Raw genomic sequence first — 386,348 nt, forward strand, 5'->3', positions numbered from 1 at the left:
AGGGGGGACCCTGTGGGAGAGTAGGACGCCGCCGAACAATCATTGTGGGAAAGCCCCGCACCTTATGGTGCGGGGCTTTTCTGCGTTCACGACCCTTTCACTGCCTCTCGGAGTTTCACTGCCTCTTAGGGTTGGGCCATGCGCTACGAACTGGTCGTCTTCGACAACGACGGGGTGCTCGTCGACAGCGAGCCCCTTTCCAACACCATCCTCGCCGGGTACCTGACCGAGTTGGGGCACCCCACCTCGTACGAGGACTCGCTGCGCGACTACATGGGCGCTGCCGTGCATCGCGTCCATGACCTCGTCAGGGAGCGCACGGGACGCCGTCTGCCCGAGGAGTTCGACGAGACGCTGCACACGCGCGTCTTCGCCGCGTTCGAGCGGGAGTTGGAGCCGGTGGCCGGGGCCACCGAGGTGCTGGAGAAGTTGGTGGCGGACGGAGTGCCGTACTGCGTTGCCTCCTCCGGGAGCCATGAGCGGATCCGGGTGGGGCATCGTAAGACCGGGCTCGACCGTTGGTTCCGGGACGAGAACATCTTCAGCGGACAGGACGTGGGGAAGGGGAAGCCGGCGCCCGATCTGTTTCTGTACGCGGCGGAGCGGATGGGGGTGGCGCCGGAGCGGTGCGCGGTCGTCGAGGACAGTCCGCTCGGGGTGGCCGCGGCCCGGGCCGCGGGGATGGACGTGTACGGATTCACGGCCATGACGCCGGCCTCCCGACTGGTGGGGGCGAGGGGGTACTTCGGGTCGATGGCGGAACTCCCCGGATTGCTTGTGTGATCGATCTACCCATGGGTAGATCGGCCGCCTACTGTGCGGCCATGACGGATGCGCGGTTGCGGCGTGGGCGGGGTGCCCTGTCGGTCGGCTTCTTTGTGCAGGGGGTGACGTTCGCCCTGCTGGTGACGCGGATCCCCGCGATTCAGGACCGGTACGGGATATCCGACGCCCTGCTGCCCGCGTTCCTGGCCGCGGTGCCGGTGCTGGCCGGGGTGGCGAGCGTGGTCACCGAGAAGGTGGTCGTACGGGTCCCGCCGAGTGTGGTGCTGCGGTGGGCCCAGCCCGTGGTGCTCCTGGCGCTCCTCGGGGTCGGAGCCGGGACCGCCATGTGGCAGGTGGCCGTGGCGCTCGGAGTGTTCGGGTTGGCGGTCGGGGCGCTGGACGCGTCGATGAACATGCTCGGGGTGAGCCTGCAGCGGGCATACGGGCGCAGCATCATGCTCGGGTTCCACGCCGCTTACAGCCTGGGCGGGATCGCCGGTGCGTCGATGGCGTGGGCGGGGGCGCACTGGGACTTGGCGCTGTTCGTCTCATATCTGCCGGCCGTGGTGGTGCTGCTGCCGGTGGTGCTGGTGGGGAGCCGGTCGTATGTGGACGGCGGCGGGGCGGCCCCGGTGGACGCGGGGGCCCGGAAGGCAGCGGACGCGGCGGAGGGGAGCGGTCTCGTCTTCCGGCTGCTGCTGCCGCTCTGCGCGGTGATGACGTTCGCGTACATCGGAGACTCGACCGTCTCCAACTGGAGCGCGAAGTATCTGCAGGACGTCCTCGGAAGTTCGGAGGAGACGGCGACCGTTCCGTACAACGCCTACATGGTCACGACGCTGCTGGGGCGGGCCGTGGGGGACTTCGGTGTGCGGCGGTTCGGGGCGACGGCCGTGGTGCGGTGTGGCGCGGTGCTGGCGGCGCTCGGGTTCATGGTGGTGGCGGGGGCGCCCGGTGCGTGGGTCGGGATGGCCGGGTTCACGGTGCTGGGGTTCGGGTTGAGCGTGATCGTGCCGCAGACGTTCGCGGCGGCGGGGCGGTTGTTCCCCGGGGCCAGTGATGCTGCTGTGGCGCGGCTCAATGTCTTCAACTACGTGGGATTTCTGGTCGGCTCACCCTTGGTGGGGGCGCTCGGGGACGCGTGGAGCTATCGGGGGGCGATGCTCGTTCCGATGGTGTTGGTACTTGTGACCGTGGTGTACGCCAAGTCGTTCGGTTCTCAACCGGCCAGATACGGTGGCGGGCATGAGCGGCCGCGCACTGTTGATGTGGGATGAAGCTGTCACGGGGTACGACTTCGGGTCCAGTCACCCGATGGATCCGGTCAGGCTCGCGCTGACCATGGGGTTGGTGCGGGCGTACGAACTCGATCGCGCCGTGGACGTGAGGGCCGCGAAGCCGGCGGGGGATTCGACGCTCCGGCTGGTGCACCGAGAGGACTATGTGGCGGCCGTGCGTGCCGCTTCGGCGGATCCGAGGGCGGCGGACCAGTCGTACGGTCTCGGTACGGTCGATGACCCCGCGTTCGCCGGGATGCACGAGGCCTCCGCGCTGATCGCCGGGCAGTCGGTGGGGGCGGCCGAGGCAGTGTGGCGGGGCGAGGCCGCGCACGCGGTGAACTTCGCGGGCGGGCTGCACCATGCGATGCCGGGGGCCGCGTCGGGGTTCTGCATCTACAACGACGCGTCGCTCGCGATCGCCCGGCTTCTGGAGCTGGGGGCCGAGCGGGTGGCGTACGTGGACGTGGATGTCCACCACGGTGACGGGGTGCAGGCGGCGTTCTGGGAGGATCCCCGGGTCCTGACGATCTCTCTGCACGAGCACCCCAGGACGCTGTTCCCGCAGACGGGGTGGCCCGAGGAGACGGGCGCGGTGGGCCCGGGCGAGGGCGGGGCCGTGAATGTGGCGTTGCCGGCGGGGACGGGCGACGCCGGGTGGCTGCGGGCGTTCCATGCGGTGGTGCCGGAGCTGCTGGCGGACTTCCGGCCGCAGGTGCTGGTGACGCAGCACGGCGCCGACACGCATTTCGAGGACCCGCTGGCGCATCTGGCGGTGTCGCTGGACGCGCAGCGGGCGGTGCAGATGGCCTGTCACGAGCTGGCGCACGAGTACGCCGACGGGCGCTGGGTCGCGCTCGGCGGCGGCGGGTACGCGGTGGTGGATGTCGTACCGCGCTCGTGGACGCATCTGGTGGCGATCGCGGCGCATCACCCCATCGAGCCGGAGTCGGTCGTCCCGGCGTCGTGGCGCGACGAGGTGTACGCGCGGACGCGGCAGTTGGCGCCCGGTCGGATGACGGACGGGCGGTGGCCGGTGGAGTGGCGTGAGTGGGAGGCGGGCTACGACCCGGCGGACCGTCTCGACCAGGCGGTGCTGGCCACCCGGCGTGCCGTGTTCCCGCTGCGGGGACTGCTCGCGTAAAAGCTTGCCGCGCGACCCTCCTGACGGACCGCCACCTGCCCGCTCCCCCGGCGCGGCACAGGTTACGGCTGTTACGCCGACTGTGCGGTGTGTCCGGGGTTTTGGTACTTCGCGGGGGGTTTTTCGGCACCATCGGGGAGGTGTTGAGCACCGGGGCGCTGCGCGCGCACTTATTGGCGGCCAGGCTGGCCGGGCCCGTGGCCACGTCACGGGAGGAGAGTCTGCGGAGCTATCGGCTCTTCGCCGCGCGCGATCCGCGGGTGACCCTCGGACTCGACCCCGCCTGGGGGTGGAGCGAGCGGGACGTGATGGCGCTGATGGCCGACAAGTGCGGGGTCTCCGCCGACCCTGACCATGTGTCGGGTCCCGACGCGATCGACCCCGAGCGGACGTTGAGCGGGCTCGACGCCTTCGCCGGGCGCCTCGCCGAGGCGGCGGCGCGGCGGGCTCCGGTGCTGCTGGGGACGGGGCATCCGCATCGGCTGCTCGGGTTCTACGGTGATCTCGCAGACGCTTTGTCGGCGGCGGGATGTCTTGTTCTCACACCCGCGCAGGGGCGATGTGTCGACATAACGACCCGGTTCGGCGTACGCACGTACTGCCTCGACTACGTACGAGGAGTTGCGTTGGTACGGGAACCCGGCGTTCCGGGCGCCGGGCGTGAGACCGGGGCGCACACGCACTCACCGCTGCCGATCAGGGCTGCCCTGGAGGGGACCGTGGACGGCGGCTGGCCGCTGCCGGAGCTCGTCGTCGGAGACCACGGATGGGTCTGCGGGGCAGGTCAGCTGGGTATTGAGGCCATCGGCCTGGGCGACACGGACGATCCGGCGCTGTTCGTCGGGGAGGCGGAGGGGCGGGTGTCCGTCGCCGTTCCGCTCGATGACGGTGTGCGGTCCGATTACTACCGACCACTTACTCGCTATGTACTCAATCGAGCGTGTCTGTCACGGTAAACGGCGGATGGCTGCTCCTCTTCCCCACTCGTACCACCCGCCCCTAGTCTGGAGCGTGAGCGCACCGCGACGAAGAGTCACCGGAGGGGAAGCCGGTGGGCGTCGTGTGCGGAAGGTACAGGTGGGTCATGGCTGCTGGCGAGAGGCCTCTCAACGAGGTCAAGTTTCTGACCGTGGCGGAAGTCGCCTCGGTGATGCGAGTGTCGAAGATGACCGTGTACCGCTTGGTGCACAGCGGTCATCTGCCGGCGATCAGGGTGGGAAGGTCCTTCCGGGTCCCGGAGCAAGCGGTTCACGAGTACCTCCGAGAGTCCTTCGTGGGGGTGGAAACGGCGTAGGCGGAGCCCTCCGCGACCCTCGGATTACAAGCTCAGCGCTCGGGCCGGTAGGCTAGGCCGACGTAGGTCGTGTGGGCCCAGACGCCCCGCACCAGTGAAGAGAAGTGAGCGAGGGTAGTCGTGGGCTCTGTTATCAAGAAGCGGCGCAAGCGGATGGCCAAGAAGAAGCACCGCAAGCTGCTCAAGCGCACCCGCGTTCAGCGTCGCAACAAGAAGTAAGCGACGGCTGTACGTGCGGCATTCGCAGGCCCCCCACCGATTCGGTGGGGGGCCTGCGGTGTGTCCGGGGGCCTGCGGTGTATTCGGGGGCAATGGGCCGGCAACGGCCCGTGCGGTCATCACAGCGCAACATCAACCCGCTACGGTGACGCATGACGGAGCGGGAGCACCGAAGGAAAGGCGCTGATCTTGGGCAAGGTCGTGCTCGTCACCGGAGTGGCCCGGCAGCTGGGCGGCCGTTTCGTACGGCGCATCCTGCGGGATCCGGAAGTGGACCGGGTCGTCGGCGTGGACGCCGTGGTTCCCGAGCACCACCTGGGCGGCGCCGATTTCGTCCGGGCGGACATCCGGCAGCCCGCCATAGCGCGGGTCCTCGCCGAGTACGGCGTCGACACCGTGGTCCACATGGACGTCACGGGAACGCCTCTCGGCGCCGGCGGCCGCGCCACGGTCAAGGAGACCAACGTCATCGGCACCATGCAGCTGCTCGGGGCCTGCCAGAAGAGCCCGAGCATCAAGCGGCTGGTGATCAAGTCCAGTACGAGCGTGTACGGCTCCGCACCCCGCGACCCGGCCGTGTTCACCGAGACCACCCCGCCCAAGTCGCTGCCGAGCGGCGGCTTCGCCAAGGACGCCGTGGAGGTCGAGGGATACGTGCGGGGCTTCGCCCGGCGCCGGCCCGATGTCGCCGTCTGCGTCCTGCGCTTCGCGAACATCCTCGGCCCCTGCGCCGACTCCCCGCTCGCCGACTACTTCTCGCTGCCGGTCCTGCCGACGGTCTTCGGCTACGACCCGAGGCTGCAGTTCGTCCACGAGGACGACGTCATCGACGTGCTGCGACTCGCCTCGCACGAGCCGCGGCGCGCCACGCTGAACAGCGGGACCTTCAACGTGGCGGGCGACGGGGTGTTGCTGCTGTCGCAGTGTTCGCGGCGCCTGGGCCGGCCGACCGTGCCGGTCCTGCTTCCGGCCGTCACCTGGGTCGGCTCCGCGCTGCGCACGGTCGGTATGACGGACTTCTCGCCCGAGCAGATCCGGCTGCTCACCCATGGCCGGGTGGTCAGTACGGTGCAGATGCGCGAGACGCTCGGCTTCGCGCCGAAGTTCTCGACCGCGCAGACCTTCGCGGACTTCGCGCGCAGCCGCGGCCCGGGCCTGCTTCCTCCGGAGACCGTCGCCGCGGCGGTCGACCGGATCGCGGCCTCCCGCCTGGTGGGCGCGGCGGACCGCACCAGGACACCCACACTGAGCGCCGACTAAGGAGCGCGGGCAACGATGGCGGACGCCAAGGTCATTCCGTTCGACGACGACCGGTCACGCGCGGGCGCGCCGCGTCCCTCGCGTCGCCGCCCCGGGGCGGGTGGCAGGCGCAAGAGCGACGCCCTGCCGCCTTCCGGGGGCGATGCGGCGGTCAGCTCCCTGCCGGGGCAGCAAGGCCCCGAGGCGGCCGCTGAAGGGCCCGCCGGGGCGCCGGGAGGCGGGAGCCGGACTCCGGGCAGCGACTGGGAGCGGCGGCTCGCCGGCGGGCTGGCCTTTCTGCGGCGCCGTGTCACCGGGGACTACGAGGTCGACGAGTTCGGCTACGACGAGGAGTTGACCGACCAGGTCCTGATGTCACTGGTGCGGCCCCTGTACGAGAAGTACTTCCGGGTCGAGGTGAAGGGCATCGAGAACATCCCGTCGAAGGGTGGGGCGCTCGTGGTGGCCAACCACTCGGGGACGCTGCCGCTGGACGGTCTGATGATGCAGGTCGCCGTCCACGACAACCATCCGGCGGGCCGACATCTGCGGCTGCTGGCCGCGGATCTGGTCTTCATGCTGCCGGTGGTCAACGAACTCGCGCGGAAGGCGGGGCACACGCTGGCCTGTGCGGAGGACGCCGAGCGGCTGCTGCGGCGCGGCGAGGTCGTCGGGGTGATGCCGGAGGGCTTCAAGGGCATCGGGAAGCCGTTCAGCGAGCGCTACAAGCTGCAGCGTTTCGGGCGGGGCGGCTTCGTCTCCACGGCTCTCCAGGCGGGGGTGCCGATCGTGCCGTGCTCGATCGTCGGCGCCGAGGAGATCTACCCGATGATCGGCAATGCCAAGACGCTGGCGCGGGTGCTCGGTATTCCGTACTTCCCGCTCACGCCGACGTTTCCGTGGCTCGGGCCGCTGGGGGTGTTGCCGCTGCCGACCAAGTGGACGATCCAGTTCGGTGAGCCGATCCCCACGGACGGCTATCCGCCGGAGGCGGCCGAGGATCCGATGCTGATGTTCAACCTGACGGACCAGGTGCGGGAGCAGATCCAGCACACGCTCTACAAGCTGCTGGTGCAGCGCCGGTCGGTCTTCTTCTGACGACCCTTCTCCTGACGGTCTTTCCGGTACGTGAAGGGGGCGCCCCTGTCGAGGGGCGCCCCCTTCACGTACGGCCCTGCCTGCTAGTCCCGCGCGTCCTCGCCGTCGATGCCCAGCCCCGGAATGATCCCCGGCAGGATCGGCGGGATGGTGACGTCGGGTGCCGGCGGCACCGACGGCCTGCCCTCCGGTGCCGAGGGAACGCCCGGTGTCGGCTGGTCGAGGATCCCGCCCGAATGGCCGTCCAGCAGGCCGTCGTCCGCGGCGCTGCCCGAGCCGGATCCGGAGGGATACGGCCGGCTGCCGTCCTTGGACGGTCCGGCGGGGGAGGACGGGGAGTGCGTTCCCGTACCCCTGCTCGTACTGTCCTGGGTGGCGCCCGGGCGGCCGCTGCTGCCCCCACGGCCCTTCTGGGGGGGCTGTGGCAGGACCGACTGGAGCGGGCCGACCTCTTCGTCTATGGCGTCGAAGACCGAACTCACTTCGTTGCCGACGTCGGTCAGCTGGGCGGGCAGCCGGTCGCGCAGACCGTTCCAGGTGGATCGGTGGTTCTGGGCGAACGAGTTGAGCGTGGCCATGGGGCCGAGGGCGCCGTCCCGCTGGTAGGCCAGTCGCAGCAGCCGGTGCCCCTCGGACGCGTCGTGCTGCATGCCGTTGAGCGCGCGGCGGATCTCGCCCAGTGACTCGTGGTCGAGGTCGCCGAGCCGGCCGCGCTCCATGAGCCTGCGGGCCTCGCTGAGCCGGGTGGAGGCCTGGTCCAGATAGATCCCGCCGCGGTCGGCGTCGTCGTCCGCCAGCCCCAGCTTGAGATCCTCCATGCCCCGCTTCAGCCCGTACAGCGAGTCGCCGGGGAGCGCGTCGGAACTGGCCGCGGCCACTCCGCTGAAGGCTCCCGCGGCGACACCGACGGTGAGCCCGCCGGCCGCGAGACCCTTGGACCAGCGGGATCTGGGACGCAGCTTCCCCAGCGGCGAGGCGCGGTGGGCGCCCCGGCCGCTCGATGTCCGTTGCTCCGGCACCGCTGTGCCGGCGGACGCGCCCCCTTCCGCGAGCATCGCTTCCATGGCGGCCACGAGCTGGGCCCGCTGCACCACCTTGACCTCGGGGTCCATCTGTGGCTTCGGCAGCTCGCCGAGGCCCTTCGCCAGGGCCAACAGCCGCCCATGCTCGGCCGGTTCGGCCGATGCCTCGGGCTGCTCGGCCGCCGTGCCCTGGGGCGTCCGATCCTCCAGGGTCTGGGCGAAGGCGTTCGCCCGCCGGTGCGCCGATACGTTCGCGATCACTGGCGGCACCTCCTCTCGTCGTGACGGTCGACTCCCCTGGGTGGTCGGAAGGTTGCACGCCTTGAGCACATCCACACGATCGAGTGAGTGGCTGTGGACATGGCGCGACCACAGGGAGCCTGCATCCCGCACAACGAGCGGCGCGGCACTTGGGTTACGCGCGAAAGATGATCGGACCAGTGCGTCATCGTGGCGTCACCGATTGTGAGTTGGGGTCAGCGGGCGTCGTCCGGGAGGAGCCGTGCCAGGGTGCGCACGGCCCGGTACTGAAGGGTCTTGATGGCGCCTTCGTTCTTGCCCATCACGCGGGCGGTCTCGGCGACGGAGAGGCCTTGCAGGAAGCGCAGCGTGACGCACTCCTGCTGCTGGGGGTTGAGGCGGCGGACCGCCTCCAGCAGGGCGGCGTTGGAGAGGGACTCAAGGACGGAGTCCTCCGGGCTGCGCTCCACCTCGTTGGCGTCGAGCATCTCGCCGGTGGTGACTTCGAGGCGGAAGCGGCTGGACTTGAAGTGGTCCGCCACCAGGTTGCGCGCGATCGTCACCAGCCAGGCGCCGAAGTCGCGGCCCTGCCAGGTGAAGGTGGAGATGCGGCGGAGGGCGCGCAGGAACGTCTCGCTTGTGAGGTCCTCCGCCGTCGCCTTGCCGCCGACGCGGTAGTAGATGTAGCGGTACACGGTGTCGCTGTACTGGTCGTACAGACGGCCGAAGGCCTCGGCCTCGCCAGCCTGGGCGCGCTCGACGAGGTCCATCATGCGCGCGCTGTCGCTGTCGGCGGTGGGGCGGCGGGCGGTGGTCGAGGTTCCGGAGCCGCCGCGACCGCCCCGTCTGCCGACGGCGGGACCGCCGTCGGCCAGGGCATAGCAGGGACCGGCGAGTGCCGGTGCGGCAAAAGCGGGGACGGCGTACGCGGTGGGGACGAAGCCGCGCAAGTGGTCGAGGACCGTTGCGCGGAGCGTAGCCAGGCCCGAGGCGTCAACCCCGACGTGTGAGGACACGGGACTCCCAGAGGCAGAGCTTCCATCACGTGCAGTACGGGACCATTCACCCGTCGTAGCGACGTGTGGGTTCCGGCATGCGTCTGAGGAGAATAACGCTTCGTACAGGCAGCACTACACCCAGTTGCTCAAATCATCGATTAGGTCGCATCTGTTACTGCTACGAGGCGTATCGAGTCGCACTTGGTGATCGCTTGTTGATCGGATTTCTTCGTGATCTGCATACACCGCTGACCTGTTGTGCCCGAGTGCTAAGGGTGCGACTGACCGGATGCACTCGGGGGTAGGGGTCGGGGAATGGCTGTGCGTCGCCCTGTGCGGACGTGTTCGACCACGTACGGGTTAACGCGGCTCGGCCGGGGTTGCCTGCCTGCCCGCGGCGCCGACGGGCGGTCGCGTGCGGACGGTGGCGGTGAGGGACGGCTGTCAGCGACGGCGGCGGTGAAGCGCGACGGCGGCCGCCGTGCCGCCGGCAAGCGCGCCCACGCCCGCGGCCGCCGGGATGCCGACCTTGGCCGCCTTGCGGCCGGTCCGGTAGTCGCGCAGCCGCCACTCACGGGCCCGGGCGTGCTTGCGCAGCTTGGCGTCGGGGTTGATCGCGTACGGGTGCCCGACCAGCGAGAGCATCGGGATGTCGTTGTGCGAGTCGCTGTACGCGGCGCAGCGGCTGAGGTCCAGGCCCTCGGCCGCGGCCAGGGCGCGGACCGCCTCGGCCTTCGCCGGGCCGTGCAGCGGCTCGCCGACCAGCTTGCCGGTGTAGACGCCGTCGACCGACTCCGCGACCGTGCCCAGCGCGCCGGTCAGACCGAGGCGGCGGGCGATGATCGTGGCCGTCTCGACCGGGGCGGCGGTGACCAGCCACACCTTCTGGCCCGCGTCGAGGTGGGCCTGGGCGAGGGCGCGGGTGCCGGGCCAGATGCGGTCGGCCATGTACTCGTCGTAGATCTCCTCGCCGATGGACATCAGCTCGGAGACGCGGTGGCCCTTGACGATGGACAGGGCGCTCTCGCGGGCGTCCTGCATGTGCTCGGGGTCCTCGACGCCCGCCAGCCGGAACCAGGCCTGCTGCCAGGCGAAACGGGCCAGCTCGCGGCGCTGGAAGAACTTCCGCTTGTACAGGCCGCGGCCGAAGTGGAAGATCGCGGCGCCCTGCATCACGGTGTTGTCGAGGTCGAAGAATGCGGCGGCGTGTTCGTCGCCGACGACCGGAAAGACGGGTTCCGTCGGCGGTTCCTGCCGAGCGGCGGCCTCTTCCAGTTCCTGCGACGTCTTGCGCGCCGCCTCGGCTGCTGCCTCTCCTGCCAGCACGCTGCGCGCGGTGGCGGAGCGTTTACGCGGCGTGAGCCATCCCAGTGCGGCCATGTCGTGAGCATAGCCAGTCTGTTCGGTCGTTCCCGACGCGCCGGGGATGCGACGGCGTGAACTCTCGGCGACCGCGCTGTTAATCCGGCCATTGGGGAGCAAGCTGGAGATAACGGGTGTGGGTCCGGAGCAGGGCCGTGGGCGGAGAATGGTCGGCATGTTGCGGCGAACGAAGAAGAACGAGACGGGCCAGGAGTCGGGGCCCCGGACGGTGACCCTCATCGGGAAGCCCGGATGCCACCTCTGCGACGACGCGCGGGCGGTGATCGAGAAGGTGTGTGCCGAGACCGGAGCGCTCTGGGAGGAGAAGGACATCACCCAGGACGAGGAGCTCCACCGGGCGTATTGGGAACAGATCCCGGTCGTCCTGGTCGACGGTGAGCAGCACACCTTCTGGCGAGTGGACCCCGAGCGGCTCCGCCGCGAATTGGTTGCCTGAAGCGAAAGGCGGTTACCATCGTGGACGTTTTGTTGGGTTTCGGGGGCGCAGTCGTGAGGAGTGTGTACGGTTTTGCCCCCCTCGGCTCTGCAACGCTTCCGCACGGCCCGCGGTTCCAGGATTCACCGAACTGAGCGCGTGACCCCGGTCACTTTGCCCGGACAAACCGGACACCATCTTTGTGCACGCGTTCACAAAGACATAGCCTGCATTCGACGGGGCGGTCCTGGGACATATGGCCGCCTGCAGCCCCGCTCATCCCGCAGGAGCACCGTGGCAACTGGCCGAACTCACCGACCGGCGACCCGCAGCCGAGGAATCCCCGAGGCCACCGTCGCCCGGCTTCCGCTGTATCTGCGCGCGCTCACCGCGCTCTCGGAACGTTCCGTACCCACGGTTTCCTCCGAGGAACTCGCGGCGGCCGCCGGAGTGAACTCCGCGAAGCTGCGCAAGGACTTCAGCTACCTCGGCTCGTACGGCACGCGGGGTGTGGGCTACGACGTCGAGTACCTCGTCTACCAGATCTCCCGCGAGCTCGGGCTCACGCAGGACTGGCCCGTCGTCATCGTCGGTATCGGTAACCTCGGCGCCGCCCTCGCCAACTACGGCGGGTTCGCCTCCCGCGGCTTCCGGGTCGCCGCGCTGATCGACGCCGACCCCGCGATGGCCGGCAAGCCGGTCGCCGGGATCCCGGTCCAGCACACCGACGAGCTCGAGAAGATCATCAAGGAGAACGGCGTCTCCATCGGCGTCATCGCGACCCCGGCCGGTGCCGCCCAGCAGGTCAGCGAGCGGCTCATCGCCGCCGGTGTCACCTCCATCCTCAACTTCGCCCCGACGGTGCTTTCCGTGCCCGACGGTGTCGACGTGCGCAAGGTGGACCTCTCCATCGAGCTGCAGATCCTCGCCTTCCACGAGCAGCGCAAGGCCGGCGAGGAGGCGGAGGCCGAAGCGGCCGGTGCCGCCGTGCCGCCCGCCGTCCGCGGTGGCGCCGCCGCCCCGACCCCGAAGGGACCCGACGGGGACATGCCCGCCGTGATGCCGGCATGAGCCTCCTCGTCGTCGGTCTCAGCCACCGCAGCGCCCCGGTCAGCGTCCTCGAGCGGGCCTCGCTCGCCGCGGACACCCAGGCCAAGCTGCTCCAGGACACCCTCGCCGCCGAACCGGCCGCCGAGGCCGCGCTGCTGGCCACCTGCAACCGCATCGAGCTCTACGCCGACGTGGACAAGTTCCACGCCGGTGTCGCCGAGCTGTCCACGCTGCTCGCCCAGCACAGCGGTGTCAGCCTGGAGGAGCTCACTCCCTATCTTTATGTGCACTACGAGGACCGGGCCGTCCACCACCTCTTCTCGGTGGCCTGCGGGCTCGACTCCATGGTCGTCGGCGAGGGTCAGATCCTCGGCCAGATCAAGGACGCGCTCGCGCTCGGCCAGGAGCTGCACACCGCCGGACGGCTTCTGAACGACCTCTTCCAGCAGGCCCTGCGGGTCGGCAAGCGTGCACACAGCGAGACCGGCATCGACCGGGCCGGGCAGTCGCTCGTCACCTTCGGCCTGGAGCAGCTCGCCGTCGGCAGCGACGTCGACACCTGGGCCAAGGGCAAGAAGGCGCTCGTCATCGGCGCCGGATCGATGTCCTCGCTGGCCGCGGCGACGCTGGCCCGCTCCGGAGTCTCCGAGGTCGTGATCGCCAACCGGACGCCGGCCCGCGCCGAACGTCTCGTCCAGATCCTCACCGAGCCCGGGGGTACGGGCGTGGCGGCCCGCGCCGTCGACATGGCCGCCGTCGGCGACGAGCTGACACGTGCCGACGTGGTCGTGTCGTGCACCGGTGCCACCGGTCTCGTCCTGACCGCCGAGGCCGTCGAGAGCGCCATGCGCGGGCGTACGGCCCCGCTCGCGCTGCTCGACCTCGCCATGCCTCGGGACATCGACGCCGCGGCCCACCGGACGCTCAACGTCCGGCTGGTCGACATCGAGTCGCTCGCCGATGCCTCCGCCGACGCGCCCATGGCCGCCGACGTCGACCAGGTCCGGGGCATCGTCTCCGACGAGGTCGCCGCCTTCGGCGCCGCCCAGCGCGCCGCGCACATCACCCCGACCGTCGTGGCCCTGCGCACCATGGCCGCCGATGTCGTCGCCGGCGAGGTCGCCCGGCTGGAAGGGCGGCTGCCCGACCTCGACGACAAGCAGCGCGCCGAGATCACCCAGACCGTGCGCCGCGTCGTCGACAAGCTCCTGCACGCGCCGACCGTGCGGGTCAAGCAGCTGGCCAGCGAGCCCGGCGGCGCCGGGTACGCCGACGCGCTGCGGACACTCTTCGACCTCGACCCGGAGACGGTCGCCTCCGTCTCCCGGGCCGACCTGAATGACGCCGATGTCAAGAACCGAGGGCGAGTATGACCGAGAGGGCACTGAGGCTCGGGACCAGGCGCAGCAAGCTCGCCATGGCCCAGTCCGGGCACGTGGCCGACGCCGTACGGCAGCTGACAGGCCGGCCCGTCGAGCTCGTGGAGATCACCACGTACGGCGACACCTCTCGCGAGCACCTCGCGCAGATCGGCGGCACGGGCGTCTTCGTCACCGCGCTGCGCGACGCGCTGCTCGCCGGTGAGGTCGACTTCGCCGTGCACTCGCTCAAGGACCTGCCGACCACGCAGCCGGACGAGCTCACGCTGGCCGCGATCCCGAAGCGCGAGGACCCGCGTGACGTCCTGGTCGCCCGGGACGGTCTGACGCTCGACCGGCTCCCCCACGGGGCGCGGATCGGCACCGGTTCGCCGCGGCGGATGGCGCAGCTGAACGCGTACGCCCGAAGCCACGGCCTGCGCATCGAGACCGTGCCGATCCGCGGGAACATCGACACCCGCGTCGGCTACGTCCACAGCGGGGAGCTGGACGCGGTGGTTCTCGCCGCGGCCGGTCTCAACCGCATCGGACGGACCGACGAGGTCACCGACTTCCTCTCGGTCGACGCAGTTTTGCCCGCTCCCGGTCAGGGAGCACTGGCGATCGAGTGCACGGCGGCCAACGCCTCTCTCGCCGCCACGCTCGCCGAGCTCGACGACCCGCACACCCGGGCCGCCGTGACCGCCGAGCGATCCCTGCTCGCCGCCCTGGAGGCCGGCTGCTCCGCACCTGTGGGTGCGCTGGCCGACCTGCTGGCCGACGGACAGGTTGTTCATGAGATGCGCCTGCGCGGTGTTGTCGGCACGACCGACGGATCCACGCTGGTGCAGCTGTCCACCACCGGTCCCGTACCTACGTCGCACGGCGACGCCCTCGCGCTCGGTCGCGAACTCGCGTCCGAGATGCTCGCCAAGGGTGCGGCCGGTCTTATGGGGGAGCGAGCACTTTGAGCCCCACCAGCCCCACCACCATCGCAGCCTCGGCATACTCCGGGCACGGACACGTCACCTTCCTGGGCGCCGGTCCCGGCGACCCCGGACTGCTGACCCTCCGCGCGGTCGAAGCACTCGCCCGGGCGGACGTACTGATCGCCGAGCCGGATGTGCTCGAGGTCGTACGAGGCCATGCCCGGGCGGGCGTGAGCACGCCTGAGCTGACGGTGGTTGACGAAGCGTCAAAGACCGCCGGTGTCCCCGTGTTGAGGGATGCGGCCAATCTTGTCATGGAGGCCGCGCGGTCCGGCAAGCGGGTCGTCCGTGCGGTGACCGGTGACCCCGGTCTCGACGGGAACGCGGGCCGGGAGATGCTCTCCTGCGCCTCCGAGGGCATCGCCTTCGAGGTCGTGCCCGGAGTCGCGACGGCGGTGGGCGTACCCGCGTACGCCGGTGTCCCGCTGAGCGACGACGCCCACGGCACCGATGTCCGTTTCGTCGACGCCCGCACGGCGAACGACCGCTGCTGGAACGAGGTCGGCGCCTCCGACGGCACCGTCGTCGTCTCCACCTCGCTGGACTCGGTCGCCGCGGCCGCCGGTGAGCTCGTCGCGGCCGGCCGCAAGCCGGACACCCCGCTGACGGTCACCGTCGCCGGCACGACGACCCGGCAGCGGACCTGGACGGCCACGCTCGGCACCATCGCCCAGGTCTTCAAGCAGGGCAAGGTGCTGCCGTCCCCCGACGGCCACCAGCCCGTCATAGCCGTGGTCGGTGAGCGCAGCGCCGCCGCCCAGCGCGACCAGCTGTCGTGGTTCGAGTCGAAGCCGCTCTTCGGGTGGCGGGTGCTGGTGCCGCGCACGAAGGAGCAGGCGGCATCGCTCTCCGACCAGCTTCGGTCCTACGGCGCCGTTCCGCACGAGGTCCCGACGATCGCCGTCGAGCCGCCGCGGACGCCGCAGCAGATGGAGCGGGCGGTCAAGGGACTCGTCACCGGCCGCTATGAGTGGATCGCCTTCACCAGCGTCAACGCGGTCAAGGCGGTGCGTGAGAAGTTCGAGGAGTACGGGCTCGACGCGCGGGCCTTCGCGGGGATCAAGGTCGCCGCGGTGGGCGAGCAGACGGCCGCGGCCCTGGTCGACTTCGGTGTGAAGCCGGACCTGGTGCCCAGCGGTGAGCAGTCCGCGGCGGGGCTCCTGGAGGACTGGCCGCCGTACGACCCGGTCTTCGACCCGATCGACCGTGTCTTCCTGCCTCGTGCCGACATTGCCACCGAGACCCTGGTGGCCGGTCTGATCGAGCTGGGCTGGGAGGTCGACGACGTCACGGCCTACCGGACCGTACGGGCGTCGCCGCCGCCGGCGGACACCCGCGAGGCGATCAAGGGCGGCGGCTTCGACGCCGTGCTCTTCACGTCGTCCTCGACGGTCCGCAACCTCGTCGGCATCGCCGGCAAGCCGCACAACGTGACGGTCATCGCCTGCATCGGGCCGGCCACCGCGAAGACGGCGGAGGAGCACGGCCTGCGGGTGGACGTGCTGTCGCCCGAGCCGTCGGTGCACAAGCTGGCCGAGGCGCTGGCGGACTTCGGCGTGCGGCGCCGGGAGGCCGCGCGCGAGGCGGGCGACCCGGTGACGCGGCCGAGCGAGCGCAGGCCGGGAGCGCGACGGAGGCGGACGACGTAGCCGTTGTGGGGTGCGGTCCCTGTGGGGCTCCGCGCCCCCGGGGTGGCCCCGGGCCCTCGTGGTGACCGTTCACCGCGAGGGCCTCGGCGTGCGCGGCAACCTCACGGGGGCCGCCCTCCGGCTCCTGTGCCTGCCCACCCGCCGGGCCGTGCGGGACGATTGCCCATCAGGGTGGCCGCATGCCCACAACCGGTCGGCAAAAGCACACCCTCGCCCGGCGTAGCGTGGAGCGTATGACTGTGTACGGATCCTTTCCCGGTGCGCGGCCGCGCAGGCTGCGGACGAGTCCCGCGATGCGGCGCATGGTCGCCGAGACGCGGCTGCATCCGGCCGATCTGATCCTCCCCGCGTTCGTGCGGGAAGGCATCGGCGAGCCCGTTCCGATCGCCGCGATGCCCGGCGTCGTCCAGCACACCCGCGACACCCTCCGGAAGGCGGCCGTCGAGGCCGTGTCCGCGGGCGTCTCCGGAATCATGCTCTTCGGGGTGCCCGAGGACGCCAAGAAGGACGCGGCCGGCACGGCGGGCACGGACCCGGACGGGATCCTGCAGGTCGCCATTCGTGATGTGAAGGCCGAGGTCGGGGACGATCTGGTGATCATGTCGGACCTGTGCCTGGACGAGTACACCGACCACGGCCACTGCGGTGTCGTGGACGCCGACGGCCGCGTCGACAACGACGCGACGCTGGAACGGTACGCCGAGATGGCCCAGGTCCAGGCCGACGCCGGCGTCCATGTCGTCGGACCCTCCGGGATGATGGACGGCCAGGTCGGGGTGATCCGCGACGCGCTGGACACCATCGGCAAGGAGGACGTGTCGATCCTCGCCTACACCGCCAAGTACTCCTCGGCCTTCTACGGGCCCTTCCGCGAGGCCGTCGGCTCGTCGCTGACCGGTGACCGCAAGACGTACCAGCAGGACCCGGCCAACCTCCGGGAGTCCATGCGGGAGCTGGCGCTGGACCTCGACGAGGGCGCCGACATGGTCATGGTCAAGCCGGCCGGACCGTACCTGGACGTCCTCGCCAAGGTCGCCGAGGCCGTGGACGTGCCGGTCGCCGCGTACCAGATCAGCGGTGAGTACGCGATGATCGAGGCCGCCGCCGAGAAGGGCTGGATCGACCGGGACCGGGCGATCTTGGAGACCCTGACCGGGATCCGGCGGGCCGGTGCGCAGATGATCCTCACGTACTGGGCGACCGAGGTCGCGCAGAACCTGCGGCAGGCCTGACCCCGCGCGGTGGCACAACAGGATGACAACGGCCGCACAACGCGCGGCTGAGAGCGTTCCCTCGTTCGTTCGTTCCGTACGTCGAGAGAGGGAAGGCAGTTCTGTGACTGACCACCGCACTTTCCGGGGGATCGCTCGGATCGTCACCACACTCGCAGGGATCTTCGTCGTCCTGGTGGCGGGGCTCGGCACCGCCGGTGCCGCCTCCGCCGCCGACTTCACGGCCCGGGCCAGGAGCGCTGGACTCAGCGCCGACCAGGCCCAGGGCCTCCAGGCGAAGGTCGACGGGTTCAAGCAGCGCACGGGCGGGGTGCAGATCGCGCCGAACAAGATCAAGCTGGGCCCCGGCGCCGAGCTGACGGTCGTCGTGCCGGGCGAGAAGTACGCGCGTGACCTCAGTGACCCGGTCGGGACCATGGCCGCCTGCGCGTACCTGCGCTTCTGCGCGTACAGCGGCACCAACTTCACCGGCAGCCAGATCAACATGTACACCTGCGGCAGCTACAACATCCCCTGGACCGGCAACGGTTCGTGGGACAACAACCAGTCGGCGGGCACCAGGGCCCGGATGTACAACTCGTCCGGATCACTGATCTACACGACGCCCGGCGCCCGCAGCTACGACACGTCCGGCAGCTGGACCCCGGTCTACAAGGTGCGCAACTGCTAGCGGAACCGATGGGAGTGTCAGGCCGTCACCGGCTCAGGTGGCGGCCTGAACGCTTTCGCCGACGAGGATCGAGTGCTGGAGGCGCTGGAGTTCGGGCCCCGGCAGCAGGCCCAGTTCCTCGTCGAGGAGTCGACGGCCGTCGTGGAAGACGTCCAGCGCCTCGGCGCGGCGGCCCGAGCGGTAGAGCGCCAGCATGAGCTGGGCGCGGAACCGTTCGCGGAAGGGGTGATCGGCGACGAGCGGGCGCAGCCGGGCGGCGGCGGTGGTGTCCTGGCCGGTGAGGAGATCGGCCTGGGCGAGGAGTTCGCAGGCCGCGAGGTGCAACTCCTGGAGGCGGACGGCCTCCGTCCGGACCAGGGGGACGTCGAGGTCGCCGTAGGCGGGGCCGCGCCAGAGGGCCAGCGCCTCCTGGAGGACCGTACCGGCGCGGGCCGCGGCCAGGCGGGTGTCGTGGCCGAGGAGCCGGCGGGCGTCGGCGCAGGCGGATTCGAAGTGCTGGGCGTCGATGTCCTCCGGGTCCGCGGTGAGGGTGTAGCCCGTCGGCGAGGTGAGGACGCGCGAGCCGCCCACCGCCCTGCGCAGCTTGTGGACGTGCCAGCGCAGCATGTCGGTGGCCGAGGGCGGAGGTTCGGGCCCCCAGAGGGCGTCGACCAGCAGATCTCTCGACAGTACGGAGTTGGGGCGGCTGAGGAGCGCCGCGAGCAGGGCGTGCTGCTTGCCGCCGCGCAGTGCGATGCGATGCGGCCCGTCGTGGACGGTGACGGGTCCGAGCACACGGAAGCGCAATGGGTCCCCCTGTGATGCGGTCGGTCGTTCGTGGGCAGCGTGGCATGGGGGCGGGCACGGCGGATTGGAGAAAACTGCGGCCCGTGGGTCAGACGGGCCGGGCCGGGGACGGCTGGGGGCGGCCGGGCGGCGGGAAAAGCACGCTGGTGACCTCGCCCCGCAGCCGGTCGCCCGAGTAGGGGGCGCCGGCGCCGAAGGTCCGCTCGGCGCGGAAGCGGCGGGGGGTCAGGCCGGTCATCGCCGAGAACTCCCTGATCAGGTGCGACTGGTCGAAGAAGCCGCAGGCCGCCGCGATCTGGGCGTGGGGGCGGTCCGCGGCGAGCATCCGCAGGACCCGGCCGAGGCGGTGGATCCGGGCGGCCGTCTTCGGAGCCGTACCGATCTGCTCGACGAAGTGGTGGTGGAACTGGCGCTTGCTCCAGCCCGAGCCGGCGGCCAGGTCCGCCAGGGGTGCGGTGCCCGACGTCCGCCGCAACTCGTCCCAGGCCGAGGCCACTTGCGGGGCGTGCGGGCGGCCCGCGCGCGCCCACCGCAGCAGTGTCGCGTCGAGCAGCGCGAACCGCTCGTCCCAGGCGCCCGCGCCGGCCAGCTTCTCGGTGAGCCGCCGCGCGCGGGGGCCGAGGACGTCCACGGGGTCGGCGGTGGTCCCGGCCAGCTCGCCCAGCCCCGTCCCGAACAGCGAGAAGGCCGCCCACGGCGAGAAGATGATCTCCACGCCGTGCAGGCGGCCTTCGTGCTCCCCGATGACCGGGCCGGTGCGCAAGCCGGCCAGCAGGGAGGTGTACGCGTGGGTGGCCCCGCCCCCGTGGAGCTTCAGGCGGTCCCCGAAGCCGAGCATGAGGGTCACGGACGCGTTGGGCACTTCGAGCCTGCGACGGGGGCGGTCCAGCGCGAAACGGAACCCCCGATAGCAGCGGACCCCGGGCCACAGACGCCGGTCGGGTAAGGCGAAGACCGATTCCCATGTCCCCTCGGGACAGGCGTAGCGCAGCATGGAGCCCCCTGTTCCCCCACAGTCGCGGACCACGGGCCCGAGTCTGCTCCACCGGCGAAGGGGTTGTCGTGGGGCTTTTGCGACAGCCTGGGCCCGTGAAGGGGCCCGGGGGCGTGTCAGCGCTTGAGCAGGTCCACCAGGCGGGACAGGCCGTCGGCCGCGTAGCCCTCTCGCACCGAGCGGTCGAGCAGCTGCTGGAAGGGGGTGAAGAGGGCGGGGCTCAGGCCCTGGGCCTCGTAGGTCTCCATGAAGTTGGGGAAGGCGGCCTGGTTGATGGCGAGGCTCGACACGTCGGTCAGGTGTTGGCCCGAGTCGATTGCCGCCGCGATGCCGGGGACGACACCGCCCAGCACCGCGGAGACCCAGGCGTGCAGGGGCTCGGCGAACTCCGTGGCCGTGATGTTCTCCGTGCGGACCAGGGCGAAGGCCTGGGTCACGCCGATGAGCATGCCGTACATGCCGGTGAGCAGGGCCATGTCGTGCAGGGCGGCGCGGCCCGGGTCCGTGCCCACCCACTTCGTGCCGCCGAAGGCGGCCAGGGCCGGGCGGTAGGTCTCGTAGGCATGCTCGTCGCCGCTGTAGAGGACGTACGCGGCCGGGCCGCCGATCATCTGCGGAACGGCCATGATGCCGCCGTCGATGTACGAGGCGCCCGCCCTTGCGGCCCATGCGGCGATCGAACGGGCCTGGGCGGGGGTGCCGTTGGTGAGGTTGAGCAGTGTCCTGCCGGTGAGGTCCTCGGCGCCGAGGACCTCGGTGACGTCGTCGTTGGTGGTGAGGCAGACGATGACCAGGGGACTTGCGGCGATGGCCGCGGCCGGGGTGTCGGCGGGGGTCGCTCCCTGGGCGACCAGTGGGCCGGTCCTGGCGGCCGAGCGGTTCCAGACGGTGACCTGGTGGCCGGCCCTGAGGAGTGCGGAGGCGAGGGCCGTGCCCATCAGACCGAGGCCGAGGACGGAAACAGGGGAGTGGATGGTGTTTTCGGGCATGCGGTGATCCTTGCCCCGCACAGAGAAGGGGACAAGTACCGACTAATTAGTGAGGTACTCACCTTTTGGTAAGTAAAGGATGACCGTGAACCCGGTGACATGTGGTGATCAGTGCCCTCCCGGCGCACTCTGGAAGGAGTATCGCCGGAGGTGATCCACCATGCAGACACTTGTCGGATGGCACATCGAGATGGAATTCCAGGAGGACGGCGACCGGACCCGGGCAGCCGCGATGGTGAGGCTCGGCGACGGCACCGAGTTCCGCGCCCAGGGCAACGCCCACCGCCACCCGTCCGACCCCGAACAGCTACGGGTCGGCGAGGAGATCGCGGGAGCCCGCGCCCTCATGGACCTGGCCTCGCAGTTGTTGCAGAAGGCTCACGCCGAGATCGACGAGGCATCGGGCCGCACGTCGCACCCCCTGAGGTGACGCGGCCGCCCCGGAGCGGAGGGACGCAGATCGCGAGGATCCAGTACGGCAGCAGGCCCGCGACCATGGCGTGGTTCCCCAGCCGGCCGCGCTGTGGAAGACCGCCGGGTCCTTGCCGGAATTGAGCGACGGGACGAAGGCCAGATTCACCGCCGCGAGTGCGTACGCGGACCGGTCGGCCCAGCGGGGCAGCAGGGCGCTGCGCGGGATCACCCAGGCGGTCGCGGTGCGGAAGACAGCTGTCAGCAGACGGCCCGCCGAGCCGAAGAGCAGCGTGTGTCGGTCGGCCAGCGGCCCGTCGGTCGTGGGGTCGACCGGGGTGCCGTTCGCCCCGGACACCACCCCTGCCTCAAGGGACTTGGCGAGCAGCGTGACACCGACGCTCGGGCGCTCCCCGAACTGGTCCAGGTGCAGCGCCAGGGCGCGCTCCGCCGGGGCCAGTTCGAGTCCGGGCTGGGCACCGGCGTACGGTCGCCGGCGTTGCCGAAGATCGAGCGGATACGGGCGTACGCGTACTGGAGGTACACGGACGTGTCACCGTTCAGCGAGACCATCGGTCCAGGTCGAACTTGTAGTCGCGGGCCGCCGAGGTCGACAGGTCCGCGTACTTCACGGCGTCGATGCCCACGTACTGGCCGTTCTCGACGATCTCCTGCTCGGTCAGGCCGACCTTGTCCGCCGCGTCCTGGATGTCCATGTCAAGCTCGTTTGAAGACCGAGTAGAAGTAGATCTTCGGTTCGTCGACCCTGTGGACAACCATCGAGAGGGTTGTTTCGTCTGGGAGAATGGCTGACGCCAGCAACCGACAGATTCAAGATCAAGCATCAAGGACGTGCCGACCGTGGCTCAGAGCAGCACCGAGACCGACTGGGTCTCCCGTTTCGCGGACGAGGTCATCGCCGAGTCGGAGCGACGTGCGCCTGGCAAACCGGTCGTCGTCGCGTCCGGACTCTCCCCCTCCGGTCCCATCCACCTCGGCAACCTTCGCGAGGTCATGACCCCGCATCTGGTCGCCGACGAGATCCGGCGCCGGGGACACGAGGTCCGGCACCTGATCTCCTGGGACGACTACGACCGCTACCGCAAGGTGCCGAACGGCGTCGAGGGCGTCGACGAGTCCTGGGCCGAGCACATCGGCAAGCCGCTGACCTCGGTCCCGGCCCCGGCCGGCTCCGCGCACCCCAACTGGGCCGAGCACTTCAAGGCCGCCATGGTCGAGTCGCTCGCCGAGCTGGGCGTCGAGTACGACGGCATCAGCCAGACCGAGCAGTACACCGCCGGTGCCTACCGCGAGCAGATCCTGCACGCCATGAAGCACCGCGGCGACATCGACGCGATCCTCGACCAGTACCGCACCAAGAAGGCCCCGGCGAAGCAGTCGCAGAAGCCCCTCGACGAAGCCGAGGTCGAGGCCGCCGAGGGCTCCGGCGCGGCCAACGAGGACGACGGCTCCGGCGGGGCCGGCGGGTACTTCCCGTACAAGCCCTACTGCGGGCAGTGCGAGAAGGACCTCACGACGGTCCAGTCGTACGACGACGAGACCACCGAGCTCGTCTACGTCTGCACGGCGTGCGGCTTCGGCGAGACCGTCCGGCTGAGCGAGTTCAACCGCGGCAAGCTGGTCTGGAAGGTCGACTGGCCCATGCGCTGGGCCTACGAGGGCGTGATCTTCGAGCCGTCCGGCGTCGACCACTCCTCCCCGGGATCGTCCTTCGTCGTCGGCGGCCAGATCGTGCGCGACGTCTTCGACGGCGTGCAGCCGATCGGCCCGATGTACGCGTTCGTCGGCATCAGCGGCATGGCGAAGATGTCGTCCTCGCGCGGCGGCGTGCCCACCCCGGCCGACGCGCTGAAGATCATGGAGGCGCCGCTGCTGCGCTGGCTCTACGCCAGGCGCCGCCCCAACCAGTCCTTCAAGATCGCCTTCGACCAGGAGATCCAGCGGCTCTACGACGAGTGGGACAAGCTGGAGAGCAAGGTCCAGGACGGGAGCGTGCTGCCGGCGGACGCCGCGGCGTACTCCCGGGCCGTGCGCACGGCGGCCGGTGAGCTGCCGCGCACGCCGCGCCCGCTGCCGTACCGGACGCTTGCCTCGGTCATGGACATCACGGCCGGACACGACGAGCAGACCCTGCGCATCCTGACCGAGCTGGACCCGGACAAGCCGGTCCTGTCGCTGGACGAGGTCCGCCCGCGCCTGGACCGCGCCGAGAACTGGATCACCACCCAGGTCCCGGCCGACCAGCGCACCATCGTCCGCGACGAGCCCGACAAGGAGCTCCTGGGCTCGCTCGACGACGAGGGCCGCGAGTCGCTGCGGCTGCTCCTCGAGGGCCTGGACAGCCACTGGTCCCTGGACGGGCTGACCACGCTGGTCTACGGCGTCCCGAAGGTGATGGCCGGGCTGGAGCCCGACGCCAAGCCGACGCCGGAGCTGAAGGTCGCCCAGCGGTCCTTCTTCGCGCTGCTCTACAAGCTCCTGGTGAGTCGGGAGACGGGGCCGCGGCTGCCCACGCTGCTGCTGGCGGTGGGCGCGGACCGGGTCAGGAAGCTGCTCGGCGCGTAGTCCCCGGACTGATCGCGGAAGGGCCGTCACCTCGCGGTGGCGGCCCTTCCGCGTCCCGTGCCCGGTCCCCGTACGACAGCCCTGCCCTGCGGACTGCATCCTTCGGACTACCGGGCATTCCGACGTGCGCATGACGAAACGAGCGGCCTCGCGGGAGACCGTGGAGGCATGAAGAACGAACTCATCGCGGCCCTGGGCTGGCTCGTCGGAATCCAGGGCGCGCTCGGCCCCGCAGGACGGATCTTCGGGGACGGTCCCTGGGGGCTCCTCCAGAAGTGGTGGGACGTCCCCACGCCCGTCTATCTCACCCTGGCCGTCGCGGGCGCGGCCCTCGCGATCTACGGCGAGACGGCCAAGCACCGCGCCAGGGCCTGAGCCCGCCTCAGGCGATGTGGTTCTCCTCGAGCTCCGCCTGGTACTTGTGCCGGAACACGGGCGTCAGACGCCGCAGCAGGGTCGCGCTCAGCGGGTGCCGGATGCCGTGCACGTCCGTGAGGATTATGTCGAGCTGCTCATTGCTGGGGAACACGCCGTTCTCGTCGACGTACGCCCGGTAGACCGGGTAGGCGAGCTCGGAGAACTCGTCGGCGTCCGGCCCCTCGTACTGCTGCTCGTACTGCTGTTCCTGCTGCTCGGCGGGCTGCTCCGGCAGCGGGGACTCGGCGCGGGGGCCGGGGACGGGAACACCGTCCGGCCCCTGGGGAACCATCACGGGGGTGGGCTCCAGACCCTCCACGTAAGCGGGGTCGTAGGACCCCTCGTACGCCGCCTGCGGGAGCCGGGGGGCGTCGAACCAGGGACTGGGGTGCTGGTCGGACTCCGGCTCCGGGTAGTGATCGGCGGGAGGCTCCTCGTGCCAGCCGGGGAACGACTCCTGGTGCTCCTGGTTCTGCTGCGGGTGGTTCTGGGGATGCGCCTGAGGGCCCCGGGGCAGCTCAGGCGCACGCGCGTGCGCCGGGGCCTCCACCTCGGCCGGCTGGACCGTCTGGCGCGTCGGGTCCGGCGGAAGCAGCATGGGCTCGATGCCCGCCGCCGCGAGGCCCGCCGCCGCCGTGTCGGCGAGCGGCACCCCGTACCGCGCCAGCCGCAGCGGCATCAGCGACTCGACCGGCGCCTTGCGCCGCCACGCCCGCCCGAAACGGGCCTGCAACCGCGCCTGGTAGATCAGCCGGTCCTGCTCCAGCTTGATGACCTCTTCATAGCTGCGGATCTCCCACAGCTTCATCCGTCGCCACAGCTTGAACGTGGGCACCGGAGAGAGCAGCCATCGCGTCAGCCGCACGCCCTCCATGTGCTTGTCGGCCGTGATGTCGGCGATCCGCCCGACCGCGTGCCGGGCCGCCTCCACCGAGACCACGAAGAGGACCGGGATCACGGCGTGCATCCCGACCCCGAGCGGGTCGGGCCAGGCGGCCGCGCCGTTGAACGCGATCGTCGCCGCCGTCAGCAGCCAGGCCGTCTGACGCAGCAGCGGAAACGGTATCCGCATCCACGTCAGCAGCAGGTCCAGGGCCAGCAGCACACAGATACCGGCGTCGATACCGATCGGGAAGACGAGCGAGAAGTCGCCGAAGCCCTTCTGCACCGCGAGCGCGCGCACGGCCGAGTACGACCCCGCGAAACCGATCGCGGCGATCACCAACGCCCCCGCGACCACGACACCGATCAAGATCCGGTGCGTGCGTGTCAGCTGCGTCGCGGCCACCCTCGTTCCCTCCCGTAGTCACCATCCGGCGCGCACAGCGTGGCACATGCGTACGGAGCCCGGCCCCCGGGGGAGGGCCGGACTCCGCATATGCCCGCTGTGTACTGCTACTTGTTGGCGGCGGCGACCGCGGCCACCGCTTCCTTCGCGGCCTTCGTCGCGCCGTCCATCATCGCCTTCTCGCCGGGCGCCCCGGCGCCCCCGAAGCCCGTGCCGTTGTAGTCGACCACGATGACCACGTTCTCCGTACGCGCCACGATCGTCGCGTGCGAGAAGTCCTCACCGGTCTTGCGCAGGGAGTACGCGATGGAGCTCGCCTCGCTGCCGATGCCGGTGGCGGGCTTCGTGACGACGTGCTTCGCGCCCTCCGTCGCCTGGACCTTGGCGGTCTCCTTGGCGGCGCCGTCCTTGGCGCGCTTCTCCCCGCTCCCGAGAACCTCGTCGGAGCCGTAGCGGAAGAAGGAGACATCGAGCCAGCGGTACTGCGAGCCCTTCAGACCCTTGTCGTCCAGGCCGTTCCACGAGCAGCCGCCGCGGTTGGCGGTGTCGCTGGACTTGCCCGGCGTACCGGCCTTCGTCTTCGCCTTCGGTACCAGCTCGTCGATCGACTTCGCGACGATCGCCTTGCACGGAACCGGCAGCTTGGAGTACTTCGCCGGCGCGACGGCCGGCTTCGACTCCTTGCCGCCCAGGGCGGACGACGACGAACCCGACGGGTCCTTCGCCGTGGTGTCCTTGCCGTCGGAGTCCGACGAGCAGCCGGCGACGACGAGCATCACCGGGACGGCGGCGCAGGCGAGTATGCGGGTGAGACGCGGGGCTGATCGGTGCATGGTTCCTTCAGTCATCACTCGGGTGCTCGGTCACACGGCGTACGGTCCGTCCGGTCACGGTACGCCGACACGGTACGCGGCAAGGGGCGCCGGCCGCCTCCGGCCCGGGCGCCCGGGGGCCTCGCACGACGGGCCTACTCGTTGAAGCGCTCGGCCAGCTTCTGCGCCAGCCCCTGCGCCTTTTCCTGCAGTTCCTTGCTGTCGGGCACCACGGCCACCCCCGCCGGCTGCTCCGCGTACTGGATCGTCACGATCACATTGGATGTGCGGAAGACCACGCTCACGGTGCGCTGCTGGGCGGCTGTGCCGGCCCCCGTCAGCACGTCGTTCAGGAACGCCGCGTCGCCGAGACCCTCCAGTACGCGCGGCTCCAGACCGGAGGGGGAGCCGGTGCTCGACCCCGGGCTCGACCCGGGGCCGGACGGCGTTCCCGACGGCGCTCCCGACGAGGCGCCCGTGGACGGCTTGCCCGCCGGTGCGCTCGGGGCGGTCGCGCCGGGCCTGCCGGACGGGGTGGCGGTGCTGGAGGTGCTGGGCGCAGTGGGCGCGCTGGGCGTGCTGGTCGTGGTGTTCACCGGGGCGGGCAGGGCGGCCGCGACCTGCTTGCGGGCGTAGACCTCCTGCGCCCGGGAGTCGTCACTCACGGCGGTGTCGTACGAGACGACCCGCTCGAAGTCGAGCGTCAGCTCGTGGGTCGCCTCCGCCGAGTCGGTCTTCCAGGTGCAGCCGACACGGCGGTCGGTGTCGTACGTGACGGCGGCCGAGCCCTGGTACACGCGCTCCTGCTGGTCCTCCGGCAGCTCGGCGCCGCCGGGCAGCAGGTCCTTGAGCGTGGCGAGCTGTACGGATCCGCAGGGCTCGAAAAGAGTGCGGTACTTGCCCGGCGGCACCGCGGAGGTGGCGGGGCCGGCCTTCGCGTCGACGGTGGAACCGTCGGTACCGCCGCCGGCGGTGCAGCCGGTGACGCCGGCGGCGAACGCCGCCACGAGCGCCGCCAGGCCGGGTACGTACGCCTTTCGCTGCACGGTCCCAGGCTCCCTTCTGCCCAAAAACTGTTTGCCGCCCGATGGCGGCCGGTGGACACAATGTGTATCGCACGCACTGCCGTCGATGCCGGTCCCTCATCACCTATACGGGCCTTGGCGCCGGTTTTTGCGTTATCCGGCTTTTCGGGGGAATCGAGGAAGTATGTCGTACGTAGAGGTACCGGGTGCGAACGTGCCCATCCGCATGTGGGCCGACCCCTCCACGGTCGAGGGCGGTGCGATGCAGCAGCTGCGGAACGTCTCCACGCTGCCGTGGATCAAGGGCCTGGCCGTGATGCCGGACGTGCATTACGGCAAGGGCGCGACGGTCGGCTCGGTGATCGCGATGCACGGGGCGGTCTGCCCGGCGGCGGTCGGGGTGGACATCGGCTGCGGTATGTCGGCGGTGAAGACCTCACTGACCGCGAACGACCTGCCGGGGGACCTGTCGCGGCTCCGGTCGAAGATCGAGCAGGCGATCCCGGTGGGCCGGGGGATGCACGACGAGGCGGTGGACCCGGGGCGGCTGCACGGATTCCCGGCGTCGGGGTGGGACGACTTCTGGGGGCGGTTCGAGGGGGTGGCGGATGCGGTCCAGTTCCGCCAGGACCGCGCCACGAAGCAGATGGGGACGCTGGGCAGCGGAAATCACTTCTGGGAGCTGTGCCTCGATTCCGATGATGCGGTGTGGATCATGCTGCACTCCGGATCCAGGAACATCGGCAAGGAGCTGGCCGACTTCCACATCGGACAGGCCCAGAAGCTGCCGCACAACCAGGGGCTCGTCGACCGTGACCTGGCCGTCTTCATCGCGGACACGCCGCAGATGGCGGCGTACCGGAACGATCTCTTCTGGGCGCAGGAGTACGCCAAGTACAACCGGGCGATCATGATGGCGCTCTCTCAGGATGTGATTCGCCGGGAGTTCAAGAAGGCGAAGGTGACCTTCGGCCAGGTCATCTCCTGCCACCACAACTACGTGGCGGAGGAGCGGTACGACGGCATGGACCTGCTGGTGACCCGTAAGGGAGCGATCCGCGCCGGGTCCGGCGACTTCGGGATCATCCCGGGCTCGATGGGCACCGGCTCGTACATCGTGAAGGGCCTTGGCAACGCGAAGTCCTTCAACTCCGCCTCGCACGGCGCCGGCCGGAAGATGAGCCGGTCCGCGGCGAAGCGGACGTTCTCGACGCGGGACCTGGAGGAGCAGACACGGGGTGTGGAGTGCCGTAAGGACTCCGGTGTCGTGGACGAGATCCCGGGCGCCTACAAGCCGATCGAGAAGGTCATCGACCAGCAGCGGGACCTGGTGGAGGTCGTGGCGAAGCTGAAGCAGGTCATCTGCGTGAAGGGCTGAGGCCCAAAACGCGCGGGTGAGTGGGAGGAGCGGGCGAGGGCCCGGGCCGGGGGACGGTCCGGGCCCTCGCTCCGTGCGCGTTCCCTACAGCTCGCGGTGGACCTTGGTGTTGGAGGCCTGGGCGCGGGGGCGGACCACCAGGAGGTCGATGTTGACGTGGGCGGGGCGGGTGACCGCCCAGGTGATCGTGTCGGCCACGTCGTCGGCGGTCAGCGGCTCGGGGACGCCGGCGTAGACCTTGGCCGCCTTCTCGGTGTCGCCGCGGAAGCGGGTGGTCGCGAACTCGTCGGTCTTGACCATGCCGGGGGCGATCTCGATCACGCGGACCGGGGTGCCGACGATCTCCAGGCGGAGGGTTTCGGCGATGACCCGGGCGCCGTTCTTGGCGGCGACGTAGCCGGCTCCGCCTTCGTAGGTGGAGTGGCCCGCGGTGGAGGAGAGGACGACCACGGTGCCGTCGCCGCTCGCGGTGAGGGCGGGGAGCAGGGCCTGGGTGATGTTGAGGGTGCCGATGACGTTGACCTCGTACATCTGGCGCCAGTCGTCGGGGTCGCCGGTGGCCACGGGGTCGGCGCCCAGGGCGCCGCCCGCGTTGTTGACGAGGACGCTGATGGTGCTGAACGCGGTGGCGAAGGTCTGGACGGCCTCGCGGTCGGTGACGTCGAGAGCGTACGCGGTGGCCTGGTGGCCGGCCTCGTTGATCTCCGCGGCCAGGGCCTCGATGCGGTCCTTGCGGCGGGCGGTCAGCACCACGCGGTAGCCGGCGGCGGCGAGTTGCCGGGCCGTGGCGGCGCCGATGCCGCTGCTCGCTCCGGTGACGACGGCGATCCGGGACCCGGCGGCAGTCATGACGTGCTCCTCGCGCGTGTGATCGAGCATGTGATCGAAGATGGGGTCAGGATAGGCGCGCCGGGGGATCATCGGGCGCGCGGGGCGTACATGATCACCGCCATGCCGGCCAGGCAGATCAGCGCACCGGTGACGTCCCAGCGGTCCGGGCGGTATCCGTCGGCGATCATGCCCCAGGCGAGGGATCCGGCGACGAAGACGCCGCCGTACGCGGCGAGGATCCGGCCGAAGTCGGCGTCGGGCTGAAGGGTGGCGACAAAACCGTACGCCCCGAGGGCGACGACTCCGGCGCCGATCCAGATCCAGCCGCGATGCTCACGGACCCCCTGCCAGACGAGCCAGGCGCCCCCGATCTCGAAGAGTGCGGCGAGGACGAAGAGAGCGGCGGAGCGGGCGACGAGCATGACGCCAGGGTGGCACGGACGGCAGGCGTGGGGGGCGGCGCGCCGTGCTGACGGATAATCAGGATATAGCGGGCGAACCGGGTATCGGTGGGTATCTTCCCCTCATGAGTGTCATGCGCAATGCCCTGGTGGTGGTGTCGCTCGCGGTGGCGACGGTGGTGGGTGCGGGAGCGGGTACGGGCGCGGGTGCCGGCACCCGTGACGTGATCGCTCCGGAGGCGGACGTGGCGCACCACGGGCATCTCTCACTGTGGGGCGGGAGGCTCGGGGTCTGGCTGGTGAGCGAGAACCACGGCCCGTCGAGCATTTCGCAGGCGACCGTGCGTCTGGAGTTCTCCTATCCGCCGGCGGCGGCGCAGGAGTTGCCGCCGGGGTGTCTGTGGGCCGGTGACCGTGTGGTGCTCTGTGCGACGGGCGCGCTGAAGGCGGACGGCGCCCGGCAGGAGACCGCTCTCGATCTGAAGGTCACCGGCTCTCCGAACGAGGTGACCGTGAAGGTCGGAACCCTCTGGAACGGCGGCGCGACCGACCGGAACCCGCAGAACAACGAGCACCGGGTGCTGGTTCCCGCGACGGGCGACCCGTATGTCTTCTGACCGCTCTTCCGACCGCTTGGTCGTCCGGTCGGGTTTCTGGACGCCGAGGGTCATCGGCCCGCCCATGCCACGTATCCGTCGGGCCGTACGAGCAGCGAGGTCCTGCGGTCCGGGTTCGCCCAGTGGGCGCGTACCGCGTGTTCCGGGACGGCCGGGGGAAGCGGGGTGTCCGGGGTGTCGTGCGACCCGGTCGCGCTCTGCGGGGTGATCAGGACGAACTCGCCTTCGCGCAGTAGTTCGTAGAGCCGGCCCTGTGTCAGCCGGACGTCCGGCGCGCGCCGTCCGGTGAGGCGGTGGACGCCGCGCCCTGCGCCGTACGCGATGCCGATCCCGCTGACCATGCCCAGGGCCTTGGCGGACGCCGGCCGCACGCTGGTGAGGAAGCGGGCCGCCAGAGAGCGGGCGGCGCGCTGGAGCGGGGTGCGCGCCATGGCGAGGCGGAGCATGCCGCCACTGGTGCGCAGCACCATCGCGCCCACCGGGTGCCGCTCGGAGTCGTAGCTGTCGAGGAGCGCCTCGGGGTCGGGGGCGGCGGCCCTGTCGCCGCGCAGGACGGCAGTGAGTTTCCAGGAGAGGTTCGCCGCGTCCTGGAGGCCGGTGTTCATGCCCTGGCCACCGGCGGGGGAGTGGACGTGGGCGGCGTCCCCGGCGAGGAAGACACGGCCCGACCTGTAGCTCGTGACCTGGCGTTCGTCGCTGTGGAAGCGGGAGATCCAGCGGGCGTCGTGCATGCCGTGGTCCGTGCCGAGCGCGCGGCGGGTGATCTCGCGCAGCTCGTCGAGGTCGACGGGCTCGCTGTCGGCGACCTGGCGGTCGCGGTTCCAGCCCATGACGCGGTACCAGCCGTCGCCGAAGGGGGCGATGAAGGCGAAGGCGTCGCCCACTCCGTTGGCCGTGAGCACTTCCTCGGGCGCCTCGGTCAGCTTGACGTCGGCGAGAACGATGGAACGGATCACCGAGGCGCCCGGGAAGGGCAGGCCGAGTGACCGGCGCACGGCGCTTCGGACGCCGTCGGCGCCGACGAGGTAGCGGGCGGTGACTGTGCGGGGCGTGCCGTCGGCGCCTGTGGGAGCGGAGCCTGAGGGGCCGGTCAGTTCGGCGGTGACCGTGTCGGCCTCCTGGCGCAGGCCCCGCAGTTCCGTTCCGTACCGGAAGTCCACGCCCGCCGAAAGGGCCCGGCGCTCCAGCAGGTGCTCGATCTCGTACTGCGGGGTGATCAGGAGGTACGGGAAGCGGGAGGGAAGGCGCGACAGGTCGAACGACAGGGAGTGGAAGAGGCGCAGTCGCGTGAGGGGCTTGCCCTTCTTGATCAGCTCGTCGGCGAGGCCCCGGGCGTCGAGCAGCTCCAGCGTCCGGGCATGGACGGCGAAGGCCCGCGTCATGTTGCTCGTCTCGTGAGCCCGGCGCTCGACGACCGTGACCCTGAGGCCCGCGGCGGCGAGATCGCCGGCGAGCAGCATTCCGGTGGGGCCCGCGCCCACGACGAGGACGTCGACGTCCGTGGGGCCGGGCGCGGGGTTCGGAGTGGGGACGGTGTCGTTCGGCTTGCCGCTCATGACTGCCTCCCTGAGGCCAACGGTTGATGTCAACGCTTGTGGGCCAACGCTTGTAGGCAAATGTAGAGCCGGCCGTCGTGGCGTGTCAACGGTTGTTGGCCTACAGTTGTTGGCATGACGACAGCCCCTCGCCGTTCGGACGCCACCCGGGCCGCGATCCTCGAAGCCGCCCGCGAGCGGTTCGCCTCGGACGGCTATGAGCGCGCCACCATCCGGGCCATCGCCCGGGACGCCGGTATCGACCCCTCGATGGTGATGCGCTACTACGGCAACAAGGAGGGGCTGTTCGCCGCCGCGTCAGCGTTCGACCTACGGCTTCCCGAGGTCGGCGCGCTGCCTGCGAAGCACATCGGCGCCGTCCTCGTCTCCCACTTCCTCGACCGGTGGGAGTCGGACGAGGTGCTCACCGCTCTGTTGCGCGTCGCCGTCACGAACACCGCCGGGGCGGAGCGCGTACGGGAGATCTTCAGGACTCAGCTGGGCCCGATAGCGGCGGGCGTCTGCCCCGATCCGGCCGAGGCCCCCCGGCGGGCCGCCCTGGCCGCCTCTCAAATCCTCGGCATGGCGCTCGCCCGCTATGTGCTGTGCCTGCCGCCCGCCGCCGAGATGACCCGTGAGGAAGTGGTCGCCTGGCTGGCGCCCACCGTGCAGCGTTATCTCACTGCCGACCAGCCCTAGCCCGCCGCCCGCGCCCGACGGTCCGGGCGCCGCCCACCGCCCGTGCCCAACGGCCCCAGAGATTCCGGCGTCGCCCGTACGCCCCTCACCGTCAGTTGTCCCTACAATATCTGCATGACGCAGAAGAATTCCTCCACGCGCGGTCGGCTGATGGGTGAGCTGATCGGGGAGTCGCGCCGCTACATGGCCGCGTACGCGCTGTTCAACCAGGCCGTCGCCGACCATCTGCGGCTGCACCCCACCGACGTGCAGTGCCTCAACCTGCTGAGCCTGGAGGCCGCGCCGGTCACCACCGGCCGCATCGCCGAGCTCACAGGGCTCACCACCGGGTCGGCGACCCGTCTCGTCGACCGGCTGGAGCGGGCCGGGTACGTCACCCGACAGCGCGACACGGAGGACCGGCGCAAGGTCCTCGTCGCGACGGTGCCCGAGCGGATGGAACGGCTGGGCGAGGTCTGGGGCGCGCTGCGGCAGGACTGGGCGGCGATGTTCGACTCGTACACCGACGAGGAGATCGCGCTGCTCACCACGCACATGCGGCGGACGGTGGAGCTGAGCGCCGCCCAGATCGACCGGCTGCGACAGGGGGACCTCGGCGAGGGGTGACGCCCGGCGCCGGTGCGCCCGGCCGCTCCCGTCAGGCCGGCGCGCCGCCGAATTCGCGCAGGGCGCTGTCGACGATCGCCTCCAGGCGGGCGTGGTGCGCGCCCCGCCAGTAGACGCGCTCGCAGGCGGTGCACTGCGCGAACACGTCGTACGTGCGCTCCGTGCCGTGCTCCAGCATGCCCCGCACCGAGTCCTTGTCGGCGTCGGTCAGCTCGCCGTTGCAGGCGGTGCAGCGGGTCCAGGGAGCCAGAGGGGGCGCGAAGCGTTCGAGGACGTCACGGAGTTGGTCCTCGGGCCGGTCGCTGTACACATACGCCCCGGCCCACAGTTCGCGGCGGCGCAGCAGCCCGCGGTCCCGGGAGAGCATCACCCGGCGCTCCTTGGCCGAGAGGGCGGCCAGCGCCGGGTCGCCCAGGTCCTCGCTCTCGTACGCCGCGTCGACGCCGAGCAGGCGCAACCGCCTGGCCAGCGTGCCCAGATGGACATCGAGCAGGAAGCGGAGCGGGGCGCCGGGGACCGGCTGCGGGCGCTCGATGCCCCGCACCTCGACGATCTCCCCGGCGGCGGGGATGTGCGAGACCGGGGCGGGGCGGCCGTCCACCAGGATCCGGCCGGCCTCCGTGAGCGGAACGCCGAGGGATTCGACGACATGGCCGAGCGTCGACGCCCCGTCGGTCGTCAGAACCGTGCGCCCCTCGCGGCGGTCCGGGGGCACGAAGAGGCGCAGGCCCGGGGCGAAGCTGATGTGGATCTCCGGTCCGTTCACCCGGCCAGCATGTCATCGCCGGTGCCGCGTCAGCCAGGTATTTCGATGCCGGGCCGGGAGGGGGAAAGGGGGCGCGAAGCGCCGGAGATACGTGAGAAGGGGGATGCGTGAGGAGCGGGTGGGTCAGGCGCGGAAGAGGTCCGCGTGCGCGGCGGCCCAGTCGGCGAACGTGCGGGCAGGGTGGCCGGTCAGTTCCTCGACGGTGCGGGTGAGCGGCGCGGGCTTGCCGTCGTGGCTGGCCCAGTAGTCGAGCAGCGCGTCCGCGAACGCGTCCGGTATGTACTGCGCGACCGAGGCCTTCCACTCCGCCGGCGTCACGGCGTTGACGGTGATCTCACGCCCCGAGGCCTTCTCCAGGATCGCGATCTGCTCCGTGAAGGTCAGCGCTTCGGGGCCCGTGAGCAGGTACGACGAGCCGCGCAGACGCGCGTCGGTCAGGACCGCGAAGGCGGCCTCGGCGAGGTCGGTCTCGTGGATCGGGTCGCCGTAGGAGTGGGGGTACGGAAGGTCGACCGACCCCGTGGCCTTGACCGACCACGCCCAGGGGCGGGCATTGCCCGCGAAGGCGCCGGGCTGGAGGTGGGTGACGTCGAAGGCGCCACGGGCGGCGGCCGCCTCGAGCGCGCGCTCGGCGGCGAGGTGCGGTGCGGCGATCGGGTTGTCGGCGGCGCCGGGGGAGAGGACCGAGCTGGAGGAGAGCAGCGCGACGTGCGCGACACCGGCGGACTGCGCGGCGTCGATGAACGCGTCGATGTGCGAGGCCTCGGCGTACAGGAAGACGGAGTCGATGCCGTCGAGGGCAGCCGCGAAGGTGGTCGGGTCGCCGAGATCGCAGCGAACGGTCGGGACGCCGGGCGGAGGAGTGAGGTCCTCGGGGCTCTTGGAGGCGGCCCGTACGTCGATCCGCGCGTCGTGGAGCAGCTGGATGAGGGCGGAGCCGACGCGGCCGCGGCTTCCGGTCACGAGAACAGTCATGGGGTGGTGGTCCCTTCAGAATCGAGTGCAAGATGCAGAATCTGCGTCACGCAGATAAATATGTAAGAGACCGGCCCTCCCGTCAACTCCTTTTGAGAGAGGGATAGCGTGCCCGGCATGAAGATCATCGACCTTGAGCCCGGCGACGCCCGTCTGAACGACGACCTGCTGCCGGTTCTGCGCGAGCTGCGTCCCCATCTGACCGAGGACCTGTTCCGCGACATCTACGAGAAGGGGTACGCGCAGGGCCTGCGCTTCACCGCCGCCTACGCGGACGACGGTGCGTGCGTGGGCGCGGCGGGCTGGCGGATCGTCGACAACACCAGCCAGATCCGCAAGCTCTACGTCGACGACCTGGTGACCGCCGAGCACGCCCGCTCCACCGGCGTCGGCCACCACCTCCTGGCCCATCTGGAGGGGCGCGCCCGCGCGGCCGGCTGCCACTGCCTCAACCTGGACTCCGGCACGCACCGGACCAGTGCGCACCGCTTCTATCTGCGGGAGCGGTTCGACATCGTGGCGTTCAACTTCGACAAGACCCTCGGCTGAGGCGCGTCGCCCCGGGCCCTTCCCTCAACCCAGGTCCCCGGCGCCGCCGTCGCGACGCCCCTCCCCTGGAACCCGGCCAGCACGGCCCACCCCGTCTCGTAGACCTGCTCCCCGTCCAGGGTCTGCTCCCAGAACCCGATGCTGCCGACCACGGCCTCCTCCGGGAGCAGCACCACGCGGTACATCCGGCCCGTGCCCGCCCGGTCCGCGCTCAAATTCACGTATCTTCGGTGCCGGTCGGCCAGCTTCTCCTCCGTCTCGGGGCCGCCGAGATGGCCCATCAACTCCGGTGCGTTCAGGGCGCGGAGCAGCTCGAAGTCCTCGTCCGACCACGGCTCGATCCGTACGGGCGACACGGTGATCTCCATGGCCGCACTCTAGGTGGGGGGTCCGACAGTGGCATACGCCGTCGGCGGCACCCCCACCGTCGCCGTGAAGTCCCGTACGAGATGGGCCTGGTCGCTGTATCCGAGCTCGGTCGCGAGCCGCGCCCAGTCCACGGCGCGGGGACGGTGCTCCTCCGGGCCGTGGGCTTCGTTCTCGGCGCGCTCCAGGGCCTCGTGGATGCGGTAACGGAGGATGACCCACTTCGGTCCGACGCCCACATAGGTGGCGAAGAGCCGCTGGAGCGAGCGCACCGACACCCCTTCGGCGCGGGCGAGTTCGGAGACCCGGCGGACCGAGCGGTCCGTGCGCGCCAGGTCGACGAGGGCCATCGCGCGGTCCGCCTGGGGGTCCGGCCGGGGTTCGAGGGACAGCAGGAAGGCGTCGAGGGCCGTCACGCGCGCATGCTCCGTCCCGGGCGTGAGGACCGCTTCCACGGCCTCGGGGGACGCGGCGGCCGGGAAGGCCTCCGCGAGCGGGACCCTCCGGCCGGTCCACTCCGAGACCGGCCGGTCCGGTGCGAACGGAAGGAAGCCCCCGGGCCGGAACTGCACCCCGCACACCCGGCCCACACCCGACAGCTTCTGCGTGAACAGCTCCAGGCCGATGCCGGAGACCTCGGCGGACGCGTGCACGGACCCCTCGTCGTCGTACCGCTGGAAGACCACGTTGACGGACGGGTGCGGCACGACATGACTGGCGTACGGCTCGGTCAGGTCCCAGTCGATGAGCCAGTAGTGCTCCAGATACGGCCGCAGCGCGGGCGCCGGTTCATGGCGGCGGAAGCGGACGCGGGCGAAGAGCTCGGCGGCGTCGACGATGCCCCGGGTGTCGCGGCGCGGACCGGATCCGGTGTCGTGTTTGTTCAAGACCGGGTGGACCTTCCCTCGTACCTTCGCCGTATGACGTACCGCATCAGTGAACTCCTCGAGAAGGCGGCCGCGCACGCCGTGCCCGTCGTGCGCGGCATCCGGGACACCCAGTTCCCCTCCCCGACCCCGTGCTCGGCCTACGACGTACGGGAGCTGGTGAACCACCTCTTCGAGGTGGTCGTGCACTTCCAGGCGCTCGCGGCGAAGGAGCAGTCCCCTTACGGCGACACCCCCGACCGTCTCCACGGCGACTGGCCGAAGGCCTTCGAGGAGGAGGTGCGGAAGCTGGTGGAGGCGTGGGCGCGGCCGGGGGCCGAGGAGGGCACCACGGGTTCGATGGACATGCCGGCCCGGACGGTCGCCTCGATGGTGCTGCTGGACCTGACCGTGCACGCGTGGGACCTGGCCAAGGCCACCGGGCAGCACTTCGAGCCCGACTTCGAGGTGGTGGACGGGCTGTACGCGGCGGTGGAGGCGATGGCGCCCATGGCGCGCCAGATGGACGTGTTCGGGGACGCGGTGACGCTGCCGGAGGGGGCGTCGGCGTTCGACCGGCTGCTGGCCCTGACGGGGCGCGATCCGCGCGTGTGGGCCGGCTGAGCCGAGTGGACCGGCCGGGTGGAGGTCCCGCCGCCCGCGGCCGGCCCGTCAGCGGCTGCGGCCCTCGGAGCGGAGCCTGACGTGCGCCACGACCTGCCGGAACGCCTGTTCCTCGGCGGGTGTGAGGGTCACCGTCTCCTGCGGATGCCACACGCGCCCCAGCGGAACGGCGCCCGCCCGGCCGGCCGCGCGCCGGCCACGGGCACTCAGCGCCAGCCAGGCGACGGCCGACAGGCCGAGCAGACAGAGAGCGACGACACGGGGGTCGGTGAAGTGGTCGGACATGGCGGTCTCCGGGGCACGACGGCCGCTGCGGCACGGGCCCTGCCAGAGGCCGTACAGCGGCATGGGCGATTCCTGCTGCTTCCTCCCGACTCGGCCAGTTAACACCACGCTCCGGGGCTCGCGGCAGGGGGAAGCGCTGACCAAAATCCGGGGCCGGGGGGCGGTGCGGGTTCGCCGGGGGGCGCACGCCTGCGCCCTTGTGCGGTCCGGTGATCCCCCTCAAGGTGTCCGAAAAGGAGAGGTCCCGCCGGGAGGGAGCAGCGCGTGACGAACGCGGGGGCATGGGAATTCACCGACGACAGAGGCGCGGTCTTACGGCTGCCGCGCAGGCCGGAACGCGTGGTGGCCTACATACGCGCCGGGGCGGCGCTCCAGGACGCCGGAATACCGCCGGTCGCGGTGTACGGATCGGGGCACGACGGGGACGCGCTCGACCCGGTCAAGGCGGGTGCGCTCGGCGACGCCGGGGTTGCGTACCTCGGGCCGGGCAGGACGCTGGACGACGAGGCGCTGCGGGCGGTGCGGCCCGACCTCGTCGTGGAGGTGACCTACGACGGGAAGAGCGCGTACGCCATGGATGAGGCGGTCGCGGACCGGCTCGGTGTCCCGCTGCTGGCCCTCTCGGTCGGCAGCGAGCTGTCCCTGGGGGCGATCCTGGGGCGTTTCGCGGAGCTGAGCGTCGCGCTGGGTGGGGGGCCGGCCGGAGGGCTCGGCGGTACGGGCGCCGCGACCCTGCCCGCGGACCGTGACTTCGCGGCGGCGGAGCAGGCGGTGCGTACGGCGGCGGCGGAGGCAGTACGCGGGGCGCGCACGGCGATGACCGAGGCACCCGCGCCGGGCGACCCCTCCCCGGCAGCGGATCCCGCGGGAACGCCGTCTCTCCGGGTCCTCGCCCTCTCCGGCGCCGGGCCCGACCAGGTCCACATCGCCCGCCCCGGGGCCTGGCCCGAGCTGGCGCATCTGCTGGCGCTGGGTGTTCCGCTCATCGAGCCCGGGCCCGGCGCCGGGGCGAACTGGCTGACCGCCGACTGGGAACGGGTCGCCGAACTCCGCCCCGACCTGGTGCTCGTCGACAGCCGCGCCAACGCCGTGCAGCCCGCCGCGTCGGCCGCGTACCCGGCCTGGAGCGCCCTCGCCGCCCGCGCGCGCGTGGAGCCGTGGAACCCGGAGACTCCGCCGAGCCCCGCCGCGTACGGGCGCTTCTTCCGCGCCGTGGCTCAGGCCCTGGACGGCCTGGGGGACATCGCCTGACCTTCAGCCCCTGAAGTGACCGGCCGGGCCGAGGAGGCGAGCGCGGAGGGCGTTCGCCAGCTCCTCGGCCCGGGCCAGCTGCGTGCGAAGGTCCGCGACCCGGCGCGCGGCGGCCCGCTCGAAGCCCTCGATCCGGGCGAGAAGTGCCTGCCGCTCGCCCGGCTCCAGCTTCTCGCCGGAGTCGAGCCGGTCCGTGGCGGCCAGCAGCTCGCGTGTCTCGTCGAGCGTGAAACCGAGCGGCTTGAGGCGGTGGATCACCTTCAGCCGGACGACATCGGTCTCCGTGTAGAGCCGGAATCCGCCCTGGGTGCGGGCCGAGGGGATGACCAGGCCGCTGTCCTCGTACTGGCGGATGGTGCGAAGCGACAGCGCGGTCCGTGCGGCGACCTCGCCGATCTGCATGTGCTCGGAGACCTGCGTGTGCTCGATGATCACAGCAACCGACCCTCTTTTCGTACGTACATCCCTTATGTCTATGTCCGTACGGTCATGATGCCCAACGCCCCCGCCCACGCCGTCACGCGCCACGCCCTCTCTCGCGGGCGGCTTGGCGGTCGGCTGCGGGGTCGGTCCCGGGGTCATGCCGGGCCGGTCGGGCGAGCCGGGCCGCCCGACTCCGCAGATACCGCGCCTCGGGCAGGCTCAGCGTGTGCCCCGCCGCCCGCCGGTAGGCGTCGCGCGCGCCCGGGGCGTCTCCCGCCTTCTCCAGCAGATGCGCGCGTACGGCGTCCAGGCGGTGGTGGCCCGCCAGCCGGTCCTCGAGGCGCGCGACCTCGTCGAGGCCCGCCCGGGGTCCGTGCACCATGGCGACGGCCACCGCCCGGCCGAGCTCGGCCATCGGCTCGGGCGCACGGGTCACCAGCAGGTCGTAAAGGGCGAGGATCTGGGGCCAGTCGGTGTCCTCGGGACGCTTCGCCTCGTCGTGCAGGGCGGCGATGGCGGCCTGGAGCTGGTACGCGCCGGCCGGGCCCTCGGACAGGGCCTCCTCGACCAGGGTGGTGCCCTCGGCGATGGCGCGCCGGTCCCAGCGGGCGCGGTCCTGTTCGTCGAGCGGGATCAGCTCGCCGCCCGGTCCCGTGCGCGCCGCGCTGCGGGCGTCGGTGAGCAGCATCAGCGCCAGCAGCCCGGTCACCGCGCCCTCCGTCGGCAGCAGGCGGCGCACGGCGCGGGTCAGCCGGATCGCCTCGCGGGCAAGGTCGGCGCGGTGCAGCGAGCTGCCGGAGGTCGCTGTGTAGCCCTCGTTGAAGATCAGGTACAGGACCTGGAGGACGACGGCCAGCCGCTGATCGCGGTCCTCGGGCGCCGGCTGGCGGAAAGGGGCGCCTTTGACCTTCGCCTTCGCGCGGCTGATGCGCTGCGCCATGGTCGCTTCGGGGACCAGATGGGCCCGGGCGATCTCGGCCGTGGTCAGACCGCCGACCGCACGCAGGGTGAGCGCCACCTGGGCGGGCGGGGTCAGCTCGGGGTGGCAGCAGAGGAAGAGCAGGGTGAGGGTGTCGTCGTCGGCCGGGGCGCGGCTCTCATCCGGCGGGGGCGCGGTGAAGGCGTGACGCGGCTGGAGCTGCGCGGCGGTCTCCTCACGGCGGCGCCGGGCCTCGTCGGCGCGCAGCTGGTCGGCCAGCCGGCGCGAGGCGACCTTGATGAGCCAGCCGCGCGGATTGTCCGGGACGCCGGTCCGGGGCCACTGCTCGGCGGCGGCGATGAGGGCCTCCTGGACGGCGTCCTCGGCCGGGTCGAAGTGACCGTACCGGCGCACCAGCGCGCCGAGGACCTGCGGCGCGTGCCGGCGCAGCAGGTCCACGACCCGGTCGCTGTCAGACGACATCGCCTCCGCCGCCGTCCTGGATCGGCCGGATGACCACCGGGTAGTCCGTGACGCCCTCGGGGACGGGGCACTGTGCGACCCGCGCCGCGATCTCGGTGACCCGGTCCAGGCTCTCGCAGTCGAGGACCCAGTAGCCGGCCAGCAGCTCCTTGGTCTCCCCGTACGGCCCGTCCGTGATCACCGGACGGCCGTCGGCGTCCGCCGTCACCAGCCGGGTCCGCGCCGGTTCCACGAGCCCCTGGGCATCGACGAGCTCACCGGACTCGGCGAGGTCGTCGTTGACCTGGTTCATGAAGGCGAACATCGTCTGCAGGTCCTTCTCGCTCCAGGCGGGGCTGTGCGCGGACGGCTTGCCGTTCATCGCGTCGTAGTCCGCCTGCGTGCCCTGCACCATCACCAGGTACTTCATGGTCTCGCTCCTTCTGGATGCGCCCTGGCCCCTTGTGGGCGACGGGGGCGGCTCTCACAGGGGACGTCGGAGCCGATGGCGCGTTCTCGACACGCCTCGGAGGAAATACCATGACCATTTTCCCGGAAGGGGCCCCGGAAGCGCCGTGTGGGCGCGTCGGCGGCGGGTCGTGCCGTGCGGGCGGGCACGGCCCGGATCACCGCGTGAGCGTGCCGGCCCGGGTCAGGGCCAGACCAGGCAGTACGGCTGGTGTCCCGCCTCGTGGAGGCGGACAGAGAAGTCCTGCCACTCGTGGAGCAGCTGGTAGACGTTGAACGCGTCGCGCGGGCCGCCGCGGTCGGGGACCGTCGACCAGATGAAGGCCGCCGCGCCCACCGACTCCTCGCCGATGCCGCGCAGCGGGTCGACCACGGTCATGGGCAGCTTCACCACGGCGTAGTCGGGATGCAGGACCACGAGCTCCAGCGGGGGCACCTTGTGCAGGGGCATGCCCTGGATACCGGTGAGGACCATCGCGGCTATCGTCTCCGGCTTGATCTTGGTGAACATGCCACCCATGCCGAGTTCGTCGCCGCCGAGCTCCTCCGGGCGCATGGAAATGGGCACGCGGGCGGCCGTCGCGCCGTCGGGTGCGCCGAAGTACTTGTAGGTCACCCCCACTCGGCCACTCCTGCTTCCCGTGGGTTCGTCCCGTTCGTGTCGCCGGTGCTTCCCCCGCCGGGCAGGCTCGGGACCCAGATCGTCGGTCCCCTCGCCCAGTCCGCCACCGCGATGCATATCTCCACCCGACTGGTTTTTAGGCAACACAGCCCCCGCCGCGCAACCCGATCATCGTGACAGTGACCTCCCCCACGCTCGTGCGGTGAAACACCTGTCCGCAAGAACGTCCTGGCCTCTGACACCATGGATTCGTGAGCTTTCCCTATGACGCCCCAGTTTCGCAGACGCGGAGGGGCAACAATCCGTCGTGATCCCGGGGGCCCACGCCGTCGAACGTCAGCCGTCTCTCCGTACTCGCAGGTCAGGACCAAAGTGCCGTATTCATACGAAGCCCCAGTCTCACAGACGCTTTTCGACCGCGCGTCCCTCGTGACGCCCGGCGGCGTGAACTCTCCGGTGCGCGCCTTCCGGGCCGTGGGCGGTACGCCCCGGTTCATGGTGTCCGGTACCGGTCCGTATCTCACCGACGCGGACGGGCGTGACTATGTCGACCTCGTCTGCTCGTGGGGGCCGATGATCCTCGGCCATTCTCACCCCGAGGTGATCGCGGCGGTCCAGGACGCGGTTGTGCGGGGCACCTCCTTCGGTACGCCGGGGGTGGGCGAGGTCGAGCTCGCCGAGGAGATCGTCGCCCGGATCGAGCCCGTCGAGCAGGTGCGACTGGTGTCGTCCGGCACCGAGGCGACCATGTCGGCGATCCGGCTGGCCCGCGGTTTCACCGGCCGGGCGAAGGTCGTCAAGTTCGCCGGCTGCTACCACGGGCACGTGGACGCGCTGCTGGCCGCGGCCGGCTCGGGTCTCGCGACCTTCGCGCTGCCGGACACGCCCGGGGTCACCGGCGCGCAGGCCGGTGACACGGTCGTGCTGCCGTACAACGACCTCGAGGCGGTGCGCGCCGCGTTCGCCGCGCACCCCGGTGAGATCGCCTGTGTGATCACCGAGGCCTCGCCCGGCAACATGGGTGTCGTCCCGCCGAAGGACGGCTTCAACGCCGGTCTCAAGGAGATCTGTGCCGAGAACGGCGCGCTGTACATCTCCGACGAGGTCATGACCGGTTTCCGTACCTCGAAGGCGGGCTGGTACGGCGTGGACGGGGTGAAGCCCGACCTGATGACCTTCGGCAAGGTCATGGGCGGCGGCTTCCCGGCGGCGGCCTTCGGTGGCCGCGCCGATGTCATGGCGCACCTCGCCCCGGCCGGTCCGGTCTACCAGGCGGGCACGCTCTCCGGTAACCCGATCGCCACCGCCGCCGGCCTCGCCCAGCTGCGGCTGCTCGACGACGCCGCGTACGCGAAGGTCGACGCGGTCTCCGAGGAGATCCAGGGCCTGGTCACCGGCGCGCTCACCAAGGAGGGCGTCGCCCACCGGCTCCAGACGGCGAGCAACATGTTCTCGGTCTTCTTCACGCCGGACGAGGTCGTGAACTACGAGGACGCCAAGCGGCAGGAGTCCTTCCGCTTCACCGCGTTCTTCCACTCGATGCTGGCGCAGGGCGTCTACCTGCCGCCGTCGGCCTTCGAGTCCTGGTTCGTCTCCACGGCCCATGACGCGCAGGCGGTCGAGCGGATCGCCGCCGCGCTGCCCGCCGCCGCCCGCGCCGCGGCGGAGGCGACCGCATGAGCCCCGAGAACAGTGGTGACGACTTCACCGTCGTCCACCTCCTGCGCCACGGCGAGGTGCACAACCCCGACGGCGTCCTCTACGGCCGCCGGGCCGGGTACCACCTGTCCGAGCTGGGCCGGCAGATGGCCGACCGGGTCGCCGAGCATCTGGCCGGGCGGGACATCACGCATGTCGTGGCGTCTCCGCTGGAGCGTGCCCAGGAGACGGCGGCGCCCATCGCCAAGACGCACGGGCTGACGCTCGACACCGACGAGCGGCTGATCGAGGCCGCCAACGTCTTCGAGGGCAAGACCTTCGGCGTGGGCGACGGCGCGCTGCGCAAGCCGGGCAACTGGAAGCACCTCACCAATCCGTTCCAGCCGTCCTGGGGTGAGCCGTACGTCGAGCAGGTCGTCCGGATGATGGGCGCACTGGATGCGGCGAAGGACGCGGCGCGAGGGCACGAGGCGGTCTGCGTCAGCCATCAGCTGCCGATCTGGATCGTGCGCAGCTTCGTGGAGCGGCGCCGGCTGTGGCACGACCCGCGCCGCCGGCAGTGCACGCTCGCCTCGCTGACCACCTTCACCTACCAGGGCGACAAGATCGTCTCGGTCGGCTACAGCGAGCCGGCCCGCGATCTGGTCCCGGCGCATCTGCTCGCCGGCGCGAAGCCGGTGAAGGGGAAGTCGAAGGCCTTCGGCGCCTGACCCGGCGCCGGGATCCGGCGCCCGAGGTTCAACGCCCGAGGCCCTGGGCACACTGCGGGGGCGGCTGGTTGACGAGACGTCATACGGCCGCCCCTGAAAATTTGTGCTAATTTCCGGAACCTCCGCCTTCGTTCCTGCATCTCACTCATTGCCGGTTTGAATTACTTATCCGGTAATACGCGAGCGCGGATGGGGACGATATGCGCGGGATCAGCCGAAGGGGATTGCTCGGAGCGGGAGTTGGGGCCGCGGCCGCGATCGGAATCGCCGGATGCGGTACGGAGGGCCCGGGCTCGCCAGGACGGTCAGGTCAGGGCGAAGACGGACAGACCGGACAAGATGGTCGGTCAAGTGCCTCCCCCAGTAAGCAAGAGGGCCGCCTCATCGGTGACGGTTCCACCTCCGACACCGGAAAGCAGCCCCACCAGCCCGAGCGGCCGGTCCCGCTCGAACCCGGCCAGACGCCGCCGCAGTTCGTGATCTTCTCCTGGGACGGCGCCGGCGAGGTCGGCAACGGCCTCTTCCCGCGCTTCCTCGAGCTCGCCAAGGACCACGACGCGGCGATGACCTTCTTCCTCTCCGGGATCTACCTCCTCCCCGAGTCGAAGAAGTCCCTCTACCGCCCGCCGAACAACGGCATCGGCGCCTCCGACATCGGCTACCTCACCGACGACCACATCAAGGAGACGCTGAAGAACATCCGTCAGGCATGGCTCGACGGACACGAGATCGGCACGCACTTCAACGGCCACTTCTGCGGCGGCTCCGGATCCGTCGGCAACTGGTCCTCCGCGGACTGGCGCAGCGAGATCGACCAGGCGGTGAAGTTCGTCACCGAGTGGAAGACCCACAGCGGCTGGACCGACCTCGACCCGCTGCCCTTCGACTACCGCAAGGAGCTCGTCGGCGGCCGCACCCCCTGTCTCCTCGGGCAGGACAAGCTGCTGCCCGTCGCCAAGCAGCTCGGCTGGCGCTACGACGCCAGCTCCCCCGGCGGCCGCCAGCGCTGGCCCGAGAAGCGCCAGGGCCTCTGGGACCTGCCCCTGCAGGCCGTACCCTTCCCCGGCCATTCCTTCGAGGTGCTCTCGATGGACTACAACATGCTCGCCAATCAGTCGAAGAATTCGACCAAGGGCATGCCGTCGCGTTATCCGGGCTGGCGCAAGCAGGCCACCGAGGCGTATCTCGCCGGATTCACGCGTGCGTACGAGTCCAATCGCGCCCCCTTCTTCATAGGCAACCACTTCGAACAGTGGAACGGCGGCATCTACATGGACGCCGTCGAGGAGGCCCTGAAGGGCATGGCCGCCAAGAAGGACGTGCGCCTCGTCTCCTTCAAACAGTTCGTGGACTGGCTGGACGTCCAGGACCCGAAGGTCCTCGACAAGCTCCGCACCCTCGATGTCGGTCAATCGCCGACCGGCGGCTGGAACTCTTTCTTTAAGACGGCTTGACAAGGGTCTTTACGGGCACCGAGGGGGGCGCCCAAGATCCGTGGGACGGCCATGCGAAACTTTTCACATGAGCCTTAGCCGCGCCCCCCGACGCACCCTGCTGGCCGTCGGAGCCCTCTCGGCCGCCCTTGCCCTGACGGCCTGCAGCTCGGACACCAACGGCAAGTCCGGCGGTGGCGGAGACACCAACTTCGTGAGCAGTACGGGCGGTATCGACACGGTCGCGAAGGGCGAGCGCGTGGCCCCCAAGAAGCTGGCGGGACCGACCCTCGACGGGAAGCAGCTCGATGTCGCCGACCTCAAGGGCAAGGTCGTCGTCATGAACCTCTGGGGCTCGTGGTGCCCGCCGTGCCGTGCCGAGGCGAAGCATTTCGCCAAGGTCTCCAAGGAGCTCAAGTCCCAGGGCGTGGAGTTCGTCGGGATCAATACCCGCGACGCCAACAAGCAGCCCGCCCTGGCGTTCGAGGAGGATTACGGCCTCGGCTATCCGAGTCTGTACGACCCGACCGGAAAGCTGATCGTCAATGGCTTCCCCAAGGGCAGCCTGAATCCGACCGGCATTCCGTCCACGATCGTTCTCGACAAGGACGGAAAGATCGCGGCGCGCGCGCTGATGGCCGTGGACGACAAGAAGCTCCGCTCCATGATCGACCCGCTGGTCGCGGAGAAGTGATGAACCAGACGGTATTCAGCGGGGCGCTGCTGCTCGCTCTGCCCCTCGCCCTGCTCGGCGGTCTCGTCTCCTTCTTCTCGCCCTGCGTCCTTCCACTGGTCCCGGGCTATCTCTCGTACGTCACCGGGGTCACCGGAACCGACCTCGCCGAGGCGCGGCGCGGCCGGATGACCGCCGGCGCCGCGCTGTTCGTGCTCGGCTTCTCCGCCGTGTTCGTCTCCGGCGGGGCGCTCTTCGGATACTTCGGCTGGACCCTCCAGGCGCATCGCGAGATCCTCACCACCGTCCTCGGTGTGCTGATGATCGTGATGGGGATCTTCTTCCTGGGCCTGATGCCCTGGTTCACCCAGCGGGAATTCCGTTTCCACAAGCGCCCGGTGACCGGACTGCTCGGGGCGCCCGTGCTCGGCGCGCTCTTCGGCATCGGCTGGACGCCCTGCATCGGTCCCACGCTCGCCTCGGTCAACGCGCTCGCGGCGCAGGAGGCCAGCGCGGGCCGAGGGGCGATACTGACCGTCGCGTACTGCCTCGGCCTCGGCGTGCCGTTCATCCTCGCCGCGGTCGCCTTCCGCAAGGCGCTCGGCGCGTTCGGATGGGTCAAGCGGCACTACGCCTGGGTCATGCGGATCGGTGGCGGCATGATGATCGCGACCGGTCTGCTGCTGCTCACGGGCGCGTGGGACGGCATCGTCCAGCAGATGCAGGGCTGGACCGACGGCTTCCAGGTGGGGATCTAGTTCCATGGGCACGACCGAAACGACCAACCAGAGCGACCAGAGCGGCCCGGGCGGCCCGGACGAGCAGAACGACCAGCGGGAGCTCGGCGCCGCCGGGTCCCAGCTCTCCACCGCCCCCAGGGAAGAGACCGTCATCGGCGGGCCCGCCCTCGGTGTCGTCGGCTGGGTCCGCTGGTTCTGGCGGCAGCTGACCTCCATGCGGGTAGCCCTGATCCTTCTCTTCCTGCTGTCCCTCGGGTCGATCCCCGGCTCGCTCATCCCGCAGAACAGCGCGGACGAGGTGAAGGTACGCACCTTCAAGCAGGCCCACGAGACGCTGTCGCCGCTCTACGACAAGCTCCAGCTCTTCGACGTCTACAGCTCGGTGTGGTTCTCCGCGATCTACATCCTGCTGTTCGTCTCCCTCATCGGCTGCATCGTGCCCCGCAGCTGGCAGTTCGTCGGCCAGCTCCGCGGCCGCCCGCCGGGCGCGCCCAAGCGGCTGGACCGGCTGCCCGCCTACACGACCTGGCGCACCGAGGCCGAACCGGAGCAGGTCCGGGAGGCCGCGCTCGCGCTGCTGAAGGACCGCCGTTTCCGTGCCCACACGGCCGGCGACGCCGTCGCCGCGGAGAAGGGCTATCTGCGCGAGGCGGGCAACCTGCTCTTCCACATCGCGCTGATCGTGATGCTGGTGGCGTTCGCCACCGGACAGCTCTTCAAGTCCGAGGGCGGCAAGCTGATCGTCGAGGGAAGCGGCGACGGCTTCTCCAACACGCTCACGCAGTACGACGACTTCAAGTCCGGGTCGCTGTTCAGCAGCGACGAGCTGGAGCCGTTCAGCTTCAAGCTGGACACCTTCACCGGGACGTACGAGAAGAACGGCCCCCAGCGCGGCACTCCCCGCACCTTCGAGGCGGCCGTGACCTACTCCGAGAACGGCGGCGCCGACAAGAAGGCCGTCATCCGGGTCAACGAGCCGCTGAAGGTCGGCGGCTCCAAGGTCTATCTGATCGCCCACGGATACGCGCCGGTCGTCACCGTCAGGGACGGCAAGGGCAAGGTCGTCTACAGCGGAGCCGTACCGCTGCTGCCGATCGACAACAACATCACCTCGACCGGTGCGATCAAGGTGATGGACGGCTACCGCGACGCGAAGACGGGCAAGAAGACCCAGCTCGGGTTCCAGGCCTTCTTCGTGCCGACCTTCGCGGGCGCCGGCAAGGGCAGCATGTTCTCGCAGTTCCCGGCGCTGGACTTCCCGGTCATGGCCCTCACCGGCTACAAGGGCGATCTGGGCGTCGACTCCGGCCTGCCGCAGAACGTGTACCAGCTGAACAAGAAGGAGATGACCCAGTTCACGGACAGGAACGGCAACAAGCTGGCGCAGCGGCTGCTGCCCGGTGAGTCGATGACCCTGCCCGACGGTGCCGGCTCGATCACCTTCGAGAAGGACATCAAGGAGTGGGCCAGCTTCCAGATCTCCCAGCAGCCGGGCAACGGGCTCGCCCTCGGGGGAGCCGTCGCCGCGATCGCCGGTCTCACCGGCTCGCTGTTCATCCAGCGGCGCAGGATCTGGGTCCGGGCCGTACGGGAAGAGGACGGCACGACCGTCGTCGAGATGGCGGGGCTCGGCCGCAGCGAGTCCGCGAAGCTTCCCGAGGAGCTGGCCGATCTGGCGGTCACGCTCACCACCCGGGCGCCGACCGCGCCGGACCACGCAGCAGGACCCGCCGAAGCCGAAGGGGCTGAGAAGTGACGCTCGCCGCCGCGACCAACGAGAGCCTGGCGCAGATGAGCAACGTGCTCGTCTACTCCGCGATGGCCGTTTACACGCTGGCCTTCCTGGCCCATATCGCCGAGTGGGTCCTCGGCAGCCGCAGCAAGGTCGGCCGCACGGCCGCCGCGCTGACCGCCTCCGCCGCGACCCGGCCCGCCGTGAAGGTCCAGGTCAAGAAGGCGGGCGGGACCACCGTCCTGGACCGGCCGCGGGTCGTCACCCGGTCCGCCGCCGGCACGCGTGACGTGCCGGACGGCCCCGGCGCCGCCGGCGGCGATGCGAAGGGCGATCTGTACGGCCGTATCGCCGTCTCGCTCACCGCGCTCGCGTTCCTGATCGAGGCCGCGGGCGTGGTGGCGCGCGCGGTCTCGGTGCAGCGCGCCCCCTGGGGCAACATGTACGAGTTCTCGATCACCTTCTCCACGGTGGCGACCGGCGCGTACCTCGGCTTCCTCGTCGCGAAGAAGAACGTCCGCTGGATCGGGCTTCCGCTGGTCACCACCGTCCTGCTCGACCTGGGCATGGCCACCACGTGGCTCTACACCGACAGCGACCAGCTGGTTCCGGCGCTGGACTCGTACTGGCTGTGGATCCATGTCTCCACAGCCATCTTCTGCGGCGCGGTCTTCTACCTCGGCGCGGTCGCCACGCTGCTGTACCTCTTCCGCGACTCCTACGAGAACAAGCTCGCCGGCGGCGGCGACCCGGGCTCCTTCGCCCGCTCCGTCCTGGAGCGCCTGCCGTCCGCGGCGAGCCTCGACAAGTTCTCCTACCGGGTCAACGCGGCGGTCTTCCCGCTGTGGACCTTCACGATCATCGCGGGCGCGATCTGGGCGGGCGACGCGTGGGGCCGCTACTGGGGCTGGGACGCCAAGGAGGTCTGGTCCTTCATCACGTGGGTCGGCTACGCGGCGTATCTGCACGCCCGCGCGACCGCCGGCTGGAAGGGCCGCAAGGCCGCGTACATCGCGCTGATCGCCTTCGCCTGCTTCCTCTTCAACTATTACGGCGTGAACATCTTCGTGAACAGCAAGCACTCTTACGCCGGCGTCTGATTCCCCGGGCGCGGTTCGCCTGGCTCGCGCCGGGCGCGCCCGCGCGTGACGCTGGAGACATGGCAGATGCGATCACCCGGGGCGCGAGCGAGACCCATGGCGATACGCACGTGCTGCGGTACGTGCTGAGCCTGCCGTACCCCGTCGTACGAGTCTGGGCCGCCGTGGCCACCCCGGAAGGTCTTCCGGGGTGGCTCGCGGCGGCCGATCCATTGGAGCCCCGCCTCGGCGGAGCGGTCACCCTGCGCTGGCTCAACGCGGACAGCGAGGGCCACCACACGGTCGTCTCCGGCCGGGTCACGGCCTGGGACCCGGAGTACGTCGCCGAATACACCGTCGGCGCCCCGCACGGCCGGATCCGCTTCCACCTCGAACCGGCCCGTGACGGCGGGACCGTCCTGCGCTTCACCAACGAGTTCCAGGGATCCGACGAGTTGCGGCTGGACTGCCTGGCCGGCTGGCACCACCACTTCGAGCTCCTGATCCGCGCGCTGGAGGGCGGCCCGACGACCGACTGGAAGTCCTGGACCCCGGACCGCTGGCAGCAACTGCGAGACGGCTACGCCCGCGACGAGCAGCGCTGGCCCCGGTGGGAGCCGTAGGGGCCCTGTGCCTTCAGCCGGCCGCGGGCGGCAGACAGTTCCCGGCGGGCGGCTTGCCCTCCGGCCAGGCGATCTGCACGAACCGCTGGTTGCCGTCCCCTGCCAGCTCCACCACCGGCACCGCCTTGTTGTACGGGTTCCCGTAGTTGTCCAGGCAGATCCAGCCGCTCGCGCCCTCCACCCGCAGCGACCCCTTCACCTGGGGCCACTGTGCCCCGACGTCGGCGAGCGCCGGCAGCTTCCGGCCGTCCACGGTCGCCTGCCGGACGGCGTGGACGGCCATCGCCATCGCGTCGTACGCGACGATCGACTGGCCGTCGGCGAGCTCGACCTCGCCCATGGGGCCGACCGGGCCGGCCGCCACCCGGTTCATCGTCGCCAGGAACGCGTCGTACGAGGCCGTCGAGCCGCCCGTCGCCGGGACCGGCCGGTCCTTCGCGGGCTTCCAGGCGTCCGGGTGGGCCAGCGAGGCGTACCGCACGGTCAGCTTCGCCCGCAGCGCCTCCGGCCTGAGCTTGGCGTCACCGCCGAGATAGGAGGCCTCGTCGCCGGTGAGCACGGTGAACGCACGCCGGGTGCAGCCCCGGGCGCCGAGCGCGTTGATGAACTGCCGCAGCTGGGTGTGGCGTCCGGCGAAGAACACCGTCTCCGCGTCGGTGTCGCAGATGAGATGGGTGATCTGCCGGAACGTGTTGGCGGTGGTGCCCTCCTCGGTGGGGTCCGCAGGTGAGGTGAAGAGCTGTGGCTCGTACGGAGCGCCCTTCAGCGACGCGGCGAACGCGTTCTTGAGGGTGTCGGTGTAGTGGTCGCCGGTGCGGGTGTCCTGCACCAGGAGCGCCTTCGCGCCGTTCACCCTGCCGAAGTGGGCCAGGGCCCGTGCCTCGTCGGTGTTGGTGGGGGAGACCCGGGCCAGGCCCGGATACCGGCTGCGGCCGGGGCCGTTGGCGATGTCGTCGGCGGTGATGGTCGTGCCGACGACCGCGATGCGCGCGGCGGTCAGCTCGGTGACCGCGCCGCGCATCTCGGTGGAGCTGGTGGCGACCCCGGAGACCGCCCGCAGCTGGTGCGGGGCGCCGGTCATCCCCTTGAGCAGGGCCACCGTCGTACGCCAGTGGGCGTTGCCCTTGCCGGTGTTGGCGAGGACGAGACGGATGCGGGGCATCTGGTCGTTGGACTCGTGATTGGCCCGGTACTGCTGGGCGAAGGCCCCCTGCACCTCGTGCAGGACCTTGATCCGCATTCCGGCGTCGGGCGAGGTCAGCGGGAGCAGCACGGCCACCGTGGCGTAGTCGCCCGCCTTGAGGGTCGCATTCTCCCTGCCGATCGCGCGCGCGACCTGGGTCAGTGCCGGCACACCGAAGTCATGTCCGTCGCCGTTGACGCCGACGCATTCGGTACTGCCCTGCGGGCGGGCGACACCGCTCGCGCAGGAACGGTCCTCCGGGGCGGTGACGGTGTTGATGGCACAGACGGCACCGGCGATGACCAGGGCCGACACCAGGACGGAGGTGATGATCTTCTGTCGGGTGGTGTAGAAGACGCGGTAGCGCAAACGGTTGGGCACGCTCGTCAGGCTCCGTCCTCCCGGCCCGGCGGCAGCGAGAGCCCCTGCCAGGCGCGGATGTCCTTCGGCCAGTGGGTGGCCGCGTCCCACAGCGGACTGTTGCCCGTCCGGTGCCGTCCGGACAGCTGGCGCAGCTCGTGCGCCATCTTGTCGACGACCGCGTCGTCGGGCAGGGCGAGCGGATCGGTCAGCAGCCACACGGCGTGCAGCAGCCGCCGCAGACAGAGATGGAGTTCGGCCGCGTCCGAGTCGAGCCCGGCGGGGAGCGCCGCCGTCTCCTGCCCCAGCGCCACCGCGCGGCGCGGATCGGGCCCGGTCGTCCGCGGCTCGCGGGGGTACGGCGCCGAGGCGATGAACCGCAGCCGCCCCAGCCAGCCCACCACGTCCGGCTCGGGGAAGGTCAGCCGCAGCCGGGTCACGGCCTCCTCGGTCCGGCCGAGGGCTAGTTCCTGGTGGAGGTGGTACGGGCCGGGCTCGGGGCCGTAGAAGCCGCTCAGCGTCTCGTACACGGCGCGCCAGGCCGTGTACGCGGGGTGGTCGGCGTCGTGGAAGCGCAGCCGGTGCAGCAGCAGGGCCCGCAGCAGCGGGTCGCCGACGAAGTGCTCGGCACCGCCCGGCCAGTCGTCGGCGCGCAGCATGTCCCGTACGCGCAGGGCCATGTCACCGTCCAGGGACTCGCCGCGCAGCCGGGTCCTGGCGAGAGTGCGTGCCGACTCCTCGTCGTGGGCGGCGGCGAGGACGGCGAGCGGCTCGGGGCGCAGGCCCGGCAGCAGTTCGCCGAGCAGGGTTGCCGCGACCGGCACCGGGGGGCTGTCCTCACGCAGCTCCACCGTGAGGTCCAGCAGCGCACCGGGGGTGAGCGTGGACCGGACCGAGGCCGGGGCCTCGCCCGCCGCCCGGCCCAGCAGGGCGACCCCGAGCGGCCGTCCGCCGGTCAGCCGGTGCACCCCGCGGGCCAGGTCGGACGGGGTGCGGCCCGCAGGGTCGAACCGGTCGAAGGCGGTCTGCGTCTGCGGCGGACTGAGCGGGGTCAGCTCCACCGCGAGGATCCCGGAGGTGATGTCCGTCCCGCGCGGGCTCGGCGCCCGGTGCGCGGTCTCCGGCAGCCGCAGCCGGGCGGCGTGCCGCAGTCCGGTGTGGTCGCGGACCCGGGAGGAGGCCATCACCACGACCTGGTCGCGGCGGCCGCCGGCGCGCTCGCGCAGAATCGGTTCCACGAGACGTCTGCCGAGCGGCAGATGGGCGTTGTCGAGGAGGACGAGCGGCCGGCCCCGGCGGGTGCCGCGCCGGGTCAGGCCCGTGTAGGCGCGGCAGAGGTCCTCCACGAGCGCGCCGACGAGGAAGTCCTCGGCCTCGACGCGGCGGCGGCCGCCCTGTTCGAAGTCCATGGCGAGCTGCTGGAGTCCGGCCTTTCCGCGGCCGCCCGCGTTGCGGTAGGTGCCGTACCAGCTGTCGGACTTCTGCTGGAAGCGGCCGAACACCTCCTCCAGGACCGTCTCGACGGTGGCCTCGGCGAGCAGCCCGGCCATCGGTGCCGTCGTCTCGGCCGCGTTCGCCGCCATCTTGGCGAGGACCTTGGTGACCCAGTTCGCGGCCGCTCCCTTGGTCGCGTCGACCGTGGCGAGGACGGGTCCGAGCCGCTGCAGATCGCGCCGGGCCCGCTCGTCGTCCTCGTGGGACCAGCTGATGCTCGCGACCGCGACCAGGCCGAGCGAGAGCCGGGGGAACTGCACGGGCTTGGCCGTGTGGATCCTGGGCGCGAGCTGGACGGCCAGTTCGGCGAGGGCCCCGGTGAGCGGATTCCAGCCGGGCCCGTGGTCGGCGGGCGGCTCGATGTGCGCGCAGTCGATCAGCGCGAGCGGGGTCCCGCCCCGGTAGGCGTTGCGTATCTGCTTGAGCAGCGCGGTCTTGCCCATGCCGCGGCCGCCGGTGAAGACGGTGACGGGCGGATCGTCGCCGTGTTCGTACTCGACGCGGGTGAAGCTGTACGGAGCCAGGCCGGTGAGGCGCGCGGCGAGACCGGTCCCGTCGAACACCGCCTCACGGCCGTACAGCTCTCTGTCCACCGCCACCCCCCAGTGTCACGAGACAGTTTCTGTCACAGCGTCATATCCACGATAACGACAGGGGGTTGGCTCGTGGTCAAGGATGGCGGCGAAGGTCGCGCGATCCGTCAGTTCGCGGTGATCGCGTCGAGCTGGGCGCGCAGATAGGTGTGGGATTCGATGCCGCCCACGGTGGTGCCCGGATCGCACTCGTAGAAGTACACCAGGGACATCAGCTCCTCCGACGGCGCGTCGGCCGGCGGTGGCAGCACCCGGTGGCGGCCGGAGCGCCAGCGTCCGCCGGTCCAGTGGGCCATCAGGTCACCGATGTTGAGGGTGAAGGCGGCCGGATCGTACGGCGCGTCCTGCCAGCCGCCCTCGTCGGTGAAGACCTGGAGCCCGCCCCTGCCCGCCTGCCGGTCCAGCACGGTGACCGTGCCGAAGTCGGTGTGCGGGCCGATCCGGAACTGGCCGGGCCGCGGCTCGCCGGTCACCTCACGGCCCGGATACCAGTTGATGTTGAACCCCCAGGTGGGGTGCCCGGTGTGCCGGGTGAAGAAGTCCTCGCCCTCCCCGAGAACCGTCCCGAGGAGCTCCAGAACCCGGTCGGAGAGGGCCCGCATCTGCGCGAGGTAGGTCGTCACCAGCGGCTTCAGACCCGGTACTTCGGCCGGCCAGGTGTTGGGCAGGAACCACTCCGCGTCCACCGCCCGGTCCCCGGTCGGCTCGTCCGCCGCGAACGACAGCGACTCCTTCAGGTCGGGCGGGGTCGCCGTCCCCTCCGCGTACCCGTTGGCCTCCGCGCCCGGCCCGAGCCAGCCGCGCCCGCCGACCTTCACGGCGTACGGCTCCTTGGCGGCGGCGGGCAGCCGGAAGAAGCCCCGGGCCGTCTCCCGGATCTCGTGCCGCAGGGCCGGATCCACTCCGTGCCCGGTGACCAGCAGGAACCCGGCGGTCCGCAGCGCGTGGTCGATGGTCCCGGCCGCCGCCGAGGGCGTCCCGGAGAGGTCGATGGTCGGAATGCGCGTCTCAGCCATGGCCGATGTCCTCGTTCCACAGGGCCGGGTGTTCCTCGATGAAGTCCCGCATCAGCGCGGTGCACTCCGGGTCGTCCAGCACCACGATCCCGACTCCGTGCTCCGCCAGCCAGTCGTGCCCGCCGTGGAAGGTCTCGGCCTCGCCGACGACGACCCGGGAGATCCCGAACTGCCGGACCAGGCCGCTGCAGTACCAGCAGGGCGACAGCGTCGTCACCATCGTCGTCCCCCGGTACGAGCGCTGCCGCCCGGCGGCCCGGAACGCGGCGGTCTCCGCGTGCAGGGACGGATCCCCGTCCTGGACGCGCCGGTTGTGCCCGCGCCCGAGGAGGGTGCCGTCGGGACCGTACAGCGCCGCCCCGATCGGAATCCCGCCCTCCGCGAGCCCGGCACGGGCCTCCGCGAGCGCGGTCCCCAGCCAGCGCCGTGCCTCTTCCAGATCCATGCCACGACCCTTCCCCGGAGGGGCGGCGACATCACCCGTGACGCGCCGCCGTCCCCCATCGGCCCCGCCGATGGGCCCATCGGCAGGACGCCCCAGTGGCCCGTGGACCGGCCCCGGCCTCCGCTCGTAGCGTCGTCGTCATGAGAAACGAGACCAGGGGAAGCATCGAACTCACCCTCGCCATGGTGCTCTCCGGCACCCTCGGCGTCTTCGTCGTCGAGTCCGGGGCATCACCGTTCGAGGTGGTGTTCTTCCGGTGCCTGTTCGGGGCGCTCGCCCTCGGCGCGTACAGCCTCGCCCGCGGCTACTTCACCGGTCACGGCTTCACCCCGAAGAAGCTGGGACTCGCCGCCCTCGGTGGGGGGTTCATCGTCTTCAACTGGGTGTTCCTCTTCGAGGCGTACGAGGCCACCTCGATCTCCTTCGCCACCGTCGTCTACCACACCCAGCCGTTCTTCCTGGTGCTGCTCGGGGCGCTGTTCCTGCGGGAGCGGATCTCCGCCGGGAAGCTCGGCTGGCTCGCCGTCGCCTTCGCCGGGCTCGTCCTCGTCTCCGGCGTACGGGCCGGGGACACGGCCTCCCTCAAGGGGCTCGGGTTCGCGCTCGCCGCTGCCGTGCTCTACGCCCTCGCGACCTTCGTCACCAAGCGGGTCACCGGCGTACGGCCGCATCTGATCGCGCTCGTCCAAGTCCTCGTCGGCATCCCGCTGCTGCTGCCCTTCGCCGACTTCGGTGCCGCGGCCGGGCTCGGCACCGGCTGGCTGTGGCTCGCCGGGCTCGGCCTCATCCACACCGGCCTGATGTACGTGTTGATGTACGCGGCCTACGCCAAGCTGCCCACCGCCAAGATCGCCGTGCTCGCGTTCACCTACCCGGCCGTCGCGATGGTCGCCGACTGGGCGGTCTACGGCCACCACATCTCTCTCGTCCAGGCGCTCGGCGTCCCGCTGATCGTGCTCGCGAGCCTCAGGGTCACGCTTCCGGCTCGGACCCCTGCTCCGACACCAGCCGCCGCGCCTGCTCCACGAACAGCCGCACATGCGCCGGCAGCCGCTTCCCCCTCCGCCACGCGAGCTGGGTGACGAGCGTGAACGGCGGCTCCCAGTCCAGCTCCACCAGCGTCCCGGCCGCCAGCTCCGCCGCCACGGCGACGCGCGGCAGCAGCGCCACCCCGAGGCCGCCGGCCACTCCGCGCTTGGTCGCCTCGATCGTCCCGAACTCCATGAACGGCGGCGGCGTCCCCGTACGCTCGCGCACCTCGTCCTCGAAGAGGTCGCGGTACGGACAGCCCGGCTCGGTCCCCACCAGCTGCGCGGCCGCGAGCGCGTCGGTCGTCAGCCCGGCCCGGCCGGCCAGCGGGTGGCCCGGCGCGCTCACCAGGACCAGCGGCTCGGCCGTCAGGACCTCGGTCTCCAGGCCGGCGTGCTCGGTCTCTGGCTCCATCAGGAACCCGATGTCATAGGTCCCCCGGCGCAGCGCCTGCCGGGTCTCGTCGCCCAGCGTGGGGCGCAGCGACAGACGCACCTTGGGGTAGCGGTGGTGGAACAGCTCCAGGAGCGGCGGCAGCCGGTAGGAGGTGAGCGACTCCATCGTGCCGATGGTGATCGCGCCGGCCGGTTCTCCCGCGTCCGCGACGGCGGCCCGCGCCTCGTCGCTGAGCTCGATGATCTGCCGGGCATACGGGAGGAACCGTTCACCGGCCGCGGTGAGGCGGATCCGGCTGCCCAGCCGGTCGAAGAGCTCGGCGCCCAGCGAGGTCTCCAGCGAGCGGATCTGGCTGGTCACGCTGGACTGGGCGTACTTCAGCTCGGTGGCGGCCCGGGTGAAGCTGAGGACGGTGGCGACCTTCTCGAAGGTCACCAGCAGGCGGAGTTCCACGTCAGGACTTCGGGTCGTCGTCCTGCTCGCGGCGCTTGAGCTCCTCCTCGCGGCGGCGCAGGTCCGCCTCCCAGTCCTTGAGGAGCGACTCGTCCTTCTCGTTCTCCTCGCGCAGCGACTTCAGGAAGTCGGGGTTGTCGTCCGGGGCGACCCACTCCTGGCGGTGGTTGCGGTGCCACTCGGAGGGGGTGCGGCCGCCGGCGGGGGCGTGGCGCATCTTGCCGGCGGCGAGCCAGACGATCGGACCGACGATCCAGAAGAGCAGGATGATGAAGACCCAGGCGACCTTGGGGAGGTGCTTGGCCTCGTCCTCGGGGGTGTTGAGGCAGTCGATGAAGGCGTAGATCGTCAACGCCAGCGGCAGGATGTACATCAGTGCCCTGAGCATGTGGAACAGCCCCCTGGAAGCGTTGGCGGACCGTGCTGACCGGCCCCGTCACGGCCCAAGGTTAGCGGTCGGGCACCGGGCCGCGCGCGGCGCCCGCAAGGCCGAGAGGGCGGCGCCTCCCCGGGGTGCGCGCAGCGGCATGACCCCCTCGGGGGCTGTGTCTTCCCGGGGGCAACCCCCGGACCCCCCGGCCGGACCCCCCGGGGTGCGCGCAGCGGCATGACCCCCTCGGGGGATACTGGGCCCCATGGCTTACGACGATCTCCGCTCGCTGCTCAGAGCGCTGGAGCGCGAGGGCGACCTCAAGCGCATCAAGGCCGAAGTCGACCCCTACCTGGAGGTCGGGGAGATCGTCGACCGGGTGAACAAGGCCGGCGGCCCCGCTCTCCTCTTCGAGAACGTACGCGGCTCCTCCATGCCGCTCGCCATGAACGTCTTCGGTACCGACCGCCGCCTGCTCAAGGCGCTCGGCCTGAAGTCCTACGAGGAGATCAGCGACAAGATCGGCGGGCTGCTCAAGCCCGAGCTGCCGCAGGGCTTCATCGGTGTCCGCGAGGCCTTCGGGAAGCTCGGCTCGATGGTTCACGTGCCGCCGAAGAAGGTGAAGGACGCCCCCGTCCAGGAGGTCGTCCTCACCGGCGACGACGTCGATCTCGACCAGCTGCCCGCGCTGTTCACCTGGCCCAAGGACGGGGGGTCCTTCTTCAACCTGGGCCTCACCCACACCAAGCACCCCGAGACCGGCGTACGGAACCTCGGTCTCTACCGCCTCCAGCGCCACGACAAGCGCACCATCGGCATGCACTGGCAGATCCACAAGGACAGCCGCAACCACTACGCGGTGGCCGCCAAGCGCGGAGAGCGGCTCCCGGTCGCCATCGCCTTCGGCTGTCCGCCCGCCGTGACGTACGCGTCGACAGCGCCGCTGCCCGGTGACATCGACGAGTACCTGTTCGCCGGTTTCGTCCAGGGCAAGCGGATCGAGATGGTCGACTGCAAGACGGTCCCGCTCCAGGTCCCCGCGCAGGCCGAGGTCGTCATCGAGGGCTGGCTGGAGCCGGGGGAGACGCTCCCGGAGGGCCCCTTCGGCGACCACACGGGCTTCTACACCCCGCAGGAACCGTTCCCCGCGCTGACGATCGACTGCGTGACGATGCGCAAGCGCCCGCTGCTCCAGTCGATCGTGGTGGGACGGCCGCCGACGGAGGACGGCCCGCTGGGCCGCGCGACGGAACGCTTCTTCCTGCCGCTGCTCAAGATCATCATCCCGGACATCGTGGACTACCACCTGCCCGAGTCGGGCGGCTTCCACAACTGCGCCATCGTCTCGATCGACAAGAAGTACCCGAAGCACGCGCAGAAGGTCATGCACGCCATCTGGGGCGCGCACATGATGTCGCTGACCAAGCTGATCATCGTGGTGGACGCCGACTGTGATGTGCACGATCTGCACGAGGTGTCCTGGCGGGCCCTCGGGAACACCGACTACGCGCGCGACCTGACCGTCGTCGAGGGCCCGGTGGACCACCTCGACCACGCCTCGTACCAGCAGTTCTGGGGAGGCAAGGCGGGTATCGACGCCACCAGGAAGCTCCCCGAGGAGGGGTACACGCGCGACGGCGGCTGGCCGGACATGGTCGAGTCGGACCCCGAGACGGCGGCGAAGGTCGACCGCCGGTGGAAGGAGTACGGGCTGTGACCACGGCCGCCGTGCCCGGCGCGGAGCCGGGCCGTACCAAAGCCTTCCTGCGGCTGGTGATGATCGAGCACTCGGTCTTCGCGCTGCCCTTCGCCTACATCGCCGCTCTCACCGCGATGTTCCAGCTGGACGGGAACGTCCACTGGATCAAGCTACTGCTCGTCACCGTCGCCATGGTCGGCCTGCGCACCTTCGCGATGGCCTGCAACCGGATCATCGACCGCGAGATCGACGCCCGTAACCCGCGCACCGCCAACCGCGAGCTGGTGACCGGCGCGATGTCGGTGAAGTCCGCGTGGACGGGCGCGGGCGTCGCCGTCGTGATCTTCCTCGGCGCCGCCGCGCTGCTGGGCCCGCTCTGCCTGGCCCTCGCGCCGCTCGCGGTCGTCCCGATGGTGGTCTATCCGTACGGGAAGCGGTTCACCAACTTCCCGCACGCGATCCTGGGCCTCGCCCAGGCCATCGGCCCGATCGGCGCCTGGCTGGCGATCACCGGCAGCTGGTCCTGGGACGCGGTGATCCTCGGTCTCGCCGTCGGCATCTGGATCGGTGGCTTCGACCTGATCTTCGCCTGCCAGGACGTGGAGGCCGACCGCGCCCACGGCGTGATGTCGGTCCCGGCCCGCTTCGGCATCCCGGCGGCGCTGTACGGCGCCCGGGCGTCGGCGGTCGTGACCACCGGCCTGCTGACCTGGTACGCGGTGGCGACGGACGCGGGTGTCTTCTTCTGGACCGGCCTGGTGATCGTGGCGGCGGCGTTCGTCTACGAACACAACGTCGTCACGCCCCACGACCTGTCCCGCCTGAACCGCGCCTTCTTCACGACGAACGGCTTCATCGGCATCTCCCTCTTCATCTGCGCCCTGCTGGACCTCCTGGTGCGCGGCCTCACCGTCTAGCCCCGCCGGATAGGCTCAGCGGCGTGGAGCCGGTAGAAGAACAGCGTCGTCCCTGGGTCGTCGGGGTGTCCGGGGCGTCAGGAACCCCGTACGCCGCCGCCGTGTTGCGGGGGCTGCTCGACGCGGGGGAGAGCGTGGATCTCGTCGTGAGCCGGGCCTCGCGGCTCACCCTGCTCGACGAGACCGGCATCGCCTTTCGCGACGCGCACTGGCGGGACGACCTTCGGGCCTGGCTGGCCCGTGGAGCCGACGGGAAGCCGGACACCTTCCGGCCGGACGTCGAGGGGGTGCGGTACTGGGCGGCGGGGGATCTGGCCGCCGGACCGTCCTCGGGGTCGTACCCCGTGAAGGGGATGCTCATCGTGCCGGCGTCGACGGCGTGCGTGGCCGGTGTGGCGCTCGGGCTGTCCAAGGATCTGCTCCAGCGGGCGGCGAGCGTGACGCTCAAGGAGCGGCGGCCCCTGGTGGTCGCGGTGCGGGAGACACCGCTGAACGGTCAGACGCTCAAGCAGCTGGTGGCACTGGACGAGGCGGGCGCGGTGGTCCTGCCCGCCTCCCCGGCCTTCTACGCGGGGGCGAGGCACATCCAGGACCTGGTGGACTTCGTCGCCGGACGGGTGCTGGACGCGGCCGGGGTGCCGCACGGGCTGTACCGCCGCTGGGAGGGAGAGCTGGGCTCTCTGGGCGATCATTCCTGAGATCGCCGTTGATCACGTAAAAGATTCACAGGGTGTTAGCCCTGCATGCCTTAGTTTCTGCACTTAGACTCGCGGTATCGCTGGATAATGGAAGGCTTCAGGCATATGGACGCCGTGGACAGGCAGCTCATCCAGGCTCTGCGGGAGAACGGCAGGGCCTCGTACGCCGAGCTCGGCCGGCTCGTCGGGCTCTCCGGGCCCTCCGTCACCGACCGCATCAACCGGCTGGAGGCCGCCGGGGTCATCACCGGCTACCGCGCCACCGTCGACGCGGCCTCGCTCGGACTCGGTGTCACCGCGCTGATCGGCATCTCGCTCTCCGACGCCGCCGACCACGAGGACGTGGCACGCCGGCTCAAGGACCTCGCCGAGATCGAGGACTGCTGGTTCATCGCGGGTGACGACTCCTTCATGCTCAAGGTGCGCGCCAGCGACGTCGACGGCCTGGAGAAGACGATCCGCCGGCTCAGCGGAACCAAGGGCGTCTCCCGCACGCGCACGACGATCGTGCTCTCCACCAAGTGGGAGAACAGGGTCGGCGAGCTGCCCGAAGAGGGCTAGCGCGCGGGGCGCATGGGGGCCCCTCGCGCCCGAAAAGTGGGGGAGTACGGTTGGTCAGGGTTGCAGGACATATAGAGGAGGCGACCGGTACATGGACGCTGGGCTCAAGCGCGAGCTGGAGGAGAAGGTCCGCTCCGGCGAGCGGCTGACGCGTGAGGACGGCATCGCCCTCTACGAGTCGGACGACCTGGCCTGGCTCGGTGGCCTCGCCCACGAGGTGCGCACGCGGAAGAACGGCGACGTCGTCCACTTCAACGTCAACCGCCACCTCAACATGACCAATGTGTGCACCGCGTCGTGCGCGTACTGCTCGTTCCAGCGCAAGCCGGGCGAGAAGGACGCGTACACGATGCGCATCGAGGAGGCCGTCCGCCTCGCCAAGGCGATGGAGGGCGAGAACCTCACCGAGCTGCACATCGTCAACGGGCTCCACCCCAACCTGCCCTGGCGCTACTACCCGCGGTCCCTCTCCGAGCTGAAGAAGGCCCTGCCGAACGTCTCGCTCAAGGCCTTCACCGCCACCGAGATCCACCACTTCGAGACGATCTCCGGCATGTCCGCCTCGGACATCCTCGACGAGCTGATCGAAGCCGGTCTGGAGTCGCTCACCGGCGGCGGCGCCGAGATCTTCGACTGGGAGGTCCGGCAGCACATCGTCGACCACCGCACCCACTGGGAAGACTGGTCGCGCATTCACCGGCTGGCGCACGAGAAGGGCCTCAAGACCCCTTCCACGATGCTGTACGGGCACATCGAGGAGCCCCGGCACCGCGTCGACCACGTGCTGCGGCTGCGTGAACTGCAGGACGAGACCGGCGGGTTCCAGGTCTTCATCCCGCTGCGCTACCAGCACGACTTCGTGGACATGAAGGACGGCAAGGTCCGCAACCGGCTCCAGGCGCGCACCACGATGGCGACCGGCGCCGAGGCGCTGAAGACCTTCGCCGTCTCCCGGCTGCTCTTCGACAACGTCCCGCACGTGAAGGTCTTCTGGGTGATGCACGGCGTGCAGACCGCGCAGCTCGCGCTCCAGCACGGCGCCGACGACATGGACGGTTCGGTCGTCGAGTACAAGATCACGCACGACGCGGACAACTACGGCACGCCCAACAAGCTGACCCGTGACGACCTCCTGGACCTGATCCGTGAGGCCGGCTTCCGCCCCGTCGAGCGCAACACCCGCTACGAGATCATCCGCGAGTACCCGGGTCCGGACGCGGGGCTGCGCGAGTCGCCCCAGCCCATGCGGATCTGAGGCGGAGCACCACCATGCCGCTGACCTTCCGCCTCGACCCGTCGGCCGACCGCGCTCTGGCCGACGGTGTCGTCGCCCTGTGGACCGACGTCTCCAACGCCGGCGGCGCCGTGGGATTCGTGCCGTCCGTCACCGCCGAGGACGTCCGGCCCGAGTGGGTCAAGCACCTCTCCGCCATGGCGGACGGCCGCACCCGGCTGCTGGTCGGGTACGACGAGGAGGGCGCCGTGGCCGCCACGGCGTTCTTCACGCACAACACCCACCGCCTGATGAAGCACTGGGTCTGGCTCTACACGGTCATGGTCCACCCGCGTCACCAGGGCAAGGGGTACGGCCGCGATCTGATGGCCGCGGCCGAGGCGGCGGCCCGCGGCTTCGACGGCATCGACGCGATCCGGCTGACCTGCCGGGGCGGCACCGGTGCCGACGCCTTCTACGCCGCCTGCGGCTACAAGGAGGTCGGCCGGGTGCCCGGCGCCATCCGGGTCGCCGAGGGCGACGACCGCGACGACATCACCATGCTGCTGCCGCTGTACTGAGGTGCGGGGCGGAGCCCCCTGAATTGATCCATTTGTCCCGTGCTTCACTGGACGGGCAACCCAGTGAAGAGAAAGGGGCCGTCGTGTCCGAGAACGGGACGAGCGCCGCAACGCTCCGGTACACCCTCCTGCGCATCGGCGTGTTCGCCGGCTGCTTCTTCGCGCTGTGGGGTCTGGTCTACCTCGGTGTGGTGCCGCGGGGCCTCGGCGACTCCAACCTGCTGTGGGTCCTGGTCCTCTCCGTCGTGATCTCCGCACCGCTCAGCTTCGTCCTGCTGCGCAAGCAGCGGGACGCCATGTCGGCGCAGATCGCCGCCAAGGTCGACCACGCGAAGACGCGCCTGGAGGCCAGCAGGTCCCAGGAAGACGCGGCGTAAGGTTCCTCACACCGCTCGAACGCCCGCACCCAACCCCGGCCACCGCGCCGGGGTTTCGGCGTTCCAGGGCCCTTGCCCAAAGAAGTGCTTTGAGCATCTCAAAGTTCAAGTGTTAACGTGTCGACATGAAGACAGCAGTGCGCCGCCCCGAAGCCGTGAGCATCCCGCTCGTGGCGCGCCTGCATGTCGATCTGTGCCGCTGTATGTCCGCGGTCTGTTGCCGCGCTGTCTGACCCGGCATCATGCAGCGGCGTCGCCCTTGAGCGCGCGGGCGCCGCATCTCGTCCCCCTTTTTCCGATACGCACCCATGGAGTGTGTTCGTGTCCGCGAACTCCGCGTCCGCCACCACCGGAGCGCCGTCCGGCTCCGGTTTCCGCATATCGAAGATCCCATTCTGGGTTCAGATCGTCGCCGGTCTCGTGCTCGGTGTGCTGCTCGGCTGGGTCACCCGCAGCCAGGATGTCGCCTGGCTCAAGGACACCCTCGAGCAGATCGGCTCGATCTTCGTCCAGCTGCTGAAGCTGGCCGTCGCGCCGCTCGTCTTCTTCGCGATCCTGGTGTCGATCACCAACCTGCGGAAGGTCAACAACGCCGCCCGGCTGGCCACCCGGACCCTGCTCTGGTTCATGATCACGTCGCTGATCGCGGTCGCCATCGGCATCGTCATCGGACTGCTCACCGACCCGGGTGCCGGAACCGGCCTCACGCCCAAGGACGGCAAGCTGCCCAAGCACGAGGGCACCTGGATCGACTTCCTCACCGGCATCATCCCGACGGACGTCATCACGCCCTTCACCGAGCTGAACGTCCTGCAGATCGTCTTCATGGCCGCCGTCGCCGGCATCGCCGCGCTGAAGCTCGGTGAGAAGGCCAAGCCCATCCTCACCCTCAGCGAGTCCGTCCTGGAGCTGCTCCAGAAGGCCCTGTGGTGGGTCATCCGGCTCGCGCCGCTCGGCACCGTCGGCCTCATCGGCTACGCCATCGCCGACTACGGCTGGGACCTCATCGGCAAGTACGCGACCTTCACCGCCGACGTCTACATCGGCTGCGCGCTCGTCCTGTTCGGCGTCTACCCGCTGCTGCTGGCGACGGTCGCCAAGGTCAACCCGATCCAGTTCTTCAAGGGCGCCTGGCCCGCCATCCAGCTGGCCTTCGTCTCCCGCTCCTCCGTCGGCACCATGCCGGTCACCGTCAAGGTCACCGAGCGCCTCGGCGTCCCGAAGGAGTACACGAGCTTCGCGGTGCCCTTCGGCGCCACGACCAAGATGGACGGCTGCGCCGCGATCTACCCGGCACTCGCCGCGATCTTCATCGCCCAGATCTTCGACGTTCAGCTCGGCATCGGCGACTACCTGCTGATCGCCTTCGTCTCCGTCGTCGGCTCGGCGGCCACCGCCGGTCTGACCGGCGCGACCGTCATGCTGACCCTGACCCTCTCCACTCTGGGCCTCCCGCTGGAGGGCGTGGGTCTGCTGATGGCGATCGACCCGATCCTCGACATGATGCGCACGGCCACGAACGTCGCCGGCCAGGCGCTGGTTCCGGTCGTTGTCGCCGCGCGCGAGAAGATCCTCGACCTCGACGCGTACAACGCCGCTTCCTCGTCGCCCGTTGACGAGTACGACGCCCGGGACACCGAGAGCGCCGTGAAGGTTCCGGCCACCGCCTGAACGACGTGAGTGGATGTGCCCCCTGCCCCGCCGGGCAGGGGGCACAGTCGTGCGGGGGGCGCCGTAGGCTGGCGCCGGCCGCAGAGCAGGACTGCGGGGGGTGGAGGGAAGTCCAGGTGAGTGCGACGAAGGCCAAGCGGATGCCGCGCGAGGTCCGCGAGCGGCAGATGGTGGACGCCGCCGTGCAGACGTTCGGACAGCGGGGGTACCGGGCCGCGTCGATGGACGAGATCGCCGAACTGGCCGGAGTCTCAAAGCCGCTGGTCTATCTCTACCTGAACTCCAAGGAGGACCTCTTCACCGCGTGCATCCGCCGGGAGGCCGCCGCGCTCCTCGACGCGGTGCGCGGGGCCGTCGAGCCCGGCCTCCCCGCCGACCGGCAGCTGTGGGCCGGGCTCGCGGCCTTCTTCCGGCACACGGCGGAGAACCCGGACGGATGGGCGGTACTGCACCGTCAGGCACGCACCCACGGCGAGCCGTTCACCACCGAGGTCATGGTGATGCGCGACGAGGTCGTGGCGTTCGTGACCGTACTGATCGGGGCGGCGGCCAAGGAGACCCACCACCGCACCGACCGCGCGCCCGACCTGGCCGACCGCGATGTTGCCGGCCTCGCCCAGGCGCTGGTGGGGGCGGCGGAGTCGCTGGCCGGATGGGCGAACGAGACGCCGGGCATGACCGCCAAGGAGGCGGCCGCGACCCTCATGAACTTCGCCTGGGCGGGACTGGGCAACCTCATGGACGGGAAGCGCTGGTCCCCCCGCTGAGCCGGGACCCTCTTGAACGCTGTTGAACGTCCCCTTTCTGGACCTCAGTTGGCAGTCCCGGGCCGCATGGGCTTAAGTGTCCACGCCAAACGGATCTACGACTACGAGGTGTTGAGGGTGTTCAAGGCAGTACGGGGGATGGCGGCGGGCTCGGCGCTCGTGGCGGCGCTGACGACGCTCACGGCGTGCGGGGCCGGAGATCCGATCGTCCTGGCGCCGGACCAGGTGCGTACGGCTCTGGTCAGCAAGGCCGGCACGCCCAAGGGCTGGGAGGGCAGCGACGTCAAGGTAGAGGTCGGCGAGGAGGCCCTCGACGCCTGCGAGAGCCACACCGAGTCGAACTGCGGAGGACTGTCGTCCGTGGGCGGGACGGACATCGATCCCGAGGGCGGCGAGGGGGAGGTGGAGTTCATCATCTACAGCTTCCACACCCCGGAGGACGCGTCGGCGGCCATGAAGAGCCTGGTGGTCGAGGAGCGCGACGACGCCGGCAGCTCGCTGAAGGAGCTGGAGGTGGACGCGGGCGCCGACGAGACGCAGGCGTTCAAGGGCGCGGACGACACCGAGGTGCTGATGCGCATAGGCGCGGCAGTCGTCCGGGTGACGGGCAGCGACCTCAAGGAGGAGCCGGACTACCAGTCGCTCGCCAAGCTCCAGATCGACCGGATCAAGACGACGGCGGAGGGTCAGAACCCGGACGCGTAGGGGTCCCCCCCGGGGGGTTCGCCCGGCGGTGGGTCCCACGCGGGCGTACCCAGTTCGGCCGCCGTGGGCTGAGGCACACGGGTGATGATGTCGGGGTTGCCGTGAGCGACTCGGCGTGTTGCAGGGTGAAGGGCACAAATCGCGCCTAGCGTCCACATCCGCACGAATCGCTCGACAACGGATCACGTCGACTCAGACGGAAGTGGAGATGTAGTGCACAAGCTTCGCAAGGCGGTTCTCGTGGCTGCCATGGTCGGGACTGTCACCATGTTCGGGGCCTCCGTTGCCTCTGCCACCAACGGCCACAAGACCGGGGGCGGCAACGGCCTCGAGTGCGACCAGCGGGTGGATATCAGCAACGATTCATCCGGCCTCATCAACCTCTCGCACCTCAACATCACGGTCCTCGGCACCGGCCCGGCGCAGGCCGCGGCCGTGTCGCAGGTCTGCGGCAGCGGCTCCGCCGCCAGTTCGGCCAGTGCCGACTCGTCGAATGAAGGCGGCATCCTGACCGGGCTTCTCACCGGCGGTCTGCTCTAAGGGCTGAGGCCGGCTCACTGGGCGGCTCCGGACGCGAGTCCGGAGCCGCCCTTCCGTGTCCAGAACCAACGGTCCCGTTCGGCACGACTGGCTGGGCGGGGCCTTGGTGAAGGTGGCCCAGGTGGAGGGCGTGGGGGTGAGCACGGGGCCGTCGACGTTCTTGGAGTCCCGGACGTGGACGGCGGTGGGGTGGGTGGCGACCTCGACGCAGTTGCCGCCTTCGCCGTCGCTGTAGCTTGGTGCCAGTCGTAGGCGACTTCGAGGCAGTTGCCCCATTCGGAGCTGCTGTGACTGCTTTTGAACCAGGCGAGTTCCGGTGGTCTCCATGGCTCTCCCAGCATCTTCTCGACCCACGCCAGGGACTCCTGTGGCGTGAGTGCCTTTGCCCGGGTGATCCCATAGCGCTCGGTGTAGATGCGTCTTCCGGGTCGGTGATGAGGCGAGGGTTAGCGGCGTTCCAGGATTCCCCTGACGAAGGCCGCCTGGCCCGCGTGCTGGTTGTCCTCCGCGATCACGCTGACCAGGCGGACGCCCAGGGTGACCGGCGGGTCCCACGCGTCGTCCACGACCCGGCCCAGGGCCTTGTCCGTGAGCCCGCCGACGTACGCGAGGGTCTGCTCGTGGACGGCGTCGTAGTAGCCGAGCAGGAGTTCCTCGGTGGCCCGGACCTCGCCGACCTGCTTGCTGCTGTGGCCGTATCCGGTCGCCTTCTTCGCGAACGGCAGGTCGAAGCGGGCCGCCCAGTCCTGGGCCAGCCAGACCTGGTCGAGGTCCGCGACGCCGGCCACATGGTCGTCCTGAATGCGGGTCAGGTGCCAGACGAGCCAGGCGATGGAGTTCGCCTCGTCGTCGATCCGGGCGGCCAGATCCTCCGGGGGCAGCCCCTCGACCGCGCCGTGGACGGCCTCCTGGATGCGTCCGAACGCGTCTGTCAGCAGGTCTGCGGTCTTCATGCGCCATTCCTCCGGTGTGGTGGGACGTGTACCACCGGGCATGTTACGAAGAGTGAGGGGGCGGCTACAGATCCCGCGCCGCGCGCCACGCGTCGACCGCCGCGTCCACGTCGAACGGCTGGAGATTCAGCGGTGGGCCCGGCGGCGGGCGGTGGATCGCGGCGGTGATCTTCTCGTTGACCCCGTCGAGGATGCGTCGTACGGCCGCCTCGGTCGCGGCCTTCGCGACCGCCTCCCGGGCGTCCTCGGCCTCCTTGCGCAACGCGAGCGCGGGCGGCAGGACCGAGACGCCCTCACTGTGCAACTTCCCCTTGATCCACCAGAGTTCGTCGTACGGGGCGGTGTCGTCGGAGAGCGGCTTTCCGAAGCCCGCCAGGCGCTGGAACTCGCCGCGCGCCTCGGCCTCGCGGATCTGCTTGTCCACGAATGACTCGAAGCTGACGCCGGGGGGTTTGCGTTCGGTCATGTGTTCAAGCCTACGGCGCCCGTGTCGCACCGCGCAGGTGTACGCCCCAAGCTGGAAGGGGGCCGACGGGGGACGAGGAGGAAGCATGACGGCGACGACACGGAACGACACGCCCGTCGAGATCGAGGGTGGCGGTGTGGAGCTGCGCATGAAGGAGCTCGGTGGAGACCTCACCGTCGCCTTCGTGCGGTTCCCCAAGGGCACGGACATGGGACCGGCCGTGAAGGGGTTGCCGGACGACCGTTGCCAGTGCCCGCACTGGGGCTATCTGTTCAAGGGGCGGCTGAAGATGAGGACCGCCACGGGCGACGAGGTGTACGAGGCGGGGCAGGCCTTCTACTGGCCGCCCGGACACGTTCCCGAGGCCCTGGAGGACTGCGAGTACGTCGACTTCTCCCCGACGGGCGACATGCGGACCGTGATCGATCACGTCAAGGCCGCCATGGGCTGAAATCCGGAGCGGCCCGCACGGCCGGGTACCGGCAGCGCGGGCACGTGGCGGCCGGGGCTAGCAGGTACCGTCCGCCGGGCGGCCCGCGAAGCGGTCGGCCAGCCAGTTCTGCGCCGCCGTGGCCTCCGTGATGACCCCGGAGATGTGTTCGCCGAGCAGGATGGCCCGCCACTTCACGTTCGCGCCGCGGGCGCACCAGTCCTTGCGGAGCTGGTCGCCCAGCGCGTACGGGATCAGCTCGTCACCGAGTGCGTGGTAGAGGTACACCGGGTGGTCCGGCGCGTGTGTCCCGAGGTCCGACTCGTGCAGCCGCTTCTGCCACTCGGGGGTGGTGAGCGGGTTCCTGACCGTCAGGTCGGAGATCTTCTTGAACGAGCCGACGGCCGTGTCGATGGCGACACAGTTGTTCCGGAAGAAGCCCACGAGGGCCTTGCCGGCGGCGTTCAGATAGGAGTCGAGCTTGAGCTCGGGGAAGGCCGCGTCCTGTCCGGCGGCGGCCATGAAGAGCAGGCCGGAGCCGTACGAGCCGTCGTGTACCGGGGCCAGCCTGTCGAGCTGGGCGGGGACGCCGCCGGTGGCCGTGCCCTTCACGTTGAGCTCGGGGGCGTACGAGTCGTGCAGCTCGGCGGCCCAGCTGGAGGCCTGGCCGCCCTGGGAGTAGCCCATGATCCCGACGGGGGAGGACGCGGTCAGTCCGGCCTGGGGGAGGCGGAGCGCGGCGCGGGCGGCGTCGAGGACGGAGTGTCCGGCCGCGCGACCGGCGGTGTAGGTGTGCTCGCCGGGGGTGCCGAGGCCTTCGTAGTCGGTGACGACGACGGCCCAGCCGCGCCAGGTGAGCTGCTGGATGAGATTGGCCTCCATGGTGGTCCCGGTCGGAAAGCCGTTGCTGGGGGCGCAGGAGTCGCCGAGGCCGACCGTGCCGACGGCGTAGGTGATGAGCGGGCGGGGTCCCGTGCGGCCGTCCTGGGGAACGATCACCGTGCCGGAGACGACGTTGGGGGCGCCGGACGCGGTGGTCGAGCGGTAGTGGATCTTCCATGCCTTCGTGAGGGTGGGCTGGCCGGGGAGCGGGTGGAAGGAGGAGTCCTGGACGCCGACGAGGTCGCCGGGGCGGGTGGTGTCGGTGGTGGTGGCCTCCTGCGCTGCGGCGGGGGTGGCTGCCGAGAGGGTGAGCGCGGCCAGGCAGGCCAGCACTCCGGTGCGTACACGCATTGCGGCTCCCAATGCTGTGGTGGGGGTGGGCAGTTGGGGAGACCGTAGTGACTGACCAGTAGGTACGGAGCTGACCGGGAAGCTCAGCTTCACTGACCGCGCTTCACCGACCGCGCCTCACCGGCGGCGCGGGCCCCCGCTTCACCGGCAGGGTGACACCGACCGTGCTCACCGGTCCCGGTACGCGCCGGGGGTCGTCCCCGTCCAGCGCCGGAACGCCCGGTGGAACGACGTGTCCTCCGAGAACCCGAGCCGCGCGGCGATCGCCGCGATCGGCTCGTGCCCCTCGGCGAGCCCCGCGATGGCGGCGTCGCGCCGGACCGCGTCCTTCAGCCGCTGATAGGAGGTCCCCTCCTCCTGGAGCCGGCGGCGCAGGGTCGCCGGGCTGACCGCCAGTCGTACCGCCAGCTCGCCGAGCGAGGGAAGCCGGGGCGAGGACTGGAGCGCCCGGGCGAGGGCGCGGTGGACCTGTTCGCCGACGGTCGTGCCGTACGCGCGCCGGCTCAACAGCTCGAAGGGCGAGCGGCGCAGCATCAGGGTCAGATCGTCCTCGTCGCGCACGAGGGGCGCGGCCAGCCAGTGCGCGTCGAAGGCGACCCCGGTGACCGGGGCGCCGAAGTGCACGGGACAGCCGAACAGCTCCTCGTACGCGTCCTTGTGGGGCGGCGGGGGGTAACCGAACCCGGCGCGCAGCAGCGGGATGCGGCGGCCGATGAGCCAGCTGCACAGGCGGTGCCAGATGATGACCAGGCACTCGGTCAGGAAGCGGTCCTCGTCGCCCTCGAGGTTGTTCCGGACGGTGAACACCGCCTCGGTGGCGCCCGGTTCGAGCCGCAGGTCGGGCCCGCCGGGGAAGAGTCCGTAGAAGGTGGTGCCCCGCTCGATGGCGCCGCCCAGGTCGCGGCAGCCCAGCGAGGCGTAGCACATCATGGCGAACGTCCCCGGGCGGCTGCGGGCGGAGCCGAGGCCCAGGAACTCGTCGTCCGTCGCCCGGTACAGCGCCCGGAAGAGCAGCGCGAACTGGTCCGGTGTGACGCGCGCCCGGTCGTCCCCGAGCAGCAGCGGCGGGATCCCGGCGGCCTGCAGGAGAGGCGCGGTGTCGAGGCCGTGCCGGCGGGCGCCGCGCAGCAGGGCCCGCACATGGTGCACGGTGATCGTCCGCTTGGCCATGGTCAACGACGGTAGCGGGGTTGAGCGGCGGGGTCAGCGGGGGTGACGTTTTCCGTCATCCCGCCGGGACCGGATGCGTCCCTACCGTCGGGTGCATGACGGGACAAGGACTGCACGGGCGACCTCAGACGCTTGCGGTGTTCACCGAGTGGGCGGGGGAGCGGTACGGGGACCTGCCCGCGCTCCGGTCCGCGGGGGCGAGCGTCTCGTACGCCCAGCTGCGGGCTGCCGTACGCGAGATCGGAAGGGGCCTGATGGGTCTCGGGGTCGGCCCCGGGGACCGGGTGGCGATCCTCGCGGAGACCAGGCTGGAGTGGACGTACGCCCACTTCGCGGCGCTGGCGGCGGGGGCGGTGGTCGTACCCGTCTATCCCACGGCGGGCGACGAGGAGGTGGCCTGGGTGCTCGCCGACTCCGGCACCTCGGTGCTGATCGCGGAGAACGGAGCCCAGGCGGAACGGGTGGAGCGGCTGCGCGGAGGGCTCCCGGCGCTGCGGCACGTGGTGCTCATGGAAGGGGACCTGCGTGCGCTGCCGCAGGAGGTGCCCCTGGAGGCGCTCCTCGCCCGGGCCGGGGCCGTCCGGCCCGCCGACGACTCCGCCCTCGTCTACACCTCCGGCACCACCGGCCCGCCCAAGGGCTGCCGGCTGACCCACGGGAACATCGGGGCCGTGCAGGACGCCACCCTCCCCCTCATCGAGGGCGGACCTGGCGACCGGACCTATCTCTACCTCCCGCTCGCGCACCTGCTCGCCCAGCTCGTCGAGTACACGACCCTTCTCCAGGGCGGCGAGCTCAGCTACTTCGGCGGGCGCGTCGAGGACGTCGTCGGAGAGCTCGCCGAGGCGAGCCCCACCCACCTGCCGTCCGTGCCCCGGCTGTTCGAGAAGGTGCACAGCGCCGTGCTGTCGCTGGCGGAGGCCCGGGAGGGCGGCCGGGAGAGCGTGGAGGAGGCCGTACGGATCGGTGTCCTCGCCGCCGAGGGCAGGCTGCCGGACGAGCTGCGGGGCGCGTACGGGAAGGCCGACCAGCAGCTCTACGGCCTGGTCAGGGCGGCGTTCGGCGGGCGCCTGCGGTGGGCCCTCACCGGCGCCGCGCCCATCGCACCCGCGACCCTGGACTTCCTGCGGGCCTGCGGCATCGGGGTCTTCGAGGGGTACGGCATGACCGAGTCCGGCGGGGTGATCTCGCTCAACCACCCGGGCGCCGTGCGCTACGGCACCGTGGGCCGGCCGGTCACCGGATGCGAGGTGCGCATCGCCGAGGACGGCGAGGTGCTGGCGCGCGGGCCGATGGTCCTTCCCGGCTACCACAACGACCCGGCCGCCACCGCTGAGGCGATCGACCCCGACGGGTGGCTGCACACCGGGGACCTCGGCGCGCTGGACCCGGACGGCTACCTCACGATCACCGGCCGCAAGAAGGACCTGATCATCACGTCCTCCGGCAAGAACCTCACGCCCTCGCACGTGGAGCTCGCCATCGAGCGGTCCCCGGTCGTCTCCCACGCGGTGATGGTCGGCGACCGCCGGCCCTACCCCGTGGCCCTCATCACGCTGGACGCGGACGAGGTCCGGGACAAGGACCCGGCGACGGTCCGCGACCTGGTGCGGGAGGCGGTGGACGCGGCGAACGCCCAGGTCTCCCGGCCGGCCAGGATCCGCGCGTACACGGTCCTGGACGAGGACTTCACCGTCGGGAACGGGGTGCTCACCCCGACCCTGAAGGTCCGCCGCCGGGCGGTCCTGGACCGGTACGCGGCCGAGATCGAGAAGCTCTACACGACCTAGGCGCCTTTCCCGGTCCGGAAAAAAGGCAGGAGCCCCATTCCGTACACGTACGGAGGGGGCTCCTTGGGTACTGCTCTCAGCCGTGCGCGATCGCCGACCCGGGCAACTTAGGCCGGGGTGACGTTCTCCGCCTGCGGACCCTTCGGGCCCTGCGTGACGTCGAAGTTCACGACCTGGTTCTCCTCGAGGGAGCGGAACCCGGACGCGTTGATCGCGGAGTAGTGGACGAAGACATCCGGGCCGCCGCCGTCCTGGGCGATGAAGCCGAAGCCCTTTTCAGCGTTGAACCACTTGACGGTTCCGGTAGCCATAAGCCCTCCTTGGGCCAAAGGGTTGCCCTGCTCCAGAACCTGCAAACAAGTCTGAAAACTACAAAAGCCTGCGGGTTACATGCTCCGCAGGCTCTGTACTGCAAGGGAAACCAAACTGCAACTTGCGATGAGCGTAGCACGCAGGATGTGGGACGCACTAGAGGGAAAGATCACGTCACTCACACGTTTGACGTGCCTCTGATGTGCTGACGGACGGACTCCTCGGCGGCCCCGGGGAGGTCCACCCATCGAGACGGGACTAGCCTCGCGATGTGGACACTTCTTTCACGCCCGGCGATCGTCCGAGCCGGCCCCGCGTCGGCCACATCCAGTTCCTGAACTGCCTGCCCCTCTACTGGGGCCTCGCACGCACCGGGACGCTCCTCGACGTGGAGCTGACCAAGGACTCCCCGGAGAAGCTCAGCGAGCGGCTGATCCGCGGCGATCTCGACATCGGACCGGTCACCCTGGTCGAGTACCTGCGCAACGCCGACGATCTCGTCGCCTTCCCCGACATCGCCGTCGGCTGCGACGGCCCGGTCATGTCCTGCGTGATCGTCTCCCAGCGGCCGCTGGAGGACCTGGACGGGGCCCGTGTCGCCCTCGGATCCACCTCGCGCACGTCCGTACGGCTCGCGCAGCTGCTGCTCGCCGAGCGGTACGGCGTCGTGCCCGACTACTACACCTGCCCGCCGGACCTCGGCGTGATGATGCAGGAGGCCGAGGCGGCCGTACTGATCGGGGACGCGGCCCTGCGCGCCTCGCTGCACGACGCGCCGCGGCTCGGTCTGCAGGTCCATGACCTGGGGCTGATGTGGAAGGACTGGACGGGGCTGCCGTTCGTCTTCGCCGTCTGGGCGGCCCGCAAGGACTACCTGGCCCGGGAGCCCGACGTCGTACGGAAGGCCCACGCGGCCTTCCTCGCCTCGCGGGACCTCTCCCTGGAGGAGGTCTCCAAGGTCTCCAAGCAGGCCGCCCGCTGGGAGGCCTTCGACGCCGAGCTCCTGGAGCGCTACTTCACAACGCTGGACTTCCGCTTCGGCCCCGAGCAGCTCGCGGGCGTACGGGAGTTCGCCCGCCGGACGGGGCCGACGACCGGCTATCCGGCGGACGTACGGGTCGAGCTCCTCGCCGCCGAGCAGGCGCCGCGCGACGGGCGGGGGTGAGGAGGCGGGCAGGCCTCAGGGCGCCGGGATCGGGGCCTGCATGTGCTCGCTGATCCACTGGATCGAGCCGTCGCCCATGCCGCGCACATACGTCTTGGCGTTGTGCCGCCCGTCCTGGATGACCTGGAGACGGGTCTTCACCGGGCCCTTGCCGTAGTTGTTGATGAACGCCTTCAGGCTGCCGAGACCGGACTCCTTGCTGCCGATCTGGAAAGCCAGATAGACCTCCTTGTCCTTCTCCCCGCCCTTGCCCGCGGGGCCTGCGGCAAGGGCCTTGGCGAGCTTCTCCGGGTTGTTCGCCTGCTTCTCCTGCTCATGACCCGCCCAGAGCGGGGAATCCGGCACGGTGTCGGGGCCCGAGGCGATCACGGCCTTGAACTTGTCCGGGTGCTTCAGTACGGACTTCAGACCGACGAAGCCGCCCGAGGAAGAGCCCATGAACGCCCAGCCGTCCCGCGACTCGAACGTCCGGAAATTGGCCTTCACGAAATCGGGGACGTCCTCGGTCATCCAGGTGCCCATTTTCGGCTGTCCCGGAATATCACTGCCGTCGTAGTAGTGCTTGGCGTCAGGGTTGAGCACGGGCATCACGACGATGAACGGAAGGCTCTTTCCCTCCCGCGACCACTGGCTGATGCTGCTCTGCAGCTTCAAGTCGGTACCCATCCAATAGTTGTTGGGATACCCGTTGCCGCCCGGAAGCGCGATCAGCACCGGAAAGCCACTGCTCGCGTACTTCGGATCGAAGTACTGCGGGGGTGCCCACACCCAGACCTTGCCCGTGAAGCCGGACTTCTTCCCCTCCAGGGTCGTCACGCCGATCTTCGTGCCGTCGTCGATGGTGTTCTGCGTCCGGAACTCGGCCTTGGGGCCCGTCGGCATCAGCGTCTTCACCGCCGGCCGGTCCTGGCCCGCGGGCGCCTTGCCCGGCGTCCGCGCCGGGCCGGAAGCGGGCGCGGACGGGCTGGGGCCGTCGAAGGAGACCGGGTCGCCCTCCCCGGAGCAGCCCGCGACCAGCGTGAGAGAGCCGAGAGCGACGGCGGCTACGAGGGCCTTTGGCAGGCGGTTCATGGCGTAACTCCGAGTGGGGATCCGGCACAAGAGGTGCGATTACGGAACGGAAGAGTGACGCGCGGCCCGATCGGTTGACCCGGTGTCGGGGGCAATCGCAGTGATCCGGCCCACGCGGGCTCTACGCTGCGACAAGGACGGACGCGCACCCGGGGGTCCGAGGGGGAGAACCAATGCAGCCGCTCGAAGCCGGCGAACCGCGGACCATCGGCGCCTACCGCCTCCTGGGCAGGCTCGGGGCGGGCGGCATGGGGCGGGTGTATCTCGCCCGCAGCGAGGGCGGCCGGACCGTCGCCGTCAAGGTCGTCCATCCGCACTTCGCGCTCGACGAGCAGTTCCGCGCCCGGTTCCGCCGCGAGGTCGAGGCGGCCAGGCGGGTGGGCGGCGCCTGGACGGCGCCGGTCCTGGACGCCGACCCGGACGCGCCCGTGCCCTGGGTCGCCACCGCCTATGTCGCCGGACCCCCGCTGAGCCAGGCCGTCGCCGGGCACGGAGCCCTGCCGGAGCGCTCGGTACGGGCCCTCGGCGCGGGGCTCGCCGAGGCGCTCACGGCCGTCCACGCCCTGGGACTCGTCCACCGCGATGTGAAACCGTCCAACGTCCTGCTGACCCTCGACGGCCCCCGGCTGATCGACTTCGGCATCGCGCGGGCCACCGAAGGGACCGCCTCCCTCACCACCACCGGCGTCTCCGTCGGCTCGCCCGGCTACATGTCGCCCGAGCAGATCCTCGGCGGCGCCGCGAGCGGCGCGGCCGACGTCTTCTCGCTCGGGGCCGTGCTCGCGTACGCGGCGACCGGGGCCGCGCCCTTCCCCGGCGACTCGTCGGCCGCCCTCCTCTACAAGGTCGTCCATGAGGAGCCCGAACTCGGGGCGCTCGGCGGCGAGCTGCGCGAGCTGGTCGGGGCCTGCCTCGCCAAGGACCCCGGCGCGCGCCCGGCTCCGGAGGAGATCGTCCGGCGCCTCGCGCCCCAGGGCGCGGCGGCGCTGGTCGCCGGCGGCTGGTTGCCCGGCGCGCTGGTGGAGGAGGTCAGCCGGGCGGCGGTGGCGCTTCTCGACCTGGAGCCGGTGGCGGGGGACCCGGTGGCGTCGGGGCCGGTTCCGTTCAGCAGTCCGGCGGTCGGGGTGTTCGGGCCGCCGGTCGAGCCGGCCGGCCCGATGTCCGGCCCGATGTCCGTTCCGGTGCCGGGTCCGCTCCCGGGGCCGTACGCCGCCGACGCGGTGCCCACGCCCCGTACCGCGCCGGACGGCCGGCTGTCGGTCGCCGTCACCGCCGGTCGCCGCAAGCTGAGCTGCACGGTCGCGCTCGCCGTCGCCGGGGCGCTGGCGGCGGTGACGGTCGGCGGCGCCTTCCTCTTCGACCTGCTGCCGGGCGGCAAGGACGTGAACAGGGCAGACGGCGAGCGCCCGGTGTCCTCACCGAAGGCATCCGCCGCGGCCACACCGTCCGGCGCCGTCCCGCAAGCGTTCATCGGCACCTGGAAGGGGCCCTTCAAGGTCAGCCTCCTGGGCAGCGAGATCGCCGCCGGGACCTTCACCGTGGAGATCAGGGCGGGCAGGTCCGGCGAGAAGATCGGCACGGTCAACCAGTTCGACGCGCTCGGCAACCTCACCTGCGAGGACAACCTCGTCCTGCGCGGCGCGACGGCGAAGGAGCTGACCGCCCAGGGCAGCGCGAGCGAGAAGGCCGGCAACTCCTGCACCGGCGACACCCACACCGTGACGCTGCGGCGGGCCGGCGGGAAGCTGGAGTACACCTCCGACGAGGCCCGTGCGGGCAACCCGCGCGCCACGCTGGAGCGGGCCCGGTGAGGGGGCCGGAAGCCGACCGGGTCCCCTGGCGTAGGCTGGTTCGGTCCGTCCGCAGACCCGCCGAAAGGGACACCCGGTGACCGAGAAGGCCGACATCCAGTCCGTCCTGGACCGTGCCGCCGAGGGTGGCCGGATCACCCCCGAAGAGGCGCTCGACCTCTACCGCTCCGCGCCCCTGCACGCGCTGGGCGCCGCGGCCGACGCGGCGCGCCGCCGCCGGTACGCCGGCACGGAGCACATCGCGACGTACATCATCGAGCGCAACATCAACTACACCAACGTCTGTGTGACGGCGTGCAGGTTCTGCGCCTTCTACGCGGCGCCCAAGGACACGGACAAGGGCTGGACCCGCGACCTCGACGACATCCTGCGCCGCTGCGCGGAGACCGTCGAGCTCGGCGGCACCCAGATCATGTTCCAGGGCGGCCACCACCCCGACTACGGCGTCGAGTACTACGAGCAGCACTTCGCGGCGATCAAGAAGGAGTTCCCCCAGCTGGTCATCCACTCGCTGGGCGCCTCCGAGGTCGAGCACATGGCCCGGATCTCCAAGGTGTCCGTCGAGGAGGCCATCCAGCGGATCCACGCGGCGGGCCTCGACTCCTTCGCGGGCGCCGGCGCCGAGCTGCTCCCCGAGCGGCCGCGCAAGGCGATCGCCCCGCTCAAGGAGTCCGGCGAGCGCTGGCTGGAGATCATGGAGACCGCGCACAACCTGGGCGTCGAGTCGACCTCCACGATGCTCATGGGCACCGGCGAGACCAACGCCGAGCGCATCGAGCACATCTCCATGATCCGCGACGTACAGGACCGGACCGGAGGCTTCCGGGCCTTCATCCCGTACACGTACCAGCCCGAGAACAACCACCTCAAGGGCCGCACACAGGCCACGATCTTCGAGTACCTGCGGATGATCGCGATCGGGCGTCTCTTCCTCGACAACATCGCGCACATCCAGGGTTCCTGGCTGACCGTCGGCAAGGAGGCCGGTCAGCTGTCGCTGCACTACGGCGCGGACGACCTGGGCTCGATCATGCTGGAGGAGAACGTCGTCTCCTCGGCCGGTGCCAAGCACCGCTCCAACCGCCAGGAGATCATGGACCTGATCCGCAAGGCGGACCGCGTCCCGGCGCAGCGCGCGACGACGTACGAACACCTCGTCGTCCACGACGACCCGGCGAACGACCCGGTCGACGACCGGGTGGTCTCCCACATCTCCTCGACGGCGATCGCGGGTGGCACGGCGCACCCGGAGCTGAAGCTCCTGAACGCCAACTGACGTCCGAGTGCTGACACTTCACACGGCGGAGCTGCTGCTTCCCGGCGGTGGCCGCGCACCCGTGCCGGGTGGCGCGGTCGCCGTCCGGGGCCGGGAGATCGCGGCCGTCGGCCCGTACGAGCAGCTGGCCGCCGCCCACCCGGACGCCCGGGTGCGCCGCTGGCCCGGCATCCTCACGCCGGGGCTGGTGAACCAGTACGGCCCGGAGCTGCTGGAGCAGGCCTACCACCCCGACCCGCGCGAGGCGGACGAGCTCGGGACCGAGCCGATCACCGGCGAGGCGCTGGCCGCGCTCGGCATGACGGACGCACGGTGGGGCGCGAGCGCCCGCCGGGGGGCCCAGAGGATGCTGGCGCACGGAACGGTGGCGGTCGCGGGGGACCTCTGGAAGGCGCCCGTGGTCGACGCCGTGACCCGCGTCGGGCTGGGCCAGGAGCAGCGGTTCGCCGACCCCGGAGGGACGCCGTCGCTCGACCCGTTCGCCGGGCGGCCGGTGGCGGACGCGTTCCTGATCCCCGTGGCGGTCCCCGGTACGGAGGCGGACTTCGCCGTCTTCGACGTCCCGGTGGACGGCGACCCGTACGAGAACCTCTCGGCCGGCGGCGCGGCCCGCTGCGTGGCGACGGTCCTCGGCGGCCGGCTCGTGTACCGCCGCCGGTAGCGGTGCCCGGACGCGCCGACGGGGTCCGCCCCGCCCGCGGCCGCGTCCCGCAGGACGGCGCCGAGCCGGTGCCGCCACGGGCGGGCCCGCCGGGCAGCGCGGTTGACGCTCCCCCCGGAACGTCACTCGCTCCCTCCGGACCCTCAGCCCCCCCGGACCGGGTCGCTCTTCCTCTGCACCGGTTGTTCGTCCGCGTACTTGACCAGATCGGTGAAGCGGGAGTCCCGTACGACGGTCAGGAGCTGTTCCGGCGATACGGGCGCGCCGGCCGCCGTGGCGCTCCCCGTCTTCTCCGACGGGTCGACGGCCAGCAGGACGTGGCTGCTGCCGTACGCCAGGACGACCCGGGAGCCGAGGGTGTCCAGGCCGTTGACGGCCGTCGCGCCCACCTGGGCCGTCCGGCCGCCGTCGAGGGCGACCTTCTCGCAGGTCGTCCTCTTCGACGGGATGTTCTGGCACGGCTGGAGCGGCTCGCCCTCCGCCGGGCGGATGGACAGGGTCACCGGGAAGGTCCGGCCGCCCGAGGTGATCCGGTACGCGGAGACCTCGCCCTCCACCGGACGGATGTCCGCCACGGACGCCGGCAGCAGCTCGTCGAGGAGGGCAGCCACCTGCTGCTGGAACGCGGCGCGGCGGTCGCTCTCGTCGCCGGAGACCTTCTCCGGCGCCTGTTGGCCCGGCGTCGGCTCCGGCTTCACGGGGGTGTGGTACGCCGAAGGGAAGGCGACCGGCGGCGCGGCCGGCATGGTGACCCCGGCTCCGGCACCGGGCAGCAGGGTGAGCCCCAGCGCGGCCGCGGTGACCGTGCCGAAGACTCCACTGGCGACGGTCAGCCGGGCGCGGGCCCGCCGCCTGCGGCCCTGGAGCACGGCGACGGGGGCGAGATCGGGAAGGGGTGGCAGCTCCTGGGTCGTACGGTCCATGGCCCGTCGGAGCATCGTTTCGTCATCCACTCGGGGGCCTCAGCTTCCGATGGCGTGGTGGTCGGTGGCGTAGATGTGTGCCTCGCCGAGGCGGTCCCGGAGCCTGGCCAGTGAACGCGAGCACTGGCTTTTGACCGTCGCCTCGCTGCAGCGCAGAAGCGAGGCGACGGTCTCCACACTCAAGTCCTCCCAATACCTCAGGACGACCATGGCGCGGGCTCGGGATGGGAGCTCGTCGAGCGCGGCGAGCAGCGTGACCCGCAGGTCCGTGTGCTCCGCCGCGGGCGCGGGGCCGAGCCCTCCGGTCTTGGTGAAGGCGAGCAGATCGCGCAGTCCGCGTCGCCGTTCGGCGAGAAACGTCCGGGTGAGAACGGTCTTGGCGTAGGCGTGCGGGTGCTCGGCCGTGCCGGCCCGCCGCCAGTGCTGGAAGAGTTTGGCGAGGGTGGTCTGAGTCAGATCACGGGCGGTCTCCGCGTTGCCGCAGAGCAGATACGCCGTGCGGTACAGCCGCGTCTGCGCGGAACGGGCGAATTCCTCGAACCCGTCGTCCGAGCCGTGCGGTGCCGGCATCTCGCTCCCTTCGTCAGCTCTGTCACCCATCCTTGAGTGCGCTCGTGAGGAAAAGGTTGAAAGGAAATTTCCCGGGACCGGCCGGGGCTCCCGGGGAGTGCCTGCGGGCCGCTCGCGGAGCGGCTGCCACAATGGCCGGGTGACCCGAGCATCCCTGGACAAGCAGCCGCACGAAGTCGCCTCGATGTTCGACGACGTGGCGGCCAAGTACGACCTCACCAACGATGTGATCTCGCTCGGCCAGGCCCGGCTGTGGCGCAAGGCGGTCGCGAAGGCGGTGAACGCCCGCCCGGCCGACAAGGTCCTGGACCTGGCCGCGGGTACCGGTACGTCGTCGCTGCCCTTCGCCGAGGCCGGCGCTTATGTCGTGCCCTGCGACTTCTCGCTCGGCATGTTGCGGGAGGGCAAGAAGCGGCACCCCTGGCTGCCGCTGACCGCGGGCGACGCGACCCGGCTGCCGTTCCGCGACAACGTCTTCGACGCGGTGACGATCTCCTTCGGTCTGCGCAACGTCCAGGACACCCAGACCGCGCTCGACGAGCTGTACCGGGTCACCAAGCCCGGCGGACGGGTCGTGATCTGCGAGTTCTCGCACCCCACGTGGGCGCCGTTCCGGACGGTGTACGAGGAGTACCTGATGCGGGCGCTGCCGCCGGTGGCGCGCACGGTCTGCTCCAACCCCGACGCCTACGTCTACCTCGCCGAGTCCATCCAGAGCTGGCCGGACCAGCCGACGCTGGCCGGCCTGCTCCAGAAGGCGGGCTGGTCGAAGGTGGCCTGGCGCAATCTGACGGGCGGCGTCGTGGCGCTGCACCGGGGCTTCAAGGAGAATTAGAACCACCGGGGGCCCTGCCGCCCGGGCGGCAGGAGCGGGCCCGGTCCGCCGTCGGACGCCCGCCCCGGCCCCCATAGACTGCCTGTGTCCTGTGCCGTCCGGCACGGAAATCGTCGAGTCTTCGGGAGACCCCGCCGTGACCGAGCCCCTCTCCGAGCACACCGCGGATGTGATCGTCGTCGGGGCAGGCCCGGCCGGCTCCACCACCGCGTACTACCTCGCCAAGGCCGGACTCGACGTCCTGCTCCTGGAGAAGACCGCGTTCCCCCGGGAGAAGGTCTGCGGCGACGGTCTCACCCCGCGCGCCACCAAGCAGCTCGTCGCCATGGGCATCGACATCTCCGAAGAGGCCGGCTGGCTGCGCAACAAGGGCCTGCGGATCATCGGGGGCGGTGTCCGGCTCCAGCTCGACTGGCCCGACCTCGCCAGCTACCCGGACTACGGACTGGTCCGCAAGCGCGACGACTTCGACGAGCAGCTCGCCCGCCAGGCCCAGAAGGCCGGGGCCCGGCTGTACGAGCGCTGCAATGTCGGCGCGCCGATCATCGACGACCGTACGGGCCGCATCACCGGCGTGAACGCCAAGCTCGGCGAGGACAAGCGCGAGGTCACCTTCCACGCGCCGCTCGTCGTCGCCGCCGACGGCAACTCCACCCGGCTGTCGCTGGCCATGGGCCTGCACCGCCGTGAGGACCGGCCGATGGGCGTGGCCGTACGCACGTACTTCACCAGCCCCCGGCACGACGACGACTACCTGGAGTCCTGGCTGGAGCTGTGGGACCGCCGCGGCCCGCAGGACCGGCTCCTGCCCGGCTACGGCTGGATCTTCGGCATGGGCGACGGGACGTCCAACGTCGGTCTCGGCATCCTCAACTCCTCGGCCGCGTTCAGGGAGCTGGACTGGCGCGAGGTGCTGAAGGCCTGGTGCGCCTCGATGCCCGAGGACTGGGGCTACACCCCGGAGAACATGACGACGCCGATCCGCGGCGCGGCGCTCCCGATGGCCTTCAACCGCCAGCCGCACTACACCAAGGGCCTGCTCCTCGTCGGTGACGCGGGCGGTCTGGTCAACCCGTTCAACGGCGAGGGCATCGCGTACGCCATGGAGTCGGGCCAGATCGCCGCGGACGTCATCGTCCAGGCGCACGCCCGGGCGACCCCGGCGCAGCGCGAACTGGCCCTGCACAACTACCCGAAGATCCTCAAGGACACCTACGGCGGGTACTACACGCTGGGCCGCGCCTTCGTGAAGATGATCGGCAACCCGAAGGTCATGAAGATCGCGACCCAGCGGGGCCTGACCCACCCGGTGCTGATGAAGTTCACCCTGAAGATGCTGGCGAACCTCACGGACCCGACGGGCGGCGACGCGATGGACCGCATCATCAACGGCCTCTCGAAGGTCGCGCCGAAGGCCTGACGCCCGGACCCGGACCAGCCGGACATGACAGAGCCCCCGACGTCGCGCCGCCGGGGGCTCTGTCATGACGCGGGGATCAGACGCAGTGCCTGATCTCGTGCCGGATCTCGGCCGTCCGCCGGGTCATTCCCGCGTGGCGGGCCTCGCGGATCGAGCCGGCCGAGGCGCTGCGCCGCCAGGAGCGCCCTGGGCCGTCCCGCACACCGCGAAGGGCCGTCCTCCCCCGGCAGGGGAGCGACGGCCCTTCAGCGTGTACGCGGTGCTTGTGCGGTGGTGCGTGTGCGGGTCGGTCAGAGGATGCGGACGGCGCCGGAGGGCTGGTCCCAGTCCAGCGAGCGCTCGACGACGCCGGTGCTGGAGTTCTGCGCGCCGACGAACTTGCCGCCGCCCACGTAGATCGCCACGTGGTACGAGTTGCTGCGGCTGCCCCAGTAGAGGATGTCGCCGGGCTGCAGGTTGTCGAGCGACACGGAGGTGCCCCGGCTCGACTGGTCGGCGGAGACCCGGGGAAGGTCGATGCCGGCCTGGCGGTACGCGGCCTGGACGAGACCGGAGCAGTCCCAGGAGTTGGGGCCGGTGCTGCCCATGACGTAGGCGTCGCCGAGCTGGGCGCGGGCGAAGGCGACCACGGCGGCGGCGGAGCCGGTGGCGACCGAGTCGCTGAAGGAGCCGCCTTCGGAGTCCGCGGAGGCGGAGAGCGTGGTGCGCGCGGAGGACCGGTTGGCGCGCTCCTTGGCCTCGGCGCGTGCCTTCGCCTCGGCCTTCTGCTTGGCCTCGGCCTTGCGGTCCGCCTCGGCCCTGGCCGTCTTGGCGTCCTTCGCGGCCTGGGCGGCGGCCTCGTTCTCGGAGACCCGCAGCTCGAGGTCGAGCGCGCCCTGCTTGGCCGCCTCGGCCGACGCGGCGACGGTGCCGGCGAGGCTCGCGTCGAAGTCGGTCAGGGTGGGCATCTCGATGGTCTCGGTCACCGGGTCGGCGTTCGCCGGTCCGGCGGCACCGGCCACCGCGATGGTGCTGAGGACGCCACCGGCAACTCCGGCACGGAGCGCGAGCTTGGAGGCGCTGCGGCGAGGCTTCCGGTGGCTGGGTATGTGAGCGGTCTGGGACATGAGAACAACCGCTATCAGGGCTTCGCGGTTCCCTTCAAGAAACGTGGGTTGCGCCACAGTTACGTCCGGAACGGCCTAATCCGCTTTCCTGGCGCCCTTATTGACGCCGTAACGGGCAATCCGGACAGGGGCAATCATGGGCTTGATCACGGGTTTTCCGCGAAAGGTCCGAATTGCCGTTCGCTTACCACCCGTTCGCACCGGTGGCCAAGCCCGCTTTTATCGCCGCCCGACGGAAGTGGCACAGGTCACAGGAAGGTCACCGCGCGAGGGGCGTGGAGGTTGTGCGGAGGTTCGTGAACGCGCGCACGCGTCCACCTCCGTCCGCCGGGCCCCTCGCCCGGGTGAGGCGAGTTCCCTTATCACTCGGGCGAGTCCATTTCCAATTTGCCTGTACCCGCCATCGCTTGATAGGGCAAGACCGCCCCGACCAGCGGTAACACCGCTCGATGTCACGTATCGCGGCCACTCGGCTACTTGCTGTATGAAGATCACCGTTCATCCGAATTCATGATCCTTCGCCAGGTGGTGGAGATCACAAAGTCGTTGTCGTACCCCGTGTCGCAGATCACAGATCCACGGGCATAGGATGCGAAGCAGTCGGGCTTGTGAACTGCCTCACATGTACGTGATCTTCCGAGGCGGCGAGACGAAGGCCCGGTGCGGTCCAACGGTCAAGGACGACTGGAAGGAGCGAGGAGCGTGAATGCCTACGCGCCCATCCTCGTGCTCGGTGCCCTCGGCGCAGGGTTTGCGATCTTCTCCGTGGTCATGGCCACGCTTATCGGCCCAAAGCGGTACAACAGGGCGAAGCTCGAGGCGTACGAGTGCGGTATCGAACCGACACCCACGCCGGCCGGAGGCGGCCGCTTTCCCATCAAGTACTACCTGACGGCGATGCTCTTCATCGTCTTCGACATCGAGATCGTCTTCCTCTACCCCTGGGCGGTCACCTTCGACGCCCTGGGGCTTTTCGGGCTCGTGGAGATGTTGCTCTTCGTGCTCACCGTCTTCGTCGCCTACGCGTATGTGTGGCGACGCGGCGGCTTGGAATGGGACTGAGGGGCTGAGGGGCACCTATGGGACTCGAAGAGAAACTGCCGAGCGGTTTTCTGCTGACGACGGTCGAACAGGCCGCGGGCTGGGTGCGCAAGGCGTCCGTCTTCCCCGCGACCTTCGGCCTCGCCTGCTGTGCCATCGAGATGATGACGACCGGCGCGGGCCGCTACGACCTGGCGCGCTTCGGTATGGAGGTCTTCCGCGGATCGCCGCGCCAGGCCGACCTCATGATCGTGGCGGGCCGGGTGAGCCAGAAGATGGCGCCCGTCCTGCGCCAGGTCTACGACCAGATGCCCAGCCCCAAGTGGGTGATCTCCATGGGCGTTTGTGCGTCTTCAGGCGGAATGTTCAATAACTACGCCATTGTGCAGGGTGTTGATCACATTGTTCCGGTTGACATCTATTTGCCGGGTTGTCCGCCGCGTCCGGAGATGCTGATCGACGCGATCCTCAAGCTCCACCAGAAGATCCAGGGTTCCAAGCTCGGCGTGAACGCGCAGGAAGCGGCCCGCGAGGCGGAGGAGGCCGCGCTCAAGGCACTCCCCACGATTGAGATGAAGGGGCTGCTGCGGTGAGCGCGAGCGACAGCGAACGGCCGAATCCCGACAAGGACCTGAGCGCGCAGAACCTGCCGGGTCAGCGTGGTGATCACGGCGAGGAGGTCCGCGTCCAGCGTGGCATGTTCGGCGCCAACAACGGCGGCGACACGTCCGGTTACGGCGGACTCGTCCGCTCCGTACGCCTGCCTGGCCCGGCCACCCGGCCCTACGGCGGCTACTTCGACGAGGTAGCCGACGAGCTGGAGGGAGCCCTCGAGGAGCAGGGTCTCCTGCCCGGCAACGCCATCGAGAAGACCGTCGTCGACCGCGGCGAGGTCACCTTCCACATCGCCCGCGAGCACCTGGTGCGGGTGGCGCGGACCCTGCGGGACGACCCCGCCCTGCGCTTCGAGCTCTGTACGGGCGTGAGCGGCGTCCACTTCCCGGGTGACAAGGGGCGCGAGCTGCACGCCGTCTACCACCTGCGCTCGCTCACCCACGGCCGGCTGATCCGGCTCGAGGTCTGCGCCCCGGACAGTGACCCGCACGTCCCGTCCCTCGTCGAGGTCTATCCGACCAACGACTGGCACGAGCGCGAGACCTACGACTTCTTCGGCCTGATCTTCGACGGCCACCCCGCCCTCACCCGGATCATGATGCCGGACGACTGGCAGGGCCACCCGCAGCGCAAGGACTACCCCCTCGGCGGCATCGCCGTCGAGTACAAGGGCGCCCAGATCCCGGCTCCGGACCAGCGGAGGTCGTACTCGTGAGCACTTCACCCGCCTCTCCCCGCGAGACCACCGAGGGGGCCGTCTACACGGTCACCGGCGGCGACTGGGACGAGGTCGTCCAGTCCGCGGCCCGGGCCGACGACGAGCGCATCGTCGTCAACATGGGCCCGCAGCACCCGTCCACCCACGGCGTGCTCCGCCTGATCCTGGAGATCGACGGCGAGACCGTCACCGAGGCCCGCTGCGGCATCGGCTACCTCCACACCGGCATCGAGAAGAACCTCGAATTCCGGAACTGGACGCAGGGCACCACCTTCGTCACGCGCATGGACTACCTCACCTCGTTCTACAACGAGACGGCGTACTGCCTCGGCGTGGAGAAGCTGCTCGGCATCACCGACCAGATCCCCGACCGGGCGTCCATCGTCCGGGTGCTGCTGATGGAGCTCAACCGGCTCTCCTCGCACCTGGTCTGCATCGCCACCGGCGGTATGGAGCTCGGCGCGACGACGATCATGATCTACGGGTTCCGGGACCGCGAACTGATCCTGGACCTGTACGAGCTGATCACCGGCCTGCGGATGAACCACGCGTTCATCCGGCCCGGCGGCCTGGCCCAGGACCTGCCGCCCGGCGCGGTCGACGCGGTCCGCGAGTTCGTCAAGAAGATGAAGAGGAACCTGCCGGAGTACGACAAGCTCGCCACCGGCAACCCGATCTTCAAGGCCCGTATGCAGGACGTCGGCTACCTCGACCTCACGGGCTGCATGGCCCTCGGGGCCACCGGACCGATCCTCCGCTCGGCCGGCCTCCCGCACGACCTGCGCAAGACCGACCCGTACTGCGGCTACGAGACGTACGACTTCGAGGTGCCGACCGCCGACTCGTGCGACGCCTACGGCCGCTTCCTCGTCCGCCTGGAGGAGATGCGCCAGTCGCTGCGGATCGTCGAGCAGTGCCTGGACCGGCTGGCGCCGGGCCCGGTGATGGTCGGCGACAAGAAGATCGCCTGGCCCGCCCAGCTCGCGCTCGGACCGGACGGACTCGGCAACTCGCTCGACCACATCAAGAAGATCATGGGCACCTCCATGGAGGCCCTGATCCACCACTTCAAGCTGGTGACCGAGGGCTTCCGGGTCCCGCCCGGCCAGGCCTACGCGGCGGTCGAGTCGCCCAAGGGCGAGCTCGGCGTCCATGTCGTCTCCGACGGCGGCACCCGCCCCTACCGGGTCCACTTCCGCGACCCGTCCTTCACCAATCTGCAGGCCATGGCGGCGATGTGCGAGGGCGGCCAGGTCGCCGACGTCATCGTCGCCGTGGCATCCATCGACCCCGTGATGGGAGGCGTCGACCGGTGACCGCGAATCAAGAGGTGAGCCTGGGTATGCCCCAGCTCCCCGCCCCCGCCTACCCGGCCGATGTCCGGGAGAGGCTCGAGGCGGACGCCAAGGAGATCATCGCCCGCTACCCCGGCAGCCGCTCCGCGCTGCTGCCCCTGCTGCACCTCGTGCAGTCCGAGGAGGGCCATGTCTCCCGTACGGGCATGCAGTTCTGCGCGGACGTCCTCGGTCTGACGACCGCCGAGGTCACCGCCGTCGCCACCTTCTACTCGATGTACCGGCGCAAGCCGTCCGGTGACTACCAGGTCGGCGTCTGCACCAACACGCTCTGCGCGGTGATGGGCGGCGACGCCATCTTCGACGAGCTCAAGGAGCACCTCGCCGTCGGCAACGCCGAGACCACCGCCGACGGCAAGATCACCCTCGAGCACATCGAGTGCAACGCCGCCTGCGACTTCGCGCCCGTGGTGATGGTCAACTGGGAGTTCTTCGACAACCAGACGCCCGAGTCGGCGAAGAAGCTGGTCGACGACCTCCGCGCGGGCCGCCCCGTCGAGCCGACCCGCGGCGCGCCCCTGTGCACCTACAAGGAGACCGCGCGCATCCTCGCCGGCTTCCCCGACGAGCGCCCCGGCGCCGTCGAGGCGTCCGGCGGCGCGGGCCCGGCCTCCCTGGCCGGTCTCAAGCTCGCCAAGGGCGAGAAGTCCGCGCCCCGGGTCATCCACCCCCGTGGTGGGTCCGGCGACCACCCGAGGAACGCCGATTCCGAGGAGGGGGAGTGATGACCTTGGCAGCCGAGATCAACAACACCAGCCCCGAGAAGCTGCTCGCACCCGTCCTGTCGGCCTTCTGGGACCAGCCGAACTCCTGGACCCTGGAGACCTACAAGCGCCACGAGGGGTACGAGGGCCTGAAGAAGGCCCTCGCCATGTCGCCCGACGACCTCATCGCGTACGTCAAGGACTCCGGTCTGCGCGGCCGGGGCGGCGCCGGCTTCCCCACCGGCATGAAGTGGCAGTTCATCCCGCAGGGCGACGGCAAGCCGCACTACCTCGTGGTCAACGCCGACGAGTCGGAGCCCGGAACCTGCAAGGACATCCCGCTCCTCTTCGCCAACCCGCACTCCCTCATCGAGGGAATCGTGATCGCCTGTTACGCGATCCGCTCGAACCACGCCTTCATCTATCTGCGCGGTGAGGTCGTGCCCGTCCTGCGGCGGCTGCACGAGGCCGTGCGCGAGGCGTACGAGGCGGGCTTCCTCGGCGAGAACATCCTGGGCAGCGGACTCGACCTCGAACTCACCGTGCACGCGGGCGCGGGCGCGTACATCTGCGGTGAGGAGACCGCGCTGCTCGACTCGCTCGAGGGCCGCCGCGGCCAGCCCCGACTGCGTCCCCCCTTCCCCGCGGTCGCCGGTCTGTACGCGTGCCCCACTGTGGTGAACAACGTCGAGTCCATCGCGTCCGTTCCCGCGATCCTCAACCGGGGCAAGGACTGGTTCAAGTCGATGGGCAGCGAGAAGTCCCCCGGCTTCACGCTCTACTCGCTGAGCGGCCATGTCGCCTCCCCGGGGCAGTACGAGGCCCCGCTCGGCATCACCCTGCGCCAGCTGCTCGACATGAGCGGCGGAATGAGGCCGGGCCACCGGCTGAAGTTCTGGACCCCGGGCGGCTCCTCCACCCCGATGTTCACCGACGAACACCTCGACGTCCCGCTGGACTACGAGGGCGTCGGCGCCGCCGGCTCGATGCTCGGCACCAAGGCGCTCCAGTGCTTCGACGAGACGACCTGCGTGGTGCGGGCGGTCACGCGGTGGACCGAGTTCTACGCCCACGAGTCGTGCGGCAAGTGCACCCCCTGCCGTGAGGGCACCTACTGGCTCGTGCAGTTGCTGCGCGACATCGAGGCCGGCAAGGGCGTGATGAGCGACCTCGACAAGCTGAACGACATCGCAGACAACATCAACGGCAAGTCCTTCTGCGCGCTCGGCGACGGCGCCGCGTCCCCGATCTTCTCCTCGCTCAAGTACTTCCGCGCGGAGTACGAGCAGCACATCACGGGCAAGGGCTGCCCCTTCGACCCGGCCAAGTCGACCGCGTGGGCGGACAACCCTCACCTGGAGGTGAACGCATGACAGTCACCACGAGCGCTCCCTCCGGGGGCGGCGAGGCGGCCGGACCGTCGAAGGCCGCCGGCCAGGACACGGTCTCGCTGACCATCGACGGCATCGAGATCTCCGTCCCCAAGGGGACCCTGGTGATCCGCGCCGCCGAGCAGCTCGGCATCGAGATCCCGCGCTTCTGCGACCACCCGCTCCTCGACCCGGCCGGCGCCTGCCGCCAGTGCATCGTCGAGGTCGAGGGCCAGCGCAAGCCGATGGCGTCCTGCACGATCACCTGCACCGACGGCATGGTCGTCAAGTCGCAGCTCACCTCGCCGGTCGCCGAGAAGGCCCAGCACGGGGTGATGGAGCTGCTGCTCATCAACCACCCGCTGGACTGCCCGGTCTGCGACAAGGGCGGTGAGTGCCCGCTGCAGAACCAGGCCATGTCGCACGGCCAGGCGGAGTCCCGCTTCGACGGACGCAAGCGCACCTACGAGAAGCCGGTGCCGCTCTCCACACAGGTACTGCTCGACCGTGAGCGGTGCGTGCTGTGCGCGCGCTGCACCCGCTTCTCCAACCAGGTCGCCGGCGACCCGATGATCGAGCTGATCGAGCGCGGCGCGCTCCAGCAGGTCGGCACGGGAGAGGGCGACCCCTTCGAGTCGTACTTCTCCGGCAACACCATCCAGATCTGTCCGGTGGGCGCCCTCACCTCGGCGGCGTACCGATTCCGCTCCCGCCCCTTCGACCTTGTCTCCTCGCCGAGCGTCTGCGAGCACTGCGCGGGCGGCTGCGCCACCCGCACCGACCACCGGCGCGGCAAGGTCATGCGGCGGCTCGCCGCTGATGACCCCGAGGTCAACGAGGAGTGGATCTGCGACAAGGGGCGGTTCGGCTTCCGTTACGCCCAGCAGCGCGACCGCCTCACCACGCCGCTGGTCCGCAACGCGGCGGGCGAACTGGAGCCGGCGAGCTGGCCGGAGGCCCTGGAGGCCGCCGCCCGCGGACTGATCCGGGGGCGCACGGGCGTCCTCACCGGCGGCCGGCTGACCGTCGAGGACTCCTACGCGTACGCCAAGTTCGCCCGGGTCGCCCTCGACACCAACGACGTCGACTTCCGCGCGCGGGTGCACAGCAGCGAGGAGGCCGACTTCCTGGCCGCCCATGTCGCGGGACGGGGCCGCGACCTCGACCGGACGGGCGTCACCTACACCTCGCTGGAGAAGGCCCCGGCCGTCCTGCTCGCGGGGCTCGAGTCCGAGGAGGAGGCGCCCGGCGTCTTCCTGCGACTGCGCAAGGCCTGGCGCAAGCACGGCCAGAAGACCTACGCGCTGGCGTCCTTCGCGACCCGGGGCCTGGAGAAGGCGGGCGGCACGCTGCTGCCGGCCGCCCCCGGCACCGAGACCGAGTGGCTCGACGCCCTCACCTCGGGCACCGGACTCGACGGGCCGGGGGCCCTCGCCGCCGAGGCGCTGCGCTCCCAGGGCGCCGTGATCGTCGTCGGTGAGCGGCTGGCGTCGGTGCCGGGCGCGCTGACGGCGGCCGTACGGCTCGCCCACGCGACCGGCGCCCAGCTGGTGTGGATCGCCCGCAGGGCGGGCGAGCGCGGCGCGGTGGAGGCGGGCGCGATCCCGTCGCTGCTGCCCGGCGGCCGCCCGGCCACCGATCCCCGGGCCCGTGAGGAGACCGCCATCGCCTGGCGGGTCGCCGAACTGCCGCACCGCTACGGCCGCGACACCGGCCAGATCGTCGAGGCCGCGGCCACCGGCGAACTGGGTGCCCTGCTGGTCGGCGGCGTCGAACCGGCCGATCTGCCCGACCCGGCACGCGCACGGGAGGCGCTCGACGCGGCCTTCGTGGTCAGCCTGGAGCTGCGCCCGAGCGAGGTCACCGCGCGCGCGAACGTGGTCCTCCCGGTGGCCGCCGTCGCGGAGAAGCCCGGCACCTTCCTGAACTGGGAGGGCAGGGCCCGGCTCTTCGACGCGGCGATCAAGCCGGAACAGCTGACGCGTGCGCCCGCCCCGGCCGACGCCCGCGTGCTGCACATGCTCGCCGACGTCATGGACGTGGCCTTCGGCCTGCCGGACCTCACCTCCGTACGCCAGGAGATGGACCGGCTCGGCGGCTGGGACGGCGTACGGGCCTCCGAGCCCGCCGAGCCCGGGCAGCGCCCGCCGCGCCCGGCCGAGGGCGAGGCGGTCCTCGCGGGCCACCGGATGCTCCTCGACCTGGGCCGCCTCCAGGAGGGCGACGAGGCACTGGCCGGCACCCGGCACGCCGTGGTCGCCCGGCTCTCCGCCGCCACCGCGGCCGAGACGGGCGTCAAGGACGGCGACGTCCTAGCGATCTCCGGGCCGTCGGGCTCGGTCGAACTCCCCCTCCAGGTAACCGAGATGCCCGACCGGGTGGTCTGGCTGCCGCTGAACTCGGTGGGCGGGGGCGTCCTGTCCGACACCGGCGCGGTCCCCGGCCAGGTCGTCCGTATCGGCTCGGCGCCCACGGCCGCCGCCGCCGAACCGGCGGAGGTGTCCTCATGACCGCGCACCGCGCGTCTCGCGCCCACGTCGTCCGGCCGGCCGCAGGCCCGGCCCTCCCCGTACCGGAGGTGCGAGCGTGACTGCCCTCGCCCAACTCGCGGAAGCCCACAGCAGCGTCCTCGCGGCAGAGGACCTGTCCATGTTCGGCCGCGACCCCTGGTGGCTCGTGGTCGTCAAGGCGGTGTTCTGCTTCGCCTTCCTGATGATCACCGTGCTCTTCTCCATCGTGTGGGAGCGCAAGGTCGTCGCCTGGATGCAGCTGCGCATCGGTCCCAACCGGCACGGCCCCTGGGGGATGCTCCAGTCCCTCGCCGACGGCATCAAGCTGATGCTGAAGGAGGACGTGGTCGTCAAGCGCGCCGACAAGGTCGTCTACATCCTCGCGCCGATCATCGCCGCGGCCCCGGCGTTCATGGCGATCGCCGTGATCCCGTTCGGCCCGGCCGGCAACGAGGTCTCGATCTTCGGCCACCGTACGACGATGCAGCTCACCGACCTGCCGATCGCCATGCTCTACGTCCTGGCCATCGCCTCGGTCGGGATCTACGGCATCGTCCTGGCCGGCTGGTCGTCCGGCTCGACGTACCCGCTGCTCGGCGGACTGCGCTCCTGCGCGCAGATGATCTCGTACGAGATCGCGATGGGCGCCGCGTTCGCCTCGGTCTTCCTCTACTCCGGGTCGATGTCGACCTCGGCGATCGTGGAGGCGCAGGCGGACCGCTGGTTCATCATCCTGTTGCCGGTGTCGTTCATCATCTACATCGTCACGATGGTCGGTGAGACGAACCGGGCGCCGTTCGACATGCCCGAGTCCGAGGGCGACCTGGTCGGCGGCTTCAACACCGAGTACAGCTCCATCAAGTTCGCGATGTTCATGCTGGCCGAGTACGTCAACATGGTCACCGTCTCCGCCGTCTCGGTGACGCTCTTCCTGGGCGGCTGGCGGGCCCCGTACCCGATCTCCACCTTCTGGGAGGGCGCGAACCACGGCTGGTGGCCGATGCTCTGGTTCGTCATCAAGGTCCAGCTGCTGCTGTTCTTCTTCATCTGGCTGCGCGGCACGCTGCCCCGCGTCCGCTACGACCAGCTGATGAAGCTCGGCTGGAAGGTCCTCATCCCGGTCTCCGTGGTCTGGCTGATGCTGGTCGCGACCGTGCGGGCGCTGCGCAACGAGAACTACGACTTCCAGCAGATCGTGCTGTACGTCGCCGGTGCCGTCCTCGCCGTGCTGCTGCTGTCCTTCATCGCGGACATGTTCCGCGACAAGAAGGCCAAGGCGGCCGGGGAGCCGGAGGACACCCGGGCGTTCGACCCGATGGCGGGCGGTTTCCCCGTGCCGCCCAAGCCCGGGCAGAGCCTGCCGCCGGTGCCCCGCCGAAGGCCTCGCCACGAGGGCGAGTTGATTGTCAGCGGCGCCCCCGATACTGCTACTGCGAGTGACGGAAAGGAGACGGACGGTGTCTGACTTCCAAAACCCTGTGGCCGGCTTCGGCGTGACCTTCAAGGCCATGTTCAAGAAGCGGCTGACCGAGCAGTACCCGGAGCAGCAGAAGACGACGGCTCCGCGTTTCCACGGCCGGCACCAGCTCAACCGGCATCCGGACGGGCTGGAGAAGTGCGTCGGGTGCGAACTGTGCGCCTGGGCGTGTCCGGCGGACGCCATCTATGTGGAGGGCGCCGACAACACGGACGAGGAGCGCTACTCGCCGGGCGAGCGGTACGGCCGCGTCTACCAGATCAACTACGCCCGCTGCATTCTCTGCGGACTGTGCATCGAGGCCTGCCCGACCAGGGCGCTGACGATGACCAACCAGTTCGAGCTGGCCGACAGCTCCCGCGAGAACCTGATCTACACGAAGGAACAGCTGCTCGCGGGCCTGGAAGAGGGCATGGTCGACACCCCGCACTCGATCTTCCCGGGGACGGACGAGCAGGACTACTACCGGGGTCTGGTCACCGAGGCCGCCCCCGGCACGGTCCGGCAGGTCGCCGTCTCCAAGGGCGAGGCCCCGCAGGAAGCGGCCTCCGACTTCGGTGAGGACGAGCCCGCGTCGAAGAAGGTGGTCGGCGCATGAGCGCGCTCGCCGCCTCCGTCACCTCGACCGGCGAGGCCGTCCAGTTCTGGGTGCTCGGCACCGTCGCCGTCATCGGCGCCCTGTGCACGGTCCTGATGAGGAAGGCCGTGCACAGCGCGCTCTGCCTCGCCGGCACGATGATCGTTCTCGCGGTCTTCTACCTCGCCAACGGCGCGTACTTCCTCGGCATCGTCCAGGTCGTCGTCTACACCGGCGCGATCATGATGCTCTTCCTCTTCGTCGTCATGCTGGTCGGTGTCACGGCCGCCGACTCGCTGAAGGAGACCATCAAGGGGCAGCGCTGGTTGGCCGCCGTGTGCGGACTCGGCTTCGGTGTCCTGCTGATCGCCGGCATCGGCAACGCCTCGTTGAAGAACTTCAACGGGCTGGCCGCGGCCAACGCCGGCGGCAATGTCGAGGGCCTGGCGCGGAAGATCTTCACCACCTATGTCTTCGCCTTCGAGATCACCGGCGCGCTGCTGATCACGGCCGCCGTCGGTGCGATGGTGCTCACTCACCGCGAGCGCACCGAGCGGGCCCGGACGCAGCGCGAGCTCGCTGAGCAGCGGGTGCGCGCGGGCAAGCACCTGCCGCCGCTGCCCGCCCCGGGTGTCTACGCCCGGCACAACGCCGTGGACATCGCGGGACTGCTGCCCGACGGCACCCCTTCCGAGCTCACCGTCATGCAGACCCTGCGGCAGCGCGGCCAGATCCGCGATGTGTCGCCGCAGGCGCTGGCCGACCTCAAGGCGCTGGAGAAGCGCTCGCAGGAGCGACTCGGCCGGGACCCGAACACGAACCTCAATCCGGCCCCGGACCGTGACCGCGACCGCGACGGTGACCGCGCGGAAGAGGAGGCCGCCAAGTGAACCCCGTCAACTACCTCTATCTCGCCGCCCTGTTGTTCACCATCGGCGCGGCCGGAGTGATCATCCGGCGGAACGCGATCGTGGTCTTCATGTGCGTCGAGCTGATGCTCAACGCCTGCAATCTCGCCTTTGTCGCCTTCTCCCGCATGCACGGCAATCTCGACGGCCAGATCATCGCGTTCTTCACGATGGTCGTCGCCGCCGCTGAGGTCGTGGTCGGGCTGGCGATCATCGTGTCGCTGTTCCGTTCCCGCCACTCGGCCTCGGTCGACGACGCCAGCCTGATGAAGCTGTGAGGGGCTGAATCGTGGAGAACCTGATTGCGCTGCTCGTCGCGGCGCCTCTGCTCGGAGCTGCCGTACTGCTGTGCGGCGGCCGGCGCCTCGACAGGGCCGGGCACTGGCTCGGCACCCTGCTCGCGGCCGCCTCCTTCGTCATCGGCGCCGTGCTCTTCGCGGACATGCTGGGCAAGGACGCGGAGGCCAGGACGCTGCGCTCGACGCTGTTCAGCTGGGTCCCGGTCGAGGGCTTCCAGGCGGATGTCGCCTTCCAGCTCGACCAGTTGTCGATGACCTTCGTCCTGCTGATCACCGGTGTCGGCTCGCTCATCCATGTGTACTCGATCGGGTACATGGAGCACGACGAGCGCCGGCGCCGCTTCTTCGGATATCTGAACCTCTTCCTCGCGGCGATGCTGCTGCTCGTCCTCGCCGACAACTACCTGCTGCTGTACGTCGGGTGGGAGGGCGTCGGTCTCGCCTCGTACCTGCTCATCGGCTTCTGGCAGCACAAGCCCAGCGCGGCGACCGCCGCGAAGAAGGCCTTCCTGGTCAACAGGGTCGGCGACATGGGCCTGTCGATCGCGATCATGCTGATGTTCACCACGTTCGGGACCTTCGCCTTCGGGCCGGTGCTCTCGTCGGTGGGGGACACGGGCGAGGGGAAGCTGACGGCCATCGGGCTGATGCTGCTGCTCGCCGCCTGCGGCAAGTCGGCCCAGGTGCCGCTGCAGTCCTGGCTCGGGGACGCGATGGAGGGCCCGACCCCGGTCTCGGCCCTCATCCACGCGGCGACCATGGTGACCGCGGGCGTCTATCTGATCGTCCGCTCCGCCGCCCTCTTCAATGCCGCGCCCGACGCGCAGCTGGTGGTCACCATCGTGGGCGCGGTCACGCTGCTCTTCGGTGCGATCGTCGGTTGTGCCAAGGACGACATCAAGAAGGCGCTGGCCGGTTCGACGATGTCGCAGATCGGCTACATGGTCCTGGCGGCGGGTCTCGGTCCGATCGGTTACGCCTTCGCGATCATGCATCTGGTCACGCACGGCTTCTTCAAGGCCGGGCTCTTCCTCGGCGCCGGTTCGGTCATGCACGGCATGAACGACGAGGTGGACATGCGGAAGTACGGCGGCCTGCGCACATACATGCCGGTCACCTTCGTCACCTTCGGCCTCGGATATCTGGCGATCATCGGCTTCCCCGGCCTGTCCGGCTTCTTCTCCAAGGACAAGATCATCGAAGCGGCCTTCGCCAAGGGCGGCACCGAGGGCTGGATCCTCGGCGGCGTCGCCCTGCTGGGCGCCGCGATCACCGCGTACTACATGACCCGCGTGATGATCATGACGTTCTTCGGTGAGAAGCGCTGGCAGCCCGCCCCGGACGCGGACGCCACGCCGAGCGCCGAGCCCGCCGCCGAATCGCACGCCGGGCAGATGCCGCACCCGCACGAGTCGCCCCGGTCGATGACGATCCCGATGATCGTCCTCGCCTTCGGATCGGTCTTCGCCGGCGGGTTCTTCGGCATCGGCGACCGGTTCGTGAAGTGGCTGGAGCCGGTCACCGCGTTCGAGCACGGGCACCCGCCCGTCAGCGCCGGGGCGATCACCTCGGCCACCGTCGCGGTGATGCTCCTCGGGGTGGGCCTCGCCTACCTCCAGTACGGCCGCAGGCCCGTCCCGGTCGTCGCCCCGCGCGGCTCGCTGCTCACCCGGGCCGCCCGCCGCGATCTCCTCCAGGACGACTTCAACCATGTGGTCCTCGTCCGCGGCGGCGAGCACCTCACCCGCTCCCTGGTGTACGTCGACCACACCCTGGTCGACGGGGTGGTCAACGGCACCGCCGCCTCGGTCGGCGGACTCTCGGGCCGGCTGCGCAAGCTGCAGAACGGCTACGCCCGCTCCTACGCGGTCTCGATGTTCGGAGGTACGGCGGTGCTGATCGCCGCGACCCTGCTGATGAGGGCGGTGTGACCCTGATGTCCTTCCCGCTCCTTACGGCGACGGCGGCCCTTCCGGCGGTCGGCGCGATCGTCACGGCCGCCGTCCCGGCGGCCCGCCGCACCGCCGCCAAGTGGCTGGCGCTGGTCTTCTCGCTCGCCACCCTGGTCCTCGCGGCGGTCGTCCTGGTCCGCTTCGAGCCCGGCGGCGACCGCTACCAGCTCACCGAATCCCACTCCTGGATCAAGGACTTCGGCGTCCGGTACGAACTGGGCGTCGACGGCATCGGGGTGGCGCTGATCGCGCTGACCGCGCTGCTGATCCCCTTCGTCATCCTGGCCGGCTGGCACGACGCCGACGTGGAGACGCACTCCTCGCGCTGGCGTCCGACCCAGGGCTTCTTCGCCCTGATCCTCATGGTCGAGGCGATGGTGGTGCTCTCCTTCGAGGCCACCGACGTCTTCCTCTTCTACATCCTCTTCGAAGCCATGCTCATCCCGATGTACTTCCTCATCGGCGGCTTCGGCGACCGTGCCCACACGGGCAGCGAGGAGAACGCGGCGGCCCAGCGCTCCTACGCGGCCGTCAAGTTCCTGCTCTACAACCTCGTCGGCGGTCTGATCATGCTGGCCGCCGTCATCGGCCTCTATGTGGTCGCGGGGAGCTTCTCGCTCTCCGAGATCGCCGCGGCGCGGGCGAGCGGGCAGCTGGACATGGCGAGCACCACCGAGCGGCTGCTCTTCCTCGGCTTCTTCTTCGCCTTCGCGGTGAAGGCGCCGCTGTGGCCGCTGCACACCTGGCTGCCCAACGCGATGGGAGAGGCGACCGCCCCGGTCGCGGTGCTGATCACGGCCGTGGTCGACAAGGTCGGCACGTTCGCGATGCTCCGCTTCTGCCTCCAGCTCTTCCCGGAGGCGTCGAAGTGGGCGACGCCGGTGATCCTCGTCCTGGCGCTGATCAGCATCGTGTACGGCGCGCTGCTCGCCGTCGGCCAGCGGGACATCAAGCGGCTGATCGCGTACGCCTCGATCTCGCACTTCGGCTTCATCATCCTGGGCATCTTCGCGATGACGAGCCAGGGTCAGAGCGGCGCGACGCTGTACATGGTGAACCACGGGCTCTCGACCGCCGCGCTGATGCTGGTGGCCGGGTTCCTGATCTCCCGGCGCGGCTCGCGGCTCATCGCCGACTACGGCGGTGTGCAGAAGGTCGCGCCGGTGCTGGCGGGGACCTTCCTGATCGGTGGTCTCGCGACGCTGTCGCTGCCCGGCCTTGCGCCGTTCGTCAGTGAATTCCTGGTCCTGGTCGGCACGTTCGCCCGTTATCCGGTGGCCGGGATCGTCGCGACCATCGGCATCGTGCTCGCCGCGCTCTACACCCTCGTCCTGTACCAGCGGACGATGACGGGCCCGGTGAAGGAAGAGGTGCGGACACTGCCGGATCTCAGGGTCCGTGAGCTGACGGTGGTCGTGCCGCTGATCGCGCTGCTGATCTTCCTCGGCGTCTATCCGAAGCCGCTGACGGACATCGTCAACCCGGCCGTGAAGCACACCATGTCCGACGTTCAGCAGAAGGACCCCCGGCCCGAGGTGGAGGCGGCCAAGTGAGCGCAACAACTGTCCACAGCCTGTGGACGACGGCCGCCGAGCCGATCGCCAAGATCACCGCTCCGCACATCGAGTACGCCCAGCTGGCACCCGTACTGATCGTGGTCGGTGCCGCGATCGTCAGCGTCCTCGTCGAGGCCTTCGTGCCGCGCCGCGGGCGCTACCACACGCAGGTGTTCCTCAGCGTCGTCGCCCTGGCCGCCGGTTTCGCCGCGGTCGTCGGCCTCGCCGCCGGGGGCTACGGCTCCACCAAGGCGCACATCGCCGCGATGGGCGCCGTCGCGGTCGACGGCCCGGCGCTGTTCCTCCAGGGCACCATCCTCCTGGCGTCCATCGTCGCGGTCTTCACCTTCGCCGAGCGGCGGCTCGACCCGGCGGACCACGGTCACCGGATCGACTCGTTCGCCGCGGAAGCGGCCGCCGTGCCGGGCAGCGACCACGAAAAGGCCGCCGTCAAGGCCGGGTTCACCACCACCGAGGTGTTCCCGCTGGCGCTGTTCGCGGTCTCGGGCATGCTGGTCTTCCCCGCGGCCAACGACCTGCTGACGCTCTTCGTCGCCCTCGAGGTCTTCTCGCTGCCGCTCTACCTGCTGTGCGCCGTCGCCCGCCGCAAGCGGCTGATGTCGCAGGAAGCGGCCGTGAAGTACTTCCTCCTCGGCGCCTTCTCGTCGGCCTTCCTGCTCTTCGGCATCGCCCTGCTGTACGGGTACGCCGGCTCCGTCTCGTACGCGACCATCGCGCACGTGGTCGACGGGAGCGTGTCGGCCATCGACCCGGCGCTCGCCGACACCATGGGCAATGACGTCCTGCTGCTCATCGGCTTCGCCATGGTCCTGATGGGGCTGCTGTTCAAGGTGGGCGCCGTGCCGTTCCACATGTGGACCCCGGACGTGTACCAGGGCGCGCCGACCCCGGTCACCGGCTTCATGGCCGCCGCCACCAAGGTCGCCGCGTTCGGCGCGATGCTGCGGCTGCTCTATGTGGTGCTGCCCGGCCTGGCCTGGGACTGGCGGCCCGTCATGTGGGGCGTCGCGATCGTCACCATGCTGGGCGGCGCGGTCGTCGCCATCACGCAGACCGACATCAAGCGGCTGCTGGCCTACTCCTCGATCGCGCACGCCGGCTTCATCCTCGCCGGTGTCATCGCGGCCACGCCGGACGGCGTCTCGTCCGTCCTCTTCTACCTGGCCGCGTACTCCTTCGTGACGATCGGCGCGTTCGCGGTCGTCACCCTGGTCCGCGACGCGGGGGGCGAGGCGACCCACCTGTCCAAGTGGGCGGGCCTGGGGCGGCGTTCACCACTGGTGGCCGCGGTCTTCGCGGTGTTCCTGCTCGCCTTCGCCGGTATCCCGCTGACCTCCGGGTTCTCCGGCAAGTTCGCGGTCTTCAAGGCCGCGGCCGAGGGCGGCGCGGGCGCGCTGGTCGTGGTCGGTGTGATCTCTTCGGCGATCGCCGCGTTCTTCTACATCCGGGTGATCGTGCTGATGTTCTTCAGCGAGCCGAAGGCCGACGGCCCCACCGTCGCCGTGCCCTCGCCGCTGACGATGACGACGATCGGCGTCGGGGTGGCCGTGACCCTCGTCCTCGGTGTGGCACCGCAGTACTTCCTGGATCTGGCGAACCAGGCGGGCGTCTTCGTCCGCTAGCCCATGACCGTCAGGGCCCGGTTCCCTCGGGGGCCGGGCCCTGACGCATGCCGTCCTAGGCCGGGCACTTCACCTTGGGGTTCCACGGGTGGAACAGGCCCCTGGGGTTCTTCTCGTAGAGCCAGACGTGCAGCTCGTAGTGGACCGGCAGCTGGCTCCCGATCGGCGGGAGCGGTCCCTCGTAGGCCTGGCCGAAGAGCGTCGGACGGTCGTCGTCGGTGGCGACGTTCTGGTCGGCGTCCACGGTGATGTACTCGAGTGCCACCAGCCGGCGCTTGCCGTCGGGTGTGTCCTTGTAGATCAGCGCGGTCGGCTTGGTGGGGTCGGTCGAGTTCATGTGGGCCGGCTTGACGTAGTGGTACCCCATGCCGCCTTCGTTCGACGCCACGCACTCGTCGGTGCGCAGGTAGCCGTCCTGGAGGGCGAGCCGCTCCGACTTGTACTTCACCGTCGCGCGGTACGCCGTGTGCAGGTCGACCTTGGCCCTCTCGGCGTCGTCGTGCCCGTGGTCGTAGCCCGCGGGCGGACCGCCCGCCAACGTCAGCGAGGCGAGAGCGGCGAGTCCGAGAGCGGAGATGAGGGGTCGTATGGCCATGCGGTGCTCCTAGGAAGGGGAGGCGCCCGGGGCGCTGGGACCTGGCGGGTCTCCCCGGCCCACCGCTTGTCAGCATCGGCCCGGGAGGGGGATGCCGCACGCGGTGGGGGGCCATCGGAGCGATCGAGCGCCGGCGCTCGCCTGCCGGCGGTCATGCGGGGGCGGTCTGCCTGCGGCGCTCAGGCCGTGGCGGTGGCCCGGGCCCTGGAGGCGTAGGCGCGCACGTCGGCGTCCGCGTCGGTCAGCGCCGCGTCGAGCACGGAAGCCGTGTCCGGGTGGCGCAGCAGGGCCAGTACCGCGGCCTTGCGGACGTCCGCGTTCGGGTCTTTGAGGGCCGTGGCGAGCGCGGGGACCGCGACCTCCCGGGCCGCCGAGGCGAGGCCGGCCGCCGCTCCCGCGCGGACCTGCCAGGCGGGGTCGCCCAGCGACTCGACCGCGAGGACCGCGTACGGGTCGGGGCAGCCCGTCCTGCCGAGCCCCTGGAGGGCGGCGCCCCGGACCAGCGGGTCGCCGTCGCGCAACAGCGGCTCCAGCGCGTGCGGGGCGTCGAGGCTGCGGGCCACGGCGACGCGGACCTCACGGGCCGGATCGCCGGTGGCCCCGGCCAGGGCGTCGAAGGCGTCCACCGACACCAGGGCGCGTACGGCCTCGATCCGTACCTCGACGGCCGGGTCCGTGAGGGCGTCGGCGAAGAGGGGGCGGCCGCCGAGCCGCAGGGCGCGCAGGACGTCCAGGGCGGCGGCGCGGACCGCCGGGTCGTCGTTGCCGACGGCCCCGGCGAGTGCCTCGCCCAGGGTGTCGTCCGGCGAAAGCACCTCGACCAGCTCGCGCAGGGAGGCCGCGGCCGCCGCCCGTACGCCCGCGTCGGTGTCCCCGAGCGTCTCGACGAGCGCCGGGCCGGTGCCGGCCGGGACGGTCTCGGTGAGGGCGGACACGGCCGCGCGCCGCACGGCCGGGTCGGGGTCGGCCAGGTACGGCCGCAGGGCCGGCAGCTCCGGCTCGGAGTCGAGCAGGGCGAGCAGCTCCGGGATGCGCGGGGAGTCGGAGGCGGATGCCGTGTCCTGCCGGAGGGGCGTCCCGGCCCCGGAGCCGGTGGGCGCGAGCTCGCGCGGGCCGGCCGTCGAGACCTGCTCGGGGTGCACCTCGCCCAGGTGGCGCGACGGGCCGCCGGTAGGGGCGTAGTCATCGACGGGCACGAGGTAGGGGGCGACCGGGCGGGCGGTGAACTCCATGGCTCCCGAGGCGGACTTGCGCAGGTCCAGGTGGTGCAGCCAGTCCTGGTCGTCGCGCTCCGGATGGTCCGTCCGCGCGTGGTAGAGGCCCCAGCGGGACTCGGTACGGGCCAGCGACGACCGGGCCGCCATCTCCGCGCAGTCCCGGATGAAGGAGACCTCCGCGCAGCGCATCAGCTCGTGCGGGGTCCGCGCGCCCATGGCGTCGATCTCGGTCCGCATCCGCTCGAAGTGCTCGACGGCGAGGGAGAGCCGGGCGCCGGACTTGGGCGGGGCGACGTAGTCGTTCACGAAGCGGCGGAGCTTGTACTCGACCTGCGGCTGCGGAGGGCCGTCGGGATGGCGCAGGGGCCGGTAGACCAGGTCGTGGGCCTCCCGCAGCTGCTCGACGGGCAGTTCGCCCTCGTAGGCGGTGAACCGGGCGGCGTCCCGGCCCGCCAGGTCGCCGAAGACAAAGGCGCCGATCATGTAGTTGTGCGGCACGCAGGCCAGGTCGCCGGCCGCGTACAGGCCCGGGACGGTGGTGCGGGCGTGCTCGTCGACGCGGACCCCGGACGCGGAGTGACCGCCGCACAGTCCGATCTCCGAGATGTGCATCTCGACGTCGTGGGTGCGGTAGTCGTGGCCGCGGCCCGCGTGGAACGTGCCGCGCGTGGGGCGCTCGGTGGTGTGCAGGATCGATTCGAGGGCGGCGACGGACTCTTCGGGGAGATGGCTGAGCTTGAGGTAGACGGGTCCGCGGTCCGAGGCGAGCTCCTCGGCGAACTCGGCCATCATCTGGCCCGACCAGTAGTCGGAGTCGACGAACCGCTCTCCGTGCCGGTTGACCTGGTAGCCGCCGAAGGGGTTGGCGACGTAGGCGCAGGCGGGCCCGTTGTAGTCCTTGATCAGGGGGTTGATCTGGAAGCACTCGATGCCGGTGAGCTCGGCGCCCGCGTGGTACGCCATGGCGTAACCGTCGCCCGCGTTGGTGGGGTTCTCGTACGTGCCGTAGAGATAACCGGACGCGGGCAGGCCGAGGCGGCCGGCCGCGCCGGTGGCCAGGATCACGGCGCCCGCGCGGACCGTGACGAACTGTCCGGTGCGGGTGTTGAAGCCCGCGGCGCCGACGGCCCGGCCGCCCTCGGTCAGGACCCGGACGGGCATCACACGGTTCTCGATCCGGATCCGCTCGCGCATCTCCCGCCGGCGCAGCTGACGGTAGAGGACCTTCTTGACGTCCTTGCCCTCCGGCATCGGCAGCACGTACGACCCGGAGCGGTGGACCTGGCGGACCGCGTATTCGCCGTGCTCGTCCTTCTCGAACTTCACCCCGTACGACTCCAGGCGCCGCACCATGTCGAAGCCCCGGGTCGCGGTCTGGCGGACCGTGGACTGGTCGACGATGCCGTCGTTGGCGCGGGTGATCTCGGCGACGTAGTCGTCCGGTTCGGCGCGGCCGGGGATGACGGCGTTGTTGACGCCGTCCATGCCCATGGCGAGGGCGCCGGAGTGCCGCACATGGGCCTTTTCGAGGAGGAGGACCCGCGCGCCGTGCTCGGCGGCGGTGAGCGCGGCCATGGTGCCGGCGGTGCCGCCGCCGATGACCAGGACGTCGCAGGACAGCTCGTCCGCCTCCGAGAGTGCGGGGATCTGCATGGCGGGGGCCTTTCAGGAGGCGAGGGACGTCAGGATCGTGCGGCGCAGGGCCGCGGTTGCCGCGCGGTCGCCGCCGGGGATGTCGAGGACCTCGCCGGTGCCGAGGAGGGCCACACGGTCACCCAGGTGCAGGGCCTCGTCGACGTCGTGGGTGACGAAGACGACGGTGGCGCCCGTGCCGTCCAAGACCTCCAGCAGGAGGCTCTGCATTCCGGCCCGGGTCTGGGCGTCCAGTGCGCCGAACGGCTCGTCCATGAGCACCGCGCGCGGTTCCCCGGCCAGCGCCCGGGCGAGCTGTGCGCGCTGGCGCTGCCCGCCGGACACCCGGTGCGGCAGCTTGTGGATGTGCTCGGACAGGCCGACGCGGTCGAGCCACGCGGCCGCCGTCGCACGGCGCTCCGGGCGGGGAACACCCTTGATGGCGAGGGGCAGTTCGACGTTGGCGCGGAGTGTGCGCCAGGGCAGGAGGGCGTCCTCCTGGAAGACGAGGGCCCGCTCGGCGGAGGGGCGGGTGAGCGGCAGCCCGTCCTGGGTGACCGTGCCGGCCAGCGGCGGGAGCAGCCCGGCGAGAGTCCTCAGGAGCGTGGACTTGCCGCAGCCGGACGGGCCGACGACGGTGAGGATCTCGCCCGGGGCGACGGTGAGGTCGAGCGATCCGGCCACGGCGGCCCCGGGGCGCCCGAGGCGCACGCCGGCCAGGTCGAGCCGGGCACCGCGGGCGGGAGCCTCGGTGGAGGGGGAGACGGTTGTCATGGCGATCAACTCCGTTGGGGCCGGGGCAGCCAGCCGGTCGCTCGCCTGCCCAGGACTTCCACCGCCGCCGAGGTCAGCCACCCCAGCGCGCCGATCGTCGCCATGCCGACGAAGACGCCGGGGTAGTCGACGACCGTGTAGTCCTGCCAGGTCCGGTAGCCCACGCCGTACTCGCCCGAAATCATCTCCGCCGAGATCACACAGATCCAGGAGACGCCGATGCCGACCGACAGTCCGCCGAAGATGCCGGGCAGAGCGCCCGGCAGGACCACCGAGAAGAGGACGCGGGCGCGCCCACCGCCCATGGTGAGGACGGCTTCCTCCCAGGTCGGGGTGAGGGCGCGGACCGCGTGCCGGGTGGAGACGAGGATCGGGAAGAAGGCCGCGGTGCAGGTGATGAAGACGATGCCCTGCTCGTTGCTGGGGAAGAGCAGGATGGCGACCGGGACGAGCGCGATCGCCGGGATCGGACGCAGGACCTCCAGGACGGGGCCGAGCAGGTCGGCCGTCAGCCGGGAGCGTGCGACGGCCGTCCCGAGGGCCACACCCAGGACCGCCGCGAGCGCGAAGCCCACGACGATCCGGGTGAGGCTGTCGGTCAGGTCCTGCCAGTACGCCCCGGTGGACAGGCGCGCCCAGAAGGCGCGCGCCACCTCCGTCACCGTCGGGAACTGCTCGAACCGCAACCAGGCGTTCACGTCCCACGAGGTCAGCAGCTGCCACAGCGCCAGCGCCGCCCCGAGCGAGACCGCCCGCCTCACATGCCTCATGGCGCCGACGCCTGCGCGTAGGTGAGCGGTCGGGCGGTCGGGTGCGCCGCCTTGTACGCCTCCGCTCCGGCCGCCGTCACGAAGGGCTTGCGCGCCGCGCCGTCCGCCAGCCAGATCGCCTTGTCGGCGAACCAGAGCGTCCCGGTCACGGCGTCGGGGACGTACGCCACCCGTACCTCGGCCCGGTGGGCGGCGATGTACCGCAGCGCCTCGGCCGGGGTGGTGAAGGACTGCGTACGCGCGGCGCCCTTCAGCCACACCTCGCTGCGCGCCGCCGGTGCGAGGGTCGCGACCTGTCGCGCGTAGCGGGCGCCGTAGACCTTTCGTACGAAACTGTCGTCGACGAAGGCGTCCACGTCCACGTCGCCCACCAGCTTCGCCGACTTCAGGACCGGCACGTCCCGCTTCAGCGCATCGACGAGCTGGGGCTTCACCGTCGGGTCGAAGGTGGAGATGCCGTTCGGGCCGTTGTAGAGGTGGACCACCTCCGCGGGCAGACCGGTCGCCTCGGCGACCTTCTCGCTCGCCGCGACCGGGTTGTCCCGCAGATAGGCGGTGGCGGTGAGCTGGGCCCGCAGGAACGCCTCCACCACGGCGGGGTGCTTCGTGGCGAAGTCGGCGCGGGCGGTGACCCCGTGGAAGGTCGGCAGGTTCAGCTCGCCCCCGTCGTACAGCGCCTTCGCCTTGCCCTGGAAGGCGAGGAGCCCCGGCCAGGCGACGAACTGCGACAGCGCGTCGGCGCTGCCCGCCGAGAGCGCGGAGGCACCGACGGCCGGCTGCTGGTTGAGCTTGCGGATGTCCTTCTCGGGGTCGAGACCGGCCCGCTGCAGGGCCCGTACGAGCGTGCCGTCGGCGGCCGATCCGATACTGGTCGACACCTTCTTGCCGCGCAGGTCCTTCAGTGTCGCCAGATCCGAACCGGGCGCGGTCACGACGGTGTTGAGCGCGCCCCGCAGGTTGTAGCCGGTGACGGACACCAGCTTGGTGGGGCGGTTCAGCTGCTTGCCCCGCGCCGCGTTGAGCAGCAGCGGGAAGTCGCCCATCGATCCGATGTCGATCTTCCCGGCGGTCATCTGGGCGGTGATGGGCGCACCCGTGGCGTAGTCCTGCCAGACCACCTTGTACGTGGTGCCGTCCCGCTTGCCCTGGGCGTTCAGTTCGCGTTCGAAGGAGCCGAGGGAGCGCAGCAGCGTGCCCGCGGTGACGGTGTTGATGGTCTTGGACTGGTAGCCGATGGTGACGGTGACCGTGGAGTCGTCCCCGGCGCGCGCGTCGCCGCCGCAGCCGGTCAGGGGCAGCAGCGCGACAGCGGCGAGTGGGACGACCAGCGTTCTCTTCATGGGAGTTTTCGTGCCTCTCACCGGAGCAGATAGGGCATGTTGACCGTGACCGCGTCGGTGGGACACCGGGCCGCGCACGGGCCGCAGTACCAGCACTCGTCCACGTGCATGTACGCCTTGCCGCTCTCCGGGTTGATCGCGAGGGAGTCGAGCGGGCACATCTCCACACACAGGGTGCAGCCGTCGATGCACTTCGACTCGTCGATGGTCACGGGCACGTCGGCCCGCTGGGGCGCCAAGGGCATGGCTGTCTCCAGTGAGAACGGAACGGGAAAAACGTGGGTCAGGCCGACCGGTGCAGCAGGCCGCTCATCGTGATGCGGTCGCCGCGGAAGCGGATGAACTCCAGGTCCACGGGCCGGCCGTCGGAAAGATGGGTGAGGCGTTCGAGCATCAGCACGGCCGAGCCGCGCGGGGCATGCAGGACGGCCGCGGAGTGCGCGTCGGCGTTGACGGCCTCCAGCGTGATCTCGGCGGTGCCGAGCGACTGACCCGTCAGGGATTCCAGCAGCCGGAAGACATCGGTGTTCTCCAGGTCGCAGCCGAGCAGTTCGACGCCGATGTCCATCGGGACGTAGGTGAGGTCGAGGGAGAGCGGTAGCCCGTTCAGCCGGCGCAACCGCTCGATGTAGAGCACGTCGTCGTGTTCCGGGATCCGCAGCCGGCCCGCCACCGGGGCCGGCGCGGGGACCGGCCCGACCGTACGGACCTCGTTGGTGACCCGGCCGTGTTCATGGAGGGTCTCGGCGAGGCCCTGCAGCCGGTCGAGGCCGTGCGCGTACTTCTCGCACACCACGACCGTGCCGACACCGGGCTGCCGCTCGACCAGCCTCTCGGTCCGGAGCAGGTCCAGGGCCTGGCGGACGGTGTTGCGCGACACCCGGTAGTCGGTGCCGATCCGGTCCTCGAGCGGCAGGACGCCCTCGGGGAAGCGGCCGGCCAGGATCTGGTGGCGGAGAAGGTCGGCGAGCTGACGCGCCTGGTCCGCGCGCAGCCGCCGGCGGCGCGCGGCGGCGACCGGGACGGTGTGCTCACGAAGGCGTTCGGCTGGCATGACAGGGACCATACCGACGGACCCCGCGTGAGGGTGTTGCAGCAGTGTTGCGCCATTTTTACCGCACAAGAAAACCCCGCTGACCTGCGAAGACGCGAGTCAGCGGGGCGAGATCCGCCACATGCGGTCAGGCGGGGACGATCCGTCCCGTCACCTCGCCGAGGCCGACGGGGGTGCCGTCGGGGCCCGGGGCCCAGGCGGTCAGCGTGACCACGTCACCGTCCTCCAGGAAGGTGCGCTTGCCGGAGGTCAGCTCCAGCGGGTCGCGTCCGTTCCAGGTCAGCTCCAGCAGGGAGCCGCGCTGGTGGACCTCCGGCCCGCTGACCGTGCCGGAGCCGTAGAGGTCCCCGGTGCGCAGGGAGGCGCCGTTGACGGTCATGTGGGCCAGCTGCTGGGCCGCGGTCCAGTACATCGTGGAGAACGGCGGCTCCGAGACGACCTCGCCATTGATCCGCACGGTGATCCGCAGGTCGAAGCCGCCGGGCTCCTCGTCGGAGGAGTCGTCGAGGTACGGCAGCAGGTCGAAGTCGCGGGCCGGCGGGTCGGTCCTGGCGGCGTCCAGGGCCTCCAGCGGGGTCACCCACGCCGACACCGACGTATTGAAGGACTTGCCGAGGAACGGACCCAGCGGCACGTACTCCCAGGCCTGGATGTCCCGCGCCGACCAGTCGTTGAGCAGGGTGAGACCGAAGACGTGGTCGCGGAAGTCGCCGAGACCGACCGGCTCGCCTTGCGCGGAGGGGGTGCCGACGAGGAAGCCGACCTCCGCCTCGATGTCGAGCTTGGTGGTCGGGCCGAAGACCGGGGCCGGGTCGGCGGGCGCCTTGCGCTGGCCCGAGGGCCGTACGACATCCGTGCCCGAGACGACGACGGTCCCGGCGCGGCCGTGGTAACCGATGGGCAGGTGCTTCCAGTTGGGCGTCAGCGCGTCGCCGTCCGGGCGGAAGATGCGACCGACGTTGGTCGCGTGGTGCTCGCTCGCGTAGAAGTCGACGTAGTCGGCGACCTCGTACGGAAGGTGCAGGGTGACCGTGTCGAGCGGGTGCAGCAGCGGCTCTATGTCCGGGCGGTGCCCGGGCACCGTCACCCAGGCGGTGAGCGCCCGGCGCACATCGCGCCAGGCGGTGCGCCCGGCGGCCAGCAGCGGATTGAGGCTGGGCTGGGCGAGCAGCGCGGCGTAGGGGGAGCCCAGGGCGTGCGCCGCGGCGCCCGCGTCGAGCACCGAGCCGCCGATACGGACACCGAGCCTGCGGCGGCCGGGCTCGTCGGCGGTGGTGAAGACGCCGTACGGAAGGTTGTGCGGGCCGAAGGGATCGCCCTCGGCCAGATCGAGCGGGCTCTGCTCGGACATCGGTGCCTGCCTCGCTTTCCACGGGTGTGAGGGACACGTTACGTCGGGGTTCCGGCGTGGCGGCAGAGCCCCTCAGCCCGCCGTACGGGGGATCCGCTTCTCCCAGGTGCGGTGGAAGACCACCTCGTCGCCGTCCTTGCACACCACTTCGTCCGACGTGTGGAAGGCCCCCCGGTCACAGGTGATCTCGGAGCGGGTGTCGATCCGCACGTCCCACGGCAGTTCCGGCCGGTGCAGCCGGACCGTCCTGGTCGAGCCGGTGCGCGCCGACAGCGGATCGTTCTCCCGGATCGTGTACGTGTCCAGTGCGTCCTCGGTGAGTTCGAGACCGTCCGGATAGAGCCGTGTCCCGCCGTACCCGGGGTCGACCTCCAGGCGCCATTCGCCCTTGGCCACGTCCCGTACGACCAGCCGCTCCGGCCGCTCCTCGTCCAGGGTCGCCGGGAGGCTGACACCCAGCGGTTCGGAGTGCTCGGGCTCCTCGAAGACGATCGGGGGCTCCTCGCCGGTGGAAGGCGCGCGGACGGGCAGGGTCAGCGTGGAGGCGGCCGGGTCGAGGGTGAAGCCGGCGGCGTCCGGCCGCGGCCAGATCCAGGGCCAGTACGCGGAGGAGAGCGCGAGCCGGACACGGTGGCCGGGAGGGAAGGCGTGGCCGATGCCGTTCAGTTCGACCTCGACGTCCTCCCACTCGCCCACCCGGCAGTCGGCCGCCGTGTCCCGGCCGTGCCGGGCCGAGAGGTTGAGGGCGCCGCGGGTGATCAGCGTGGAGGCGCCGTCCGGCGCCACGTCGCAGAGCCGGGCGATCACTTGACCGGTCGGCGCCCCGGCGCGCAACGACAAGCGCACGCGCGGGCGGCCGAGGATCTCCACCGGCGCGCCGTCGGGGACGGGGAAGTCGAAGCACGCCGAGTGCGCGTCTTCGCACCGCTGGTCGGGCGGCAGGTCGGCGTCGTCGCCGACCGGGAGGAACCGGCCCGCGTCGAGGCCGGTGTGCTGGGGGGAGCGGACGAGAACCGGTTCGCCCTGGAGCGCGTACGTCACGGGCGTCACTCGGGGCGACGGCCAGGCGTCCTCGCCGACCCAGCGGCCGGGCAGCACCCGGTGGACCGTCGCCGGGGCGTGCGACTCGCTGATCCAGGCGCGCAGGAGGGGGACGGACATGGCGCCGTTGTCCTCACCCTTCAGATGGTGGTCCCACCAGCGGAGGGTCTCCTGGAGGAAGCCGATCGCCGGGCCCGGCGGCAGGTCCCGGTCGGGGTACTGGTGCGACCAGGGGCCGATCAGTCCGCGGACCCGGTCCCGGGGGAGGTGCTCGACCAGCCGGAGGACTGTGTCCCGGGAGGGGTCGTGCCGGCCGCCGACCGCGAGGACCGCTGCGCCGATGGCTCCGTAGTCCTCGCAGACGCTGCCGTGCTTCCAGTACGCGTCACGGGTCTGGTGGGCGAGCCAGGTGTGGAGGAAGGGCTCCACGGCCTCCAGCCGCCTCAGCCACGTCTCGCGCCAGCCGGGGCCGGCGAACACCGGATCCGGTGGGCGGCACACGTGGGCCAGCATCGTCGCCGCCCAGGCGTGCATGTCGACGGCGAGCACGGATCCGCCCATGTAATGGACGTCGTTGTCGTAGCGGTCGTCCGTCGAGCAGACCGTGACGACGGCCTTCAGCGGCTCGGGCGCCAGCGCCGCGATCTGGAGCGAGTTGAGGCCGCCCCACGCGATCCCGAACATGCCCACCCTGCCGTCGCACCAGGGCTGCTCGGCGAGCCAGTTCACCACCGCCACGCCGTCGGCGAGCTCCAGTGCGTCGTACTCGTCGCCCGGCATCCCCTCGCTTGCGCCGTGCCCGCGCACATCGACGCGCACGGAGGCGTATCCGTGGCCCGCGTACCAGGGGTGGCGCTGCCAGTCGCGCGGGGCGGTCCAGTCGGTCAGGCGGTGGGGGAGGTATTCGAGCAGCGCGGGGACGGCCTCGGCGGTGACCGGCCGCCAGAGGCGGGCGTAGAGCCGCGTGCCGTCCGGCAGGGGGACGCGGACGTCCTCGCGGGTGGTCTCGTACGGGAAGTCGGTGCTGATCCTCATCGGGGAGCCACCTCGGTGGACGGGGTGCGTGGGGCGGCGCGGCCGGGGGGCGGCGTCCGGCGCGCGGGCGAAGCCGGCGGCGTGCGTGCACCCGCCCAGGTGACGGCGGCCGGGGACGTCCCGCACCGTCGGGAGCGGGCCTGCGGGCAGGAGAGCGGGAGCGGCCCCCTCGGCGGCCCTGAGAAGGCATGATCGTGCTCGGGCGGCGGTTGTCGGCCGCTCTCCCGGCTGTCGCTCGCGGTTCCGGACAAAGGCCTTGCTCCAGGTCGTAAGAGTCGATCCCGAACATACCGGGGGAGGCGGGTACGCGCCCATGGCGCCGGTGGTGATCGAAAGGCGACCGGATACGCTGACTTGAGTGAATCCAGCGACACATCGACAATCCATGTGATCGTCAGCAGACAGGAGATCTCCTCGTGACCGTCGTCGGGCCGTTCGGGCTGAGCGTGCGGGACCAGGCTCTTGAGGCCGATGTCCAGGCCGGACTGGCAGCTGTCGAAGCAGGGCTGCTCGATGCCTGCAAGAGCGACGTCCCGTTCATCACGGAGGCCGCGCAGCACCTTGTACGGGCCGGCGGCAAGCGCTTCCGCCCGCTGCTCGTGATGCTCGCCGCCCAGTTCGGTGACCCCTACGCGCCGGGTGTCGTGCCCTCGGCCGTGGTGGTCGAGCTGACGCACCTCGCGACGCTGTACCACGACGACGTCATGGACGAGGCCGATGTGCGGCGCGGCGTGGAGAGCGCCAACGCCCGCTGGGGCAACTCGCTCGCGGTCCTGACCGGCGACTTCCTCTTCGCGCGCGCCTCGCACATCCTGGCCGACCTGGGTCCCGGGGCCGTACGCATCCAGGCCGAGGCGTTCGAGCGCCTGGTCACCGGCCAGATCCTGGAGACCGCCGGACCGGGCGACGGCCGTGACCCCGTCGACCACTACCTTGACGTCCTCGGCGGCAAGACGGGCTCGCTGATCGCCGTCTCCTGCCGCTTCGGCGCGATGATGGCGGGCGCGGACGACGGCGTCGTCGACATCCTCAGCCAGTACGGAGAGCGGCTCGGCGTCGCCTTCCAGCTCGCCGACGACGTCCTCGACATCGCCTCCGACAGCCACGAGTCCGGCAAGACGCCCGGCACCGACCTGCGCGAGGGCATCCCGACCCTGCCGGTGCTGCGTCTGCGGGCGCAGGCGGCGGCGCACGGCCGGCCGGATGACGTGGAGCTCGTCGCGCTCGTCGACAGCGATCTGACGGACGACGCCCGGCACGCCGAGGCCCTGCGAAGGCTGCGGGTGCACCCGGCGCTGGAGCAGGCCCGGCGGGACACCGTCCGGTACGCGCAGGAGGCGCGCGCCATGCTGGCGCCGCTGCCCGAGAGCTACGCGAAGGCGGCTCTGGAGGAGCTGTGCGACGCGGTGGTGCACCGGGCGGGCTGAGTCCCACGGGGCGGGCGGCGCCTGCCTGTTGGGGGATGCTCTCTCAGGGTCGGGTCATACCGGAGCAGTACGTGAAGTTGCTCCCGGGGGCTGACGCCTTCGTACCGCCGTTTTGGTCAGATGGGTGTCATCGACCACGGAGGTAGGGCACACCATGGCACCGAACGACAGCACACCCACCACGGACGCGGGGCGCCGCAAGGCAGCTCGGTACGTCGTCCCCGTGGCCGTGGCCTCAGTGGCTGCGGCGACCATCGGGCTGGTACCGGCACTGGCCGCGTCCGGCGACCCGGAACTGCCGAAGATCACGGCCCAGGAACTCATCGAGAAGATCGCCGCCTCGGACGTCCAGCAGCTCACCGGCACGGTGAAGGTCAGCACCGACCTGGGCCTGCCTTCGCTGGCGGGCCTGGGCGGTCTCGGGGGAGGCGGCGGCAACTCGACCGCCGACCCGCAGGCCAAGCTGACCGAGCTGGTCACCGGGACGCACACGCTGCGCGTGGCGGCAGACGGGCCGGACCGGCAGCGGGTGGCGATCCTGGGGGACTCCGACGCCGAGTACAGCCTCGTCCACAACGGCGACGAGGTCTGGGCGTACGACAGCGCCTCCAAGGAGGCGTTCCACGCGAAGAACCCGGAGAACACCGCGGGCCGCAAGGGCCACGAGGGAGGCACGTTCCGGGACAGGAAGGGTGAGGCCCCGAAGGGTCTGCCGAGCACGCCGAAGGACTTCGCCACCGAGGCGCTGAAGGCCGTGGACGACACCACCTCGGTGACCGTCGACGGTACGGCGAGGATCGCCGGGCGCGACGCCTACCAGCTGCTCATCAAGCCGAAGCAGAGCGGCTCGACCATCGGGTCGATCAAGGTCACCGTGGACGCGGAGAAGGGCGTGCCGCTGAAGTTCACGCTCACGCCGAGCGGCGGGGGCAAGGCCGCGATCGATGCCGGCTTCACCAAGATCGACTTCGGGAAGCCCGCCGCGTCCACCTTCGACTTCACACCCCCCAAGGGCGCGAAGGTGACCGAGGAGACCGAGGGGGCGCACGGCACCGAGGAGAAGGCCAGGAAGGGCGCCGGGGGCCTCCAGGAGGACTTCAAGGGCCTGAACGTCCTCGGCAAGGGCTGGACGACCGTCGCGAGGCTCGACACCGGCGCCCCCGCGCCGGACACGAAGGACGCCCCGCCGGAGGCCCGGAAGTTCCTGGACGCCCTGGGCGACCGGGTCAGCGGGAAGTTCGGCTCGGGCACGGTCTTCGAGAGCCGCCTGGTGAACGCGCTGCTGACGGACGACGGCAAGGTCTACGTCGGTGCGGTCACGAAGGACCAGCTGGTCAAGGCGGCCGGCGAAGCGAAGTAGCCCGCGTCGCCCGGCCGCGCCACCTCCAGGCGCGGCCGGGCGACCGTGTTTTCGGAGCAGTGCCTCAGAAGGTCAGGCGGAAGGCGTTGATGTAGCCGGTGTCCTGCGCGGCCTTGTCCTGGACGCGGAGCTTCCAGGAGCCGTTGGCCACCTCGCTCGACGCGTTGACCGTGTACGTGGTCTGGACGTTGTCCGCCGAGTCGGAGGAGCTGAAGGGCTTCAGGTTGTAGACCGACCCGTCCGGGGCCACCAGGTCGACGACCAGGTCACCGCGCCAGGTGTGGATGATGTCGACACCGACCTTGAGCGTGGACGGGGCGTTGCCGGTGATGCCGGTGACGCTGACCGCCGAGGTGACCGCGGCGCCGTTGTCCGGGACGGAGACGTCGGCGGTGTTCTCGAAGACCTTGCCGGGGGGCTGCGTCGTCCCCTCCGACAGCGTCCAGATCGCGTGGGCGATAGCGTCGCTGTTGCGGTCCAGGGCGGTGTCGTTGATGTTCGCCGTCGTGTCGCACGAGGAGTGGTAGCAGCGGTCGAAGGCCTGGCCCGCCGTGCCGCCCCACTTCTGCGCCTGCGCGGAGGTCTTGGTGTAGTCGGCGCCGGTGAACAGACCGCCGACCGGGATGCCGGCGTTCTTGAACGGCGCGTGGTCGGAGCGGCCGTCGCCCTCGGTCTCGATCTCCGTGGAGACGCCGAGCCCAGCGAAGTAGTCCTTGAACGTCTTCTCGATCGTCGGGTCGTCGTCGTAGACGAAGTAGCCGGGGTTCGGCGATCCGATCATGTCGAAGTTGAGGTAGCCGGAGACCTTGGAGCGCTCGGTCGTGGGCAGGTTGTTGACGTAGTACTTCGACCCGACGAGGCCCAGCTCCTCCGCGCCCCACCAGGCGAACCGCAGGTGCTTGGCCGGCTTGAACTGGGCGCGGGAGACGGCGAGGGCGGTCTCCAGGACGGCCGCGGAACCGGACCCGTTGTCGTTGATTCCGGGACCCGCGCTCACCGAGTCGAGGTGCGAGCCGGCCATCAGGACCTGGTTCGCGTCACCACCGGGCCAGTCGGCTATCAGGTTGTAGCCGGTGGCGCCGCTGGAGGTGAACTGCTGGATGGTCGTGGTGTAGCCCGCGGCGTCCAGCTTCGCCTTCACGAAGTCGATGGATGCCTTGTAACCGGCCCTGCCGTGGGCGCGGTTGCCGCCGTTGGAGGTGGCTATGGACTGCAGGCTGTTCAGGTGCGCCTTGACGTTGGCGACGGGTATGTCCGGCGCGGCGAGGGCCGGCGCGGGCGCCGCCGTGGCGGCGGGCGCGGTGGCGGCGAACAGCCCGGCGAGGGCGAGCGTGGCGACCGCGGCGGTACGTCTGGGAACGGAGAGTGTCATGTGGGGGCTCCGGGATTCCGTACGGGGATGGAACGGAACGTGCGAGACGCCCCACGACGGCGGTGTCGCAGGGCGCTGGAGCTGTGCGTGTGCTGTGCGTGCTGAATGGTCAGGGAGATACTGACTGACCGTCAAGGGCGGAAACCGGTCACCGCCGTCCGGATGCCGGACGGCGACCGGATCGGGCCGTGGCGTTCACGGAGCGGATCGTCGTGTGCAACGTGCCGCCGAGCGGCGCCCGTTGGTGCTCGACGCGGGACGGCGCCGCCGGGTGGCCACATACGCGAACGAGCCCGCCCGCCTGCGGAGGTGCGCTGGGTACGGGCGGGCGGGCGGTGTCGCGAGAGTGCGCTGGGTACGGGCGGTGTGCCGCGAGGGTGGGGTGCGCTCCGGGCGGCCGTGGGCCGCGAGGCCGGGGTGCGCTGCCGGCCCGGCTAGCCCGCCGCCGTCTCCCGCTGGGCCGGTGCGTCGGACGGCTCGGGGGCCGCCGGCGGTGTCCGGACGATCGCCGCGAGACGCAGCGCCTCCGCCTTCGTGCGGCGGGCCGTGCGCAGCGCGTCCCAGGTCAGAAGCGTCAGGGCCAGCCAGACCAGCGAGAAGCCCGCCCACCGCTCCGCCGGCATCGCCTCGTGGAAGTACACGACTCCCAGCAGGAACTGGAAGACCGGCGCCAGGTACTGCAACAGCCCCAGCGTGGAGAGCGGCACCCGGATCGCCGCCGCGCCGAAGCAGACCAGGGGCGCTGCGGTCACCAGGCCCGTCGCCGCGAGCAGCGCCGCGTGCCCCGCGCCCTCGGTGCCGAAGGTGGCCGACGCGGAGGACGCCGACGAGCCGAGCCAGACCAGGTAGCCGAGCGCGGGCAGGAACTGGATCGCCGTCTCGGCCGCGAGGGACTCCAGACCGCCGATGTTGACCTTCTTCTTCACCAGACCGTAGGTGGCGAACGTGAAGGCCAGGGTCAGCGAGATCCACGGGGGCTGCCCGTACCCGATCGCGAGGACGAGCACGGCCGCGAGGCCGACGGCGACCGCCGCCCACTGGAAGGGCCTCAGCCGCTCCTTCAGGAGCACGACGCCCATGGCTATGGTGACCAGCGGATTGATGAAGTAGCCCAGGGACGCCTCGACCACATGGCCGGAATTGACGGCCCAGATGTAGATGCCCCAGTTGACGGTGATCACCGCGGCGGCGACGGTGATCAGACCGAGCTTGCGCGGGTCGCGGACCAGCGCGCGCACCCAGTCCCAGCGGCGCAGCGCGAGCAGTGCGACACCGACGACGGCCAGCGACCAGACCATCCGGTGGGCCAGGATTTCCACCGCCCCGGCCGGCTTCAGAAGTGGCCAGAAGAGGGGGACCAGTCCCCACATTCCGTAGGCACCGATCCCGTACAGAAGTCCCGCACGTGCCGCGTCCGCCGGCTTTTCGCTGCTCGCCTTCACCACATCTCCCGTCCTGCGCCACGCGCCGCCCTGTCCTGTCGAAGGTAGCGCCGGACCGGCCGCCCTGTCATGCCCGTACCGCAATACGGTCATGACTTCGGCCCCCGGCCCGAAGGAAAGAGGCGCCCTCCATGACGAAGGGCGCCTCGTGGGGGAACGGTCCCCGGGATCAGCCGACGACCGTCCAGGTGTCGTTCCCGGTGAGCAGCGCGGCGAGGTCTCCCTTGCCGTTCTGCTCGATGGCGGTGTCGAGCTGGTCCGCCATCTGTGTGTCGTACACCGGCCGCTCGACGCTGCGGAAGACGCCGATGGGCGTGTGGTGCAGGGTGTCCGGGTCGGCGAGCCGGGACAGCGCGAACGCGGTGGTCGGGGACGGGTTGTGCGCGTCGTGGACCACCACGCGCGCCTCGTTCTCCGCCGTTACCGGGACGACCACGAGATCCCCGGTGGCCGGGTCCCGCACGACCCCCTTGGAGCCGTCGGCGCCGAAGCGGATGGGGCGGCCGTGCTCGAGTCTGATCACGGCTTCCTCGGCCTGCTCCTTGTCCTTGAGGACCTCGAAGGCGCCGTCGTTGAAGATGTTGCAGTTCTGGTAGATCTCCACCAGGGCCGTGCCGGGGTGGTCGGCTGCCTGCCGCAGTACCTCGGTGAGGTGCTTGCGGTCGGAGTCCACGGTCCGGGCGACGAAACCGGCCTCGGCGCCGATGGCCAGGGAGACCGGGTTGAACGGCGCGTCCAGCGAGCCCATCGGCGTCGACTTGGTGATCTTGCCGACCTCGCTCGTGGGCGAGTACTGCCCCTTGGTGAGGCCGTAGATCCGGTTGTTGAACAGCAGGATCTTGAGGTTCACATTGCGGCGCAGGGCGTGGATCAGGTGGTTGCCGCCGATGGACAGCGCGTCGCCGTCCCCGGTCACCACCCACACGCTCAGATCGCGGCGGGAGGAGGCGAGCCCGGTGGCGATGGCGGGGGCGCGCCCGTGGATCGAGTGCATCCCGTAGGTGTTCATGTAGTAGGGGAAGCGGGAGGAGCAGCCGATCCCGGAGACGAAGACGATGTTCTCCTTCGCCAGACCGAGGTCGGGCATGAAGCCCTGCACCGCCGCCAGTACGGCGTAGTCACCGCAGCCGGGGCACCAGCGGACCTCCTGGTCGGACTTGAAGTCCTTCATGGACTGCTTCGCCTCGGCCTTGGGCACCAGGGACAGGAGTGACTCAGTCATTGATGGCCTCCTTGAGAGCCGTGGCGAGCTGCTCCGCCTTGAACGGCATGCCGTTCACCTGCGTGTAGCTCTGCGCGTCGACGAGGTACTTCGCCCTGATGAGGGTGGCGAGCTGGCCGAGGTTCATCTCCGGCACCACGACCTTGTCGTACGCCGCCAGCACCTCTCCGAGGTTCGCCGGGAAGGGGTTGAGGTGGCGCAGATGTGCCTGGGCGATGGGGAGGCCCGCGCTCCGGAGTCTTCGTACGGCCGCGGTGATGGGCCCGTACGTGGAGCCCCATCCGAGGACGAGCGTGCGGGCGCCGCCCGCGTCGTCGACCTCCAGCTCCGGGACCTCGACCCCGTCGACCTTCGCCTGCCGGGTGCGGACCATGAAGTCGTGGTTGGCGGGGTCGTAGGAGATGTTGCCGCTCCCGTCCTGCTTCTCGATGCCGCCGATGCGGTGTTCGAGGCCGGGGGTGCCGGGGACGGCCCACGGGCGGGCCAGGGTGCGCGGGTCGCGCTTGTAGGGCCAGAAGACGTCCGTGCCGTCGGCGAGCGTGTGGTTGGTTCCGGCGGCGAACTGGACCCGCAGGTCGGGCAGGGTGTCCACGTCCGGGATCCGCCAGGGCTCGGAGCCGTTGGCGAGATAGCCGTCGGAGAGCAGGAACACCGGCGTGCGGTAGGTGAGCGCGATCCGCGCGGCGTCCAGCGCGGCGTCGAAGCAGTCCGCGGGCGTCTTCGGCGCGACGATCGGCACCGGGGCCTCGCCGTTGCGGCCGTACATGGCCTGCAGCAGGTCCGCCTGCTCGGTCTTGGTCGGCAGGCCGGTGGACGGCCCGCCCCGCTGGATGTCCACGATCAGCAGCGGCAGCTCCAGGGAGACCGCGAGGCCGATCGTCTCGGACTTCAGCGCCACACCCGGGCCGGACGTCGTGGTCACGGCGAGCGATCCGCCGAACGCGGCGCCGAGGGCGGCCCCGATGCCGGCGATCTCGTCCTCGGCCTGGAAGGTCCGCACACCGAAGTTCTTGTGCTTGGACAGCTCGTGCAGGATGTCGGACGCCGGCGTGATCGGGTACGAGCCCAGGTAGAGCGGCAGATCCGCTTGCCGGGATGCGGCGATCAGGCCGTAGGACAGCGCCAGGTTCCCGGAGATGTTGCGGTACGTACCGGTGGGGAACGCGGCCGTCGCGGGAGCGACCTCGTAGGAGACCGCGAAGTCCTCGGTCGTCTCGCCGAAGTTCCAGCCGGCCCGGAAGGCCGCCACGTTCGCCTCGGCGATCTGCGGCTTCTTCGCGAACTTCTGCCGCAGGAACTTCTCGGTGGCTTCGGTGGGCCGGTGGTACATCCACGACAGCAGACCCAGCGCGAACATGTTCTTGCTGCGCTCGGCCTCCTTGCGGGAGAGCCCGAAGTCCTTCAGGGCCTCGATCGTCAGCGTCGTCAGCGGCACCGGGTGGACTCGGTAGCCGTCCAGCGAGCCGTCCTCCAGCGGGGACGTCTCGTAGCCGACCTTGGCCATGGCGCGCTTGGCGAATTCGTCGGTGTTGACGATCACCTCGCTGCCGTGCGGCACGTCGCCGATGTTCGCCTTGAGCGCGGCGGGATTCATGGCGACCAGCACGTTGGGCGCGTCGCCCGGGGTGAGGATGTCGTGGTCGGCGAAGTGCAGCTGGAACGACGAGACGCCCGGCAGGGTCCCGGCAGGGGCCCGGATCTCGGCGGGGAAGTTCGGCAGCGTCGACAGGTCGTTACCGAACGACGCCGTCTCCGAGGTGAACCGGTCACCCGTCAGCTGCATACCGTCACCCGAGTCACCCGCGAAGCGGATGATCACCCGATCCAGACGGCGGACTTCCTTCTCCGAGCCGTGGTGCGCCGGGACACCGCGTTGTTCCCCGACGACCGCCTCATTCGCCTCATCGGCCTCGTCGGCCTGCTCGGCTGGGCTACTGACCTGGCTGGTCACTGAACTGGACCTCCCTCAAGGCAAGGGGTCTCCCCGCCAGAGGCAGGGACAGGCTCCCGGGACAACCGGACGGCCGGTCGTCCCAAGGCCCACCCTACGTCGGTAAGGGTCACCTTCCCTGGACCGCTCATATGATGGACGCCTTATTGAGACGCCCTTATGCCCTGGATTATCACGTCCCGGAGCCCCCCGGCTGCTCATTTCGAAGACGCTGGCCGCTCAGCCTCTGGTTCTGGGGCCGGTTCGGGGCCTCCGGGCGCGGGAGGGTTTCATCTGACAGGGTGTCAGCTATTCAGGAGTTCAGGTAGGTCAACACCGCGAGTACCCGCCGGTGATCCCCGTCACTCGGTGACAGGCCCAGCTTCAGGAAGATATTGCTGACGTGCTTCTCGACGGCGCCGTCGCTCACCACGAGCTGCCGGGCGACCGCCGAATTCGTCCGCCCCTCGGCCATCAGCCCGAGGACCTCCCGCTCGCGGGGCGTCAGCCCGGCCAGCACGTCCTGCTTACGGCTCCGGCCCAGCAGCTGGGCCACCACCTCGGGGTCGAGCGCGGTACCGCCCCGGGCCACCCGGACCACGGCGTCCACGAACTCACGGACATCGGCCACCCGGTCCTTCAGGAGGTAGCCGACGCCTCGGCTGGATCCGGCCAGCAGCTCCGTGGCGTAACGCTCCTCCACGTACTGCGACAGGACCAGCACCCCGATGGCGGGGTGGTCCCTGCGCAGCTGTACCGCCGCCCGTACGCCCTCGTCCGTGTGGGTGGGCGGCATGCGCACATCGGCGACCACCACATCCGGCAGTGCCCCCTGGTCCGCGAGCTCGCCCACCGTCTTGACCAGGGCGTCCCCGTCCCCGACGCCGGCGACCACCTCATGGCCCCGGTCGGTCAGCAGCCGGGTCAGCCCCTCCCGCAGCAGCACCGAGTCCTCGGCTATGACCACCCGCACCCTGTCTTCCACGACGTCGTTCACGACCGTGTGTCCCCCATGCTCCGACTGCTCCGGTGTACCGGCTGTGTGCCCGCACGCTCTGCGCGCCCAGCATTCCAGTATTCGGATCGTCGTGCGGGGATCACCGTGGCGCGGATCGTCGCGGTACGGCGCGGCCCCGGGCCGGGGAGAGCGGGGAGAGCGGCCGGTGTCAGCCGCGCCAGGGGAGCTCGGCCGTGACCGTCGTCGGCCCTCCGGCCGGGGAGTCGACCGCGAGGATCCCGTCCACCGCGCCGAGCCGCTCCGCGAGCCCCGCGAGCCCACTGCCGCCCGCGATGTCCGCCCCGCCCTTCCCGTCGTCCCTGACCTGCACCATCAGCCGGTCCTCCACCCGCCAGACCTCCACCCAGGCCTTCCGGGCGCGGGCGTGCTTGGAGACGTTCTGGAGGAGCTCGGAGACCGTGAAGTAGGCGATGCCCTCGATGGCCGGAGCCGGCCGGGCCGGCAGGTCCACCTCCACGGAGACCGGGACCGCGCAGCGGGTGGCGACGGAGGAGAGCGCGGCGTCCAGACCCCGGTCGGTCAGTACGGCCGGATGGATGCCCCGGGCCAGATCGCGCAGCTCCCGCAGCGCCGTCTTCACCTCGCCGTGCGCCTCGTCCACCATCACCGCCGCCGCTTCCGGGTCCTGCAGCAGCTTCTCCTTCGCCTGGCCCAGGTCCATGGCGAGGGCGACGAGCCGGGCCTGGGCGCCGTCGTGCAGATCGCGCTCGATGCGGCGCAGGTCGGCGGCGGCGGTGTCCACCACCACCCCCCGGTCGGACTCCAGCTCGGAGACGCGGCCGGCCAGCCGGGACGGGCCGAGCAGCCCGGTGACCATCAACCGGTCGACGAACGTCATGCCCCGGATCAGCCAAGGCGTGACCAGGACGAAGAACAGCCCGACCGCGCTGGTCACGGCGACCTCGAAGGAGGAGTCCAGATAGAAGGCGTGCGTCCGGTCGCCGTAGAGCTGGAGCCCGTCGACACCCGCGTACACCGGGAAGACCCACTGCCACAGCGGGTACGTGAGCAGCGCCCAGCCGTACGCCCAGAAGCTCACCGCGACCGAGAAGGCGAAGACCGCCCACGGCATGTGGAGCACCGCGTAGAGCAGATGCCGCCACGACGCGCCGCTCTTGAGGACGCCCCCGACCCAGGACATCAGCCCGCCGTTCCCCTTGCCGTTCGCGCTCCTGTTCAGTACGGGGGCGGGGTCGGCGACGTCCAGACCGAGCAGGACACGCGCCCGGGCCCGCTCCACCGCGCCGAATCCCCGGCACATGGCCAGTGCGCCGGCCAGCACCGGGATGCCGAGGAAGGTGACGACCAGCCCGGCGCCGAGCGCCGTCATGGTGAGGGCGAGCGAGAAGTAGAGGACGCTGAGCGGCAGGCCCAGCAGCAGGTATCCGAACTCCCGCCAGGTGCGGGCCTCGACCGGTGCGCGCAGCGCTGCCGGAAGGCGGTGGGGGCGGTCGTGCCGCAGATCCCGTCCGTATGCCGTGGCCATCGGTGTGTTCCGTTCTGTCGTCTGCCCGCCGCGGTCTGGTCCCGCCGCCGGCCCGCCGTCGTCAGCCCTACGCGCTCTGCCGGGCTCGTGTGAATCCAGAGTGGCCGGGCGGGGTACGTCCCCACCATGGAGCCGGTATCCCTCTTGGACCGGGGGTTTTCCCTACTGGCGGGCGCGCGCGTCCTACGTCCGGTGAGGGACCGGCCCCCGCGCGCGCCACGGCAGTTCCGCCGTGACGGTGGTGGGACCGCCGGCCGGCGAGTCCAGGAGGAACAGCCCGTCGACCGCGCCGAGCCGCTCGGCCAGCCCCGCCATCCCCGTACCGCCGTCCAGCCGGGCCCCACCGCGGCCGTCGTCGCCGACCTGGATCAGCAGCCGGTCCTCCGTACGCCACACCTCGACCGACGCGCCGCGCGCCCCGGAGTGCTTGGAGACGTTCTGGAGCAGTTCGGAGACGGTGAAGTAGGCGATGCCCTCGATGGCTTCCGCCGGGCGCTCGTCGAGATCGACCGTCACCCGCACGGGGACCGTGCAGCGCGCGGCGACGGAGGAGAGCGCGGCGTCCAGGCCCCGGTCGGTCAGCACGGCCGGATGGATGCCCCGGGCCAGATCGCGCAGCTCCCGCAGGGCCAGCTTCACCTCGCCGTGCGCCTCGTCCACCATCACCGCCGCCGCTTCCGGGTCCTCCAGCAGCTTCTCCTTTGCGAGGCCGAGACCCATGGCGAGGGCGACGAGCCGGGCCTGGGCGCCGTCGTGCAGGTCGCGTTCGATGCGGCGCAGGTCGGCGGCGGCGGTGTCCACCACCACACCCCGGTCGGACTCCAGCTCGGCGATCCGCAGCTCCAGCTCGTCGGAGGGCGACAGCAACCCCTGGACCATCACCCGGTCCAGGTGGGCGAGCCCGCGGACGACATAGGGGAGCAGGGGCCACAGGACGAGACAGACGAGGGTGAGGGTGAAGGTCAGTACGCCCCAGGGCAGTCTGACGAACCCGTAGAGCACCGCCCGCCACCCGACCGGGTCCTTGAGCCGGTTCCACAGCCATGGGAAGAGGCCGCCGTGTGCCGCGCGGTCCGCTCCGGGCAGGGGGCTCGGTTCCTCGACCCGCACGTGCAGCAGGGCGCGGGCCCGCGCCCGCTCGGCCCGGCCGAGCCATCGGGCGCCGCCGAGCCCGACCGCCAGCAGCGGCAGACCGATCACCGTCACGGACAGCGCCACGCCGAGCAGCACCGTGACCATGACGTACACGAAGCCGATCAGGGTCATCGGAAGGTTGGAAAGAAGGTGGGCGACTTCCCTCCAGGTGTTCCGGCCGAAGGCCGTGCGTATGGAGGGCGGCCGGTCCTGGTCCGCACGGCCGGCGGTGTCGATGCTCGCGGTCATGGCGCCCAGCCTGCCGGGCCGCTGATCCACACGCCATGGGGCAAGGCGGTGGCACGAAGTAGGGATAACCCCACTCGCACTGTGGACGGCCTGCTTACGGTCCCTTTAGCAGGGCCTAGACTCCCGTGCGTACAGATCGTCGAATGGGCCTGAGGGAGCGAGGGGCGGACGTGCCGGAACCGACCGTATCGACCGTCGCAGCCGACTACTTCGAGAGTTATTCGGTCGTCGGACTGCTCGCCGTGCTCGGTGTGCTGTTCGTTGCCGTGGCTTTCGGAGCCGGCCGGCTGCTGCGACCCGTCGTGCCGACGCCGGAGAAACTGCTCACCTACGAATGCGGCGTCGACCCGGTGGGGGAGGGCTGGGCCCACACCCAGGTCCGCTACTACGTCTATGCGTTCCTGTACGTGATCTTCGCCGTCGACTCGATCTTCCTCTTCCCCTGGGCGACCGTCTTCGCGGCGGCCGGGTACGGCGCCGCGACGCTGGTCGAGATGTTCATCTTCCTCGGCTTCCTGGCCGTGGGACTGCTCTACGCGTACAAGAAGGGCGTCCTGACATGGACGTGACCCCCGCTCCTGATTCCGGCCCGGTGCTGCTGCCCGAGCCGAAGCGACTTGGCGTGCTGTCCCGACTGGCACCCGAGCCGATGAAGGTGGTCCTGAACTGGGGCCGCCGCTACAGCCTCTGGGTCTTCAACTTCGGCCTGGCGTGCTGCGCGATCGAGTTCATCGCCGCCTCGATGGCCCGCCACGACTTCATCCGGCTCGGTGTCATCCCCTTCGCGCCCGGGCCGCGCCAGGCGGACCTGATGATCGTCTCCGGCACGGTGACGGACAAGATGGCCCCCGCCGTCAAGCGCCTGTACGAGCAGATGCCCGAGCCCAAGTACGTCATCTCCTTCGGCGCCTGCTCGAACTGCGGCGGCCCCTACTGGGACTCGTACTCCGTGACCAAGGGCGTCGACCAGATCATCCCCGTCGACGTCTACGTGCCCGGTTGCCCGCCGCGCCCCGAGGCGCTGCTCCAGGGCATCCTCAAGCTCCAGGAGAAGATCGCCCGCGAGTCGCTGAGCGAGCGCTACGCGAACGGGCCCTCCGTCGGCCAGCTCCGCAGCGGCCTCGTCACGCCTCCGCCGGCCCCGGGCGGTGACCGCTGATGCCCGCGACCGGCAACGCGTACGACAGCCTCCCGGACTCCGCCGCCGAGATCTTCGGCGAGGAGGCCACGGCCGAGCGGGCGTACGACCTCCTGACGGTCGACGTGCCCGTCGGCTCGTGGATCGCCGCGCTGGAGACCGCCCGCGACAAGCTCGGCTGCACCTACTTCGACTGGCTGAGCGCGGTCGACGAGGCGGAGACGGGCTTCCGGGTCTGCGCCCATGTCGTCGCCCTGGAGGGCCACCGCGTCCGCCGCCTGATGCTCCGTACGACCGTCCCGCACGCCGCTCCCTCCCTGCCCAGCGCCGTCGAGGTCTACGCCGGCGCGGGCTGGCACGAGCGCGAGACGTACGAGATGTTCGGCGTCACCTTCACCGACCACCCGCACCTGGTGCCGCTGCTGCTCCCCGAGGGCTTCGAGGGCCATCCACTGCGCAAGGACTTCGTCCTGGCGGCCCGGGTCGCCAAGGCGTGGCCGGGTGCCAAGGAGCCGGGCGAGTCGGAACACGGCGGCCCCAAGCGCCGCCAGATGCTCCCGCCCGGCGTCCCCGACCCGAACGAGTGGGGCCCCCTCAAGGGCCAGCTCCCGCCCGCCCCGGCCCGCCCCGCCCGCACTCCGCGCGCGGCCGGCGACCGCCCGGTGCGGCGTGCCCGCACGGCGGGCGAGGGCTCGGCGAGCCGGCCGGCCGAACCCACGGCGGTCCCGCCGGGAACGCCCGCCGCTAAGGACGAGCCGGCCCCCGCGAGGCCCCCGCGCCGCACGCGCACAACGGCGGACGGTTCGGCGAGCCAGGCCCCGGAGCAGGCAACGGCGACGCCGGAACCGGCACCCGTTACCCCTGAGACGGCGGCCGGCCCTGAGACGGCACCCGCTACCCCTGAGACGGCGGCCGGCCCTGAGACGGCACCCGCTACCCCTGAGACGGCGGCCGGCCCTGAGACGGGGGCTGGTCCCGAGACGGCACCGGCGTCCGAGGCGCCGAAGCCCGACGCACAGAAGCCTGAGGCACCGACGGCTGAGGCGGGCCCGGAGGGACCGGCACCGGAGGCGAAGCCCGCCCCGCGGACCCGCAGCGCCGACGCGCCGTGGCACCACGCGCGCCCGGCGTTCGAGGAGCCGGACAAGGGTGCGGAGGCCCAGACCGCTCCGGCCGCCGAGCCCGAGCCGGGCACCGGTCAGGACGCCACCCCCGGCACCGAGAACCCCGAGCCGGACACCGCCACCCCCAAGCCCAACGCCCCCAAGCCCAACGCCTCCAAGCCCAACACCGCACAGCCCGACCCCGAGACCGACCCCGAGACCTCCGGAGGCGACCCCGCGTGAACGACGCACTCGACGTCGCCCTTCGGCTGATCGCCGTCTTCGCCGTGTTCCTGGTCCTCCCGCTGGTGGTCGGCCAGACCGAGCACAAGGTGATGGCCCATATGCAGGGCCGCCTCGGCCCGATGTACGCGGGCGGTTTCCACGGCTGGGCCCAGCTCGTCGCCGACGGCGTGAAGTTCGCGCAGAAGGAGGACGTGGTCCCGGCCAACGCCGACCGCCGCGTCTTCCAGCTCGCTCCTGCCGTCGCCCTGCTCCCGTACCTCCTCGTTCTGATCGTCATCCCGATCGGCCCGAGCGAGAGCGCGGTGGGCCAGATCATCGACGCGGGCATCTTCTTCGCGCTCGCCGTCATGGGCGTCGGCGTGCTCGGCTCGCTGATGGCGGGCTGGGCGTCGGCCAACAAGTTCTCCCTCCTGGGCGGTCTGCGCACCGCCGCTCAGCTCCTCGCGTACGAGCTGCCGATGCTGCTCGCCGCGGCCTCCGTCGCGATGGCCGCCGGAACCGTCTCCCTCCCCGGCATCCTCAATGCCTTCGAGTGGTGGTGGCTGCCGTGGCAGATCGTCGGCGCCCTGGTCTTCTTCACCGCCGGCCTCGCCGAACTCCAGCGCCCGCCGTTCGACATGCCGGTCGCCGACTCCGAGATCATCTTCGGCGCGTACACCGAGTACACCGGTCTGCGCTTCGCCCTGTTCCTGCTCGCCGAGTACGCGGGCATCGTCGTCCTCTGCGGTCTGACCACCGTCCTCTTCCTCGGCGGCTGGCACGGCCCCTTCGGGGCGGACGGGCTCGGCTGGGTGTGGACCCTGCTGAAGACCGCCGTGCTCGCCTTCGTCGTGATCTGGCTGCGGGTGAGCTACCCGAGGCTGCGTGAGGACCAGTTGCAGAAACTCGCCTGGACGACCCTCGTCCCCCTCGCCCTCGCCCAGATCGCCCTCACCGGCATCGTCAAGGTGGTGATCCAGTAATGGCTCCGATCCCGGGCAGCGGCCTGGCCAAGGGCCTCGCCGTCACCCTCCGCACGATGACCCGCAAGAGCCACACCGCGCAGTACCCGGACGTCCAGCCCGACCTCCCGCCCCGCACCCGTGGCGTGATCGGCCTGTTCGAGGAGAACTGCACGGTCTGCATGCTCTGCGCCCGTGAGTGCCCCGACTGGTGCATCTACATCGACTCCCACAAGGAGACGCTCCCGGCCGCCACCCCCGGGGGCCGCGAGCGCAGCCGCAACGTCCTCGACCGCTTCGCCATCGACTTCTCGCTCTGCATGTACTGCGGTATCTGCATCGAGGTCTGTCCTTTCGACGCGCTGTTCTGGTCGCCGGAGTTCGAGTACGCGGAGACGGACATCCACGAACTCACCCATGAACGGGACAAGCTCCGCGAATGGATGTGGACGGTCCCGGCCCCGCCCGCGCTCGACCCGGGCGCGGAGGAGCCTAAGGAGATCGCCGCGGCCCGCAAGGCGGCCGACAAGCTCGCAGCCGCCCAGGCCGCCGCCGCTGCCGACGAGGCCGCCGCGGCCCAGGGCGGCACGGCCCCGGACGCCGCCGGTCGGACACAGCCCCCGGTCGTGGGCGACCAGAAGCTGCCCCCGGCCGAGGGAGGCCCCGCGTGATCCTCGCCGCCCACACCGCAGCACAGATCGCCGTGGCCGCCACGGGCCCCACGGCGGCCACGGCCGCCAACGGCCCGGGCTTCCTCTCGCCCTCGGGCGTGGAGATCGCCTTCGTCCTCGTCGGCCTCGCCACCCTCGGCGCGGCCGCCGTCGCCGTCACCACCAAGCAGCTGGTGCACGCCGCCCTGTGGCTGGTCGTGGCGCTCGGCGGTCTCGCCGTCGAGTACCTCCTCCTCACCGCGGAGTTCATCGCCTGGGTCCAGGTGCTGATCTACGTCGGCTCCGTCGTGGTTCTCCTCCTCTTCGGTCTGATGCTCACCAAGGCGCCCATCGGCCGCTCCCCGGACGCCGACTCGGCCAACCGTCCGGTCGCCCTCGCGGTCGCCCTGGCCGCCGCGGCCGCCCTGGTCTGGGTGGTCGTGGACGCCTTCCGCACCACCTGGATCGACCTGGACGGGCCGGCTCAGGGGTCCACCAAGGTGTCCGGCGAGATCCTCTTCCGGCACTGGGTGCTGCCCTTCGAGGCGCTCTCCGTCCTTCTCCTTGCCGCACTCGTCGGCGCGATCGTCCTGTCCCGCAAGGACACCGAGGACACAGAGAGGCAGAGCTGATGCATCTCGCCTATCCCGCGGTCCTCTCCGCCCTGCTCTTCTGCACCGGGCTCTACGGAGTACTGGCCCGCCGCAACGCGATCCTGGTCCTGATGGCCGTCGAGCTGATGCTCAACGCGGTCAACCTCAACCTGGTCGCCTTCGACGTCTGGCTCCGCGACACCCTGCACACCGGACAGGCGCTGACCCTCTTCACCATCGCCATCGCCGCCGCCGAGATCGGCATCGGTCTGGCCATCGTGCTGATGGTCTACCGCAACGGCGGCACACCGGACATCGACAAGCTCCGCGTCACCGCCGAGCCGACGGACGGCGACGGCGACGACGCGTCGGGCGCCCCCGACAGCGACACCGACACCGACAGCGACCAGGAGGCCGGCGACCGGGCCGGCGAGAAGGCCGAGGCCACCGCGTGACCACGACGACCCTCGCCTTCCTCGTCCCCCTCCTTCCGTTCCTCGGCGCGGCCGCCGGCCTGCTCCTCGGCCGCACCGCCCCCGGGTTCGTCCGCCCCCTGGCCGTCCTGCCCACGCTGGCCGCCGCCGCACTCGCCGTCGTCGTCGCCGTCCACCAGGACGGCGGCAAGACGATCGACGCCGCCACCCGGCTCACCCCGACCGGCTCGGTCCCCATCGACCTCGCCCTGCACATCGACGGCTTCGCGGCTCTCGTCGCCGTGCTCGTCGGCGTCGTCGCCTCGTGCGTGCAGATCTACTCGACCGGCTACCTCCGCGACGACCCGCGCTATCCCTCGTACGCCGCTCTCGTCTCCCTCTTCACCTCCGCGATGCTGCTCGTCGTCTACTCCGGCGACCTGATGGTGCTGCTGGTCGGCTGGGAGATCATGGGCATCTGCTCGTACTTCCTCGTCGGCCACTACTGGGAGACGCCCGAGGCGCGCGCCGCCTCCCTGAAGGCCTTCCTGGTCACCAAGCTCGGCGACGTCCCCTTCCTCATCGGTCTGTTCGCGCTTGCCACCGAGGCGGGCACCTTCCGGATCACCGGGGTCCTCGGCGCCGTCGCCGGCGGCGGCATCGACCACCCCACGGTGATCGCGCTGCTGCTGCTCGCGGGCGTCGCGGGCAAGTCCGCGCAGTTCCCGCTGCACACCTGGCTCCCCGACGCGATGGCCGGCCCCACCCCGGTCTCCGCGCTGATCCACGCCGCGACGATGGTCGCCGCCGGTATCTACTTCGTGGCCCGCCTCCTCCCCCTGTTCGCCGCCTCCGCGGCGGCCATGACCGTCCTCGCCGTGATGGCCGCCGTCACGATGGTCGGCTCGGCGCTCGCCGCCCTCGCCCAGGACGACATCAAGCGCGTCCTCGCCTACTCGACCATCGGCCAGCTCGGCTACATGTCGGGAGCCCTGGCCGTGGGCGACCGAGGCGCCGCCGTCTTCCACCTCCTCTCCCACGGCGCCTTCAAGGCCCTCCTCTTCCTCGCCGCCGGCGCGGTCATCCACGCCGCCGGCACGAACTCGCTGACCGCCATGTCCCGCATGGGCGGACTGGCCAAGCGCATCCCCGACGCGTACTGGACGATGACCGTCGCCCTGCTCGCACTCGCCGCGATCCCGCCGTTCGCCGGCTTCTTCTCCAAGGAAGCCGTCCTCGTGGCCGCCGAGCACACCGCCCTGGGCGACCGGACCGTCGCCCCGGCCGGAGCCGGCTGGACCGTACTGATCGCCGGTCTGCTCACCGCCCTCCTCACCGCCGCCTACGCGACCCGCTTGTGGCTGCTCGCCTTCCGCGGCCGGGGAGCCGAGGCCCCCGACCACGGCAGGCAGCCGATCGCCATGACGGCCGTCCTGTGGCTGCTCGCCGTCCCGTCGCTGGCCTTCGGCCTGACGGCCGGCCGCCTCGACGACTGGTTCGACGGCAACGCCCTCACCCCGACCGTCACCACCGCGGTCCTCGGCACGGGCGTCGCCCTCGTCGGCGGGCTGATGACCTACGCCACCTGGCGCGCGCTCTCGGCCAAGGCCGCCGGCGCCCCGGGCCGCCCGGCCGCCCCGGAGACCGTCGCCCACCCCGACGCCGAGCCCGCCCTGGTCGAGGCCGAGGCACTCCAGCTGCCGCACCCCGCCGGTGACCCCGCGGACCCGGGACGCCTGCTGCTCGGCCCGCTCCACCGCCACGCCGCCGTGGGCTTCCACCTCGACGCCGTGTACTCCGCGCTCTTCGTGCGCCCCGTCGTCGCGGCGGCCTCACTGGTCCGCTTCCTCGACCGCGAGGTCGTCGACACCTACGTCCGGGGCGCGGGCACCGGCACCCGCTGGCTGGGCTGGGCCGTCCGCCGCGCCCAGACCGGCAATGTGCAGACCTACCTCAGCGCCCTGCTCGCCGGCTCCGTCGTCCTGGCGATCGCCGCCGTACTCGTCGCCGCCGGAGCGTGAGCCGTGATCGATATCAGCGAATCCGTGATGCAGTTCCTTCTCGCGTTGCTCGTCGTCGGCCCGCTCATCGGCGCCGCGGCGGCCCTCCTGCCGGCCCCGCCCGGGCTGAAGGGGAAGTCACCCGACCAGGCCGTGCTCCGCCACGGCATGATCGTCACCGGTGTCGTCCTCCTCGTCGCGCTCGTCCTCGTGCTGGGCTTCGACCACGACCAGCCCTCGAGGATCCAGGCCACGACGGACATCAAGTGGATCCCCGCACTCGACGTGCGCATCCACCTCGGCATCGACGGCATTTCCCTCCCCCTGGTGGTCCTGACCGCGCTGCTGACCTTCCTCTGCGCGCTGTACAGCTACTTCAAGATGCCCGCGGGCCCCTCGCCCAAGGCATTCGTCGCCCTGCTGCTGGTCCTCGAGTCCGGCACGCTGGCGACCTTCGCCGTCCTCGACCTGGTGCTCTTCTTCCTCGCCTTCGAGATGGTGCTCATCCCGATGTACTTCCTCATCGCCCGCTGGGGCGGTGACCAGCGGCAGTCCGCCGCCTGGAAGTTCATCCTCTACACGCTGCTCGGTTCCGTGGTCATGCTGCTCGGCCTCCTTCTCGTCGGGCTGAAGGCGGGCACATTCGACATGGTGGCACTCGCCACTGACAACGGCCGCGACATGAGCACATCGGTGCAGGTCATCGCCGTTCTGGCGATCGGGATCGGCCTCGCGGTGAAGACCCCGATGTGGCCCCTGCACAGCTGGCTGCCGGACGCCCACACCCAGGCCCCGACCGTCGGCTCCGTGCTCCTCGCCGGCGTCCTCCTGAAGATGGGTACGTACGGATTCGTCCGGATCGTCCTCCCGATCACCCCCGACGGGATGCACGTCTTCGCGCCCTACCTCGCGGCCTTCGCCGTCGCCGGCATCATCTACGGATCCCTCGCCTGCCTCGCGCTCGCCCGCCGCGGGAACAAGGGCGATCTCAAGCGCCTCATCGCGTACTCCTCCGTCGGTCACATGGGCTTCGTCCTCCTCGGCATCGCCTCGATGACCCCCACCGGCGTCAACGGCGCGCTGTTCGCCAACATCGCCCACGGCCTCATCACCGGCCTGCTGTTCTTCCTGGTCGGCGCGCTCAAGGACCGGTACGGCACCGCCGACCTCGACACCCTCGCCGGCGCCGGCGGCGCCGGGCTCTACGGCAGGGCCCCCCGCTTCGGCGGTCTGCTCGCGTTCGCCGCCGTCGCCTCGCTCGGGCTGCCCGGCCTCGCCGGGTTCTGGGGCGAGATGCTCGCGATGTTCGGTGCGTTCGACCCCGCGCAGGGCCTCAGCCGCCCCGCGTTCCTCACCTTCACCGCGATCGCCTGCCTCGGCACCCTGCTCACCGCCGCGTATCTGCTGGTCGTCGTGCGCCGGGTCTGCATGGGCGCCGTGCCCGCCGACCGGCCGCGGCTCACCGACATCCAGGGGTACGAGTTCGCCGCCTGGAGCCCGCTCGTCGCCCTCACCGTCCTCGCCGGCCTGTGGCCCGCGGTCCTCCTCGGTCTCACCGACCCGGCCGTGCAGAAGCTCCTCGCTGGAGGAAAGTCGTGACCGTCGCCGCCGCGAGCGCCGCCAACCTCGTCCAGTCCGTCGACTGGCTCGCGATCGCGCCACCCACCGTGGCCGCGGTGGTCGGGCTGATCGTGCTCGTCGCCGACCTCTTCGTCCCCAACGGGCGCAAGCAGCTCCTCGGCTGGTTCGCGATCGCCGGACTGGCCGCCGCGACCGTCCTCCTGCTGCCCCTGCGCCGCGGAGACCGATCAACCTTCTGTCTCACCACCGACCCGGCCGTCTGCTCCTACACCGCCGACCACTTCGCCGTGGTGATCCAGTTCCTGGTCCTCGGCGGGGCGCTGCTGACGGCCCTCCTGTCACTCGCCGACACCAAGGAGAAGCTCCCCGCGGGGGAGTACTGGTTCCTGCTGCTCTCCTCGGCGGCCGGCGCCGCGCTGCTGCCCGCCTCCCGGGACCTCGCGACCCTGGTCGTCGCCCTGGAGGTCGCCTCGCTGCCCGCCTTCGCCCTGGTCGGTCTGCGGCGCGGCGACCGCATGTCCAGCGAGTCGGCGCTGAAGTTCTTCCTCTCCTCGGTCACCGCGACCGCCGTAATGCTGCTGGGCGTCAGCTTCGTCTACGCGACGACGGGCACCCTGCACCTCACCGAGATCGCCCAGCGGCTGGACGACGTCCCGGCGCAGCTGGAGACCCTCGCCGAGGCGGGCGTGGCCCTCACGCTGGTCGGCTTCGCCTTCAAGACGGCGGCCGCGCCCTTCCACTTCTGGGTTCCCGACACCTACGTCGGCGCGCCCCTCCCGGTGGCCGCGTACCTCTCGGTCGTCGGCAAGGCGGTCGGCTTCTCCGGCCTCATCCTGGTGACCGTCATCGCCTTCCCGTCGTACGCCGACGTCTGGGGGCCGGCCCTCGCCGTACTCGCCGCCCTCACCATGACCGTCGGCAACGTCGCGGCGCTGCGGCAGGTGCCCACGCGCGCGTGGAGCGCGATCCGGCTACTGGCCTGGTCCTCCGTGGCCCAGGCCGGCTACCTCCTGGTGCCGATCGCCGCCGCCGCGTACTCCGGCGACGACCAGATCGGCTCCACCGTCGCGTACGCCCTGATGTACGCCGTCGTGAACCTCGGAGCCTTCGCGGTCGCCGCGCTGGTCGCCCGTACGCGCCCGGACAACCGGGTCTCCGACTACCGGGGCCTCTACGCCACCCGTCCGCTGACCGCCCTGGCCATGGGTTTCTTCCTGCTCTGCCTGGCCGGCCTGCCCCCGGGTATCATCGGTCTCTTCGCCAAGGTCACGGTGTTCTCGGCGGCGGTGGACGCGGGTCTCGGCTGGCTCGCCGTCCTCATGGGCGTCAACGTCGTGATCGCGCTCTACTACTACCTGCAGTGGACCGCGATCCTCTTCCGCGCCCCCGCCGGCGCCCCGAAGGCCGCACGGCACCCCGCCCCGGCTCCGATCACCCTGGCGATCGTGCTGACGGCGGCAGCGGGCGTCCTGCTGTCGGGCTACCCGCAGCTGGTGCTCCGTTACGCGGCGAAGACCCTGTTCTGACGCCGCCGACCGTCCCCATCCCGCACGCGCACACGTGCACACATCGAGGAGCAGTACCGTGCTGAACGGTTTCAAGGACTTCATCCTTCGCGGAAACGTGATCTCCATGGCCATCGGTCTGGCGGTCGGATCCGCGTTCACCGCTGTGGTGACCGGTTTCAGCAAGGCCTTCATCACCCCGCTCATCGGTGTCGCCACGGGCTCCATCGGGGACTTCAACGCGGTCACCTTCAAGGTCAGGGGGGTGGAGTTCCCGTACGGCCTGTTCATCGCCGCCGCCATCTCCTTCGTGATCACCGCTGCCGTGCTGTACTTCGTCGTCGTGGTCCCGATGATGAAGATCCAGGAGAAGTTCACCCGCGACGAGCCGGTGGACGCCAAGGGCACCCTCCGCGACTGCCCCCGCTGCTACACCGAGATCCCGGCCATCGCCACCCGCTGTGCCCACTGCACCAGCGATGTGGAGCCGATCGTCGAGGCTCTGGAGAAGGCCGGGCTCCCCGCCCAGCGCTGACTCACCCGCACGGCCCACGCGGCCTCCGTGCGCACTGGGGAACCTGCGTCTCCCGCCTGGCGTTGACCGGTACGGGAAGGTCCACTGAAGCAGTGGACCAGCACAGGCAAAGGGTCCCCTGCCGCACCATTTGGAGGGCGTACCGTGCACCGCCGGCACAACGGGCTGAGGACCGCCGTACTCCTCGGCGGACTGTCCGCACTCATCATCCTCATCGGCAGTTTCTTCGGCCGTACCGGCCTGATCGTGGCGCTTGTCGTAGCCCTGGGCACCAACGCGTACGCCTACTGGAACAGCGACAAGATGGCGCTGCGGGCCATGAGGGCCCGTCCCGTCAGCGAGTTCGAGGCCCCGGCGCTGTACCGGATGGTCCGCGAGCTCTCCACCCAGGCCCGCCAGCCGATGCCGCGGCTCTACATCTCACCGACCCAGGCGCCGAACGCCTTCGCGACCGGCCGCAACCCGCGCAACGCCGCCGTCTGCTGCACGGAGGGGATCCTGCGGATCCTCGACGAGCGTGAGCTGCGGGGGGTCATCGGCCATGAGCTCAGCCATGTCTACAACCGGGACATCCTCATCTCGTCGGTCGCCGGCGCCCTCGCCTCGGTGATCATGTTCCTGGTGAACTTCGCCTGGCTGATCCCGATCGGCCGCTCCAGCGACGACGACGGCCCCGGACTGCTCGGCATGCTGATGATCATGATCCTCGGACCGGTCGCCGCCTCGGTGATCCAGCTCGCCATCAGCCGTTCCCGGGAGTACGAGGCGGATGCCTCGGGGGCGCAGCTCACCGGCGACCCCCTGGCCCTGGCCAGCGCCCTGCGCAAGCTCGACGCGGGGACGAAACAGCTCCCGCTGCCGTCGGAACCCAAGATCGAGACCGCCAGCCATATGATGATCGCCAACCCCTTCCGGCCGGGCCAGGGACTCTCCCGGATGTTCTCGACGCACCCGCCGATGGCGGAGCGGATCGCCCGACTCGAACAGATGGCAGGTCGCCGCCCGTGAAGACAATCCTCAACATCGTCTGGCTCATCCTCTGCGGATTCTGGATGTTCCTCAGCTACCTCCTCGCGGGGGTGCTGCTCTGCGTCACGATCATTGGCATCCCCTTCGGCCTGGCGGCCTTCCGGATCGGCGTCTACGCCCTCTGGCCGTTCGGCTACACGGTCGTCGACCGCCGGGACGCGGGTGCGCCGTCCTGCGTCGGCAACGTCCTGTGGCTGATCCTGGCCGGCTGGTGGCTGGCGCTCGGCCATGTCGTCACCGGCATCGCGCTGTGCGTCACGATCATCGGCATCCCGCTGGGCATCGCGAACTTCAAGCTGATCCCCGTCTCACTGCTCCCCCTGGGCAAGGAGATCGTCCGCACGGACCAGCCGTTCGCCACGCGTTAGGGACTCTCCGAAGTAGCCCCGGTCACCCTGCCCGGCAGTCGGGCCCCGGGCCCGTCCGTCCATGCCCTGTCCAAGGACGTGGACGGTTCCTTTCGCCGAGCCCGCTCCGGACGCCCCGGTGCGGGCCACGCCCGTCGAGGCCTCGCCTGCGTGACGGCGGCGTACGGAGCCGACAGCGGCCGCACCACCGGCCGGGGGCCGTCCCGCCGCTTCCGTCGGCTCGTCGACCGCCTGGGCACCCCTGCCGCCGCCGAGCCCGCCCGTCGCGGCCCCCTTCGAGGAGACCGCCGCAGCCCTCGCGGCGGCGGGCGCGGAACTGGCCCTCGGCTGATTGTCAGTGCCGTGGTCCACCATGAACACATGACCGAGATCGAGCAGTCGCCGCACCACCGGATATCCGGCGGAGCGCCTCAGCGCCGCCGCACCGCGTAGACGACCGCGCCCGCCGCCAGCACCGCGGCCCCCGCCGCCACGGAAGCCCACGGCAGCGCGAACGCCAGCGCGGTGCACCCCATCAGACCGAGCGCCGGCAGGAGCCGGCCCCGGGTGCGACCCGGCTCACTCGCCCCGCCGAGCGTCCACGCCGAAGCGTTGGCGATGGCGTAGTACGTCAGCACGCCGAACGACGAGAAGCCGATCGCCCCGCGCACGTCCGCCGTCGCCGCCACCACCGCGACGATCAGCCCCACCGCGAGCTCCGCACGGTGTGGGACCCGGAACCGGGGGTGGACGACGGCGAGCGCGGCCGGCAGATGGCCGTCGCGGGCCATGGCCAGGGTCGTGCGGGACACACCGAGGATCAGCGCGAGCAGCGAGCCGAGGGCGGCCACCGCCGCTCCGACGCTCACCACGGGAACGAGCCACCGCGCGCCCGCCGCCCGGGCCGCGTCGGCGAGGGGCGCCGCCGACCCGCCCAGCGCGCCCGCGCCCAGCACCGAAAGGACGGAGACCGCGACAGCGACATACACGAGCAGCGCGATGCCCAGGGCCAGCGGCACGGCGCGGGGGATGGTCCGGGCCGGATCCCTGACCTCCTCACCGAGCGTGGCGATCCGGGCGTACCCGGCGAACGCGAAGAACAGCAGCCCCGCCGCCTCCAGCACCCCGCCCGCCGAGGCGTCGGAGCCCAGTCCGAGATGCCCGAAGTCAGCCCTCCCCGAGCCGAGACAGGAGACGACCACCGCGACCAGGACCGCCAGCACCAGCGCCACGATCGCCCGGGTCAGCAGCGCCGACTTCTGAACGCCCCCGTAGTTCACGGCAGTCAGCGCCACCACCGCGGCGACCGCCACCGCGTGCGCCTGATCCGGCCACGCGTACGCGCCGACAGTCAGGGCCATCGCGGCGCACGACGCCGTCTTGCCCACGACGAAGGCCCAGCCCGCCAGATACCCCCAGAAGGGACCGAGCCGTTCGCGACCGTACACATAGGTGCCGCCCGACGCCGGGTAGAGGGCGGCCAGCCGGGCCGACGCCGTCGCATTGCAGTACGCGACCACGGCCGCCACCGCCAGGCCCACGAGCAGCCAGGACCCGGCCGCCGCGGCGGCCGGCCCGAGCGCCACGAAGATCCCGGCCCCCACCATCGCGCCCAGCCCGATGACGACCGCGTCGAAGACCCCCAGTGACCGGCGCAGTTCCTGTGTCATGCGCCGCACCCTACTGTTCGCCGCAACCACCCCCGGCGGCCTAGGCGTCCTTGGGGACACCACGTACGAAAGGCAGGTTCACGGCATGGGCATCATCAGCTGGATCGTTCTCGGTCTGCTCGCCGGAGTCGTCGCCAAGATCCTGCTGCCCGGGCGGGACCCGGGCGGTCTGATCGGCACGACCCTCATCGGCATCGCCGGCGCGTTCATCGGCGGCTGGATCTCGGCCCGCTACATGGACCGGCCGATCAGCAACGAGTTCTACGACGGCGCCACTTGGATAGCCGCGATCGGCGGCTCGCTCGTGCTGCTCATCGTGTACCGGATCTTCTTCGGCCACTCGCGCTCCCGCTAGACCGAAAGGCCGGTCTCCCGCAGGGTGATGTTGAGCCGGCCGGTCAGCCCCAGGGCGGGATCGGCCGTCCCCGGACGGACCTTGGGGACGCCGTGGTAGGCCATGCGCGAGGGGCCGCCGAAGACGAAGAGATCTCCCGAGACCAACTCCACATCCGTGTAGGGCCGTCGACGGTTCTCGGTGTTCCCGAACCTGAAGACACAGGTGTCCCCCAGGCTCAGCGAGACCACCGGCGCGGCCGACCGCTCCTCCTTGTCCTGGTGCATGCCCATCTTCGCGCCCGCCCCGGCGTCGTAGAAGTTCACCAGTGCGGTGTCCGGGGCGTACCCGCCGTGCTCCCCGTACGCCTCGGCCACGGCCTCACGCCCCAACTCCGCGAGCCACTCGGGGAATGCGACGGCCGCGCCGGTGTACCGGTAGGGCTCCCACCGCCGGCCCACGCACAACGTCTGTACGGACATCACCCCGCCGCCCGGCAGCACGGTGTGCCGGAACGGCAGGGGCCCCCGGGCCCACTCCCGGCACGCCTCGACCAGTTCCCCCTGGCGCTCCGGGGACAGCCACCCCGGCACGTGCACGGCGCCGGGCGCCACGACCGCCCGCGCACTCGGCAGCGGGAACAGCCCGTCCGTCACGGCGCCAGGGCGCCTTCCAGAGCGAGCAGCCGCTCCTTGCGCTCCACCCCGCCGGCGTACCCCCGCAGGGCCCCGTCCGCGCCGATCACCCGGTGGCAGGGCCGCACGACCAGCAGCGGATTGCGCCCGATCGCGGTCCCCACGGCCCGGACACCCGCCCCCGCCGCCCCGACGAGCCGAGCGATCTCGCCGTACGTCGTCGTCGTGCCGTACGGAATGTCCTCCAGCGCCCGCCAGACGCGCCGCTGGAAGTCCGTACCCGCGCTCACGTACTCGAGGTCGAAGCGCCTCAGCGTCCCGGCGAAGTACGACCGCAGCCGGCCGCCGATCTCCTCGAACGCCGCCGGGTCGTGCACCCAGCCGTCCTGGACGGCGACGGCGCCCTTCTGCCCGGTCAGCGAGAGCGAGGCGAGCGCGGTGCCACCCTTCGCCGTGGCGGACACCTCACCGACCAGCAGCATCTCGCCCAGCGGCCCGCCGACCCTCGCGTACACCGTCATGGCTCGTCTTCCTCCACTCGCGTCCCTGCTGTCCTGCCTCTACGAGTCTGCGTCCGGCGCCTCATCGGTGCTGGCGGTATTCGGACATCATCTCGCAGCCATGACAAGGCGCGGACATGACTCAGCCCCCTCACTCGGCATGGAATACGCCTGGAAGGGGGCTGAGGAATCGAGCACCGGAAAACATCGCAAAAACCGGGGCCCGCAATTCAACGACCGAAAAGCCGAAGCCGGGAGGGCGAAGCCCCGGCTGCCGCAGGCGGAGGAATGGCCCGCGGTGGCCGGGGCTTCACATCGACGACGATCAGCTCTGGTTGTTGGAGCCGTTGTCCGAGAGGAGGCCGTCCAGGACGTGCGACAGCGGGTTGTCGCCGTTCTGGTTGGCAGAGATCTGGCTGCAGTTCTGCTGCGCCTTCCCTTCCAGGAGGTCCTGAACATTGACACCGATGAGGGCCGCAACCTGGGCGTGGATGTCCTGGATGGGCACGCAGTTGAGCACGCCACCCTGGATGAGGGCCATGTTCGGGCTCATCTTGCCGTAGGTGGTCGTGGCGCCGATGTTCTGCGAGGCCTTGTTGCCGATCTGGGTCGCGTGGTTACCGTCGTCCGCGATGGCGTGCGGGGCAGCAGTCGCCGAAACACCGAGGACGGAGGCCGCCATCGCCGTTGTAGCAAGAATCTTCTTGATCACGAGTTTTCCTTCTTGTGCTGAAGAGCCCTGGCATGCTCCGTTACCGAAGCGAGCTGATCAACCGTCGGGAAACCGGATTGGTTCCGCGTCTTCACTCGCGTGGCGCAATCAGCAGATCAACGCCATTGCGCGGGAACGCGAGCGCATGAGAGGCCCCGGAGGCGACGAGAACCCCGCAGGAAAGGGCCCTGCGCCCCACTCGGAAGCACCGCGAGGCCCCACCCGGAAACAGTGCGAGCCCACCCGCCGTGACGGATGGGCTCACACAGGGGCGCACAAGATCGCCGGCGCGGACACCGGGCTGCCGCGAAGGGCCGGGCGCCGAGATCAGCGGTAGTTCACGAACTGGATCGCGAAGTCCAGGTCCTTGCCCTTCAGGAGCTGCTGCACGGCCTGGAGGTCGTCACGGCTCTTCGAGCTGACCCGCAGCTCGTCACCCTGCACCTGCGCCTTGACGCCCTTCGGGCCCTCGTCGCGGATGATCTTCGCCACCTTCTTGGCGTTGTCCTGGGAGATCCCCTCCTCGATCGTGGCGAAGATCTTGTACTCCTTGCCCGACAGCTGCGGCTCGCCGGCGTCCAGCGCCTTCAGCGAGATGCCGCGCTTCACGAGCTTCGTCTCGAAGACGTCGAGGATGGCCTTGACCCGCTCCTCGGAGTTCGCCTCCATCAGGATCTTCTCGCCGGACCAGGAGATCGAGGCCCCGACGTTCTTGAAGTCGTAGCGCTGCGAGATCTCCTTGGCGGCCTGGTTGAGGGCGTTGTCGACCTCCTGCCGCTCGACCTTCGAGACGATGTCGAAACTGGAGTCGGCCATGTCCTGTGGCTCCTTGTATCGGGTGCGTAGGGGCTGCTGAGGGATAGCTCAGAGGGGTGGCCGGGCTGCCCTGGCCACCACCCCAAAGCCTAGCCACCCCCACCCGCCCCGGGCGCTGATCAATCCGGTGGCGAAGCACCCCCGGTCATCAGGTATCGTTTACGTCGTTGCCACGGAGCTCCGCCCCAAGCGGTCACTCTCGGCAACGCATCCCATGGCGGTGTGCCCGAGTGGCCAATGGGAGCGGACTGTAAATCCGTCGGCTTAGCCTACCCAGGTTCGAATCCTGGCGCCGCCACGCGATAGAAACGGCCCCTGATCTGCGGAAACGCGGATCAGGGGCCGTTTTCGTACATCGGGGGCGCGTGGCCTCACGGTCGGCTCAGTCGGCCAGGCGGAACGCCACTTCCGTCTCCCAGTTCGAGGCGTCCGGCTCCTCGCGCGGGTCCGTGCGGTACGACTCGATGCGGCAGCCCCACCGCTCCACGCCGTCCGCCGAGCGCGTCATGTCCCACTCCAGGCCCTGCTCCACCGCCCACGCCCGCAGCCGCGACGCCACGTCCGACAGATTGTCGGGATGACCGATGTGACGGACCGTCGCGTAGTGGCCCGCCGGGAGGACCGCGACGCCGATGTCGCCCTCCGGCTCGGGCGGGTGGGCGATCGGGACGCCCGCCTCGACGTCCGATTCGCCGGTCATGTTCACGGTGTTGAAGCGGAAGAAGGGCGCGTCCGCGATCCGGATGCCGCGGGTCGTCAGCCAGCCGATGAGTTCCGGCAGCCGGTCGGCGATCTCCGCGAAGCCGTCCAGCCGTACCGAGCGCCGCATGAAGACGTACGGCTGCTCGGCCCGTTGCACCACCTTGATCGCGCTCATGCGTCCCTCTCGCAACTCGGCCTCAGTTCCCCGCGACGTCCTTCACGGCGACCGCCACCGGCACCGAGCCGCTGACGACTTCCAGCGTCAGGCCCGCAGTCGAGGAGGTCTCCAGCAATTCCGCGACGACCGCCGCCACGTCGTCCCGGGGGATCGGCCCCCGCCCCGTCGACGCCTCCAGGCGGACCAGCCCGGTGCCCGCGTCGTCCGTCAGCATTCCGGGGCGCAGGATCGTCCACTCCAGGCCCATCTTGGCCCGTACGAAGTCGTCGGCGGCGCCCTTCGCGCGCAGATAGGCGTCGAAGACCTCGTCGCCCGCCCGTTCGGCGTCCGCGCCCATCGAAGAGACCATCACGAACCGCCGGGCGCCCGCCCGTTCCGCCGCCTCGGTGAAGAGTTCCGCCGCCGCCCGGTCGACGGTGTCCTTGCGCTCGGCGCCGCTGCCAGGGCCCGCGCCCGCGGCGAACACCGCTGCGTCGGCGCCCGCGAGGGCCGCCGCGACCGCCTCCGGGGTCGCCGACTCCAGGTCCAGTACGACCGGTTCGGCCCCGGCGTCCCGCAGGTCGTCCGCGTGGTCCCGGTTGCGGATGATGCCCGCGACCTCGTGCCCCGCGGCCGAGAGCAGCCGCTCCAGACGCAGGGCGATCTGTCCATGTCCACCAGCGATGACAATGCGCATGTCTCCGACCGTACGACCGGAACGGCGAAAGCGCTCAGGGACCCGGATCCGGCCGGCCCTGACGGGGCAGGTCGAGGGCGACAGCGACCGCGGAGTCGCAGTACTCCCGCACCGCACTGGTCCGCGCCACCACCCGTCCGCGGTGCACCACGATCCGGCTGTACGCGAGCGACAGCACGCCCGTCAGCCGCTCGCCCCGCACGGCCAGGAGCTCCGCCGGAAAGCCCGCCTCCACCCGCACCTCGGCCAGCCCCATCGCCCGCCGCGCCGCCGCGCTGACCGCGCCGTACGCCTCCACCGCCCGCAGACCGCTCTGCGAGGCCAGCAGATAGGCGGCCTCCAGTGGGTCCCCGCGCCCCACCGGATTCGACACGTCCCGCAGGGAGCCGCTCCCCGCCGCGAGACGGACGCCGGCGGCCCGCAGCAGCCGTACGGGGGCCGTTCCACGCATCTCCGTACCGCCGCAGCCGCCCTGGGGGAGGCAGACCACGGTCACGCCCGCCGCCGCCAATTGGTCCGCCGCCCGTGTCGCCGCGTCGGCCGAGAGCCGGGCGAGCCCGGCGCAGGGACCGATCGACACGCCGGGCCGCAGCCCGCCCGCCATCGCCGCGAGCCGTGCCAGCCTGGCCGGATCGTCACCGTCCGTGTGCAGATCGACCGGGCAGCCGTGCTCCGCGGCGATCTCCAGGACCGCCTCCGCGTACCCGGCCGGGTCGGGATCCAGGTCCGGGCAGCCGCCCACCACGCCCGCGCCCATCTTCACCGCGTCCCGGAGCATGGCGAGCCCGTCCGCCCCGGCGACTCCGGTCAGCAGCCGGGGCACCGCCACCGCCGTCAGATCGGTGAGCCCGCGCAGGGAGCGCCGCGCCTGGAGGACCGCCTCCAGGGGGCCGAGCTCCTGTACGTCCCCGATCCGCACGTGCGCGCGCAGGGCGGTCGCCCCGTGCCCCAGCTGGAGCAGCGCGGATTCGGTGGCGCGCCGCTGGACCTCGTCGGTGGCGTACGAGACGGGCCCGGGGGAGTCGGCGCTGAGCGCGGTGTCCGCGTGGGCGTGCGGCTCGGCGGGGGCGGGGAGGAGCAGATAGCCGCTGAGGTCGACGCGGGCGCCCAGGGCGCTGAGGCTGCCGACCGTGCCGACGGCCTCGATGCGTCCGCCGCCGAGCCGTACGTCGACCGTGCGGCCGTCCGTCAGCCGGGCGCCGCTGAGCAGCAGCGAGGTGGTGTCCGCGGTGGCTGCGGCACGGTCGTCCGGTGGCTGCGGCTGCTGGTTGTCGGCGGACATCGCGCTCCCGTGGGGCTCGGGCGTATGTACAAGATCACGAGCGTGAGCCGAGCCTAGGGGCGCCCCGACCGGGCTTCGAGGAGGAGCGCAATAGTCGTACCGGTGAGACCACGAGTGGCCTATGGGACGGGCGGGGCGGGGCCGGAGCGGGGGCGCCGGGAAGGTCGTCGCGCGGGGCGGCGAAACGGATTTGGGCGATGGGCGCAGGACCGTGTAATGTCTTCATCGCTCGCCCCAATAGCTCAGTCGGTAGAGCGTCTCCATGGTAAGGAGAAGGTCTACGGTTCGATTCCGTATTGGGGCTCTGATGGTGGTGATCCTCACCTTCGGGTGAGGGGATCCGTCATCGCAGCGGTGTAGCTCAGTCGGTAGAGCAAGCGGCTCATAATCGCTGTGTCACCGGTTCAAGTCCGGTCACCGCTACACACGGTAGCCGATTGTGGGGTCGGTCCTTCGATCGGCTACTCTTTTATGCGTTCATCCGTCCATCTGTCCGTCAAGGAGCACTCACGTGGCTGCCACCGACGTCCGCCCGAAGATCACGCTGGCCTGCGTGGAGTGCAAGGAGCGGAACTACATCACCAAGAAGAACCGGCGTAACAACCCGGATCGCATGGAGATGAAGAAGCACTGCCCGCGCTGCAACTCGCACACTGCGCACCGCGAGACGCGCTAACACTCAGGCTCGTATGCGAGGCCGTCCCCGCCAGGGGGCGGCCTCGTGTCGTTTCACCGGATCATTTGCCAGGAGTAGCAGGAGGTAGCGAGTTCATGGCACTCGACCAGTCCTTTGTGGGCCGGACCTATCCGCCCACCGCGCCGTACGAGGTCGGCCGGGAAAAGATCCGCGAGTTCGCCGAAGCGGTGGGGGACGCGCATCCCGCCTACACCGATCAGGAAGCCGCGAAGGCGCTCGGTCACCCCGATGTGATCGCCCCGCCGACTTTTGTGTTTGCTATCACATTCAAGGCTGCCGGGCAGGTCATCCAGGACCCGCAACTGGGTCTGGACTACAGCCGGGTGGTGCACGGCGACCAGAAGTTCGCCTACACCCGTCCCGTGCGGGCCGGGGACCGGCTGGCGGTCACCTCGACGATCGAGGCGATCAAGTCGATGGCGGGCAACGACATTCTGGATATCCGCGGCGAGGTGTACGACGAGTCCGGCGAGCACGTCGTGACCGTGTGGATCAAGCTCGTGTCGCGTGCGGCGGAGGAGAGCTGACGATGGCTGCGAAGATCGCGTTCGATGACGTCGAGGTCGGCACCGAGCTGCCGGCGCAGAGCTTCCCGGTGACGCGCGCCACGCTGGTGCGGTACGCCGGCGCCTCCGGGGACTTCAATCCCATCCACTGGAACGAGAAGTTCGCGGTCGAGGTCGGCCTCCCCGATGTCATCGCGCACGGCATGTTCACCATGGCCGAGGCGATCCGTGTCGTCACCGACTGGGCCGGCGACCCCGGTGCGGTCGTCGAGTACGGCGTCCGGTTCACCAAGCCGGTCGTGGTCCCCAATGACGACAAGGGCGCTGTGATCGAGGTCAGCGCCAAGGTCGGGGCGAAACTGGACGACAACAAGGTCCGGGTCGACCTGACCGCGACGGCGGCGGGCCAGAAGGTGCTGGGCATGTCCCGCGCGGTGGTCCGGCTCGGCTGAGAGCCATGGGTGGCCGCCGGAAACGGCGGCTGCCCGGTTCCCTCGTTGACAAAGTTAGTTATTGACCACTAACTTCAGATCCATGGTCAGGATGAGCGCGGAAGACCGGCGCGAGAGCGTCATCCGGGCGGCGATGAGCGAGTTCGCCGTGCGGGGCTACTACGGCACCTCCACCGAGGCGATCGCCAAGCGGGTGGGTGTCTCGCAGCCGTATCTCTTCCGTCTCTTCCCGAGCAAGAAGGCGATCTTCCTCGCGGCCTCCGAGCGCTGCCTCGCCGAAGCCCGGCGGGTCTTCGCCGAGGCGTCGGAGGGGCTGGAGGGTGAAGAGGCCCTGCACGCCATGGCCAACGCCTACACCGGGGTCATCGCGGAGAACCCCGAGCGTCTGCTGATGCAGATGCAGGTGTACACCACGGTGGCGGCGGCCGAGGCGGCCGGCGACCACGAGCTCGGGGAGGCCGTGCGGGCCGGCTGGCTGGAGCTCTGGGACACGGTTCATGTGCCGCTCGGTGCCGACATCGACGGGACCACGACGTTCATGGCCTACGGGATGCTGATCAACACCCTGGTCGCCATGGGTTTTGCGCCGGAGCACAGGATCTGGCAGGGGCTTTATCCGTCGGCCCGGCTCACGGGCCGGCTCGAGAAGTAACCGCACCACGAGGGCTCTCCGAGCTCTTTTCTGCTCCCGAAAGTTAGTCATCAATAACTAACCTTGTCCTCGGAAGGGACCGCGATGAACGGGCACGTGACCGAACGCCGTACCGGAGCCGCCTGGGCTCTCGTCCTCACCAGCGTCGCCGGTTTCATGGCGGCCCTGGACAACCTGGTCGTCACCACCGCCCTCCCCTCGATCCGCGAGGATCTCGGCGGAGCGCTGGACGACCTCGAATGGACGGTGAGCGCCTACACCCTCACCTTCGCCGTGCTGCTGATGTTCGGTGCCGCCCTCGGTGACCGCTTCGGCCGACGCCGTCTCTTCATCACCGGACTCGCGGTCTTCACCGGCGCCTCCGCCGCGGCCGCCCTCGCTCCCGGCATAGACGCCCTGATCGCCGCCCGTGCCGTCCAGGGCGTCGGCGCCGCGATCATGATGCCGCTCACCCTCACCCTGCTCACCGCGGCCGTGCCGGCCGCCAAGCGCGGTATGGCGTACGGCATCTGGGGAGCCGTCAACGGCCTCGCCGTGGCCTCGGGCCCGCTCATCGGCGGGAGTCTCACCGAGCACGTGTCCTGGCAGTGGATCTTCTGGCTGAACGTGCCGCTCGGGCTCGCCCTGCTGCCCCTCGCCCGGCTGCGTCTCGCCGAGTCGTACGGCACCGGCGCCCGGCTCGACATCGCCGGCACCCTGCTCGCCAGCGGCGGCCTCTTCGGCATCGTGTACGGGCTGATCCGCGGCCCCCTCGACGGCTGGACCAGCACCACCGTGCTCACCGCGCTGATCGCGGGCGCCGCCCTGATCGGCGGGTTCGTCCACCACGGCATCCGCAACAAGGCGCCGATGCTCCCGATGCGCCTCTTCCGCAGCCGTGCCTTCACCGGCATCAACGCGGCGAGTCTGCTGATGTTCCTGGGCATGTTCGGGTCGATCTTCCTGCTCAGCCAGTACATGCAGGGCGTCCTCGGCTACTCGCCCACCGAGGCCGGACTGCGCATGCTCCCCTGGACCGGCATGCCGATGATCGCGGCGCCGATCGCGGGCTACCTCTCCGACCGGATCGGCGGCCGCCCGGTGGTCGCCGCCGGGCTGGCCCTCCAGGCGCTCGGTCTCGCCTGGTACGCCGTGGTCGTGGCGCCCGACGCGTCCTACGCCGTCCAGCTCCCCGCCCTGATCGTCAGCGGTATCGGCATGGGCCTCTTCTTCGCACCGGCCGCCAACCTGGTCATGTCCAGCGTCCGCCCCTCCGAGCAGGGCATCGCCTCCGGCGCCAACAACGCCCTGCGCGAGGTCGGCGGCGCCCTCGGCATCGCGGTGATGTCCTCGATCTTCGCCGCCCAGGGTGGCTACGACTCCGGACGCCACTTCGTCGACGGCCTGACGCCCGCCCTGTGGGCCGGCGCCGCGACAGTGGCCCTGGCAGCGGTCGCCGCGCTTCTCATCCCGGCCCGGCGCCCGGCGCCCCAGGAAGCCCCCGACCTCCCCGAGAGCGGCGACCGCGAGCTGATCGCCGCCTGACACCGCGCTTCCGCGCGGCCCCGCCGGGATCCCGGCGGGGCCGTACACCTTTCCGCGGCCGTGCTCGCGGGCCCCGTACTCTTGCGCCTGTGCAGGAACTCCACGACGCCCCCCTCGCCCCCCTGACCACCTTCCGGCTGGGCGGCCCCGCCGCCCGGCTCGTCACGGCCACCACGGACGCCGAGGTGATCGACGCCGTGCGGGAGGCCGACGACGCCGGCACCCCGCTGCTGATCATCGGCGGCGGCTCCAACCTGGTCATCGGTGACAAGGGCTTCGACGGAACCGCCCTGCGCATCGCCACCACCGGTTTCGCCCTGGACGGCACGCGGCTGGAGCTGGCCGCGGGCGAGGTCTGGACGGACGCCGTCGCCCGGAGCGTCGAGGCCGGGCTCGCGGGCATCGAGTGCCTCGCGGGCATCCCCGGCTCGGCCGGCGCGACCCCGATCCAGAACGTCGGGGCCTACGGCCAGGAGGTCTCCTCGACCATCACGGAGGTCGTCGCCTACGACCGCCGGGAGCGCGAGACGGTCACCCTGGCGAACGCCGACTGCCACTTCTCGTACCGGCACAGCCGCTTCAAGCAGCACCCGGACCGCTATGTGGTGCTGCGCGTGCGCTTCGAGCTGGAGGACGCCGGGGGCATGAGCGCGCCGCTCAAGTACCCCGAGACCGCCCGCTCGCTCGGTGTGGAGGCGGGGGAGCGCGTCCCTCTCGTCACGGCCCGCGAGACCGTACTGAAGCTGCGCGCAGGCAAGGGCATGGTCCTGGACCCCGAGGACCACGACACCTGGTCGGCCGGCTCCTTCTTCACCAACCCGATCCTGACGGCCGGGCAGTACGAGACCTTCCTCGCGGCGGCCAGGGAGCGGCTGGGGCCGGACGTCACGCCGCCCGCCTTCCCGGCGGGCGACGACAGGGTCAAGACCTCGGCCGCCTGGCTGATCGACAAGGCGGGCTTCACCAAGGGGTACGGCACCGGCCCGGCCCGTATCTCCACCAAGCACACCCTCGCCCTCACCAACCGGGGAGCGGCCACGACCGAGGACCTGCTGGCGCTGGCCCGCGAGGTCGTCGCCGGGGTGCGGGACGCCTTCGGGATCACCCTGGTGAACGAGCCGGTGACCGTCGGCGTCGAGCTGTAGGCGCGCCGCGGACGCGGGTGGGTACGCGGTCCTAGTACGCGACACCCACCGGCTGCCTCAGCGTCGCCGGGTCGTCGACCATCGCCAGCATCGCGTGCGCCACATCGGCGCGGGCGATGTTCCGGCCGGAGCGCGGATTGGCGCCGACGACGGTCCGGTAGACCCCGGTGACCGGTCCGTTGGTCAGTTTCGGCGGCCGGACGGACGTCCAGTCGGTGGCGCTGGCCGCGAGCTCCCCCTCCATCAGCCTGAGGTCGGCGTACACCTCCTTCAGAGCCGCCTTCACCACGCTGACGAACATCCGGTCGATCATCGGCTCGTCCGCTGGTGTGTCGGCCAGCGGCGCCGCGCTCACCACCAGGAACCGGCGGACGCGCTCGGCCTCCAGCGCCGCCAGCACTGACCGGGTCAGGGCCGTCGTGATCCCGTCGGCCTTGCGGCCGCGCGAGCCGAGCCCGGAGAGCACCGCGTCCCGGCCTGCGACCGCGGGTCGCAGCGCCTCGGGGTCCCGCAGATCCGCCCGGAACACCTCCAGCGCGTCCCCCGTCAGCGTGAACCCGGCCGGATCGCGCACCACCGCCGTCACCTGATGGCCGGCCGCCAGACCCTGCCGGACGATCTCTCGGCCGATTCCGCCGGTCGCACCGAAAACCGTGAGCCTCATCGCGCGCCCTCCCAAGGTGGGTAAGTATTCACTCACCCCTAGAGTGGGTACTCACTCACCATTCCGTCAAGCCTGGTTGGAACCGCCATGCAGCAGAAGCCGGCCCGCGTCCGGATCGTCGACGCCGCCTACGAGCTCATGCTCACCCTCGGCCTCGCCCGCGCGACGACCAAGGAGATCGCCAAGGCCGCCGGCTGCTCGGAAGCCGCCCTCTACAAGAGCTTCGCCAGCAAGGAGGAGCTCTTCGTGACCGTCCTCATGGAACGGCTGCCCAGGCTCCACCCGCTGGTCCACCGCCTCATCGCCGAGCCGGGGGAGCGGAGTGTGGAGGAGAACCTCACCGAGATCGCCCACCGCGCCGCCGAGTTCTACGCCCAGAGCTTCCCGATCGCCGCCTCGCTCTACGCGGACCCCCGGCTCAAGCAGCGCCACGACGAGGCGATGCGGGAACTGGGCGCGGGCCCGCACATGCCGATCCGCGGCGTCGACCAGTACCTGCGCGCCGAACAGCGGGCCGGCCGGATCAGCCAGGACGCGGACACCTACGCGGCTGCTTCCCTGCTCCTCGGCGCCTGCGCCCAACGGGCCTTCGCCTACGACATGACGCCCGACGGCAAGCCCCCGCAGGACCTCGACAGTTTCGCCGCGTCGATCGCCCGCACCCTCCTGCGCGGCCTCAGCCGCTGATCCACTGGTCGATGCCGGCCAGTAGCTTCTCCTTCTCCGACTCCGGCGCCGCCGACCCCCGCACCGACTGACGGGCCAGCTCCGCCAGCTCGGCGTCGGTGAACCCGTGGTGGCGGCGGGCGATCTCGTACTGGGCGGCCAGCCGCGACCCGAAGAGCAGCGGGTCGTCCGCGCCCAGCGCCATCGGGACCCCGGCCTCGAACAGCGTCCGCAGCGGCACGTCCTCGGGCTTCTCGTACACCCCCAGAGCCACATTCGACGCGGGGCAGACCTCGCAGGTCACCCCGCGATCGGCGAGCTTGCGCAGCAGCCGGGGGTCCTCCGCCGCCCGCACCCCGTGCCCGATCCTCCCCGCACGCAGATCGTCCAGGCAGTCCCGCACCGACGCCGGTCCCGTCAGCTCCCCGCCGTGCGGCGCGGCGAGCAGCCCGCCCTCCCGCGCGATGGCGAACGCCCGGTCGAAGTCCCGCGCCAGACCGCGGCGCTCGTCGTTGGAGAGACCGAAACCCACCACACCCCGGTCGGCGAAGCGGACGGCGAGACGCGCCAGCGTGCGGGCGTCCAGCGGGTGCTTCATCCGGTTGGCCGCGACCAGGACACGTATCCCGAGGCCGGTCTCGCGCGACGCCGCGTCCACCGCGTCCAGGATGATCTCCAGCGCCGGGATCAGCCCGCCCAACAGAGGGGCGTACGAGGTGGGGTCGACCTGGATCTCCAGCCAGCCGGACCCGTCGCGGACATCCTCCTCGGCCGCCTCGCGGACCAGTCGCTGGATGTCCTCGGGCTCACGCAGACACGAGCGGGCGATGTCGTAGAGCCGCTGAAAACGGAACCAGCCGCGCTCGTCGGTGGCCCGCAGCTTGGGCGGCGTACCGCTGCTCAGCGCGTCGGGCAGATGGACGCCGTACTTGTCGGCGAGCTCGATCAGGGTCGTGGGCCGCATCGAGCCGGTGAAGTGGAGATGCAGATGGGCCTTGGGCAGCAGACGGATGTCGCGGACGTGCTCCATTGGGGGATCTTGCCGCAACCGTCCGGCGTACGGCAGCCCCTTTCCCCGAACGGGTGCGTGATGGAACGAAAAAACGGGTCCCCGGCCGAAACCGGGGACCCGCTCCTCAGAACGTTGAGAACTCAGGCGCGCGCTTCCGCGAGCAGCTTCTGGATCCGGGACACGCCCTCGACCAGGTCCTCGTCGCCCAGCGCGTACGAAAGCCGCAGGTAGCCCGGCGTACCGAAGGCCTCGCCCGGTACGACCGCGACCTCGGCCTCATCGAGGATGAGCGCCGCGAGCTCCACCGAGGTCTGCGGACGCTTGCCGCGGATCTCCTTGCCGAGCAGCTCCTTCACCGACGGGTACGCGTAGAACGCACCCTCCGGGGTCGGGCAGAACACACCCTCGATCTCGTTGAGCATCCGCACGATGGTCTGCCGGCGGCGGTCGAAGGCGGCGCGCATCTCGGCGACCGCGTCCAGGTTCCCGGAGACGGCGGCCAGCGCCGCGATCTGCGCCACGTTGGAGACATTGGAGGTGGCGTGCGACTGCAGGTTGGTCGCGGCCTTCACCACGTCCTTCGGCCCCACGATCCACCCGACGCGCCAGCCCGTCATCGCGTAGGTCTTGGCGACACCGTTGACCACGACGCACTTGTCGCGCAGCTCGGGGACGATCGCCGGCAGCGAGGTGAACTTCGCGTCGCCGTAGACCAGGTGCTCGTAGATCTCGTCGGTCAGCACCCACAGGCCGTGCTCGACGGCCCAGCGGCCGATCGCCTCGGCGTCGGCCTCGGTGTACACCGCGCCCGTCGGGTTGGACGGGGAGACGAAGAGGACCACCTTCGTCCGCGCCGTGCGCGCCGCCTCCAGCTGCTCGACGGAGACCCGGTAGCCGGTGGTCTCGTCGGCGACGACCTCCACCGGGACACCGCCCGCGAGGCGGATCGACTCGGGGTAGGTCGTCCAGTAGGGAGCCGGGACGATGACCTCGTCGCCCGGGTCGAGGATCGCGGCGAACGCCTCGTAGATCGCCTGCTTGCCGCCGTTGGTCACCAGGACCTGGGAGGCGTCGACCTCGTAACCGGAGTCGCGCAGCGTCTTCGCGGCGATGGCGGCCTTCAGCTCGGGAAGTCCGCCGGCCGGCGTGTAGCGGTGGTACTTCGGGTTGCGGCAGGCCTCGATCGCGGCCTCGACGATGTAGTCGGGCGTCGGAAAGTCGGGCTCACCCGCGCCGAAGCCGATCACCGGACGGCCGGCGGCCTTGAGGGCCTTCGCCTTTGCGTCGACGGCGAGGGTCGCGGACTCGGAGATCGCGCCGACTCGGGCGGAGACCCGGCGCTCGGTGGGAGGGGTTGCAGCGCTCATGCGGCCCATCGTCCCAGACGGCCTTCGTACCCGGCACACAGGTTTCGAGGAGCGGACAGGAACGGTCATCGGCGGTCGCCGGTGCTTTCTGTTCGACGCACGGCCTGTGAACACGTACACTCACTGGTCGTTGGCCCGCACCGACCACATCTCCGGATGGGGTAGGTTGGGGGAACCACAAAGGGTCGTAGCTCAATTGGTAGAGCACTGGTCTCCAAAACCAGCGGTTGGGGGTTCAAGTCCCTCCGGCCCTGCTACACACACCGCCAGGTTGTGTGCGCATGCATGTACGTCTTCATTGCACCGCCGTGCGGCTCCACCCGGGCGCGGCACGGCCACGACCCGGAATCAGGTGAGAGATCGTGACGGACGCCGTAGGCTCCATCGACATGCCTGATGCCGAGGACGAAGCGCCGGAGTCCAAGAAGAAGGCCCGCAAGGGCGGTAAGCGTGGAAAGAAGGGCCCCCTGGGCCGTCTCGCGCTTTTCTACCGGCAGATTATCGCGGAGCTCCGCAAGGTCGTCTGGCCCACTCGGAGCCAGCTGTCGACCTACACCACCGTTGTGATCGTCTTCGTCGTCATCATGATCGGTCTCGTGACCGTGATTGACTATGGCTTCCAGGAAGCAGTCAAGTACGTCTTCGGCTGAGTCCCGCGGAGGGCGCCCCCGCGGGCGCCCCTTTTCGCATGTTCCACCCCATCTGTATCGCAGGAAGAAGCAGCCACCGTGTCTGACCCGAACCTGAACGACGCCATCGAGTCTGTGGAGTCCGCTGAGGACGAGCTCGACATCGTCGAGGCGGCCGACGAGGACCAGGCTGAGGCTGCTGACGCCGCCGCGGGCGAGGCTGCCGAAGAGGCAGCGATCCACGGCGAGGACGAGGCCGGCGAGGACGTCGCCGCCGAGTCCGAGGTCGACGAGGAGACCGCCGCCGAGGCCGAGGTCGACGCGATCGCCGCCGACACCGACGCCGAAGAGGGCGCGGAGGCCGAGGAGGCCGACGAGGAGCCCGCCGCTCCGGTCGACCCCGTCACCGCCCTCCGCGACGAGCTCCGTGGTCTGCCCGGCGAGTGGTACGTGATCCACACCTACGCGGGCTACGAGAAGCGCGTGAAGGCCAACCTCGAGCAGCGTGCCGTCTCGCTGAACGTCGAGGAGTTCATCTACCAGGCCGAGGTCCCCGAGGAAGAGATCGTCCAGATCAAGAACGGCGAGCGCAAGAACGTCCGGCAGAACAAGCTGCCCGGTTACGTTCTCGTCCGCATGGATCTGACGAACGAGTCCTGGGGCGTCGTCCGCAACACCCCCGGTGTCACCGGCTTCGTGGGCAACGCCTACGACCCGTACCCGCTGACCCTGGACGAGATCGTCAAGATGCTCGCTCCGGAGGCTGAGGAGAAGGCCGCCCGCGAGGCCGCCGAGGCCGAGGGCAAGCCGGCTCCGTCCCGCAAGGTCGAGGTCCAGGTGCTGGACTTCGAGGTGGGCGACTCGGTCACCGTCACCGACGGCCCGTTCGCGACGCTGCAGGCGACCATCAACGAGATCAACGCCGACTCGAAGAAGGTCAAGGGCCTCGTCGAGATCTTCGGCCGCGAGACCCCGGTCGAGCTGAGCTTCGACCAGATCCAGAAGAACTAGCGCTTTCTGGAACACACGCCTCCGACCAGGTCAGAACGGCTCTCGCAGCCGCTCTGACCTGCTCGGTTTTTGGCCGCGCACCTATACCCGTTATCGTTGTGCGGTATGCCTCCATCCGGATGACTGGATGGTCGGCCGAAAACTCTCACTAGGACCCGGAGAGAGCAATGCCTCCCAAGAAGAAGAAGGTCACGGGGCTTATCAAGCTCCAGATCCAGGCCGGTGCGGCCAACCCGGCTCCGCCGGTCGGTCCCGCGCTCGGTCAGCACGGCGTCAACATCATGGAGTTCTGCAAGGCCTACAACGCCGCGACCGAGTCGCAGCGTGGCATGGTCGTGCCGGTGGAGATCACGGTCTACGAGGACCGTTCCTTCACCTTCATCACCAAGACTCCGCCGGCCGCCAAGCTGATCCTCAAGGCCGCGGGTGTGGACAAGGGCTCCGGCGAGCCGCACAAGACCAAGGTCGCCAAGCTGACGGCCGCCCAGGTCCGCGAGATCGCCACGACCAAGCTCCCCGACCTGAACGCCAACGACCTCGACGCCGCGTCGAAGATCATCGCTGGCACCGCCCGTTCCATGGGCATCACGGTCGAGGGCTGATCAGCCCCGTCTGACCAGTGGTAGGACCACGCGCTGGTCCGCACCACGACTCCACACCTGCCATGCGGCCGAGCCGCGTGGTGTAACCGCAACAGGAGAAGAAGTGAAGCGCAGCAAGGCTCTCCGCGGCGCGGACGCCAAGATCGACCGGGAGCGTACCTACGCCCCCCTCGAGGCCGTCCGTCTCGCCAAGGACACCGCCACCACCAAGTTCGACGGCACCGTCGAGGTCGCCTTCCGCCTGGGCGTCGACCCTCGCAAGGCCGACCAGATGGTCCGTGGCACCGTGAACCTTCCGCACGGCACCGGTAAGACCGCCCGGGTCCTGGTCTTCGCGACCGGCGACCGTGCCGAGGCCGCGCTTGCCGCGGGCGCCGACATCGTCGGCTCCGACGAACTGATCGACGAGGTTGCGAAGGGCCGTCTGGACTTCGACGCCGTCGTCGCGACCCCGGACCTCATGGGCAAGGTCGGCCGCCTCGGCCGCGTCCTCGGCCCGCGTGGTCTCATGCCGAACCCGAAGACCGGCACCGTCACCCCCGATGTCACCAAGGCTGTGAACGACATCAAGGGCGGCAAGATCGAGTTCCGTGTCGACAAGCACTCGAACCTGCACTTCATCATCGGCAAGGTTTCCTTCGATGACACGAAGCTGGTCGAGAACTACGCGGCGGCGCTGGAGGAGATCCTCCGTCTGAAGCCGTCCGCCGCCAAGGGCCGCTACATCAAGAAGGCGACCCTGGCCACGACGATGGGCCCCGGCATCCCGCTGGACTCCAACCGCACCCGGAACCTCCTCGTCGAGGAGGACCCGGCCGCGGTCTGAGCCTGACGGCTCCGAGTGGCACTCTCGGGCCCCGCACCTCCTCGGAGGCGCGGGGCCCGATTTGCTTGACCCGTACGGGTTCGCGTACTCTCATCCAGAAGCCAAAGACCGCTGGTCGTTGCTGTGCTCCGCGAGGGGTGCAGTGGCCGAAGGATCCGCTGGAAGCGGACGACCCGCGCAGGTGATCGTGGAAGAGTTCCCGGATGTTTTTCGGTTGAGCTAAGCCCCGTGCGCCTGCGCCGGGGCGTTCTCTTTTTCCAGCCCCTTCTGAGCGGTCCTCATCACCCGGAAGGAGGCCGACGCTCTATGGCAAGGCCCGACAAGGCTGCCGCGGTAGCCGAGCTCGCGGACCAGTTCCGCAGCTCGAACGCCGCCGTGCTGACCGAGTACCGGGGTCTCACCGTGGCGCAGCTCAAGACGCTGCGTCGTTCGCTCGGTGAGAACGCCCAGTACGCCGTGGTGAAGAACACGCTGACCAAGATTGCGGCCAACGAGGCCGGGATCACTTCGCTGGACGACCAGTTCACTGGTCCGACGGCGGTTGCCTTCATCACCGGTGACCCGGTGGAGTCGGCGAAGGGTCTTCGTGACTTCGCCAAGGAGAACCCGAACCTGATCATCAAGGGCGGTGTCCTTGATGGTAAGGCGCTGTCCGCCGATGAGATCAAGAAGCTTGCGGACCTCGAGTCCCGCGAGGTTCTGCTCAGCAAGCTGGCCGGCGCGTTCAAGGGCAAGCAGTCCCAGGCTGCCTCGCTCTTCCAGGCGCTGCCGTCGAAGTTCGTCCGCACCGCGGAAGCGCTTCGCGTCAAGCTCGCCGAGCAGGGCGGTGCCGAGTAATTCGGCTCGCGCAATGATCGCCGCCCACTAGGGCGACGGTCGCAGCGGGCCAAACGTACGCCCGCCTTCATGTACACCCGGCACCAGCCGAATTAGTGGAAGGACGCCATCATGGCGAAGCTGTCCCAGGACGACCTGCTCGCGCAGTTCGAAGAGATGACCCTCATCGAGCTCTCCGAGTTCGTGAAGGCCTTCGAGGAGAAGTTCGACGTCACCGCCGCCGCGGCCGTCGCCGTTGCCGGCCCGGCCGGCCCGGCCGCCGCCGCCGAGGCCGCTGAGGAGCAGGACGAGTTCGACGTCATCCTCACCGCCGCCGGTGACAAGAAGATCCAGGTCATCAAGGTCGTGCGTGAGCTGACCTCCCTCGGCCTGAAGGAGGCCAAGGACCTCGTCGACGGCGCCCCGAAGCCCGTCCTCGAGAAGGTCGCCAAGGAGGCCGCCGAGAAGGCTGCCGAGTCCCTCAAGGGCGCCGGCGCCTCCGTCGAGGTCAAGTAACACCTCGCGAGTCTCCTGACTCGCTCAGCGCCTTCCAGGCGCCGCCAAGGGCGATCACCCATCCGGGTGGTCGCCCTTCGGCGTTGCCGTGGCGGCTGCCTTGCAGCCGTCCCGTGGCGGAGTATGGTGATCTTCGCCGTGCGCCCCGTTGACCGGGGGGCCTTGACGAACCGCACGCAGCGCGCAATTCTCAGGACGCGTCGTCACAACGATCCGTATCCGAGGCATGGATCGACGACCGAACGGGCAGTATCGAGGTGCGCTACACGGCGCGAGGTACCGCGGAGTTGAGAACAACGAGGGTCGCGAAAAGCTCGCCCTGGACATCAGTGGGCCAAGTGGCTACACTGACCCTTTGCGCTGCCTGTTAGCTGCCCCCTGCCCGTCACCAGGGGCAACCCCTCGCAAGAGCATCGTGGACCGAACCGACCTGACCTGGCCGTTTTCCGCCAATCAGGAACGTCTGTCCCCATGCCCCGCGAAGGACCGGTACGCGCGTAGTGAGTCCGAGCCCTCGGAAGGACCCCCTCTTGGCCGCCTCGCGCAACGCCTCGACCGCGAATACGAACAACGGCGCCAGCACTGCCCCGCTGCGCATCTCCTTTGCAAAGATCAAGGAGCCCCTCGAGGTTCCGAACCTCCTCGCGCTGCAGACCGAGAGCTTTGACTGGCTGCTCGGCAATGCCGCCTGGAAGGCTCGTGTCGAGGCGGCTCTGGAGTCCGGACAGGACGTCCCCAGGAAGTCCGGTCTGGAGGAGATCTTCGAGGAGATCTCTCCGATCGAGGATTTTTCCGGGTCGATGTCGCTGACCTTCCGCGACCACCGCTTCGAGCCCCCGAAGAACTCCATCGACGAGTGCAAGGACCGTGACTTCACGTACGGTGCCCCGCTCTTCGTCACCGCTGAGTTCACCAACAACGAGACCGGCGAGATCAAGTCCCAGACGGTCTTCATGGGCGACTTCCCGCTCATGACGAACAAGGGCACCTTCGTCATCAACGGCACCGAGCGTGTCGTGGTGTCGCAGCTCGTGCGCTCGCCGGGTGTCTACTTCGACTCCTCCATCGACAAGACGTCCGACAAGGACATCTTCTCGGCCAAGATCATCCCGTCCCGGGGTGCCTGGCTGGAGATGGAGATCGACAAGCGCGACATGGTCGGTGTCCGCATCGACCGCAAGCGCAAGCAGTCGGTCACCGTCCTTCTGAAGGCTCTCGGCTGGACCACCGAGCAGATCCTGCAGGAGTTCGGCGAGTACGAGTCCATGCGCGCCACCCTGGAGAAGGACCACACCCAGGGCCAGGACGACGCGCTGCTCGACATCTACCGCAAGCTGCGTCCGGGCGAGCCGCCGACCCGCGAGGCCGCTCAGACGCTGCTCGAGAACCTCTACTTCAACCCGAAGCGCTACGACCTCGCGAAGGTCGGCCGCTACAAGGTGAACAAGAAGCTCGGCGCCGACGAGCCGCTGGACGCCGGCGTGCTCACCACCGACGACGTCATCGCCACCATCAAGTACCTGGTGAAGCTCCACGCGGGCGAGACCGAGACGGTCGGCGAGAACGGCACGCAGATCGTCGTCGAGACCGACGACATCGACCACTTCGGCAACCGTCGTCTGCGCAATGTCGGCGAGCTCATCCAGAACCAGGTCCGTACGGGTCTGGCTCGTATGGAGCGCGTCGTGCGTGAGCGCATGACCACCCAGGACGTCGAGGCCATCACGCCTCAGACCCTGATCAACATCCGGCCGGTCGTCGCCTCCATCAAGGAGTTCTTCGGCACCAGCCAGCTGTCGCAGTTCATGGACCAGAACAACCCGCTGTCGGGTCTCACCCACAAGCGCCGTCTGTCGGCGCTCGGCCCGGGTGGTCTCTCCCGTGAGCGGGCCGGCTTCGAGGTCCGAGACGTGCACCCGTCCCACTACGGACGCATGTGCCCGATCGAGACCCCCGAAGGCCCGAACATCGGTCTGATCGGTTCGCTCGCCTCGTACGGCCGTGTCAACGCGTTCGGCTTCGTCGAGACGCCGTACCGCAAGGTCGTCGACGGCCAGGTCACCGACGAGGTCGACTACCTGACGGCCGACGAAGAGGACCGATTCGTCATCGCCCAGGCGAACGCGCTCCTGAACGAGGAGCTCCGGTTCACGGAGCCCCGCGTCCTGGTCCGCCGCCGTGGTGGCGAGGTCGACTACGTGCCCGGCACGGACGTCGACTACATGGACGTCTCGCCGCGCCAGATGGTGTCGGTCGCGACCGCCATGATCCCGTTCCTCGAGCACGACGACGCCAACCGTGCCCTCATGGGCGCGAACATGATGCGTCAGGCCGTGCCGCTGATCACGTCCGAGGCTCCGCTCGTCGGCACCGGCATGGAGTACCGCTGCGCGGTCGACGCCGGTGACGTCATCAAGGCGGAGAAGGCGGGTGTCGTCCAGGAGGTCTCCGCGGACTACATCACCGTCACCAACGACGACGGCACGTACACCACGTACCGCATCGCCAAGTTCTCCCGCTCCAACCAGGGCACCTCCGTCAACCAGAAGGTTGTCGTGGACGAGGGCGCCCGCGTCGTCGAGGGCCAGGTCCTCGCCGACGGCCCCGCCACCCAGCTGGGTGAGATGGCGCTCGGCAAGAACCTGCTGGTCGCGTTCATGCCGTGGGAGGGTCACAACTACGAGGACGCGATCATCCTGTCGCAGCGCCTCGTGCAGGACGACGTCCTCTCCTCGATCCACATCGAGGAGCACGAGGTCGACGCCCGTGACACCAAGCTCGGCCCGGAGGAGATCACCCGGGACATCCCGAACGTCTCCGAGGAGGTCCTCGCCGACCTCGACGAGCGCGGCATCATCCGTATCGGTGCCGAGGTCGTCGCCGGCGACATCCTCGTCGGCAAGGTCACGCCCAAGGGTGAGACCGAGCTGACGCCCGAGGAGCGCCTGCTCCGCGCGATCTTCGGTGAGAAGGCCCGTGAGGTCCGTGACACCTCGCTGAAGGTGCCGCACGGCGAGACCGGCAAGGTCATCGGCGTCCGCGTCTTCGACCGCGAGGAGGGCGACGAGCTTCCCCCCGGTGTCAACCAGCTGGTGCGCGTGTACGTGGCGCAGAAGCGGAAGATCACCGACGGTGACAAGCTCGCCGGCCGTCACGGCAACAAGGGTGTCATCTCCAAGATCCTTCCGATCGAGGACATGCCGTTCCTCGAGGACGGCACCCCGGTCGACATCATCCTCAACCCGCTGGGTGTCCCGTCCCGAATGAACCCGGGACAGGTCCTGGAGATCCACCTCGGCTGGCTTGCCAGCCGCGGCTGGGACGTCTCCGGCCTCGCGGACGAGTGGGCCGAGCGTCTCCAGGCGATCGGCGCCGACAAGGTCGAGCCCGGTACCAACGTCGCGACCCCGGTCTTCGACGGTGCCCGCGAGGACGAGCTGACCGGTCTGCTCCAGCACACGATCCCGAACCGCGACGGCGAGCGCATGGTGCTTCCGTCCGGCAAGGCCCCGCTGTTCGACGGCCGCTCGGGTGAGCCGTTCCCGGAGCCGATCTCGGTCGGCTACATGTACATCCTGAAGCTCCACCACCTGGTCGACGACAAGCTGCACGCGCGTTCGACCGGTCCGTACTCGATGATCACCCAGCAGCCGCTGGGTGGTAAGGCCCAGTTCGGTGGCCAGCGCTTCGGTGAGATGGAGGTGTGGGCGCTGGAGGCTTATGGCGCCGCGTACGCCCTCCAGGAGCTGCTGACCATCAAGTCCGACGACGTCACCGGCCGCGTGAAGGTCTACGAGGCCATCGTCAAGGGCGAGAACATCCCTGAGCCCGGCATCCCCGAGTCCTTCAAGGTGCTCATCAAGGAGATGCAGTCCCTGTGCCTCAACGTGGAGGTGCTGTCCTCGGACGGCATGTCCATCGAGATGCGCGACACCGACGAGGACGTCTTCCGCGCAGCGGAGGAGCTCGGTATCGACCTGTCCCGGCGCGAGCCGAGCAGCGTCGAAGAGGTCTGACGGGAGTCCGGTACGGGGCTCAGCGATGAGCCCCGTACCGGCCCCAGGACCCCCGTATCAGACCCCAAGACTTACAACCCTGAGAGGGATTGACGCATAGTGCTCGACGTCAACTTCTTCGATGAGCTCCGGATCGGTCTGGCTACCGCTGACGACATCCGTCAGTGGAGCCACGGCGAGGTCAAGAAGCCTGAGACCATCAACTACCGCACCCTCAAGCCCGAGAAGGACGGACTCTTCTGCGAGAAGATCTTCGGTCCCACCCGGGACTGGGAGTGCTACTGCGGTAAGTACAAGCGTGTCCGCTTCAAGGGCATCATCTGTGAGCGCTGTGGCGTCGAGGTCACTCGCGCCAAGGTGCGTCGTGAGCGGATGGGCCACATCGAGCTGGCCGCTCCCGTCACCCACATCTGGTACTTCAAGGGCGTTCCGTCGCGTCTTGGCTACCTGCTCGACCTGGCGCCGAAGGACCTCGAGAAGGTCATCTACTTCGCCGCCTACATGATCACGTTCGTCGACGACGAGCGCCGTACGCGTGACCTGCCGTCGCTGGAGGCGCATGTCTCCGTCGAGCGCCAGCAGATCGAGAACCGCCGCGACGCCGACCTCGAGGCCCGTGCCAAGAAGCTCGAGACCGACCTGGCCGAGCTCGAGGCCGAGGGTGCCAAGGCCGACGTGCGCCGCAAGGTGCGCGAGGGTGCCGAGCGTGAGATGAAGCAGCTGCGCGACCGTGCGCAGCGCGAGATCGACCGCCTCGACGAGGTGTGGAGCCGCTTCAAGAACCTCAAGGTCCAGGACCTCGAGGGCGACGAGCTGCTCTACCGCGAGCTGCGTGACCGCTTCGGCACGTACTTCGACGGTTCGATGGGTGCCGCGGCGCTGCAGAAGCGCCTGGAGTCCTTCGACCTCAACGAGGAGGCCGAGCGCCTCCGCGAGATCATCCGTACCGGCAAGGGCCAGAAGAAGACCCGTGCGCTCAAGCGCCTCAAGGTCGTCTCCGCGTTCCTGCAGACCAGCAACAGCCCCAAGGGCATGGTGCTCGACTGCGTGCCGGTCATCCCGCCGGACCTGCGTCCGATGGTGCAGCTGGACGGTGGCCGCTTCGCGACCTCCGACCTGAACGACCTGTACCGCCGCGTGATCAACCGCAACAACCGTCTGAAGCGTCTGCTCGACCTCGGTGCCCCCGAGATCATCGTGAACAACGAGAAGCGGATGCTCCAGGAGGCGGTCGACGCCCTCTTCGACAACGGCCGTCGCGGTCGCCCGGTCACGGGCCCCGGCAACCGTCCGCTGAAGTCCCTCAGCGACATGCTGAAGGGTAAGCAGGGTCGATTCCGTCAGAACCTTCTCGGTAAGCGTGTGGACTACTCCGCGCGTTCCGTGATCGTCGTCGGTCCGCAGCTGAAGCTGCACCAGTGTGGTCTGCCCAAGGCCATGGCGCTGGAGCTCTTCAAGCCGTTCGTGATGAAGCGCCTGGTCGACCTGAACCACGCGCAGAACATCAAGTCGGCCAAGCGCATGGTCGAGCGCGGCCGCACCGTCGTGTACGACGTCCTCGAAGAGGTCATCGCCGAGCACCCGGTGCTGCTGAACCGTGCGCCCACGCTGCACCGCCTCGGCATCCAGGCCTTCGAGCCGCAGCTGGTCGAGGGCAAGGCCATCCAGATCCACCCGCTCGTCTGCACCGCGTTCAACGCGGACTTCGACGGTGACCAGATGGCCGTCCACCTGCCGCTCTCCGCGGAGGCGCAGGCCGAGGCCCGCATCCTGATGCTGTCCTCGAACAACATCCTGAAGCCGGCCGACGGTCGTCCCGTCACCATGCCGACCCAGGACATGGTGCTGGGCCTGTTCTTCCTCACCACGGACGAGGAGGAGCGCAAGGTCATCGGCGAGGGCCGGTCCTTCGGCTCCACCGCCGAGGCGATCATGGCGTTCGACGCCCGGGAGCTCTCGCTCCAGGCGAAGGTCGACATCCGCTTCCCGATCGGCACCGTTCCCCCGCGCGGCTGGGTTCCCCCGGTCGCCGAGGAGGGCGAGCCGCAGTGGCAGCAGGGTGACTCGTTCCGTCTGCGGACGACCCTGGGCCGCGCGCTCTTCAACGAGCTGCTGCCCGAGGACTACCCGTTCGTCGACTACTCCGTCGGCAAGAAGCAGCTCTCCGAGATCGTCAACGACCTCGCCGAGCGCTACCCCAAGGTCATCGTGGCGGCGACGCTCGACAACCTGAAGGCGGCGGGCTTCTACTGGGCGACCCGTTCCGGTGTCACCGTGGCCATCTCCGACGTCGTCGTGCCCGAGGCCAAGAAGGCCATCGTCGCGGGCTACGAGGCGCAGGACGAGAAGGTCCAGAAGCAGTACGAGCGCGGTCTGATCACCAAGGAAGAGCGCACTCAGGAGCTCATCGCGATCTGGACCAAGGCGACCAACGAGGTTGCCGAGGCGATGAACGCGAACTTCCCGAAGACGAACCCCATCTTCATGATGGTCGACTCGGGTGCCCGAGGAAACATGATGCAGATGCGTCAGATCGCGGGTATGCGTGGTCTGGTGTCGAACGCCAAGAACGAGACGATTCCGCGTCCCATCAAGGCGTCCTTCCGTGAGGGTCTGTCCGTCCTCGAGTACTTCATCTCGACGCACGGTGCCCGTAAGGGTCTGGCCGACACCGCCCTGCGTACCGCCGACTCGGGTTACCTGACCCGTCGTCTGGTGGACGTCTCGCAGGACGTGATCATCCGCGAGGAGGACTGTGGCACCGAGCGCGGTCTGAAGCTGCGGATCGCGGTCAAGGGCGAGGACGGTGTCCTGCGCAAGACGGACGACGTCGAGACCTCCGTGTACGCCCGGATGCTGGCCGAGGACGTCGTCATCGACGGCAAGGTCATCGCCCCGGCCAACGTGGACCTCGGCGACGTGCTCATCGACGCGCTGGTCAACGCGGGCGTCGAGGAGGTCAAGACCCGCTCGGTCCTGACCTGTGAGTCCGCGGTCGGCACCTGTGCCTTCTGCTACGGCCGCTCGCTGGCCACCGGCAAGCTGGTCGACATCGGTGAGGCGGTCGGCATCATCGCCGCCCAGTCCATCGGTGAGCCCGGTACCCAGCTGACGATGCGTACCTTCCACACCGGTGGTGTGGCCGGTGACGACATCACCCAGGGTCTGCCCCGTGTCGTCGAGCTCTTCGAGGCTCGTACGCCCAAGGGTGTCGCCCCGATCTCGGAGGCGGCCGGCCGCATCCGTATCGAGGAGACCGAGAAGACCAAGAAGATCGTCGTCACCCCGGACGACGGCAGCGACGAGACGGCGTTCCCGATCTCGAAGCGTGCCCGTCTGCTGGTGGGCGAGGGCGACCACGTCGAGGTGGGCCAGAAGCTCACCGTGGGTGCCACCAACCCGCACGACGTGCTGCGGATCCTCGGTCAGCGCGCGGTCCAGGTCCACCTGGTCGGCGAGGTCCAGAAGGTCTACAACTCGCAGGGTGTGTCGATCCACGACAAGCACATCGAGATCATCATCCGGCAGATGCTGCGCCGTGTGACGATCATCGAGTCCGGCGACGCGGAGCTGCTGCCGGGCGAGCTCGTCGAGCGCTCGAAGTTCGAGACCGAGAACCGTCGTGTGGTCACCGAGGGCGGTCACCCCGCCTCCGGCCGTCCGCAGCTGATGGGTATCACCAAGGCCTCGCTCGCCACCGAGTCGTGGCTGTCGGCGGCGTCCTTCCAGGAGACGACCAGGGTTCTGACCGACGCGGCGATCAACGCCAAGTCGGACTCCCTGATCGGCCTCAAGGAGAACGTCATCATCGGTAAGCTCATCCCGGCCGGTACGGGTCTGTCCCGCTACCGCAACATCCGGGTCGAGCCGACCGAGGAGGCCAAGGCCGCGATGTACTCGGCCGTCGGCTACGACGACATCGACTACTCGCCGTTCGGCACCGGCTCCGGCCAGGCCGTCCCGCTGGAGGACTACGACTACGGTCCGTACAACCAGTAAGCGAGTCGCTCGACCGAAGGGCGGTCACCCCGTGGGGGTGGCCGCCCTTCGGGGTTGTCCGGGGGCCGGCGGGGGCCCCAACGGGCGCGCCGGAGGGCGTACGTCCGGATCGGGTGGCGTACGAGCCGTCAGGGAGGGGCGCCCAGGCGGCCTGGAGCGGCGTGCAGACGGGTTCGGCCGTCGCGGTTACCCGCCAGTCCGGCGGACCGGCCCGCGGGACGCACAGAGCCGCTCGGGGACGGGCCCCGGCCGGGCCGCGGCGGGGGGCGGGGCATTTGTTTTGACCCAGGTCCATGCGATAGGTACGCTCAGACCTTGTGCCTGGGGTGTGCCTGGGCTCGTGTGCGTGTCTTCCGCCGCACGGCGAGTTCGAGAACGGCCACCGAAATCTGCGCCTATTCCACCTCGGGTGGGGGTCTGCAGTCTTCGACACACCCGACCGCGTGGGTCGGCGAATGTTTCAGGTTAGTTTGACGAACGGCACACAGAAACCGGAGAAGTAGTGCCTACGATCCAGCAGCTGGTCCGTAAGGGCCGGCAGGACAAGGTCGAGAAGAACAAGACGCCCGCACTTGAGGGTTCTCCTCAGCGCCGCGGCGTCTGCACGCGTGTGTTCACGACCACCCCGAAGAAGCCGAACTCGGCCCTCCGTAAGGTCGCGCGTGTGCGTCTGACCTCCGGTATCGAGGTCACGGCCTACATCCCGGGTGAGGGACACAACCTGCAGGAGCACTCGATCGTGCTCGTGCGTGGTGGCCGTGTGAAGGACCTGCCGGGTGTTCGTTACAAGATCATCCGCGGTTCCCTGGACACCCAGGGTGTCAAGAACCGCAAGCAGGCCCGCAGCCGCTACGGCGCCAAGAAGGAGAAGTAAGAATGCCTCGTAAGGGCCCCGCCCCGAAGCGCCCGGTCATCATCGACCCGGTCTACGGTTCTCCTCTTGTCACGTCGCTGATCAACAAGATCCTGCTCAACGGCAAGCGTTCCACTGCCGAGCGGATCGTCTACGGCGCCATGGAAGGCCTCCGCGAGAAGACCGGCAACGACCCGGTCATCACGCTGAAGCGCGCCCTCGAGAACGTCAAGCCGGCGCTCGAGGTCAAGTCCCGCCGTGTCGGTGGCGCCACCTACCAGGTGCCGATCGAGGTCAAGCCCGGTCGCGCCGCCACCCTCGCGCTCCGCTGGGTCGTGGGTTACTCCCGCGCCCGTCGCGAGAAGACCATGACCGAACGCCTCATGAACGAGCTGCTCGACGCCTCCAACGGCCTCGGCGCTGCGGTCAAGAAGCGTGAGGACACCCACAAGATGGCCGAGTCCAACAAGGCCTTCGCGCACTACCGCTGGTAGTCGCTACCCACATCGAGACCGAGAGAAGATTGAGCCTTATGGCCACCACTTCGCTTGACCTGGCCAAGGTCCGCAACATCGGGATCATGGCCCACATCGACGCGGGCAAGACGACCACCACCGAGCGGATCCTCTTCTACACCGGTGTGAGCTACAAGATCGGTGAAGTCCACGACGGCGCTGCCACGATGGACTGGATGGAGCAGGAGCAGGAGCGCGGCATCACGATCACGTCTGCCGCGACGACCTGTCACTGGCCGCTCAACGATGTTGACCACACCATCAACATCATCGACACCCCGGGTCACGTCGACTTCACCGTCGAGGTGGAGCGTTCGCTCCGCGTCCTCGACGGCGCCGTCACCGTGTTCGACGGTGTGGCGGGTGTCGAGCCGCAGTCCGAGACCGTCTGGCGTCAGGCGGACCGCTACGGCGTTCCGCGTATCTGCTTCGTCAACAAGCTCGACCGCACCGGCGCCGAGTTCCACCGCTGCGTCGACATGATCGTCGACCGCCTCGGTGCGGTTCCGCTGGTCATGCAGCTCCCGATCGGCGCCGAGGCCGACTTCAAGGGCGTCGTCGACCTCGTGACGATGAAGGCCTTTGTCTGGTCCGCCGAGGCCGCCAAGGGCGAGATGTACGACATCGTCGACATCCCGGACACCCACACCGAGGCGGCCGAGGAGTGGCGCGGCAAGCTGCTCGAGGCCGTCGCCGAGAACGACGAAGAGATGATGGAGCTGTACCTGGAGGGCAATGAGCCCACCGTGGAGCAGCTCTACGCGGCGATCCGCCGTATCACCCTCGCGTCGAAGGGTGGCAAGGACTCCGTCACCGTCACCCCGGTGTTCTGTGGCACCGCGTTCAAGAACAAGGGCGTTCAGCCCCTGCTCGACGCGGTCGTCCGCTACCTGCCTTCCCCCCTGGACGTCGAGGCCATCGAAGGCCACGACGTCAAGGACGCCGAGGTCGTCGTCAAGCGCAAGCCGTCCGACGACGAGCCGTTCTCCGGTCTTGCGTTCAAGATCATGAGCGACCCGCACCTCGGCAAGCTCACCTTCGTCCGGGTCTACTCGGGCCGCCTCGAGGCCGGCAGCTCCGTGCTGAACTCGGTCAAGGGCAAGAAGGAGCGCATCGGCAAGATCTACCGCATGCACGCGAACAAGCGTGAGGAGATCGCCTCGGTGGGCGCCGGCGACATCATCGCCGTCATGGGTCTCAAGCAGACCACCACCGGTGAGACGCTGTGCGACGAGAAGGACCCGGTCATCCTGGAGTCCATGGACTTCCCGGCCCCGGTCATCCAGGTCGCCATCGAGCCCAAGTCCAAGGGTGACCAGGAGAAGCTGGGTGTCGCCATCCAGCGTCTCTCGGAGGAGGACCCCTCCTTCCAGGTTCACTCGGACGAGGAGACCGGCCAGACCATCATCGGTGGTATGGGCGAGCTGCACCTCGAGGTGCTTGTCGACCGCATGAAGCGCGAGTTCCGCGTCGAGGCGAACGTCGGTAAGCCCCAGGTCGCGTACCGCGAGACGATCCGCAAGACCGTCGAGCGTATCGACTACACGCACAAGAAGCAGACCGGTGGTACCGGCCAGTTCGCGAAGGTGCAGATCGCGCTCGAGCCCATCGAGGGCGGCGACGCGAGCTACGAGTTCGTGAACAAGGTCACCGGTGGCCGCATCCCCCGTGAGTACATCCCCTCGGTGGACGCGGGTGCGCAGGAGGCCATGCAGTTCGGCATCCTGGCCGGCTACGAGATGGTGGGCGTCCGCGTCACCCTTCTCGACGGTGGCTACCACGAGGTCGACTCCTCCGAGCTCGCGTTCAAGATCGCCGGTTCGCAGGCGTTCAAGGAGGGTGCCCGCAAGGCGTCCCCCGTGCTCCTCGAGCCGATGATGGCCGTCGAGGTGACCACGCCCGAGGACTACATGGGCGATGTCATCGGCGACCTCAACTCCCGCCGTGGCCAGATCCAGGCCATGGAGGAGCGCAGCGGCGCTCGCGTCGTGAAGGGCCTCGTGCCTCTCTCGGAGATGTTCGGCTACGTCGGAGACCTCCGCAGCAAGACCTCGGGTCGCGCAAGCTACTCGATGCAGTTCGACTCCTACGCCGAAGTTCCGCGGAACGTCGCCGAGGAGATCATCGCGAAGGCCAAGGGCGAGTAACTCACCCGAGTTCACGCTTTAGGCTTGACTCCGGAGCCTGCTGGGGCATTCCGCACAACCGTGACGGGATGCCCCGGGCCCCGGCTTTCCAGCAAAGATCACCTGGCGCCGATGAAGCAAGGCGTTCAGAACCACTCCAGGAGGACCCCAGTGGCGAAGGCGAAGTTCGAGCGGACTAAGCCGCACGTCAACATCGGCACCATCGGTCACATCGACCACGGTAAGACGACCCTCACGGCCGCCATTACCAAGGTGCTGCACGACGCGTACCCGGACCTGAACGAGGCCTCGGCCTTCGACCAGATCGACAAGGCTCCTGAGGAGCGCCAGCGCGGTATCACCATCTCCATCGCGCACGTCGAGTACCAGACCGAGTCGCGTCACTACGCCCACGTCGACTGCCCCGGTCACGCGGACTACATCAAGAACATGATCACGGGTGCCGCGCAGATGGACGGCGCGATCCTCGTGGTTGCCGCCACCGACGGCCCGATGCCGCAGACCAAGGAGCACGTGCTCCTGGCCCGCCAGGTCGGCGTCCCCTACATCGTCGTCGCCCTGAACAAGGCCGACATGGTGGACGACGAGGAGATCCTGGAGCTCGTCGAGCTCGAGGTTCGTGAGCTCCTCTCCGAGTACGAGTTCCCGGGCGACGACCTGCCGGTCGTCAAGGTCTCGGCGCTCAAGGCGCTCGAGGGCGACAAGGAGTGGGGCCAGTCGGTCCTGAACCTGATGGCCGCCGTCGACGAGGCGATCCCGCAGCCCGAGCGTGACGTCGACAAGCCGTTCCTGATGCCGATCGAGGACGTCTTCACGATCACCGGTCGTGGCACCGTCGTCACCGGCCGTATCGAGCGTGGTGTCCTCAAGGTCAACGAGACCGTCGACATCGTCGGTATCAAGCAGGAGAAGACCACCACCACGGTCACCGGCATCGAGATGTTCCGCAAGCTGCTCGACGAGGGCCAGGCCGGTGAGAACGTCGGTCTGCTCCTCCGTGGCATCAAGCGCGAGGACGTCGAGCGCGGCCAGGTCATCATCAAGCCGGGTTCGGTTACGCCGCACACCAGCTTCGAGGCCCAGGCCTACATCCTGTCGAAGGACGAGGGTGGCCGTCACACCCCCTTCTTCAACAACTACCGCCCGCAGTTCTACTTCCGTACCACGGACGTGACCGGCGTCGTGACCCTCCCCGAGGGCACCGAGATGGTCATGCCGGGCGACAACACCTCCATGACCGTCGAGCTGATCCAGCCCGTCGCCATGGAGGAGGGCCTCAAGTTCGCCATCCGTGAGGGTGGCCGGACCGTGGGCGCCGGCCAGGTCGTCAAGATCAACAAGTAATTGTTGGTTTGACCTGGTAGCTCGCTGAGCTGCAAGCAAGGGCCCCGCACCGAGAGGTGCGGGGCCCTTCGCGTTGTCCGGACGTAACGGGAAGCCGGCCGGCCGTACGGGCTCAGCCCGCCGTGCCCGACTCCGGTGCCCATGCCCAGGGGTGCGCGTCCGCGCCCATGCCCACCGCCGTGACGGACCGCTCCCGCACATGGAGCGTCGCCGTCTCCAGCGCCACGGCACCCTGCGTACGGATGTACAGCTTGCCGCCCCGCCGCATCTGCACGCGGCCCCGGAGGTCACGGCCGAGCAGCACCGGATCCTTCGCGCCCGCCACCGCGGCCACCGGCCCGTACCCGTCGAACGGGGCGGCCGGCGCGGCCCCGCCGGCCGCGCGGACCGACACCAGTTCCTTGGTCGCCGGGCGCCGGTAGAAGAGCGCCAGGCCCTCGTCGCCCGTCACGGCGGCCACCGGATCGCCGGACAGGGGCAGCGCCGCGTCCGGCCGGTACTCGACCGAGCCGCCCGCGGCCGTCTGCGCCCAGTGGTGGATCGACTCCTGTCCCGCCGCGAAGAGATGCACCAGACCGCCGCCGTCCACGACCGCCGTCAGACCGTCCTGGATCTCCTCCCCGCCCAGGTCGCGCCACTCGTCCCAGCCGCCCGAGGTGTCCCGGACCCGGGTGGAGACGCCCTTGTCGGCGTTGCGTACGAAGAGGTGGACCCGGCCGTCGGGGGCCGTGACGGCCACCGGGACACCGATCCTGCGCCCCCGGTCGTCGCCGCGCTCCGGATTGCCGAGGCCGTTCCAGGCGAGAAAGGGGCCACCGGGGGAGCGCTGCTCCAGCACGACGATCTCGCGCTTGTTGGGGCCGCCGTGACCGCCGAGCGCCGCGAAGCGCAGCGCGAACAGCAGCGTCCGGCCGTCCGGCAGGACCGCCGAGCCGAGCGCGGGCGCCAGCGGGCCGCCGCCGAGATCGTCCGGCTCGCCCCACAGCCCGCTGCCCCGCCCGGTCTCCCGCCAGCGCGCCACCCGCAGACCCAGCACGCCGTACGCGGTGAGCCGGCCGTCGGGCTCCGTCACGACGACCGGGCCGGAACCCGGATAGCGGTAGTGGGTGGCCCGTACCCAGCCCTTCTTGTTGGTGAGCGGACGGACGCCGCCGACGTTGTAGTCGCCGCAGCCGGAGGGATTGCCGCACTGCCAGTCGGGGGCGCCGCCGTAGGGCACCAGGTGCGCGGCCTTCTCCTTGAGGACCTGCGGGGGGAGGTTCTTGGGCCAGTGCCGGTTGTAGTAGCCGCGGAAGGCGGTGGTCGCGAAGGCCGGGACCGTGCCGCCCTGCTCGATCGCGTCGGCCACCCAATGGGCCATCGCGGCCCAGGTGAACGAGGCGACGGCGGTGTGGTCGGCATGGTCCGAGTAGCCGGGCTGTTCGCTGTCGAACTGGCGGGTCTTCTCGTCGCTGTGCTGGATGTCGGGGTCCGGGTCCAGGGTGTGGATCACGGTGGGGCGGTAGCGCTCCATCAGCCCGACGAGGACGGCGATGAGCCGGTCGTAGTCGTAGTCGTCCGCGCGGTGGACGGGGGAGTCCGCGGCGACGACGGTCCGCAGGCCGAGCGCGCGGTCCTTCCAGAGGCTGGGCAGCGCCATGTAGCGGCGCGGCGCGTGCATGGCGAGATTGAGGAAGACGAGTTCGACCCGGCGGTTGCCGTTGGTGAGCGTGTTGATCTCGGCCTTGCGGTCCCCGGCGAGCGTGATGACGCCCTTCTGCCACTCGGTGAACTTGTCGAGACCGATGAGGTCCGCGTACGCCTGGCGCAGGCCCTGGTGGCGGGCGGACGAGTAAGCAGCCTTGTCCGCTGGGGTGTTGGGCTTCCCCGGGATGTGGTTGCGGCCGTCGTGCTCGCCCGCGGTGACGTAGACGGAGACGAGGGGGACGCCGGCGTCCACCATCCGCTGCGTGTCCGGGTTCATGAAGTACAGGTCGTCGTCCGGGTGGGCCGCGATCTGCATGACCTGCGCGCGCCGGGAGTTGACGATCGGGAGGCCGGGAGCCGGATCGGCGGTGGAGGGCTTGCGGCGGGGCGACGGCACCGAACACCCGGCCACTCCCGCCACCCCGAGGGCGGCGGCGGAGGCGAGGACGCTGCGCCGCCGGACCCCCGCGCCTGCCGCGCCCGCCCGTCCGGCCACGGCCCCGGCCGCGGTCCGCAGCGCGGAGCTCAGCCCCGGCACACGTCGCTCGTTCACTTGTCGTACTCCGTCCGCTTCCCCCGCAGCGGCCGGTGGTCGAGGTGCCCCGTGCTGCGTCGATCCATCATCCCCGGGCGCGGCCTGCCGTCCCCCGGGTCGGCGCCGCGTGCCGCGGTCTATTAGACGGGTGGGCCACAGCGGTGGTTGCTTCGGGGTGGGGGGTGCTCAGGGGTCTGCTTCCGCGCGCCCCCTCACCTCCACCGCACCTCGCCGGTGCCCAGCGCGACCGTCGCCCGTACCTCCATCGGCTCGTCCCCGCGGCGCGACAGCAGGAACAGCTCGTCGACCCGTGCCGTCATGGGGTCCAACAGGCCTTCGGCCAGTGCCGCGAGCCGGTTCGGGTCCCGGGTGCGGCCCAGGGAGAGGTGGGGGGTGAAGCCCTCGGCTCGGCCCGGGCACAGCGGGAAGCGGGCTTCCAGACGCTCCCGCAGCAGCGCCCAGGGCTCCTCGCCGGCCGCCGCCGGATCCAGCCACACGGTGGCGCCCTCCCGGTGGCCGAACCAGTGGACCCCGTCGAGCCGGGCCGTGAAGGGCCGCGCCCCGGCGGCGGCCGCCGCCAGCAGCGGGACCGCCCGCGCGAAGTCGTCCTCGGGCACGAACCCGAAGAGCACGTTGACATGTGGAGGCCAGCGGCGGACCTGGCGGTCGTGCTGGAGCCGGATGTGCTGGATCGGCGGCCACAGTTCCGGCGGCGGCAGCCAGGCCACGGCCGTACGGGGCGTGGGCGGCACGGCCAGGATCTCGGCGGGCTCGTCCTCGTCGTGGGCGTGCGGGGGAGGCGAGGCGCCCGGTACGCGCCCGGCGGTGGTGTCGTCCATACGGTCCACACCCGCGCTCCGGTCCCAGACCCGCTCGCCGTCCGCCTCGAAGAACAGCACCCGGTGCCACGGGATCTCCCCGCCCGGGACGAAGTCCGGCAGCGGCATCCGCTGGGGCGGGCCGCCGCGCTCACCGATCCCCATCACGAAGCGTTCCGGGTCGAGGCGCGGATCCCAGAGGACCCGGTGGTAGATCTGGTCGCTGGTGCGCACACCCGGCGTCTGCCCGGAGCGCGGGCGCTCAGCCGCCCCCGGGGCGAGACCGCGCCTTCACGCTCCGTTACACTGGAGGATTCGCCGCGTGCGGTCGGCGGTGGCGCCGGAAGGGTTCCTCGGAGGGGTCCGGGGGCGCCTCGCGAGTAGCGTCCCGTGACGTGGGGTACAGTCTTCCGCCCGATTGGCGGCCCGGCGTCCCCGTATGGCACACTATCCAGGTTGCTCGGTTGAGTGCCGATGCTGCGCGTCTCCCGCCGGGAGGACCGGAAGCGAGTCCCACAGTACTCGTCGACCCCATGCGGGTCGGACGTACGGGAATCTTCCGGGAAGCGTCAGCGGGGCCCCGGCCAGGCACCCGGTGGGTCATCCGTAGCGGATGCAGCCTCCCCCGGTCTCGCGGTCATCAGGCCCGCACCCCTTGGTTGGGAAATCCTTAGGGACTTCTTCGTAGAGGGACTGCGACACGCCCGACCGCGTGGGTCGGAGGGAAGGCGGTGTGGCTCCCACGAGCACATCACCCGGGTACCAGAGCGTTACGAGAGACAGGACTACTGAGTAGCCATGGCGGGACAGAAGATCCGCATCCGGCTCAAGGCCTACGACCACGAGGTCATCGATTCGTCGGCGAAGAAGATCGTCGAGACGGTGACGCGCACTGGTGCGTCGGTCGCGGGCCCGGTGCCGCTGCCCACTGAGAAGAACGTGTACTGCGTCATCAAGTCGCCGCACAAGTACAAGGACTCGCGCGAGCACTTCGAGATGCGCACGCACAAGCGCCTCATCGACATCCTCGACCCCACGCCGAAGACGGTTGACTCGCTCATGCGTCTCGACCTGCCGGCCGGCGTCGACATCGAGATCAAGCTCTGAGGTGACGCGCGAGATGGCAAAGAACATTAAGGGCGTCCTGGGCGAGAAGCTCGGCATGACCCAGGTCTGGGACGAGAACAACCGGGTCGTCCCGGTGACCGTCGTCAAGGCCGGGCCCTGCGTCGTGACCCAGGTCCGCACCAACGACATCGACGGCTACGAGTCGGTCCAGATCGCCTTCGGCGAGATCGACCCGCGCAAGGTGAACAAGCCCCTCAAGGGTCACTTCGCCAAGGCCGACGTCACCCCGCGCCGCCACCTGGTGGAGCTCCGTACCTCCGACGCCAGCGAGTACACGCTCGGCCAGGAGATCACTGCCGAGGTGTTCGAGTCCGGCGTCAAGGTCGACGTCACGGGCAAGAGCAAGGGCAAGGGCTTCGCCGGTGTCATGAAGCGTCACAACTTCAAGGGCCTGGGCGCCGGTCACGGCACCCAGCGCAAGCACCGCTCGCCCGGTTCCATCGGTGGCTGCGCCACCCCTGGCCGTGTGTTCAAGGGCCTCCGCATGGCGGGCCGCATGGGCAACGAGCGTGTGACCACCCAGAACCTGACCGTCCACGCCGTTGACGCGGAGAAGGGTCTGCTGCTCATCAAGGGCGCAGTCCCCGGTCCGAACGGCGGCCTCGTCCTGGTCCGTACCGCGGCCAAGGGGGCCTGAGGTAACGATGAGCACCATTGACATCCTTTCGCCGGCAGGCGACAAGGCCGGGACCGTCGAGCTCCCCGCGGAGATCTTCGACGCGAAGACCAGCGTTCCGCTGATCCACCAGGTCGTTGTCGCGCAGCTGGCCGCTGCCCGTCAGGGCACGCACAAGACCAAGCGCCGTGGCGAAGTCCGCGGTGGTGGCAAGAAGCCTTACCGCCAGAAGGGCACCGGCCGCGCGCGCCAGGGTTCGACCCGTGCGCCGCAGTTCGCCGGCGGTGGCGTCGTCCACGGCCCCGTGCCGCGTGACTACTCGCAGCGCACCCCGAAGAAGATGAAGGCCGCCGCCCTGCGCGGTGCCCTGTCGGACCGGGCGCGTCACTCCCGCATCCACGTCGTCACCGGCGTGGTCGAGGGCGAGGTTTCCACCAAGGCCGCCAAGACGCTGTTCGGCAAGATCTCGGAGCGCAAGAACCTGCTCCTGGTCGTCGACCGCGCCGACGAGGCCGCGTGGCTGTCCGCCCGCAACCTGCCCCAGGTTCACATCCTGGAGCCGGGCCAGCTCAACACGTACGACGTGATCGTCTCCGACGACGTGGTCTTCACCAGGGCCGCCTTCGAGTCCTTCGTGTCTGGCCCCCAGACCGCTGAGACCGAAGGGAGCGACGCCTGATGACTGAGGCCGTCGTCACGAGCAAGACCTTCTCGGACCCGCGCGACGTTCTCGTCAAGCCGGTTGTCTCGGAGAAGAGCTACGCCCTGCTCGATGAGAACAAGTACACGTTCATCGTCGCGCCCGGCTCCAACAAGACCCAGATCAAGCAGGCCGTCGAGGCGGTCTTCTCGGTCAAGGTCACCGGGGTCAACACGATCAACCGCCAGGGCAAGCGCAAGCGCACCAAGGCCGGTTTCGGCAAGCGCAAGGACACCAAGCGCGCCATCGTGACCCTCGCCGAGGGCGACCGTATCGACATCTTCGGCGGTCCGACCGCCTAAGGGCGGTCTGGATCGTCCGGAATCGGACGAGGACTGAGAAATGGGTATCCGCAAGTACAAGCCGACGACCCCGGGCCGTCGTGGCTCCAGCGTCGCCGACTTTGTCGAGATCACGCGGTCCACGCCGGAGAAGTCGCTGGTCCGCCCTCTGCACAGCAAGGGCGGCCGTAACAACACCGGTCGTGTGACCGTCCGTCACCAGGGCGGTGGCCACAAGCGCGCCTACCGCGTGATCGACTTCCGTCGTCACGACAAGGACGGCGTGCCGGCCAAGGTCGCTCACATCGAGTACGACCCCAACCGCACTGCGCGCATCGCGCTGCTCCACTACGTGGACGGCGAGAAGCGCTACATCATCGCTCCGCGTGGCCTCAACCAGGGTGACCGGATCGAGAACGGCCCCGGCGCCGACATCAAGCCCGGCAACAACCTGGCCCTCCGCAACATCCCGGTCGGTACCACGATCCACGCGATCGAGCTCCGTCCCGGTGGTGGCGCCAAGTTCGCCCGCTCCGCGGGTGCCTCCGTGCAGCTGCTCGCGAAGGAGGGCCAGATGGCCCACCTGCGCATGCCCTCCGGTGAGATCCGCCTGGTCGACGTCCGCTGCCGCGCCACCATCGGCGAGGTCGGCAACGCCGAGCAGTCGAACATCAACTGGGGCAAGGCCGGACGTAAGCGCTGGCTGGGCGTTCGCCCGACCGTTCGCGGTGTGGCGATGAACCCGGTCGACCACCCGCACGGTGGTGGTGAGGGCAAGACCTCCGGTGGTCGCCACCCGGTCTCGCCGTGGGGTCAGAAGGAGGGTCGTACTCGTTCTCCCAAGAAGGCGAGCAACAAGTACATCGTCCGCCGCCGCAAGACGAACAAGAAGCGCTAGGAGCGGGTTTAGATGCCGCGCAGTCTCAAGAAGGGGCCCTTCGTCGACGACCACCTCATCAAGAAGGTGGATGTCCAGAACGAAGCAGGCACCAAGAACGTCATCAAGACCTGGTCCCGTCGCTCGATGATCGTCCCGGCAATGCTGGGCCACACCATCGCGGTGCACAACGGCAAGACCCACATCCCGGTGTTCGTCACCGAGTCGATGGTCGGCCACAAGCTCGGCGAGTTCTCGCCGACTCGCACCTTCCGCGGCCACGTCAAGGACGACCGGAAGTCGAAGCGCCGCTAACCGCGGGGTGGAACGACTATGACTTACACCGAAGGGACAACCATGGAAGCCAGGGCCCAGGCGCGGTACATCCGCGTCACGCCCATGAAGGCCCGCCGAGTGGTGGACCTCATCCGTGGCATGGATGCCACGGAGGCTCAGGCGGTCCTGCGTTTCGCCCCGCAGGCCGCGAGCGTGCCGGTCGGCAAGGTGCTGGACAGCGCCATTGCCAACGCCGCGCACAACTACGACCACAGTGACGCCTCTTCGCTGTACATCAGCGAGGCGTACGTGGATGAGGGCCCGACCCTGAAGCGGTTCCGTCCGCGTGCTCAGGGCCGTGCCTACCGGATCCGTAAGCGGACCAGCCACATCACCGTGGTCGTCAGCAGCAAGGAAGGAACCCGGTAATGGGCCAGAAGGTTAACCCGCATGGGTTCCGGCTCGGCATCACCACGGACTTCAAGTCCCGCTGGTACGCCGACAAGCTGTACAAGGACTACGTCAAGGAAGACGTCGCCATCCGTCGGATGATGACGTCCGGCATGGAGCGCGCCGGCATCTCGAAGGTTGAGATCGAGCGCACCCGTGACCGCGTGCGGGTGGACATCCACACCGCGCGTCCCGGCATCGTCATCGGCCGCCGTGGCGCCGAGGCCGACCGCATCCGCGGCGACCTCGAGAAGCTCACGGGCAAGCAGGTCCAGCTGAACATCCTCGAGGTCAAGAACCCCGAGATGGACGCTCAGCTGGTCGCGCAGGCCGTCGCCGAGCAGCTCTCCTCCCGCGTCTCCTTCCGTCGCGCCATGCGTAAGAGCATGCAGGGCACGATGAAGGCCGGCGCCAAGGGCATCAAGATCCAGTGCGGTGGCCGTCTCGGCGGCGCCGAGATGTCCCGCTCGGAGTTCTACCGCGAGGGCCGCGTGCCCCTGCACACGCTCCGTGCGAACGTCGACTACGGCTTCTTCGAGGCCAAGACGACCTTCGGCCGCATCGGCGTGAAGGTCTGGATCTACAAGGGCGACGTCAAGAACATCGCCGAGGTTCGCGCCGAGAACGCCGCGGCCCGTGCGGGTAACCGCCCGGCCCGTGGTGCCGCCGGCGACCGTCCGGCCGGTGGCCGCGGTGGTCGTGGTGGCGAGCGTGGCGGCCGCGGCCGCAAGCCGCAGCAGCAGTCCGCGCCGGCTGCCGAGGCCCCCAAGGCCGACGCTCCCGCCGCCGCTGCCGCTCCGGCTGAGAGCACCGGAACGGAGGCCTGACCGAAATGCTGATCCCCCGTAGGGTCAAGCACCGCAAGCAGCACCACCCGAAGCGCAGCGGTATGTCCAAGGGTGGCACGCAGGTTGCGTTCGGCGAGTACGGCATCCAGGCGCTGACCCCGGCGTACGTGACGAACCGCCAGATCGAGGCTGCTCGTATCGCGATGACCCGCCACATCAAGCGTGGCGGCAAGGTCTGGATCAACATCTACCCGGACCGTCCGCTCACCAAGAAGCCTGCCGAGACCCGCATGGGTTCCGGTAAGGGTTCCCCCGAGTGGTGGATCGCGAACGTCAAGCCCGGTCGGGTGATGTTCGAGCTGTCCTACCCGAACGAGAAGATTGCTCGTGAGGCGCTTACCCGCGCTGCTCACAAGCTTCCGATGAAGTGCCGGATCGTTCGGCGCGAGGCAGGTGAGTCGTGATGTCGGCCGGTACCAAGGCGTCCGAGCTGCGCGAGCTGGGCAACGAGGAGCTTCTCAACAAGCTCCGCGAGGCCAAGGAAGAGCTGTTCAACCTCCGCTTCCAGGCGGCGACTGGTCAGCTCGAGAACCACGGTCGGCTCAAGTCCGTCCGTAAGGACATCGCGCGGATCTACACCCTCATGCGTGAGCGCGAGCTGGGCATCGAGACGGTGGAGAGCGCCTGATGAGCGAGAGCAACGTGACTGAAAACAAGACGGAGCGCGGTTTCCGCAAGACCCGCGAGGGTCTCGTCGTCAGCGACAAGATGGACAAGACCGTCGTCGTCGCCGTCGAGGACCGTGTGAAGCACGCGCTGTACGGCAAGGTCATCCGCCGTACCAACAAGCTCAAGGCGCACGACGAGCAGAACGCCGCGGGTGTCGGCGACCGTGTCCTCCTCATGGAGACCCGGCCGCTGTCCGCGACGAAGCGCTGGCGCGTCGTCGAGATCCTCGAGAAGGCCAAGTAATCACCTGAGGGGTTTCCCTCAGGTCAGTTCCGCCAGGCTCGGCGAGGGGCTCCGGCAACGGACCCCCTCGCCGGGAACCGGCAGACAATCAGGAGATAGACGTGATCCAGCAGGAGTCGCGACTGCGTGTCGCCGACAACACTGGTGCCAAGGAAATCCTTTGCATCCGTGTTCTCGGTGGCTCGGGTCGCCGCTACGCGGGCATCGGTGACGTCATCGTCGCCACCGTCAAGGACGCGATCCCCGGTGGCAACGTGAAGAAGGGTGACGTCGTCAAGGCGGTCATCGTTCGCACCGTCAAGGAGCGCCGCCGCCAGGACGGCTCGTACATCCGCTTCGACGAGAACGCCGCCGTCATTCTGAAGAACGACGGCGACCCTCGCGGCACCCGTATCTTCGGCCCGGTGGGCCGTGAGCTGCGCGAGAAGAAGTTCATGAAGATCATCTCGCTCGCGCCGGAGGTGCTGTAAGCATGAAGATCAAGAAGGGCGACCTGGTACAGGTCATCACCGGCAAGGACAAGGGCAAGCAGGGCAAGGTCATCGCGGCCTTCCCCCGTGAGGACCGCGTCCTGGTCGAGGGTGTCAACCGGGTCAAGAAGCACACCAAGGCCGGCCAGACCGCTCGCGGTTCGCAGACCGGTGGCATCGTCACGACCGAGGCCCCCATCCACGTGAGCAACGTTCAGCTCGTCGTGGAGAAGGACGGCAACAAGGTCGTCACGCGCGTCGGTTACCGCTTCGACGACGAAGGCAACAAGATCCGCGTTGCCAAGCGGACGGGTGAGGACATCTGATGGCTACCACCACCACTCCGCGTCTGAAGACGAAGTACCGCGAGGAGATCGCGGGCAAGCTGCGTGAGGAGTTCTCCTACGAGAACGTCATGCAGGTTCCCGGCCTCGTCAAGATCGTGGTCAACATGGGTGTGGGCGACGCCGCCCGCGACTCCAAGCTGATCGAGGGCGCCATCCGCGACCTCACCACGATCACCGGTCAGAAGCCGGCCGTCACCAAGGCCCGCAAGTCCATCGCGCAGTTCAAGCTGCGCGAGGGTCAGCCGATCGGTGCCCACGTCACGCTCCGTGGCGACCGCATGTGGGAGTTCCTGGACCGCACCCTGTCGCTCGCGCTTCCGCGCATCCGCGACTTCCGTGGTCTGTCCCCCAAGCAGTTCGACGGCCGTGGCAACTACACCTTCGGTCTCACGGAGCAGGTCATGTTCCACGAGATCGACCAGGACAAGATCGACCGCGTCCGGGGTATGGACATCACCGTGGTCACCACGGCGACCAACGACGACGAGGGCCGCGCCCTTCTCCGTCACCTCGGCTTCCCGTTCAAGGAGGCGTGAGCCGTGGCGAAGAAGGCTCTCATTGCCAAGGCCGCCCGCAAGCCCAAGTTCGGCGTGCGTGCCTACACGCGCTGCCAGCGTTGCGGTCGTCCCCACTCCGTGTACCGCAAGTTCGGCCTGTGCCGCGTGTGCCTTCGTGAGATGGCTCACCGTGGCGAGCTGCCGGGCGTGACCAAGAGCTCCTGGTAACAACCCACTTGGGTTGATACCGGGCTCTCGGTAAGTATCTGGTCGGCGGGGGCCCTCCCTCACATGCCGTAGGCTTGTGGGGTTGGGCGCCCGCCGCCCTGACCGACTTACTACGCCGTAGGTCCCCGCACCGCACCCGTCCCGCCACTGAGTGGGGAGAGGGATGGCGCATACAGGAAACCCCGGCGAGAGAGGCCGAAGGCCAATTCATGACCATGACTGATCCGATCGCGGACATGCTGACTCGTCTGCGTAACGCGAACTCGGCGTACCACGACACCGTGGCTATGCCGCACAGCAAGATCAAGTCGCACATCGCGGAGATCCTCCAGCAGGAGGGCTTCATCACCGGCTGGAAGGTCGAGGACGCCGAGGTCGGCAAGAACCTCGTCCTCGAGCTGAAGTTCGGGCCGAACCGTGAGCGCTCCATCGCGGGCATCAAGCGGATCTCGAAGCCCGGTCTGCGCGTGTACGCGAAGTCCACCAACCTGCCGAAGGTCCTCGGTGGCCTGGGCGTGGCGATCATCTCCACGTCGCACGGTCTCCTGACCGGTCAGCAGGCAGGCAAGAAGGGCGTAGGTGGGGAAGTCCTCGCCTACGTCTGGTAGTCGGGAACGGAGGAATAGCTAATGTCGCGTATTGGCAAGCTGCCTATCCAGGTTCCCGCCGGTGTGGACGTCACCATCGATGGCCGTACGGTCCAGGTGAAGGGCCCCAAGGGTTCCCTCGCTCACACCGTTGCCGCGCCGATCGAGATCGTTAAGGGTGAGGACGGCGTTCTCAACGTCACCCGCCCGAACGACGAGCGTCAGAACAAGGCCCTCCACGGCCTGTCCCGCACGCTGGTGGCCAACATGATCACCGGTGTGACCCAGGGATACACGAAGGCGCTCGAGATCAGCGGTGTCGGTTACCGCGTCGCCGCGAAGGGCTCCGCTCTGGAGTTCCAGCTCGGCTACAGCCACTCGATCACGGTGGATGCCCCCGAGGGCATCTCCTTCAAGGTCGAGTCGCCGACGAAGTTCTCGGTCGAGGGCATCGACAAGCAGAAGGTCGGCGAGGTCGCGGCGAACATCCGCAAGCTGCGGAAGCCCGACCCGTACAAGGCCAAGGGCGTCAAGTACGCCGGCGAGGTCATCCGCCGCAAGGTCGGAAAGGCTGGTAAGTAAGCCATGGCATACGGTGTGAAGATCGCCAAGGGCGACGCTTACAAGCGTGCCGCCAAGGCGCGCCGTCACATGCGCATCCGCAAGATCGTGTCGGGTACGGCGGAGCGTCCGCGCCTCGTCGTGACGCGTTCGAACCGTGGTATCACCGCTCAGGTCATCGACGACCTCAAGGGTCACACCCTTGCGTCGGCGTCGAACCTGGACGCGTCGATCCGCGGTGGCGAGGGTGACAAGTCCGCGCAGGCCAAGCAGGTCGGTGCTCTCGTCGCTGAGCGCGCCAAGGCCGCCGGCGTCGAGGCTGTCGTGTTCGACCGTGGTGGCAACAGGTACGCCGGGCGCATTGCCGCTCTGGCTGACGCCGCCCGCGAAGCCGGGCTGAAGTTCTAAGCCCCGGTTCCGGGACTAACGGACGTAACAGAGAGAGGTAAATCCAATGGCTGGACCCCAGCGCCGCGGAAGCGGTGCCGGTGGCGGCGAGCGGCGGGACCGGAAGGGTCGCGACGGTGGCCCTGCCGCCGAGAAGACCGCGTACGTTGAGCGCGTTGTCGCGATCAACCGCGTCGCCAAGGTTGTCAAGGGTGGTCGCCGCTTCAGCTTCACCGCGCTGGTCGTGGTGGGCGACGGTGACGGCACCGTAGGTGTCGGATACGGCAAGGCCAAGGAAGTTCCCGCGGCCATCGCCAAGGGTGTCGAGGAAGCCAAGAAGAACTTCTTCAAGGTTCCGCGCATCCAGGGCACCATCCCTCACCCGATTCAGGGCGAGAAGGCCGCGGGCGTCGTCCTGCTCAAGCCGGCTTCCCCCGGTACCGGTGTTATCGCCGGTGGCCCGGTGCGTGCCGTGCTCGAGTGCGCCGGCGTTCACGACATCCTGTCGAAGTCCCTGGGCTCCGACAACGCGATCAACATCGTGCACGCGACCGTGGCGGCCCTCAAGGGCCTGCAGCGTCCCGAGGAGATCGCGGCTCGCCGTGGTCTGCCCCTCGAGGACGTCGCTCCCGCGGCTCTGCTCCGTGCGCGGGCTGGGGCGGGTGCGTAATGGCTCGCCTCAAGGTCACGCAGACGAAGTCGTACATCGGTAGCAAGCAGAACCACCGCGACACCCTGCGCTCGCTCGGCCTGAAGAAGGTCAACGACGTGGTTGTCAAGGAGGACCGCCCCGAGTTCCGCGGCATGGTGCACACCGTCCGCCACCTCGTGACGGTTGAGGAGGTTGACTGACATGGCGGAGAACAACCCGCTGAAGGCCCACAACCTCCGTCCTGCCCCGGGCGCCAAGACCGCCAAGACCCGTGTGGGTCGTGGTGAGGCGTCCAAGGGTAAGACCGCTGGTCGTGGTACCAAGGGCACCAAGGCTCGTTACCAGGTTCCGCAGCGCTTCGAGGGTGGGCAGATGCCCCTCCACATGCGCCTGCCGAAGCTCAAGGGCTTCAAGAACCCGTTCCGCACCGAGTACCAGGTTGTCAACCTGGACAAGCTCGGCGCTCTCTACCCCGAGGGTGGAGAGGTCACGGTGGCCGACCTGGTCGCCAAGGGCGCGGTGCGCAAGAACAGCCTCGTCAAGGTGCTCGGCACCGGCGAGATCTCCGTGGCGCTGCAGGTGACGGTCGACGCCGTCTCCGGCTCCGCCAAGGAGAAGATCGCCGCTGCCGGCGGCACCGTCACCGAGCTCGTCTGAGACGACTCGATGGCTTGAACATCCGACCGGGGATGCCTCCCAAAAGGGGCATCCCCGGTTGGTCGTTCCTAGGGGGGCATGTCCGCCGGTAAGGTGGCGTGCACTGTTGCTGTAATACCTGGAGGCTGTCGACTTCAGCGACTGGCGTCGCAGACTCCGGGACACCGCCGCCTGGCTCCGGCCACGCGGCGTTTGACCGATTTCTATTCGTCGCACCTCAAGACCGTCACCCTTGACGCATAGCGCGGGGGTCGCAGGAGGCACCGTGCTCACCGCGTTCGCCCGGGCGTTCAAGACGCCCGACCTGCGCAAGAAGCTGCTCTTCACACTCGGCATCATCGTGCTGTACCGGCTCGGGGCACACATCCCGGTGCCCGGTGTCAGTTACAAGAACGTCCAGATGTGTGTGGATCAAGCGAGCCAGGGCAACAACAGCCTGTTCGGCCTGGTGAACATGTTCAGCGGCGGGGCGCTGCTGCAGATCACGATCTTCGCGCTCGGCATCATGCCGTACATCACGGCAAGCATCATCCTGCAGCTGCTGACCGTGGTCATCCCCCGACTCGAGGCCCTCAAGAAGGAGGGTCAGTCCGGCCAGACCAAGATCACGCAGTACACGCGTTATCTGACGGTCGCCCTCGCCATCCTGCAGGGCACCGGTCTGGTGGCCACGGCGCGCACCGGCGCCCTCTTCAGTGGCTGCACCGTGGCGGACCAGGTCGTCCCCGACCAGTCCATCTTCACCACCGCCACCATGGTCATCACGATGACCGCGGGCACTGCGGTGGTCATGTGGCTCGGTGAGCTCATCACCGACCGCGGCATCGGCAACGGCATGTCGATCCTGATGTTCATCTCGATCGCCGCCGGCTTCCCGGGCGCCCTGTGGGCCATCAAGGAGAGCGGCAAGCTCGCCAAGGGCTGGATCGAGTTCGGCACGGTCATCCTGATCGGCTTCGTGATGGTCGCGCTCGTCGTCTTCGTCGAGCAGGCCCAGCGCCGCATCCCGGTGCAGTACGCGAAGCGCATGATCGGCCGCAGGTCGTACGGCGGTACGTCCACATACATCCCGCTCAAGGTGAACCAGGCGGGTGTGATTCCCGTCATCTTCGCCTCGTCGCTGCTCTACATCCCGGCGTTGATCGCCCAGTTCTCCAACTCGACCGCGGGCTGGAAGACTTGGATCGAAGCCCACTTCGTCAAGGGTGACCACCCGTACTACATCACCGCGTACTTCCTCCTGATCGTGTTCTTCGCCTTCTTCTATGTGGCGATCTCGTTCAACCCCGAGGAAGTCGCGGACAACATGAAGAAGTATGGTGGCTTCATCCCGGGTATCCGGGCTGGTCGACCTACTGCCGAGTATCTGAGCTACGTGCTCAACCGGATCACTTGGCCGGGCTCGCTGTATCTGGGTCTGATCGCTCTCGTGCCGACGATGGCGTTGGCGGGCTTCGGTGGCGCGAACGCCAACTTCCCCTTCGGCGGAACGAGCATCCTCATCATCGTGGGTGTGGGGCTGGAGACCGTGAAGCAGATCGAGAGCCAGCTCCAGCAGCGCAATTACGAAGGGTTCCTCCGCTGATGCGAATCGTCCTCGTCGGACCGCCCGGGGCCGGCAAGGGTACGCAGGCTGCGTACCTTGCCAAGAACCTGGACATTCCGCACATCTCCACGGGTGATCTGTTCCGCGCCAACATCAGTAAGGGCACGGAGCTGGGTCGGCAGGCCAAGGCGTACATGGACGCCGGCAACCTGGTACCCGACGAGGTCACCATCGGGATGGCCAAGGACCGCATGGAGCAGCCCGACGCCGCCAACGGCTTCCTGCTCGACGGCTTCCCGCGCAATGTGGCCCAGGCCGAGGCGCTCGACCGGATGCTCGAGGCCGAGGGCATGAAGCTCGACGCGGTCCTGGACCTCGAGGTCCCCGAGGACGAGGTCGTGAAGCGGATCGCGGGTCGCCGCATCTGCCGCAACGACAGCGCGCATGTCTTCCACGTCTCGTACTCCGCGCCGAAGACCGAGGGCGTCTGCGACGTCTGCGGCGGCGAGCTGTACCAGCGCGACGACGACTCCGAGGAGACCGTCCGTACGCGTCTGGAGGTCTACCACACGCAGACCGAGCCGATCATCGACTACTACAAGGTCCAGGGCCTGGTGGTCACGATCTCGGCGCTCGGCAAGGTCGAAGAGGTGACCGAGCGCGCCATGGGCGCGCTGCGAGGCGGGGACGACGCGGCCGCCTAGGTCCGCGCGTACGAAGTGAGGCTGCGGCCGCGGTGCCCCTTGGTGGGCGCCGCGGCCGCAGTGCTGTTGGCCGTATCGTTGTACGAGCAATCCCCGAAGTCCGAGAAAGGCGTCAGCCGTCATGGTGCAGCTCAAGACCCCCGAGCAGATCGCGAAGATGCGCGAGGCGGGGCTGGTCGTCGCGGCCATCCACGCGGCGACCCGGGAGGCGGCGGTGCCCGGCGCCACGACGAAGGACCTGGACGAGGTCGCGCGCAAGGTGATCGCCGACCACGGGGCGAAGTCGAACTTCCTCGGGTACGGCGGGTTCCCCGCGACGATCTGCACCTCGGTCAACGAGGTCGTCGTCCATGGCATCCCGGACGAGAAGACCGTCCTCAAGGACGGCGACATCATCTCCATCGACTGCGGCGCGATCATCGACGGCTGGCACGGTGACGCGGCCTACACGGCGTTCGTGGGCACCGGTCACGCGCCGGAGCTGATCGAGCTCTCCCGGGTCACCGAGGAGTCGATGTGGGCCGGCATCGCCGCGATGAAGAACGGCAACCGGCTGGTCGACATCTCGCGCGCGATCGAGACGTACATCCGCCGCCAGCCGCGTCCGGCCACGGGCAAGTACGGGATCATCGAGGACTACGGCGGCCACGGCATCGGCACCGAGATGCACATGGACCCGCACCTGCTGAACTACGTCTCCCGCAAGCGAGGCAAGGGCCCGAAGCTGGTCCCCGGCTTCTGCCTGGCGATCGAGCCGATGGTCTCCCTCGGCACGCCCCACACCGAGGTCCTCGAGGACGACTGGACGGTCATCACGACCGACGGCACCTGGTCCTCCCACTGGGAGCACTCCATCGCCCTGACGGAGGAGGGCCCGCTGGTCCTGACGGCCCCGGACGGCGGCAAGGCGAAGCTCGCGGAGCTGGGCGTGACGGCGGCGCCGGACCCGCTCGCGTAGCTGGTCGCAATTGCCGGGGTTGTTCCGTCGCTTAAAGATCTTCTACGCTGGGCAAACTTCTCGGATTCGTCTTTTCCAGAGGCCTGACGTAGACTGATGCGTCGGCTCTCGTGTACCCGTGTGTCCACGCACGGTTGCGGGAGTCGATCAAGGTAGCCGATTCGAAAGGCGAAGCGTGGCCAAGAAGCAAGGTGCCATCGAAATTGAGGGCACCGTGATCGAGTCCCTCCCGAACGCCATGTTCAAGGTGGAACTCCAGAACGGTCACAAGGTCCTCGCGCACATCTCCGGCAAGATGCGGATGCACTACATCCGTATCCTCCCGGACGACCGGGTCGTCGTGGAGCTCTCTCCGTACGACCTGACGCGTGGCCGGATCGTCTACCGATACAAGTAGATCTTGCCCACACCCCGCTTCGGCGAGGGTGCTGGTCACTGACCCGGAGAACCTGACATCCCATGAAGGTCAAGCCGAGCGTCAAGAAGATCTGCGACAAGTGCAAGGTGATCCGCCGTCACGGTCGGGTCATGGTCATCTGCGACAACCTGCGCCACAAGCAGCGCCAGGGCTGACGCACGCCAACCTGCACCTCGCAGTTTTCGCGCGACGCAAGTAATACGTACATACGCAGAGCCCGCCCAGCCCACCAGGGTCGGCGACACCTCCGGCGGAGGCCGGGGACCCGGACGTACCACCTCTCATACGAGCGGTCGGCGGCCGGGAGCGGTTCTGCGGAAGACCTCCGAACACCACAGGAGCCATTGAATGGCACGCGTTTCCGGTGTTGACATCCCGCGCGAAAAGCGTGTGGAGATCGCACTCACCTACGTCTTCGGTATCGGGCGCACCCGGTCCAAGGAGATCCTCGCCTCCACCGGCGTGAACCCGAACACCCGCGTTCGTGACCTGGCCGAAGAGGACCTGGTCAAGATCCGCGAGTACGTGGACGCCAACCTCCAGACCGAGGGTGACCTCCGCCGCGAGATCCAGGCCGACATCCGCCGCAAGGTCGAGATCGGCTGCTACCAGGGTCTGCGTCACCGTCGTGGCCTGCCGGTCCACGGCCAGCGCACCAGCACGAACGCCCGTACCCGCAAGGGCCCGCGTCGCGCCATCGCCGGTAAGAAGAAGCCGGGCAAGAAGTAGTCCACAGCGGACACTGCGGATCCCCGGGGGGCCACTCCCGGACCCGCGTACCAGCGGTCTTCGCTGTAGGACCGACCACCTCCCTCCATCTGGAGTAAAGACATGCCCCCCAAGGGACGTCAGGGCGCTGCCAAGAAGGTGCGCCGCAAGGAAAAGAAGAACGTCGCTCACGGCCACGCGCACATCAAGAGCACGTTCAACAACACGATCGTCTCGATCACGGACCCCTCGGGCAACGTGATCTCCTGGGCCTCCGCCGGCCACGTCGGCTTCAAGGGCTCGCGCAAGTCCACCCCCTTCGCCGCGCAGATGGCCGCCGAGTCGGCCGCCCGCCGCGCGCAGGAGCACGGCATGCGCAAGGTCGACGTCTTCGTCAAGGGTCCCGGCTCCGGCCGTGAGACCGCGATCCGCTCCCTCCAGGCCACCGGCCTCGAGGTCGGCTCGATCCAGGACGTCACCCCCACGCCGCACAACGGCTGCCGTCCCCCCAAGCGCCGCCGCGTCTGACGCACGGCTGCTTGACTGAGGACTTCGGGCGGTACGGCTCTTCGGGGGCGTGCCGCCCGTACCCTTGCAGTACCAGCAGTACCTCAGGACATCAAATAGTGGGTGTCCATGACTGAAGGATTCACACCATGCTGATCGCTCAGCGTCCCTCGCTGACCGAAGAAGTCGTCGACGAGTACCGCTCGCGGTTCGTCATCGAGCCCCTGGAGCCGGGCTTCGGCTACACGCTCGGCAACTCCCTGCGTCGTACGCTCCTCTCCTCGATCCCGGGTGCGGCGGTCACGTCCATCCGCATCGACGGTGTCCTGCACGAGTTCACCACCGTGCCGGGCGTCAAGGAGGACGTCACCGACCTCATCCTGAACATCAAGCAGCTGGTCGTCTCCTCGGAGCACGACGAGCCGGTCGTGATGTACCTGCGCAAGCAGGGTCCCGGCCTGGTCACCGCTGCTGACATCGCCCCGCCGGCCGGTGTCGAGGTGCACAACCCCGACCTGGTGCTCGCCACGCTGAACGGCAAGGGCAAGCTGGAGATGGAGCTGACCGTCGAGCGCGGTCGCGGCTACGTCTCCGCCGTGCAGAACAAGCAGGTGGGCCAGGAGATCGGCCGTATCCCGGTCGACTCCATCTACTCGCCGGTGCTCAAGGTCACGTACAAGGTCGAGGCGACCCGTGTCGAGCAGCGCACCGACTTCGACAAGCTGATCGTCGACGTCGAGACCAAGCAGGCCATGCGGCCGCGCGACGCCATGGCGTCCGCCGGTAAGACGCTGGTCGAGCTGTTCGGTCTGGCGCGTGAGCTCAACATCGACGCCGAGGGCATCGACATGGGTCCGTCCCCGACGGACGCCGCCCTCGCCGCCGACCTGGCGCTGCCGATCGAGGAGCTCGAGCTCACCGTTCGTTCGTACAACTGCCTCAAGCGTGAGGGCATCCACTCCGTGGGTGAGCTCGTGGCGCGCTCCGAGGCCGACCTGCTCGACATCCGCAACTTCGGTGCGAAGTCGATCGACGAGGTCAAGGCGAAGCTGGCCGGCATGGGCCTGGCCCTCAAGGACAGCCCGCCCGGATTCGACCCGACCGCCGCCGCCGACGCCTTCGGCGCCGACGACGACGCGGACGCGGGCTTCGTCGAGACCGAGCAGTACTAGCATTCCCCGGTCCCGGGGCTTCGGCCCCGGGACCGGCACGGACTTCCGGCGGGCACTAGCCCGTCGGTAACTGACACCGGTACCTGACACGGCCGGTGCAGACACAAGGAGAAACACCATGCCGCGTCCCGCAAAGGGTGCCCGTCTGGGCGGCAGCGCCGCGCACGAGAAGCTGCTCCTCGCCAACCTGGCGAAGTCGCTCTTCGAGCACGGCCGCATCACCACGACCGAGGCCAAGGCCCGCCGCCTGCGTCCGGTCGCCGAGCGCCTGATCACCAAGGCGAAGAAGGGCGACATCCACAACCGTCGCCTGGTGCTTGCGACGATCACGGACAAGAGCATCGTCCACACGCTCTTCACCGAGATCGCGCCGCGCTACTCCGAGCGCCCGGGTGGCTACACCCGCATCACCAAGATCGGCAACCGTCGTGGCGACAACGCCCCGATGGCTGTGATCGAGCTGGTCGAGGGTGAGATCGCCAAGAAGGCGACCGTCGCCGAGGCCGAGGCCGCCACCAAGCGTGCGGTCAAGGAGTCCGACGAGGCCAAGGCCGCCGAGGCCACCGAGGCCGAGGACGCCAAGCCGGCCGACGAGGCCAAGGACGCCTGAGCGTTCTGAAGGCTGGTGAGCGGGCCCGTCCCTTCGGGGGCGGGCCCGTTCCGCTTTGTTCTGGTTCTGAGAGGAGCTGTCGCGTGAGCGATGAGGTGAAGCCCGGGTTCGTTCGGGTGCGGCTGGATCTGTCGTACGACGGCAGGGACTTCTCCGGCTGGGCCAAGCAGGCCGGGGGGCGCCGGACCGTGCAGGGGGAGATCGAGGACGCGCTGCGCACGGTCACCCGGTCCAAGGAGACGTACGAGCTGACGGTCGCCGGCCGGACCGACGCGGGGGTGCACGCGCGCGGGCAGGTCGCGCATGTCGACCTCCCGGAGCCGCTGTGGGCGGAGCACCGGGACAAGCTGCTGCGGCGGCTGGCCGGGCGTCTCTCGCACGACGTGCGGGTGTGGAAGGTCGAGGAGGCCCCCCCGGGCTTCAACGCGCGCTTCTCGGCGATCTGGCGGCGGTACGCCTACCGGGTCACCGACAACCCCGGCGGTGTCGATCCGCTGCTGCGCGGCCATGTGCTGTGGCACGACTGGACGCTCGACATGGACGCGATGAACGCGGCCGCCGAAGCGCTGGTCGGGGAGCACGACTTCGCGGCGTACTGCAAGAGGCGCGAGGGCGCGACCACCATTCGTACGCTGCAGCAGCTCTCCTGGGAGCGGCGGCCCGGAGGGATCCTCGAAGCGACCGTGCGGGCCGACGCCTTCTGCCACAACATGGTGCGCTCGCTGGTGGGCGCCCTGCTGTTCGTCGGGGACGGGCACCGGCCGGTGGACTGGCCGGGCAAGGTGCTGGCCGCGGGCGTGCGTGACTCGGCGGTCCATGTCGTGCGACCGCACGGACTCACGCTCGAGGAGGTCGGCTACCCGGCCGACGAGCTGCTCGCCGCCCGCAACCTGGAGGCGCGCAACAAGCGCTCACTGGGCACGGGCGGCTGCTGCTGAGAGGTCGCCGCGGTCACTCCCCGGGGGCGGCGGCCGCCGCTGACGCCTGGGTGCGGCCGCGGGCGTAGATCTGGTTGAACGTGAAGTTGGCCAGGTCGTCGCTGGTCGTGAAGACGCCCTGGTCGCCCTTGGACACCTTCTTGCCGTTGGTGAAGCCGGCCTGGGTGAAGTAGGCGTACCTGCCGAGGGAGTTGGCGCGGCGCAGGCACACCGTGGCCCGGCAGAAGTCGGCGACGCCGGAGCCGGCGAGCGGTGCGATGCCGCCGGTCGCCTGGTCCTTCGCGCGGAGCGCCTCGGCCTCGGTGGAGAAGACGGCGACGCCGACGGTGATGGCCACACCGTCCTTCTCGTACGTGGCGCGGATCACGCGGTCGCAGCCGTTCTTCTGCAGGACACCGCCGAGGCCGCCCTGCGTGACGGAGGCGCAGTCCGTCGTCGAGGAGGTCGCGCCCTTCGCGTAGGCGCGGCCGCTCATCGTGAGCTTCTTGCCGGGGAAGAGGGAGTCGGCGCTCAGCGGCGCGCGGTCCTTCTGCTCGGTGGCGATGAAGTCCTTGGGGTTCGGCGGGGGCGGCGGGGCGACCGAGGAGAACGACGGCTGGGGCTGCGTCGTGTCGCTCGGCAGGTCGGTGGCCGTGGGAAGCGCGGTGCCGTTCTTCCCGGGGTCGCCGGTCGCGGATTCGTTGTTGGAGGTCACCACGGCGGTCGCCACGATCGCGGCGACCGCGACGGTGGCGAGCGCGCCGCCGCCGATCATGAGCCAGCGCTTACGGCGTGCGCGTGCGGCCGAGGCGTCGGCGAGTGCGCCCCAGTCCGGTGTCTGCGGCTGCTGCTGGTGCTGCCCGAACGGCTGCTGCGGCTCTTGCGGCCACTGGGGTCCCCCGAAACTCATGCCGCGCATCCTAAACCGGTTGGGCGCAGGTCGAGACGGCGGCGACAATGCGGACCATGGGACATGTCGAAGCCGCGCATCTTGAGTACTACCTTCCGGATGGGCGGGTCCTGCTGGGAGACGCCTCCTTCCGCGTGGGGGAGGGGGCGGTCGTCGCGCTCGTCGGCGCGAACGGGGCCGGGAAGACCACCCTGCTCCGGCTGATCTCCGGGGAGCTCCAGCCGCACGGCGGCTCGGTGACGGTCAGCGGCGGTCTCGGCGTGATGCCGCAGTTCGTCGGCTCGGTGCGCGACGATCGTACGGTCCGTGACCTGCTCGTCTCGGTGGCGCAGCCGCGGATCCGTGAGGCCGCGAAGGCCGTCGACGAGGCCGAGCACCTGATCATGACGGTGGACGACGAGGCCGCGCAGATGACCTACGCGCAGGCGCTGAGCGACTGGGCCGAGGTGCAGGGGTACGAGGCCGAGACGGTCTGGGACATGTGCACGACGGCGGCGCTGGGGATGCCCTACGACCGCGCGCAGTTCCGCGAGGTGCGCACCCTCAGCGGCGGCGAGCAGAAGCGGCTGGTCCTGGAGTCGCTGCTCCGGGGCCCCGACGAGGTCCTGCTGCTCGACGAGCCGGACAACTATCTGGACGTCCCGGGCAAGCGGTGGCTGGAGGAGCGGCTGCGGGAGACCCGTAAGACCGTGCTGTTCGTCTCGCACGACCGCGAGCTGCTGGCGCGGGCCGCCGAGAAGATCGTGGCGGTGGAGCCGGGCCCGGCCGGGTCGGACGTGTGGGTCCACGGCGGGGGCTTCGGCACCTTCCACGAGGCGCGGCGGGAGCGGTTCGCGCGGTTCGAGGAACTGAAGCGGCGCTGGGAGGAGAAGCACGCCCAGCTGAAGAAGCTGGTGCTGAACCTGAGGCAGGCGGCGGCGGTCAGCCATGAGATGGCCTCGCGGTACGCGGCGGCGCAGACGCGGCTGCGGAAGTTCGAGGAGGCCGGCCCGCCGCCGGAGCCGCCGCGCGAGCAGGACATCCGGATGCGGCTGCGGGGCGGCCGTACCGGCGTGCGGGCCGTGACCTGCGAGGGCCTCGAGCTGACGGGTCTGATGAAGCCGTTCTCGCTGGAGGTCTTCTACGGCGAGCGGGTGGCCGTGCTCGGTTCGAACGGCTCCGGCAAGTCGCACTTCCTGCGGCTGCTCGCCGGGGACCCGTCGGTGGCGCACACCGGTACCTGGAAGCTGGGCGCCCGGGTCGTGCCCGGCCACTTCGCGCAGACCCACGCGCACCCGGAGCTCAAGGGCCGCCCGCTCGTCGACATCCTGTGGACCGAGCACGCGAAGGACCGCGGCGGGGCGATGTCCGTGCTGCGGCGGTACGAGCTGGAGCGGCAGGGGGACCAGCCCTTCGACCGGCTGTCCGGCGGACAGCAGGCCCGCTTCCAGATCCTCCTGCTCGAACTGTCCGGGACGACGGCGCTGCTGCTCGACGAGCCGACCGACAACCTGGACCTGGAGTCGGCCGAGGCCCTCCAGGACGGCCTGGAGGCGTACGAGGGAACCGTCCTGGCGGTGACCCACGACCGCTGGTTCGCGCGCTCCTTCGACCGGTATCTGGTCTTCGGCTCGGACGGGGTGGTCCGGGAGACGACGGAGCCGGTGTGGGACGAGCGGCGGGTGGAGCGGGCGCGCTGAGCGCGCGCGACGACCGAGGCCGATAACCCCGCGCACCGGCGCACCCGTCGGTAAGGTGCCTGCCGGGGGTGGGGCTATGCAGCCGGGGCAGAAGTGCGGGCCGTTCACCGTGCTCGCGGAGGTGGCCAGCGGGGGCATGGGGCGGGTCTATCTCGCCCGCTCGCCCGGGGGCCGGCTGGTGGCGGTCAAGACACTGCTCACCGACAGCGAGGACGACCGGCGGCGGTTCGCCCGCGAGGTCGGGCTCGCCCGGCGCGTGAGAGGCGTCTACACCGCGAGCGTGGTGGACGCGGACGCCGGGGCCGACGTGCCGTGGATGGCGACCGAGTACGTCCCCGCTCCCTCGCTGAAGGATCTCGTGGAGCGCTGCGGGACCCTCGGCCCGCGCGCCCTGCACTGGGTGGCGGCGGGCATGGCCGAGGCCCTGGTCTCGCTGCACACGGCGGGTCTCGTGCACCGGGACGTCAAGCCGTCGAACGTACTGCTGCCGCTCGACGGCCCACGGGTGATCGACTTCGGCATCTCCCAGGCCCATGACGTGACCCGTACGGAAACGGCCCTGGGCACCGTCGCCTACGCGTCGCCGGAGCAGGCGCGCGGCGAGCCGACGACCGCCGCCTCCGACGTCTTCTCGCTCGGCGCGACCCTCTTCTACCTGGCCGTCGGCCGCGCGCCCTACCGCGACGGCGGCGCGGGCCCGGCGTTGGAGCAGCTGGTGCGCGCCGCGACGGGCGACCTGGACATCGACGGGCTGCCGGGCGGGCTGGAGGCGCTGGTGCTGCCCTGCCTGGCCCTCGACCCGGCGAAGCGGCCCACCCCGGCGGACCTGCTGGACTACACCTCGCAGCGGCTGGACGGGGGGACCGACGCCCGGCGCGAGTGGCTCGGCCCGTCCTGGACGGCGGAGATCGAACGCCACCGGCAGGACCGGCTGCGAGCGGTCGAGGAGGCGAGCCGCCGGGTGGACCCGGACGCGGCGACGGCCCCCGTGCCGACGCCGCCGGGCACGGCGGTGCTGGAGACCGGGGCCGGGAAGTACGGCCGGCCCGATCCATGGGCCGGGCCGGGCACCCGGCCGGACGGGACGCGGGCGCACCGGCCGGCACGCGGGCGGCTGTGGTGGGCCGTCGCGGCCGCCGCGCTCGTCGTCGCCGGGACCGCGCTGGCGGTTGTACGTCCCTGGGAGGCCGACGCCCGGACGGTCGGCGCGCCCGTCGCGCCGCTGCGCGTCCTGGAGGTGGAGAGCGTGCGCCAGGGGGTGTGCTTCTCCGACCAGCCCGGGGCGATGCCCCTGGAGTCCCCGCCCCCCGAGGGCCGCTCCTTCACCTCAGACAACCGCGACAAGTGCGTGGTGACCAAGAGCACGGACGGGATGACCGTCGGCCGTTTCGAGGACGTCAAGGTCGTTGAGTCGGAGACGCCGGGCACCTGGCGGGTCAGTGTCACCTTCCGGGACGCCGACCGGTCCGCCTTCAGCGCGCTGAGCGGCAAGGTCGCGGGGCGGGCGGAGCCGGAGAACCAGCTGGCCATGGTGCTCGGCGAGGACAGGCTGGTCAGCCATGTCGTCGTGATGGAGAAGCTGACGGGGAAGACGGTGCAGATCAGCGGGGCCTACAACCGGAACCAGGCCGACGCCCTGGCCCGCGCGCTCGGTGCGCCCTGACCGGCCCGGGGCCGGGGACGCGTTTTGACCCGGGCGGGGGACGCCGAGTATTCTTCTGGTTCGTTATGCGTATTGGCTTGGTCGTTCTCACGCGAGGGGCCCTTACGCCGGTCCACCGGGCCGATGACCAGCGGCAGGCACTCGGGTTGCGTCCCCGTAGCGCCGCCAAGGCTGTCGTGATCGTCCAGGTGGGCTTGTCAGGACCCATCTCCTGAGCCCTCTGGGCCGGGAGAACTCCATCACTGAAGAAGCGAAGGCTACGACCGTGCGTACGTACAGCCCCAAGCCCGGCGATGTCACGCGCCAGTGGCACATCATCGACGCGCAGGACATCGTCCTGGGCCGTCTGGCGACTACGGCAGCGAACCTCCTCCGGGGCAAGCACAAGCCGATGTACGCCCCCCACATGGACATGGGCGACTTCGTCATCATCATCAACGCCGACAAGGTTCACCTGTCCGGCAACAAGAAGACCCAGAAGATGGCGTACCGCCACTCCGGCTACCCGGGTGGTCTCCGCTCCGTCCGTTACGACGAGCTCCTCGCGAAGAACCCCGAGAAGGCCGTCGAGAAGGCCATCAAGGGCATGATCCCCAAGAACACCCTGGGCCGTCAGATGCTCTCGAAGCTGAAGGTCTACGCGGGCGACCAGCACCCGCACGCTGCTCAGCAGCCGGTCCCGTACGAGATCACCCAGGTCGCGCAGTAGTTCCGGCCACACCCCCTAAGAACGAAAGAAATCTGAGGAGAATCGTGGCCGAGACCACTGTTGAGACCCCCGTCGAGGGCGAAGAGACCTACGCGGAGGTCACCACCTTCGAGTCCGAGGTCCCCGTCGAGGGCGAGTACACCACCGAGTCGATGGCTTCCCGCTTCGGCGACCCGCAGCCGGCCGCCGGCCTGGGCCGTCGCAAGAACGCCATCGCCCGCGTCCGGATCGTTCCGGGCACCGGCAAGTGGAAGATCAACGGTCGCACCCTTGAGGACTACTTCCCCAACAAGGTGCACCAGCAGGAAGTCAACGAGCCCTTCAAGGTGCTCGAGCTCGACAACCGCTACGACGTCATCGCCCGCATCTCGGGTGGCGGCGTCTCCGGCCAGGCCGGCGCCCTGCGCCTCGGCGTGGCCCGCGCGCTGAACGAGGCGGATGTCGACAACAACCGCCCGGCGCTGAAGAAGGCCGGCTTCCTCTCCCGCGACGACCGTGCGGTCGAGCGCAAGAAGGCCGGTCTCAAGAAGGCCCGTAAGGCCCCGCAGTACAGCAAGCGCTAAATCGCCTGCTCGGCCTGCTTTGAACGTACGCCCCGGCGGCACCTCTGTGCTGTCGGGGCGTACGTCTTTCCACGACCTCGGGGCACACAAAGCCCTGGAGGCCTGTATTTCGGAGCATTTTCGGAGGACAACTGTGGGACGACTCTTCGGCACGGACGGCGTGCGCGGTGTCGCCAACGCGGATCTGACGGCGGAGCTGGCGCTCGGCCTGTCGGTCGCGGCGGCGCATGTGCTCGCCGAGGCGGGCACCTTCGAGGGGCACCGGCCGACCGCCGTGGTCGGGCGGGACCCGCGTGCGTCGGGAGAGTTCCTGGAGGCCGCCGTCGTGGCGGGTCTCGCGAGCGCGGGCGTGGACGTCCTGCGCGTCGGTGTGCTGCCCACCCCGGCGGTGGCGTATCTCACCGGTGCGCTCGGCGCCGACCTCGGCGTGATGCTCTCCGCGAGTCACAACGCCATGCCCGACAACGGCATCAAGTTCTTCGCGCGCGGCGGTCACAAGCTCGCCGACGAGCTGGAGGACCGGATCGAGACCGTCTACGAGGAGCACCGCACCGGTGCCCCGTGGCAGCGGCCGACCGGGGCGGGCGTGGGCCGGGTCACCGACTACGACGAGGGCTTCGAAAAGTACGTCGGCCACCTGATGACCGTCCTGCCCAACCGGCTCGACGGGCTGAAGGTCGTCCTCGACGAGGCGCACGGCGCCGCCTCCCGGGTGTCGCCCGAGGCGTTCACCCGCGCCGGTGCCGAGATCGTCACCATCGGCGCCACGCCGGACGGGCTCAACATCAACGACGGCTGCGGCTCGACGCACCTGGACCTCCTCAAGGCCGCCGTCCTCGAACACGGCGCCGACCTCGGCATCGCCCACGACGGGGACGCGGACCGCTGCCTCGCCGTGGACGCGGCGGGCAACGAGGTCGACGGCGACCAGATCCTCGCGGTCCTGGCCCTCGCCATGCGCGAGGCCGGCACACTGCGCGGCGACACGGTCGTCGCGACGGTCATGTCCAACCTGGGCTTCAAGATCGCCATGGAGCGCGAGGGCCTGCAGCTGGTGCAGACCGCCGTCGGCGACCGGTACGTCCTGGAGTCGATGAAGGAGCACGGGTACGCGCTGGGCGGCGAGCAGTCCGGCCATGTGATCGTGCTCGACCACGCCACCACCGGCGACGGCACCCTGACCGGTCTGATGCTGGCCGCGCGGGTCGCCGCCACGGGCCGTTCGCTGGCGGAGCTCGCCGGCGTGATGGAGCGGCTGCCGCAGGTCCTGATCAATGTGCCGGACGTCGACAAGTCCCGTGTGAAGACCTCCGCCGAGCTGGCGGGAGCGGTCGCCGAGGCCGAACGTGACCTGGGCGCGACCGGGCGGGTGCTGCTGCGCCCCTCGGGTACGGAGCCGCTGGTGCGGGTCATGGTCGAGGCGGCGGACATCGAGCAGGCGCGGACGGTCGCCGGGCGGCTGGCCGACGCGGTGAAGTCCGCGCTCGGGTAGAACCCCCCCGCAGTACGTCGAGGCCCGGGGCGGATGTCCGCCCCGGGGTCAGCGCGTTCTGGACCAGAGCCACTTCTGGGTCAGGAGCGTCAGCGTGCCGGCGAGGACGATGCCGCCCAGGTTGGCCAGCAGCTGGCCGGCCGAGCCGGTGAACTGGCCGTAGTCCGTGTAGCTGAACGCCACGGCGGCGTTGGCCGCCGCCGGGACCGTGGTCACCGAGATCGCGACGCCGATCAGCGCGCCCGACTTCGCCGAGGTCAGCGAGAGCGTGCCCGCGATGCCCGCCAGGAAGGCGACGACGAAGGACATCCAGTCCGGCTTCCAGATGAAGGCGGTGTTCGGGCGGGCCGCCTCGACCATCGAGCGTTCGAAAAGGCCGAGGGCGTCCATCAGCCAGGCGAAGCCCGCCGTCATCAGCATCGCCGCCGCGAAGCCGACGAGCAGGGCCACCAGAGAGCGCCACACCAGCCGGGGCGCGCGCTGCACCAGCGCGGTGGAGATGCCCGCCAGCGGGCCGAACTCCGGGCCCACCGCCATCGCGCCCACGATCAGGATCGCGTTGTCGAGCATCACACCGCACGCGGCGAGCATCGTGGCGACCGCGAGGAACAGGACGTATGTGACGGAGAGCGTCGACTCCTCGTGGGTCGCCTCCGTGAGCGCCTCCCACAGCACCGCGTCCGCGCCCTCGCCCGGCGCCTCGTCCTCCGCCTTGTCGGCCCGCTTGGAGAGCGAGAGGTCGATGTTCTCCACGGCGATCGACCCGTCCCGGTCGACGCCCAGGGCCTTCAGGTCGGCGATCAGTTCGTCGCCCGCCTCCCGGGCGACGTCGCACAGGACGAGGTCCCCGGCCGGGTTGCGGGCGGCGCCGGGCACGATCGCGAGATGGGCCGTGCCCACCGTCTTCTCGAGCGTACGGACGACCTCGTCGGTGCGGTCGGACGGGACGATCAGACGGAGATGCAGCACCCCGTGGCTCCTCAGAGTTTGCGCAGGGACAGGCGCTGGACCTTGTGGTCCGGACCCTTGCGTACGACGAGCGTCGCACGGCCGCGCGTCGGGGCCACGTTCTCCAGCAGGTTCACCTTGTTGATGGTCCGCCACATCGTGCGCGCGTAGTCGAGGGCCTCGTCCTCGGAGACCTGCGTGTACTTGCGGAAGTACGAGAAGGGGTTCTGGAACGCCGTCTCGCGCAGCTTGCGGAAGCGGTTGAGGTACCAGCGCTCGATGTCCTCGGGGCGGGCGTCGACGTACACGCTGAAGTCGAAGTAGTCGGCGAGGCCGACCCGGGTGCGGCCGTCCTGGCCGGGGAGGGCCGGCTGCAGGACGTTGAGGCCCTCGACGATCAGGATGTCGGGGCGGCGGACGGTGAGGCGCTCGCCCGGCACGATGTCGTAGATGAGGTGCGAGTAGACGGGGGCGCTGACCTCTTCCTTGCCCGCCTTGATGTCGGCGACGAAGCGGGTCAGGGCGCGCCGGTCGTACGACTCGGGGAAACCCTTCCGAGACATCAGACCGCGCCGCTTGAGCTCCTCCATGGGGTAGAGGAAGCCGTCGGTGGTGACCAGCTCGACGCGCGGGTGCTCGGGCCAGCGGGCCAGCAGCGCCTGGAGAAGACGCGCGACGGTGGACTTGCCGACCGCGACCGACCCGGCGACCCCTATGACGAACGGGGTGCCCTGCTGGGTGCCGTGGCCGTTGCCGGCGTCGCCCAGGAAGGTGTTGAGGGCGCCGCGGAGGTTGGCGGTGGCGCCGACGTAGAGGTTGAGCAGCCGGGACAGCGGCAGATAGATGTCGCGGACCTCGTCGAGGTCGATGACGTCGCCGAGACCGCGGAGCCGCTCGACCTCCTCCGCGCTGAGCGGCAGGGGGGTCTTGTCGCGCAGGGCGCTCCACTCGGCCCGGGTGAGGTCGACATAGGGCGTGGCCTCGGCCCGGCGAGGGGTGCTTCGTGGCGGCGAAGTGATCACAGGGACATTGTCGGGGGTGCGGGGCGGTTGTGGGCCGTGTGCTCGGTCACGTGGGGGTAGGACGGACACCCTGTGGGGCTCGCCACGGGCGAGAGGTACCGGGGGGAGAAGGCCACTGGAGAAAGCCCGGGGAGAAAGTCGGGGGAGGAAGCCTGTCGCTGCTCGCCGCCGCCTGCGGTGGGTCGGCATCGGAGGGCGGTGACAAAGGGGCGGCCGAGCGCACGCTCACCTGGACGGTGACGGGCGACCTGGACGGCGACACGATGGTGACCAAGCTCGGCGCGGTGCGTCAGGGCAACACCCTCGCGTCGTTCGCCGCGATGGGTCTCTCCCTCAAGGTCGAGAAGCAGCCGAAGGCCGTCATCGACGCGCAGGTGGCCAAGCTCAGCTGAGCTGGGCCGAGGTCGCCGTAGGCTGCCGCCATGTGCGGAATCGTGGGTTACGTCGGCGGGCAGTCGGCGCTTGATGTAGTGATCGCGGGCCTCAAGCGGCTCGAGTACCGGGGCTACGACTCGGCCGGGGTCGCGGTGCTCTCCGACGGAGGCCTGGCCGCGGCGAAGAAGGCGGGCAAGCTCGTCAACCTGGAGAAGGAGCTGGGGGACCGGCCGCTGCCGAGCGGGTCCACCGGCATCGGACACACCCGGTGGGCCACCCACGGCGGGCCCACCGACGCCAACGCGCACCCGCATCTCGACAACGCGGGCCGGGTCGCCGTGGTCCACAACGGCATCATCGAGAACTTCGCGGCACTGCGCGACGAGCTCACCGAGCGCGGGCACGCGCTGGCGTCGGAGACCGACACGGAGGTCGTCTCGCATCTGCTCGCCGAGTCCTTCTCCTCGTGCGGGGACCTGGCCGAGGCGATGCGGCAGGTGTGCCGGCGTCTCGAAGGGGCCTTCACGCTGGTCGCGGTGCACGCCGACGAGCCGGACGTCGTGGTCGGCGCGCGGCGCAACTCGCCGCTGGTGGTGGGCGTGGGGGAGGGCGAGTCCTTCCTCGCGTCCGACGTGGCCGCGTTCATCGCCCACACGCGGTCGGCGATCGAACTGGGGCAGGACCAGGTCGTCGAGCTGCGCCGCGACGGTGTCACGGTCACGGACTTCGAAGGGGCGCCCGCGGAGGTGCGGGCGTATCACGTGGACTGGGACGCCTCGGCCGCCGAGAAGGGCGGCTACGACTACTTCATGCTCAAGGAGATCGCCGAGCAGCCCAAGGCGGTCGCCGACACGCTCCTCGGGCGGATCAACGCGGCGGGGTCGCTGACCCTCGACGAGGTCCGGATCCCCGACGCGGTGCTGCGCGAGGCCGACAAGGTCGTCATCGTGGCGTGCGGTACGGCCTTCCACGCCGGTCTGATCGCCAAGTACGCCATCGAGCACTGGACCCGCATCCCTTGCGAGGTCGAGCTGGCGAGCGAGTTCCGCTACCGGGACCCGATCCTGGGCCCCCGCACGCTGGTGGTCGCGATCTCGCAGTCCGGCGAGACGATGGACACCCTGATGGCCCTGCGCCACGCCCGCGAACAGGGCGCCAAGGTGCTGGCCATCTGCAACACCAACGGCTCCACGATCCCCCGCGAGTCGGACGCGGTGCTGTACACGCACGCCGGACCCGAGGTCGCCGTCGCCTCCACGAAGGCGTTCCTGACGCAGCTCGTGGCCTGCTATCTGGTGGCGCTCTACCTCGGGCAGATCCGTGGCACCAAGTGGGGCGACGAGATCCACGCGGTGATCAGGGACCTCGCGAAGATCTCCGACGAGGTGGAGCGGGTCCTGGAGACGATGGAGCCGGTACGGGCCCTGGCGCGGTCGCTCGCCGACAAGGACACGGTGCTGTTCCTGGGGCGGCACGTCGGCTACCCGGTGGCGCTCGAAGGGGCGTTGAAGCTCAAGGAGCTCGCGTACATGCACGCGGAGGGCTTCGCGGCGGGCGAGCTGAAGCACGGTCCGATCGCGCTGATCGAGCAGGATCTGCCGGTCGTGGTCGTCGTGCCGTCGCCCCGGGGGCGCTCGGTGATCCACGACAAGATCGTCTCCAACATCCAGGAGATCCGGGCGCGCGGGGCTCGGACGATCGTGATCGCGGAGGAGGGGGACGAGACGGTCGTGCCGTACGCCGACCATCTGATCCGGATCCCCGCGACGCCCACGCTGCTGCAGCCGCTGGTGGCGACCGTGCCCCTGCAGGTCTTCGCCTGTGAGCTGGCGACGGCCCGGGGCAACGAGGTGGACCAGCCGAGGAATCTGGCGAAGTCGGTGACAGTGGAGTGAGCGTCGAATGATCATTGGGGTGGGGATCGACGTGGCGGAGGTGGACCGCTTCGCCACGTCGCTGGAGAGGACGCCGGGGCTGCTGCACCGGCTGTTCCTGGAGCGTGAGTTGCTGCTTCCGAGTGGGGAGCGGCGCGGGCCGGCGTCGCTGGCGGTGCGGTTCGCCGCGAAGGAGGCCGTCGCCAAGGCGCTCGGCGCGCCGGCCGGGCTGCACTGGACCGACGCCGAGATCTACGTCGAGGAGACCGGGCAGCCGCGGCTGCGGGTGCGCGGGACGGTGGCGGCGCGGGCGGCGGAACTGGGCGTGCGGAACTGGCATGTGTCGCTCAGCCACGACGCGGGGGTGGCGTCGGCGGTGGTGATCGCCGAGGGTTGACCGTATGCGTACCGCTCACCGCGTCGACAACGTCCGGGCCGCAGAGGCCGAACTGATGGCACGTCTGCCCGAGGGCGCGCTGATGCAACGGGCCGCCGCCGGGCTCGCGGCCGCGTGCTGCTCGCTGCTCGGGAGGGTGTACGGGGCTCGGGTCGTCCTCCTGGTCGGCAGCGGGGACAACGGCGGCGACGCGCTCTTCGCCGGGGCGCGGCTGGCCCGGCGGGGGGCCGGCGTCTCGGCCGTCCTGCTCGGCTCGCGCGCCCACGAGGGCGGCCTCGACGCGTTGCGCCGGTCCGGCGGGCGGGTCGTCGACGATCCCTTCGAGGCGCTCGCCGCGGCCGATCTCGTACTGGACGGGATCACCGGCATCGGCGGGCGCGGGGGACTGCGCCCGGACGTGGTACCGGTGGCGAGGGCGGCCCGCGGCTCGAACGCGGTCGTGGTCGCCGTGGACCTGCCGAGCGGCGTCGACGCGGACACCGGGGTGGTGGTGGGGGAGGCGCTGCGCGCGGACGCGACGGTCACCTTCGGCACGTACAAGCCGGGGCTGCTGATCGACCCGGCGCGGGAGTACGCGGGGGCGCTGCGGCTGGTGGACATCGGACTCGACGACCATCTGCCGTCGGTTCCGGAGGTGGAGGCGCTTCAACACGCCGACGTGGCACGGATGTTGCCGGTCCCGGCGGCGGAGAGCGACAAGTACCGGCGGGGCGTGGTGGGGATCGTCGCCGGATCGGCGCGCTATCCGGGCGCGGCGGTCCTGGCGGTGGCGGGCGCGCTGCGGGGCGGCGCCGGGGCGGTGCGGTACGTCGGTCCGGCCGGGGACGCGGTGATCGCGCGCCACCCGGAGACCCTGGTGCACGCCGGGCCACCGGCGAAGGCGGGACGGGTGCAGGCATGGGTCGTCGGGCCGGGCCTCGGCGACGGTCCCGGGGTCGCGGAGGTCCTCGCCTCCGACGTCCCGGTCCTCGTGGACGCGGACGGCCTGCGGGACCTCTCACCGGACGCCGTGCGGGGCCGTACGGCTCCGACGCTGCTCACCCCGCACGCCGGGGAGGCGGCGGCGCTGCTCGGCGTGGCTCGGGAGCAGGTCGAGGGGGCGCGGCTGGACGCGGTACGGGAGCTCGCCGGGCGGTACGGGGCGACGGTCCTGCTCAAGGGCTCGACGACCCTGGTCGCCTCGGCCTCCGGCCCGGTCCGCGCGAACCCGACGGGCACGTCCTGGCTGGCCACGGCCGGCAGCGGCGACGTCCTCTCCGGCTTGGCGGGCTCCCTCCTGGCGGCCGGCCTGCTCCCGCACGACGCGGCGTCGACGGCGGCCTACCTCCACGGTCTCTCGGCCCGCCGCGTGTCGAACGGCGGCCCGGTGACGGCGCAGGACGTGGCGGAGGGGATCAGGGGGGCGTGGGGAGACGTGAGCGGGGCGTAGGCGGCCGCACGGCCGCTTCTCCCCCCACCCCCGGCTCTCCTCGAACCCGGGGCCCGGACGCGGCGGCTGCGCCGCGCCTCGGGGGCGTGGGGTTGTCGGCTCGCCGACCGCGAGGGGCGGGGAACCCCCGCCGTCCGGCGCCTGCTTTCCGCCGCCGGACGCGGCGGCTGCGCCGCGCCTCGGGGGCGTGGGGTTGTCGGCTCGCCGACCGCGAGAGGCGGGGAACCCCCGCCGTCCGGCGGCTGCTTTCCGCCGCCACACGTGGGCCACCGGCGGCCGTCGCCCGGCCCCGGCCCGGCCCGGACGCGGCGGCTGCGCCGCGCCTCGGCCCGGCCCCGGCCCCCGGGCCCGCGCCATCAGGCCCCCGCCCACCCGCTCCCACCCCCTCGAAACGGGGGAACCCCACCCCTTCTCGCCGCGCGGCGGACGTGTCGGAGGTGGCGTGGGGGGTCTCCTGAGGGGGTGATCACTTGGACAAGACACCATGGCCTCGCTCTCCTCCTGGTGCTCGGCGCCGTCCTGGGGGCCGGGCCCGCCGCTTTCGCGCAGTCGGATCCGCCCGCGCCGCCCGGGGCCGGGCTGGTGCCGGGGCTCGTGCCCGTCGCGCCTTCCGGGCGGGAGGACACGATCGACCAGGTGCTGCCGCCGTTCGTGTACCGGCCGAGCGCCGGGGAGGACTCGGTCGAGCCCTCTCCGCCCGCCGGGGGTGACGAGCTCGTCGAGTTCGTGCCGCCCGGCGAGGTCGTCGATCGGAACGCCGCCGCGGCCGCCACATGCACCAAGAAGGCCGGCCCGCACCAGCGGGCCGTCGAGCGCTGGCTGAAGCGCCGGGTGGACGGCAAGCAGTCCGCGGCCGACTGCAAGGCCATCCGGGCGTTCCAGATCAAGCAGAAGATCAAGCCGGCCAACGGCTTCGCCGGGCCCGTCACCTGGGGCCGGATGCGGCTGCTCTCCGCCCGCCCCAACCCGAACGCCGCCGGCAAGTGCCCCGTCCGCGCGTACCGGGTCGCCTGCGTCGACCAGGCCCGGCAGCTCATGTGGGTGCAGAAGAGCAAAAAGGTCGTCTACGGTCCTGTCCCGATCCGCAGCGGCCGCGCCGGATACCGCACGCGCAACGGCTGGCACAGCATCTACTGGAAGCACAAGAACCACTACTCGACGATCTACAACGTTCCGATGCCGTACAGCCAGTTCTTCAGCGGTGGCCAGGCCTTCCACGCCTCCTCCGGCAGCCTCTACAGCGCCACCGGCAGCCGCGGCTGCGTCAATCTCGGCCACCGCGACGCCCAGCGGCTGTGGGATGTGCTGCGCAAGGGTGACAGGGTCTACATCTGGGGTAAGCGGCCGGGGAGCTGACACCTGAGAGACTGGGCGCGATGACTGAGACACCTCCGCCTCTTCGAGCACGCGCCGAGATCGACCTCGGCGCGCTGCGCGCCAATGTCCGCGCGCTGCGCGCCCGTGTCGCGCCCCACGCCCAGGTGATGGCCGTGGTCAAGGCGGACGCGTACGGCCACGGCGCCGTGCCCTGCGCCCGGGCGGCGCTGCAAGCCGGCGCGACCTGGCTCGGCACCGCCACCCCGCACGAGGCGCTCGCCCTGCGGGCCGCCGGTATCGACGGCGCCCGGATCCTGTGCTGGCTGTGGACCCCGGGCGACCCCTGGGACCGGGCGATCGAGGCCGGTATCGACATGTCGGTCAGCGGCATGTGGGCGCTGGCGGAGGTCACCGAGGCCGCCCGCCGCACCGGCAGGACCGCAAGTGTCCAGCTCAAGGGCGACACGGGCCTCGGCCGCAACGGCTGCCAGCCCGCCGACTGGCCCGAGCTGGTCGGCGAGGCGCTGAAGGCGGAGCGCGACGGGCTCGTCCGGGTCACCGGCCTCTGGTCGCACTTCGCCTGCGCAGACGAACCGGGCCACCCGTCCATCGCGGCCCAGCTGGATGTCTTCCACACCATGCTGGCGTACGCGGAGAAGGCCGGCGTGGAGCCCGAGGTGCGGCACATCGCCAACTCCCCGGCCACCCTGACGCTCCCGGAGACCCACTTCGACCTCGTCCGCCCCGGCATCGCGACGTACGGCGTCTCGCCGAGCCCCGAGCTCGGCACGCCGGCCGACTTCGGCCTGCGGCCGGTCATGACGCTCGCCGCCGGTGTCGCCCTGGTCAAGCAGGTCCCCGCGGGACACGGCGTCAGTTACGGCCATCACTACGTCACCGACCGGGAGACCACCCTCGGGCTGATCCCCATCGGCTACGCGGACGGTGTCCCGAGGCACGCCTCCGGGCGCGGACCGGTCCTCGTCGGGGGCAAGGTCCGTACGGTCGCCGGCCGGGTCGCCATGGACCAGTTCGTCGTCGACCTCGGTGGCGACGTGGTGGAACCGGGCGCCGAAGCCGTGCTGTTCGGGCCCGGCGACCGGGGCGAGCCGACCGCCGAGGACTGGGCGCGCGCGGCGGACACCATCGCGTACGAGATCGTCACGCGCATCGGTTCGCGCGTCCCGCGCGTCTACCTCCATGAGAGTCCCGACCACTAGGGAGCGGTTGTGAGCGAGACCAGCGCCGAGACACTCGCCGCCGCTGCCACCGGCAGCTGGCGGCGCGCCGGATTCGCCGGCGCCGCGATAGGTGTGATCGCGGCCGGAGCGGCGGCCGGTGTGGCCGTCGAGCGGCTCACGGTGGGACGCGGCATGCGCCGCAAGGCCCGCCTCGCCCTCGACGCCGCCGGGCCCTACGGCGCGCTGCGCGGTACCCCCGCCAAGGCGGTCGCCGACGACGGGACCGAGCTGTACTACGAGGTCGACGAGGTCGAGTCGGACGCGCCGTCCCCCCGTCGCCGCAGACTCTTCGGCCGCAAGGCGCCCGCGCCCGTCACCGTCGTCTTCAGTCACGGCTACTGCCTCAACCAGGACTCGTGGCACTTCCAGCGGGCAGCCCTGCGCGGAATCGTCCGCACCGTCCACTGGGACCAGCGCAGCCACGGCCGCTCGGCCCGGGGCATCGCCCAGGCCGGACCCGAGGGGGTGGCCGTCACCATCGACCAGCTCGGCCGCGACCTCAAGGCCGTTCTCGACGCGGCCGCGCCCGAGGGCCCGCTCGTCCTGGTCGGCCACTCGATGGGCGGCATGACGGTGATGGCCCTGGCCCAGCAGTACCCGGAGCTGATCCGGGAACGGGTCGTCGGTGTCGCCTTCGTCGGGACGTCCTGCGGGCAGCTCGGCGAGGTCAACTACGGCCTGCCGGTCGCCGGGGTCAACGCCGTACGCCGGGTGCTCCCCGGTGTGCTGCGGGCGCTCGGCTCCCAGGCGGAGCTGGTGGAGCGCGGCCGGCGGGCCACCGCGGACCTGTTCGCCGGGCTGATCAAGCGGTACTCCTTCTCGTCCCGCGACGTCGACCCGGCCGTGGCCCGGTTCGCCGAGCGGATGATCGAGAGCACGCCGATCGACGTGGTCGCCGAGTTCTACCCGGCGTTCACCGAGCACGACAAGGCGGAGGCGCTCGACATCTTCCGGGAGGTGCCCGTCCTCGCCCTGGCCGGGGACCGCGATCTGGTCACCCCCAGCTCGCACACCGAGGCCATCGCCGATCTGCTGCCGGACGCGGAACTGGTCATCGTGCCCGACGCCGGGCACCTGGTGATGCTGGAGCATCCGGAAGCGGTCACCGACCGGCTGGCGGACCTGCTGGCGAGGGTCGGCGCGGTGCCGGAAGCGGCTAACGTTGGCCCGTATGGAAGCACCGCACATCCCCGGCGCTGAGCCCGCCGCAACCACCGGGGCGCCCCGGACCACCGACACCGTCGAGACGTCCCCGACCACCGGGGCCACCGAGACCACCGCTCTCCTCTCCGTCGACTCGCCCGGACAGATGCAGGAGCTGGGCCGGCGGCTCGCCGCCCTGCTGCGCCCCGGCGACCTGGTGATGCTCACCGGCGAACTGGGCGCGGGGAAGACCACCTTGACCCGGGGCCTCGGCGAAGGCCTCGGCGTGCGCGGGGCGGTCACCTCGCCGACGTTCGTCATCGCCCGTGTCCACCCGTCGCTCACCGGCGGCCCCGCCCTCGTCCATGTCGACGCCTACCGGCTGGGTGGCGGGCTGGACGAGATGGAGGACCTCGACCTCGACGTCTCGCTGCCCGAGTCGGTCGTCGTCGTGGAGTGGGGCGACGGAAAGGTCGAGGACCTCTCCGAGGACCGGCTGCACGTGCTGATCCACCGGGTGGTGGGCGACACGGACGACGACCGCCGCCAGGTGACGCTGAGGGGCCTGGGCGCCCGCTGGTCCGAGGCGGATCTGGCGCTGGGCTAGTTCGGCGCGATCGGACCTGTGTGTTCCGACAAGACGTCGGCAAGATGTTGCGCCGGTCCTACGACGCGTGGTGACATGGGACCACGAACTGGTTAGGTCTACCTAACCAGGCTGCCCCCGGAGCCCCAGGAGGCACCATGCCGGCGCCCGAGAAGCCCGCCGCGCAGCCGCGGCCCACCGCGTTGTCGATGCGCGAGCTGCTGGCGTCGTGCGAGGCGGCCACGGCCGTGTCCACCCCGCCCAGAGAGGCGGAGGGCGGGTCCGGTCGAGGGGCCGACCAGGTCCGGGTGGTCGAGGGGAATCACGTCGAGCGGGCTACCGGGCGGGACGCCGCGTAGTCCGTACGGGGGAAAGTCGTCAGGGGACGACGACGACCTTCGAGCCGATCGTCGCGAACGTCCACAGCGCGTCGCCGTCCGCCCGCTTCATCCGGATTCCGCCCGTCTTGCGGGTGGGGTCCGGGCTCGGGAGCGTGCCGTCCATCGCCGCGCTGAATCCGATCGGCACGTCCTGCGCGACCGTGAACCGCACGACGTGCTCCACGCGCACACCGTCGGTGCCGCGCACGGAGGAGGAGCGGGACGTCACCGTGTACGTACCGGGTCGCGGGCTGACGGTGCTGGGCTTGACGCTGAAGGCGCGCGACGGCTTGCCGTTCTTCTCCACCAGCCATACGCGCCGGTCGCCGAGTCCGTACACGACGCGCATACCGGTGCCCGAGTTCGCCGGAACCGCGAGGGGGTCCTTGACCTTCCGCGGCGGGGCGCCGGCGGTGGGGAGGGTGGGGCTGACGCTGGGGGCCTCGGGCTTGGCCGCCAGGTCGGCGGGGAGGGAGGCCGACGCCTGGTAGGCGAGGAAGCCGACTGCGGCGAGCGCCGCCGCCGTGAGCCCGGCCACGAATCCCGAGCTGCTCCTCGCCACGGTGCCCACCTCTCTCTCCCTGAGCTTTCCGCCCGGGAGGTACCCCCATGCCCTGTCGGAGGTGACGGTAGCAGCCGATCGGGAGAGGGGCGGGGCGCCGTGCCTCGGGCGCCGGAGCCGTAGGCTGTTCGCGTGCTCTTGCTCGCCGTTGATACCGCCACGCCCGCCGTCACCGTCGCCCTGCACGACGGGGAGTCCGTCGTCGCCGAGTCCAGTCAGGTCGACGCCCGACGGCACGGGGAACTGCTGCTGCCCGCCGTCGACCGTGTCCTCACGAAGGCCGGTCTCGCCCTGGACGCGGTGACGGGTGTCGTCGTCGGCGTCGGCCCCGGTCCGTACACCGGACTGCGCGTCGGCCTGGTGACGGCCTCCACCTTCGCCTCCGTGCTCGGGGTCCCCGTGCACGGCCTGTGCACGCTCGACGGCCTCGCGTACGCCTCGGGACTCGAGGAGCCCTTCGTGGTGGCGACGGACGCTCGCCGCAAGGAGGTCTACTGGGCGCGGTACGACGGATTCCGTACGCGCGCGAGCGAGCCGGCCGTCGACCGGCCCGCCGACATCGCCGAGCGGGTCGCCGGGCTGCCGGCGGTCGGCGCGGGCGCGGCCCTGTACCCCGAGGTGTTCCCGGACGCCCGCGGCCCCGAGCACCAGTCCGCGGCCGCGCTCGCCGCGCTGGCCGCGGAACGCCTCGCGGCGGGTGCGGACTTCCTGCCCCCGACCCCGCTGTATCTGCGGCGGCCGGACGCTCAGGTGCCGAAGAACTACAAGGTGGTCACTCCCCGGTGAGCACCACCGCTGCACTGCGCGAAATGCGCTGGTGGGACATCGGGCCGGTGCTGGAGCTGGAGCACGACCTCTTCCCCGAGGACGCCTGGTCGGCGGGGATGTTCTGGTCGGAGCTGGCCCATGCGCGCGGTCCGGGGGCCTCCCGGCGCTATGTGGTCGCACAGGACGCGGAGGGCCGGCTCGTCGGCTACGCGGGTCTGGCGGCCGTCGGCGGGCTCGGTGACGTCCAGACCATCGCCTCCGCCCGTGACCAGTGGGGGACGGGTCTCGGCGCCCGGCTCCTCGCCGATCTGCTGCAGTACGCCACGGCCTTCGAGTGCGACGAAGTGCTCCTCGAAGTGCGCGTGGACAACACCCGGGCGCAGAAGCTGTACGAGCGCTTCGGCTTCGAGCCCATCGGCTTCCGGCGCGGCTACTACCAGCCGGGCAATGTGGACGCGCTCGTGATGCGACTGACCGTTCAAGGAACAGAGACGTGACTATGGCTGACGAACCGCTCGTACTCGGTATCGAGACCTCCTGCGACGAGACCGGCGTCGGCATCGTCCGGGGTACGACCCTGCTCGCGGACGCCATCGCGTCCAGCGTGGACACCCACGCCCGCTTCGGCGGTGTGGTGCCGGAGATCGCTTCGCGTGCCCACCTGGAGGCGATGGTGCCGACCATCGAGCGGGCGCTGAAGGACGCCGGGATCTCCGCGCGGGACCTCGACGGCATCGCGGTCACGGCGGGCCCCGGGCTCGCGGGCGCGCTGCTGGTGGGTGTCTCGGCGGCGAAGGCGTACGCGTACGCCCTGAACAAGCCGCTGTACGGGGTGAACCACCTGGCCTCGCACATCTGCGTCGACCAGCTGGAGCACGGGCCGCTGCCCGAGCCGACGATGGCCCTGCTGGTCAGCGGCGGCCACTCCTCGCTGCTGCTCGCCCCCGACATCACCGCCGACGTCCGCCCGATGGGCGCGACGATCGACGACGCGGCCGGTGAGGCCTTCGACAAGATCGCACGGGTGCTGAACCTGGGCTTCCCCGGCGGTCCGGTGATCGACCGGCTCGCCAAGGAGGGCGACCCGGCCGCGATCGCCTTCCCGCGCGGGCTGAGCGGCTCCCGCGACCCCGCGTACGACTTCTCCTTCTCCGGTCTGAAGACCGCGGTGGCCCGCTGGATCGAGGCCAAGCGGGCGGCGGGCGAGGAGGTGCCCGTACGCGACGTGGCGGCGTCCTTCCAGGAAGCCGTCGTGGACGTCCTCACCCGCAAGGCCGTCCGGGCCTGCAAGGACGAGGGCGTCGACCATCTGATGATCGGCGGTGGCGTCGCGGCCAACTCCCGGCTGCGCGCGCTGGCTCAGGAGCGGTGCGAGCGGGCCGGCATCCGGCTGCGCGTGCCCCGCCCGGGACTGTGCACGGACAACGGCGCGATGGTCGCGGCGCTCGGCGCGGAGATGGTGGCGCGCAACCGGCCGGCCTCGGACCTGGAGCTGTCCGCGGACTCCTCCCTGCCGGTGACCGACCCGCACGTGCCCGGTCACGCGCACGACCACGACCATGTGCACGAGGTGAGCAAGGAGAACCTGTACTCGTGACGACGGTGACCCTGATGTGGGAGGCGCGGGCCGTGCACGGCAGGGGCGCCGAACTCCTCGAATGGGCCCGGGCGCAGGAGCTGGCGGCCGAGCCGCTGCGCCGTGAGCTCTTCTCGGCGCCCCAGGACAGGGTGCTCGTGATGACCTGGTGGGACGCCGCGTACGACGCCGACCTGCCCGAACTGCCCGAGCCGACGGATGATCTGATCACCCGTCCGGTGCACCGCTGGCGCTTCGAGTCGCACGGCACCTGAGCCTTCTGAGCCCCCTGGGGAACCGAACGCCTCATTCCGCCATCAAGCAGTAGGCAGGAATGGTGCAGGCGTTCGGACGTGGGGTTTCGGGTGGGGAAGAGGATCGCGGGCGCGGCGCTGGCCGCCGCCCTGCTGCTGTCGGGCTGTTCGGTGGGGATCCCGGCGTCCGCGGACCAGGCGCGGCGCGCGGACGATCCGAAGGCCGCGTCCCCGGCGCCGTCCGCCCCGGCGCCGTCCGCGACGGAGGGCGGCGGTGAGGCCGCCGCGACCGCCGCCGCCTACCGCAAGTGGGGTCTGAAGCCCTTCGCCGCGCCCCCCGCGCCCCCCAGGACCAAGCCGGTCAGGACCGGCGGCGGCACGGTGCCGGTGATCAGTGACATACCGACGAAGGAGAAGATCGTCTTCGTCACCTTCGACGACGGTGCCGAGAAGGACCCCAAGTTCGTCGAGATGATGCGGGACCTGAAGATCCCGGTCACGATGTTCCTCACCGACGCGGCGATCCGCGGCGACTACGGCTACTTCACACCCCTGCGGCAGCTGGGAACCGGCGTCGCGAACCACACGCTGACCCACCCCAACCTGCGCACACTCGGCGCCGGGGCCCAGAAGCGCGAGATCTGCGGACAGCAGACCAGACTCGCCAAGGAGTACGGGACCACACCCCGCCTGATGCGCCCGCCGTACGGCAACTGGAACGAGTCCACGCGGGCCGCGGCCGGGCAGTGCGGGCTCGACGCGATCGTGCTGTGGCGCGAGTCGATGCAGATCACGAACATGCAGTTCCAGCGGGCCGACAAGAAGCTGCACCCCGGCGACATCATCCTGGCCCACTTCCGCGGCCCCTCGGAGCTCAAGGGCACGACGATGACCGAGATGACGGCCAACATGCTCCGGCACATACAGGAGCAGGGCTTCACGGTGGCCCGCCTGGAGGACTACGTCTGATCGCTCCCCGGCCGGTCAGTAACGCAGGATCTGCCCGGCGGCCGTGCCGATCAGGACCGTGCCGTCGGGGGCCGCGCAGAGCGACAGCGGGCCGTAGGGAGGCAGCCGGCGCCGGCCGTGGACGGTCCCGTCCAGGGCGTCCACGGCGAGCAGTGTGCCGTCCTGGCAGACGGCGTGGAGGACGCCCGCGTGCGTGTCGAGCGCGGTGACGGGGGAGTCCACCGGACGGGTCCAGCCCGGCGCGCCGGAGGGGAAGGCCCGGCGTACGAGCTCCTTGTGCCCGTGCAGCAGGGCGGGTCCGGCGCTGTCGTGGACGTACACCGCAGGGCCGAAGTCCCGGTCCGCGGTGAACAGCGGGGCCGGGGTGCCGTCGGGGGCGAGGGCGACCACAGTGTCGCGTCGTCCGTGGAGCAGCTCGGGGCAGCGGCGGACGTCGAGCGGCGTCATGTCGTACCGGTCGGGCGCGTGGAAGGAGCCGGCGGGCGTCCCGTCGGCCGCGTACACCCGGGTGTTGGGCGGGGCGGGGTCCTCGGAGCCGAAGCACCGGTTGTAGGTGTCCCGTACGGACCACATGCCGTCCGTACGGGCGGACATCGAGGCCGAGAAGTCCACCGAGCGCCGGTCGACGACGGTTCCGTCGGCGGTGTCGATCAGGAGGAAGTCTGTCCGCGCCTGGCGGTCCTCGCCGGGTACGGCGACCCGCGCGGTCCTCTCGCCGGGGGAGAGCGCGATGCGTACTCCACCGAGGTGGCCGGGCGCGGGGACCGACCACAGCAGCGAGGCGTCCGGCGCCCAGCACTCCAGTGCCGTGCCGGTCCTGACCGCGAGCACCCGGCCGTCGGACAGCGCGGCCACGTCCAGGACGCGGCCCCGGCCGTCCCAGGACCGTCCCGCCGCGGCGGCGAGCGTCCGCAGGGAAGGTCCGGGCGAGGGCTCCCGGCTCTCCGTCCACGGGTCGTACGGCCGCCGGGGCAGCGCCGCCAGGTCGACGGCTTCGGGGGTGAGGCCGAGCCACTCCTCCCGCTCGATCCGGCAGCGCGCGTTCAGTGGATCCCCGCCATGGGCGTCGCCGGAGCTGTAGGAGAACAGGTCCATCTCGAGCGTGCGCCCGTCGAGCCAGCGGACGGGGTCGATCCCGCAGCGCGGATCGGGGAAGTCGACGCGGTGTCCGGTGTCGGGTTCGAAGAGGGTGAGGCTGCCGTTGCGGTCGTACTCGTCGCCGTTGTCGCAGCCGATGGCGAGGAGCGGGAGGACGGGGTGGAACGCGATCGACGCGGCCTCCATGGTGAACGCCAGCAGGTGCGCACAGCTCAGGTCGGCGGCGCGGTAGACAGCCAGTGTGCTGGAGGCGCTGGTCACCGAGGTGGCGGCGATCCACCGGCCGTCGGCGCTGAGCGCCACCTCGGTGGCGGGTCCGAACAGCTCGGGGAACGCGTCGTCCTTGAGAACGGCGAGGGGCTGGTCAGCCATGGTGCTCCTCCATGTGCGCGAAGGTGACGCGGGCGAGGGTGTCCAGGGACTGCGCGGTCGCCTCCGGCGCGTACGCCCGCAGCGACGCGGCGAACGCCTCCGAACGCGCGCACAGCGCCCGCGCCTCCAGGGCCTGAGCCAGGCGCGGCGTCAATTCCTCGTAGCAGTACGGGTGTTCATTGGCGATGAAACTGCGCAGGCTCTCCTCGAAGGAGGCGAACTCCTCGTCGTAGGCCCAGGTGTCCATGCCGAACAGCAAGGGAAAACGTGCCCGCGCCTCCCAGGGCGCCAGCGGCACCTCGTCGTACCCCGGCTCCCCCTGACGGTCGGCCATCCGCAGCAGCATGGCCAGGTCCGTCATGAACGCGGGAACACTCCCGGTGCCCGCGGCGGCGGTCCACGAGCGCCGGGTCTCCACCGGGCAGGTCACGAAGAAGGCGTCGGTGAAGGTGACCGCGAGGTAGTCGAGCTGGGAGGCGAGCGGCTGCGGTGTCCGCCGCCAGGGCGCGTCCCAGTGCTCGGTGCGGGTCACCCGCTTGAGGCGCAGCACCTCCCACTCCAGCGGGTCGGGCCCGGCGGCGGCGAGCCCGGCGAGGAGCGCGAGCGGGCCGCTGGTGAGTATCCCCTCGGGGTGCAGGGCCATCGTTACGCCGGCCCGCCGATCAGCATGGAGGGCGCGCCCGCGACGCGGGTGAGGAAAACCGTCGCGGAGTTCGGGCCCTTGGGCTTCAGCTTGCGGCGCAGCTCCTCGGGCTCGATCGCCGAGCCGCGCTTCTTCACCGTCAGCGTGCCGACCTCGCGGTCCTTCAGCAGGGCCTTCAGCTTCTTGAGGTTGAAGGGGAGCTCGTCGGTGATCTCGTAGGCGGTGGCGTACGGCGTGGGGCGCAGTTCGTCCGCCGTGATGTACGCGATCGTCTCGTCGATCAGTCCGCCGTCGAGGTCTTCGGCCACTTCGGCGACCAGATGTGCCCGGATGACGGCGCCGTCGGGCTCGTAGAGGTAGCGGCCGACCGTGCGGACCGGCGGGTTCGGCAGGCCGCGGCCGGTGAGGGAGGCGCCGGAGGGGAGGAGCGTGGCGCGGCGGCCACCGGGGACGACGGGGCTCGCGTGCGCGCCCGGGGCGTGGTGCCAGAGCACCGCTTCCTTGACGTCGCCGCCGTCGGAGATCCACTCGGCCTCGAAGTCGTCGGGGACCAGCTCGTGGGGGATGCCGGGGGCGATCTTGATCGCGCCGGTTCCCCGCGCACGGACCGCCCCGATCGCCCAGGACAGCGGGGGCGAGTACGCCTCAGGGTCGAAGATGCGGCCCCGGCCGCCCCGGCGCGCCGGATCGATGAAGAGGGCCTCGCCGGCCGACTCGGCCTCGGTCACGTCCCCCGTCACGACCGTGACCGGCGCGTCGCCGAGCAGCGCCTCGATGTTGGCGCGGGCCACCTCGCAGGCCAGCGGGTCGATGTCGACCGCCTCGACCACGAACCCCGCACGGGCGAGGGCGAGTACGTCACCGCCGATGCCGCAGCACAGATCGGTGATCGAGGCGGGGCCGATGTCCCGGAAGCGGCGGGCCCGGTAGGCGGCGACGGAGGCGCGTGTCGACTGCTCGACCCCGTTCGGAGTGAAGTACATGCGGTACGCGTCCTCGGCGCCGAACTTCGCCGCCGCCCGCTGCCGCAGCCTCGCCTGGGACAGCGCGGCCGACACCAGTCCGGCCGGGTGCTCGCGGCGCAGCCGGGAGGCGATCGCCAGCTCCTGGGCCGGGTCGTAGTCCCGCAGGGCGGCGAGCAGGGCCTGACCCTCGGGGCCGAGGAGCGCGGAGAAGGGAACAAGATCGGTCACCCGTCCCATTGTGGGCCAGGCGGGGGACGGTGCGTGTCCGGCGGCGGTGTCGGCGCGGCGCGGGGCGTTCGCGCTGACAGGATGCGGCGCCATGCAGCTAGTAAGACAAAAGCACTATATCGGGATGTTGCGATGCTTCCGGCCGGCGGTCGTCGGGGCGGTCGTGCTGGCCGCCGCCCTCGGTTCCGGGTGCGCCGCGGAGCCGCCGGAGGGGGAGCGGGCGCCCCGGGCGGCGGCCGGTCAGGAACCCTCGGCCAAGCCGGCAGCCGGCCAGCCGCGGCAGGCGCCCGGCGCGGCGGGGGCGCTGGCCGCCTATGTCGAGAGAACCCGGCGAGCCCGGGCGGCCCGCGCCCTCGCCGCGAAGAAGTGGGGCCTGGCCAAGGTCCCGCTCGCCGCGCCGCCGCCGCCCGCCGTCAAGCCGGAGATCACCACCCGCAAGGGCTTCGAGACCGACGGCGAGGACCTGCCGCCCGTCTTCACCACCGTGCCGACCAAGGACCGGGTCGTCTTCCTGACCATCGACGACGGCGCGGAGAAGGATCCCGAGCTGCTGCGGATGATGACCGAGCTGAACATCCCGTACAGCGCCTTCCTCACCGACTACCTGGTGAAGGACGACTACGGCTACTTCCAGAAGATGCAGGACCGGGGGGTGGCGCTGCACAACCACACCCTGAACCACCGCTACATGCCCGGGCTCAGCTACGAACAGCAGGAGCGGGAGATCTGCGGCCAGCAGGAGAAGATCGAGAAGCGGTACGGCAAGCGCCCGCCGCTCTTCCGGCCCCCGTACGGCAACTACAACGAGGACACCCTGCGTGCCGCCAAGTCCTGCGGGGTCAAGGCCGTGCCGCTGTGGGCGGCCGAGGCGTTCCCGGACCGGATGGAGTGGCGCGAGTGGGACCGCGACCTGCACCCCGGCGACATCGTGCTCACACATTTCAGGGGCCGCGCGGACTGGAAGGGCACCATGCCGGACATGATCCGCCAGGTGATGAAGACGATCACGGACAAGGGCTACGCGGTGGCGAAGCTGGAGGACTACGTATGACCGGGTGGGGGGCCCGGCCGTGACGCGTACGCACCGGCTGCTGGCGGGATTCCTGGCGGTCGGTGTCCTCCTCGCCTGCGCCGGGTGCGCGCCCGCGGTGGACCCGATCGGGCGGCTGGGCAGGAAGGCCGCGCAGGAGGTGGGTCCGCGGCACACGTCCCGCGGTGGCGCGTCCGGAGCCCTGACGGACCGGGTGCGAAAAACGCCGCGCCGTCGCTGAATTGGCACTCCGCTTGACCGAGTGCTAATCCCGGTCATAGTCTCGGCACTGGCACTCCCCACTGGAGAGTGCCAACACAGCGACGGGCAGGTCCGGCACCCGCGACGACGGATCCACCTGGTCGCCACCTCAGACAGTTAACCCCGTGAGATCTCCGAAGGGGGAGGTCGGATCGTGACGACCACCAGCTCCAAGGTTGCCATCAAGCCGCTCGAGGACCGCATTGTGGTCCAGCCGCTCGACGCCGAGCAGACCACCGCCTCTGGCCTGGTCATCCCGGACACCGCCAAGGAGAAGCCCCAGGAGGGCGTCGTCCTGGCCGTGGGCCCGGGCCGCTTCGAGAACGGCGAGCGCCTGCCGCTCGACGTTCAGACCGGCGACATCGTGCTGTACAGCAAGTACGGCGGCACCGAGGTGAAGTACAACGGCGAGGAGTACCTCGTCCTCTCGGCTCGCGACGTGCTCGCGATCATCGAGAAGTAATTCACCCGAAGCAGATGCTTTGAGCTGCGCCCCTGACCCCCACACCCGGGCGTCCAGGGGCGCAGTTCGTTAAAACGAATTCCGAGAGGGCTGAATCGCTCCATGGCGAAGATCCTGAAGTTCGACGAGGACGCCCGTCGCGCCCTTGAGCGCGGCGTCAACAAGCTTGCCGACACGGTCAAGGTGACGATCGGCCCCAAGGGCCGCAACGTCGTCATCGACAAGAAGTTCGGTGCCCCCACCATCACCAACGACGGTGTCACGATCGCCCGTGAGGTCGAGCTCGACGACCCGTTCGAGAACCTCGGTGCCCAGCTGGTGAAGGAGGTGGCGACCAAGACCAACGACATCGCGGGTGACGGCACCACCACCGCCACCGTGCTGGCCCAGGCGCTGGTCCGCGAGGGCCTGCGCAACGTCGCCGCGGGCGCTTCCCCGGCCGCCCTGAAGAAGGGCATCGACGCCGCGGTGAAGGCCGTGTCCGAGGAGCTCCTCGCGACCGCCCGCCCGATCGACGACAAGTCCGACATCGCCGCCGTGGCCGCGCTCTCCGCGCAGGACCAGCAGGTCGGCCAGCTCATCGCCGAGGCGATGGACAAGGTCGGCAAGGACGGTGTCATCACCGTCGAGGAGTCCAACGCCTTCGGCCTGGAGCTCGACTTCACCGAGGGCATGGCCTTCGACAAGGGCTACCTGTCGCCGTACATGGTGACCGACCAGGAGCGTATGGAGGCCGTCCTCGACGACCCGTACATCCTGATCCACCAGGGCAAGATCTCCTCGATCCAGGACCTGCTCCCGCTGCTCGAGAAGGTCATCCAGGCCGGCGCCAGCAAGCCGCTGCTGATCATCGCCGAGGACGTCGAGGGCGAGGCCCTGTCGACCCTGGTCGTCAACAAGATCCGTGGCACCTTCAATGCCGTCGCCGTGAAGGCCCCCGGCTTCGGTGACCGCCGCAAGGCGATGCTCGGCGACATCGCCGCGCTCACCGGCGCGACCGTCATCGCCGAGGAGGTCGGCCTCAAGCTCGACCAGGCCGGTCTGGAGGTGCTGGGCACCGCCCGCCGCGTGACCGTCTCCAAGGACGACACCGTCATCGTCGACGGCGGTGGCAACCACGAGGACGTCGTGGGCCGCGTCAACCAGATCAAGGCCGAGATCGAGTCCACGGACTCCGACTGGGACCGCGAGAAGCTCCAGGAGCGCCTCGCGAAGCTGGCCGGCGGCGTGTGCGTGATCAAGGTCGGCGCCGCCACCGAGGTGGAGCTGAAGGAGAAGAAGCACCGTCTGGAGGACGCCATCTCCGCGACCCGCGCCGCGGTCGAGGAGGGCATCGTCTCCGGTGGTGGCTCCGCTCTGGTGCACGCCGTCAAGATCCTCGAGGACAACCTCGGCAAGACCGGCGACGAGGCCACCGGTGTCGCGGTCGTCCGCCGCGCCGCCGTCGAGCCGCTGCGCTGGATCGCCGAGAACGCCGGCCTCGAGGGCTACGTCATCACCGCGAAGGTGGCGGAGCTCGACAAGGGCCAGGGCTTCAACGCCGCGACCGGCGAGTACGGCGACCTGGTGAAGGCCGGCGTCATCGACCCGGTCAAGGTCACGCGCTCCGCCCTGGAGAACGCCGCGTCGATCGCCTCCCTGCTGCTCACGACCGAGACCCTGGTCGTCGAGAAGAAGGAAGAGGAGCCGGCGGAGGCGGGCCACGGCCACGGCCACGGTCACTCCCACTAAGACCTTTCAGGTCCTGTAGGACCCGGTCCTGTAAAGGCCCCGGGCCCTACGGAAGGCCCCCGTTCCCCTGCGGCTCAGCGGTGGGACGGGGGTCTTCTGCTTGCCTTGTGCGGTTGTGTCGCGTTCCTTCCGGCTGCGTCACATTTCCAGTACGTCGAGCTGGCCCATCAGGCCGAGCCGGTCGTACTGCCACCAGCCCTCCTCGATCTTGCCGTCCTCACGGAAGCGGTGGACGACCGTGCCGGTCATGGAGACGTTCTTGCCGGTGGGGGCGATCCCCATGAATTCGCCCTTGTGGGTGCCCTTCCAGGTCATGCGCGTGCACACCCGGTCACCCTCGGCCATCTGGTCCTCGATGTCGAAGACGAAGTCGAAGCCGCCGCGCCACTCCTCGGCGCCGCGCCGGAACGCGTCCATGCCGATGGCGTCCGGATCGTTGCCGGGATCGTGATCGTGGTAGTTCTCCGCGAGCACCTCGTCGAGCGGGGGCAGCTCGCCCCTCATCGCGAGCAGCTCGAAGAACCGGCGGGACGTCGTCTTGAAGAGCTGTTCGTCGCGGACCACGTCCAGGTCCATGAACGTCGGCATCCCGTCACACAACGCGACCATCTCCTGGAAGATCCGGTCGGTCTCGGGAAGCTTCGAGTTCTTCATCGCCACTTCGTAGGACGGGAATTCGACGATCTCCACGAGGTGGGAGCCGTCGGAGCGGTCCTTGCCGAGGACGTTGTGGGTGGCGGTCCGCTTGCCCTGGGTCTGCTCGATCCACTTGTCCAGGAGCCGGTTCATGTCGTCGAACCGCTCGGTCTTGCAGTCGATGATCTGTACGAATGTCATGGTGCCTCCCGACTGGGTCGGACAAGCCCCATTTTAGACAGTGGGGCGTTATCAGGCCGTTCGGTTCAGTGCCCCCGGGAGCACCGGGTCCGCGAAGGGCTCCCCGCGCGCGAAGCGCTCCAGCTCGTCCAGCGCATGGTCGGCCATCCGGTGCAGTTCATTGCCCAGGGACCCGGCGATGTGCGGGGTGAGCAGGACGTTCGGCAGTGTGTAGAGGGGGGAGTCCGGGGGCGGCAGCTCCGGGTCGGTGACGTCGAGGACCGCGTGGAGACGGCCCGAGACCAGATGCGGCAGCAGGGCGGGCTCGTCGATCAGCGAGCCGCGCGAGGTGTTGATGAGCGTGGCCCCGTCGCGCATCAGGCCCAGCTGGCGCGGGCCGATCATCCGGTACGTCGCCGGGAGCTGCGGGGCGTGGACGGACACGATCGCGCTCTGCGCGCAGAGGGTGTCCAGGGAGGCGAGCTCCACACCGACCGCGGCCGCCTCGGAGGCGGTGACGAACGGATCGTGGAGCAGGACCCGCAGGTCGAAGGGGCGCAGCAGCTCGATGACCCGGCGCCCGATGCGCGAGGCACCGACGATCCCGACCGTACGGCGGTAATTCCCGGCACCGTCGAGTTCCCGGCGCCAGTCGTGGGCGGCGCGCAGTTCCCCGTAGAGGTGCGCTGCCCGCTGGACCCGCTTGCCCGCGAGCAGGATGGTCGCGAGCGTGTACTCCGCGACGGGGAGGGCGTTCGCCCCGGCGGCCGAGGTGACCGCGATGCCGCGCTCCCAGCAGGCGTCGGTGATGTGGTGCTTGACCGACCCGGCGGCGTGGACGACGGCCCGCAGGCGCGGCGCGCGGTCGAGGATCCCGGGCGTCAGCGGAGTGGCGCCCCAGCAGGTGAGGAGGACCTCCGCCCGTTCGAGCGCCCGGGCCACGGCCGGGGAGGGGTCGGCGAGATCGTGGGCGACCAGGTGCGGGTCGGTGCGGGTCAGAGTCGCGAGGCGGGTGCGGTGGGCGTCGGTGAGCAGGCGCTGCGCGATGTCCGGTGCCATCGCCAGCAGCAGCGCGGGCCGGTTGTCAGTGGCGTGGTGCATGGTGGAACTGAAGCTCCTCACTTGGCCTGGTGTGCTCGTCACTTGACGCTGCCGGCGGTCAGACCGGCCTTCCAGTGGCGCTGGAGCGAGACGAAGGCGACGACGAGGGGGACGATGGCGAGCAGCGAGCCGGTGACGACGAGGGGGTAGAAGTCCGGCTCGGCGTGGGCGTTGCTGTTCCACGCGTAGAGGCCGAGGCTCAGCGGGAAGAGGTTCTGGTCCGACAGCATCACCAGGGGGAGGAAGAAATTGTTCCAGATCGCGGTGAACTGGAAGAGGAAGACGGTCACGAAACCCGGCATGACCATGGGCAGCCCGATCGACCAGAAGATGCGCAGCTCGCCCGCCCCGTCGATACGCGCGGCTTCCAGGGCCTCGTCGGGGATGTAGCCCGCGCTGAAGACCCGGGCGAGATAGACGCCGAAGGGGTTCACCAGGACCGGGATGAGCACGGCCCAGTACGTGTTGACGATCCCGGTCTCGCTGGCGAGCAGATACATGGGAAGGGCGAGGGCGGTGGTCGGGACGAGCACGCCCAGCAGGACCACGCCGAACAGCTTCTCCTTGCCCGGGAAGTCGTACTTGTCGAAGGCGTAGCCGGCGGCGACGCTGATCAGCGAGCAGACGACGGCCCCGCCGCCCGCGTACAGCAGGCTGTTGAGATACCAGCGGACGTAGACGCCGTCGCCGTAGTCGGCCAGGCGGGTGAGATTGCCGCCGAAGTCGAAGCCCTCGAAGGAGAAGGCGTTCCCGGCGAGCAGACCGCCCGCGTCCTTGGTGGCGGCGGTGACCAGCCATACGAGGGGGAAGAGCATGTAGACGACGGCGAGGAGCAGGGCTCCGTTGACGGCGGCCCTGGAGAGCCGGCGGTTCGTCACGGGCGCTTCCCCTTCCGTCCGGTGAGGCGTGTGACCGCGAAGGAGAGCAGCGCCGCGGTGAGTGCGAGGAGTACGGAAGCGGCGGCGGCGAGCCCGTAGTCGTTGCGGTCGAAGGCCGCGGTGTAGGCGTACATGTTCGGGGTCCAGGTGGAGGTGACGGCGGAGCCCGTGCCCTTGTTGAGGATCAGCGGCTCGGTGAACAGCTGCAGCGAGCCGATGACGGTGAACAGGCCGACCATCGCCAGGGAGGCGCGGATCAGGGGGAGTTTGACACTGAGGGCGATGCGCCAGGCTCCGGCGCCGTCCACGGTGGCCGCTTCGAGGACGGACCGGTCGATCGCCTGGAGGGCCGCGTAGAAGATCACCACGTTGTAGCCCAGCCACTCCCACAGGGCGATGTTGACCACGGAGGGGAGAGCGGCACCGGGGGAGAAGAAGTCGAGGCGGACGCCACCGGACTCCATCACGGCGACGACCGGGCTGAGTTGGGGGGTGTAGAGGTAGACCCAGATCAGCGCGGCGATGATGCCGGGGACGGCGTGCGGCAGGAACAGCGCGAGCTGGAAGAAGCGACGGGCCCGGGCCAGTGCCGAGTCGAGCAGCAGGGCGAGCGCGAGGGCTCCGGCGAGCAGCAGGGGAATGTAGAGGAGGCAGTATCCGAGCAGTACACCGAAGCCGTCGAGGAAGGCCCGGTCACCCAGTGCGGCCAGGTAGTTGTCGAGGCCGCTGAAGACGGTCTCGGTGCCGCCGAAGCCCAGCCCCGACTGTTTCTCGGTGAACAGGCTGAGCCAGACCGCGTAGCCGACCGGCACCACCATCACCGCGGTGAACAGGGTGAAGAAGGGGGCGAGCAGTACCGTGGCGGCGCGGGTGCGGGCCTTCATCGAGGTCAGCCCTCGACCTTGAGACCGCGCTTGGTCAGCTCGGCCACGGTGGCGTCGTGCCCGGCCCTGACGGCGTCGGCGAGGGTGGTGCCACCGCCCTTGACCTTGCCGAACCGGTCCTTGATGGCGCTGTTGGTCGTGCCGGTCGCGGGGCCCCAGGTCCAGTTCGGCCCGATGGAGGCACCGGCGGTCTCGAACAGCGCGTAGATGTCCTGACCGCCGTAGAAGCCGGCGTCGAAGGACTTCTTGGCCACGGGGCGCAGCGCGGTGGCGGCGGGGAAGGCGCTGGAGGTCCCCGAGGCGATGCGTGCCGTGACGCCCTCCTCCGTGGTCGCCATCCAGGTGGCGAACTCGACCGCCGCGGCCGCCTTCTTGCTGCCCTTGGTCACGGCGAAGGTGGAGCCGCCGAGCATTCCGCTCGCGGGTTTCCCGTCCCAGGTCGGCACCGGGGCGACGGCCCACTTGCCGCCCTGCTCGGGCAGGGTGCCCTTGAGGACGCCCGCGCCCCAGGAGGCGCCGAGGTAGCCGATGGTGGTGCTGTTCTTCAGCGAGCCGGTCCACTCCGGGCTGAACGAGGCGTTGTTGTGGACCAGTCCGGCGTCGAGCAGGCCCTGCCAGTACGCGGTCACCTTGGTGGTCGCCGGGTCGGTGGTGTCGACCTTCCAGGTCTCGTTCTCGGCCTTGAACCACTGGGCGCCCGCCTGCCAGGCCATGGCTTCGAAGGTGGTGGGGTCGTCGGGGAAGAAGGTGGCGATCCGCGCCTTGGCGTCGGCCTTCTTCACCTTCTCCGCCGCGGCCTTGAACGCGTCCCAGGTCGTGGGCACGGCGACGCCGTACTTGGCGAAGAGATCCTTGCGGTAGTAGAAGACCTGCGGCGCGGCGTCGAACGGGACGGCCCAGGTCTTGCCGCCCAGTGTGGTGAGTTCGACGGCCTGCGGGAGCAGCTTCTTCCGGTCGTCCTGCGAGAAGTGCGCGCCGATGTCCTGCAGGGAGCCGGCGCTGACGAACTCGGGCAGCGAGGGGTACTCGATCGAGACCAGGTCGGGGGCGTTGCCCGCCTTCACGGCGTTGGAGATCTTGGCGTAGCCGCCGGCGTTGCCGGACGGGATCTCCTCGAACGTCACCTGGATGTTCCTGTGCGACGCGTTGAAGGCGTCGACGACATCCTTGGAGCCCTTGGCCCAGCCCCAGAAGGTGAGGGTCACGGGCTTGCCGTCGGACCCTTGGGCCGAGGTGTCGTCACCGCTGCCGCCGCAGGCCGTGAGGACGGCGAGGGCGGTAACGGTGCCGGCTATGACACGAGACGTTCTGCTCCAACTGCGGCTCACGGCACGGCTCCTGGGGACGGGCGGCATGGACGTTGTGGCCGCGATCCTTGAACCAGTACTGACCGAAGTCAAGAGCGAAAGATTGATTGATCGAAAAAAGGTCAGATCGATCAGAAGCGAGGTCGCCCCGTCCCGGGCTCAGGCCCGTACCGCTCCGCACGAGGCCCGAACGCGCAGGCGGGGCAGCAGGGTGAGATGGCGCCTGGGGGCCTCCTCGCCCTGGCCCCCGCCCGCGTCCCCGTCCTCGTCCGTGCCGCCGGTGAGCCGGTCCAGCAGCAACTCCGCGGCGTGGCGCCCCACCTGGCGCTTGGGCGGGGCGACCGCCGTCAGCGGGATGGGCGCGAGGGCGGCGACCTCGTCGTCGTACGCGATCACGGCCAGATCGTCCGGCACGCGCACGCCGAGCTCGGCGAGCCGCTGCACCATCTGGATGGCGTCCACGTCGTTGTGGACGAGCGCGGCCCTCGCCCTGCCCGAGACGACCGCCGACCGGATCGCCGCCACCGCCTCCTCGAACTTCTCCGGGTGGGTGTCGGCCGGCATGGAATCGATCACCGGCCCCGGCGCCCGCAGCCCGAGCGCGTCCAGCGCCTCGCCGTACCCGGCCCGCACGGCGAGCGCCGTCGGACTGTCCGAACGGGCCACGAGCAGAGGCGATCCATGCCCGAGCCCCACCAGATGGCGTACGGCGAGCAGCACCCCGTGCCGGTGGTCGGACGACACCCGGTCGAGGCCGTCCATCGGGGAGCCGGGCGCCGCGCGCCGCTCCACGAGCACGGCGGGGACGGGCAGTTCGGCCAGCCAGTCGCCGTACGCGGCCCGGTCCTCCGGCGCCCGCCAGCCGGGGGCGACCAGCACGCCCTCGGCGCCCGCCGCGAGGAGCCCCTCGGTCCGGGCGCGGTCGTCCTCGGGCCGATAGTCCGATACGCGCAGGACAAGCCGCGCCCCGGCCCGCGCCGCCGCCTCGTGCGCCCCCCGGATGACCTCGGCGAAGTAGTACGTCGACGAGGGCGCGAGCAGGCCGATGACCAGGCCCGCGCCGGCTCGCGCAATTCCCGGTTCGCGCCGCGGCGCCGGCCAGGAGACCTGGCCGTGCACCCGGTCCAGCAGACCCTGGCCGGCCAGCGCCTCCACGTCCCGGCGGGCGGTGACCGAAGAGACGCCGAGCAGCGCGGCCAGCTCCGAGACCCTCGCCGAACCGCGCTCCCGCACCAGGGTCAGCAGTCGGTCGTGACGTTCAGCAGCACTCGCGCGCACGGCGGAAGTCTCCCTCGCGGTGGGGGTGGCCGGGTCAGGAGTCGCCCGGGTAGCCAGACCCTAATGCACGCGTGATCGAACGACGGGAGTTTCGATCATTCGGTCTGATCCATTGACGGTCGATCACGCCCATGTCCATCATTCCGGCGACGCAGCGAGCCGATCTCCACGAGCCGATCTCCAGGGGAGCATCATGCCCACGCCGCCCGAGAACCGTGTCCTCAGCCCGTACACCGGGTGGACCCGCGCCCACTGGGAGGCCGCCGCCGACGAACTCCTCCTGGCCGTCCGGCCGTACGCCTCGCCCCGCCACGGTCTGATCCAGCTTCCCGGCGACCGCCCCAGCTGGTCAGGGGCCCGTTCCGACGGCCTCGAAGGCTATGCCCGGACGTTCCTCCTCGCCGCGCTCCGGGTCGCGGGCGCCCGGGGCGACGACCCGCACGGCCACCTCGCGCGCTACGCCGAGGGCCTCACCGCCGGCACCGAATCCGGTGCCGGCACCCGTGCGGGCCCGCGCACTCACCCGGACCGCGGCAGCCAGTCCATCGAGCCCCATGACTCCGGTGACACATGGCCGCTCATGGCGGATGTCCGCCAGGCCGTCGTCGAAGCGGCGTCCGTCGCCCTCGCCCTTCGCCTGACCCGACCCTGGCTCTGGGACACGCTCGGCGACCGAGCCCGCCGACAGGTCGTCGACTGGCTGCTGCCGGCCCTCGGACCCTCACCCGTCGACAACAACTGGTGGCTCTTCGGCCTCACCGTCGCCGGCTTCCTCCAGGACGCCGGCATCGAGACCGACCGCGCCGCCGCCACCATCGACCGCTCCCTCGCCCGGATCGACGAGTGGTACCTCGGCGACGGCTGGTACAGCGACGGCGACAACCGCGCCTTCGACCACTACAACGCCTGGGCCCTGCACTTCTACCCCGTCCTGCACGCCCACCTCTCCGGTGACCAGGACCTGCTCACCCGGTACGGCCCCCGGCTGCGCGCCCAACTCGACGGATATGTGCGCCTCTTCGACCGCAACGGCTCGCCGCTTCCGTACGGCCGCTCGCTCACCTACCGCTTCGCCGCGGCCGCCGCCCCCTGGCTCGGCGCCCTCACCGGCCACACCCCGCTCACCCCCGGCGCCACCCGCCGCCTCGCCTCCGGCGCCCTGCGCCACTTCCTCGACCGGGGCGCCACCGACGCGCGCGGGCTGCTCACCCCCGGCTGGCACGGCCCGTACCCGCCGCTCGTTCAGCACTACTCGGGCCCGGCCTCTCCCTATTGGGCGTCCAAGGGCTTCCTCGGCCTCCTCCTGCCCACCGATCACCCGGCATGGACCGATCCCGAGGAGCCGCTCCCCGCCGAGACCTGCGACGCGGTCACCCCCCTCCACGCACCGGGCCTGCTCATCCAGTCCACCGCCGCCGACGGACTCGTACGCCTCCACAACCACGGCAGCAACCACGTCGGCCACGACGGGCCCGACGACGACCCGGGCTACGCCCGCTTCGCCTACTCCACCCGCACCGGCCCCACCGCCCCCGGTGACCAGGCCGACAACCACTTCGCCCTCGTCCTCGACGGCACGGTCACCACCCGCGGCCCCGCCACGCCGCTCGGCACCGGACCGGGCTGGGCCGCCTCGCACCACACCCCCCGCCCCGGCGTGCGGGTCCTCTCCGCCACTCTCGCCCACGGCCGTGCCGAGGTCCGCGCCCACCTGGTGCTCGGCGCGCCCGAGGGCACCGCCGTACGCCAGACCGGCTGGGCCACCACTCCCGGCGGGCCCACCGCCCAACTCCACCCGGTCCACGGCTACCCGCGGTGCACCGAGACCGTCGCACTCACCACCGGCTCCACCCTCCAGAACCCCCGCTCCCGCACCGCCGTGCTGCACGCCACGGTCACCGGCCCCGAGGCCCTCTTCGTCGCGCTCGCCTCGCTGACCGACGAGCCGGACCCCGCACCGGTCGCCACACTGGCCGACGTCCACGTCACGGGCCGAACGATCCGAGTGACCTGGCGGAACGGAACCACGGCCCACCTCGCCCTCTAGCGAGGGCCGTACTTGCGCCCCGCCTTGGAGCTCACCCCTCCGAGCAGGCCGCGAGGGGCCAGCTTCACCACACCCATCAGCGCCTTGTAGCGCGCGTCCGGAATGGACAGCGTCCTGCCGCGCGCCAGATCCGCCAGCGCCGTCTCCACCAGCTTGTCGGCGTCCAGCCACATCCAGCGGGGGATGTTGTCCGTCCCCATCCCGGCCCGCTCGTGGAACTCCGTCCGCACGAAGCCCGGGCAGAGCGCCATCAGCCGCACCCCGCTGCCCGACAGGTCCCGCGCCGCGCCCTGAGTGAACTGCACGACCCACGACTTCGACGCGCCGTACGTCCCCCGGGGCACGAAGGCCGCCACCGACGCGACGTTCACCACGCCGCCCCTGCCCCGTCCGCGCATCGATTCGGCGGCCGCCGACGTCAGCCGCAGCACGGCCTCGCAGTGGACCTTCAGCATCTTCAGCTCGTCGGCCATGGACACGTCCAGGAACCGGCCCTTGTTCCCGAACCCGGCGTTGTTCACGAGCAGATCGACCGGCTGCTTCGGGTCGGACAGCCGCGCCTCCACGGCCGCGATCCCGTCGTCCTCGGACAGGTCGGCCGCCAGCACCTCCGCCTCGACGCCATGCCGGTCGTGCAGCTCGGTCGCGTGCTCGCGGAGCCGCTTCACATCGCGGGCCACCAGCACCACGTCATGCCCGTTCGCCGCCAGGCGCCGCGCGAAGGCGGCGCCGATCCCGGCCGTAGCGCCTGTAATCAGTGCAGTCGTCATACGCGGCACGTTAGTGCCCCGGGCCGGCGGGCAAGGTACGCGCCTTCCCCGCCCGTCCCACCGCTCCTACTCCCCGTACTTGGCGGTGTGGGACCGCGCCACCCCAAGCAGCCCGGCCTCCATCCACTCGGCCGCGGCCAGCGTGCGCGGCAGCAGTGAGCGCTCGGTGGTCGCCGCCCGGTGCAGCAGCGACACGGTGATGTCATGGGCCGGCCGGTGCACGATCCGGAGCGGGTCGCCCGCCGCGATCTCACCGGGCTCGATCACCCGCAGCAGCGCGCCCGGCGCCCCGGCCTGCGTGAAACGCCGCACCCAGCCCTTCTCGCCGAGGAAGCCGGCGAAGGTGCGGCACGGGATGCGGCCCCCGGTCACCTCCAGCACCACGGACCCGGCCGCCCAGCGCTCCCCGATCAGCGCGCCGTTCACATCGAGTCCGCTCGTGGTCAGGTTCTCCCCGAACTGTCCGTTGGCGAGCGGGCGTTCCAGCTCCTTCTCCCAGGCGTCGAGATCCTCGCGCGCGAAGGCGTACACCGCGCGGTCGTCGCCGCCGTGGAACCGCAGGTCGCAGACGGCGTCCCCGGCGACCCCGCTCGCCACCCCCTCGGCCCCCGGCGCCGTGATCCGAACCGGTCCCAGGACGGGGCGCTTGTCGATGCCCGACGTTCCCGAGGGCGCATCGGTGTAGTCCACGGGCCTCGCCTGCCCGACATTGACGCTCAGTACCTTCATGTCGGGCACCCTAAGTGACTGGGCTCAAAGAAGCAGTGAGGTATTCGCTGCCAAACCCAAGAGTCCCTTATGCTCGAGGCATGATCGAGGCCCGCCACCTGCGCGTCCTGCGCGCCGTTGCCGCCACCGGCTCCTTCTCCGCCGCCGCGCGTGAGCTGGGCTGCACCCAGCCCGCCGTCAGCCAGCAGATGAAGGCCCTCGAAACCTCCGCGGGCACCCCACTCCTCATCCGTACGGGACGCGAGATGCGCCTCACCCAGGCGGGCGAGGCCCTCACCCGGCACGCCGCCGGCATCCTCGCCGGTCTCACCGCGGCCGAGGAGGAAGTGGCCGCCATCGCGGGTCTGCGGGCCGGCCGCGTCCGGCTGGTCTCCTTCCCGAGCGGAAGCTCCACGCTCGTCCCCACCGCGCTCGCCGCCCTGCGCGCGGCCCACCCCGGCACCCGCGTCTCGCTCGTGGAGGCCGAGCCGCCCCGCTCGGTGGACATGCTGCGCGAGGGCGACTGTGATGTGGCGCTGGCCTTCCGCTATGGCACGGGCGCCGCCGAATGGGACGACCTCGTCGTCCGCCCCCTGCTCGTCGACCGGCTCGTCGGCCTCGTCCCCGAGGGCCACCGCCTCGCCGAAGCCGGTTCCGTCTCCATCGGCGACCTGGCTGAGGAGCCCTGGATCGCCGGATGCCCCCGCTGCCGCCGCCAGTTGGTCGAGGTGTGTGAGAGCGCCGGCTTCACCCCCCGCATCGACTTCGCCACCGACGACTACCCGGCGGTCGTCGGCCTGGTCGGCGCCGGCCTGGGTGTGGCGGTACTGCCCGAGCTGGCCATCGAGTCGGTCCGCCCCAAGCGGGCGAGAACCGTGACCGTGGAGCCCCCTGTGGAGCGCGAGATCGTCGCCCTCACCCTGCCGGACCTCGCGCAGGTTCCGGCCGTGGCCGCGACGCTGGATCAGCTGACCCGGGCCGCCGCGCGCGCGTAAAGCCGCCCTTCCGGCCGTTGGGGCCGCCGGGTGCCGGTGATGCCCCCTCTGTGCAGATCCTGTGCAGAAACGTTCCTTCAGGCGCGCGTCGCGCCGGTCGCGCTCGACGCGGCCGAGGTGATCAGACGGTTGCGCGCCCGACCCATGAGTTCCTCGCGTTCGTCCTCGGTGAGGCCGCCCCAGACGCCGTAGGGCTCGCGTACGGCGAGTGCGTGTGCCGCGCACTGCGCGCGTACCGGGCACCTCATGCAGACCTCTTTCGCCGAGTTCTCACGCGCACTCCGTGCCGCGCCGCGCTCTCCCTCGGGATGGAAGAACAGGGAACTGTCCACCCCCCGGCAGGCTGCGAGGAGTTGCCAGTCCCACAGATCGGCGTTGGGTCCGGGAAGGCGGGAGAAATCTGCCATTGCGCTTGTCCCCTTGAAACCGTACTGAACGGATAGGTGGTGGGCGGGTTGATGGCTGATGGGTGGGGCCACTCGTGCCCGACGGGTCCGCCGGGGGGCGACGGACGGCTGGTGAGTCTGATCCGACCGTACAACTACTGTCTAAGTAGATGTAAATATGACTCATTGCGAATCTAGTCATAGACACCACATAAAGGGAAGAAATCCGGCTAAATGGGGCATACGTCTGCACAAGGGCGGACGACCTGCGATGCTCTCCTGCGTGTGCACTCCCTCACGTAGAGTGCCGAAGTCGGCCGTCCGACCCGTAACTCTTTCGAGTGACCGTCGTTGAGAGTGCGGAGGCGGTTGAGAGAACAAGCACTCGGGCAAGTGTCCGGGGGTGTCAACCGCACAGGTGACGATACGTACCAGCCCTGGAGGCTCAAGGTGACGCGCATCAGCTGCGGAGGGCGGCCATGACATCCGTCCTCGTCTGCGACGACTCCCCGCTTGCCCGAGAGGCGCTTCGACGCGCGGTCGCGACCGTGCCCGGCGTCGAGCGCGTGACCACCGCGGCCAACGGCGAGGAAGTCCTCCGCCGCTGGGGTGCGGACCGCTCGGATCTTATTTTGATGGACGTGCGCATGCCCGGTCTGGGCGGCGTGGAAACCGTCCGCCGACTGCTTTCCGCCGACCCCGGCGCACGCATCATCATGCTCACCGTCGCCGAGGACCTGGACGGTGTCGCGCTCGCGGTCGCCGCGGGGGCCCGCGGCTATCTGCACAAGGACGCCTCACGCGCCGAGTTGCGCGCGACCGTCACCCAGGCGCTGGCCGACCCGACGTGGCGGCTCGCCCCGCGTCGGCTCCGGTCGGCCGAGATGGGTGCGGCCCCGACACTCACCGCGCGTGAGATCCAGGTGCTCGAGGGCATGAGCCACGGACGGTCCAACGCCGAGATCGGGCGCGAGCTCTTCCTCTCCGAGGACACGGTCAAGACGCACGCCCGGCGACTGTTCAAGAAGCTGGGCGCCTCGGACCGGGCGCACGCCGTGGCGCTCGGCTTCCGCTGGGGCCTCGTCCGCTAGCGGTGACCGGTCGGATCCCCGTCCGCCGCCGGGCGGACGGGGCGGGTTCGGGCCTCCCTCGCGGGAGCCGCTCGTACCCCCGCTGCGGCAGTGGCTTCCGTCCTCGCCGCGGCGGCTTGTGTCACTTCCTCGCCGGATGCCGCATCCTTGAGGTGTGGAGTTCCTCGGGGACGAGTCGATCGAGCGGAAGGGGAGGGCGCGGGAGATGAGTTCCGGCGCACCTGCTCATAACGCTTCGGTGCACAACTACGGACGCGGTGCCGCGAATCAACAGGCGCCAAGGCACCATGGAGCGATGCGCGACGACGAGGCTGCGACTGCCCCTGGGGCGATCGGTGCACTCGTTCACCGTGCCGTCGAGGGCGACGAGCAGGCCACGCACGATCTTCTGGCCCATGTTCACCCCCTTGCCCTGCGCTATTGCCGCACGCGGCTGAACCGGCTTCCCGGTGATGCTCGCCACTTTGTCGAGGACCTCGCGCAGGAAGTCTGCGTCGCCGTCCTGATGGCTCTGCCGCGCTACAAGGACACCGGCCGGCCCTTCGAGGCGTTCGTCTTCGCCATCGCCGGACACAAGGTCGCCGATCTGCAGCGGGCCGCCATGCGGCATCCCGGGTCCACCGCCGTGCCCTCCGACGAGATGCCGGAGCGGCCCGACGATTCCCTGGGTCCCGAGGAGCGGGCCCTGCTCAGCGATGACGCCGAGTGGGCCAAGCGGCTCCTCGCGAACCTGCCGGAGAACCAGCGGGAGCTCCTGGTGCTCCGAGTGGCGGTAGGACTGACCGCCGAGGAGACCGGCCAGATGCTCGGGATGTCTCCCGGGGCGGTACGGGTGGCTCAGCACCGTGCGCTCAGCCGGCTGAGGGCGCTGGCGGAGCAGTGAGATACGGCGCGCCTGCGCACGTATGAACGTACAAATCTGCTGGGTGATCTTGATCGTGGAATGAGACACCCCCGTAGCCCGTTAGCATGGACATCCGCACCGATCAAGGCCATTTGGGGAAGGTGTCATGACTGCAAACGTCGACGGAGTGCCCGAGAAATTCGCGACACTCGGGCTGACCTACGACGACGTGCTGCTGCTGCCGGGCGCGTCCGACATGGCGCCCGACCAGATCGACACCTCCTCGTACATCTCCAAGAACGTACGGGTGAACATCCCGCTGCTCTCGGCGGCGATGGACAAGGTCACCGAGGCCCGCATGGCGATCGCCATGGCGCGGCAGGGTGGCGTCGGCGTGCTGCACCGCAATCTCTCCATCGCCGACCAGGCCAACCAGGTCGACCTGGTGAAGCGCTCCGAGTCCGGCATGGTCACCGACCCGATCACGGTGCACCCCGACGCGACGCTCGGCGAGGCCGACGCGATCTGCGCCAAGTTCCGCATCAGCGGTGTCCCGGTCACCGACGCGGCGGGCAAGCTGCTCGGCATCGTCACCAACCGCGACATGGCCTTCGAGACGGACCGCAGCCGCCAGGTGCGCGAGGTCATGACGCCGATGCCGCTGGTCACGGGCAAGGTCGGCATCTCCGGCGTGGACGCCATGGAGCTGCTGCGCCGCCACAAGATCGAGAAGCTCCCGCTGGTCGACGACGCCGGGCTGCTCAAGGGCCTCATCACGGTCAAGGACTTCGTCAAGGCCGAGAAGTACCCGAACGCCGCCAAGGACAAGGGCGGCCGGCTGCTCGTCGGCGCGGCCGTCGGTGTCGCCGGGGATGCCTACGAGCGCGCCCAGGCGCTGATCGAGGCCGGTGTCGACTTCATCGTCGTCGACACCGCGCACGGCCACTCCCGGCTGGTCGGCGACATGGTCGCCAAGATCAAGTCCAACTCCACCAGCGTCGACGTCATCGGCGGCAACATCGCCACCCGTGACGGCGCACAGGCGCTGATCGACGCGGGCGTCGACGGCATCAAGGTCGGCGTCGGCCCGGGCTCCATCTGTACGACCCGGGTGGTCGCCGGTATCGGCGTCCCGCAGGTCACCGCGATCTACGAGGCCTCCCTCGCCGCCAAGGCGGCCGGTGTCCCGGTCATCGGCGACGGCGGTCTGCAGTACTCCGGCGACATCGCCAAGGCCCTGGTGGCGGGCGCCGACACGGTGATGCTGGGCTCGCTGCTGGCGGGCTGCGAGGAGTCCCCGGGCGAGCTGCTCTTCATCAACGGCAAGCAGTTCAAGTCGTACCGCGGCATGGGCTCGCTCGGCGCCATGCAGACGCGTGGCGAGCAGCGCTCCTTCTCCAAGGACCGCTACTTCCAGGAGGGTGTCGCCTCCGACGAGAAGCTGGTTCCCGAGGGCATCGAGGGGCAGGTGCCCTACCGCGGCCCGCTCTCGGCGGTCGTCCACCAGCTGGTCGGCGGTCTGCGCCAGTCGATGTTCTATGTCGGCGGCCGGACGGTGCCGGAGCTCCAGGCCAACGGCCGGTTCGTACGGATCACCTCGGCGGGCCTCAAGGAGAGCCACCCGCACGACATCCAGATGACGGTCGAGGCGCCGAACTACAGCAGGAAGTAGCACGGACTCTCGGTGAGGGGCGGTTCCGGCATGTGGCCGGGACCGCCCCTCCCGCGTGTGTCGGGGATACTGGTAGGCGCAGACGTAGAGGGAAAGGCCACACATCGTGACTGAGATCGAGATCGGGCGCGGCAAGCGCGGCCGCAGGGCGTACGCGTTCGACGACATCGCCGTCGTCCCGAGCCGGCGCACCCGGGACCCGAAGGAGGTCTCGATCGCCTGGCAGATCGACGCCTACCGGTTCGAGCTGCCGTTCCTGGCCGCCCCCATGGACTCGGTGGTCTCCCCGCAGACCGCCATCCGCATCGGTGAGCTCGGCGGGCTCGGCGTGCTGAACCTCGAAGGTCTGTGGACCCGCTACGAGGACCCGCAGCCGCTGCTCGACGAGATCGCCGAGATGGAGGAGGAGACCGCGACCCGCCGTCTGCAGGAGATCTACTCCGCTCCCATCAAGGAAGAGCTGATCGGGCAGCGCATCAAGGAGGTGCGCGACTCGGGTGTGGTCACCGCCGCCGCGCTCTCCCCGCAGCGCACCGCGCAGTTCTCCAAGGCCGTCGTCGACGCCGGTGTGGACATCTTCGTCATCCGCGGTACGACGGTCTCCGCCGAGCACGTCTCCGGCGCCGCCGAGCCGCTGAACCTGAAGCAGTTCATCTACGAGCTGGACGTCCCGGTCATCGTCGGCGGCTGCGCCACGTACACCGCCGCCCTGCACCTGATGCGCACGGGCGCGGCGGGCGTGCTGGTCGGCTTCGGCGGTGGCGCCGCGCACACCACCCGCAATGTGCTGGGCATCCAGGTGCCCATGGCGACCGCGGTCGCCGATGTGGCCGCGGCCCGCCGCGACTACATGGACGAGTCCGGTGGCCGCTATGTGCACGTCATCGCGGACGGTGGCGTGGGCTGGTCGGGCGACCTGCCGAAGGCCATCGCGTGCGGCGCCGACTCGGTGATGATCGGCTCCCCGCTGGCCCGCGCGACCGACGCGCCGGGCAAGGGCCACCACTGGGGCATGGAGGCCGTCCACGAGGACGTGCCGCGCGGCAAGCTGGTGGACCTGGGCATCGTCGGCACGACCGAGGAGATCCTGGCCGGTCCCTCGCACATCCCCGACGGGTCGATGAACTTCTTCGGCGCGCTGCGCCGGGCGATGGCGACGACGGGCTACAGCGAGCTCAAGGAGTTCCAGCGCGTCGAGGTGACCGTGGCGGACTCGCAGCACAGCCGCTGACGTTCCGCAGACGCACGCAAGGGGCCCCGCACCGACTGGTGCGGGGCCCCTTCCGTTGGGCCGTGGTCCGGCGGAGGGCGCGGGTCACAGACGGTGGGCCGCCCCCGCCGGGGTCGCTCCCCGGGTGTCGAGGAGGAGTTGGGCCTTCACCGCGAGGCCCTGGAGGTCGTACGTGCGGTGGTGCTGGAGCAGGATCGTCAGGTCCGCGTGGGCCGCGGCCTCGTAGAGCGAGTCCGCCCGGGGGACGGGGGCCTCGCGTACGCGCCAGTCGGGGACGTAGGGGTCGTGGTAGCTCACCACCGCGCCCAGATCCATCAGCCGGCGGGCGATCTCGTCGGCCGGGGAGCCCTCGCGGTCGGCGAGGTCCGGCTTGTAGGTGACTCCGAGCAGCAGGACCCGTGCGCCGCGGACGGATTTGCCGTGCTCGTTGAGGAGGGTGGCGCTGCGCTGGATCACGTACTGCGGCATGCGCTCGTTGACCTGGGTGGCCAGCTCGACCATGCGCAGCGGGCGGTGGGCGCCGATGGTGTCCACGGGGACGCCGTGGCCTCCGACGCCGGGGCCCGGGCGGAAGGCCTGGAAGCCGAAGGGCTTGGTCTCGGCGCAGCGGATGACGTCCCAGAGGTCGACGCCGAGGTCGTGGCAGAGCACGGCCATCTCGTTGACGAGGGCGATGTTGACGTGGCGGAAGTTGGTTTCCAGGAGCTTGACCGTCTCGGCCTCGCGAGGGCCGCGCGCGCGGACGACCTTGTCGGTGAGGCGGCCGTAGAAGGCGGCGGCGGCTTCGGTGCAGGCCGGGGTGAGTCCGCCGATGACCTTGGGGGTGGTGGCGAAGCCATGGCCCCGGTTGCCGGGATCGAGGCGCCCGGGGGAGTAGGCGAGCTGGAAGTCACGGCCCGCGCGCAGGCCCGAGGTCTCTTCGAGCAGGGGGCGGAGGACGTCCTCGGTGGTGCCGGGGTGCACGGGTGATTCGAGCAGCACGGTGGTGTGCGGGCGCATCCGCGTGGCGAGTGCGCGGGCGGCGTCGGCGACGGCCGTGAGGTCGAGCGTGTGGTCGGCGCCCAGAGCGGTGGGGGCGCAGATGACGGCGGTACGGACCCGGCCGAGCTCGACCGGGTTGGTGGTGGGACGGAAGCCCCCCGCGAGCATCCGGCGGATCTCGGAGGCGGTGAGGGAGCCGTCGACGGGTGGGCGTCCGGCGCAGAGCTCGGCGACGGGGCGCGGGTCGGTGTCGTAGCCGATGGTGTCGATACCGGCGGCGACGGCGGCCTGGGCGAGAGGGAGTCCGAGGTGGCCGAGGCCGATGACGGCGAGATCAGCGGGCATGAAGGAGGGCCGTCCTTCCCAGTAGCCGGAGGGGACGAGGCGCGCAAGCCCTGTGGACAGAATGGGGCGAACGCAATGTCAGACTAGGCGTAAATATGACCGATATGCGGCATTGCGCTGTCGTGTGTGCGCCGAGTGTTGATCTGCTGGGGGCCACCGCGTCACTCCCAGGATCCCGGGGATATCCACAGGCGGTGGCTGAAGTCGGTGAGCGGGGACAGAATCGAGTCTGTGAGCCCGACCACGTGGGGGACGACGGGAGGCAGCGGTGAGGACAGCGACACTGGGACCCGCGGAGCGCGCCGAGGCGCTCGCGGCCATGGCCGAGGGTGAAATGGACGTGCTGGTCGTGGGCGCCGGCGTGGTCGGAGCCGGGACCGCCCTCGACGCGGCGACGCGAGGACTCGCCACCGGGCTCGTCGAGGCGCGCGACTGGGCCTCGGGCACCTCCAGCCGGTCGAGCAAGCTCATCCACGGCGGCCTGCGCTATCTGGAGATGCTGGACTTCGCGCTGGTGCGGGAAGCGCTGAAGGAACGCGGGCTGCTGCTCGAGCGGCTGGCCCCGCATCTGGTGAAGCCGGTGCCGTTCCTCTATCCGCTCCAGCACAAGGGCTGGGAGCGTCTCTACGCCGGATCGGGTGTCGCGCTCTACGACGCGATGTCGGTGTCCTCGGGCCACGGCCGGGGACTTCCGGTCCACCGTCACCTGTCACGCCGCCACGCGCTGCGGGTGGCGCCCTGTCTGAAGAAGGACGCCCTGGTCGGCGCCCTGCAGTACTACGACGCCCAGATGGACGACGCGCGCTTCGTGACGACGCTCGTGCGGACCGCCGCCTCCTACGGCGCGAAGGTCGCCAGCCGGGCGCGGGTCGTCGGCTTCCTGCGCGAGGGGGAGCGGGTGGTCGGCGCCCGGGTGCAGGACGTCGAGGCCGGCGGGGAGTACGAGATCCGGGCCAAGCAGGTCGTGAACGCGACCGGGGTGTGGACGGACGACACACAGGCGCTGATCGGGGAGCGGGGGCAGTTCCATGTGCGGGCTTCGAAGGGCATCCATCTGGTCGTACCGAAGGACCGGATTCACTCGAATACGGGATTGATCCTGAGGACCGAGAAATCGGTGCTGTTCGTGATCCCGTGGGGACGGCACTGGATCGTGGGGACCACGGACACCGACTGGGACCTGGACAAGGCGCACCCGGCGGCGTCGAGCGCCGACATCGACTACCTGCTGGAGCACGTCAACTCGGTCCTGTCGGTGCCCCTCACCCGGGACGACGTGGAGGGGGTGTACGCGGGGCTGCGGCCGCTGCTCGCCGGGGAGTCGGACGCGACCAGCAAGCTGTCGCGGGAGCACACCGTGGCGCATCCGGTGCCGGGCATGGTCGTCGTCGCCGGCGGCAAGTACACGACCTACCGGGTCATGGCCAAGGACGCCGTCGACGAGGCGGTGCACGGGCTCGACCAGCGGGTGGCGTCATGCGTGACCGAGGACGTGCCCCTGCTCGGCGCCGAGGGGTACCGGGCGCTGTGGAACGCACGGGCGAGGATCGCGGCCCGGACCGGGCTCCATGTGGTGCGGGTGGAGCATCTGCTCAACCGGTTCGGTTCCATGGCGGAGGAGGTACTGGAACTGGTCGCCGCGGACCCGAGTCTGGGCGAGCCCCTGGCGGCGGCCGACGACTATCTGCGGGCCGAGGTCGTCTACGCGGCCTCGCACGAGGGAGCGCGCCATCTGGACGACGTACTGACCCGGCGTACCCGCATCTCCATCGAGACGTTCGACCGCGGGGCGCGCAGCGCGCGCGAGTGCGCTGAACTGATGGCGCCGGTCCTGGGATGGGACGAGGGGCAGATCAACAAGGAGGTGGCGCACTACGAGAAGCGCGTGGAGGCGGAGCGGGAGTCGCAGCGGCAGCCCGACGACCTGACGGCCGACGCGGCGCGCCTGGGTGCGCCGGACATCGTTCCGATCTAGTCCACGCGGTACGCGGGCCCCGGGGCGGAGGCGCCGGGGCATATGCCGTCTGCCTGTGCCACTCATCCTCCGTGGCACGTGCGGGAGTTGATGCGGATGGTGCCGCGGGCCCCGGGCGGCCCAGGAGCGCCGGGGCGTGCCCGGTGACCGCCGGCGCCGGGAGGGGCCCGGCCGTGCGGCCGTGACCTGCGCCCCGCGGGGTGGCATGGTGGGAACCGCTCACCGTGCGGCCGTCGTGTCGGAGTGCGGACCCGGGAGCAGTGCCGGTCCCGGGGTGAGGGACAATGGACCCTCTTCCAGGGCGGGTTACCGCATCGCGCGGGAGCGGCAGGCGCGGGCGAAGATCAGGGATCGCAGAGGGGACGCATGTCGGAGGCGGAGCAGTCGCGGGACACGGCGCGGGAACCTCGGCGGGACGCGGTGACGGGCGTCGAGCCGGACAGCGGTTCGGACGCCGGGCGGGGTGCCGGAACCACCCGTGACGGGGACGGCGTTCCCGCGCAGCGGGACGCGGAACCGGACACGGGGGTCGGTGCGCGGACCGCCCCGGAGCCGGGCACGGAAGCGGTCGAGCCGGACACGGAAACTGACGGGGCGTCGGCGGTGTCGGCGAGTGCGCCGTCGGGCGACGGCGGGCCTGGCGGGGAGTCCGGCGCGCCGTCGGACGAGAGCGCCGTGCAGGACGCGACCCCCGTTCAGGGCAAGAGTGCCGCGGCGGACGCGAGCCCCATACAGGACAAGCGCCCCGCGCTGGACAAGAGTCCCGCGTCGGACGCGACCCCGGTTCAGGGCAGGAGTCCCGCAGTGGGCGCGAGCCCCGTGGGCGGCGGTGCCGGTGGTGCGAAGAAGGCCGTGCTCTCCAAGGCGGACGCCCCGGTGCGGGCCGACGCCAAGACCAAGGTCAGTAAGTCGGGCACGTCGTCGGCGGCCCAGGGCGGGACCGCCGAGGGGCGGCTCCTGGCCGGCCGCTACCGGCTCGGCGGCGTCCTCGGGCGTGGCGGCATGGGCACGGTCTGGCGGGCCGTCGACGAGACGCTCGGGCGGACCGTCGCGGTCAAGGAGCTCCGGTTCCCGGGCGCCATCGACGAGGACGAGAAGCGCCGGCTGATCACCCGGACCCTGCGTGAGGCCAAGGCGATCGCCCGCATCCGCAACAACGGCGCCGTGACCGTCTACGACGTCGTCGACGAGGACGACCGGCCGTGGATCGTCATGGAGCTCATCGAGGGCAAGTCCCTCGCCGACGCCATCCGCGAGGACGGCACGCTGACCCCGCGCCGCGCCGCCGAGGTCGCGCTCGCGATCCTCGACGTACTGCGCTCCGCGCACCGCGAGGGCATCCTGCACCGCGATGTGAAGCCGTCCAATGTGCTGATCGCCGAGGACGGCCGGGTCGTCCTGACCGACTTCGGTATCGCCCAGGTCGAGGGGGACCCCTCGATCACCTCGACCGGCATGCTCGTCGGCGCGCCCTCCTACATCTCGCCCGAGCGGGCACGCGGCCACAGGCCCGGCCCGGCGGCGGACATGTGGTCGCTGGGCGGCCTGCTGTACGCGAGCCTCGAGGGCAGCCCGCCCTACGACAAGGGCTCCGCGATCGCGACGCTGACGGCGGTCATGACCGAGCCGGTGGACCCGCCCAAGAACGCGGGACCGCTGCTGGAGGAAGTCATCTACGGCCTCCTCGCCAAGGATCCCGAGCAGCGGCTCGACGACGCCGGGGCGCGGGTGCTGCTCAACGCGGTCGTCAACGGGCCCGCGGAGCCCGTCGCCGCCGAGCCGGAGCCGTCGCCCGAGGCCACCCGGGTCGTCGCGCTTCCCCCGATCCCGCCCGCCCCCGAAGGCCGGGCCAAGGACAAGGCCAAGGAGGCCGCCGACGTCGCCGCGGAACGGATGCGCGGCGCGCTGAAGTCCGTACGCAACGCCGCGGCGGCCGCGACCGCCGCCGCCACCGCGGCCGCGAAGCCCGAGCAGAAGCAGTCGCTGTCGCAGACCGGCGGGCGACCGGGCCGTCCCGCGCCCGTGCGGGCGCCGATCACCGATGTGGTGCCCCGTCGCACCCTGGTGATCATCGCGGTCGTCGTGGCGCTCGCCGTGCTCTCCACCGTCCTGTACGTCGCCTTGGGCGGGGACGGCACCACCGGCCAGGGCAAGGGCAAGGACGACAAGGCCGCTTCGGCCGGCGCCTCCACCGGCGGCGGTGACGCCCAAGGCGCGGACCAGGGCGGCACGACCACCACCCGTGGTGGCGGTCAGAGCACCGCTGGCAAGGGCGGGACGCAGCCCGGCAAGGACGGCTCGACCGGCGCCACGACCGGCGACGGCAAGGCGACCGGCGGCACCGGGGGGACCGGTGGCACAGGTGCCACGGCCGGCAGCGGCGGTGCGGTGCTTCCGGCGGGGTACGTCATGGTGACCAACGCGCGGTTCCACTTCACGATCGCGATGCCCAAGGCGTTCCGGATGACCGGAATAGCGGGCCGGAACTCCGGCGGGATCTTCAGCGCCTCCGGCGGTTTCCCGCGCGTCCAGGTCGACTTCAACGCCAACCCCAAGGACGACGCGGCCGCCGCCTGGGCGGCGGCCGTCAGCCCGGTGGCCGCCAGCAGCAACGGCTACCAGCACCACGGGATAAAGAGCGTCTCGTACAGGGGCTACCCGACGGTCGCCGACTGGCAGTTCGAGCGCAACCAGGGTGGTATGCGCGTCATGGTCCTCAACCGCGGCTTCAAGGTGGACGCCAACCACGGCTACTCCATCATGATCAGCTGCAAGTCCAGTGAGTGGAACGCCGCCGAGTGCAAGACGCTGCGCGATACGGCGTTCGCGACGTTCAGCCCCAAGGACTGACCAAGGCCACGTATCGTGAGAGCCCGGGGACCGTACGCAGCCGAACAGAGACGTTAACTGCACGGGACCGGATCGCAATTGACGGTTTCGTGCTGAACTACGGGACCTGGGGGACAGCGCGCTCGTGGGGAGGCGTCGTGGACGACTACGCGGGAAGGGTGCTCGCCGACCGCTACCGCCTTCCGTTGCCGCCTTCGGACGAGTACGAACTGGTCGAGACGCGGGCGTTTGACACATACAGCGGGCAGGAAGTCCTCGTCCGCCAGCTGCCGTTGCCGGAGGTCGTCGACGCCGAGGTGCTCGACGCGGACGGATCGACGGGGTACGCGCAGCGACGGGCGTCCGGGCGTACGACCCGGCGGCCGACGGATCCCGCCGTACGGCGGGCCATCGAAGCGGCACAGGCGGCGGCGCAGATCCCCGACCACCCCCGGCTGGACCAGGTCTTCGACGTCTTCGCCGAGGGCGGCTCGCTCTGGATAGTGAGTGAACTGGTCGCGGCCCGGCCGCTCGCGGCGCTCCTCGCCGAGCGGCCCCTGAACCCGTACCGGGCGGCGGAGATCGGCGCGGACGTCCTCACCGCCCTCCGGGTGCTCCACGCGCACGGCTGGACCCACCGGAACATCACCGTCCGGACGGTCCTCGTCTGCGACGACGGGCGGGTCGTCCTGACCGGGCTGGCCGCCGGAGCGGCGGAGGAGGCGCTCTGCGGGTACGCGCCGGTGCCGGACGCCGACGACGCCCCGGCCGCCGACGGCCCAGGCGCCGACGACACGGGCGGCTACGACTCCGGCTACGACTCCGGCTACGGCCCGGAGAGTTACGGCACGGACACCGGCGCATACGCGCCCGTCCACGACCCGGGCTTCCGCGCCCCGGGCTTCCACGGCCCGGACGTGCACGACCCGAGCGTCCACGACCCGAGCGCCCCCGGCCCCGGCTACGCCACGGGTGGCCACGACCCGAGCGAAGGCTCCCCGGGCCGCCCGCGTGTCCCCGGGGCGCGGCCCGAGTTGCCTGCTGCCGGCACCGAGGGATCCCCGGCATCCTCCTCGGCGGACGTACGAGCCGCGCGGGCGGGCGCCATCGCCGCGTACCGGGCGGGAGCCAGGGCCGCGGCGCGCCTCAACGAAGCCCAGGAGGACAAGCAGAGCCACGAGGATCACGGGAATGACGAGAGCCGTCAGAGTCGCGAAGGCCATCAGGGCGCCCCGGGCGCTCTCCGGGCCGGCGGGCCGCCGGCACCGCCCGGGGCCCGTTCCGGGGACGGCGGCACGCCCTACGACGCCCAGTGGTGGTCCCAGGCCGTGGACGACGACGACCTGGACGACGGCACCGAGGACGGCCCCGACGAGGGCGCCGACGGCGGCCGCGGCGGCGGGCCGCGGCGCGCGCTGCTCGCCGGGGTCTGGAACGACGGCCCGTCGGCGGGCCGGGACGGTGCCCGTTCGCTGCCGGCCGGTGGCGGAGGGCTGCCCCACGCCGGTCGTCCCGCCCTCCCGTCCGGTTACCGGTCGAGCGCGGCCACCCCGCCCCCGCGCGACAGCGGCCGCGACGCCCTGAAGGCCGACTCGCAGCGGGGCCAGGAGGGCCCGGCCGAACCGGCCCGTACCGGCGGCCGCTGGGACGACGTCGTGGCCGGGGGCCGGGCGCCCGCCTACCGGGGCCCCGGCACGCCCCTCGCCGCCGAGCGGGCCCGGCAGGCCCGGATCGCCGTGGTGGGCGCCGTCACCGAGCGCTGGGCGCCGGAGCAGGCCGGCCCCGTCCACGAGAACTGGCAGCTGGCCCCGCCCATCGGCCCCTCCACCGACCTCTGGGCGCTCGGCGCGCTGCTCTACCGCGCCGTCCAGGGCCACGCCCCGTACCCCGAGGAGAGCGCGGCCGAGCTGGTCCAGCTCGTCTGCGCCGAGCCCCCCGCCTTCGCCGAGGAGTGCGGGCCGCTGCGCCCGATCGTCGAGTCTCTGCTCCGCCAGGACCCGACCGAGCGGCCGGACTTCGAGGAACTGCGCGGCTGGCTGCGTTCGCTCGTCCGGTCCGCGCCCGAGCCCGAGGTGGGCACGGAGGCCGTACCGCTGCCGTCCTTCGACGGCACGCGGCTGCCCATCGTGCGCCGCCGCGGTGAGCTGGTGCGCAAACGCCGTGGCGGAGGAGTCTCCGCACACGGCCGTCATCGCCACAAGAAGGCCAAGGAGCCCCGGCGGACGCGCGAGCCCGGCCCGCGGGCGGACCGGGCCACCGCGTACAGCAGGTCGGAACACGGTCGGTCGGAGGCGTACGGCCGGACCGACGCATTCGGCCGGCCCGAGGGTTACAGCCGTCCCGAGACACCCGGCCGGCCGCTGCGGCCGGGCCGTTCGGAGCCGCCGCGCCGCGGACCGCGTTCCCTGGGGCGTCTGCTGCTGGTCCTCATCCTGCTCCTGCTGGCCGGAGCCGTCGTGTACGCCGTGAAGTTCATGCCCGGCTCCGACCCGGACCAGGGCCGGCCGGGCGGGCAGACGCCCGGCAGCGGGCAGTCCCCGTCGTCCCAGCAGCCCGGCGGGCAGCCCAGCAGCCCGTCCCGGCCGAGTCAGCAGGGCAGTACGACCCCCGGCACACCTCCCACGCCGGGCCGTCCCCTGGCCGCCGGCTACGCCCTGCGCGAGGACCCCGAGGGCTTCCGGATCGGCGTCGACAAGAAGTGGCAGCGCAGCCCGATCAACGACGCGGGACAAGTCCGGTACAACGGCAATGGCTTCACCCTGATCGTGGTCCCGGGCCGGGACACCGTCCAGACGGGCGGTTCCGATCCCATGACGTACCAGCGCACCAAGGAGCGAGAGCTCCAGCCCTGGCGCGAGTCCTCCTGGTCGAGCGCCTCCGGGCTGCGCAGGATCGACGTGGGTCAGCAAGCCATGGCCGAGGGGCAGTTCACCTGGCAGGACAGCAGCGGTCGTGAGGTATACGTACGGAACCTGGCGATGATCGTCGGCGGCCGGTACCACGTCATCCAGGTCATCGGTCCGGAGAGCCAGCGCGACAAGGTGTCCGAGATCTACCAACAGGCCGTCCAGGAGTACCGTCCCACGCGGTGATCCTCCGGGCGGCCGGCGCCCCTGTCCGTCGCAGCCCGTCGGCGGTCCGTCGCAGAGCGCGGCAGCCCGGCCCGGTGCCCGTAACAGTGCGGTTTCCTTTGCCTGCCCCGAGGTTCCGCCGTCAGCACCCCCCTCCGTAACCTGGCATCCGAAGGAACGGGTGGGCGGGGGCAAGTGGAAGATTCTCAGAACACGGGCACGGGCACGGGTCTGGTGCTGGCCGGTCGCTACCGGCTGGGCGAGTCCATCGGCAGCGGTGGCATGGGCAAGGTCTGGCGTGCCCACGATGAGGTCCTGCACCGGGTCGTCGCGGTCAAAGAGTTGACCGCGGGCCGCTACGTCTCCGAGGCCGACCGGGTCGTTCTGCACGCCCGTACGCAGAAGGAGGCACGGGCCGCCGCCCGCATCACGCACCCCGGCGTCGTCACCGTCCACGACGTACTGGAGCACGACGACCGCCCGTGGATCGTGATGCAGTACGTCGACGGGCCCTCCCTCGCGGACGCCGCCAAGAAGTCGGGCCCGCTGGAGGCCCGTGAGGCGGCCCGCATCGGGCTGCACGTCCTGAGCGCGCTGCGGGCCGCGCACGCGGCCGGGGTGCTCCACCGGGACGTGAAGCCCGGCAACGTCCTGCTGGCGCGCGACGGTCAGGTCCTCATCACCGACTTCGGCATCGCCGCGATCGAGGGCGACTCCACCATCACCCGGACCGGGGAACTCGTCGGCTCCATCGACTATCTGGCGCCCGAGCGGGTACGGGGCGGCGACCCGGGTCCCGCCTCCGACCTGTGGTCGCTGGGCGCGACGCTGTACACGGCGGTGGAGGGGACCTCGCCGTTCCGCCGGACGTCGCCGATCAGCACCATGCAGGCCGTGGTGACCGAGGAGCCGCCCTACCCCTCGCACGCGGGGGCGCTCGCGCCCGTCATCACCGCCCTGCTGCGCAAGGACCCGGCGGACCGGCCGGAGGCGGCCGAGGCCGAGCGGATGCTGATGGAGGCGATGGAGGGGCGCAGTCCCGCCGCCGCGCAGGCGTACGTGCCCACCCAGAGGGTCCGGGAGGAGGACCTGCGGTCCGCCACGGCCCAACTCCCGCCGCAGGTCGCGGCACCGGCCCGGCATCCCGCCGTGGCGGGTGGACGCCAGGGCACGGGCAGGCGGCGCGGGCGCGTGGCTCTGCTCGCCGCCGTGCTCGCGGCCCTGATCGGTGGAGCGGCCGTCTTCGCCGCTATGCGGTACACGGGTGACAGCGGCCGCGGCACGGAAGCCGGACCGAAGCCCACGCGTTCCACGACACCCGAGTCCACGGCACAGAAGCAGTCCGTCGGTGCCGGCTGGCACCGGGTCAACGACCCCGACGGCTTCAGCCTGCTCGTGCCCAAGGGCTGGAAGCGCCAGATGGACGGCAACCAGATCGACTACACGCCCGACAACGGCCGCCATCGCATCCGGATCAGCGTCGACCGCTCGCCGGACTTCGAGAACCCGTACATGCACATGCAGGACGTGGAGAAGACCCTCAAGGACCGGCTGCCGGTCTACAAGCGGGTGCAGTTGCACCCCAACACCTTCCGGGACCAGCTCAACTCCTGTCTGTGGGAGTTCACCTGGACGGAGAAGAAGACCCACCCCGGCAAGCGGCACGCGATCGACCAGATCTACTACGCGGACGACGGCACCGAGTACGCGCTCTACATGTCCTCCCCGCAGGAGGACTGGGCGACCACCCGCGAGCAGTTCGACTTCATGCTCAAGGGCTGGAAACCGAAGGGTTCCTGACCCGTCCACAGGGGCGGGAACGGGCGGTTGCACCTGTCGCCGGGCGCGTGTGTCACGGCTCTGCATCCGGTCTCCCACCCCGCTGGCCACCGTCCTCGCGGATCGGCTTGGATGGACCCATGAACAATGACGGGGGACGGGTGAGCGAACCCACCAGCTACGGACTCCAGCCGCCACGACCGGGTGGCCCCGCTCCGTACCGGCCCACCGCCGCCGGGGACGTCCCGGTCCCGCCCCAGGCGGAGTCCGGCGCCGGCCGTGTCATCGGGGGCCGTTACCGCCTCGTCGCCCGTCTCGGGCACGGCGGCATGGGAACGGTCTGGCGCGCCCACGACGAGGTCGTCGACCGCGATGTGGCCGTCAAGGAGCCCCGCGTACCGGACCATCTCTCGGAGCGCGAGCGGGGCAACGTCTATCTGCGGATGCAGCGCGAGGCCCGCGCCGCCGCCCGGATCGAGCACCCCTCCGTGGTCACCATGCACGACGTCGTCGTCGAGGACGGCAAGCCGTGGATCGTGATGGAGCTGGTCCGCGGCCAGTCGCTCGCCGGCCGCCTCCAGGAGGGCACGCTCGACCCGCGCGAGGCCGCGCGCATCGGCCTGGACGTCCTCGGCGCGCTCACCGCCGCGCACGAGGCGGGCGTCCTGCACCGGGACGTCAAGCCCGACAACGTCCTGCTGGGCCGCGGGGACCGGGTGGTCCTGACCGACTTCGGCATCGCGCAGGTCGAGGGCGAGCAAGGGCTCACGGAGACCGGCGCGTTCGTGGGTTCGCCGGAGTTCATCGCGCCCGAGCGGCTGCTCGGACAGCGGCCGGGGCCCGAGTCGGACCTGTGGTCGCTGGGCGTGGTGCTGTACGCGGCGGTCGAGGGCATGTCGCCGTACCGCCGCTCGCACACCCCCGCCACACTCCAGGCGGTCCTGTCCGCCGAGCCCCAGACCCCGGCGCGCGGATCGGGAGCCTTCGGCACGCTGGTGATGCAGCTACTGCGCAAGGACCCGGCCGCGCGGCCGGGCCCCGCGGAGATCCGCGAGACGCTGGAGTCGGTGGCCCGGCCGCCGCTGGCGGGCGCGGTGACCCAGTTCTACCCGGCCGGTGCCCCCGCGGCCGGCGGCAGCCGCTGGGTGCCGCCGATCCTGCGGGACAGCCGGGGGGCGCGCTACGGCCTGCTGGGCGGTCTGGTGGCGCTCGCCGTCGCGCTCACCCTGGTCGTCGTCGATCCCTTCGGGGGCGACGAGTTGCCGCCCGGCTGGCAGGTCCGCCCGGAGAACGAGCTCCTTCAGGCCCAGGTGACCGTCCCTGAGGACTACAAGCGCTTCCAGTCGGACGACGACGGGGCGGTCTGGTACACGGACCCCAGCGGCATCTTCGAGATCGACTTCTGGCACCGGGACGCCGCGGTCAAGACGGACGAGCCCGGCGGCGACGGGCAGGCCTGGAAGGCGCGCTACGAGAAGGGCGGTAACAACGGCTCGGAGATGAAGGACGCCAAGGTCACGGTCAAGGACATCCAGCACCAGGGCCGCAAGGCGTCCGACCTCGTCGCCGACTACACGCCCTACTCGTCGAGTGAGGACGATCCCGTCCGGTACCGGTACCACGAGCTGCTCGTGCCCGGAGAGGGCAAGACGTTCTGGCATCTGCGCGTGAAGATGCCCGCGGCGGGGAAGGGCGCCACGGACGGCGAGGCGCTGTACGCGGAAGTCGTGAAAGGCCTGAAGATCCAGGGTCCGTAGCGGCCATAAGCCCCTGATCAGGGCTTATGTGCCAGTGATCGCTGGCGTGGTTGTGGGTACCCGGTGAAAAGGTATTACCGACGGGTACCCAAAGGCCCGGATGCCGCATACCCTCGCCCCCATGACGGACTCGCAGGCCACCACCGCCGCCCCCGGTACGCACGGCACGAACCCCATCGCCCCCGCCCCGGCCGGCGCACGGACCGCCGCCGACGTGGTCACTCCCGAAGTGGTCACCCAGCTCACCCGGGGGGTCGTCGGTTCCGGCCGGACCGCCAACCACACCCCGTTCACCGGGGACAAGCTGGCGGACCTGCCCGAGTCCACGCCCGAGGACGTCGCCGAGGCCTTCGCGCGCGCCCGCGCCGCCCAGCCCGCCTGGGCCGCCATACCGGTCCGCGCCCGCGCCGCCGTGCTCCTGCGCTTCCACGATCTCGTACTGGAGCGGCAGGCCGAGGTCCTCGACCTGATCCAGCTGGAGACCGGCAAGGCCCGGCTGCACGCGCACGAGGAGGTCCAGGCCGTCGCCGTCGCCGCCCGGCACTACGGCCGCAAGGCCGCCTCGTACCTCAAGGCCAGGCGGCACACCGGCGTCGTCCCGACCCTCACCAAGGTGACCGAGCTGCGTCAGCCGCGCGGCGTCATCGGCCAGATCGCGCCGTGGAACTACCCGCTGGAACTGTCCGTGGGTGATGCCCTGCCCGCCTTCGTCTCGGGCAACGCCGTCGTCATGAAGCCCGACACCGAGACCGCGCTGACCGCGCTGTGGGCGCGTGACCTGCTGGTCGAGGCCGGTCTGCCCGCCGAGGTCTTCCAGGTCGTCCTCGGCGAGGGCCCCGTCGTCGGCCCCGAGGTCGTCAGGCACGCCGACTACGTCTCCTTCACCGGGTCCACCCGCACCGGCCGCGAGGTCGCCCGGGGCGCGGCCGAGCGCCTCGTCGGCGTCTCCCTCGAACTCGGCGGCAAGAACGCCATGCTCGTGCTGCGCGACGCGGACATCGAGAAGGCCGCCGCCGGCGCCGTGCGCGCCTGCTTCTCCTCCGCCGGACAGCTCTGCATCTCCATCGAGCGGCTGTACGTCCACGACTCGATCGCCGACGCGTTCATCGAGCGGTTCGCCGCCCGCACGAAGGCGATGCGGCTCGGCAACTCCCTCGCCTACGGCGCCGACATGGGCTCGCTCGTCGGAGAGCGCCAGCTGGAGACCGTCACCAAGCACGTCGACGAGGCCGTCGCCAAGGGCGCCAGGCTCGTCGCCGGCGGCGTCGCCCGCCCCGACATCGGCCCGCTCTTCTACGAGCCGACCATCCTCGACGGCGTCGAGACGCCGATGGCCGTGTGCACCGAGGAGACCTTCGGGCCGGTCGTCTCGATTTACCGCTTCACCGACGAGGACGAGGTCGTCGAGCTGGCCAACGCCACCCCCTACGGCCTCAACTCCAGTGTCTGGACGACGGACTCGCGCCGCGGCCACGCGGTCGCCGCCCGGCTGCGCACCGGCACGGTCAACATCAACGAGGGATACGCCCCGGCCTACGGCAGCGTCCAGTCCCCGATGGGCGGCATGAAGGACTCCGGCCTCGGCCGCCGGCACGGCTCCGAGGGCATCCTCAAGTACACCGAGGCCCAGACCGTCGCCCAGCAGAGGCTCATCCCGCTCGCGCCGTCCTTCGGGATGGACGACGAGAAGTACGCCGCCTTCATGAGCACCAGCCTCAAGGTGATGAAGGCCCTTCGCCTGCGCTAGCACCCCGCACTTTTCTCGACGAGGAGAGCCATGACCCAGGTACCCCCTGCCCGAAATCAGGCCGACGAGGGCTCCGGCGCGGACTCGGCGTACGACTACGACGTCATCGTCATCGGCTCGGGCTTCGGCGGCTCGGTGTCGGCGCTCCGGCTGACCGAGAAGGGCTACCGGGTCGGTGTCCTGGAGGCGGGCCGCCGTTTCACCCGCGAGACCCTGCCCAAGAACTCCTGGGACCTGCGCAACTACCTCTGGGCGCCCGCCCTCGGCCTCTTCGGCATCCAGCGGGTGCATCTGCTGGGCAATGTGATGGTGCTCGCGGGCGCGGGCGTGGGCGGCGGTTCACTGAACTACGCCAACACCCTCTACGTACCGCCCGCGCCGTTCTTCGACGACCCGCAGTGGAAGGACATCACCGACTGGCAGGACGAGCTCGGCCCGTACTACGACCAGGCCAAGCGGATGCTGGGCGTACGGCTCAACCCCACCATGACCCCGTCGGACGTCCATCTGAAGGCGACCGCGCAGGCCATGGGGGTCGGGGACTCCTTCCACATGGCACCCGTCGGTGTCTTCTTCGGGGACGGCGAGGACGCAAACGGTTCGGCGCAGGCCCGGCCGGGAGCGACCGTCGACGACCCGTACTTCGGCGGCGCCGGACCGTCCCGCCGCGCCTGCACCGAGTGCGGCGAGTGCATGACCGGCTGCCGCCACGGCGCGAAGAACACCCTCAACGAGAACTACCTCTACCTCGCCGAGAAGGCGGGCGCGGTCGTCCACCCGATGACGTCGGTCGTCGCCCTCACCGAGGACTCGCGCGGCGGCTTCGCCGTCAGGACCCTCCCCAGCGACAACAAGCGCAAGGGGCAGGGCCGTACGTTCACCGCCCGCCGGGTCGTCGTCGCCGCCGGCACCTACGGCACCCAGACCCTGCTGCACCGGATGAAGGACACCGGACTGCTGCCCCGGATCTCGGCGCGCCTCGGCGAACTGACCCGTACGAACTCCGAGGCGCTGGTCGGCGCCCAGACCGACAGCCGCCGCTACCGCAAGCGCCACGGCGCGGAGAAGGTCGACTTCACCCGGGGCGTCGCGATCACCTCCTCCATCCACCCGGACGAGAACACCCACATCGAGCCCGTCCGCTACGGCAAGGGCTCCAACGCCATGGGCAGCCTGACGATCCTCCAGGTGCCCTACCGCACCCGGGCCCGGGTCGCCGGATGGGTCGGCAATGTCGCCAGGCACCCCTGGCTGGCCGCCCGCTCGCTCTCCAACCGCCGCTGGTCGGAGCGGACCATCATCGGCCTGGTCATGCAGTCGCTGGACAACTCCCTGACGACCTACCGCAAGCCGAAGGGCCTCGGCAAGGGCCTGCTCACCGCCCGCCAGGGCCACGGCGCACCCAACCCGAACCAGATCCCCGAGGCGACCCGGGCCGCCACGCTGCTCGCCGAGGAGATCAACGGCTTCGCCGGCTCCAACATCGGCGAGCTGATGGGCACGCCGCTCACGGCCCACTTCCTCGGTGGCTGCCCGATCGGCGCGGCGGCGGACTCCGGTGTGATCGACCCGTACCACCGGCTCTACGGCCACCCCGGCATCTCGGTGGTGGACGGCTCGGCGGTCTCGGCGAACCTGGGCGTCAACCCCTCACTGACGATCACGGCGCAGGCCGAGCGGGCGATGTCCTTCTGGCCGAACAAGGGCGAGGCGGACGCGCGCCCGGCGCAGGGGACCGCGTACGTCCGCCTGGCGCCGGTCGAACCGAAGTCCCCGGCGGTGCCGGCGGACGCGTTCGGCGCGCTGAAGCTGCCGTTCCTGGGGATCCCGGCGGTCCCGCCCAAGAAGTGACCGCCCAGGAGTGAGCCCGCGCCGGGCATGAGAAGGGCGCTGCACCCCCCTCCGAGTGCAGCGCCCTTCTGGTCCGTGGTGATGCGGCGTTACGCGGCGGCGTCGCTCCGGCGCCGCTTCAGCGCGAAGACGACACCGGCACCGGCGACGACGGCGATGCCGCCGGCGATCCCGATGGTCGGCAGCATCGAGGACGACCCGGTCTCGGCGAGGTTGCCGGTGACGGGCAGGGGCTTGGCCTCGCCCTGCGGCTTGAGGTCCTGCGAGGGCTTCTCACCGCTCGGCTTGGCGTCGCCGACGTCGTCGGCCTTGGCGCCCGGCTTGACGATCGTGAACGGGTAGACGTCGCCGTTCTCGAAGCAGGCGGCGTTCTCGTCGTCCTCGGCGCCGGCGTCGTACCCGCCGGCGGCGATCATGACGCTCTTACCCGCGGGCGCGCCCTTGTCGATCTTCACCCGGAGGTCGACGGTGACCTTCTGGCCGGCGTCGAGGGGGAACTGACCGAAGAACATGCCGTTGTTGAACGGGCTCTCGGCGAAGTCGTTGACCCACTTGCCCGTCTCGGGGTCCTTGTACTCGAAGTGCGCGTACTTCTCGATGAGCCGCTCGTCGCCCTCCTCGGGAGACGTGCCGTAGGTGGCGGCGGCGTAGACGTTCAGTTCGCCGATGTTCTTCTCGCCGGTGTTCTTCACGTGGAACGTGAAGTTCTTCCAGCCGCTGCCGGCGACGATCTTGTTGGGGAACCCGCCGAGGCCCACCTCGATCGCGGCCTCCTCGCAGTCCGGGAACTCCTCGTCGTCCTCGTCGTCCTCGTTGTCCTCGTCGTCCTTGCCGTCCTCGGCGCCGGTGCCCTTGCCGTCCTTCTTGCCGTCCTTCTTGTCGCCCGGCGCGGGCGTGCCGGCGGAGGCGGGCTTCTTGTCGCCGTTCTTCGCGCCGGCGTCCGTCCCGGAGGGCTCGGCGTCCTCGGCCCCGGCGGGCGCCGAGGCCTCGGCGGACGGCGTGGAGGCGGTCTCGGGCACCGAGCCGTCCTGTCCGCCGTCGTCGGCCGTGGTGCCGCCGGTGGTGGTCGTGCTGGTTCCCGCTGTGCCGGGCGTACCGGTCGCGCCACCCGTGGACGCGTACGCGGCGGGCGCCGCCAGGAAGGCGGCGGGAGCTATGAAGGCGGTCGCGGCGGCGACGGCCATGGCACGGCGAAGCTTCATGAAGACCTCAGGGAAGTCAGAGGTGCCGTACGACACGGCACGAGGCGGGGGCCGGCCCCGAGTGGCGGTCACGGGTGTGGCGGGTGGTTCCGCATGCATGACCTGTGACCAGGCGGATTGGTTGCACGTGAACTCACAGAATCTTTATGTGTCACCCGTCACACCCGGCGCGTCGCGTGGCGCTCGACGGGTGATCCGCGTCGGCGGGGCCGCCGGACAGGCGCGCGCCGTGCCGCGCGCGAGTGCCTCGCGGGGGACGAGCGAGGGCCCCGTGGATCTTCCGTCCACGGGGCCCTCGGCCGTCGGCACCGACGCCGGGGAACGTCGATGCCGCGGGGGCGGCGCCCGGGGGGTAGCGCCGCGTGGGAGCGGGTCGTGCGAGTCCGTGCGGTCCGCCGGGTGGTCGCCCCGGCGCACGAGGGGAGTGCGCGTGGTGTGGACCTCTGGCAGTGCGGGGGTGGAACCGCGCCGTACGGGAGTGCCGGGATTGCGGGGGAGCGCGAGGCGACTGCTCTGCATCGTGCTCGCGGTCGGCGGCCGACGCAACCGTCCTGACCGGATGCGGTCGGCTCCGGGCGTCCCCGGAGCCGACCGTCCTTTCTTGGTGACCGGGCTGCTGTCCCCTGCCGTCCGGTCACGCGCGCCGGGGCGAGGTCCCACGACGTGCCAGAAGCACGTCACACGCCCCGGCGGAGCCACGCGTGGTTTTCTCGGTCCCGCCCCTGGCTGACGCGGATACCGGGACCAACGAAGCCGTGCCGGAAGCGGTCACGCGCCGTACGGGTGAGGACGGGCCCGAACTCAGGTCCGTACCCGGCCCCGGCCGGAGGCTCGGACATGACCCCGGCGGAGGGCTCAGACGCGGCCCCGGCACAGCTCCAGCATCGTCATCGCAAGCGACGTGCCCGGCTTGCCCAGCGCGTCCCGGTAGTGCCCGAGCACCTCCATCTCGCGCGCCAGGTTCACCCGGCGGCCGCCGGAGGTGATGCGGGCCTCCTGGATCACGGCCGAGACGGCCATCCGTTCCTGGATGAGCCCGATGATCCGGTCGTCGAGCGCGTCGATGCGCTCGCGGGCGTCGCCGATGAGCGTGGCGGCCTCGTCGGTACGCGCGCCGGTCTTCTCGATGGCGGTCATGGCGGTCGTGGCGGCAGTCATGGTGGGGTTCTCCTCCGGTGGAGTCGGTCGGAGCCCCGGAGCGGCACGGCCCGGAAACGACAGAACGCCCCGGGCCTTGTCGGCCCGGGGCGCCTGGGAAGTCGCTTGTCAGCTCAAGCAGCACGACCATGGCAGCCGGACGGGCCGGTGCCATAGGTAAAGACGAAGGTCATCTGCTTGTGCATGCGGACAGTATGGACCGGGGCGGCAGGTCGGACCAGCCGCAGTTCGGATGGTGAGACGAAAAGTCACCCCTCCGCGCCGGTAGAATCGACAAATACAGACCCCTCCCACCGCCGGAAGGCCGCCGAAGTGTCATCAGCGTCCCCCGCTGCCGCGCCCGACGTCACCAACCCGGACGTAGTCCTCGTTGTCGACTTCGGCGCGCAGTACGCCCAGCTCATCGCCCGCCGCGTCCGCGAGGCCCGGGTCTACAGCGAGATCGTCCCGTCCACCATGCCGGTGGCCGAGATGCTGGCCAAGAACCCGAAGGCGATCATCCTCTCCGGCGGCCCGTCCTCCGTGTACGCGGAGGGCGCCCCGCGCCTCGACCGCGAGATCTTCGAGGCCGACGTCCCCGTCCTCGGCATGTGCTACGGCTTCCAGCTGATGGCGACGACCCTCGGTGGCACCGTCGACAACACCGGCGCCCGGGAGTACGGCCGTACGCCGCTGCACGTCTCCAAGTCCGGCTCGACCCTCTTCGAGGGCACCCCGCTCGAGCAGTCGGTGTGGATGTCGCACGGCGACGCCTGCTCGGCCGCCCCCGAGGGCTTCACGGTCACCGCGTCCACGGACGTCGTGCCGGTGGCCGCCTTCGAGAACGACGAGAAGAAGCTGTACGGCGTGCAGTACCACCCCGAGGTGATGCACTCCACGCACGGCCAGCAGCTGCTCGAGCACTTCCTCTACCGGGGCGCCGGCATCGAGCCGTCCTGGACCACGCACAACGTGGTCGAGGAGCAGATCGCCCTCATCCGCGAGCAGGTCGGCACCAAGCGCGCCATCTGCGGTCTGTCCGGCGGCGTCGACTCCGCGGTGGCCGCGGCCCTCGTCCAGAAGGCCATCGGCTCCCAGCTGACCTGTGTGTACGTGGACCACGGTCTGATGCGCAAGGGCGAGACCGAGCAGGTCGAGAAGGACTTCGTGGCTGCGACCGGCGTCTCGCTGAAGGTCGTCGACGCGCAGGAGCGATTCCTCAACGCGCTCGCCGGTGTCTCCGACCCCGAGGAGAAGCGGAAGATCATCGGCCGCGAGTTCATCCGGGTCTTCGAGCAGGCCCAGGCCGAGATCATCGCCGAGGCCGCGGGCGGCGAGGAGGTCGCCTTCCTGGTGCAGGGCACCCTCTACCCGGACGTCGTCGAGTCCGGCGGCGGCACCGGCACCGCCAACATCAAGTCCCACCACAACGTGGGCGGACTGCCCGACGACATCGAGTTCGAGCTCATCGAGCCGCTGCGCAAGCTGTTCAAGGACGAGGTCCGGATGGTCGGCCAGGAGCTGGGCCTGCCCGAGGAGATCGTCCAGCGTCAGCCGTTCCCGGGCCCCGGCCTCGGTATCCGCATCGTCGGCGAGGTCACCAAGGAACGCCTCGACCTGCTGCGCGAGGCCGACGCCATCGCCCGCGAGGAACTGACGGCGGCCGGGCTCGACCGTGACATCTGGCAGTGCCCGGTGGTGCTGCTGGCGGACGTGCGCTCGGTCGGTGTCCAGGGCGACGGCCGCACCTACGGCCACCCGATCGTGCTGCGGCCGGTCTCGTCCGAGGACGCCATGACGGCGGACTGGACGCGGATGCCGTACGACGTCCTGGCGAAGATCTCGACGCGCATCACCAACGAGGTCCCCGATGTGAACCGTGTGGTGCTGGACGTCACCAGCAAGCCGCCGGGCACCATCGAGTGGGAGTAGTCCTCCCGTAGCCCCACGGGCTGACGGCCTTGCCGTCCGGCCTGGATCAGCGGCGCCGCCCCTTCGCGGGGCGGCGCCGTTGTCGTCCCCGCACGACTCTGTTCACCTGCCGTGACGCGCGGTAGCTTCCGGCGCATGAGCGAGATTCCGGCCCCCTTCCCCGCCTCCGTTCCCGGCTTCGCCCCCGCCCCCACCCCCGTCCCCGTCGAGCGGCTCCACTTCGCGATGCCGCCGGTGCACGCGACCGCGGACGAGGAGCGGACCTCTCGCAAGCAGAGACTGGCGGGTGCGCTGCGGCTCTTCGGACGGTTCGGGTACGAGGACGGTGTCTCCGGCCACATCACCGCCCGGGACCCCGAGTACGCCGACTGCTTCTGGGTGAACCCCTTCGGGGTGCCCTTCGCCGAGGTGACCGCGAGCGATCTCCTCCTGGTCAACGGCGAGGGCCAGGTCGTCCAGGGCACCCACCATGTGAACCAGGCGGCGTTCGCCGTCCACGCGCAGGTGCACCGGGCACGGCCCGACGTGGTCGCCGTCGCGCACAGTCACTCCCTGTACGGGCGGGCGCTGGCCGCACTCGGCGAGCTGATCGAGCCCCTCACCCAGGAGGCCTGCGCGTTCTACGAGGATCATGCGCTCTACGACGCCTACACCGGGGTCGTCGTGGACGAGGAGGAGGGGCGGCGCATCGCCGCCGCGGTCGGCGCGTACAAGGCGATCGTGCTGCGCAACCACGGGCTGCTGACGGTCGGCGACTCCGTGGACGCGGCCGTCTGGTGGTTCATCGCGATGGAGCGCTGCAGTCAGGTCCAGCTGGCGGCGCGGGCGGCGGGAAAACCAGTGCTGATCGAGCACCGGGACGCGGTGGCCACGCGGGAGCAGCTCGGCAGCGATCTGGTCGCGTGGATCAACTACCAGCCGCTGTGGCACCGGATCAGCCGTGCGGAACCAGAACTACTGACCTGATGTTTGTGTGACGGAGGTACTTCTCAGTCAACCCGATGGTGGGCCAATCACCCGGATCGGCTCGTTTCGCCGCCTCTTACGACCTTCCCGTACGGCACAATTCCCTTGAAATGACTGATAGTTCGATAGGGGTGGGGAAGGGTGGCGTTCCGGCGTGGCGGTGCAAGAGGCGAGAGAGCGCAGTGACTGCGCGGACTGTGCGAACGGCGTGCACGGCGCACGGGAAGGACACCGGCGCGCCGTCGCCGCGTTCCTCGCCCAACGGGACGAATTCGCCGCGGGGAAGGGGCTTCCGGCGGCGGTCGCCCACTCGGCCGGGGCGTCACGGCAGTGGGTCTCGGACGAACTGACCCAGTCCGCGCGGACGGTCGCCGAGCGCGGCCGCGCGGCGGGCGCGTCCTGGGTCCACCTGGTCTGGCGCGGCACCCTGCTCCTCCTGTGGGGAAGCGTGGTCGCGCTGCTGCTCGGGCAGGCGTTCACCGCGATCGGCGTCGGCTGGACCGGCGCGCGCACGGCGGCCCTCGCCGCCACCCTCCTCACCGCCGGGCTGCTGACCCTGGCGGCCTCTGCCCACCGCTTGCGCGGCGGTCTCCTCGCCCCTGTGATCGGCGACGACAACCGGCTCTCCACCTCCCGTGCGGTCGCCGCGTCCTGGCTGTCGCTCGCCGCCTTCTCGATCCTGCTCCTCGCTCTGCGGCTCGCGGGCGCGTCCGACCCCGCCGAACGGGACCACCTGATCGCCGGTCTCGAACTCGCCCGGGGCGCCGCTCTGCTGACCGTCATCGCGCTGCTGGGCGCGGTCGCCGTGGTCGTGCGCCGTGTGGTGCTCGTACGCGTCCTGGCCCAGCGGCTTCAGAAGGTCCGCGCGGACCGGCCGCGCGCCGCCGACCTGCTCTGCGACGACAACGGCCGGGCCTCCCTCACCGACCTCCAGTACGTGGCGGTCAGCGCGGTCGCCCTTCTCTTCACGGCGATCCGCCTCGGCCGGCGGCCCGACCAGATCCCGGACCTGCCCTGGTCCCTCGCCGTCATGGTGGGCCTCTCCGCGATGATCTACCTGGCCGGGAAGTACGCGGAGGGCAGCCGCCCGGCGATCCTGTCGGTGGTCCGCGCACACGAGGCCGGGGACCTCGACGCCCCCATCCGCACCGGCGACGACATCGAGATCCGGGGCATCGGCTTCGTCCCGCCGGGGGCGTCCACGGCGGACCATCTGACCCGTCTGATGGTGCGCGTCGGCCCGGTCCACACCCATGTCCCGCTGGTTCCCCTCCCGGGCGGCTTCGCCAACCCGACGGACGCGACCGTGACCGTGCCGCTGCCGGTGGACGTGGAACCGGGGCTGGTGGAGGTGTGGGTGGTGACGTCGGCGGGCCTGGAGAGCAACCGCGTCACCATCGAGGTGATGGAGTGACGGCCGCCCGGCCCGTCCGCCCGCCGCTCGTCCTTCTGGCCCGGTGCCCGGCAGGGGTGACTGAGCGATAGGTGTGCCTCTCGCGTATCCATATCGATGGGGCGCGGGGAGAATCGACCTGCGGACAGTGGCGTGGAGAGGCAGGCCGGCAATGGCACGAATGCACCGGGCGACGGCGACGTACGGACCCGGCGACGGGGTGGACGGCCCGGGCGGACCCACGGGGTGGAAGGCCGCGGCCTCCCGCTTTGCCCTGCTGCCTCTGCGGATCTTCCTCGGGGTGACCTTCGTCTACGCCGGTCTCGACAAGCTCACCGACGACCGGTTCATGGCAGCTGAGGGAAGCGGCTCGATCGGCGAGATGATGCGGGCCGTGCGGGACAGCTCGGCCGTGCCGTGGCTCGTCGACATCGCCCTGAACAACCCGGTGGCCTTCGGCTACGCGATGGGGATCGGCGAGCTGGCGGTCGGTCTCGGTACCCTCCTCGGCCTCTTCGCCCGCCTCGCCGCCCTCGGTGGTGCCCTCATCTCGCTGAGCCTGTGGCTCACCGTGAGCTGGCAGTCGAACCCGTACTACTACGGCAACGACCTGGCCTACCTCATGGCCTGGTTGCCGTTGGTGCTGGCCGGGGCGCCCGTGTTCTCCCTCGACGCGGCTCTGGCCGCGCGGCGCCGGCGGATCGCGTAGGCGGTCCAGGTCGCCACGCTCGCCAGCAGCAGGCCGCCGCAGAACAGCGGGATCACCGTGTACCAGGGCGTCTGCCAGGCGCCGGCCGCGTCACCCGCGAACAGCGCCGCGACTGCGAGACCTGTGACGCCCACGATCAGGCGGCCCGGACGGAACTCATGAAGCAGCACGGGTGACCTCCACCTGGCCGAGCCCGACCTCGAGGGTGAGGTCGAGGGTGCCCGCCGGGGCGGCGCCGGGCGGCGGCGTGAGCGTCCGGGTCACCTCCCTGTCCGGGGCGACGTCGATGTCGTTCGGTGGCTCGTCGGGGAAGCGCAGATCACCCAGGCCCACCTCGGCGTGCAGCTTCACCGTCACGTTCTTCGGTACGACGACCTTGAGCTGCCCGGCGCCGACCCCGACCCGGGTGGTGACCGTCAGGCCCTTGGGGACCGTGAGCGCGGACAGGTCGAGGTCCCCGACGCCGGAGCCCAGTTCGTAGTTCGGCTGCACCGCCGCGACCGAGGCCGGTTTCCAGGTCGTACGGACCCAGTCCGTACTGATCTCCTTGGGCAGCGCGGCCGCCACCGTCAGCAGACCGGCGGTGACCACCGTCAGGAAGAGCGTGCCGAAGCCGGTGCGGCCCAGGAAGCTGCTGATCACCAGGCCCAGGGCGAGGACGGCCAGCGCGCAGACGAGACCGGTCTGCAGGCTGGTGCCGAGCGGTTGGGCGTCCCAGCTCAGGCCGGTGCCGAGGCCGCCCGCGACGAGCGCCAGCACGAAGACCAGGCCGCCGATGGAGCGCGGGCCGCGCACCGGCTCGAGCCTGGGCACGGGCATGTCGTGGATACGGCGGGCCGCCGACATGTCCGCCGCGATCGAGTCCAGGGGTCCCCACAGGTAGCCGGCCGGGACCGGACCGGTCGTCCCGTCCTTCACGATCGGGTCCCGCCACCACGACGGACTGTCGGGCGGCGGCGGTGCCTTCGTCTCGGGCGGCGCCTCGGCCACCGCATGGGCCGTCGCCGGATCCAGCGGGGCCTCGGTCTCCGTGGCGAGCCGGCGGCGCTGTGACCAGACGGCCGCGCCACTCGCCGCTATGGACAGCATCATGGCGAAGCCGAGGGTGCCGCCGCTGCCCAGCATGGACAGGAACAGGCCGCAGCCGACGAGGGCCATCAGTATCGCGGTCAGCGAGGCGCCGTCGACCCGGCCGGAGAGCAGCCTGCGGGCCTCGTTCTCGTCGTCCCCCTCGGCCGGGACGAACAGCCAGGCGAAACCGTAGAAGATCAGGCCGATGCCGCCGGTCACGGAGAGCACGCCGATCACGATCCGGAAGAACACCGGGTCGAGGTCGAAGTGCCGGCCGAGGCCGCCGCACACGCCGGCCACCACCTTCTGCCGCGGCGTGCGCCGCAGCTGCGGTGGGGGCGGGGCCTCCGGCGGAGAGGGCATCGTGCTCGTCATACGTCCATGGTGACGGGCCGCACGGCGGTGCGGCACCCGCCCCGACCCTGGCCGGTCCCTGATATTGACCCCGATCCGGGACCGGGGACGCGGTCCGGGGACGCGGCGCCGGGCGGGTCCCCGAGCCGGGACCGGGGACGCGGCGCCGGGCGGGCCCGCCGGGCAGGGCACGCGCGGCGGACCGGAAGGCCGGGGGTCGGCGAGCGCCATCGAGGGACGCCGAGGCGCACCGAGGATCCCACGGGGCCCGAGAGGCACCGAGGGCGCCACGGACCCGAGAGTCCCCGGAGGCACGAGGGCCCCACGGACCCGAGCGGCAAGGGCGCCGGGAGGAGTGGATCAGGGTCGTCTCAGGGGCTCACCCTGATGCCCGCGACCGTACGGCCGTGTGACCATCGGGACATGCCCGCCGCCACCCGACTGCCCGAGACCGACGATCCGCCCGTGCGCAAGCTCTACCGCAGCGCCGACGGCCGGCTCCTCGGCGGGGTCGCGCGCGGACTGGCCGGGCATCTCGGGCTGCCGGTCATCTGGGTGCGCTTCGTCTTCCTGGCGCTGTTCCTCGCCGAGGGCCTCGGCGCGCTGCTCTACGCCGTCTTCTGGATCGTCGTCCCGCTGGGCGTGGGCGGCCGGGCGAACGAGCCGCGGTCCGTCTTCGAGACCACGCCCGACGGCCGGCGCCGGCTCCGCAAGCCCGACAAGGGCCAGGTCTTCGCCCTGATCGCGCTGTTGATCGGCGCGGCCGTCTTCGTCTCCAACGTCAACATGGGCAGCGAGGCCAACCGCTACATCTGGCCGACGCTGCTGATCGGCGTCGGCGTGATCCTGGTCTGGCGACAGGCGGACAACGCCCGCCGCGCCAGCTGGACCGAGGACGGCCGGCGCCGGCGCGCCCTGCAGCTCGCCCGCGGCCTCGGCGGTGTCGCCCTGGTGGGCATGGGCCTGACCGCCTTCATGGTGGTGCGCGGCTCGGCGGCCCAGCTGGGCACCGCGCTGACCGCCGCGATCGCCGTCCTCGCCGGCATGGCGCTGCTCGCCGGTCCCTGGCTGGTGAGGATGACGCAGGACCTCTCCGAGGAGAGGACCATGCGCATCCGCGCCCAGGAGCGTGCGGAGGTCGCGGCGCACGTCCACGACTCCGTCCTGCACACCCTCACCCTGATCCAGCGCAACGCGGACGACGCCGGTGAGGTGCGCCGGCTCGCCCGTGCCCAGGAGCGGGAGCTGCGCAACTGGCTGTACAAGCCGGAGGGCACGGGCAAGGACGAGGACGAGGAGCCGGCCACCCTCGCGGAGGCCGTGAAGAAGGCGGCCGCCGAAGTCGAGGACAAGCACGGCGTCCCGCTGGAGGTCGTCGTCGTCGGGGACTGCCCGCTCGACGAGAAACTGGCCGCACAGATGCAGGCCGCGCGCGAGGCGATGGTCAACGCCGCCAAGTACGGTGGCGAGGGCGGGGCGGTGCAGGTCTACGCGGAGGTCGAGGGCCGCACGGTCTTCGTCTCGGTCCGGGACCGGGGGCCGGGCTTCGACCTGGATTCCGTCCCCGACGACCGGATGGGCGTACGAGAATCGATCATCGGCCGGATGCAGCGCAACGGCGGTTCGGCCCGCCTGAGATCCGTACCCGGCGGGGGCACGGAAGTGGAGCTTGAGATGGAGAGGGCGGACGGATGACCGACGAGACGGCGGATGCGGCGGAGACGGGTTCGGCCACGGAGCGTCGTGCGCGGGTCGTGCTCGTCGACGACCACCGGATGTTCCGTACCGGCGTGCAGGCGGAGATCGGCCGGACCGATGTCACGGGCGTCGAAGTGGTCGGTGAAGCCGCCGACGTGGACCAGGCGGTCACCGTCATCACCGCGACCAGGCCCCAGGTGGTCCTGCTCGACGTGCATCTGCCCGGCGGAGGCGGTGTCGAGGTGCTGCGCCGCTGCGCGAGTCTGATGTCGGCCCACGAGAACCCCGTGCGCTTTCTGGCCCTGTCGGTCTCCGATGCCGCCGAGGACGTCATCGGTGTCATCCGCGGCGGCGCCCGCGGTTATGTCACCAAGACGATCACGGGTACGGACCTGGTGGACTCGATCTTCCGGGTGCAGGACGGCGACGCGGTGTTCTCACCGCGCCTGGCCGGCTTCGTCCTGGACGCGTTCGCGTCGACGGACGCACCGCCGGTCGACGAGGACCTGGACCGGCTCACCCAGCGCGAGCGCGAGGTACTGCGGCTGATCGCCCGGGGTTACGCGTACAAGGAGATCGCCAAGCAGCTCTTCATCTCGGTGAAGACGGTCGAGTCGCATGTCTCCGCGGTCCTGCGCAAGCTCCAGCTGTCCAACCGACACGAGCTGACGCGCTGGGCGACGGCACGGCGTCTTGTGTGACGGCAAGACGCCTTGTGTAACGGTGATCGTCGGGTGATCGTCGGGTAACTGGTACGTGGGCGCGGCAACCCGCAGGGGCCGGCGGGGCTCTTCATCCATGTGATGAGCCTGACTGGAACCCCGTTCTTCGTGACCGCGATCGTCCTCGCGGTGGTCGCGGTGCTGCTGCCCCTCCTGCTGTGGAGCCGGCTGCGGGGGCCCGCCCTCGTACGAGGGGTCTGCCGACTGGCCATGGTGGGGTTCGCGCAGGTCACCGCGATCGTGGTGGTCTTCGTGGCGGTGAACAACGCCAACAGCCTCTACGACGGTTGGGCCGATCTGCTCGGCACGGGCAGCCATGTGGACTCGGCGATCGACCTCGGCCCCGACGGCACCGGCGGCAAGCGGGTGGCCGAACTGCCGAAGGTCACGCAGTCCTTCGAGCCGGTCGACGACCCCGCGATGGGTCCGGGCGTCCGCAAGACCGTGCTGGACGGGCAGGTGTCCGGGGTGAAGGCCGAGGTGTACGTGTGGCTGCCGCCGCAGTACGACGACCCCGCCCACAAGAACAGGACGTTCCCCGTCGTGGAGCTTCTGGGCGGTTTCCCCGGCTCGCCCAAGGCCTGGTTCGGCAGTTTGCGCGCCAACCAGCAGCTGGCGCCGCTCATGCGGCAGGGGAAGGTGGCGCCGTTCATCCTCGTCGCCCCGCGCACCAACATCCTCGGGGACACCGACACCGGCTGCGCCAACATCCCGGGCAAGGTCAACGCCGACACCTGGCTGAGCGTCGACGTCCGCAAGATGGTCACCGACAACTTCCGGACCTCGCCGAAGGCCGAGGGATGGGCGGTGGCCGGGTATTCGGCCGGTGCGCACTGCGCGGCCAAGCTGGCGATCGCGCACCCGGACCGCTACCGCGCCGGGGCCAGCCTGTCCGGCTACAACGATCCCGGCGCCGAGGCCGCCTCACTGACCGCGAAGAGCCCGCGGCTGCGGCACGACCACAACCCGCTGACCATGCTGAAGACGGCCAAGACCCCGCCGCGCACCACGCTCCTCTTCACCGGGGAGGGCAACGACGGCTATCGGCAGGGGCTCGCCCTTCGGGCAGTGGCCAAGCCCCCGACCCGGATCGACACCCGCCTGGTGACCGGCGGCCACCGAACCTCCACCTGGAAGCGGCAGGTCCCCGCGCTCTTCGAGTGGCTGACCAGGCAGATCGGTGCTTCCTCCGGTCCCGGGGAGACGCAGGAACAGGACGCCGGCCGGGGGACCACGCAGACGAGTGGTCAGCCGACCCGGGTCGCACCCGCGAACGGCATCTGATCGAGCGGAGCGATCCGCACCGGGGCACCCGGGCGGGGGGCGTGGATCATCTGCCCGCCGCCGATGTAGAGCCCGACATGGCTGATGCCCGAGTAGAAGAACACCAGATCCCCGGGGGCGAGTTCGGACCGCGAGACACGCCGGCCCGCGTTGATCTGGGTGTAGGTGGTGCGCGGCAGGGAGACGCCGGCGGAGCGCCAGGCGGCCTGCGTGAGGCCGGAGCAGTCGAAGGCGTTCGGCCCTGTGGCGCCCCAGACGTACGGCTTGCCGAGCGCCCCGTACGCATAGGAGACCGCCTGCGCGGACCGGGAGTGGGGGGCTGTGGCCGCGCCGCGCGGGGTCCCGCGGCCGGCGCGTTCCGCCGGCGTCGCGTCCGCCGGGCCGTTCCCGGTGCCGGCGCCCCCGCGCTCGTACAGCGCCCGCTGCTCGGTGGTGAGCCGGGCCAGCATGGTCTCCGCGTCGCGCAGCTTCCCCTGGATCGTCGCCTTGTGGGTCCTCAGCTCGGTCTGCCGGGCCTTGAGGTCGCGCAGCTTGCCCTCCGACTCGGCGCGCAGCCGGCCGATCTCGGTGAGCTGCCGGCGTACGGAGGCGATGGCGGTGGCCTGCCGCTCGCCGACCCGGTCGGCGAGCGCCGCGCGCTCCAGATACTCGTCCGGGTCGGAGGTGAGCGCGAGCTGGAAGGCGGGGTCGATGCTGCCCGAGCGGTACTGCGCCGTGGCGATCGAACCGAGGGCGTTGCGTGTGGCGTTGAGCCGCTCGGTCCTGCGGGCGGCCTCGTCGCGCAGCTCGTCGAAGGAGCCGCGCGCCGCGTCGGCCTTCTCCTTGGCGCCGTTGTACTTCTCGGTGGCCTCCTCCGCCTCCTGGTACAGCGCGTCGATCTTGGCCTTGACCTGCGTGGGGGTGAGCCGGGGCTCGGCGTGCCCCGATCCTTCGAAGGCGGTCGCGGTCGCGGCGGAGGCGAGCGCGAGCGTCACGGCCGTACGGGCAGCCGGTCCGCGAAGGGGTCGTTGTCTGGGTTTCCGGTGCGCTGCCACGAGGGCGGGTCACATCCTTTCCCGGCGGGGTCCTGGGGGAGGACGCTAAACCTGTGCGTCACGGGCGAGCGGCGTCTTGGTCACTCTTGATCACAGATGGCCGCGCCGGACCGTTCCCTGCCGGGCGGCGAGCGCGGGGGACTCCACATTCGTGTACGGCTGTGACCGATGCGCCCGATGAGGCACACCTGACCGAAGATGCGTGCTAAGGGCCCGGCTAGGCTCCGCCCCATGGACGTACTCATCAATGTCTTCGTCGCCCTGCACATCATCGGCATCGCCTCGCTCCTGGGCGGCTTCCTGACCCAGATGAGGGCGATGGGCGCGGGGACGGCGCGCTTCGTCCCGGCGATGCTGCACGGCGCGCTGACGATGCTGGTCACGGGCGTGGCCCTGGTGGGTCTGAACCAGGCGGACGACCAGCCCGTGAACAACCTGAAGGTCGGCATCAAGCTGGCCGTGCTGATCGTGATCCTGGCGCTCGTCTACGTGAAGCGCGACGAGGAGAAGGTGGAGAAGGGCCTGTTCGCCGCGGTGGGCGGGCTGACCGTGGCCAACATCTTCATCGCGACCCTCTGGACCTGAGCCCTCCACCCTCTGGACCTGAGCCCTCCACCCACTGGCCACTGCCCGCTGCCGGGCCGTGCCGGGCCGGCCAGGTCAGGCCGGGCGGACGCTGCCGTAGATGGGCATGTAGTAGATCGACTCCTCGCGGACGTTCGCGCCCGGCTTCGGCGCGTGGATCATCGTGCCGTCGCCCTTGTAGATGCCGACGTGACTGATGTCGTCGTAGAAGAAGACCAGGTCGCCGGGGAGAAGGTCCTCCGTGGCGACGCGCTGGCCGACCTTCACCTGGTCCCACGTCGTCCGGGGCAGGTCGACCCCGGCCGCCCTCCAGGCCGCCTGGGTCAGCCCGGAGCAGTCGTACGAACTCGGGCCCGTCGCTCCCCACACGTACGGCTTGCCGATCTGGTCCTGGGCGAAGGCCAGCACCTTGGCGGCCTTCGTGGCGTAGCCGCCGCTGGGCACGGTCGGCGTCGTCGGGGCGGGCCGCAGGGCCTCCCGCTGCTCCTGGCGCCTGCGCTCCGCCTCCTCCGCGGCCCGGTGCGCCTCGGCCCTCTCCGCCCTGGCCTTCTCCTCGGCCTTGCGGCGCGCCTGCGCCTCGCGCTCGCGCTCCAGGGACGCGAGCCGCGCCCTCTCCTCGGCCGTGAGCCGGGAGAGCAGCGTGCGCGCCTCGGTGAGCTTGCGCTGGACGCTGTACTTCCCGGCCCGCAAAGCCGCCTGGGAGCGGGCGAGGCTCTCCATGTTCGTGGCCGCCTCGGCGCGCTGCTTGGCGGCGTCGGCCCGCTCGGTCTGGTACTCGGAGACGGCGCGTTCCTGCCGCTGCGTCATCCGGTCCATCAGCTGGGTCTGGTCGAAGTAGCTCTGCGGGCTGTCCGCGAAGACCAGCGCGGCCGTCGGGCTGACCGCGCCCGTCCGGTACTGCGACGCCGCATAGGCCCCGAGCGCCCTGCGGCGCTCGTTCAGGGCGGCGGTTCGGTCGGCGACGTCGTCGAGGAGGGTGTCGACCTTGCGCCGCTGCTGGTCGGTGGCCTCTTTCGCGCGGTTGTACTCCTGCGTCGCCGTGCCGGCCTGCCGGTAGAGGTCGTCGACCTTCTTCTGGACCTCTTCGACGGTCGGCTTCGTGCGCGGTGCCGAAGGGGCGGCGGCCGCGATGCCCGCACCCTGCGTCGACAGCAGGGTGACCGACGCGAGCGCGGCCGTCGTGACCCCGACGGCGGGGGAGTGCGTGGTGCGTGGGGTGCGCGGCTTGCGATGCGAGGCCAAGGCCGGCATCTCCTTCCGTGGCCATGAACTCCCGTGCGGGGAGGACTGGTTCGGCGGGGCCGCCCGCTTGGCGTGGTCGCCGGGAGGGTACGGGTCCGCTTGGGCGAGCACGCTAGCCAACTCGTGGTGCTGCTGTGAAGGTCGATGTTCGATATGCCCGATACATTTCTGTGACCTTTGCGAAAGCGTACGTTTTCAGCTCGGCAATGGTCGCCGGAACCGTCCCATTCGGTCACGGAGTGTGGCCGACTTCCCGCCGTCCCGCGATACCGCTCCGATGTGTCAGTGCGGCCGCCTAGACTCGTTAGGCGATGAGCAGCCTCTTTGACGACAGCTTCCTGACGGACTTCCGGAGCCACACCTCCGAGGAGCCCCCGCCACCGCCCGAGGACGACGCCCCGGCCGCGGAGGAGGTCCCCCACGACCTCTTCGGGGGCAGGTTCGACGTGCCCCCGGCCCGGGACGCCCACTACCGCGACGGCGCCCCGCGCCCCGTCGTGGACCCGGCCGCGCTCCTGGACGGGCTGAACGAACAGCAGCGCGCCGCCGTCGTCCACACCGGTACCCCGCTGCTCATCGTGGCCGGCGCCGGCTCCGGCAAGACCCGGGTGCTGACCCACCGGATCGCCCACCTCCTGGGCACCCGGCATGTCCACCCCGGCCAGATACTGGCGATCACCTTCACGAACAAGGCCGCCGGCGAGATGAAGGAGCGCGTCGAGCAGCTCGTCGGCCCGCGCGCCAACGCCATGTGGGTCATGACCTTCCACAGCGCGTGCGTCCGCATCCTGCGCCGCGAGTCCAAGAAGCTCGGCTTCACGTCGTCGTTCTCGATCTACGACGCCGCCGACTCGAAGCGCCTGATGTCCCTGGTCTGCCGCGACCTGGACCTCGACCCCAAGAAGTTCCCCCCGAAGTCCTTCAGCGCCAAGATCTCGAACCTGAAGAACGAGCTGATCGACGAGGAGACCTTCGCCGACCAGGCCGTCGACGGCTTCGAGAAGACCCTCGCCGAGGCCTACCGCATGTACCAGGCGCGGCTGCGCGAGGCCAACGCCCTGGACTTCGACGACATCATCATGACGACGGTGCACCTGCTCCAGGCGTTCCCGGACGTCGCCGAGCACTACCGCCGCCGGTTCCGTCACGTCCTCGTCGACGAGTACCAGGACACCAACCACGCCCAGTACACGCTCGTGCGGGAGCTGGTGGGCACCGGATACGAGGACCTCGCCCCGGCCGAGCTGTGCGTCGTCGGTGACGCGGACCAGTCGATCTACGCCTTCCGCGGCGCGACCATCCGCAACATCCTCCAGTTCGAGGAGGACTATCCGAACGCGACCACCATCCTGCTGGAGCAGAACTACCGCTCCACCCAGACGATCCTCTCCGCGGCCAACGCCGTCATCGAGCGCAACGAGAGCCGTCGCCCCAAGAACCTCTGGACGAACGCCGGCGCGGGCGCCCACATCACGGGCTACGTCGCCGACACCGAGCACGACGAAGCCCAGTTCGTCGCCGACGAGATCGACCGACTGACCGACGCGGGCGACGCGAAGGCCGGCGACGTCGCCGTCTTCTACCGCACGAACGCACAGTCCCGTGTCTTCGAAGAGATCTTCATCCGCGTCGGACTGCCCTACAAGGTCGTCGGCGGCGTGCGCTTCTACGAGCGCAAAGAGGTCCGTGACGTCCTGGCCTATCTGCGCGTCCTCGCCAACCCCGAGGACAACGTTCCGCTGCGCCGCATCCTCAATGTGCCCAAGCGCGGCATCGGCGACCGCGCCGAGGCCATGCTCGACGCCCTAGCGCAGCGCGAGAAGATCACCTTCCCGCAGGCGCTGCGCCGCGTCGACGAGGCGTACGGCATGGCGGCCCGCTCCACCAACGCCGTCAAGCGCTTCAACACGCTGATGGAGGAGCTGCGCACGGTCGTGGACTCCGGAGCCGGCCCGGCGGTGGTGCTGGAAGCCGTACTGGAGCGCACCGGTTATCTCGCCGAGCTGCAGGCGTCCACCGACCCGCAGGACGAGACCCGCATCGAGAACCTCCAGGAGCTGGCGGCCGTCGCCCTGGAGTTCGAGCAGGAGCGTAGTGCCGCCGAGGGCGGCGATGGCGCGGGCACGGGCACCCTCGCGGAGTTCCTGGAGAGGGTGGCCCTGGTCGCCGACTCCGACCAGATCCCGGACGAGGACCAGGACGGCTCCGGGGTCATCACCCTGATGACCCTGCACACGGCCAAGGGCCTCGAGTTCCCCGTGGTGTTCCTGACCGGCATGGAGGACGGCGTCTTCCCGCACATGCGGGCGCTGGGGCAGGTCAAGGAGCTGGAGGAGGAGCGGCGCCTCGCGTACGTCGGCATCACGCGCGCCCGCGAGCGGCTCTATCTGACCCGGTCGTCGATGCGCAGTGCCTGGGGCCAGCCGTCGTACAACCCGGCGTCGCGGTTCCTCGAGGAGATCCCGGAGGCGTACCTCCAGTGGAAGCGGACCGGGCCGATGACCGCCCCGGCCGGCCCGACGTCGGGGATCGCGTCCTCCCTCTCCGCCTCGCTGTCCTCGCGGTCCAGGGGCCGGTCCGGCTCGGGCTCCGCCGCCGGGGCCTCGGGGTTCGCCACGCGCCGGGTGACGGACAAGCCGGTGATCTCTCTGACGGTCGGGGACCGGGTCACCCACGACCAGTTCGGCCTCGGGACCGTCATGGCGGTGACCGGGGTGGGCGCGGACGCCCAGGCGACCATCGACTTCGGGGACGAGAAGCCGAAGCGGCTGCTGCTGCGGTACGCGCCGGTCGAGAAGCTGTAGTTCTGCGCGTGACGCGGATGCGCCCCGGCCGTTGGCCGGGGCGCTCGTCGTTCGCTGGGTGCGTGGGGTCTGGTGCGTGGGGCGTGGAGGTTGTGGGCCCGGTCAGCCGGTCGGGTTGAGACCGTGGCCGCGCAGCCAGGGCATCGGGTCGATCGCGGAGCCGCCGCCCGGCCGTACCTCGAAGTGCAGGTGCGGGCCGGTGGAGTTCCCCGAGTTGCCGGAGTACGCGATGACCTCGCCGGCCTTCACCTGACCGGAGCGGATCTTGGTGCTGCTGAGGTGGCAGTACCAGGTCTCGGTGCCGTCCTTGGCCGTCACGATCGCCATGTTGCCGTAGGCGCTGTTCCACTGTGTGCGGACCGTGCCGTCGGTCGCGGCCATCACCGGCGTGCCGTACGAGACGGGGAAGTCGATCCCGGTGTGGACGGACATCCAGTTGACGCCGGCCTGGCCGTACCGCGCGCTGAGCTGGTGCAGCGTCACCGGCAGAACGAACTTGGGACGCAGAGCCTCCTTGCGCGCGGCCTCTTCCTCGCGCTTCTTCTTCTCCGCCTCCTGGCGCGCCTTGAGGTCGATGCGCTCCTGGGTGCGGCTGGCGCGGTCACCGAAGTCGCGGGCGTCGGCGCTGAGCGCGGCGAGCTGGGTGTCCAACTCGTTGTTGGCGGCGACCGGTTTGACGGAGGACGGGTCGGCGGCGGCGAGGGACGTCGTGCTGTCCTTCTGCTCGGCGCTGCCCTCGGTGAGCCCTCCGACGGACGCCGCGGCGATCCCGGCGACGCCCATCACACAGGCGGACGGGACGGCGACGGTGAGGAGCGCGGAGCGCTTGGCCGGGGTGCGACGCCGGCCCCTGCTCCCACCGGAGCGGCGGACCGGGCGGGCGGAGGCCGTATGAGCGGAGGAGACGACGGGCGCGGTCATCGTCTCGGCGAGATGGTCGCCGAGGGGCTCTTCGCCGCTGTCGCCGTCGCTGTGACCCTCGGAGCGATCGTCGAGGTGCTCGGCGGGCGCTTCCTGGGAGAACGTCCCGTGGGAGAACGCCTCGTGGGTGAGCGGCTCATGAGCGAGCTGCTCAGGCTCGGAGAAGTACTCCGGCTCCGGGGCGTACTCGTTCTGCGTGAGGTACTCGGGCTCGGTCGTGTACGCCTGCTCCGTGGTCCCGGGGCTGTACTGGTGCGGCACCAGGGTCTCTTGGGCCGAAGCCGTGTAGTTCCAGGCGGTCGCGTCGTACGTACCGGTCTCGAAGGCGGGGGCCGCCCACTGGCCGGTCGTGTCGTACGAGGTGAACTGCGCGGACTCGAACTGGCCTGTCTGCGTTGACTGGTTCCACGCGCTGGAGTCCCACTGGCCCGTGGCGTCGTAACTCTGCGCCTGGGGCGCCGCCTGCTGGGGCACATAGCTGTCGTACGAACCCACGTCCCACTGCTGGGTGCCGGCCCACTGCGTGGTGTCGTACTGCCCGCTGTGGCCGGTGTCGTAGCCGCCCGAGCTGCCGTGGCTGCCGGGAAGGGCACCGAAGAGCGGATCCGTCGCGAAGCTGCCTGTGGTGTAGGCGTCGTCTCCGACGTACCCGGCGTGGGGGTGCTGGTCGTTCACCAACTTCTCTCTCGCCTCGGCAGCAGGACCAATCCGGGATCGGTCCCATGCAGGGGGACCCCAGGGGGAAAGCAGTGGCGCGACTGTACCCGGCGGTACGCACAGCCGACAATCTTCGGCGGGTTTTATACCTAGGGGAAACGGGCATTCGGACGTGTTTCGGCAGCGGTGGGCAGAGCTTTGGCTCTGCGTTCGAAGTATGTTCGAAGCAAATGGCGGGTGTACGCCAGGCTTCGAGCGCCGAGTCGGGCGTCGGGCGTCGGGCGTCGCGACGGTCACGCCACCGAGGCCGCTCCCGATGCGTCGGCATTCGTCTCCTCCGACTCGAGGGCCTCCCGGATTCCGGAGGCGACAGCCGGGTGAACCGGCAGGGCCAGATGCCCGATTCCGCTCACGCGCACATTCCGCGTGATCAGGTCGGGATGGTCGAGGCGGGCCGTTTCCACGGGGACCATCACCTGATCGAGATCGCTCCAGAAACTGACGAAGCGCGTCCGGCAGTGCGGCGCGGGCTCGCTCAGTTCTCGCAGGACCGGAGAGCCGGGGCGCATCTGGCGCACCAGGGGATGGGCGCCGGCGAGCGGGGCGACGCGCGTGCCGGAGTGCGGGGTACCGAGGGTGACGAGGACGCGTACGCGGCGGTCGCCGCCCAGCCGCTGGACGTAGTACCGGCCGATCAGCCCGCCGAGGCTGTGCCCGACAAGATCGACCTCGCGGTGGCCGGTGCGCGCGCAGATCTCCTCTATATGACGGCCCAGCAACTCTGCCGCGTTGCGGAGATCGCAGGTGAGGGGGGAGTAGTTGAGTGATTCCAGATGGCGCCAGCCGTGCCGGGACAGCGAGCGGCGCAGCAGGACGAAGACGGAACGGTTGTCGATGAAGCCGTGAAGCAGCACGACCGGCGGGCGAGAGGGGTCGTCGGGGCGATCGGACGGGCGGCGCTCCTGGACGACACCGGACGGGTAGAGCAGTGCGTGCCCGGCGAGAATCGCCAGCTCCAGAGCGGTCGCCTTCAGCAGGGCGATCGACAGGTGCAGGGGCACGAAGGGAAAGAGGGGAAGGAGTGGAAAGAGTGGCAGTTTTTTCCACGTCCGGGCCTGGGTGAGCTGCATCGCCGACCTCCCGAACGGCACGCGGGCGAGCGGCTCCGTCCCCCGTATGCCCTCATGGGGTGCCGACGGAAAGAAGACGATGAGCCGTACCACCGTGCCGTGCGGCTGGCGGCGCGGTGATACGGCGACCCCTGGCGGCTCCCCTTGCAACCGTCCCGGCGGAGGCCGGTGGGGCCCCTTCACAGGGGTACGGTGCAGAGCGAACATGTCCCACGTGTGATTTCCCCCTCGCTGCCCACCGCGAAACGGCCGCTTGCGGGATGCTGGCGATAACGTTCGTTCACCTCCCCGGCATCAGGTACGGGGAACGCATTCGGAGGCAGTGATGGGTGTGACCGGTCCGATCCGCGTGGTGGTGGCCAAGCCGGGTCTCGACGGCCACGATCGCGGGGCCAAGGTGATCGCGCGGGCGCTGCGCGACGCCGGCATGGAGGTCATCTACACCGGGCTGCACCAGACGCCCGAGCAGATCGTGGACACGGCGATCCAGGAGGACGCGGACGCCATCGGCCTCTCGATCCTTTCCGGCGCGCACAACACCCTCTTCGTGAAGGTGATCGAACTGCTGCGGGAGCGCGACGCGGAGGACATCAAGGTCTTCGGCGGTGGGATCATCCCGGACGCGGACATCGCTCCTCTGAAGGAGAAGGGCGTGGCGGAGATCTTCACCCCGGGCGCGACGACCGCGTCGATCGTGGACTGGGTCAACGCGAACGTCCGCCAGGGCGCCGAGGCGTAACCGGTCGCCGGGCGACCGGGCGGGGACGGGACAGGCAGAGGCGCCCACTGGCCCCGCCGGTCCCCGCCGCGGCCGACCACTTGGGTCCGCAGGGCGTTCGGACGTTCGTGGTCCCGAGCCCGGCCACCCACCGGCCCCACCGGTCCGGGCCCCGGCCGACCACTTGGGTCCGCAGGGCGTTCGGGACGTTCGTGGTCCCGAGCCCGGCCACCCACCGGCCCCACCGGTCCGGGCCCCGGCCGGGCACGCACTCCGCCGGTCCGGGCCTCGGCCGGCCACGCCGGCCGCTGGTCCCGGCCCCGGCCGCGACTCGTGCCGCCGGGCGTTCGGATGCCCGCAGGCCCGGGCCGCGCCGCCGGGTCACTCCGGTGGATCCGCGTCCACGTCCGTGCGGCCCGCCAGTTCCGTCCGCATCGCCGCCCGGAGTCGTAGCGTCGAGACGAGGCGCTGGAACGCCTCCGACCAATAGCCGCCCGCGCCCGGTGAGGCGTCCTCCGGCTCGTCCGGGAGGGCGGTCAGCATCTCCAGGTGACGTGCCTCGTCCGGGTCCAGGCAGCGTTCCGCCAGGCCCATGACCCCGCTGAAGCTCCAGGGATAGCTGCCCGCGTCCCGGGCGATGTCGAGGGCGTCGACGACCGAGCGGCCCAACGGCCCGGACCAGGGCACCTCGCAGACGCCGAGGAGTTGGAACGCCTCGGACAGACCGTGCGCGCCGATGAACGACGCCACCCAAGACGACCGCTCCGCCGCCGGAAGTATCGACAGAAGTTTGGAGCGCTCGGCGAGCGACGAGGTTCCGGGGCCGGATGCCGGGGGCGCCGTGGGCGGACCGAGCAGCGCCCGCGACCACTCCGCGTCCCGCTGGCGAACGGCCGCCCGGCACCAGGCCGCGTGCAACTCGTCCTGCCAGCCGTCGGTGACGGGCAGAGCCACGAGCTCCTGCGGCGTACGGCCGCCGAGCCGCGCCGGCCAGGTGGCCAGGGGTGCCGACTCGATCAACTGGCCCAGCCACCAGGACCGTTCGCCGCGGCCCGTGGGCGGGGTGGGGATGACGCCGTCGCGCTGCATCGCCGCATCGCATTCGTGCGGCGCCTCGACGGCTATCGCCGGCGCGTCGCCCGAGCGGTCCGGTCCCACGCAGGTCACCGCCCGCTCCGCCATGCGCCGGGCGAGCGCCGAGTGGGGCAACGCGGAGAGCAGCTCGGCGGCGGTGGAGCGGACATTGCGGCTGCGATCGGCGAGGGCCTGCTCCAGGAACGGCTCGTCCGCGTCGGTGAGCCCGGTACGCAGGGAGTCGAGGAACATCAGCCGGTCCTCGGCCCGTTCGGTCGCCCAGCTCGTGGCCAGCAGGGTGAGAGCGGCCGCCGGATCCGCGGCCCGTACGGCGGTCAGGAGGGCGACGCGCTCGGCGAACAGGCCTTCCTCCCACAGGCGCTGGACCGCCTCGCCGTCCTCCGGCGCGGGCAGCGCCGCGCCGCCCGACGCGCCGCGCAGGGCGAACTTCCAATCCGGGTTGAGCCGGGCGAGCCACAGGCCGCGCGGCCCGGCGAAGGCGAGCGCCTGCGGCCGCAGGTCGGTTCTGGCGCGGGCCGCGTCCAGCAGGGCGGGCAGCGCGGCGGCCGGCGCGCGATAGCCGTGTTCGCCGGCGGCCGCCAGCCACTGGGGGAGCAGCTCGGTGAGGTCGGGCGCCGCCCCGCGCCGCCCCCCGGACGGCGCGGGAGCGGAACGTCCGGCCAGCAGCTGCGAGAGCCGTCGCCGGGCCGGCTCGGGGAGCGGCGGCCGGGGATCGTGCGGGGCCGGTTCGGGCGCCGGCGCCGCGACGCCGGGCCGCAGCCCCGCTCTGCGCCGTACGGTGTGCAGCGCGGCGGCGTCGAGCAGGGCGAGGGGCGCGTCCTTGCCGGGCGCCGTCGATCCGGCCGCGGGCGGGCGGCGGTCGGTGCCGAGAAGGGCCGAGGTGACGAGCTCTTCCCAGGGTGTGGTGCCGGTCATCGATCCTCCAGGCTTGTCAGGTGAGCGGGACCGTCTCGGACGTGTCGTCGGACCAGGCGGCGAGGGGAGTGAACCCTCGGTGTCCGCATTCGCCGAACACGGTCACCGGGCCGCCGCCGGAGAGGGCCACGAGCCGCCAGAGCCCCGGCCTGCCGAGGGCCGCCGGTGCGACGGGAAGCGCCGATCCGCCGACGGCGTCGGCCAGTTGCCAGCCGCCGTCCGACGGCACCGGTATGACGTCGGTCAGCGTCACCGGCCAGGAGTCGAGCCACGGGTCCTCGCGCAGCGCCAGGCCGTAGGCGCCGATCGCCTCCTCGACCCGGCCGCCCGGAGGCGGAGTCCCGATGGGGACGGGGACGGAGAACTGCTCACCCAGCTCGGCCCGAAGCTGTCCCGCTCCGGTGTGCGGGGTGATCTCGGCGTCGAGCACGACGCCGACGGGCAGCGCCACCTGCGGTGCCCGGCCGGCCGCGCCGAAGGACAGCAGGAGGGCGGTCCGGCCGCTGCCCTGTCCGTACAGCCAGACGCGGCGGGTGGTGAGCTTGCCGTCGGCGGTGTCGTACTGCGCGAGGACCATCCAGCGGTCCCGGACCGGTGGCCCGTCCGCCGGAGCGGTGAGCCCGACGCGGGTGCGGACCGTGGCGGCCAGGGGCTCGGGCAGCCGCTCCACACCCAGCCAGGCACGGTCGAGCAGATGCGTCAGGGCGCACTCCTCCAGGAGTCGCACCGGCCAGCCCTGCCCGGATCCTGGTATGGCGCCCAACTCCCGCACCCGGGCGGCCAGTCCGGGCGCCTGCGCGTCGACCATGCGGGCGGCCGTCTCCTCCCACAGGCCGTACCCCGCCTGCTCGGCGGAGGCCAGTCCGCCGCGCAGCAGGTCCGCGAGGCGCTGTTCCAACTCCCGGGCGCCGGTGGTGATTCTGGCGGCCCTGCGCTCCGCCCTGCGGCGGGCGGCCTCCGGATCGCCGCTCGTGGCCGGCGCCCCCTCCGCCGCGCTCCTCTCCTTGCTCGTGGACCGCTCGCGGCGGCCCTCCAGCCACTGCCCGGCCCAGTCGGGGATGTCTCCGTCCGCGACCGCGGCGACGGTCTCCTCGCCCTCCGCCCAGAGCAGCAGCAGCCCCAGCGCGTGCTTGCAGGGGAACTTCCGGCTGGGACAACTGCACTTGTAGGCAGGGCCCGTGGTGTCGACGACGGTCTGGTACGGCTTGCTGCCGCTGCCCTTGCACAGACCCCAGACGGCTCCCGAGCCGCTGTCGCCCGCTTCGGACCACGGTCCGGCCGTGCCGAGTTTGCCTCCCGCTCTGCGCGACGCGTCGTCAGGGGCCAGAGCCAGCACCTGTTCCGCCGTCCAGCGCGCCCCCTGCTTCGGATGGTCCGGGGGGCCTCCCCCATGAGATCGCAGCATGGTCCCGACGTTAGGGGTCGCCACTGACAAGCGGCTCTGACCTGCGGATTCGCGAAGAACGGCACGCCGCCTTGAACGAGACGTACGAAGTCACCCGCGAAGTCACTGGCAGGAGCGCCGAGTCGATCGACTTTCCATGGCGGGGGCGGCGAGGCGATGAACCCGAAGACGAGAAGGCGACGGCCGGCGGCCGCGTCGCCGCCTCCCCGGTCACCGAGTAGCCGGACCGGCTCCGCGGGCTCCGGGCAACTCCCGCCCGGAGGGCGCGGCGCAGCACCACCGAGCCGGGCGCCTGATGCCGCGCGTTCGGCGCCGATCGTCCCGGACCTCCGTCGGCCGCCCCCGACCGCCGAAAGCCCATCCGACCTGCGACGACGGCCGATTGTCAGTGGCATGGTGCACGGTGGATCCCACATCCGGTCGCAACGATCTGGAGGGGGATTCCATGACCGTGTCCACACCCAACGCGCCCGCCGCCGCCACGCCGTCCACCGGCACCGAGGCCCTGCGCCCGCACGCCGAAGACGCGTTCGCCGACGAACTGAAGGCGCTGGCCGTCGCCGACGACCGGCCCAGGCCCGCCCGCTGGAAGATGTCACCGTGGGCCGTCGCCACCTATCTCCTCGGCGGCACGCTCCCCGACGGGACGGTGATCACGCCGAAGTACGTGGGACCGCGCCGGATCGTCGAGGTCGCCGTCACGACACTCGCCACCGACCGCGCGCTCCTCCTCCTCGGCGTGCCCGGCACGGCCAAGACCTGGGTCTCCGAGCACCTCGCCGCCGCCGTCAGCGGTGACTCGACGCTCCTCGTCCAAGGCACCGCCGGCACCCCCGAGGAAGCCATCCGCTACGGATGGAACTACGCGCAGCTGCTCGCCCACGGCCCCAGCCGCGACGCGCTGGTGCCCAGCCCCGTGATGCGCGCCATGGCCGACGGCATGACCGCCCGGGTCGAGGAGCTCACCCGCATTCCGGCGGACGTGCAGGACACCCTCATCACGATCCTGTCCGAGAAGACCCTCCCCATCCCCGAACTCGGTCAGGAGGTGCAGGCCGTCCGCGGCTTCAACCTCATCGCCACCGCCAACGACCGGGACCGCGGGGTCAACGACCTCTCCAGCGCCCTGAGGCGCCGCTTCAACACGGTCGTCCTGCCGCTGCCCGCCACCCCCGAGGCCGAGGTCGACATCGTCTCCCGCCGCGTGGACCAGCTCGGGCGCTCGCTCGAACTGCCGGCCGCGCCCGAGGGCATCGAGGAGATCCGCCGGGTCGTCACGGTCTTCCGCGAGCTGCGCGACGGCGTCACCGCCGACGGCCGCACCAAGCTCAAGTCCCCGTCCGGGACGCTCTCGACGGCCGAGGCCATCTCGGTGGTCACCAACGGCCTGGCCCTCGCGGCACACTTCGGTGACGGGGTGCTGCGGCCCGGCGACGTCGCCGCCGGCATCCTCGGCGCGGTCGTTCGCGACCCGGCCGCCGACCGGGTCATCTGGCAGGAGTATCTGGAGACGGTCGTGCGGGAGCGGGACGGCTGGAAGGACTTCTACCGCGCCTGCCGGGAGGTGAGCGCATGACGGCCACCGCGACAGGCCGGCCCGCGCCCCTGATCCTCGGCGTCCGCCACCACGGGCCCGGCTCCGCCCGCGCCGTACGCGCCGTCCTGGAGGCCGAGCAACCCGCCGCCGTACTCATCGAGGGGCCGCCCGAGGCGGACGCGCTGGTGGGGCTCGCCGCCGACGAGGCGATGCGCCCGCCCGTCGCGCTGCTCGCGCACGCCGTGGACGACCCCGGGCAGGCGGCGTTCTGGCCGATGGCCGAGTTCTCCCCGGAGTGGGTGGCGCTCCGCTGGGCCCTCGACCACAAGGCGGCCGTGCGGTTCATCGATCTGCCCGCCGCCCATTCGACGGCCCTGGCCGCCGACCCCACCTGGGGAGACGGGGACGAGGGCGAGGAGGTGGACCAGGGGCTGCGGATCGACCCGCTCGCCGTCCTCGCCGAGACCGCCGGATACGACGACCCCGAGCGCTGGTGGGAGGACGTGGTCGAACACCGCGGAGACGACGACGATCCCCTCGCGCCCTTCACCGCGATCGCCGAGGCCATGGGGGCGCTGCGGGAGTCCTGCGGCCACGGCGGACACGGCCGCGACCTGGCCCGTGAGGCCCATATGCGCCTGAGGCTGCGGGAGGCGCGCAAGGAGTTCGGCGACGCGGGCGTCGCCGTCGTCTGCGGGGCCTGGCACGTGCCCGCCCTGCTGGAGCGCACCACCGTCACCGCGGACAAGGCCCTCCTCAAGGGGCTGCCCAAGGTCAGAGTGGAGATGACCTGGGTGCCCTGGACGCACCGCAGGCTCGCCCGGCACTCGGGCTACGGCGCGGGCATCGCCTCCCCGGGCTGGTACGGACACCTCTTCGCCGCCCCCGACCGGCCCGTCGAGCGCTGGATGACCAAAGTCGCCGGCCTGCTGCGGGAGGAGGACCGCCCGGTCTCCTCGGCCCATGTCATCGAGGCCGTACGGCTCGCCGACACGCTCGCCGTCATGCGCGGCCGGCCCCTCGCCGGGCTGAGCGAGACCACCGACGCCGTACGGGCCGTCATGTGCGACGGCTCCGACGTGCCGCTCGGCCTCATCAGGGACCGCCTGATCATCGGCGACGTCCTCGGCGAAGTGCCGCCGGAGGCTCCCGCCGTCCCGCTGCAGCGGGATCTGAACCGGCTCCAGCGCACCCTGAGGCTCAAGCCGGAAGCGCTGGAGCGGGAGCTCGATCTCGACCTGCGCAAGGACACCGACGCCGCCCGCAGCAGACTGCTCCACCGGCTCGGACTGCTCTCCGTTCCCTGGGGCGAGGCCGGTGGCGGGCGAGCGAGTACCGGCACCTTCCGGGAGAGCTGGCGGCTGCGCTGGGAGCCCGAACTGCACGTCCGGGTGGCCGAAGCCGGCGTCTGGGGCACGACCGTGCTCTCCGCCGCCACCGCCAAGGCCGAGTCCCAGGCCGCCTCGGCCACCGCCCTCGCCGAGGTCACGGCGCTCGCCGAGCGCTGTCTGCTCGCCGAACTGCCGGGCGCCCTGCCGGTCGTCATGAAGGCGCTGGCCGACCGGGCCGCGCTCGACGCCGACGTCGGCCATCTCGCCCAGGCACTGCCCGCACTGGCCCGGTCCCTGAGATACGGAGACGTCCGGTCCACCGACACCGCCGCCCTCGGGGAGGTGGCCGCAGGCCTCGCCGAACGGATCTGCGTCGGCCTCCCACCCGCCTGCACCGGGCTCGACGCGGACGGCGCCGCCGAGATGCGCGGACACCTCGACGCCGTCCACTCGGCGCTCGCGCTGTTGCCCGACAGCGAAGGACCGACCGTCCGTTGGGGCGCCGTCCTGCGCAAGCTCGCCGTGCGGGACAGCGTGCCCGGAGTGATCCGGGGCCGGGCCGCCCGGCTGCTCCTCGACGACGGACGGCTCGCCGAGGACGAGGCCGCCCGGCTCATGGGACTCGCCCTGTCTCCCGGCACGCCGCCCGCCGACGCGGCCGCCTGGATCGAGGGTTTCGTCGGCGGCGCCGCCGGCGGAGGGTTGCTCCTGGTCCACGACGAGCGGCTGCTCGCCCTCGTCGACACCTGGCTGACCGGAGTGCCCGGGAGCGCGTTCACCGATGTGCTGCCGCTGCTGCGCCGCACCTTCTCGGCGTACGAACCGGGCGTCCGCCGCACGCTCGGCGAGCTGGTCGCCAGGGGCCCGGCCGGACCACGGAAGCCCGGCCACGCCCAGCCCGTCGCACCCGGCTTCGGAGCCGGCCTGGACGAGGAGCGCGCCGACGGAGTGCTGCCGGTGCTGAGACTGCTGCTGGCGGACAACGACTGTGTGGGGGTGGCGGCGTGAGCGGGACGACGGAGACCGACGAGCGGCTGCGACGCTGGCGCCTGGTTCTCGGCGGGGAAGCGGCGGACGGCACCGGCCACGGTCTGTCCGGCACCGACGCCGCGATGGACGGCGCCCTGACCGCGCTGTACGGGGAGCGGCGCGGCGGCGGAGCGGGGCAGCGCGGCCGGGACCGGTCGGCCGGGCTCGGCGCGTCCGCTCCGTCCGTGGCGCGCTGGCTCGGGGACATCCGGACGTACTTCCCCAGCTCCGTCGTCCAGGTCATGCAGCGCGACGCCATCGACCGGCTCGGGCTGTCCACGCTGCTGCTCGAACCGGAGATGCTGGAGGCCGTCGAGGCGGACGTCCATCTCGTCGGCACCCTGCTCTCGCTCAACAAGGCCATGCCCGAGACGACCAAGGAGACGGCGCGCGCGGTCGTCCGCAAGGTCGTCGACGACCTCGAGAAGCGGCTCGCCACCCGCACGCGGGCCACCCTCACCGGCGCCCTCGACCGCAGCGCCCGGATCAGCCGGCCGCGTCACCGCGACATCGACTGGGACCGCACGATCCGGGCGAACCTGAAGAACTACCTGCCGGAGTACCGCTCCGTCGTCCCCGAGCGGCTCATCGGCTACGGACGGGCGGCGCAGTCGGTGAAGAAGGACGTCGTCCTCTGCATCGACCAGTCGGGCTCGATGGCCGCCTCCGTCGTGTACGCCTCCGTCTTCGGCGCCGTACTGGCCTCGATGCGCTCCATCGCCACCCGGCTCGTCGTCTTCGACACGGCCGTCGTCGATCTGACCGACCAGCTCGACGATCCGGTGGACGTCCTCTTCGGCACCCAGCTCGGCGGCGGGACGGACATCAACCGGGCGCTGGCGTACTGCCAGTCGCAGATCACGCGCCCCGCCGACACGGTCGTCGTCCTCATCAGCGACCTCTACGAGGGAGGCATACGGAACGAGATGCTGAAGCGGGTCGCGGCGATGAAGGCGTCGGGTGTGCAGTTCGTGGCGCTGCTCGCGCTCTCCGACGAGGGGGCGCCGGCCTACGACCGGGAACACGCGGCGGCCCTGTCCGAACTCGGCGCGCCGGCGTTCGCGTGTACTCCGGACCTCTTCCCGGAAGTAATGGCGGCCGCGATCGAGAAGCGGCCCCTACCCATACCGGACATGGTGACCCATCAGTAACACAGGACTTGCGTGACCCCGGGAGGCTCGTGCAAGCATCGTCCCGTCGTCCGCGGAAGGACTTGTTCCGCGCGTCCGGATTTCGAGGGGTTCCACACACTGTGACTGCCGCAGCTGTCATGCCGGTTGCCGCTCCGCGCCTCGCGCGCGGGGCGGTGGCCCGGCGTGCGCTGGCCGTCGCGGTGTTCCTCGGGGGCCTGTTGGTCCTGGGCTTCCTCAGCGGCGGACAGGCGCAGGCGGCGGAGTCGTCGCTGACGGCACCCGACGCCCGTGCGGTGGAAGCGGTCGCGGCCGAAGCGGCCTCGTCGGCCGGTGAGCGGGTCGTCGAGCCCGCGGCCCGGAGTGTCCGGCGCGTTGGGGACGCGGTCAGCCCCGTGGTCGACCCCGTGCTCCGGCCCGTGGGCGAGCATGTCGTCGAGCCCGCGGACGAACGTGTCGTCACGCCCGTCGTCGAGTCGGTACGGGGCGCTGTCGCGGAACTCCCGGCGGCCCTTCCGGCCACTCCGGCCGTTCCCTCCTTTCCCTCCGTTCCTGGCGCGACGCCGCCCGTCGAGCCGCCGTTCGACCTGCCCGAGGGCGACATCCCGGTCGGGACGGACACCGGAGGCGAGGACGACGGCGATCCGGCGGCTGAGGCAGGCGCCTCACCCGGAGTCGGAGAGCCGGGCCCGGGGCCGGAAGCGGATCGCGGCCCGGAAACGTCCGCGTCCGGGGCCCTGTTGGTCCGGGCGTTCGCGTCCGCGCCCACCGTCGACGGCCCGTACCCGGCACGGCACCGGCCCGTCGCCGAGCCGGCGCCCGCCGCGCCGTCCCCCGTACCCCCGCCCCTGCCCGCTCCCGGCGAGCCCTGTGGAAACACCGGGCGGCAGAGCGTGAGCGAGTCGAACGCGCCGCGTGGCAGCGACCACTGCACCACCTCGTCCTCGGAAGGGCCGGGCGCCGGCCTCGTACGGGGAGCCGGTCTCCCGGCGACCGTCGCGCCCCTTCTCGCACGCCCCGACGACATCCTCGAATTCCCCGGCTAGGGCAGGCCTTTCCCCGCTCAAGACCTGCCGCGCGGGGGCGGGACAGGTCTGCCCGCCGTACCGGAGAGCTCTCCGGAATCTCGAATTCGAAGGACGACGCACGCATGAACAAGAACATTCGCCGCTCCATAGCCGTTGCCGCCACCGCCACCGGCATGTGGGCGCTCGGCACGGCGGCCGCCAGTGCCGACGAGCTGCCCGTCTCCGTCCCGCTGTCGACGCCGGACACGGCAGCCGATCTGGTGGGCGACCTCACCGGCGGCGTCGAGGACGTGACGTCCGGGGCGCAGAGCCAGGTCCAGCACGCCGAGGGCCTCCAGAGCACGGTCCAGAACCAGGTGCAGAGCACGGTCCAGAACCAGGTCGAGGACCGGGTCCAGGACCGGGTCGACCTCCCGACCGTCTCGGACGTCCGGGCCGGTGCCCAGGACGCTACGACCCAGGCCCGGTCCCACGTCCAGGGAGCCACCGCCGAGGCCCAGTCCCAGGTCCAGGACGTCCAGTCCGGCGCTCAGGGCGAGATCGACTACCTCTTCGGCCCGCTCTCCGCGTTCGTTCCCGAGCTGGACCAGGCCCCGGGCCAGCTCCTGGGCACGGCTCCGGCCTACGCCCAGAACGTGGTCACCGCCGCCACGCCGATCGTCGACGGCGTCTCCGCCGACGTCCTGCCTCCCATCGCCGGCCGGGCGGTCGACGGTGTCCTCCCCGTCGCGGGCCAGGCGGTCGGCGACGCCACGCACCTCGCCGGGGGTGTCGTCGGCCAGGTGCAGCCCTTCGCCGGCGGTGTGGTGTCGCAGGTCCAGCCCTTCGCGGGCGGTGTCGTCGGCTCCGTGCAGCCGTTCGTGGAGACCGTCGTGGGCACCGTCGTCGACCAGGTCCAGCCGGTCGTGCAGGGGGTCGGCGGCAGCGCCACCGGCTTCGCGCAGGGTGTCGTCGGCGAGGTCCAGCCCTTCGCGGGCGGCGTCGTGACGGCCGTCGACGACAACGTCCACCCGCTCACCGGCAACGCGGCCACCGGCCTCCAGGGCACCGTCGCCTCGGTCACCCCGGACTACCTGCCGTACGGCATCTGACCGTCGCCGGGGCGACGGGACGGGCCGCGCCGTACGCGTCCCGTCGCGTCGCCCCGGGGTGGCGGTGCGGATCCTTCTGGGTCCACCCAAGTCCACCAGGGTCCTTCCGGGGCCGACCTTTCCGCCCTTCTGCGGATTCCGTTTCCCGGCGGCACGGAATCCGCAGCCGCGCCCTTCCCGAAGCGCTCAAAACGCCCTCCGGCGCGGTCCTGTGGGACATGTCACGCGTCACCCGCCACGATCCCGCCGACCTCGCGCTTTACGTCAACGCCCGCTGCCGGCCTGCTCTGCGTGCCTCACGGAGCGCCCCGCCGTACGCTCGATCTGTGACCGGTATCACCGCTCAGGTGTGATCTGCGATTTAGGGACCCACGGCCCACGGGGATAACCTGCGGGACGGACATGCCGCGTCCACGGACACCGTGTACGCCTCCCTCAGTGACAGCGCAGTCACGTTGCCCTCCGCGGCACGCCCACGCAGACAACGAACCGCGATACCACTGAAAAAGGGACGGACGCGCGTGGACCTGTTCGAGTACCAGGCGAGGGACCTCTTCGCCAAGCACGGTGTACCGGTGCTGGCCGGTGAAGTCATCGACACGCCTGAGGCGGCGCGCGAGGCGACGACGCGTCTGGGCGGCCGCTCGGTCGTCAAGGCACAGGTGAAGGTCGGCGGCCGTGGCAAGGCCGGCGGCGTCAAGCTGGCCGCCACTCCGGACGAGGCAGTCGCCCGCGCGACGGACATCCTCGGCATGGACATCAAGGGCCACACGGTCCACAAGGTGATGATCGCGGAGACCGCTCCGGAGATCGCCGAGGAGTACTACGTCTCGTACCTCCTCGACCGCACCAACCGCACCTTCCTCGCCATGGCGTCCGTCCAGGGCGGCATGGACATCGAGGAGGTCGCGGAGAAGACCCCCGAGGCCCTCGCGAAGGTCCCGGTCGACGCCAACGAGGGCGTCTCCATCGAGAAGGCCCGCGAGATCGTCGCCCAGGCGAAGTTCCCGGCCGACGTCGCCGAGCAGGTCGCCGAGATCCTGGTGACCCTCTGGAAGACCTTCGTCGACGAGGACGCGCTCCTCATCGAGGTCAACCCGCTGGCCAAGGTCGCCGACGGCCGCGTCATCGCCCTCGACGGCAAGGTCTCCCTCGACGAGAACGCCGACTTCCGCCAGCCGGAGCACGAGGCGCTCGAGGACAAGGACGCAGCCAACCCGCTCGAGGCTGCTGCCAAGGCCAAGGGCCTCAACTACGTCAAGCTCGACGGCGAGGTCGGCATCATCGGCAACGGCGCCGGTCTGGTCATGTCGACCCTCGACGTCGTCGCGTACGCCGGTGAGAACCACGGCGGCGTGAAGCCGGCCAACTTCCTCGACATCGGCGGCGGCGCGTCCGCCCAGGTGATGGCGAACGGCCTGGAGATCATCCTCGGCGACGCGGACGTCAAGTCCGTGTTCGTCAACGTCTTCGGTGGCATCACCGCCTGTGACGAGGTCGCCAACGGCATCGTCCAGGCTCTCGAGCTGCTCAAGAACAAGGGCGAAGAGGTCACCAAGCCGCTGGTCGTGCGCCTCGACGGCAACAACGCGGAGCTGGGTCGCAAGATCCTGTCGGACGCCAACCACCCGCTGGTCCAGCGCGTGGACACCATGGACGGCGCGGCCGACAAGGCCGCCGAGCTCGCGGCTGCGAAGTAAGGGACGAGGTCAGAACACCATGGCTATCTTCCTGACCAAGGAAAGCAAGGTCATCGTCCAGGGCATGACCGGTGCCACGGGCATGAAGCACACCAAGCTCATGCTGGGTGACGGCACCAACATCGTCGGTGGCGTGAACCCCCGCAAGGCCGGCACGACCGTCGACTTCGACGGCACCGAGGTCCCCGTCTTCGGCTCCGTCAAGGAAGCGATGGAGAAGACCGGCGCGGACGTCTCCGTCCTCTTCGTGCCGCCGGCCTTCGCCAAGGCCGCCGTCGTCGAGGCGATCGACGCGGAGATCGGGCTCGCCGTCGTCATCACCGAGGGCATCGCGGTCCACGACTCCGCCGCCTTCTGGGCGTACGCGAAGGCCAAGGGCAACAAGACCCGGATCATCGGTCCGAACTGCCCCGGCCTGATCACCCCCGGCCAGTCCAACGCCGGCATCATCCCGGGCGACATCACGAAGCCCGGCCGCATCGGTCTCGTGTCCAAGTCGGGCACGCTGACCTACCAGATGATGTACGAGCTCCGTGACATCGGCTTCTCGTCCGCCGTCGGCATCGGTGGCGACCCGGTCATCGGTACGACGCACATCGACGCCCTCGCGGCGTTCGAGGCGGACCCGGAGACGGACCTGATCGTGATGATCGGCGAGATCGGCGGCGACGCCGAGGAGCGTGCGGCCGACTTCATCAAGGCCAACGTCACCAAGCCGGTCGTCGGCTACGTCGCGGGCTTCACCGCGCCCGAGGGCAAGACCATGGGCCACGCCGGCGCCATCGTCTCCGGCTCCTCCGGCACCGCCCAGGCGAAGAAGGAGGCCCTCGAGGCCGCGGGCGTCAAGGTCGGCAAGACGCCGACCGAGACGGCCAAGCTGGCGCGCGCGATCCTCGCGGGCTGAGCTGCCTGACCCACGAATGGGCCCGCCCCCGGTCAGCCGGGGCGCGGGCCCATTCGCGTCCGCACGGCGCCCGCGCCGGCGCGGACGCGTGCCTCAGCGGGGGTCGGGGACCAGTCTTTCCGGGCCGTTCATCGGCTCCTCGCGCAGCTTCTTGCGCAGCAACTCGTCCTCCTTGGTGAGCTGGTCGGGACCGCCGCGCACCGGCACTCCGCCGACGGCCTCGGGCGGGGCGAGCGGCGGCAGATACGCCGTCGGCGCGGTGGCCACGGTGAAGGCCGTCGCGCCGATGATCACGACCGTGAGACAGATGGCGGCGCGAGTCCACATCCTCGTCCTGCGCTCACTGCCGGTTCGTACGGCCCGGGCCGGCGCGATCGTCGCCGTCGGAGCCTCGGCGACCAGCGCGGACAGCCGCCGGTGCAGCGCCTCCGGGTGCGTGAGCTCGGGCAGCCGCTGGGCGACGGCCTGGCGGGCGTGCAGCAGGCGCTTCGCGGCGGCCGGGGTGCTCGCCTCGGTCTCGGCTGCCATGTCGGGCAGGTCCAGGCCGAGGCCGTCGTAGAGAAGGAGCGTCCGGCGGTACGACGGCGGCAGGTCCAGGATCGCCATCAGCAGCTCGCGCCGGTCCGGTGCCGTCGGCGGGGAGTCGGGGTGCCGGTGGGCGCGGCGGAAACGGTGCCAGGGCGACACGGCGTACTCATGGGCCGCTGCCCGCACCCAGCCGGCCGGATCCCGGTCGACGGCGACCTCCGGCCAGCGCTGCCACGCCAGGTGGAAGGCGTACTCGACGGACTCGCGCGAGAGCCGGCGACGGCCGGTGAGCAGGTAGGTCTGGTGGACGAGGGCGGGGGCGGCGTAGGCGTAGAGGGCGTCGAAGGCCTGTTCGGGGGTGAGGGGCTGCGGCTTCTGGGCGGCGATCGCGACGGCGACGGCGACGGGGTCCGGGGCGAGCTCCGGGAGCGGAGGTTCGTCCTTTTCCGCCTGCTCCGACTCCCTCGCCTTCGCTTCCTTCGACTGCTCCAACTGCTCTGATTGCTCTGACTGCTCCGGTTCGTGCGACCCCTGCGACTCCTCTGCCTCGTCCGTCTCGCACGCCTCGTTCGTATCCTGCGCCTTCTGCATCTCGTGGATCTCCCCGGTCTCTTCGGTCTCCTCGCTCTCCCGGGCTTCAGGAGCCTCGCGCGTCTCCTCGGCCTCAGACACGACCTCCGACACGGCCTCAGGCTCGACCTCCGCCGCCAGGTCCTCCGCAGCCGCCTCGGTGAGCAGCCTCGTGTAGGCCTCCAGCTGGCGGCCGCGCGGCACCGCGCGGCCGGTTTCCCAGGCCTTGACGGTGGAGCGCGTGACGCCGATCGCGGAGGCCAGTTGTTTCTCGCTCATCGACTTCGCCTCGCGCAGCCGTCGCCGCTCCTTCGGGGGAGGCAGAGAGGCGGCGGAGGTGGAGGGGGTGGGCCGTGTCATGGACGACCCCCCACGGCGACACGCTGGGCGAAAAAGTACATAAACGTATATTGAGCGACACAACGGCTGTTTGCCTGTTACGACGGAAAAGCGCGTGTCGTTGGCAGCATGGGCGCGTGACCCAAGTGAGCCAGGACATCCCGCCGTTGCCGTCGGCCCCCGTGGGCGGCCGCTCCGCCGCGCTGGCCGCTTCCTTCGTCCGGGGGATCGTCGCGGCGGGCCTCGGACTCGGCTCGCTCGCGGTCCTGGTGATCGCGCTGTGGATCAGTTCCCCGTACCCCGACAGCGGTCCCGGCGAGGCGCTGCACACAGCCGCCGGCCTGTGGCTCCTGGCGCACGGCGTGGACCTCGTCCGTACCGACACGCTCTCCGGGGTGCCCGCCCCGCTCGGCGTGGTGCCACTGCTGCTCGTCGCCCTCCCCGCCTGGCTGGCGCACCGGGCGGCGCGGGACGCTCTGGAGCCCGAGGACGGGCGGCCGACGCCCTCCTCGCGCGGTGCGCTGTGCGCGGTGTCCGCCGGCTATCTGCTGGTCGCGGCGGCCACGGTGGGGTACTCGTCGGGGGGTTCGCCGGCCGCCGACCCCCTCAGTGCGCTGCTGATGATCCCGGCGGTCGTCGTGCCCGCCGCAGCCGCGGGTGTCTGGACGGCGAACGGACGGCCGCGAGGGCCCCTGCCGCGGTGGCTTCCCGAGCGGCTGCGCGTAGGACTGGCCCGTACACGGGTCGCCAGGGCGGCGCGGTCCGCCGCCGCGGCGCTCCTTACGCTGGTCGGCGGAGGCGCGGTGCTGGTCCTGGCGTCGCTCGGGTGGCACGCGGACGCCGCGCAGGTGTCCTTCTCGGAGCTGGCCGGTGACTGGTCGGGTCGGCTGTCCGTCGGGCTGCTGGCGTTGGCGCTGATGCCGAACGCGGCGGTCTGGGCGGCGGCGTACGGACTCGGGCCCGGCTTCGCGCTCGGTACGGGCGTCACGGCGACCCCGCTGGCCCTCGCGGGGCCTGCCGTCCTGCCGCCCTTCCCCCTGCTGGCCGCGCTCCCGGGGGAGGGCCCGGCGAGCTGGCCGCACTGGGCCGCGGCGGCGATCCCGGTGACGGCGGGGATCGTACTGGCGTGGTGGACGGCCCGCGGCGAGGTGCGGGAGCTCGGGGGCGCGCGGGAGACGGCGGTGACCGCGCTGCTGGGGGCGGGGATGTGCGGGGCGGCGACAGCGGTTGTCGCGTCCCTGTCGAGCGGCGCGCTGGGCGTGGGCCGGCTGTCGGAGCTGGGTCCGGTGGGCTGGCTGACGGGTGCGGCGGCGGCGCTGTGGACGGCGGTGGTGGGTCTGCCGCTGGCCCTCGCCCTCGACGCGTGGCGGGCCCGCGCCCATGCCCGGGGCGCAGAACTCGACTTCGCCGTACCGCCCCTCCCGGCCATGCCACCGCTCCCGGGCCGGGCCGGGCCGGCAGCCGGCGGGACGGCTTCGTACGACTCCCATTCCCACGCCGACGCGAACACCGACTCCGACGCGAACGCCCACTCCGACGCGGACGACGGCGATCTCTACGACGACCGGGAAGGCGGCGAGGACGAGGACTTCGAGCGGTACGACTTCTTCCCCGCCCTGTGGGAGACATCCCGGGACCCGGGCGTCTCCCCGGACTCACGGCCGCCCCGACCCGACCGGCCGCCCCGCCCCGCCGAACCGCCGGAGAGCTCGGAACCGGCAGAACTCTCCGAACCGCCGTCGCTCCCCGAACTGCCCGAACTGCCCGAACTGCCTGAACTCCCCGGACACCTCGCACCTCCTGAGGCTCCGTAAGGCACAGCCCGCTCCCGCCGGGCTACTCCTGAACGCCGAAGACGTCGCGCAGCGGCTTCGGCAGCAGGTCGTTGCAGGCGAGCTGGCCGCTCCTGGTCAGGGCGTCGTCCACGCAGGTGTAGTAGTCCCGGTAGACCGACTGGATCGTGAAGGTCGCCGCCACGATGGCCAGAGCCAGGGCCGCCGTCACCAGGCCGCTGATCGCGGCCGTCCGCTGCGGACGGGTCGTGGCCGGGGCGGCCGGCGCGGGGGTGCCCGCGGCCGGGTTGGGCGCCTTCGGCTTGGCGCGCAGGGAGCTGCCGCCCCAGTACAGCGCCAGGGCGCCCAGCAGCAGGGCGATCTCGGAGAGGTCGAAGATGGCGAAGAAGAACGCCCACATGCCCGCGAGCAGCGCGTACCGCGCCCGTCGCTGAGCAGGGTCCGTCGGGTCCCAGCGGAGGCCGGGTCCGTCCTGTCCGCCGCCGGTGCCGCCACCGTCCTGGCGCTCCGGGCGGCGGCCGAAGCCGTCGGTCGAGCGGCCGGGCTGGCGGGGGCTCCACCGGCTGCCGTTCCCCGAGGAGTCGGGGGAGCCCGAGCTGTCCGAGTCGGGGGAGTCGGGCGAGCCCGGGGTGCCCTCCGGGCGGCGCGGCTGCCAGGGCTGGTCCGGCCTGCCCTCCGGCGGCGGTGCGAACGGATTGTTGTCGTCCGTCGACTGGCGTTCCCGCGGCAGGAATGGGATGGCCGTACGGCGGCGTCGGTCCGGCATGTGGTGAACGTCTTCCCCTCAGACCCCGCGCAACCGGGTCTTCTGTCGTCGTGTCCGTCCATACGGGTACGGGCTCTGTCCCCAGACGCTACCCCCCGGCCACGCCCCCGTCCCGTGGGGGCCGCTCGGTGTGCCGGTATCGTTGCTGACGGTCGGACCGTTCGTAGAGTTCCCCGTATCGCGGGACGCGTCTCGTTCGTATGACCACACAAAGCCACATGCCCCCACCAGTACCGCCGCCCGTCGCTGCCGGACGCCGCTCGCACAGTCGCTCGGACAGCTGCTCAGACCGCCGCGATCACGCGGTACCGCAACGCGAAAAGAGTTTCCCCGTGGCCGCCGCCCGCATCCTCGTCCTGGTCTCCGGGTCCGGTACGAATCTCCAGGCACTGCTCGACGCCATCGCCTCCGACCCGCGAGGGCCGGAGGGATACGGCGCCGAGATCGTCGCCGTGGGGGCGGACCGTGACGCGATCGCCGGTCTGGAGCGGGCCGAGCGGGCGGGGCTGCCGACCTTCGTGTGCCGGGTGAAGGACCACCCCACCCGCGAGGAGTGGGACCGCGCGCTGACCGAGGCCACCGCCGCGTACGAGCCGGACCTCATCGTCTCGGCGGGCTTCATGAAGATCCTCGGGAAGGATTTCCTCTCCCGTTTCGGCGGGCGGATCGTCAATACGCATCCCGCGCTGCTCCCCAGTTTTCCCGGTGCCCACGGAGTGCGTGACGCACTCGCCTACGGCGTGCGGGTCACCGGATGCACCGTCCACTTCGTCGACGACGGCGTCGACACCGGCCCGATCATCGCCCAGGGCGTGGTCGAGGTCCGGGAAGAGGACGACGAAGCCGCTCTCCATGAGCGCATCAAGGAAGTCGAGCGCTCGCTGCTCGTCGAGGTCGTGGGGCGTCTGGCCCGGCACGGCTACCGCATTGAGGGACGAAAGGTATCAATCCCGTGACCGCCGAAGGTACGAAGCGCCCCATCCGCCGCGCACTCGTCAGCGTCTACGACAAGACCGGCCTGGAGGAGCTGGCCCGCGGCCTGCACGAGGCGGGTGTCGCCCTCGTCTCCACCGGCTCCACCGCCTCCAAGATCGCCGCGGCCGGTGTCCCGGTCACCAAGGTCGAGGAGCTGACCGGCTTCCCCGAGTGCCTGGACGGCCGGGTCAAGACGCTGCACCCGCGCGTGCACGCCGGCATCCTCGCCGACCTGCGCCTCGAGGACCACCGCCGGCAGCTCGCCGAGCTGGGCGTCGAGCCGTTCGACCTGGTGATCGTCAACCTGTACCCGTTCAAGGAGACCGTCGCCTCCGGCGCGACCCCGGACGAGTGCGTCGAGCAGATCGACATCGGCGGCCCGTCGATGGTCCGCGCCGCCGCCAAGAACCACCCCTCCGTCGCCGTCGTCACCAGCCCCGCGCGGTACGCGGACGTGCTCACCGCGGTCCGTGAGGGCGGCTTCGAGCTGGGCGCCCGCAAGCGCCTCGCGGCCGAGGCCTTCCAGCACACCGCCGCGTACGACGTCGCCGTCGCCTCCTGGTTCGCCGACGACTACGCCGCCGCCGACGACTCCGGCTTCCCCGACTTCCTGGGTGCCACCTACGTGCGCGACAACGTCCTGCGCTACGGCGAGAACCCGCACCAGGGCGCCGCGCTGTACGTCGACGGCACGGGCGGCCTCGCCGAGGCCGAGCAGCTGCACGGCAAGGAGATGTCGTACAACAACTTCACCGACACCGACGCCGCGCGCCGCGCCGCCTACGACCACGCCGAGCCGTGCGTCGCGATCATCAAGCACGCCAACCCGTGCGGCATCGCGATCGGTGAGGACGTCGCTGAGGCCCACCGCAAGGCGCACGCCTGCGACCCGCTGTCGGCCTTCGGCGGTGTGATCGCGGTCAACCGCCCGGTGTCCGTGGCGATGGCCGAGCAGGTCGCCGAGATCTTCACCGAGGTCATCGTCGCTCCGGGGTACGAGGACGGCGCGGTCGAGATCCTGGCCCGCAAGAAGAACATCCGCGTCCTGCGCGCCGAGGGCGCCCCGGCCAACCCGGTCGAGGTCAAGCCGATCGACGGCGGCGCACTGCTCCAGGTCACCGACCGTCTGCAGGCGGAAGGCGACGACCCGGCGAACTGGACCCTCGCCACCGGCGACGCGCTCTCCGCCGCCGAGCTCGCCGAGCTCGCCTTCGCCTGGAAGGCCTGCCGCGCCGTCAAGTCGAACGCGATCCTGCTCGCCAAGGACAACGCCTCCGTCGGCGTCGGCATGGGCCAGGTCAACCGCGTCGACTCCGCGAAGCTCGCGGTGGAGCGGGCCGGCGAGGAGCGGGCCCGTGGCTCGTACGCCGCGTCGGACGCCTTCTTCCCCTTCCCGGACGGCCTGGAGATCCTCACCGCGGCCGGAGTCAAGGCCGTGGTCCAGCCCGGCGGTTCGGTCCGCGACGAGCTGGTCGTGGAGGCGGCGAAGAAGGCCGGCGTGACCATGTACTTCACGGGCACGCGCCACTTCTTCCACTAGTCCCCCGAGTTGGACGGCGAAGGCCGCAACACCCCGCCGTGAGGCGGGTGTTGCGGCCTTCGTGCTTTCCGGCGGGAGTCCGTGCGTCAGTGGCGCGGGCGCTGGAACCAGGTGGAGGCCTCCTGCTTGGCGCAGAAGACGATGATCAGGATGCCCAGGGCGAGGCTGATCAGCGCGAAGACGTTCGCGCCGAGCAGGCTGACGAGGCTGAACAGCGCCGTCAGCGAGCCGTACACGATCGCCGAGATGCGGATGCCGTTGCCGCCCGAGCGGAACTTCGCAGCCGTCAGGATCGCCCACAGGGCCACACCGAGCGTCAGGATGCCCGCGACCACCATCACGCCGGTCATCGCGGTCGCGGCGGTGTCGCCGTCGGAGCCGAGCTCGGACGAGTTCGCCATCTGGTCGGCGACCCAGCCGCCGAGGGCGACCATGGCGATCGCGGCGAGGACCTGGAAGCCGCCGAGGATGTAGAGCATGATGCGGGCGGCCTTCACACCACCGGGCATCTCGGTCGGGACGCCCGGGTAGCCCGCGCCGTACGGCTGCTGGACCGGCGGGGCCTGCGGGTAGCCGTAACCCGGCTGCTGGCCCTGGTACTGGTCCTGCGGGTAGCCGTAGCCCGGCTGCGGCTGCTGCGGAGGCTGCTGCTGGCCGTAAGGGTTGTTCGGGTCGCCGAAGCTCATGCGGGTTTCCTCCGTGGGTTGTGCGGGGACGACGCGGCCCGCGCGGAGGATCTTTATGAAGTGAACAGTTTGCCCCCCGGCACTGCCCGCGGCACTGCGCCGCTCATCGTCGTCTTAACGTCGACTTTTTGTCCAGTCGGTATCGCTCTGCGTTGTGCAAGTGCAACCTCGTGTTCCTGTCGGTGACCACGAATTGGAACAAGGGAGGGGTCATCCGGGAGGATGGGGTCATGACCGCCCAGATTCTCGATGGCAAGGCCACCGCAGCCGCGATCAAGTCCGACCTGACCGCCCGTGTGGCGGACCTCAAGGCCAAGGGCATCACCCCTGGGCTCGGCACGCTGCTCGTCGGTGACGACGTCGGCAGCCAGAAGTACGTCGCGGGCAAGCACCGCGACTGCGCGCAGGTCGGCATCGCCTCCCTTCAGCGTGAACTGCCCGCCTCCGCCACTCAGGAGGAGATCGAGGCGGTCGTCCGCGAGCTCAACGAGGACCCGGCCTGCACCGGATACATCGTGCAGCTGCCGCTCCCCAAGGGCATCGACACCAACCGCGTACTGGAACTGATGGACCCGGAGAAGGACGCCGACGGTCTGCACCCCACGAACCTCGGCCGTCTGGTGATCGGCCAGACCGGGCCGCTGCCCTGCACCCCGGCCGGCATCGTCACCCTGCTGCGCCGGCACGGTGTGGAGATCGCCGGGGCGCACGTCGTCGTGGTCGGCCGCGGGATCACCATCGGCCGTCCGATGCCGCTGCTCCTGACCCGTAAGTCCGAGAACGCGACGGTCACGCAGTGCCACACCGGTACGCGCGACCTCGCCGGTCATCTGCGTCAGGCCGACATCGTGGTCGCCGCGGCGGGCGTACCGCACCTGATCAAGCCCGAGGACATCAAGCCGGGTGCGGCCGTGCTCGACGTCGGCGTCAGCCGGGACGAGAACGGGAAGATCGTCGGCGATGTGCACCCGGGTGTCACCGAGGTGGCCGGCTGGGTCGCCCCGAACCCGGGCGGCGTCGGTCCGATGACCCGCGCGCAGCTTCTGGTGAACGTGGTCGAGGCGGCGGAGCGCGCGAGCGCGGCGACGAGCTGACACGAGAACGGTGACGGTGACGGGAACGGGAACGGTGTCGGAAACCGGGGAAGGGTGCCGCTGATGGGCGTACGGCCGAACGACGAAGCGGACTCCGCGCGGACGCCCCGGGCGGACGGCGCGGACGGCGCGGACGATCCGGCCGGAGGCCCCGAGACCGGCGCCGACAAGCCGGCGCCGGGGCCTGAGCCGAAACCGGAGCCGGAGCCGGAGCCGGATGAGGCTGCCGACGCGGACGGGAGCGGTTCCGCCGGAACCGGACCCGTCCGGGAGGACGGCGCCGAGGTGATCGGGTCCGGCCGCGCCGAGGCCCGCGAGTCCGAGCGTGAAGTCGAGGGCCGCGCCGAGGCCCGCGAGTCCGGCCGTGAAGCCGAGGGTCACGCAAAGGTCAACGGGTCCGGCCGTGAACCCGAGAGGTCCACCGAGGCCGACGGGACCGGTCACGAGACCGCCGGACGTGTCGAGCTCCTCGGGGCCACCGCCGCCTCCGGGAAGTCCCGTCGGCCGCCGGCGGTGACCACCGATACCGCCCGGCCCGAAGGCGGCGGGCGGGCTGCCCCTGGGGACGCGCCCGCTCCCGCGCGGCAGTGGCCGCTGCTCACCGTGCTCGGGATGACCGGACTGGGACTGCTGATCGTCGGTACGGATCCGTTCCCTCAGGCGTTCCGGGTCGGGGCCATCCTCATCGGCGTCGCCCTGCTCACCGGCGCCGTCATGCGCCGCACCCTGCCGTCCGTCGGCATGCTCGCGGTCCGCTCACGCTTCACCGACATGGTCACGTACGGACTCATGGGCGTGATCATCGTGCTCCTCGCCCTCATGCTGCAGCCGCGGCCGTGGCTGGAGATTCCGTTCCTGGAGGACGCCCTCCATGTGACCGTCACCTAGCGCGTCGCGCCGACGGCGCCCGTCCCCTCCCCCGAGGGAGGACGGGCGCCGTCTGCGATCAAGAGTCATGCACGCGCCAAAGCGGTTCAAGGTTCGTCCGGGGCCTGTGGCGCGGAAGTGACCATTCCGGGATCGTGTGGCAGGTGTGCAACCAATGCAGGGGGCGCGCGAGAGCGTCGCTCTGTTCCGAATGCCCCGGTGCGCCCCCCTGGTTGTGCCTGCCATCCTGAGTCCGGGTGTCCCTCTGGGTAGTCCGCACGCGGAAGCCCGTACGCGGAAACCGCGGGCTGGGGACGGTGGGGGATGAGGGGGAAGCGATGCCTCGCTGGAAGGCGCTGCCTGAAGAACTCGATCCACAGGCCAGGGAGTTCGCGAACCAGTTACGCAGGCTCGTCGACCGCAGCGGGCTGAGTCTGGCCGCCGTCGCGGACAGAACCGGGTACAGCAGAACCTCCTGGGAGCGCTATCTGAACGGGCGGTTGCTCGCACCCCGGCCCGCGATCCTGGCGCTCGCCGAAGTCACCGGCGCCGCGCCGGCGGATGTGATGGCCATGTGGCAGCAGGCGGAGCGCGCCTGGAGCCGTTCCCGTACACGGGACGCCGCGACCATGGACGCCGAACCGCCCTCCCGGGCGCGGGACGCACCGGCGGCGGCGCCCACCCGAGCTCGTCGGGGCCTCGGTGCCGAGGACGGGCGCAAAGCCGTCATGTTCCTCGCAGGCGTCGTCGGCGCCCTGCTCGTGGTCGCCGCGGCCGTTCTGGCCACCGACCTCGGCGGGCCGGGAGACACCGGCACCGCCGGCGACGGTTCCGACGGCGGGAGGAAGGCCGCCGAGCCGCCGTCCCCCTCCGCGTCTCCCTCCGCCTCCGCGTCCGCCACCGGCGGCCCGCCGCTCCCGGCCGGGGTGAAGTGCACCGGCGGCGCCTGTGACGGCCGGGACCCCGCGACCATGGGCTGCGGCGGGGAGTTCGCCACCACCGTCTCCAGTACGCGGGTCGGCCCGGCCCTCGTCGAGGTCCGTCACAGCGGGGCGTGCGGGGCGGCTTGGGCCCGTATCAGCGGGGCGGTGCCCGGCGACACCGTGCGGATCACGGTGGGCGGCAGGATCCGGGGCGGTGTCGTGGACGGCGACGGCGGCGCCTACACCCCGATGCTGGCGGTGGATTCGGGCGCGGACGCGCGCGCCTGCGCCAGGCTCGCGGCGGGCCCGGAGGGCTGCACGACCGGCTGACGCCACGCCCCGGCGCCCCGGCCCGACCCGGCGCGCCGCCCCCCGGAACGCCCGCGCCCGGAACGCCCAACGCCCCGACCTGGCGCGCCGCCCCCCCAACGCCCCGCGCCCTGACGCCCAACACCCCGACCCGGCGCGCCGCACCGACTTCCTGCGCCCTCATGCCCTGCGCCCCGCCCCTTGCGCGCCGACGCCCCGCGCACCAACGCCCCGGCCCCCGCTGACGGGGAACCAGGCCCCAGCCGTGAAGCAGTGGGGTGGCAGTGAGCCGTCCCACAAGGGGGTGGGGGTTGGACCCGCCCACGGTCGGATAGCCTGACCGCTGGATATCTCTTCACGTCGAGACACCGATCGATCATGGGAGATGTCCAGCACCAGGGGCAGGGACCCCCACCGCCAGCTGTCTTACGGAGATCGCCATGACCCGCACTCCCGTGAATGTCACCGTCACCGGCGCGGCCGGCCAGATCGGTTACGCGCTGCTCTTCCGCATCGCCTCCGGCCACCTGCTCGGCGCGGACGTGCCGGTCAAGCTGCGCCTCCTCGAGATCCCCCAGGGGCTGAAGGCCGCCGAGGGCACCGCCATGGAGCTCGAGGACTGCGCGTTCCCGCTGCTGCGCGGCATCGAGATCACCGACGACCCGAACGTCGGCTTCGACGGCGCCAACGTCGCGCTGCTCGTCGGCGCCCGCCCCCGTACCAAGGGCATGGAGCGCGGTGACCTGCTCTCCGCCAACGGTGGCATCTTCAAGCCGCAGGGCAAGGCCATCAACGACAACGCCGCGGACGACATCAAGGTCCTGGTCGTCGGCAACCCGGCCAACACCAACGCCCTGATCGCCCAGGCCGCGGCCCCGGACGTACCGGCCGAGCGCTTCACGGCGATGACCCGCCTGGACCACAACCGCGCGATCTCGCAGCTGGCCGCCAAGACCGGCGCGGCCGTCTCCGACATCAAGCGCCTCACCATCTGGGGCAACCACTCGGCGACCCAGTACCCGGACATCTTCCACGCGGAGATCGCCGGAAAGAACGCCGCCGAGGTCGTCAACGACGAGCAGTGGCTGGCCGACACCTTCATCCCGACCGTCGCCAAGCGTGGCGCCGCGATCATCGAGGCCCGTGGCGCGTCCTCGGCCGCCTCGGCCGCGAACGCCGCGATCGACCACGTGTACACGTGGGTCAACGGCACCGCCGAGGGTGACTGGACCTCCATGGGCATCCCCTCGGACGGTTCGTACGGCGTCCCGGAGGGCCTCATCTCCTCCTTCCCGGTGACCACGAAGAACGGCTCGTACGAGATCGTCCAGGGCCTGGACATCAACGAGTTCTCGCGCGCCCGCATCGACGCCTCGGTCCAGGAACTGGCCGAGGAGCGCGACGCCGTGCGCGGGCTCGGCCTCATCTGAGCCCAGCGCTCAAGTCGGCCGGAGGCCGGCGCAGCTTCTCGATGCCCGCGTGGCCCTCTCGGGGCCGTGCGGTGCGAGGGAAGCGTTGGGGAGTCGTGCGCGACGCCGTGCGCGGGCTCGGCCTCATCTGAGCCCGGCGCTCGGTCTGATCCGAGTCCGGCAAGTCCGGTTTCGTCCCGCCCCCGGCAGCCCCGCTGCCGGGGGCGGTCGCGTGTCCGGAACTGGACAGGGCGTTCCGGCAGTCTCGGTTGTCATGCGCGTGATGATGATCCTTCCCGCCCTGACAGAAGCGACCAGCCCGCTCTTCCGGCCCATCAAGTACTCGCTCTTCCCGCCGCTGGGTCTCGCGACCCTCGCCGGCTATCTGGACCCCGGCGACGAGGTGACGCTCCACGACGAGCATGTGGAGCGCGTCGACATCGAGGCCCTGGAGACGCCCGACCTGCTGGTCGTCCAGCCGTACATCACCTCCGCCCGCCGGGGCTACGAGATAGCCGACCACTTCCGTGCCCGGGGCGCGCACGTGGCCATGGGCGGGCTGCACGTGACGTCGCTCCCGGACGAGGCCGCCGCGCACGCCGACACGATCTTCACCGGTCCCGGCGAGGACACCTGGCCGCGGTTCCTGAAGGACTTCAGGGACGGCGCGCCCGCCCGGCGCTACGACTCCACTCTGCGCACCCTCGCCGGCCTTCCACCCGTACGGCGTGACCTGATCAAGCGCCGGCTCTACCTCGTCCCCAACTCGATCGTCGTCTCGCGCGGCTGCCCCCACCACTGCGACTTCTGCTACAAGGACGCCTTCTTCGAGGGCGGCAAGTCCTTCTACACACAGGCCGTGGACGACGCGCTCGCCGAGATCGACCGGCTGCCGGGCAGGCATCTGTACTTCCTGGACGACCACCTTCTGGGCAACCGCCGGTTCGCGGAGGCGCTGTTCGACGGGATGGCGGGCATGGGGCGGCTGTGGCAGGCGGCGGGGACCGTGAACTCCGTACTCCAGCCGGGGCTGCTGGAGCGCGCCGTGGAGGCGGGACTGCGCAGCCTGTTCGTCGGCTTCGAGACCGTCAACAGCGCCAATCTCGCGGAGCGCCGGAAGAACCAGAACATCGGCAAGGACTACGCGGCCGCCGTCCGCCGACTCCATGACGCCGGTGTCATGGTCAACGCCAGCTTCGTCTTCGGCCTCGACCAGGACGGTCCCGACGTCTTCGACCGGACGGTGGAGTGGGCCGTCGAGCAGGGCATCGAGACGGCCACGTTCCACATCATGACCCCTTATCCGTCCACCGGGCTGTGGAAGCAGATGGAGGCCGAGGACCGGATCGTCCACCGGGACTGGGACCTGTACGACACCCGGCATGTCGTCTACCGGCCCAAGGGGATGACCGCGCGTCAGCTGGAGGACGGCTACTGGCGCGCGTACCGCGACTTCTACCGGTGGCGGAACATCTGGCGGGGCTCGTCGGCCCAGCCGGGTCCGCACGAGCGGCTGAGGCATCTCGCATACGCGGGCGGCTGGAAGAAGTTCGAGCCCGCCTGGGACGCGCTGATCCGCTCCCGCCGCGTGGTGGGCGCCCTGCCGCTGCTGGAGCGGACGCTGGCGGCCTTCGGCGGCAGGCGGCCCCACGGCCAGGAGACCCACGGCTAGGAACGCCCCACACGCGCTGTTTCCCCCCGCCCTGTTGTGCATCTGCTCTCGGATGTAGTACTTCTTATACATGAGCGAGCAGGTGCACAACAGGATCGCCGTGGTGCGGGCCGAGCGGAAGGTGTCGCGTCAGGCTCTCGCCGAGGCGGTGGGGGTTCACTACCAGACCATCGGCTACATCGAGCGCGGCCAGTACAACCCGAGCCTCGACCTGGCCCTGAAGGTCGCGCAGTACTTCGGTCTGCCGGTGGAGGCGCTGTTCTCCCTGGAGCCGTTCCAGCCGCTCACCGATGAGGTCTACGGGAGGAAATGACCATGCTGACCACGGGGACGACCTCGGGCACGAGCGGAGCGACCCGCTTCGACCGTCGCATGTACGCACTTATGAACAACCGCGAGGGCGCGGCGTTCTACGCCACCGCCGCCCGCCGGCGGACCGCCGTCGGCGTCCACATCGCGCTGACAGCGGCCTCGATCGTCGTCTGGATCGAGCTGGTCCGCAGCGACGCGATGTGGCCCGCCTTCGCCATGCTCGGCCTGCTGCTGCCGTGGGTCGTCGCGACCGGCGTCATCAACGGCTCCACCCGGGGCCTGCTCGAACTGCGCGGCCGGATGCTCGACGAACGCCAGCTCGCCGAGCGCGACAAGGTGCGCGCCCTGGCGCACCGGATCACGACCTGGGTGCTCGGCGCGGCCGCGGCGGCCGTCGGCGCCGCGGCCTGGTTCGCGGGACTGACCTTCGACGGGATGGTCTTCCCCGTGCTCTTCGGGGCGCTCGTCACCCACTGGCTGATGCCGCTGTGGGTCGCCGGGCTCCGGGTGCAGGACGAGCCCGCCGACGACTGACGCACGTCCCTACGCGGGGGCGAACTCCGACGCGATGTCACGCAGCGCCGCCGTCGCGCGGCGCAGCAGGCCGGGGCCGAAGGTGATCCGTGTGGCGCCGAGCCGGCCGAGTTCGGCCGGCGAAGGGCCGCCGGGCAGCGCGAACGCATTGAGCGGAGCGCCGATCTCCTGGCGAAGGAACGGCAGTCGGTCCGTCGGAGCCATGATCGGGAAGACGCCGTCCGCGCCCGCCGCGAGATAGAGCCGGGCCCGCTCGACGGCCTCGGCGGGGTCGGACACGCCCCGCACGAAGCTGTCGACGCGGGCGTTGACGAAGAGCGCGTCACCGGCCTCGGCCCGTACCGCCGCCAGCCAGTCCGCGTGCTCCCGGGGGTCCTTGAGTCCCTTTCCGGCCTCCGAGTCCTCCAGGTTCACACCGACCGCGCCCGTCTCCAGGATCCGGGCCACCAGCTCCTTCGGCGACAGTCCGTAGCCGTGCTCCAGATCCGCCGAGACCGGTACGGAGACCGAGCGGACGATCCTGGTCACCGCCGCGAACATCTCGTCGACGGGGATCGCGCCGTCCTCGTACCCCAGTGAGGCCCCCACCCCGGCGCTGGTCGTCGCCAGCGCCGGGAAGCCGGCGTCCGCGAAGAGGCGGGCGCTGACGGCGTCCCAGGGGCCCGGCAGGACCAACGGGTCGTCGGCCGCCCGGCCCTGGTGCAGCGCGCGGAACACCTCGACGGCGCTCACGCCGCGGTCCTGGGTCACTGCCATACGAGTCCTCCGGGCGGTGTACGGCGGGCGACCATGAGGCGGTTCCAGCCGTTGATGACGACGATCAGGGCGATCAGATGGGCGAGTGCGGCCGGTTCGAAGTGCGTGGCGGCCCGCTCGTGGACGGCGTCCGGGACGAATCCCTCGGTGAGGACGGTGACGGCCTCGGTCAGCGCCAGCGCGGCGCGCTCGCGCTCGGTGAAGACGCCGTCCGTCTCCTCCCAGACCTGGAGCAGATCGAGCCGCCGCTCGGACTCGCCGTTCTCACGCGCGAGGGCCAGGTGCATGTCCAGACAGAACGCGCAGCGGTTGATCTGCGAGGCCCGGAGCATGACCAGTTCGACGAGGACCGGATCGCCGAGGCCCTTCTTGGCGGCGGCGCCCGCGGCGGCGAGCGCGTGGTAGACGCCGGCGGAGAGCCGGTCGGTACGGGACGGCATGTCGGTGCGCGGTCCTTACTGGGTCGGGCGGCCGGACGGCCGGGCGGGCGGTCCCTCCACGGGCCGGCCGGTCCGGCACTTCTGGAGGGTCAGTTCTTGAACATGCCCGGGGTGTAGTGGCCCGGGACCGTCCGGGCGGTCACACCGATGCGGTTCCACGCGTTGATGACCGTGATCGCCGCGATCAGCTGGGCGAGTTCGGCCTCCTCGAAGTGTTGGGCGGCCCTCTCGTACACCTCGTCCGGCACGAAACCGTCCGTCAGGACCGTGACCGCCTCGGTCAGCGCGAGCGCCGCCAGCTCCTTCTCGGTGTAGAAGTGCTCGGACTCCTCCCAGGCGGAGAGCTGGACGATCCGCTCCACCGACTCACCGGCCGCGAGCGCGTCCTTGGTGTGCATGTCGAGGCAGAAGGCACAGTGGTTGATCTGCGAGGCCCGGATCTTGACCAGCTCGTACACGACCGGGTCCAGACCCTTCGCGGCGGCCGCCTCGAGCCGGATCATCGCCCGGTAGAACTCCGGGGCCAGCGTGGCGAGAGGGAGGCGGGGGGTGTGCTCGGGGGCGTAGGCCTTCTCGTCAGCGGTCTTCTCGCCAGCGGTGTTCCCGTGTGCGGGGTGGGTCGTGGTCATGAGAATGACCGTATGGCGCGCGTGGCGCAGGAGTATGGTCCACCTTCATGGCGAATGACTGGGCCACTTTCGGGGCCGACCTCCATCTTGAGCTGCGTGGACCCCGGCTGCGGGCGGGGCTGATGGACGCCCTGCGTGAGGCCGTGCGCAGTGGACGCCTCGCGCCCGGGACGCGGCTGCCGTCGTCCCGTTCGCTCGCCGCCGACCTGGGGATCGCCCGCAACACCGTCGCCGACGCGTACGCGGAGCTGGTCGCCGAGGGCTGGCTCGTCGCGCAGCAGGGCTCCGGCACCCGGGTGGCCCGGCGCGCCGCGCCGCGCAGGCCCGCGCCCGCGCCGCCCCGGTCCCGCCCGTCGCCGGGCCGGGCCACCCACAACCTGCGCCCCGGGACCCCCGACGTCGGCTCCTTCCCGCGCGTCGAATGGCTCAAGGCGGCCCGGCGGGCCCTGACCAACGCCCCGCACGAGGCCTTCGGTTACGGGGATCCGCGCGGCCGGATCGAACTGCGGACCGTCCTCGCCGAGTATCTGGCCCGGGCGCGCGGTGTGCACGCGAGTCCGGACCGGATCGTCATCTGCTCCGGTTTCGTCCACGGGCTGATGCTGATGGGCAAGGTGCTGCGCGCCGGCGGTCACCCCGTGCCCGCGGGGCGCAGAGGGAGGATGCGGGAGGTGGCCGTCGAGTCGTACGGACTCGATGTGCACTGGAACCTTCTCATCGAGGCCGGCCTGCGGCTGCCCGCCCTTCCCTTCGATGAACTGGGCACTCGCACCGACCAGTTGGGCGGCATGAAGGCGGCGGGCGCGGTACTGATGACCCCGGCCCACCACTTTCCGCTCGGCGGCGCGCTGCCCCCGGACCGGCGTGCCGCCGCCGTCGACTGGGCGCGCGCGACGGGCGGTCTGATCCTGGAGGACGACTACGACGGCGAGTTCCGCTACGACCGCCAGCCGGTCGGCGCGCTCCAGGGCCTCGATCCGGAGCGCGTCGTCTACATGGGGACGGCGAGCAAGTCACTGGCGCCGGGGCTGCGGCTGGCGTGGATGGTGCTGCCGGAGGATCTGGTCGGCGACGTACTGGAGGCGAAGGGCACCGTCGACTGGGTGTCGAGCGCGCTGGACCAGCTGACGCTGGCGGAGTTCATCGCGTCGGGGGCGTACGACCGGCATGTGCGCGGGATGCGGTTGAAGTACAGGCGCCGCAGGGACCAGCTGGTGGAGGCGCTGGCCGAACGGGCCCCGCACATCCGGGTGAGCGGGATCGCGGCCGGTCTGCACGCGGTACTGGACCTGCCGCCAGGAACGGAGCGCGCGGTGATCCAGGCCGCGGCGTGGCAGGGGCTGGCCCTGATGGGCGTCGACCGCTTCCGCCACCCGTCGGTGGAGCAGGGCCGCGACGGCCTGGTCGTCGGGTACGCGACCCCGACGGACAGCGGGTGGGCGGGTGCGCTGGACGCGCTGTGCCGGGTGCTCCCCTGAAGCCCTACTTCTCCTCCGGACCGTCCGGGGTCTCGGGCGCCGGCGTGGATGAGGGCCGGGGGGCGGTGCCGGCCCGGGTGCAGGGACCGGTTCGGGCGCGGGTGGCTCGCCGAAGCGGGCCAGGAAGAGCCCGCCCGCCACCGCGACCACGAAACCGGTGACCGCCAGCCAGGCCATGCCCTCGCGCGTGCGGTCGCCCCCCACACCCACCACCGCGGGGCCGATCGTCTCGCCGAGCACCATGCCCGCCGTGGCCGTCGTCACCGAGCCGCGCTGGAGCGCCGAGGTGAGCAGCAGGAACGCCACACTGCCGCCGAGCATCAGCGCGTAGATGGCCGGATTCGCCAGGTCGAAGGAGTCGATCAGCCGGACCGCGACCTCGACCACCCCGAACCCGAAGCCGGCGCACAGTCCCAGCAGCAGCGCCCGGGGCCCCTCCGGCAGCCGGCCCACCGCCGCGCCGATCAGCAGGATCCCGAACGCCGTCCCGAGCATCGACCAGCGCAGCGCCGCCGACCCCGGCCGGTCGCCCTCCGGGCCGGAGGCGAAGGCGAGCATCGCCAGCCCGGCGCAGACCACCACCACGGCCGCCCACTCGCCGGCGCTCAGCCTGACCCGCAGAAGACGCGAGGCGACGACGGCGGTCACCGCGAGGCTCGCGGCGACGCCGCGCCCACCGCGTAGATGGGAAGCGTCCGCAGCGCCACGATCTGCAGGACGAAGGCGATGCCGTCCAGCCCGAGTCCGGCCAGGTAGCGCCACTGCCGCAACGCGCGGACGGGCAGCGCCAGGTCGACCCCGGAGCCGCTGCCCGGCTTCGCGGCGCGGGCGGCGATCGCCTGCAGGACGGAGGCCGTGCCGAAGCAGACCGCGGAAGCCAGTGCGCAAACCATCCCCAACAACACAAAGCGACCTTAGTCCCGGATCATTCACGGATCATTCGCGGACCGGGCGCAAGGGCGCGGAGATCTGCCCTCTAGGGTGTGCGAACGGTTGGTCGAGTACGTGAAAGAAGCGGAAGGGCGGCACATGCGCAGGCTCAGGTCGAGCACGGTGGTGCTCGGCGGCATGGGGGTGCTCGCGGCGACGATCACCGCCTGTGGTTCCGAACCGGACAAGCGGTGCGTCGACCCGCTCACCCGGGAGATGCTGCCCAGTTACGAGTGCAGCGGTAGCGGCAGCGGCAGCGGGAGCAGCACCCCCCGTGGCTCGTACTACTACGGCGGCAGCGTGAGCGGGGACCGGGTCGACGGCGGCAGCTTCGACAAGACGGCGGTCGACCGGGGCGGCTTCGGCTGCTCCGGGTCCGGCTCCGGCGGCGGCTGAGCGAGCCGCGTCGGCATGGAACGGCACACCATCGAACCCCGCCCCGGCTGGCAGCGGACCGTCGAGGAGCAGGGGCTCGTCTACCCCCTCACCCGCTACCCCGACGGCTCCCTGCGCCCCTACTGGGACGAGAGCGCGTACTACTCCTTCACCCTGCCCGAGGTCGAGGCGCTGGAGGAGGTCGTCGAGGAACTGCACGCCATGTGCCTGGCGGCGGCCGCCCATATCGTCGAGCGGGAACGCTTCGCCGACCTCGGGATCACCGACCCCCGGCTCGCCTCGCTCATCGCCGAGTCCTGGCACCGGCGGGACGAACTCCCCTCCCTCTACGGCCGTTTCGACCTGCGCTACGACGGTACGGGGCCGGCCAAGATGCTGGAGTACAACGCCGACACGCCCACCTCGCTCGTGGAGGCGGCCGGCCCGCAGTGGTTCTGGATGGAGGAACGCTTCCCGGGCGCCGACCAGTGGAACTCGCTCCACGAGCGGCTCGTCGACGCCTGGAAGCGCCAGTCCGCCCTGCTGCCGCCCGGCCCGGTGCACTTCGCGCACTCCGACGGGGACGAGCTCGGCGAGGACCTGATGACGGTCGCGTATCTGCGCGAGACCGCCCAGCAGGCCGGACTCGACACCGAGGCGCTGTCCATGGAGCAGATCGGCTGGGACCGGCTCAGCGGACGCTTCGTCGACGACCGGCTGCGCTTCATCCGCAGCTGCTTCAAGCTCTATCCGTGGGAGTGGCTGGTCACGGACCGGTTCGGGCCGCACGTCCTGGACACGCTCGACAACGGCGGCGGCACCGGCACCACCTGCTGGATCGAGCCGGCCTGGAAGATGCTCCTCTCCAACAAGGCGCTGCTCGCGGTCCTCTGGGAGCTGTATCCGGGGCACCCGAACCTGCTGGCCGCCCACCTGGACGGCCCGCGCGACCTGGCCGTCACCTCGGGTTACGTCGCCAAGCCGCTGCTCGGCCGCGAGGGCGCGGGCGTCACCGTCCACGCGCCGGGCGCCGACCCGGCGGGGGACCGCGTCGTGCGGGACGAGCCGGTCTGCTACCAGGAGCTGGCCCCGCTGCCCGACTTCGCCGGCAACCGTGTCGTACTCGGCGCGTGGGTCGTCGGGGACGAGGCGGCGGGGCTCGGTATCCGCGAGTCGGCGGGGCTGATCACGGACGAGTACGCCCGCTTCCTGCCCCACGTCATCCTCTGACGCCGCCCGGCCGCCCCCTGCCATGCGGCCCACGGGGCCGGCTCCCCCAGCAGGGGGGCCGGCCCCGCGCCCGCCTCAGCCCTCCAGCACCGCCCTCAGCTGATCGAGCCCCCAGTCCAGGTCCTCCTTGCTGATCACCAGCGGAGGGGCGATCCGGATCGTCGAGCCGTGGGTGTCCTTCACCAGGACCCCGCGGTCCATCAGCTTCTCCGAGATCTCCCGGCCCGTGCCCCGGCTCGCGGCGATGTCGACGCCCGCCCACAGTCCGCGGCCCCGCACGGCCTCCACCGCACCGCCGCCCACCAGCAGGCCCAGCTCACGGTGGAGATGGTCACCGAGCTCGGTAGCCCGCTGCTGGTACTCGCCGGTCCTCAGCATCGCGATCACCTCCAGCGCCACCGCGCACGCCAGCGGATTCCCGCCGAAGGTCGAACCGTGCTCACCCGGCCGGTACACCCCGAGCACCTCGGCGCTCGACACCACCGCCGACACCGGCACCACACCGCCGCCCAGCGCCTTGCCGAGCACATACATGTCCGGGACCACGCCCTCGTGTTCACACGCGAAGGTCTTCCCGGTCCGGCCCAGACCCGACTGGATCTCATCGGCGATGAACAGCACGTTCCGCTCGCGGGTGAGGCGACGGACCCCCTCCAGATAGCCGGCCGGAGGCACCAGGACCCCGGCCTCGCCCTGGATGGGCTCCAGCAGCACGGCCACCGTGTTGGCGCTGACCGCCGTCTCCAGCGCGGTCAGGTCGCCGTACGGGACGATCTCGAAGCCCGGCGTGTACGGGCCGAAGTCCGCCCGCGCCTCGGCGTCCGTCGAGAAGCTGACGATCGTCGTCGTCCGCCCGTGGAAGTTGTTCGCCGCGACGACGATCTTCGCCTGGCCGTCCGGCACGCCCTTGACGCGGTACCCCCATTTCCGGGCCGTCTTCACGGCGGTCTCCACCGCCTCCGCCCCGGTGTTCATCGGCAGCACCATCTCCATGCCGCACAGCTCCGCGAGCCTGCCGCAGAACTCGGCGAACCGGTCGTGGTGGAACGCGCGCGACGTGAGGGTCACCCGGTCCAGCTGGGCCTTGGCCGCGTCGACGAGCCGGCGGTTGCCGTGTCCGAAGTTGAGCGCCGAATATCCGGCGAGCATGTCGAGATAGCGGCGCCCTTCGACATCGGTCATCCAGGCGCCGTCCGCCGAGGCGACGACGACGGGCAGAGGGTGGTAGTTGTGTGCGCTGTGCGCCTCCGCGGAAGCGATCGCGTCTTGTGTTCTCGACACGGGATCTCCGTTCGTCCTGCGGCTGGGTGCGGGAGTGGTGCCCTTTTCTATCGTCGCTCGGATGCTGGACGAGGAAACCTTGATGACGACTCGCCCGCTAGGCTGGAAACACGCACGGCGACTGGCGTACGGGGAAGAAACCCCGGGGAAGCCGTGCGCGGCAAACCGCACGAGGTGCCGCCCGCCTGGGCACCCTGGGATCCGTCCCGTGTGGGTGTGCCGCGTCAGACCCCCCGGGAGCCACCGCATCGCCCGGAGGAACGCCATGAACGACCTTCCCGCGCACCACCCCGCCCTCTCCGCGGAAGACCCCGAGCTCGCCGCGCTCGTCGGCGCCGAAGAGCGCCTGCAGGCCGAGACGCTCAGGCTGATCCCCAGCGAGAACTACGTCTCGCACGCCGTCCTCGAAGCGTCCGGCACCGTCCTGCAGAACAAGTACAGCGAGGGCTACGCCGGCCGGCGCTACTACGAGGGCCAGCAGAACATCGACCAGATCGAGGTCCTCGCCATCGCGCGCGCCAAGGCCCTCTTCGGCGTCGACCACGCCAATGTGCAGCCCTACTCGGGCTCCCCGGCCAACCTCGCCGTCTATCTCGCCTTCGCCGAGCCCGGTGACACGGTGATGGGCATGGCCCTCCCCATGGGCGGCCACCTCACCCACGGCTGGGGCGTCTCGGCGACCGGCAAGTGGTTCCGGGGCATCCAGTACGGCGTACGCCAGGACACCGGGCTCATCGACTTCGACGAGGTGCGCGAACTCGCCCTCAAGGAGCGCCCCAAGGTCATCTTCTGCGGCGGCACCGCGCTGCCCCGCACCATCGACTTCGCCGCCTTCGCGGAGATCGCCCAGGAGGCGGGCGCGGTGCTCGTCGCCGATGTCGCCCACATCGCCGGACTCATCGCCGGTGGCGCCCACCCCTCGCCGGTGCCGCACGCCGACGTGATCTCGACGACCACCCACAAGACCCTGCGCGGGCCGCGCGGCGCGATGCTCATGTGCCGCGAGGAGCACGCCAAGGCCATCGACAAGGCGGTCTTCCCGGGTCTCCAGGGAGGCCCCCACAACCAGACCACCGCCGCCATCGCGGTCGCCCTCCACGAGGCGTCCCGGCCCTCCTTCCGGGAGTACGCGCACTCCGTCGTCGCCAACGCCAAGGCGCTCGCCGAGGAACTGCTGGTTCGGGGCTTCGACCTGGTCTCCGGCGGCACCGACAACCACCTGATCCTGATGGACCTCACCCCCAAGGACGTCCCGGGCAAGGTGGCCGCGAAGGCCCTCGACCGGGCCGGGATCGTCGTCAACTACAACACCGTCCCGTTCGACCCGAGGAAGCCCTTCGACCCCTCCGGCGTCCGTATCGGCACCCCCTCCCTCACCTCGCGCGGACTCGGCACCCAGCACATGGCCACCGTCGCGGACTGGATCGACCGGGGTGTCACCGCGGCCGGCTCGGGCGACGAGGACGCCCTGACCCGGATCCGCGCCGAGGTCGCCGACCTGATGTCCGCCTTCCCGGCCCCGGGCCTGCCCGCCTGATCACCGGCCGCCTCTTCCGTGGGGCCTCATGGGTGTCCCCCTGAGGCCTCACGGGTCACACCGGGCTCACGGGCCTCAGCGGCTCGGAGCACGAGCAGATCCGCCTCCCGGCCGGCGACGGCCCGCTGCCGCAGGGCCGCGCGGCCTATGTGTTCCTCGTCTCATTGACCATGATCCGCAGCAGTCACGGACGGAACGCCGAGCCGTCCCGGAACCGCCCCGGCGAGCAGAACGCCTCGGAGAAGGCCTGCCGCACCACGTCCTCCGCGTCCGCACCGGCTCCGCACGCCACGGCCGCTCTCAGTGCCGCACCCGTGTGGGGGACGCACCAACTCGGCGCAAGCCTCCGCCTCCCCGGCGCGTACGCGTGCGATCACCGCGGCCCCGCCGACGACGCTGCGGCGTCCTCCGCGTGCTCACACCTTCGATACACCGGCAGTCCGGGTTCGGTTCCCACACCTGAGAGAATGATGAGCATGGCCTCTGATCGTCCTCGTGTGCTCTCCGGAATCCAGCCCACCGCAGGCTCGTTCCACCTCGGCAACTACCTCGGTGCGGTGCGTCAGTGGGTCGCCCTGCAGGAGACCCACGACGCCTTCTACATGGTCGTGGACCTACATGCGATCACCGTTCCCCAGGACCCCGCCGACCTGCGTGCGAACACCCGCCTCGCGGCGGCCCAGCTGCTGGCCGCCGGCCTCGACCCCGAGCGCTGCACCCTCTTCGTCCAGAGCCACGTCCCCGAACACGCCCAGCTCGGCTGGATCATGAACTGCCTGACCGGCTTCGGCGAGGCCGGCCGCATGACGCAGTTCAAGGACAAGTCCGCCAAGCAGGGTGCCGAGCGCGCCACCGTCGGCCTGTTCACCTACCCGATCCTCCAGGTCGCGGACATCCTGCTCTACCAGGCCAATCAGGTCCCGGTCGGCGAGGACCAGCGCCAGCACATCGAGCTGACCCGCGACCTCGCCGAGCGCTTCAACCACCGCTTCGGCGAGACGTTCACCGTCCCGGCGCCGTACATCCTCAAGGAGACGGCGAAGATCTTCGATCTCCAGGACCCGGCGATCAAGATGAGCAAGTCGGCGTCGACGCCCAAGGGCCTGATCAACCTGCTCGACGAGCCGAAGGCGACGGCGAAGAAGGTCAAGAGCGCGGTCACCGACACGGACACCGTGATCCGTTTCGACCCCGTGGAGAAGCCTGGCGTCAGCAATCTGCTCACCATCCTGTCCACCCTCACCGGTACGACCGTCCCGGACCTGGAGAAGCAGTACGAGGGCCAGATGTACGGTGCGCTGAAGACGGACCTCGCCGACGCCATGGTGGAATTCGTCACTCCCTTCCGGACCCGTACGCAGGAATACCTGGACGACCCGGAGACGCTGGACTCCATCCTGGCCAAGGGCGCGGAGAAGGCCCGCGCGGTCGCCGCCGAGACCCTTGCCCAGACCTACGAGAAGGTGGGCTTCCTGCCCGCGAAGCACTGAGTCCGGAGTGGGGCCCAAGGGCCCTGGCCTCCCGGACGCGCAGGCGCCACACTGGCGGCTGTGTGACCCGTCACCGATGACTGAGGAGAACGACGTGGGGACCGTAACGCTCGGCGTTTCGATCGCGGTCCCGGAGCCCTTCGGCAGCCTGCTCCAGGAGCTGCGCGCGAGCTTCGGGGATCCTGCCGCGCACGGCATCCCCACGCATGTCACCCTCCTCCCGCCGACGCAGGCGGACGCGGCGGACCTGCCCGCGATCGAGGCGCATCTCGCCGAGGTCGCGGCGTCCGGCCGCCCCTTCCCGATGCGGCTGAGCGGTACGGGCACCTTCCGTCCGCTGTCGCCGGTGGTCTTCGTCCAGGTCGTCGAGGGCGCGGCGGCCTGCTCGTGGCTCCAGAAGCGGATCCGTGACGCCTCCGGGCCGCTGGTGCGGGAGCTGCAGTTCCCCTACCACCCGCACGTGACGGTCGCCCACGGCATCTCCGAGGAGGCGATGGACCGGGCCTACGAGGAGCTGTCCGAGTTCGCGGCGGAGTGGTCCTGCACGTCCTTCGCGCTCTACGAGCAGGGCCCGGACGGCGTCTGGCGCAAGCTCCAGTCGTACGACTTCGGCGGTGGCCGGCCCGTGACCGGCGTCCCGGCGCAGGGCACCCCCGTCGACGCGCCGGCCAGCTTCACCGCCCCGTAAGCCCGCGTGGACCCCGCCGCCGTGCCCTCAGACCGGCAGGCGGCGGAAGAGCGGCCTCGGCAGGTGCCGCAGCGCCGTCATCACGACGCGTAGCGCCCCCGGTACCCAGACCGTCTCCGAGCGGCGCCGCAGGCCCAGCTCGATCGCCGTGGCCACCGCCTCCGGGGTCGTGGCCAGGGGCGCCTCCGTCAGGCCGGCCGTCATCCTCGTCCGTACGAAACCGGGCCTGACGATCATCACGTGCACACCGGTGCCGTAGAGGGCGTCGCCGAGGCCCTGGCAGAAGGCGTCCAGGCCGGCCTTCGAGGACCCGTAGATGAAATTGGCGCGGCGGGCCCGCTCCCCGGCGACCGACGAAAGGACCACCAAGGAGCCGTGCCCCTGCGACTGGAGCGCCTTCGCGCAGATCAGCCCGGCGGAGACGGCTCCGGTGTAGTTGGTCTGGGCGACCCTGACGGCGGCGGCCGGGTCGGCCTCGTCATGGGCCTGGTCGCCGAGGACGCCGAAGGCCAGCAGCACCATGTCGATGTCGCCGTCGGTGAAGAGCTTCGTGAGGCGCTCCTCGTGCGTGGCGGTGTCGAGCGCGTCGAAGGGGACGGTACGGACGTCCGCGCCGAGCTCGCGCAGCGAGGACGCGGCGGACTCCAGGGTGGGGCAGGGACGTCCGGCCAGCAGGACCGTGCGGGTGCGGCGGGCGATCAGACGGCGGGCGGTGGCGAGGCCGATCTCGGACGTACCGCCGAGGACGAGCAGGGACTGCGGGGCACCGAAGGCGTCCTTCATGAGCGGCGTCTCCTTCATGATCGGGGTTTCCTCGTCGAAATCTCTGCGTCGGGATCTCTGCGTCGGGATCTCTGCGTCGGGATCTCTGCGTCGGGATCTCCGCATGGGGATCGTTCAGAGGGCGAGGCGGCGGGAGAGGTCCGAGGTGAAGACCGAGTGCGGGTCCAACTCGGCCCGCAGCTCGCGGAATCGCGGCAGCTGCGGATACATGGAGCGCAGGAGCTCGGGGCGCAGCCGGGAGTCCTTGGCCAGATAGACCCGGCCGCCCGCGGCGACGACCTCCTCGTCGAGTTCGTCGAGGAAGGCGCCGAGCCCCGACAGGCCGGCCGGGATGTCCAGGGCCAGCGTCCAGCCCGGCATGGGGAAGGAGAGCCAGCCCGGGTCGGCCTCGCCGAACCGCTTCAGCACGGCCAGGAACGACGGACAGCCGCGGCGGGCGATCCGCCGGACGACCCGGCGCAGGGTGTCCTCGTGGCCGTGGCCGACGACGAACTGGTACTGGACGAAGCCGGACCGGCCGTAGACGCGGTTCCAGTGCGGCACACCGTCCAGGGGGTGGAAGAACGTGGAGAGCCGTTGGAGCCGGCCGGTCCGCTTCCGGGGGGCCTTGCGGTACCAGAGCTCGTTGAAGAGGCCGACGGTCGTTCTGCCGAGCAGTCCCTCCGGGATCACGGAGGGGGCGGGGGGCAGGTGCCCCGGGTGGAAGGCGAGGGGGGAGCGCCGGGCACGCGGAGGGAGCGCGTCGTACGGTGCATGCTCGCCCCGGGTCAGGACGGACCGGCCGAGTGCGGCGCCGCGCGCCAGCAGATCGATCCAGGCGACCGAGTAGCGGTACCGGTGGTCCGTGGCGGTGAGCCGGGCCATCAAGTCGTCGAGGTCGTCGGCCCGTTCGGTGTCCACGGACATCAAGGACGTCTCGACACGGTGCAGTTGGACGGTGGCCGAGAGGATCACACCGGTGAGGCCCATGCCGCCCGCCGTTGCGTCGAAGAGGTCGGTGCCGGGGACGACCGTATGGACCGAGCCGTCGGCGGTGAGCAGTTCCAGGGAGCGTACGTGGCGGGCGAAGGAGCCCGAGACATGGTGGTTCTTGCCATGGATGTCCGCGGCGATCGCACCGCCGACCGTGACGTACCGGGTCCCCGGACTCACCGGTACGAACCAGCCGAGGGGCAGGAGCACCTCCATCAGCCGGTGCAGGCTCACTCCGGCGTCGCAGACGACGGTGCCGCTCCTCATGTCGACCGAGTGGACGCGGTTGAGGCGTGTCATGTCGAGGACGGAGCCGCCGGCGTTCTGGGCGGCGTCACCGTACGCGCGGCCGAGGCCCCGGGCGATGCCCCCGCGGGCGCCGGCGACCCCGCAAGCGCGGACGGCGGCGGCGGTCTCCTCGTACGTGCGGGGGCGGACGACGCGCGCGACGGTGGGGGCGGTACGGCCCCAGCCGGTCACGGAGACGGCCTCAGGGGCGGCGTCGGTGGGGGTGTCGGCAGCCATGGTTGTGACCGTATAGCCACGTGTGAGCTTTTTGCCGGGTTTGTTACGGGGCTCGCCGAAATGGGTGATTAAAGGAGTGTCAGGAAAGATTGACGTGCCGTCTGCCCGCCCCCGAGCCATCCTCGCCCCTGGCCCATGGCGCGCATCGGGCGCGGGGACGGAAGGGGTGGCGGATGCGGTACGTCGACTGTGCGGGCGCCGATCACCGGCTGCTCGCCGCACTGCGCGGCTGCGGCCGGCGGCCGGGGGTGGCCGCGGCCGCCCGGGCGCTCTCGCTCAGCGGTGAACACGGGGCGCTGTGGCTCACGGTGGGCCTGGCGCGCGCCGCGGCCGACCGGCAGCGGCGCGGCGCGTGGCTGCGCGGTACGGCGCTGATCGGCGCGGCGCATCTGGCGAGCATGGGCGTGAAGCGGATGGTGCGCCGTCCCCGCCCCGAACCGACCGCGTACGAGCCCCTCGTACGCACCGCGGGGCGTCACTCCTTCCCCAGCTCCCACGCGGCGTCGGCGGCCGCAGCCGCGGTCGTCTTCGCGGCCCTCGGCCCGGCCGGCCGCCGTCTCGCCCCGCCGCTGGCGGCCGCGATGTGCCTCTCCCGGCTCGTCGTCGGCGTGCACTATCCGACGGATGTGGCGGCGGGGGCGCTCCTGGGCGGCGCCCTGGCCACGCTGGGCGGCGGCTGGCTGCGTTCCGGTGGCGCGGGCACGGGCACGGGCGCCGGAGCGGGAGCGGTGGCGCGGGCGCCCGGGTGGACGGCCCCCGCCGGGGCGAGGTGGCCACATGCCTGAGCGGAACACCGCGCTGCTGGAGGCGCCCGCGTCGGCGCGCGGTGCGGCGGCGCGGCCCCGGTCGCGCTGCCGGGCCGCCCTCGTCCTGTGCCTCGGTCTCGTCCGCACCGCACGGCCCCGGCAGTGGATCAAGAACGTTCTCGTCGTCGCCGCGCCCGCAGCCGCGGGCGAGCTGGTCTCCTGGACCACCGCACGTCAACTGGCGCTCGTCTTCACGCTGTTCACGGCGGCGGCCGCCGCCGTCTACCTCGTCAACGACGCGCGGGACGCCAAGGCCGACCTGGCCCACCCGGTCAAGTGCCGCAGGCCCGTGGCGGCCGGCGTCGTCCCCGTGCCGGTCGCGTACACCGCCGGGGCACTCCTCGCCCTCGCGGCGACGGCCGCCGCCGCCGTCCTGTGCAACCCGATGACGGCCGCGCTGCTCACCGCCTACCTCGCCATGCAACTCGCCTACTGCGTCCGCCTCAAGCACGTCCTGGTCGTCGACCTCGCCGTCGTCACCACCGGCTTCCTGATGCGCGCGATGATCGGCGGACTGGCCCTCGGCATCCCGCTCTCCCGCTGGTTCCTGATCACCACCGGGTTCGGCGCGCTCTTCATGGTCGCCGCCAAGCGGTACTCGGAGGCCGTGCAGCTGGCGCACAGCAAGGGCGCGACCCGCGCGCTGCTCACCGAGTACACCACCGGATACCTGCGCTTCGTCTGGCAGTTGGCCGCCGGGGTCGCCGTCCTCGGCTACTGCCTGTGGGCTCTGGAGAGCGGTGGCACCGCCAACGGTTCGCTGCTGCCCTGGCGTCAGCTCTCCATGATCGCCTTCATCCTCGCCGTCCTGCGGTACGCGGTCTTCGCCGACCGGGGCACCGCCGGAGCCCCCGAGGACGTCGTCCTGGGCGACCGGCCGCTGGCCGTCATCGGTCTGGCCTGGGCCGCGATGTACGGCATGGCGGTCGCCGACCTGTGAGCCCGACGCCGCACCGGCGGGAGGTGGCCGGATTCGCGGCCGCCGGACTGTGCGCGTACGCGGCCGATCTCGCGCTCTTCGTCTGGCTCCGCGGCCCGCTCGGCCAGGACCCGATCGCCGCGAAGGCGTTCTCCTTCCTCGGCGGGTGCACCGTCGCCTACCTGGGCAACGCCCTGGGGACGTACGGCCGCAGAGGCGTGGGCCTGCGCGAATACGCCGTCTTCTTCGCCGTCAATGTCGCGGGCGCGCTCGTCCAGCTGCTCTGCGTGGGCGTCTCCCACTACGGCCTCGGCCTCACCTCCGGCCGCGCCGACACCGTCTCCGGGCTCGGCATCGGCATGGCCCTCGCCACCTGCCTGCGTTTCTGGGGCACGCGAAGCCTGGTTTTCGGCGAGCGTGGTAGGCGTACGTCATGGACTGGCTGATCAGGCTCCCCGTCGTCGGACCCGTCGTCGGGCGGCTCATGCGTACCCACGCGTGGCGCTCGTACGAGACCCTCGACCGGGCCCACTGGACCCGGCTGGCGGCCGCCATCACCTTCATCAGCTTCCTCGCGCTCTTCCCGCTGATCACGGTCGGCGCGGCACTCGGCGCCGCGCTGCTGAGCGAGAAGCAGCTCGACGAGATCCAGCGGAAGATCTCCGAGCAGGTGCCGGGGATCTCCGACCAGCTGGACATCAACGCGCTCGTCGCCAATGCGGGAACCGTCGGGCTCGTCGCCGGCGCGGTCCTGCTCTTCACCGGCATCGGCTGGGTCGGCTCGATGCGGGACTGCCTGCGCGCGGTGTGGGACGCCGACGACGAGGACGAGGGGAATCCCTTCCTGCGCAAGGCCAAGGACGCGGTGGTCCTGCTCGGGCTCGGGGCGACCGCGCTCGGTTCGCTCGCCGCCTCCGTGCTGGGCTCCACCGCCGTCGGCTGGAGCGCGGACCGGCTCGGCGTCGACCACGGCGGCGCGGGCGGGGCGCTGCTGCAGATCGCGGCCCTTCTTGTCGGCGCGCTCGCCGACTTCCTGCTGCTGCTCTATCTGCTGACGCTGCTGCCGGGCGTCCATCCGCCGCGCCGCCGCCTCGTGGTGGCGGGGGTGATAGGCGCCGTCGGCTTCGAACTGCTGAAACTGCTGCTCGGCGGCTATATGCGGTGGGTCGCCGCGAAATCGATGTACGGCGCGTTCGGTGTGCCCGTCGCGCTGCTGCTGTGGCTCAACTTCACCGCGAAACTGCTGCTGTTCTGCGCGGCCTGGACGGCGACGGGGAGCCAGAACGACGAGGCCGGCGGCGACGAGAGGGACGACGGCGACGGTGAGGGGGAGGGCGACGGCGAGGACGCCCGCCGGGACGAGGGCGACGGCGAGGACACCCGCCGGGAGGTGAGCGACGGCGGGGACACCCGCCGGGAGGTGAGCGACGGCGGGGACACCCGCCGGGAGGTGAGCGACGGCGGGACCAGGGGCGCCCCCGCCGCACCGTCCACCGCTAGCGCGCCCGGCGGAGCGGCCACTTCCGGTTGACCAGGAACGCCGCGCCGACCACGAGAACCAGCGCGCCTCCCGCTATCCCCAGCGCCGTGCCTATGCCGCCGGAGCGCTTTCCCGCGGAGGCGTTCTTCGCCGGGCCGCCCTTGCCGTGGTTGGCCTGCTCGGTGCCCGCCGAGGCGCCCGTGCCGGTCCGCGCGGACTTCGGCGGGACCAGCTCGCCGACCGGCTTCACCTTGCCGGCCGCCGCGAAGCCCCAGTCGAGCAGCCGGGCGGTCTCCTTGTAGACCGCGAACCTCTCCCCCGACGACGGGTTCATCACCGTCACGAGCAGGACTTTGCCGTTCCGCTCGGCCACTCCGGTGAAGGTGGCGCCCGCGTGGGTGGTGTTGCCGTTCTTGACGCCCGCGATGCCCTTGTACGGGGCTATGCCGTAGTCACCGGTCAGCAGCCGGTTCGTGTTCTGGATCTCGAACATCTCGCGCTTCTTGCCCGGCTTCAGCTCGCCCGGGAAGGAGGCGCGCGGCGTCGAGGAGTACTCCCGGAAGTCCGCGTTCTGCAGTCCGCTGCGCGCGATGAGCGTCAGGTCGTAGGCGGAGGAGACCTGCCCCGGGGCGTCGTAACCGTCGGGCGAGACGGCATGGGTGTCCAGTGCCTGGAGCTCGGCCGCGCGGTCGTTCATGTCCTGGACGGTCTTGAGCACGCCGCCGTTCATGGCGGACAGGACGTGCACCGCGTCGTTGCCGGACTTCAGGAAGACACCGAGCCACAGGTCGTGGACGGTGTACGGGAGCTTCTCCTTGATCCCGACCAGGCTGGAGCCCTCGCCCAGGTCGGCCAGTTCCGCGTTGGTCACCAGGTGCGTCTGCGTCTTGGGGAGCTTGGGCAGGACCGTGTCCGCGAAGAGCATCTTCAGGGTGGAGGCGGGCGGCAGCCGCCAGTGCGCGTTGTGCGCGGCCAGGACCTCACCGCTCTCGGCGTCCGCGACGATCCAGGACCGGCCGGTGAGCTCCTTCGGCAGCACGGGGGCGCCGGGACCGAGCTGTACCTGCGTGCCCGGCTTGCCGAGCAGCGCCCCGCCGACGGTGGACATGGCGGCGGGCGGCCGGGGCTGCTTCTCCTCCTTCTTGGTCTCGTCCTTCTTGTCGACCGCGGGGCTCGCCAGGGCGGGAGCGGCGGTGACGAGGGGGAGAACCGGAAGAGCCGAAAGAGACACAGCAGCGGTGACCGTCAGCACGGTCTTTTTCAAGGCAGACACGGACGAGAACGTACAGGGAGCGATGCCAGAACCGAACACCACCGGTCGGAAGTGGGCACGCCCACCCCGCCGCACCGCCCTGCCACCGGGCGGTGATACTGAAACCATGAAGCTCAGCCGCCCCGTGTCCTGGTTCCTGCTCGCCTTCGGGGTGTGGAGTTGGTTCATTTGGATCACTTTCATCAAAAACCTGTGGAACGACGGAAGCGGTCTCGCTTTCGACGACGCGGGTGACCCGACCGGGTACTTCTGGGTTCATCTGCTGCTCGCCATCACGTCCTTTCTCCTGGGGACGGGTGTGGGGGTCATCGGGTTGCGTGGCGTGCGCGCATTGAGTCGCGAACGCGACTAGCGGCAGGCGTTTCGTCGGACGGCCGTGGGCGGCCGGGGCACAGCGGATACGGGTGAGGGGCTGTCGGGTTCGTGTTGATCTTTCTGCTCGTACTGGTCGTGGTGGTGGCCCTGCTCGTCGGGGTCCACTGGTATGTCTGGCGCCGACTTGTCCGTGATGTGACGGTACGCGGGAGCGCGGCGCGGCGCGCGGGGACGGCGGCCGCTTTCGTCCTTCCGCTGCTGGCCGTCGCCGCGCCCGTATCGGCCCGAGTCGGGGCGCCGTTCTGGCTCCAGCGAGTGGTGTCCTGGCCGGGGTACCTGTGGCTGGCGCTGCTGCTGTACGTGGTCCTGGCCCTGGTGGTCGGGGAGGCCGTACGCCCGCTGCTGCGCCGGTGGCTGGAGCGGCGGGCCGCCTCCTCCGCCGTCACCTCGCCCGCGCCAGAAACCGCTGAGGCCCCCGTCCCCCGAACGGCGGACACCCCCGCGGCGGCCACGACCACCGACACCGCCGGTGGGTCCGGCACCGCCGTCGCGACCGCCGCCCCGGCCGACGCCGATACCGGCACCGGCACCGGCACCGCCGTCGCGACCGCCGCCCCGGCCGACGCCGATACCGGCACCGGCACCGGCACCGACAACGGCCCGACCGCCGAGGAGGCTGCCCGCCCCGCCCTGTCCCGCCGCCTTTTCGTCGGCCGGGTCGTCGGGGGCGCGGCCGCGGCCGCCGCCGCCGGGACCGTGTCGTACGGCACCTACGGCGTCCTGCGCGGCCCGCGCGTGAAGCGGGTCACCGTGCCCCTCGCCAAGCTGGGCCGGGCGTCCCACGGGTACCGCATCGCCGTCGTCAGCGACATCCACCTCGGGCCGATCCTCGGCCGCGCCCACACCCAGCGGATCGTCGACACGATCAACGCCACCCAGCCCGACCTGATCGCCGTCGTCGGCGACCTCGTCGACGGCAGTGTGGAGAACCTCGGCCCGGCCGCCGAGCCGCTCGCCCGGCTGAGAGCCCGCCACGGGTCGTTCTTCGTCACCGGCAACCACGAGTACTTCTCCGGCGCGGACGCCTGGGTCGACCACGTACGGGAGCTGGGCCTGCGCCCCCTGCGCAACGACCGGGTCGAGCTCGCCGGCTTCGACCTCGCGGGCGTGGACGACGTGGCGGGCGAGAGCGAGGGCAAGGGCCCCGACTTCGCCCGCGCGCTCGGTGACCGGGACCGGACGCGCGCCGCCGTGCTCCTCGCCCACCAGCCCGTCGTCATCCACGACGCCGTACGCCACGGGGTCGACCTCCAGCTGTCCGGCCACACCCACGGCGGCCAGCTGTGGCCCGGCAACCTCGTCGCCGACCTGGCCAATCCGACCCTCGCGGGCCTGGAGCGGTACGGCGACACCCAGCTGTACGTGTCGAGGGGCGCGGGCGCCTGGGGGCCGCCGGTGCGGGTCGGGGCGCCGTCCGACATCACCGTCGTGGAGCTCGCCTCACGCCGGGCGTAGCACCCGTACCGCCCGGATCCGGGTCCGCACTCCGTGGAATTTCCGGAGACATATGGCCGTGAGGTGAAGATTTTCTCTTCCCCCTGTGAAATCCGTGTGGTTGGGTGACGCCATCGCGGCAGGGGTGGCGTGAAGGGAAACACGGCGAAATGCGGTCTGTCCGTTTTCGGATAGTGATCACGTGCGGGGTACTACTGGCGGCCGGAACGGGGGGCTGGCAACTGCTGCCCTCCGACGGGGTGCGGACGGACCCGATCACGGTCGGCACCACCGACGAGGTGACGTCACTGGACCCGGCGGGGGCGTACGACTCGGGATCCTGGGCGATGTACAGCAACGTCTACCAGTCGCTGCTGACCTTCAGGCCGGGCTCCACGACGCCCGTCCCGGACGCGGCCAGCGGCTGCAAGTTCACCGGGCTGCAACTCCGGACGTACCGCTGCGAGCTGCGGGACGACCTGGCCTTCGCGGGCGGCCGCCCGATCACCGCCGAGGACGTCAAGTACTCCTTCGACCGGATGATGAGCATCAAGACGGACGTCGGCCCGCAGCCGCTGTTCCCGACGCTCACCTCCGTCGTCGCCGAGGGCAGGACGGTCACCTTCCACCTCAGCGCCCGGGACGCGACGTTCCCGCAGAAGGTCGCGACCGGCGCGGGTTCGATCGTCGACCGCACCCAGTACCCGCGCAACAGGCTGCGCCAGGGCGCGGCCGTGGACGGCTCGGGGCCGTATCTCCTCAAGGAGTACAAGCCCGGGGTCAGCGCCCGACTGGAGCCCAACCCGCGCTACCGGGGCGCGGTCACCACGGCCGGGCGGCCGGTGATCGTCCGGTACTTCAAGGAGTCCGAGGAGCTCGCCGGCGCGTGGCGGGACCACGTGGTCGACGTCACGCACCGGCAGATGCCCCCGCGGGCGCTGGCCACCCTGGACCGCAGCGCCGACGGGCTGCGGCTCACCGAGGCGGAGAGCGCCGAGACACGGAACCTCAACTTCAATGTGAGGAAGGGGTCGGTGATGTCGCAGAAGGCCGTCCGCAAGGCGGTCGCCGCCGTCGTCGACCGGCCCAAGATCGCGACGGGCGCGTACCACGGCACCGTCGCGCCTCTCTACTCGCTCATCCCGCAGGGGTTCATCGGCCACAGCACCGCCTTCTTCGACGCCTATCCGGCGCCGGACCCGAAGAGGGCCGAGGAGCTGCTCAAGGACGCCGATGTCGGCACGCCGGTGAAGTTCACCCTGGCCCACCGCAAGGACGTCACATACGCGATGGAGGCGGCGGAGCTGAAGCGGCAGCTGGAGGAGACCGGGCTCTTCGAGGTCGAGGTCGTCGAGGCCGAGTGGAAGGACTTCCAGAAGGGATACGCGGGCGGGGCGTACGACGCCTACACGGTGGGCTGGCTCCCCGACTTCCCCGACTCCGACAGCTTCACCGCGCCGCTCGTCGGCACCGACAACACCCTCCACAACGGCTATTCGAGCCGGCGCGTCGACCAGCTCATCGCCGCGACGCAGCAGTTCAGCGAGCGCGGCCGGACAGCCGCCGACTTCAGGTCCCTCCAGCGGGAGATCGCCCAGGACGTTCCGCTGGTTCCGTTGTGGCAGAAGAAGGACTACGTACTGAGCAGCGCGGACGTCGCCGGCTCGCAGTATCTGACGGACGGCACCGGCATCTGGCGGCTGTGGGAGCTCAGCTGGATCTGAGCGGTCCCCGGCGGGACCGGTTCGCGGCGCACACTAGGCGTCCTTGTCCGAGCCCTTCTTCGCCGCGGAGCGCTTGGGCATCCCGGACGCCGCCATGCCCGCCGCCGTGGGCATGAAATCCCGGAGCAGCTCGTGCGTCTCCTTGACGAGGGGACGCAGCAGCCGGAAGCGGGAGAGGGAGATCGCGCGGGCGGTGACCGGGGCGAGCCGGTCGACCAGGCGACGGCTGTTGGCGCAGCCCTCGGACCGGTCGTACACCCAGAAGAGCACCAGACCCATCTGCTGGAGCCACAGCAACTGCGGGAGCGGCTCGGCCAGTTCGGGGTCGACCTTCACGGAGGCCCCGGCGATCACCCGGCGGTGGACCTCGATCGCGGCCTCGCGCGGTCCCTCCGAATCGGGGGAGAAGGGGCTGAGCGGGCTGTCCGGGTCGGCGGCGTTCTTGAAGAACTGGGCAGCGAACTCGTGGTACGGCTCGGCGATGTCCAGCCAGCCGAGGAGGACCCCGCGGATCCGTGCCGTGAGGTCCTTCTCGTCGCTGTCGAGGATGCCCGAGACGGCCGCCTGGTGCTCCTCGGCGATCCGGTCGTAGAACCCCTGGACCAGGTGTTCCTTGGAGGAGAAGTAGTAGTACGCGTTGCCGACCGAGACCCCGGCCTCCTGGGCGATGGCCCGCATGGTCGTCTTGTCGTAGCCGCGCTCCTTGAAGAGCCGGAGCGCGGTTTCGAGGATGAGCGTGCGGGTCTGCTCGCTCTTGGGGGCCTTCGCGGCCTTCCCGGCCTCGGCGGGCTTCGTCTCCGTGGCTGTCGCCCCGGCGGGCTTCTCTTCCTTCACGGTGTCCGAGCCTAACCGGGCGCGCCGGGGGCTCCGCACCGCCCGTCGCCGCAGTCCGGCGCCGTCGCCGCCCGCCACTTCGCGGCGGCGAGGAACGCGGCGCGGGCGAAGGGCGCTCCGGCGGGGGTGGCCAGCCAGTGGGCCCTGGGCCGGTGTTCGGCCAGCGCCCACAGGCAGACGATCCAGGCGGAGGTGGAGCGGTAGATCTGGCCGGCGTCTGCGATCACCGTGACCTCCGCCAGGGTGGCCTCGTGGTCGAGGCCGGGGAAGCGCCGCCGCGCCTCCTGCGATCCGGCCGGGACCAGATCGAGCGGGACGAGCTGCCGTTGCCGCAGGAGCCAGTGGCGCACGTGCACGCACAGCGCGCACTGGGCGTCGTACAGCACGGTCAGGCGTCGTACGGGCGTGGGCACGGCGGTCTCACGAGCCCGTGGCGGGTGTGGCCCAGGGGCCCTTGCCGGTCGGGCCCGTCCAGCCCTGCGGCGGCACCGGCGGGACCTGTTCGCGCTCCATGACGCCGCGCCGGCGGATCTTGTTGAGGACGTAGACGTTGCCGAGGTGCATCACGCCGAGGACGAGCAGCACCACTCCGAGCTTCACCGAGAGCGCCTCGAAGAGTCCCCGGGCGTCCCGCACGGTGTCTTCCTGGTTGAGGTAGAGGGCGACGAAGCCGAAGTTGACCAGGTAGAAGCCGACCACCAGCAGGTGGTTCACGGCCTCCGCCAGCTTCTCGTTCCCGTGCAGGACGTCGGCGAGGAAGAGCTTTCCGTTCCGGCTGAGCGTCCGGGCCACCCAGATGGTGAGGGCCACGCTGATGAGCAGGTAGACGACATACGCGACGACAGTGAGGTCCATGCCCCACCCTCCCTTGAACGCGTTCAAAAGGCTGACGTCGTTGACTGTAGACCCTCCTTTGAACGTGTTCAAGTCGCGCCGGTCGGCGCCGGGAAAGCGGGAGCGCGGTCCCGAACTCGCCTCCGTCGTCCGTGGAGTGACGCTCTCTCACGACATCGCCGCTGAACGGTCCTCACACGGGGCGGCCTTCACTGGACGCCCGCCCCGGCCGAAGCGGCGGACGCCCGGGACGAGCGCCGTCGCCAGGCAGCAGCCGGCCACGAGCACGGCGGCCGCCGTCAGGGGCACTTCGGCGCCCCAGGCGGCAGCTGCGGCCGGGCCGAGGGCGTATCCGAGAGGCATGGCGGCGAGGGACAGCAGCCAGTCGTAGGAAGTCACACGGGCCAGGGCGTGTGCCGGGACGGCCTGCTGGACGGCGGTCTCCCAGACGGGGGAGAGGAAGCCGAGGCCGGCCTGGGCGACGCCGTACGACGCGATGGTCAGCGGCGCGGGGGCGGACGCGGCCAGCAGGAGGAGGGGCAGGGCGTACAGCGCGAGGCCGAGGTTGGCCATGAGGACCGGTCGCTTCGGGCGCAACCGGCTCGCGAGGAGAGAGCCGGCGAGCAGGCCGACCGCGCCGGTCTGGAGGAGGGCCACCCAGGCGCCCTCGCCGCCGAGCCGGGCCAGGGCGATGGCCGGGCCGAGGGTCATCAGCACGGCAGCGGCGCCGTTCCACGCTGCGTGGCCGATCAGGCTCGTCCAGTACCAGTCGCGGTCGCGGACCTCCCGCCAGCCCTCCTTGAGATCGGCGAGGAGCGAGCGCCGGGGGATCGGTACGTGTTCGACCCGCAGGACGGCGAGCAGCGCGGCGGAGACGGCGAAGCTCAGCGCGTCCAGGACGAAGGCCCAGCCGGGGCCCGCGGTGAACACCAGCAGACCGGCGAGCGCCGGGCCGCCGAGTCGGCTCGCACTGGTGGCGACGCCCATCGCGGCATGGGCGCGTTGCAGCCCGTCGTCGGCCACGACGCCCTTGACCAGCGGGGAGGCGGTCGGCATCGCGAACGCTCCCGCCGCGCCGCCGACCGCCTCGGCCGTCGCGATCACCCAGAGCGTCGGGCCGCCCCCGAGTAGCTGCGCGGCGACCAGGAGTTGACTCGCGCACCGTACGAGATCGGTGGTGAGCGCGATCGTGCGGGCGTTGAACCGGTCGCCCACCACCCCGCCGAGAGGCAGGAGGAGCAGCTTGGGGACCATCGCGCAGGCGAGGACGAGCGCGAGCGCGGACGTCGAACCGGTGGCCCGGTGGACGGCGAGGGCGAGCGCGGCGGGGACGACGGCGTCGCCGAGCAGCGAGAGCGAGCGGCCGGCGAAGAGCAGCTGGAACCGGCGGGAGCGGAGGGGGTGTGACATGGGGAGAAAAGTATTTCGTCTCCGAATATTTCGTCAATGAAGTATTCGGTGCCGAAGTACTGGAGGGTCGCGGGGCCCTCCCGGACGGGTCAGTGTCATGCCCTCCGCCCCGCCCGCCGACGTACCATCGGTCCCATGGACACCGAAGGCGGCCCGAGGGACTGGACCGACGGACATGTGGCGCGCTGGAAGCCGGTCCTGCCCGACCTCGACCCCGAGGTCGAGGGCGCCGTCACCCGGATGAAGAAGCTCTCCGTCCATCTGCGCCGGGTCCGTGAGCAGTCGCTCGTCGACTTCGACCTGGAGCGCCACGAGTTCGACACGCTCCACAAGCTCGCCGGCCGTGGCGGCAGCGCCGCTCCCTCCGAGCTCTCCATCGACCTCGACCTCGCGCCCGCCTCGGTCACCGGCCGCCTCGACGCCCTCGAACGCCGGGGCTTCGTCCGCCGCACCCAGGCCACCCATGACCGCCGCCGGGTCGTCGTGGAGCTCACCGAGTCCGGCCGGGCCACCTGGCTGGGTGCGATGGACGTCCTCGGGCACGAGGAGTACCGGCTGCTCGGCGTCCTCGACCCGGACGAGCGCCGGCTGCTCAACGACATGCTGCGCCGCGTCATGCTCCTCGCCGAACAGCCGGGCGGCCCGGGCGGCGGCCACGCCCCGGTCTAGAAGGCGGCGTTGGCGATGCTCATGACGCGATCCATCTCCGAGCGCTCACCGGTCCCCGGCGCGCGCCCGGTCGGGTTCATCGAGTAGACGAGCACCCGGTCCAGATCACGCGTGGCGAAGACACCGCTCGTATAGCCCCCGTACGAACCGGTCTTGCCCCAGACCACCACGCCGTTGTCCAGCTCCGCGCGCATCAGCCCGCCCTTGCTCCAGCGCGCGCCCGGCACCGCCGGCACCTCGAACAGTGCCTTCTGCTGGGCGGGCGCCAGGAGACGGCCGCGCATCAGCGCGGTGTGGAAACGGCGCAGGTCGGGAGCGTTGGAGATCATGCCGCCCTCCGCCCACGGCCAGGGGCTCGTCGCCTCGGACATGTCCGTGAGCTCGGTGGCGTCGGGGGTCCTCGCGACGGCGGCCCGCGCGAACGGCGCGGGCATGGAGCGGTCGTCGGCGTCCGGCAGCGAGGTGTCCCGCAGCCCCAGCGGGCGCAGCAGGCGTGCCTGAAGCTCGCGCCCGTACGGGCGGCCGGTCACCTTCTCGATCATCAATCCAGTGATGAAGTAGTTGATGCCGTTGTACTGGGCGCTCTCGCCCGGCGTGCTCGGCCTGCTGCACCCCAGCGCGTCGGCGACCACCTTCCGCGGCGGCCCCTCCACCACGCACGAGGGCTGCGGAATGCCGCTGGTGTGGCTCAGCAGCTGTTCCAGCGTGATGTCGTGCTCGTACGCGTCCGGGAGCACCCCCGGCAGTACCCCGCGCACGGTGGAGTCCATGCGCAGCCGCCCCTCGCCGACGAGTTGGAGGGCGATGGTCGAGGTGAAGAGCTTGGTGATGCTGCCGATCCTGACGTGCGCGTCCGCGGACGGGACGGAAGGTCCCGCCGTCCCGGTCCAGCGCCCGTCCCGTCCGCTCACCTGGACCAGGGCGCCGGTCACGATCCGGTCGGGCATCCCGCCGATCGAGGCGCGCAGCGCCGCGCCGTCCAGCGGGGTGTGGTGCCGGCCCACAGCCGCCGGGGCGGGGGCCGCGGGCGCGGCGGCGGCGGGCACCGTGGCACCGACGACCCCGACGACCCCGACGAGCGCGGCCCCGATGGCCGGCAGGACGGCCCAACGTGCCGTGTACTTCCGCGAGTTCCTCATGAAGAGAAGCCTGTCGCCGAAGGATCACGACATCATCGGGGATCACCCCGGGGTGACCCTGGGGCGCCCCTGTGACAACCCTCAGATGCTCAGCGAGCGCGCGACGTTGACCTGACCCATGACCCAGTGGATGGTGTCGGGGCCCGTCGCCGGAACCATTGTCGAGTGGTGGCGCCCGCCACTGGTCACCGTCACCTGGATGAAGCCCGTCGTCGTCTTCTCCTTCATCAGGAGGAAGAGCAGCCCCAGCAGGCACAGCAGGAAGAAGATGATCGCCAGCACGATGGCGACCGTCGGAATCTTCTCCTCCGTACGGGACATGTCAGTGGCGTTCCACACCGCGCCCTTGAGCGGCATCGTCCCGGCCGGCGTGATGATCGAGTCACCCATGACCGTGATGTCACCGAGGGACAGCAGGGGCGCTCCGCCGCCCGCGGGCGCCGGGAACTGCCCCGGCAGAGTCGGCGGCTGCTGTGGATACCCGTATCCCTGCGCGGGGTTGGGGTACCCGTAACCAGGGGTCCCCGGCGGCTGGTCGGGCCCCCACCTGTACTCCCCGTCCGCGTACGGGTTCGGCTCGCTCATCTTTCCCCGATCTCCGATCTCCGGCCTCCAGGAACGCGAAGGCCCGCTCCTGCACGGTGAGCGTACAGAAACGGGCCTTCGGCCGTGCGACCGGTCGGAAACGACGCGTGGCCGGATCCGACGGAGGGTCAGCAGGTGGTGATCAGTAGCGACGCGTGATCAGCGCGCGCTTGACCTCCTGGATCGCCTTGGTGACCTCGATACCGCGCGGACAGGCGTCCGTGCAGTTGAACGTGGTGCGGCAACGCCACACGCCGTCCTTGTCGTTGAGGATCTCCAGACGCTGCTCACCGGCCTCGTCACGCGAGTCGAAGATGAAGCGGTGCGCGTTGACGATCGCCGCCGGGCCGAAGTACTGCCCGTCGTTCCAGAAGACCGGGCAGGACGACGTGCACGCGGCGCACAGGATGCACTTGGTGGTGTCGTCGAAGCGCTCGCGGTCCTCGGCGGACTGCAGACGCTCGCGCGTCGGCTCGTTGCCCTTGGTGACCAGGAACGGCATGACGTCGCGGTACGCCTGGAAGAACGGCTCCATGTCGACCACGAGGTCCTTGAGGACCGTGAGGCCCTTTATGGCCTCGACCGTGATCGGCTTCTCCGGGTTGATGTCCTTGATCAGCGTCTTGCAGGCGAGCCTGTTCTTGCCGTTGATCCGCATCGCGTCGGAGCCGCAGATGCCGTGCGCGCAGGAGCGGCGGAAGGTCAGCGTGCCGTCGACGTCCCACTTGATCTTGTGAAGGGCGTCGAGCACCCGCTCCTTCGGGTCGATCTCGATCTGGAAGTCCTCCCAGACCGCCGCGTCCGAGACCTCGGGGTTGTAGCGGCGGATCCGGAGGGTGACCGTGATGTACGGAGAGGCGGCGGAATCGGCCTCGACCTTGTCCAGTACGGGGGTAGCCATCAGTACTTACGCTCCATCGGCTGGTAGCGGGTCTGGACGACCGGCTTGTAGTCGAGACGGACGGTCTCGGAGCCGTCGTCGCCGACCTCGCGGTACGCCATGGTGTGGCGCATGAAGTTGACGTCGTCGCGGTTCGGGAAGTCCTCGCGGTAGTGACCGCCGCGGGACTCCTTGCGGGCGAGCGCCGAGACGGCCATGACCTCGGCCAGGTCGAGCAGGTTGCCCAGCTCGATGGCCTCCAGCAAGTCCGTGTTGAAGCGCTTGCCCTTGTCCTGGACGGACACGTTCAGGTAGCGCTCGCGCAGCTCGGCGATCTTCTCGACGGCCGTCTTGATGGTCTGCTCGGTACGGAACACCATCACATTGGCGTCCATCGTCTCCTGCAGCTCGCGGCGCAGCTCGGCGACCCGCTCCGAGCCGGTGGAGTTGCGCAGCCGCTCGACCTGCTCCTCGACGAACGACGCCGGGTTCTCCGGCAGCTCGACGAAGTCGGCCTTGGCCGAGTACTCGGCGGCGGCGATACCGGCGCGCTTGCCGAAGACGTTGATGTCGAGCAGCGAGTTGGTGCCCAGACGGTTGGCGCCGTGCACCGACACGCACGCGACCTCACCGGCGGCGTACAGACCCGGAACGACCGTCGTGTTGTCCCGGAGGACCTCACCCTGGACGTTGGTCGGGATGCCGCCCATGGCGTAGTGCGCGGTCGGCTGGATCGGGATCGGGTCCGTGTAGGGCTCGATGCCGAGGTACGTACGCGCGAACTCGGTGATGTCCGGGAGCTTGGCGTCGAGCTGCTCCGGCGGAAGGTGCGTGAGGTCGAGGTAGACGTGGTCGCCCTCGGGACCGCAGCCGCGGCCCTCACGGATCTCCGTGTAGATGGAGCGCGAGACGACGTCACGGGACGCGAGGTCCTTCATGACCGGCGCGTACTTCTCCATGAAGCGCTCGCCGTCCTTGTTGCGGAGGATGCCGCCCTCACCGCGGGCGCCCTCCGTCAGCAGGATGCCCATGCGCCAGATGCCCGTCGGGTGGAACTGGAAGAACTCCATGTCCTCCAGCGGCAGACCGCGCCGGTAGCAGGCCGCCTGGCCGTCACCGGTGAGGGTGTGCGCGTTGGAGGTCACCTTGAAGAACTTGCCGGTGCCGCCGGACGCGTAGATCACGGCCTTGGCCTGGAAGATGTGGATCTCGCCAGTGGCCAGCTCGTACGCGACCACACCCGCCGACTTCTTGACGCCGTCGACCTCGGTGATCAGCTGGTCGAGGACGTAGAACTCGTTGAAGAACTCCACACCCTCCTTGACGCAGTTCTGGTAAAGCGTCTGGAGGATCATGTGACCGGTGCGGTCCGCGGCGTAGCAGGACCGGCGGACCGGCGCCTCGCCGTGGTTGCGCGAGTGGCCGCCGAAGCGGCGCTGGTCGATGGTGCCGTTCGGGGTCCGGTTGAACGGCAGGCCCATCTTCTCCAGGTCGAGGACGGCGTCGATGGCCTCCTTCGCCAGGATCTCGGCGGCGTCCTGGTCGACCAGGTAGTCACCGCCCTTGACCGTGTCGAAGGTGTGCCACTCCCAGTTGTCCTCCTCCACGTTGGCCAGCGCGGCGGCCATGCCGCCCTGCGCGGCGCCCGTGTGGGAGCGGGTGGGGTAGAGCTTCGTGAGCACGGCGGTGCGGCTGCGCTTCGTGGCCTCGATGGCGGCGCGCATACCGGCGCCACCGGCGCCGACGATGACGGTGTCGTACTTGTGGATCTTCATGGTGGTTGCCTCAGCCCCGTGCCTAGCGGATGTTCGGGTCGAAGGTGAAGATCACCAGCGTGCCCAGAAGGATGGTGAACACCGTGGCGGTGTACAGCAGGCCCTTGAGCCACAGGCGCGTGTTGGCCCGCTCCGCGTAGTCGTTGATGACCGTACGGAGGCCGTTCGCGCCGTGCAGCATGGCCAGCCACAGCATCAGCAGGTCCCAGGTCTGCCAGAACGGCGAGGCCCAGCGGCCGGCCACGAAGGCGAAGCCGATCTTGGAGACGCCGCCGTCGATGACGAGCTGGATGAGCAGGTGGCCGATGACCAGGACGACGAGCACGACGCCGGAGAGGCGCATGAAGAGCCACGCGGCCATCTCGAAGTTGCCACGCGTCGACTTCGGGGTCTTCCCGGTGCGCTTGCGCGGTGCCTCGATGTAGGGCGCGGGGTTGTCCACGTCGTAGTGCGAGCCCTCGACGGGGCCGATCGCGGAAGAGGTGTCGGTAGACATGTCTGGCGTCAGCTCCCGAAGAGTACGCGTGCGGCGTGACCGAGGACGGGGTAGACGGCGCAGGCCATCAGCACGATCCAGGTGATCATGACGCCCCAGAGCATCTGCTTCTGGTAGCGCGTGCCCTTGGACCAGAAGTCCACGGCGATGACACGCAGCCCGTTGAGCGCGTGGAAGAGGATTGCGGCCACGAGGCCGTACTCCAGCAGCGCGACGAGCGGCGTCTTGTACGTGGCGACGACATCGTCATAGGCCTCGGGGGAGACCCGGACGAGAGCGGTGTCCAGCACGTGTACGAACAGGAAGAAGAAGATGAGGACGCCGGTGACTCGATGAGCCACCCAACTCCACATTCCTTCCCGGCCGCGGTACAGCGTTCCAGCCGGCACGGAAAAACCCTCCGGGAGCGGGGATCAGGGTCGGCCGGCTTCTCTGTCGGTCTGACCCGGCCGGGTACGGTCCACCGGCCCCGGTCATCGTAGCGACGAGATGTCGGTTCCCTCGCCCGGGGTCCGTAGGTGTGATCAAACAGGCAATCAAACAGGCACGGACGGGCTACCCGGGTGACCTGCTGACCGGCCCGGACCGGCGGTTTCGGGCTCTTCGGACACTCCGCCCGATTCGGCGACGAGATGGGCGAGCCGGGCGCGCGCGAGGCGGCGCAGCTCGTCGGCGGCCACGGCGCGCTCCTCATCCGGTTCGTGCGAGAGCCGGGAGCGGATTCCGGCGAGCACCTGATCGAGGTGCTCCTCGGGCCGGTGGCCGTCGAGGCTGATCACGAAAGCGTGCCCGAAACTGCTCTCGTACGCCGCGTGGGCGGCCCGCAGGGCGGTCAGCGCGGCCGGGGGAGTGCCGGGCAGCGGGGCGGCGGACGTCTCGTCGGCCAGGGCCTCGTCGAGGTCGGCGGCGGAGAGGTCGTAACTGGCCTCGTCGGCGGCGGCGAGCAGCGCGTCGAGGGTGGGGTAGGGCCGGTGGGCCGCCAGCCGCTGGGCCCAGCGGTGACTGCCGCAGCAGGCGAGCAGCGCGGCCTCGGTGGCCTGGGCGGGCGCCGTGTTGAAGCGGTCCAGGCCGGCGCCGTGCGGAGTACCGCGGCTCTGCGCGGGTATGGCCGCGGAGGCGGCGCTTCCGGTCGGGGGACCGGAGGCGTGACCGGCGTGGGATGCGCTGGACAGCGTGAGCTCCTCCGCCAAGCGGCTGGGAAGGGTGGGGTGGATGTGTCACAACGCTATCGGCGGGTCGGGGGAGCTGTCCGACGGATGCGCGATTTTCACCCGGAAGGGAGAGTTTCGGTCCCCGGGATGGACGTTCACCTGCGGATTCTAAACGCATATGGCCGGTTGGTCATACTCCATCCGATAAGGGAGCATTTCGAGTGATGCGGACCTTCAGGGATTCCCGGCACGGACGCCTGGGCGGCGCGACCGCCACGGCGGCCGCGCTGCTCGCCGTCTCCGTGACCGGCTGCGGGAGCGGCTCGGACGGCACGGGCGGTGCCCGCAGCCCGGGCGCCGTGACCTCGAGCCCGCCCCTCTCGTCGGCCCCCGCCTCCTCCACTCCTCCGCCGTCCCCCACCCGCACCTATCCGCTCTCCCTGGCGCCGCGCACGGTCCCCTCCGTGCGCTCGCACGTAGCGGCCCGGGGCCCGGGCTGGCGGCCCCTGCCCGGCAGCGCCGTCGTCGTCGCCGAGGGAAGCGAGGCCCTCGCCGACGAGGCGCGGCTGCTCGCCGGAGAGCTCAAGGCGGAGTACAAGGGCACCGCCCCCGTCCGCGCGGGCGACATCCAGCTGGCCCTCGCCCCCTCGGGAGGCGGGCCCGCCGAGTCGTACGCCCTCACCACCCGCGACGGGCGCGTCCGGATCACCGGCCCCGACGAGGCCGGTGTCTTCTACGGCACGAGGACCGTGAAGCAGTCCCTGCTCTCCGGCCGGATCGTCCCCGAGGGTGTCGTCAACGACCGTCCCGACCGGCCGCAGCGCGGGCTGAACCTCGACATCGCCCGCAAGCACTTCACCGCGGGCTGGATCGAGGCGCGGCTGCGGGAGATGGCCGACCTGAAGCTCAACCAGCTGGGCCTGCACTTCTCCGACGACCAGGGGTTCCGCATCGCCTCCGACTCCCACCCCGAGGTCGTCTCCGCCCAGCACCTCACCAAGGCCGAGGTCCGCCGCATCCTCGCGCTCGCGCGGAGCCTCCACATCACCGTCGTGCCCGAGATCGACTCGCCGGGACACCTCGGAGCGGTCATGCGGGCGCACCCGCAGCTCCAGCTCCGCAACGCGCAGGGGACGCCCCGTCAGGGCGCCATCGACATATCCAAGCCCGAGGCGGCCCGGATCGTGGACGATCTGCTGCGCGAGTACGCGGGGCTGTTCCCCGGTGGCTGGTTCCACGTCGGCGCCGACGAGTACCAGGCGCTGACCGTGCGCGACCCGGCGGTCTCGTACCCGCAGCTGGCCGTGGCGGCCCGGCAGAAGTACGGGCCGCAGGCCCGGATCCAGGACCTGGCGGAGGGCTGGCTGAACGACCGCGCGGCCGTCGTCCGTGGCGCCGGCAAGAAGGCCAAGGCCTGGAACGACGGCTTCTTCCGGAACGGGGTCGTGACCGCCGACAAGGCCATCGAGGCCGAGTACTGGACCGGCAAGGAGATCGGCGCGCGGCCGCCGCTGGAGTATCTGCGCGAGGGCCGCAAGGTCGTGAACCTCAACGACGAGTACCTCTACTACGTCCTCGGCGAGCCCAACCAGTTCCGCTATCCGACCGGGCAGCGCATATACGAGCGGTGGACCCCTCTGGTCCTGCGCGGCACGCAGGCGGTCCCGCAGCGCTACTCGGGGCAGATACTCGGCGGCCGGTTCGCGGTCTGGTGCGACCTCGCCGATCGTCAGACGGCCGATCAGGTGGCGCGCGGCATACGGCTGCCGCTGGCGGCCGTGTCCCAGAAGCTGTGGGATCCGCGCAAACCGGCCCAGGGCTGGACGGCGTTCAGGGCTCTGGCGGAGAAGGTCGGCTAGGGCGGTACTGTTCCGCGTCGGCGGCCGGACGGCCGCGCCGGCGCCTCGGGGAGGGGCGCCGCTTCACCCATGGGGGGTCTGCCCGGCCATGCTCCGTAGTCCTGTCGGCCTGTCCTATGCCGTCGTGTCCCTGCTCGGCGCGTGCGCGCTGAGCGATCTGTTCATGATCGGCGGAGCCCTCCGTCTCCGCTCCCTGCTGTCCGGCACTCCGGAGGGCGACCCGTCCGTGATCTGGCTCGAGGACACGCTGACGAACGTGGTGACCACGGTGCAGGGGTCGGTGTTCCTGGTGACGGGCGTCGTCTTCATCGTCTGGTTCCACCGCGTCCGCAGGAACGCGGGCGTCTTCGCGCCCGATCTGCACCGGGGCGGGCCCGGCTGGGCGATCGGCGCCTGGCTGATCCCGATCGCCAACATCTGGCTGCCTCGCGGGGTCGCCGCCGACACCTGGCGGGCGAGCCGCCGCGACCCCTACGGCGACGGCAAGGAGGAACCCTTCACCCTCCTCAACCTGTGGTGGACGTTCTGGATCCTGTCGGTGTTCGCCGAGACCCTCGCGAGCGGCGCGGGTGACGACGCGGCGAAGTCGGCGGACTTCGAAGGGGCGGCCCTCGCGATGACGGCCTCGGCCGCAGTGGACATCGTCGCCGCGGCACTCGCGATCCTCTTCGTCCGGCGGCTCACGCGCATGCAGCGGGACAAGGGCGCCAGCGGCGCCGTGCGTGGTGGTTGGGTCACCACAGGGTGACGTAATCCGGCCACGCGGCGCAGTAAGAGGAAGTACGAGGAAGTACTGCGTCCGCGACGGGAGGCGTCCATGACGTCGGCAACGAGCCGAAGCCTGGTGGAACTGATCGCACAGGCGGATGAGCGTGGCCTCGCCGCCGCCGGGCTGGCCTGCCTGGACCGCTGCCTGCCCCTGCTCGACCCCGAGGCCGCCGAGGTGCTGCGGCCCGCGTGGGCGGCGGTGGCCCGCGGCGACGGCGAGGCCTGGAGCGAGGCGATCGCCAAGGCCCGTGCCGGGCTGGACGGCGGCGGGACGGACGAGCAGGCCGTTCTCGTACGGGACATGCTGGGCACGGCGCCCGCCGCGTGGGCCGGGGATCCGCTCAGGCAATGGGCGGACGCCTGCTCCGCCACCGCCCTCGGGCTCCACGCCCGCTTCGACGCCCGCGACGACGACGAGGAACTCGTGACGCGGTGCCGGTCCGGCGCGACGGAAGGCGCGGGCCCGCTGCTCGCCGGTGAGCTCCGCCGCCAGCAGGCCGTCCTGGAGACAGCGGCCCACGGCCCGACCGGTCTGCGCCGGGCCCGCGAACTCTCGACGGAAGGCCGCCGGGTGCTGCGCGCGGTGGTGTCGCGCAGGGCGCGGACCGCCTGACGCCCGCGTGGTGAAGAGCTTTCGACCTCATCCCGGGCCCCCCACGACCACGGCTTCTCGGCGGCCGCGTCGGCGCGACTCTACTGACGGTACGTTCAGTGCCATGACCACAGTCACCGCTGACGATGTTCAGCACGCCGTCCGCCTCAGCATCACCGCCCTGCGCCCAGCGGCGGCGGGCGACTGGGACGCCAGGGCCGGGTCCCTGGAATGGACGTGCTGGGAGACGGCCGAGCATCTCGCCGACGACCTCTTCGCGTACGCCGCCCAGTTGGGGCCGGAGGCACCGCCGCTCGACGGCGAGGTCCCCTTCCTGTGGGAGCCGAGGCGCCCGGGCGGTCCGGCCAATGTGACCTTCGCCGACCGGGCCGCGGGGGCCGCTGGGCTGCTGCGGGTTCTGGAGGCGTGCGGGGCGATGCTCACCGCCATGGTCCGGACGTCTCCGGAGGGGACGCGCGCCTATCACAGCTTCGGCATATCGGACCCGGCCGGATTCGCCGCGATGGGGATCGTCGAAACCCTCGTCCACACCCATGACATGGCCCAGGGGCTCGGTGTTCCGTGGACTCCGCCCGCCGGGCTCTGCGCTCTGGTGCTCGCCCGGCTCTTCCCGGACGCGCCGACGGACACGGACCCGTGGGCGACGCTGCTCTGGGCCACCGGCCGGGGAGAACTTCCCGGGCGGGAGCGGGTCACGTCGTGGCGGTGGTACGCGGAGGTGTGAGGGGCGGGCGCGCTCGGGACCGGGGTCGCGAGCCGTGGCGCAGTCGCCGTCAGAAGGACGACCGGGGCCGCCACCCCCCACAGGAGAGGCCCCGGTCGCCGTCCGACGGGGCCGCAGCACGGCCCCGTACTCCACTCAGCGCCGCGGATGCGTTTTCTGTCACACCGCACTGTGTCCGTGTGATGTTGCACGTTGTACAAAGTCCGGACAGACGTGGACGCGGCGCACGGCGAGGACGTAGCGTGCTGCTGCGCGCCGGGCGGCGCGGCGGTGGTGACCAGCCGCGATGACGGACAGGTTGTGGGAGTGCTGGGGGACGACGCGGAGCTGACGGCCGCCGTGCTCGCGGCGCAGGACGGGGACGAAGACGCCTTCCGTACTGTGTACCGCGCCGTGCACCCGCGGCTGCTCGGCTACATACGGACGCTGGTGGGCGAGGCGGACGCCGAGGACGTGGCGTCCGAGGCCTGGCTCCAGATAGCGCGGGACCTCGACCGGTTCGACGGCGACGCCGACCGCTTCCGCGGCTGGGCCGCGCGGATCGCCCGCAACCGCGCGCTCGATCACATACGCATGCGGGGCAGGCGCCCCGCCGCCGGCGGCGACGAGACGGAACTGAACGACAAGCCGGCCGAGTCCGACACCGCGGACGAGGCCCTGGAAGCCCTGGCCACCAGCCGCACCATGCATCTGATAGCCCAACTTCCGCAGGACCAGGCGGAGGCCGTCGTCCTGCGTGTCGTCGTCGGTCTCGACGCCAAGAGCGCCGCGCATACCCTGGGCAAGCGGCCCGGTGCCGTACGGACCGCGGCGCACCGCGGACTGAAGCGGCTGGCCGAGATGCTGGCCGTCGAAAGTGGCGCCGAGAGCGGCACCGGAGGCGCCGCCGCGGGCGGTTTGGGGACCGACGCCGAGGCCGCCGCGCTCGAAGCCGTACCCACGCAGCGCGGCCGACGGGCACGAGCCACCGCCCCCGGCGGTGTGACGCATTCGCGTGCGCGGACGCAGAAGGACATGTGATGGCCGACGAGCGGTACAGGTGGCTCGACAAGAAGGCGGCAGAGCGACTGCTGCGTGGCGAGTCCGTCGACCCCGTTGACGATCGCGCGAGAGGCCAGGCCGAACGGCTCGCCGAGGTGCTGGACTCCGCGCGCCCTGCTCCCCTCCCCTCCGACACGGACGGACTCCCCGGCGAGGAGGCCGCGCTGGCGGCGTTCCGGAAGGCAGCGGCCGAGCGTGGGGCCGGGACCTGGGCGGTGGGCGAGGAGCGCCCGGACCTGGGAGCGGTCCGTCTGACGCCGCCGCACCGGCGGGGCCGCTGGGCCCGCCCGCTGCGCTGGGGTCTCGCCGCCTCGCTCGCCGGGATCGCGGTCGGCGGTGTCGCCGTCGCCGCGGGCACGGGCGTGCTGCCGACGTTCGGCGACGACCGTGAGCCGCTGCCCGCCTCCTCGATGTCGGCCGAGGCCACGCCCGGGCCGCTCGAATCCCCGGCGCCGACCGGTGGTCCCCACTCGCGTACGCCCCACCCGCCGGCCATCACCGGTCAGTCGCCGTCGCCTTCGGCCGGCAGGACCATCGGCGGCGCCACCACCGGACACCCGACGAAGCCGGGAACCGACAGCACTCCGCGGACCCCGGACGCCGGCGGCGAGCTGCGCAAGAAGACCAAGGCTGCCTGCAAGGACTTCCGTGCGGGGCGCCTCGACGGCGACCGCCGCCGCTGGCTGAAGACCGCGGCGCGCGGCGAGACGCTCCAGCGCTTCTGTGACGGCGTGCTCGGCGACACGGAGGGCTCGGGCGACGGCAAGGACGACGGCCGCGGCGGCAAGGACGACGGCGGCAAGGACGGCGGTGACGGCGGGACCGGCGACGGCGGAGCCGTCCCGGCCGTCTCCTGGAAGCCGGTCCTGCCGCAGGCCCCCGCCGAGCCGCAGGTCCCGATCGACCCCCGAGTGCCGGCCCTCACGCCGTCACCCTCGACGGTTCCGGTCTTCTGAGGCTCTTCCCGCACGCCTCTGACCTGCGTGTTCACTCTTTTCCGTGCACGGTGTGACGTTTTTTCGCCCTGTGACGCAGTACTGAGTGAGCCGACTGGTCATCGGCCGCGCAGAGCCGGGGTTCCCCCCGTACCTTCGGCTCAGCGCATATGGCGCGGGCGGGACACGTTCCCCCGGTCCCGCCCGCGCCCCTTCTCCTTCAGGACCTCACCAGTGGACGACGACCTTGTCGCCGACCTTCACCTGGTCGAAGAGGGCCGAGATCCTGCCCCTGTCCCGGACGTTGACGCAGCCGTGCGAAGCGCCGTTGTAGCCGCGGGCGGCGAAGTCCGCGGAGTAGTGCACCGCCTGGCCGCCGCTGAAGAACATCGCGTACGGCATGGGCGTGTGGTAGATCGTCGAGACGTGGTCACGGCTCTTGGAGTTGACCTTGAACGTGCCCTCGCGGGTCGGGGTGTTCTCCGAGCCGAAGCGGACGTCCATCGACGAGACGACCTTGCCGTCGATCATCCAGGCCAGCGTCCGGCTCTCCTTGCTGATGCACAGCACGCGACCGGTCATGCAGCGCGGGTCGGGAGTGTCCAGCTTGTGGGTGGTCGGCGGCTTGAGCTCGTCGGCGGTCGGCTTGTGGGTCATCCCCAGCAGCCGCTGCCACGTCACCTCGTCCACCGAGCCGGTGGAGGGCAGCTCGCGCTTCTTCTGGAAGCCGGACACCGCCGAGGAGGTCATCGAGCCGTAGAAGGCGGTGGGGCTGCGGTGGAAGTAGCCGAGCTGGCGCAGCCGGGCCTGGAGCTCGCGGACCTGCTCGCTCTCCGAGCCCTCCGTCATCAGCACCTTGGCCTTCGGCTTCTCCTCGGTGGGCGACGCCGACGGCGAGGCGGAGCCGGAGGGCTTGTCGTCGGACGACGGGGCCGAGGAGGAAGGGGCGGCCGACGACGGTTCGGCGGTCGACGGCGCGGCGGACGAGGGAGCCGCGGACGGCGGCTCGGCGGAGCCCACGGCCTGGGCCTTGCAGCCGGTGGCCAGCGCGATCGCGGCGGCTGCCATGGCGGCTCTGAATATGACGGAATTACGGCGCATGATTGCCCCCCGGGACGACTGTGTACACGTATGGATGCTTCCCGCGCGTGCTTGGTTGCGCCCCGCGGCGCATGCTGGGCGGTGACCGGCTGATTAGACCCTTCCGGAAGCCTGTGAGCAAGGTCCCAGCGCGCGGCTCTCCACCCGTCGCACGGCCGCCGCTACAGTCCGTCGCGAGGGTCGTTACCAGCGAGTAGGTTCTATCGGGAGGCGCAGACATGTCGCGCGAGTCGGAGTCGGGACTGCCCATCGAACCGGTCTACGGACCGGAAGCCCTGGACGGGTGGGACCCCGACCGGAAGCTGGGCGAGCCGGGCTCGTACCCCTTCACCCGCGGTGTCTACCCCTCGATGTACACGGGCCGGCCCTGGACCATGCGGCAGTACGCCGGCTTCGGCACCGCCGTCGAGTCCAACGCCCGCTACAAGCAGCTCATCGCCAACGGCACCATGGGCCTGTCCGTCGCCTTCGACCTGCCCACACAGATGGGACACGACTCGGACGCGGCGATCGCCTCCGGTGAGGTCGGCAAGGTCGGTGTGGCCATCGACTCGCTCGACGACATGCGCGTCCTGTTCGGCGGGATCCCGCTGGACAAGGTCTCCACATCGATGACGATCAACGCCCCGGCCGCTCTGCTGCTGCTCCTCTACCAACTCGTCGGCGAGGAACAGGGTGTCCCGGCCGACCGGCTCACCGGCACCATCCAGAACGACGTGCTCAAGGAGTACATCGCGCGCGGCACGTACATCTTCCCGCCCAAGCCCTCGCTGCGGCTGATCGCCGACATCTTCAAGTACTGCAAGGCCGAGATCCCGAAGTGGAACACCATCTCGATCTCCGGCTACCACATGGCCGAGGCCGGTGCCTCGCCCGCGCAGGAGATCGCGTTCACCCTGGCCGACGGCATCGAGTACGTCCGTACGGCCGTCGCCGCGGGCATGGACGTCGACGACTTCGCGCCGCGCCTCTCCTTCTTCTTCGTGGCGCGCACCACGATCCTCGAAGAGGTCGCCAAGTTCCGTGCCGCCCGCCGGATCTGGGCCCGGGTGATGAAGGAGGAGTTCGGCGCGAAGAACCCCAAGTCGCAGATGCTCCGCTTCCACACCCAGACCGCCGGTGTGCAGCTCACCGCCCAGCAGCCCGAGGTCAACCTGGTCCGGGTCGCCGTCCAGGGCCTCGCGGCCGTCCTCGGCGGCACGCAGTCGCTGCACACCAACTCCTTCGACGAGGCCATCGCGCTCCCGACGGACAAGAGCGCCCGCCTGGCCCTGCGCACCCAGCAGGTGCTGGCGTACGAGACCGATGTCACCGCCACCGTCGACCCCTTCGCCGGGTCGTACGTGGTGGAGAAGATGACGGACGACGTGGAGGCGGCCGCGCTGGAGCTGATGACCAAGGTCGAGGACCTCGGCGGCGCGGTGAACGCCATCGAGCGGGGTTTCCAGAAGAGCGAGATCGAGCGGTCCGCCTACCGCATCGCCCAGGAGACGGACAGCGGTGAGCGCGTCGTGGTCGGCGTCAACCGCTACACCGTGGACGTGGAGGAGCCCTACGAGCCGCTGCGGGTGGACCCGGCGATCGAGGCGCAGCAGGCGGAGCGGCTGGCCAGGTTGCGCGCCGAGCGCGACCAGGCGGCGGTGGACGCGGCGCTCGCGGAGCTCAAGAAGGCCGCGGAGGGCACGGACAACGTGCTCTATCCGATGAAGGACGCGCTCAAGGCGCGGGCGACGGTCGGGGAGGTGTGCAACGCGCTGCGGGAGGTGTGGGGCACGTACGTCCCGTCCGACGCGTTCTGAGGCCTGTCCGGCCCGGCCCCGGGTCGCACATCACAGCGGAGTGTCGTACCCCCGTGCGACACTCCGTCTCATGCTGGGTGTCACCGATCTTCCGACCTATCTCGCGGGTCTCGTCCTCATCATCCTCCTTCCGGGGCCGAACTCGCTGTACGTCCTGTCCGTCGCCGCCCGCAAGGGCACCCGGACCGGATACCAGGCCGCGGCCGGCGTCTTCACCGGTGACACGGTCCTGATGACGCTGGCCGCGCTCGGCGCCGCCTCGCTGCTCCAGACCACGCCGCTGCTCTTCATGATCGTGAAATACGCGGGAGCGGGCTATCTGACCTGGATGGCAATCGGCATGCTGCGGGCCGCCCGGAGCATGTGGCGCACGCGAGGCGAGGCGCCGGCCGAGGAGTCCGAGCAGGTTCCGGCCGTCGCGGGGGAGAACCCGTACCGCCGCGCTCTGATCATCAGCCTCTTCAACCCGAAGGCGATCCTCTTCCTGATCTCCTTCTTCGTGCAGTTCGTGGACCCCGACTACGCCTACCCGGCCCTGTCCTTCCTGGTCCTCGGCACCCTGCTGCAGCTCGGCAGTTTCCTCTACCTCACGACCCTGATATTCGGCGGGACGCGGCTCGCCGCCGCGTTCCGGCGTCGCAGGCGGCTCTCGGCCGGGGCGACCACGGCCGCCGGCGCCCTCTTCCTCGGCTTCGCCGCCAAGCTCTCGCTGGCGGGCGCTTGACCCTCACACCGTGTGAGGCCGTGAGGTAAGAGCGTCATGTTCACCATCGGAGACTTCGCCAGACACGGCCGGGTGTCGGTCCGGATGCTGCGTCACTACGACGCCGTCGGGCTGCTGCGCCCCGCCCGTGTCGACCCGCACAGCGGCTACCGCTTCTACGAAGCCGGTCAGTTCGCCCGGCTCAACCGCGTCGTCGCGCTCAAGGATCTCGGCTTCACGCTGGATCAGGTGCGGTCGATCCTCGACGAGGAGCTCGGCGCCGACGAGCTGCGCGGGATGCTCCGGCTGCGCCGCGCCGAACTGGAAGCGGCGAGGGCGGCGGCCGCCGCCGGGCTGGCCCAGGTCGAGGCGAGACTCCGTGCGATCGAGAGCGAGGGACACATGTCCGCCACCGATGTCGTGCTCAAGAGCGTTCCTTCCGTCCGGCTGGCCCGGCTGAGCGGCAGCGCCGCGAGCTTCGGGCCGGCCGACGTCACCCCGGTGATCGGCCCGCTCTACGACGAGCTGTGCCGTCGGTTGGAGGCCGCCGGGGTGACCCCGGCCGGCCCCGGAGTCGCCACCTACGAGGACGCCCCCGGCGGCGGCGTCACCGTCCACGCCGGGCTGCAGGTCGGGGCCGACGCGGCGGGGGAGTTCGACGTCGTCGTCCTGCCCGGCATCGACCGGGCGGCCACCGTGATCCACCGGGGCCCCATGGACGACATCCTGCCGACGGCCCAGACGCTGGCCACCTGGATCGACACCCACGGCTACCGCTCGGCCGGATACGCCCGCGAGCTGTATCTGGAGTGCCCGGACGACACCAGCCGGTGGATCACCGAGCTCCAGGAGCCGGTCGTCACGGCCTGACCGCCGCGGTGAAACGGGCGAGGTAGTCGGCGAGTCCCCCGGCGTCCTCGCCCGCCCACCCGACATAGCCGTCCGGCCGGACCAGGAACAATCCCTTCCCGTACGACTCACACGCCTCGACGCGGTGCGTGAGCGCCACCTCGGGGTCGAGGTGCGGGAGTTCCGCGTCCGTCCCGACGGCCAGGAGCGTGAAGTGCGGCCCCCGGAAGAGGCCGAAGAGCCTGCCCCCGTCCGGCAGGCGCCCGTCCGGCGCCCGGTCGCCCGCCTCCAGGGCGCCGGCGGCGCCCTCGGCGAGCGGGCCGCCGCGATAGCCCAGGCCGAGCTGCCGGGTGGCCTCGCCCCGCTGCTCCTCGCCGCGGTGGATGCGTGTGGACAGGTCCAGCATCCCGGCGGCGACCGGCAGTCGCTCCTCCTCGTACGTGTCGAGAAGGGCCGGGTCCGCGCCGTGGCGCAGCACCTGGCCGAGCTTCCAGCCCAGGTTGTAGGCGTCCTGCACGCTGGTGTTGAGGCCCTGTCCGCCGGCCGGCGAGTGGACGTGGGCGGCGTCGCCCGCGAGGAAGACGCGGCCCGTGCGGAAGCGCTCGGCCATCGCGGCGCGTGGCCGGAACTCCGAGGACCAGCGGACCTCGGTGACGTCGTCGGCGTCCAGATGGGTGCCCGCGGCCACCACCGCCGGTACGTCCCGGTCGGTGGTCTGGGCGACCAGCTGGAAGTCGTCGGTGCCGGGCAGCGGGCACAGGGCCGCGTAACCGGACGCGCCGGACGCTCCCGGGAAGATGTGCCAGTGGTCGCGGTCGAGCGCTCCGGGTCGGAGCCGTACGTCCGCCACGATCATCGGAGCCGGGTCGACCGTCTCGCCGTGCATGGCGAGGCCGAGCAGGGAGCGGACGGTGGAGCGGCCACCGTCGGCGGCGACCGCGTAGGCGGCGCGAACGGACGCGCCGGTGGAGAGCTCGGCCGTGACGCCGTCCGCGTCCTGGGTCAGGCCGGTCAGGGCGGCGCCGAAGGCGACGCGGCCGCCCAGCTCGGTGAGGCGGTCGAACAGGATCTCCTGGGTGCGCCACTGCGGGATCAGCCAGGCCCGGCCGTACGGCTCCGACTCGGTGGCCTCGCCGCCGCCGAGCATGTCGTGCTCGCCCTGGCGTCGACCGTTCTCCCACACCATGCCGATGGGCGCGAAGCCGCCCGCCGCGAGCACGCGGTCGATGACCCCGAGGTCGTCGAAGACCTCCAGGGTGCGCGGCTGAAGCCCCTTGCCGCGCGAGCCGGGGAAGAGGCCCCCGGCCTTCTCGACGACGAGCGCGCGCACACCGCGCCGGGCCAGATCGGCGGCGAGGACGAGTCCGGTGGGGCCCGCGCCGACGATCAGGACGTCGACAGCTGAGGGCGTACCGCTCGGGCCGGTTTCCTTAACGTTGTTAAGTGCCATGTTCCGACCATGGCCTTAACGCTGTTAAGTTGTCAAGGTGGTGAGAGAACGAGCGGACAAGCTGGACCGGGCGAAGGTGACGGCGACGGCACTGCGCCTGCTGAACGAGGTGGGGCTCGACGGGCTCACCCTGCGCGCCATCGCCAAAGAGCTGGACGTCAAGGCGCCCGCGCTGTACTGGCACTTCAAGAACAAGCAGGAGCTGCTCGACGAGATGGCGACGGAGATGAACCGCCGCATGAGCGCGACGCCCCTGCGGGCAGACCCGCCCGGCGGGTGGCAGCAGCAGCTCGTCGCGTTCTGCCGCACGCTACGTGGGGAGCTGCTTCGTCACCGCGACGGCGCGAAGGTGTACGCGGGTGCCCGCTTCACGGGAACCGATCACGCCCCGGCGCTGGAGGGCCATCTGCGCACCATGACCGACGCGGGCTTCACCCTGGCCCAGGCCATCCGGACCGGCGGCACGGCGTACGCGTTCACCATGGGTTTCGTCAGTGAGGAACAGGGCGTCGTGCCCATGCCGGACGAGCGCCGGGAGGGCTTCGACGTCGACGAGCGCGCCGCCAGGCTCGCGGACTACCCGCTGGCGGCCGCGGCGGGCGGGGAGATCTTCACCGATTACGACCGGCAGTTCGAGGAGGGCCTCCAGCTGGTCGTGGCGGGCGCGTCGGCCCGCTACCTGCGAGGGGGCCCGGGCGCGCCCGGACGGTAGCGCCGCCCCGTGGGTCTACCGTCCGGCGCCGGTAGCGCCGCCCGGCGGGTCCGCGGACGCGGCCCGCCTCCTCATGACGCTCCCCGCGCCCCGGCCGTGCCTACCGCGACACGCAGAGTTCGTTCCCCTCCGGGTCGGCGAGCGTGGTCCAGGCGAAGGGGCCCTGCCGGCCCTCGTGGAGGAACGTGGCGCCTTTCGCGAGGAGCCGCTCGACCACCGCCCGGGCGTCGTCGTCACCGGTCCGCAGGTCCAGGTGGACACGGTTCTTCACAGTCTTGGGCTCCGGCACGCGCTGGAAGAGGACGCGCGGCGCCCGCTCCAGGCCCTCAGGGTGACGGATCCCCGCGCCGGTCTTCCAGACGAGCGTGCCGCGGTGGGTGGTGGTGTCGTCCTCGCTCGCGCGGCCCTCCTCGACCATCCGGCGGATGAACTCCTCGTCGCTCGGCTCCACTTCCCAGCCGAGGGCGTCGGCCCACCAGTCGGCGAGCGTGTGCGGGTCGGACGAGTCGACCGTTACCTGGAAGGTGTATGCCATGTCCCGACCCTACTGAGCTCCCCCGCTCCCGGCGCGGCGGAATGCGGCGGCGCGGCGGCGTCCTGACCGGGTGGTCCCGAGGTCGCGGCGCCGCCCCGGCCGCCCCCGAGTGGCTGAGACGGACGGCCTCACCGCGCGCCAGGGGCTTCCTGGAGGGCGTCACGGGCACGGCGGCCGGGGATGGTGCGCCGCCTGACAGCACCGGCCTGAACGGGGTCCGAATTCGGGTGAGCATACCCAGCCAGGGGGACGGGTATGCGTGAGCCGACCCCCTTTCCTTCCCCTATCGGACTGAACTTTTGTTGATCGACGGGCAGTTGCACCCCCGGAAGGCCTACTCTTCAAAAGGTGAACCAGTTGAAGTCCCGCGAGTCCGAAGCCGACCTGCCCGCCGGTGACGCGCCCCTGCCCGGCGCACTGGCCGAACCCCTGCGCGCCGAACTGATCGCCTTCCGCCGGGACTTGCACATGCACCCGGAGCTCGGAAACCAGGAGTTCCGCACCACCGCCGCGCTGAAGACCCGGCTCGAGGCCGCGGGCCTCGCCCCGCGGGTCCTCGACACCGGCACCGGCCTCGTCTGCGACATCGGGACGCGGGACCGGGAGCGGCCCATGCTGGCGATCCGCGCCGACATCGACGCGCTGCCCATCCCGGACACCAAGGCCGATGTCCCGTACCGCTCCACCGTGCCCGACCGCGCCCACGCCTGCGGCCACGACGTGCACACCACCACGGTCCTCGGCGCTGGCCTGGTGCTGGCCGCGCTCGACCGGCAGGGCCTGCTGCCCCACGCCGTGCGACTGATCTTCCAGCCCGCCGAGGAGGTGCTGCCCGGCGGGGCGCCCGACGCCATCGAGTCGGGCGTACTGGACGGGGTCGGCAGGATCATCGCCGTGCACTGCGACCCCCGGGTCGACGCCGGCCGGATCGGACTGCGGGCCGGACCCATCACCTCCGCCTGCGACCGCCTCGAAGTGACCCTGGACGGCCCCGGCGGTCACAGCGCCCGGCCGCATCTGACCACCGACCTGGTCACGGCCGCCGCCAAGGTCGCCACCGAGGTCCCCGCCCTGCTGTCCCGCCGCGTCGACGCCCGCTCGGGCCTGGCCGTCACCTGGGGCCGTATCGAGGCGGGTCACGCGTGCAATGTCATCCCCCAGCACGCCGAGCTCTCCGGCACCGTCCGCTGCCTCGATCTCGCGGGCTGGCGGGAGGCGCCGGACCTGGTGCACGCCGCGATCGACGAGGTGGCGACCCTGCACCGGGCCAAGTCCCAGATCAACTACATCCGGGGCGTCCCGCCGGTCGTCAACGACCCGGCCGTCACCGAGCTGCTCCGGGACGCGATGACCCTGCGCCGCGGACCGTATGCGATCGAGGACACCGAGCAGAGTCTCGGAGGAGAGGACTTCTCCTGGTATCTGGAGCACGTCCCGGGCGCGATGGCCCGCCTCGGCGTCCGCAGGCCGGGCGACACCGCCAGGCGGGACCTCCATTGCGGTGATTTCGACGCCGACGAGCGGGCGATCCAGGTGGGGGTCGAGCTCTTCACCGCCGCCGCGCTGCTCGACAGGGTCTGAGCCGGGGCAGCGGGAACTGGCCGAGAGTCGACTTCCGCGAGCGGCGCGCGGCGGACACGCCGTCCGGTGATACGGCGCGTGCGCGCCGCGCGTGGCAGGCTTTCCGGAGGCGGCGGCCCGGCACCGCAGGGGCTTCGCCGGACCACCCCGGCACGGCCTGTTCGCGACGATCCGATAACGACTCATGAACGGGTCCTTAACTGACATCTACGCGCGTTACGATCGCCGCGAAACCAGCGCCGGAAGAGGCGCTTTCGGTCAGTCTCGAAGGGACCCTCCTCTTGCGCCGGGTATCCAAGATCGTTGCCGCGTCCATCGCGACTGCGGCCCTCGCTGTCACCGCCACCGCGTGCGGCGAGTCCTCCACCGAGGACACGGGCTCCGACAAGGGCAAGCTCAAGATCGGCATGGCCTACGACGTCGGCGGCCGTGGCGACAACTCCTTCAACGACTCCGCCGCCCGCGGCCTGGACAAGGCCAAGGCCGAGTTCGGCGCCGAGGCCAAGGAGCTCACCGCGAAGAACGGTGAGACCCCGGCCGACCGCGAGCAGCGCCTGGCCTCGCTCGCCGAGGGCGGCTACAACCCGGTGATCGGTGTCGGCTTCGCGTACAAGGACGCGCTCGACAAGGTCTCGGCGAAGTACCCCAAGACCACCTTCGGTCTGATCGACTCGGTCTCCCCGAACAAGAACGTCGACTCGATCGTCTTCACCGAGGAGCAGGGCTCCTACCTCGCGGGTGTCGCCGCGGCGCTGAAGTCGAAGGACGGCAAGGTCGGCTTCATCGGCGGTGTGGACCTTCCGCTGATCAAGAAGTTCGCGGCCGGCTACGAGCAGGGCGTCAAGGACACGAACCCGAAGGCCACGGTCCAGATCCAGTACCTGACCACCGGTACGGACCTCTCCGGCTTCGGTGCCCCGGACAAGGGCAAGGCCGCCGCCAAGGGCATGCTCGACAAGGGCATCGACGTGATCTTCGCCGCCGCGGGCGGTTCCGGCGCCGGCGCGATCGAGGCCGTGGCCGCCAAGCCCGGCTCCTGGGCGATCGGCGTCGACTCGGACCAGGCCAAGGACCCGGCCCTGTCCAAGTACGCCGCCTCGATCCTGACCTCCGTGGTCAAGAACGTCGACACCGGCGTCTACGAGCTGGTCAAGTCCGTCAAGGACGGCAAGCCGCTGACCGGCACGCACTCCTACTCGCTCGCCGAGAACGGTGTCTCCCTCACCACCACGGGTGACCACCTCAAGGACGTCCAGGCCAAGCTCGACGAGGCCAAGAAGAAGATCGTCGACGGCACCATCAAGGTGAAGACGACGACCTGACCCGCCATGTGACGGGGCCCGGAGAGCGGCTTCGGCCGACTCTCCGGGCCCCGACTCACGTCCGCCCGCGGGTAGTTGTACTTTTTCGCAGACGCTACGCGCGTAGCGTTCCACCGACGCGGTAGTTTTCGCCACCACACCGCCTCTGCTCCTCCGCTCCCTGCCTAGGAGAGTGCGCCATCAAAGCCTCCAGCAGTACCCAAGCCGTCGAACTCCGCGGCATCACCAAGCGATTCCCCGGTGTCGTCGCCAACCACGACATCGACATCACCGTGCGCCGCGGCACCGTGCACGCCCTCGTCGGCGAGAACGGCGCGGGCAAGTCCACCCTGATGAAGATCCTGTACGGCATGCAGAGGCCGGACGAGGGCACCATCGCGGTGGACGGCGAGCAGGTCTCGTTCTCGAACCCGGGTGACGCCATCGCCCGCGGCATCGGCATGGTCCACCAGCACTTCATGCTCGCGGACAACCTCACCGTCCTCGAGAACGTGGTCCTCGGTTCCGAGAAGCTGCACGGCATCGGCGACCGCGCCCGCGCCCGGATCAAGGAGATCTCGGACGCGTACGGCCTCGGCATCCGCCCGAACGTCCTCGTCGAGGACCTCGGTGTCGCCGACCGTCAGCGCGTGGAGATCCTCAAGGTCCTCTACCGCGGCGCCCGCACCCTGATCCTCGACGAGCCGACCGCGGTGCTCGTCCCGCAGGAGGTCGACGCGCTCTTCGACAACCTGCGCGAGCTCAAGGCCGAGGGCCTCACCGTCATCTTCATCTCGCACAAGCTGGGCGAGGTGCTGTCCGTCGCCGACGACATCACCGTCATCCGGCGCGGTACGACGGTCGGTACCGCCGACCCGAAGAGCACCACGCCCAAGCAGCTCGCCGAGCTGATGGTCGGCAGTGAGCTGCCCTCGCCCGAGACGCGCGAGTCCACCGTCACCGACGTGCCGATGCTGACGGTCGACGGACTGACGCTCAGCGCCGTCGACCCCGACGGGGTCGTGCGGTCGGTGCTCGACGGGATCGGCTTCACCATCCACAAGGGCGAGGTCCTCGGCATCGCCGGTGTCGAGGGCAACGGTCAGTCCGAGCTCGTCGACGCCATCATGGGCATGCGCCGGCTCGACGGCGGTGTGATCACCCTGAACGGCGATGACATCACCCACGTCCCGACGCGCAAGCGCCGCGAGGACGGCATGGGCTGCATCCCCGAGGACCGGCACCGCCACGGCCTGCTGCTCGAGGCGCCGCTGTGGGAGAACCGCATCCTCGGCCATGTGACCGAGAAGCCCAACTCCAAGGGCGCCGTTCTCGACATCAAGGCCGCCCGCGCCGACACCCAGCGGATCGTGCGCGAGTACGACGTCCGTACCCCCGGTATCGACGTCACCGCGGCCTCCCTTTCCGGCGGCAACCAGCAGAAGCTGATCGTCGGCCGCGAGATGAGCCACGACCCCAAGCTGCTGATCGCCGCGCACCCCACCCGTGGTGTGGACGTCGGCGCCCAGGCGCAGATCTGGGACCAGATCCGGGCCGCGCGCCGCGAGGGCCTGGCGGTCCTGCTGATCTCCGCCGACCTCGACGAGCTGATCGGCCTGTCGGACACCCTGCGGGTGATGTACCGCGGCCGGCTGGTCGCGGACGCCGACCCGGCCACCATCACCCCCGAGGAGCTGGGCTCGGCCATGACCGGTGCCGTCAGCGGCCACCTCGAGCACGACGCGGAAGCCCCGGAGGACGAGGCCCGATGAAGAAGATCGACAAGGAGCGGCTGCTCCTGGGGATCGCGGCACCGCTGCTCGCGGTGGTCGCCGCGTTCCTGGTCACCGCCCTCGTGCTGGTGGCCACCGGCAAGGAGCCGTTCAACGCGTTCGGCATCATGTTCGACTACGGCCTGAAGTCGGACAGCCAGGTCTACATCATCAACAAGGCGACGACGTACTACCTGGCGGGCCTGGCGGTGGCCATCGGCTTCCGCATGAACCTGTTCAACATCGGCGTCGACGGTCAGTACCGGCTCGCGGCGTTCTTCGCCGCGGCGCTCGGAGGCGCGCTCACGCTGCCCGGCATCGTGCAGATTCCGCTGATCATCATCACCGCGATGATCGTCGGCGCGATGTGGGCGGGCATCGCGGGCACCCTCAAGGTCACCCGCGGTGTCAGCGAGGTCGTCTCCACGATCATGCTCAACATGATCGCGACGGCCATCATCGGCTATCTCCTCCAGCCCGGCCGTCTCGGTCACCTGGACGAGGCCGGTACGAAGGTGTCGACGACCCCGCTCCCGGAGTCCTCCCGCTTCTTCGACTTCCCGACGACGCCGGACCCCATCTGGGGCTTCCTGGTCATCGCCGTCGTCGCCGGCGTGGGGTACTGGTTCGTCCTGTCCCGCACCCGCTTCGGCTTCGACCTGCGCACGGTCGGCCAGTCCGACTCGGCCGCCGAAGCCAGCGGCGTGAACGTCAAGAAGATGGTCATCACGTCCATGCTGATCTCCGGCGCCATGGCCGGCCTGATCGGTATGCCGACGCTGCTCAACGACTCGTACGAGTACAGCGGTGACTTCCCCGTCGGCATCGGCTTCACCGGTATCGCGATCGCCCTGCTCGGCCGCAACCACCCCATCGGCATCGCGCTCGGCGCGATCCTCTGGGGCTTCCTGGAGCGGGGCAGCGGAAAGCTCGAATTCGAGGGCTACGACAAGGAGATCGTCGGTGTCATCCAGGGCGTGATCGTCCTCTGCGTCGTCATCGCCTACGAAGTCGTCCGCCGCTACGGCATCAAGCGCCAGCAGCGGCAGGTCGGCGAGAAGCTCGCCGCCCAGGCCCGTACCAACGACAAGACGGAGGTGTCGGCGTGACCGCCACGGCGACTTCCACCCCGCCGCCCGCGGCCCCCAAGGTGGCCGGCGGCAAGGGCGGCCGCACCCGCCTCTCCCTCCCGGTCATCCTGCTGATCGTCGCGGGATCCCTGCTCGCGCTCTCCGCGGTGCGCGCCATCACCGGCGCCGAGGACCTCACCAGCGCCGGCCAGATCAGCGCCGCCCTCTCGCTGGCCGTGCCGATCGGCCTCGCCGGTCTGGGCGGCCTGTGGTCCGAGCGCGCGGGCGTGGTCAACATCGGCCTCGAGGGCATGATGATCCTGGGCACCTTCTTCGGCGCCTGGGCCGGCTGGCAGACCAGCCCCTGGCTCGGTGTGCTCGCCGGCGTCCTCGGAGGCATGTTCGGCGGTCTGCTGCACGCCGTCGCGACCGTCACCTTCGGTGTCGACCACATCATCTCCGGCATCGCGATCAACATCCTGGCGCTCGGTGTCACCACCTACTTCGCCAAGCTGTGGTTCAACACGGGCGAGGCGGCGGCCAAGGGCGGCAGCCCCAAGCAGTCCCCGCCGGCCGAGGACATCACCTCGGTGACCGTTCCGGGTGTGTCCGACTGGCTGCAGTCGATCGAGGCGCACCACTGGTTCTTCGTGTCGGACATCGCCGGCATCCTCGGCGGCCTGGTCACCAACCTCTCTCTGCTGACCATCGCCGCGGTGCTGCTGGTCATCGGCACGTACTGGGTGCTGTGGAAGACGTCGTTCGGTCTGCGGCTGCGCTCCTGCGGCGAGAACCCGATCGCCGCCGAGTCGCTGGGCGTCAACGTCTACACGTACAAGTACATCGCCGTGATCGTCTCGGGCGCCATGGCAGGCCTCGGCGGCGCCTTCCTGTCGCTGGTCACCTCGCACATCTACAACGAGGGCCAGACCGGCGGACGCGGCTACATCGGCCTCGCCGCGATGATCTTCGGCAACTGGCGTCCGGGCGGTCTCGCCATGGGCGCGGGCCTGTTCGGCTTCGCCGACGCCCTCCAGCTGCGCAGCGGCGGCCAGTCCGTGCACGCGCTGCTTCTGCTGCTGGCCGCGGTCCTCGTGGTCCTCGCGCTCTGGAAGGCGTACCGCAAGAGCTGGATCGTGGCCGGGATCAGCGCGGTCATCGCCGCGGGCGTCCTGGTCTGGTACCTCGCCACGGACACCGTGCCCACCGAGTTCGTCAGCGCCACCCCGTACGTGGTCACTTTGCTCGTGCTGTCGCTCTCGGCGCAGCGGCTGCGGATGCCCAAGGCGGACGGCATGCGCTACCGGAAGGGCCAGGGCAAGTGACCTCCGACGCGGACTGGGACGCGCTGCGGGCGGCCGCCCGCGAGGCCATGTCCCACGCGTACGCCCCCTACTCGGGCTACCCGGTCGGCGCCGCCGCTCTCGTCGAGGACGGCCGTACCGTCACCGGCTGCAACGTCGAGAACGCCTCGTACGGCGTCGGGCTGTGCGCGGAGTGCGGCCTGGTCTCCCAGCTCCAGGCCACCGGCGGCGGCCGGCTGACGCACTTCGCGTGCGTGGACGGTCTGGGCGAGGTCCTCGTGCCGTGCGGCCGGTGCCGGCAGCTGCTGTTCGAGTTCGGCGGGCCGGATCTTCTGGTGGACACCCCGCTGGGAATTCTGCCGCTCTCCGAAATGCTGCCCCAGGCCTTCGGGCCGCAGCACCTGAAGTAACCGCGACGGCCCTTCCCTCCTCGGGAAGGGCCGTTCCCCTACCCTTCTCTATGCGCGTAGAGCCACCTTTGGCCATTCTGGAGGAAAGCCATGGACGTCATCTCCGTCATCCGCACCAAGCGGGACCGCGGCGAGCTGAGCCCCGAGCAGATCGACTGGGTCATCGACGCGTACACCCGCGGCGAGGTCGCCGACGAGCAGATGTCGGCGCTGGCCATGGCGATCCTGCTGAACGGCATGAACCGTGACGAGATCGCCCGCTGGACGGCCGCGATGATCGCCTCCGGCGAGCGCATGGACTTCTCCTCGCTCTCCCGCCCCACCTCGGACAAGCACTCCACCGGCGGCGTCGGCGACAAGATCACCCTGCCGCTGGCGCCGCTGGTCGCCGCGTGTGGCGCGGCGGTCCCGCAGCTGTCCGGCCGCGGCCTCGGTCACACCGGCGGCACGCTCGACAAGCTGGAGTCCATCCCCGGCTGGCGCGCGCTGCTGTCCAACGAGGAGATGCTCTCCGTCCTGGACACCACCGGAGCGGTCATCTGCGCGGCCGGCGACGGTCTGGCCCCCGCGGACAAGAAGCTGTACGCGCTGCGCGACGTCACCGGCACCGTCGAGGCCATCCCGCTCATCGCCTCCTCGATCATGTCGAAGAAGATCGCCGAGGGTACGGGCTCGCTGGTCCTGGACGTCAAGGTCGGCACCGGCGCCTTCATGAAGACCATCGAGGACGCCCGTGAACTGGCCTCCACCATGGTCGCGCTGGGCACGGACAGCGGGGTCAGGACGGTCGCCCTGCTCACCGACATGTCCACCCCTCTCGGCCTCACCGCCGGCAACGCCCTCGAAGTCCGCGAGTCCGTCGAGGTCCTGGCCGGCGGCGGCCCCTCCGACGTCGTCGAACTCACCCTGGCCCTCGCCCGCGAGATGCTCGACGCGGCCGGCATCAAGGACGCCGACCCGGCCAAGGCCCTGGCCGACGGCTCCGCGATGGACGTCTGGCGCCGCATGATCGCGGCCCAGGGAGGCGACCCGGACGCGACGCTCCCCGTCGCCCGCGAGCAGCACGTCGTCACGGCCCCCTCCTCGGGCGTCCTCACCCGCCTCGACGCCTACGACGTCGGCATCGCCGCCTGGCGCCTCGGCGCGGGCCGCGCGCGCAAGGAGGACCCGGTCCAGGCGGGCGCGGGCGTCGAGCTCCACGCCAAGCCGGGCGACACGGTGACCGCCGGCCAGCCGCTGCTGACCCTGCACACGGACACCCCGGAGAAGTTCGCGTACGCCCTGAAGTCCCTGGAGTCGGCCTACGACGTCTCCCCGTCGGGCACGGCGTTCACCCCGAACCCGATCGTGCTGGACCGCATCGCCTGACCTGCGGCTCCCCCTTCGGACGAACGGGACCGGTGGACCCCCACCGGTCCCGTTCGGCTTGGTGGAGACCCGCCCGGCGCGCCCCCTGCGATGAGTTCCGGCGCTCGCGCGGGTCTTCCTGGTGTGGATGCCACGCAACCGATCGTTCTCTACGTCTCCGGCCGGATCACGCGCGCCGATGTGCCGAGGCTCTGCGCGGACCTGGGCGCACGGCTGACCGGCGTCGACGCCACCGAGGTGGTGTGCGACCTCGGCGCGCTCACCCACGCCGACCTGGCCACCGTCGACGCGCTGGCCCGTCTGCGGCTCACCGCCCGGCGGCTCGGCCACGATCTGCGGTACCGGAACGCCGGACGGGAGCTGCGGCTGCTGCTGAACCTGACGGGCCTGTCCGGCCCGCTGTGACTCAGGCCTCCAGCGAGTCGGGCAGGTCGAAGAGCGGGAACCACCGCTTGGTGTCCAGGAAGAACGACATCCCGTCGATCTTCCCGTCCGACATCTCCAGGACGATGAGCGCCCACGGGCTGAAGCCGCCCTGGGGGTCGGGGTGGTAGTGCGCGAACGCCGGGCTGCCGTTGGCGACCGTCGGCACCAGCCTCGAGCCCCGGCAGACGTCGCCCACGCCCAGCATCCAGCCCACGATGTCGTCGTGGCCCCGCAGCCACAGGTCGTAGGGCGGCATGGACATCGTCGCGTCCTCGTGGAGCAGCGCGGTCAGCGCCTTCATGTCGTACCCCTCGAAGGCCGCGACATAGCGCTCCAGGAGCCGGCGCTGCTCCTCGTCCAGCGGGTCGGCGGCGTCCGACGCGGCCGGCTCGGACTCGGCGAGCGTGGCGCGTGCACGCTGCAGCGCGCTGTTCACCGAGGCGACCGACGTGTCGAGCAGCTCGGCGACCTCGGAGGCCTTCCACGCCAGCACTTCCCGCAGGATGAGCACGGCCCGCTGCTTGGGCGGCAGATGCTGCAGCGCCGCGACGAACGCCAGCCGGATCGACTCCCGGGCGACGGCCGTCTCCGCCGGGTCCGTCACCGACGGCAGCACCCGCCCGTCCGGCACCGGCTCCAGCCAGGTGATCTCAGGCCGGGAGTTGAGCTGCGCCTGAGCGACCGGCGTCGGCGCCGTCAGATCCATGGGGCGGGCCCGCTTGTTCCCCGCGTTCAGCGAGTCCAGACAGACATTGGTCGCGATCCGGTAGAGCCACGAGCGCAACGACGAGCGCCCCTCGAACTTGTCGTAGCTGCGCCAGGCCCGCACCATCGTGTCCTGCACCGCGTCCTCGGCCTCGAAGGCGGAGCCGAGCATCCGGTAGCAGTAGCCGGTCAGCTCCGTGCGGTACTTCTCCAGCGAGGAATCAAGGTCCTCCGGTACTGCCAGATCGCTCATCGGGTCCACCCCTGTCGCCCAAGTGCCATGTCGTCACCGACCCTTGGGAAGCTACAGCAGGGGACTGACATCGGCCTCCGGAACGCGGTCGCCCGGGCCGATCCGGGATCCGCGAGCGCGTCCGCGAGGTCAGCGCTGGGTCGTCGCCAGGAACAGCCGGCGTTCCTGCCGCTCCTGCACCCGCGCCGCGTGAGAGCCGTACAGCGTGACCGAGACGACGCCGAGGACCGCGACCAGGCCGAGGAAGACCGTGCCGGCCCATCCACCGCTGTGGAAGGCGATCGCGCCGAGCGTGCCGCCCGCGCTGCTGCCCAGGTAGTACGCGGACTGGTAGAGCGCCGAGGCCTGCGCCCGGCCCGTCTTCGCCGTACGGCTCACGGACGAGGAGGCGACCGCGTGACCCGCGAAGAAGCCCGCGGTGATCAGGACCAGGCCGAGGAGTACGGCGGCGAGGTCGTCCGCGAGCGACAGCAGCAGGCCCGCCGCGGTCGTCCCCACGGCCAGGTACAGCGCCCCGCGCCGGCCGAGGCGGCCGACCAGCTTGCCCGCTGCTGCCGAGGAGGCCGTACCGACGAGGTAGACCAGGAAGATCGAGCCGACGACACCCTGTGGGAGCGAGAACGGCGCCTCCACGAGGCGGTAGCCGATCACCGTGTACACCGCCCCGAACACCGTCATGAACAGCGCGCCGATCACGTAGAGGCGCAGCAGCAGCGGGTCCGCGAGGTGGGTCCGCACGGTCTTCGCCAGCGCCCGCGGGTTCACCGAGCCGCGACGGAAGTGGCGCGCCTTCGGCAGCATCATCCGGAACACCACCGCGCACACCAGAGCCATCAGCCCCACCGCACCCAGCGCCGCACGCCAGCCCCACAGCTGCGCCACCCAGCCGGTGACGATCCGGCCGCTCATCCCGCCGATGCTGTTGCCCGCCACGAACAGGCCGATCGCGGCGATCAGCGCCTTCGGCCGTACCTCCTCGGCGAGGTAAGCCATCGCCGAGGCGGGAAGCCCGGCCAGTGCCGCACCCTGGACGGCGCGCAGCGCCACCAGCCACTCCAGGCTCGGTGCGAACGGGACCAGCAGGCCGACGACGACGGCGACGGCGAGCGAGCCGGTCATCACCGCGCGCCGCCCGAAGCGCTCCGACAGGGCGCTCATCGGCAGCACGCACAGCGCGAGCGCGCCGGTCGCGGCGGAGACGGTCCAGCTGGCCGCGGACGCGCTCGCGCCGAAGCCGGCGGAGACGGCGGGCAGCAGGGCCTGGGTGGAGTAGAGGAGGGCGAAGGTGGCGACCCCGGCGGCGAAGAGCGCGAAGCTCATCCGGCGGTAGCCGGGACGACCGGGGGAAAGACGCAGGTCGGCGTCCACTGCTGTGGTGGTGGACGCCTTGGTACTGGCAGAAGGCATACGTCGAAGGTAGGCACACGGTTCTGATGCGTCCAATGCACGGAACGGCTTTAATCGTTCCCATGGCGCATGAGTACAGGTCACAGAAGTGGCTGTCACCGAACAGTAACGAAGAAGACATGGGGCTGCTGCTCGCGCCGCGTCTCGCGTACTTCGCCGGAGTCGCCCGCCACGAGCACGTGACCCGCGCCGCCCAGGAGATGGGTGTACCCCAGTCCACCCTGTCGCGGGCGATGGTCAGGCTCGAACAGGACCTGGGAGTCGCGCTGTTCGCCCGCAGGGGCCGCACGGTCTCGCTCACCCCGGCCGGGCGGACCTTCCTCGCCTCCGTCGAGCGGGCGCTGGGCGAGGTCGAGAAGGCCGCCGACTCGGTGCGGGCCGACGCGGACCCGACCGCCGGCCGGGTCGCCTTCGGCTTTCTTCACACCATGGGCTCCGAGACCGTGCCCGGACTCATCCGTGCGTTCCGGGTCGACCACCCCAAGGTCCGCTTCACGCTCGTGCAGAACTACGGCGAGGCGATGATCGAGCGCCTGCGCGCCGGCGACCTCGATCTCTGCCTGACCTCCCCCGTCCCCGACGCGCCCGACCTGGTCGCCCGCCGCATCGACGAGCAGCGCCTGCGGCTGGTGGTCCCCGACGACCACCGACTAGCCACGCGCAAGCGCATCCGCCTCGCCGAGGCCGCGGACGAAACCTTCGTCACCCTGGAGCCGGGCTACGGCCTGCGCCGCATCACCGACGACCTCTGCGCGGAGGCGGGGTTCTCACCGCGCGTCGCCTTCGAGGGCGAGGAGGCGGAGACCCTCCGGGGACTCGTCGCCGCCGGGCTCGGCGTGGCCCTGCTGCCACCGCCCGCCGTACCGCGCCCCGGAGTCGTCGAACTGACGGTCACCGCGCCGCGCGCGGTCCGCGAGATCGGCGTGGCCTGGCTGGACGGGCACCCCGACACCCCGCCGGTCGCCGCCTTCAAGAAGTTCCTGCTCTCCAAGCGGGGCAGCCTCCTCCCGGAATGACACCCACGACCTTTCAGGCGCAAGGCGCTGCCGGGCCCACGGCCCCTACGACCGCAGCGACCGCCCGAACCCGGCCGCCAGAGGCATCCGCAGCCCCAGCGGCGGCGGCGCCGCCAGCGCGTCCGCGACCGGGCGGGCGTACGGGCGGGTGAAGAGCGAGCCCAGGACGAAGTCCGCCGCCAGGGACAGGACCTCCGTGTGGTGCTGGCGCAGCGCGTGGCCGTCGGAGTGGACCTCGAAGCGGCAGGTGTCGCGATTGGCCTTCTTGGCCCGCTCGGCCAGCCGGAAGGACAACTCCGGGTCCGTCCGCGCGTCGTTCGTGCCGTGTACGACCATCACGCGCCGCCCGACGAGCTGCCGCACCGGCTCCGGCTCGGCCGCCACGTCGTCCTCGGGCAGCCAGGGAGCCATGGCCAGCACCGAGTTGACCGCCGTGTGCCCCGCCGACCGCAGCGCCGCGCGGGCGCCCATGCCGTGGCCGGCCAGACAGACGGGGACGTCGCCGTAGCGCCGTACGACCTCCGACACCGCCCATGAGGCGTCCGCCGCGAGCTGCGCGTCCGTGCCGTTCCAGCCGCGGCCCCGGTAGCGCACCACATGCGCCACCAGGCCCTCCGCCCCGCCCGCCCGCACCAGTCGGCGGGCCAGTGGCAGCACCGCCGCGTGCGCCAGCGCCGAGGCGCCGCGCGCCGACGCCGCCTCGCCGTCCGGCAGCAGCAGAACCACCCCGCCGACCTCAGCCGACGCCGTGCCCCTCGCCCTGATGGCCCGCCCCAGCCGGGGTTTTCGCGTACCGGTCGTGCCCACGAGTGCGTAGTGCGCCATGGCAGAACAGTCTCAGAAGCCGAGGTGTACGCCACCCGTCCGCGCGGTCACTGTTACGTATCGACAAGCGGTGCGAGGAGGCGCTCTCTACGCGCGTAGGGGCTAGAGTGCCGAAATGACGAGCCAGACCCTCAACGTCCCCACCACGGACCAGATCGGCCGCGCCCCGAAGGTGTTGCTCCACGACCACCTCGACGGCGGACTGCGTCCCGGCACCATCATCGAGCTCGCCCGGGAGACCGGCTACGACGGGCTGCCCGAGACCGAGCCCGACAAGCTCGGCATCTGGTTCCGCGAGGCCGCCGACTCCGGCTCGCTGGAACGCTATCTGGAGACCTTCGCGCACACCTGCGCCGTCATGCAGACCCGTGAGGCCCTCGTCCGCGTCGCCGCCGAGTGCGCCGAGGACCTCGCCGAGGACGGCGTCGTGTACGCGGAGGTGCGCTACGCCCCCGAGCAGCACCTGGAGCATGGCCTCACCCTCGAAGAAGTCGTCGAGGCGGTCAACAAGGGCTTCCGCGCCGGCGAGCGGCGCGCCAGGAAGAACGGCCACCGCATCCGCGTCGGCGCCCTGCTCACCGCGATGCGGCACGCCGCCCGCGCCCTGGAGATCGCCGAACTCGCCAACCGCTACCGCGACTCGGGCGTCGTCGGCTTCGACATCGCGGGCGCCGAGGCGGGTTACCCGCCCACCCGCCACCTCGACGCCTTCGAGTACCTCAAGCGGGAGAACAACCACTTCACGATTCACGCGGGCGAAGCCTTCGGGCTGCCGTCCATCTGGCAGGCGCTCCAGTGGTGCGGCGCCGACCGTCTCGGCCACGGCGTCCGCATCATCGACGACATCGACGTGGCCGAGGACGGCACGGTGACCCTCGGCCGGCTCGCCGCGTACGTACGCGACAAGCGCATCCCGCTGGAGCTCTGCCCGACGTCCAACCTGCAGACGGGGGCCGCCTCCTCGTACGCCGAACACCCCATCGGCCTGCTGCGGCGTCTGCACTTCCGCGCCACCGTCAACACCGACAACCGGTTGATGAGCGGCACGAGCATGAGCCGTGAATTCGAGCTGCTGACCGAGACGTTCGACTACACCCTCGACGACATGCAGTGGTTCACAGTCAATGCGATGAAATCAGCGTTCATTCCTTTCGACGAACGCCTTGCAATGATCAATGACGTGATCAAGCCGGGTTACGCCGAGTTGAAATCCGAATGGCTGTTCCGTCAGACCGCCGCGACCAGCGGTTCTGTCACCGATGTGAGCTGATGGGCGCCTCTGAGAGCGGCCGGGAGACACGATTCCCGGCCGCTTTCAGGTGTTTGCGGCCGGGTAGATCCACTGGCTAGCTTGCAGAGTCGCTCATCATTCCCCGAATTCCCTCAAGGACGAATCTCGATGAAGCAGTCTGCCGCCAAGACGCTCGGTGCCGCCGCCCTCGGTGCCGCCTTCGCCGCTGCCGCCGCCGGTTCGGCGTCCGCCGCGTCCCTTCCCGACGCCTCCTCCCTCGAGACAGTGACGGGGAAGCTCCCGGTCGCGGAGGTCCTCTCCAGCCTTCCCGCGGGCACGGCCGAGTCGGTCACGACCGGTCAGCAGGTCCTCGCCAACGGCGCCCGCACGGCGCTGCCCCTCGTCGGCCAGCAGGCGACCACGATCCTTCCGTCCGCCGACGGTATCGGTCAGCTGACCGGCGTCGCCCAGGCCACCGGCCTCCTCGGCGGCCTGCCGCTCAACGGCGTTCCGCTCGCCGGCTGACACACCGGCCATCCGTGGGGCACACCCCCGTACAGGGCGTGTGCCCCTTGGGGTCTGTGCCACGATCCGTCACGATCCGTCCATGAACGCGAAGTCAGTCGGACTGTCCGCGCCGATCATCAGGGCCTGCGTCGTCCCGGCCCTGCTTCTCGTGAGCGCCTGCACCAGTGCGCAGGAGAAGCCCCAGGGTGACTGGTACACCGCCAAGCCCCCCGCGAAGAGCGGCGATTCCCCGCTGAAGTCGGCCGCGCTCGTCACCGGGGACCTGCCCGGCTACCAGGTGTCCACCCAGAAGAACCCTGCCGCGCCGGCCGGGCGGCCCACCGCCGACACGCCGCGCTGCCAGGCGCTCGCCGACGTCATGGGCGACCGGCCGAGCCCCGACGCCCGCGACACGGTCAACCGTGGCCTGGGCTCCCAGAAGCGCCTCGGCCTCGCGATCTCCGCCTCACTCAGTTCGTACCCGCCCGAGCACGCCCGCCGGCTCCTCGCCGACCTCCGGGCCGCCGTCGCCGCGTGCCGCTCGGGCTTCACGGCGACCCTCCAGGGCCAGAGCGGCCGGTACTCCGACGTGCGCGCCGTCTCCCAGTCCGCGGCCGGCGACGAGATCGTCAGCTGGACCACCACCGGGGCCACCAAGGGATTCAAGGCGCCGATCCACATGGTCGTGATCCGCTCGGGCTCGACCGTGGCCCGCTTCATGGCGCTCGACATCGCGGACCGCACCGACCCGCGTGTGCCCACCGAGGTCATCGACAAGCAGCTGGAGAAGGTGTCCCGGATGCGCGCCGACTGAGCCGGCCGTTGCCCCGAGGGGCAGACGGGGGCTACCAGGCGGTGGAGGCGGTCTTCTCGGAGGGCAGCAGTATCCAGAGCGCCAGGTACAGCAGGAACTGCGGCCCGGGCAGCAGGCACGAGGCCACGAAAATCACACGCATCGTGGTCGCCGAGGTGCCGAAGCGCCTCGCCAGCGCTGCGCACACTCCGCCGATCATGCGTCCGTCACGGGGGCGAGCGATCGCGGCCATGGTGATCTCCTCGAGAGTCCTTCGTGGGAGCCGCTCCGTCGGGCTCCCGATGACTCCATACTCGCCCTGGCCAGGGGGACGAAGCGTCGCTCTACGGGGCGATCCCGACCCTGGGAATCGTCGGGGTCGACCCCTGAGGCGTGTCCTCCCGCAGCAGGGCCGCCCCACGACCGCGCCTGGTCCGCGGGGTGGAGCGCCGGCGGCGGCGCAGCCGCGCCCGGCCCGCCGGGACGACGGCGAGGTGGGCGAGGGCCACCCCGGCGGTGTTCAGCAGGAGCGAGTCGATGTCGACGACCTGTCCCGGCACGCCCGTCTGCAGCAGCTCGATCCCCAGGGACACCAGCGCGCCCGCGGCGACCGTACGGGCCAGCGAGGCCCACGGCGACACATGGAGACGGCCGGCCGCGAGCGGCAGCAGGACACCGAGCGGGGCGAGCAGCAGCACCCCTTCACCCAGGCGCCGGGCGGCCTCCGTGGGCCCCAGCGCGACGTCCGCCTTGATGCCGGCGAGCGGTTCCAGATTCGGCGCCGTCACCCAGGCGACGTCCAGTGGGCGCAGCGTGAGCCATCCCACGAGCAGCAGATGCGCGAGGAGGAGGAGAACCCCCGCCACGCGGTAGTGGATGACGGCACTGCCGGCCGAGCCTTGACGCTGCACGCCCCCCAAGACGCGGCGGGCGGCGGGATCGGTTCCGTTCCCTCGCGTGAAGCCCGCCCGAAGCTCCCGGGAAGGCCCGGAGAACCCCGGGGCCGCGGGACGGGCGGGACGGGACGGGCGGGGCGGGACGGGCGGGACGGGCGGGACGCGGACAGGGCCCGCGTACGGGGACGGCGAGGCGCGACCGGGACTACGGCCCGGAGGGCGACGGCACGGTGGCCACGAGCGGCAGCGCCGACTCCGGGTTCTCCTTGATCCCCCCGGTGCACTTGTAGCCGTGCGCCGGATAGTCGCCGGGGCCGCCCAGGACGACCGTCCCGTCGCTGCCCGCGAGCACGTTGTCCGCGAAGGTGCAGACGATCTGGGCCAGAGCGGTGGCCGGCAGGTCCTCCGGCTGCCGGGACAGCCGCAGTGTGCCCTCGGGATCGCGCTTGCGCCCCGCGGACACCGTGAGCGCCCCCTTCACCGACGAGGTGAAACCGGCGTTCCGCTCGGCCTCCGACGGCTCCGCGCGCAACTCGTCCACCAGCACCTGGGCGAACGCCGGACGTTTGCCGGCGGTCTTCTCGGCGCTCTCCTCCGGCAGCGTCACCCGCTCCACCGCCTCCAGCTGCGAGGCGCACACCAGATAGACGCGCACTGCCACGCCGCTCCTCGGCTGCGCGGTGGCGGCGCCCTTGCCCGCGATGCTGCACGGCACCCGCGAGGGGGCTGCGCCCGCGTCGACCGGTACGGACGTGGTCCTGATCCCGCAGCCGGACGCGACGGCGGCGAACGCCGCCATCCCGGCCAGGACGACGGCCCCACGGTGACGGGCGCTCACTGCTCGTCCCCCTCCTCTTCCCCCTGGCTGCTGCGGGTCTGGAGCCCGGGCTCGATCCCGGACGCGTCCCTCGGCAGCCGCAGTACGAACACCGCGCCATCGCCGTCCGGCGAGTTCGCCGCGCTGATGGAACCGCCGTGGATCAACGCGTTCTCCATGGCGATCGACAGCCCCAGGCCGGAGCCCTCGGAACGCGGCCGCGACGCGCTCGCCTTGTAGAACCGGTCGAAGACATGCGGCAGGACGTCCTCGGGGATGCCCGGCCCGTGGTCACGCACCTCGATGACCAGCTCGTCGTCCTCCATCCGCACGGCCACCCGCACCGGCGAACCACCGTGCTTCAGCGCGTTGCCGATCAGGTTCGCGAGGATCACGTCGAGGCGGCGCGGGTCCAGACGCACGACGAGACCGCGCTCGGCGTCCAGCTCGACCGCGTCCAGCCAGGCGCGTGCGTCGATGCACGCCGTCACCTGGTCGGCCACGTCCACGTCGTCGAGGACCAGCCGGGCGGTGCCCGCGTCGAAGCGGGTCACCTCCATCAGGTTCTCCACCAGGTCGTTCAGCCTCCGCGTCTCGCTCACCACCAGGGCGACGGCCGGCGCGATCATCGGGTCGAGGCTGTCCTGCTCGTCCTCCAGCACCTCCGTGACGGCCGTCAGAGCGGTCAGCGGGGTGCGCAGCTCGTGCGACATGTCGGCGACGAAACGGCGGCTGGACTCCTCCCGCGCGCTCATGTCCGCGACCTTCTTCTGCAGCGACTCGGCGGCGCTGTTGAACGTCCGTGACAGCTCGGCCAGTTCATCGGTGCCGGAGACCCGCAGCCGGGTGTCCAGCTTCCCCTCGCCGAGCCGCCGCGCCGCCTCCCCGAGCCGGTGCACCGGCCTCAGTACGGTCGTGGCGGCGGCCTGCGCCAGCAGCGCCGAGCCGAGCAGGGCGAGCCCGGTGGCGATCCCCAGCGACCAGGCGAGCGAGTTCAGGTCCTGCCGCTCCTGCTCCAGGGACTTGAACATGTAGCCCGTCGGCCCGCCGTTGATGATCCTCGTGCCGCCGACCAGGTACGGGGTCCTGCCGCGCTGGGTGCGCAGCCAGAAGAGGTGATACGCGTACCGGTTTCCCTCGACGAGGGGCCGCTCGGTGTTGACCGCCTCCTGGAGCGACTCGGGCACGTCCTTCAGCGTGAAGACGTCCGGGTCCGACGCCCCGATGATCGGCTTCCCGGCGTCCCGCTCGCCGAGCAGCAGCACGCTGTACCCGGCGCCGCTCGCCATCTGCTCCGCGGTACGCCGCAGATCGTCCTCGGCGGGCCGCACCGGCAGGGCCGCGGCGCGGTTCTGCATCTCCTGCCGGAAGTTGTTGAGCGCCGAGTCCTGGGTGCGGGTCAGCACGGCTTCGCGGTTGAGCCAGTAGGCGATCCCGGAGGCGGACACGGCGGCGGTCAGCGCGACAAGGGCGAAGACGACGACGAGCCGCAGCCTGAGGCTGGTGAACCGAAGGCCCGCGAGTATCGCCTTCTTCGCGCCACCGCTCACTGTTCTGTTTCCTTGCTCGCTTCTTCGCGCGCGTCTTCCACGCGTCTCACGAAGGGACGTCCAGCCGGTAACCGACGCCTCTGACCGTACGGATGAGGGTCGGCGAGGACGGAACGTCCTCCACCTTCGCCCGCAGCCGCTGTACGCACGCGTCCACCAGACGCGAGTCGCCCAGGTAGTCGTGCTCCCACACCAGCCGCAGCAACTGCTGGCGGGACAGGGCCTGTCCGGGGCGGCGGCTCAGTTCGAGGAGCAGCCGCAGCTCGGTCGGCGTGAGCTGGAGGTCCTCGCCGTTCTTGGTCACCGTCATCGCCGACCGGTCGATGACCAGCGAGCCGAACGTCGCCGAGTCCGTGGACTCGCGCTCGCCCCGGCGCAGTACGGCCCTGATCCGCGCGTCGAGCACCCTCCCCTGCACGGGTTTCACGACATAGTCGTCCGCGCCGGACTCGAGTCCGACGACCACGTCGATGTCGTCGTTGCGCGCGGTGAGCAGGATGATCGGCAGCTGGTCGGTGCGCCGGATACGACGGCACACCTCGAAGCCGTCGATGCCGGGCAGCATCACATCCAGCACGATCAGGTCCGGCCGCTGCTCGCGCAGCAGCTTCAGGCCGTCCTCGCCCGTCGCCGCGGTGGCCACTCGGTGGCCCTGGCGTGACAGGGAGAGTTCGAGGGCCGTGCGGATGGCGTCGTCGTCCTCGATCAGCAACAGGAAAGGCACGGACGTCATTCTGGCCCATGGGGGAGCGGTAATTCGACCGCAGGAGCGCTCCCGCCCGGTTCCTCCGCCTGTGACAGGCCTGTGACAGTCGACGGACACCGTTATGAACTGCCGGGGGCAAGCTCATTGGCACAAGGAACCGAGCAGACTCCAACCGACGGGGGGCGCGAGATGAACGCACTGCACAGCACCACCTCAAGCGCAGTTGTCACGCGTCTCCATGACGTCACCAGGAGCACGGAGAAGTCCGGCGCGGTGAACGGGCGGGGGTGCGTTCGCAGCGCCGGGCGTCAGCACAAGGCGCCGTACATGGTGGCCGTGACTGACGGGGGAACGGCGTACGGGGAGGTCCGGGGGGACGGACTGGGATCCCCCTCCCCGGAGGCGAGCCGGTCGGAAGCGGAGTTCACCGCCTACGTCCAGGAACGACGCGCCTCCCTGTACGCCACCGCCTACCACCTGACCGGGGACCGTTTCGAGGCCGAGGACCTGCTCCAGAGCGCGCTGTTCTCCACGTACCGCGCCTGGGACCGGATCAGCGACAAGGCCGCGGTGGGGGGCTACCTCCGCCGGACGATGACGAACCTGCACATCAGCGCGTGGCGGCGGCGCAAGCTCAACGAGTACCCGACGGAGGAGCTGCCGGAGACGGCGGGCGACACCGACGCGATGCGCGGCACGGAGCTGCGCGCGGTGCTCTGGCAGGCGCTGGCCCGCCTTCCCGAACTGCAGCGCACGATGCTGGTCCTGCGCTACTACGAGGGCCGTACGGATCCGGAGATCGCGGAGATCCTGGACATCAGTGTCGGCACGGTGAAGTCGAGCATCTGGCGGTCGCTCCGCCGGCTGCGGGAGGACGAGGTCCTCAGCTTCGGCCGTGACGAGGAGGAGTCCTTCGGCGAGCTGGTGGCCTGAAGGCAACGGGGGAAATACGGGGGAGCACGGGGTCGTACGTACGGGGGCGTACGCCGGACCCACGGGGGAAACACAGCGGGGCTGGACAGGCCGGGGGGACCTGTTCAGCCCCGCTGTTTCGTGTGTGCCCGCCGTGTGTGAGCGGCGGGGCGGACACTTACTGGGCGGGCTCGTGCGCCGCGGGCATCCGGCGGCGGCCCGCCGCCGCGGCCGCCACGCGACCCAGTGCCTCGTTCTTGGCGCAGGGATGCGCGCCGAGCGCGGTCTGGCGGGTGACGATGGCGCGTTCGGCGCGCATCAGGCGCCAGCCCCGGCGCAGCAGGAACGGCACGGACTTGCGGCCCTCCCTGAGGTCCCGCAGCAGCCGGCGGCGGAAGGTCGTCGAGGGGCGGCCGCGCAGGCACAGGGCGTCCGCGAGGACCCCGAGCTCCTGGCAGCGCCCGACGATGTCCGCCGCGAAGATGCCCTCGGCGATGAAGAGGGGCGTCCGCGCGATGTCGAGCGCTTCGCGGTCCACGCGGGCGCTGGTGGCGATGTCGTAGACGGGCACCTCGGTCCGGCCCGTTCGGCACAGCTCGACGATGGCGGCGACCGCCGCGTCGGCGTCCCAGGAACGCGGGGAGTCCCAATCGATGTCCGTGCTCCCCGCGACGAGCGGGAGCGTCGGGTCGTCGCCCTCCTTGTAGAAGTCGTCGAGTCGCAGCACGGGCAGCCCGGTGCGGGCGGCGAGCGACGATTTACCTGAGCCGGAGGGGCCCGCGAGCAGCACGACGCGGGCCGGGAGGGGTTGGGGACTCACGGGACACCAGTGTGAACCATCGACCCGTGCGGGGGACCCCTCCGGGACGTCGTTGGTAGCGAGCATCACACCTCGACTACCCTCAGTACGCGCACGATCACCCAACGACAGGACTTCGATGGCTCGGCACGCATTCGTCCAGGCCCAGCACCTCGCGCTGCTCCGGGCCGGTCTCGCCGTGACAGTGGCCGGCGCGGTCCTCGGCATGGGCGCGGGCGGCGCCCAGGCCGCGCCTCGGCCCCTCGCCGGTCCTGCGGGCCCCGGTCAGGCGCTCACCGGCGCCGTGGGACACACGACGGACCCGGTGGCCGGCGGGGGCGCCGGGGGTGCCGCGGAACTCCTGCCGGGCTAGAGGGACCGCCGCCACGGCGAGAGGGCCCCGGGGGCAGTACGCCCGCGGGGCCCTCTTCGTGGGCTCACGCCGTGATCAGTACGCGGAACCGGACGCGCCCAGGGAACCCGTCGGGTGCCAGACGGTCTTCGTCTCCAGGAAGGCCGTCAGGCGGTGCGTGCCGGGGGGCTCGGTGAAATCCACAGCCTGTGGACGCAGTACGCGCTTCAGGTTGTCCGCCGCGGCGATCTCCAGCTCCTTCGCCAGGGACTCGTCGGCGCCGGTCAGGTCGATCGCGTTGACGTCCTGGTGCGCGGCCAGCGGGGCCGCGATCTCGGCCGTGCGGCCCGAGAGGATGTTGACCACACCGCCCGGCAGGTCGGACGTGGCCAGCACCTCGCCCAGCGACAGCGCCGGGAGCGGGGCCTTCTCGGACGCGATCACGACCGCCGTGTTGCCCGTGGCGATGACCGGCGCGATCACGGAGACCAGGCCGAGGAACGACGACTCCTGCGGGGCGAGGACGGTGACGACACCGGTCGGCTCCGGGGTGGAGAGGTTGAAGTACGGGCCCGCGACAGGGTTGGCCCCGCCGACGATCTGGCCGATCTTGTCCGTCCAGCCCGCGTACCAGACCCAGCGGTCGACGGCCGCCTCGACGACCTCGGCCGCCTTGGACTTGGACAGGCCCTCGGCGTGCGCCACCTCGCGCACGAACTGGCTCTTGCGGCCCTCCAGCATCTCGGCGACGCGGTAGAGGATCTGGCCCCGGTTGTACGCCGTCGCGCCCGACCAGCCGCCGAAGGCCTTGCGGGCCGCGACGACCGCGTCACGCGCGTCCTTGCGGGAGGCGAGCGGCGCGTTGGCGAGCCACTTGCCCTTGCCCTCCGCGCCGGCGGCTGATGTTGCTGTGGTCACTTCGTACACCCGGCCGCTTTCGGAGCGGGGGAACTTGCCCCCGACGTAGAGCTTGTAGGTCTTGAGGACACTGAGCCGATCAGACATCGAGGTACGCCTCCAGGCCGTGGCGACCGCCCTCGCGGCCGAAGCCCGACTCCTTGTAACCGCCGAAGGGCGAGGTCGGGTCGAACTTGTTGAACGTGTTGGCCCACACCACACCCGCGCGGAGCTTGTTGGCGACCGCGAGGATGCGGGAGCCCTTCTCCGTCCAGATGCCGGCGGACAGGCCGTACTGGCTGTTGTTGGCCTTGGCCACCGCCTCGTCGGGCGTACGGAACGTCAGCACCGAGAGCACCGGGCCGAAGATCTCGTCGCGGGCGATGGTGTGCGCCTGCGTGACATTGGTGAACAGCGTCGGCGCGAACCAGTAACCGGTGGACGGAAGTTCACAGCTGGGGGACCAGCGCTCGGCGCCCTCCGCCTCGCCCTGGTCGGCCAGCGTGGTGATACGGGCCAGCTGCTCGGCCGAGTTGATCGCGCCGATGTCGGTGTTCTTGTCCAGCGGGTCGCCCAGACGCAGCGTCGACAGGCGGCGCTTGAGGGAGTCGAGCAGCTCGTCGGCGATCGACTCCTGGACCAGCAGACGCGAGCCCGCGCAGCAGACCTGGCCCTGGTTGAAGAAGATTCCGCCGACGATGCCCTCGACGGCCTGGTCGAGCGGGGCGTCATCGAAGACGATGTTCGCGCCCTTGCCGCCCAGCTCCAGGGTGACCTTCTTGGAGGTGCCCGCGATCTGGCGCGCGATGGCCTTGCCGACGGCGGTCGAGCCGGTGAAGGCGACCTTGTTCACGTCCGGGTGCTCGACGAGCGCCGCGCCCGTGTCCCCGTAGCCGGGCAGGATGTTGACGACACCCCTCGGCAGACCCGCCTGGCGGCAGATGTCCGCGAAGAACAGTGCGGAGAGCGGTGTCGTCTCGGCCGGCTTCAGGACGACCGTGTTGCCGGTCGCGAGCGCCGGGGCGATCTTCCACGCGAGCATGAGCAGCGGGAAGTTCCAGGGGATGACCTGGCCGGCGACACCGAGCGGTCGGGGGTTCGCGCCGTAGCCGGCGTGGTCGAGCTTGTCGGCCCAGCCCGCGTAGTAGAAGAAGTGCGCGGCGACCAGCGGGAGGTCAGCGTCGCGGGTCTCCTTGATCGGCTTGCCGTTGTCCAGCGTCTCAAGGACGGCCAGCTCACGGCTGCGCTCCTGGATGATCCGGGCGATACGGAAGAGGTACTTGGCGCGCTCGGAGCCCGGCAGCGCGGACCACTTCTCGAAGGCCTTGCGGGCCGCCCTCACCGCGCGGTCCACGTCCTCGGCGCCCGCCTGGGCGATCTCGGAGAGAACCTCCTCGGTGGACGGCGAGACGGTCTTGAAGACCCGGCCGTCGGCGGCCTCGGTGAACTCGCCGTCGATGAAGAGCCCGTACGACGGGGCGATGTCGACGACGGAGCGGGACTCGGGCGCCGGTGCGTACTCGAATGCAGAAGTCTGCTTGTCCATGGTCATGGGGTCTCAGTCCACCGTCACGTAGTCAGGGCCGGAGTAGCGGCCGGTCGCCAGCTTCTGACGCTGCATGAGCAGGTCGTTCAGCAGCGAGGAGGCGCCGAAGCGGAACCAGTGGTTGTCCAGCCAGTCCTCGCCCGCGGTCTCGTTGACCAGCACCAGGAACTTGATGGCGTCCTTGGTGGTGCGGATGCCGCCCGCGGGCTTCACGCCCACCTGGACGCCGGTCTGCGCGCGGAAGTCGCGCACGGCCTCCAGCATGAGGAGCGTGTTCGCCGGGGTGGCGTTGACCGCGACCTTGCCGGTCGAGGTCTTGATGAAGTCGGCGCCGGCCATCATGCCGATCCAGGAGGCGCGGCGGATGTTGTCGTACGTCGACAGCTCGCCGGTCTCGAAGATCACCTTGAGGCGGGCGGGGCCGCACTCGGCCTTCACGGCCGTGATGAGCTCGAAGGTCTCCAGGTACCTCCCGGCGAGGAAGGCCCCGCGGTCGATCACCATGTCGATCTCGTCGGCGCCCGCGGCCACGGCGTCACGGACGTCCGCGAGCTTCACGGGGAGCGCGGCGCGGCCGGCCGGGAAGGCGGTGGCGACGGAGGCGACCTTCACGTCCGCGCCGTTCAGGGCGGCCTTGGCGGTGGCCACCATGTCCGGGTAGACGCAGACCGCGGCGGTCTTCGGGGTCGTACGGTCGGTCGGGTCGGGGTTGACGGCCTTGGCGGCGAGGGCCCGGACCTTGCCCGGGGTGTCCGCGCCTTCGAGCGTCGTCAGGTCGATCATGGAGATGGCCAGGTCGATGGCGTACGCCTTGGCGGTGGTCTTGATCGAACGCGTGCCGAGCGCCGCGGCGCGAGCCTCCAGGCCGACGGCGTCGACGCCGGGCAGCCCGTGGAGGAAGCGACGCAGCGTGCTGTCGGACGCGGTCACGTCGGCGAGTGGAGTACCTCCCACGCCGAAGGCCGTGGGGGAGGATGCAGTGGGCATGGTCACCAGTCGAGCATATCTACGCGCGTAGCGACCTGTACAGTCCCCGGCTTTCCAAGGAGGCGAAGTCGCAGGTGGTCGCGGGTGGAGTGAGTCCTGTCACATGCCTGTGACATGGAGCGGACAACTCCTCTACGCAAGATCATTAAATTTCTTCCTGCAGCCCCGCCCCACCTCACACGGCCCCACTCCGAACGAGCAGGCGGCATGCGGCTCTCCTCATCCAACTGCCTGATTCCCAGGAGTCGTTATGCGCACCGCCCTTCGCACCGCCATCGCCACCGCCGTCCTCGCCGGCGTCGCGATCACCCCGGCCCTCACCGCCGGATCCGCCTTCGCCGCGGACGGCACGGCGCCGGCCGTCGCCGCTCCCACCCCGGAGCGCGAGCACGTCCGCACCGACGAGCTCCTCGACGGAGTGACCGCCGAGGTCTACAAGACCGCCAAGGGTCCGTTCGTCGCCGAGTTCTTCCTGGGTAAGCAGCCGCTCGGCAGCCTGACCAGTGGGAAGAACACCGTTCAGGGCCAGTTCCTCCGGGTGGGCGTGGAGTTCTTCCCGGACGGGTCCATCGTCAGCGTCCGGACCCCCGACGGGCTGCCCCAGGGTGAGATCATCCTGAACCGGAGCTTCGGCAAGGGCCTGTTCGTCCGCGTCTACACCAGCGAGCCGGGTCGTTTCGTCGCCACCATCACGGAGAACGGCTCGCGCGAGCTGACCCGGCTGTTCGCCGGCGGGGGCAAGGAGGGCCGGGCCACGGTCAAGGGCATCGAGTTCGTCCTGCACACCGACGGCAGCGTCACCGGCAAGGAGCCGGCGGACGGCAAGGGCACCCTCGTACGCACCGAGAAGCTTTCCGACGGCACCGTCGTCAAGATCTACAAGGTCGGTGACTTCCACCACCGCGCCGAGTCCTTCGTGAACGGCCACTCCATCGGTGTCCTCGACGCCACCTCTCGCCCGGTGGCCGGCCAGAACAACGGCAGCTTCCTGGTGCTCTACCCGCAGGGCAAGACGCTGCACTGGATCGGCAACTCCGTCCCCGGCGGCAAGCCGGGCCGGTACAAGCTGGCCAACGGCACGGTCCTCGAACTGGCCGAGAAGAACGGCCGGTTCGGTCTCCAGCGGATCGAGAACGGCAAGGGCAGCGGCTTCTTCTACGTCGACGGCGTCCGCAGCGTCTTCCACTACGACGACGAGAAGACGGTGGTCGTCATCGAGCGGGACGGCAGCTTCAGCAGCTACCACGTCGGTGGCAAGAAGCAGGGCGCTCCGGTCTTCATCGGCAAGGGCGCCGGCGCCGCCCCGGCCACCCCGGCGGCCCCGTCCGACAAGGCCCCCCAGGGAAGCACCTCCCAGACGTCCGTCGTACCCGTCGGCGGTGTCGCGGCCGGCGCCGAGCTCGGCGAGGACGGCGGCGACGGCACCCTGATCGCGGCCGGCGCGGGTGCGGCCTCCCTCGCCGCGGCGGGCCTCGGCTTCATGGCCCTGCGCCGCCGTGCGGCGGGGGCGCGCGGCTGACCCAGGCCGCCGCGGACCGGTCCCACCGGCCGGCCGCACCACGGCTGCCCGGCCTCCTGGGCCGGGCACACCCTGCCCATGACCCGAGCAGGAAGCACCACCCCACCCCCGGCGGGCCGTCGCACCCCAATGCGGCGGCCCGCCCACCTCGTTCGCAGGAGCCACCCATGAGGCACCGCCTCGCCGCCCCGCTGCTCGTCCTCGCCGCGGCGGCCTCCCTCACCGGCTGCGGCGCGGAGGGCGCACCGCCGCCCGCCACCCCGCCCGCGCACATCGCCCCGGCGACCGGCGCGCCCCCGAAACCGCAGGCCGTCCACCCGCTGCCCGCCTCGAAGCCGGTACGGGTACGGGTGCCCGCCGCGGGCGTGGACACCGGGCCCGTACTGGAGCTCGGCCTCGCCGCCGACGGCACCGTCGAGGTCCCCTCCGTCGCCGACGCCGACCGGATCGGCTGGTACGACAAGGGCGTCACGCCCGGTGAGAAGGGCCCCGCCGTCCTGATCGGCCACTTCGACACCGAACAGGGGCCCGCGGTGCTCAAGAACGTGTCCAGGATCAGGATCGGTGACGTCATCAGCGTCTCGCGCGCCGACGGAACCACCGCCGACTTCCGCGTCCGGGAGCTGGAGCAGGTCGGCAAGAAGACGTTCCCGACCCGGAAGGTCTACGGCGACACGACCCGCCCCGAGCTGCGCCTGATCACCTGCGGCGGAGATCTGGTCGACGGCCACCGCCCCGACAACATCATCGTGTACGCCGATCTCACCCCTCGGACGGCGTGAGGCAGAATCGGCACCATGACGAGCCCCCAGCAGCCCTCCGAGCCGAGCGAACCGAGCGAACCGAGCGAGCCGGCCTACGCCGACCGTGTCTTCCGGTCGCCCTTCGGAATCGCGGGCGGCGTCCTGCTGCTCGCCATCGCCGCCTGGATCGGCGGTGACGCCCTCGTCAACGGCGAGGGGCGCACTCCCTGGATCGCGCTCGCGGTCCTGCTGCTCGCGGTGCCGCTGATCGTCGCCTTCACCGTCCGGCCCGCGGTGTTCGCCAACGACGACCGGCTGCGGGTGCGCAATCCGTTCCGCACGCTCGTACTGCCGTGGAGCACGGTCGCCGACGTCCGCGCCGGCTACTCCAGTGAGGTGCTGACCAGGGACGGGACGAAGTACCAGCTCTGGTCCATCCCCGTCTCGCTGCGCCAGCGCAAGCGCGCCGCCCGCAAGCAGGCCCAGCGTGCGCAGGACGACCCGCACGGGCGCACGTCCGTCCACGCCGACGTCACCGACACGGCGTCCCGCATGGCGCCGGCCGACCGCACGGTCGCCGAACTCCGCGACCAGGCGGAGCACTCCGCGACCCGCGCCGGCGCCCAGGGCGAGATCCAGATCCGCTGGGCGTACGAGGTCATCGGCCCGGCGGTGGCGGGACTGGTCGTGCTGCTGGTCCTGCTCGCGACCGGCTGAGGTCTTTCCCGGTCTCTCCCGGTCCTTCGCGGTCGCTCACGGCGGGCCCGGCCACACCAGCAGCATGGAGCCGCCCAGCCACGCCGACGTCAGGGCCGCCGTGGTCAGGACCAGGGCCGCCACATGGGCGCGGGCACGGGAGACCGCCAGGGCCAGCGGGAGCAGCAGGGGGAAGCCGGGCAGCAGGAACCGGGCGCGGGGAAAGTAGACGCCTCCGCTGCCCAGGACCACCAGGAGCAGCACGCCCGTGAAGACCAGGAGGGCCGCCGGCTGGCGGTCGGCCAGGCAGAGCAGGTACAGGACGACCGACGTCACCAGCACCACGGACACCACCACCAGGAACAGGTACGGGTCCTTGCCGTAGACCAGGTGGTCCCGCAGTTCGTGCAGGGTCCGCGCGCCGCCGTCCCATTCGTTGCGCCAGAGCCTCTGGACGGCGAAGTAGCCGTCCCAGCGCCCGAGCCGCACGGCAACCCACCCCACGTACGCCAGCCAGCCCAGCGGGGCGATCGCCGCCGCGAGCAGGGCGGCCCGCTCGCGGCGGCAGGCGAGGAGGCCCGCGGCCGCCACCGCCGCCGCCACCGCGATGCCCGTCGGCCGGGTCAGTCCGGCCAGGACCGCGAGCGCGCCGGCCCAGAGCCACCGCTCCTCCAGCACCGCGTACAGCGCCCACGCCGCCAGGGCCGTGAACAGGGACTCGGTGTAGCCCATCCACTGGACGACGCCGACCGGCAGCGCGCCCCACAGCAGGGCGAGGGCGGCGCCGGTCCGCCGCCCGTACAGCCGGTCGCCGACCGCGAAGACGCCCCAGGCGGCGGCCAGCGAGCAGACGACCGCGAGGACGAGCCCCACCGAGGCCCGCGAGCCGGGCGTCACCGCGGCGACGGCCTTGATCAGCGCGGGGTAGAGCGGGAAGAAGGCGAGGTTGTTGTGGTCGAGACGGGTGCCCAGCTCGTGCGTGTACCCGTGGTCGGCGATCTCCAGGTACCAGTTGGAGTCCCAGGACGAGGCCAGGACCGGCCAGAGGCCATGGCCCTTCAGATGCGTCCAGTGGGCCAGCACCAGCAGCCCCAGGAGCCGAACGGCGAGATATCCGAGCAGCGCGGGCGCCGCGTGCCGCAGGGCGCCGCGCACCCGCTGCGGCACGCCGTCGCCGCCGCGCGGTGACAAGGGTGCGCGGCAGGCCGGGACGGTGGGGCGGGCAACGATGACCGGGGGCACTGAGGCGGCTCCAGGGATTCGGCGTGCGATACCGGATGTCACCCTCGCCCCCACCGCCCGGACCGGCACGGAACCTGCCTCGACCGCCCGACGGAATTCACCCGTCCGGGAGCGTGGTCCCGGCGCGGAACAGCGGAAAGGGGTGTGCCCGTACGGAGGACTCCGCACGGGCACACCCCTGGCGCGCGCTGTCAGATACCGGCGGCGGCCGCCAGGTCACGCTTGATGTCCGTGAGCACCCGCGTGCCGGTCGCCCGCGCCGACGTCAGCTCGCTCGCGTCGTTCACCGGGACCACGACCTCCAGGTAGCACTTCAGCTTCGGCTCGGTGCCGCTCGGGCGGACGATGACGCGGGCCTTGAACTCGCCCTCCAGGTAGTACCGCAGACCGTCCGTCGGCGGCAGCGCCCGCGACCCCTCGGCCAGGTCCTCCGCCTTCACGACGGTGAGCCCGGCCAGCGAGACCGGGGGCCGCTCACGCAGGCGCCGCATGGCGTCGGCGATCACACTCAGGTCCTCCACCCGGACCGACAGCTGGTCGGTGGCGTGCAGCCCGTGCGCGACCGCCAGGTCGTCGAGCAGGTCCGTGAGGGTGCGGCCCTGCTCCTTCAGTACGGACGTCAGCTCGGCGACCGTCAGCGCCGCCGTGATGCCGTCCTTGTCGCGTACGCCCTCGGGGTCGACGCAGTAGCCCAGCGCCTCCTCGTAGCCGTAGCGCAGGCCCTCCACGCGGGCGATCCACTTGAAGCCGGTCAGCGTCTCCTCGTGGCCGACGCCGGCCGCCTCGGCGATCCGGCCCAGCAGCGACGACGACACGATCGACTCGGCGAACACGCCCCGCGCGCCCTTGTGCACCAGGTGCGCCGCGAGCAGCGCGCCGACCTCGTCACCGCGCAGCATCCGCCAGCCGCCCTCGACGCCGTCGTCGGGAACGGCCACCGCGCAGCGGTCCGCGTCGGGGTCGTTGGCGATCACGATGTCGGGATCCACCGCGCGGGCCGCCTCGAACGCCAGGTCCATGGCGCCCGGCTCCTCCGGGTTCGGGAAAGCGACCGTCGGGAACGCCGGGTCCGGATCGGCCTGCTCGGCCACCAGCGCGGGCGGCGGGAACCCGGCCCGGTCGAAGGCGGCCGTCAGGACCTCCTTGCCGACGCCGTGCATGGCCGTGTAGACGACCCGCGCGGTGCGCGGGGAGCCGGGGGTCAGGACGGCGTCCGTGCGCGCCAGGTAGGCCTCCAGGACCTCGTCCCCGAGGATCTCCCATCCGCTGGACGCGCGCGGCACGTCGGCCAGCGCCCGGACGGCCGCGATCTCGGCGGCGATCTCCGCGTCGGCGGGCGGCACGATCTGCGAGCCGTCGCCGAGGTAGACCTTGTAGCCGTTGTCGCGCGGCGGGTTGTGGCTGGCGGTGACCTCGACGCCGGCGACGGCGCCCAGGTGCCTTATGGCGTACGCGAGGACGGGCGTCGGCAGCGGGCGGGGCAGTACCGCCGCGCGCAGCCCGGCGCCCACCATCACGGCGGCGGTGTCCAGGGCGAAGTCCTCGGACTTGTAGCGCGCGTCATAGCCGATGACGACCAGACCGCCGCTCTGTCCCTTGGCCTTCAGATACGCGGCGAGCCCCGCGGCGGCCCGGATGACCACCGAACGGTTCATGCGCATCGGCCCGGCGCCGAGCTCGCCGCGCAGCCCGGCCGTGCCGAACTGCAGCGTGCCGCCGAACCGGACGGTCAGTTCGTCCAGGTCCCGCGATTCGATGAGCTTCGCCAGCTCGTCGCGGGTCTCGCTGTCCGGGTCCTCGGCCAGCCACGCCTCGGCTCGGGCGATGAGGTCCTGCTGCACGGTGGTCTGCCTCCTGATGTCGTACGGGTGTCAGGGGTACGCGTACCCCGCCGGGCGTGATGCGCCTCAGGGCCCAAGGGCCCACTCTGCCCCCGCCGCGCCGCCCGGAGCGGCTCGCCACGCGCCGGGGCGGACGCCTCCGCGCGCCCCGGGCCCGGAACCGGGTGCGGCCGGGTCCCCGGTCGCCGGACCGGGGACCCGGCCGTACGGGGCCCGGGGCCGGTGTGGCCCGGGACGGTGGCGCGAGGGAGGAAGAGGGCTCCGACGGAGAGCTCCGCTGGAGGGAGCTCCGACGGAGAGTCCGGATCCGGGGAGACCCGGATCCGGAGGAAACTCAGATCCGGTCGAGGACGCGGGTCAGCAGCTCGCCCATGCGGGCGGCGGAGTCGCGGCCGGCCTGGAGGACCTCTTCGTGGTTGAGGGGCTCGCCGGAGAGGCCCGCCGCCAGGTTGGTGACGAGGGAGATGCCCAGCACCTCGGCGCCCGCCTCACGGGCCGCGATGGCCTCGAGGACGGTGGACATGCCGACCAGGTCGCCGCCGAGCACACGGACCATGTTGATCTCGGCCGGGGTCTCGTAGTGCGGCCCGGGGAACTGCACGTACACGCCCTCTTCGAGGGTCTCGTCGACCTCCTTGCACAGGGCGCGCAGCCGCGGCGAGTAGAGGTCGGTCAGGTCGACGAAGTTCGCGCCGATGATCGGCGAGGCGGCCGTCAGGTTGATGTGGTCGCTGATGAGCACCGGCTGGCCGGGGCGCATGCCCTCGCGCAGACCGCCGCAGCCGTTGGTCAGCACGACGGTCTTGCAGCCGGCGGCGACGGCGGTGCGCACACCGTGCGAGACGGCGGCGACGCCGCGGCCCTCGTAGAAGTGCGTACGGCCGAGGAAGACCAGGACGCGCTTGTCGCCGATCTTGTACGAGCGGATCTTGCCGCCGTGGCCCTCGACGGCCGGCGGGGGGAAGCCGGGCAGCTCGGTGACCGGGAACTCGGCCTCGGGAGCGCCGAGCGCGTCGACGGCCGGCGCCCAGCCGGAGCCCATCACCAGGGCGACGTCGTGGGTCTCGGCGCCGGTCAGCTCGCGCAGACGCGCGGCGGCGGCGTCGGCGGCGGTGCGGGGGTCGCCCAGGGTGTTGTCCGGGGTGGCAGATGCGTTCACTGAGTCTCTCGCCTCGGGAAGTGACGTCGTCCCGGCACGCGGTCTGGCCGGCCGGGGCCCGGGGACGGCCCCGGGAGGTTTTTCGTACGCGCAAGAGCGTAGCCCGAGATTGCCTACGCGCGTAGATGACGATGCTGACGGACATGCGATCGTTGTCTTGTCGATTCCCACGAATGCCTCGGGAAGAGGTGCGCGGTACATCTCACAGTCCGAGACCGGCCGAGACCGACCGAGACCTGCCGAGAGCGGGCAGGACCCGTCGAGACCGGCCGAGACCCGCCCACAGGGGTGGACACCGGCGGACGACGGCCGTGGGCGGGACGGGCGGTCCGGGGCCGCACGGCTAGCACGGGCGCTTGCGCAGTTCCATCACGTAGTCGTGCGGCGCGCCCGCCGAGTCCGCGGCGTCCGCGATCTCGCCCAGGTAGCGGGCGGACGGCAGCCCGCCCTCGTAGCCGTTGAGGACGTAGACCCAGGCCGGCTCCTCGCCGTCCAGCGTGTCCACGCGGATCCGCATCCGGCGGTAGATGTCGAGGCCGACACCCTCCCAGCGGTCCATGGAGTCCTCGTCCATCGGCGCGATGTCGTAGAGCGCGACGAAGACCTGGGAGCGCGGCGCCTCCACGATCGTGGCGAGCGCGCCCTCCCAGCCCATCTGCTCGCCGCCGAAGGTCAGCCGCCAGCCGTTGAGCCATCCGGTGCCGCGCAGCGGTGAATGGGGTGCGCGGCGGCTCATCAGCCGCGCGTCGAGGTTGCCGGCGTACGCGGCGTAGAGCGACATGTGATCGAGGGTACGGGAGGGGACGCCGTACGCGCCGGAGCGGAGGAAGCCCGGATGGAGCCCCCGGGGCGAGACTGCTTGAAGCGTGCGGGACAATGGAGTACGCACTGCAGCCCAGCGGGGTCACCCCCCGGCAGAACGAGAGCGCGAGGCGTAACCACGTGACCCGGATCGTGATCATCGGCGGCGGACCCGGCGGATACGAGGCTGCCCTCGTGGCCGCCCAGCTCGGCGCGGAGGTGACCGTCGTGGACTGCGACGGCCTCGGCGGCGCGTCCGTCCTGACCGACTGCGTACCCTCGAAGACCCTCATCGCGACGGCCGAGGTGATGACCACCTTCGACTCCTCGTACGAGGAGCTGGGCATCATCGTCGCCGATGACACCCCTCACATCGAGCAGGCGGCGCGCGTCGTCGGCGTCGACCTCGGCAAGGTCAACCGACGGGTGAAGCGCCTCGCGCTGGCCCAGTCCCACGACATCACCGCCTCCGTCACGCGGGCCGGCGCCCGGGTCCTGCGCGGCCGCGGCCGGCTGTCGGGCCGGCAGGCGATGGACGGCTCGCGCCAGGTGATCGTGCGCTCCGCCGACGGCACGGAGGAGACCCTCACCGCCGACGCCGTGCTGATCGCGACCGGCGGCCACCCGCGCGAGATCCCCGACGCGCAGCCGGACGGCGAGCGGATCCTGAACTGGACCCAGGTCTACGACCTGACCGAGCTCCCCGAGGAGCTCATCGTGGTCGGTTCCGGTGTGACGGGCGCCGAGTTCGCGGGCGCCTACCAGGCCCTCGGATCGCGGGTCACGCTCGTCTCCTCGCGCGACCGGGTGCTCCCCGGCGAGGACCCGGACGCGGCCGCCGTCCTCGAGGACGTCTTCCGGCGCCGGGGCATGAACGTCATGGCCCGCTCCCGCGCCGAGTCCGCCAAACGGGTCGGCGACCGGGTGGAGGTCACCCTCTCCGACGGCCGGGTCATCTCCGGCACGCACTGCCTGATGGCCGTCGGTGCCATCCCCAACTCGGCCGGGATGGGCCTGGAGGAGGCCGGGGTCCGGCTCAAGGACTCGGGCCACATCTGGACCGACAAGGTCTCCCGCACGACCGCGCCGGGCGTGTACGCGGCGGGTGACGTCACCGGTGTCTTCGCGCTGGCCTCGGTCGCCGCGATGCAGGGCCGGATCGCGATGTACCACTTCCTGGGCGACGCGGTCGCGCCGCTCAACCTCAAGACGGTCTCCTCGAACGTCTTCACCGACCCGGAGATCGCCACCGTCGGCTACACGCAGGCCGACGTCGACGGCGGCAAGATCGACGCCCGCGTCGTCAAGCTGCCGCTGCTGCGCAACCCGCGCGCCAAGATGCAGGGCATCCGGGACGGTTTCGTGAAGCTGTTCTGCCGTCCGGGTACGGGGATCATCGTCGGCGGCTGTGTCGTCGCCCCGCGCGCGAGCGAACTGATCCACCCGATCTCGATCGCGGTCGACAACAATCTGACCGTCGAGCAGATCGCGAACGCCTTCACCGTGTACCCGTCCCTGTCGGGCTCGATCGCCGAGGTCGCACGGCAGTTGCACACCCGCAAGGCCACCGGCGAGGCGTGACCCGGCCGCCGGGGGCGGCGAAGAGCGGGTAAGTCCTGACACGTACGGGGCCGTCCATACCACTCGGCGGCCCCGTCCGTGCACAACTTCGCTTATTCGGCGCAAACTGCTGAAAAGTATCGGCTGCTGGGGTTACTGTCAGTTTCGTGTTCGCTGCAGAACGTCGTCAATTGATCCTCGAAATGGTGCGAGCCAATGGGGCCGTGTCGCTCCGTGAGCTCGCCCGCGTAGTCCAGACCTCCGAAGTGACCGTACGGCGGGACGTGCGGGCGCTGGAGGCAGAAGGACTCCTCGACCGCCGGCACGGCGGTGCGGTACTGCCGGGCGGCTTCACGCGAGAATCCGGCTTTCCGCAGAAATCCCATCTCGCGACGGCGGAGAAGACGGCCATCGCCGATCTCGCCGCGAGCCTCGTCGAAGAGGGCGAGGCCATCGTGGTCGGCGCCGGAACGACCACGCAGGAGCTGGCCCGCCGGCTCGCGAGGATCCCCGGACTGACCGTCGTCACCAACTCCCTGCTGGTGGCGCAGGCCCTGGCCCATGCCAACCGGGTCGAGGTCGTCATGACCGGCGGCACCCTGCGCGGCTCCAACTACGCGCTGGTGGGTAGCGGGGCCGAGCAGTCCCTCCAGGGCCTGCGGGTCTCGCGGGCGTTCCTCTCGGGGAGCGGACTCACCGCGGAGCGCGGCCTGTCCACGTCCAACATGCTCTCCGCGAGCGTGGACCGGGCGCTGGTGCAGGCGGCGGCGGAGGTCGTGGTGCTGGCCGACCACACCAAGCTCGGCACCGACACGATGTTCCAGACGGTGCCGACGGACGTGATCACCCGGCTGGTGACGGACGAGCCCCCCGTGCACGACGACCGCGCGGCCACGGAGTTGCAGGCGCTGGCCGACCAGGGCGTGCAGATCGCGGTGGCGGGACCGGGACCCGCGGAAGCGGCCCCGCCGGGGCGTCAGCCCCGCCGGGACGTCCCCCTCCCCGGCCAGCGCGCCCGGCACCCGGGAGAGCGGCTGAGGAGCGCGGCGACGGCGTCCCTGGCCCCGGAGCCGGCCCAGGAGAGGGCCCGGGTGGCGGACCTGCGCCGCCGCTGAGGCCGCGGGGGTGCGCCGGGCTTCCGGGGGAGACGCTGGGGGCAGCCGTGCGCCACGGGCGCGCGGCCCTGCCGCAGTGCGACGTTCTCGGGCCTGCTCAGGGGCTCGAGAACGTGAGGGGCCGTTGAGCCGCGTCGCGCCGGTCGGCCTCAAGCCCGTGGCACCGCGCCGGTCTCACGTCTTGAGGCCCCGCAGGGTCAGGGTCAGCAGCCGGTCCGCCAACTCGCGGTCGGCCGGGTTCTGTTCCGCCGCCAGGGCGATCGCGTTCGTCAGCTGCATCAGATCGCCGATCGACACGTCCGCGCGGACCGCGCCCGCCTCTTGAGCACGGACCAGCAGGCGCTCGCCCGCCGCGCGCATCGGCACGCTGCACTGCGAGAGCGCCGAACTCTCGTCGTACGACGCCGACATGAGAGCCCGCGCCAAGCCCCGGTACTCACCCGCATGAGTGATGATGGCCCGCAGCCACTTCACGAGCGCAGTGCAGGGGTCTCCCGCCGCCGCCAGGTCGTGCGAGCGCTGGAGGAGGGCTGTGAGGGCCTCCTGGAAGACCGCGTTCATCAGCGCGTGACGGTTGGGGAAGTGCCGGTACAGCGTGCCGATCCCGACGCCCGCGCGGCGCGCCACGTCCTCGAGGGAGGCGTCCGTGCCGTGTTCCGCGAAGGCCGAGCGGGCCTCGTCGACGAGCCGCTCGTAATTGCGGCGCGCGTCGGCACGCATGGGCCGCGTCGCACCCGTCGTACCCGCCATGGTCACGGCCTCCTCGCTCCGGCTCCTTCCAGGATGCCATCGTGCCTACGCCGAGGGGCCCGCAGGCTGTCCGGCCTGCGGGCCCCTTGTGCGTACGTGACGCCGACGCGGCCGGACGTCAGTCCTTGATCTCGCAGATCGCGGCGCCGGAGGTGACCGACCCGCCGACCTCGGCCGTGAGGCCCTTGACCGTGCCGGAGCGGTGCGCGTTCAGCGGCTGCTCCATCTTCATCGCCTCGAGGACGACGATCAGGTCGCCCTCCTTGACCTCCTGGCCCTCCTCGACGGCGACCTTGACGATCGTGCCCTGCATCGGGGACGCCAAGGTGTCACCGGAAGCGGCGGCCGACGACTTCTTGGCCGCGCGGCGCTTCGGCTTCGCACCGGCAGCGAGGCCCGTACGCGCGAGGGTCATACCGAGCGACGACGGCAGCGAGACCTCGAGGCGCTTGCCGCCGACCTCGACGACGATCGTCTCGCGGCCGCTCTCGTCCTCGTCCGCGTCGGCGACACCGGTCGAGAACGGCTTGATCTCGTTGACGAACTCGGTCTCGATCCAGCGGGTGTGGACCCGGAAGGGGTCCGCGGTGAACGCCGGGTCGACGACGACGGCCTGGTGGAAGGGGATGGCGGTGGCCATGCCCTCCACCTTGAACTCCGCCAGGGCGCGCGCCGCGCGCTGCAGGGCCTGCTGACGCGTCGCACCCGTCACGATGAGCTTGGCGAGGAGCGAGTCCCACGCCGGGCCGATGACCGAGCCGGACTCGACACCCGCGTCCAGACGGACACCGGGGCCGGACGGCGGGTCGAAGACCGTGACCGTACCGGGGGCCGGAAGGAAGCCGCGGCCCGGGTCCTCGCCGTTGATACGGAACTCGAAGGAGTGCCCGCGCACGGCCGGGTCGCCGTAGCCGAGCTCCTCGCCGTCGGCGATCCGGAACATCTCACGGACCAGGTCGATGCCGGTGACCTCCTCGGTGACCGGGTGCTCCACCTGGAGACGGGTGTTGACCTCCAGGAAGGAGATTGTGCCGTCGACACCCACGAGGAACTCCACCGTGCCGGCGCCGACATAGCCGGCCTCCTTGAGGATGGCCTTCGACGCGGCGTACAGCTGGGCGTTCTGCTCCTCGCTCAGGAAGGGCGCGGGGGCCTCCTCCACGAGCTTCTGGTGGCGGCGCTGGAGCGAGCAGTCACGGGTCGACACGACGACGACGTTGCCGTGGCTGTCGGCCAGGCACTGGGTCTCGACGTGGCGGGGCTTGTCCAGGTACCGCTCGACGAAGCACTCGCCCCGGCCGAACGCGGCGACGGCCTCGCGGACCGCCGAGTCGTACAGCTCCGGAACCTCTTCCAGCGTCCGGGCGACCTTCAGACCCCGGCCACCGCCACCGAAGGCGGCCTTGATCGCGATCGGCAGACCGTGCTCCTGGGCGAACGCGACGACCTCGTCGGCGCCCGAGACCGGGTCGGGGGTGCCCGCGACGAGCGGGGCACCGGCACGCTGGGCGATGTGACGGGCCGCCACCTTGTCGCCGAGGTCGCGGATCGCCTGCGGCGGCGGGCCGATCCAGGTCAGCCCGGCGTCGATCACGGCCTGGGCGAACTCGGCGTTCTCGGACAGGAACCCGTATCCGGGGTGGATCGCGTCCGCCCCCGAGTCCTTCGCGGCCTGCAGCACCTTGGCCATGTCCAGATAGCTGGCGGCCGGGGTGTCACCGCCCAGGGCGAACGCCTCGTCGGCCGCGCGTACATGCAGTGCGTCCCGGTCCGGGTCGGCGTAGACGGCTACGCTGGCGATCCCGGCATCCCGGCAGGCACGGGCGACACGGACAGCGATTTCGCCACGGTTGGCGATGAGCACCTTGCGCACGATGGCTCCCTCCTTGCAGTTTTCTCCGGGGGATCGACCCCCGGACCCCCGGCCGGATCCACCCGAGCCAGGGTGCTCGACGGGTCACCGCGCCGATGACTTCCCAGAACACGCTGAGTTTAGGGACAGCCGACACGGCCTTACGACCCGTCCCCAATGGTGAGCTTCCCCACACGGAGCGTGATTCAGGACTCGCTCGGCTCGCGAAATCCCTTGTGGCACCACGGTACGCAGGGTTCGTTGACTGCACAGTAACTCTGCGGTGTGGCCAAGGTCTCTGTTGGGCCGGTCAGCGGGCGGTGGTGTTTCTTTGTTGAGTCCCTACGAATGGCTCAATGATTCTTTGCCGGTGGATCTGGGCGGTCCGGACCCTTGTCCGAAGGTTTACCCGTTAGTAGCCTGCGGGTCGTCGTCCGTACTGCAGGTAACGCAGGTTTCAGGGGGTGGCCCACGTGGCCCGCAGACCGATAGCACTCGTCACGGCGCTCGTGCTGCTCCTGGAAGCGGTGGGCATCGTGGCGATCAACGGGATCATGGCGCGGTTCGTGGACGCGCAGACGATGTCGCTGGACGGCCTGGACCCCGACGCGATGGTGACCGGCACCTGGGTGATGGGCATCGTCTCGGGCCTCTTCCTCGCCCTGTGCGCCGTAACGGTCTTCTACACCGGCCTGCGCGACCGTGCCCCGGCCCGTCCCGTCCGCATCCTGCTGATCGGGTGTGCGGTCGTCCACGGGGTGCTCGGCGCGGTCGCCGTGGGGCTGCTTGGCTGGGCCGTGTTCGCGTACCTGATGGTGGTGCTGGGGCTGATCGTGCTGACGCTGGTGGCGTACGGGTCGCGGGGCACCGACGAGACGGAGTCCGGAACCGGACCCGGAGAGCAGGTCGCGGCTCCGGCGTAGACGATCGCCGCTCAGTGCCAGAGGTCGGTGATCGAGATCTCCAGCTCGGCGAGCAGTCGGCGCAGCAGCGGAAGCGAAAGGCCGATCACATTGCCCGGGTCACCGTCGATGCCGTCCACGAAGGGCGCCGAGCGCCCGTCCAGGGTGAAGGCGCCGGCCACGTGGAGGGGTTCGCCGCTGGCCACGTAGGCGGCGATCTCCGCGTCGGTCGGCTCGCCGAAGCGGACCGTGGTGGAGGCGGTGGCCGAGGCGCGGCGGCCGGTGGTCGTGTCGATCACGCAGTGGCCGGTCTGCAGGACGCCCTCACGGCCCCGCATCGCCTTCCAGCGGGCGGTGGCCTCCTCCGCGTCGGCCGGCTTGCCGAGGGCCTCGCCGTCGAGTTCGAGTACGGAGTCGCAGCCGATGAGCAGTGCCCCGGCGGCCTCGGGCCGTGCGGCGACGGCCTCGGCCTTGGCCTGGGCGAGCACGAGCGCGAGCTCCGCCGGTGTGGGCGCGGTGAGCGCGTCCTCGTCGACACCGCTGACGATCACCTCGGGGGCGAGGCCGGCCTGCTTGAGCAGGTTCAGCCGGGCCGGGGAGGCGGAGGCGAGGACGAGGCGGCGTGCTGCGGCAGTCATGTGAGGCAGGGTAACGAGCGCCGCCCGGCCGGGGGAATCGCGGTGGGGGGTCCTGGGGTGGGTCCGGGTCAGCGCGTGCCCGCCGCGAACGCCGCGGCTCCGGGTCGGGGCTCAGCGCGTGCCCGCCGCGAACGCCGCGGCTCCGGGTCGCGGCTCAGCGCATGCCCGCCACGAACATCGCGACCACCATCGCCAGGGCCAGCAGGATCCCCGCGCGGCGCAGCATCGCCTGCATGTCCCGCATCTCTTTGGGCGGTTCGTTCTTCGGGTCGGACCAGAGCATGCTTCCGATCCTGCTGGCGGCCCGGGCCCGGGGGGGGGGGGGGGGGGGGGGGGGGGGGGGGGGGGGGGGGGGGGGGGGGGGGGGGGGGGGGGGGGGGGGGGGGGGGGGGGGGGGGGGGGGGGG

General features: G+C 70.8%; 375 protein-coding genes, 4 tRNA genes, 4 pseudogenes and 1 riboswitch. Of the genes and pseudogenes, 244 read left to right on the top strand and 139 right to left on the bottom strand.

The annotated features are described in order from the left end of the window. Nucleotides 1–138: 138 nt before the first annotated feature. From ACZ5VC_RS24230 to ACZ5VC_RS24265, 8 genes are all read left to right on the top strand, one after another. Entirely contained in the window at nt 139–783 is a 645-nt protein-coding gene (locus tag ACZ5VC_RS24230) for an HAD family hydrolase (protein WP_469122142.1), read from the top strand. Nucleotides 784–824: 41 nt separating this feature from the next. Beyond that, on the top strand, nt 825–2,042 hold the full coding sequence (locus ACZ5VC_RS24235) for an MFS transporter (protein ID WP_469122143.1): 1,218 nt from the start codon (nt 825–827) through the stop codon (nt 2,040–2,042). After that, nucleotides 2,011–3,186, top strand: coding sequence for an acetoin utilization protein AcuC (locus ACZ5VC_RS24240; protein WP_469122144.1), 1,176 nt, complete (start codon nt 2,011–2,013; stop codon nt 3,184–3,186). Before ACZ5VC_RS24235 ends, ACZ5VC_RS24240 begins: the two co-directional genes overlap by 32 nt. Nucleotides 3,187–3,326: 140 nt before the next feature. Continuing rightward, nucleotides 3,327–4,142 carry a phosphatase gene (locus tag ACZ5VC_RS24245; RefSeq protein WP_469122145.1) on the top strand — a complete coding sequence of 272 codons (816 nt, stop codon included), beginning with the start codon at nt 3,327–3,329 and terminating at the stop codon, nt 4,140–4,142. A 128-nt stretch (nt 4,143–4,270) separates the two neighbouring features. Further along, a complete protein-coding gene (locus ACZ5VC_RS24250) occupies nt 4,271–4,480 on the top strand; it encodes a helix-turn-helix domain-containing protein (protein WP_040875176.1) in 210 nt (69 codons plus the stop codon). A 120-nt stretch (nt 4,481–4,600) separates the two neighbouring features. Then, a complete protein-coding gene (locus tag ACZ5VC_RS24255) occupies nt 4,601–4,699 on the top strand; it encodes a 30S ribosomal protein bS22 (protein ID WP_003948845.1) in 99 nt (32 codons plus the stop codon). 189 nt (nt 4,700–4,888) lie between these two features. Then, complete coding sequence (locus ACZ5VC_RS24260) at nt 4,889–5,959, top strand: NAD-dependent epimerase/dehydratase family protein (protein WP_469122146.1); 1,071 nt, start codon at nt 4,889–4,891, stop codon at nt 5,957–5,959. A 15-nt stretch (nt 5,960–5,974) separates the two neighbouring features. Further along, nucleotides 5,975–7,036 carry a lysophospholipid acyltransferase family protein gene (locus ACZ5VC_RS24265; RefSeq protein ID WP_469122147.1) on the top strand — a complete coding sequence of 354 codons (1,062 nt, stop codon included), beginning with the start codon at nt 5,975–5,977 and terminating at the stop codon, nt 7,034–7,036. Between the two features lie 83 nt (nt 7,037–7,119). Here ACZ5VC_RS24265 and ACZ5VC_RS24270 read toward each other — a convergent pair whose 3' ends face one another. From ACZ5VC_RS24270 to ACZ5VC_RS24280, 3 genes are all read right to left on the bottom strand, one after another. Next, a complete protein-coding gene (locus tag ACZ5VC_RS24270) occupies nt 7,120–8,319 on the bottom strand; it encodes a DUF5667 domain-containing protein (RefSeq protein WP_469122148.1) in 1,200 nt (399 codons plus the stop codon). Nucleotides 8,320–8,534: 215 nt separating this feature from the next. After that, nucleotides 8,535–9,314 carry an ECF subfamily RNA polymerase sigma factor, BldN family gene (locus ACZ5VC_RS24275; protein ID WP_469122149.1) on the bottom strand — a complete coding sequence of 260 codons (780 nt, stop codon included), beginning with the start codon at nt 9,312–9,314 and terminating at the stop codon, nt 8,535–8,537. A gap of 426 nt (nt 9,315–9,740) precedes the next feature. Then, a complete protein-coding gene (locus ACZ5VC_RS24280; RefSeq protein ID WP_469122150.1) occupies nt 9,741–10,676 on the bottom strand; it encodes an HAD family hydrolase in 936 nt (311 codons plus the stop codon). A 148-nt stretch (nt 10,677–10,824) separates the two neighbouring features. Between ACZ5VC_RS24280 and ACZ5VC_RS24285 the strand changes: the two genes are divergently transcribed. The 7 genes from ACZ5VC_RS24285 to ACZ5VC_RS24315 all read left to right on the top strand — a co-directional run bounded on the left by ACZ5VC_RS24285 (nt 10,825) and on the right by ACZ5VC_RS24315 (nt 18,042). Next, nucleotides 10,825–11,115, top strand: coding sequence for a glutaredoxin family protein (locus ACZ5VC_RS24285; RefSeq protein WP_469122151.1), 291 nt, complete (start codon nt 10,825–10,827; stop codon nt 11,113–11,115). A gap of 273 nt (nt 11,116–11,388) precedes the next feature. Next, entirely contained in the window at nt 11,389–12,165 is a 777-nt protein-coding gene (locus ACZ5VC_RS24290; RefSeq protein WP_469122152.1) for a redox-sensing transcriptional repressor Rex, read from the top strand. Continuing rightward, the gene (locus ACZ5VC_RS24295) at nt 12,162–13,517 is read left to right on the top strand and encodes a glutamyl-tRNA reductase (RefSeq protein WP_469122153.1); all 1,356 of its coding nucleotides are present in this window, start codon (nt 12,162–12,164) and stop codon (nt 13,515–13,517) included. Before ACZ5VC_RS24290 ends, ACZ5VC_RS24295 begins: the two co-directional genes overlap by 4 nt. Further along, nucleotides 13,514–14,473: a hydroxymethylbilane synthase gene (gene hemC, locus ACZ5VC_RS24300; RefSeq protein WP_469122154.1), complete on the top strand. Its 960-nt coding sequence runs from the start codon at nt 13,514–13,516 to the stop codon at nt 14,471–14,473. Before ACZ5VC_RS24295 ends, hemC begins: the two co-directional genes overlap by 4 nt. Next, the gene (locus ACZ5VC_RS24305) at nt 14,470–16,140 is read left to right on the top strand and encodes a bifunctional uroporphyrinogen-III C-methyltransferase/uroporphyrinogen-III synthase (protein WP_469122155.1); all 1,671 of its coding nucleotides are present in this window, start codon (nt 14,470–14,472) and stop codon (nt 16,138–16,140) included. The genes hemC and ACZ5VC_RS24305 overlap by 4 nt, the downstream gene beginning before the upstream one ends. Before the next feature lie 233 nt (nt 16,141–16,373). Then, on the top strand, nt 16,374–17,372 hold the full coding sequence (gene hemB, locus ACZ5VC_RS24310; protein ID WP_469122156.1) for a porphobilinogen synthase: 999 nt from the start codon (nt 16,374–16,376) through the stop codon (nt 17,370–17,372). Nucleotides 17,373–17,475: 103 nt separating this feature from the next. Beyond that, nucleotides 17,476–18,042, top strand: coding sequence for a peptidase inhibitor family I36 protein (locus ACZ5VC_RS24315; protein ID WP_469122157.1), 567 nt, complete (start codon nt 17,476–17,478; stop codon nt 18,040–18,042). Between the two features lie 33 nt (nt 18,043–18,075). Here the strand turns inward: ACZ5VC_RS24315 and ACZ5VC_RS24320 are convergent, their stop codons facing one another. From ACZ5VC_RS24320 to ACZ5VC_RS24330, 3 genes are all read right to left on the bottom strand, one after another. Further along, nucleotides 18,076–18,828 carry an AfsR/SARP family transcriptional regulator gene (locus ACZ5VC_RS24320; RefSeq protein ID WP_469122158.1) on the bottom strand — a complete coding sequence of 251 codons (753 nt, stop codon included), beginning with the start codon at nt 18,826–18,828 and terminating at the stop codon, nt 18,076–18,078. An 88-nt stretch (nt 18,829–18,916) separates the two neighbouring features. After that, nucleotides 18,917–19,822 carry a helix-turn-helix domain-containing protein gene (locus ACZ5VC_RS24325; protein ID WP_469122159.1) on the bottom strand — a complete coding sequence of 302 codons (906 nt, stop codon included), beginning with the start codon at nt 19,820–19,822 and terminating at the stop codon, nt 18,917–18,919. A gap of 116 nt (nt 19,823–19,938) precedes the next feature. After that, the gene (locus ACZ5VC_RS24330) at nt 19,939–20,811 is read right to left on the bottom strand and encodes an NAD(P)-dependent oxidoreductase (RefSeq protein WP_469122160.1); all 873 of its coding nucleotides are present in this window, start codon (nt 20,809–20,811) and stop codon (nt 19,939–19,941) included. Between the two features lie 160 nt (nt 20,812–20,971). Here ACZ5VC_RS24330 and ACZ5VC_RS24335 point away from each other — a divergent pair, with 160 nt between their 5' ends. Beyond that, complete coding sequence (locus tag ACZ5VC_RS24335; protein ID WP_469122161.1) at nt 20,972–21,241, top strand: DUF1876 domain-containing protein; 270 nt, start codon at nt 20,972–20,974, stop codon at nt 21,239–21,241. A 390-nt stretch (nt 21,242–21,631) separates the two neighbouring features. Here ACZ5VC_RS24335 and ACZ5VC_RS24340 read toward each other — a convergent pair. Further along, nucleotides 21,632–21,920: pseudogene (locus ACZ5VC_RS24340) on the bottom strand (arginine--tRNA ligase); the annotation flags it as partial. A gap of 154 nt (nt 21,921–22,074) precedes the next feature. Here ACZ5VC_RS24340 and lysS point away from each other — a divergent pair. Further along, the gene (lysS, locus tag ACZ5VC_RS24345; RefSeq protein WP_469122162.1) at nt 22,075–23,808 is read left to right on the top strand and encodes a lysine--tRNA ligase; all 1,734 of its coding nucleotides are present in this window, start codon (nt 22,075–22,077) and stop codon (nt 23,806–23,808) included. Nucleotides 23,809–23,976: 168 nt separating this feature from the next. Further along, the gene (locus tag ACZ5VC_RS24350; protein ID WP_469122163.1) at nt 23,977–24,183 is read left to right on the top strand and encodes a hypothetical protein; all 207 of its coding nucleotides are present in this window, start codon (nt 23,977–23,979) and stop codon (nt 24,181–24,183) included. 7 nt (nt 24,184–24,190) lie between these two features. Here ACZ5VC_RS24350 and ACZ5VC_RS24355 read toward each other — a convergent pair whose 3' ends face one another. The 3 genes from ACZ5VC_RS24355 to ACZ5VC_RS24365 all read right to left on the bottom strand — a co-directional run bounded on the left by ACZ5VC_RS24355 (nt 24,191) and on the right by ACZ5VC_RS24365 (nt 27,371). After that, nucleotides 24,191–25,513: a DUF2637 domain-containing protein gene (locus ACZ5VC_RS24355; RefSeq protein WP_469122164.1), complete on the bottom strand. Its 1,323-nt coding sequence runs from the start codon at nt 25,511–25,513 to the stop codon at nt 24,191–24,193. A 107-nt stretch (nt 25,514–25,620) separates the two neighbouring features. Then, a complete protein-coding gene (locus tag ACZ5VC_RS24360; protein WP_469122165.1) occupies nt 25,621–26,346 on the bottom strand; it encodes a DUF3558 domain-containing protein in 726 nt (241 codons plus the stop codon). 134 nt (nt 26,347–26,480) lie between these two features. Then, the gene (locus ACZ5VC_RS24365) at nt 26,481–27,371 is read right to left on the bottom strand and encodes a DUF3558 domain-containing protein (RefSeq protein ID WP_469122166.1); all 891 of its coding nucleotides are present in this window, start codon (nt 27,369–27,371) and stop codon (nt 26,481–26,483) included. A gap of 163 nt (nt 27,372–27,534) precedes the next feature. Here ACZ5VC_RS24365 and ACZ5VC_RS24370 point away from each other — a divergent pair, with 163 nt between their 5' ends. Continuing rightward, nucleotides 27,535–28,728: an RtcB family protein gene (locus tag ACZ5VC_RS24370; RefSeq protein WP_469122167.1), complete on the top strand. Its 1,194-nt coding sequence runs from the start codon at nt 27,535–27,537 to the stop codon at nt 28,726–28,728. An 84-nt stretch (nt 28,729–28,812) separates the two neighbouring features. Here ACZ5VC_RS24370 and ACZ5VC_RS24375 read toward each other — a convergent pair whose 3' ends face one another. Both ACZ5VC_RS24375 and ACZ5VC_RS24380 read right to left on the bottom strand, forming a co-directional pair. Next, nucleotides 28,813–29,577 carry an SDR family NAD(P)-dependent oxidoreductase gene (locus ACZ5VC_RS24375; RefSeq protein ID WP_469122430.1) on the bottom strand — a complete coding sequence of 255 codons (765 nt, stop codon included), beginning with the start codon at nt 29,575–29,577 and terminating at the stop codon, nt 28,813–28,815. Between the two features lie 68 nt (nt 29,578–29,645). Then, nucleotides 29,646–29,981, bottom strand: a complete 336-nt coding sequence (locus ACZ5VC_RS24380; protein WP_469122168.1) for a YnfA family protein — start codon at nt 29,979–29,981, stop codon at nt 29,646–29,648. 104 nt (nt 29,982–30,085) lie between these two features. On the opposite strand from ACZ5VC_RS24380, the gene ACZ5VC_RS24385 reads away from it, so the two are divergent. Continuing rightward, nucleotides 30,086–30,577: a hypothetical protein gene (locus ACZ5VC_RS24385; RefSeq protein WP_469122169.1), complete on the top strand. Its 492-nt coding sequence runs from the start codon at nt 30,086–30,088 to the stop codon at nt 30,575–30,577. 50 nt (nt 30,578–30,627) lie between these two features. Here the strand turns inward: ACZ5VC_RS24385 and ACZ5VC_RS24390 are convergent, their stop codons facing one another. Then, on the bottom strand, nt 30,628–32,133 hold the full coding sequence (locus ACZ5VC_RS24390; RefSeq protein ID WP_469122170.1) for an FAD-dependent monooxygenase: 1,506 nt from the start codon (nt 32,131–32,133) through the stop codon (nt 30,628–30,630). Between the two features lie 114 nt (nt 32,134–32,247). Between ACZ5VC_RS24390 and ACZ5VC_RS24395 the strand changes: the two genes are divergently transcribed. Both ACZ5VC_RS24395 and ACZ5VC_RS24400 read left to right on the top strand, forming a co-directional pair. After that, complete coding sequence (locus tag ACZ5VC_RS24395; protein ID WP_469122171.1) at nt 32,248–32,811, top strand: TetR/AcrR family transcriptional regulator; 564 nt, start codon at nt 32,248–32,250, stop codon at nt 32,809–32,811. Between the two features lie 114 nt (nt 32,812–32,925). Next, on the top strand, nt 32,926–33,417 hold the full coding sequence (locus ACZ5VC_RS24400; protein WP_469122172.1) for a MarR family winged helix-turn-helix transcriptional regulator: 492 nt from the start codon (nt 32,926–32,928) through the stop codon (nt 33,415–33,417). 31 nt (nt 33,418–33,448) lie between these two features. Here the strand turns inward: ACZ5VC_RS24400 and ACZ5VC_RS24405 are convergent, their stop codons facing one another. Then, nucleotides 33,449–34,183 (bottom strand): Mut7-C RNAse domain-containing protein, encoded by a 735-nt coding sequence (locus tag ACZ5VC_RS24405; protein WP_469122173.1) that lies wholly within the window; start codon nt 34,181–34,183, stop codon nt 33,449–33,451. A gap of 123 nt (nt 34,184–34,306) precedes the next feature. Further along, complete coding sequence (locus ACZ5VC_RS24410; protein ID WP_469122174.1) at nt 34,307–35,158, bottom strand: NAD(P)H-binding protein; 852 nt, start codon at nt 35,156–35,158, stop codon at nt 34,307–34,309. 117 nt (nt 35,159–35,275) lie between these two features. Between ACZ5VC_RS24410 and ACZ5VC_RS24415 the strand changes: the two genes are divergently transcribed. Further along, nucleotides 35,276–35,707, top strand: a complete 432-nt coding sequence (locus ACZ5VC_RS24415; RefSeq protein ID WP_468708600.1) for a GNAT family N-acetyltransferase — start codon at nt 35,276–35,278, stop codon at nt 35,705–35,707. Here the strand turns inward: ACZ5VC_RS24415 and ACZ5VC_RS24420 are convergent. Beyond that, the gene (locus ACZ5VC_RS24420) at nt 35,650–36,075 is read right to left on the bottom strand and encodes a GNAT family N-acetyltransferase (RefSeq protein WP_469122175.1); all 426 of its coding nucleotides are present in this window, start codon (nt 36,073–36,075) and stop codon (nt 35,650–35,652) included. The two genes, ACZ5VC_RS24415 and ACZ5VC_RS24420, sit on opposite strands and share 58 nt — an antisense overlap. A 9-nt stretch (nt 36,076–36,084) precedes the next feature. Next, nucleotides 36,085–36,960 (bottom strand): DUF6597 domain-containing transcriptional factor, encoded by an 876-nt coding sequence (locus tag ACZ5VC_RS24425; protein ID WP_469122176.1) that lies wholly within the window; start codon nt 36,958–36,960, stop codon nt 36,085–36,087. Nucleotides 36,961–36,993: 33 nt separating this feature from the next. Between ACZ5VC_RS24425 and ACZ5VC_RS24430 the strand changes: the two genes are divergently transcribed. Next, nucleotides 36,994–37,563 carry a TIGR03086 family metal-binding protein gene (locus tag ACZ5VC_RS24430; protein WP_469122177.1) on the top strand — a complete coding sequence of 190 codons (570 nt, stop codon included), beginning with the start codon at nt 36,994–36,996 and terminating at the stop codon, nt 37,561–37,563. A 48-nt stretch (nt 37,564–37,611) separates the two neighbouring features. Here the strand turns inward: ACZ5VC_RS24430 and ACZ5VC_RS24435 are convergent, their stop codons facing one another. Then, the gene (locus ACZ5VC_RS24435; RefSeq protein WP_469122178.1) at nt 37,612–37,911 is read right to left on the bottom strand and encodes a hypothetical protein; all 300 of its coding nucleotides are present in this window, start codon (nt 37,909–37,911) and stop codon (nt 37,612–37,614) included. 201 nt (nt 37,912–38,112) lie between these two features. Here ACZ5VC_RS24435 and ACZ5VC_RS24440 point away from each other — a divergent pair, with 201 nt between their 5' ends. Further along, on the top strand, nt 38,113–39,099 hold the full coding sequence (locus ACZ5VC_RS24440; RefSeq protein WP_469122179.1) for an ABC transporter substrate-binding protein: 987 nt from the start codon (nt 38,113–38,115) through the stop codon (nt 39,097–39,099). Between the two features lie 3 nt (nt 39,100–39,102). Here ACZ5VC_RS24440 and ACZ5VC_RS24445 read toward each other — a convergent pair whose 3' ends face one another. The 4 genes from ACZ5VC_RS24445 to ACZ5VC_RS24460 all read right to left on the bottom strand — a co-directional run bounded on the left by ACZ5VC_RS24445 (nt 39,103) and on the right by ACZ5VC_RS24460 (nt 42,110). Further along, a complete protein-coding gene (locus ACZ5VC_RS24445; RefSeq protein ID WP_469122431.1) occupies nt 39,103–39,501 on the bottom strand; it encodes a MerR family transcriptional regulator in 399 nt (132 codons plus the stop codon). A gap of 115 nt (nt 39,502–39,616) precedes the next feature. Next, a complete protein-coding gene (locus ACZ5VC_RS24450; protein WP_469122180.1) occupies nt 39,617–40,924 on the bottom strand; it encodes an RNA polymerase sigma factor in 1,308 nt (435 codons plus the stop codon). Continuing rightward, nucleotides 40,914–41,333, bottom strand: a complete 420-nt coding sequence (locus ACZ5VC_RS24455) for a YciI family protein (protein WP_469122181.1) — start codon at nt 41,331–41,333, stop codon at nt 40,914–40,916. The genes ACZ5VC_RS24450 and ACZ5VC_RS24455 overlap by 11 nt, the downstream gene beginning before the upstream one ends. Before the next feature lie 222 nt (nt 41,334–41,555). Next, nucleotides 41,556–42,110: a hypothetical protein gene (locus ACZ5VC_RS24460; RefSeq protein WP_468708588.1), complete on the bottom strand. Its 555-nt coding sequence runs from the start codon at nt 42,108–42,110 to the stop codon at nt 41,556–41,558. 255 nt (nt 42,111–42,365) lie between these two features. Here ACZ5VC_RS24460 and hemL point away from each other — a divergent pair, with 255 nt between their 5' ends. The 8 genes from hemL (at nt 42,366) to ACZ5VC_RS24500 (ending at nt 50,642) form a co-directional block, all read left to right on the top strand. Further along, a complete protein-coding gene (hemL, locus tag ACZ5VC_RS24465) occupies nt 42,366–43,673 on the top strand; it encodes a glutamate-1-semialdehyde 2,1-aminomutase (RefSeq protein ID WP_469122182.1) in 1,308 nt (435 codons plus the stop codon). Further along, entirely contained in the window at nt 43,670–44,362 is a 693-nt protein-coding gene (locus tag ACZ5VC_RS24470; protein ID WP_469122183.1) for a histidine phosphatase family protein, read from the top strand. The genes hemL and ACZ5VC_RS24470 overlap by 4 nt, the downstream gene beginning before the upstream one ends. A gap of 200 nt (nt 44,363–44,562) precedes the next feature. Beyond that, nucleotides 44,563–45,816, top strand: a complete 1,254-nt coding sequence (locus ACZ5VC_RS24475; RefSeq protein ID WP_469122184.1) for a polysaccharide deacetylase family protein — start codon at nt 44,563–44,565, stop codon at nt 45,814–45,816. A 67-nt stretch (nt 45,817–45,883) separates the two neighbouring features. After that, nucleotides 45,884–46,489, top strand: coding sequence for a TlpA family protein disulfide reductase (locus ACZ5VC_RS24480; RefSeq protein ID WP_469122185.1), 606 nt, complete (start codon nt 45,884–45,886; stop codon nt 46,487–46,489). Then, nucleotides 46,489–47,226: a cytochrome c biogenesis CcdA family protein gene (locus ACZ5VC_RS24485; protein ID WP_469122186.1), complete on the top strand. Its 738-nt coding sequence runs from the start codon at nt 46,489–46,491 to the stop codon at nt 47,224–47,226. The genes ACZ5VC_RS24480 and ACZ5VC_RS24485 overlap by 1 nt, the downstream gene beginning before the upstream one ends. 4 nt (nt 47,227–47,230) lie before the next feature. Continuing rightward, on the top strand, nt 47,231–48,964 hold the full coding sequence (gene resB, locus ACZ5VC_RS24490) for a cytochrome c biogenesis protein ResB (protein ID WP_469122187.1): 1,734 nt from the start codon (nt 47,231–47,233) through the stop codon (nt 48,962–48,964). Further along, nucleotides 48,961–50,040, top strand: a complete 1,080-nt coding sequence (gene ccsB / locus ACZ5VC_RS24495; protein ID WP_469122188.1) for a c-type cytochrome biogenesis protein CcsB — start codon at nt 48,961–48,963, stop codon at nt 50,038–50,040. Before resB ends, ccsB begins: the two co-directional genes overlap by 4 nt. Before the next feature lie 59 nt (nt 50,041–50,099). Beyond that, nucleotides 50,100–50,642, top strand: a complete 543-nt coding sequence (locus tag ACZ5VC_RS24500; RefSeq protein ID WP_469122189.1) for an SRPBCC domain-containing protein — start codon at nt 50,100–50,102, stop codon at nt 50,640–50,642. Between the two features lie 13 nt (nt 50,643–50,655). Here ACZ5VC_RS24500 and ACZ5VC_RS24505 read toward each other — a convergent pair whose 3' ends face one another. From ACZ5VC_RS24505 to ACZ5VC_RS24520, 4 genes are all read right to left on the bottom strand, one after another. After that, a complete protein-coding gene (locus tag ACZ5VC_RS24505) occupies nt 50,656–52,206 on the bottom strand; it encodes an ABC transporter substrate-binding protein (RefSeq protein WP_469122190.1) in 1,551 nt (516 codons plus the stop codon). A gap of 5 nt (nt 52,207–52,211) precedes the next feature. After that, nucleotides 52,212–54,272 (bottom strand): hypothetical protein, encoded by a 2,061-nt coding sequence (locus tag ACZ5VC_RS24510; RefSeq protein ID WP_469122191.1) that lies wholly within the window; start codon nt 54,270–54,272, stop codon nt 52,212–52,214. A gap of 107 nt (nt 54,273–54,379) precedes the next feature. Beyond that, the gene (locus ACZ5VC_RS24515; protein ID WP_469122192.1) at nt 54,380–55,288 is read right to left on the bottom strand and encodes an isopenicillin N synthase family dioxygenase; all 909 of its coding nucleotides are present in this window, start codon (nt 55,286–55,288) and stop codon (nt 54,380–54,382) included. Continuing rightward, a complete protein-coding gene (locus ACZ5VC_RS24520; protein WP_469122193.1) occupies nt 55,281–55,733 on the bottom strand; it encodes a nucleoside deaminase in 453 nt (150 codons plus the stop codon). Before ACZ5VC_RS24520 ends, ACZ5VC_RS24515 begins: the two co-directional genes overlap by 8 nt. Nucleotides 55,734–55,873: 140 nt before the next feature. On the opposite strand from ACZ5VC_RS24520, the gene ACZ5VC_RS24525 reads away from it, so the two are divergent. Then, nucleotides 55,874–56,815: a DMT family transporter gene (locus ACZ5VC_RS24525; protein ID WP_469122194.1), complete on the top strand. Its 942-nt coding sequence runs from the start codon at nt 55,874–55,876 to the stop codon at nt 56,813–56,815. Here ACZ5VC_RS24525 and ACZ5VC_RS24530 read toward each other — a convergent pair. Next, entirely contained in the window at nt 56,706–57,611 is a 906-nt protein-coding gene (locus ACZ5VC_RS24530; RefSeq protein WP_469122195.1) for a LysR family transcriptional regulator, read from the bottom strand. The genes ACZ5VC_RS24525 and ACZ5VC_RS24530 overlap by 110 nt on opposite strands. Before the next feature lies 1 nt (nt 57,612). Beyond that, complete coding sequence (locus tag ACZ5VC_RS24535; RefSeq protein WP_469122196.1) at nt 57,613–57,999, bottom strand: PLD nuclease N-terminal domain-containing protein; 387 nt, start codon at nt 57,997–57,999, stop codon at nt 57,613–57,615. 247 nt (nt 58,000–58,246) lie between these two features. On the opposite strand from ACZ5VC_RS24535, the gene ACZ5VC_RS24540 reads away from it, so the two are divergent. From ACZ5VC_RS24540 to ACZ5VC_RS24590, 11 genes are all read left to right on the top strand, one after another. Next, complete coding sequence (locus tag ACZ5VC_RS24540; RefSeq protein WP_469122197.1) at nt 58,247–59,698, top strand: menaquinone biosynthesis decarboxylase; 1,452 nt, start codon at nt 58,247–58,249, stop codon at nt 59,696–59,698. Further along, a complete protein-coding gene (gene mqnP / locus ACZ5VC_RS24545) occupies nt 59,695–60,597 on the top strand; it encodes a menaquinone biosynthesis prenyltransferase MqnP (RefSeq protein ID WP_469122198.1) in 903 nt (300 codons plus the stop codon). Before ACZ5VC_RS24540 ends, mqnP begins: the two co-directional genes overlap by 4 nt. A gap of 23 nt (nt 60,598–60,620) precedes the next feature. Continuing rightward, nucleotides 60,621–61,295: a UbiX family flavin prenyltransferase gene (locus tag ACZ5VC_RS24550; RefSeq protein ID WP_469122199.1), complete on the top strand. Its 675-nt coding sequence runs from the start codon at nt 60,621–60,623 to the stop codon at nt 61,293–61,295. 105 nt (nt 61,296–61,400) lie between these two features. Further along, nucleotides 61,401–61,856 (top strand): Lrp/AsnC family transcriptional regulator, encoded by a 456-nt coding sequence (locus tag ACZ5VC_RS24555; RefSeq protein ID WP_015034327.1) that lies wholly within the window; start codon nt 61,401–61,403, stop codon nt 61,854–61,856. Between the two features lie 91 nt (nt 61,857–61,947). Then, nucleotides 61,948–63,111: an aminofutalosine synthase MqnE gene (mqnE, locus tag ACZ5VC_RS24560; protein ID WP_468708557.1), complete on the top strand. Its 1,164-nt coding sequence runs from the start codon at nt 61,948–61,950 to the stop codon at nt 63,109–63,111. Nucleotides 63,112–63,125: 14 nt separating this feature from the next. Next, a complete protein-coding gene (locus ACZ5VC_RS24565; protein WP_469122200.1) occupies nt 63,126–63,650 on the top strand; it encodes a GNAT family N-acetyltransferase in 525 nt (174 codons plus the stop codon). An 83-nt stretch (nt 63,651–63,733) separates the two neighbouring features. Then, on the top strand, nt 63,734–64,027 hold the full coding sequence (locus ACZ5VC_RS24570) for a DUF4229 domain-containing protein (protein WP_469122201.1): 294 nt from the start codon (nt 63,734–63,736) through the stop codon (nt 64,025–64,027). Between the two features lie 321 nt (nt 64,028–64,348). Next, nucleotides 64,349–65,698, top strand: a complete 1,350-nt coding sequence (locus ACZ5VC_RS24575) for a dicarboxylate/amino acid:cation symporter (RefSeq protein WP_469122202.1) — start codon at nt 64,349–64,351, stop codon at nt 65,696–65,698. A 140-nt stretch (nt 65,699–65,838) separates the two neighbouring features. Next, complete coding sequence (locus ACZ5VC_RS24580) at nt 65,839–66,465, top strand: TetR/AcrR family transcriptional regulator (RefSeq protein ID WP_469122432.1); 627 nt, start codon at nt 65,839–65,841, stop codon at nt 66,463–66,465. Nucleotides 66,466–66,582: 117 nt separating this feature from the next. Beyond that, nucleotides 66,583–67,170 carry a hypothetical protein gene (locus tag ACZ5VC_RS24585; RefSeq protein WP_469122203.1) on the top strand — a complete coding sequence of 196 codons (588 nt, stop codon included), beginning with the start codon at nt 66,583–66,585 and terminating at the stop codon, nt 67,168–67,170. A gap of 213 nt (nt 67,171–67,383) precedes the next feature. Continuing rightward, nucleotides 67,384–67,710, top strand: a complete 327-nt coding sequence (locus tag ACZ5VC_RS24590; RefSeq protein ID WP_469122447.1) for a hypothetical protein — start codon at nt 67,384–67,386, stop codon at nt 67,708–67,710. Between the two features lie 108 nt (nt 67,711–67,818). Here ACZ5VC_RS24590 and ACZ5VC_RS24595 read toward each other — a convergent pair. The 3 genes and pseudogenes from ACZ5VC_RS24595 to ACZ5VC_RS24605 all read right to left on the bottom strand — a co-directional run. Beyond that, nucleotides 67,819–68,051: pseudogene (locus ACZ5VC_RS24595) on the bottom strand (DUF397 domain-containing protein); the annotation flags it as partial. Nucleotides 68,052–68,156: 105 nt separating this feature from the next. Beyond that, the gene (locus tag ACZ5VC_RS24600) at nt 68,157–68,663 is read right to left on the bottom strand and encodes a mycothiol transferase (RefSeq protein ID WP_469122204.1); all 507 of its coding nucleotides are present in this window, start codon (nt 68,661–68,663) and stop codon (nt 68,157–68,159) included. A 64-nt stretch (nt 68,664–68,727) separates the two neighbouring features. After that, complete coding sequence (locus ACZ5VC_RS24605) at nt 68,728–69,129, bottom strand: DnaJ family domain-containing protein (protein ID WP_469122205.1); 402 nt, start codon at nt 69,127–69,129, stop codon at nt 68,728–68,730. A gap of 85 nt (nt 69,130–69,214) precedes the next feature. On the opposite strand from ACZ5VC_RS24605, the gene ACZ5VC_RS24610 reads away from it, so the two are divergent. Next, complete coding sequence (locus ACZ5VC_RS24610) at nt 69,215–69,580, top strand: cupin domain-containing protein (protein WP_469122206.1); 366 nt, start codon at nt 69,215–69,217, stop codon at nt 69,578–69,580. A 57-nt stretch (nt 69,581–69,637) separates the two neighbouring features. Here the strand turns inward: ACZ5VC_RS24610 and ACZ5VC_RS24615 are convergent, their stop codons facing one another. Together ACZ5VC_RS24615 and ACZ5VC_RS24620 are read right to left on the bottom strand one after the other, a co-directional pair. Next, entirely contained in the window at nt 69,638–70,792 is a 1,155-nt protein-coding gene (locus ACZ5VC_RS24615) for a lipase family protein (RefSeq protein ID WP_469122207.1), read from the bottom strand. A 168-nt stretch (nt 70,793–70,960) separates the two neighbouring features. Further along, the gene (locus ACZ5VC_RS24620; protein WP_469122208.1) at nt 70,961–71,962 is read right to left on the bottom strand and encodes an AraC family transcriptional regulator; all 1,002 of its coding nucleotides are present in this window, start codon (nt 71,960–71,962) and stop codon (nt 70,961–70,963) included. Between the two features lie 95 nt (nt 71,963–72,057). Between ACZ5VC_RS24620 and ACZ5VC_RS24625 the strand changes: the two genes are divergently transcribed. After that, on the top strand, nt 72,058–73,752 hold the full coding sequence (locus ACZ5VC_RS24625; RefSeq protein ID WP_469122209.1) for an AMP-dependent synthetase/ligase: 1,695 nt from the start codon (nt 72,058–72,060) through the stop codon (nt 73,750–73,752). Between the two features lie 107 nt (nt 73,753–73,859). Here ACZ5VC_RS24625 and ACZ5VC_RS24630 read toward each other — a convergent pair whose 3' ends face one another. Next, a complete protein-coding gene (locus tag ACZ5VC_RS24630; protein ID WP_003967102.1) occupies nt 73,860–74,063 on the bottom strand; it encodes a cold-shock protein in 204 nt (67 codons plus the stop codon). 272 nt (nt 74,064–74,335) lie between these two features. On the opposite strand from ACZ5VC_RS24630, the gene ACZ5VC_RS24635 reads away from it, so the two are divergent. After that, nucleotides 74,336–75,229 (top strand): menaquinone biosynthetic enzyme MqnA/MqnD family protein, encoded by an 894-nt coding sequence (locus ACZ5VC_RS24635; RefSeq protein WP_469122210.1) that lies wholly within the window; start codon nt 74,336–74,338, stop codon nt 75,227–75,229. Between the two features lie 15 nt (nt 75,230–75,244). Here ACZ5VC_RS24635 and ACZ5VC_RS24640 read toward each other — a convergent pair whose 3' ends face one another. Further along, a complete protein-coding gene (locus ACZ5VC_RS24640) occupies nt 75,245–76,300 on the bottom strand; it encodes an alpha/beta hydrolase (protein ID WP_469122211.1) in 1,056 nt (351 codons plus the stop codon). Nucleotides 76,301–76,473: 173 nt separating this feature from the next. On the opposite strand from ACZ5VC_RS24640, the gene ACZ5VC_RS24645 reads away from it, so the two are divergent. From ACZ5VC_RS24645 to ACZ5VC_RS24655, 3 genes are all read left to right on the top strand, one after another. Next, complete coding sequence (locus ACZ5VC_RS24645; protein ID WP_469122212.1) at nt 76,474–78,111, top strand: serine/threonine-protein kinase; 1,638 nt, start codon at nt 76,474–76,476, stop codon at nt 78,109–78,111. A 76-nt stretch (nt 78,112–78,187) separates the two neighbouring features. Further along, complete coding sequence (gene mqnC / locus ACZ5VC_RS24650) at nt 78,188–79,387, top strand: cyclic dehypoxanthinyl futalosine synthase (RefSeq protein ID WP_469122213.1); 1,200 nt, start codon at nt 78,188–78,190, stop codon at nt 79,385–79,387. A gap of 7 nt (nt 79,388–79,394) precedes the next feature. After that, on the top strand, nt 79,395–80,048 hold the full coding sequence (locus tag ACZ5VC_RS24655; RefSeq protein ID WP_469122214.1) for an imidazolonepropionase-like domain-containing protein: 654 nt from the start codon (nt 79,395–79,397) through the stop codon (nt 80,046–80,048). A gap of 143 nt (nt 80,049–80,191) precedes the next feature. Here the strand turns inward: ACZ5VC_RS24655 and ACZ5VC_RS24660 are convergent, their stop codons facing one another. Then, nucleotides 80,192–80,971 carry a hypothetical protein gene (locus ACZ5VC_RS24660; protein ID WP_469122215.1) on the bottom strand — a complete coding sequence of 260 codons (780 nt, stop codon included), beginning with the start codon at nt 80,969–80,971 and terminating at the stop codon, nt 80,192–80,194. A 39-nt stretch (nt 80,972–81,010) separates the two neighbouring features. Then, complete coding sequence (locus ACZ5VC_RS24665; protein ID WP_469122216.1) at nt 81,011–81,541, bottom strand: SigE family RNA polymerase sigma factor; 531 nt, start codon at nt 81,539–81,541, stop codon at nt 81,011–81,013. Between the two features lie 139 nt (nt 81,542–81,680). On the opposite strand from ACZ5VC_RS24665, the gene ACZ5VC_RS24670 reads away from it, so the two are divergent. Both ACZ5VC_RS24670 and ACZ5VC_RS24675 read left to right on the top strand, forming a co-directional pair. Then, nucleotides 81,681–82,376 (top strand): demethylmenaquinone methyltransferase, encoded by a 696-nt coding sequence (locus ACZ5VC_RS24670; RefSeq protein ID WP_469122217.1) that lies wholly within the window; start codon nt 81,681–81,683, stop codon nt 82,374–82,376. A 136-nt stretch (nt 82,377–82,512) separates the two neighbouring features. Beyond that, the gene (locus ACZ5VC_RS24675) at nt 82,513–83,796 is read left to right on the top strand and encodes a geranylgeranyl reductase family protein (RefSeq protein WP_469122218.1); all 1,284 of its coding nucleotides are present in this window, start codon (nt 82,513–82,515) and stop codon (nt 83,794–83,796) included. Between the two features lie 290 nt (nt 83,797–84,086). On the opposite strand, the gene ACZ5VC_RS24680 is transcribed toward ACZ5VC_RS24675, so the two are convergent. Continuing rightward, nucleotides 84,087–84,902: a C40 family peptidase gene (locus ACZ5VC_RS24680; RefSeq protein WP_469122219.1), complete on the bottom strand. Its 816-nt coding sequence runs from the start codon at nt 84,900–84,902 to the stop codon at nt 84,087–84,089. Nucleotides 84,903–85,604: 702 nt separating this feature from the next. Between ACZ5VC_RS24680 and ACZ5VC_RS24685 the strand changes: the two genes are divergently transcribed. From ACZ5VC_RS24685 to nuoN, 14 genes are all read left to right on the top strand, one after another. Then, nucleotides 85,605–85,964, top strand: a complete 360-nt coding sequence (locus tag ACZ5VC_RS24685; RefSeq protein ID WP_030494815.1) for an NADH-quinone oxidoreductase subunit A — start codon at nt 85,605–85,607, stop codon at nt 85,962–85,964. Nucleotides 85,965–85,981: 17 nt separating this feature from the next. Then, a complete protein-coding gene (locus tag ACZ5VC_RS24690) occupies nt 85,982–86,536 on the top strand; it encodes a NuoB/complex I 20 kDa subunit family protein (RefSeq protein WP_468708483.1) in 555 nt (184 codons plus the stop codon). Then, nucleotides 86,533–87,273, top strand: coding sequence for an NADH-quinone oxidoreductase subunit C (locus tag ACZ5VC_RS24695; RefSeq protein WP_469122220.1), 741 nt, complete (start codon nt 86,533–86,535; stop codon nt 87,271–87,273). Before ACZ5VC_RS24690 ends, ACZ5VC_RS24695 begins: the two co-directional genes overlap by 4 nt. Further along, nucleotides 87,270–88,592 (top strand): NADH-quinone oxidoreductase subunit D, encoded by a 1,323-nt coding sequence (locus tag ACZ5VC_RS24700; RefSeq protein ID WP_469122221.1) that lies wholly within the window; start codon nt 87,270–87,272, stop codon nt 88,590–88,592. The genes ACZ5VC_RS24695 and ACZ5VC_RS24700 overlap by 4 nt, the downstream gene beginning before the upstream one ends. A gap of 26 nt (nt 88,593–88,618) precedes the next feature. Continuing rightward, nucleotides 88,619–89,356, top strand: coding sequence for an NADH-quinone oxidoreductase subunit NuoE (nuoE, locus tag ACZ5VC_RS24705; RefSeq protein WP_469122222.1), 738 nt, complete (start codon nt 88,619–88,621; stop codon nt 89,354–89,356). Next, nucleotides 89,356–90,708 (top strand): NADH-quinone oxidoreductase subunit NuoF, encoded by a 1,353-nt coding sequence (gene nuoF, locus ACZ5VC_RS24710; protein ID WP_469122223.1) that lies wholly within the window; start codon nt 89,356–89,358, stop codon nt 90,706–90,708. The genes nuoE and nuoF overlap by 1 nt, the downstream gene beginning before the upstream one ends. Then, entirely contained in the window at nt 90,705–93,215 is a 2,511-nt protein-coding gene (locus tag ACZ5VC_RS24715; protein WP_469122224.1) for an NADH-quinone oxidoreductase subunit G, read from the top strand. Before nuoF ends, ACZ5VC_RS24715 begins: the two co-directional genes overlap by 4 nt. A gap of 76 nt (nt 93,216–93,291) precedes the next feature. Then, nucleotides 93,292–94,680 (top strand): NADH-quinone oxidoreductase subunit NuoH, encoded by a 1,389-nt coding sequence (gene nuoH, locus ACZ5VC_RS24720; RefSeq protein ID WP_469122225.1) that lies wholly within the window; start codon nt 93,292–93,294, stop codon nt 94,678–94,680. After that, a complete protein-coding gene (gene nuoI, locus ACZ5VC_RS24725) occupies nt 94,673–95,290 on the top strand; it encodes an NADH-quinone oxidoreductase subunit NuoI (RefSeq protein WP_468708469.1) in 618 nt (205 codons plus the stop codon). Before nuoH ends, nuoI begins: the two co-directional genes overlap by 8 nt. After that, a complete protein-coding gene (locus tag ACZ5VC_RS24730; RefSeq protein WP_469122226.1) occupies nt 95,287–96,159 on the top strand; it encodes an NADH-quinone oxidoreductase subunit J in 873 nt (290 codons plus the stop codon). The genes nuoI and ACZ5VC_RS24730 overlap by 4 nt, the downstream gene beginning before the upstream one ends. Beyond that, entirely contained in the window at nt 96,156–96,455 is a 300-nt protein-coding gene (nuoK, locus tag ACZ5VC_RS24735; protein ID WP_468708465.1) for an NADH-quinone oxidoreductase subunit NuoK, read from the top strand. The genes ACZ5VC_RS24730 and nuoK (ACZ5VC_RS24735) overlap by 4 nt, the downstream gene beginning before the upstream one ends. Before the next feature lie 11 nt (nt 96,456–96,466). Further along, nucleotides 96,467–98,407, top strand: coding sequence for an NADH-quinone oxidoreductase subunit L (nuoL, locus tag ACZ5VC_RS24740; protein WP_469122227.1), 1,941 nt, complete (start codon nt 96,467–96,469; stop codon nt 98,405–98,407). Between the two features lie 5 nt (nt 98,408–98,412). Next, nucleotides 98,413–99,981 carry an NADH-quinone oxidoreductase subunit M gene (locus ACZ5VC_RS24745; protein WP_469122433.1) on the top strand — a complete coding sequence of 523 codons (1,569 nt, stop codon included), beginning with the start codon at nt 98,413–98,415 and terminating at the stop codon, nt 99,979–99,981. Continuing rightward, nucleotides 99,978–101,627 (top strand): NADH-quinone oxidoreductase subunit NuoN, encoded by a 1,650-nt coding sequence (gene nuoN / locus ACZ5VC_RS24750; protein WP_469122228.1) that lies wholly within the window; start codon nt 99,978–99,980, stop codon nt 101,625–101,627. Before ACZ5VC_RS24745 ends, nuoN begins: the two co-directional genes overlap by 4 nt. A 55-nt stretch (nt 101,628–101,682) precedes the next feature. On the opposite strand, the gene ACZ5VC_RS24755 is transcribed toward nuoN, so the two are convergent. From ACZ5VC_RS24755 to ACZ5VC_RS24795, 9 genes are all read right to left on the bottom strand, one after another. Then, nucleotides 101,683–102,222 (bottom strand): hypothetical protein, encoded by a 540-nt coding sequence (locus ACZ5VC_RS24755; protein WP_469122229.1) that lies wholly within the window; start codon nt 102,220–102,222, stop codon nt 101,683–101,685. A 179-nt stretch (nt 102,223–102,401) separates the two neighbouring features. Then, the gene (locus tag ACZ5VC_RS24760) at nt 102,402–105,092 is read right to left on the bottom strand and encodes a fumarate reductase/succinate dehydrogenase flavoprotein subunit (RefSeq protein WP_469122230.1); all 2,691 of its coding nucleotides are present in this window, start codon (nt 105,090–105,092) and stop codon (nt 102,402–102,404) included. A 12-nt stretch (nt 105,093–105,104) separates the two neighbouring features. Further along, a complete protein-coding gene (locus tag ACZ5VC_RS24765) occupies nt 105,105–105,845 on the bottom strand; it encodes an ABC transporter ATP-binding protein (protein ID WP_469122231.1) in 741 nt (246 codons plus the stop codon). Nucleotides 105,846–105,850: 5 nt separating this feature from the next. Continuing rightward, nucleotides 105,851–106,615 carry an ABC transporter permease gene (locus ACZ5VC_RS24770; RefSeq protein WP_469122232.1) on the bottom strand — a complete coding sequence of 255 codons (765 nt, stop codon included), beginning with the start codon at nt 106,613–106,615 and terminating at the stop codon, nt 105,851–105,853. Further along, nucleotides 106,612–107,955, bottom strand: a complete 1,344-nt coding sequence (locus tag ACZ5VC_RS24775) for an ABC transporter substrate-binding protein (RefSeq protein ID WP_469122233.1) — start codon at nt 107,953–107,955, stop codon at nt 106,612–106,614. The genes ACZ5VC_RS24770 and ACZ5VC_RS24775 overlap by 4 nt, the downstream gene beginning before the upstream one ends. A gap of 17 nt (nt 107,956–107,972) precedes the next feature. Continuing rightward, nucleotides 107,973–108,200 carry a 4Fe-4S dicluster domain-containing protein gene (locus tag ACZ5VC_RS24780; RefSeq protein WP_469122234.1) on the bottom strand — a complete coding sequence of 76 codons (228 nt, stop codon included), beginning with the start codon at nt 108,198–108,200 and terminating at the stop codon, nt 107,973–107,975. A 38-nt stretch (nt 108,201–108,238) separates the two neighbouring features. After that, nucleotides 108,239–109,009 carry a GntR family transcriptional regulator gene (locus ACZ5VC_RS24785; RefSeq protein WP_469122235.1) on the bottom strand — a complete coding sequence of 257 codons (771 nt, stop codon included), beginning with the start codon at nt 109,007–109,009 and terminating at the stop codon, nt 108,239–108,241. Between the two features lie 127 nt (nt 109,010–109,136). Then, nucleotides 109,137–110,360, bottom strand: a complete 1,224-nt coding sequence (fahA, locus tag ACZ5VC_RS24790; RefSeq protein WP_469122236.1) for a fumarylacetoacetase — start codon at nt 110,358–110,360, stop codon at nt 109,137–109,139. A 72-nt stretch (nt 110,361–110,432) separates the two neighbouring features. Further along, nucleotides 110,433–112,436, bottom strand: coding sequence for a CocE/NonD family hydrolase (locus ACZ5VC_RS24795; protein WP_469122237.1), 2,004 nt, complete (start codon nt 112,434–112,436; stop codon nt 110,433–110,435). 416 nt (nt 112,437–112,852) lie between these two features. On the opposite strand from ACZ5VC_RS24795, the gene ACZ5VC_RS24800 reads away from it, so the two are divergent. Both ACZ5VC_RS24800 and ACZ5VC_RS24805 read left to right on the top strand, forming a co-directional pair. Then, the gene (locus ACZ5VC_RS24800; protein WP_469122238.1) at nt 112,853–113,863 is read left to right on the top strand and encodes a polyprenyl synthetase family protein; all 1,011 of its coding nucleotides are present in this window, start codon (nt 112,853–112,855) and stop codon (nt 113,861–113,863) included. A gap of 154 nt (nt 113,864–114,017) precedes the next feature. Continuing rightward, on the top strand, nt 114,018–115,223 hold the full coding sequence (locus tag ACZ5VC_RS24805; protein ID WP_469122239.1) for a LolA family protein: 1,206 nt from the start codon (nt 114,018–114,020) through the stop codon (nt 115,221–115,223). Nucleotides 115,224–115,287: 64 nt separating this feature from the next. Here ACZ5VC_RS24805 and ACZ5VC_RS24810 read toward each other — a convergent pair whose 3' ends face one another. The 7 genes from ACZ5VC_RS24810 to ACZ5VC_RS24840 form a co-directional block, all read right to left on the bottom strand. Beyond that, complete coding sequence (locus tag ACZ5VC_RS24810) at nt 115,288–116,595, bottom strand: M28 family metallopeptidase (protein WP_469122240.1); 1,308 nt, start codon at nt 116,593–116,595, stop codon at nt 115,288–115,290. Between the two features lie 434 nt (nt 116,596–117,029). Beyond that, a complete protein-coding gene (gene rarD / locus ACZ5VC_RS24815) occupies nt 117,030–117,965 on the bottom strand; it encodes an EamA family transporter RarD (protein WP_469122434.1) in 936 nt (311 codons plus the stop codon). A gap of 241 nt (nt 117,966–118,206) precedes the next feature. Continuing rightward, a complete protein-coding gene (locus ACZ5VC_RS24820) occupies nt 118,207–119,259 on the bottom strand; it encodes a 2-oxoacid:ferredoxin oxidoreductase subunit beta (protein ID WP_469122241.1) in 1,053 nt (350 codons plus the stop codon). Continuing rightward, the gene (locus tag ACZ5VC_RS24825; protein ID WP_469122242.1) at nt 119,252–121,210 is read right to left on the bottom strand and encodes a 2-oxoacid:acceptor oxidoreductase subunit alpha; all 1,959 of its coding nucleotides are present in this window, start codon (nt 121,208–121,210) and stop codon (nt 119,252–119,254) included. The genes ACZ5VC_RS24820 and ACZ5VC_RS24825 overlap by 8 nt, the downstream gene beginning before the upstream one ends. 292 nt (nt 121,211–121,502) lie before the next feature. Further along, nucleotides 121,503–122,162, bottom strand: a complete 660-nt coding sequence (locus ACZ5VC_RS24830) for a response regulator (protein ID WP_469122435.1) — start codon at nt 122,160–122,162, stop codon at nt 121,503–121,505. A gap of 193 nt (nt 122,163–122,355) precedes the next feature. Then, a complete protein-coding gene (locus ACZ5VC_RS24835) occupies nt 122,356–123,693 on the bottom strand; it encodes a sensor histidine kinase (RefSeq protein WP_469122243.1) in 1,338 nt (445 codons plus the stop codon). A gap of 183 nt (nt 123,694–123,876) precedes the next feature. Beyond that, the gene (locus ACZ5VC_RS24840) at nt 123,877–125,076 is read right to left on the bottom strand and encodes a sensor histidine kinase (RefSeq protein WP_469122244.1); all 1,200 of its coding nucleotides are present in this window, start codon (nt 125,074–125,076) and stop codon (nt 123,877–123,879) included. A gap of 143 nt (nt 125,077–125,219) precedes the next feature. Here ACZ5VC_RS24840 and ACZ5VC_RS24845 point away from each other — a divergent pair, with 143 nt between their 5' ends. From ACZ5VC_RS24845 to ACZ5VC_RS24905, 13 genes are all read left to right on the top strand, one after another. After that, nucleotides 125,220–125,645: an NADH-quinone oxidoreductase subunit A gene (locus ACZ5VC_RS24845; protein ID WP_468708436.1), complete on the top strand. Its 426-nt coding sequence runs from the start codon at nt 125,220–125,222 to the stop codon at nt 125,643–125,645. Then, complete coding sequence (locus ACZ5VC_RS24850) at nt 125,636–126,235, top strand: NADH-quinone oxidoreductase subunit B (protein ID WP_469122245.1); 600 nt, start codon at nt 125,636–125,638, stop codon at nt 126,233–126,235. Before ACZ5VC_RS24845 ends, ACZ5VC_RS24850 begins: the two co-directional genes overlap by 10 nt. Next, nucleotides 126,235–127,560: an NADH-quinone oxidoreductase subunit C gene (locus ACZ5VC_RS24855; protein WP_469122246.1), complete on the top strand. Its 1,326-nt coding sequence runs from the start codon at nt 126,235–126,237 to the stop codon at nt 127,558–127,560. The genes ACZ5VC_RS24850 and ACZ5VC_RS24855 overlap by 1 nt, the downstream gene beginning before the upstream one ends. Next, nucleotides 127,557–128,525: a complex I subunit 1/NuoH family protein gene (locus tag ACZ5VC_RS24860; RefSeq protein ID WP_469122247.1), complete on the top strand. Its 969-nt coding sequence runs from the start codon at nt 127,557–127,559 to the stop codon at nt 128,523–128,525. The genes ACZ5VC_RS24855 and ACZ5VC_RS24860 overlap by 4 nt, the downstream gene beginning before the upstream one ends. Then, nucleotides 128,525–129,175, top strand: coding sequence for a NuoI/complex I 23 kDa subunit family protein (locus ACZ5VC_RS24865; RefSeq protein WP_469122248.1), 651 nt, complete (start codon nt 128,525–128,527; stop codon nt 129,173–129,175). The genes ACZ5VC_RS24860 and ACZ5VC_RS24865 overlap by 1 nt, the downstream gene beginning before the upstream one ends. A 26-nt stretch (nt 129,176–129,201) precedes the next feature. Then, nucleotides 129,202–129,786 carry an NADH-quinone oxidoreductase subunit J family protein gene (locus tag ACZ5VC_RS24870; RefSeq protein WP_469122436.1) on the top strand — a complete coding sequence of 195 codons (585 nt, stop codon included), beginning with the start codon at nt 129,202–129,204 and terminating at the stop codon, nt 129,784–129,786. Continuing rightward, nucleotides 129,786–130,202: an NADH-quinone oxidoreductase subunit NuoK gene (gene nuoK / locus ACZ5VC_RS24875; RefSeq protein ID WP_468708427.1), complete on the top strand. Its 417-nt coding sequence runs from the start codon at nt 129,786–129,788 to the stop codon at nt 130,200–130,202. The genes ACZ5VC_RS24870 and nuoK (ACZ5VC_RS24875) overlap by 1 nt, the downstream gene beginning before the upstream one ends. Then, complete coding sequence (locus ACZ5VC_RS24880) at nt 130,199–132,181, top strand: NADH-quinone oxidoreductase subunit 5 family protein (RefSeq protein ID WP_469122249.1); 1,983 nt, start codon at nt 130,199–130,201, stop codon at nt 132,179–132,181. Before nuoK (ACZ5VC_RS24875) ends, ACZ5VC_RS24880 begins: the two co-directional genes overlap by 4 nt. 3 nt (nt 132,182–132,184) lie before the next feature. Beyond that, the gene (locus ACZ5VC_RS24885; RefSeq protein WP_469122250.1) at nt 132,185–133,759 is read left to right on the top strand and encodes a complex I subunit 4 family protein; all 1,575 of its coding nucleotides are present in this window, start codon (nt 132,185–132,187) and stop codon (nt 133,757–133,759) included. Beyond that, nucleotides 133,756–135,267, top strand: coding sequence for an NADH-quinone oxidoreductase subunit N (locus ACZ5VC_RS24890; protein ID WP_469122251.1), 1,512 nt, complete (start codon nt 133,756–133,758; stop codon nt 135,265–135,267). The genes ACZ5VC_RS24885 and ACZ5VC_RS24890 overlap by 4 nt, the downstream gene beginning before the upstream one ends. A 58-nt stretch (nt 135,268–135,325) precedes the next feature. Beyond that, nucleotides 135,326–135,781 (top strand): large conductance mechanosensitive channel protein MscL, encoded by a 456-nt coding sequence (mscL, locus tag ACZ5VC_RS24895; RefSeq protein ID WP_469122252.1) that lies wholly within the window; start codon nt 135,326–135,328, stop codon nt 135,779–135,781. 144 nt (nt 135,782–135,925) lie between these two features. Continuing rightward, entirely contained in the window at nt 135,926–136,789 is an 864-nt protein-coding gene (gene htpX, locus ACZ5VC_RS24900) for a zinc metalloprotease HtpX (protein ID WP_469122253.1), read from the top strand. Beyond that, nucleotides 136,786–137,178: a YccF domain-containing protein gene (locus ACZ5VC_RS24905; RefSeq protein WP_469122254.1), complete on the top strand. Its 393-nt coding sequence runs from the start codon at nt 136,786–136,788 to the stop codon at nt 137,176–137,178. Before htpX ends, ACZ5VC_RS24905 begins: the two co-directional genes overlap by 4 nt. 410 nt (nt 137,179–137,588) lie before the next feature. Here the strand turns inward: ACZ5VC_RS24905 and ACZ5VC_RS24910 are convergent, their stop codons facing one another. Then, nucleotides 137,589–138,827 (bottom strand): APC family permease, encoded by a 1,239-nt coding sequence (locus ACZ5VC_RS24910; protein ID WP_469122255.1) that lies wholly within the window; start codon nt 138,825–138,827, stop codon nt 137,589–137,591. An 85-nt stretch (nt 138,828–138,912) separates the two neighbouring features. On the opposite strand from ACZ5VC_RS24910, the gene ACZ5VC_RS24915 reads away from it, so the two are divergent. Then, entirely contained in the window at nt 138,913–139,182 is a 270-nt protein-coding gene (locus ACZ5VC_RS24915; RefSeq protein ID WP_469122256.1) for a GlsB/YeaQ/YmgE family stress response membrane protein, read from the top strand. On the opposite strand, the gene ACZ5VC_RS24920 is transcribed toward ACZ5VC_RS24915, so the two are convergent. The 4 genes from ACZ5VC_RS24920 to ACZ5VC_RS24935 all read right to left on the bottom strand — a co-directional run bounded on the left by ACZ5VC_RS24920 (nt 139,179) and on the right by ACZ5VC_RS24935 (nt 141,824). Next, nucleotides 139,179–139,817, bottom strand: a complete 639-nt coding sequence (locus ACZ5VC_RS24920) for an alpha-ketoglutarate-dependent dioxygenase AlkB family protein (RefSeq protein WP_469122257.1) — start codon at nt 139,815–139,817, stop codon at nt 139,179–139,181. The genes ACZ5VC_RS24915 and ACZ5VC_RS24920 overlap by 4 nt on opposite strands. Further along, nucleotides 139,814–140,317: a methylated-DNA--[protein]-cysteine S-methyltransferase gene (locus ACZ5VC_RS24925; RefSeq protein ID WP_469122258.1), complete on the bottom strand. Its 504-nt coding sequence runs from the start codon at nt 140,315–140,317 to the stop codon at nt 139,814–139,816. The genes ACZ5VC_RS24920 and ACZ5VC_RS24925 overlap by 4 nt, the downstream gene beginning before the upstream one ends. Before the next feature lie 304 nt (nt 140,318–140,621). Further along, nucleotides 140,622–141,008 carry a rodlin gene (locus ACZ5VC_RS24930; RefSeq protein WP_469122259.1) on the bottom strand — a complete coding sequence of 129 codons (387 nt, stop codon included), beginning with the start codon at nt 141,006–141,008 and terminating at the stop codon, nt 140,622–140,624. 327 nt (nt 141,009–141,335) lie between these two features. After that, entirely contained in the window at nt 141,336–141,824 is a 489-nt protein-coding gene (locus ACZ5VC_RS24935) for a YajQ family cyclic di-GMP-binding protein (RefSeq protein ID WP_468708407.1), read from the bottom strand. A 216-nt stretch (nt 141,825–142,040) separates the two neighbouring features. Here ACZ5VC_RS24935 and ACZ5VC_RS24940 point away from each other — a divergent pair. Continuing rightward, nucleotides 142,041–142,122 (top strand) — tRNA-Tyr (locus ACZ5VC_RS24940). Nucleotides 142,123–142,206: 84 nt separating this feature from the next. Here ACZ5VC_RS24940 and ACZ5VC_RS24945 read toward each other — a convergent pair. The 3 genes from ACZ5VC_RS24945 to ACZ5VC_RS24955 are packed head-to-tail and all read right to left on the bottom strand — an operon-like array spanning nt 142,207 to nt 144,662. Then, nucleotides 142,207–142,701, bottom strand: a complete 495-nt coding sequence (locus tag ACZ5VC_RS24945; RefSeq protein WP_469122260.1) for a GyrI-like domain-containing protein — start codon at nt 142,699–142,701, stop codon at nt 142,207–142,209. A 22-nt stretch (nt 142,702–142,723) separates the two neighbouring features. Then, nucleotides 142,724–143,380, bottom strand: coding sequence for an SDR family oxidoreductase (locus ACZ5VC_RS24950; RefSeq protein ID WP_469122261.1), 657 nt, complete (start codon nt 143,378–143,380; stop codon nt 142,724–142,726). Nucleotides 143,381–143,414: 34 nt separating this feature from the next. After that, nucleotides 143,415–144,662 carry an amidohydrolase family protein gene (locus ACZ5VC_RS24955; RefSeq protein WP_469122262.1) on the bottom strand — a complete coding sequence of 416 codons (1,248 nt, stop codon included), beginning with the start codon at nt 144,660–144,662 and terminating at the stop codon, nt 143,415–143,417. Between the two features lie 231 nt (nt 144,663–144,893). Between ACZ5VC_RS24955 and ACZ5VC_RS24960 the strand changes: the two genes are divergently transcribed. The 8 genes from ACZ5VC_RS24960 (at nt 144,894) to ACZ5VC_RS24995 (ending at nt 149,638) form a co-directional block, all read left to right on the top strand. Beyond that, nucleotides 144,894–144,966: transfer RNA gene (locus tag ACZ5VC_RS24960), tRNA-Thr, on the top strand. Between the two features lie 46 nt (nt 144,967–145,012). Beyond that, nucleotides 145,013–145,085: transfer RNA gene (locus ACZ5VC_RS24965), tRNA-Met, on the top strand. Nucleotides 145,086–145,173: 88 nt separating this feature from the next. Beyond that, nucleotides 145,174–145,338: a 50S ribosomal protein L33 gene (gene rpmG / locus ACZ5VC_RS24970; RefSeq protein ID WP_007265873.1), complete on the top strand. Its 165-nt coding sequence runs from the start codon at nt 145,174–145,176 to the stop codon at nt 145,336–145,338. Nucleotides 145,339–145,433: 95 nt separating this feature from the next. After that, nucleotides 145,434–145,886, top strand: coding sequence for an FAS1-like dehydratase domain-containing protein (locus ACZ5VC_RS24975; RefSeq protein ID WP_469122263.1), 453 nt, complete (start codon nt 145,434–145,436; stop codon nt 145,884–145,886). Between the two features lie 2 nt (nt 145,887–145,888). Next, a complete protein-coding gene (locus ACZ5VC_RS24980; protein ID WP_469122264.1) occupies nt 145,889–146,317 on the top strand; it encodes a MaoC family dehydratase in 429 nt (142 codons plus the stop codon). Nucleotides 146,318–146,399: 82 nt separating this feature from the next. Continuing rightward, on the top strand, nt 146,400–146,969 hold the full coding sequence (locus ACZ5VC_RS24985) for a TetR/AcrR family transcriptional regulator (RefSeq protein ID WP_469122265.1): 570 nt from the start codon (nt 146,400–146,402) through the stop codon (nt 146,967–146,969). An 84-nt stretch (nt 146,970–147,053) separates the two neighbouring features. After that, the gene (locus tag ACZ5VC_RS24990) at nt 147,054–148,493 is read left to right on the top strand and encodes an MFS transporter (RefSeq protein WP_469122266.1); all 1,440 of its coding nucleotides are present in this window, start codon (nt 147,054–147,056) and stop codon (nt 148,491–148,493) included. An 89-nt stretch (nt 148,494–148,582) separates the two neighbouring features. Then, on the top strand, nt 148,583–149,638 hold the full coding sequence (locus tag ACZ5VC_RS24995; protein WP_469122267.1) for a UDP-N-acetylmuramate dehydrogenase: 1,056 nt from the start codon (nt 148,583–148,585) through the stop codon (nt 149,636–149,638). A 31-nt stretch (nt 149,639–149,669) separates the two neighbouring features. On the opposite strand, the gene ACZ5VC_RS25000 is transcribed toward ACZ5VC_RS24995, so the two are convergent. After that, nucleotides 149,670–150,302 (bottom strand): NAD(P)-dependent oxidoreductase, encoded by a 633-nt coding sequence (locus ACZ5VC_RS25000; RefSeq protein WP_469122268.1) that lies wholly within the window; start codon nt 150,300–150,302, stop codon nt 149,670–149,672. An 87-nt stretch (nt 150,303–150,389) separates the two neighbouring features. Between ACZ5VC_RS25000 and ACZ5VC_RS25005 the strand changes: the two genes are divergently transcribed. Then, nucleotides 150,390–150,989, top strand: a complete 600-nt coding sequence (locus ACZ5VC_RS25005) for a TetR/AcrR family transcriptional regulator (RefSeq protein ID WP_469122269.1) — start codon at nt 150,390–150,392, stop codon at nt 150,987–150,989. Here ACZ5VC_RS25005 and ACZ5VC_RS25010 read toward each other — a convergent pair. Together ACZ5VC_RS25010 and ACZ5VC_RS25015 are read right to left on the bottom strand one after the other, a co-directional pair. Then, the gene (locus ACZ5VC_RS25010; protein WP_469122270.1) at nt 150,979–151,998 is read right to left on the bottom strand and encodes an adenosine deaminase; all 1,020 of its coding nucleotides are present in this window, start codon (nt 151,996–151,998) and stop codon (nt 150,979–150,981) included. The two genes, ACZ5VC_RS25005 and ACZ5VC_RS25010, sit on opposite strands and share 11 nt — an antisense overlap. 122 nt (nt 151,999–152,120) lie before the next feature. Then, the gene (locus ACZ5VC_RS25015; protein WP_469122271.1) at nt 152,121–153,347 is read right to left on the bottom strand and encodes a pyridoxal phosphate-dependent aminotransferase; all 1,227 of its coding nucleotides are present in this window, start codon (nt 153,345–153,347) and stop codon (nt 152,121–152,123) included. Nucleotides 153,348–153,528: 181 nt separating this feature from the next. Here ACZ5VC_RS25015 and ACZ5VC_RS25020 point away from each other — a divergent pair. The 13 genes from ACZ5VC_RS25020 to tuf all read left to right on the top strand — a co-directional run bounded on the left by ACZ5VC_RS25020 (nt 153,529) and on the right by tuf (nt 170,621). Then, nucleotides 153,529–153,601, top strand: a tRNA-Trp gene (locus ACZ5VC_RS25020). Between the two features lie 108 nt (nt 153,602–153,709). Further along, nucleotides 153,710–153,997: a preprotein translocase subunit SecE gene (secE, locus tag ACZ5VC_RS25025; protein ID WP_468708380.1), complete on the top strand. Its 288-nt coding sequence runs from the start codon at nt 153,710–153,712 to the stop codon at nt 153,995–153,997. Nucleotides 153,998–154,075: 78 nt separating this feature from the next. Then, nucleotides 154,076–154,987 (top strand): transcription termination/antitermination protein NusG, encoded by a 912-nt coding sequence (nusG, locus tag ACZ5VC_RS25030; protein WP_469122272.1) that lies wholly within the window; start codon nt 154,076–154,078, stop codon nt 154,985–154,987. 167 nt (nt 154,988–155,154) lie between these two features. Beyond that, complete coding sequence (gene rplK, locus ACZ5VC_RS25035) at nt 155,155–155,589, top strand: 50S ribosomal protein L11 (RefSeq protein ID WP_005313632.1); 435 nt, start codon at nt 155,155–155,157, stop codon at nt 155,587–155,589. Nucleotides 155,590–155,692: 103 nt separating this feature from the next. Next, nucleotides 155,693–156,415, top strand: a complete 723-nt coding sequence (rplA, locus tag ACZ5VC_RS25040; protein WP_469122273.1) for a 50S ribosomal protein L1 — start codon at nt 155,693–155,695, stop codon at nt 156,413–156,415. 306 nt (nt 156,416–156,721) lie between these two features. After that, nucleotides 156,722–157,252, top strand: coding sequence for a 50S ribosomal protein L10 (gene rplJ / locus ACZ5VC_RS25045; protein ID WP_328310989.1), 531 nt, complete (start codon nt 156,722–156,724; stop codon nt 157,250–157,252). 111 nt (nt 157,253–157,363) lie between these two features. Then, the gene (gene rplL, locus ACZ5VC_RS25050) at nt 157,364–157,747 is read left to right on the top strand and encodes a 50S ribosomal protein L7/L12 (RefSeq protein ID WP_469122274.1); all 384 of its coding nucleotides are present in this window, start codon (nt 157,364–157,366) and stop codon (nt 157,745–157,747) included. A gap of 530 nt (nt 157,748–158,277) precedes the next feature. Continuing rightward, nucleotides 158,278–161,763, top strand: a complete 3,486-nt coding sequence (gene rpoB, locus ACZ5VC_RS25055) for a DNA-directed RNA polymerase subunit beta (protein ID WP_469122275.1) — start codon at nt 158,278–158,280, stop codon at nt 161,761–161,763. Nucleotides 161,764–161,862: 99 nt separating this feature from the next. Beyond that, nucleotides 161,863–165,762, top strand: a complete 3,900-nt coding sequence (locus ACZ5VC_RS25060; RefSeq protein ID WP_469122276.1) for a DNA-directed RNA polymerase subunit beta' — start codon at nt 161,863–161,865, stop codon at nt 165,760–165,762. A gap of 502 nt (nt 165,763–166,264) precedes the next feature. After that, nucleotides 166,265–166,636, top strand: coding sequence for a 30S ribosomal protein S12 (gene rpsL, locus ACZ5VC_RS25065; protein ID WP_003948652.1), 372 nt, complete (start codon nt 166,265–166,267; stop codon nt 166,634–166,636). A gap of 2 nt (nt 166,637–166,638) precedes the next feature. Beyond that, nucleotides 166,639–167,109: a 30S ribosomal protein S7 gene (gene rpsG, locus ACZ5VC_RS25070; protein ID WP_468708368.1), complete on the top strand. Its 471-nt coding sequence runs from the start codon at nt 166,639–166,641 to the stop codon at nt 167,107–167,109. Between the two features lie 38 nt (nt 167,110–167,147). Further along, nucleotides 167,148–169,277 carry an elongation factor G gene (gene fusA / locus ACZ5VC_RS25075; protein ID WP_468708367.1) on the top strand — a complete coding sequence of 710 codons (2,130 nt, stop codon included), beginning with the start codon at nt 167,148–167,150 and terminating at the stop codon, nt 169,275–169,277. Between the two features lie 150 nt (nt 169,278–169,427). After that, on the top strand, nt 169,428–170,621 hold the full coding sequence (tuf, locus tag ACZ5VC_RS25080; protein WP_451485640.1) for an elongation factor Tu: 1,194 nt from the start codon (nt 169,428–169,430) through the stop codon (nt 170,619–170,621). A 112-nt stretch (nt 170,622–170,733) separates the two neighbouring features. Here tuf and ACZ5VC_RS25085 read toward each other — a convergent pair whose 3' ends face one another. After that, a complete protein-coding gene (locus ACZ5VC_RS25085) occupies nt 170,734–172,803 on the bottom strand; it encodes a PIG-L family deacetylase (protein WP_469122437.1) in 2,070 nt (689 codons plus the stop codon). Between the two features lie 251 nt (nt 172,804–173,054). Then, nucleotides 173,055–173,894, bottom strand: coding sequence for an RNA repair domain-containing protein (locus ACZ5VC_RS25090; RefSeq protein ID WP_469122277.1), 840 nt, complete (start codon nt 173,892–173,894; stop codon nt 173,055–173,057). Between the two features lie 564 nt (nt 173,895–174,458). Between ACZ5VC_RS25090 and rpsJ the strand changes: the two genes are divergently transcribed. The 31 genes from rpsJ to truA all read left to right on the top strand — a co-directional run bounded on the left by rpsJ (nt 174,459) and on the right by truA (nt 191,695). Next, nucleotides 174,459–174,767: a 30S ribosomal protein S10 gene (rpsJ, locus tag ACZ5VC_RS25095; RefSeq protein ID WP_003948644.1), complete on the top strand. Its 309-nt coding sequence runs from the start codon at nt 174,459–174,461 to the stop codon at nt 174,765–174,767. Nucleotides 174,768–174,780: 13 nt separating this feature from the next. Next, nucleotides 174,781–175,425 carry a 50S ribosomal protein L3 gene (rplC, locus tag ACZ5VC_RS25100; protein WP_468708364.1) on the top strand — a complete coding sequence of 215 codons (645 nt, stop codon included), beginning with the start codon at nt 174,781–174,783 and terminating at the stop codon, nt 175,423–175,425. A gap of 7 nt (nt 175,426–175,432) precedes the next feature. Next, nucleotides 175,433–176,083: a 50S ribosomal protein L4 gene (gene rplD, locus ACZ5VC_RS25105; protein WP_469122278.1), complete on the top strand. Its 651-nt coding sequence runs from the start codon at nt 175,433–175,435 to the stop codon at nt 176,081–176,083. After that, nucleotides 176,083–176,406 carry a 50S ribosomal protein L23 gene (rplW, locus tag ACZ5VC_RS25110; RefSeq protein ID WP_147980752.1) on the top strand — a complete coding sequence of 108 codons (324 nt, stop codon included), beginning with the start codon at nt 176,083–176,085 and terminating at the stop codon, nt 176,404–176,406. Before rplD ends, rplW begins: the two co-directional genes overlap by 1 nt. A 40-nt stretch (nt 176,407–176,446) precedes the next feature. Beyond that, nucleotides 176,447–177,283 (top strand): 50S ribosomal protein L2, encoded by an 837-nt coding sequence (gene rplB / locus ACZ5VC_RS25115; protein WP_344363073.1) that lies wholly within the window; start codon nt 176,447–176,449, stop codon nt 177,281–177,283. A 12-nt stretch (nt 177,284–177,295) separates the two neighbouring features. Continuing rightward, nucleotides 177,296–177,577: a 30S ribosomal protein S19 gene (gene rpsS, locus ACZ5VC_RS25120; protein WP_003948639.1), complete on the top strand. Its 282-nt coding sequence runs from the start codon at nt 177,296–177,298 to the stop codon at nt 177,575–177,577. Between the two features lie 42 nt (nt 177,578–177,619). Further along, a complete protein-coding gene (gene rplV / locus ACZ5VC_RS25125) occupies nt 177,620–177,967 on the top strand; it encodes a 50S ribosomal protein L22 (RefSeq protein ID WP_030208989.1) in 348 nt (115 codons plus the stop codon). Next, entirely contained in the window at nt 177,967–178,815 is an 849-nt protein-coding gene (rpsC, locus tag ACZ5VC_RS25130; RefSeq protein WP_468708358.1) for a 30S ribosomal protein S3, read from the top strand. The genes rplV and rpsC overlap by 1 nt, the downstream gene beginning before the upstream one ends. Before the next feature lie 5 nt (nt 178,816–178,820). Continuing rightward, nucleotides 178,821–179,240: a 50S ribosomal protein L16 gene (gene rplP / locus ACZ5VC_RS25135; protein WP_014047785.1), complete on the top strand. Its 420-nt coding sequence runs from the start codon at nt 178,821–178,823 to the stop codon at nt 179,238–179,240. Continuing rightward, nucleotides 179,240–179,464, top strand: coding sequence for a 50S ribosomal protein L29 (gene rpmC / locus ACZ5VC_RS25140; protein WP_015035581.1), 225 nt, complete (start codon nt 179,240–179,242; stop codon nt 179,462–179,464). Before rplP ends, rpmC begins: the two co-directional genes overlap by 1 nt. Further along, on the top strand, nt 179,464–179,748 hold the full coding sequence (gene rpsQ, locus ACZ5VC_RS25145; RefSeq protein WP_093656384.1) for a 30S ribosomal protein S17: 285 nt from the start codon (nt 179,464–179,466) through the stop codon (nt 179,746–179,748). The genes rpmC and rpsQ overlap by 1 nt, the downstream gene beginning before the upstream one ends. Before the next feature lie 101 nt (nt 179,749–179,849). Beyond that, complete coding sequence (gene rplN / locus ACZ5VC_RS25150) at nt 179,850–180,218, top strand: 50S ribosomal protein L14 (RefSeq protein WP_003956455.1); 369 nt, start codon at nt 179,850–179,852, stop codon at nt 180,216–180,218. 2 nt (nt 180,219–180,220) lie between these two features. Beyond that, nucleotides 180,221–180,544 carry a 50S ribosomal protein L24 gene (rplX, locus tag ACZ5VC_RS25155; protein WP_019888758.1) on the top strand — a complete coding sequence of 108 codons (324 nt, stop codon included), beginning with the start codon at nt 180,221–180,223 and terminating at the stop codon, nt 180,542–180,544. After that, complete coding sequence (rplE, locus tag ACZ5VC_RS25160; protein ID WP_019888759.1) at nt 180,544–181,101, top strand: 50S ribosomal protein L5; 558 nt, start codon at nt 180,544–180,546, stop codon at nt 181,099–181,101. The genes rplX and rplE overlap by 1 nt, the downstream gene beginning before the upstream one ends. 3 nt (nt 181,102–181,104) lie before the next feature. Next, entirely contained in the window at nt 181,105–181,290 is a 186-nt protein-coding gene (locus ACZ5VC_RS25165) for a type Z 30S ribosomal protein S14 (RefSeq protein ID WP_003956452.1), read from the top strand. Nucleotides 181,291–181,499: 209 nt separating this feature from the next. Next, nucleotides 181,500–181,898 (top strand): 30S ribosomal protein S8, encoded by a 399-nt coding sequence (rpsH, locus tag ACZ5VC_RS25170; RefSeq protein ID WP_018528360.1) that lies wholly within the window; start codon nt 181,500–181,502, stop codon nt 181,896–181,898. A gap of 21 nt (nt 181,899–181,919) precedes the next feature. Beyond that, nucleotides 181,920–182,459 (top strand): 50S ribosomal protein L6, encoded by a 540-nt coding sequence (rplF, locus tag ACZ5VC_RS25175; protein ID WP_468708356.1) that lies wholly within the window; start codon nt 181,920–181,922, stop codon nt 182,457–182,459. 3 nt (nt 182,460–182,462) lie between these two features. Beyond that, nucleotides 182,463–182,846, top strand: coding sequence for a 50S ribosomal protein L18 (gene rplR / locus ACZ5VC_RS25180; protein WP_469122279.1), 384 nt, complete (start codon nt 182,463–182,465; stop codon nt 182,844–182,846). Nucleotides 182,847–182,892: 46 nt separating this feature from the next. Then, nucleotides 182,893–183,495: a 30S ribosomal protein S5 gene (gene rpsE / locus ACZ5VC_RS25185; protein ID WP_254372698.1), complete on the top strand. Its 603-nt coding sequence runs from the start codon at nt 182,893–182,895 to the stop codon at nt 183,493–183,495. After that, nucleotides 183,495–183,677: a 50S ribosomal protein L30 gene (gene rpmD, locus ACZ5VC_RS25190; protein ID WP_015035589.1), complete on the top strand. Its 183-nt coding sequence runs from the start codon at nt 183,495–183,497 to the stop codon at nt 183,675–183,677. Before rpsE ends, rpmD begins: the two co-directional genes overlap by 1 nt. Nucleotide 183,678: 1 nt before the next feature. Beyond that, complete coding sequence (gene rplO, locus ACZ5VC_RS25195) at nt 183,679–184,134, top strand: 50S ribosomal protein L15 (RefSeq protein ID WP_468708352.1); 456 nt, start codon at nt 183,679–183,681, stop codon at nt 184,132–184,134. A gap of 265 nt (nt 184,135–184,399) precedes the next feature. Beyond that, nucleotides 184,400–185,719 (top strand): preprotein translocase subunit SecY, encoded by a 1,320-nt coding sequence (gene secY, locus ACZ5VC_RS25200; RefSeq protein ID WP_468708351.1) that lies wholly within the window; start codon nt 184,400–184,402, stop codon nt 185,717–185,719. After that, nucleotides 185,719–186,384, top strand: a complete 666-nt coding sequence (locus tag ACZ5VC_RS25205; protein WP_469122280.1) for an adenylate kinase — start codon at nt 185,719–185,721, stop codon at nt 186,382–186,384. Before secY ends, ACZ5VC_RS25205 begins: the two co-directional genes overlap by 1 nt. 121 nt (nt 186,385–186,505) lie before the next feature. Further along, on the top strand, nt 186,506–187,342 hold the full coding sequence (map, locus tag ACZ5VC_RS25210) for a type I methionyl aminopeptidase (RefSeq protein ID WP_468708346.1): 837 nt from the start codon (nt 186,506–186,508) through the stop codon (nt 187,340–187,342). Between the two features lie 175 nt (nt 187,343–187,517). Then, nucleotides 187,518–187,739, top strand: a complete 222-nt coding sequence (gene infA, locus ACZ5VC_RS25215) for a translation initiation factor IF-1 (protein WP_003956442.1) — start codon at nt 187,518–187,520, stop codon at nt 187,737–187,739. Nucleotides 187,740–187,801: 62 nt separating this feature from the next. Beyond that, complete coding sequence (gene rpmJ, locus ACZ5VC_RS25220) at nt 187,802–187,915, top strand: 50S ribosomal protein L36 (protein WP_003956441.1); 114 nt, start codon at nt 187,802–187,804, stop codon at nt 187,913–187,915. Between the two features lie 193 nt (nt 187,916–188,108). Next, nucleotides 188,109–188,489, top strand: a complete 381-nt coding sequence (gene rpsM / locus ACZ5VC_RS25225) for a 30S ribosomal protein S13 (RefSeq protein WP_365718491.1) — start codon at nt 188,109–188,111, stop codon at nt 188,487–188,489. Nucleotides 188,490–188,591: 102 nt separating this feature from the next. Next, nucleotides 188,592–188,996 carry a 30S ribosomal protein S11 gene (gene rpsK / locus ACZ5VC_RS25230; RefSeq protein ID WP_003956432.1) on the top strand — a complete coding sequence of 135 codons (405 nt, stop codon included), beginning with the start codon at nt 188,592–188,594 and terminating at the stop codon, nt 188,994–188,996. Between the two features lie 128 nt (nt 188,997–189,124). Further along, on the top strand, nt 189,125–190,147 hold the full coding sequence (locus ACZ5VC_RS25235) for a DNA-directed RNA polymerase subunit alpha (protein ID WP_003956430.1): 1,023 nt from the start codon (nt 189,125–189,127) through the stop codon (nt 190,145–190,147). A gap of 118 nt (nt 190,148–190,265) precedes the next feature. Next, nucleotides 190,266–190,757 carry a 50S ribosomal protein L17 gene (rplQ, locus tag ACZ5VC_RS25240; RefSeq protein ID WP_468708343.1) on the top strand — a complete coding sequence of 164 codons (492 nt, stop codon included), beginning with the start codon at nt 190,266–190,268 and terminating at the stop codon, nt 190,755–190,757. Nucleotides 190,758–190,840: 83 nt separating this feature from the next. Further along, nucleotides 190,841–191,695 carry a tRNA pseudouridine(38-40) synthase TruA gene (gene truA / locus ACZ5VC_RS25245; protein WP_469122281.1) on the top strand — a complete coding sequence of 285 codons (855 nt, stop codon included), beginning with the start codon at nt 190,841–190,843 and terminating at the stop codon, nt 191,693–191,695. 13 nt (nt 191,696–191,708) lie between these two features. Here the strand turns inward: truA and ACZ5VC_RS25250 are convergent, their stop codons facing one another. Continuing rightward, a complete protein-coding gene (locus ACZ5VC_RS25250) occupies nt 191,709–192,584 on the bottom strand; it encodes a hypothetical protein (protein WP_469122282.1) in 876 nt (291 codons plus the stop codon). A gap of 56 nt (nt 192,585–192,640) precedes the next feature. Between ACZ5VC_RS25250 and ACZ5VC_RS25255 the strand changes: the two genes are divergently transcribed. The 5 genes from ACZ5VC_RS25255 to glmM all read left to right on the top strand — a co-directional run bounded on the left by ACZ5VC_RS25255 (nt 192,641) and on the right by glmM (nt 198,690). Then, nucleotides 192,641–194,263, top strand: coding sequence for an ABC-F family ATP-binding cassette domain-containing protein (locus ACZ5VC_RS25255; RefSeq protein WP_469122283.1), 1,623 nt, complete (start codon nt 192,641–192,643; stop codon nt 194,261–194,263). A gap of 76 nt (nt 194,264–194,339) precedes the next feature. After that, nucleotides 194,340–195,926 carry a serine/threonine-protein kinase gene (locus tag ACZ5VC_RS25260; protein WP_469122284.1) on the top strand — a complete coding sequence of 529 codons (1,587 nt, stop codon included), beginning with the start codon at nt 194,340–194,342 and terminating at the stop codon, nt 195,924–195,926. A 265-nt stretch (nt 195,927–196,191) separates the two neighbouring features. Then, nucleotides 196,192–196,635, top strand: coding sequence for a 50S ribosomal protein L13 (gene rplM, locus ACZ5VC_RS25265; protein ID WP_468708338.1), 444 nt, complete (start codon nt 196,192–196,194; stop codon nt 196,633–196,635). Nucleotides 196,636–196,679: 44 nt separating this feature from the next. After that, nucleotides 196,680–197,198, top strand: a complete 519-nt coding sequence (rpsI, locus tag ACZ5VC_RS25270) for a 30S ribosomal protein S9 (RefSeq protein WP_189963067.1) — start codon at nt 196,680–196,682, stop codon at nt 197,196–197,198. Between the two features lie 133 nt (nt 197,199–197,331). Beyond that, a complete protein-coding gene (gene glmM / locus ACZ5VC_RS25275; protein ID WP_469122285.1) occupies nt 197,332–198,690 on the top strand; it encodes a phosphoglucosamine mutase in 1,359 nt (452 codons plus the stop codon). A gap of 48 nt (nt 198,691–198,738) precedes the next feature. On the opposite strand, the gene ACZ5VC_RS25280 is transcribed toward glmM, so the two are convergent. Both ACZ5VC_RS25280 and coaA read right to left on the bottom strand, forming a co-directional pair. Further along, nucleotides 198,739–199,659: a DUF389 domain-containing protein gene (locus ACZ5VC_RS25280; protein ID WP_469122286.1), complete on the bottom strand. Its 921-nt coding sequence runs from the start codon at nt 199,657–199,659 to the stop codon at nt 198,739–198,741. A gap of 11 nt (nt 199,660–199,670) precedes the next feature. Then, on the bottom strand, nt 199,671–200,660 hold the full coding sequence (coaA, locus tag ACZ5VC_RS25285; RefSeq protein WP_468708332.1) for a type I pantothenate kinase: 990 nt from the start codon (nt 200,658–200,660) through the stop codon (nt 199,671–199,673). Between the two features lie 236 nt (nt 200,661–200,896). Between coaA and ACZ5VC_RS25290 the strand changes: the two genes are divergently transcribed. The 9 genes from ACZ5VC_RS25290 (at nt 200,897) to ACZ5VC_RS25330 (ending at nt 209,381) form a co-directional block, all read left to right on the top strand. Further along, a complete protein-coding gene (locus ACZ5VC_RS25290) occupies nt 200,897–201,052 on the top strand; it encodes a hypothetical protein (protein WP_469122287.1) in 156 nt (51 codons plus the stop codon). A 30-nt stretch (nt 201,053–201,082) separates the two neighbouring features. Then, the gene (glmS, locus tag ACZ5VC_RS25295; protein ID WP_469122288.1) at nt 201,083–202,930 is read left to right on the top strand and encodes a glutamine--fructose-6-phosphate transaminase (isomerizing); all 1,848 of its coding nucleotides are present in this window, start codon (nt 201,083–201,085) and stop codon (nt 202,928–202,930) included. A 7-nt stretch (nt 202,931–202,937) separates the two neighbouring features. Then, nucleotides 202,938–203,306: a holo-ACP synthase gene (locus ACZ5VC_RS25300; protein ID WP_469122289.1), complete on the top strand. Its 369-nt coding sequence runs from the start codon at nt 202,938–202,940 to the stop codon at nt 203,304–203,306. 4 nt (nt 203,307–203,310) lie between these two features. After that, a complete protein-coding gene (locus tag ACZ5VC_RS25305) occupies nt 203,311–204,735 on the top strand; it encodes an NAD(P)H-hydrate dehydratase (RefSeq protein WP_469122290.1) in 1,425 nt (474 codons plus the stop codon). Between the two features lie 462 nt (nt 204,736–205,197). Next, nucleotides 205,198–206,091 (top strand): L,D-transpeptidase family protein, encoded by an 894-nt coding sequence (locus ACZ5VC_RS25310; protein ID WP_469122291.1) that lies wholly within the window; start codon nt 205,198–205,200, stop codon nt 206,089–206,091. Between the two features lie 20 nt (nt 206,092–206,111). Further along, on the top strand, nt 206,112–207,272 hold the full coding sequence (gene alr, locus ACZ5VC_RS25315) for an alanine racemase (protein WP_469122292.1): 1,161 nt from the start codon (nt 206,112–206,114) through the stop codon (nt 207,270–207,272). A 9-nt stretch (nt 207,273–207,281) separates the two neighbouring features. Next, nucleotides 207,282–208,493, top strand: a complete 1,212-nt coding sequence (locus ACZ5VC_RS25320) for an alpha/beta fold hydrolase (protein ID WP_469122293.1) — start codon at nt 207,282–207,284, stop codon at nt 208,491–208,493. Next, the gene (gene tsaE / locus ACZ5VC_RS25325; RefSeq protein ID WP_469122294.1) at nt 208,465–209,043 is read left to right on the top strand and encodes a tRNA (adenosine(37)-N6)-threonylcarbamoyltransferase complex ATPase subunit type 1 TsaE; all 579 of its coding nucleotides are present in this window, start codon (nt 208,465–208,467) and stop codon (nt 209,041–209,043) included. The genes ACZ5VC_RS25320 and tsaE overlap by 29 nt, the downstream gene beginning before the upstream one ends. 137 nt (nt 209,044–209,180) lie before the next feature. Next, complete coding sequence (locus tag ACZ5VC_RS25330; protein WP_469122295.1) at nt 209,181–209,381, top strand: hypothetical protein; 201 nt, start codon at nt 209,181–209,183, stop codon at nt 209,379–209,381. Nucleotides 209,382–209,400: 19 nt separating this feature from the next. Here the strand turns inward: ACZ5VC_RS25330 and ACZ5VC_RS25335 are convergent, their stop codons facing one another. Then, nucleotides 209,401–209,964, bottom strand: a complete 564-nt coding sequence (locus ACZ5VC_RS25335) for a L,D-transpeptidase (RefSeq protein ID WP_469122296.1) — start codon at nt 209,962–209,964, stop codon at nt 209,401–209,403. Nucleotides 209,965–210,096: 132 nt separating this feature from the next. Between ACZ5VC_RS25335 and tsaB the strand changes: the two genes are divergently transcribed. The 5 genes from tsaB (at nt 210,097) to ACZ5VC_RS25360 (ending at nt 213,531) form a co-directional block, all read left to right on the top strand. Further along, entirely contained in the window at nt 210,097–210,750 is a 654-nt protein-coding gene (gene tsaB, locus ACZ5VC_RS25340; protein WP_469122297.1) for a tRNA (adenosine(37)-N6)-threonylcarbamoyltransferase complex dimerization subunit type 1 TsaB, read from the top strand. Nucleotides 210,751–210,773: 23 nt separating this feature from the next. Beyond that, nucleotides 210,774–211,229: a ribosomal protein S18-alanine N-acetyltransferase gene (gene rimI / locus ACZ5VC_RS25345; RefSeq protein ID WP_469122438.1), complete on the top strand. Its 456-nt coding sequence runs from the start codon at nt 210,774–210,776 to the stop codon at nt 211,227–211,229. 2 nt (nt 211,230–211,231) lie between these two features. After that, a complete protein-coding gene (tsaD, locus tag ACZ5VC_RS25350) occupies nt 211,232–212,329 on the top strand; it encodes a tRNA (adenosine(37)-N6)-threonylcarbamoyltransferase complex transferase subunit TsaD (RefSeq protein ID WP_469122298.1) in 1,098 nt (365 codons plus the stop codon). Nucleotides 212,330–212,343: 14 nt separating this feature from the next. Further along, a complete protein-coding gene (locus ACZ5VC_RS25355; RefSeq protein WP_469122439.1) occupies nt 212,344–212,583 on the top strand; it encodes a hypothetical protein in 240 nt (79 codons plus the stop codon). 90 nt (nt 212,584–212,673) lie between these two features. Beyond that, nucleotides 212,674–213,531, top strand: coding sequence for a polysaccharide deacetylase family protein (locus ACZ5VC_RS25360; protein ID WP_469122299.1), 858 nt, complete (start codon nt 212,674–212,676; stop codon nt 213,529–213,531). A 15-nt stretch (nt 213,532–213,546) separates the two neighbouring features. Here ACZ5VC_RS25360 and ACZ5VC_RS25365 read toward each other — a convergent pair whose 3' ends face one another. From ACZ5VC_RS25365 to ACZ5VC_RS25375, 3 genes are read right to left on the bottom strand one after another with little or no spacing between them, the layout of a single operon-like run. Further along, nucleotides 213,547–215,001 (bottom strand): hypothetical protein, encoded by a 1,455-nt coding sequence (locus tag ACZ5VC_RS25365; RefSeq protein ID WP_469122300.1) that lies wholly within the window; start codon nt 214,999–215,001, stop codon nt 213,547–213,549. Next, entirely contained in the window at nt 214,994–215,644 is a 651-nt protein-coding gene (locus ACZ5VC_RS25370) for a hypothetical protein (protein WP_469122301.1), read from the bottom strand. Before ACZ5VC_RS25370 ends, ACZ5VC_RS25365 begins: the two co-directional genes overlap by 8 nt. A 2-nt stretch (nt 215,645–215,646) precedes the next feature. Further along, the gene (locus ACZ5VC_RS25375) at nt 215,647–216,846 is read right to left on the bottom strand and encodes a class I SAM-dependent methyltransferase (RefSeq protein WP_469122440.1); all 1,200 of its coding nucleotides are present in this window, start codon (nt 216,844–216,846) and stop codon (nt 215,647–215,649) included. Nucleotides 216,847–216,961: 115 nt separating this feature from the next. Here ACZ5VC_RS25375 and ACZ5VC_RS25380 point away from each other — a divergent pair, with 115 nt between their 5' ends. From ACZ5VC_RS25380 to groL, 4 genes are all read left to right on the top strand, one after another. Then, nucleotides 216,962–217,888, top strand: a complete 927-nt coding sequence (locus tag ACZ5VC_RS25380; protein WP_469122302.1) for a polysaccharide deacetylase family protein — start codon at nt 216,962–216,964, stop codon at nt 217,886–217,888. A gap of 19 nt (nt 217,889–217,907) precedes the next feature. Beyond that, nucleotides 217,908–218,108: a hypothetical protein gene (locus tag ACZ5VC_RS25385; protein ID WP_469122303.1), complete on the top strand. Its 201-nt coding sequence runs from the start codon at nt 217,908–217,910 to the stop codon at nt 218,106–218,108. 174 nt (nt 218,109–218,282) lie between these two features. Further along, the gene (gene groES, locus ACZ5VC_RS25390) at nt 218,283–218,591 is read left to right on the top strand and encodes a co-chaperone GroES (protein WP_028807844.1); all 309 of its coding nucleotides are present in this window, start codon (nt 218,283–218,285) and stop codon (nt 218,589–218,591) included. A 102-nt stretch (nt 218,592–218,693) separates the two neighbouring features. Further along, nucleotides 218,694–220,322: a chaperonin GroEL gene (gene groL / locus ACZ5VC_RS25395; RefSeq protein WP_469122304.1), complete on the top strand. Its 1,629-nt coding sequence runs from the start codon at nt 218,694–218,696 to the stop codon at nt 220,320–220,322. Between the two features lie 138 nt (nt 220,323–220,460). Here the strand turns inward: groL and ACZ5VC_RS25400 are convergent, their stop codons facing one another. From ACZ5VC_RS25400 to ACZ5VC_RS25425, 6 genes are all read right to left on the bottom strand, one after another. Then, nucleotides 220,461–221,159, bottom strand: a complete 699-nt coding sequence (locus tag ACZ5VC_RS25400) for an ester cyclase (RefSeq protein WP_469122305.1) — start codon at nt 221,157–221,159, stop codon at nt 220,461–220,463. Between the two features lie 51 nt (nt 221,160–221,210). Next, nucleotides 221,211–222,239, bottom strand: coding sequence for a hydroxyacid dehydrogenase (locus ACZ5VC_RS25405; protein ID WP_469122306.1), 1,029 nt, complete (start codon nt 222,237–222,239; stop codon nt 221,211–221,213). A gap of 38 nt (nt 222,240–222,277) precedes the next feature. Further along, nucleotides 222,278–223,117, bottom strand: coding sequence for a carbohydrate ABC transporter permease (locus ACZ5VC_RS25410; RefSeq protein WP_469122307.1), 840 nt, complete (start codon nt 223,115–223,117; stop codon nt 222,278–222,280). Beyond that, a complete protein-coding gene (locus ACZ5VC_RS25415; RefSeq protein ID WP_469122308.1) occupies nt 223,114–224,001 on the bottom strand; it encodes a carbohydrate ABC transporter permease in 888 nt (295 codons plus the stop codon). Before ACZ5VC_RS25415 ends, ACZ5VC_RS25410 begins: the two co-directional genes overlap by 4 nt. A 5-nt stretch (nt 224,002–224,006) precedes the next feature. Continuing rightward, the gene (locus ACZ5VC_RS25420; RefSeq protein WP_469122309.1) at nt 224,007–225,329 is read right to left on the bottom strand and encodes an ABC transporter substrate-binding protein; all 1,323 of its coding nucleotides are present in this window, start codon (nt 225,327–225,329) and stop codon (nt 224,007–224,009) included. 138 nt (nt 225,330–225,467) lie between these two features. After that, on the bottom strand, nt 225,468–226,586 hold the full coding sequence (locus ACZ5VC_RS25425) for a LacI family DNA-binding transcriptional regulator (RefSeq protein ID WP_469122310.1): 1,119 nt from the start codon (nt 226,584–226,586) through the stop codon (nt 225,468–225,470). Between the two features lie 193 nt (nt 226,587–226,779). Here ACZ5VC_RS25425 and ACZ5VC_RS25430 point away from each other — a divergent pair, with 193 nt between their 5' ends. After that, nucleotides 226,780–228,633, top strand: coding sequence for a DUF2264 domain-containing protein (locus ACZ5VC_RS25430; protein ID WP_469122311.1), 1,854 nt, complete (start codon nt 226,780–226,782; stop codon nt 228,631–228,633). Here the strand turns inward: ACZ5VC_RS25430 and ACZ5VC_RS25435 are convergent. Both ACZ5VC_RS25435 and ACZ5VC_RS25440 read right to left on the bottom strand, forming a co-directional pair. Next, complete coding sequence (locus tag ACZ5VC_RS25435) at nt 228,630–229,403, bottom strand: SDR family NAD(P)-dependent oxidoreductase (protein WP_469122312.1); 774 nt, start codon at nt 229,401–229,403, stop codon at nt 228,630–228,632. The genes ACZ5VC_RS25430 and ACZ5VC_RS25435 overlap by 4 nt on opposite strands. A gap of 66 nt (nt 229,404–229,469) precedes the next feature. Beyond that, the gene (locus ACZ5VC_RS25440; RefSeq protein ID WP_469122313.1) at nt 229,470–230,132 is read right to left on the bottom strand and encodes an MOSC domain-containing protein; all 663 of its coding nucleotides are present in this window, start codon (nt 230,130–230,132) and stop codon (nt 229,470–229,472) included. Nucleotides 230,133–230,212: 80 nt separating this feature from the next. Here ACZ5VC_RS25440 and ACZ5VC_RS25445 point away from each other — a divergent pair, with 80 nt between their 5' ends. After that, on the top strand, nt 230,213–231,106 hold the full coding sequence (locus ACZ5VC_RS25445; protein ID WP_468708283.1) for a LysR family transcriptional regulator: 894 nt from the start codon (nt 230,213–230,215) through the stop codon (nt 231,104–231,106). A gap of 77 nt (nt 231,107–231,183) precedes the next feature. Here the strand turns inward: ACZ5VC_RS25445 and ACZ5VC_RS25450 are convergent, their stop codons facing one another. Next, nucleotides 231,184–231,513 (bottom strand): WhiB family transcriptional regulator, encoded by a 330-nt coding sequence (locus ACZ5VC_RS25450; RefSeq protein ID WP_469122314.1) that lies wholly within the window; start codon nt 231,511–231,513, stop codon nt 231,184–231,186. A 458-nt stretch (nt 231,514–231,971) separates the two neighbouring features. On the opposite strand from ACZ5VC_RS25450, the gene ACZ5VC_RS25455 reads away from it, so the two are divergent. From ACZ5VC_RS25455 to ACZ5VC_RS25470, 4 genes are all read left to right on the top strand, one after another. Then, nucleotides 231,972–232,583, top strand: coding sequence for a response regulator transcription factor (locus ACZ5VC_RS25455; RefSeq protein WP_003948568.1), 612 nt, complete (start codon nt 231,972–231,974; stop codon nt 232,581–232,583). A gap of 295 nt (nt 232,584–232,878) precedes the next feature. Further along, a complete protein-coding gene (locus ACZ5VC_RS25460; RefSeq protein ID WP_468708280.1) occupies nt 232,879–233,466 on the top strand; it encodes a sigma-70 family RNA polymerase sigma factor in 588 nt (195 codons plus the stop codon). A 127-nt stretch (nt 233,467–233,593) separates the two neighbouring features. After that, a complete protein-coding gene (gene guaB, locus ACZ5VC_RS25465) occupies nt 233,594–235,099 on the top strand; it encodes an IMP dehydrogenase (protein ID WP_469122315.1) in 1,506 nt (501 codons plus the stop codon). A gap of 106 nt (nt 235,100–235,205) precedes the next feature. Next, nucleotides 235,206–236,330, top strand: coding sequence for a GuaB3 family IMP dehydrogenase-related protein (locus ACZ5VC_RS25470; protein ID WP_469122316.1), 1,125 nt, complete (start codon nt 235,206–235,208; stop codon nt 236,328–236,330). A gap of 84 nt (nt 236,331–236,414) precedes the next feature. Here ACZ5VC_RS25470 and ACZ5VC_RS25475 read toward each other — a convergent pair whose 3' ends face one another. Next, nucleotides 236,415–237,656 carry a nucleotide sugar dehydrogenase gene (locus ACZ5VC_RS25475; RefSeq protein ID WP_469122317.1) on the bottom strand — a complete coding sequence of 414 codons (1,242 nt, stop codon included), beginning with the start codon at nt 237,654–237,656 and terminating at the stop codon, nt 236,415–236,417. Between the two features lie 268 nt (nt 237,657–237,924). Between ACZ5VC_RS25475 and ACZ5VC_RS25480 the strand changes: the two genes are divergently transcribed. The 7 genes from ACZ5VC_RS25480 (at nt 237,925) to ACZ5VC_RS25510 (ending at nt 252,665) form a co-directional block, all read left to right on the top strand. Further along, complete coding sequence (locus tag ACZ5VC_RS25480) at nt 237,925–239,631, top strand: glycerol-3-phosphate dehydrogenase/oxidase (RefSeq protein WP_469122318.1); 1,707 nt, start codon at nt 237,925–237,927, stop codon at nt 239,629–239,631. A 366-nt stretch (nt 239,632–239,997) separates the two neighbouring features. Next, nucleotides 239,998–242,481 (top strand): serine/threonine-protein kinase, encoded by a 2,484-nt coding sequence (locus ACZ5VC_RS25485; protein WP_469122319.1) that lies wholly within the window; start codon nt 239,998–240,000, stop codon nt 242,479–242,481. A 137-nt stretch (nt 242,482–242,618) separates the two neighbouring features. Then, nucleotides 242,619–245,552, top strand: coding sequence for a protein kinase (locus tag ACZ5VC_RS25490; protein ID WP_469122320.1), 2,934 nt, complete (start codon nt 242,619–242,621; stop codon nt 245,550–245,552). A gap of 174 nt (nt 245,553–245,726) precedes the next feature. Next, nucleotides 245,727–247,331, top strand: a complete 1,605-nt coding sequence (locus tag ACZ5VC_RS25495) for a serine/threonine-protein kinase (protein ID WP_469122321.1) — start codon at nt 245,727–245,729, stop codon at nt 247,329–247,331. A 119-nt stretch (nt 247,332–247,450) separates the two neighbouring features. Then, a complete protein-coding gene (locus ACZ5VC_RS25500) occupies nt 247,451–249,067 on the top strand; it encodes a serine/threonine-protein kinase (protein WP_469122322.1) in 1,617 nt (538 codons plus the stop codon). A 121-nt stretch (nt 249,068–249,188) separates the two neighbouring features. Continuing rightward, nucleotides 249,189–250,814: a succinic semialdehyde dehydrogenase gene (locus ACZ5VC_RS25505; RefSeq protein ID WP_469122323.1), complete on the top strand. Its 1,626-nt coding sequence runs from the start codon at nt 249,189–249,191 to the stop codon at nt 250,812–250,814. Between the two features lie 30 nt (nt 250,815–250,844). After that, entirely contained in the window at nt 250,845–252,665 is a 1,821-nt protein-coding gene (locus tag ACZ5VC_RS25510) for a GMC oxidoreductase (protein WP_469122324.1), read from the top strand. 89 nt (nt 252,666–252,754) lie between these two features. Here the strand turns inward: ACZ5VC_RS25510 and ACZ5VC_RS25515 are convergent, their stop codons facing one another. Then, the gene (locus tag ACZ5VC_RS25515; protein WP_469122325.1) at nt 252,755–253,867 is read right to left on the bottom strand and encodes an LAETG motif-containing sortase-dependent surface protein; all 1,113 of its coding nucleotides are present in this window, start codon (nt 253,865–253,867) and stop codon (nt 252,755–252,757) included. 855 nt (nt 253,868–254,722) lie between these two features. Continuing rightward, nucleotides 254,723–255,025, bottom strand: a complete 303-nt coding sequence (locus tag ACZ5VC_RS25520; RefSeq protein ID WP_469122326.1) for a chorismate mutase — start codon at nt 255,023–255,025, stop codon at nt 254,723–254,725. Between the two features lie 312 nt (nt 255,026–255,337). On the opposite strand from ACZ5VC_RS25520, the gene guaA reads away from it, so the two are divergent. The 4 genes from guaA to ACZ5VC_RS25540 all read left to right on the top strand — a co-directional run bounded on the left by guaA (nt 255,338) and on the right by ACZ5VC_RS25540 (nt 260,004). After that, nucleotides 255,338–256,936: a glutamine-hydrolyzing GMP synthase gene (guaA, locus tag ACZ5VC_RS25525; RefSeq protein WP_468708252.1), complete on the top strand. Its 1,599-nt coding sequence runs from the start codon at nt 255,338–255,340 to the stop codon at nt 256,934–256,936. Nucleotides 256,937–257,071: 135 nt separating this feature from the next. After that, nucleotides 257,072–257,902 (top strand): class II aldolase/adducin family protein, encoded by an 831-nt coding sequence (locus tag ACZ5VC_RS25530; RefSeq protein ID WP_469122327.1) that lies wholly within the window; start codon nt 257,072–257,074, stop codon nt 257,900–257,902. Nucleotides 257,903–258,056: 154 nt separating this feature from the next. After that, on the top strand, nt 258,057–259,316 hold the full coding sequence (locus tag ACZ5VC_RS25535; RefSeq protein WP_469122328.1) for a hypothetical protein: 1,260 nt from the start codon (nt 258,057–258,059) through the stop codon (nt 259,314–259,316). Nucleotides 259,317–259,467: 151 nt separating this feature from the next. Then, complete coding sequence (locus ACZ5VC_RS25540; RefSeq protein ID WP_469122329.1) at nt 259,468–260,004, top strand: DoxX family protein; 537 nt, start codon at nt 259,468–259,470, stop codon at nt 260,002–260,004. A gap of 156 nt (nt 260,005–260,160) precedes the next feature. Here the strand turns inward: ACZ5VC_RS25540 and ACZ5VC_RS25545 are convergent, their stop codons facing one another. Beyond that, complete coding sequence (locus tag ACZ5VC_RS25545; RefSeq protein WP_469122330.1) at nt 260,161–261,450, bottom strand: PspC domain-containing protein; 1,290 nt, start codon at nt 261,448–261,450, stop codon at nt 260,161–260,163. 402 nt (nt 261,451–261,852) lie between these two features. Between ACZ5VC_RS25545 and ACZ5VC_RS25550 the strand changes: the two genes are divergently transcribed. From ACZ5VC_RS25550 to ACZ5VC_RS25560, 3 genes are all read left to right on the top strand, one after another. Continuing rightward, entirely contained in the window at nt 261,853–263,124 is a 1,272-nt protein-coding gene (locus ACZ5VC_RS25550) for a PspC domain-containing protein (protein WP_469122331.1), read from the top strand. Beyond that, a complete protein-coding gene (locus ACZ5VC_RS25555; RefSeq protein ID WP_469122332.1) occupies nt 263,121–263,828 on the top strand; it encodes a LuxR C-terminal-related transcriptional regulator in 708 nt (235 codons plus the stop codon). Before ACZ5VC_RS25550 ends, ACZ5VC_RS25555 begins: the two co-directional genes overlap by 4 nt. Before the next feature lie 102 nt (nt 263,829–263,930). Continuing rightward, a complete protein-coding gene (locus tag ACZ5VC_RS25560) occupies nt 263,931–265,133 on the top strand; it encodes an alpha/beta hydrolase (protein WP_469122333.1) in 1,203 nt (400 codons plus the stop codon). Here ACZ5VC_RS25560 and ACZ5VC_RS25565 read toward each other — a convergent pair. Continuing rightward, nucleotides 265,097–266,167, bottom strand: coding sequence for a C40 family peptidase (locus ACZ5VC_RS25565; protein ID WP_469122334.1), 1,071 nt, complete (start codon nt 266,165–266,167; stop codon nt 265,097–265,099). The two genes, ACZ5VC_RS25560 and ACZ5VC_RS25565, sit on opposite strands and share 37 nt — an antisense overlap. Nucleotides 266,168–266,398: 231 nt before the next feature. Here ACZ5VC_RS25565 and ACZ5VC_RS25570 point away from each other — a divergent pair, with 231 nt between their 5' ends. Then, on the top strand, nt 266,399–266,752 hold the full coding sequence (locus ACZ5VC_RS25570) for a hypothetical protein (protein WP_469122335.1): 354 nt from the start codon (nt 266,399–266,401) through the stop codon (nt 266,750–266,752). A 75-nt stretch (nt 266,753–266,827) separates the two neighbouring features. Here the strand turns inward: ACZ5VC_RS25570 and ACZ5VC_RS25575 are convergent, their stop codons facing one another. Continuing rightward, the gene (locus ACZ5VC_RS25575; RefSeq protein ID WP_469122336.1) at nt 266,828–268,003 is read right to left on the bottom strand and encodes a C40 family peptidase; all 1,176 of its coding nucleotides are present in this window, start codon (nt 268,001–268,003) and stop codon (nt 266,828–266,830) included. 302 nt (nt 268,004–268,305) lie between these two features. Here ACZ5VC_RS25575 and pcrA point away from each other — a divergent pair, with 302 nt between their 5' ends. Then, nucleotides 268,306–270,798 (top strand): DNA helicase PcrA, encoded by a 2,493-nt coding sequence (gene pcrA, locus ACZ5VC_RS25580; RefSeq protein ID WP_469122337.1) that lies wholly within the window; start codon nt 268,306–268,308, stop codon nt 270,796–270,798. Between the two features lie 102 nt (nt 270,799–270,900). On the opposite strand, the gene ACZ5VC_RS25585 is transcribed toward pcrA, so the two are convergent. Further along, complete coding sequence (locus tag ACZ5VC_RS25585) at nt 270,901–272,394, bottom strand: M23 family metallopeptidase (RefSeq protein ID WP_469122338.1); 1,494 nt, start codon at nt 272,392–272,394, stop codon at nt 270,901–270,903. Nucleotides 272,395–272,669: 275 nt separating this feature from the next. Then, complete coding sequence (locus ACZ5VC_RS25590; protein WP_469122339.1) at nt 272,670–273,437, bottom strand: esterase/lipase family protein; 768 nt, start codon at nt 273,435–273,437, stop codon at nt 272,670–272,672. A 394-nt stretch (nt 273,438–273,831) separates the two neighbouring features. Between ACZ5VC_RS25590 and ACZ5VC_RS25595 the strand changes: the two genes are divergently transcribed. Then, entirely contained in the window at nt 273,832–274,245 is a 414-nt protein-coding gene (locus ACZ5VC_RS25595) for a cobalamin B12-binding domain-containing protein (RefSeq protein ID WP_469122340.1), read from the top strand. 360 nt (nt 274,246–274,605) lie between these two features. On the opposite strand, the gene ACZ5VC_RS25600 is transcribed toward ACZ5VC_RS25595, so the two are convergent. Together ACZ5VC_RS25600 and ACZ5VC_RS25605 are read right to left on the bottom strand one after the other, a co-directional pair. Beyond that, complete coding sequence (locus tag ACZ5VC_RS25600; protein ID WP_469122341.1) at nt 274,606–276,234, bottom strand: DUF5691 domain-containing protein; 1,629 nt, start codon at nt 276,232–276,234, stop codon at nt 274,606–274,608. A gap of 16 nt (nt 276,235–276,250) precedes the next feature. After that, entirely contained in the window at nt 276,251–277,639 is a 1,389-nt protein-coding gene (locus ACZ5VC_RS25605; RefSeq protein WP_469122342.1) for an SWIM zinc finger family protein, read from the bottom strand. A 445-nt stretch (nt 277,640–278,084) separates the two neighbouring features. Between ACZ5VC_RS25605 and ACZ5VC_RS25610 the strand changes: the two genes are divergently transcribed. The 7 genes from ACZ5VC_RS25610 to sucD all read left to right on the top strand — a co-directional run bounded on the left by ACZ5VC_RS25610 (nt 278,085) and on the right by sucD (nt 287,389). Then, nucleotides 278,085–279,215: an ATP-binding protein gene (locus ACZ5VC_RS25610; RefSeq protein ID WP_469122343.1), complete on the top strand. Its 1,131-nt coding sequence runs from the start codon at nt 278,085–278,087 to the stop codon at nt 279,213–279,215. Next, on the top strand, nt 279,212–281,515 hold the full coding sequence (locus tag ACZ5VC_RS25615; protein ID WP_469122344.1) for a DUF5682 family protein: 2,304 nt from the start codon (nt 279,212–279,214) through the stop codon (nt 281,513–281,515). Before ACZ5VC_RS25610 ends, ACZ5VC_RS25615 begins: the two co-directional genes overlap by 4 nt. Beyond that, the gene (locus tag ACZ5VC_RS25620; RefSeq protein WP_469122345.1) at nt 281,512–282,687 is read left to right on the top strand and encodes a vWA domain-containing protein; all 1,176 of its coding nucleotides are present in this window, start codon (nt 281,512–281,514) and stop codon (nt 282,685–282,687) included. The genes ACZ5VC_RS25615 and ACZ5VC_RS25620 overlap by 4 nt, the downstream gene beginning before the upstream one ends. A gap of 101 nt (nt 282,688–282,788) precedes the next feature. Then, nucleotides 282,789–283,712: a hypothetical protein gene (locus ACZ5VC_RS25625; RefSeq protein ID WP_469122346.1), complete on the top strand. Its 924-nt coding sequence runs from the start codon at nt 282,789–282,791 to the stop codon at nt 283,710–283,712. A 104-nt stretch (nt 283,713–283,816) separates the two neighbouring features. After that, nucleotides 283,817–284,785: a hypothetical protein gene (locus ACZ5VC_RS25630; RefSeq protein ID WP_469122347.1), complete on the top strand. Its 969-nt coding sequence runs from the start codon at nt 283,817–283,819 to the stop codon at nt 284,783–284,785. A gap of 521 nt (nt 284,786–285,306) precedes the next feature. Continuing rightward, on the top strand, nt 285,307–286,485 hold the full coding sequence (gene sucC / locus ACZ5VC_RS25635) for an ADP-forming succinate--CoA ligase subunit beta (RefSeq protein WP_468708209.1): 1,179 nt from the start codon (nt 285,307–285,309) through the stop codon (nt 286,483–286,485). Nucleotides 286,486–286,504: 19 nt separating this feature from the next. Further along, nucleotides 286,505–287,389 carry a succinate--CoA ligase subunit alpha gene (gene sucD, locus ACZ5VC_RS25640; RefSeq protein WP_468708207.1) on the top strand — a complete coding sequence of 295 codons (885 nt, stop codon included), beginning with the start codon at nt 286,505–286,507 and terminating at the stop codon, nt 287,387–287,389. 93 nt (nt 287,390–287,482) lie between these two features. Here the strand turns inward: sucD and ACZ5VC_RS25645 are convergent, their stop codons facing one another. Next, the gene (locus ACZ5VC_RS25645) at nt 287,483–288,847 is read right to left on the bottom strand and encodes a helix-turn-helix domain-containing protein (RefSeq protein WP_469122348.1); all 1,365 of its coding nucleotides are present in this window, start codon (nt 288,845–288,847) and stop codon (nt 287,483–287,485) included. Nucleotides 288,848–288,963: 116 nt separating this feature from the next. Here ACZ5VC_RS25645 and ACZ5VC_RS25650 point away from each other — a divergent pair, with 116 nt between their 5' ends. After that, entirely contained in the window at nt 288,964–290,640 is a 1,677-nt protein-coding gene (locus tag ACZ5VC_RS25650) for a cell division protein PerM (protein WP_469122349.1), read from the top strand. 22 nt (nt 290,641–290,662) lie between these two features. Here the strand turns inward: ACZ5VC_RS25650 and ACZ5VC_RS25655 are convergent, their stop codons facing one another. Continuing rightward, nucleotides 290,663–291,385 carry a hypothetical protein gene (locus ACZ5VC_RS25655; RefSeq protein ID WP_469122350.1) on the bottom strand — a complete coding sequence of 241 codons (723 nt, stop codon included), beginning with the start codon at nt 291,383–291,385 and terminating at the stop codon, nt 290,663–290,665. A 332-nt stretch (nt 291,386–291,717) separates the two neighbouring features. On the opposite strand from ACZ5VC_RS25655, the gene purN reads away from it, so the two are divergent. Continuing rightward, complete coding sequence (purN, locus tag ACZ5VC_RS25660; protein WP_469122351.1) at nt 291,718–292,341, top strand: phosphoribosylglycinamide formyltransferase; 624 nt, start codon at nt 291,718–291,720, stop codon at nt 292,339–292,341. After that, nucleotides 292,338–293,900: a bifunctional phosphoribosylaminoimidazolecarboxamide formyltransferase/IMP cyclohydrolase gene (gene purH / locus ACZ5VC_RS25665; RefSeq protein ID WP_469122352.1), complete on the top strand. Its 1,563-nt coding sequence runs from the start codon at nt 292,338–292,340 to the stop codon at nt 293,898–293,900. Before purN ends, purH begins: the two co-directional genes overlap by 4 nt. Nucleotides 293,901–293,986: 86 nt before the next feature. Here purH and ACZ5VC_RS25670 read toward each other — a convergent pair whose 3' ends face one another. Continuing rightward, nucleotides 293,987–294,586 (bottom strand): hypothetical protein, encoded by a 600-nt coding sequence (locus ACZ5VC_RS25670; protein WP_469122353.1) that lies wholly within the window; start codon nt 294,584–294,586, stop codon nt 293,987–293,989. 230 nt (nt 294,587–294,816) lie between these two features. Between ACZ5VC_RS25670 and ACZ5VC_RS25675 the strand changes: the two genes are divergently transcribed. The 7 genes from ACZ5VC_RS25675 (at nt 294,817) to ACZ5VC_RS25705 (ending at nt 301,706) form a co-directional block, all read left to right on the top strand. Next, nucleotides 294,817–295,680, top strand: a complete 864-nt coding sequence (locus tag ACZ5VC_RS25675; protein WP_469122354.1) for a bifunctional methylenetetrahydrofolate dehydrogenase/methenyltetrahydrofolate cyclohydrolase — start codon at nt 294,817–294,819, stop codon at nt 295,678–295,680. A 63-nt stretch (nt 295,681–295,743) separates the two neighbouring features. Continuing rightward, nucleotides 295,744–296,568: a DUF3017 domain-containing protein gene (locus ACZ5VC_RS25680; RefSeq protein ID WP_469122355.1), complete on the top strand. Its 825-nt coding sequence runs from the start codon at nt 295,744–295,746 to the stop codon at nt 296,566–296,568. Nucleotides 296,569–296,885: 317 nt separating this feature from the next. Beyond that, complete coding sequence (locus tag ACZ5VC_RS25685; protein WP_469122356.1) at nt 296,886–297,800, top strand: helix-turn-helix domain-containing protein; 915 nt, start codon at nt 296,886–296,888, stop codon at nt 297,798–297,800. Nucleotides 297,801–298,219: 419 nt separating this feature from the next. Beyond that, on the top strand, nt 298,220–299,209 hold the full coding sequence (locus tag ACZ5VC_RS25690; RefSeq protein WP_469122357.1) for a malate dehydrogenase: 990 nt from the start codon (nt 298,220–298,222) through the stop codon (nt 299,207–299,209). Between the two features lie 253 nt (nt 299,210–299,462). Continuing rightward, on the top strand, nt 299,463–300,860 hold the full coding sequence (locus tag ACZ5VC_RS25695; RefSeq protein WP_469122358.1) for a B12-binding domain-containing radical SAM protein: 1,398 nt from the start codon (nt 299,463–299,465) through the stop codon (nt 300,858–300,860). A 70-nt stretch (nt 300,861–300,930) separates the two neighbouring features. Further along, complete coding sequence (locus ACZ5VC_RS25700) at nt 300,931–301,173, top strand: helix-turn-helix transcriptional regulator (RefSeq protein ID WP_468708189.1); 243 nt, start codon at nt 300,931–300,933, stop codon at nt 301,171–301,173. Nucleotides 301,174–301,175: 2 nt separating this feature from the next. After that, nucleotides 301,176–301,706 carry a hypothetical protein gene (locus tag ACZ5VC_RS25705; RefSeq protein ID WP_469122359.1) on the top strand — a complete coding sequence of 177 codons (531 nt, stop codon included), beginning with the start codon at nt 301,176–301,178 and terminating at the stop codon, nt 301,704–301,706. Between the two features lie 9 nt (nt 301,707–301,715). Here ACZ5VC_RS25705 and ACZ5VC_RS25710 read toward each other — a convergent pair whose 3' ends face one another. From ACZ5VC_RS25710 to ACZ5VC_RS25720, 3 genes are all read right to left on the bottom strand, one after another. After that, nucleotides 301,716–302,462: an isocitrate lyase/PEP mutase family protein gene (locus ACZ5VC_RS25710; protein WP_469122360.1), complete on the bottom strand. Its 747-nt coding sequence runs from the start codon at nt 302,460–302,462 to the stop codon at nt 301,716–301,718. Beyond that, nucleotides 302,453–302,902, bottom strand: coding sequence for a carboxymuconolactone decarboxylase family protein (locus ACZ5VC_RS25715; protein WP_469122361.1), 450 nt, complete (start codon nt 302,900–302,902; stop codon nt 302,453–302,455). The genes ACZ5VC_RS25710 and ACZ5VC_RS25715 overlap by 10 nt, the downstream gene beginning before the upstream one ends. Before the next feature lie 89 nt (nt 302,903–302,991). After that, the gene (locus ACZ5VC_RS25720; RefSeq protein WP_469122362.1) at nt 302,992–303,531 is read right to left on the bottom strand and encodes a carboxymuconolactone decarboxylase family protein; all 540 of its coding nucleotides are present in this window, start codon (nt 303,529–303,531) and stop codon (nt 302,992–302,994) included. Between the two features lie 47 nt (nt 303,532–303,578). Between ACZ5VC_RS25720 and pdxR the strand changes: the two genes are divergently transcribed. Then, nucleotides 303,579–305,009, top strand: a complete 1,431-nt coding sequence (gene pdxR, locus ACZ5VC_RS25725) for a MocR-like pyridoxine biosynthesis transcription factor PdxR (protein ID WP_469122363.1) — start codon at nt 303,579–303,581, stop codon at nt 305,007–305,009. 66 nt (nt 305,010–305,075) lie between these two features. On the opposite strand, the pseudogene ACZ5VC_RS25730 reads toward pdxR, so the two are convergent. After that, a pseudogene (locus ACZ5VC_RS25730) lies at nt 305,076–305,902 on the bottom strand (DMT family protein); the annotation flags it as partial. Nucleotides 305,903–306,038: 136 nt separating this feature from the next. Here ACZ5VC_RS25730 and ACZ5VC_RS25735 point away from each other — a divergent pair. After that, nucleotides 306,039–306,335 carry a hypothetical protein gene (locus ACZ5VC_RS25735; RefSeq protein WP_469122364.1) on the top strand — a complete coding sequence of 99 codons (297 nt, stop codon included), beginning with the start codon at nt 306,039–306,041 and terminating at the stop codon, nt 306,333–306,335. 15 nt (nt 306,336–306,350) lie between these two features. After that, entirely contained in the window at nt 306,351–307,544 is a 1,194-nt protein-coding gene (locus tag ACZ5VC_RS25740) for a glutathionylspermidine synthase family protein (RefSeq protein ID WP_469122365.1), read from the top strand. A gap of 75 nt (nt 307,545–307,619) precedes the next feature. Here the strand turns inward: ACZ5VC_RS25740 and rocD are convergent, their stop codons facing one another. Next, entirely contained in the window at nt 307,620–308,825 is a 1,206-nt protein-coding gene (gene rocD / locus ACZ5VC_RS25745) for an ornithine--oxo-acid transaminase (RefSeq protein ID WP_469122366.1), read from the bottom strand. Nucleotides 308,826–308,932: 107 nt separating this feature from the next. Beyond that, nucleotides 308,933–309,023, top strand: a riboswitch (ZMP/ZTP riboswitch). A gap of 67 nt (nt 309,024–309,090) precedes the next feature. Here rocD and ACZ5VC_RS25750 point away from each other — a divergent pair. Next, the gene (locus tag ACZ5VC_RS25750) at nt 309,091–310,362 is read left to right on the top strand and encodes a serine hydroxymethyltransferase (RefSeq protein WP_469122367.1); all 1,272 of its coding nucleotides are present in this window, start codon (nt 309,091–309,093) and stop codon (nt 310,360–310,362) included. A 101-nt stretch (nt 310,363–310,463) separates the two neighbouring features. Here ACZ5VC_RS25750 and ACZ5VC_RS25755 read toward each other — a convergent pair. Beyond that, nucleotides 310,464–310,739, bottom strand: a pseudogene (locus ACZ5VC_RS25755) (RNA polymerase sigma factor); the annotation flags it as partial. A 99-nt stretch (nt 310,740–310,838) separates the two neighbouring features. On the opposite strand from ACZ5VC_RS25755, the gene trpS reads away from it, so the two are divergent. Next, complete coding sequence (trpS, locus tag ACZ5VC_RS25760; RefSeq protein WP_469122368.1) at nt 310,839–311,852, top strand: tryptophan--tRNA ligase; 1,014 nt, start codon at nt 310,839–310,841, stop codon at nt 311,850–311,852. A 94-nt stretch (nt 311,853–311,946) separates the two neighbouring features. After that, nucleotides 311,947–312,540: a 2'-5' RNA ligase family protein gene (locus ACZ5VC_RS25765; RefSeq protein ID WP_469122369.1), complete on the top strand. Its 594-nt coding sequence runs from the start codon at nt 311,947–311,949 to the stop codon at nt 312,538–312,540. A 27-nt stretch (nt 312,541–312,567) separates the two neighbouring features. On the opposite strand, the gene ACZ5VC_RS25770 is transcribed toward ACZ5VC_RS25765, so the two are convergent. Next, a complete protein-coding gene (locus ACZ5VC_RS25770; RefSeq protein WP_469122441.1) occupies nt 312,568–313,323 on the bottom strand; it encodes a decaprenylphospho-beta-D-erythro-pentofuranosid-2-ulose 2-reductase in 756 nt (251 codons plus the stop codon). A 114-nt stretch (nt 313,324–313,437) separates the two neighbouring features. Next, a complete protein-coding gene (locus tag ACZ5VC_RS25775) occupies nt 313,438–314,820 on the bottom strand; it encodes an FAD-binding protein (protein WP_469122370.1) in 1,383 nt (460 codons plus the stop codon). Nucleotides 314,821–314,993: 173 nt separating this feature from the next. On the opposite strand from ACZ5VC_RS25775, the gene ACZ5VC_RS25780 reads away from it, so the two are divergent. From ACZ5VC_RS25780 to ACZ5VC_RS25795, 4 genes are read left to right on the top strand one after another with little or no spacing between them, the layout of a single operon-like run. Next, complete coding sequence (locus ACZ5VC_RS25780) at nt 314,994–315,605, top strand: phosphatase PAP2 family protein (protein ID WP_469122371.1); 612 nt, start codon at nt 314,994–314,996, stop codon at nt 315,603–315,605. Continuing rightward, nucleotides 315,598–316,566, top strand: a complete 969-nt coding sequence (locus tag ACZ5VC_RS25785; protein ID WP_469122372.1) for a decaprenyl-phosphate phosphoribosyltransferase — start codon at nt 315,598–315,600, stop codon at nt 316,564–316,566. Before ACZ5VC_RS25780 ends, ACZ5VC_RS25785 begins: the two co-directional genes overlap by 8 nt. Further along, nucleotides 316,563–316,991 carry a GtrA family protein gene (locus ACZ5VC_RS25790; protein ID WP_469122373.1) on the top strand — a complete coding sequence of 143 codons (429 nt, stop codon included), beginning with the start codon at nt 316,563–316,565 and terminating at the stop codon, nt 316,989–316,991. Before ACZ5VC_RS25785 ends, ACZ5VC_RS25790 begins: the two co-directional genes overlap by 4 nt. After that, nucleotides 316,979–318,076, top strand: coding sequence for a YihY/virulence factor BrkB family protein (locus ACZ5VC_RS25795; RefSeq protein ID WP_469122374.1), 1,098 nt, complete (start codon nt 316,979–316,981; stop codon nt 318,074–318,076). Before ACZ5VC_RS25790 ends, ACZ5VC_RS25795 begins: the two co-directional genes overlap by 13 nt. Here ACZ5VC_RS25795 and ACZ5VC_RS25800 read toward each other — a convergent pair. Beyond that, complete coding sequence (locus tag ACZ5VC_RS25800) at nt 318,042–319,298, bottom strand: D-alanyl-D-alanine carboxypeptidase family protein (protein WP_469122375.1); 1,257 nt, start codon at nt 319,296–319,298, stop codon at nt 318,042–318,044. The two genes, ACZ5VC_RS25795 and ACZ5VC_RS25800, sit on opposite strands and share 35 nt — an antisense overlap. A 106-nt stretch (nt 319,299–319,404) precedes the next feature. Between ACZ5VC_RS25800 and ACZ5VC_RS25805 the strand changes: the two genes are divergently transcribed. The 3 genes from ACZ5VC_RS25805 to ACZ5VC_RS25815 all read left to right on the top strand — a co-directional run bounded on the left by ACZ5VC_RS25805 (nt 319,405) and on the right by ACZ5VC_RS25815 (nt 322,831). Beyond that, nucleotides 319,405–319,650 carry an SCO4848 family membrane protein gene (locus ACZ5VC_RS25805; RefSeq protein ID WP_469122376.1) on the top strand — a complete coding sequence of 82 codons (246 nt, stop codon included), beginning with the start codon at nt 319,405–319,407 and terminating at the stop codon, nt 319,648–319,650. A gap of 71 nt (nt 319,651–319,721) precedes the next feature. Next, on the top strand, nt 319,722–321,128 hold the full coding sequence (locus ACZ5VC_RS25810; protein ID WP_469122377.1) for a metallophosphoesterase: 1,407 nt from the start codon (nt 319,722–319,724) through the stop codon (nt 321,126–321,128). Between the two features lie 149 nt (nt 321,129–321,277). Then, the gene (locus ACZ5VC_RS25815; protein WP_469122378.1) at nt 321,278–322,831 is read left to right on the top strand and encodes an ABC transporter substrate-binding protein; all 1,554 of its coding nucleotides are present in this window, start codon (nt 321,278–321,280) and stop codon (nt 322,829–322,831) included. A 33-nt stretch (nt 322,832–322,864) separates the two neighbouring features. Here the strand turns inward: ACZ5VC_RS25815 and ACZ5VC_RS25820 are convergent, their stop codons facing one another. The 4 genes from ACZ5VC_RS25820 to ACZ5VC_RS25835 form a co-directional block, all read right to left on the bottom strand. After that, nucleotides 322,865–323,665 carry a TetR/AcrR family transcriptional regulator gene (locus ACZ5VC_RS25820; RefSeq protein ID WP_469122379.1) on the bottom strand — a complete coding sequence of 267 codons (801 nt, stop codon included), beginning with the start codon at nt 323,663–323,665 and terminating at the stop codon, nt 322,865–322,867. 11 nt (nt 323,666–323,676) lie between these two features. After that, nucleotides 323,677–324,078, bottom strand: coding sequence for a thiol-disulfide oxidoreductase DCC family protein (locus tag ACZ5VC_RS25825; RefSeq protein ID WP_469122380.1), 402 nt, complete (start codon nt 324,076–324,078; stop codon nt 323,677–323,679). A gap of 7 nt (nt 324,079–324,085) precedes the next feature. Next, on the bottom strand, nt 324,086–324,520 hold the full coding sequence (locus ACZ5VC_RS25830) for a hypothetical protein (protein WP_469122381.1): 435 nt from the start codon (nt 324,518–324,520) through the stop codon (nt 324,086–324,088). Between the two features lie 147 nt (nt 324,521–324,667). Then, complete coding sequence (locus ACZ5VC_RS25835) at nt 324,668–325,909, bottom strand: MFS transporter (RefSeq protein WP_469122382.1); 1,242 nt, start codon at nt 325,907–325,909, stop codon at nt 324,668–324,670. Nucleotides 325,910–326,044: 135 nt separating this feature from the next. On the opposite strand from ACZ5VC_RS25835, the gene ACZ5VC_RS25840 reads away from it, so the two are divergent. Then, complete coding sequence (locus tag ACZ5VC_RS25840) at nt 326,045–326,578, top strand: MarR family winged helix-turn-helix transcriptional regulator (RefSeq protein WP_468708149.1); 534 nt, start codon at nt 326,045–326,047, stop codon at nt 326,576–326,578. On the opposite strand, the gene ACZ5VC_RS25845 is transcribed toward ACZ5VC_RS25840, so the two are convergent. From ACZ5VC_RS25845 to ACZ5VC_RS25875, 7 genes are all read right to left on the bottom strand, one after another. Beyond that, nucleotides 326,575–327,717: a serine hydrolase domain-containing protein gene (locus ACZ5VC_RS25845; RefSeq protein WP_469122383.1), complete on the bottom strand. Its 1,143-nt coding sequence runs from the start codon at nt 327,715–327,717 to the stop codon at nt 326,575–326,577. The genes ACZ5VC_RS25840 and ACZ5VC_RS25845 overlap by 4 nt on opposite strands. 81 nt (nt 327,718–327,798) lie before the next feature. Beyond that, nucleotides 327,799–328,302: a hypothetical protein gene (locus ACZ5VC_RS25850; RefSeq protein WP_469122384.1), complete on the bottom strand. Its 504-nt coding sequence runs from the start codon at nt 328,300–328,302 to the stop codon at nt 327,799–327,801. A 142-nt stretch (nt 328,303–328,444) separates the two neighbouring features. Continuing rightward, nucleotides 328,445–329,203 carry a succinate dehydrogenase iron-sulfur subunit gene (locus ACZ5VC_RS25855; RefSeq protein WP_468708144.1) on the bottom strand — a complete coding sequence of 253 codons (759 nt, stop codon included), beginning with the start codon at nt 329,201–329,203 and terminating at the stop codon, nt 328,445–328,447. After that, nucleotides 329,203–330,957, bottom strand: coding sequence for a succinate dehydrogenase flavoprotein subunit (sdhA, locus tag ACZ5VC_RS25860; RefSeq protein WP_469122385.1), 1,755 nt, complete (start codon nt 330,955–330,957; stop codon nt 329,203–329,205). Before sdhA ends, ACZ5VC_RS25855 begins: the two co-directional genes overlap by 1 nt. A 22-nt stretch (nt 330,958–330,979) precedes the next feature. After that, on the bottom strand, nt 330,980–331,453 hold the full coding sequence (locus ACZ5VC_RS25865) for a succinate dehydrogenase hydrophobic membrane anchor subunit (protein WP_469122386.1): 474 nt from the start codon (nt 331,451–331,453) through the stop codon (nt 330,980–330,982). An 8-nt stretch (nt 331,454–331,461) separates the two neighbouring features. After that, nucleotides 331,462–331,842 carry a succinate dehydrogenase, cytochrome b556 subunit gene (sdhC, locus tag ACZ5VC_RS25870; protein ID WP_469122387.1) on the bottom strand — a complete coding sequence of 127 codons (381 nt, stop codon included), beginning with the start codon at nt 331,840–331,842 and terminating at the stop codon, nt 331,462–331,464. Nucleotides 331,843–331,989: 147 nt separating this feature from the next. After that, the gene (locus ACZ5VC_RS25875) at nt 331,990–332,643 is read right to left on the bottom strand and encodes a 2-oxo-4-hydroxy-4-carboxy-5-ureidoimidazoline decarboxylase (protein ID WP_469122388.1); all 654 of its coding nucleotides are present in this window, start codon (nt 332,641–332,643) and stop codon (nt 331,990–331,992) included. 185 nt (nt 332,644–332,828) lie between these two features. On the opposite strand from ACZ5VC_RS25875, the gene ACZ5VC_RS25880 reads away from it, so the two are divergent. The 6 genes from ACZ5VC_RS25880 (at nt 332,829) to ACZ5VC_RS25905 (ending at nt 338,565) form a co-directional block, all read left to right on the top strand. Further along, nucleotides 332,829–334,463: a beta-N-acetylhexosaminidase gene (locus ACZ5VC_RS25880; RefSeq protein WP_469122389.1), complete on the top strand. Its 1,635-nt coding sequence runs from the start codon at nt 332,829–332,831 to the stop codon at nt 334,461–334,463. 88 nt (nt 334,464–334,551) lie between these two features. Next, nucleotides 334,552–335,211, top strand: coding sequence for a DUF4328 domain-containing protein (locus ACZ5VC_RS25885; protein WP_469122390.1), 660 nt, complete (start codon nt 334,552–334,554; stop codon nt 335,209–335,211). 69 nt (nt 335,212–335,280) lie between these two features. After that, nucleotides 335,281–335,844 carry a hypothetical protein gene (locus ACZ5VC_RS25890; protein WP_468708134.1) on the top strand — a complete coding sequence of 188 codons (564 nt, stop codon included), beginning with the start codon at nt 335,281–335,283 and terminating at the stop codon, nt 335,842–335,844. 103 nt (nt 335,845–335,947) lie between these two features. Continuing rightward, the gene (locus ACZ5VC_RS25895; RefSeq protein WP_469122391.1) at nt 335,948–336,568 is read left to right on the top strand and encodes a hypothetical protein; all 621 of its coding nucleotides are present in this window, start codon (nt 335,948–335,950) and stop codon (nt 336,566–336,568) included. A gap of 306 nt (nt 336,569–336,874) precedes the next feature. After that, entirely contained in the window at nt 336,875–337,588 is a 714-nt protein-coding gene (locus ACZ5VC_RS25900) for an RNA polymerase sigma factor (RefSeq protein ID WP_469122442.1), read from the top strand. After that, nucleotides 337,588–338,565, top strand: coding sequence for a hypothetical protein (locus ACZ5VC_RS25905; protein WP_469122392.1), 978 nt, complete (start codon nt 337,588–337,590; stop codon nt 338,563–338,565). Before ACZ5VC_RS25900 ends, ACZ5VC_RS25905 begins: the two co-directional genes overlap by 1 nt. A 207-nt stretch (nt 338,566–338,772) precedes the next feature. On the opposite strand, the gene ACZ5VC_RS25910 is transcribed toward ACZ5VC_RS25905, so the two are convergent. Further along, on the bottom strand, nt 338,773–339,612 hold the full coding sequence (locus tag ACZ5VC_RS25910) for a L,D-transpeptidase family protein (RefSeq protein WP_469122393.1): 840 nt from the start codon (nt 339,610–339,612) through the stop codon (nt 338,773–338,775). 251 nt (nt 339,613–339,863) lie between these two features. Between ACZ5VC_RS25910 and ACZ5VC_RS25915 the strand changes: the two genes are divergently transcribed. From ACZ5VC_RS25915 to ACZ5VC_RS25925, 3 genes are all read left to right on the top strand, one after another. After that, nucleotides 339,864–341,444, top strand: a complete 1,581-nt coding sequence (locus ACZ5VC_RS25915) for an acyl-CoA mutase large subunit family protein (protein ID WP_469122394.1) — start codon at nt 339,864–339,866, stop codon at nt 341,442–341,444. A 70-nt stretch (nt 341,445–341,514) separates the two neighbouring features. Then, complete coding sequence (leuE, locus tag ACZ5VC_RS25920) at nt 341,515–342,168, top strand: leucine efflux protein LeuE (RefSeq protein ID WP_469122395.1); 654 nt, start codon at nt 341,515–341,517, stop codon at nt 342,166–342,168. A gap of 36 nt (nt 342,169–342,204) precedes the next feature. Beyond that, nucleotides 342,205–343,017, top strand: coding sequence for a MerR family transcriptional regulator (locus tag ACZ5VC_RS25925; RefSeq protein WP_469122396.1), 813 nt, complete (start codon nt 342,205–342,207; stop codon nt 343,015–343,017). Here ACZ5VC_RS25925 and ACZ5VC_RS25930 read toward each other — a convergent pair. Next, nucleotides 343,007–344,446 (bottom strand): FAD-dependent monooxygenase, encoded by a 1,440-nt coding sequence (locus ACZ5VC_RS25930; protein WP_469122397.1) that lies wholly within the window; start codon nt 344,444–344,446, stop codon nt 343,007–343,009. The genes ACZ5VC_RS25925 and ACZ5VC_RS25930 overlap by 11 nt on opposite strands. 37 nt (nt 344,447–344,483) lie before the next feature. Between ACZ5VC_RS25930 and ACZ5VC_RS25935 the strand changes: the two genes are divergently transcribed. Next, on the top strand, nt 344,484–345,158 hold the full coding sequence (locus ACZ5VC_RS25935) for a TetR/AcrR family transcriptional regulator C-terminal domain-containing protein (protein ID WP_469122398.1): 675 nt from the start codon (nt 344,484–344,486) through the stop codon (nt 345,156–345,158). Between the two features lie 100 nt (nt 345,159–345,258). Here ACZ5VC_RS25935 and ACZ5VC_RS25940 read toward each other — a convergent pair whose 3' ends face one another. Next, a complete protein-coding gene (locus tag ACZ5VC_RS25940) occupies nt 345,259–345,693 on the bottom strand; it encodes a VOC family protein (RefSeq protein WP_469122399.1) in 435 nt (144 codons plus the stop codon). A 348-nt stretch (nt 345,694–346,041) separates the two neighbouring features. Between ACZ5VC_RS25940 and ACZ5VC_RS25945 the strand changes: the two genes are divergently transcribed. The 8 genes from ACZ5VC_RS25945 (at nt 346,042) to ACZ5VC_RS25980 (ending at nt 354,904) form a co-directional block, all read left to right on the top strand. Further along, a complete protein-coding gene (locus tag ACZ5VC_RS25945) occupies nt 346,042–347,274 on the top strand; it encodes an amidohydrolase (protein ID WP_469122400.1) in 1,233 nt (410 codons plus the stop codon). A gap of 281 nt (nt 347,275–347,555) precedes the next feature. After that, nucleotides 347,556–348,596: a BMP family lipoprotein gene (locus ACZ5VC_RS25950; RefSeq protein ID WP_469122401.1), complete on the top strand. Its 1,041-nt coding sequence runs from the start codon at nt 347,556–347,558 to the stop codon at nt 348,594–348,596. Between the two features lie 179 nt (nt 348,597–348,775). Beyond that, nucleotides 348,776–350,347: an ABC transporter ATP-binding protein gene (locus ACZ5VC_RS25955; RefSeq protein ID WP_469122443.1), complete on the top strand. Its 1,572-nt coding sequence runs from the start codon at nt 348,776–348,778 to the stop codon at nt 350,345–350,347. Then, nucleotides 350,344–351,456: an ABC transporter permease gene (locus tag ACZ5VC_RS25960; RefSeq protein ID WP_469122402.1), complete on the top strand. Its 1,113-nt coding sequence runs from the start codon at nt 350,344–350,346 to the stop codon at nt 351,454–351,456. The genes ACZ5VC_RS25955 and ACZ5VC_RS25960 overlap by 4 nt, the downstream gene beginning before the upstream one ends. Next, a complete protein-coding gene (locus ACZ5VC_RS25965; protein ID WP_469122403.1) occupies nt 351,453–352,742 on the top strand; it encodes an ABC transporter permease in 1,290 nt (429 codons plus the stop codon). Before ACZ5VC_RS25960 ends, ACZ5VC_RS25965 begins: the two co-directional genes overlap by 4 nt. Then, nucleotides 352,739–353,131, top strand: coding sequence for a cytidine deaminase (locus ACZ5VC_RS25970; RefSeq protein ID WP_469122404.1), 393 nt, complete (start codon nt 352,739–352,741; stop codon nt 353,129–353,131). Before ACZ5VC_RS25965 ends, ACZ5VC_RS25970 begins: the two co-directional genes overlap by 4 nt. A gap of 90 nt (nt 353,132–353,221) precedes the next feature. Further along, nucleotides 353,222–354,499 (top strand): thymidine phosphorylase, encoded by a 1,278-nt coding sequence (locus ACZ5VC_RS25975; protein WP_468708111.1) that lies wholly within the window; start codon nt 353,222–353,224, stop codon nt 354,497–354,499. Nucleotides 354,500–354,622: 123 nt separating this feature from the next. Next, entirely contained in the window at nt 354,623–354,904 is a 282-nt protein-coding gene (locus ACZ5VC_RS25980) for an STAS domain-containing protein (RefSeq protein ID WP_469122405.1), read from the top strand. Between the two features lies 1 nt (nt 354,905). Here ACZ5VC_RS25980 and ACZ5VC_RS25985 read toward each other — a convergent pair whose 3' ends face one another. Then, nucleotides 354,906–355,883, bottom strand: a complete 978-nt coding sequence (locus ACZ5VC_RS25985; protein ID WP_469122406.1) for a sigma-70 family RNA polymerase sigma factor — start codon at nt 355,881–355,883, stop codon at nt 354,906–354,908. 129 nt (nt 355,884–356,012) lie between these two features. After that, nucleotides 356,013–357,290, bottom strand: coding sequence for an MFS transporter (locus ACZ5VC_RS25990; protein ID WP_469122407.1), 1,278 nt, complete (start codon nt 357,288–357,290; stop codon nt 356,013–356,015). Between the two features lie 62 nt (nt 357,291–357,352). Between ACZ5VC_RS25990 and ACZ5VC_RS25995 the strand changes: the two genes are divergently transcribed. Further along, a complete protein-coding gene (locus ACZ5VC_RS25995) occupies nt 357,353–358,306 on the top strand; it encodes a LysR family transcriptional regulator (protein ID WP_469122408.1) in 954 nt (317 codons plus the stop codon). 45 nt (nt 358,307–358,351) lie between these two features. On the opposite strand, the gene ACZ5VC_RS26000 is transcribed toward ACZ5VC_RS25995, so the two are convergent. Further along, nucleotides 358,352–359,131, bottom strand: coding sequence for an alpha/beta hydrolase (locus tag ACZ5VC_RS26000; RefSeq protein WP_469122409.1), 780 nt, complete (start codon nt 359,129–359,131; stop codon nt 358,352–358,354). 115 nt (nt 359,132–359,246) lie between these two features. On the opposite strand from ACZ5VC_RS26000, the gene ACZ5VC_RS26005 reads away from it, so the two are divergent. The 3 genes from ACZ5VC_RS26005 (at nt 359,247) to ACZ5VC_RS26015 (ending at nt 361,683) form a co-directional block, all read left to right on the top strand. Continuing rightward, nucleotides 359,247–360,401 (top strand): adenosine deaminase, encoded by a 1,155-nt coding sequence (locus ACZ5VC_RS26005; RefSeq protein ID WP_469122410.1) that lies wholly within the window; start codon nt 359,247–359,249, stop codon nt 360,399–360,401. Nucleotides 360,402–360,530: 129 nt separating this feature from the next. After that, the gene (locus ACZ5VC_RS26010) at nt 360,531–360,887 is read left to right on the top strand and encodes an ATP-binding protein (protein ID WP_469122411.1); all 357 of its coding nucleotides are present in this window, start codon (nt 360,531–360,533) and stop codon (nt 360,885–360,887) included. An 82-nt stretch (nt 360,888–360,969) separates the two neighbouring features. Beyond that, nucleotides 360,970–361,683 (top strand): hypothetical protein, encoded by a 714-nt coding sequence (locus ACZ5VC_RS26015; protein WP_469122412.1) that lies wholly within the window; start codon nt 360,970–360,972, stop codon nt 361,681–361,683. A gap of 31 nt (nt 361,684–361,714) precedes the next feature. Here the strand turns inward: ACZ5VC_RS26015 and ACZ5VC_RS26020 are convergent, their stop codons facing one another. The 5 genes from ACZ5VC_RS26020 to afsQ1 all read right to left on the bottom strand — a co-directional run bounded on the left by ACZ5VC_RS26020 (nt 361,715) and on the right by afsQ1 (nt 365,649). After that, the gene (locus ACZ5VC_RS26020) at nt 361,715–361,915 is read right to left on the bottom strand and encodes a PspC domain-containing protein (protein ID WP_468708095.1); all 201 of its coding nucleotides are present in this window, start codon (nt 361,913–361,915) and stop codon (nt 361,715–361,717) included. A gap of 91 nt (nt 361,916–362,006) precedes the next feature. After that, nucleotides 362,007–362,573, bottom strand: a complete 567-nt coding sequence (locus ACZ5VC_RS26025) for a VanZ family protein (RefSeq protein WP_469122413.1) — start codon at nt 362,571–362,573, stop codon at nt 362,007–362,009. Nucleotides 362,574–362,763: 190 nt separating this feature from the next. Beyond that, entirely contained in the window at nt 362,764–363,396 is a 633-nt protein-coding gene (locus tag ACZ5VC_RS26030) for a hypothetical protein (protein WP_469122414.1), read from the bottom strand. After that, entirely contained in the window at nt 363,393–364,925 is a 1,533-nt protein-coding gene (locus ACZ5VC_RS26035) for an ATP-binding protein (protein WP_469122415.1), read from the bottom strand. Before ACZ5VC_RS26035 ends, ACZ5VC_RS26030 begins: the two co-directional genes overlap by 4 nt. 46 nt (nt 364,926–364,971) lie before the next feature. Next, the gene (gene afsQ1, locus ACZ5VC_RS26040) at nt 364,972–365,649 is read right to left on the bottom strand and encodes a two-component system response regulator AfsQ1 (RefSeq protein ID WP_468708088.1); all 678 of its coding nucleotides are present in this window, start codon (nt 365,647–365,649) and stop codon (nt 364,972–364,974) included. A gap of 171 nt (nt 365,650–365,820) precedes the next feature. Between afsQ1 and ACZ5VC_RS26045 the strand changes: the two genes are divergently transcribed. Then, a complete protein-coding gene (locus ACZ5VC_RS26045; RefSeq protein WP_469122416.1) occupies nt 365,821–366,564 on the top strand; it encodes a SigE family RNA polymerase sigma factor in 744 nt (247 codons plus the stop codon). A 157-nt stretch (nt 366,565–366,721) separates the two neighbouring features. On the opposite strand, the gene ACZ5VC_RS26050 is transcribed toward ACZ5VC_RS26045, so the two are convergent. Beyond that, nucleotides 366,722–367,429 (bottom strand): uridine kinase, encoded by a 708-nt coding sequence (locus tag ACZ5VC_RS26050; protein WP_469122417.1) that lies wholly within the window; start codon nt 367,427–367,429, stop codon nt 366,722–366,724. A 52-nt stretch (nt 367,430–367,481) separates the two neighbouring features. Here ACZ5VC_RS26050 and ACZ5VC_RS26055 point away from each other — a divergent pair, with 52 nt between their 5' ends. After that, nucleotides 367,482–367,715, top strand: a complete 234-nt coding sequence (locus ACZ5VC_RS26055; protein ID WP_469122418.1) for a hypothetical protein — start codon at nt 367,482–367,484, stop codon at nt 367,713–367,715. Nucleotides 367,716–367,790: 75 nt separating this feature from the next. Here ACZ5VC_RS26055 and ACZ5VC_RS26060 read toward each other — a convergent pair whose 3' ends face one another. The 3 genes from ACZ5VC_RS26060 to deoC are packed head-to-tail and all read right to left on the bottom strand — an operon-like array spanning nt 367,791 to nt 371,124. Further along, the gene (locus ACZ5VC_RS26060) at nt 367,791–368,699 is read right to left on the bottom strand and encodes an aldehyde dehydrogenase family protein (protein WP_469122419.1); all 909 of its coding nucleotides are present in this window, start codon (nt 368,697–368,699) and stop codon (nt 367,791–367,793) included. Continuing rightward, nucleotides 368,692–370,137, bottom strand: coding sequence for an aldehyde dehydrogenase family protein (locus ACZ5VC_RS26065; protein WP_469122444.1), 1,446 nt, complete (start codon nt 370,135–370,137; stop codon nt 368,692–368,694). Before ACZ5VC_RS26065 ends, ACZ5VC_RS26060 begins: the two co-directional genes overlap by 8 nt. Nucleotides 370,138–370,149: 12 nt before the next feature. Beyond that, nucleotides 370,150–371,124: a deoxyribose-phosphate aldolase gene (gene deoC / locus ACZ5VC_RS26070; RefSeq protein WP_469122420.1), complete on the bottom strand. Its 975-nt coding sequence runs from the start codon at nt 371,122–371,124 to the stop codon at nt 370,150–370,152. 250 nt (nt 371,125–371,374) lie between these two features. Here deoC and ACZ5VC_RS26075 point away from each other — a divergent pair, with 250 nt between their 5' ends. The 3 genes from ACZ5VC_RS26075 (at nt 371,375) to ACZ5VC_RS26085 (ending at nt 374,103) form a co-directional block, all read left to right on the top strand. Continuing rightward, nucleotides 371,375–372,643: a hypothetical protein gene (locus tag ACZ5VC_RS26075; protein ID WP_469122421.1), complete on the top strand. Its 1,269-nt coding sequence runs from the start codon at nt 371,375–371,377 to the stop codon at nt 372,641–372,643. 167 nt (nt 372,644–372,810) lie between these two features. Further along, entirely contained in the window at nt 372,811–373,425 is a 615-nt protein-coding gene (locus ACZ5VC_RS26080; RefSeq protein WP_469122422.1) for a class F sortase, read from the top strand. 15 nt (nt 373,426–373,440) lie between these two features. Beyond that, nucleotides 373,441–374,103 (top strand): PH domain-containing protein, encoded by a 663-nt coding sequence (locus tag ACZ5VC_RS26085; protein ID WP_469122423.1) that lies wholly within the window; start codon nt 373,441–373,443, stop codon nt 374,101–374,103. 36 nt (nt 374,104–374,139) lie between these two features. Here the strand turns inward: ACZ5VC_RS26085 and ACZ5VC_RS26090 are convergent, their stop codons facing one another. The 4 genes from ACZ5VC_RS26090 to ACZ5VC_RS26105 form a co-directional block, all read right to left on the bottom strand. After that, a complete protein-coding gene (locus ACZ5VC_RS26090; protein ID WP_469122424.1) occupies nt 374,140–375,324 on the bottom strand; it encodes a glycosyltransferase 87 family protein in 1,185 nt (394 codons plus the stop codon). Nucleotides 375,325–375,515: 191 nt separating this feature from the next. Further along, nucleotides 375,516–377,165: a phospho-sugar mutase gene (locus ACZ5VC_RS26095; RefSeq protein WP_469122425.1), complete on the bottom strand. Its 1,650-nt coding sequence runs from the start codon at nt 377,163–377,165 to the stop codon at nt 375,516–375,518. Nucleotides 377,166–377,499: 334 nt separating this feature from the next. Then, complete coding sequence (locus tag ACZ5VC_RS26100; protein WP_468708066.1) at nt 377,500–378,324, bottom strand: purine-nucleoside phosphorylase; 825 nt, start codon at nt 378,322–378,324, stop codon at nt 377,500–377,502. A 343-nt stretch (nt 378,325–378,667) separates the two neighbouring features. Further along, nucleotides 378,668–379,105 carry a gamma-glutamylcyclotransferase family protein gene (locus ACZ5VC_RS26105; RefSeq protein ID WP_468708064.1) on the bottom strand — a complete coding sequence of 146 codons (438 nt, stop codon included), beginning with the start codon at nt 379,103–379,105 and terminating at the stop codon, nt 378,668–378,670. A gap of 161 nt (nt 379,106–379,266) precedes the next feature. Between ACZ5VC_RS26105 and ACZ5VC_RS26110 the strand changes: the two genes are divergently transcribed. Then, nucleotides 379,267–380,706 carry an NAD(P)H-quinone dehydrogenase gene (locus tag ACZ5VC_RS26110; RefSeq protein WP_469122445.1) on the top strand — a complete coding sequence of 480 codons (1,440 nt, stop codon included), beginning with the start codon at nt 379,267–379,269 and terminating at the stop codon, nt 380,704–380,706. A gap of 182 nt (nt 380,707–380,888) precedes the next feature. Then, entirely contained in the window at nt 380,889–381,800 is a 912-nt protein-coding gene (locus tag ACZ5VC_RS26115; protein ID WP_469122446.1) for a DeoR/GlpR family DNA-binding transcription regulator, read from the top strand. A gap of 174 nt (nt 381,801–381,974) precedes the next feature. On the opposite strand, the gene ACZ5VC_RS26120 is transcribed toward ACZ5VC_RS26115, so the two are convergent. Together ACZ5VC_RS26120 and ACZ5VC_RS26125 are read right to left on the bottom strand one after the other, a co-directional pair. Beyond that, nucleotides 381,975–382,550: a TetR/AcrR family transcriptional regulator gene (locus ACZ5VC_RS26120; RefSeq protein WP_469122426.1), complete on the bottom strand. Its 576-nt coding sequence runs from the start codon at nt 382,548–382,550 to the stop codon at nt 381,975–381,977. Nucleotides 382,551–382,668: 118 nt separating this feature from the next. After that, entirely contained in the window at nt 382,669–384,423 is a 1,755-nt protein-coding gene (locus tag ACZ5VC_RS26125) for an acetyl/propionyl/methylcrotonyl-CoA carboxylase subunit alpha (RefSeq protein WP_469122427.1), read from the bottom strand. Between the two features lie 443 nt (nt 384,424–384,866). Between ACZ5VC_RS26125 and ACZ5VC_RS26130 the strand changes: the two genes are divergently transcribed. Further along, the gene (locus ACZ5VC_RS26130) at nt 384,867–385,325 is read left to right on the top strand and encodes a hypothetical protein (protein ID WP_469122428.1); all 459 of its coding nucleotides are present in this window, start codon (nt 384,867–384,869) and stop codon (nt 385,323–385,325) included. An 11-nt stretch (nt 385,326–385,336) separates the two neighbouring features. On the opposite strand, the gene ACZ5VC_RS26135 is transcribed toward ACZ5VC_RS26130, so the two are convergent. Together ACZ5VC_RS26135 and mmpB are read right to left on the bottom strand one after the other, a co-directional pair. Next, nucleotides 385,337–385,942 carry a nucleoside triphosphate pyrophosphatase gene (locus ACZ5VC_RS26135; RefSeq protein ID WP_469122429.1) on the bottom strand — a complete coding sequence of 202 codons (606 nt, stop codon included), beginning with the start codon at nt 385,940–385,942 and terminating at the stop codon, nt 385,337–385,339. Between the two features lie 154 nt (nt 385,943–386,096). Further along, a complete protein-coding gene (mmpB, locus tag ACZ5VC_RS26140; RefSeq protein ID WP_468708055.1) occupies nt 386,097–386,225 on the bottom strand; it encodes a morphogenic membrane protein MmpB in 129 nt (42 codons plus the stop codon). Nucleotides 386,226–386,348 lie beyond the last annotated feature (123 nt).

This window comes from Streptomyces sp. NPDC033174 (assembly GCF_055577795.1).

Excerpts from the sequence above, each read along its gene's own strand:
- ACZ5VC_RS24230 (WP_469122142.1), top strand. The coding sequence starts at position 139 with ATGCGCTACGAACTGGTCGTCTTCGACAACGACGGGGTGCTCGTCGAC.
- ACZ5VC_RS24235 (WP_469122143.1), top strand. The coding sequence starts at position 825 with ATGACGGATGCGCGGTTGCGGCGTGGGCGGGGTGCCCTGTCGGTCGGC.
- ACZ5VC_RS24240 (WP_469122144.1), top strand. The coding sequence starts at position 2,011 with ATGAGCGGCCGCGCACTGTTGATGTGGGATGAAGCTGTCACGGGGTAC.
- ACZ5VC_RS24250 (WP_040875176.1), top strand. The coding sequence starts at position 4,271 with ATGGCTGCTGGCGAGAGGCCTCTCAACGAGGTCAAGTTTCTGACCGTG.
- ACZ5VC_RS24265 (WP_469122147.1), top strand. The coding sequence starts at position 5,975 with ATGGCGGACGCCAAGGTCATTCCGTTCGACGACGACCGGTCACGCGCG.
- ACZ5VC_RS24280 (WP_469122150.1), bottom strand. The coding sequence starts at position 10,676 with ATGGCCGCACTGGGATGGCTCACGCCGCGTAAACGCTCCGCCACCGCG.
- ACZ5VC_RS24285 (WP_469122151.1), top strand. The coding sequence starts at position 10,825 with ATGGTCGGCATGTTGCGGCGAACGAAGAAGAACGAGACGGGCCAGGAG.
- ACZ5VC_RS24295 (WP_469122153.1), top strand. The coding sequence starts at position 12,162 with ATGAGCCTCCTCGTCGTCGGTCTCAGCCACCGCAGCGCCCCGGTCAGC.
- hemC (WP_469122154.1), top strand. The coding sequence starts at position 13,514 with ATGACCGAGAGGGCACTGAGGCTCGGGACCAGGCGCAGCAAGCTCGCC.
- hemB (WP_469122156.1), top strand. The coding sequence starts at position 16,374 with ATGACTGTGTACGGATCCTTTCCCGGTGCGCGGCCGCGCAGGCTGCGG.
- ACZ5VC_RS24325 (WP_469122159.1), bottom strand. The coding sequence starts at position 19,822 with ATGCTGCGCTACGCCTGTCCCGAGGGGACATGGGAATCGGTCTTCGCC.
- ACZ5VC_RS24330 (WP_469122160.1), bottom strand. The coding sequence starts at position 20,811 with ATGCCCGAAAACACCATCCACTCCCCTGTTTCCGTCCTCGGCCTCGGT.
- ACZ5VC_RS24335 (WP_469122161.1), top strand. The coding sequence starts at position 20,972 with ATGCAGACACTTGTCGGATGGCACATCGAGATGGAATTCCAGGAGGAC.
- ACZ5VC_RS24350 (WP_469122163.1), top strand. The coding sequence starts at position 23,977 with ATGAAGAACGAACTCATCGCGGCCCTGGGCTGGCTCGTCGGAATCCAG.
- ACZ5VC_RS24360 (WP_469122165.1), bottom strand. The coding sequence starts at position 26,346 with ATGCACCGATCAGCCCCGCGTCTCACCCGCATACTCGCCTGCGCCGCC.
- ACZ5VC_RS24370 (WP_469122167.1), top strand. The coding sequence starts at position 27,535 with ATGTCGTACGTAGAGGTACCGGGTGCGAACGTGCCCATCCGCATGTGG.
- ACZ5VC_RS24375 (WP_469122430.1), bottom strand. The coding sequence starts at position 29,577 with ATGACTGCCGCCGGGTCCCGGATCGCCGTCGTCACCGGAGCGAGCAGC.
- ACZ5VC_RS24380 (WP_469122168.1), bottom strand. The coding sequence starts at position 29,981 with ATGCTCGTCGCCCGCTCCGCCGCTCTCTTCGTCCTCGCCGCACTCTTC.
- ACZ5VC_RS24385 (WP_469122169.1), top strand. The coding sequence starts at position 30,086 with ATGAGTGTCATGCGCAATGCCCTGGTGGTGGTGTCGCTCGCGGTGGCG.
- ACZ5VC_RS24390 (WP_469122170.1), bottom strand. The coding sequence starts at position 32,133 with ATGAGCGGCAAGCCGAACGACACCGTCCCCACTCCGAACCCCGCGCCC.
- ACZ5VC_RS24395 (WP_469122171.1), top strand. The coding sequence starts at position 32,248 with ATGACGACAGCCCCTCGCCGTTCGGACGCCACCCGGGCCGCGATCCTC.
- ACZ5VC_RS24400 (WP_469122172.1), top strand. The coding sequence starts at position 32,926 with ATGACGCAGAAGAATTCCTCCACGCGCGGTCGGCTGATGGGTGAGCTG.
- ACZ5VC_RS24410 (WP_469122174.1), bottom strand. The coding sequence starts at position 35,158 with ATGACTGTTCTCGTGACCGGAAGCCGCGGCCGCGTCGGCTCCGCCCTC.
- ACZ5VC_RS24415 (WP_468708600.1), top strand. The coding sequence starts at position 35,276 with ATGAAGATCATCGACCTTGAGCCCGGCGACGCCCGTCTGAACGACGAC.
- ACZ5VC_RS24420 (WP_469122175.1), bottom strand. The coding sequence starts at position 36,075 with ATGGAGATCACCGTGTCGCCCGTACGGATCGAGCCGTGGTCGGACGAG.
- ACZ5VC_RS24430 (WP_469122177.1), top strand. The coding sequence starts at position 36,994 with ATGACGTACCGCATCAGTGAACTCCTCGAGAAGGCGGCCGCGCACGCC.
- ACZ5VC_RS24435 (WP_469122178.1), bottom strand. The coding sequence starts at position 37,911 with ATGCCGCTGTACGGCCTCTGGCAGGGCCCGTGCCGCAGCGGCCGTCGT.
- ACZ5VC_RS24445 (WP_469122431.1), bottom strand. The coding sequence starts at position 39,501 with ATGCAGATCGGCGAGGTCGCCGCACGGACCGCGCTGTCGCTTCGCACC.
- ACZ5VC_RS24450 (WP_469122180.1), bottom strand. The coding sequence starts at position 40,924 with ATGTCGTCTGACAGCGACCGGGTCGTGGACCTGCTGCGCCGGCACGCG.
- ACZ5VC_RS24455 (WP_469122181.1), bottom strand. The coding sequence starts at position 41,333 with ATGAAGTACCTGGTGATGGTGCAGGGCACGCAGGCGGACTACGACGCG.
- ACZ5VC_RS24460 (WP_468708588.1), bottom strand. The coding sequence starts at position 42,110 with ATGCATCGCGGTGGCGGACTGGGCGAGGGGACCGACGATCTGGGTCCC.
- ACZ5VC_RS24470 (WP_469122183.1), top strand. The coding sequence starts at position 43,670 with ATGAGCCCCGAGAACAGTGGTGACGACTTCACCGTCGTCCACCTCCTG.
- ACZ5VC_RS24475 (WP_469122184.1), top strand. The coding sequence starts at position 44,563 with ATGCGCGGGATCAGCCGAAGGGGATTGCTCGGAGCGGGAGTTGGGGCC.
- ACZ5VC_RS24480 (WP_469122185.1), top strand. The coding sequence starts at position 45,884 with ATGAGCCTTAGCCGCGCCCCCCGACGCACCCTGCTGGCCGTCGGAGCC.
- ACZ5VC_RS24485 (WP_469122186.1), top strand. The coding sequence starts at position 46,489 with ATGAACCAGACGGTATTCAGCGGGGCGCTGCTGCTCGCTCTGCCCCTC.
- resB (WP_469122187.1), top strand. The coding sequence starts at position 47,231 with ATGGGCACGACCGAAACGACCAACCAGAGCGACCAGAGCGGCCCGGGC.
- ACZ5VC_RS24500 (WP_469122189.1), top strand. The coding sequence starts at position 50,100 with ATGGCAGATGCGATCACCCGGGGCGCGAGCGAGACCCATGGCGATACG.
- ACZ5VC_RS24515 (WP_469122192.1), bottom strand. The coding sequence starts at position 55,288 with ATGGCTGAGACGCGCATTCCGACCATCGACCTCTCCGGGACGCCCTCG.
- ACZ5VC_RS24520 (WP_469122193.1), bottom strand. The coding sequence starts at position 55,733 with ATGGATCTGGAAGAGGCACGGCGCTGGCTGGGGACCGCGCTCGCGGAG.
- ACZ5VC_RS24525 (WP_469122194.1), top strand. The coding sequence starts at position 55,874 with ATGAGAAACGAGACCAGGGGAAGCATCGAACTCACCCTCGCCATGGTG.
- ACZ5VC_RS24535 (WP_469122196.1), bottom strand. The coding sequence starts at position 57,999 with ATGCTCAGGGCACTGATGTACATCCTGCCGCTGGCGTTGACGATCTAC.
- ACZ5VC_RS24540 (WP_469122197.1), top strand. The coding sequence starts at position 58,247 with ATGGCTTACGACGATCTCCGCTCGCTGCTCAGAGCGCTGGAGCGCGAG.
- ACZ5VC_RS24555 (WP_015034327.1), top strand. The coding sequence starts at position 61,401 with ATGGACGCCGTGGACAGGCAGCTCATCCAGGCTCTGCGGGAGAACGGC.
- mqnE (WP_468708557.1), top strand. The coding sequence starts at position 61,948 with ATGGACGCTGGGCTCAAGCGCGAGCTGGAGGAGAAGGTCCGCTCCGGC.
- ACZ5VC_RS24565 (WP_469122200.1), top strand. The coding sequence starts at position 63,126 with ATGCCGCTGACCTTCCGCCTCGACCCGTCGGCCGACCGCGCTCTGGCC.
- ACZ5VC_RS24580 (WP_469122432.1), top strand. The coding sequence starts at position 65,839 with ATGCCGCGCGAGGTCCGCGAGCGGCAGATGGTGGACGCCGCCGTGCAG.
- ACZ5VC_RS24600 (WP_469122204.1), bottom strand. The coding sequence starts at position 68,663 with ATGAAGACCGCAGACCTGCTGACAGACGCGTTCGGACGCATCCAGGAG.
- ACZ5VC_RS24605 (WP_469122205.1), bottom strand. The coding sequence starts at position 69,129 with ATGACCGAACGCAAACCCCCCGGCGTCAGCTTCGAGTCATTCGTGGAC.
- ACZ5VC_RS24610 (WP_469122206.1), top strand. The coding sequence starts at position 69,215 with ATGACGGCGACGACACGGAACGACACGCCCGTCGAGATCGAGGGTGGC.
- ACZ5VC_RS24615 (WP_469122207.1), bottom strand. The coding sequence starts at position 70,792 with ATGCGTGTACGCACCGGAGTGCTGGCCTGCCTGGCCGCGCTCACCCTC.
- ACZ5VC_RS24620 (WP_469122208.1), bottom strand. The coding sequence starts at position 71,962 with ATGGCCAAGCGGACGATCACCGTGCACCATGTGCGGGCCCTGCTGCGC.
- ACZ5VC_RS24625 (WP_469122209.1), top strand. The coding sequence starts at position 72,058 with ATGACGGGACAAGGACTGCACGGGCGACCTCAGACGCTTGCGGTGTTC.
- ACZ5VC_RS24630 (WP_003967102.1), bottom strand. The coding sequence starts at position 74,063 with ATGGCTACCGGAACCGTCAAGTGGTTCAACGCTGAAAAGGGCTTCGGC.
- ACZ5VC_RS24640 (WP_469122211.1), bottom strand. The coding sequence starts at position 76,300 with ATGAACCGCCTGCCAAAGGCCCTCGTAGCCGCCGTCGCTCTCGGCTCT.
- ACZ5VC_RS24645 (WP_469122212.1), top strand. The coding sequence starts at position 76,474 with ATGCAGCCGCTCGAAGCCGGCGAACCGCGGACCATCGGCGCCTACCGC.
- ACZ5VC_RS24660 (WP_469122215.1), bottom strand. The coding sequence starts at position 80,971 with ATGGACCGTACGACCCAGGAGCTGCCACCCCTTCCCGATCTCGCCCCC.
- ACZ5VC_RS24665 (WP_469122216.1), bottom strand. The coding sequence starts at position 81,541 with ATGCCGGCACCGCACGGCTCGGACGACGGGTTCGAGGAATTCGCCCGT.
- ACZ5VC_RS24680 (WP_469122219.1), bottom strand. The coding sequence starts at position 84,902 with ATGTCCCAGACCGCTCACATACCCAGCCACCGGAAGCCTCGCCGCAGC.
- ACZ5VC_RS24690 (WP_468708483.1), top strand. The coding sequence starts at position 85,982 with ATGGGACTCGAAGAGAAACTGCCGAGCGGTTTTCTGCTGACGACGGTC.
- nuoE (WP_469122222.1), top strand. The coding sequence starts at position 88,619 with ATGCCCCAGCTCCCCGCCCCCGCCTACCCGGCCGATGTCCGGGAGAGG.
- nuoF (WP_469122223.1), top strand. The coding sequence starts at position 89,356 with ATGACCTTGGCAGCCGAGATCAACAACACCAGCCCCGAGAAGCTGCTC.
- ACZ5VC_RS24715 (WP_469122224.1), top strand. The coding sequence starts at position 90,705 with ATGACAGTCACCACGAGCGCTCCCTCCGGGGGCGGCGAGGCGGCCGGA.
- ACZ5VC_RS24730 (WP_469122226.1), top strand. The coding sequence starts at position 95,287 with ATGAGCGCGCTCGCCGCCTCCGTCACCTCGACCGGCGAGGCCGTCCAG.
- ACZ5VC_RS24745 (WP_469122433.1), top strand. The coding sequence starts at position 98,413 with ATGTCCTTCCCGCTCCTTACGGCGACGGCGGCCCTTCCGGCGGTCGGC.
- ACZ5VC_RS24755 (WP_469122229.1), bottom strand. The coding sequence starts at position 102,222 with ATGGCCATACGACCCCTCATCTCCGCTCTCGGACTCGCCGCTCTCGCC.
- ACZ5VC_RS24760 (WP_469122230.1), bottom strand. The coding sequence starts at position 105,092 with ATGCAGATCCCCGCACTCTCGGAGGCGGACGAGCTGTCCTGCGACGTC.
- ACZ5VC_RS24765 (WP_469122231.1), bottom strand. The coding sequence starts at position 105,845 with ATGACAACCGTCTCCCCCTCCACCGAGGCTCCCGCCCGCGGTGCCCGG.
- ACZ5VC_RS24770 (WP_469122232.1), bottom strand. The coding sequence starts at position 106,615 with ATGAGGCATGTGAGGCGGGCGGTCTCGCTCGGGGCGGCGCTGGCGCTG.
- ACZ5VC_RS24775 (WP_469122233.1), bottom strand. The coding sequence starts at position 107,955 with ATGAAGAGAACGCTGGTCGTCCCACTCGCCGCTGTCGCGCTGCTGCCC.
- ACZ5VC_RS24780 (WP_469122234.1), bottom strand. The coding sequence starts at position 108,200 with ATGCCCTTGGCGCCCCAGCGGGCCGACGTGCCCGTGACCATCGACGAG.
- ACZ5VC_RS24785 (WP_469122235.1), bottom strand. The coding sequence starts at position 109,009 with ATGCCAGCCGAACGCCTTCGTGAGCACACCGTCCCGGTCGCCGCCGCG.
- fahA (WP_469122236.1), bottom strand. The coding sequence starts at position 110,360 with ATGTCCGAGCAGAGCCCGCTCGATCTGGCCGAGGGCGATCCCTTCGGC.
- ACZ5VC_RS24795 (WP_469122237.1), bottom strand. The coding sequence starts at position 112,436 with ATGAGGATCAGCACCGACTTCCCGTACGAGACCACCCGCGAGGACGTC.
- ACZ5VC_RS24805 (WP_469122239.1), top strand. The coding sequence starts at position 114,018 with ATGGCACCGAACGACAGCACACCCACCACGGACGCGGGGCGCCGCAAG.
- ACZ5VC_RS24810 (WP_469122240.1), bottom strand. The coding sequence starts at position 116,595 with ATGACACTCTCCGTTCCCAGACGTACCGCCGCGGTCGCCACGCTCGCC.
- rarD (WP_469122434.1), bottom strand. The coding sequence starts at position 117,965 with ATGTGGGGACTGGTCCCCCTCTTCTGGCCACTTCTGAAGCCGGCCGGG.
- ACZ5VC_RS24820 (WP_469122241.1), bottom strand. The coding sequence starts at position 119,259 with ATGACTGAGTCACTCCTGTCCCTGGTGCCCAAGGCCGAGGCGAAGCAG.
- ACZ5VC_RS24835 (WP_469122243.1), bottom strand. The coding sequence starts at position 123,693 with ATGGCCACGGCATACGGACGGGATCTGCGGCACGACCGCCCCCACCGC.
- ACZ5VC_RS24840 (WP_469122244.1), bottom strand. The coding sequence starts at position 125,076 with ATGACCGCGAGCATCGACACCGCCGGCCGTGCGGACCAGGACCGGCCG.
- ACZ5VC_RS24845 (WP_468708436.1), top strand. The coding sequence starts at position 125,220 with ATGGGCCTGAGGGAGCGAGGGGCGGACGTGCCGGAACCGACCGTATCG.
- ACZ5VC_RS24850 (WP_469122245.1), top strand. The coding sequence starts at position 125,636 with ATGGACGTGACCCCCGCTCCTGATTCCGGCCCGGTGCTGCTGCCCGAG.
- ACZ5VC_RS24855 (WP_469122246.1), top strand. The coding sequence starts at position 126,235 with ATGCCCGCGACCGGCAACGCGTACGACAGCCTCCCGGACTCCGCCGCC.
- ACZ5VC_RS24865 (WP_469122248.1), top strand. The coding sequence starts at position 128,525 with ATGGCTCCGATCCCGGGCAGCGGCCTGGCCAAGGGCCTCGCCGTCACC.
- nuoK (WP_468708427.1), top strand. The coding sequence starts at position 129,786 with ATGCATCTCGCCTATCCCGCGGTCCTCTCCGCCCTGCTCTTCTGCACC.
- ACZ5VC_RS24910 (WP_469122255.1), bottom strand. The coding sequence starts at position 138,827 with ATGACACAGGAACTGCGCCGGTCACTGGGGGTCTTCGACGCGGTCGTC.
- ACZ5VC_RS24915 (WP_469122256.1), top strand. The coding sequence starts at position 138,913 with ATGGGCATCATCAGCTGGATCGTTCTCGGTCTGCTCGCCGGAGTCGTC.
- ACZ5VC_RS24925 (WP_469122258.1), bottom strand. The coding sequence starts at position 140,317 with ATGACGGTGTACGCGAGGGTCGGCGGGCCGCTGGGCGAGATGCTGCTG.
- ACZ5VC_RS24935 (WP_468708407.1), bottom strand. The coding sequence starts at position 141,824 with ATGGCCGACTCCAGTTTCGACATCGTCTCGAAGGTCGAGCGGCAGGAG.
- ACZ5VC_RS24945 (WP_469122260.1), bottom strand. The coding sequence starts at position 142,701 with ATGAGCGCGATCAAGGTGGTGCAACGGGCCGAGCAGCCGTACGTCTTC.
- ACZ5VC_RS24950 (WP_469122261.1), bottom strand. The coding sequence starts at position 143,380 with ATGCGCATTGTCATCGCTGGTGGACATGGACAGATCGCCCTGCGTCTG.
- ACZ5VC_RS24955 (WP_469122262.1), bottom strand. The coding sequence starts at position 144,662 with ATGTCCGCCGACAACCAGCAGCCGCAGCCACCGGACGACCGTGCCGCA.
- ACZ5VC_RS24975 (WP_469122263.1), top strand. The coding sequence starts at position 145,434 with ATGGCACTCGACCAGTCCTTTGTGGGCCGGACCTATCCGCCCACCGCG.
- ACZ5VC_RS24980 (WP_469122264.1), top strand. The coding sequence starts at position 145,889 with ATGGCTGCGAAGATCGCGTTCGATGACGTCGAGGTCGGCACCGAGCTG.
- ACZ5VC_RS24985 (WP_469122265.1), top strand. The coding sequence starts at position 146,400 with ATGGTCAGGATGAGCGCGGAAGACCGGCGCGAGAGCGTCATCCGGGCG.
- ACZ5VC_RS24990 (WP_469122266.1), top strand. The coding sequence starts at position 147,054 with ATGAACGGGCACGTGACCGAACGCCGTACCGGAGCCGCCTGGGCTCTC.
- ACZ5VC_RS25000 (WP_469122268.1), bottom strand. The coding sequence starts at position 150,302 with ATGAGGCTCACGGTTTTCGGTGCGACCGGCGGAATCGGCCGAGAGATC.
- ACZ5VC_RS25005 (WP_469122269.1), top strand. The coding sequence starts at position 150,390 with ATGCAGCAGAAGCCGGCCCGCGTCCGGATCGTCGACGCCGCCTACGAG.
- ACZ5VC_RS25010 (WP_469122270.1), bottom strand. The coding sequence starts at position 151,998 with ATGGAGCACGTCCGCGACATCCGTCTGCTGCCCAAGGCCCATCTGCAT.
- ACZ5VC_RS25015 (WP_469122271.1), bottom strand. The coding sequence starts at position 153,347 with ATGAGCGCTGCAACCCCTCCCACCGAGCGCCGGGTCTCCGCCCGAGTC.
- rplK (WP_005313632.1), top strand. The coding sequence starts at position 155,155 with ATGCCTCCCAAGAAGAAGAAGGTCACGGGGCTTATCAAGCTCCAGATC.
- rplJ (WP_328310989.1), top strand. The coding sequence starts at position 156,722 with ATGGCAAGGCCCGACAAGGCTGCCGCGGTAGCCGAGCTCGCGGACCAG.
- rplL (WP_469122274.1), top strand. The coding sequence starts at position 157,364 with ATGGCGAAGCTGTCCCAGGACGACCTGCTCGCGCAGTTCGAAGAGATG.
- rpsG (WP_468708368.1), top strand. The coding sequence starts at position 166,639 with ATGCCTCGTAAGGGCCCCGCCCCGAAGCGCCCGGTCATCATCGACCCG.
- fusA (WP_468708367.1), top strand. The coding sequence starts at position 167,148 with ATGGCCACCACTTCGCTTGACCTGGCCAAGGTCCGCAACATCGGGATC.
- rpsJ (WP_003948644.1), top strand. The coding sequence starts at position 174,459 with ATGGCGGGACAGAAGATCCGCATCCGGCTCAAGGCCTACGACCACGAG.
- rplC (WP_468708364.1), top strand. The coding sequence starts at position 174,781 with ATGGCAAAGAACATTAAGGGCGTCCTGGGCGAGAAGCTCGGCATGACC.
- rplD (WP_469122278.1), top strand. The coding sequence starts at position 175,433 with ATGAGCACCATTGACATCCTTTCGCCGGCAGGCGACAAGGCCGGGACC.
- rplW (WP_147980752.1), top strand. The coding sequence starts at position 176,083 with ATGACTGAGGCCGTCGTCACGAGCAAGACCTTCTCGGACCCGCGCGAC.
- rplB (WP_344363073.1), top strand. The coding sequence starts at position 176,447 with ATGGGTATCCGCAAGTACAAGCCGACGACCCCGGGCCGTCGTGGCTCC.
- rpsS (WP_003948639.1), top strand. The coding sequence starts at position 177,296 with ATGCCGCGCAGTCTCAAGAAGGGGCCCTTCGTCGACGACCACCTCATC.
- rplV (WP_030208989.1), top strand. The coding sequence starts at position 177,620 with ATGGAAGCCAGGGCCCAGGCGCGGTACATCCGCGTCACGCCCATGAAG.
- rpsC (WP_468708358.1), top strand. The coding sequence starts at position 177,967 with ATGGGCCAGAAGGTTAACCCGCATGGGTTCCGGCTCGGCATCACCACG.
- rplP (WP_014047785.1), top strand. The coding sequence starts at position 178,821 with ATGCTGATCCCCCGTAGGGTCAAGCACCGCAAGCAGCACCACCCGAAG.
- rpmC (WP_015035581.1), top strand. The coding sequence starts at position 179,240 with ATGTCGGCCGGTACCAAGGCGTCCGAGCTGCGCGAGCTGGGCAACGAG.
- rpsQ (WP_093656384.1), top strand. The coding sequence starts at position 179,464 with ATGAGCGAGAGCAACGTGACTGAAAACAAGACGGAGCGCGGTTTCCGC.
- rplX (WP_019888758.1), top strand. The coding sequence starts at position 180,221 with ATGAAGATCAAGAAGGGCGACCTGGTACAGGTCATCACCGGCAAGGAC.
- rplE (WP_019888759.1), top strand. The coding sequence starts at position 180,544 with ATGGCTACCACCACCACTCCGCGTCTGAAGACGAAGTACCGCGAGGAG.
- rpsH (WP_018528360.1), top strand. The coding sequence starts at position 181,500 with ATGACCATGACTGATCCGATCGCGGACATGCTGACTCGTCTGCGTAAC.
- rplF (WP_468708356.1), top strand. The coding sequence starts at position 181,920 with ATGTCGCGTATTGGCAAGCTGCCTATCCAGGTTCCCGCCGGTGTGGAC.
- rplR (WP_469122279.1), top strand. The coding sequence starts at position 182,463 with ATGGCATACGGTGTGAAGATCGCCAAGGGCGACGCTTACAAGCGTGCC.
- rpsE (WP_254372698.1), top strand. The coding sequence starts at position 182,893 with ATGGCTGGACCCCAGCGCCGCGGAAGCGGTGCCGGTGGCGGCGAGCGG.
- rpmD (WP_015035589.1), top strand. The coding sequence starts at position 183,495 with ATGGCTCGCCTCAAGGTCACGCAGACGAAGTCGTACATCGGTAGCAAG.
- rplO (WP_468708352.1), top strand. The coding sequence starts at position 183,679 with ATGGCGGAGAACAACCCGCTGAAGGCCCACAACCTCCGTCCTGCCCCG.
- ACZ5VC_RS25205 (WP_469122280.1), top strand. The coding sequence starts at position 185,719 with ATGCGAATCGTCCTCGTCGGACCGCCCGGGGCCGGCAAGGGTACGCAG.
- map (WP_468708346.1), top strand. The coding sequence starts at position 186,506 with ATGGTGCAGCTCAAGACCCCCGAGCAGATCGCGAAGATGCGCGAGGCG.
- rpmJ (WP_003956441.1), top strand. The coding sequence starts at position 187,802 with ATGAAGGTCAAGCCGAGCGTCAAGAAGATCTGCGACAAGTGCAAGGTG.
- rpsM (WP_365718491.1), top strand. The coding sequence starts at position 188,109 with ATGGCACGCGTTTCCGGTGTTGACATCCCGCGCGAAAAGCGTGTGGAG.
- rpsK (WP_003956432.1), top strand. The coding sequence starts at position 188,592 with ATGCCCCCCAAGGGACGTCAGGGCGCTGCCAAGAAGGTGCGCCGCAAG.
- ACZ5VC_RS25235 (WP_003956430.1), top strand. The coding sequence starts at position 189,125 with ATGCTGATCGCTCAGCGTCCCTCGCTGACCGAAGAAGTCGTCGACGAG.
- rplQ (WP_468708343.1), top strand. The coding sequence starts at position 190,266 with ATGCCGCGTCCCGCAAAGGGTGCCCGTCTGGGCGGCAGCGCCGCGCAC.
- ACZ5VC_RS25250 (WP_469122282.1), bottom strand. The coding sequence starts at position 192,584 with ATGAGTTTCGGGGGACCCCAGTGGCCGCAAGAGCCGCAGCAGCCGTTC.
- ACZ5VC_RS25255 (WP_469122283.1), top strand. The coding sequence starts at position 192,641 with ATGGGACATGTCGAAGCCGCGCATCTTGAGTACTACCTTCCGGATGGG.
- ACZ5VC_RS25260 (WP_469122284.1), top strand. The coding sequence starts at position 194,340 with ATGCAGCCGGGGCAGAAGTGCGGGCCGTTCACCGTGCTCGCGGAGGTG.
- glmS (WP_469122288.1), top strand. The coding sequence starts at position 201,083 with ATGTGCGGAATCGTGGGTTACGTCGGCGGGCAGTCGGCGCTTGATGTA.
- ACZ5VC_RS25300 (WP_469122289.1), top strand. The coding sequence starts at position 202,938 with ATGATCATTGGGGTGGGGATCGACGTGGCGGAGGTGGACCGCTTCGCC.
- ACZ5VC_RS25305 (WP_469122290.1), top strand. The coding sequence starts at position 203,311 with ATGCGTACCGCTCACCGCGTCGACAACGTCCGGGCCGCAGAGGCCGAA.
- alr (WP_469122292.1), top strand. The coding sequence starts at position 206,112 with ATGACTGAGACACCTCCGCCTCTTCGAGCACGCGCCGAGATCGACCTC.
- tsaE (WP_469122294.1), top strand. The coding sequence starts at position 208,465 with ATGGAAGCACCGCACATCCCCGGCGCTGAGCCCGCCGCAACCACCGGG.
- ACZ5VC_RS25330 (WP_469122295.1), top strand. The coding sequence starts at position 209,181 with ATGCCGGCGCCCGAGAAGCCCGCCGCGCAGCCGCGGCCCACCGCGTTG.
- rimI (WP_469122438.1), top strand. The coding sequence starts at position 210,774 with ATGCGCTGGTGGGACATCGGGCCGGTGCTGGAGCTGGAGCACGACCTC.
- tsaD (WP_469122298.1), top strand. The coding sequence starts at position 211,232 with ATGGCTGACGAACCGCTCGTACTCGGTATCGAGACCTCCTGCGACGAG.
- ACZ5VC_RS25355 (WP_469122439.1), top strand. The coding sequence starts at position 212,344 with ATGTGGGAGGCGCGGGCCGTGCACGGCAGGGGCGCCGAACTCCTCGAA.
- ACZ5VC_RS25365 (WP_469122300.1), bottom strand. The coding sequence starts at position 215,001 with ATGGCTGACCAGCCCCTCGCCGTTCTCAAGGACGACGCGTTCCCCGAG.
- ACZ5VC_RS25370 (WP_469122301.1), bottom strand. The coding sequence starts at position 215,644 with ATGGCCCTGCACCCCGAGGGGATACTCACCAGCGGCCCGCTCGCGCTC.
- ACZ5VC_RS25375 (WP_469122440.1), bottom strand. The coding sequence starts at position 216,846 with ATGGGACGGGTGACCGATCTTGTTCCCTTCTCCGCGCTCCTCGGCCCC.
- ACZ5VC_RS25380 (WP_469122302.1), top strand. The coding sequence starts at position 216,962 with ATGTTGCGATGCTTCCGGCCGGCGGTCGTCGGGGCGGTCGTGCTGGCC.
- groL (WP_469122304.1), top strand. The coding sequence starts at position 218,694 with ATGGCGAAGATCCTGAAGTTCGACGAGGACGCCCGTCGCGCCCTTGAG.
- ACZ5VC_RS25400 (WP_469122305.1), bottom strand. The coding sequence starts at position 221,159 with ATGACATTCGTACAGATCATCGACTGCAAGACCGAGCGGTTCGACGAC.
- ACZ5VC_RS25405 (WP_469122306.1), bottom strand. The coding sequence starts at position 222,239 with ATGCACCACGCCACTGACAACCGGCCCGCGCTGCTGCTGGCGATGGCA.
- ACZ5VC_RS25415 (WP_469122308.1), bottom strand. The coding sequence starts at position 224,001 with ATGAAGGCCCGCACCCGCGCCGCCACGGTACTGCTCGCCCCCTTCTTC.
- ACZ5VC_RS25430 (WP_469122311.1), top strand. The coding sequence starts at position 226,780 with ATGCCCACGCCGCCCGAGAACCGTGTCCTCAGCCCGTACACCGGGTGG.
- ACZ5VC_RS25435 (WP_469122312.1), bottom strand. The coding sequence starts at position 229,403 with ATGACGACTGCACTGATTACAGGCGCTACGGCCGGGATCGGCGCCGCC.
- ACZ5VC_RS25440 (WP_469122313.1), bottom strand. The coding sequence starts at position 230,132 with ATGAAGGTACTGAGCGTCAATGTCGGGCAGGCGAGGCCCGTGGACTAC.
- ACZ5VC_RS25445 (WP_468708283.1), top strand. The coding sequence starts at position 230,213 with ATGATCGAGGCCCGCCACCTGCGCGTCCTGCGCGCCGTTGCCGCCACC.
- ACZ5VC_RS25450 (WP_469122314.1), bottom strand. The coding sequence starts at position 231,513 with ATGGCAGATTTCTCCCGCCTTCCCGGACCCAACGCCGATCTGTGGGAC.
- ACZ5VC_RS25455 (WP_003948568.1), top strand. The coding sequence starts at position 231,972 with ATGACATCCGTCCTCGTCTGCGACGACTCCCCGCTTGCCCGAGAGGCG.
- ACZ5VC_RS25460 (WP_468708280.1), top strand. The coding sequence starts at position 232,879 with ATGCGCGACGACGAGGCTGCGACTGCCCCTGGGGCGATCGGTGCACTC.
- guaB (WP_469122315.1), top strand. The coding sequence starts at position 233,594 with ATGACTGCAAACGTCGACGGAGTGCCCGAGAAATTCGCGACACTCGGG.
- ACZ5VC_RS25475 (WP_469122317.1), bottom strand. The coding sequence starts at position 237,656 with ATGCCCGCTGATCTCGCCGTCATCGGCCTCGGCCACCTCGGACTCCCT.
- ACZ5VC_RS25485 (WP_469122319.1), top strand. The coding sequence starts at position 239,998 with ATGTCGGAGGCGGAGCAGTCGCGGGACACGGCGCGGGAACCTCGGCGG.
- ACZ5VC_RS25500 (WP_469122322.1), top strand. The coding sequence starts at position 247,451 with ATGAACAATGACGGGGGACGGGTGAGCGAACCCACCAGCTACGGACTC.
- ACZ5VC_RS25505 (WP_469122323.1), top strand. The coding sequence starts at position 249,189 with ATGACGGACTCGCAGGCCACCACCGCCGCCCCCGGTACGCACGGCACG.
- ACZ5VC_RS25510 (WP_469122324.1), top strand. The coding sequence starts at position 250,845 with ATGACCCAGGTACCCCCTGCCCGAAATCAGGCCGACGAGGGCTCCGGC.
- ACZ5VC_RS25515 (WP_469122325.1), bottom strand. The coding sequence starts at position 253,867 with ATGAAGCTTCGCCGTGCCATGGCCGTCGCCGCCGCGACCGCCTTCATA.
- ACZ5VC_RS25520 (WP_469122326.1), bottom strand. The coding sequence starts at position 255,025 with ATGACTGCCGCCACGACCGCCATGACCGCCATCGAGAAGACCGGCGCG.
- ACZ5VC_RS25530 (WP_469122327.1), top strand. The coding sequence starts at position 257,072 with ATGAGCGAGATTCCGGCCCCCTTCCCCGCCTCCGTTCCCGGCTTCGCC.
- ACZ5VC_RS25540 (WP_469122329.1), top strand. The coding sequence starts at position 259,468 with ATGGCACGAATGCACCGGGCGACGGCGACGTACGGACCCGGCGACGGG.
- ACZ5VC_RS25545 (WP_469122330.1), bottom strand. The coding sequence starts at position 261,450 with ATGACGAGCACGATGCCCTCTCCGCCGGAGGCCCCGCCCCCACCGCAG.
- ACZ5VC_RS25550 (WP_469122331.1), top strand. The coding sequence starts at position 261,853 with ATGCCCGCCGCCACCCGACTGCCCGAGACCGACGATCCGCCCGTGCGC.
- ACZ5VC_RS25555 (WP_469122332.1), top strand. The coding sequence starts at position 263,121 with ATGACCGACGAGACGGCGGATGCGGCGGAGACGGGTTCGGCCACGGAG.
- ACZ5VC_RS25560 (WP_469122333.1), top strand. The coding sequence starts at position 263,931 with ATGAGCCTGACTGGAACCCCGTTCTTCGTGACCGCGATCGTCCTCGCG.
- ACZ5VC_RS25570 (WP_469122335.1), top strand. The coding sequence starts at position 266,399 with ATGGACGTACTCATCAATGTCTTCGTCGCCCTGCACATCATCGGCATC.
- ACZ5VC_RS25575 (WP_469122336.1), bottom strand. The coding sequence starts at position 268,003 with ATGCCGGCCTTGGCCTCGCATCGCAAGCCGCGCACCCCACGCACCACG.
- pcrA (WP_469122337.1), top strand. The coding sequence starts at position 268,306 with ATGAGCAGCCTCTTTGACGACAGCTTCCTGACGGACTTCCGGAGCCAC.
- ACZ5VC_RS25595 (WP_469122340.1), top strand. The coding sequence starts at position 273,832 with ATGGGTGTGACCGGTCCGATCCGCGTGGTGGTGGCCAAGCCGGGTCTC.
- ACZ5VC_RS25600 (WP_469122341.1), bottom strand. The coding sequence starts at position 276,234 with ATGACCGGCACCACACCCTGGGAAGAGCTCGTCACCTCGGCCCTTCTC.
- ACZ5VC_RS25605 (WP_469122342.1), bottom strand. The coding sequence starts at position 277,639 with ATGCTGCGATCTCATGGGGGAGGCCCCCCGGACCATCCGAAGCAGGGG.
- ACZ5VC_RS25610 (WP_469122343.1), top strand. The coding sequence starts at position 278,085 with ATGACCGTGTCCACACCCAACGCGCCCGCCGCCGCCACGCCGTCCACC.
- ACZ5VC_RS25615 (WP_469122344.1), top strand. The coding sequence starts at position 279,212 with ATGACGGCCACCGCGACAGGCCGGCCCGCGCCCCTGATCCTCGGCGTC.
- ACZ5VC_RS25630 (WP_469122347.1), top strand. The coding sequence starts at position 283,817 with ATGAACAAGAACATTCGCCGCTCCATAGCCGTTGCCGCCACCGCCACC.
- sucD (WP_468708207.1), top strand. The coding sequence starts at position 286,505 with ATGGCTATCTTCCTGACCAAGGAAAGCAAGGTCATCGTCCAGGGCATG.
- ACZ5VC_RS25645 (WP_469122348.1), bottom strand. The coding sequence starts at position 288,847 with ATGACACGGCCCACCCCCTCCACCTCCGCCGCCTCTCTGCCTCCCCCG.
- ACZ5VC_RS25655 (WP_469122350.1), bottom strand. The coding sequence starts at position 291,385 with ATGCCGGACCGACGCCGCCGTACGGCCATCCCATTCCTGCCGCGGGAA.
- ACZ5VC_RS25670 (WP_469122353.1), bottom strand. The coding sequence starts at position 294,586 with ATGAGCTTCGGCGACCCGAACAACCCTTACGGCCAGCAGCAGCCTCCG.
- ACZ5VC_RS25675 (WP_469122354.1), top strand. The coding sequence starts at position 294,817 with ATGACCGCCCAGATTCTCGATGGCAAGGCCACCGCAGCCGCGATCAAG.
- ACZ5VC_RS25680 (WP_469122355.1), top strand. The coding sequence starts at position 295,744 with ATGGGCGTACGGCCGAACGACGAAGCGGACTCCGCGCGGACGCCCCGG.
- ACZ5VC_RS25685 (WP_469122356.1), top strand. The coding sequence starts at position 296,886 with ATGCCTCGCTGGAAGGCGCTGCCTGAAGAACTCGATCCACAGGCCAGG.
- ACZ5VC_RS25690 (WP_469122357.1), top strand. The coding sequence starts at position 298,220 with ATGACCCGCACTCCCGTGAATGTCACCGTCACCGGCGCGGCCGGCCAG.
- ACZ5VC_RS25695 (WP_469122358.1), top strand. The coding sequence starts at position 299,463 with ATGCGCGTGATGATGATCCTTCCCGCCCTGACAGAAGCGACCAGCCCG.
- ACZ5VC_RS25700 (WP_468708189.1), top strand. The coding sequence starts at position 300,931 with ATGAGCGAGCAGGTGCACAACAGGATCGCCGTGGTGCGGGCCGAGCGG.
- ACZ5VC_RS25705 (WP_469122359.1), top strand. The coding sequence starts at position 301,176 with ATGCTGACCACGGGGACGACCTCGGGCACGAGCGGAGCGACCCGCTTC.
- ACZ5VC_RS25710 (WP_469122360.1), bottom strand. The coding sequence starts at position 302,462 with ATGGCAGTGACCCAGGACCGCGGCGTGAGCGCCGTCGAGGTGTTCCGC.
- ACZ5VC_RS25715 (WP_469122361.1), bottom strand. The coding sequence starts at position 302,902 with ATGCCGTCCCGTACCGACCGGCTCTCCGCCGGCGTCTACCACGCGCTC.
- ACZ5VC_RS25720 (WP_469122362.1), bottom strand. The coding sequence starts at position 303,531 with ATGACCACGACCCACCCCGCACACGGGAACACCGCTGGCGAGAAGACC.
- pdxR (WP_469122363.1), top strand. The coding sequence starts at position 303,579 with ATGGCGAATGACTGGGCCACTTTCGGGGCCGACCTCCATCTTGAGCTG.
- ACZ5VC_RS25735 (WP_469122364.1), top strand. The coding sequence starts at position 306,039 with ATGCGCAGGCTCAGGTCGAGCACGGTGGTGCTCGGCGGCATGGGGGTG.
- ACZ5VC_RS25740 (WP_469122365.1), top strand. The coding sequence starts at position 306,351 with ATGGAACGGCACACCATCGAACCCCGCCCCGGCTGGCAGCGGACCGTC.
- ACZ5VC_RS25750 (WP_469122367.1), top strand. The coding sequence starts at position 309,091 with ATGAACGACCTTCCCGCGCACCACCCCGCCCTCTCCGCGGAAGACCCC.
- trpS (WP_469122368.1), top strand. The coding sequence starts at position 310,839 with ATGGCCTCTGATCGTCCTCGTGTGCTCTCCGGAATCCAGCCCACCGCA.
- ACZ5VC_RS25770 (WP_469122441.1), bottom strand. The coding sequence starts at position 313,323 with ATGAAGGACGCCTTCGGTGCCCCGCAGTCCCTGCTCGTCCTCGGCGGT.
- ACZ5VC_RS25775 (WP_469122370.1), bottom strand. The coding sequence starts at position 314,820 with ATGGCTGCCGACACCCCCACCGACGCCGCCCCTGAGGCCGTCTCCGTG.
- ACZ5VC_RS25780 (WP_469122371.1), top strand. The coding sequence starts at position 314,994 with ATGCGGTACGTCGACTGTGCGGGCGCCGATCACCGGCTGCTCGCCGCA.
- ACZ5VC_RS25785 (WP_469122372.1), top strand. The coding sequence starts at position 315,598 with ATGCCTGAGCGGAACACCGCGCTGCTGGAGGCGCCCGCGTCGGCGCGC.
- ACZ5VC_RS25795 (WP_469122374.1), top strand. The coding sequence starts at position 316,979 with ATGGACTGGCTGATCAGGCTCCCCGTCGTCGGACCCGTCGTCGGGCGG.
- ACZ5VC_RS25805 (WP_469122376.1), top strand. The coding sequence starts at position 319,405 with ATGAAGCTCAGCCGCCCCGTGTCCTGGTTCCTGCTCGCCTTCGGGGTG.
- ACZ5VC_RS25815 (WP_469122378.1), top strand. The coding sequence starts at position 321,278 with ATGCGGTCTGTCCGTTTTCGGATAGTGATCACGTGCGGGGTACTACTG.
- ACZ5VC_RS25830 (WP_469122381.1), bottom strand. The coding sequence starts at position 324,520 with ATGGACCTCACTGTCGTCGCGTATGTCGTCTACCTGCTCATCAGCGTG.
- ACZ5VC_RS25835 (WP_469122382.1), bottom strand. The coding sequence starts at position 325,909 with ATGTCACACCCCCTCCGCTCCCGCCGGTTCCAGCTGCTCTTCGCCGGC.
- ACZ5VC_RS25840 (WP_468708149.1), top strand. The coding sequence starts at position 326,045 with ATGGACACCGAAGGCGGCCCGAGGGACTGGACCGACGGACATGTGGCG.
- ACZ5VC_RS25845 (WP_469122383.1), bottom strand. The coding sequence starts at position 327,717 with ATGAGGAACTCGCGGAAGTACACGGCACGTTGGGCCGTCCTGCCGGCC.
- ACZ5VC_RS25850 (WP_469122384.1), bottom strand. The coding sequence starts at position 328,302 with ATGAGCGAGCCGAACCCGTACGCGGACGGGGAGTACAGGTGGGGGCCC.
- ACZ5VC_RS25855 (WP_468708144.1), bottom strand. The coding sequence starts at position 329,203 with ATGGCTACCCCCGTACTGGACAAGGTCGAGGCCGATTCCGCCGCCTCT.
- sdhA (WP_469122385.1), bottom strand. The coding sequence starts at position 330,957 with ATGAAGATCCACAAGTACGACACCGTCATCGTCGGCGCCGGTGGCGCC.
- ACZ5VC_RS25865 (WP_469122386.1), bottom strand. The coding sequence starts at position 331,453 with ATGTCTACCGACACCTCTTCCGCGATCGGCCCCGTCGAGGGCTCGCAC.
- ACZ5VC_RS25880 (WP_469122389.1), top strand. The coding sequence starts at position 332,829 with ATGCGGACCTTCAGGGATTCCCGGCACGGACGCCTGGGCGGCGCGACC.
- ACZ5VC_RS25885 (WP_469122390.1), top strand. The coding sequence starts at position 334,552 with ATGCTCCGTAGTCCTGTCGGCCTGTCCTATGCCGTCGTGTCCCTGCTC.
- ACZ5VC_RS25890 (WP_468708134.1), top strand. The coding sequence starts at position 335,281 with ATGACGTCGGCAACGAGCCGAAGCCTGGTGGAACTGATCGCACAGGCG.
- ACZ5VC_RS25895 (WP_469122391.1), top strand. The coding sequence starts at position 335,948 with ATGACCACAGTCACCGCTGACGATGTTCAGCACGCCGTCCGCCTCAGC.
- ACZ5VC_RS25905 (WP_469122392.1), top strand. The coding sequence starts at position 337,588 with ATGGCCGACGAGCGGTACAGGTGGCTCGACAAGAAGGCGGCAGAGCGA.
- ACZ5VC_RS25910 (WP_469122393.1), bottom strand. The coding sequence starts at position 339,612 with ATGGCAGCCGCCGCGATCGCGCTGGCCACCGGCTGCAAGGCCCAGGCC.
- ACZ5VC_RS25915 (WP_469122394.1), top strand. The coding sequence starts at position 339,864 with ATGTCGCGCGAGTCGGAGTCGGGACTGCCCATCGAACCGGTCTACGGA.
- leuE (WP_469122395.1), top strand. The coding sequence starts at position 341,515 with ATGCTGGGTGTCACCGATCTTCCGACCTATCTCGCGGGTCTCGTCCTC.
- ACZ5VC_RS25925 (WP_469122396.1), top strand. The coding sequence starts at position 342,205 with ATGTTCACCATCGGAGACTTCGCCAGACACGGCCGGGTGTCGGTCCGG.
- ACZ5VC_RS25930 (WP_469122397.1), bottom strand. The coding sequence starts at position 344,446 with ATGGCACTTAACAACGTTAAGGAAACCGGCCCGAGCGGTACGCCCTCA.
- ACZ5VC_RS25940 (WP_469122399.1), bottom strand. The coding sequence starts at position 345,693 with ATGGCATACACCTTCCAGGTAACGGTCGACTCGTCCGACCCGCACACG.
- ACZ5VC_RS25960 (WP_469122402.1), top strand. The coding sequence starts at position 350,344 with ATGAAGAAGATCGACAAGGAGCGGCTGCTCCTGGGGATCGCGGCACCG.
- ACZ5VC_RS25975 (WP_468708111.1), top strand. The coding sequence starts at position 353,222 with ATGGACGTCATCTCCGTCATCCGCACCAAGCGGGACCGCGGCGAGCTG.
- ACZ5VC_RS25985 (WP_469122406.1), bottom strand. The coding sequence starts at position 355,883 with ATGAGCGATCTGGCAGTACCGGAGGACCTTGATTCCTCGCTGGAGAAG.
- ACZ5VC_RS25990 (WP_469122407.1), bottom strand. The coding sequence starts at position 357,290 with ATGCCTTCTGCCAGTACCAAGGCGTCCACCACCACAGCAGTGGACGCC.
- ACZ5VC_RS25995 (WP_469122408.1), top strand. The coding sequence starts at position 357,353 with ATGGCGCATGAGTACAGGTCACAGAAGTGGCTGTCACCGAACAGTAAC.
- ACZ5VC_RS26000 (WP_469122409.1), bottom strand. The coding sequence starts at position 359,131 with ATGGCGCACTACGCACTCGTGGGCACGACCGGTACGCGAAAACCCCGG.
- ACZ5VC_RS26005 (WP_469122410.1), top strand. The coding sequence starts at position 359,247 with ATGACGAGCCAGACCCTCAACGTCCCCACCACGGACCAGATCGGCCGC.
- ACZ5VC_RS26010 (WP_469122411.1), top strand. The coding sequence starts at position 360,531 with ATGAAGCAGTCTGCCGCCAAGACGCTCGGTGCCGCCGCCCTCGGTGCC.
- ACZ5VC_RS26015 (WP_469122412.1), top strand. The coding sequence starts at position 360,970 with ATGAACGCGAAGTCAGTCGGACTGTCCGCGCCGATCATCAGGGCCTGC.
- ACZ5VC_RS26020 (WP_468708095.1), bottom strand. The coding sequence starts at position 361,915 with ATGGCCGCGATCGCTCGCCCCCGTGACGGACGCATGATCGGCGGAGTG.
- ACZ5VC_RS26045 (WP_469122416.1), top strand. The coding sequence starts at position 365,821 with ATGAACGCACTGCACAGCACCACCTCAAGCGCAGTTGTCACGCGTCTC.
- ACZ5VC_RS26050 (WP_469122417.1), bottom strand. The coding sequence starts at position 367,429 with ATGCTCGCTACCAACGACGTCCCGGAGGGGTCCCCCGCACGGGTCGAT.
- ACZ5VC_RS26055 (WP_469122418.1), top strand. The coding sequence starts at position 367,482 with ATGGCTCGGCACGCATTCGTCCAGGCCCAGCACCTCGCGCTGCTCCGG.
- ACZ5VC_RS26060 (WP_469122419.1), bottom strand. The coding sequence starts at position 368,699 with ATGTCTGATCGGCTCAGTGTCCTCAAGACCTACAAGCTCTACGTCGGG.
- ACZ5VC_RS26065 (WP_469122444.1), bottom strand. The coding sequence starts at position 370,137 with ATGGACAAGCAGACTTCTGCATTCGAGTACGCACCGGCGCCCGAGTCC.
- deoC (WP_469122420.1), bottom strand. The coding sequence starts at position 371,124 with ATGCCCACTGCATCCTCCCCCACGGCCTTCGGCGTGGGAGGTACTCCA.
- ACZ5VC_RS26075 (WP_469122421.1), top strand. The coding sequence starts at position 371,375 with ATGCGCACCGCCCTTCGCACCGCCATCGCCACCGCCGTCCTCGCCGGC.
- ACZ5VC_RS26080 (WP_469122422.1), top strand. The coding sequence starts at position 372,811 with ATGAGGCACCGCCTCGCCGCCCCGCTGCTCGTCCTCGCCGCGGCGGCC.
- ACZ5VC_RS26085 (WP_469122423.1), top strand. The coding sequence starts at position 373,441 with ATGACGAGCCCCCAGCAGCCCTCCGAGCCGAGCGAACCGAGCGAACCG.
- ACZ5VC_RS26105 (WP_468708064.1), bottom strand. The coding sequence starts at position 379,105 with ATGTCGCTCTACGCCGCGTACGCCGGCAACCTCGACGCGCGGCTGATG.
- ACZ5VC_RS26115 (WP_469122446.1), top strand. The coding sequence starts at position 380,889 with ATGGTGCGAGCCAATGGGGCCGTGTCGCTCCGTGAGCTCGCCCGCGTA.
- ACZ5VC_RS26120 (WP_469122426.1), bottom strand. The coding sequence starts at position 382,550 with ATGGCGGGTACGACGGGTGCGACGCGGCCCATGCGTGCCGACGCGCGC.
- ACZ5VC_RS26135 (WP_469122429.1), bottom strand. The coding sequence starts at position 385,942 with ATGACTGCCGCAGCACGCCGCCTCGTCCTCGCCTCCGCCTCCCCGGCC.
- mmpB (WP_468708055.1), bottom strand. The coding sequence starts at position 386,225 with ATGCTCTGGTCCGACCCGAAGAACGAACCGCCCAAAGAGATGCGGGAC.